Source organism: Mesorhizobium sp. 113-3-3, from assembly GCF_016756495.1.
GTDB lineage: Bacteria > Pseudomonadota > Alphaproteobacteria > Rhizobiales > Rhizobiaceae > Mesorhizobium.
In genome coordinates, this window is sequence record NZ_AP023243.1 from 2,814,852 (window position 1) to 3,265,591 (window position 450,740).

A 450,740-nucleotide genomic window follows, 5' to 3' on the forward strand; every position below is an offset into this window, starting at 1 on the left:
ACTGGGCAGCACGCGCTGGATGCGCTGTTGGCCGCGTTGCAGCCCTTGTCGCTGATTGCCCTGCTGGCAACCCTGGTGCTCCTGTTCGGCTTTCAGGGCGAGCAGATCATCGCTCAGCCGCTGGTGATCGCGCTGCTTGCGGTGCCGATCCTGATCCAGGTCTATTTCAACTCCGGTCTTGCCTATCTGCTCAACCGAATCTCCGGCGAGCGGCATTGCGTGGCCGGACCATCGGCCTTGATCGGTGCATCCAACTTCTTCGAACTGGCGGTCGCAGCCGCGATCGCGCTTTTCGGGCTGAATTCCGGCGCGGCACTGGCAACCGTTGTCGGCGTGCTGATCGAGGTTCCAGTCATGCTTTCAGTCGTGTGGATCGTGAACCGAAGCAGAGGCTGGTACGAACAGGGGGCGGCCGTCCGCAACACCGCTTCTCGCGAAAGGACCGCGCCATGACCATCACCATCTATCACAACCCTGCCTGCGGCACGTCGCGCAACACGCTGGCGATCATCCGCCAGTCCGGCGAGGAGCCGCAGGTGATCGAATATCTGAAGACGCCGCCGTCGCGCGAAAAGCTCGTCGAACTGATCGAGGCGATGGGTATGACGCCGCGCGCGCTGCTGCGCGAGAAGGGCACGCCCTATGCGGAACTCGGCCTCGGCGACCCCAAATGGAGCGACGACGAGATCCTCGACTTCATGCTGGCGCATCCGATCCTGATCAACCGGCCGATCGTGGTGAGCCCGCTCGGCGCAGTCCTGGCCCGGCCGTCCGAAGCGGTGCTCGATATCCTGCCCAATCCGGACATCGGCCCGTTCACCAAGGAGGACGGCGAGGTCGTCATCGATGCCGACGGCAAACGCGTGGTTTGAGAGCTATTTCGAAAAATATCGAAATAGGACTTGACGGTTCCCGCCGCTGGCCGCATGCTATTTCCATGAAACTCGAACAAGCAGCCAAACAGCTGGAAGCGCTCGGCAATCCGACGCGGCTGAACCTCTATCGTATCCTGGTGCGGGCCGGCGAGGCGGGCCGGCCGGTCGGCTTCCTGCAGGAGAGCCTCGGCATCGCCGCCTCGACGCTGTCGCACCATCTGCACCGCCTGATCCTGACCGGGCTGGTCAGCCAGGAGCGGCAGGCGACGACGCTGATCTGCCGCGCCAACTATCCCATGATGAACGATCTCATCGGCTTCCTGGCCGATGAATGCTGCGCCGATGCGGCCTGCAACCCGGCAGCGGGTGACGCGGCCGCCTGATTTTTTTTGCCTGTTATTTCGATAATACCGGAAGGATAGAAGCTATGGACAAGCAAAATGATCTGCCTATCGCCGTCATCGGCGCCGGCCCGGTTGGCCTCGCGGCCGCCGTTCATCTCATGGCGCGGGGCCTGCCGGTGAAGCTCTATGAAGCCGGCGATGGTGTCGCGGCCAATCTGCGGGATTGGGGCCATGTGCGGGTGTTCACGCCCTGGCGCTATTGCGTCGATGGGGCGGCCCGCAAGCTGCTCGAAAGCCATGGCTGGCGGATGCCGGACGGGGAAGCCTTTCCGACCGCCGACGAACTCGTCGCGCGCTATCTCGAGCCGCTCGCCAGCCAACTCGCGCCGGCGATCGAAACCGAGGCGCGTGTCGTTGCCATATCGCGCTGGGGCGCCGACAAGGTGCGCGGCAGCGAGCGCGCGGCACGGCCGTTCATGCTCGTGGTCGAAACCGCCGATGGCATCCGGCGCGACAGGGCGCGGGCGGTCATCGACGCCTCGGGGACTTGGCGCACGCCCAATCCGCTCGGCGCCGGCGGCATCGCGGCGGAGGGCGAGGCGAAGTTCGCCGACCGCATCGCCTATGGCATCCCCGACATTCTCGGCCGCGACCGCGTGCTTTATGCCGGCCGCACGACGCTGGTCGCGGGTTCCGGCCATTCGGCGGCCAACGCCTTGCTCGACCTTGCCCGGCTGGCGGATGAAGCGCCCGGCACGGCCTTCATCTGGGCGGTGCGCGGAACCGATCTCGTTCGCATCTATGGCGGCGGCGACGCCGACCAATTGCCGGCGCGCGGCGAACTCGGCGCCGATGTGCGCGACCTCGCCGAAAGCGGCCGCGTCCAACTGGTGACGGGCTTTGCGACGCTTGCCATCCGCGAGCACAACGGCCGGCTGGTCGTCGAGGGGCAAAGCGGGGAGGGCTTGGCTCGACTCGGTCCGGTCGACCGCATCATCGCCGCGACCGGGCAGCGCCCGGACCTGTCGCTGACCCGCGAGCTCAGGCTCGATCTCGATCCATGGCTGGAAGGCGTCAAGGCGCTGGGGCCGCTCATCGATCCCAACGAGCATTCATGCGGCGACGTGCCGCCGCACGGCCACCGCGAACTCAGCCATCCGGAGCCCGGCTTCTACACGGTCGGCATCAAGAGCTATGGCCGTGCGCCGACCTTCCTGCTGTTGACCGGCTACGAGCAGGTCCGCTCAGTCGCGGCGGCGATCGCCGGCGACATGGCGGCGGCCGACGCGGTGCAATTGGTGCTACCCGAAACCGGCGTCTGCACGGTGCCGGCGGGCCGCGCTTCGCAGGGCTGTTGCGGCGGGCCGGCGCCGGCCGAGGTCGATGCCTGCTGCGTGGCGGATGTCGATGCCAAGGCCGCCGGCAAAGGCGGCTGCGGTTGCGCGGGCAAGATGGAAGCCGCCGAGTGACCGAGGGCAAGATCCCCGCTTCCGCCATCTGGGCGCTGGGCGCCACGCAGATCATCGGCTACGGCACGCTGTATTACAGCTACAGCATCCTGGCGCCGGCGGTGGCGGCGGAACTCGCCTGGTCGCAGAAATGGGTGTTCGCGGTGCTGTCGGTGTCGCTGCTGGCAAGCGCTGTCCTGGCGCCGTTCGCGGGCAGCCTGGCGGACCGGGTCGGGGCAGGGCGCCTGATGGTGCCGGGATCGCTGGCGGCGGCGAGCGCGCTGCTGTTGTGCGCGCTGGCGCCTGGACGCGCCGGCTTTGCGCTCGGCGTGCTGGCCATGGAGCTCGCCTCCTGCTTCGTGCTCTACAGCACGGCCTTCGTCGCCATCGTGCAGCTCGGCGGCGCGCGCCGCGGCATCACCCATCTCACCTTGATCGCCGGCTTCGCCTCGACGCTGTTCTGGCCCTTGACGACGCTGCTGCATCATCACCTCGGCTGGCGCGAGGTGCTCATTCTCTTTGCCGCGCTCAATGCTTTTGTCTGCCTGCCGATCCATTGGTGGCTGGCCCGGCTTTCCAGCCATGCCGGCAAGGCACGGGAGAGGATTGTCCCGGTGACACCAGGCCTGTCGGGGCCGGCGCCCGGCGGGCGAGGGTCGCTCCTGTTCGTCCTGGTGCTGGCCGGCTTTGCCATTGAGGGCTTCATGCTTTCGGCTGTTCTCGTGCAGATGGTGCCGCTGCTCACCCTGGTCGGTCTCGGCGGCGCCTCGGTGCTGGTCGCCAGCCTGTTTGGCCCTTCGCAAGTGGCGAGCCGGCTGGTCAACATGCTGTTCGGCCGGGGCCTGTCGCAGACAGCGCTGGCGCTCGGCGCGACCGCGGCCCTCGCCGGCGGCCTTGCGGTGCTGCTCGTGGTGGCGCCCTCCGTCCCCGGCGCCATGCTGTTCGCCGTGCTTTTCGGCTTCGGCTCGGGCCTGATGAGCATTGTCGGCGGCACGCTGCCGCTCGAATTGTTCGGCCGGGAACGCTACGGCTCCTATGTCGGCTGGATCACGGCGGCGCGCCAGTTCAGTTCCGCCTTCGCCCCGTTCGGCCTCACTTTGACGATCGCAGGCCTCGGCGTCTTCCCGGCCCTGTGGCTCAACGTCGTGGTCGGCCTGTTCGGCATCGCGGCCTTCGCCGCCGTCGCGCTGATCAGCCGGAAATCGCGTAGGGGTGAGGAGAGCGGCACGGTCGCGGTCGCGCCGGACGCGGCTGGATTTACTGCATCGCCAGATTACATTTCAGGTGCTCGCCTGAAAACGCTGAACTGAAAGGACTGCGAGGAGCCCCATGGTGTCAGATGCAGATGGTCGAGTGTGCGAACGAGGGCAAAGCCGGATCCAAGGACTTGGGCGAGGGTGCTTGCATCGTATCGTTGAACCGGCAAACCGCTGCATTTCTCCGGTCCGTCGAGCGCGAAAGTCGCGATAATCGCGTAGCCATTCGGTGCGAGTGCCCGCCTGAGTGTGAAGAGGTAAGCGTCACGGTCCGCTTTTTCGACCATGAAATGAAAGGCAGCCCTGTCATGCCAGACATCGTAAAGTCGTCTCGGCGACCAAGCACGAATGTCAGCCACGATCCACTCGATTTGGCGGCCTGCCCCAGCCCGTCGACCACGAGCCGCCGCGATCGCCGCCGCGGAGAGGTCCAGGACAGTGACGTCCTCGAAGTGTTGTTCCCCAAGATTATCCACCAGTCGAGAGGCGCCGCCTCCTACGTCAACGACGGCCGAACTGGGATGGGCAATTTCCTTGATCAACGAAAGAGAGGGTTCGGGACTATCTTGGAACCAACTGACGCCGTCCTCCCGTTTCGCTTCGTATGTCGCGTTCCAGTGCAACCGCGATGCCTCTTTCTCCATCGGACCCGGCCTCACTTTTGATGACATCCTTCAGCATATCAGTCGCCCTGGCCGGCCGTGATCAATTTGTGGAAGCACGATTATTCTGACCGGCAAGGATCGATCTGGCAGGCGCTGTTCCCGCCAAGGCACAGATTTCTGCCAGCTGAGATTGCGCGGAAGTGCCAACCGACATTGCGCTACACTTTTTCCCGGCATTCGCGGAAAATGCAGGGATGAACGATCCCGCCGCGCCGATCGTCAAGTCCATCGCCATCGCAACCGCGCCGGCCAAAGTCTGGCGCGTGCTGACGACGCCCGCGATGATCCCGCAATGGATGTCCGACGAAGAGCTGACCGTCAGCCTGGAAGGGCATGCCGGCGGCGCGATCGTGATACGCGGGATGCTGCACGGCATGGCATTCGAGAACCATGGTACTATCAGGGCCTTCGAGCCGGAGAAGAGCTTCGCCTACAGTTACTGGAGCACGCTGTCGGCCTCGCGCCTTGCGGATGCGCCGGAGAACCACACGCTGGTCAGCTTTGCTCTCGCGCCGGCGGATGGAGGAACGCTGCTGACGCTGACGCTGAGCGACTTCGCCGAACCGGCGATCCGCCCACATGCCAATCTCTACTGGGGGCCGACCCTGCAGATCCTGAAGGCGGTGTGCGAGCGAACTTGACGAAGGCGCTGCGCAGCGAGCCCAGCCTTTACCCCTTTGGACGCCGGGCCAGGGCGCGGATGCGGTCGGCGACCTCGCTGTCGACAGGGTTGTAGACGGTCAGGTTCAGATCCGGCCGGCCGTCGACCGCGAAGGACGAATATTCCAGCTCGATGTCACCCAGTTCCGGGTGCTTCAGGCGCTTTGTGCCGTCGCCATGGGCGAGCACGTCGTTCTCCTGCCACAGCGTGGCGAACTCGGCGCTGCCTCCGCACAGTTCGTCGACCAACTGGGTGACCTCGGAGACCGCGCCGGCACGCGCCGCATCGGCCCGAAAAGCGCCGACCACGAAACGGGCAAGGTTTTCCCAATCGTGCTGCTTGGCGCGGATGTGGGGCGTGAGGAACATGAAGCGCAGGATGTTGCGCCGGCCGGCGGGGATGGTGCCGTAGTCGGTCAACACGATCTCGGCGGCGCGGTTCCAGGCGACGACGTCCCAGGTGGCGGTCTTGACCAGGGCTGGGCTGGCCTCGAGCGTGTCGATGAGGCGCTGCAGCCGGGGGCTGACGCCCTCGTCGCCCCGGTAGCGCACCTCGGGCGGGCGGCCGAGCCCCAGCATGAAGAGATGTTCGCGCTCGGCCTCGGTCAAAAGCAGCCCCTTGGCGATGCGGTTCAGCACGTCGGCCGAGGGCGCGCCGCCACGGCCCTGTTCCAGCCATGTGTACCAAGTCGGGCTGATGTTGGCGCGCTGGGCGACCTCTTCGCGGCGCAGCCCCGGCGTCCGTCGGCGCCCGGAAAAGCCGAACGAGGCGGGATCGAGCCGGGTACGCCGGTCTTTCAGGAAGGCTGCGAGCGAACCGGGGGTGGGCATCCTGTTAGCCATTATACCATGATAAGATCACTACTTTAATGGAATAATAGACCGTCGATATTACGCAGGCAACCGCAGGAGATTTGCATGCGTATCTTTCTCACCGGCGCCACCGGCTTCATCGGCTCGGCCATCGTTCCCGAACTCATCCAGGCCGGCCATCAGGTGATCGGCGTCACTCGCTCCGACGCCGGCGCCGCCGCACTCGCCGCCGCGGGCGCCGAGGTGCATCGCGGAACCCTCGAGGATCCGACAAGCCTGCGCGACGGCGCGGCGAAGGCGGACGCCGTGATCCACACCGCGTTCGATCATGATTTTTCGCGCTTCGCCGAGAACTGCGAAAAGGACAAGCGTGTCATCGCGGCGCTCGGTGAGGCGCTCGCGGGATCCGACCGACCGCTGGCCATCACGTCGGGCGTCGGCATGGGCAGCCCCGGACACGGCGAGCTGGCAGTCGAGGATGTCTTCAACGCCAGCCATCCAAATCCACGCATCGCCTCGGAACTCGCCGGCAACGCCTTGCTGGCGGCCGGCATCAACGTGTCTGTCGTGCGCCTGCCGCAGGTCCACAATCCGGTCAAGCAGGGGCTCATCACGCCGCTCATCGAGATCGCGCGTGAAAAAGGTGTCTCGGCCTATGTCGGCGAAGGCAGCAATCGCTATTCGGCGGGGCATCTTCTCGACGCCGCGCGGCTCTACCGGCTCGCCGTGGAAAAGCGCCAGCCGGGCGCGCGCTATCACGCGGTCGGCGAGGAAGGCGTCGAGGTGCGCGAAATCGCGGAAGCGCTTGGCCGGGGCCTGAACTTGCCCGTCGTCTCGATTGCGCTGGAAAAGGCGGCGGAGCATTTCGGCTGGATGGGAATGTTCGCCCCCATGGACCTGCCGGCCTCCAGCGCACTGACCCAGGCACGGCTCGGCTGGCACCCGACCGGCCCGACGCTGATCGCCGATCTGGATGCGATGCGGTATTGAGGCGCCGCGCCCTCAGCCAGGGCTGACGGCGTAGCGCAAGTGGATGAGGCCATGCGCCAGCGTTTCGCAGCTTGTCAGCGACAGTTGCATCTTGCCGGCGAGGCCGCTTTCGCCGAACTCGACAAAGCCCTGGTTTGCCGCCCGCGCATCGAGCGCGGGCGCGACGAGCAGGCTGAGCTCGTCGACAAGCCCTGCCGCGAAGAAGGAGCCGTTGATGCCGGCGCCGCCTTCGAGCAGCAGCCGACGGATACCGAGTTCGCGGCCGAGCACGTCGAGCATGGCGGCGAGATCGATCTCGGCCGTCTCAGACACGATGTAGGACACGCCGTCGGCGGCGAGTTCGGCCAGATGGCTGTCGGCAACGTCCCGCCCAAGCAGCACCACGACATGGTCGCCGCCGACATCAGGCTTGGCGAAGTGGAGCTTGCCCGAGGCATCGAGCGCCACGGCATAGGTGCCGGCATCGCGTTGGGCGAAATGGTGCGGCCGCTCGACCTTGCCAGCATTGGCCGGCGGGTGTGCGCCGGCCTTGCTCATCTCGGCCATGGTGACACGGCCGACGATCCAGGCGTCGCCGTCGAGGTCGCCGTGGATCTTTTCATAAAGGCCCGACCATGCCGGCACGCCGCCATCGGGGCTCGCCGTGTAGCGGCTCGGATGAAGGCTGCCATCGAGCGAGGCGAGCATATGGCAGATGATGTGCGGCTTCATGGTTTCTCCGGGGATCATTTTTGGGCGATACGCATCAGGCCGATTCAAGCTCCATCGCTTTCTCAGCCGCCTTCGCGAGAAACCCGGATCGAGTATAGCCATGGGCTTCGGCAAAGGCATCAATCCGTCGCAGAACGTCGTCCGGCAGCGTCACGTTGATGCGCACCGCCTTCCTGGCCTCGGTCCTGGCCGCGACCAGGATCGCAACACCGTCACGATTATCGGCATCCGCCATCACGGCCTCCAGACTGGAAGGCTCCGGAATGGCCTCGCCATCCTCGGCCAGCCCTTCGATGTGGAGGGCGAGCGCTTGTTCAGCCATGGACCGGGCGTCATCGAGATCCTTTCCGGCGGTGATCACGCCAGGGAAATCAGGGAAAGACACACCGAAGTCGCTGTCGGCATCCTTATGGATAAGTCCGATATACTGCTTCATGTCCGTCACCTCAGTTTCAGTCCGGATTGCTTTTCGATGCTGCGAAGGGTGCCTATCGGGATGTCGCGCTTGGGATGGGCAACGGTGACCCGCCCTTGCTTGTCACGGTGTTTGAATTGCGCATGGCTGCCCTTTTGGGCAACCTCAAACCAACCATCAGCTTGCAACAAGCGGATAATCTCTGCGCTATTCATGTGTATTTATACACACTGATAGGCGGGCTTTCAATCAAAAATACGAAAGTCGGCTGAAGCCGATAGACCGGCCAGATCGCGTCTGTCATGCCGGGCAGGACGCCCTCGGCATCAAAATTCCGACAATTCCGATAATTCGCAACCCGGCACTGTTATATCGATGTTGCACAAATGGTTGACCCTGGGTTAGCATCCATTTGCTGATGCCGATGGGAGGCAGTTTTTGCAACTGATATCAGCTGGAGCGGCATGCGCTGTCTTGCGCAAGGAGGATGCTCCAACACTTTGAACCGACGCATGATCCCTTCTCAAGACCGATCCCGGTCCTGGGGATTGTGCGTTCTTGTGGAGGAGATCAACCATGAACAGACGTGAATTCCTGATGACGTCCGTGGCCGCGGGCGCGATGATGCTGGCCGCGCGTTCGGCGTTCGCCGAGGACAAGCTGACCATACTGGGCTCGGTGCCCAATCTCGGCTTTCCGTTCTTCGTGCACATGCTGAATGAGATCAAGGCCGAGGCGCAGGCGCAAGGCGTCAACCTGACCGAAAGCGACGGCCAGAATTCGGCCACCAAACAGACCGCCGACATCGAGGCGGCGCTGGTGCAGAAGGTCAACGCCATCGTGATTTCGCCGCTCGACGTCAACGCGCTGGCGCCAGCCATCGAGGAAGCGGTCAAGGCCGGCGTTCCCGTGGTGACGATCGACCGTCGCGTCGACGGTGTCCAGGGTATCCTCGCCCATGTCGGCGCCGACAATGTCAAGGGCGGCGAGGCGGAGGCCAGCGCCATGGTGGCGGCGTTCCCCAATGGCGCCAAGCTGTTCCACCTGCAAGGCCAGCCCGGCGCGGGACCGGCGATCGACCGCAACAAGGGCGTGCACAATGTGCTCGATCCCCTGAAGGACAAGTACCAGATCATCTTCGAGCAGACCGCCAACTTCGCCCGCGCCGAGGCGCTGTCGGTGACGGAAGCCGGCCTTGCCGCCAACGGCAAGCCGGACGCCATCATCTGCGCCAATGACGACATGGCGCTCGGCGCGCTCGAGGCGTGTGCCGCCCGCAACTTCACCGACGTCAAGATCTACGGCTTCGACGCGCTGCCGGAAGCGCTGGTTGCTGTGCGTGACGGTAAGCTCGCCGGCACGGTCGAACAGTTCCCGGGCCAGCAATCGCGCACCGCCGTGCAGATCGCGGTCGCCTACGCCAAGAACAAGACCGAGCCGAAGGAGAAGCTGGTGCTGCTGACGCCGATCGTCATCGGCAAGGACAATCTCGATAAGGCGGAGAGGTTGAGCGAGACGAAGTAGGAGGCCGGTGGGGATCGGCCAAATGGCAAGGCAGGCGGGGGATCGCCCGCCTCTGCCCTGCCGGACATCTCCCCCTCAAGGGGGGAGATCGGTCGTTGTCTCCGCTTTCGCCAATTACCGGCCCTGCAGAAAAGGCGCTGCCGGCAAAACAGCCAATCTCCCCCCTCGTGGGGGAGATGTCCGGCAGGACGGAGGGGGGCGTTCAAGCGCTGACGGAACCCGGATGAACTTCACCCAGGGAGCAACCCTTGCCAGCTGAAGCCGCACCTGTCCTGCTAGCCGTCGAAGGTGTCACCAAGCACTTCTCCGGCGTCACCGCGCTGAGCGATGTCTCGCTCGACATCCATCCCGGCGAAATCCTCGGACTGCTCGGCGAAAACGGCGCCGGCAAATCGACGTTGCTCAAGATCCTGTCGGGCGTCATGCCGCCGTCCAGCGGACGCATCACTTTCGACGGCGCCGACTACGCGCCGTCCAGCCCGCAGGATGCCAAGCGGCTCGGCATCGTCACCATCTACCAGGAGCTCAGCCTGATCCCGACGCTGACCGTGGCCGAGAACATCTTCATCGGCCGTGCGCCGGTCGGGCCGCTCGGGCTGGTGAGCTGGAAACGCATGGAGCGGGATTCGCGAGAAATCATCGCCCGTGTCGGCCTTTCCATCGATCCGATGACGCCGGTTTCGGCGCTGTCGGTGGCCGAGCAGCAGCTGGTCGAGATTGCGCGTGCGCTGTCGCTGAAGAGCCGGCTGATCATCATGGACGAGCCGACCTCGGCGCTGACCGAGACCGAGGTGCAGCGGCTGTTGTCGATCATGGACCGGCTGCGCCAGGACAAGGTCGCCATCATGTTCGTCACCCATAGGCTGGAGGAGGCATCCGCCATCTGCGACCGCATGACGGTGCTGCGCGACGGCCGGCTGGCCGGACATCTCGACCGCGAGAAGGGACGACCCATCCAGCTGCCGCGCATCATCGAGAAGATGGTCGGCCGCGCGGCCTCCGAACTCTACGCGCGGCCGGCGCAGCGCGCGGTGGCCGGCGATGTCGTCTTGTCGGTGCGCGGCTTGCGCACCGTGCGCGATCCCGAAGCGCCGCATGCCATCGTGCTCGACGGCGTAGACATTGATCTCAAGGCGGGCGAAATCCTCGGCGTCGCCGGGCTCGTCGGCTCCGGCCGCACGGAGCTGGCGCGCGCCATTTTCGGCGCTGACCGCATCGCGGCCGGAACCATCACGCTCGATGGCAAACAGATCGCGCCGGCCTCACCGGCCGACGCCATTGCGCTGGGCATCGGCCTGGTGCCGGAGGACCGCAAGCACCAGGCGATCTTTGCAGCACTCGGCATCCTGCCGAATTTCTCCGTCGCTTCGCTTGGGCATTTCAGCAACGGCTTCGGCTTCATGGCCGAGCGGCGCGAGCGCGACGCCCTGTCGGGCTTCCGCAAGATGCTGTCGATCCGCATGGCCTCGGCCGAGCAGGCGATCGAGGGCCTGTCGGGCGGCAACCAGCAGAAGGTGATCCTGGCGCGCTGGCTGGCGCGTGATCCAAAGGTGCTGATCGTCGACGAGCCGACACGCGGCGTCGATGTCGGCGCCAAGGCGGAGGTGCATCAGATCCTGGTGCAACTCGCGGCGCGCGGCATCGCGGTCATGATGATTTCGTCCGAGCTGCCCGAGGTGCTGGCGGTGTCGGACCGCATCGTCACCATGCGGCGGGGGCGCATCACCGGGCAAATGCCGGGCGTCGAGGCAAACGAGGAAAAATTGATGGAACTGATGGCGCTCGACAGCCAAGATGGCCTTGGGCAAGACGCGCTTGGGCAGGATGCGGAGGGACAGGCACGATGAGCATCGCCGAAGAGCAGAACCAGCGCGGCGGCGCGACGGTCGCGCGGCTGTTGATGAGCTTCGGGCCGCTGCTGTTCCTGGCCGCCCTGGTCGTCGTCTTCACCGTGCTGAAACCGAGCTTCATCGACCCGATCAATCTGTTCAACATCACCCGCCAAATCTCGATCACCGGGCTGATCGCGCTCGGCATGACCTTCGTCATTCTCACGGCCGGCATCGATCTTTCGGTCGGCTCGCTGCTGGCCTTCTGCGGCATGGTGGCGGCCGTCGTCGCCAAGGGCGGTGCGGCCAACACGCTGTCGCTGTCGACATCAGGAACGCAGGGCTATGGCTGGTTCGCCGCACTGCTTGCCGCCGTCATCGTCGGTGCTGCCGCCGGCGGCGTGCAGGGGCTCGCCATCACCCGACTGAAAGTGCCGCCCTTCGTCGTCACGCTGGGCGGGCTGACGGTGTTTCGCGGGCTCACGCTGACCATTTCCAATGGCGGCCCGATCTCCGGCTTCGACGCCTCGATGCGCTGGTTCGGCACGGGGCTGATCGGCCCGGTGCCGGTGCCGGCGATCATCTTCGCCATCGCGGCGATCCTGTGCCACATCGTGCTGCGCTACACGCGCTATGGCCGGGCCGTCTACGCCGTCGGCGGCAATGCCGAGGCCGCGCGGCTGTCGGGCCTGCGCGTCGACCGCATCCTGGTTTCGGTCTATGTCATCGTCGGCTTCTTCGCCGGGCTCGCCGCCTTCGTGCTGTCGGCGCGGCTGAATTCTTCCGAAGCTGTGGCCGGCATCGGCTACGAGCTGACGGTGATCTCCGCCGTCGTCATCGGCGGCACCTCGCTGTTCGGCGGCATCGGTTCGGTCGGCGGCACGGTGGTGGGGGCGGCGCTGATCGGCGTGCTGCAGAACGGGCTGCAGTTCAACAATGTCTCGTCCTACACGCAAAGCATCGTGATCGGGCTGATCCTGATCCTAGCGGTGGCGTTCGACCGCTGGCTGAAGTCGCGCGTGAGGCGGTGAGCGCTTCTTCCTTCTCCCACAGAGGGAGAAGGGAAGACCGCGCATCACCCCTGCACCTTCTCCTCAATCACCCGCGCTGAACCCGGCAAAACGCAGCCCCCCAATTTCCCGGCCCGGTTGCAAAACGATCGGGTCTTGCTAGAAAGACGCGGGGCGGGTGGCATCGTGAGAGACCTCATGTTTGCCGATATCATCAGGCCGATCAGCTTGAGTTTTTCGCTGCTGCGGCGCTTCTGGCCGCAGCTTGTCGCACTGGTGCTGGCCGGAGTGCTGGCCGGCGACCTCCTGCTGCAGCTGGCGGCCAAGGTGGCGCTGGCCAATCATTTCGCCGGGCTCGCCATGCTGACGCTGGTGGCGCTGGCGCAACTGGTGGTGACGGTGGCGATGTTCCATGTGCTGCGCCCCGGCCTGCCGCATCTGCTCGCTGCCTCGCGTGGCGCTGGCAAGGCCGAGGAGCCGCCGGCGGCCGACCGGCGCGGCTCGCGGCTGGTGCGCATGATCACCATCGCGCTGCTGCCGTTCTTCGCCTACTACGCCGCCTGGGGCTTTCTCGGCGATATCGTGCGGCAATATTCGCGCGAAACGCTCGACCAGGCCGATTTCGGCCAGAGCGCCAATGTGCTCGACGTGCTGGATTCGCGCTGGCTCTTGATCTCGGTGGCGGTGTCCTGGCTGATCCGCCGGCTGGCCAAGTTCATGCAGACCAGGACTAAAACCGCCTCGTTCTGGCAGATCGTCGTGGTGATCTGCGAAACCAACTGGATCTTCGTCGGTCTCTATGTGATCAGCCGCTGGAAGGATACGGCGCTGCAATGGCTGATGAGCCGGTCCTTCTGGTCGGTGCTGCAGGCGGCGGCCGACGGGCTGGCGAGCCCGGTGCCGGTGGCGATCGCGGCCCCGATGGTGCCGGTCGAGCTCACCACCGTCGCGCCCTCGACGGTGGCCATCAACTTGTTCTTCTACATGCTCCTGCCGCTGATCTGGCTGGTCATGGCGGCGCTGATCTATGGCTATGACGTGCGCGACGACGCCGCGCTGATGCGGGTGCACAACCGGGTGGAGCGGTTCGGCAAGCGCTATGCCGGCCTGCCGAAATTCCTGCGCGATTTCGTCGAGCATTTCATCGCCGGCTACCGCTCGCGCTATCTGCCGATCGCCAATGGCGTGCGGCTGACGGTGAGTTCCAGCCTGCTGCTCCTGTGCACGCTGATCATCGGCTACCGCCTCATCGACTGGGGCGCCGCTTGGCTGTGGCTCGGCGCGACGCGACTGATCGGCCCGCACGACCTCGATGTCTGGCAGATTTTCTCGCATGGCGTGACGCTGCTGTTCGGCAGCCCGTTCCAGGATTCCTCCACCGGCGTTTTGATCGAGCCGATCAGGATTTGTTTTCTCGCCGCTGTGCTCGAGACAGCGTTTTCGCTGTCGAAGGGGGTGGCGAAGGCTGACGCGGCGTAGAAGAGCGTTCTTCTCCCCGTCACTATACGGGGAGCAGGTGCCGGCAGGCGGATGAGGGGCGGCGCCGACGCGAAAGAATTGAGCTTGGATACGCAAAGCCGCGCTGACGCGACGTTCGGCAATCAGCCACTTACCGGAGCGTTGGTGCTGCCCCTCATTGCCCTGCCGGGCATTTCTCCCCGTATAGTGACGGGGAGAAAGTAGCTACCTGGGCGGCCTTTGAAACCGCAAATACCACGGACGCTCGCTGCCCAATCCCACTGCCGGCCGGATGGTCTTGATGGCATCTTCCGGCACGATGAAAGTGTCGCCGATGGTGAGGACGTCGCCCTTTTTGGCGCCGGAAAAGATCGCCGAGGTGCAGTTCATCACGCCCTGCGGCAGGCCGAGGCCGGCGACGACATCCGGCAGCCAGCGGCGGCCGGCAGCGTCGGTCAGCATGAGCTTGCAGCCTAGCCACTGCTTTTGCAGGTCGGGGTCGTCGATGGTGACGGTGAAGGTGGCGATGACAGCGAAGGCGTGGTCGGGCAGGCGGCCGGCCTTGCCGCCGCGCAGATCGGCCAGTTTCCAGTCGCTGCCGCCGAACGCCACGGACTGGCCGAAGTCGACATCACGGGTGATGAGATCCTCGCCATGCAGCCATTCGCGCGCGCTTTCATAGCTGGTTTCGGCCAGCGTCAGCGGCAGCAGAATGGCGATCGCCACAAGGCTGCGCCGCCGCCATTTTTTCTCGGGCTGCGGGTCGGTCGTCGGTCCCATATCTGTCGAAACGGCGCTCATGACTTGCCCTGGGGTGTCTGGCCTTGCTGCGCGTCCAGATCAAACTCGGGCAGCACATCCGTCGGCTGGCCATCGGCGCCTGTCGGCACCCCGTCCAGCCTGATGCGAGCTTGCGCATCGAGCGGGCCGAACTGGCGCGCTGCTATCAGCAGCCTGGCGCCGCGGATCTGGTCGGGCGGCACTTCGAACACGAACAGGCCGCGCTTCTCAAGGCCCGGATCGACGCCATGCGGCGGCATGTCCTGGCGGTAGCCCAGCCGCTCCGTCTGGTGATAGCGCAGCCCGGTCGGGCCTTGCCAGGTGCCGTCGGCAACCGTCGTGGAGGCAGCGTTGGCGGTGAGGTTGGTCGACACCACCGCCCACAGGCCGCTGGTGGTCAACAGCTTCTCCTGGCCGAACTGGTTGGTCTTCAGCGCGCGGGCAAAGACGACCTTGTCGAGCCGGACATCGAAGCTGCGTGCATGCACCGTGTCATGCATGGCGCCGTCGACCGGGATCGGCCCGGTGAGGTCGGCATAATGCGGCTTCGAAACCTGCATGCCGTAGCTAACCGCCACGGTCGTGCAGAGGACGACGAGATTGCCGAGGACGCGGATTCTCATGAGCCGTTTCCCTGTGCGTCCGGCGCCGGCACGTCGGCGACCGGCAAGGTGACGCTGCCGAGCCGGTAGGGATTGAACCAGCCGGGCATGCCGTAGAGGTTGTCGCGCGGCTTGAAGATCTCGGCAGTGACGCCGAAGCTCAATGTGGCCGGGACGGCGGCATCGCCGGCCAGCGGCCAGACATAGGCCATGCGCTCGGTCATGCCGGGATGGAGTTCCGGGGTCAGGGTCGCATCGCGCGTCAGCGCTATCATCGGCATGGGATCAGGCAAGGCGATGCCGTCCGGCTTGAAGACGTCGAAATAGGCCTTGTCGGATTGCGCGGTGCGGTTGGTCATGTCGGCCTCCAGCACCAGCGCCTTCTGGCCGGGCTTCATCAGCACGCCATAGGTCCTGGCGTGGCTGATGTAGGCGCGCACGGGCTGCACGCGCCAGCGCCCGGCATCGATGGCGGTATCAAGCGGCAGCTGGGGTGGGGCGTGGGCGGGGAGGGCACCGAAGGCGCCCATCAGGCCGGCGACGAACAGCGCGGCGATGGTGCCTGCGCCGGCCGTTATCCAGGTTTGAACTTTTGAGCGGGCAGTCCTGAACATTCCAAATCATGCACGTCGAACGAACAGCCACCCCGACGCAATCTAGAAAGAAAAAACGGACATTGGAACCCAGAAATGGCCGGGGAACCCGTAAATGGCTGGTCCAGCCGTGCCGGGCTTCAGGCCGCCTCGAGCGCCCACAAGCGATGACCGTAGCGGCGGAAGAAGCGCGCCACGAGACGCTGCTGCCTGGCCCTGACGAGATCTGGCAGGCGCCGCTCCTGGCGCCAGCGCGGCATGTTGCGCCAGCAGGCGATGAAGCGGGTGGTATCCTCGATGGCTTCCTCAGCCGACAGCGCCGGGCCGATCGCCGCCAGGAACAGCGGTTCGGATTGTTTCAATTCGTCGATGACGGCTTTGCGCCGGAAATGATCCTGGCGGGCCTGCGCGATGCCGTTGCGGCGGATCGCCTCGAAGGCTTCGAGCAGAGCTGGGCTGTCGCCGGTGTAACCGCAGGCGCGGGCGAAATCGGCGGCATCCATCATTGCTCCCGTGCGGCAGGCGACTCACATCTGTGAGTTTATAAAAGCATAACTCAAAAACTGATAAAAGAGAAACTTTTGGGAAAGTGTTAAAACTGCGACTCGACTCGCGGCTCAAAACGCAGGAATATGCGAACAAATCAGGAACAAACGGGGTGGAGAGGCAATGGCATTGCCGGGCAGGAAACCAGTTATCGCGCATGTCGCCTCGCTGTCGGTCGAGTGCGCCGATTGCGGCCGCAACAGGTGGTGGAAGCCGGATGAACTCCGGCGCTTCGGCGTGACGGGCAACACGCCGCTGGCGGAGCTTTCGGGCCGCATCGTCTGCTCGGCCTGCCGCGCCGACGGGCTGCCGGGCACGGCGATTTCAATCCAAGCCGCCTTCATCGACGAGCGCCAGCGCGTGCGCAGCGAAGCGCAGATGCTGAGCGAGCGCGAGGTGCTGGTGGAGGGGGCGAGAAGGGCTTGAGGGGGGGGTGGCGTCAGAAGGCGTCGTCTTCATCGGAGAGGATCACGTCTCGCCCGCCGTGAAAGATTCGGATGATCGTTACGGTCTTGTCCTTGATGGTGAATGCGATCGTTGCCCGCCTGCTATAGCCCACCGTGCGGAGGCCTAGCCTTACATCATCATGACGCGTCCCGCGCTCGGGAAGCGTGCCAAAGTCGGAACAGTAATTGATGACGCGATCGACATAGGCTCACGCAATCCGTTCGCCGGCCTGTGGAACCAGGTAGGTCAGCAAATCCAGCAAGTCTTGCTCTGCGGCCCTGCTGAAGACGACCCTGTGTGTCATGCTTGGCGTGCACGCTCGCCCGCCAGTGCGTCAATGCGGCTATGAAGTCGCTTGCGTACGTCCTCAAGCGGCGAGACGAGCGAAGGATCCTTCTGCAGCGCATCCATCGTTGGCGCCACCTCTTCCCGCAGCCAGCGATCGACCGCTGCGTCGCGTGCGGCAAGAGTTCTCAAGCCATCGCGGATGACTTCGCTCTCGGTGGCGTACTGGCCAGATGAAACCTTGGCCTTCACCATCTGGGCCATTTCAAGCGGCAGGGTAATGGTTAGTGGCTGGGTGCTGCGCATTGTCATTCCTTACCCAAATGTGGGGGTATGACTTAATCATACACTCTTGCGCAACTCCCGCTAGCCGAAGGATGGCCCTGAGGGTGAATCCTCAATACCCCAGCAATTCCTTCAGCGGGATCACCCGCCAGACATGCCTGATCGCATAGCGGTTGAAGGTGATTGTCTTCGGCGGATTGTATTGCTCGACCACCAGCTCGCCCGCCGTGCGCTTGACCAGCTTCTTGATGAAGGCCTTGCCGTTGCGCTCGTTTTCTTCCGGAAACGTCTCGATCACCACATGGTCGCCGGGCACGGCGTCGCGGCCGCCGCAATAGATGAGGTCGCCGGGTTCGTAGCGCGGCACCATGGAATCGGACAGCACATGCAGCGCGAAGACTTTCGGCAGGTTGCGCACGCCCGGCGGCCGCTGGACGTAGCCGGCAGGCTCGCCATTGAAGGTGAAGTCGCCGTCGTCGCCGCCGACCGCGGCCCCCAGCACCTCGATATCCATTGAGCCGGCCGGCATCGGGCCGGCATCGGTGACGACCTCGGCATCCGCCACCGGCCCGGCATCGTCGAGGAAGACGACATGCCCTTGGCCGAGCGCCACCGGGTCGACGCGCAGGAAGGCCGCGGTCTTCAGCAGGTTCTCGGTCTTGGGCAGGTTGCGGCCGGTTTCCCAATTGCCGACGGCGGCGACATCGGTGTCGTTGTGCTCGGCAATGTGGCGCATGACCAAGCCGCGCTGCTTGCGCGCCTGGCGTATCGCCGCCCCGACCTTGATCGACAGTTCCGTTTTGGCCATGGCGCCCATGTGAGTGATGAAAGCGGCCCTCGTCTATGAAAGAATGGCTTGCATCATTTTTTGAGTTATGCTTATATCTGGCCATGCAGAACCTGTCCAGTCTTCATGGCGCGGTCGCGCCAGCCTCGCGCGAGGCAAGCCCGGCGATCGAAGTCGCCGCCCATTCCCTTCCGTCCCGGCCGTCCTCCCCGGCCGGGGCGAAGCCCGAGCGCCTCGATGCCTCGGGTCCGGTCCGCCCGTCCCCGGCGGCCGGAACGGCCGGAGCCGCCGCTCCCCTCGGCTCCGGCCCCCCATTCGACCGGCCTGCTGCCGGTCCATACGCGCGCTCCTGCATCCGCACGCAGGACGGCACCGTCATCCTGTTCGAGCCGATGACGGGCAGGGCGGTTTCCGCCCCTGACAGAAAGACGGCCGAGGCGCGGTTGGCGCGCCTGGCCGCCGGGCATTCGATCCGCTCCGGCTGATCCGGCCGCGCGCCGGCTTTCGCACCGAACCTCTGACCGTGGCCCGGACCGGGCCCGAACCCTGACGCCTGGCCGACGGCGTGCTTTCGAGCGCGGCCGAGGACTGACCCCTGGATGGAGCCCTGGACATGGCAAGCTACAGCGACGCCGAACTGCAAGAGATCGCCCGCTGGTTGAAGGAGGGGCTTTCGGCCTCGCGGATCGCGGCGGCGTTCAGCGTGCTGCGCGGCAGCCCGGTCTCACGCAACGCCATCATCGGCATCGTGCACCGCAACGCCATGCTGGGCGCGATCGGCTTTGCCAATGGCCGGGGGATGCCGCCGGTCGCGGGGTACGTCGCCGGCGAACAGGCAATACGCAAGCCCGTGCCCGCAAAGCGGGCAAAGGGCAAGAGCAATGGCAAGGCAGTCGCGGAAAAGCCCGCCGGTGTCGATGCCGCCAAGAGCGCGCGCAAGAACAAGGCGCGGACCAGGCGCGATTCCTCGCCGGCCTGGCTGCCGCCGCGCCTGTTCGTGCGCGAAGTGGGCGTGCTGATCGCCGATGGCGAAGCCTATCGTCTCAAGGTGCCGGCACAGCCACGCGGACCGATCGGCCGCCAGCCGCATGGCGTGGCGATGCGCTTCATCGACTGCCTGTTTTCCCGCTGCCGCGCGCCGCTCGATCTGACGCTGGACGAGGATCCTCAGAACGACGCGCCGGGCGGCCAGCCCGGCGCCGACATGCTGTGCTGCGGCATGCGGACCAAAGGGCTGAAAAGTTACTGCGGCTACCACCAGCGGCGCTTTCAGAGGCGGGTTTGCGCGTGAGCCTATTTGGGTATCTGCCGGCCCTGCTTGGGCATGCGGCTCTGCACGGTGCGCGGCTCCAGCCTCATGGCCGGGCCGGCTTCGGCAGCCAGAATGCCGGCGACGCGGGCAAAGCCGGTGAACACTTTCATGGCGTCGGATTCAGAAATCTGTGCCGCGATCGCGGCACTGCAAGCGTTGAGCGCGCTGCGGTAGACATGGCCACGCCGCTCGATCGGCCAGCGCTGCAGGAAATCGGCTGCGTCGCTGACGCTGTCAATCTCCTCGACATGGCCTTCCAGGGACACTTTGAGCGGCACTCCGGTTTTCAGCGTACCCACGGCGTTCACCTTCGATCTCGGCGTAGTTTTAAAGCCTATGCTTATAAACGCGCAAGGCCGCCACGCGGTTGCATCGCCCTGGCGTCACGGCCCGGCGGCGGCGTCGAGCCAGTCATGCGCGCGGCTTCTGGGCTTCTCCACCAATATGCCCTGTTGCCGGGCGGTCTTGCTGAAGGCCTCGAAGGCGGTGCGCGGGCAGCAACTGCCCTCGACAGCCAGCCGGACCAGCCTCGCGGCTTCGACATAGGCGGGTGCCGTCTTGTCGGGCCACTGGTGTCGCAAGGCCGTCTCGGCGTCGGCCACCGAGCCGACCAGCATGGTCTTGTTGTCGCAAAAGCGCAGCGTAATCGGCATGAACGCCGTCATCGGCAAACCTCCCCTTGGAATCGACGCGTCATAACGTGCGGCCCGGCGACTGGTTCCATTAGCTTGCGTGCAGGTGAGGGGCCGGCATGAGCGAGCGGCCCTTCATGCAGCTCTACGTCTCCGATTTCGTCGGCGACACCTTGCAACTCTCCACCGAGCAGATCGGCGCCTACATGCTCATCCTGATGGCGATGTGGAATGCCGGCGGACGGCTGCCCGACGATGACGCCAAGCTCGCGCGGGTGGCGCGCCTCTCGCCCAGGAGGTGGCATGCCATCAGCGGCGACCTGTTGACCTTCTTCGAGCGCGAGGCGGGCGAGATCGGCCACAAGAGGCTGACGAAAGAGCTGCACAAGGCGCAGGTCAAAAGCGAGGCGAGGGCCGCCGCCGGGGCACGCGGTGGAACCGCTACCGCCTTGAAAACAAAGGCACATGGGGCGGCAAATGCCGGCGCTTTGCCGCGGCATTCTCCAGACTCCAGAAACCAGAGTGAAAAAGCTTTTTCTTCTGCGGGTGAGAACGAAACGGCTCCCGTCTTTTCGGGGAAAAAACCCGGCTGGCACCGGCCTAAAACCCATACCGACGCCGCCAACGCCATCATCGAGGAGATCCGCAGCCATGACCGCAGCCGAATTGCAGCAGGCGACGAAGGCGCTGGCCGCGATGTTCTCATGCTTCCCGCAATCGGCCCTGACTGATGTCGAAATGCAGATGCGCGGCTATCTCGGCGCGGTGCGCGACGCCGAGCTTACCGATCTGCAGGCCGCCATCCAGCGCTTCGTGCGCGGCGAGGTGAAAAGCGGCAACGCCCAGTTCTGCCCGTCGAGCGCGCAGCTCTGCATTGAGGTGCGGGAGCGGCGGACGATGCGCGAGCTGATGGCGAGACGGGCGGTGCAAGCGCCCGTGAAGCAGATGACTGGGTGAGGTCGGCGGGACAGCGACCTCTCCACCAAAAACACCACACCCCAAAAACCAAGGAGCCACCCATGCCCAAGAAAGCCAAAGCCGCCAAACCGCAGGCGCCCAAACTGCCGAAGGGCGAGGCCGAGCAGGTGCGCATCCGCCGCGAGATCGGCCATGATTTCGCATTCAGCGACGACGCCTTCGGCCGCAAGCGGCTCAACGCCGGCACGGCTGAAGCACGGCGCGTCTATGAAGTGTCGAATGACGGCTACACCTCGACAGGCGGCATCGTGCGGGTGCGCAATGTCGATCCGCTCATCGGCATCACCTCGCTGTCGCGCCAGCAGCGCGAGGCCGGCCAGCGCTACCGCGAGGATTTCCAGTGCAGCCAGCAGGCCGGCGTCAAACCGATGCGCTGGAGCGAGCGCGTCAACGGCGGCCGCCAGGGCGGCGGCATCGCTGACAGCGTGCTCGACGCCGGCCGCGCGCACGCCGCCGCAACCAGGGCGCTGGGCCACTGGGAGGTCGCGGCGGTGGTGCGGCAAGTCTGCTGCGCGGGGGAGTCGGTCAAAGGTGTGGCGGAGCAGACGGGCGAGGGGCGAGACGTGGTGACGAAACTGCTGAAGGTCGGGCTGGACCTGCTGGCGGTGCACTACGGGATGATGATGGGGCGGTGACGTGCCGGCGAAACTGATCCTGCCGGCATTGCCGGCCGGATCAGTTCACAAGATCAGCCTATCGGCAGACGCGGATTTCCTCGACGATCCTGTGATGATGACGCCAGTGGTTGATCACTTCGATGTGGCAACGATGATGGTGTCGGTGGAAATAACGCGGCCTGTAGCCGTCATCATAGGCGTCGTAGGGGCCATAGACATAGCGGCCGCCATAGTCCCCATCGTAATAGTCATTGCCGCCGTAATAGTCGTTGTAGCCCCCACCGATACCGATAAAGACATGACTGCGGGCGTCGGCCGGCGCGATCATCGCCGCCGCCGAAGCAATGGCGATAACCGAGGTAAGCAGGAGCTTCTTCATGGCTACCTCCTCTTCAAGGTTTGTCTAATATAACTCCCGGGAGGCGGGCGCGTTCCATGCATTTGTGATGAGGGCCGAACCTTGGTGCGAGAAGCCTTCGACGGCCCGGAAATGTGTATTGCCTACCGAGCCCAATCCACGTCGATCTCGGTTGGCTTTGGCAACCGAAACCGGCGCAACGTTACGAGGCCCGCCGTGAAGGTTATGATGTGGATCAGGACCCCTGGGTGAACCCAGGGTTGGCTGTCGCGTTGGGGTGAATCGGCTTGGGATGGGTGTTTCTGCAAAAGGGCTGACTCCGGCGCTGCCCCTCATCCGCCTGCCGGCACCTGCCCTTCGCTGTCGCTCCGGGCGTTCACTGCTCGGAAGCCAAGCAATTCGCTTTCCGTCCGCTACGCGGACCGCGCCTCACCCCCGTGGACGGGGAGAAGGCAGCTAACCCCTAAAACAGCGCCTTCTCCAGCGGCCCCTCCAAGGTCTCGGCAAAGGCCGTCGCCAAATGATGCCGGTCACGAAACGCCAGCTTGCCGCCGATGAAGACATGGCACTGCGTCGGGCCGCAGAAGCGGTCGGTGAGGTCGACATAGAGCGTGGCGGGCACGCTTTTGACCACGGCGCGCTCTTGTGCCGCGGTGGTGTCGTTGGCGGCTTGCGCGCGCGGCGTGTCGCAGCGCGAGGGGGCTTCGCGCCACCATAGCGCACGCGCCACGCAGGAATCGGCAAAGCTGTCGCCGATCGGCGTGTCGCGGATGACGGCGGTCTCGACGCCGGCCTGGCTGAAAGCCTGCAGCGTGGAGCGCAGGCCGGCCTGCCAGCGCGCGGTCTCGGCCTTGCGGCCGGCGGCGGGCATGTCGCGCGTCAGATTGCCGATCGAGAATTCCGAAATCACCACCAGGCGCGGCTTGCGGCGGATGATGTCCGCGATCGCCTGTTCGCGCCAGGCGTCGCATTCGGTGTAGTCGCGCTTCAGCACCGTGTTGAAGGTCGGCAGCCGCGAGGCGCGGCAGGAGGATTTGAGATAGGTTACCACCTTGGTGTCGTTGCGCCTGGCCGCCTCGACCAGCGGCGTCGACCAGTGGTCGGCGTGCGAATCGCCGAACAGCACGATGGTGTGGGCGGCGTCGGCCGGGCCGAATGTGCAGGGTTTGGGCTTCACCGTGTGGAAATCGAGCAGGCAGTTTTTGTCCACGGCGCGCGCGATGGAGGGCTGTTCGGCCGCCTGTTCGATGCCGCGCTGGGCGGGGTCGATATTGCGTGTCGCCAGATGCGCATTGGTATAGGCCGCCGCCACGCCGACGCCGGTCAGCGCCAGGGCGGGGACCAGCGCTCGCGCGCCAACGGTCAGCCAGCCGAAGCGCCGTCCGGGATTCTCGATCAGGTGATAAGTGAGAAATGACAATGCCAGCGCCAGTGCGCCGCAGCCCAGGCGTTGCGCCACGCCGAGATCCGGCACCAGCATTTGCGCATAGACGATGACAGGCCAGTGCCAGAGATAGAGCGAGTAGGAGAGCGCGCCGACCCATTGCAGAGGCGGCAGCGAGAGCAGGGAAGCGGGCATCAGGGCCTGCCAGCCGGTCGGGCTGGCTGGCTCCGGCTCTTTGCCCACTCCGCCCAGCAGCACCAGCACCGTGCCGGCCACGGGGAGAACCGCGTACCAGCCGGGGAAGGGCAGGTCTTCGCTCAGGCTGAGATAGGCCGTCGCGATCAGCGCCAGGCCGAGCCAGCCCTGTGCTGAGCGCAGCCATGGCCGCTGTTGCCGCAAGGCCGCCGGCACCAGCGTCGCCAGGCCGCCGGCGGCGAACTCCCAGGCGCGCAGCGGCGAGAAGTAGAAGGCCCAGGCCGGCGAGAGGCTGGTCAGCCACAGGCAGGCGGCGAACGAAGCGAGGCCGGCGACGCCGATCACCGCCACCGCCATGCGTTTGCCCGGACGCAGCCAGGCGGCGAACACGAGCAGTGCGGGCCAGACGAGATAGAACTGCTCTTCCACCGACAGCGACCAGAAATGGATGAAGGGATTGCTCAAAGCGTCTGCAGCGAAATAGTCGAACGACCAGCGCAGCAGCCAAAGATTGATGGCATAGGCCGAGGCGAACATGGCGCCGCGCGAATAGAGCGCCTGCTCCTGCGGCGCCAGGATGAAATATCCGGCGCCAAGCGTCGCCAGGATGACGAACAGCGCCGCCGGCAAAAGGCGTCGGGCACGGCGGGCATAGAAGCGCCAGAGGTCGAGCCGGCCGGTCTCGGTGATCTCGCCCATGAGGTGCGTCGTGATCAGCCAGCCGGAAATGACGAAGAAGATGTCGACGCCGGCAAAGCCGCCCGGCAGGGCCGTGAGGCCGAAATGATAAGCCACGACGCCGCCGACCGCCAGCGCGCGCAATCCCTGTATATCAGGCCGAAACGATGCCGCCACGAGGCCTCCTTCGTTACCGCCCAGCCCGCCCCGCGTCCCGGCCGGCCGATATCGCAATGCAACAAGCTTTTCGCAGTGCAACATGGCCAGAACATGGAAGCGGCTTGAAAGGGCGGGGTGGCTTGGTGCGCGGTGGCGCGGCCGCGAACGCCGTTCGACGATCGCGGAACCACGTTTGGCCATTGCCTGACGAGGGAGAGCTTTCCCCAACGACCCTGTGCCAGGCGGGCGGCGGGGCCGGCCTGGCGGATTCATCCTTGTCGCGTTGGCGCTAGCCTGGGTGACGGCATTGCTCCGGCGGTTCGCCGTCGATTCTGACAAGGGCAGTATGTGCCAGGAATCCGGCGGGCATCCGCAGCTGCGGCAACGTCTTCATCACGCTGTCCGACATTGCGCCATAGGTTTTGAACAGGAAATTGCCATGGACCTCGTCGGCCTTCACCTGCGACCAATGGCTGAACGCCGGTGACTGCTGCCAGTTCTCGATTTCGATCAGGGAGGGGTCGGCTTCGAGCGCATTGATGACGGCGATGCGTCGGCCTTCGGCCAGGAACAGATTCAAATTCTGTCTTTCCTCGCCCGTCTTTTCCGCCTGCCAGTCTTCGCTCGCATAGCCTTCGACGATCAGCTTCAATTTGCCCGCGCCGGCGGCCATGGCGCGCTTCATGCAACTGGTGTAGCTGGCGGCGTATTCTTTCAGGATCTTGCGCCTGATCTCGGCGCCGGGCAGCTTGAGATCGGTCAGGCTGTGGGCGCCGAAGTAGAAAGCCTTCTCTTGCGTGTCGATGCCTTTCTTGCCCCAAAACGCGGGGTCATAGGTGCCGGTAACGGGGTCGAGGAAGACCGGCAGCAGCATGCCGCCATCGCCAATCTCGTGCCCCTTGCCGTCGCTGGTATAGATCATCGTGAGGACGGTTGGGCCGGATTGCAGGTCCGGCGTGGCGGCAGGCGGCATGCTGATAATGACGGGCATGATCGGCGCCGCGGAGGCGCTGGTGGTGCAGGGACAGCCAGATGATTCCGGAATGTGCTTGGTTACGGCGTCCAGCCACTCCTTGAGGCTGTTGGCCAGGAGCTTGGCGGCTTCCATAAGGTCGGCCAGGGATTTAGGATCGAATTGCGTCGTGCTGGTTCCGATCTTTCCTGCGACGGTCTCCAACCCTTGCTTGATGTCAGCGCCGGCGGCCAGCAGGTCGGGTGCCTTTGGTTCTGGGCGTGGATCGTCGCAGTCGGGAAGCTCCGATGTCGTCGGCGTTGTATCGGCGGCGGCCGGCTTGGCCTGCGGATCGTCTCCGCCAATTCTGACATAACCTTCTTTGGTTCTCGTGGTTTCCTCCGGCATCGGGATCGGCGCGATGCGCAGGACCAATGACTTGGCGACCTCGGTAACCGGTTTGCCGTCACGGGTTTCAACAAAATAGCTATCGCCGCTGGCCAGCAGGACGCGGCCGCGCTCAAGCACGCATGAGCCCAGTTCGTTCGTGCGCGAGATGAAGGCGAATGACCTCCTCCAGCCCGGGTTTCCCGACAAGCAGGAGATGGAGGCGGTAACGAAAACCACGGCGGCCAGAAGTGCCCCGTTTCCCCATCTCATTGCAGAAACACGAACGGGCCATTTGGTCTTGCCGATATCGGTCAGAGTCTTGGCGAGCGAGACCGGCGAATCCTTCGCAGCAGCCGCGCTCGTTTTCGAGGTGTCCGCCGAATCGAAGCTTGCCCACCCCAGCGTCGGAAACTTGAAATAATTGTACGCTTCGCGGCCAGCGTCCTGGGTCGTCGTTCCAGCTTGCGGGCCGTACGACGTCCGGGAAACACTTTCAAAAAGCGCTCCTCGCAGATCGCCCATGATGCCATCGCGCGCAACGCGTCCAAACACCACCGACACGAAATAGCCAATGGCCGCAGCGGCTCCCGTCAGTGGAATGATCCAATTCTTGAAGGCCAGATTGTTGTCGAGGAAGACCAGTATGATGGCGACGATCAGTGCGGAAAGTGCCCCCATGCTCAGCGTCAGATAACTTGAGAAAAGGCCCCTTTTCTCGATCCTTTGGGCGTGTTCCCGGGTCGCATCCTTGAAAGCGTCCACAGAAGCCTCGGTATAGAACTCACGGCCGATGTTGCCCGCATAGCCCTTGGCGTAGTCGAGAAAATTGTTGTAGCGGACGAGGAAGCGATGGGCCGTGACCATAGCAGTCGCTGCCGCGATGAACTCGGGATCTGCCGCCAGAATGGATCGGGCACCTGCTGTCGGGATTGGGTTGGCCGACACCGGTGCACCAGTCTCGAGCGGCAAGGGAGCGTCGGCCGCGAGCTGCGGATCGGTGATCCAGTTGTTGCTCTTCGACGTGAAGTCGTCGATCGCCGCGAGCATCTTGCGGACCCTCACCTGGTCCGCCGTGAACAAGGCTAAGGCCTGGTTGAATTCATCCTGGACCCGGTCGAACAACCGCTTGGCGTTCGACTGATAGGTGACGATGTCCATCTCCTCGGCCATGCGCTTGGTGCTGGTGAGGTCGAGCAGGCGGTTTATCTCCTTGACGGTGTCGCCACTGGAGATGGCAACTCCGTCTATGCCGTCGAGCGCCTGCTGCTCCTCATCGCGTCGGGCCTTGCCTTCTTCCGGAGTATAGCTGTTACCCAGATCCCTTGGGGACGCCAACGAATTGGAGCTTTTGCCGTAGAAAATGGCTGGGTTCTGGCGCCGGCTGGCCAGGACATAGACACCATGAAGGAAGGTTTCGGCAGCTTTGTTGAGGTCCCGCATGGATGATACGAGTGCGGTTTTAGCAGTCTTTACAGCTTCATCTGCTTCGTTCAGCTGCGCTTCGAGACCCTTGGCATGCGGCCGTTTGTTGGCGGAGTTCTGCAGCTGTTCGAGCGCGCTCAGGCCCGCATCATAGCTGCCGATCAGGCCCTTCACTTTCGGATCGAGACCATTCAGCGCCTTGACGAAAACAACTTCCGCATCTTCATCCTTTTTCACGATGGCCGGCTCAATCGTGCTCTCATCCATGATTCGGTCCCCCTTGGAGGTCTTTCAGAAATTTGTGGGCGCGCATCAGGCCTGCCATGAACAGATCCATGATCTCCTTCTCGTCCATGGAGAAGTTGAGCCAGTTGGCGTCCTTGACGTCGATGGCGGCCAGGTGGAATGGAAACCGCGCGGGCATTGTCGAGCCGGCGCCGATCTGTCGCCTTTTGAATACCTTCTCCCTGCGTTCAAGCGCGGCGATGGCGTCGCGGTCGCGCTGGTCGCGGACCATGAAGCCGACAGTTCCAATATCCTCGGCGAGGCTGCTGAGACGGGCGCGACGACGGTAGGGCTTGGTCGGGCCGGCGCTCATCAACGGAATGGCGATGGTCGGCACATCCGGAAGGATCGTGCTGAACGCATCGACAGGGAGATTGGAGAAGATGCCGCCGTCGAGAAATGCCACCTCGCCGATGGTAGACAGTTCGTGGAGCTTGTCCTCGTTTGCCAGATGCTTGAACCTGTCTTTGACGAAGGCCGACCATGTGTCTTTGTTGACGTCGAAGACGGCAGGCTCGAAGAAGAACGGGATCGACATCGACGCCCGCACCAAAGCTGCCGGTGAATTCGTGCCGGTCTCGGCTGAGAGATACTGGATGTCATCGGGAAACTGGAATTTCACCCCGATCGGCGTGCAGGCCGCCATCACCTGAAGCAGGTGTCTGCCGTCCTCTTCCACGAGTTCCAGGGCCGACAGAGGCTTTACCCCCTGCAGCCTGACGGCGCCTATCGCCGCGTTGAGCTGCTTCGAGATGGAGGTCAAACGGGCGAACAGGTCGTCGACGGTTCGCAGGCCGTGCTCGGCCAGCACGCCGCGAACCCAGTCTTCGAAGGCGTTGCCCGGGTTGAGCCCGCGTGTGTGCTGGATCTGGCGAAGGGCACCGAGCCAGGCCGGCCATGACGAAGGCGAGAAGGACGGCCGGTTGAGCAGGAACTGTTTGATGAGCCTGCGTGTCCGGTACGGCCCATCGATGAAGGCGCTCATAGGCATGGCGCTGACGATGTCCACCACCTTCTTATGCGTCGGGTTGAGCAGATCGTCGCCGCGCACGGCGGCCATGCCCATGGCCATGATGGCGCCGGCCGAGGCGCCGGCGACGCCAGCGAAACGAACCCCGATCGTTTCCAGGCCGGTGACGAAGCCGGCATGCGCGATTCCCAGCACGCCGCCGCCCTGAAGGATGATGTTGGCTATCCTGTACGTGTTTTCGCGGGGCGGAGGCGTTTCTGGTGGCGCAGCGGCATTGAAGAATTTCAGATCATGGGAGGTGGAATCCGCGGTCTTGCTCGCGACGGCCTTTAACCAGAAAAACTCGTCAACCTCCGGCCGCTCGCCGAGATCTACGATCTCGCTAAGCAGGCTGATGACGCCCGGATCGTTCCAGACATCCAAGGTCATTGGCTTCGCCCCCGCGAACCCCGACTGTCGCGCTGCGTTGCCGAAGACCCCAATCTTCGGATCTTGCGCCGGGGTGCACCCTCATGGTGCCGTCATCCCCTGTTGGTTCAGCCTTTCTTTCGAGCCATTCGGCACCTTTGTTTAGGCTATGCTTTATTAGGGCGCCACATTGGTCTCGTCGTCAAGTCGTTTCTGGGCTCAACTTGGCCTTGGCGTGAAAACATCGCGAGCGTATCCATTCATTTCCTACTTTCCAGATGTCTGAACAGCAGCCGGGAGGAAATTGCAGCGTGCCGGCAGATATGATTGCGGCCGCTTGCTTTGGTCCCGGTCGGTCAGGCCCGATGCTGAAAGCAAAGCGTGAATTGAACAGTGTTGATCTGCTGCAATTTTCGCCGGTAACAATCTGAGTCAGGCATCGATCAAGGCTGCGGGACGCAGTGAGACGTGGCCGAATTCCACAGGCAATTGGATCAGGCGCCGGGAGATGTTTTCGGGCGCGGGGCCGCGGCTCTTGCACCACGCGCGGCATAGAGGCCGGCCGCTGCCGCGGCGACGACCAAGGCGGCGAAGATCGCCAGCTTCTGTGGCGTCGCGCCTTGCGGGCCGAAGGCGACGGCATACATGGTGCGGCCGGGAATGAAGGTCAAAAGCCCGGTGATAACAAGGCCGAAAATGTAGGTGCCCTGCATGATGCGGCGGTGGGCGGCGATGTTGCCGCCGCGCGCGGCGCGCACGCCGCGCCACAACATCACCAGCACCAGAAGCGACAGAAGATGGATCGGGCTGAAGGGTCCCCACAGCCGGATCGTCCAGATGAACAGGCCGGAGCCGGCGACCGTCGCCATCAGCGCCACCCAGAGGCGGCCGAGCGAGCGGTGCAGTGGGTCGCCCTTGGTGCGCCACAGTTGCAAGGCTCCGAGCAGCAGCGCCGCGATGGCGATCAGCGCATGGAGCTGGATGACGGGCGAGGCATGGAGCAAAGGATCGAGCGACATCGGTGTTCTCCGCGAGATGGCGGATTATGGCCGAGGGCGCGCTGGGGCGGCAAGGGTGTATGGGTGACGACCGACGATGCCGCCACCGACAAAACAGCCCCGCATGCGGGGCTGTTTGGATGGGTCGTGGCGGTTGCGTTTACTTGCTGCCGCCGTTGGCCTTGACGCTGCTGCAGAATTCCGGATGGGCGTTGGTGGGGTTGGCGTTCTTGGCTTCATCCTCGCAGGCCGCCATCACCATCTTCTGGTCGTCCGGCGTCAGCGCCTTCCAGGCTTTGACGAAATCGTCATTGCCGCGCAGCGTCTTCATGCTGGAATCGGTGTAGAAGGGCTGCATCTTGGCCGGATCGTCGAGAGCGGATGTGCCGGTGCTTCCCGCGGCGAGAGCCGAACCGGCGACCATTGAAAGCGCCATTGCGCCAAGGCAGATCATTTTGATATTCATGATAGGTTCCTTCCCTGTTGCTTTGTGACCGTCGAAGCAACGATCAAGGGCGTAACGGGAGGATTTGGGCAAAGTTCCAGTTTTTCGGGCGACGTGAACCCAATTTTCTAAAAATATATCATTCGGAAGCTTAGAATTTTCCCGGTGTTCGTCCGTGTGCGCGGGAGAAAGCTCTTTTGTTTCCACATCACCGCACAGGATACTGCCCACACATCTCAGCCTTGGCTAGCGCTGGGTCGTTCGGACGTCGCGCGTCCGGCGGTCTGAAAACTTCCCGGCTCCCTGATTGTTCCACGCGGGCCGCCTCGAAAAAGGCCCCACCGGCGAGCCGGCGGGGCATTGATCGGAGGTCTGCAATCGCCCGGGAGGCGATCCTAAAAGCAACGGGAATGGTGCGCGACAAGTTTCACTGTTTTGCGCACCGGATCACTGAGCCTGTCGAAACCTTGCTCTAACCGCTTGCTATCCGCCGGCCCTGGCCGCGCCGGGCGAGAAGGTTCGCCACAACCAGCAGCACGATCGACAGCGCCATCATCAGCGTCGCGGCGGCTGTGATGGCGGGCGAGAGTTTTTCGCGCAGGCCGATGAACATTTCGAGCGGCATGGTGCGCTGGCCGGCACTGGCCAGGAACTGCACCACAACCACCTCGTCGAAGGAGGTGACGAAGGCGAAGGCGGCGCCCGACAGCACGCCGGGCAGGATCAGCGGCAACATCACGCGGAAGAACGAAGTCAGCGGCCTGGCGCCCGAAATGGCGGCGGCGCGCATCATATTGCGGTCGAAGCCGGTGAGGCTGGCGCCGACGGTGACGACGACGAACGGGCTGGCAAGTGCCGTATGCGCCAGGATGATGCCGGCATAGGTGCTGGCCAGCCCCACGCGGGCATAGAACAGGTAGGAGCCGACGGCAGTGATCACCACCGGCACGATCAGCGGCGAAAGCAGCAGCGGCATGACGATGCGGCGGCCGGGGAATTTCTCGTTCGACAGCGCGATGGCCGTCAGCGTGCCGAGCGTGGTGGCGATCAGCGTCGTGCCGAAGGCGACGATCAGGCTGTTGCCGATCGCCGACTGCCAGCGCTGCGTGCCCAGCACCACCTCGTACCAGCGCGTAGACAGGCCTTCGAGCGGAAAGATGAAGAAGGCGCCGCTGTTGAAGGAGAGCGGCACCGGGATGAGGATCGGCACCAGCAGGAACAGAATGACCAGCCCGCACCACAGCCAAAGCAGCGCGACGCGGATGCGTTCACCAGGGGTGGGGTAAGGCGACAGCAGCATGGCTACACCATCTTCAGGCGGTCGAGGCCGAGGATCCGGGCGAAGATGCCGAACAGGGCCAGCGTGAAGACGAGCAGGATGAAGCTCAGCGCCGCCGCCATCTCCCAGTTCAGTTCGACATTGACGTAATTGGCGATGAAATTGCTGATCAGCTGGTCGCTGGCGCCGCCGATCAGGGCGGGCGTAATGTAGTAGCCCAGGCACAGGATGAAGGTGAGCAGGCAGCCGGCCACGATTCCGGGGAAAACCTGCGGAAGATAGACGCGCCGGAAGGCGGTGAAGGGCTTTGCGCCGAGCGAATAGGCCGCCTTCATCTGCGAGGGCGCGATGGTGCGCATGACGGAATAGATCGGCAGCAGCGTGAACGGCAGCTGGATATGCGTCATGGCGATGATCAGGCCGATGCGGCTGTACATCAAGTCGAGCCGCTCGGAAGCGAAGCCGAGCCACAGAAGCATGTCGTTGACCAGGCCGAATTTCTGCAAGAGCACCGTCCAGGCGGCCGTGCGCACCAGGATCGAGGTCCAGAAGGGCAACAGCACCGCCACGATCAGGATCGCCGCCAGCCCTTTCGGCACGCTGGAGATGAGATAGGCGAGGGGGAAGCCGAGTAGCAGCGTGGCGAGTGTGACGGAAGCGGCAACGAAGAAGGTGCGCAGGAACACTTGCAGGAAGATCGCCTGTTGCGGCGGCACCCGCTCGATGCCGCCATCGGCGTTCCAGCGGAGGTCGAGGGCGCTCAAGAGATAGAACGAGGTGATGGCGTGGGTGCCGTTGGCGATCACCGGCCAGGTGCCGGGCGCCGACCAGAAGGGCACGGCTTTCATGATCTCGAGTGGCGGCTTGCCGTCGGCGCCTTCGAGCTGGCGCACGGTTTTCAGCACCTGGCTGCGGGCGCCGGGCAGGCGGGCGTTGAGCGCCTTGGCCAGTTCATAGGCGGTGCCCTTGGCCTGGTTCTCGCTGAGGTCGGCGGCGAGCGCGATGAAGGCTGCATCATCCGGCAGGCCCTGGCCGTTCCAGTTGCCGAGCGCCACGCTGGTGCGCGGCAGAGCGTCGGCGATGGTCGGGTCGTAGACGGCGCGCGACAGCAACAGCACGATCGGGATGCCGAAGCTGAGCGCCAGAAGCAGGAGCAGGGGCGCTGCCAGCGCCAGCGAGCGCAGGCGGTCGCCGAATTCGGCGCGCCGCAATGCCGCCGACGCGGTTCCGGGATCCGCGCCGGCGGCCGGCCGGCCGCGGGCCAGCGCGGGCCGGTCGAGTTCGCTGGGCAGCAAGGCCGACATGCTTACTGCGCCAGCCAGGCGTTGAAGCGCTTGACCAGGTCCTCGCCATAGTCGCCCCAAAACTCGGTGTCGGCGACGAGGTAGGCGCCGGCCAGATGGTCCGGCGCGTTCGGCAGTTTGGGCAAGGCATCGGCCGCGACGAAGGACGCCGCATCGGTGCGCACCGGCCCGTAGGTGATGTAGCTGGCGAGCCTGGCGTTGTTTTCCGGCTTGGAGATATAGGCCAGATATTTGTAGGCGAGTTCAGGGTTCTTGGCGCCCTTCGGGATGGCGATCATGTCATATTCGAGGATCTGGTTGTTCCAGACGATCTTGAAGGGCTTCTTGTCGGTGTCGATGGCATTCTGGATGCGGCCGTTCCAGGCCGTGGTCATCACCACTTCCTGCGAGGCCAGCAACTGCGCCGGCTGCGCGCCGGCATCCCACCAGACGATGTCCTTCTTGATGGTGTCGAGCTTCTTGAAGGCACGGTCCACACCTTCCGGCGTCGCCAGCACCTTGTAGACGTCGGCGGGCGCGACACCGTCGGCCATCAGCGCCCATTCGAGGTTCTGCGCCGGGAATTTGCGCATGGCGCGCTTGCCCGGGAATTTCTTGGTATCGAAGAGGTCGAGCACCGAGGTCGGGGCTTCCTTCAGCACGGTCGGGTCATAGGCGAGGATGTCGCCGTAAGCATCGAGACCGACACCGCAATCCAGCGCCGAGCCCTCGATGAATTTGTCGCGCGGCCCGATCTTGGAATAGTCGAGGCGTTCCAGAATGCCGGCGTCGCAGCCCTGCAGCACGGTCGCGGTTTCGACCGTCACCAGGTCGATCGGCACGTTGCCGGTGTCGACCATGGCTTTGACCTTGCCGAGATCGCCGAGATACTCCTGCTCGAGGATTTTTGCGCCGGTTTCCTTGCTGAACGGCTCGAACCAGGCCTTGCGCTGGGCGTCCTGCCAGGCGCCGCCGCTGGCCATGATCGACAATTCGTCGGCGAAAGCATGGCCGATGCTGAGGAGTGCAGTGGCGGCGGCCAAAGCCAGCATCCGGGTCTTCGCGATTCTCATTTTTCTTCCCCTGTTTTTGAGATGGATCGGTTCTTGAGATTGCTGGTTCAGGTCGCCTTCGCGGTCGAGGCATCAGCGGGAAAGGCGCGGCAGTCCTGCGGTGCGCAGGAGACCGTGATGGCCTCGCCATTGGCCATGGTCGCCTCCGGGCCGACCTTGACGGTCAGCACCTGGTCGTTGCCGAGCCGGGCCAGCAGCCGCAGATGGTCGCCAAGATAGATGCGACCGTCGACTGTAGCCGGCAGTGCGTTGCCGCCGGCCGGCATAAGGCTCAACCGCTCGGGGCGGATGGCGACGTGACAGGCGGCGCCCTGCGCCACGCCGATGGCAAGCGCGGTGAGTTCGCCGCCGCCGGTCAGCCGCACGCGGCATTCCTTGCCGGAGACGCGGTCGACGACGCCGTCCAGCGTGTTGTTCTCGCCGATGAAGCTCGCCACGAAGGAACTTTGCGGGGCGTTGTAGAGATTGTCGGGTGAGCCGAGCTGGGCGATGGCGCCATTGTTGAAGACGGCGACGCGGTCCGACATGGTCAGCGCCTCGCTCTGGTCATGGGTGACATAGACGATGGTGACGCCGAGCATGGTGTGGATCTGCTTGATCTCGAGCTGCATGTGCTCGCGCAATTTCTTGTCGAGCGCGCCGAGCGGCTCGTCCATCAGCACCAGGTTTGGCTCGAACACCAGCGCGCGGGCCAGCGCGACGCGCTGCTGCTGGCCGCCGGAAAGCTGCGCCGGCTTGCGGTCGCCGAACTGCTTCAGCCGCACCATGTCCAGCGCGCGGCCGACACGGCCGGCGATATCGGCCTTGCTGACCTGGCGCACGGAGAGCGGGAAGGCGACGTTCTCCGCCACGCTCATATGCGGGAACAGCGCGTAGTTCTGGAATACCATGCCGATGTTGCGCTGGTATGGCGGCAGGCGGTCGACCGGCCTGCCTTCCAGCGTGATGGTGCCGCTGGTCGGCCGTTCGAAGCCGGCGAGCATGTTGAGCGTCGTCGTCTTGCCCGAACCGGAAGGGCCAAGCAGGGTCAGGAATTCGCCGCGCGCCACGCCAAGGTTCAACCGCGTCACCGCGAAGGCGCGGCCGTCATAGGATTTCTCGACATCGACGAAATCGACGAAGGCCGGCCCTGGCGCCGTGGCCGGAGATGACGGCAAAACGGCCTGACGGGCGGCGCTCATCGTGCGCGATCCCGAAACGTGCCGGCTGAAACACTATGCGGCTTGTGATGCATGTTTCCATCCCATCGGAAGCCCGCGTCTCGTGGGCCGTCCAAACTTGTATGCTCACACAATCTATCTGAATTCGAGCATAGATGCAGACAACTTTGGGCGTCAAGCCGATATTTGTCGCGATTGTGTGATATTTCTGCCTGACAAAGCCTAATTGACGTCACACAAGCGCTATTGTCCGGCGATTTGTCTTATGCTAAGCCCACGACAAATCCGAAGCCCCGAATCCTGTCCGCATGCTCAGTGATCTCCGCCTTACCGAGGATGAAAGTCCGGTCTACCGCCGTCTCGCCGACGCGATCGCCGAGCGTATTGCCGCCGGCACGCTGGCGGTCGGCGACCGGCTGCCACCGCAGCGCGACATTGCGCGGGCGCTCGGCATCAACGTCACCACGGTGACGCGGGCGCTGGCGACGTTGCAGCAGCGCGGCCTGCTCGAGGCGCGGCCGGGGCGGGGCACGACGGTGGCGGCCAGGCAGGCGGCCGAGCGGCCCGGCTTCGTCTCGGCGCCGAGCGACGAGAGCGGCATCATCGACCTCTCGGTCAACCGCCCCGCCACCTCGGCCTATCTCGACGCGCTGGCGGCGCTGCTGCCGCGCCTGCCCAGGGACCCACACTACGCCTCGCTGCAGGACTATCATCCGCCGGAAGGGCCGCTCTGGGCGCGCGCGGCGATCGCCGATTGGTTGAAGCCCGTTGCCGGCGACGGCGACCCCGGCCGCGTGGTGCTGGCGGCGGGCGCCCAGCACGGGCTCGACTGTCTGCTTGGCGCGGTGACAAGGCAGGGCGAGGTGGTGCTTGCCGACGAGGTGACCTATCAGGGCATCAACGCGCTCTGCCGGGTGCATGGGCTCGATCTCAGGGGCGTCGCCATGGATCGCGGCGGCATGCGGCCGGATGCTTTCGACGCCGCCTGCGCGCAGCTCCGCCCCCGCGCGGTATTCCTGGTGCCGACGCTGCACAATCCGACGACCATTACGCTAAGCGAAGCGCGCCGCCATGAGCTTGCGGCTGTCGCGCGCCGCCACAATGTCTTGATCATCGAGGACGACGTCTACCGGCCGCTGGCCGACGAGGCCTTGCCTTCCTTTGCCAGCCTGGAGCCGGAACTGACGGTGCATATCGGCGCGCTGTCGAAATGCCTGGCGCCGGGGTTGCGGCTCGGCTTCGTCATCGCGCCGCGCGCCATTGCCGGCCAGGTCGCGGCGGCTTTGCGCATTAATTGCTGGAGCATCAGCCCGCTGACGGCGCTGATCGGCGCGCGCATGATCGAGGACGGGGCGGCGGCGCGCATCATCGAGGTGCAGAAACAAGAGCTGCGCCAGCGCCAGGCAATCCTGAGCGAAATCCTCGGCCGCTACGATGTGCAGAGCCAGCCGAGCGCGACCCATGCCTGGCTGCGCTTGCCAGAGCCCTGGCGCGGCGCCGGCTTTGCCCGCACTTGCCTGGAGCGCGGCGTGGCCCTTCTGCCGGGCGATGCCTTCGCCGTCGGCCGCGAGCCGGTGCAGCATGGCGTGCGCATCAATGTCGGTGCGGCGCGCTCGCAGGACGATCTGCGCACCGCGCTGACCACCATGGCCGAGTTGTTGTCGGCCGGGCATCTGCAATTGCCGGGTTTTGTCTGATGCCGGCCGCCCAAAAGTGCGCCGCGGTTTTGGGACAAGGACAGGCTTGAGGGAACAACAAGTGACAGCTTCGAAGAGTGTCGAGATCGCCGTCATCGGCGCCGGCGTGGTCGGGCTGGCGACGGCGCTGCGGCTGGCCAGCGACGGCCGCGAAGTCGTGCTCGTCGATCCCAACGAGCCCGGTTCCGGCGCCTCGTATGGCAATGCCGGCACGCTGGCCGAATATGCCTGTATGCCGGTCGGCAATCCGGCGGTGCTGCGCGCGCTGCCAAAGCTGCTTCTCGACGCCGACAGCCCTTTCTCGCTGCGCTGGACAGCACTTCTGCATCTGGCGCCGTGGCTCACGCGCTTCGTCAGGCAATCGCTGCCGGCCGCCACCCGTGCCAACGCCGTGGCGATGGCCGGCCTGCTGGCCGATTCCCTGCCGGCCTGGGAGGAGATGGTTGTCGAGGCCGATGCCCGGGATCTGCTGCGCCGCAATGGCTGCCTCTATCTCTATCGTCGCCCGGGCGATCTTGCCGACGGCGCGTCGAGCCGGGCGCTGCGCGCCGAATTCGGCGTGGACCAGGCGGTGCTGAGCCCCGGCGAAGTGGCAGCACTCGAACCGAACCTGCCGGCGGTGCAAGGCGGTGGGCTGTTCTTTCCGCAATCAATGAACCTGACCGATCCGCAGACCATGATGGCGCGGTTGTTGAAAGCGGCCACTGACCGGGGCGCAACCTTGCTGCGGGGCGAGGTGACAGCGTTGCGGGCCGATGCCGGTGGCGTCGAGCTCAGCGGTCCCGGCCTGCGGCTCCGCGCCAGCAAGGTGGTGATCGCCGCCGGCGCCTTCTCGCGGCCGCTGGCGGCACAGGCCGGCGACCGCATCCCGCTCGAAACCGAGCGCGGCTATCACCTGGAATTCGCCACGCCGGCGCCGTTGCTGACGCGGCCGGTGTGCCCGGTCGATCTCGGCTTCTACATGACACCTATGGCCGGCCGGCTGCGCGTCGCCGGCACGGTCGAGCTCGGCCGGCTGGCCTCGCCAATCAATCCGCGCCGCCTGGCGCTGCTCGATCGCGGCGTGCGCCAGTTCTTCCCCGCGCTGGGCCAGCCATCGTCAAAATGGCTGGGCTTCCGGCCATCGCTGCCGGATTCCAGGCCGGTCATCGGCCCGTCGCCCGGCAATCCAAACGTCATCTACGCCTTCGGCCATGGCCATCTCGGGCTGACGCTTTCGGCCATCACCGCGCGGCTGGTGGGCGACCTCATCGCCGGCCGCCGGCCCAACAGCGAAAGACTTGCGCCGTTTTCAGCTGGGCGGTTTTAGCTGTTTTCGCCGATCTTTACCGCTAGCGCCGCCCCTCATTGCCCTGCCGGCAGGCAGGTGAGGGGCAGCGCCAACCTGGCCCTAGCCAGCCGCCGTCCCGATCTCCTGGAGATAAAACACCTTGCTCGGCTGCAGATGGTCGACGCAGAGCTGCGCCAGTACCCAATTGTCCCGGCGCTTCAGCGCCTCGATCATCATCGCGTGGTGCTGGCGCGAGACGTCGAGCTTCTCCCTGTCGGCCAGCGAATTGGCCCGCACCGGCAGGCTGAGGCGCATGTAGTGTTCGATCGAGGAGACGAGATAGGCATTGCCGCACGCCGAGAACATGGTCAGGTGGAAGCGGTCATTGGCCTCGTGGATGCCCCTGAGATAGCCATTGTCGACATGGCCGCCATAGATGCGGTGGATCTCTTCCAGTTGCGCGATCAGCGCCTCGCCGACCGGCAGCGGGATCATCAGCGCCGCCTGGCGTTGCAGCATTTCGCGCACTTCGTAGATCTGCCGCACTTCCTCCGGCGAGAGCCGGCGCACCATGGCGCCCTTGTTGCGCTCGCGGGTGACGATGCCCAGCCTCTCCAATTGGTACAGCGCCTGGCGGATGATGTGGCGCGAGACCGGGAAGCGGGCCAATAGCACATCCTCGACCAGGCGCGTGCCGGGCGCCAGCCGGCCGAAGATGATGTCCTCCTCCAGCGCGTGCACCGTTTCGGCTTCCTTGCCGCCATAGTCGAAGCTGTTGAGCATCGCGTACCCCTGCTGCTCCCGGCTTCTGTCCGCCGGGGATGCCAGTCTAAAGCGGTTCATCGTTTCTCGGAAATGCCTAGCCGCCGCATTTCCATGTTCGGCGCGATTCCCAAGGGGAGGAGTGCCATGCGCTTTACCGGGAAGACCGTTTCACACCTTAAGCTGGAATGGCTTGGCCTTCGCGCACAAGGCTGGCGACGAGTTGGTCGAGGAGCGGGTCGTCGAGGCTGACGGGACGGCACATCCCCAGCATCTGCCGGAGGCTGATCCTGCCGACTGCCTGGCGCATGATGACCGACACGCAGGCCGGTCCGGAGCCGGTCAGGACGAAGGCGTTGCCGACCAGGACCGGATCCGAGAAGGGTGCCCATTGCACGGTCATGAGCGACGGCTCCCTGGTCTGGCGGCGGTTGACGCCGACGAAATAGATCCAGTTCAGCCGCGAGATGGCGACGCCATAGTGCCAGCCCAACGCCCGCGGCCTGCCTTGACGATAGCCGTCGGCCCAGCGGGTCACGCGCCTGAAAGTCACCAGCTCGGCCTCGCGCCGCACGAAGGTGACCGACCGCATGACAAGGTCGGGACGGTCCGGAACGGTGAAGTAGGTGAAGTAGGCGCCGCCGGCGATGGCGGGAGCCGGGCCGCGCACCATGTTCTCGTAGAGCGCCTGGTGGGTCGGCAACAGGGCCTTGCGTTCGGGCGCTGAGGCTTCCGGTGCACGGTACAATTCATCCTCGTCGATGCCGAAATAGTCGCAGATCAGCTTGGCGGTCGCCCGGTTGGGCACGCTCTTGCCTTGCAGGTAGCGTTCGAACTGCGAGCGGTTCATGTTCAGTCCGCGGCATACGGCGGCCACCGACGGATGGCCGGAGACCAGCCGTCGCAGATTCGCGGCAAGATTCCTGCGAATTGGCACGACACCGCCCCCTCGACAGCCGTCCGAACCATTTTTAAGCAATTGCTTATATTGCGCCAATCTCGCACAAGATCGCGCCGTCGCGAATGGGACCTTTGGACAATAGCGTGGCAGGCGAGGGGCCGGGGGATAATCCTTGCTCAGGCCAGGAACCATTGCGTGCGGCCGATCGTTGGGTCGCACGGAAGGGACATCCGAAACATGGTTGACGAGCAAGAGAAGCCAACGGCTGTGACGAGCGACACCGTTCGCCGTCTGGTCAATGAAACCGGCGTCACCACGGCGCAGGCCCGCGAGCTTGTCGCTTTCCTTGGGCCGCATAGCTGGACCTCGCTTTTGCGAGAGGCCCGGATATTGAAGCCCAAGGGCCCTAAAGCCGTTTGAAGTCGGCAAGCCCCAGACGCATCCTCTGGCTTTCCGCGAAGGCCAGAGCAAAGGGTTCGATCTCAAAAGATCGAGTGAGTTCCTGGTCTTCCTCAACCACGCGGACGAACCATTCGCCGCACGCCTCGACCACTTCCACGCAAGGGCAAACCTTGCCGTTCGGCATCACGTTATCCATCGCAAGCTCCCTGGAAAGCAATGGGAAACGTCCATTTTTATAACGCTCGTCCGAAGCCGTTCTCAATATCAAATGTTAGAGGTGGCCGGGCAAATTTTGGTATCATTCCAAGCCGATCTTTGATGCCATTGAAGGTGATTTCAATGTCGGACTTCGCTCTAGAAGATGACTTTCTCGGAAGGCACGATTTGGGCGTGTGCGAAGCGCATGAGCAATATGAGCGCGTGGGGTAGCTGCCAAAACCGACGGACTAAAGTCTTGGGCGTGATAGGCAAAGGTCTGACGCAATATATGAGGGAACATTAGACGTCAGTGCAGGTTGCTAGAGCGGCAGGGGTTCCAACGCTCCAGCAAGTCCCGCAATCCCAGGGGCCCCGTCGCTGCCGTGAATGGGGCGACGGGTTCGTCAATCCGAGAGAGATGCAGATGCCCCTATCAAATGAACTGCGCGATGTGGCGATAGAGTTTCAATGTCCAGCCTGCGCTCACCCAACGGTGAAAATGGGTTCGTGGGTGAGGACCATCGGCAGTTTCAAATGCGATGGCTGCAAGGCAAAGGTGCGCATTGGCTACGAACACAAGCTGGCGATGTTTGAACGCTACATGAGAAAACGGTGATTTCGCCACCGATATCGGATTTTCAGGCGGTCGAAACCTGACTACACCCAGAGCGCTTCTTCGCCTTCGGCGTGATCTCTTCGACACGCACCTTTACGCTATCTTGGCTCATCGCCTGCTCTAGCGCCTCGGCCTCTCCCTTGTCCCCAGTCGTCAGGATGGTGCGCCAATGCTGCTTGTCGAAGACGCTGACGACATAGCTTGTGGCGGCCATCTCTACCCCTTGCAGAATTGAAGCCCGCGCCCCTCTGGCGGAGAAAAAGCGCGGGCCGATCGGAGGCCCGATCTTCGGCAGGAGATGGAGGGCACCACCTGTCGCTCGCATCAATCTTTAGGAAGAGCTAATGTTCCATCAAGTCTGCCTTAAACACTCAATTTCTCGGCAGCTTATGGATCTCCAGACGTACCGGGCCGCCCTTGTTGCAACTCGTGCAAAGAAGCGCCCGCTCAACGCCGCTGAACAGCGCACCCTTGCCGTAACGCCGGATCAGTCCGGCTGGCTCGGCGTGATGCGAGCAGTTGGTGCACCAAGCCGGCAATGTGTGCCATTCGCGCAGATCACCTGGCGCCACGTCCAGGCCGGCGTGCACGCCTGCCATTGATGATCTTCCCCATGACATGTCGGCTGTTTGTAGTGGATCAGCAGCATGCCCCGCCGGCGAAGGATCGCTTCGCGCCAGCCGAGGCGTGCTCCTCACGCATCCGAAGGCTTCGTCTTGCGGGCTTCCTGTTCGCCATTCAGAAGGCCGAAATCGCCCGAACGCGTGCCGATGTTGGCATGCAGAAAGCCCTCGGCGGCCAGGCCACGACGCAGCAGTTCACGCACGGCGGCCGCGCGGCTCGGCATGCGCTTGTCGAAACGCCATGTGTCGAGGGCCGCGAATTCTTCCTCGTTCAGCATGACCTGCAGGCGTTCAGGACGCTCGAGATTGTCAGCCATTGCGAAGGTCCCTTCTTCCGGCGATGCGGCCGGCGAGCCGAATGAGTAAGTGACTTATGTGCCTCACAATCTGCCAATGGCCCGTTTGGTTCCGAGATAGTCAAACACATTTGTTGCATCATCGGCTCAAAGTGCTTGGGTTACGTCACCGACTAAACATACTAACTAATTGATTTTATTAACAATTTCTTGATAATTGTCTTGCTTTAACGAATGGCGGGGCGCATGGTGAAAGTGAGGGAAAACCCAGTCCATTGGACAGGAGTTTGCCATGCACAACTACCCGATCGAATTGCGTGACGATCTCAATCGCACACTGATCGAGACGATCTATCATTTTGGAATCGTGAACGTTCCGGTCCTGGCCGCCAGTCTGGCCGGCCGCCACGGAGACCTGTCGATTGCCGACGCCGAACGGCTGGTGCTGGGTTTCGCCCAGCTCTATTCGGCACCCATCGAGTTCGACCGCTCGGCTAGCGACTGGCGGTCGAGGGAGCCTGTCAGTGCGGACAATAATGGTCTGCTCCTCGAAATCGTCGCGAACGAGTTCGGCCGCGCCGCCTGACGCCCGCTCGCCAGGTTGCTGATCGGCTGCACGCGCGGCTGGATCCGGCTGCGCCTACGCTACGGAGGCGCGGTCGCAGCCAGGTTCAGTCCGTCGCTCAGCCCAGCTTCACCTTCGGCTCGCGTGCCCAGACGCGCAGGTCGCCCAGCCTGGCGACGAAGCCCGCGACATCCCCAGCGGATGCAAGCGGAATCACCGCCTCGTCCTTGGCAACTCCGGCCTTTTCCAGCAGCGGGGCCGCCGCCTCGACGAAGCCGATGAATTTGCAGTGCGCAAAGGCATCGGCGACGAAGTCGCGGGCGGTCGATTCCTTCAAGAGGTCGGCCATTGCAGGCTTTGCCGGCAACAGCGCAATGGCGTCGTAGAGCACCGACGGCGCGCCTGATATCATCTGCTGCGCGTCGATCCAGCTGCCGTCGCTCGCCTTGGCGCCGCTGACCTTCGGCGCGATGATTTCGAACTTGGCGCCGGCCTTGGTCAGCGCCTGCTTCAGCGCATTCAGCAAAGCGGCGTCGGTGCCGTCGGTCACCAGGATGCCGAGCTTGCGGCCCTCGAAGCGGCCGGGGCCGTTCTTGAGGATGCTGAGCGCGTCCGACGCCGGGAGATCGCGGCGCGTGGGCACCGCCGCATCGGCGGGCTTCGGCATCGCCTTCAAGCCAAGCGCGTCGGCCACCTTGCGAGCCAACGCATCATCGATGTTGAGAAGGTGGGAAACGACACGCTCGCGAATAACAGGTGTTTGCACCTTGCTCAATTCGAAGGTCAGCGCCGAGGCGATGTGGCCTTGCTCCACAGGGTGCTGGCTGATGTAGAATTGGCGTGCCTGGCTGTAGTGATCGGCAAAGCTTTCCGGTCGCAGGCGGGCCTTCGGCCCGGATTCGGCTTCGGCAAAGGAGCGAAAACCCTTTTGCGGGGATTCGCGCGGGCCTTCATCCCATGAATTGGGCTGGTAGTTGGCCCGGCCGGCCGGATTGCGCATCGCCATGTGCCCGTCCTGCTGGAAAGTGTGGAAGGGGCATTTCGGCGCGTTGATCGGGATGTGGGTGAAGTTGGTGCTGCCCAGCCGTTTGATCTGCGTGTCGAGATAGGAAAAATTGCGGCCCTGCAGCAGCGGGTCGTTCGAGAAGTCGACGCCGGGCGGCACGTTCTGCGTCATGAACGCCACCTGCTCGGTCTCTGCGAAGAAATTGTCGGGCATGCGATCGAGGACCAGCCGGCCGACCGCGATCGGCGGCAGCACCTCCTCGGGGATGAGTTTGGTCGGATCGAGGATGTCGAAGTCGAAGCTGTCGGCGAACGCCTGGTCGAAGAGCTGCAGCTGCAGTTCCCATTCGGGAAAATTCCCGGCGTGGATCGCGTCCCAGAGGTCGCGGCGATGGAAGTCGGGGTCAGCGCCGTTGATCTTGACCGCCTCGTTCCAGGCGACCGACTGGAGGCCGAGCTTGGGCTTCCAGAGGAATTTGACGAAGGTCGATTCATCCTTGGCGTTGAGCAGCCGGAAGGTGTGGACGCCAAAACCCTCCATGAAACGCAGCGAGCGCGGGATGGCGCGGTCGGACATCGCCCACATGATCATGTGCATGCTTTCCGGCGTGAGCGAGATGAAATCCCAGAAATTGTCGTGCGCGGTCTGCGCCTGCGGGAAGTCGCTGTTCGGCTCGGCCTTCGCGGCATGGATCAGGTCGGGAAACTTGATCGCATCCTGGATGAAGAACACCGGCATGTTGTTGCCGACAATGTCCCAATTGCCTTCCTGCGTGTAAAGCTTGACGGCGAAGCCGCGCACGTCGCGGGCAAGATCGGCGGAGCCCTTGTTGCCGGCAACGGTGGAGAAGCGCACGAAAGCCGGTGTCTTTTCGCCGGCGCGCTGGAAGATGTCGGCGCGGGTGTATTTGGCCAGCGATTCATAGGTTTCGAAATAGCCGTGCGCGCCATAGCCGCGCGCATGGACGACGCGCTCGGGAATGCGCTCGTGATCGAAATGGAAGATCTTTTCGCGGAAGTGGAAGTCCTCGAGCACGGTTGGCCCACGGGCACCGATCTTCAACGAGTTCTGGTCGTCGGACACAGGGCCGCCCTGTGCGGTGGTCAGCAGTTCGGTCGAACCGGACGCGGTCTGGTGCAGTTCGCCCCCTTCGCCGCGTTGCAGTTTCTGATCGTGGATGGTCGCGGCCGTCCCGGCCAATTTGGATGCTTGCTTCGCCATGACTGAAAATCCCTAGGGTCAATGCGCGGGCTGCGCTGGTTCCTCAATCTCTGGGAAGGCGATGTGTTCCCTGCCGATTTCAAATCCGCGAATGAAGAAGGCCGCCGGTTCGACGGCGGCCTTCACCTGTCTTTTGAAGCGAGGAATGTTCAGAGGTTCTTGTTGATCGCGGCCGCTGTCTTGTTGGTCGCGTCCTTGACGGCGGACTTGGCGTCGCCGACGGCCTTCTGGACCTTGCCCTTGGCTTCCTGCGCCGCGCCTTCGGCGCGCAGGCGGTCATTGCCGACGGCCTTGCCGACGCCTTCCTTGGCCTTGCCTACGGCCTGATTGGCGAGACCCGAGGCCTTGTCACTGGTGCTTCCCATGGAATGTTCCTTTTTTGCGAATTGTCTGCCTGACCGGCAAGGACCAACGTCGCTTTGTTGGGAAGGTTCCGCACGCCCTGGAGAGCGCCGCAAACGAAAAGGCCCGCCACCGACGCGAATCGTGACGGGCCTTCTGGAGTAGGCCAGGCGTCCCACCGCCCGACCTATTGCAAAACCTGTCAGCCGGACGATCGTTCCATCACAACAAGAAACCCGCGGGCCTCCCCTCAGTTCCTGTCCACCGGCTTGGAACGCATCCTCGACACCGTCTCGCGTTCCGCCCGCTTGGAGCGCAGCGGCGGCAGGCCGCGGTCGATCAGGTCCATGTCTTCCAGCACCATGTCGCCCATGCGCTTGAAGGCAATGTCGAGCGCGCCGGCGCGGTGGGCCGAGCGCAGGAAGCCGGGCAGGGCACGCACGGGATGATCCTGTGCCAACGGCTCCTCTGGAAAGACATCGCTGGCGGCGACGATGTGGCCGCTCTTCACCGCCGCCATCAAGGCCGGGAAATCGACCACGCCGGCGCGGCTGAGCAGGATGAAGGCGGCGCCCCTGCGCATCGAGGCGAAGGCATCCGCGCCGAGAAAACCCTGGTTCTCGGAGGTCACCGAGGCGACGACGAAAACGAAGTCGCTCGATGTCAGCACGTCGTCGAGCGAGGCCGGCTCGACGCCATTGTCGATCAGGATCGACGGCGGCAGCCAGGGGTCGAACACCTTGGTGCTGACGCGGAAACCCGTGAGCAGCCGGTTCAGCGCGCGGCCGAGATCGCCAAAGCCGATGATGCCGACATCGGCGCCGGACAGGAGCCGCGCCGTCTGGTTGCCGTCGCCGCCCCACAGCTCTTCGCCCTTGCGGAAGGCGAGATCGGCATCGACGATGCCGCGCGCAAGGTTCAGCGCCATGGCAAGGCCAAGCTCGGCCACCGGCTCGGCGAAGACCAGTCCGGTGGTGACGACATGAATCCCGCGCGCGAACAGCGTCTCGTAGGGCATGTTGTTGAGGAGGTTGGTCTCGACATTGAAGACGCAGCGCAGCGCCGTCATCCGACCCAGCGTCTCCGACGAAAGCGGCGGCTGGCCGACGATATAGCGGGCCTGCGCCAGCACATCGGCCGGCAGTTCGGCGACGCCTTCGGCCGTGGTCTCGACGATGCGGTATTTCGCCTTGAAACGCGCCAGTTGCGGCGGCGTGAAGATCAGTTCCAGCGAGCGCGGTTCCGGCGCGCTGATCACCAGCGGCAAATCCTTGTTTGGCACGACGATTCCTCCCGGCGCGATGCTGTCGCGCATTTTTGCTTTGCCCAAGCCGTTGTCCCAAAACGCCGTGCGTTTCGGGCGACATGGGATCGGTGGCTAAAATACCGCCGATGAACCGATTTACAACTGCGAAAAATCGATTTACTCGTTTCTCCGGCGGGCAGAAAATACCTCTGTCCGCGCCTCGGGAGGAGGAGCAATGGCGCATAGGCGGGACCAGCAGCGGCGTGCGTCGATCCACGATGTGGCGAGCCGCGCCGGCGTGTCGGCCGCCACCGTCTCCAAGGTCATGGCCGGCGTCGCCACGGTCAAGCCCGAGAATGCGCAGCGCGTCTTCGACGCCATCGAACAACTGGGCTATCGCGTCGATCCGCTGGCCTCCGACATGCGCCGGGCCAAGCGCCGCATCATCGGCGCCATCATGCCGGAATTCGAAAGCGAGTTCTTCGGCCAGATGGTCACCCAGCTCGAGAGCCTCGCCGAACAGCGCGGCTATACGCTGGTGGCGGCGTCGAGCCGCGAATCCGAAACGCGCGAAACCGAAATCCTAGCCCGCATGCATGACTGGCGCGTGGCCGGCGTGGTGCTGGCGCCGGTGCGCAACGAGCATGGGCCTGCGGCCGCCTTCATGAAGGCCAACGGCATGACCGGCGTGCTGATCGACCGCGTGCTCTCCGACGACGCCTTCGACACGGTGTCGGCCGACAGTGCCGCCGCCAGCGCCGAAGTGGCGCGCGAACTGATCGGCAAGGGCCATCGCCACATCCTTGTCGTCGGCCTTGGCGAGCAGGTGGCGACGGTGCGCGCCCGCCTCGACGGGTTTCGCACCACCGCACTGCAACTGGCGCCGGATGTGCGCATCGATGTCGTGCTGGCCGAAAGCGATGTAGAGCCGCTCAGGGCACAGCTGCGCGACTATTTTGCAAAAGGCGAGCGCCCGACGGCCGTCTATTCGCTGTTCCTCAAGGGCACGCTGGTGGCGCTGTCGGAGTTCCGGCGGCGTGGCTGGCACTGCCCCAACGACATTTCGCTGGTCGGCTTCGACGACGCCGAATGGATGCAGGTGACATGGCCGGCCATCGCCGCCGTGGTGCAGCCGGTGCGCCAGATCGCCGGCCACGCCATGGAAGCACTGTTTGCCAGGATTGAAGGCGAGGAGGGGCCGCCGACCGCGCGGCTCGAGGCTTGCAAGGTTTTGATGCGGGAATCCGTTGGCTCGCCAGGCAGCGGCCCGCATTCCGCAAACCCGCAATAGCCACCATCACGCTTGAAAGCATGAACCATGTCGATGTCGACATCGCCGGCGGCCTCGGAAGGCGGGGCTGCAGCTGGGGGTGTCCTCACTTTCTGCGGCAGGTGCCGCCACGTCAAGGTGTAAAAGGCCTTAAGGCTGGCGGGACAGAGGGGGTGTGAAGGATCGCGACGGAACGGTTTTCAATCGTAGGTGCGCCGGCTAATCCCAGAGGATGCCAGATGCTCTCCCAACCCCAAGGCTGGCGCGCGTCCCTTCTCCCCTGTGGAAGGAGAAGGGAACACGCCTCTGCCTTCGATGGCGGGAGAGAGTGGGAGGACCCTCAGGCCATACCGGGCTGCCGCCGCGGTCCCAGATGGCGCATCTTGCGGCCGATGATCATCAGCTGGCGCGCCGTGTTGTTGCGCAGGCGCCGCACGCGCCATTCCAGTCCGGTTTCGGTGGTGATCTGCTTGGCGTAGACGCTGACGCGCATGCCTTCCGCATCCGAGGCCACCTTGACCGGGTCGTCGTAGAAAGCGCCGATCTTGTCAGCCGCCATGCCTGGCGTTGCCAGCCAGCGCGGGATGTGGACCGAATGGAGCTGATCGACATCGATCATGACCCGTCCGATGCCGACGCCCGGAGTCGGGCATGTCGTCACGAATGCATCGCCGATGAAGACGACCCCGTCGCGACGATGGCCTTGCGTCGTGGTCAGATTGACCTGCCTGACCTCAACGGGACTCGCCACTTCGAAATTGCCGCACTGCGCCGATATTTCGGGCATCAGTTCGCAAAGCATCTTTTGCGGATCGGCGCGGAAATCCCGCGTCCACTGTTCGGCGACGGTGCGATAGACGAACATGTTCGCCCGCATCCTGTCGCCGATGGGAAAGACGGTGAGATAGGCGATGCGGTCCGAGGCCCGTTTGCCGTAGCAGGTGACGGCCCGAAAGGCGCAGTCACGCGGCGCAATGGCGAGGTCGAAGCCCATGGACAGCGAATGCGCCTTCGACAGTTCGATGCGCTCGACGCCGATGGCGCGCCGCACCAATTCGCTGTAGCCGGTGGCCACCACCAGCAGGCGGGCATTGATGACGGTGCCGTCGGCCAGCACGACACGTTGCCGGTCCGGTCCGGTCGAGACCTCGGTTACCTTGCCGACCGTCAGCGGTACCTGCGACGGCAAGGCATCGCGCAGGCCATTGATCAGCGCTCCGTAGGAAAATGCGTATTCCCACTTTTTTTCACGCGCGAAGAATTGACCGAGGCGGAAGACATCGACGTCGGTAAACGGGGTGACGAGAGGCATGACCATCTTGTCGAGACCGAGCTTCTCGAACAGTTGCATCTGGTTCGCGCCGATCTTCTCGGCCCGGAACTCGTCGTGATGGACGCGGTGCGGGTCGATCAGCGCCACCTTGCGGCCGGCGTTTCCCAACACCGTTGCCAGGGTGGTGCCAGCCATTCCGGCGCCAATGATCGCCACGTCGACTTCGCCCGGGGCAACCTCAGCGGGGGTCATGTCGCTGCCCTTTCTGCTGGTCATTGCCTCACTCCACAATCTGTGGTGGAAAATATCTTCCAGCCCTTAATCAACCTCAAGCAACCCACACGCGTGGCCGGTAGTAACACTTGTTTACCTTAACGCCGGGCCTGTTGTTTCCAGCGCGGCGCGATCGCCGAGCCATCGATGAATTCCAGTCCGCCCGCCTCGTTGAGCGTGTGCAGCTTGCGCCCACTCCATAGCGCGCCAGGAGTTAAGATCGTCTCGACGACCTGCTCCATGCCGTTCAAATCAAGGTGAGCGACGCGTGCGATGCCAAGGGCCGCGCCATAGCTCCTGCGGCAATCCTGCACCGGGCGCAGCAGGTCGTTGCCGCGCCTGACCATGCGGCCTGCCGGCCGCGCCGAGGCGATGTCGACCAGCACGGGATTTTTGGGATGCTGCGTCCAGGGTCCGCGGAAGTCGGGTGCCGACCACAGATGCAGCGCATCGGAGAAGGCGCCGCCGCCGTCGCGGACGGTGGCGAACAGCCACCAGCGCCCGCCGTGCTCGACCAGGGTGGCGTCGCTGGCGACGACGTCGGACAGGAGCGTCGCTTCCTTGACCCATCCGCCGGGGAAGGCGGTGGCGCGGTAGAGATCGACGGTGCGGTTGGCGCAGCTTTCCGGCACCATCCAGACCTCGCCGTCGCGTTCGAAGACGAAGGGGTATGAGAGATGGTAGGGCAGGTCGAGCACCGGTTCGGGACGTCCGATCGGCCCCGATGGACCGAAGGGCACGGCGGAGATGATGGCCCGCCCCAGACGGTGGATATAGTCCTCGACGAACAGGGTGACCTGTCCCTGGTGGAGGATCGGGAACGGATCGGCGTAGAAGCGGCTGCCATCGTCGGGCAACACCTGCCAGCCGGATGCCGGATGGGCGCGCAGGTCGTAGAGGTCGCGGCCATTGGTCTGGCGCCAGCCGACCTTCCAGTGCGGGGCGTTGTAGCAGAGGTGGTAGATCTTCTGGACGATGCGCCGCGCCAACGCCTTGCCCGCCCGGATGCCAAGCTTGGTGGTCGAGGGTATCCGCGGCGAGGCACCGACTTGCGCCGGTTCGGGCAGCACGGGCACGGCCCGCGCGGTGCCATTCATGGCCGCGAGGATCAGGCTTGCCGTGCGCGCCAGCATGTCCTGGAAGGAAGAAAGCGCGATGCCGCCATATTCGGTGCCCAGGCGTCCCTCGGCGACGGTGGCGCCATTCTCCTCGATACGGGCAATCGGCGTGCGGCCGTCGAGGATCAGCGCCAGCAGCGCCGCTTCGCCGGCGGCGCCGTCATAGGTGATGCGCCAGACGCGCGTTCCTTCCAGGCTCACGTCGCCGCAGAGGTCGAGCACCAGATCGGGGGAGGCGGGCGGCTGCGTGTGGTAGGGCGCCAGCGCCGACAGCGGCAGGCGCTTGGCCAGCCCGTCCGCCGGCAGGCCGTGGAGGACCGTTTCAAGCTGGAACAATGCCGCGACGCTGCCTGGAATGCCGCTTCCAGCCGGCCTGGCGTCGACGGACACCTCGACCTGCGCCAGTGCCGCCAGGCGCTGCAGCAGCAGCAGGTGAAAAGCACGGACGCATTCGCTGTCCAGGCGCAGGCTCACTTGCATGTCGCACCCTTGGCGTTGTGATGTCTTGTATGTGGCCGGTGTTCGATTTCAGGGCAGGGGAGACGGCGGCACGGTAGGGCTTGACTTAAGTGCTGCCCCATTTCCATTCGTCTCCTGCTCGCTCGCGCCCGTATCAGCGCCTGTGCTAATATTACGCAAACTCCATGCCAAAAATGGGTAAACGCCCTGCCAAAAATCAGAAGAGCTCTCAACATAATTAACAGTGTTTTAACACTTGAAGGAATAGCTAGGCTTAGGCCGCAATCTAATCTTTTGGGGCACATGGAGTGTTGTCGGAGCGACCTTTGCAATCATCCCTGCTCTCGTTGCCGCAACAATATGCTCCCGAGGCCATGCAATATGCTGCCCCGGAGCCCGTGCCGACGGCGTCCTATGCATCCTCGACCGTCGAGCTGGGTGACCTGAAGCGCATATTGGTGCGCCGCCGTTTCCTGATCTTGTTGACCGCCGCGCTGCTGACTCTCGGGGCGCTGGCCTATGGGTTGCTCACGCCGGCGCTTTACAGTTCCGTGTCGGAAATCCTCATCGATCCGCAAGACCTGCAGGTGGTCACCAACGACGTCAATCCGAGCCGCGTTCCGCCCGATGGCGGCATCACCATGGTGGAAAGCCAGGTCAGTGTCGTTCAGTCGACGGGCGTGCTGCTCAAGGCCATCGAGGCGACCAAGCTGACCGAGGATCCGGAATTCAACGGGCAGGGCGGGTTGTTGAGCCGTTTGCTCGGCGGCGTGCTGGGCTCGGGGTCGGCCGATACCGACAGGACGGGCAAGACGCTCGATGCGCTGCGCCGGCGGCTGGCGGTGAAGCGGGCCGACAAGGTGCTGGTGCTCGACGTGATCGTCACCGCCAAGAGCGCAGACAAGGCGGCGAAGCTCGCCAATGCCATCGCGCAGGCCTACCTGGCCGACCAGGCGAGCGCGCGCGCGAAGATGGCCACGGATGCTTCCGATTCCATCACCGCGCGGCTGGACGAACAGCGCAAGCGCGTGCAGCAGGCCGAAAACGCCGTCGAGGCTTACAAATCCGCCCACAACATGGTGATGGCGGCGGGCAATCTGGTCAGCGACCAGGAACTGACCGAGATCAACACGCAGCTTTCGGCTGCGCAGAGCCGCACCGCGGCGCTGAAGGCACAGGTCGACCAGCTGCGCCGCTCCGGCGGCGCGCCGGACGCAACCTCGGAAGCCATGCGCTCGTCGGTCATCTCCAGCCTGCGGGCACAGGAGGCGACGCTTGTCGACCAGGTCTCGCAGCTTGGCACCGAACTTGGGCCGCGCCACCCCTCCATGATCGCCGCCCAGCAGCAGCTGCGCGACACGCGCGCCCTCATCGCACGCGAACTCGGCCGCATCGGCGCCGCCGCCGAAACCGACTATGAACGGGCGCTGGCCAACCAGCAGGCGCTGGAGGCCAAGGTCGCCGGCATGAAGAGCAAGTCGCTCGACACCGATCAGGCTTCGGTCAAGCTGCGCGAATTGCAGCGCGATCTCGAGGCGGTGCGCTCCGTCTACGCCACCTATCTGCAGCGGGCGCAGGAAACGCGCGAGCAGATCAATGTCGACAGCACCAATGCGCGCATCATCTCCAACGCCATGCCCGCCCTGAAGAAGAGTTGGCCGCCTTTGCCGCTGCTGCTTTTCGGCGCCCTCTTCGGCGGGCTGGGGCTAGGCACCGCGCTCGCGCTGATCTTGGAATATTCCTCGCCGACCGTGCTTTCCAGCGCGCAGATGCAATCGGCCATCGACGCGCCGGTGTTCGGCGTGCTGCCGGCAAAATCATCCCGTCGCCGCTGGTGGCCTTTCGGCGGTAGCGCCGCAGCCGGGCAGAAGACAGATGCCGTCGCGGGCCTGGCGCTGAGGCGCCTGTTCGCGTCCAGCCGGCGTCCGCCGAACTGGCCGCTGGTGCCATCCGTCCTGCTGACGTCGCCGCCGGAAGATGCCGCGCATCGGGGCAGGGTGGCGCGGCTGCTCGCCAATGCCGCGGCCGCCAGGGGCAGCCGCGTCCTGTTCATCGACACCAACAACGCCAGCGGCGGCAAGAAGGAGCCGCAACCCGGTCTGCTCGACGTGCTGCGCGGCGAATATGCCTTCGAGGCGGTGAGCCAGCGCACGGCCGGCAGCAATGTCGCGGTGCTGGGCAGGGGCCGGCAAACGGCCGTCTTCTCCGAGGCGCAGGGCGTCTATTTCACGCAGCACATGCTGGCCCAGGCGGGCCGCAATTTCGACCTTGTCGTCATCGACGGCGGCGCGCTGGCCGACAATCTCAACGCCTCGCCGCTGGTCGCCATGGTCGACGAGATCGTCATGGTCGCGACGCTGAACTCGACGCCGATGCGCGACGTCACGGCGGCCTCGCAGGCCATTTCCGTCATGGGGCGGTTGCCGACCGGCGCCTTGCTGGTCGACGAGGCGGCCTGACATGGCTGCCGTCCGGGCCACCAACCCGGCAGCCGGCTGGGCCGGTTCGGGTCAAGTCGCCGCCCGCCCCGGCAGCTCCGTCGACTGGCTGACCAGCTTCGGCCTGGTCGCAACGGTGGCACTGCTGTTCAGCATCTCTGGCGGCATGCTGTGGCTGGTGGGCTACAATTACGACGGCCTGACCGGCAATCCGGCGACCAAGATCCATCCGTCGACCTATCTGCTCGTGCTGGTGTTTGCCTGGCGCGCCTGCACCTTCGGCAATCCGGTCGGCTATATGGTTGCCGTCGCCGATCGGCGCCCGGCCAGCGCGCTGATGGCGGTCATGTCGATCGTGCTCCTGGTCGTCGTCATCTTGCGCCAACGCCCCGGCATGGCCGGCATGATCGACACTTTCGTGGCGCCGGCCCTGCTGGTGATGATGCTGGCCGAGGGCGACGACAAGACATTCGCCCGGATGCAGACCGTCGTTCACGCCATCATGACCGTGAACGCACTGCTCGCTCTGTTCGAGTTCGCCAGCAAGACGCTGATCTTTCCCTATCGCCTCGACGGCGAAGTGTTCATGGCCGACCTGCGCTCGACTGCGCTTCAGGGGCATCCGCTGTCCAATGCCACGGTCACCTCGGTCTATGTTCTGGCGCTGCTCTCCGGTTCGAGATCGCTGTCCATGCCAATGCGGCTCGGACTGATCGGCCTGCAATTCGCGGCTCTGGTTGCGTTTGGCGGCCGCTCGGCGATGGTGCTGACGATCGTGCTCGGCGGTTGCTACCTGCTCATCCAGGGGATGCGCGGTTTGCGCACGGGGCGCGTCAACCTGCTTGGCGCGGCACTCGGCCTCATCCTTGCCGCGCTGGTGCCGGTGGTCATCGCGATCGCGGCGTCCTACGGCTTTTTCGATGCGCTGCTGGAGCGCTTCGTGTCGGACTCCGGCAGCGCCAATGCCCGCGTCGAGATGTTCGAGCTCTTCCAGCATTTCGAACTGCGCGACCTGATCGTGGGGCCCGATATCGATCTCATCGAAAGCCTGCGCCGCATCAGCGGCCTCGAGCAAGGCATCGAGAACCCGATCATCCGCCTGATCCTCTATCAAGGCGCCTTCTTCACCTTGCTGCTGTTTGTCGGCTTCACGCTGTTCATGCACGAAGTGGCGCGCCGCTGCCATCCCGGCATCTGGCTGACGATGCTGGGCTGGCTGATCCTGCTCAACACCTCCGAAAGCCTGGCGTCGAAGACGACGCTGATGACCAAATTCGTGGTGATCGCGCTGGTGCTGTACCGGCCGGCGCGGGCGGTGGTGAGACCGGGCGCACAAGGGGTGCGAAGGTAGCGCTCTAAGGCGCCCCCCGTCTGTCCTGCCGGACATCTCCCCCACGAGGGGGGAGATCGGATACACGCCGGCCAGCGCGCAACACGCCGGTTGGACCGTTACCCCATTCGATCTTCGTAGCGGCATGGATTCCAGGCACTTAGTCGCAAAACTGCTCCCAAAAAAAGTCGCGTGCGGTTGCCTGGAACGAGAAGATTACGCAGGAGATTCATGGCAAGGGTGGGACAATTTGGTTCTAGCCCTCGAGACCCGACCCGTGCAGATCAAGCCGTTTCTCCTCGCCTCCGCATCGAGCCTCGCGATCCTCGCAGCGCCAGCGGTGGCGCGAGCCAGCTGCCCTCAGTTGTCCCTCGACAACCAGGCCTACACCAATGCGACGGCGATCTGCTTCGTCACCACGAGCGGCGTTGTCGACCTGACCAACACCAATACGGGCATGATAGGCGGCGTTGGGGATACGGCGAGCACCGACACCACCACGATCGACAATGCCGGCTCGATCAGCAGCTCCTTCTCGGCAATCAGGTTGCAAGGAACGCTGACCCTGACCAATCGCTTGGGCGCCACCATCTTTGGATCGAGAGGAGCCATAAATGTAGGCCCCAGTGGCCTCACCACGATCGTCAACGATGGCAGGATCGAAGGCATCTACGCCCTCGATGGGGACCACTACCTTGACCTGACGAACACCGGGGTCATGGCGGGGCAGTCATTCGGCATCGACGGCTACACGGTGAAGGCGACCAATTCCGGCACGATCTCGGGTGGCTACTTCGCGCTCAGGGCCATCGGCGACCTGACCCTCGACAATTCGGGCGACATCGTCACGGACACCGACCCATCGACCAACAGCACGGCTGTCAGGGCTTGGGGTGGCACCACCGTGATCACCAATTCGGGGCTCATCTGGAGCGACAGCGGCTATGGCATCCACGCGGAGGTCTACGTAAAAAACGTTTCCGTCGGCTCTTTCAGCTTGACCAACACCGGCACGATCGGCGGCGACATAGGAGTCTATACGGCCTCCAATAGTCTCAGCACCGTCAGTGCGACTATTGTCAATTCCGGTACGATTTCTGGCTCTTCGGCGGCCATTTCAACCGATGGAGATCTGACCCTCGATAATTCAGGCTGGATCAAGTCCGTCGGCAATTCGGGCGATTGGGATGGTGTCGCGGCCCACGGCGTCACCACGAAGATCACCAATTCGGGCAACATCGACAATTTCGGCGTCTACGGCACGGGCATCGTTGCCGACAGCACCGACGCCAACGCGTCCCTGGCGTTGACCAACAGCGGCGCGATCAACGCCACGTTCGGCGTCTCCTCGCAGGTCGTCACGACGACGATCGACAATTCGGGAAGCATCACCGGTACGGGGGGCGCTGGCGTCTACGCGAACGGCCCGGCCGCCAACGCGTCTCTGACGTTGACCAACCGCAGCGGCGGCAGGATCACTGGCGAGTACGGTGTCGATTCGCTGCTCGCCACGACGACGATCGACAATTCGGGAACCATCACCGGGCTGAACGGCGCTGCCGTCTATGCCGAGGATACGGCCGCCGGCACGTCTCTGGCGTTGGTCAACCGTGGCACCATCACCGGCCGCGGAGGCGTCTCTTCGCGAGTAGCCACGACAAAGATCGACAATTCGGGGATCATCGACGTCGTGCCCAAGGGCGGCGCTGGCGTCTTCGCGTTCGGCACCCTCGCCGATGCATCGCTCGCGCTGACCAACAGTGGCACGATCGGCGGCATTTACGGCGTCCATTCGCAGGTCACCACGACAACGATCGACAATTCCGGGACGATCGCCGGCAAGTACCTCGCCGGGTATGGCATCTATGCCGACAGCACGGCCACCAATGCGTCTCTGGCATTGACCAACAGCGGCAAGATCACCGGCCGGTTTGGCGTCAATTCGCAGGTCGCCACGACGACGATCGACAATTCGGGCTTCATCGACGGCGACAACGGCCAAGGCGTCTACGCGCAGAACACCGCCGCCAACGCCTCCCTGGCGTTGACCAACAGCGGCTGGGTTCTCGGCTACTACGGCGTCCTTTCGCTGAATGCCAGGACCACGATCGACAATTCGGGAGAAATTGCCGGCAGGATTGGCGCTGGCGTCTCTGCGCAGGGCACGGCGGCCGACGCTGCTCTGGCGTTGACCAATAGCGGCACGATCAGCGGCTCGGTCAGCGGCGTCTCTTCGCAGGTCGCCACGACGACGATCGACAATTCAGGCACCATCGCCGGCAGGCAATACGGCATCTACGCCGACAGCGTCCTCACTCTGACCAATACGGGCCTGATCTCCGGCGGCACTGCCGCGGTCCTGCTGAACAAGGACGGCAACAGCCTTGGCCTGGACAAGGGCGCGCGCTTCGATGGCGTCATCGACTATGCCGGCACCACCGGCAACACCACCCGCTTCGGCCATGGCAGCTGGATCCTCGACGTCGCCAATTACGATGCCGCGGACAACACGATCGTCACCGCCGGCAGCGCCTATGTCGTTAAGGGAAACCAGATCATCGTCGCTGATGGTTCCGCGGTGCAGGCCGGCGCGCGCGGCGCGCTCGACATCACCCGCTCGCTCTCGGGCCTCGCCAGCGACGCCCTCTCGCTGTCATCGTCGTCCTTGCCCGTCGCCAGTTCTTCCGGTGGCGCACTCGCCTATGCCGGCGACAATACCGTCGACCGGGCATTTACCTCGGCGGCGTTGACCGGCTCAGGCCAGGAAAACGCTTTCTCGGGCTTCTCGAACGGCGCCGTCGGCGACGCCGCTGGCAACATCGTCTGGTCACGCGTCCTGGCCGGGCGCAGCGTCGCTTCGCAGGACGCGGCCAGTGCAGCCTCCAGGATGAATGTCGTCGGCGCTGCCTTCGGCGGCGATCATCGCTTCTCGGACACGTTGCGCCTCGGCGGCTTCTTCGGCCTTGCGGACAGCCGCACCGATACCGACGGCGATTCCTCGCTCAAGTCCAAATGGTACTATGCAGGGCTCTATGGCAGCTGGTCGCCCGGTGCGGCCTTTGTCGAGGGGAATGTTACTGGCGGCTATGCCAAGAACCGTTCCGAGCGCATGGTCACCAACGGCCTCGCCACGGAAACGGCCATCGGCGAGTATGGCTCGACTTTCGTCTCGCCCGAACTCGCCCTTGGCTATCGTGTCGCCCTGCAACCCGGCGTCAGCCTGACGCCGCAACTGCGCGTCCGCTATCTCGGCGTCGACGCCGAGGGATACGGCGAAACCGGTTCCAGCGCCGACATGACGGTGTCCTCGCACTACACCGGGTTCCTGGAGGAGCGGGCGCTGGCCAAGCTTCAATTCGATAATGAGCGCTGGGGCCTCTTCACCACGCTCGGCGTTGTCGCCCTGCAGCGCGTCCAGGGCTCGGGCACCGATGTCAGCCTTCTCGGCATCGCCTCGACCGTGCCGGAAGGCGACACCAATCTCTTCGGCGTCAGCTTTGGTCTCGGCGGCAACTGGAAGATGACCGACAGCGTCTCGCTCTACGGCGCCGTCAACGGCACGGCCTTGAACGACAATGCCAGCATCGACACCAATGTCGGGGTGAAGATGGTGTTTTGAGGGGCGACAGTCGGCGCTATTCTGCCATCCTCAACCCCAGCGCCTCGACCATCGCAGGGTCGAGCGCGCGCGTGGTGTCGTCCATCATGCCCATGCCGTCGAAGAGGTCCCAGAAGGCCCAGGGGAAGCCGGCCGCTTCGGCGCTCTGCCGGACATCGGATATGTAGCGGGCGCGGTCGGCGTTGGGGGCGGCGGTGTAGCGGGCGTCGGTGCGCAGCGCGCCGAATTCGCCCATGATGACGCGCTCCGGGGCGATGCCGTTTCTGTCGGCCCAGGCGCGCGCCTGGCTCAGATATTTGTCGATGAACCAACGGTCCGGCCGGGCGTCGAAATAGACCTTCAGCACGCGCTCGGTCTCCGCATAGGCGGCCTGTTTGTCCGCTTCGGAGGTTTCGGTATCCCCAGCCATGCGCGCCCTGACGGAGGCCAGAGTCGCGTCGAGCGAACCGGCCGAGGCCGGCCAGGGCACATTGTTCAGCGCGCGATAGACCGGTTCGCGCATCCAGGGCGCGCCCTGGTGGCTGAACAGATAGGGCTCGTAGAAGTGGAAGGTGAACAGGATCGGCTCGAAGGCCGCCAGCGGCGCCGGATCGAGTGCCGCGAGCCCGCTGACCATCGAGCCGCAGCCGCCGGTGACGACCAGCGGCAAGGTTTGGGATGACACCCTGGCCGCCGTCAGCAGGGATGCCTGGACCTGCGACCAGACGTTGGAATCGCAGGATTGCGCCGGCTCGTTGACCGGCTCCAGCGCCACCATATCAGGCGTGAACCGCGCCAGCCTGCCGGCTAGCTCGCCCACCAGCCCGCGATAGGCCGCGAATTCGGGCGCGGCGGTGCTGGAGACCATGCGGTCGGGGTTCCAGTAGTGGGTGGCGCCATTGGCCTGGACGTTGACGATGATGCCGAGCCCGGCGGCGAGCGTGGCGCTGACGGCGGCGTCCAGCATGTCCAGCAGCTTGCCGCGCGTGGCGGCGTCTCCCGCCAGGAACGGGCCGGGATCGACGGGCAGGCGGATGAAATCAAGGCCGGTGGCACGGAGCCGACCTAGGTCGTCTGGGGTCGGCACCGGCCGCTGCGACTGGAATGGCGGCCAGGCATAGTCCGTGCGCGGTGCGGGAAATTCGCGTGTCAGCGCAAACCAGGGCCAGGCGTTGACGCCGCGCCGGAATGGCCATGCGCCGGTGGCGGCTTGTGATGGAGCGGAAAGCGGCGCCAGCGCGGCGGGCACCAGCGCCGTCGACAGCGCGGTGGCGAGAAGCCGCCGGCGCGACCAGCCCGTCATACTGCGCCGGGCGAGGGGCGGTCGATCGCGGCCGTTCTTGCCGATGTGACGCCGAGAAGCCGGTAGGCTTCATTCTCGTAGGCCAGCAGCACATCGTCCCAGCGGAAGGCCTCGCGGGCGCGCGCTCTGGCGGCCTCGCCGCAGGCCTTGACCAGCGCATCGTCCTCCATCGCCTGCCGCATCCGCTCGCCGCAGCTCTGCGTATCGGTGAAATGGATGGCGGCGGCACCCGCGACCCACCTGTTGTAGGGATTGTCGTGCGCGATCACCATGTTGCCGGCGGCCAGCGCCTCGACCAGCGACGGGTTGGTGCCGCCCACCGTGTGGCCATGCATGTACGCGCGAGCATGATAGCGCAGCGCCTTCACCGCCGCCTGGTCGTAGATGGCGCCGGGCAACACCACCGAGCCGTTCGCCGCCTTGCGCACCGCGACATGGTAGGGGATCTCATCGGACAGCGTGCCCAGCACCACAAGCTTCATGTCGCCGCGCTTCTGGCTGCAGAAGGCTTCGACGATGGGCAGGATGTTGTTGTCGGGCTCGATGCGCGCGATCGAGATCAGGTATTTTCCAGGCTCGAGGCCGAGCGCGCGCACCGGCGCCTCGGGCGCCGCAGTCACCGGGTCGGCGCCATAGGTGATGGTGGCGATGGCGCTGCGCGGCCGGCGTGTCGCCAGGTGATCGGCAATGACGGGATGGTCGGCGACGAGGCGGTGCGAGGCCCAGGCGCCGATCCACTCGTTGAGCCAGAACCAGGTGCGCGCGGCACGCCCCCATTTGGGGCGGCGCCACTCGATGCCGTCCATGTTGGTGATGACCTTGCGCCGCATCAGCCTGAGCCAGGTCAGGAAGACCGCGCCATTATAGCCGAGCACCAGGCAGACGCCGGGCCGGCGTGCGGCGTCAAGCACGCATTGCCAATCGAATTCCAGCGTGGCGCGCGGGCCTTTCGAGGCGACCTGGACGTGGATGAGGTCGATGCCGCGCCAGCTGTCGAGGCGCACCCTCTGGTCGACCCGCTCAACCTCTTCCTGGCAGTAGACGCCGACTTTCCAGCCGCGCGCGACCAGAAAAAGCGCCAGTTTCTCGGCGAAGGTCTCGAAGCCGCCATGGGCGGCTGGGATGCCGCGCGTTCCCAGGATCAGGATGGCAGGCTGTTCCGATTTCATGGCTGCTGGCGCTTTCAAGTCCGCTCGGTCCGCTGAGGATGGCTTTCTCATCTTAAAACCGCGACCCTGCAATATCGCTGCCAGCCGCGATTCCGGCCATTGTCGCACCGGGGTTGTAAAATATTTGTTCCAACCGCCGTGGTTGTTTCATTATCGGTCAACCTTCCCAACGTATGTGTATTGAAACGAGGCGATGCCGGGGCTAGCTGACCCGCAAATGGATATATTAGCTAGGCATGATCCTTGCAAATGGACTTCTGTGCGCCAGAATCGGCGGAGGCGTGCAGCATTGGTGTGGTGATCCGGGTTCAACATCCGTTTCATGACCACACTGACAACGAGGGAAGTCCAAAAGGGTGTTGGCTTGAAGTTTCCGGCCGCCGATAGCGTCAGGCGGCGGAATCGTCTCACCACCCTGACAGAAAGATGCATGTGAAGATGCGGATTGCTTGCATCCATCAGGGCTACGAACTCTACGGTTCCGACCGCAGTTTCGCGGAGAGCGTGGCGGCGCTGCGCGCCGCGTTTCCATTGGCCGACATCGAAGTGGTCTTGCCGCGCAGCGGACCGATCGTCGAAATCCTCGAGCCTCATGCCAGCCGCATCGTCTTCGAGCCGCTCTGGGTGCTCAGGCGCCAGGCGATGCTGCGGCTGGCGACCATCGAGATGGCGCGGCTGCCGGTGGCGCTGTGGCGGGCATGGCGGCGCCTGCGAGATTGCGACCTCGTCTATGTCAACACATCGATCGTCGCCGATTATGCGCTGGCCTCGCGCCTGCTGCCTGCCAAGGCGCTGCTGCACATCCACGAGATTCCCGAAGGCGTGCTGCGCCGCATCCTCGTCGGCCTGATGCACTGGAGCCAGGCCGATCTGATCTTCAACTCGAAAGCGACGCGCGACACGTTCGGCGAGCCCAGATCCGCGCGCTCCCATGTCGTCTACAATGGCGTTGCCGGTCCGGCGGCGGCGGAAGCGATGACCTATGACGGCAAGCGCCCGCTGCGGGTGCTGCTGCTTGGCCGCATCAACCGGATCAAGGGCCAGGAAGTGCTTCTGGAGGCGATCGCCTCGCTGCCGGCCGAACTCAAGTCGAGGGTCGAGGTGCGGCTGGTCGGTGGCGCCTTCGAAAGCGTAGAGCGCGAGCGCGCTCTGGCCGAACTGGTCGAGACCATGGGGCTGGCCGGACAGGTCAGCGCCTTGCCCTTCATCCCGGATCCTTCGGAGCATTACCGCTGGGCCGACATCGTCACCGTGCCGTCGCGGCGTCCGGAATCGCTCGGCCGCGTCGCCATCGAGGCGATGGCCTATGGCCGGCCGCCGCTGGTGTCGGCGATCGGCGGGCTGGTCGAAGTGGTGGCCGACGGCGAGACCGGCTGGCATGTTCCGCCGGGCGATGCAGCGGCGCTGGCCGCGAAATTGCAGCAGATCATGCTCGCCCCCGAGGCATGGCGCGGTTTCGTCGCCGCCGGGCGCAAGCGCTACGAGACGGTGTTCAGTGAACCGGTCGCCGCCGCCGCGATCGCGGCGATCGCCGCCGACAAGCTGAAGGCGGCCATCGCAAGGCCGGGCCGGACGGCCAGCACCCGCCAGGCGGAGACACGGCCGTGAAGTTCCCCCTCCATCTGGTGCGGCGCCTCGTGCTGATGATCGGCGGCGAGGCGATGCAGAGCGGCTTTCACTTTGCCCTCAACATCGCGCTGCTGCACATGCTGTCGGCGCAAGGTTACGGCCTTTTCGCCATCGCCATGGTGATGGGCGGCGTCGGCCTGTCCTACATCAGGTCGCTCACCGCGGTTCCGGCCTCGATCTGGATGGGCAAGAGCACAAACAGTGCCGGCGTCGACGCCCATGACGTGGCCTTTGGAACGGCGGCGCTGGTGGTGGCGTTGGTGATGGCCGTCGGCACGGCCGTTCTGATGCATCTCCTGGGCGACCCGAGCGGCATTGCGGCCGGCTGCTTCGTCGGCGCATGGTCGCTGCGCAGCCATATGCGCACGGCATTCTTCGCCCGCCGCCAGCAGTTGATCGTGTCCGTCAGCGACGCGGCTTTCACCATCGCCGGCACCGTGTTCGCCGGGCTGGCGATCTGGCTCGCCGGGGCCGCGCTGCAGACCGTCTTCTATGCCCTTGCGGCGGCCAATGTGATCGGCATCCTCGTCCTGGTCCGGCTGGCGCGCCGCACGCTTCGCATCAGCTTCCGCATGCCGACGCGGCGGCGCTACACCAGGCTCTGGCGCCAGCTGTGCTGGTCGGCCTTCAGCGCGACCACCACCAACATCCAGGGCCAGTGCCTGGCGCTGCTGGTCGCCGGCATTGCCGGGCCCGCGGCCTACGCGCCGCTGGCGGCGGTGATCGTGCTGTTCGCGCCGCTGCGCATCATCAGCCTTGCCTTCGTCAACATGACGCAGCCGGAGCTTGCAAAGCTGATGCGACTGGGCGAAACGCGCCGCGTCTGGTCGCAGGCGAAGATCTGGTCGGTCGTGATGGGGCTCGGCGGCCTGGCCTATGGCTGCGCCATCCTGCTCGTCCTGCCGATGATCAAATCCCAGGCCCTGCAGGATGCCTCGGTCGGGTTCATCGGGCTTCTGGTGACAGTGAATTTCATCCCGATCATGCTCTACATCATGCCCCGCATCGTCCTGGAGATCTTCGGTGATTTCCGCATCGTCGCCTTCATCACCATGGGCGGGGCGATCGTCGGGCTGGCGCTGATCGCCGTCCTGCTGGCCGTGGCCTCGCCGCCATGGGCGCTGCTGGGCTCCGCGGTCTCGGAAACCTTCGTGCTCGCGGCATCATGGTATTTCGTGCATCACCGCATGTGGAACATCGAGCATCCGGACCAGCAGCGTAACAGCCGCCTGGGCTCCTGGCGGCGGGCGGTCACGTTCGCCGCGGTAAGGCGATAGGAGATGGATGTGACTGGCCAGGCGGTACGAATTGCCACGGTGGATGACGGCTTGCCGGGTGGGGAAGCCTCCCGTGTGGTGGCGGTCCCAGCGAACGACGCGTACACGGCGCGATTGCACACGAGCCTTGAAGCGGTCAGGCCGCTCTGGCTGCGCTTCCAGATGGACGGTGTCTGCACCGCCCACCAGCATTTTGCATGGGTGGAGGGGATCGTGGCGCGGCTGATGCCGGCAGGCGCCGAGCCGCTCATCGTCGAAGTGAACAACGCGGTGACGGGCGCGCCCCTGATGCTGGTGCCGCTGATGCTGCGGCCAGCCTTCCGCCATCGGGTGATCGAATGGCTGAGCTGCGGCGTCTGCGACTATTCGGCGCCGCTGCTGGCTGATGCCAGCGCGTGGACCGCACAATCCGCGCATGCCGCGTGGGCGGCGGTGCGTTCCGTGTTGCCGCCGGCGGATCGCGTCAACATCCTGGGAATTCCGAGGCGGATCAACGGTGTCGACAATCCGCTGGCCTTGCTCCCGGCCACGCGCGATTCCATCCAGACCACCTTCGGCCTGGCCATCGACGGTGACCCGGAAACTATCCTTAAACGCCTTTGCCGGCCATCCTTCGTCAAGGAATTCGGCAAGGATTGGCGCCGCCTCGAACGGCTCGGCGGCGTGGAACTGGTCGAGGCCGCGACGCCAGCCGAGGTGGAGCAGATCTTCGGCGAACTGATCCGCATGCGGCTCAGCCGTTTTCGCGAGCTTGGCCGCTTCGACCTGCTGACGCAGGAGGCGGTTGTCGATTTCTACCGCAACGCCGCCCTGCAGGGCCTGTCGGACGGATCGGTGCGGCTCTTCGGGCTGCGCGTTGGCGAGGCTTTGATCGCGGTCCAATATCTGGTCGTCCATCAAGGGACTGTTCATGCTCTCCTGATAGCTATGGACCAGAGCGTCGTGCCCAACGTCTCACCAGGCCTCTTGATCATGGGCAGGCTGATAGGCTGGGCGCGCGAGCGGCGGTTCGATTATTTCGACCTGTCGGTCGGAAACCAGAGCTACAAGGAGCATATGGGCGCCAAGGCCTCGGTGCTGGCCGAGCTTCGCCAGGGGTTGACGGTACGGGGCCGTGCCGCAATCACGGCCATCGAGCTGCGCAACCGGGCCGAGGCGTTCGTGCGCTCCAAGCCGGGGCTGCTCAAGGCGGTCCAGGGGCTGATGCGGGGGTTGCGGCGTTTGCGTGGGGGATCCTGATGGCGGGCGGGATTAGCAGGAGAAGTATGTGGCAAGGCATGCGACGCGAACGGCTCCGACACCGGATGTGCCCGACGGGCCGTTGTCCCCACCTGTTGCCAGTGCTGCCGCAACCGCGCGGTTTGCGGCCCGGCTGCACACCAGTTTCGATACCGTAAGGCTGCTATGGCTGCTCATTGAGGCGCACGGCCTGTGTACCGGCCACCAGCGCCTTGCCTGGGTGGAAGGGATCGCTAGACGGCTGATGCCCGAAGGCTCGGATCTGCTTATCGTCGAGGTCAGCGACGCCGATACGGGCGCACCGGCCATGCTGCTGCCGCTGATGCGGCGCCGGGCGCTTGGCCACTATGTGATCGAATGGCTGAGCTGCGGCGTGTGCGACTATTCGGCGCCGCTGCTGGCCGATGCGAGGCCGTGGACCCGGCAGAGCGCCGACGCAGCCTGGGCGGCTGTGCGCGCCGTGCTGCCGCCGACGGACCGCTTCCATTTCGCGGGGATTCCGCAGCAGATTCACGGCGTCTCCAATCCGCTGGCGCTGCTTTCGGGAGCGCGCGATTCCATCCAGATCGCTTCGAGCCTGGCCCTGCATGGCGATCCGGAGACGCTGATCAAGCGCATCTGCAAATCCTCCTTCGCCAAGAATTTCCACAAGCACTGCCGCCGCTTCGAACAGCTGGGCAAGCTCGATCTGGTCGAAGCCGCGACAGCTGAGATGGTGGACGCGCATTTCGCGACGCTGCTGGAACTCAGGCTCAACCGCTTCCGCGAGCTCGGTCGGTTCGACCTCCTGACGCAGGCGCCGGTCGTCGAGTTCTACCGCGACGCTGCCCTGCGGGGCCTGTCCGACGGATCGGTGCGGCTGTTCGGGCTGCGTGCCGGTGAAGCCTATCTCGCGGTCATCTACGTGGTGATCATGAAGGGCACCTTGCACGCGCTGCTGCTCGGCATCGACCAGGAAGCGGTGCCCAACGTGTCGCCGGGCCTGACGACGATCGGCAAGCTGATGATGTGGGCACGCGGGCAAGGGCTCGACTGTTTCGACCTGTCGGTCGGCAGCCAGGGCTACAAGCAGCATATCGGCGCTTCGGGCGCGGTGCTGGCCGAATTGTGCGAGGCGGTGACGCTGAAGGGCAGGGGCTCGACCGCCTACATCAAGCTGCGCGGCAAGACCGAGCTTTTCGTGCGCTCCAAGCCCGGGCTGTACAAGGCCGTGCAGGGCGTGATGCGGCGGCTTAGGCGATTGAAGAACTGAAGAATCGATGAACTGAAGAATTGAAGAACGGCTCCCGAAGCGGCTTCGGGAGCGGGAGTTTGTGGCCGCGCGGCGACATGACGGCTCACAGCGTCTCGGTGTCGAAGAGCAGCATCGTCACCAGATCGTCGTCCCCGGCGAGCTTGCGCCGGTCCACCGCGCAGGCCCGTCCGATCTCGCTGGCAAAGGCCGTGCGAATGTCCTCCAGACTGTTGAAATAGAGCGTCGCGACCCTGAAGGGCGTCTCGCCCGGCAGGACGTTCATGATCGGCTGCCGGCTGATCTCGTAGCGCAGCAGTCCGGGCAATTGCTTGGCCAGCGGAATGTGAATGTCGTGGTAATGGCGCTCGAAGGCCGCCGGATCGGCGGGGGTTTTGTAGATGACAAGCATCTTGGCCATGATGGTGCTCCCAGCTTGATGTGATCGCGCCTCGTCGGCGCCGTACCAATGTCGTTCACCCGGAGCGGATTTCGACAGGGGGGCGGGATTTTCGCAAGACCAACGGCATGGCTAGGCGCCAGAAAACATTCCGCGCATCGCAATACCGGCCGCTGGCCAGTGCCTGCATGACGGCGCACTTGATCCATGTCAAAGCGGATCGGCGTCGATGCTTTTACCTGGGCCACTGTCTTGGGAAGGACACAAGGCGGTGGGTGGTTCCAGGCCGGCAAGCTGAAAACAGCTCCGGTCTGGACTGCCTGCAAGTTTTGCCGGCCATGCGCCGTGCTCGCGCCGAAATTGACAGGACTGCTTGTCTCCGTCATCCTTGAGCCCAGTCGCCTGATGTGTCAGGGCGACCGAGGGCAGCGTCATGTTCAGTCCCGTCACCGGCCAGAATGCCAAGCGCGCCGCGGTGCGCAAGGCGCTCGACGCCCACAAGGTCTATATCACCGCGCAGAGCTTTTCGGACGGCGCCTACCGCGCACGCGTGCTGGTCGACGGCGAGGCCTACTGGGTGGATGAGTTCCGGCTGAGCCAGCTGCAGCAGGGCCTGTCGCCGGCCGAGCTCGAGCTGACGCCGGCTGCCGACGATTGAGAGCGTGACTTCCATCCGTTCCGGAATGCGGCGGTTGCTCCTGCTTGCCAAGCGCTTCGGGCGCTGACCCATGCCTGCTCCCGTCAAGCTCAAAACCTATCGCGCCAAGCGCGAATTCTCCAAGACGCCGGAACCGGCGGGCGGGCCGGTCAGCGGCGACGGCAACCGCTTCGTCGTCCACAAACACCACGCAACCGCCGACCACTATGATCTGCGCCTGCAAGTCGGCGATGTGCTGAAGAGCTGGGCGGTGCCGCGCGGCCCTTCGCTCAATCCGGCCGACAAGCGGCTGGCGGTCGAGACCGAAGACCATCCGCTCGAATATATCGATTTCGAGGGCGTCATTCCCGAGGGCGAGTATGGCGGCGGGCCGATGATCGTCTGGGACACCGGCACCTGGGCGCCTATGGACGATGTCGACAAAAGCCTGCGCACCGGCGCTTTCAAGTTTCGCCTCGCCGGCGAAAAGCTCAATGGCGGCTGGATGCTGACCCGGCTGAAGCCCAAGCCCGGCGAGGAGGAGAACAAGAAGAACTGGCTGCTGTTCAAGGAGCGCGACCTCGCCGCCGACAAGGCGCTGAACATCCTGGAAGCACGGCCGGAAAGCGTGAAATCCGGCCTGCGCATCGAGGAACTGGCGGCCGCCGCGAAGCCGGCGGGGAAGTCCGCGCCGAAGCCGAGCTCGCTGAAACCCGGCACGCTGCCGGGCGCGGTGAAGGCGCCGGCGCTCAGCCGTATCGAGCCGCAGCTGGCGACGCAGGCACTGAAGCCGCCGGGCGGCGAGAGCCCTGCGGAGAATACCAATGAGCTCTGGCTGCACGAGATCAAATTCGACGGCTACCGCACCATGGCGCATCGGTCCGACGGGCAGGTGCGGCTGATCACCCGCGGCGGCATCGACTGGACGAAGCGCTATGGCGACCTGCCGCACGCCTTCGCCAAACTGCCGTGCCGCGAGGCGATCATCGACGGCGAGATCGTCGTGCTCGATGCCAAGGGCATCAGCCGCTTCGCGCTGCTGCAGGATGCGCTGGCGGAGGGCGCCGGCAGCAAGCTGCATTTCTATGCCTTCGACCTCCTGCATCTCGACGGCTGGGACCTGATGAAGACGCCGCTCATCCGACGCAAGGCGCTGCTGGCCGAACTGCTTGGCGGGCTCGGGGCGAATTCCGCCATCCAGTTCTCCGACCATGTCGAGGGCTCAGGGCAGGGGCTTTACGATCAGGCGACGGAGCTCGGCCTCGAAGGCATCGTCTCCAAGCGCGCCAGCGCGATCTACCAGAGCGGCCGCACCAAGAGCTGGACCAAGTGCAAGGCGCTGCAGAAGGACGATTTCGTCATAGCGGGTTACACGGTTTCGGACGCGGCGGAAGGGCTGGCGGCACTCGGCATGGCCGAGTGGCAGGACGGCGAGCTGCACTATCGCGGCAAGGTCGGCACCGGCTTCGACGCCGGGACGGCGGCCGACCTGCTCGCCCGGCTGGAGCCGCTGACGGCGGGCGCCACGGCGCCTGAAGGCGTGCCGCGCGAAATCATGCGCGAGATGCGCTGGGTGAAGCCGCTGTTTTCGGCGCGCATCCACTATGCCAACCGCACGGCGGACAATTCCTTGCGCCATGGCGTGTTTCGCGGTCTGCGGGATGTCGGCCTGTCGACGCCGGTCTCGGCCAAGCGCAAGCGGTTGATCTCGGAAGCCGATCTCGCCACCATCTGGGTGACCAATCCTGAGCGGCGGCTGTTCGGCAAGACCGGGCCGACCAAGCTCGACATCGCCGTCTACTACGCGCTGGTCGGCGACTTCATGCTGCCGCATATCCTCGGCCGCCCGGTGTCGCTGGTGCGCTGCCCGACCGGCCTGCCCAAGGATTGTTTCTTCCAGCGCCACGCCTTCACCGGCATGCCGCCCTCCGTGGTGACGTTCCAGGCGACCAATTCCGAGGGCGAGACCAAATCCTACCTCTCGATCGAAGGGGCAAAAGGCTATCTGGCGCTGGCGCAGTTCGGCGTCGTCGAGTTCCACACCTGGGGAACGCACCGCTTGAGCCTCGACAAGCCCGACCAGATCGTCTTCGACCTCGATCCGGGCGAGGGGATTTCCTGGCGCGAGGTGGTGGAAGCGGCCGTCCACATCAAGGGCGAACTGGAAGGGCTGGGTCTGGTGCCGTTTGCCAAGACGTCCGGCGGCAACGGCATCCACATCACCGTGCCGGTGACGAAGAAGCAGAACTGGAAGAAGCTGCACCAGGCGACCAGCGCCATCTCCACCCATCTGGCGGCGACCGCGCCCGACACCTTCACCACCACCATGGGCAAGGAAAACCGCAAGAAGCGCATCTTCATCGACTTTCACCGCAACGCCCGCGGCCACACCTCGGCGGCGCCTTATTCGCTGCGCGCCCGCACCAATCTGCCCGCCTCGACGCCGGTGAGCTGGAGCGATCTCGAGGCGATCGATGCGCCGCAGGACCTGAATTATTCGTCGCTGCCGGGGCTGCTGGAGACGTCGGGCGATCCGTGGGCGGATATCGAGGAGTTTGCGCGGGATTTGCCTACCCTTCTTTCGTCATCCTAGGGTCTGCGCGCGTCGCTTCGCTCCTTGCTTCGCCCTAGGATGACAAAGCTTCCAGGCATTCGGCCAATCACCGGTGGCTCGCTCGCCATCGACGCTTCCGACAATTTGAATTATTCTCTCTCCAACGACCTCAAAGGCGTACCGGAAGATTTCGTCAGGGATTTGCCTGTATCTTTCGGCGCTGGTGTAGGATTTGCGCAGCCTCGTTCGTCCTTCGGACGAAAAGCGCTGAGCAGTATCGGTGCATGGCCGCGTAGGAGTTTATCATGGCGCCCAGGGCAAGTTGGAAGGGTTATCTCAAGCTCAGCCTCGTCAGCTGTCCGGTGCGGCTATACCCCGCAACGACCACCAGCGAACGCATCTCGTTCAATCAGCTGCACAAGAAGACCCACAACCGCATCAACATGAAGCCGGTCGATCCCGAACTCGGGCTTGTCGAGCGCTCGGATCTGGTCAAGGGTTACGAGTACGAGGACAAGCAGTACATCATCATCGATGATGCCGACCTCGACGCGGTGCGTATCGAATCCAACCACACGATGAACATCGAGGCCTTCGTCGACGAGGGCGAGGTGGATGTCATCTACCAGGACGCGCCCTACTACCTGGCGCCGGACGGGGCGATGGCCGAGGAAACCTTCGCCGTGCTGCGCGAAGCCATGCGCAAATCCGGCAAGCTGGCGATCGCCCGGCTGGTCCTGTCCAGCCGCGAGCGGGTGGTGACGATCGGCGCGCGCGAGAACGGCATGTTCGTGTGCACCTTGAGGAACCCGAACGAAGTGCGTGGCACGGCTGAATATTTCGGCAACATCCCGGCCGGCAAGCCCGACCCGGAAATGCTCGAATTGGCGGAAGCGCTGATCAAGCAGAAGGAAACCACCTTCGACCCGAAGAACTACGAGGACCGCTACGAGATCGCGCTGATGGCGATGATCCGCGAGAAGCTGAAGGGCCACAAGCCGATCATCGCGGCGGCACCCGAGCGCGGCAATGTCATCAACCTGATGGATGCGCTGAAGGCGAGCCTGTCGCAGTCGAAGCCGCCGGCCAAGTCGAAGACCAAGGCCGACGAGGTGGCGGCAAAGCCCGCCGCCAAGAAGGCGGCAGCGGGCGGCGCCCCTGAGAATCCGTTGAAGGCCAGTCTGCTGAAGGCGGTCGGCAAGAGCAAGAAATGACGGCACCGGCGGTCTCGGTCGCAGGGGCCGTTTTCGGTACCATCGGCGCGCTGGCGGCGTTTCCCTTGCGGCTCGCCGCACGCGAGGTCGAGCGTCAGCACGGCCAGCTGAGGCGCGGCATCACAAGGCGCACGACACATGTCGTGTTCGGCCGGACGTTGCTGGCCAAGGCAGGACCGACGAAAAACGGCGATGCCGGGATCGAGCGCCGTGTCGCCGCCGAACGCGCGGCGGGGCGCGTGCTGATCAGCGAGAACGGTTTTTTGCGCCTGCTCGGCCTGATGAAAGCGCCGGAGGCATCGTCCCTGTCGCGGCAATCGCTGATCGAGCAATCGCGGCTGTCGGGCGCCGACCTCGACCTGCTGTCGCTGTTCGATGCGTTCGAGCATGACTGCGAACCCTATTCCTTCCGCGACCTGATCCTGGCGCGCAAATATGCCGGGCTGGTGGCCGGCGGCGCGACCTGGGGCGCGATCGCGCGCTCCGTGCATCGCTCCGGCCCGGTTGCCTCGCTCACCGCCAAGTCGCTCAATGTCGGCTCGCAGCACGGCCGCCCCAACGCGATCTATCTCGAAGGCGGCCAGAGCGAGCTCGACGGGCAGTTGCTGTTCGATCTGGGTGCCGCGGCACAAGGCGACGACACGCTGGAAGAGCTGTTCGCCGAGGCGGAAGCGGCGGAAGAGCAGGGCGATCATGAAGGTGCTGCGGCACTTTACCAGCGCTGCCTCGCCATCGACCCGAGCGATGCGATTGCCGCCTTCAACCGCGCCAACTGCCTGCGCACCGGCGGCCACGCGGCGGATGCCGCGCGTGATTATATCAGGGCGATAAAACTCGACCCGGCCTTTGTCGAAGCCTGGTTCAATCTCGCCGGTCTGATGAGCGAGCAGGGCCGCGACGCCTCGGCGCGACGGCATCTGCAGAAGGCGATCGCGCTCGACAAGAGCTACGCCGATCCGGTGTTCAACCTGGCGCGGCTGGAATTCGACGCCGGCAATCTGCCGGAAGCGCGGCGGCTGTGGGTGCGGTATCTGGAACTCGACGCGGATAGCGAATGGGCTGACGTGGCGGCCAAGGGCGTGCAGTTCGTGGATATGCAGCTGACACGGAAGTCCGTTTCCTGAGCGACCCTCTTTTGCTCCACTCCCTATCCTGATCAAATCGGATAGGAGGCGGAAGGGCTGTATGGGTTCTGCAGGCGGAGGATCTGGTGACTGACTGGAAAGGCGGGGAATTTCCCTTCTTATGTTTGTTACTCGCGGTATCTACCGCATCTTTTCTTTTTTTGATGGTGCAGCAGATTCGCGATCTGTGCTTCTACTGGAGAAATCATTGGGATTCTTCGCAGGACAACAACATCAGTTTGAGCAGATATTATCGTGGAGAGAGCTCTGATGAGGATCTGATGTCCAACAAGGAGAGGATTCTATTAGGTCGACCGATCCTCATTTTCGTAGCAGCAATTTTCTCGATTGCTTTCGCTTCCATCGTCTTTCAACCGGAGCATTGGAGAAGGGGTGGGGCCGAACTCTCCTATCTTTCTCTCGGGAGCCCGCAAACTGATGCCCACTAGCTTCCTCTTCGACGGCTTCGACACCGCTCCCGTCACCATCCTGCTCGCGCATGGCGCCGGCGCTTCGATGGATTCGCCCTCGATGACCGCCACCGCCAAGGCGCTGGCCGCCGCCGGCTTCCAGGTCGCGCGCTTCGAATTCCACTATATGGCGGCCCGCCGCTATGGCCACCGCAAGCCGCCGCCGCGCGCCGAGACGGTGAACCCGGAATATATCAAGGCGATCGCCGATCTCAGGGCCAGGGGCGTGACCGGGAAACTCATCATCGGCGGCAAGTCGATGGGCGGGCGCGTCGCCTCGATGGTTGCGGACGAGATGTTTGCCAAGGGTGAGATTTCGGGCCTGCTGTGCCTCGGCTATCCCTTCCATCCGCCCGGCAAACCTGACCAGCTGCGCACGAAGCATCTGATAGGGCTGAAGACGCCGACGCTGATTTTTCAAGGCACGCGCGACGAGTTCGGCACGAAGGACGAAGTGGCGGGTTATGGGTTGTCCGATGCGATCGAAGTGGTCTGGCTCGAGGATGGCGACCATGATCTCAAGCCGCGCAAGAGTGTGTCGGGCTTCTCGACGGCTGATCATCTGAAGACGCTGGCGGAGACGGTGAGGGTGTGGGCGGACAGGATTTAGGGCGGTCACGTTAGCTCGATCGTTTCCTTTCGGCGTCGGCGCCGCCCCTCATTGTCCTGCCGGACATTTCTCCCCGTATAGTGACGGGGAGAAAGACGCTGTCATCGTTGCTTTCGCTAATCGCCTACGTCGCAGAAAGGGCGGCGGCGTTGCGACCAATTCCCTTCTCCCCGTCACTAGACGGGGAGAAGGTGCCGGCAGGCGGATGAGGGGCAGCGCCGCCATTGGCCATTCGCCCAATACAACGCGCCGCATCCTTCTCTTGCCCCCAGCTTCGCCTTCCTGCTTCATGCCGCCATGAAACTCGCCACCTTCAACATCAACAACATCAACAGCCGGCTGGGCAATCTGCTGGCCTGGCTGGCGGCCGCCAAACCCGATGTCGTCTGCCTGCAGGAATTGAAGGCGCGCGACATGCAGTTTCCGCGCACCGCGCTGGCCGATGCCGGCTATGGCGCGGTGTGGAAGGGCGAGCCGACCTGGAACGGCGTTGCCATACTGGCGCGTGGCGCGGAGCCGGTGCTGACCCGCGATGCCTTGCCCGGCGACAATGCCGACCGGCAGAGCCGCTATATCGAGGCGGCGGTGAACGGCATCGTCGTCGCTTGTCTTTATGCGCCGAACGGCAATCCGCAGCCGGGGCCGAAATTCCAGTACAAGCTGGCCTGGCACAAGCGGCTGGAGGCGCATGCCGAACAGCTTCTCGACACCGGCCTGCCTGTGGTGCTGGCCGGCGACTACAACATCGTGCCCGAGCCGCGCGACATCTATGCCACGCGCTCCTATGACGACAACGCGCTGGTGCAGCCGGAAAGCCGCGCCGCCTTCGCCGCCCTCATCGAGCAGGGGTGGGTCGACGCGCTGCGAAAGATCCATCCGAAAGAGACGCTCTACACGTTCTGGGACTACCGGCGGAACCGCTGGCCGCGCGATGCGGGCCTGCGGCTCGACCACATCTTGCTGTCGAAGACGCTCGCCCGCCGGCTGAAAGGGGCCGGCATCGACCGCGACGTGCGCGGTGAGGACGGCGCCAGCGACCATGCGCCGGTCTGGGTGGAATTGAAGTAGGTCGCGCCCCGCCCGGCTAGCGGCGTCATCCCACCCTTGGCGGTGCCTCGGAGTAGTCGCGCTTGAGCATGCTCATAGTGTGGGCGTCGACGGGTTCGCCATCCCAGATCAAGGCCTCGCGCCGCGTGCCTTCGAGCCGGAAGCCGAGTTTTTCGTAGACCCGTCTGGCGCGCGGGTTGAACGCGTAGACCTCCAGTTCGATACGGTTCAGCCCAAGGCCCTCGAAGCCATGGCGCAGCAGCAGCGCGGCGGCCACGGTGCCATGGCCCTTGTCGCGGCCGGTTGCCTGCCAGATGACGATGCGAAACGATGCCGCCTTGTTCGGCCAGTCGATGCCGTTCAGCACGGCTTCGCCGATCAAGGCGCCGCCGGCGACGATGCCATAGTCGCAGCGGTCGCTTGCCGTTTCGGCCCGTGCGTAATGAGCCTCCACCTCCGCCAGCGTGTGCCTGGCGTGCGTGCCCGTCAGCCGCTTGGATTCCGGTTCTTCCAACGCCGCATGGATCGCCGGTGCGTCAAGCCGGGTGAGCGGCCTCAGCGTTACCGTCCCGCCGATCAGCACCGGCTTTGTCACCTGTGTCATGGACACTCCCTTGATTGGCCAGCCTTCTTTCGAACGAAGCAAGGAATGTCCAGCCATTTCCATGCGTTCGCACCCACGCGGCATTCGCACCGGCGGCCACTCGACTCCGCCGCGGCCTTGCGTAAGATCGGCCCCGGCGAGGGAATTCGATGCGACCACAGCCTGCCAATACCGACGCCGATGCCGTCGGCGGCGCCACCGGCATGAGCTTTGCGCCATGACCAGGCCTGCCGACAAGTTGCTGGCGGTGCTGTTGATGGCGCTGGCCGCGGCTTGCCTTGCACATCTCTATCTCTTGCCGGGCAGCAAGGATCCTGCAGCCATGCATGAGCCGTGGGCGGCGCAGCTGGCGGCCTTCTCGCTGCTGGCGTTCGCCTGCCTCGTCGGCGCCGTGCTGTTCTGGGCCGGGCTGCTGCCGGGACGGCCGGCGCACATGGCCGGAACGCCGCTCTTCGGCCGCGCGGCCGAGGTGCAGGAGACGGGCAGGCCCGGCCTGCGTAAGGTCTTCCTCGCCTTGCCGTTGATCGTGCTGGCGGCTTTTGCCGTCGACCGGTTCGGCCCGTGGCATGATGGCGGCGACGTGGCCAGCCAGCCGAATGAACCGCCGAAGACGGCCGAACCCAAGCCCAGTGAACCCAAGCCCGACGAACCCAAACTGGCCGAACCCAAACCCGCCGAGCCGAAGGGCCAGGACGTCGCCAGCGCGCCGCCGGAGCCGGCACCCGCGCCAGCCCCGCAACCAGCTCCGCCACCGATAGCCGCCAACCCGCCGCCAGTATCCGCACCGCCGGCGCCGCCCGTGGCCGTGCCGGCGCCTGTCGCCCCGGCGCCGCCGGAGGTCGCGGTCATCCCGCCGCCGACCGTGGCGCCATTGCCGCCACCGCCGCCGGCGGCGCCGACGCAGCCCGACGGCCATCGCGACGCGGTCGTCTGGCTTTCGGTGGCGCCGGACGGCCGGTCGATCATGAGCGCCAGCACCGACCATGTGATCAAGCTGTGGGACATTGGCGGCAAGCACCTGATCCGCAACCTCGGCGTCCACAAGGACATGGCGCGCACCGCGCTCTATATGCCCGATGGCGTCAGCGCGCTGACGGGCGGCGACGACGGCGAAATCGTGCTGCGAAAACTTGCCGACGGCGCGGTGCTGCATGTCTTCCAGGCGGGCCAGAATGGCGGCGTCAACAAGCTCGCCATCAGCCCGGACGGCAAGCGCGCCGTCAGCGGGCACGACACCGGCAATGTCATCATCTGGGACCTTGTCAACAATTCCGTGCTGCATGTGCTGACCGGGCACGACTGGTCGATCAGCGCGGTCGCCGTCTCGCCTGACGGCAAACAGGCGCTTAGCGGCAGCATCGACGGCACGCTGAAACTCTGGGACATCGAAAGCGGCAAGCAGTTGCGCAGCTGGCACGCTCACGAGCAGGGCACCTATGGTGCAGTATTCACGGCCGACGGACACCATCTGGTCACCGGCAGCGGCGACCTGACGATCAAGGTCTGGGATCTCGACAGCGGCCGCGAGGTGAAGCGCTTCGAGGGCCATGAAGGCACGGTCTATACGCTGGCACTGTCGGCCGACGGCAAGCGCCTGCTGTCGGGCTCGCTCGACGGCACGGCGCGGCTGTGGGACATGGAAACCGGCAACCAGATCGCCCTATTCGACAGCCAGACCGGCCCGATCTACGCCGTGGCCTTCGCCCCCGACGGGACGGTGCTGACCGGCGGCTACGACCGCACCATCAGGGACTGGCCGGCGGCGGGCGGGGATGGCGTGGTGCTGTTTGCGGGAGCGCCGGGGTGAGGGAGCGTGCGCCGCCATGGACGAGGCGGCGTGATGAATCGAATTCCCGGAGCTTCGGGGAGCTGCGGAACTGACGCAAGAGTTCATCCGTTTTCCGATTCGAGAGCCTGGCCGACCTTGACCGTCTCGCCGCCCAAGCTATGTTCGCGCCATGTCAGCTCCCAGCCTCATGGCCAACGCGCCGCTCATCGTCATTGATCTCCAGACCGGCATGTTCGACGGCGTCCATGAGCCGCCGATCCATGAAGCGCCTGCCATTGCGGAGCGTGCCCGGGCGGTGATCGACTGGGCAAGGCGCGGCGGGCGCAAGGTCGCTTTCGTCAGGCATGATGGACCCGAAGGCGACCCGCTGGCGCCGGGCGAGCCGGGTTGGCCGGTATGGCCCGCCCTTGGCCAAGCGGAGGACGAGCCGACCTTCGCCAAATCCGTGCGCGACGCCTTCAGCAATCCCGCCTTTGGCGACTGGGTGGCAGGGCAGGGAGCCGGTGGGATTGTAATCGTCGGCGCGCAGACCGATTTTTGCGTCGCGGCAACCGTCGAGGCCGCGATCGCCAGAGGGCTCGGCGTCACCGTGGTTTCCGATGCCCACAGCACGCTGGACAGCGCCAGCGAGAGCGCTGAGCAGATCATCGCCCGGCACAATGAAGACTTCGCCGAAGCCGGCGTCAGTCTGGTGACGACAAAGGCGCTGGTTGGCGGCTGAAGCGCCAGGCCATGACAGCCCGGCCTGCCGGACGGATCACAATGCCAAGCTTTTGCCATGGCCGACGCGGGCGGGGGGGCGCATTGTTGGGATGGCTGGGCGCCCGCGTCAACCAGGGCGGCTCGTACCGCCGCGATAACACAATGGCACATTGCGGCGCCGCCGAAACTTCCGCGAAAGCGTAATAGGCAAGGGCCGCAGTGCGGATTCGCGCCCTGCCTTGCCGGAACCAGGGACAATTGCGCGAAACAGTTTTTCGTCGCTGCCGCATTGACCCACGGCGGGCGGGCGGCGAGGACTGGCGCTTTCAGCAGGGATGGCGCCCATGGACGAGCAGACGATCTTGAGCGAACAGGCGATTTTCCGCAACGCGAAACTGGCCGACGGGTCGCTGACGGATCTTTTCGTCACCGGCGGCCGCTTCAGCGCCATCGCGTCAGCCGGCAAGGCGCCGCCGGCCGATTTCGCTGCCGTCGACCCAGCCATCATCGACCCCGCTGTCATCGACCTTGACGGCCAGCTTGTCGTGCCGGCCTTCGTCGAGGGGCATATCCATCTCGACACCTCGTTTTATGGCGATGCCTGGCGCCCGCACATTCCCTGCACCAACGGGTTCGACGTGCGCGAGCGTGTGGCCTTCCAGGCGCGAAACCTTGCCGCCGCCGCGCCGATGGCGGAGCGCGCCAGGAACCAGCTCGAGCTCTGTGTCGGCAATGGCAGCATGGCCATGCGCAGCCATGTCATGGTCGACGCCGCGGTCGGGCTCAGCCATGTCGAGACCATCCTTGCCGTGCGCGAAAAATACCGCGACCTCATCGACATCCAGCTCGTCGCCTTCCCGCAAAGCGGCATCCTGTCCTCGCCCGGCACGGCGGAATTGCTCGACGAGGCGCTGAAGCTCGGCTGCGACCTTGTCGGCGGGCTCGACCCCGCCAGCTTCGACCGCGACGTGAACGGCCATCTCGATGTGGTGTTCGCATTGGCGCAGAAGCATGGCGCCGGTATCGACATCCACCTGCATGATGGCGGCGCGCTCGGCCTGTTCCAGGTCGAGGAGATTGCCGCGCGGACAAAGGCGCTCGGCATGGCGGGCCATGTCGCCGTCAGCCACGCCTATGGCCTTGGCGACATCCCGGCCGACGCCGTTGCGAAGGCCGGCGCCATCCTGGCGGCAGCCGGCGTGGCGATCATGACCAACGCGCCCGGCAACCATGCTTTCCCGCCGGTGGCGGCCCTGCGGCAGGCCGGCGTCACAGTGTTCAGCGGTTCCGACAACATCCGCGATTCCTGGTGGCCCTACGGCGATGGCGACATGTTGAGCCGAGCCAACATGATCGGCTACCGCTCAGGCTTCTACGAGGACCGCGAGCTCGAGGCGGCCTTCGATGTGGTGACCCATGCCGGCGCCAGGGCGCTGGGACTGGCGGATTACGGCATTGCCGTCGGCGCCAGCGCCGACTTCGTCGCCATGCCGGCGCAGCACGTGCCGGAGGCGGTGGTGGCCGTGCCGAAGGACCGCACGGTCTATCGACGGGGCAGGACGGTGGCGAAAAACGGCAAGGTGCTGGTGCGCTGACACGAGCCGCCGGCGGGGCACAGGGTCGCGTATTGCATGTATATCAATCGACTGCCCTTTGGTCGGCCGCCTGGGCCGATCGGGCCGGCATGGAAGACAGCGCGCGCTGATCCGGCGGCTGCTCGCCGAAATAGAGCAAGCCGCCCAGGACAAGGAATACAATCCCCACCACTGCCAGTCCGACCATCAACACGGCGACCGCCGTGCCCGGGCCGTGACCTGTCCTGGTGATGATGGACCGATGGTGCATCGCTCTTCCTCCGAAATCCAGTCGGGTCCGCAGACCATGCGACAAACGACGGCAGAGGCGGTATGTTCCCGATGGAGGACCCCATCGGCCTTTTGCGTTTCCTTTTGGGACCAAGGTCTTAGGTGGCTGAAGCAAAGGTCCGATGAGTCTTGTTCGGTTCCGGCAATGTCCATTGGATGTTCTAATATTTTAGCCAATTGAGATATAATGGTTTTATCCCTCCGGGGAGTAAAAGCGAGCGTCGGGCACCGGCTGCCGGCCACCTGGCGGCAGTGTGTTATCTTCCACATTCATCGGACAGAAGGCCTTCTCACAGGCTGATCATGTGGAACCTCTTTCAATCTGGACGGCGAGGCAAACAGGCTCTTGCCGATGTTCAGGAATTCGAACTTGTAGACCTCGCGCCGGCTGAGCGGCGCTGCCATGTCAGGGTTGCGCACCGGCATGGCGAAGCCGAATTCGCCGCCTTGCCGTCCGCCGCGATCGATCCAGTACTGGTCCATGTCGGCGCGCTTGCCCGCGCGTTTGTCGAGCGTGCGGAAATTGATGGTGTGCCTGGCATCGCAGACGCCGAGGAAATGATCGGCGCCGCCGCTGATCGCGATGCCTTCCACCACCAGCAGTGCCGCATCCTTGGGCCTCAGTCCGCACAGGTCGCGCGTGGCCTCTATGACCGCGCGCTTGGCCGCCGGCTCCCGGCTGCCCTGGAGCCCGCCAATGGCCACGGTGTAGCGGCCGTTCCCCAAGGCGCCGGCGCCCAGGGGGCCGGCGCCTTGGGGATAAAGGATGAAGCTCAGCCTGACCAGGTCCAGCCGGTCGCTCTGCCGCGTCAACCCGATCGAGAAGGCGCCTTCGTGGCTGGCGCCCGAATGAACGGACAGACGCATGGTCAGGGCATAGGCATCGCGTCGCCCGGTCACCTGGCCGATAGCCATCGTGCGCCCGCGCCAGGCCGCCTCGAGCAGGTCCCGCGGCAGGCCCGCCGCGGCAAGATTGAAATGGCCGACCAGAAGGTCGAGGCCGCGATGCCCTGGCAGGTCAAGCGCGAAGAATTTGTAGGGCTTCTTGCGCAGCAGATCGTCATGCGGGCAGCCCAGGCCATGCCGCCGCCGGAAGCCCGCGAGGAAGTGGAACCATTTGAAGAAGCTCACCGGCTTGCAGGCGAAGCGGGTGAGGAAAATCCTGGACTGCCGCAGCCCCAGCCGCCAGCAGAGACCAAGGATCTGGCTGAGGACGCCGGTCGTTTCCCGCAACCAGGCGCGCTCGCTCGTTTCGAAACTCAAGATACATCCCACACGGCTGTTGTGGGGGCGGGGTTAGCCCGGACGGATTACGCGGACATTGCGAAACGTGCGTTATGTCCCCGCAACCATAGCGGCAACAGCGGCAATCGCCAGACCCAGCATGATGTAGGAGCCCTTGATGATGTCGCGGATGATCTTCTTGATCGTCTCGCGGTCGTTGAGGTTGGAGAGGGGCTCGTCGGGCAGCGCCACGCCGAGGAAATCGCAAAGCGGCGCCCAGCCTTCGGTCCCGTTGTGGATCAGCAGCCTGTGCGGCGGCTCCGCGGCCTTCACCTTCTCGGCATAGGTGTTGTAGCGCGCCGCCGCCTTGGCGCGGTCGCTCATCGCGCCGTCCAGCGCCAGGTCAACGCGCAACAAATTTCGAGGGTGGTCATGGGCCAGACGATCACATAGTTGCGCAGTTGCTAAAATAATGGAACGTTGTGGGCGGGCAGTGGGACTCCAAGCGGGAGAGTCGTTCGAAACGGGCAGTTTCGGCGGCTTGGGTATCGATGTATATAGGGCAGTTTCTCGTAGGAATGTCAGCCACGACCATCATTGTCGCGGTCTGGACCTATATGGCCACCGGTTCTTTGTGGAAGGCGCTGGCCTGGACGGTAGCGGTGCTGGTCATCCTCCAGGTCGGCTATTTCGTGCTCGTCATGCGGCTGATCTATCGTCGCGCGCGCAAGGCGGCACGTCAGGGTGAGGTCGACGCTGTTCCGCCGATGCATCGTGACGGTGGGCACCTGGGATAGATCAGCGGTGGGGCTACCAGCCCATCCATTCACGCGTGCGCCAGGCAAGGCCTGCAAAAGGCACCATCAGCACGAAAACGACAAACATCAGCGTGATGGGATGCCTGGTCACGGAGGGACGGGGAGCCATGCGCGATCATTCCTTGCTGGAGATTCATCTGGGCTGGAGATTCATCTGGGCCGGAGATTCATTTGGCAATGCGTCGGACAACGCCATGACGGTCACATAGTTGCATCTGAAAGGGGGGCCACCCGCGCCGGAACCGGATGCCGGCGCCGGCGTTTTCCCGATGCGACCGGTGAGGCTGCCACCTCCGCCGGCGCTGTTTGAGGCTCCCCCCGCTCCCGGCTGGGCGAGCCTTTTTCATGCCTTCGACAACGGCATCTGGAACGACGCAGTTCGCTCTACGTTAGCTATCGCTAAAAGCGGTCGTTGGATCGCGTTCCCTTGGAAGAAGCTCCTTGTATGCCCCCTTTCGGGGAAAGTGTATTTTATACCTATGCCCAAATAGAATAATTGATCGTGAATTTTCGAAGCATAGGGTAGATTACCGTGCTCATATGCCAAACTAGGCATTCGTAAGGCGCGCCACATTTATTCCATAAACCAGAATGGAACCTCGTGACAGTGGACGAGTTTTCCTAAGGGCGGAAAACCAGACAATTGATATGGAGGTTGTTATGAAACATTATCTTTCGAGTGCTGCGGCCGCGATCGTTCTGATGGGTGGCATGGGTATTGCCATGGCGGACACAATCGTCGTCCAGCCCGAGCAGGAAACGGTGGTTCGCGAATACGTCAAGAAGCAGCCGCTCGCTTCGGTCAATCTGCTGGGCCTCGAACTCAAGCTCGGCTCGCCGGTGCCCGACAAGGTCGAACTGCGCGAAGTGCCCAACGTGAAGTACCGCGTCGCCGTGATTAACGACCAGACGGTTCTGGTCGACCCCGAGACCCGTCAGATCGTCGAGGTCCTGCACTAAGTTTGCCGAGCCAGGCTCGGCTGGCGAAAGCCCGTCACCAGCATCAGGTTGGTGGCGGGCTTTAGCATGGCATAATCTCGGCGCTGTCCAGCCATCATTACGGGCTGGCATCGTGAAGAGCGTTGCCGGGCAGCCCTCCTGGAAGGGGATTTTTCGTTCCTCGGTGTCTTTGCCAAGAATGGCTTGATCTGGGGTGGCGACTGGGGAGAGCCAGGCAGCAAGCATAGCTTCATCGACGATGACCATGTCCAGCGCTGTACGCTTTGGCGCCAGTCGCAGCTGTTCAGCGGGACCTGGTATCCGACGCCGGCTACGACCCCTACAGCGACAATCCCTGACAAAAGGGGTCCTTGGCGCCGAGGGCGCCGGCAAAGATGGCGGCGCGGCCGGAATTGTTCCCGGCCACACCGCCTTGAAGGGTGTCACTCGGCGGCCAGCTTGTCCTGCGTGTTCGTGTCGAAATCGCTGGCGTCGTGGCGCTCGTGCAGCTGCATGGCCGGCTCGCCGAAGGCGCGATTGACCATGCGGCCGCGCTTGACCGCGGGGCGGGCGTCGATCGCCTTCGCCCAGCGCTGAACGTGCTTGTATTCCTGTACGGACAGGAACTCGCCGGAATCATTGTACATGCGCCCGAGCGCCAGCCCGCCATACCAGGGCCACACCGCCATGTCGGCGATCGTGTAATCCTTGCCGCCGAGATACTCCGTTTCCGCCAGCCGGCGGTCGAGCACGTCGAGCTGCCGCTTGGTTTCCATGGCGAAACGGTCGATGGCGTATTCGAATTTCTGGGGCGCATAGGCATAGAAATGGCCGAAGCCGCCGCCCAGATAGGGCGCCGAGCCCATCTGCCAGAACAGCCAGGACAGGACTTCCGCGCGGGCAGGCTGGTCGGTGGGCAGGAATTCGCCGAATTTCTCGGCGAGATAGACCAGGATCGAGCCGGATTCGAAGATGCGCACCGGGGTGGCGCCGCTGCGGTCCATCAGGGCCGGGATCTTGGAGTTGGGGTTGACCTCGACGAAACCGCTGCCGAACTGGTCGCCGTCGTTGATCCTGATGAGCCAGGCATCGTATTCGGCGCCTTTGTGGCCGCGCGCCAGAAGCTCCTCCAGCATGACGGTGACCTTGACGCCATTCGGCGTCGCCAGCGAATAGAGCTGCAGCGGGTGCTTGCCGACTGGTAATTCCTTGTCATGCGTCGGTCCGGCGATCGGCCGGTTGATGCTGGCAAAGGTGCCGCCATTTGCCTTGTTCCAGGTCCATACTTTCGGCGGGGTGTAGTCTGTCATGTCGGGCCTCGTGGGGAAGGGAAGGGCGGGAATGGGCGGGTCCCCTACACCTAGGGCTGCGGAGGCGGAAGTTCAACTTGCGTTGAACTATTGTTTTATGTGGGTGCTGCCGCCTCTTCCCCTCTTCCCTTGCGAGAGAAGGGAAGGCGGCGCACGGCCCTTCGCAAAGCTCAGGGCGTTCGAGGCTCGAAAAGCCAAGCAATTGGCTTTTCGTCCGCTGCGCGGACCGCCTCTCACCCCTTGCACCATCCCCGCCGAGGCATACCTATAGGTGAAGCCGCCAAGCATTTGCATCGCAGGACAAAATCATGGCCATCAATCCCAATCCGCGTTCCGTCGTTGCCGTGCGGGCGACCGTTCCGGACGATGCCTTCACGGCCGGTGCGCTTGGCACGCTCCGGGAAGGCAGCGGCGTCGTCATCCGGGATGACGGGCTGGTGCTGACCATCGGTTATCTCATCACCGAGGCCGAGGAGGTCTGGCTGACCGCGCATGACGGCCGGGTCATCCCGGCGCACGCGCTGGCCTATGACCAGGAATCGGGCTTTGGTCTGGTCCAGGCGCTGGCGCCGACCGGGCTGCCGGCCGTGGCGCTGGGCGATGCCGGCAAGGCCCGGATCGGCGACGCGGTGGTGCTCGCCGACGGCATTGGCCGGGCGGTCGAGGCCAAGATCGTAACCAAGCAGGAATTCGCAGGCTACTGGGAGTATCTGCTCGACGAGGCGATCTTCATCGCGCCCGCGCATCCGTCCTGGGGCGGTGCGCCGCTTTTTAGCGCCGACGGCGCGCTGCTCGGCATCGGCTCGCTGCGACTGCAGATGAGCCGCGCCGGCGAGGTCGCCGATATCAACATGGTGGTGCCGATCGATCTGCTGCCGCCGATCCTCGACGATCTCCTGACGCGCGGCCAGGTGGCCAAGCCGCCGCGTCCGTGGCTCGGCGCCCTGTCGGCCGAAAGCGACGGCAAGGTGGTGGTGATGAGCGTGACCGAGGGCGGCCCGGCGGCCAAGGCCGGCCTGCGCCAGGGCGATGTCATTTCCGAGGTCCGCGACGGCGCGGTCGACGGGCTCGCCGATTTCTATCGCAAGCTGTGGGACAGCGGCTCGGCCGGCGCCGAAATCCCGATGCGGGTGGTGCGCGACGGCCGCGAGACCTGGCTGCGGGTGAAATCCGCTGACCGGGGCAGTTTCTTGAAGAAGCCGCAGCTGCAATAGGCCTGATGTCGGCCAGACGATGCATCCAAGACTGCTCAAAACCTTCCTCGCGGTGGCGCGCAGCCGCAACGTCACGCGTGCCGCCGAGGCGGTTCATCTCGCGCAGTCGAGTGTCAGCGACCAGATTCAGGCGCTGGAGGCTGAGCTTGGCGCTGCCTTGTTCACACGCTCGAAGTACGGCCTTGAACTGACGCCGGCGGGACTGGCGCTGAAGCCGATCGCAGAAGAGCTGCTGCGGCTCGACGGCGAGGCGCGCGCGGCGGTGCTGGCAGCTGGCGGCCAGACCAGCGGGGCGCTGACCATCGGTGCGCTGGAAACGATCGCCTCGGCCCGGCTGGCGCCCTGGCTGGCGGGGTTCCAGGCCAGTCATCCCGACATCACCGTGCGCATCAAGGTGACCGACAGCGGCACGCTGCGGCGCCTGCTGGAGGACGGCGACATCGACGTCGCCTTCTGCTTCGAGCGTCGCGACGGTGCGAAGGACAACGATGAACGCCTGGCCAGGCGCACGATAGGGACCGAACCCCTGGTTCTGGTCGCGGCTCCGGGGCAATCCACCGCGCCGCGTGACCTCGCAGACCTTGCCGCGCTGCGTTTCGTGGTGACGGAGCCCGGTTGCATCTACCGGCACATGTTCGACACCGCTTTTGCCGAGGCGGATATGGCTCCGCCCAAGCCTGCGGCCGAAGTCGGCAGCATCGGCGCCATTGCCCGGCTGGTGGCGGCGGGTGCCGGGCTCGGCCTCATTCCCCGTCTCGCCGTCAGCGATGCGCTGGCGCGCGGCGATCTCGTCGAACTGCCGTGGCCCGCCCCGGCACAGGCGGCACCGCTGACGATGATCTGGCGACGCCGGCGCATCCAGCCGCCGGCATTGCGGCACTTGCTCGCCGCCGCGCGCAACACGCTGATGCCGGAACGCCAGGAGGCGGGTTCAGGTCTCGATTCGGCTGACAGCTCCAAAGCCTTGTTTCCAAACAATTCCCTGGCGAAGGCTGCGGCTGGTTAAACCAGCCGGTGTCCGCCTTCGACATGCAGCGTCGTCCCGGTGGTAAAACCATTGCCGATCAGGAAGAAAATAGCGTCGGCGATGTCTTCGGGCTGGCCGACCCGGCCGACCGGCAGCCGTTCGGCCATCGCGGTGAGCATCTCGGCCTTCCTGTCGCCGGCGACCTGCGCCCAGATCTCGGTGTCGACCCAGCCGGGCGAGACGGCGTTGGCGCGGATCGGCGCGAGTTCGACGGCCAGCGCCCGCACCAGCCCTTCGAGCGCGGCGTTGACGGCGGCGACGACCGTGCCGCGCGCGGCCGGCCGGTAGGCTGCGATGCCGGAGACGAATGTCAGCGAGCCGCTCGCGGCAAGGCGTGGCGCGCCGTGCTTGGCAAGCAGCAGCGGGCCGAAGAGCTTGCTGTCGACCATGCGCTGCGCCGCCTTGAGGTCAAGCTCCGGCAGCAGCCTGTAAGCGCCTTCTATGTCGGCCGCCGTGCTGACGATGTGATCGAGGCCACCGATCTCGGCGAACAGCGCCGCGACCTGGTCTTCCCTGGCGATGTCGACGACAGCAACGTCGAGGCCCGCGGGATTGCCAAGCCCCTCACGCGCCTGTCGCAGCCTCTGCTCGCCGCGCCCGGCAATGATCACCGTGGCACCAGCCTCGACGCAACGTGTGGCCAGCGCCAGGCCCATGCCGGAGCCGCCACCGACGATCAGGATCTTCTGGTTCGAAAGGTTCATGTCGCTCTGCCTTTTCTGGATTGGACAAGGGCAGGGGAATGGCAGCTCGGTGCGCCTGGAGGAAACGGAAGAAACCGATGGCGCCATCGGAAATGCCGATGATGCCGCGCACGAAAACCGTTTTCGGTCAGCGCACCAGCGGACTATCCCAGACGGCAAACAGCAGCGCTTTCAGCTGGGCAAAGCGCTCCGGCCCGAGTTCGGTGCGCCACTCCTCCTCGATGTCGCGCAATATGTCGACCATCTTCCAGAAAGCGGCGTGGCCGCGTTCGGTGGCGTGGACCACGCGCGCGCTGCCTTCGCCGTCGGAGCGGACGATGTAGCCGTAGCCTTCGAGGCTGCTGAGCAACTGGTTGATCGCCTGTTTGCTCATGCCGGCACGCTCGGCGATGGTGCCGGGGCGCGCGCCGTCCGGGCCGGGAAACTGCAGCACGGCCATATGCGGCAGACGCAATTCGTCGAAACCGGCGGCGTTGAGCTCCTTGATCAGCCGGCGCTGGATGGCCTGCGCCGGCACGCGCAGGAGGGCGCCGATCAAGAGGTCTTCGGTCTTGGTCTGGAGAACTTCGGTGGAGGTGGCCATTGACGATCCGGTAAATTGAGTTTACTGGTAGGTAGTAAATGTAATTTACCGGAGGGGTTTGCGCAATGTCGGCCATGGATCTTCAGGTCAACCCAGCCCATGAGACCATCGGCACCAAGGGGCTGTCGGTCCGCTTCCTGGTGTCGGGCGAAAATTCGAACGGCAGTGTCGCCACCTTCGAACTGATGGTGCCAAGCGCCCAGCGCTTGCCCGCTCCGGCGCACAGCCACGATCACTACGAGGAAACGATCTACGGCATCGATGGGGTTTTGACCTGGACCGTGGACGACAAGGCGATCGAGGTTGGGCCGGGGGAGGCGCTGTGCATTCCACGCGGCGCCGTCCATCGCTTCGACAATAATGGCACCAGGGATGCCAAGGCGCTGTGCGTCATCACGCCGGCGGCGATCGGTCCGCACTATTTTCGCGAGGCCTTCGGCTTGCTCAACGCCGCCGCCGGCGGGCCGCCGGACAAGGCTGCGATGATGGAGATCATGCGCCGTCACGGCCTGACGCCGGCAGCCCCGCCTCCGGCCTGACGCGGCTGCAGGGGCAGTGCGCGCCTTATAGCAGGGTGAAAGGAAGTGTCGTGGTCCTCTGTCGGGCGGTTGCACTCTTGCGGCAGCACCGCAATGAATGGTGTGTCCCTGCTTCGCCACTGCTGACGGAAACTGGCAGTGGGGCCGTGCCATGATGCGCGGAATCGCAGGATGACGGAGGCCGAGATGACAGGGACTTCAGCGACAACAATTCTGAACCGGCAGGCCCGCTGATGGCGCCGGTCAAGGTCGATCCCGACAAGGTCCGGGAATTTGCCGACGCGGCGAGTTTCTATACCTGGCTCGGCCAGCACCACGCCACGGAAACCGAAGTGTGGATCAAGGTGCACAAGGTCGGGTCAGGGCTGAAGTCGATCACGCCGAAGGAGGCTATCGACGTCGTGCTGTGCTTCGGCTGGATCGACGCGGTGCGCAAAGGGCTGGATGAGAACAGTTTTCTCCAGCGCTACACGCCGCGCGGCAGGAAGAGCATCTGGAGCAAGATCAATGTCGACAATGTTGCGCGGCTGGTAGAGGAGGGCCGCATGACCGGGCATGGGCTCAGAGAGGTGGAGGCCGCCAAGGCCGACGGACGCTGGACGCGCGCCTATGGCAGCGGCAAGGAGATGAAAATCCCCGACGATCTGCAGGCAGCCATCGATGCCGAGCCGGCGGCCAAGGCGATGCTGGAAAAGCTCAGCGCGCAGAACCGCTTCTCGCTCGCTTTCCGCACTCACAACATGAAGACCGAAGCCGGCCGCAAGAAGAAGATCGAGACCTTCGTGGCGATGCTGAAACGTGGCGAGACGATCTATCCGCAGGGCAAGAAGTAGGAGCCTTCGGACGCGGGAAGGAGGGGCGATGGGTCAGTCCGCGAGGGGGCTGACGACGCCATTAAGATATCGCCGCGTACGGCCTGGACAAGAAAGTCGAGAACCGTTGTCACCCGCAGCGGCATATTCCGGCGCGATGGGTAGACGAGGTTGATCGGCAGGCGCGTCGGCGGAAAATCCGGCATCAGCCTGACCAGCCTGCCGGCCTCGATGTCCGGCCCGGCCAGAATGTGGGAGAGCACCGCAAGCCCGGCTCCTGCCAATGCCGCGCGATGGACGGCCATTGAATTGTTGGCGACAAGGCGGGGCTCGATACGCAGAACAACCTCATCAGCTCCGCTGGAGAACGACCATGACCGGCCGTCGCCGCCACGGCTGTAACAGATGCAGGCGTGATCCCTGATGTCCTGCGGCACTCGCGGTTTGTCGCGTCCCTCGAGATAGGCGGGCGAGGCCACGAGAAAGGCGGTTGTCCAGCCGATCCGGCGGCACATCAGGCTGCTGTCGCCGACCGGCCCGAGGCGCACCTCGAGATCGATTGCGTTGGCGACCAGATCCGACGGCCCGTCGCGAAGGACGAGCTCGACTTGCAGGTCGGGATGGCGTTGCAGCAGGCTTGCCAGGCGGTCGCTGATGAAGAAGCCGAGCGGCGTCGGCAGGCTGAGCCTCACCTTTCCGGATACGGCCGCGGCTTCCGCGCCGCCGGCCTCGCCGAGCGCTTCGACCGCTTCGATGACACGCAGCGCCATCGGCAACATCCGTTCACCCTCCGCCGTCAGGGCGAGCGCGCTGGTCGTTCGATGCAGAAGGCGGGTCTTCAGATGCGCCTCCAGCGCCGAGACCTGCCGGGATACCGCCGGCTGCGTCAGATCGAGGTCGATGGCAGCCGCCGAGAAGGATTTCGTCTGCGCCACGCGCAGGAACGTTCGCAACGCCGATACGACATCCATCCTCGCCTCATACTTTTCGACATAAGCCTTATGTCCGCATCCTAGGCGGGTGGCGCTTTACTGTCCAGATATTATGGATATTAAATATCCTTAAGGACACAAGATATCCTCAAATAAGGAAGAGCCATGACACAGCGCCTCAACGCCGCGCAACAATCGCCCGAATTGTTCAAGAAGCTCATCGATCTCAGCATGGCCGAGACACGCGGCGCCATCGAAGAGAAAATCCGCGATCTGGTCCACATCCGGGCCTCCCAGATCAATGGCTGCGCCTTCTGTCTCGACATGCATGTCAAGGAAGCCAAGATCCATGGTGAGGGCGAGCTGCGGCTCGATCATGTCGCCGTCTGGCGGGAATCGACCCTTTTCATTCCCCGTGAACGCGCCGCCCTTGCCTGGACCGAGGCCGTCACCAAACTCCCCGAAGGTGGTATCCCGGACGAGCTCTATGAGCGCGTGCGCGTGCAGCTTTCGGAAAAGGAAGTTTCCGACCTCACCTTCTCGGTCATGGCCATCAACGCCTGGAACCGCGTCAACGTCGCCTTCAAGACCGTGCCCGGCTCCGCGGACAAGGCCTACGGCCTCGACAAGGCCGGCCTGAACTAAACCTTTCCCCGGCAATCAATCGAAGCGGCGGGGCGCCAGCAAACGGAGACATCTTATGAAAATCGTCATCATCGGCGGCACCGGCCTCATCGGTTCCAAGACCACCGAACGCCTGCGCAGGCAAGGCCACGAGGTGATCGCGGCCGCGCCGAACACCGGCGTCAACACCATCACCGGCGAGGGCCTGCGGGAAGCGCTCGAAGGTACCGACGTCGTAATCGACCTCGCCAACTCACCTTCCTTCGAGGACAAGGCGGCGATGGACTTCTTCACGACGTCGGGCCGCAACCTGCTCGCCGCGGACAAGGTCGCCGGCGTCAGGCACCATATCGCGCTCTCGGTCGTCGGCACCGAACGGCTGCAGGACGCCGGCTATTTCCGCGCCAAGCTCGTCCAGGAGAATCTGATCAAGGCTTCCGGCATTCCCTACACCATCGTTCATTCCACGCAGTTCATGGAATTCCTGGCGGGCATCGCCAAATCGGGCACGGTTGGCGATGCGGTGCGCCTGTCGCCGGCCTATGTGCAGCCCATCGCATCCGACGACGTCGCCGAAGTGATGGCCGGGGTCGCGCTCGCCGCGCCGATCAACGGCACGATCGAGATTTCCGGCCCCGAGCGGGTGCGGATGAGCGAACTCGTCGCCCACTATCTCAAGGCTGTAGGCGATCCCCGCGAGGTCCTGGCCGATCCGGAGGCGCTCTATTTCGGCGCGCGGCTCAACGACACTTCGTTGGTCTCAGACAACAATCCCCGCCTTGGCCGGATCACCTTCGAACAATGGTTCGCCACGTCGGCGCGGAAATGACCGCCGGGATGCGCCGTGGCTCAGGCACAGCACTCGACACACAAAGGAGTTTTCAAATGATCAGGTCAATCATCACCGCCCTCGTCATGACGTCGGCCCTTGCAGGTACGGCCAAAGCCCACGATGCCGGCGAGAAGGCGGCCAAGGTCACCGTCGTCTACGAGCATGAACTGCCGAATGTTCCGGGCAAGAGCATCAAGGGTATTCTGGTCGAGTACGGCCCCGGCGGCACCTCGCCGGCACACACCCATCCGACCTCCGCCTTCATCTATGCGACGGTCCTGGAAGGCTCCATCCGCAGCCAGGTCAATGATGATCCGGTCAAGGTCTACAAGGCCGGTGAGAGTTTTTCGGAGATGCCGGGCGATCGCCACAGCGTGAGCGAGAACGGCAGCGAGACGGAGCCAGCGAAGCTGCTGGCGGTGTTCGTGGTCGATATCGCCCAGAAGGAACTGACCTATCCGGTCAAGAAGTAGGCGCAAAGGGCCGGGCGCCTCGCCGGCGCCCGGCCGCATTCAAATCATGCGGCGTTCGATCCGCGATGAGAGTGACCAGCCGCCGCGATCATGCGGTCCTGATCACCCGGCGCGCTCAAGCACCCATTCGAAGCTGCTTTTCCAAAGGTCCGCCGGGATGTCCAGGGCCAGCGCTTCAGTGAGGTCGGAAAGCCGGACGCTGCGCAATTTTGCACGCCAGGCCTCGTCGGCTTCCCACATGATGCGCGCCACCGGGCAAGGGCCCCTTTCGCAATAACCCTGGGGACGACACGGATTGTTCTCGCGGATGTTGTTGCACACAAATGTCCGCGCCTTGCCCTCCACCGCCTCCACTATGTCGAGGAAGGTCAGCTCGGCCGGCGGCCGCGCCAGCCGGTATCCGCCCGACGGACCCAGCGTCGTATCGACCAGACCCGCCTGCGACAGGCTTTGCAGCGCCTTGGAAAGATATTCCTTGGGAAGGCCGTGGAATTCGGCAAGCGCCTTGGTGGAGAGATAACGCCCTTCAGGCAGGCCGGCGAGAATGGCGCAGCAGTGCAGTGCCCATTCGACTTGGCTTTTCAGGATCATCCAGGGATTCCAGCCGACCGCATTCTATTAAGGATATGAAATATCCCTATTCTGCAGTGGTGTAAACAGACAGGTGCTGGCGGGGCGGGAATCAGCGTGGTTCATTGGTCGCGGCCCGATTCCCGCGCAATCGAACTCATGCACTCCATCGCACAATGACTGCGATCTCCACCGCCTAATAAACCAATTCCGCTCGTGCCATCTTTCCCCGAGACGACATACGAGGCATCCCCATGACCACACACCCCAACAAGGTCGCCCTCATCACCGGCGCCAATCGCGGCATCGGGCTGGAGACCGGGCGCCAGCTGGCGAAGCTCGGCTTCACGGTGCTGCTCGGCGTGCGCGATCCGGCCAAGGGCGAAGCGGCGGCCAAAGGGCTCGACGGCCATGCCGAGGCTATCGCGCTCGATGTCGCTACACCTGATGTGGCTGCAAGGGCTGCCGAAGACGTGCAGCGCCGGTTCGGCCGGCTCGACGTGCTGATCAACAATGCCGCCATCCATTACGACACCGGCTCGCGCGCCTTGCGGCCCGACTGGACTGTCATCCGCGAGGCGTTCGAGACCAATGTCTTCGGCGCCTGGCGGGTGGCGGCTGCCTTCGCGCCTCTGCTCAAGGCCGGCGGTCACGGAAGGCTGGTCAATGTGTCTTCCGAAGGTGGCTCTCTGGCTTCGATGGGGGCGGGCGCGCCGGCCTATTCGACATCGAAGGCGACGCTCAATGCGCTGACCTGCGTGCTGGCGGCGGAATTGCGCGGCTCCGGCGTGCTGGTCAATGCCATCTGCCCGGGCTGGGTCGCCACCGACATGGGCGGGGCGGGCGGACGCCCGGTGGCGCAAGGGGCGGCCGGCATCGTCTGGGCCGCGACCTTGCCGGATGACGGCCCGACCGGCGGCTTTTTTCGCGACGGCAAAAGACTGCCGTGGTGAGCGAACAGGAGGCGAAGATGAGAATCGGAATTTTGGGCGCCGGCATGATCGGCGGCACGGTCGGTCGGCTGTGGGCTGAGGCCGGCCATGATGTGACCTTCGGCGTGCGGCATCCCGAGCGGCTGCGCTCGATGCTTTCCGGCCTTGGCGGCAAGGCCAGGGCCGGTTCGGCCCTCGATGCCGTTGCCGGCGCGGATGCCGTGCTGGCCGCCATCCCGTTTCGGGCCTGGCCCGGTGTCGCGGCCGAGATCGCGGCAGCGCTCGGCGACAAGGTGTTGCTCGACGCCACGGTGCCCGATCCGCCGCGCGACGGCGCTTTCGGCGACGCCGCGCTTGCCCGCAAGGACGGCGTGGCTTTTGCCGTCGCGCCGCTCTTGCCGCGTGCAAAGCTGGTTCGCACCTTCAGCACCGTGATGTGGACGACGCTGCAATCGCAGGCGCATCGCGCCGGCGACAGGATCGGCATTCCGCTCGCCGGCGATGACGAAGGAGCCGTCGCCCTGGCCTCGCGGCTGGTGAGCGATGCCGGCTTCGATCCGGTCTTGGTCGGAGCGCTGTCGCAGAGCCGCCGCTTCGATCCCGGCACATCAGTCTTCGACAGCGGCATGAGCGGGCCACAGGTTCGGGCGGCGCTTGGCCTTATGTGAAGCGTTTCACGATCTGAATCGTGGAATTGCTGTAAGCGCCTGTTTTGACGAACTTTCAGCGAATCTCACTTGCCTTGCCGCGCACAAGAAAAAGCCGCCCTCGCTTGGCGAATGGCGGCCTTTTCCCGGGAGGATGTCAGAAAGAAAGGTTGGCGATCAAGCCGCCTTGGCGTGCTTGTGGATACGCTTGTGGTGGTGCTTGCTGGCAACGTGCTTGTGGCCGTGCTTCTTGCCCGCGTGCCGGTGGGCGTGCTTGCGCCCATGCCGGTGGTGCTTCTTGTGGTGCCGGTGACGCTTGTGTGCGGCCGCCTTGACCGGCGTCTTCGCCGCGTCCACGGCAGCGGGAGCCGCCGGCGCCGGAGCAGTCGCGGGGGCGGGCGTCGTCGCCGGAGCGGTCGTCGTCGTGGCCGCCGCATTGGCGGTGCCTACAACCGGCATGGCCAGACCGAGCGCAATGGCGAAACCGAGGGCGGAGAGGAAGGGCTTGTTCATGATGGGCTTTCCTTTGATGGCTGCTGTCACTGGTCGAGGTCGACCGGTGTCACTCCAAGAAGTTTCAGGGCGTTGGCGTAGGTCCGGATGCCTTGCGCTTCCTTGCGCTCGGCACAGAACCGGTTCGCCTTGTCCTGCAGTGCCGTTGCCGTGGCGATCTGGCTGGCGCTGGCACCGGGTTCAGCTTTGGTGCGAATGGCTCCGTCGAGTTGAGAACCGAGCCGGCTGCAATATTCGCTCCGGGTAACCGCCGCCTCCGCACCCGAATGCGCGACCGCAAGCATGGCGAGCGAAATGCCTGCGAGGGCACCCATCCATCCGGTCGAACGTCGTTGCATTGTCGGGACCATCCCTTTGCGTTCATGTGGCGACCGCTGTCCGGTGGCCACGAGGATGGTTATGCCTGACGATCTTTTCGCCAGTTTTTCCCGCATGTTGAATCTTGTTTCTGAAGTGTGTCTGGGGGGAAGCAGCCAATCTCCCCCACGAGGGGGGAGATCGGCTGTCTGCGGCGCTTGCGCCTCTTCCTTTGGCGCCGTCCTTCGCGTATGGCGCCGGGCAAATCCTTTCAGCGCAGGCATAGTCCGGAAATCGCATGATCAGACTTGAAAGCATCAGCAAGCAGAACGGCCGCCAGCTTGTCTTCATCGAGGCGTCGGCTTCCCTGCAGAAGGGCGAGAAGGTCGGCCTTGTCGGGCCGAACGGCGCCGGCAAGACGACCTTGTTCCGCATGATCACCGGCCAGGAGCAGCCCGATGAGGGCCAGGTGCAGTTCGATCGCGGCGTGACCATCGGCTATTTCAGCCAGGACGTCGGCGACATGGCGGGCCACAGCGCTGTCGCCGAAGTGATGAACGGCGCCGGGCCGGTCAGCGACGTGGCGGCCGAGATGGCCGAACTGGAAGCGGCCATGGCCGATCCCGACCAGGCCGACCGGATGGACGAGATAATCGAGAAATATGGCGAGGCGCAGCATCGCTTCGAGGAACTCGACGGCTATGCGCTGGACGGCCGGGCGCGTGAGGTGCTGGATGGTCTGGGCTTTTCCCAGGAGATGATGGACGGCGATGTCGGCAAGCTGTCCGGCGGCTGGAAGATGCGCGTGGCGCTGGCGCGTATCCTTCTGATGCGGCCCGACGTCATGCTGCTCGATGAACCGTCCAACCATCTGGACTTGGAAAGCCTGATCTGGCTGGAGCAATTTTTGAAAGGCTATGACGGCGCGCTCTTGATGACATCGCACGACCGCGAGTTCATGAACCGCATCGTCAACAAGATCGTCGAGATCGATGCCGGTTCGCTCACCGCCTACTCCGGCAATTACGAATTCTACCAGCAGCAGCGGGCGATCGCCGACAAGCAGCAGCAGGCGCAGTTCGAACGCCAGCAAGCGATGCTGGCCAAGGAGATCGCCTTCATCGAGCGCTTCAAGGCGCGCGCTTCCCATGCCGCACAGGTGCAGAGCCGCGTGAAAAAGCTCGACAAGATCGACCGCGTCGAGCCGCCCAAACGCCGCCAGGTGGTGAATTTCGAGTTCCAGCCGGCGCCGCGTTGCGGCGAGGACGTCGTCACCTTGAAGAATGTCCACAAGGCCTATGGCAGCCGCAGCATCTATGAGGGGCTGGACTTCCAGGTCCGCCGCCGCGAGCGCTGGTGCATCATGGGCGTCAACGGCGCCGGCAAGTCGACGCTGCTCAAGCTGGTGGCCGGCGCTTCCGACCCCGACACCGGCACGGTGGCGCGTGGCCCGAGCGTGAAAATGGGCTATTTCGCCCAGCATGCGATGGAACTGCTCGAAGGCGAGCGCACCGTGTTCCAGACGCTGGAAGACAATTTCCCGCAGGCCGGCCAGGCGCCGCTTCGCGCGCTCGCCGGCTGTTTCGGCTTTTCCGGCGACGAGATCGAGAAGAAGTGCCGCGTCCTGTCAGGCGGCGAGAAGGCGCGGCTGGTGATGGCGCTGATGCTGTTCGATCCGCCCAATCTCCTGGTGCTGGACGAGCCGACCAACCACCTCGATATTTCCACCAAGCAGATGCTGATCGAGGCGCTGTCGCAGTATGAGGGCACCATGCTGTTCGTCTCGCACGACCGGCATTTCCTGGCCGCGCTGTCGAACCGCGTGCTGGAACTGACGCCGGAAGGCATCCACACCTATGGCGGCGGCTATACCGAATATGTCGAGCGCACGGGGCAGGAAGCACCGGGACTGCGGAGCTGAGCGGCGGATCCGGTACAACGGATAGCCCCGGTCTCGTCGATCAGTCGAGACCGGCGACGCGCAACCCCTCGATATAGCGCGCCCGGTCCTTCTCGTGGACGATGGGGTGGTATTTCTCGACCCAGTCCACGGACACGGTTGGATGCAGGCGCCGCGTCTGCGCCAGCGCGTGGGCGGCGGTGGCGCGATCGCCCGCCATGCCGGCCGAGGCGGCGTATGTGCGCCAGGCCGTCCCGAAATTCTGCCTGAGATCAACCGCCCGCCGTTCGAACTCGGCAGCCTCGGCATAACGCCCGGCCATGAAATGACAGAGCCCGGTGACGGAAAGGCTGCCCGCCTGCGTGAAGTCGCGCGGGCTGAGTCGGTCGGCCAATGCGACATGGTGCAGGCCGTCGTCGGGCATGCCGGCATAGGCATAGGTCGATCCAAGGATCATATGCGCGTAGGCGAGGCTTGGATTGAGGGTAATCGCCTCGGACAGAGCCCTCACGGCCGGATCGAAACGGCGCGAGGCCATATGCACGAAGCCCGTCGCGAAGTGCGTCCAGGGGTCCTCCGGGTCGCTGCGGATCGCCCGCTGCGCCATGTCGTGGGCGGTCGGCAAGGCGGCCTGGGCATCAGCCAGTCCAAGCATCGCCTTTGCCGCCAGGCCCCAGGCGATCAGGCAATTGGCGCGCGGATAATCGGGGTCAATGTCGATGGCTTTTTGAAGCAGCGGCTCGGCGATCTCGAAATCCGGCAGGGAGGCCCAGGTCCAGACATAGGGCATTGCCTTCATCACGAAGCCCCAGGCGTCGAGGCTGCCGGGCGACCGGCTCTGGAAACGCTCCTGTTCGGCGACGTAGAGCCTGGGCTCGATGGCGCCGATAACGCTTTGGGCGATCTCGTCCTGCAACGAGAAGAAATCGGCGATCTCCGCATCGTAGCGCTCGGCCCAGATCTGGCGCGCGGCGTCGGCGTCGCTCAGCCTGGCGTTGATCCGCAGACGCTGTCCGGAGCGGCGCACGCTCCCGTCGAGCACATAGCGCACGCCGAGCTCGCGGCCGATCTGCTTCACGTCGACCGCCTTGCCACCATAGGTGAAAGACGAGTTGCGGGCCGAGACGAAGAGCCAGCGCAGCCGCGCCAGGCGAGTGATGATGTCTTCGGCAAGGCCATCGCCGAAATATTGCTGCTCGGCGTCGTCGCTGAGGTTGGCAAAGGGCAGCACGGCGATCGAGGGCCCGGCCTCGGCGCTATCGGCCGCGACCGCGGCCGCGTCGAGGCAATCCACCGCGCCACCGAAGCGATAGCCGATCCGGGGGATGGTCGCGATCCATTCGGCATCGTCGGGCCCCGGCCCAAGCAGTTTGCGCAGCAAGGCAATCTGGACGGACAGGTTGCTTTCCTCGACCGCCGCGTGCGGCCATGCCGCGTCCATCAGCGTCGCCTTTGACAGGACTTCGCCCGGTCGGTCCACCAGTGCCGCCAGCAGCCGCACGCCGCGATAGCCGACCGGAACGGGGACGCCCTGCCGAAGCAGCGTTCCCGCCTCCGGGTTAAGCTCGAACGGACCGAATGCGAACCGTTTCCCCACCATGGCGCAAAATAGCATCTTTTCGCAGCTTTTCGGAACTATTCGGTCGTGCACCCGGGACGAAATCCGCCCACCGGGCTCATCCTGTCCCTGTGTTTGGAGACAGGAGAACCCCAATGTCCGCAGTTGCCTTTGACCGTATCAGGTTCGAGACCGAGGCCAGCCAAGCGGTTCCAACGAGCAGCCGGTGTCCGCGCGAGGAAGAATTCCGCGCCGCCCTCGACCGCTATATGGCGGACTACATCGCCTGCCAGAAACGCCGCGACATCGGGCGCCACGGCGATGCCGAATGCCACAGGGACGGCGCGCGAGTGGCGGGCGGCGGGGGCGGCACCGCGAAGGGCGGTGCCGCCCGGGCAGACTAGGCTAGTTCAGCACCCGCTCGTCGACTTGGTCGATGCTTGTCATGCCTGTCAGCGCCATGGTGACGGACAGTTCCTTGCGGAGGATCTCGATGGCGGTCGCCACACCGGCCTCTCCGCCGGCGCCGAGGCCGTAAATATAGGCTCGGCCGACCAGGCAGCCCCTGGCGCCAAGAGCGAGCGCGCGCATGACATCCTGGCCTGACCGCACGCCGCCATCGAGCAGCACCTCGGTTTGGGAACCCACCGCTTCAACAATGTTCGGCAGCCGGGAGATCGTCGATGGTGCGCCATCCAGCTGACGGCCGCCATGATTGGACACGACGATCGCATCGGCGCCGACCTTGCTGGCGATGCGCGCATCGTCCACGTCGAGAATGCCCTTGATGATCAGCTTGCCCGGCCAGATGCTCCTGATCCACTCGACGTCATTCCAGTTCAGCGAGGGATCGAACTGATGCGACACCCAGTCCGCGACTTCCTTGATGCCTTGCTCGCCTTTTACACGGCCGGCGAGGTTGCCGAACGTCCAGCGCCTGGCAGCCAGCATCCGCCGGGTCCAGCCGGGCTTGGTCGCCATGTTGAGCAGATTTCGCAGTTTCAGCGACGGCGGAACCGAAAGCCCGTTCCTGACGTCGGCGTGCCGCTGTCCCAGCACCTGCAGGTCCACGGTGAGCACCAGCGCGCTGCAGCGGGCAGCGAGCGCCCGCTCGACGAGCGAGCGCACGAAGCCTCGGTCCTTCATCACATAGAGCTGGAACCAGAACGGCTTCCCGACCGCCTCGGCAACGTCCTCGATCGAGCAGATCGCCATCGTTGCGAGCGTATAGGGGACGCCGGCCGCCTGCGCGGCGCGACAGGCATGGATCTCGCCGTTGGCCCATTGCATCCCGCCAAGGCCGATCGGCGCCAGCGCGATCGGCAGCGAAACCGTCTCGCCGAGGATCGTTGTCGCGGTTTCCCGTTGCGAAACGTCGACCAGCACGCGCTGGCGCAGGGTGAGGCGCTCCAGGTCGGCCCTGTTGGCGCGCAAGGTTTGTTCCGAGTAGGCGCCTGCCTCGACATAGTCGAAAAAGGCCCGGGGGACGCGGCGGCGGGCAGCCTGCCGCAGATCCTCGATGCAGGTCATGGTCTTCAGCGGCAAGAGGGCCGGTCGCGTCTTGGACCGGTCGCGAACTGCCGCGGCTTCACTGAGTTGTCCAAGGTCAGGTACTGCGGTGATCAGCCTGTCCATCGTCGCCTCCCATTTAATATTAGATATGGCTTATACATTGAATGTCGGGTACGCGCGGATGTAAACTCACTAGCGAGTATACATTCATCGGCGTCAGCCCCGTGCCCAGATCCTCCGACCGGACCCGACCAGACATATTGCAGGCGGCGTACAAGCTCTTTCGCCGCCGGGGATTCTTTCGCGTCGGCATGGACGAGATCGCGCGCGCCGCCGGCGTCACCAAGCGTACGCTCTACTATCATTTCGACAGCAAGGACGCGTTGCTGACCGCGGTGCTGGCATCACAGCACGAGCGGGCGTTCGGCGAGTTCCAGACCTATGGCATCGACCTGTCGGGCGGTCCGGAGCAACTGATCGACAAGCTGTTCGGCGGACTGGCGCGGTGGTCCGCCAAGCCGCGCTGGGCGGGATCGGGATTTACCCGGCTGGCAATCGAACTCGCCGATCTCTCGGGGCATCCCGCACGCTCGATGGCACGCCAGCGCAAAGGCCTGATGGAGCAGCAACTGGCAACCCTTCTCGCCGAGGCGAAAGTGGCGTCGCCGCGCGAGCGCGCACGCGAGCTGTTCCTGCTGGTGGAGGGGGCGATGGTCATGCTGCTGATCCATGGCGACCAAGACTATTGCGACGCCGCGGCCGAGGCTGCCAAACGGCTGGTCGTGGACAGACCGGCCGTTTGAAGCGGATGTTCAGCCTTCGTCGGGCAGTACCACCGCGGGCTCTAACCCTTTGTTTCGACGCAATTCCCAAGGCAAAGCGCTACGCGCTTTTGCTCTAGCCAAGCAGGTCGGGCTGCTGCCTGAGGATGCGGTCGTGGAGCGGCTGGCACTGAAACCAGCCGGCGTGGGGCGTGCCGTTCACCGCCCGGGTGGCTTTGGCGTTTTCCGGGTCGACCTGCAGGGGCGTCCCAACACTTTCGGCGAGGAATTGCGCCTGGCAACACCGTTCCATCGAGATGAACCACCAGACGGCCTCGTCGACGGTCTGGCCAACCGTCAGCAGGCCATGATTGCGCAGGATCGCCGCCTTGTGGCCACCGAGGCTCTCGGCGATCCGCGCTGCCTCGCTCGCGTCGGTGACCAGCACCCGCGTGTCATCGAAGAAGACGTGATCCTCATAGAAGGCGCAGGCGTCCTGCGTGATGGGATCGAGCAACCGGCCGACCGCCGACCAGGCCTTGCCATAGATGGAATGAGCGTGCGCGGCCGCCACCACATCCGGCCGCGCCGCGTGGATCTGGTGATGAATGGCGAATGCGGCGACATTGACGGGCATCGTGCCCTCGACCACGGCGCCCGCGCCGTCGACCCGAATTAGATCCGAGACGGTAACGTGCGCGAAATGCATGCCGAACGGATTGACCCAGAATGTATCGGTGAATTCCGGGTCACGGGCGGTGATATGCCCGGCGACGCCCTCGCTGAAGCCCAGCGCCGCGAATATGCGGAAGCCGGCGGCAAGCCTTTCCTTTCGGTGCTGCCGCTCCTGTTCGAGGTTGTCGAAGCTGGGTGGCCCGCGCAGCTTGAACAGCGGCCCATAAGCTGCCCGCTTGCTTGCGGCCAGATCGCTTTCGGTGTCCGGAATTGCTGTGACGATGTCCATGACGCTCTCCCTGGGGCTGCACCGCCGGCATGACGGCTGGCCCCAGATTGGGGGAGCTTGGGAGCGGCGTATCAAGGTCTCCGCAAATTGTTCCGAATTGTTCCGAATAGGTGCGAACTGTTGCATGGCGTGGCCATGATCAGTCCAACCTCCCGGTGCTGGACGAGCCGACCAACCACCCGACACGCACGCTTTGTCGGACGCGCTCGCCGATATTGGCCGCCCTTCGCCATTGTCGTCGTTTGCGCTCAGCCGAGTTCCTCGGCGAGGCCGATGAGAAGGCCTCCGGGTCCACGAATGTAGCAGAGCCGGTACACGTCCTGATAGTCGACGACGTCGCCGACAAGTTGCGCGCCGCGATTGCGGAGCCTTTCAAGCGTGTCGTCTATGTCGTCCACGGTGAACATGACGCGGAGGTAGCCCAGGGCGTTGACCGGAGCATTGCGGTGATCCTCGACGACCGGCGGTGTGAGGAAGCGGGACAGTTCGAGCCGGCTGTGGCCGTCCGGCGTGCGCATCATGGCAATCTCGACGTGCTGGTTGCCGAGTCCCGTGACGCGTCCGGCCCATTCGCCTTCGATCGTGGCCCGGCCTTCGAGTTCAAGGCCGAGCTCGCGAAAGAAATCTATCGTCTCAGCGAGGTCATCGACGACGATTCCGACATTGTCCATCCGTTTGAGCGCCATGCATCCAACCTCGTGCCTGGATCAAAAGCTTATCAGTCTTCCACCCTGGAAAAGGCGGCTGTCGAGCCGACGCCGCCTTCTCGAGTTTCCGTCCGGCCTATTGCCGTCGAAGGAATGGGAGAGGGCCCCTTACCTGAGCGAGATGGCCAGGCCGCTGAGATCGGCGTTGACCTGAAGGCCGACCTGCTTGCCGGACAATTCGAGCTGGGCGCCCTTGTCATTGGTCATGACGATCACCTGGGCACCCTTGCCCAGCGTGCCGCCGCCGCCCGCCGCACCGTAGACCCCCGTCACATCGCGGGCGCGCTTGACATGGCGCACGGTGCCGCGAAAGTAGGTCTTGGAAACGCCGAAGGCGAGGCCGCCCGAGACGCCGCCGATCGAGATGGGATAGGTTTTGCCGTGGAAGGTGAACGTGCCTTCGCCGCCGGAGCCGCCGACGAAGAAAGCCGCCTTGTAGACGGCAAAGCGGATCGTGCCGCTGTCGGCATGCGCGGCGCTGGCAAAGCCGATGCCCGCCGTGGCGATGGCGGCAACCGCGATTCTACGAAATCCGGACGAAATATTCATGATGAGAGCTCCTTGAGGTCGCCGCTTTGCCGGCTGGGATGTCAGCGTCGTGTCAAAGTTCCAACTGAACAGTCTCGCCCGTCATTTGGTTCCCGGCACGCGGCCTGAATATGGCGCAGAGAAGATCGACACGAGGCGAAGCCTATGGCAAGTGCAAGGGTGGGACATCGCGTATACGTGATTGGCTGGCGGGCTCCGCCAGATACAGGGCGCCATTTTTGCTACGCGCGCGCGGAATCCAGGATGATACAACCCACGGGAAGGGCTTGGGGATGAGAATTGCGATGGGATTTGCAATGTCCGCATTGGCCGCGACTTTGGCTGGATGCGCTACCTCTCCCGTCGATTATGGCGCGTCGCTTTCGCCGCAGGACCCGAAATGGGCGTCGCCGCAATGCCAGCAGGCCCGCGCGGCGGCCGCGGCCTACGCGGTTCGCGAAAAACAGCACCCGGGCTGGGAATTCGCAGCGCTTGGCCCGTACGGGCTAGGCATCATCGCGGCCACCAAGGAGGCCGAGCAGAAGCAGCGAAAGCTGTTCGCCCGCGACGTGCACCTGCAATGCTCTAGCCTGCCTTTGCCGAAGGAGTTGCAGGGCGATCTGAGCCCGGCGGGCGCAAAGGCGAAATATCCGTAGCGGTGGTGAGCCCTCGAAAGCACTGGCCGCCAGCTTTTATGTCACCAGCCTTTGGAACGTAAATCCATTCGCCAAGTTCTTAGCGTCAGGAAAGCGAAGGGACATCATACATGCTGACTGCCGTTCGAGCCATGATTGGCCAAGCCCGCTTCATCACCGCGAAGAGCGAACCCGAAGCGCAGGGCGCCCGGCAGACGCCGATTTCCAAGGAACTCGAGACCCTGGCCGCTATCCGCCTGACTGACATGGCCGGCCTGGGCGCCTGGTCGCAGGACCGCTGATTGGTTTTGCCACGCAGAGGGCGGACCGCATCGCCTCGGCTGGCAGGCCTGGCATGTTTCAAACTTGCTGTCGCTCGGGCCTTATGATGGAGCGTTGACCGCAAACTGCGCGGCGAAGGCCCTGGCGTAAGCGGGCCGTGCTTCCCCGCGCGCCACATAGGCGGCCAGGTTCTGGTATTCGTCCAGAATGCCCGACATGCGCAGTCGCAGCAGCACCGATACCATCAACAGATCGCCCGCGCTGAACGCGCCATCGAGCCAGTCGGCGGCGCCGAGATAGACCGAGAGCTGGTCCAGCCGCGCGCGAACACGATCCTTGACCAGCGGCAGCCGCTCCTCGCTCCAGGGCCTGTCGGCTTCGAATATCCTTGCCGTCGTCAAGTCCAGGATCGGCGGCTCGATGGTGTTGAGTGCGGCAAACATCCAGGTGATGGCCCGTGCGCGGGCATCGCCATCCCTGGGCAGCAGCCCCGAATGCCGTTCGGCAAGATGAAAGACGATGGAGCCGGTCTCGAACAGGCACAGGGATCCATCCTCATAGGTGGGGATCTGGCCGAAGGGATGGATGGCCAGATGGTCAGGCGCCTTCATCCCGGCGAAGGAAACAAGACGAACCTCATAGGGCTGCCCCACCTCTTCGAGCGCCCAGCGCACGCGCGTATCGCGCGCCAGTCCCTTGCCGCCATCGGGCGATCGTTCAAAGGCCGTGATGGTGGGGATCATTGGCAGGCTCCGGGTGGTTGGTCGGGTGTCGGTGCTTGGTGGCACTCCAAGGACGAACGGCAGGCGGGACTTCCGACACCCTACCTCGGTTTTCGGCCGTTTGATTTTGCGACCCGAACCGAAGGCGCGTGTCCGGTTCTAGCGCAGCAAGCCTTCCGCCTCGAATGTGTCCCAGCCTTCCAGCTTTGGCGCTGGAGCGCCATCCCTTCCGGAATTCCTGGCGCTGCGCGCCTTGCGCTCTCGTTTTCCCGCTCGCGTCAGAGCGGCCTTGCCGGCACCGCGTCGTCTGTTTTCGGATACCTCCTGCGCGTCCTCCTCGCGCCAGGCGCTCGCCAGGTCGCGATCGAGAATGTCCTCGATGTGGCGCGGATCGAAGACATGGAAGGTCACCGCCTTGGATCGCCCGCGCATCTTGACTGTGCGGGTGCCGATGCTCTTCAGGCGACCGTCCTTCAGCCATTTGTGGCGCTCGCGGGCGGAGATGGTGAGAATGTCCTCCGCCTCGCGCGGCAGAACAGCCAGCGTTTCGATGCCCTCCAGCGTCCTGGAGATGATCTCAGAGGCGGCCTGGAACGCCTCCGCGTCGGTTCGCAACATGCGCAATACGATCCTACCCGTCTCAGCCTTGGCAAACTTCCTCACTGCCCACGGCAGACGGGCTCGAATTTCGCGTTCGATCCCCTTCAGGCGCAAGGCGGAGCCAAGTGTTGCCGATGGCGGCAGCGGCCATTCCGCAACCACTGACGCTTTAGCGGTGCCCACGCCTTGCTCGGATGTGCGATCGGGCGCGGCGGCAATTGTCGCAACGATGCCGCTCAGGATCTTCCGCAGGGAATTTCGCTTCTTCGCTGCCATGTTTCATGTTCGCTCATCAGGTGCCTTTGTGGAACGACAGTTCGCACAGCAGACAACCGAAACCAGGCTCAAACAGTTCCTTTAGCACGCACAGGCGGCAATTCAGCTTCGCCAAACCACCGCGCCGCCGCCTGGGCAGTCTCCTTCACGTCAGGCTCAGCATCAGCAGCCCAGGCGACGAAGCCATCGGGGCGCACGAGCAGGGCGCTCAGGCCCAGCCGCTCCCTGGCATCCTGCGCGACATAGCTGATCCGTCCGTTCCAGCGGCTGGCAAGCGCTTGCAGGGGAGGGTGGGCATCGAAGTCCAGCAGCAGGCCTTGCCCGCTCCTCAAGCGTTCGCCGAGCTTCGTCCCGTCGGCCAGCTCGAAATCGGGTGCGCTGCGGCCGACCAGCGGGTGGCTGCCGCCGAGATCGTAGCGCAGGGACACGCCCCAGACGCGCTCGGCGAAATAGGTCGCGCCGTCGCCTGTGTCGATGAGGTCGCGGATGATGGCTTCGAGCGCGCGCGAACTGCGGCTTGGCCGCATCAGCGCGACCTGGGCGCGCGACCAGTCAAGGATTTGCGCGCCGACTGGATGCCGCTCATCGAAATAGCTGTCGAGCAGGCCGGCCGGCGCGTTGCCGCGGATGGTGGCTGCAAGCTTCCAGCCAAGGTTCATCGCGTCGCCAAGCCCGAGATTGAGCCCCTGGCCGCCGAGCGGCGAATGGATGTGCGCGGCGTCGCCGGCAAGCAGCACCCGCCCATTGCGATAGGCGGTCGCCTGGTAGGCGCGATCGGTCCAGGTCGTGGCGAGGTTGAGCGCCGTCAGGGTGACGTCCGTGCCGGACACGCGGCGCAGCACCGTCTGCACATGTTCCAGCGTGATCGGCTCTGTCCGGTGGAAAGCGGCGCCGTCGAACTCGACCATCGCGATGGTGCCTGGCCGTGAGTAGGTGTACATGCCCGTCGGCGTATAGTGGCGGCCGAGGCTGAGTGTGTCCGGATCGGCCAGTTCGACTTCAACGGAATAACCGGTGAACTCGGCATCGGTGCCGGTGAAGGCAAAGCCGCCAAGCTTGCGGACCGTGCTGCGGCCGCCATCGCAACCGACGAGCCAGCTTGTGTGGAAAGTCTCGCCGCCGGCGCGGACGGTCACGTCCTCGTCCGACTGGTCGAAGCCGTCGACACCAAGGCCGCGCCTGATCTCGACACCCATGGCGGTCGCACGGGTGGCGAGCATGGTTTCCAGATGCTCCATCGCGACCGCCATGCTGGTGCCGGCCGGGCCGGGCAGGCGATAAGGCCATTGCGAGCTGTCGATGGCGTCGAGGTGGAACTGGATGCCGGCGAAATGGCCGCCCGGGCGGCGCGGCTGCCGCATCCAGTGCGCGGCAGCCAACTTGATGTCACCAGCGCCATCTTTCGCGGGCGGCGGCGCAACGGAGTCCAGCAGGCCGCGACGGTGGAGGGCCTCGATTGTGGGCACGTTGAGGCCGCGAATGCCGAAGGGCAGCCGCTTCAGCGGCGAACTGGGGTTCTCGGCCTTTTCCAGCACCAGCACCGAGAGGCCCGCCAGGCGCAATTCGCAAGCGAGAAACAGGCCGACCGGGCCGGCGCCGGAGATGATGACGTCATTGGAAATTGGGTGGTGGCTGTGCATGAACTACTCCTTGGTCGATGTGTTCGACCGGAGCGTTCCTTGAGTTTGAGAGCCACACGGACGAACGATTGGACGCTCGATCAGCGTCCGATGTTCGTCGCGGGGATCTCGTGCACGAAGCCAAAGACCAGAGCTTCTGTTACCAGAAGGAGTTGGGCTTACCAAACCAACCCTGCCTTTTCCGACAGCGCCGATATAAGGTCGCGGCAATAAATCCGCAACAGGGTGAGCCATGGTTTTCTGGATAATGGGCGTGGCTGGACTGGCGATCGCCTATCTCTTCGGTTCCATCCCTACGGGCTATCTGGCGGGGAAACTGATCAAGGGGATCGATATCCGGGAGCATGGCTCCCGGTCGACAGGCGCAACCAACGTCTTGCGGACGCTTGGCAAAGGACCCGCGTTGGCGGTGCTCTTGGTCGATGTGCTGAAGGGCGCGGCGGCGATCGTCTTTATCCGCAGGCTTTATGCGTTGCCGTTTCTCGCGCCGCCGGCAAGGCTTGATCCGCAAGGCTTCGTGCCCTGGGCCGTGTGTCTCGCCGGACTTGCCGTGTTGCTGGGGCATGGCCGTTCGGTCTGGCTGAATTTCACCGGCGGCAAATCCGCCGCGACGGGGCTCGGCGTACTGCTGGCGCTGTCCTGGCCGATAGGCATGGGGGCCGGGGTGGTTTTCTGTGTCGTGCTGGCAATCTCCAGGATTGTTTCGCTGAGCTCGATGCTGGCGGCGTTGACCGCAATCGTCCTCGTCTGCGCCCTCGAGCAACCGCTGCCCTACCGGCTGCTGGTGATCGCCGGCGGCCTCTACGTGATCGCGCGTCATCGCGCCAACATCCGGCGGCTGCTGGCCGGGACGGAGCCGAGCCTGGGGCAAGGTAGCTAGGAACCGCGGATCTAGATCATCGGTGCACATCCTTACATTCGACACCGTCACGCGGTCAAAGCTGACGGAGGCAGACGCCGAGATCGCGGAGGATGGGGATGCGTGTCTTCTGGTTTGCAGCACTGAACTTGGTGACGATGGTGGCCGCGATGCCCTCCGTTGCCTGCATGATGCCAGCCGAGCGGGATCTGCATGACATCAAATACGCCGACGTTGTCGTCGTTGGCCGGATTGTCGATTATCGGATTGTCCGCGACCCGGTGGCTCGACAACGATATCGCGACATGCTCGCCCGTTCTCCCGAGTTGCGGGAGACTATGCCGAAGGAGCCTCGCAGCTTCATGACGGACTATGCGCGCTTCGACATCGTGGTTGGCGAGATTCTGCGCGGCAAGGCGTCGGACAGGTTGGCTGTGACCTGGGACAATTCCACATTCGGCGAGGCCGACGATTTGGGGTCGGATGCGTTTCTGATCGCGATGCGCGATCCGAAATCTCCGATGCCGCCGCTGCGCGGTCCAAGCGCCACGGTTGCGCCCAATCCGGCGCCGGCGACGCTGACAGTGCTGCAGGCGCCTTGCGCGGCTCCGTTCATATTCGAGAGTTCGAGCAAGGAAGCGGCCGAGCTACGCCGGATGTTGGATCGGGAAGCCGAATGACATGTAAGCGGTGACATGTTCGAGTCTGGTTGTGAGGAAACCGCGCACAGGGTGGGACGGCGGCCAAGGGCAACGCCGTAGCGCCACTACCCCACGGCCAGCCATTTGCGCGACAGGGCGAAGGCCTTGAAGGCCCTGGCCTCCATCGGGCGGCCAAAAAGGTAACCCTGCAGGATATCGCAGCCAAGTTCCTTGAGGATGCGCGCGTGCTCCATCGTCTCGACGCCCTCGGCAACCACTTCGATGCCGAGCGATTTGCCGATCTCGATGATCGACGCCACCAGTTGCCGTTGCGCCATCGAGCCGGTGATGGGTGTAATCAGTTGGCGGTCGATCTTGAGGCGGCGCGGCCGCAGTTTGAGCAGCGAGACGATAGAGGCGTGGCCGGTGCCGAAATCGTCGATCTCGATGTCTATGCCGAGCTCCTTTATATGGTCGATGTTCCAGGTGACCAGATCATCGTTTTCATCGAGGAAAATCGACTCCACCAGCTCGAACGACACCGTTCCCGCCTTGATGGCGAGCTTGCGCAGACCCTCGATCAGGTCCCTGTCCTCCAGCCGCCTGGCCGAGACGTTGACCGACACGCGCGGGATGTTGAGATGGCTGCGCGACCAACGCTCGAAATTCTCCAGCGCGTGTTTGAGGACGATGCGGTCGATCAGCGCCACGACATTGAGTTCTTCGGCCACTTTGAGATAGGCGTCGGGGGCCAGGATGCCGCGCCGTGGATGCTTCCAGCGCGACAACGCCTCGACGCCGACGATCTCGAGCGTGCTCGCGTCGAACTGCGGCTGATAGTAGGCGACGAATTCGTTCCGCTCCAGCCCGCCCAGGATCTCGTCGGCGATCTGCTTGGTCCGCACGATCTCGCTCTGCAGCTCCTCGTTGAAGAACTCGTAGCGGTTGCGGCCACGGCCTTTGGCCCGATAGAGCGCGAGATCGGCGTTGACCAGCAACTGCTTGATGTCGATGCCGTTGTTGGCGGCGATGCCGATGCTGACCCCGAAACGGCAGGGATGACCGCGATAATCGACAGGCTGGCGCATGTCCTCGATGATGCGATCGGCGAGTGCCGACAGTTCGTCGTCGTCAAGCCCGCGGCTGACCACGACGAACTCATCGCCGCCGATGCGCGCAACGAAATCGTCACGGCCCGCATTGGCCTGGATAACCTTGGAGGCATGCACCAGCATCGCATCGCCTGCCGCGTGGCCGAGCGTGTCGTTGATCTGCTTGAAGCGATCGAGGTCGAGGTGCAGCAGTGCCGTGCGCCGGTTCGGTTCGCCGTTTTCGACCAGCAGTTCGTCGAGATAGCGGCGGTTGGGCAGGCCGGTCAGCGAATCGTGCAGCGCCACATACTCGATATGGGCCTTGGCGAGATTGAGCTCGGCATTCTTCGATTCCGTCAGCTGGCGCTCGCCAATGAGATTTTCGTTGAGCAGCACGTCGCTGGTCACGTCCCACTCGGCGCCGATCAGCTTGGGCGTTCCGCCAATGTCCTGGAAGTAGGTCGCGCGCGTGCGCACATGGCGGACGGTGCCGTCAGGGCGCAGGAGCCGGTATTGTGACGAGTAGGGGCCTTTTTTGGCCGCGGCGAGATCGAAGTCCTGTCTCGCCCTTGCAAGATCGTCAGGATGGATCGCGTGCGCCCAGTCATCATAGCCGCGCGGCTTGCCGTCGGCTGATTTGCCGTAGATTTCGTTGACGCGGTCATCCCACACCATTTCGTTGGTGGTGAGGTCGTGCTCCCAAACGCCGATACCGGAGGCTTCGAGCGCCAGCTCCAGGCGCCCGGACAGGCGTCTCAGCTCCGCGTAGTTTTTCTGCCTTTCGCCGAACAGCCGACCGGCCACCATGATCGGCACCACCACGAGCGCTCCGGCGAGCAACATGAGCGACCGCAAGGTCCACTCGTTGTTCGGAGCCGCCGCCCAGCCGGCCTTCGGTATGGCCGAAATCTGCCAGGAACCCGACGGCAGCTGCACATCGGTCGAGACGGGATTTCCTTCTATGACATTGCCGCCGCCGAAGAAGCGTTCCCCGCCGCCGCCGAGCGCATCCTTGCCGGTGAGCGCGACATCGATGTCGAGATCCGGGTCGGTCAGCCCGCTTGCCGCGTAGAGCCGGTCGACATCGACCACCGCGGAGACGATGCCCCAGAAGCGGTCGCCGCCGCCCGCCGTCGGCACGAACACCGGAATGCGGCCGATGAAGCCGCGGCCGCCTTGGGCAAGGTCTACCGGGCCGGCAAACACCAGGACGCGCTGGTCGCGCGCCCTCAGCGCCGCCATGCGCTGCGCTTCGTTCTTGCGGTAATCGAGCCCGATGGCTTTCTCGTTGCCTTCCATCGGGTACATCAGCGAGATGACCAGGTCGGGTGCCCCGGCAATGTTGCGCAATTGCGATTTCTGCTCGAACAGATTCCCGGCAAGCGAGGCAAATCTCTGCTGGCCCATATAGGGTTCTGTATCGATGGCCGAGACCAACCCCTGAACAAGCTGAAGATTGCCGTTTATGTTGCCTTCGAGCTTGGCGCGGATGATGTTGACCTTGGCCAGCACGTCGGCGCGCGCCAGTTGGTCGGAAACCCTTCTGTTCTGCTGGTCGGCAACGATGGAGCAGACCAAAAGCACGACAAAGGCGATCGCCGCCGGCAAGTTGGCGGAAGAAAAGATGGCCCGTCTCACGCGGCCGAGGCTTAATCCAGTGATGGCCAATTCGACCCGGATACCTTTCCTGAACTATAGCTCATCGACCGACTGTAGTAGAAAACGCTTAAATTTGCCCTTCCAGGCTGGTGGCAAGTTTCGGCATCAGCTAAGGCGGGCGGAAGGGTTGCGGAAGTACAATGGCAAGGCGATTTGCGTTTCTCCTGGTTCGCGACTTCACGCTGTCGCCGCTGTCGCTGTTCATCGACACGCTGCGTCTGGCGGGTGACGAGGGCGACCGCAGCCGCAGGATCGAGTTCGACTGGGAGATCGTCGGCGAACGCGGCCTGCCGATCCGGGCCAGCTGCGGCGTTGAATTGCTGCCGACCAAGGGGATCGGCAATCCCGAGGATTTCGACAATGTCGTGGTGGTCGGCGGCCTGCTCGACACCAATCGCAGCCTGAGTTCCGACAAGGAAGCCTTCCTGTTGCGGGCCGCCGAGAAGGGGGTGCCGCTGACGGCGCTGTGCACCGGAAGCTTCGTGCTGGCGCGCTACGGCCTGCTCGACGGCTATAGCGCCGCCGTCAGCTGGTTCCACATCAAGGATTTCCGCAATCAGTTCCCCGATGTCAACGCCCATGCCGACAGCCTGTTTTCGGTCGACCGGGGCCGCTCGACATGCGCCGGCGGCACGGGGGCGGCCGACCTCGCCGGCTTTTTTGTATCGCAATTCATCGGCCAGAAGGCGGCGGAAAAGGCCGCCAAGATCCTGGTGCTCGACCGCATCCGGAGCAGCCGGGACGTGCAGCCTGTCGGCGACCTGTTTCCGGCAGCGTCGAGCCGTGCGGTGAAGCGCGCGCTGCTCTTGATGGAGAGCAACCTGCAGGAGACGCTGTCGGTCGGCGAGATCGCGGCCCGGCTCAATTGCTCGCGGCGCCAGCTCGAACGTCTCTTCGGCACCGAGTTAGGCATCGGCCCGATGGCGGCGTATCTCGCGCTGCGGGTGCATCATGCGAAGTCGCTGCTGGAAGGCAGCGATCTGCAGATCGGCGACATCGCCTATCGCTGCGGCTTTACCAATGCGGGCCATTTCAGCCGCGTCTTCCGCCAGCAGACCGGCATCACGCCAACCCATCTCCGGCATCCCAACCGCATGGCGGCCGGTGTCGCGGGGCAATGAGGCCGGCCGCGCAGCGTTGCCTCAGCAGCACCCGCGTCGAGCCGGCTCTTTGGTGACTTACATCACGAAATGCGCTGGCCGTCCTCGTCGAGCAGAACGCAGCCTTCGGCATCGAAGCCGAGGTCGATCGCCTCGCCTTCGCGCAGGACGCGGCCGGTGATCGGCGCGTTGGCGCGGATGAGGGTCTTGCCACCGATGTCGATCTCGTAGATCGCGCTGCCGCCGAGATAGGAGGCCGAGACGACACGGCCGGTCAGCCTGTTGGCGCCTACCGCGCCGACCGACAGTTTCTGCGGCCGCACCACGACGGTGACCTTGCTGCCCTGCGCCAGCGGCCTTGGACAGGCGACCTCGACCGTCTGGCCGGTGGCAAGCGCCACCGCTGTCGCCTGGCCGGACCGGCTCACGGTGCCGGCCAGCATGTTGGCCTTGCCGAGGAAGTCGGCGACGAAGGCCGTGGCGGGCGTCTCGTAGACCTCCTGCGGGGTTCCGATCTGCTCGACCGCGCCGGCATTCATCACCACGATGCGATCCGACATGGAGAGCGCTTCCTCCTGGTCGTGGGTGACGAAGATGGCGGTGATGCCGGTTTCTCTCTGGATCTTCTTGATCTCGACGCGCATCTCCTCGCGCATGTTGGCGTCCAGCGCCGACAGCGGTTCGTCGAGCAGCAACACCTGCGGCTCGAAGACGATGGCGCGGGCGAGCGCGATGCGCTGCTGCTGCCCGCCCGACAGCTGCGAGGGCAGCTTCTTCTCGCTGCCCGGCAGCCGCACCATTTCGAGCGCCTGGCCGACCTTGCGCGCGATCTCGGGCTTCGGCACGTTGCGGTACTTCAGGCCGAAGGCGACATTGTCGAACACGGTCTTGTGGGGGAACAGCGCATAGCTCTGGAAGACCAGCCCGATATTGCGCTTGTAGATCGGCACGTCGTCGACCCGGCGCCCGTCGATCATGATCTGGCCGCCCGAAATGTCGACCAGACCGGCGATGGAGCGCAGGATCGTGGTCTTGCCGCAGCCCGAAGGCCCGAGCAAGGTGACGAAGCTGCCCTTGGCGATGGAGAGCGAGAAATCGCGCACGGCGACGAACTTGCCATAGGCGATGTCGATGTCGCGGAACTCGACCGCCGGCTGGCCGGCGCCGCCCGGACCGGGTCCGCCCGCGCCGGGCCTTGCCACCCCGGCCGCTGCCGGCCGGGGCGCCTCTGAAAGCTCGTTTCCGTCAGGCACCTTTCGAGATCCTGTTCCACTGCTTGGTCCAGGCGTCCTCGTTGGTCGCCCAGTAGACCGGGTCGGCGAAGGTCAGCGCCTTCATCGTGCCGGTCTTGTCGAAGGCGGGCAGCTTCTCGATCTTCTCGGTGAGCTTGACCTTTGTCGGGTCGAGCGACGGCGGATAGCTCTGGCCCTCGGCCACCGCGATGGAGGTCGCCGGGTCGAGCATGAAGTTGATCAGCTCCTCGCACTCGGCCATCGGCGAGCCTTTCAGGATCAGCATGTCCTCCATCCAGGCGTAGGAGCCGGCGGGATCGAGATAGCCGATCGGATGGCCCTGGTCCTGCAAGGCGGCGACGCGGCCCGACCATGCATCGGTCACCACGATCTCGCCCTTGGAAAGCAGGTCCATCAGCTCGGCGCCGGAACTCCAGAACTTCTTGGCGAGGTCGCGCGTCTCGCGCACCTTGGCCCAGATCGTGTCCATGTCCTTGAGATTGTTGGGGTCTTGTCCGGTGGCGAGCGCGGCGTACCAGACGCGCGTCGTCATGTCGGAATAGCCGCCGACCTTGCCGGCGTATTTCTTGTCGAGCAGGAGTGCCGCGCCCTTTTCCTTGGCTTCCTCCGGCGAGATCACCTTGGTGTTGTAGGCGATGCCTGTCGTGCCGTAGTCGTAAGGCACGGCCGAGAGTTTCGGCGTCAGCTTGCGGAACGGATCGATCATCGGCTGCAGCACATTGGCCATATTGGGAATGTTGGCCTCGTTGATCTCCGAGGTCAGGCCGCCATTGACGTATTTGATGTAGTAGTTGACGCCGGAGGAATGGATGACCTGGTAGTCGCCGGGCTTGGCGGTCTTGATCTTGGTGATGATCTCGTCCTCGTCGCCGAACGTGCCCTGAACCACCTTGATCTTGGTCTTGGCCGTGTAGGGCTGGAAGGCGTATTTGTCGATCGCGTCCTGCACGGTGCCGCCCCAGCCGTCGAAACGAACCTCTTGGACCGCGGCGAGCGCCTGCCGCATCCAGGGCATGTCGAGACCGACCGCGGCCGCGGCGGCGGCAGTCAGCGTCAGGAAAGTGCGGCGGCTGAGATCGCCGTTTTGATACCGATCATGCAGCCGCTCGAGCCGCTTGCCGTTGGACAGTTTCATCGTGCTTCCTCCTTTGGTTCATCGCGTCGTTTCAATCTGGTCAGGCTTTGCAGGATCAGGCCGCCGATGAGCGGGATGCCGACGGTCACCAGGATCATCACGGTGCCGAGCGCGTTGATCTCCGGGCTGATCGAAATCTTGAGCATGGAAAGGATTTGGGTGGGCATGGTCTCGACGCCCGCCGGGCGCCAGAACAGGCTGGCCGACGTGTTGTCGAAGGAGATGGTGAAGGCGAGCAGCGCGCCGCCGACGACGGCAGGGATAAGCAGCGGCAGCGTGATCTCGCGGAAGGCCGAGAAGCGCGAGGCGCCGAGCGAGAGCGCCGCCTCCTCATAGACGCGCCGGATGCCGACCATGCGCGCCTGGGTGATCAGCACGACATAGGGCACGGCGAGCAGGATGTGGCCGAGCACCAGGAGAAGCATGGTGCGCGGCTGGTCGACCGCCTTGATCAGCACCAGAAGGCCGACGCCGAGGATGGTCTCGGGCACCAGCGCCGGCAGGATCACCAGCGTGCTCAGCGCCTGCTTGCCGCGGAATTCGAAGCGCACCAGCGCAAACGAGGTGACGACGCCTATGGCCGTGGTGACGGCGGCGGTGACCAGCGCGATCCACAGCGAGGTGCGGAAGGCGGTCAGCACCTGCTCATTGGCCATCAGCTTGCCGTACCATTGCAGGCTGAAGCCGGTCATCGGGAAGCCGCCGAACATCGAGGCGTTGAACGACAGGATCACCGTCGCCACGATCGGCGCGAACATGAAGATGTAGACGCAGACCGTCACGAAGCCGGTCAGCCGCCAGGCCCATCTGCCTTCCTCTTTTCGCCGCGCCTTCATCCGCCCAATCCCTTGACGATCTGCGACATGCCCATGAAGCGCGTGTAGATGGCGGCGAAGAAGCCGAGCACGACGAACAGCACGATCGAAAGCGTGGCGCCCATCGGCCAGTTCAGCTCGCCCATGATGGTGTCGTAGATCAGATTGCCGAACAGCGCGTCGCGGCCGGAGCCGAGCAGCTGCGGCGTGACATAGCTGCCGGCGGCCAGCACGAAGCAGAGCAGCAGGCCCGCCGCCAGCCCCGGCAGCGAAAGCGGCAGCGTGACCTCGCGGAATGCCTGGGCGCTCGTGCAGCCCATCGAGCGGGCGGCCGAAATCAGCGTGCGGTCGATGCCCTCGAGGCTGACATAGACGTTGAGGATCATGTAGGGCAGCAGGAAGTGCAGCATACCCAGGATGACCGCGCCCTCATTGTAGAGCATCGGCAGCGGCTCGCTGATGATGCCCATCCTCAGCAGCGCGACATTGATGACGCCCTGTTCGCCCAGGATGTTGATCCAGGAAAAGGTGCGGATGGTGAAGCTGATCCAGAACGGCACGATGAGCAGGAGAAGCAGCAGCCATTTGTGCTTGAAAGTCGTCGCCCAGATGAAATAGGCCGGAAAATAGCCGAGCACCCCGCACAGCAGCGCGGTGATGGCGCCGACCCGCAGCGTCTTCAAAAGGAAGCCGGCATAATAGCTGTCGGTCAGGAATTCGTGCCAGTTCGCCGTCGTCAGCACGCTGGTTTCCACGCCGGCGGTGACGAAGGTGAAGAAGGTGTAGGCCGCCATCACGGCGATCGGCAGCACCAGGAAGAAGATCAGCAGCAGGAGCACCGGCGCGACCAGCAGCCATGCCAGCCGTGGATCATACAATGTCCATCGTCGTTTCATGAGCACCCGGTGCGCCTTCTTTGAAGCGCGTGTTTTGTTCCCGAGGCCAAGATTGGGTGATTGATGGCCCGATGTCTACACCAGGCGATTGAGCCAGCGGACATCGGGCGCGTCGCCGGCCGCGATGGACGCCGTGTCGGCGGCCGGCATCGCAGCGGCTCAGGCGATCGTTGGCGAAGCTCAGCCCTTCGCGATGCCGCGTGCGATCAGCCGCGCCAGACGCTCGGAGAACGCCCTGGCATCGGCCGGCTTGTCGCCGTCGAGCACGCGCGCCTCGTCGTAGAGCAGGTGGGCGGCGTCGTCCTTGAAGGCCTGGTCGTCCTCGCCCAGGCCGGCGAGCGCCAGCACGCGCTCATGGCGCGGATTGATTTCCAGGATCGGCTTTGCCGCCTTGTCGAGGCGGCCGGCAGCGTTCATCAGCCGCTCGAACTGCCGATCGGGGCCATGCTCGGGCGCGACCAGGCAGACGGCGCTTTCGGTCAGGCGATCGGATGCCTTGACGTCCGAGACGGCGTCGCCAAGCGCCGACTTGACGAAGGCCAGGAAGTTGTCGACCTCCGGCGTTGCCGCGGCGTCCGGCTTCTTGGCTTCGTCGAGCAGCGGGATGTCGGACAGTTCGGCCACGCCTTGCGTCACCGATTTGAACGGTTTGCCGTCGAAGTCCGGCGCCATCGTCACCCAGAAACTGTCGACCGGATCGGTGAGCAGCAGCACCTCGATGCCACGCGCCTTGAACCCTTCGAGCTGCGGCGAGGCTTCGAGCCGGGCGCGGTCGTCGCCGGCCATGAAGAATATCGCCTTCTGGCCTTCCTTCATCGCCGCGACATAGTCGGCCAGGCCGCGCCAGCCTTCGCCCGAGGCGGTCGAGTGGAAGCGGGCGAGCTTCAGCAATTGCTCGCGGCGTTCGTAGTCCTCGTAGAGCCCTTCCTTCAGCACAACGCCGAAATTCTCCCAGATCTTGGCGTAGGCCTCGGCCTCGTTCTCCGCCAGCCTGGCGAGGTCGCCGAGCACGCGGTTGGTCAGGCCCTTGCGGATCGAGGCCAGCAGCGGGCTTTCCTGGATCATTTCGCGCGAGACGTTGAGCGGCAGGTCGGCGGAATCGACCAGCCCGCGCACGAAGCGCAGATAGCGCGGCAGAAGGTCTGCATCGTCGGTGATGAAGACGCGGCGCACATAGAGCTTCATGCGGCCCTTGCGGTCCTGGTCGAACAGGTCGAACGGGCGCGATCCCGGCACGAAGGCCAGCACGGAGTATTCCTGCCGGCCCTCGGCGCGGAAATGGATGGTGGCGGCCGGCTCGTCATACTGGCCGGCGACGCTGCGGTAGAAGTCGGTGTATTCCTCGGGCTTGATCTCGCTCTTCGGCCGAACCCAGAGGGCGGTGCCGTCGGCGATGTCACGCGCCTCGGCGCCGGGCTTTTCCACCAGCGTGATCGGCACCGGCACGTGGCCGGACTGCGACTTGGCCAGCTGCTCCAGCCGGTATGAACCGGTGTAGGAGACGGCGTCGTCCATCAGATGCAGCACGACGCGGGTGCCGCGCTTCGGCGCGGCTTCAAGCGGGGCGGGCGCGATTTCGTAGGACCCCTTGCCGTCGGAAGACCAGCGCCAGGCCTCCTCGCTTCCTGCAAGGCGGCTGATGACGTCGACACGGTCGGCCACCATGAAGGCGGAGTAGAAGCCGACGCCGAACTGGCCGATAAGCTGCGTGTCCTCCGTGCCTGTACCGACACGCTCGATGAAGGCGCGCGTGCCCGAGCGGGCGATCGTGCCCAGCGCCTCGGCCATGTCGTCGCGGCTCATGCCGATGCCGTTGTCCTCGACGGTGATCTGCTTGTTGTCCGGATCGGCCGAAATCGAGATGCGCGGCTTGGGGTCGTCGCCCAGCAATTCGGGGCGGCTGACGGCCTCGAAGCGCAGTTTTTCGCAAGCATCGGCGGCGTTGGAGATCAGTTCCCTCAGGAAGACGTCCTTATCGGAATAGACCGAATGCACCATCATGTGCAGCAGCCGCGAAACATCCGCCTCGAACGCCCTGGTTTCCGTCGCTTTCGTATCCGTCGTCATTCCGATTTTTCCCACGTAGTCGTTCTGCCCGCCGCGCCATGCACGTTCCGGGCTCATCCTTCAACCATTTTCAATTGCGCCGGCAACTCGGCAGATCCCAGCGCGACCGACAATATCGTAGCGCGATGCGAAGGCGACAAGGGGTGAGGAACAGTCCACGCAGGGATGGAAAGCCAATTGCGAGGCTTTCCGCGTGACGAACGCCCGCAGTGACAGCAAAGGGCCGGGTTCCTTTGGGGTTATGGTTTGGCTACCAGCCGCACCAATATCCCGGTATCCGCAACATCGCGGATTGCCTTGGCAATTTGCCGGAATGACCCACAGGCGATCAAGCTTCCCGGTGCGGGTTGTTTTCCATGGCCGGGGTCGACAAAGGCCGAGATTTCACGATCCGTGTCGGAAACCGCCAAGAACGATGTGGCGACGATGCCGTCTCCGCAAGTGGCGCATCGAATACAGTACGACCCGAACTGGACGATCACCTCGGTTCCGTCCGATCCACACGAGGCACATTGCAGCCTATCGTTCATCGGCTCAGCCCTCGGTCCGCAAGGCGTCCTACTTCCCCGCCATATGATCCGCCAGCGCCTGCGCCTGGGCGAGCAGGGCTGGATAGGCCGGGGTGTCCGGCAGGCTCTTGCCCATGCAGGCGCGGAAGTCGTTGTCGCCTTTCGTCCAGGCGGCGTTGGAGGCATCGGATGTGTTTTCGTCGCTCTCGTCGGTGGCCTGCTTGGCCAGTTTCTGGGCGGCGGCGTCGGCGGCGGTCCACGCGGCGTCGCAGGCCGCGATCTTGGGGACGGGCGGCGCCGCGGGCGCTTCGGCGATCAGCACACTGTTGCCCTTGACGACCGTGACGACGACCTCCTGGTCGGAGTTGGGTCCGACGTCCTGTGCCCAGCCGCCGAGGCGGGCGATCGCCATGTCGGCGCCATCGGGCTTCTTCAGCACGAAGTCGAGTGTGCCGGTGAAGGCGGCGTCGCTGCCGATGGCCTGGGTGTAGAAGGCATCGAGCTTTATGGCTGCGTCGAAGCTGGTGGGCAGTTTGAGATCGGCGTCCGTTTCGGCGGCGCGCGACTGCAACCAGCGCTCGACCAGTCCGCGTGTCGAGGCCACGATGCTGGGGCCATCCCCTGTGCCGTGGCGCAGCCCGTCCAGCATGCCGAAGCCGACGTCGGAGGAGGAGAGGCTTTCGATGTTGATCGTGCCGGCGGCCGGAAAGTCCTTGACCGTGAAGGGTCCGAGCAGAGCGGTCAGACGCTTTTCGAGGTCGGTGCGGGCCTTTTCATTGGCCGCATCGAGCGTCTCCACCGATGCGTTCGTGCTCTCCATCGCCGCGATGTCGGCAACCGCCTTGTCGCGCGCGGCGATATAATCGTCCTCGGGTGTGGCGGCGAAAGCCGCACTGCTCGCAAGTGCAAACATGACCGTCCAGACCAACCGCATGACAGAACCTTTCTTCGTGGCGGATCAACAGGTCCGGCAGCCATCGGGCAGCTTTGCGGCTATTGCGCGGCAGGAATGGGCGAGGCGAACATCCTGATCGGGAGGCATTGCAAGTGCTGCCATTAACCATCGATTAACTATCCGGTCGCCTTTGAATCAAATTTGACGGATACTGTTTTCAGACCAAACGAGGCTGCCCGAGGGGCCGGAGAAGACAGCAATTGCAAGCCTGGCGCGGCGCTTTCGGCCGCGCGCGGAAATCAAAAAAGAAGCGACGGACCACCGTCGCCTTGCGGGGAGGCGTCAGCATCATTTTTTTGATGAGGATCGCCAGAATGAACATCGAAGACGCGATTATTGCAGTAACAGCCGACGCCAACGCGCTCATGTCGTGCCTCGGCCAACCCGTCGTCGCCTACCACGTGACGGAAATCATGCGGGAGGCCGACCTCGAACACGCCAGACAGATGCAGCTTGCCCTGATGCGGCGAAGCATCGAGGCGCTGGTCGATGACGGGCTGGAGGATGTCGCCGCGGAGCGTTTTGCGGCGCAGTTCCATGGCCGTCTCGGCTTGGCATGGAGGCTGCTGCACGTTGTGGATGGCGTGGCGCATTGATCTTGGGCGGACGGGACGCGATCGAGCTTTGACCGCCTGCGGGCCGCAATGCGCCTCATGCCGTCATGTGAAAGCGAAACGGGCGCATGCATGTATCGCGTCGAGCGCTGCCATAAGATGGGGCGTGCCAATCGTTAACTGGCCGCGGACGAAGCGGGGTCGCTCCGTCCGTCACGCCAGATTACGTCAGTTCATAGTAGAAATCACAAATCAGGTCCGCGACCTTGACGGCCTCGAAGTCCGTCATGTGTGCGGCGGTCTCATCTGCGACCGTTTCCATATCGTCTTGATCGACAGCAAGCAGATCCAGTATTTTCGCAAACTTGAACTTGAGTTCCGGGTCACCATCGAACTCATCGATCGTAACGTCCAGAATGTTCGAATTTGCGTCGATCAGGCGTGTTTGAACACTGTCGGAAGAGGCTGCTAGCGTCCTGATCGCCGCGAAAAAGTGCTCGCGCGCGTTGGCATATTTGTCGTCCATTTTTGATACCTTTTATGGGTGAAGCGCTGCGCCTTGGACGTGAGACGCGCACCGCGACTTACGCTTTCGGCATGGCCTGAGTCAACGACACAGACGCGGCCGGTCGCGCCCCGACGTCCGTGAGCGGCCGGACTGTAGGCGACCGTTCAGACAACACTTCACCGCATGTTCGAGCTTCAATGGCCAGCAAGCGCCTCGACCAAAACCGGATCGCAAAGACTGGGACGGTCCTGGTGGAGATGCCGGACGATGATGAAGACACACGGCCGTGCATTGCAGCCCAGCACGCTTCAGGAAATGGGCGGCGTTTGCAGGGTCATCTTCAAAAGCAGGGCGGAACGCCAGGCTTTGCGAACCCGCTGCGAACCGGCGCAGCGGGTTGCTATGTGCCTTTTCGCCAGCGAGCGCTCAGTCAGGCATAAGCCGGCTCGTGATTGGCCATCACATACGCGCCACCTTGCCCCCCAACCGGTACGCGCGGCGCGACGGCGGCCGGGCAAGGCGGCGGATCATCATCATCGTCCCTGCCGGTAAAGCGACGTCTGCGCGGCGATCCATTGATGCGCCGGCCACGGCGGTCGAACGCCACGGTCCACGGCATTGCCCAACGCGAAAGACCCTTGCCGGCGGGGCCGGCCTGATCCAGCGCCTTCAGGCATCGCAAGATATCGTCGACGGGGACGATCTTGCCATTGTCCAGTTTGCGTAGGGTGGGGCGATTTTCGACGGCATGCGCGTCAGACGCCCATGATGCGAGCAAGGCGCGCTTTTCGTCCAAGGCCATGCGTGGATGCTTGAGCACATCGCTCGGACTGTCGAGAAGACAAAAAAGACCCTCGAAACGTCCGGTGCGCCGGGTTGCGGCGCGGAATGTTTCAGTCTGCTGATTCATCTCCAATCTCCGCAATCAAGGCCCCCCGGCCGAAGCCGGGAGGCGACCGCAGTGTTCGCGTTGAAAGATCGGCGTCAGGCAACCTTGCGCGGTTTCTCGACATCCTGGACGATCTGCTTGCTGACCGCTACAGCGTCGCCCGAGCCGATGTTGATGCGGCGAGGCTTCAGTTCCTCGGGGATCTCCCGCACGATCTCGACGCTGAGCAGGCCATTCTCAAGCGACGCAGCCACCACCTTCATGTGGTCGGCCAGCTTGAACACGTGTCTGAAGTTGCGCAGGGCAAGGCCCTGGTGCAGCACTTGACGCCCCTCCGTGTCGGTGGATTTCTGGCCGACAACCACAAGTTCCGGGCCGTTCTGCGTCAACTCCACCTCGTCGGAACTGAAGCCGGCGATAGCCATGGCGATCCGGTAGTCGTTTTCACCCGTCTTCTCGATATTGTAAGGCGGCCAGTCGGTCCTGGCGCTGTTTTCGAGCATGTCGAAAAGACGATCGAATCCGACGGTGGTTCGATAAAGCGAGTCAAAGGTTCTCATAGCCACATTCTCCTTGAAGCAACATGGGTACAAGGTGCGCCGCCCAGCGGCAGCGCCCGTTTTCGAGCCATACGGCCTCGACGGCGAACGATTTGGGCAGCGTCGAAAACAGCTTCAAGACCCCTGCGTAAAAAAATTCGAGCCTCTTGATGACACGAACAAACCCGCTGCCGGAAGGAGAGCAGCGTCACGACATCGCCAGCGTGATCCACGCGAGGGTGCAGCCCTCATGTGGTCACGCGAGCCCTCAGACCAGCGATTCAAATCTTGCAGCGTCGACCGGCCGACCGAACAGAAATCCTTGCCCGAAATCACAATCCATGTCGCGCAACAGCTTGCGTTCGACCTCTGTCTCTATTCCCTCGGCGACGACATGAAGGCCGAGTTCTCTGGAAATCCTGATGATGGACTCGACGATGACCCGCTTGGAACGGCTTTGCGCCAGGCCTTTGACAAAACCGCGATCTATCTTGATCTCCGTGAGGGGGAAATCTTCGAGGTAGCGCAGATTGGCGTAGCCGGTTCCGAAGTCATCGATGGACAGGCCGACGCCCAGTTCGCGCAGATGCCTCATGATCGATAGCATTTCCGCGGAACTCTCGACCATCAAGCTCTCGGTGAGTTCAAGCTTGATCCATGCAGCATCGGCGCCGCTGGCCGTGAGCACGTCGGAGACAAATTTCGGCATGTCTCGAAGCTTGAACTCCAGCGGTGAAACATTGAACGAGAAGGCTATCGGCACTTGTCGGCCCCGGTTCACGCGCGCGGCAAAGTCGGCGACGGTGCGAAGACCCCGGGCGCTGATGTCGAGTATGAGGCCCGTGTCTTCGGCATGGCCGATGAACTTGTCCGGCGACTGTATCCCAAACAGGCCATGGTGCCATCGCAACAGGGCTTCAGCACCGACAATCGTTCCCGTGGCGAGGTCGACCTGCGGCTGGTAGTGAAAATCGAACTCGTCATGTTCCAGGGCCTGCTGCATTTCGCTGGTCATGCGCAGTCGGTTCCGGGCACGCCTGTCGTCCTCGGCGCTGAATGCGCAGATATCGAGGAACGCCGACGACTTCGACCGATGCAAAGCGGCACCGGCACGACGAACCAGCGTGATGGCATCCGTCGTCTGGGTGCCAACGACATAGCCCATAGCAAAACGTATCCCGATCGTTGCGCCCGCAACGAGGTACCGCGGCGCCAGGGACTGCCGGATCATTTCGATTGCCGTTTGGGCCTCGTCGGCATGGCCAAGCGGTTGGGCGAGCGCAAACTCATTGGATCCCGTGCGGCAGACCAGTGCAGCGCCTGTGTTGGTCAGGCGTCGGGCAATTTGCATCAGCACCTGGTCGCCAACGTCATATCCGTACCCTTCGTTGATGTCATGGAAACGAGCCATGTCGATCTTGACAAGCAGCATCGGCCGTTCCCCCTGACGCAACAGGATGTCGACGTCCTCGACGAAGGCGTACCTGTTGAGCACACCGGTGAGCATGTCGGCGCGGGTGCTCTGGGCAATTTGCGCGGCGGCGACCCTGCTCGCCGTCACGTCCCGCATCAGTCCGATATAGTGCGTCGGCTCGCCACCAGCGATGCTCATAGGTGAGAGGCGGAGTTCGTTCCAGAACCAACTGCCGTCCTTGCGATAGTTCTTCAGCGTGACGGCAACATCCTCACGCCGGGCGATGGCTTCGCGAATGGACTGAATTTCGGGTTGACGACGATCGCTGCCTTGCAGGAAGCGGCAGTTTCTGCCGATCAGTTCGTCGCTGGAATAGCCGGTAATGTCCTGGAACGCGCGGTTGACGTAGACGAGCGCCATACCCTTTTCACGCAGATCGCTGATGGCCAACCCATCCCTCGACAGATCGGGCAGCCGGGCCGCGATCCCTTCCGGCACGCCATAGCGGCGCGGGTTGGCGACCGCGGTACCGCGGATCAGATTACCGAACCCGGCCTTGAAAATCTCTGTCATGTTGGGGCCACAGCTGATACCGTCCGCAGATGCATGCCCCCATAGATGGCCAGCTATCGCGCATATTCTACTGGCACGATCAACAGGTTCCGTAACGGAATGGCCGACGTGGCGTGGGCCGCCGTCGGCTGCGACTGATTTAGTGGCTCAGTGACGTACTCGTGCCCCGGAAAGCGGCATCGACATGAACGATGAGCCTGCCCACGCGCTCCGCAAGTCCGGCATCCGCGTCATGGGCGAGATGTCCTGGGGCACACACATCTGCGTCTTTTACGAAGCGGAACAGGACCTGCTTGCCACCAACGCTTCCTATTTCGCGGCTGGGCTGGAGAACAACGAGTCCTGCATCTGGGCGGTCTCCGATCCGATCGGCGCAGGGGCGGCGAAGGATGCGCTACGGCAGTTGATCCCCGACATCGATGCACGCCTGATGGCTGGCCAGATGGAGATCATTGCTGCTAGGGACTGGTACCTTCCGGGCGGCGAGTTTGACATACAGCGCATCACCGGCGGCTGGAATGAGAAGCTGCGCGCAGCGTTGGAACGGGGCTATGCCGGGATCAGAGTCAGCGGTAACGCCTTCTGGATCGGGACCAGCCACTGGAGAGAGTTTTGCCAGTACGAGCATGAACTCGATCACTCGCTGGCGGGTCAGAAGATGCTCGTTTTGTGCACTTATTCGCTGTCGGAAAGCAGGGCCGTGGACCTGCTCGATGTCGCGCGAGCACATCAATTCACCATCACCCGGCGAAACGGAGAATGGGAGTTTCTCGAGACGCCGGAGCTCCAGGCCGCCAAGCAGGAAATCAGGAAGCTGAATGGCGCATTGAATATCCTGGCGGACACCAGCCACGCCACTTTCACGGCTCGCGAGCGTATCGTGCTCGCCCAAATCGTCAGGGGCTATTCGAGTAAGGAGATTGCTCGCACCTTGAAAATTGCCCCACGGACGGTCGAGTTCCATAGGGCCAACCTTCTCAAGAAGACCAACGCGCGGAGCACGGTCCAGCTCTTGCACATGGTTCTTGGCGAGTAGCACAAGTCCGGGGTTGCTTCTGCGATGGAAGCTGGACCGGAGCCTGCGCTCCAGCGCGGCCTGCGAGTGCTGTTTTGCCGATGATGAAAACGGCGCCATGCGATGCGTTTCCGGGCAGCCTTTGCGGGTTTAACGCCCGCTATCACTTCTCGGCAGCCACAAGTCGCCAATCCGCTTCCGGCCCATAGCGGTCACTCTGGGATCGGATGGAGACTGAGTGCCCGTCGATCTTGCCGCTCGGCATCTTCGGCAATTCCGTTATGAAATCGATCCGCCACGAACAAAACTTGAATCACCCCTTCTGCCTGACCAACCGCTCCAGCGCATCCATGATCAGGTCGCAGAACATCGCATGGTCGAGCTTCAACGCCAGGGGTGTGGCGGAAGTCCGCCTGCTCGCTTGCCGTGCCGCCGATATGGCGCATGCTGCCCGTTTTCTCGAAGCGCGTGATCGCTCTGGACGCCCTGATATCGAGGATGAACTGGCCATCGGGCCGCCGATAGCCTGATGGCAGGCGGCCACGCGCGACCAATAGTCAGGAGCCGTTCTGTCGACTATATAGGCGTTTTTTCAGCCTGATCGCCGTTCCGTGACCCCTGCCACCCGTCTACAAGCCATCCTCGAACTAATGCATGAAGTCGATAGTGTTCCGCGTCCCGCGGATGCTGTCGTCTCGGCCTGGTTTCGCGCCCGTCGCTATATCGGCGACAAGGACCGCGGTCGGATCCTGGAGCTGCTCTACGCGCTTCTGCGACATCATGCGCGGCTTGGCTGGTGGCTGGTCAAGCATGGACGCGAGGACATGCCTCGCAACCGGCTGCTCGCATGGCTCACGCTGAAGGAAGGCAAGACGCCCGATCAGATCGAACGCTTGTTCGACGGCGCGAAATACGCGCCTGCCGTCCTGATGGATCACGAGCACGCGCTGCTGGTCAAATTGCAGGGATGCACGATCGACCATCCCGGCATGCCGGAGGAGGTGCGCCTTGAATGCCCGTCATGGGCGGCCGATCCGCTGCGGCGTCGTTTCAAGGAAGCGTTCGGGCAGGAGATGGCCGCGCTTCTGATGCCGGCGCCGCTTGACCTGCGCGTCAATCCGATCAAGTCGACGCGCGAGGCGATGCTTCGCGCGTTGAAGGATTTCGGCTTGCCGGCGCAGCCGTCGGCGCTGGCTCCTCACGGCATTCGCGTGCATGAGCGCCCCTCTTTGGCGCGCCTGCCGATGCTGAAAAGCGGCGAGGTCGAGATCCAGGATGAGGGCTCGCAGCTTGTCGCCATGCTGGTCGATGCCCGGCCGGGCGAGCGCGTGGTCGATTTCTGCGCCGGGGCCGGCGGCAAGACATTGGCCATCGCCGCGCAGATGAACAACAAGGGCCATGTCGTCGCCTGCGACGTCATGGAAGGCCGCTTGAAGCGCGGCGCCGAGCGCTTTCGGCGGGCAGGGCTGCACAATATCGAGACGCGGCTTCTGGCCAGCGAAACGGATCGGTGGATCAAGCGACGCAAGGCTGGTTTCGATCGCGTGCTGGTGGACGCGCCATGCAGCGGCACCGGCACGTGGCGACGCAATCCCGATGCGCGCTGGCGCGAGGCCGAGCAGCAGGGGCTGGACAATCTCGTGTCGTTGCAAGCCCGGATTCTGGCGAGCGCGGCGCGTCTGGTGAAGCCCGGCGGGCGGCTGGTCTACGCAACATGCTCCATGCTTTCCGAGGAGAATGAGGAGCAGGTGGCCGCTTTCCTTGGCGCACACCCGGCTTTTCGTGCCGTGCCGCTGCGCGAGGCCGCGCCACAGCTGACGAATTCGGCCCATGCCGACTATCTGTCGCTGACGCCCGCACGCCATGATACCGACGGTTTTTTCGCCGCCGTGATGCAGCGGGAGGCTTCGCCCCAACCAAGCGCGGGCTTGACAAAGGGCAACGCGGAGTAGGCCGGCCCTACCGGCTCAACTTCTTTGGAAAGGGCACGCCCTTGGTGGTGAAGCTCTGCCCTTTGCCGATGGGGCGCATGGGGCGTTTCGTGCCGGCGGCCTTGCCGGTTCCGGGCGGCTGGTGGGCGGGCACGAGCTGGTCGGGGCGAGGGCCGATAAGGTCGGCGCGGCCCATCTCCTTCAGGGCTTCGCGCAGCAGCGGCCAATTGTCGGGATCGTGGTAGCGCAGGAATGCCTTGTGCAGCCGGCGCTGCCGGCCGCCGCGAACGGTCTCGACCTTGTCGGTCGCGCCGCGCCGCACGCCCTTCAGCGTGTTGACGCCGGTATGGTACATGGCCGTCGCGGTGGCCATGGGCGAGGGCAGGAAGGTCTGCACCTGATCGGCGCGGTAGCGGTTCTTCTTCAGCCAGATGGCCAGCTGCAGCATGTCCTCGTCGGTCGTGCCGGGATGGGCGGCGATGAAATACGGAATGAGGTAGTATTTCTTGCCGGCTTCCTTGGCCGCGGCGTCGAACATCTCCTTGAAGCGGTCATAGGTGCCGATGCCGGGCTTCATCATCTTGTCGAGCGGCCCACGCTCGGTGTGCTCGGGCGCGATCTTGAGGTAGCCGCCGACGTGGTGGGTCACCAGTTCCTTGACATATTCGGGGCTCGTGACGGCCAGGTCATAGCGCACGCCGGAGGCGACCATCACCTTCTTGACGCCCTTGACCTCGCGGACCTTTCGGTAGAGCCGGATCAGGTCGTCATGCGAGGTGTTGAGGTTGGGGCAGATGTCGGGAAACACGCAGGACGGCAGGCGGCAGGCCGCCTCGATCTTGGGGTCCTTGCAGGCCATCCGGTACATGTTGGCGGTCGGCCCGCCAATATCGGAGATCACGCCGGTGAAGCCCGGCGTCTTGTCGCGGATCTTCTCGATCTCGCGCAGGATCGAGCCCTCGGAGCGGTTCTGGATGATGCGGCCTTCGTGCTCGGTGATCGAGCAGAACGTGCAGCCGCCGAAGCAGCCGCGCATCACCGTCACCGAGAACTTGATCATGTCCCAGGCGGGGATCTTCGCATCGCCATAGGACGGGTGCGGCGCACGCGCGTAGGGCAGGTCGTAGACGGCGTCCATCTCGTCTGATGTCAGCGGGATGGGCGGCGGGTTGAGCCACAGGTCGCGGTCGCCATGGCGCTGGACGAGCGGGCGGGCATTGCCGGGGTTGGCCTCGCGATGCAGCACGCGCGAGGCGCGGGCATAGGCATCGCGATCGCCCTCGACCTGCTCGAAGGAGGGCAGCCGGATCACGGTGTCGCCGGGCTTGCGGGTCGCGCCCTCGTCGGCGGAATCGAGATCGTCGGCATGGAGTTCGGTGAAGTGCTCGGGCACGCGGCGGAACAGGGCGACGCCCCTGATGGAGTCGAGCTGACGTGGCGTGTCGCCTGCGGCGAGCCGGTTCGCCACCTCGACGACGGCGCGCTCGGCATTGCCGTAGATCAAGAGGTCGGCCTTGGCATCGGCCAGGATCGAGCGGCGCACCTTGTCGGACCAGTAGTCGTAATGGGCGATGCGGCGCAGCGAGGCTTCGATGCCGCCCAGCACCAGCGGCACGTCCTTGTAGGCCTCGCGGCAGCGCTGCGTATAGACGATCGTGCAGCGGTCCGGCCGCTTGCCGCCGTCACCGCCCGCCGTATAGGCGTCGTCATGGCGCAGCTTGCGGTCCGAGGTGTAGCGGTTGACCATGGAATCGAGGTTGCCCCCGGTGATGCCGAAGAACAGCCTCGGCCTGCCCAGCGCCTTGAACGGCTCCGCCGACTGCCAGTCGGGCTGCGAGATGATGCCGACGCGAAAACCCTGGGATTCGAGCAGGCGGCCGATGATCGCCATGCCGAAGCTCGGATGGTCGACATAGGCGTCGCCCGTGACCAGCACGATGTCGCATTCGTCCCAACCGAGCGCCGTCATCTCGGCGCGGCTCATCGGCAGGAACGGCGCCGCCCGTCCGGCATGGGGCCGGTGGACGGATAGCGGAATGATGTCTCTTTGGGCGCTGGCTATGGTTTCCATTGGCGACGTATAGGCCGCCGCCAGCTCGAATTCAATGAACCTTGACCAGGGCTCTTCACCCCAACCCGCGCGTTAGCCGCTCCAATGCGTCCACGATCAGATCGCAGAACTTCGCATGATCGAGCTTCATCGCCACGGTGTGGCGGAAATCGGTCTGCTCGCTCGCCGTGCCGCCGAAATGGCGCATGCCGCCCATTTTCTCGAAATTGCAGACGGTCATGCCCTTGGTCCAGCGGCCGGCGATTTCGACGCGGATGTCGGCCTTTTCCGTGGTGAAGACGGTTGGATCGATCATCGCGGCGACGCAGCATGCGTCATGGATGGCCGGATATTCGATCTGCAGCAGGCCGCCATGGGTGGTGGCGATGAATTCCCAGATATCGAGGATGAACTTGGCCATCGGGCCGCCGACGGCGCGCACCCGGTCCTGCAGGTCGGGGGTGGCCAGCGCCTGGTGGGTGAGGTCGAGCCCCACCATGGTGACGTCCCAATTGGCGCGGAACACCACGTCGGCGGCTTCCGGGTCGCCATAGATGTTGAACTCCGCCGCCGGCGTGATGTTGCCGCGCGTGTAGGCACCACCCATGGCGACGACCTTCTTCACCCGCCCGACGATGCGCGGGTCCTTGCGCACGGCAAGTGCGATGTTGGTGTAAGGGCCGACCGGCACAAGCGTCACCGTCTTCGGCTCATGCGCCATGACGGTGTCGATGATGAAGTCGACGGCATGCCTCCCGTCGAGCTCGAACGAGGCTGGCGGCAGAACGGGGCCGTCGAGCCCTGTTTCGCCGTGGATCTCGACGGCCAGCACCTGATCGATGATCAGCGGACCGGGAGAGCCCTTGGCCACCGGCACCTTGATGCCATAGGCGGTGCAGACGGACAACGCATTGCGCGTGGTGTTCTCGACATTGTGGTTGCCCGAAACCGTCGTGATGCCGAGGAGATCGATCTTCGGGTTGCCGGCCGCGAGCAGGATGGCGATGGCGTCGTCATGCCCTGGGTCGCAGTCCAGGATGATCTTTTCCATGGTGGGCACCTCCCTTGCCGGCCGAACCTCCTGGCACAAGAGGCTGGCGCGCCCTAGCAGTCAAGGTTTTGGTGCTCGACCACTCCAGGGGCGAACCTGCTCCCTGCGCCGGGGCAGGATGTCTTGCGTGGAGACCGCTTGATCATGCCGACCGTTGCCGATTCAAACCGAGCCGTCCTTGCCGTATCAAGCAGGGGAAGCTTCATTCGTTCGTTCGAATGACAACAAGCAGGGAAATAGGAGGTAGCGTCCGGGTGACGCGGCATCCAGCGCCGTGGCTCGAACTAAGTGGAGAATACGATCGCGGTGAGGGTCGCGCCAGGTGAGGTCAGGTGATGAATCATTTGCAGGGTACCAGGTCCAAATGTCCGCGCCTTGACTTCACCTTTACCAAGCGACGGCCTTCGCTTTTTCTTCAGGGGACACCTGGCGGCGGGCGAAACGCCATGCTGCCGGCCGTTTCGTCAATCCTCATCCTGCTGTCGGCATTTCCGGCAAATAGCCAGCTGGCGCCGGACGCGACCGCGACTGCCGCGGCCAATGGCCATTCGCCGATCGCAGTTTCGGAGCGCGCCGATCTCGCGAAAGAACCGGACAAGATGCAGCCAGGCGCGGCCGGATCCGGCACTTCCAATCCGGCGCCCGGCGAGGATGAGCAGGCCTTGCGCCGCGAATTGGCCGCGGCACGGGCCGAGTTGGCCAGGCAGGCGCAGGCCTTGAAAGAGCAGCAGCAGACGGACGAAGCGCTCACGCTCAATCTGGAGACGGCGCAGCGCGCCATCGAAAATTTCAGGGCGGAAGCCAGCCTCCTGGACAGCAAAGGCACGATGCCTGAAGCGCCTCCCGCCACGGATGCATCCCAGCCTGCGGCGACGCAGGCACTGGATGAGGAGCGCCATAAGGTGGAGCGCCTGGAACGGGAACTCGCCACGGCCCGCCAGACGATCGATACGCTCAAGACAGGCGCAAATCTGGCTATCGCGGAGCAGGCCAAGGCCGTGAGGGACCGGCAAGCGGCCGACGCCGCTTCGACGCAGGCGCTTGATGAGGAGCGCCATAAGGTCGAACTCCTGGAACAGGAACTCGCCACGGCCCGTCAGGCGATCGATGTGCTAAAGACAGGCGCAAATCTGGCCGCAGCGGAGCAGGCCAAGGCGATGAAGGACCGGCAAGCGGCCGACGCCGTTTCGAACCAGGCTCGCAATGCGCTCGAACTGGAACGCCGACGAGCCGATTCAGCCATGCGTGACCTCGACAGTGCTCGTAGGGAAAGCGACGCTTTGAAGCGGAGCTCGATGGATTTGAGCGCGGCGCTGGACCAGGAGCGTGAAAGAGCCAACGGCCTGGCACGCAGCCTCAGTGCCGCTCGCGAACAGATTTACAGCGCCAGGGAAAAACGTCGGACCGCGGCCGTGGTTCGCCCATCCAAAGGCCCCAAGAGCGCACTCGCGCGTTCGCTGCCGCGTTCGGCCGCAGCCCAAAACCCGGGCTTGCCGAAAAAACGGAAGGTGAAGGGTCCAAAGTCGCCGCAACCAGTCATGCTGGCAACCATCACTCTTCCCCCCGCATTGCTGCCGGTCCGACCACTTTCGCAGTGAAAGACAGGTGAGCGAAATGCATGGCGCACGGAGGATGACGGTGAAAAAATATTTCGCTGCCGCGTTGACGATCGGTATCGCGATCGGGCCTGCCTCGGCTCTCGATGTAGGCGGCAAGGTCGGCGGTCTCGGGCTCGGTGCTGGAGTGAGCGCCGGTTCGCAAGGCGCATCCGTGGGCGTGGGCGCGAGCGTCGGCGGTGTCGGCGGCGCCAATGTCGGCGCTTCGGTCGGCGCGGGCAATGGATCAGTCAGCGCGGGCGTCAGTGCCGGCGGCAACGTCGGCACCACGGGCGGAGGCCTTTCGACAGGTGTCGGCCTGGGCGCCGACCCGTCCGCCGAAACCGGATCGGCTGCCGCTCCTGGTGGTTCGGCCGCCACGGCAGCCAGTGGTTCTGCCACGACAGGCACTGGCTCCGCAACGACAGCCGCTGCCCCGGCAGCAACCGCCTCTGCCAGGACCGCCAGGCAATCGATTGTCCTCCCGGCCGTCCTCAGGCCCTCCAAAGCCGGTCAGGGCGACCTCACCAGGGGATATCCTTTTGCACCCCTGGAAGCACTGAAAGCGAAACCCGGTACGCCGCCCGCGGTCGTGCAAGCCTGCCGCGCGGCGATCCTATCCGCTGCCAAGCCGCTTGGCGCCGTCCGTGTCCGCGCGGTCAGCGCGGGCGTCCTGCGTCAACGCGGAGGTGCGCTGACGGCCCCGATCAAGGTGCGAATAGACTATGCAGGACGCAGCGGCGTCGAGGTCCGGCAAGCGCAAGTCGGCTGCCGGCTCAATGCGGCGGGCAGGGTCATTGCGGTCATATAGTAGGAACCTGCAACAGGCCGCACGGCGTTCCATCGCTGCCCGAGCCGGTCCGGTATGAGCGGCCTGCTACCCCTTGCGCTTCTCCACCTCCGCCTTCCTCAGCAGGAACCGCTGGATCTTGCCGCTCGGCGTCTTCGGCAATTCGGCGACGAAATCGATTTCGCGCGGATAGGCGTGGGCGGACAGCCGTTTGCGGACGTGTTGCGCCAGTTCCTCGGCCAGTTCCGGGCTGCCCTGGTAGGCGGAAGCCAGGATGACGAAGGCCTTGACGATTTCGGTGCGCTGCGGGTCGGGCACGCCGACCACGGCCGCCTCGTTGACCGCGGGGTGTTCGATGAGCGCGCTTTCGACATCGAACGGGCCGATGCGGTAGCCGGACGAGGTGATGACATCGTCGGCGCGGCCGATGAAGGAGACCGAGCCGTCGGGCTCGTATTCCACCGTGTCGCCGGTACGGTAATAGCCGCCCGCGATCGCCGGCGTCTCGGCCTGGTGATAGCCGTCGAACCAGCGCAGCGGTGAATTGGCGATGTCGACGGCAAGGATGCCGGGCTGGTTGGGGCCGAGTTCGTTGCCTTCGTCGTCCAGCACCACCATGCGGTAGCCCGGCATGGCAAAGCCGGCGGAGCCCGCGCGCACAGTATGTGAAAGCCCATGATGGTTGTTGACCATCATGCCGTTTTCGGTCTGGCCGTAATGATCGTGGATGGGCGCATTGAGGTGAGCGTCGAACCAGCGGATGACTTCCGGGTTCAGCGGCTCGCCGGCGCTGCTCACAACACGCAGCCGGCCCTTGATGCGGGCGGCGGCCTCGGGCCCTTCGGCGAGCAGCAGGCGGAAGGCGGTGGGCGAGCCGGCGAGGCTGGTGACGCCGAGCCGCTCGATGATTTCGTAGGTGCTTTTGGCCGTGAAGGCACCCTCGTTGAAGGTGGTGGCGATGCCGAGCATCAGGGGCCCCGTGATGGCGTAATAGAGGCCGTAGGCCCAGCCGGGATCGGCGATGTTCCAGAAGACGTCGTCGGGGCGCAGCCCGATGGCGTCACGCATATAGGCGCCGAAGGCGAGCAGCGCGCTGAGCGGCACCGGCACGCCTTTGGGCAGGCCTGTCGTTCCCGATGTCGACATCATCATGAACAGGTCGTCGCCCTTGCGCATGACGGGTTCGCAATCGGGCGAGGCAGAGGCAAGGGCGGCGCGGAAGTCGATGTCGCCTTGAGGCAAGGCATCGCCGGGGCCGAGAATGGTCGCCACGCGCGGGCAGTTCTCGATCTCGTCGAGCTTGCCGCGATTGGCCGGATTGGTCACCACCAGCCTGGCGCCGCTGTAGCCGAGGCGGTGTTCGATCGCCTTCGGGCCGAAGGCGGTGAACAGCGGCTGGTAGACGGCGCCGATGCGCCATGTGCCGAGGATAAGCGCTATGAGCTCGGAAATGCGCGGCAGCATGCCGGCGACGACATCGCCGGGGCCGACGCCAACATCCCTGAGCAGGTTGGCGACGCGGCCCGACATATCAGCGAGGTCGTCGAAGCTGAATTCGCGCAACGCGCCGCCGGCGGAGATCGCGCGCAGCGCCAGCCGGTTCTGACCGGTGTAACGGCCGCAGCACTCGACATAGGCGTTGATGCCGGTCGCCGGGTCGCCGTCGAGCCTGGCGATCTCATCCTCGATGCGAAAGGCCGCAACGGCGTCCTCATAGCGCGGCAAGCCGGTCATGTCAGTCCTCCCTGGCGGCGCCCATCTCCCCATGGAGCGCCATCATCCGTCAGATTGCCTGAAATCGTTGTGATGGTCGATTGCGACGAAGGTGGGGGCAGGCATTGGCCTCGTCCGCACCGGCCTGTATCATGGCCGGGTGAATGCAGTAGAGGAGGCTCGGGCATGCGGCTGGATCGGAACCTCTGCCATTGGCGACTCTGGACCTTCATCGCCGTCCTGGCGCTTTGGCCGCAGGCGGCGCCTGCCGACACCATCACGCCCGAGCGCATCGCCGCTGCCCTGCCGAAGCTCGAAGCGCTCGCCGAAGCCGTGGTCAAGGACGGTGCCGTTCCCGGTCTCGCCATCGCGGTGGTGCATGACGATGACGTGGTCTTCCTCAAAGGTTTCGGCCATCGCGAGGCCGGCAAGCCGGAGGCGGTCGACGCCGACACGGTGTTCCAGATCGCCTCGCTTTCCAAGCCGGTCTCCGCCACCGTCGTGGCGGCGCTGGTCAGCGACGGGATCGTGTCCTGGGATTCGAAGATCGCCGACCTCGATCCGGCCTTCCGGCTGGCCGACCCCTATCCGACCAGCCAACTCACCATACGCGACCTGTTTTCGCACCGCAGCGGACTGCCCGGCACCGCCGGAGACGACCTCGAGGACATAGGCTACGACCGCGCCGAGATCCTGCATCGCCTGCGCTTCGTGCAGCCATCGTCGAGCTTCCGTGCCGGCTACTCCTACAGCAATTTCGGACTGACCGAGGGCGCCGTCGCGGCCGCCATGCCGACTGGCAAGCCCTGGGAGGAGGTCGCCGAGGAGAAGCTCTACCGTCCGCTTGGCATGGCCTCGACCAGTTCGCGTCATTCGGACTTCGTCAAGCGCGCCGATCGTGCCGCGCTGCACATCATGGTCGATGGCGCCTGGGCCGCCAGGATAGAGCGCAATCCGGACGCGCAGGCGCCCGCCGGCGGCGTCAGCTCCACCGCGCGCGATCTCTCGCAATGGGTGCGCCTCATCCTCGGCAACGGGGTCTATGCCGGCAGGACGCTGATATCAGCCGATGCGTTGGATCAGACGCATGTGCCGCTGATGACACGCGGCAAGAACCCTGTCTCCGGCGGCGAATCCTTCTACGGCCTCGGCTGGAATGTCGAATTCGGCCGCCATGGCCTGAGCTGGGGCCATGCCGGCGCCTTCAGCGTCGGCGCACGCACGCTGGTGACGATCTTCCCGCGGGAGAAGCTTGGCATCGTCATCATCGCCAACGCCTTCCCGACAGGCGTGCCGGAAGGGCTGTCCGACAGTTTTGCAGACCTCGTTTTCGAGGGGGCGGTCCAGAAAGACTGGGTCAAGGCATGGAACGGCATCTATGCCGGAATGTTCGGCCCGGCGGTCGACGCGGCCAAGGCCACCTATGCCGCGCCGCCATCTCCGGCAAGGCCGGCCCGTCCGGCAAACGCCTATGCCGGCCGCTACACCAACGACTTCTTCGGCAATGCTACCGTGGCGAATGCGGGAGAGGGGCTTGTGCTCAAGGTCGGCCCGACCGGCGCCCGGTCCTATTCCCTGGCGCATTTCGACGGCGACCTTTTCCTGACCTTCCCCGATGCCGAGACACCGGACAGGCCAACCGGCGTGAGCTTCGTCGTCGGCCCCGACGGCAAGGCATCGGCCATGACCATAGGCTTCCTCGACGACAATCATCTGGGCACACTGCGGCGGGTGGGTGACTAGGGGCTGACGGGGGCAACAAACGGCGGCCGGCCGCACGTCTTGTGCCGCACTTGCAAGATTTCTACGCCACGCGTGGTTGAGCTGATCTGGGTTTGACCACGGTGGCGAGTATGATGCCGACGACAATGAAGGCCGCACCGACCAGATCGTAATCGTGCAAGTCCTCGCCGAGCAGCAGATAGGCGAGCATGGCGACGAACACCGTCTGCAGGTAGAGCAGCATGCTCGCCCGGCTCGCGCCGAGCGTTTCCACGCTCTTGTTGTAGAGATAGTACATCAAGGCACCGCCCGGACCTGCCAGATAGGTGAGCGCGAGAATGCTGTGGACGTTCATGGCGGAGCGTTCGTCGTTGAACAATTCCCACATATGGAAAGGCAAGGCGACCAGCGCACCGGCGCCGAGCAGCAGCACGACCATCGGCAGGAGTTCGATGCCGAATTTGGCACGCCGCAAAAGCACGGTGTAGAGGCCCCAGCAGAACGCGCTGCCGACAATCCAGAGCTCGCCGGCGTTGAACTTGAGTTGCAGCAGGGCCGTCAGGTTCCCGTGGGCAACGATGAAACTCATCCCGGCGAGCGCAACCAGCGCGCCAAGCGACTTCCACAGCCCGAGCGGTTCGCCAAGCACGAGACGGGCGAGCACCATCGTCATGACCGGCGACAGCGCCATGATGATGCCGGCCGTGGTGGCATCGGTGTCGTTGAGGCCATGGTAGATCATACCCTGGCATAGTGTGAGGCCGATCGCCCCCACGGCGACGACCTCCACGGCGCGCGTTCGCAAAAGCCCGATCATCGCGTCGTGATGGCGGTGCACAATCGGCAGCAGGATGGCGCAAGCAAGCGTCAGCCGCCAAAAGCAGAGGCCCCAGGGCGGCATTTCAGGCGCCACCCATTTGGCCGCGATATAGACACCAGCCGAAAGCAGCCAGCACAGGACGGCGGCCGGATAGCCGGTCACGGAGGATACGGGGCCGACCGCGGGTTGCGCGGCTTGATGCGCTATCGGCACTGCCTGCATGTCATGTCCTCCTCAGGACGCGGGGTTGAACTGGAGCAGCTTGAAGCAGTCGCCGCCGCCCGACTTCGCCTGCGACAACACCGGTTTCGACCGTTCAATCCATTCCTGCTGCGACCTGGCATCGGCCTCGATCGCATCGACCGGGGCCGCGCCGACGAAGCCGCGGCCTTGGCTGAACAGCCAGCAGGCGCGGGCCAGATGCCGCCTGGAGCGCTGGCGCAGCAGGTCGGCATCGTAGAAGATGTCGAGCACCTCCTGCTTGACCCGGCGTTCCTTTTCAGGATCGGCGACCGCTGCCTCCGCCGGATCGCCGCCGATCGTGTCGCGCAGGTCCTTGTAGTCGAGGGTGAGCTGGGTCGTGGCGTATTTGATCTCGCTCTCGTCGCGCACGATGTCGAACCACAGCCTGGAATCGAGCTCGTTGACGACGAAAGAGGATTCGAAATCGCGCGACAAGTTCAGCACCTCGAAGTCCGCGAGATCGACGTCGCGCTCGACCAGCAGGATCCTGGCCGCCTGTTTGCCGAGCTCTGTTCCCTGGAGGCTGACGGCGGTGTTCTTGCCGCCGAGATGGGGATCGAGATAGGGCCCGCCTTCATCCAAGAGCTCGTCGAATTCTTCCAGCGACTGCATGACAGGCGCGCCGCGGGCAATGCGCGCGGCGAGCTTGGCCAAAACCTGCTGCAGCTCCGTCTCGCGCCTGCGCTGGTCCTGATAGTTCTGCTGGAAGAAGAAGATGAACAGCGACACGCCGATGCCGATCAGGATCACGCCCAGCTGTGAAAAGATGTTGCGATAATATTCGAGCAGCTTTTCGCGATGGCGCACGTCGGTGCGCACGCTGTGGGCGACGCGAAGATTGACGATCAGCGACAGGATGAGCAGCCCGGCGCCGACCAGGATGAGGCCGCCGATGAGGAGGTAGCCGTGGCCCGTGCTGAAATCCATCCGCGTATCCCAAGACCCCAGACTGCGCAGAATAGAGCCATTTTGCTTCAATACCTACGGTTTCGTTGGTGATGGGGTCGATGGCGGCGAGGTGCCCATTGTGAGCAACGGATCGATGGCCGCATCCCTCTCTTTGTTTGGCGCAATTCCGGACGGAAAACCGTTTCACACTTTTGCTGGAATTGCTCTAAAGGTTCGCCTCGGCGAAGATGCGCGCGGCCCAGTCGAGGAAGACGCGCAGGCGCGGCGAGAGCTGGCGATTCTGCGGGTAGAGCGCCGACAAAGGTGTCGGCGAGGGCGGATAGCCGCCCAGCACCTCGACCAGCGTACCCTGAGCAAGGTCCTTCTCGAAGCGATAGCGCGGCGCCTGGATGAGGCCGAGGCCGAGCCGGGCGAGGTCCGCGGCGGTGTCGGAATTGTTGGCGGCGACGCGGGCCGGCAGCCTGATCTCGCGGGTCTTGCCGCCGACGGTGAATTCGAAGGGCAGCACCTCGCCGGTGCGCGACGAGACGAAGCCGACCGCCTGGTGGCCGTCAAGCGCGTCGGGGGAGGCGGGTATGCCGTGGCGAGAGAGATAGACAGGGCTGGCGCAGGTCATCTCGCGGATCATCCCCAGCCGGCGCATGATCATGCCGCTGTCGGGCGGCTCGCCGACGCGGATGACGCAATCGACGCCCTCGCGCACCAGGTCGACCAGCCGGTCGCTCTGGCCGATCTGCAGGTCGATGCGGGGAAAGCGGGCGAGGAATTCCGGCAGGCGCGGCAGCAGGAAGGTGCGGGTGAGCAGCGTGCTGGCGTCGATGCGCAGCAGGCCGAAGGGCTCGGCGTTGCGGAAGGCGGCCTCGGCATCCTCGATCTCGGCCAGGATCGACAGGCAGCGCCGGTAATAGGCCTCGCCGTCCTGCGTGGCGTTCACCTGCCGCGTCGTGCGCTCCAAAAGCCGCGCGCCGAGATGTTCTTCGAGCCGGCGGATCGCTTCCGTTGCGGTTGACCTGGGAAGGCCGAGATCGGCGGCGGCAGCGGTGAAACTGCGCCGCTCCAGCACGCGAACGAAGAGCCGCATCGTATCCAGGCGATCCATGCTCTTTGTTCGCAGTTTCCGAATAGTGATGTCAAGAGGCGGCCGATTATCCGGCGGATGGCTGCATCTATATCCGTGTCACCAGCAAAACGGAGCGACTTCCATGACAGACCGGCAGACAGACCCAACCAGAACCGCGATCGTGACCGGCGCCTCCAAGGGCATCGGTGCTGCGATCGCGCAGCGGCTTGCCCGCGACGGCATCGCCGTCGTCGTCAACTATGCGCGGGGCCAGGCCGAGGCCGAGGCGGTGGTCGGCGCGATCGAGGCCGAAGGCGGCAAGGCGATCGCCGTGCAGGCCGACATCGCCGACCCCGCAGGCATCGCCACACTGTTCGATGCCGGCGAGAAGGCGCTCGGCGGCGTCGACATATTGGTCAACAATGCCGGCATCATGAAGCTGTCGCCGATCGCCGCGACCGACGATGCCGCCTTCGACACGCAGATCGCGATCAATCTCGGCGGCGTGTTCCGGGGCATGCGCGAAGGCGCAAAACGGCTTCGCGACGGTGGCCGCATCGTCAATTTCTCCTCGAGCGTCGTCGGCCTCTACCAGCCGGGTTACGGCGTCTATGCCGCCACCAAGGGGGCTGTCGAAGCGATGACGCATATCCTGGCCAAGGAGCTTGGCGCGCGCCGGATCACCGTCAACGCGGTGGCGCCCGGCCCGGTCGAGACCGCGCTGTTCATGGACGGCAAGAGCGCGGCGCAGATCGAGGCTACGGCCAAGATGATCCCGCTCGGCCGGCTCGGCCAGCCCGAAGACATTGCCGGCGTGGTCGCGTTCCTGGCCGGGCCGGACAGCGGCTGGGTCAACGGGCAAATCATCCGCGCCAATGGCGGCGTGATCTGAGGGAGGCAATGATGAAGCAGACAATCCTGATCACCGGCGCCTCCAGCGGTTTTGGCGCCATGACGGCGCGGGCGCTGGCGAGAGCTGGCCACACGGTCTACGCCTCGATGCGCGACCCCTCGGCGCGTGGCGGCGCGGCTGCGGCCGAGATGGAGACGCTTGCGCGGGACGAGAACGTTGCGCTCAGGACGATCGCGCTCGACGTCACCTCGGACGCCTCTGCCGAAGGGGCGATCCAGCAGATCCTCGGCGAAGCCGGCCGGCTCGACGTGCTCATCCACAATGCCGGGCATATGGGGTTCGGGCCGGCCGAGGCGTTCTCGCCAGCGCAGCTGGCGCAGCTCTATGACGTCAATGTCGTCGGCCCACAGCGCGTCAACCGCGCGGCCCTGCCGCATATGCGCTCCCTCGGCCGAGGCCAGATGATCTGGGTCGGTTCGAGCAGCACGCGCGGCGGCACTCCTCCCTTCCTGGCGCCCTATTTCGCCGCCAAGGCCGGCATGGATGCGCTGGCGCAGAGCTACGCACTTGAACTCGCCCGCTTCGGCATCGAAACGACCATCGTAGTGCCGGGCGCCTTCACCAAGGGCACGGAGCATTTCCACCATGCGGCGGCGCCCGACGATGCCGGGCGCGCCGGCGCCTATTGGTCCGGCCCCTATGCCGGTGCCGACCAGCAGGCGCTGAAGGGGCTGGCGTCCCTGGAGCCGGCGTATGCCGATCCGGCCGAGGTCGCCGAGGCCATCGTCGAGCTCGTGGCGATGCCGCACGGCAGCCGTCCGCTGCGTGTCCATGTCGACCCCTCCGACGATGGTGCTGCAATCGTCAACGGCGTTGCCGACCGCGTGCGCGCACAACTCCTGGAACGGATCGGCCTCGCCGACCTGCTCCACCCCAGAGCCTGAAACCCAACCTCAACAGAAAAGGAAACGATCATGCCATTTGCCAACATCAAGCTGCCGCAGGCCGCACTCTCCAAGGCACAGAAGGAAGACCTCATCCATCGGACCACCGCCATGTTCGTTGACTTTTTCGGCGAAGGCGTGCGGCCCACCACGATGGTGCTGGTGGAGGAGATCGCCGACGGCGGCTATGGCCGCGCCGACGAGGTGTCCGTCATACCTGAAGCCTATCGCGCGAAGGAGTAGGTAGGAGCGACCCTTGCCGCGGGCGACCGGGAGCGAGGAACCCAGATCCAGATAGGTCTGCGCCAGGACCCCCACCCGGACCTTCGGTCCGACCTCCCCACAAGGGGGAGGTAGGGAGCCTGCCTTTCCACGTCTCTACAGGTGCGGACGGGTGGGCACTTCCTCACCCTCCCCCTTGTGGGGAGGGTCGCTGCGCAGCAGCGGGGTGGGGGGCAGCGCGGCGCTGCTCAGTCCCTCCTGGCCATCCCCACCCAGTCAGCCGCGACCTCGGCAAACAGCCAGTCGCGAAACGCCCTGACCTTCTTCTGGCGCAGCGCGCCGTCGGGATAGACGAGGTGGTAGCTGGCCGCCGATCTCAGCGCCAGCTCGAAGGGACGCACCAACCGCCCCGATGCCAGGTCGGCCGAGACCAGCGCGCTGCGGCCGAGCAGCACGCCTTCGCCATGCACGGCGGCCTCGACGGCGAAGGTGGCGGAATCGAAGCGCACGCCGCGTTTGGGGTCGATGCCCTCGACGCCGGCCTGTTGCAGCCATGTGGCCCAGTCGATGCGAAAGGCGTCGTGGATCAATTTGTGGTGCCTGAGGTCCCCGGGCACGCGCAGCGGATGTTCGCCTTGCAGCAGCTCCGGGCTGCAGACGGGGAAGACCTCCTCGTCGGCGAGAAATTCCGCCGTCACGCCGGTATAGCCGCCCTTGCCGTAGCGGATGGCGATGTCGATGCCGTCGCTAACGAAATCGGCCAGCACGCCCGAGGTCGCCAGCCGCACGTCGATATCGGCATTGGCGCGGTGGAAGCGATGCAGCCTCGGCACCAGCCAGCGGCCGGCGAAACCATCCGATGTGGAGACGTTCAGGATGCGCGTCGAGCGGTCGGGCGTGGCGGCGATGGTGGCGGCGGCGATCTGGTCCAGCGCCTTGCCGACCTCCACCGCGTAGGCCGCACCGACGGCGGTCAGGCGCACGGATCGCGTTCCCCGGTCGAACAGCTGGATGCCGAGCCTGTCCTCGATGTTGCGGATGGCCCGGCTGACCGCGCCATGGGTGAGGTTGAGCTCCTCCGCCGCCCTGGAGAAGCTCAGATGCCTGGCGGCGGCGTCGAAGGCGGGCAAGGCGGTGAGGGGCGGCAGTCTGCGCGGCATGATCTCGACCTGTGAGCGTTGCTCACAAATCCTGCACAAAGAGTCGTTTGTCGTCCAGCCCGGAAATGCCCAATATCAGGGTGTACCGGCGCACAGACATCAAGTTTCCTTCCGTCGAAGCGCCTGATGACCAGACATAGTGTGAGCGATCGTCATGCTCGCCCCGTTGGGGCGGCACCGGCCGGCTTGCGGCCCAGCAAACAGGAGACTGACATGACTTTGACCCTTGGACCTATCGGTGCCGCGATGAGCGGCCTTGCCGTGCGCAGCACCGCAGCATTCGAGCGCCGCCGCGTGCTGCGCCGGATTTCCCGGCTCTCCGACCGTCGGTTGCAGGACATCGGCCTGGATCGCGACTGGGACGGTTCCATCCTGCACAATGGGAGGGCGATATGACCAGCACCCTGATCATCGGCGCGACGGGGCTTCTGGGCAGCGAAATGGCGAAGGCCAGCGCGCGCAAGGGCGACAGCGTCCACGTCCTGGTTCGAGCGGCAACGTCGGCCAATGAAGAGCGGATGCGTCCGCTCAAGGAATTGGGCGCCACGGTTCATGTCGGCGACCTCGACGACTATGACAGCCTCGTGCGCGCCGTCGGCAAGGCCGATCGCGTCATCAGCTCGGTGCATGTCGGTTCGGCCAGCGAGATGGAACTGGTGCGCGCCGTGAAAGATGTCGGCGTCTCCCGCTTCGTGCCGTCCGCCGGCTTCGGGCTCGACTTTGCCGCCGCCGCACCCGGCACGATCGCGCCGCTCGACATCAAGAGGGCCGTGTTCGATGCGGTGAGGGAGGCCGACCTGCCCTATACAGTGATCTACACTAACGGCTTCTTCTCGACCTGGGTGGCGACGCTGGGCGACCTGACGCGCTTCGGCTCGGCCGTGCTGCCGCCGGACGAGGTGACGCTCTATGGCGAGGGCAATGTGCCGGCGACCTTCGTCAGCGAGAAGGACATCGCCGCCGTCACCATGCGCGCGCTGGAGGATCCCAATGCCGTCCGCTGCGAAATCAGGATCGCGCAGAACAGGATCACGCAGGGTGCGATGATCGATCTCTGGCGCCGGGTCAGCGGCCGCTCGCCGCGTGTCGTGAATATGAGTGCGGAGGAACTGGAAGGGTTGATCGCGGCAGTCCCCGGCCTTGGATTGCTGCGGGCGTTCTGGATCCGTGGCGAGACCGCGCAGGAGACGGACACGCCAGAGGCGAGTGTGCTTTATCCGGAGTTGAAGTTTGAGACGATTGAGAGTGCTTTTGTGACGATGGCCGAGAGGGGTGGGCGCTGACCTGGGAAGGCTAGTGTCCTACGACGCCCCCTCTGTACTGCCGGACAGAGGGGGGCGCCGTAGGGTGCGGCTTGCGTGGTTGGCTTCCAGTGACGGTTGACCGCGCTGCTCATCCGGCCGATAGGTCCGCGCGACAACTCCGAGACCTGTTATGACCGACCTCAAAGATGCAACGCGCGCCCCCACCTGGCAGGACGATGTCCGCCAAGGCGTGCGCCATGTGCGCGATCTCGACCGGCTGCCGCTGTCGCCTGCCGAGCGCGCGGCCGCCCAAGCTGCCGCGGCCCTCCACAAGGTGCGCGCGCCAAAAGCCTATCTCGATCTGATCGACTGGACCGACCCGGCCGATCCGATCCGCGCGCAGGTGATCCCGTCACTGGGCGAACTGGACGAGGTGGAGGGCGAGCTTGGCGATCCGATCGCCGACCATGAGTTCAGTCCGGTGCCGCGACTGACGCATCGCCATGCCGACCGGGTGCTGTTGTTCCCGACCTATCAATGCGCGGTCTATTGCCGGTTCTGCTTCCGCAAGGAATCGCTGACCTCGATCGGCCGCGGCTACACGCGCGAGGCGCTGGAGCCGGCGCTGACCTATATCGCGGATCATCCCGAAATCCGCGAAGTGATCCTCACCGGTGGCGATCCCCTGTCGCTGCCGGACACAGCACTGGCCGAAATCCGCGCGCGCATCGAGGCCATTGCGCATGTGCGGCTCTTACGCATCCACACGCGCGTGCCTGTCGTGCTGCCGTCGCGCATCACATCCGGGCTGGTCGAAGCGCTGCAGGGGCGGCTGATGGTCACCGTCGTCACCCACTTCAACCATCCCCGCGAGATCACCGACGCGGCGGAAGCGGCATGCCGGACGATGCGGCAGGCGGGCTTCGTGCTGCTCAATCAGAGCGTTCTGCTGAAAGGTGTCAACGATACCGTCGAGGTGCTGGAAGAGCTCTGCCGCGAGCTGATGTACCGGCTCGGGGTAAAACCCTATTACCTGCACCATGGCGACCTCGCGCGCGGCATGGCGCACCGGCGCACCACGATCGCGCAGGGTCAGGCGCTGGTGGAAGCGCTGAGGGCACGCCTGTCGGGCATCTGCAATCCCGTCTATGTGCTCGACCTGCCGGAAGGCGGCGGCAAGGTGCCGCTCGGGCCGTGTCCTGTCGAGGCCCACGATGGGGATAACTGGCGGATACGCGGGCTGGATGGCGCGGTGAGGGACTATCGGGAGATCGTTGGGGAATAGGGCGGTGCGCTATTTCCCGACAAACGCCAACACCACCACGCGCGGGGCGACGCAGTAGGCGAGGCTGACCTTGCGGCCGGTCTTCGTCGTCGCGCGGCCCGCGTCGAGGTCGACGGCGATATCCTCGTAGCCCAGCACCTCGCGATCGAGCGGATAGGCTGCCTTGTAGACCGCTTCCTTGGCGGCAAAGAGGATGCGGCCGGCAAGCCGCTGGTCCGCGGCGCCTGTGCGATCCGCGCCGGTTGCAACGATCGCGAAGATGTCGTCTGGCAGAGGCTGGGCGGGCTCGACGTCAATGCCAAGAGAGACGATACTGCCTACAGGCGCGACCGCCGCCACGGCCATGTCGTCGTCATGGGCAAGCGAGCCAATTGTCCTGTCCGGCCAGAGCGGGGCCCCGGATGGCGCGCGCGGGATGGCGACGTCCTTGACGCCGATATCGGCCAGCAGCCGGTGCGCGATCCAGCGGGCAGCCCCGCTGGCGCGCCGCATGGCCGGCTGGCGCGCGGAGATGGAACGCGCTTCCTCGGGCAGCAGATGGGCCTCGTCCGCGTCCCTGATTGCCCGGCATCCGGTCCGCACGCTCGCAGGCGCGATTGCCGCCATCGCTTCCATCAACGCGGCTTCAGGGGAGGGTGGAAGCGTCAAGGGTCATGCCTCGGCAGGACGAGGTCGGCGATCATTTCGCCATCCTCGTCGAGCCCTTCTTCCACGAAACCGGCGCTGCGATAGAGCTGGCGCGCCGCTTCATTCTCCGGCTCGTAGCAAATGGAGACGTGCCTGATGTGGCCGAGCCCGCCGATCTCGCGCAGCACCTCGCGCAACGCGGCCTTGCCATAGCCTTTGCCCTGGCTGGCGCGGTCGATCATGAAACGGTAGATGCGCGCCTCGTCGTCATCCAGCGGCGCGTCGTACATTAGGAAGCCGACGATGCGATCGCCGGCCATGATGACACGCGGCCGCGCATCCTCGTCGGATTGCGCCTCCTCCAGCGACGCAGCGTTGCCAGCGACGAAATCCATCTGCTCCGGCGCCAGTTCCAGCGCCGTGACCAGGGCCTGATTGGCCCTGGTCACCGGGGCGAGACGGATTTCTGTGGCCGTCAAGCCGGCGCCTTGGCGCCGTCGTCCGTGACCGGGGTCACGAAGCGATGCAGCTTGGCCGGATTGCCGCGCCAGATGGAGTAGGGCTCCAGCTCCTCACCCTTCATCACGAAGGAATCGGTGTCGGCCACCGATCCTTCGCCCATCACGACGCCGTAATGGACAAAGGCGGACGGTCCGAGCGTGCAGCCCTTGCCGATGCGGATGTAGTCGGACTTGAACGCGCCTTCCTCCAGCGAGTGAGCCTGGATGACGCAGCCTTCGTTGAGCGTCACGTCGTCGCCGATCTCGACCAGCGATCGCTCGGTGAGGTTGGCGCCGCCATCATAGACTCTGCTGCCGACCTTGACGCCCAGCAGGCGCAGGATCATCGGCCGGAACGGCGTGCCGGCGAACAGGCGCACGATCGGCGAATCCGCCAGCTTCCAGTGGCGTTCGTGACGCCAGAAGTCGACGTCGTAGATCGTCGTGATCCGCGGCTTCAGCCTGCGAAAACCAAGGCTTGCCCGCTCGACAAAGATGTAGAACGGAATGGTGATCGCCGAGGTCAGGAGCACGGCGACGAACAGCGCCACCTCAGCCCATTCGGTGTAGTAGTTCAGCGCCCGGTCCCAGATCGCGATCGTGGCGAACAACATGACCCATTGCGTTGCCAAGAACAGAAGGATGGTCACCAGATTGTGGCGGTTCTTGTGCGGGATGCGCTGGCGTCGGTCGGCCTCGTCGACGCCGGCGATGAGTTCCTTGTCGCGGTTGACCATGCGCGGGATTTCAAAGGCCGGCGAGCCCAGGAGCCCGACATTCTCGCGCACCGGCCCGTCGATGGGGATCATCACCTTGGTTCCGAGCAGGACGTTGTCGCCCGTGCGTCCATCCGGCGGATAGTAGATGTTGTTGCCGAGATAGTTGCGCTCGCCAATGCGCGTCCGCTCGAGCCGGAATGCGGAGGCGGATTTGTGCATGTTGATCATGAACAGGCCGTCCGACACCATGGTCTCGGTGCCGATCTCACACAAAAGCGGGTTTTCGTGCTGCTGGTTGGAGCCGAAGTTGGAGCCGGTCTGCACCACCTTGTTGAGGTTCCAGCCGATGGCCCGCATGTAGTGCACGATCGCCGAGCTGTCGCCGAACAGCAGCCCCAGCACGCGGGAGTTGCTGGTGAATTCGGCGACGGTCTGCAGCCAGTAGCGGAAGCCGTAAAGCGTGTAGGTGCGGCCGGGCTTCAGAACCAGATTTGTCAAGCGGGGCACCAGCGTCGCCACGAGAAAGGCCACGGCGATATAGCCGAAAAGCGTGACCGTGGTGCCGACCGCGACCAGGCCGATGGTCTCCTGGTAGTCGTCGCCGACGTTCTCCCAATAGCTCTGGAACAGGAATGGCAGCGGGGTGACGATGAAAAACAGCCCCACCAGCTGAACGGCCTCATAGAGGAAGCGCCGGACCTGGTAAGGATTCACATTACGCACCTTGCAATAGTCCGCCGTGGTCGGCACGGCCGGCGATCCATGCCAGTGTTCGCCATCCGGGATGCTTTGCCCGCGCTGCAGCGAGGACGAATGGCCGAGCTGGCCGCCGTCGCCAATCGAGGTGTCGATGTCGAGCGTGGAGCCCACACCGATGAAGGCATCGCGACCGATGGTCAGCGGCCCGGTGTGGATATAGCCTGACTGCGCCCGATAGCCGAGGATCATCGATTCCTTGCGCAGGATGGTGTTGTCGCCGATCGAGATGAGGTCCGTGCAGACGGGCACGGACTTGGATTCGATGACGGCATTGTGCCCGAGTTTGGTGCCGAGAAGCTGCAGATAGAAGCTGTAGAGCGGGCTTCCGCGGAACAGCACGACGGGGGCGGTGCGGATCAAGGTCTTGACCACCCAGAAGCGGTAGTAGCGCAGGCCCCAGATGGGGAAGGCTTCGGCCTTCCATCGGCCGATGAGAACCCATTTCGCCAGGACGGCAAAGCCCGTCATGCCGAAGAACACGCCGGCCGAGAGCGCCACGCATCTGACATAGAGCTGTAGCGGATCGTCGAGCGCCTCATACATCCAGTTGAGGCCGATGTTGATCGCCCACAGGCCCGCATAGCTGTAGACGCCGTAGAACAGCAACTGCGCCATGCCACAGGTCCAGTAGGCAAGGTTCGATGCCTGGCGGGTGAGGACAGGCTCGTTGGTGGCGGCCGTCATCTCTTGCGAGACGCTGAGGTGCTTGGCCAGGCGCGCCACCGTCGGATGGAGATAGATGTCGCGCATGGACGTCGTCGCCCATTCCTTGCGGGTGCGCACGCGGGCGCAGAAATGCGCCATCAGCAGCGAGTTGGCGCCGAGATCGTCGAAGAAATTGTCCTCGACCGACACTTCGTCGAATTTCAGCACCGTGGCCAGGGCTTCGGCCAGGAAGCGCTCGTCGTCATTGCCGGGCGCAACCATTTCCCGGTTGGCGGAAAGCCGCACGCTTGTCGGCTTCGGCAGCTGGCGAAGGTCCACCTTGTTGGAGACCGTCATCGGGATTGCCGGCAGTTCCTCCAGATAGGAGGGGACCATGTAATCCGGCAGACGCCGCTTCATCGTCTGGGCGAGATCGGCCCGCGAGAGCGCCGGGGATCCGGCCTTGGGCGCGTAGTAGGCGACGAGTTCGACGCGGCCGGGCTCGATCTCCCAGGTGGTGACGGCAGCCTGCGCGATCTCGGGCTGGTCCAGCAGCACCGCCTCGATCTCGCCGAGCTCGATGCGATAGCCACGGATCTTCACCTGGGTGTCGATGCGCCCGGCATATTCGATCTCGCCATCGTCGTTGATCCGGCCAAGATCGCCGGTGCGGTAGATGCGCTTGGACGGGTTGTTCGGCAGGCCGAGGAAATCGGGGATGAACTTCTGTTCCGTCAGGTCCTGCCGGTTGAGGTAACCGACCGCGAGCCCGATGCCGGCAATGCCGATCTCGCCCAGTTCGCCAGGTTCGGCCAGTTCCGGCAGCGACGCATCGAGGATAACGATGGAATAGGTGGGCAGCGGCGCGCCGATGGTGACGGGCCTGTCCGGCGTCAGCGCGCCCATCGTTGCGGTGACGGTCGCCTCGGTCGGGCCATAGGTGTTGAGGATCTGCCGGCCCGGCTTCGACCAGCGCACCACCAGATTGTGCGGGCAGGCCTCGCCGCCGACCAGCAGCGTGCGCAGGCTAGGCACATCCGATGTCATCGACGACAGAAGCGTCGGGCTGCAGGCCATGCAGGTGATTTCATGGAACCGCAGGAAATCCGCCAGTTCCTCGCCGACCAGCGGCATCTGGCCGGGCGCGGGCACCACGGTCGCACCGGCGACGAAGGGCACCCAGATCTCCTCGGAGGAGAAGTCGAAGGCAATCGTCATGCCCTGGTAGACGCGATCGCCCTGATGATAGCCGTAGGATGCGGCGGCGACGCGGATGAAGTTGACGAAGCTCTGGTGCCTGATGGCCACGCCCTTCGGCCTGCCGGTCGTGCCCGACGTGTACAGGATGTAGCAGATGTCCTCGACGGCTGTGGGGGCCGTCGTCTTGTTCGGCTTCAGCGGCGCGGCGGACTGTTTGGAGATTTCGGCGGCGGCGCTGTCGATCAGCACATTGGGTACCGGCAGCTGGTCGGCCCGCGACGCATAGCTGGCGATGGTGACGACCAGGCTGACGCTGGCGTCTTCGATGATCAGCGCCATGCGCTCTTGCGGGAAGGCGGTGGCCAGCGGCACGAAGGCGGCGCCTGCCTTCACGACGGCGAGCAAGGCGACATAGGTTTCCGCCGACCGGTCGAGAATGAGCCCGACCCGATGGCCCGGCCGTACGCCGCGCTTGACCAGCACACGGGCGAACTGGTTGGCGCGGCTGTCCAGCTGCCGATAGGTCCAGACTTGTCCGTCGGAGATCACGGCCGGCAAGGTGGCGTATGTGTCGGCGAGCTGCTCGAAGACCGTATCGAGCCGCTCGTCGGGCTGGCCTGCCCGGGCGAAATTGGCGCCGGTCAGAATCTGGCCATGCGCGGCCAGGGGCCGCTGAGCACCCTTCATCAGGGCATCGACGCTTGCTAGCCTATTTTTGGCCAGTCCATCCGTGGCCAGACCAGTTTCGGACTCTCCGTCCAGTCTTGCCGTGTCCCTGTCGAGTGCGGCGATATCGACACCGTGATCCATTTCCAAACTTTCTCGTCCTGGCCGCGCATCGCCCGGCTGTTCATGCCGCCGTTCGAGCAGGCATTTCGGCTGTGCAGCCGCTGCAATTTGACCCTTGTTGGTGGAGAACCGAGGCTTCCGAAAAGGAAGAATCCGCAGTCCCCCGCGGGATGGTTATGCCATCCGATCTTTTCGCCAGTTTTTCCGAACTGTTGAAACTTGTTTCTGAATTGTGTCTGAGGCCGTGCGAACGGGCTGGAGGAGCCGCGCAAGGCCGGTGTTGTCGCTGCCCGGCAGACATGCCTATGCTGCGTGGTTCGCGGAGGATCGTGGCGGATGGCGGCGACAGGCAACGGTCAGGAGCCGGGCAGGGCTCTCGCGGATCGCGGGGTTCCGCGTTCCGTGCTGGATTCGGCGGGCCTGGCGCCCCGGCAGGCTGTCGCGCTGTGGCAGGAGAGCATGGGCTTCTTCTACGACGTCCGCTTGCGCAATGGCGGCGACGACCGCTTCCATTTCCATGCGGAAGCCTTGCATTTCGGCGGGATCGCTCTCAGTTCCTACCGCTGCGTCGCGCAGAATTTCGACCGCTCGCGCGCCCGCATCGGTCGCGACGGTCTCGACCAGATCACCGTGCAGCTCTGCCTGCGGGGCAGCCACGGCCGGCGCGATGGCGGGCCGGACGAAAAGGCCTGCCCGGGCGACCTGATCGTCTCCGACCTGGCGCAGGCCCAGTCGACAGGGACGTCCGGCATCGACAGCCTCAACCTGACCATGCCGCGCCGCCTGCTGGCGCCGCTGCTGAAGGCGCCCGACGAGCACAATCTGCGCGTCGTCCCCGGCAATGCGCCTTTGACGGCGCTGTTGCGTGGCCATCTCATCAGCCTCTACCAGGCAGCGCCGGCCATGAGCGGCAGGGATGCCGAGGCGGTGACCAGGCCGACGCTGGAACTCGCCGCCGCGGCGATCAATTCAACTGTCGCGGAGGAGAACGCCGCGTCGGTGCAACTGGCACTGACCGGCGAAATCCGCCGCCATGTCGACAGGCATGTAACCGGCCGGGATCTCAGCGCCGAGACAATCGCCGCGCTGTTCGGCATCTCGACGCGCAAGCTCTATTACCTCTTCGAGCCGCATGGCGGCTTCTCCAGATACATCCAGGAGGAGAGGCTGCGCCGCTGCCGCGCCGAACTCGTCGATCCCGGCCACCGGCACGAAGCCATTGGCGACATCGCCGGCCGCTACGGCTTCGGCCACCGCAAGAGTTTTGTCCGCGCCTTCCGGCGTTGCTTCGACATGACGCCGCGCGAAATGCGCGCGCTTGCAGCGCAAGGCCGAAGCCTGACCCGCGAGCATGGCGCGGACCGCACACTGTGGCAGTGGATCCGCGAGCTTCGCTGAACCCGGACCCGCAGACATTCGAGGCTGATCTTGCACCAGGGGCCACATTCCTTGCGCCTGCCGCCACTTTCGCGCGGCGCGTCCATGCAGGGCTTGAACTGTCCCTGCCGCCCGCACGAAAACCGCAGGGAAGAACGGGGATCGAACGCAGGTGCCCAGCCCGGACAATGTCATCGTCCTGTCCACGGACGAGATTGCCGACCGCGAGCGCGAAGAGGCGGTGCGCGAATTCTATGGCCGCATCTGCATGCGGCTGGACCTCGCGCCGCTGCAGGGCGGCGCGCTGCATCTGAGCGCCACCACGCTGTTGCTGCCGGGAGTGAGCGTGGCCGAGGGCAAGGTCGCGCCGATGGCCTGGGAACGCACGTCAGCGCTGCGGCAGGACGCCAATGACGACCTCGTCGTGTCCTGGATCGCCGGCGGCTGGGGGTTCGACACACCAAGCCATGGAACGGTGGAGACACTGGCCGGCGCGCCCTGCATCATGCCGATGGACGGGCGCTGGCGCGCCAGGGCGCCGAACGGCGAGTGGACCATTTGCGCCCGCTTCGACAGGTCGACGCTCGAGCCGCTGGTGCGCCATGTCGGCGATCTCGCGCCCGATGCGATCAACCCCGCCATGCCGGAGGCGCGGCTTCTCCTGGCCTATGTCAGGGCGGTGGCGCAGGGCGGGATGAGTGCTGCACTCGCGCCGCTGGCGGCCCAGCACATTGCCGATCTGTTCGCGGCCGCGGTCGGCGCCAGCCGCGAGGCGGGGGAAGTGATCGCCGGTCGCGGCGTCCGCGCCGCGCGCATGCAAGCGATCAAAGCCTACATCGAGGAGAATCTGCACAAGGCGCGGCTGTCGGCGGAGATGGCCGGCCGGAGCCTTGGTATCAGCCCGCGCTACATCAGGCGGCTTTTCGCCGAGGAGGGGCAGGGCTTTTCCGACTATGTCATGCAAAGGCGGCTGGAACGCATCCACCGGCAGCTCGCCAGCCCGATTTTCGCGGCACGGCCGATCGCCGATCTCGCCTTCGAGGCGGGGCTGGTCGAGCCGTCGACCTTCTACCGGCAGTTCCGCTCGCGCTATCGCATGACGCCTTCCGAGGTGCGCGCCGGCCTGGCGCAGTGAGGCGCCTGTTCCGCCAGTGCCATGCGCCTGTGCCGCCAGCGCGATACGCCCATGCCCTGGCATCCGCATAGTCGCGCCGGCGGACGCGCTGCATGAGGCATGCGCGGGAACGGAGGCTGGGCGGCCGGGTCTCCGTGACATCGGAAACTGGCCAGTGGAGGCAACAATGCGTGCGGCGAAAAGATGGATCCTGGGCATCTCGGTCTTCTGCGCCCTTCTTCCAACCGAGGTCTTCGCGGCCTACAAATGCTGGAACCCGGCGATCTGCAAGGCGGTCTGCGGCGCCGAGATCTGCGGCAAGATCAGCGCGAGCAACCGCGACATGAAGGCGCTGGACGGGTCCGGCAAGCTCGCCGCCTCCGGCGGCGGCAGCTCATCGTCAGGCAGCAGCTCCAAGAAGACTTACACCTGTTCGAACCCGGCGATCTGCATCGCGGTGTGCGGCAAGAAGACCTGTCCGTAGGCGGGCAGGGACCGACATCACCGAGGCGCCGGCGCTGAGCCGGCGCTTTTTTGTGTTTGTGTGCTGGGGTGAGCCAGGAATTTAACAGATGCCGGTGCCGCCCCTTATCCGCCTTCTCCCTTCTCCCCGTATAGTGACGGGGAGAAGGGAGAAGGCGGCGACGCCGGCGTCCTCTTGCAACGCTGGTGATTGGCGAAACCATCGATGACAGCGTCCCTCTCCCCGTCACTATACGGGGAGAGGATCCCGGCAGGCAGGTGAGGGGCAGCGCCGACTTCGACGATTGGTCTGATCATCGACTGCTGGCCACCTTCCAAAAAAATCTCGCACCCCCCGGGAATAAAGCGACGCCCTGCCGGGTCTTCATCTCAGCGGGGCCAATCCGGCCCGCGACCCGAAGAAACGAAACAAGGATTTATCAAATGACCAAGCTCGCTCTCAGCGTGGCTGCGATGTTGCTTGCCTCGAGTGCCGCCTTTGCCGGCAGCGACCATTTCGGCGCCGACGCTGCCAACCAGCCTGCCGCTTCCGTCGACACCAATGCCACCGCGTCGATCCCCTACACGGCCCCCGTCGACACCAGGGTGACGACCGGACCGGGCCGGCCGGCGACCAAAACTGATGCGGGCGAACCCGGCCAGGGCATCTGGGGCCGCTGAGTTCAGGGCGGGGCATCCTCGAGGTCCCGACCCGGTCCGCGATCAGGACGGGGGGCCATGTGGCGTGGCCCTCCGTCGCTCCTTCCGCGATTTTTTTGCCGCCACCGCAACCCACAGGAGACCACACAATGTTCAGCATGACACGCCGCACAGTGCTTCAATCCGCCGCCGCCGCTGCCGCATTCGGCCTTGCCGGCAAGCTCGAATTCACCCGCCCCGCTTTTGCCGAGACCCCGGTGGAGCCGACCGTCGGTTTCTACAAATACACGGTCGGCGACATCGAGGTGACCGCCATCTATGACGGCATCTGGAAGAAGCCGCACGACCCCGCCTTCATCAAGGATGTCTCGGTCGAAGACACCAAGGCCGCCCTCGCCAAGGCAGGCCTGACCACCGACTTCATGCCCATTCCGCTCACCGTCGTCGTGCTGAAGATGGGCGGCAAGCTGATCATGATGGATGCGGGCTCGGGCGTCGGCCAGTGGCAGGCCAACGCCACCCATTTGCCGGCCAACATGGCCGCCGCCGGCATCGACTACAAGGCGATCGACACCATCATGATCTCGCATTTCCACCCGGACCATGTCTGGGGCCTGATGGAGAAAGGCACCAACACGCCGGTGTTCCCCAATGCCGAGCTGATCGTCAACGCCACCGAGTACAATTGGTGGACCGACCCGAGCCGGCTGGCCAAGCTGCCCGAGGGCCGCAAGCCGGCGGGCAAGCGCATCGCCGAGAATTTTCCGAAATGGAAGAACTGGAAGCTGGTCGAGGACGGCGCGGAAGTGGCGCCCGGCATCCAGATCATCGCCGCCCCCGGCCACACGCCCGGACATTCGGTGTACCTCGCCAATTCCGGCAAGGAGCAGCTGATGATCTCGGCCGACACCATGTATGTGCCCGCACTTCTGGCGCCGCATCCGGAGTGGCAGGGCGCCTACGACCAGGACGGGCCGACCGCGATTGCCACGCGCCACAAGATCATCGACCGGGTGATAGCGGACAATATCCGCATTTCCGGGTCGCACTTCCCGTTCCCCGGCACCGGCGTCTTCGTCAAGGACGGCAATGCCTACGGATTCACGCCGGTTCAAGTTTGAACGCGGCAACCCAAACCAAGCGAGTAAGACAATGAAACAGCTTCTCTTGGGCAGAAACGCCCTGTTCGGCCTGCTCGGCGCCATTGCCGTGCTGACCGTCGTTCCCGTCGCCACGATCATGCCGGCCTATGCGGTGGATGATATCGAGGGCGCCGATGCGCCCGATCTCACCGCCGTCCAGGCCAAGATCGCCGCCAAGGACTACAAGGGCGCGCTGGCCGATCTGCGCGACCTCGCGCAGGACAACCAGCAGGCCGACGTCTACAATCTGCTCGGCTTCACGCTGCGCAAGACCGGCGATTTCACCACCGCGCTGACCTATTACAACAAGGCGCTGGAGCTGAAGCCCGACCACAAGGCTGCCCGCGAATATCTGGGCGAGCTCTATGTCGAGACAGGCGACATGAACAAGGCCAAGGAGCAGCTGGCCTCGCTGCAGAAACTCTGCCCCGCCGGCTGCGAGGAGCTTTCCGATCTGCAGAAGGCCATCGACACCAAGGTGACGCAGTAGGGTCCCCCTCACCCGGATTGCCAAGACCGAATTGCGAAGGGCAATTCGGTCTTGGCAATCCGACCTCTCCCCGAGGGGAGACGAGGGGCCGCGCTGGCGCGCCTTTCTCTTCTCCCCACGGGGGTCCGAAGGACGGGCGAGGCCCGCGACTCGCCCCGGCAAAGGTGGACGCGAAGCGGCCGGATGAGGGGGCCTGGCGCTGATCTCACCCCAAGTGAACCACCAGTTTGGGCGCTCGTGGCTGGCGCCCATTGCCGGAGCCGGCGCCTCTCCCTCGAGCCGGCTCCGGCCTTTTCGAACATCCCGTCCGGCAGGCGCCGTTCTCGCCCAAGGCGCGGCGCCTGCCAAAAAATCGGAGGCTGACCCATGACACCGAACGAAGTCGCCGCGAAGCTCACCGGCCTCGCCACGAAATACCACATCAGGGACGTGACCCTGCTTGCCGGTCGCCTGCTTATGTCCTTCATCTTCCTGCATGAGGGCGTGACGCTGGCCACCCATTTCGACGGCGCCGCCAGAGCGATGGCGGCGCAAGGCGTCGGCCTGCCGCTGTTCGTCGCCACCATCGCCCTGCAACTGGGAGCAGGGCTCTCGGTGGCATCAGGCCTGCTGACGCGGCTGGGCGGCATCGGGCTCGGCCTGTTCTGCCTGGCCACGGCCTTGCTGTTTCACACCAACTTCGCCAGCCAGAACGAGCTGCTGCACTTCGAAAAGGATCTGGCGATCGCAGGCGGCATGTTCGTGCTGGCCGCCGTTGGCGCCGGCCGGATCTCGCTGGACTGGTTGCTGGCCCGCACCTTGCAAAAGCGCCACCGCGACCAGGAAATGGTCAAGGCGCTGCTGGCGGTGGAGAACGAGTTTTCGGTGGATGTGCGGCTGCCGGTTCGAGGCACCTTTGCCAAACGCTCGCTCGCTGGAACCAGTCCCGGTGCTCCGCATTCTATTAGCTGGGGCTCAAGGAGTGTGTGATGAAAGCGGTTTTGGCACTGGTCGCGGGCTTTGTCCTGACCCTTGCGGTCTTCGCCAGCGGGCTGGCCTTTGCCGCCTGGGTGATTGTCGCCAAGCCCGTGCATGAGGCCAGGCCCGCCGACAGCGTCTCGCAGCTGTGGACCAAGGACGCACAGCCCGTCGACAAGGCTTCGCTGGGCCTGGAGCGGGTGGCCGCCGCGCAGCCCGCAGCACCCGACGCCGGAGCCAGGGTGCAGGCGGCATCGCTAGAGCCGACCAATGCAGGCGCGGCGCCCGGCGCGCGCGAACAACAGGCCAGGCTGCCGGCTGCCCATGTCAGCTGGTGCGCGGACCGCTATCGCTCCTACAACCCCGACGACAACAGCTACATGTCCTACAGCGGCCAGCAGCGCCCCTGCGTCTCGCCCTATCTCGACACCACTGCCGCCGCCGAGCAGGCCGCGCAACAGCCCACCGAAATCAGCTATGTCGAGGGCGGCGCCGCGCCCCTGGTTGCATCAACCGACCTTTCGGACGACCACGTCCAATCCTGCTTCAGCCGCTACCGCTCCTACCGTCCCGAGGACAACAGCTACCAGCCCTATTCCGGCGGACCCAGGCGCCAGTGCGAATAATAGGCGCCGCGCACCGCGTTTTGCTGCCGCATTCCACGCAAAATTCCACTCTTTCGGCGGGTCTTACCACGCCGGCACCCACGCTGGCTCAAACACCAGCCCCTTATTGAAACCGCCAACAGCGCAACAAGAAACCGAGTGCGCTGAAACCTGCAACCGCAGGGATCCGGTGAGGGTCGCGGTTGGCCGGTTTCGCCCGGAACCATGAACATACAGCCTCATGAACGCGATGCGGGCGGCGCGTTGAGGCCGATGTCAACTTGTAAGAGATGGAGACTTGAAATGAAGAAGATCATTTTGACTGCTGCTGCGTTCCTGTTCGCCTCCGGCATGGCTTTTGCCGGCAGCGACCATTTCGGCTCGGATTTCGTTCCGGCCGCCGGCAGCTACCCGACCACCCATTCGATGATGTCTTCCAAGGCGGTCGACCCGAGCGTCACGCAGAGCATCACCGGCGGCGCGGCGGGACAGTCGAACCTCGACATGCCGGCCGAATACGGCCAGGGCATCTGGGGCCACTGATATCAAGGCCGTCCAGCACGGCCGGCATCCAGGCGGCGGGCGCCGCCTGGATCATTTTGTGTGCTGACTGGTGCATCTCACCGCCAGTCCTGGAGATTGGCGAAAGCCGACGTGACAGCCAATCTTCCACAAGTGGGGGTGAGAAGTGGTCCGCGTAGCGGACGGAAAGCCAATTGCCTGGCTTTCCGAACGACGAACGCCCGGCAGGCCAGAGGGGGGCGCCGTAGGGTGCAAACCTTGCCGTTTCACCTGGACCAGTGATCACGCAAATTTTTTGGATCATTCGCGCAAGCCCGGCGTTCCTCCCCGACACGAAGGAGGAACGACGATGGGCGACGAACGGCATGAGAAGATCCAGAAGCGCGCATACCAGATCTGGGAGCGCGAAGGCGGCGGCGATCCCGAGCATCATTGGCACCGGGCCGAGGCCGAGATCGACAGGGAAGCCGCCCCGACGGCCGACGACGCGCTGCCGCGCGAGATCGCCAGCACCGACGTGCTCGAGGTCGAGGAACTGGCCATGCGCACCGGCATTTCGGGCGACGAAGCGCAAGCGCTGCTCGACCGCCTGGGCACCGACCGCGCGGCGGTGGAGCAGGCAGCACGCAGCCTCAAGGCCAGGAAGGCGGCCAAATCCTGATCAGGGAGAGCTGAGATGATCCGCAAACTCAAGGACGGCAAATACCGGCTTTATTCCCGCAAGAAGGACGGGAAGACCGGGAAGCGGCGGAATTTGGGGACGTTCGAGACGCGCGACGCGGCGCAGAAGCATGAGCGGGAGGTGCAGTATTTCAAGCGGCATTGAGGGGCAGGTGCTTGCCTTTGACGATCGCGATGGCGAAGTGCCGTAGGCTTGCATGACCCATTTAATCTTGATTCTAATTGGTACATGGCGGCTTTGCGCCGGCGACGAGGGCTGCACCGTCGCCAACGCTGACAACTCCTGCCGCCTCGACCGCGTCGCCGACTCGTTGATTGCAAATTTCGATGCGATCCTAGCTTGTGGACCATAGCGTGTCCGATTAGATCGGACACAATACATCGTGATGAAACCGGTGGCCGTGCCAATTACCGAACCGACGGGACGGCTGAGGCGCCGTGGCCATACGTATGGCTCCGCATGTTTGCGATGGGACGGCTAGCGTTCGTGGCGACGGTTGCTTGGCAAGTTATTTCTCTCTGGGTAGGTTGAACCCTTCGGAGGGAACAATCATGACAGGCTATTTCGGCACGCCGATACAGCAGCGCCTGCAGGCCCAGGCGGAGGCGAGTGCTGAGTTCATCAACGTAACAGCCGGTGCCTGCCAGACAGGGCGTACCATGGGCTGCGACGACCCCGAGCGACTGGGCTGGGCACGGATTGCTGAATTTCTCGATCGCGACGGCGTCTGTGGCTTCCGTCTTATCCCATCCAGCAATGCGGACAGGCTACAGTCCCATTTGGAAGCGCAGGGTTTCCGCTTCGATAGATGGGACGTTTTCCTCGCTGATCGCCATTCCGCTCTCGCAGCTTCGGAGGCAATCCTGTCACATGGTCTACCGGACGAATTTAGGGAACTTGAGCGGCCGGCCGACCCGCAGGGTAGGGAAATGGCTAGAATTCAGACCCTTATGAATGATGCGGGCGTGGTGCCGTTTTCAGGCTCAATGCTGACGGGCGGCGTGGGGCCCGCATCCACTGTGACGATTGGTGAAAAGGACGGCACTGTAGTGGCAGCGGCTCACGGCTACCTGCCACACAACTCCTTCAGCCCCTATCACCAATATGCTTGGGGCGGGCTTGTTGCTGTGGCGGAAGCGCAGCGGGGTAAAGGGCTGGGCGGCTATGTCAACGCGCGTATGATTGTCAGCGTATTCCGCGATCTCAACGCGACCCACGTCTACGAGCTTATCTCACCAACGAACTTACCATCCCGTCGAATGGTGGAGGCGTGCGGGCTAAGGCACGAATCTGAGCTTGTCTGCGGCATTGCAACGCCTCACCAGAGCCCACGTCTGACGCGGTAATTCAACAGTGCTCCAACGTTTGTTATAGGGCCACAAGCTAAACGGCAGCTTGTCTCCGGGTGCAGTCGGATACCGGACGGCCTGCTTTCGGCCTCTATTAGGACATTCAAAGTGTCGCTGGCAGCGGCCGCAACTGGCGTTTGACCGACCTTCCAATTTCGCGAAGACTGCCCGGTTGCCCACCCCTCATTAACCATTCGTTAACCATTCCCTCGCTAGCGTTTACCTCTCAGTAAGGATTCGCCAGCCGTGACCTTTGCCGCTCCCCTCGAGGCCAAATCCATTCGCTTTCGTGCCCGTTCTTTCGTCGCTTTCACATTGACCCCGGAAGCGCCCATGGCGGAGTGGCTGCAGGGGCTGGATCACTGGATCGGCAACTCGCCGGGCTATTTTGCCGGGCGGCCGGTGCTGCTCGATTTGAACAGTTTGAAGCCCGCGTCCAGCGAGATCGCGGCACTTGTGGCGGAGCTGGGGACGCGCGGCATCCGCATCTATGCCATCGAGCTGGAAGGGGCTGCGCTCGGGCCTGACCTGCCGCCTCTGCTGGTCGGCGCCAAGGAGGCGACGACGGAGGGGCTGCTGCCCGGCCGCAAGGCGCGCGAAGAGGTTTCCGGCAGGGAAGGCAAGGCCGCCGAGGGCAGGGACCACGGCATGGACGCACGGGCGGACGCCGGCGGCGTTGCCAAGGGCAAGGCTGGCGCAAGCAAGACCGAGGAAAGCGAGCCGCAGGTTTCGCACTACGATTCGGGCACGCTGATGATCAAGGCGCCGATCCGCTCCGGCCAGGCGATCATGCATGCGCATGGCGATGTCATCGTGCTGGGCTCGGTCGCGTCCGGTTCGGAGATCGTCGCCGCCGGCTCGATCCATGTCTACGGCACGCTGCGCGGGCGCGCTTCGGCGGGCGCGCTCGGCAACACCAGCGCGCGCATCTTCTGCCGCCGCAACGAGGCCGAGCTTCTGTCGGTCGACGGCTGGTACATCACCGCCGAGGAGATGGAAGGGGTGTCGCGCGGCAAGCCGGTGCAGGCCTTCCTCGACGGCGAGGGCCTGCGCGTCGAGACTTTGAGTTGAGAACGGCCGTCAGGGCGGCCGACTGAGAAAACTGGCCGGTGCGGCCGACTGAAGGCCGGCAAGCCGGCCCGGCATAACGGATAACAACGGAGGCTTTTTCCATGGGCAAGGTAGTGGTGGTCACTTCGGGCAAGGGGGGCGTCGGCAAGACCACCTCGACGGCGGCGCTCGGTGCCGCCGTGGCCAAGACCGGCAAGAAGGTGGCGCTGGTCGATTTCGACGTCGGCCTCAGGAATCTCGACCTGATCATGGGCGCGGAACGCCGCGTGGTGTTCGACCTCGTCAACGTCATCCAGGGCACGGCCAAGCTGTCGCAGGCACTGATCCGCGACAAGCGGGTCGACACGCTGTTCCTGCTGCCGGCCTCGCAGACGCGCGACAAGGATGCGCTGACGGAAGAGGGCGTCGGCGAAGTCATCGACAAGCTGCGCTCGGTGTTCGACTATGTCTTCTGCGACAGCCCGGCCGGCATCGAGCGCGGCGCGCAGCTCGCCATGCGCTTTGCCGACGAGGCGGTCATCGTCACCAATCCGGAAGTGTCGTCGGTGCGCGATTCCGACCGCATCATCGGCCTGCTCGACGCCCGCACCATGCGCGCCGAACAGGGCGAGCAGATCGCCAAGCACGTGCTGGTCACCCGCTATGACGCGGGGCGCGCCGCGCGCGGCGAAATGCTCAGCATCGACGATGTGCTGGAAATCCTGTCGGTGCCGCTGCTCGGCATCATCCCGGAAAGCCAGGACGTGCTGCGCGCCTCCAATCTCGGCGCGCCGGTGACGCTGTCGGAGCCGCTCAATACCGCGGCCAAGGCCTATGTCGACGCCGCAAGGCGGCTGGAAGGCGAGGATCTGCCGGTCGTCGTCCCCTTCGAGCGCAAAGGTTTCCTCGACCGTCTGTTGGGAAGGAGGGCGGCATGAACGTGTTGTTCGACCTCTTCAAGCGGCGCTCCAGCGCGCCGGTGGCGCGCGAGCGGCTGCAAGTGCTGCTCGCCTATGAGCGCCGCAACCGCAGCCAGCCCGACCTCGTCTCCATCCTGCGCGAGGAGATCATGGCCGTCATCGCCAAGCATGTGCAGATCGACCAGGATTACCTGCAGGTCTCGATGGACCGCGGCGAGACCATGTCGACGCTGGAGATCGATATCCAGATCCCCAACAAGAGCGCCGTGCCGATGGCGATCGCCGGGTAATCTTCACTCTCCCCCTTGTGGGGAGAGTCGCTGCGAAGCAGCGGGGTGGGGGGCCGCGACGCTGCCAGGCCTATACTCCGAAGACTGGCGCGAGGCGCCCCCCTCTGTCCTGCCGGACATCTCCCCCTCAAGGGGGGAGATTGGCAGTTTCCGCGACAGCTCACTCCTTGAGACGTTGTTGGTTGGCGAAAGCCGGCCGGCATCTGATCTCCCCCCTCGAGGGGGAGATGCCCGGCAGGGCAGAGGGGGGCCGTCCCGCCGACGTTGCCAGTCTCCTATAGCCCTTCACGCCACCGTTTGCGCGAGAGAACGAAAGGAGCAAGAGGAGGGCCGGCGCCGCATCTGGAGAGTAAGCGATGGGCACCGGCCCGGGCGGATCGACAGGTCCGCCGCGAAGGAACGGTAGCGAGCTGGCCACCGCGTGGCATTGGTGCGATCGCGCAGGGTGCCAGCGGCAAGTCATGGGCCCTTGATTCGCACAGCCGAAGGCGCACCGGGAAGCGCTGCCCGAATCCATGTCAGTCGAGCGGTTCATGCTGGTAAAGCTCGTCCATGGAGAGCGATGCCAGGGCGCCGAAAGGGGCCTGTTTCTTCACCCGGCCGTCGCTCAGGATCACCACGTCGTCGCAGAACGAGATGGTGCTGTGGTGATGGCTGATGACGATGGTCGTGCGCCGTCCCGCCCTCGACTTCAGGGTCTCGACGATGGCCGCTTCAGACAGCCCGTCGACCGCATTGGTGGCTTCGTCGAGGATGAGCAGATCGGGATCGCGCACCAGGGCCCTGGCCAGCGCGATCCGCTGCCTCTGTCCCGCCGACAGATTGACGCCCCTGTAGCCGACGAGCGTCTCGTAGCCCTGCGGCAGCCGTTCGATGAATTCGTGCGCTTCGGCCAGTCTTGCGGCGCGCTCGGCGTCGCCTGATGTCGCTGCATCCTGCCCATAGACTATGTTCTCGAAAATGGTGCCGTCGACCAGTTCCAGCTCCTGGCTGGCCAGCGCGATGTGGCGCCGCCACTGGCTGGCATCGATCCCGTCGAGCGGTGATCCGTCGACGAGGATCCCGCCGCTGTCCGGTTCCACGAAGCGGCACAGAAGATTGACGATCGTCGTCTTGCCGGCGCCGGAGCGGCCGATCAGCGCCGTCGAGCGGCCGCTGTTGATTGTGAACGTCGCCGCATGCAGCACCACCTCACGCCGGTCGGTGCCGGAATAGGTGAACGTCACTTCCTCGAACTTGATGCCCTGGCGCAAACCGTGGAACGGCCCGTCGCCTTGCGGCGGCCTGGGCTTGCCCGCGGGGTCCAGCATCCATGTCACCTCTTCCAGCGATCCGCTCAGGCCCTGCAACTGGCTCCACGACCCCTGCAGGGCCCGCATATGCGGCTGCAGCCGGTAGAGCAGGATGACGAAGGCGATGATCAGCGGGAAACTCACCTGCGCCAGCCAGGCGCCGATCACCACCGCCAGGAACAGCATGGCGTGGAGAACCTCCGTCAGCGGCGGCAATGCACCCTGGCGGACCTGCAGGACGAAGGAGGCGCGGCGCACCGCATCGGACGCGGTATCGAATATCGCCTTTTCCCGGGCCTCCTGGCCGAAGATGCGGATCAGGCGTCCGGCATGCACCAGATGCAGCATCTGCGAGGCGAGGTGGCTGTTGCGCGAAGCGACGCTGCGGCTGGGGCCTTTCAGGTTGGCCGAGAGGATGGCGTGCGCGATCTGGACGAGCGCCAGTCCGAGCGTGACCAGCAGCGTCATGCGCCATGACAGCAGCAGCAGAAAGGCCAGGAGGATGATGGCGGCCGATGCGCTGACGATCGCCGACAGCATGATCTGGATGGCATCGGACGCCCGCCAGGATTCGTTGGAGATGATGTTGAGCAGCCGCCCGGGGCTCTGCCGCAGGAAGAAGGGATAGCCGACCCGCAGGAGCTGCTCCGACAAAGCGCTGCGGATCGAATGGCTGGCCTTGCCGGAGATGAAGGACGTCAGCAGCGTGTTGGCGAAGGCGAAGACGTTCTTCAGGAGGATCGAGCCGAGAATGGCGGCCGAAATGACGAAAAGCCGGTCGCGCTCGCTGAAGCCCGATCCGACCTGCTGGAGAACAGCGGAGAAGCCGGCCATCCCCGCCGCATCGCCATGTCCCATGATGATGCCCAGCAGGGGGATGATCAGGCCGATGCCGAACCCTTCGAGGGCGGCGCTGACCAGGCCGAGCACCACCACGGCCGGAACCAGCCGCAGTTGCCGCTTTCCGAAAGCGCGGAACAGCATCGGCAGGCCAGGCGGGAGCAATGGCATCAGAGCGGCGCCTCGGCATTGGCTTGTTGATCCTGCCGCACCGGCTCGGCCTGCGGCCGTCCCGCCAGCAGGAGCAACGCGTATCTGGCCGCGCCGAGCAGATTCATGCCGACGATCGGCCAGTGCGACAGGTTAAGTTCGCGATCGAAGGCGGGCCCGCCCGCCAATTCCCGGAAAGCCCCTCTCACGGCCCAGTAGAAATGGCGGAGCAGCCAGGGCGCATGGCGGAGATGTTTCAGGCAGAGCCCGCCATTGCCCAGGCTGTAGTCGCGGTGGAGCTTTTCGATGGCTTTGCGATCCCGCCGGCCATGGTGGTGGAATATCGTCATGTCGGGCACATACTCGACCGCGATGCCGAGCCGCACCGCCCGCACGAGGTAGTCGGTATCCTCCGCCGACCGCAATGGTCCGCCCGCGCCGAAGCGTTCGTCGAAATAGCCGATGCGGGCCGCGACATCGCGGTGCATCGTCATGTTGCAGCCCAGCACGAAGCCGCCGGGATGGATATCGGGCGTCAGCCGCTCGCGCACCCGCGATCGCTTGATCGTGAAAGGCAGGTCCCTGGGATCGCCAAGCTCGACACGGCCTCCGCGGATAAGCCACTGTTCCCCGGAAGAGTAATGTCGTTCCAGGTCGGCGAGATAGTCGCGATGCACCGCGCAATCGTCATCGACGAAGACCAGCACGCGACCCCGCGCGCGCCTCAACCCGGCGTTACGGGCAGCGGCCAGTCCGGGGCGTGGCTCGCAAACGGGCGTGAATGGAATGTCCGACATGGCGGCGATGCTGGCCAGGCGTTCCGCCGTGCGGTCGCTCGAGCCATTGTCGACGACCACGAGCTCGGCCGCGAAGCCGGCATGGGCACGGCACGCGGCCTGCACCGACTTGATGCAGGCCTCGAGCACGGTGACGCGGTTGCGCGTGCAGATGATGAAGCTGACTTCCGGGCCTGGTCGCTCTGCCCGCAGACTGGCCGGCGCGCCGCCAAGCGCCGTCGAACGGTCGCGTTTCAGAGGTTGGTGGGCTTTGACGTTCATGCCTCTAGCCCACCCGATGCGAAGCCAGAACCGCTGCGGCGGGCGCGGATTTGAAGAAGTATTCCACGGCGTCCGCCTGCTTGCCGGCCGACAGCGAGGCGCGGCTGAGCCAGGGAGCCCAGGCGCCGGGCCGCAACGCATATTTCTCGCGGCGGCGGATGGCGTTCCACTTCGCGGTCCGTGTCAGCAGTTCATGCGTCAGCGGCGGCTGCCTTTCGTCGGCGACGAGCTGGTAGAGGAAATAGAACAGGTTGAGCGCGCCGGCCTCGAAGCTCGGCCGCGTCTCGTCCGGCAGCGAGCGGATACGCTCCTCCAGCGCCAGAATGAAATCGGCCGCGCGGGCAACCGTGTCGTGGCTGACGGCTTCGCCGATGTCGTGCAGGTCGCGCGTGGTCCCGGCAAGGCCCTCGCGCTCGAGGTTCTCGGCCACGATGCGCAAATGCGTCCTGCGCATCTCCTTGCTGTGCCGGTGGGTCACGCTCCCCTGATGGATCCGGTAGACGAGCAGGTTTTCGGGCATCATGGCTGCCGGGTAACGAGCGGCCAGCCGCCGGAAGAGATCGAAATCCTCGGCGTGCCGGTAGGTCGGGTCGTAGTGGAGAGCCGCGTCCTCGATGACCTCCCTGTTGTAGACGACCGTCGGGTGCATGAAGATGGTGAAGAACATCGCCAATATGGGCATGCGGCCGAACTGGAACACCGGATCTGGCTTGCCCCTGGCGATACGGCCGCGGATCAGCATGTCGACGCCGGCGCCGCAAAAGCCGAGCTCGGGCCGCTGTTCGAACAGCGCCACCTGGCGCGACAGGCGCCAGGGATAGGCGATGTCGTCGGCGTCCATCCGCGCGACGAGTTCGCCCCGCGCGACCGCCAGCCCTTCGTTGAGCGTCGCGACGAGGCCACGGTTTTCGCGCGAGATGATCGAGACGCGGCTGTCGGCCTGCCGGTATCGCTCGAGGATATCGAGCGAATTGTCGCTCGAGCCGTCATCGATCGCGATGACCTCCAGGCGGCGATAGTCCTGCCGCAGAATGCTTTCCAGTGCCGCGGCAAGGTAGGGTCCGGCATTGTAGATCGGCAGCAGGACGGAGACGAGCGGTGCGGCGGTCATGGTCTTGCATCCGTTCGCGGGAGGTCGAGGGATGGCGCGCGGCCATCGGGCGATCCGCCGGGATAGGCTTGCGCCGGCCTCGCAAACCAGCCGGCATGACCGGCCTGGGCTTGCCGGACATAAGGGAAGTGGCGCTTGAGGCTATTGAGCGGCCTTTCGAAAACCAGCCAGGAAATCGAGGCCACGACAATCGTGGCGGTGCTTGCGACCAGGAACCGTCCTGGTCCTTGCTGCGAGACATTGAGCGGAATCCAGGGTTGCGACTTGACGGCGAGCGACAGCAATATCGGATGATAGAGATAGACGCCGTAGCTGATACGGCCCAGCGCCAGCAGCGGCGGCAGTTCCGCAAACCTGCCAAGGGTGCCGCCAAGGCCGCGCGAACAGGCGGCGACGATGGCCACCAGCGGCACCAGGGGCAGGATCTGCAGCAGCAGCCAGCGGGCCCATTCCAGCGTCGGATCGGGAGGTGCCGGGACAAACCACTCGATGACAAGGAACGCGGCCGCGAAGGCCGGCCAGCCCAGCCGCATCCATTGCGGCAGGCCGGCGCCCCTCGATCGCCAGCAGGCCAGCAGCGCGCCTGACGCCAGCGCATCCATCGACGCTGGCGGCAGCAGGTCGCGCGCCAAAGCCGGAGTGGCGGTCACCGGCCAGTAGAAGCGATAGGCCAGCGACAGCGCGATGACGCCGATGCAGATCTGTTCAAAGCGCCGCCGTGGCGCCAGCAGGACGACCAGCGGCCAGGCAAGATAGAACTGCTCCTCGATGCTCAGGCTCCAGAAATGGCACAGCACCCAGGGGTTCCAGTCATTGCGCAGCGCATACCAGAAATTCGACAGATAGAGCGCATGCCAGAGCAGCGATCCCCTGGACTGTTCCAGGTCGACCAGCCAGACGAAACCCAGCACGGCAAAATAGGGCGGGAATATCCGCAGCGCCCGCCTGATATAGAAGGACCGCAGCGCGGGGCCGGTCTCGAACGCGGCGGCCGAACGCGCCTCCAGAAGTAGGCGCGTGATCAGGAAGCCGCTCAGCACGAAGAACAGCCGCACGCCGATATGGCCCCAGAAGGAAGATCCTCCGGCCGCGAAGAAATGAGAGTACAACACCATCGTCACGGCGATGGCCCTCAGTGCATCCAGCTGGATGTCGCGGGCGTTTGCCATCAGCTTGCGCCCATGTGATGTCCGTGCCGCCTGGCTGCTTCGAGCCGCAGGCCAAGACGAACGATACCTGTCCTCGGCCCGGTACCGTCAAACCCGAGCCCTGCGAGTCCATCCGAGTCAGGAACGAATTCGACGGATGGACAGCTCAAGTTCGTCAAGCTGGCGGAATCCTCCACGGCGTATGTCCAGTCGCAAACGAGTCCCCCAGGGTGATGGTTCGGTCACGGCATTGTGCAGTGCAACACAAAAAATTTAGCAAGCTGAAATACTTGTGTGAGAAAGGCTATAAATTGGCAAAAAGCTGCCATTCTTCCGGCTTCTTGCGATCTTTGACAGGAATTCAACCTTTTGGTTCGAATTGTTCCGATCTACCCGCCTTGGTTGATCGAAAGCATTTCTGCCCTGGGAGGCAGGAGGCATTCGAATCTTCCTAAATAAATCTCGAAATTTGAGAAATCTACATTTTATCTATTGCGGGTCATTCGGAGCTGCCCGGAGAATGAATTGGAATGATTGGCTTTCTGCGGTGCAGCATGGTGGCGAGGCGTCGAGCCTCGAAAGCACGCTCTCCGAGACCAGCCTGCCCGACGTGCTCGACGCGCAGCGTTCGCTCTATCCGGCCGAGGAGTCACTGCTGCGAAGCCGCGTGCTTTTGGCGACCGACTGCATCGCCCTCAACAAGGCGCTCGGCGGCGGCTCGGCGGTGCGGTCGACAGCACGAAACCCGAGATCGCCGACGTCAAGACCGGCCCACGGCTGGCGGTGCAGCGCACGGCGTCGTGAACAAATGTGTAACCAAAATCGGGGGCCGTCCGCTTATGGTGCGATGGAGGCCATGTGATGTCGCGCACCTACGATCTTGCATCCGATGTGGTCCGGCGTGTCTATGAAAGGCGGATAGACGCGCCGGCAATCCTCGATACCGCCACGGAATTTCCGAACGCGGCGAAATTCACCGCTGCCTGGCGCGACATCCGCGACGAAGCGCTTGGCGTGCATCTGGGCAAGGTCCCGCGCTTCCATGACATCATGCCGGAGCAGGCCGAGATATCGGCCAATGACGGTCTCGACTGGCGCATGTTCGTGCTCAAGGCCTATGACATGGCGGTGCCGGAGAACCTGGCGCGGATGCCGGTTCTCAGCCGCCTGCTGGCCGAATGCCCGGAGGTCAAATCGGCGGCTGTCTCGTTCCTCGCGCCGCGCAAGCACATCCCCAGTCATCGCGGGCCATTCCGCGGCATCATGCGGTTTCACCTGGGCCTGGTCATCCCGCGCCAGGCCGATGGCCGCCCGGCAACCATCATGATGATCGACCGTCAGGAGAAACGCATCACCGACGGCGAAGGCATGCTGTGGGACGACACCTACCCGCACGAGGTGATGAACAATGCCGACGAAGCGCGCATCGCCTTGCTGCTCGATGTCTGGCGTCGGGGCATGCCCTGGGACATGGAATTGCTGTCGCGGCTGATCGTGCGTGGTGTGCAGGCGGGCATGCGCCTCAGGGGCGTGTCGTTCAGCGGCTGACCCGGGGGCGGGCGACTTGGCGGCCTAGGGCGAGCGAAACCGATTTGGCGCCCTGACGCGGAGGCATGTGCCAGCATCCTCCTGTATTGTGATGGCAGGCCCGCCCTATCGCTGATACTGATGGCGCTCACACACAGCACAGGCGCCGCAGATGACATCCGACACACAGAAGGCCGAAGCGGTCGAGCAGTTGCTCGATACGCCAGACCTTGCCAGCGCGCTGGAGAGCGAACAGTTCAAGAAATTCCTCGACCAGGTGCCGATCGCCATTGCCGTCTCGGACCTCGGCGCGAAGGAGCGCGTCGTCTATGCCAATCCGGAATTCGAGAAACTGTCGGGCCTGAAGGCGGCCAGGCTGGCCCAGAAGCACTGGGCGGCACTTTCCGGCACTGGCCTGCACCGGCAGAAGGACCGCGCGCTGTTCGAAGCGTTGGTCGAGGACACCGATTTTGTCGGTACGTTCCGGCTGGAGCGGGCCGAGCATACGCCGGCGATCGTCGACGCCTATTCCAATGTCATCGAGGACGACAATGGCAAGGTCTGCTTCCGGCTGGTGGCGCTGGTCGACGTCTCGGCGCATGGCGAGACCGAGGATGCAGCTTCGGTCGAGGGACGCGTGCGCGAGAAGGACACGCTGCTGCGCGAACTGCAGCACCGGGTGAAAAACAATCTGCAGATGATCACCGCGCTGATCCGGCTGGAGACGCGCAACGCGATGGAGCCGGACCAGAAGCGGTTCGAGAGGCTGGCCGGCCGCGTCGACGCGCTGGCGATCCTTTACCAGACGCTGTCGGGCGACGATCACAAGGACGAGGTCGATCTCGGCGTCTATCTCAGCCAGATCGCGTCGGCGGTGATGAACTCGCATGCGGTCGAGGGCATTCGCCTCGACATGAAGGTCGATACCTATCCGGTGTCGATCAACGTCGCCATGCCGACCGGGCTGGTGGTGAACGAGCTTTTGACCAATGCGCTCAAGCATGCCTTCAAAGGGCGCGACGGCGGCACGATCACGCTGCATAGTATCGTGAACGGCGATGGCTGCCGTATTGTCATTGCCGACGACGGCATCGGCCTGCCCGAAGGCGAGACCTGGCCCAAGCCCGGCAAGCTAGGCGCGCTGATCGCGCGTTCGCTGACCGAGAATGCCAAGGCGGAATTCGACGTGAATTCGAGCGCCAGCGAGGGCACGCGGGTGACCATCGTCTTCAAGCGCTCCGTTGCCGCCGCCGCTTAGGCAGGCAGCTCCAACCATGCCGTGAATGGCCGGAAGGGTGTTCCCGACTTCCGGACCCGTTCCAGCGCTTGCCCCAGCCGACTGTCTTCCCGTGCCTCACGACAGGCCTGCCCGGGGAGGCCATAGCTGCCAGCCATGCCGTGGGTCGGGCGGATGCCCGGCATGGCAGGGAAGGGTGAAACAGAAGTGACATCGATGCCAATTGCCAGTCGCGAAGCGGCGCCCTTGCCGGTCGCGGCGCTGATGGGGGCCATGGTGTCGATCCAGATCGGCGCCACCTTCGCCAAGACCCTGTTCCCGGTGATCGGCGCGCAAGGCACGACGACGCTGCGGCTGGTCATCGGAGCGCTGATGCTGATCGCGGTGCTGCGGCCCTGGCAGATGCGGCCGTCGCGCGCCACCATGCCGTGGCTGGTCGCCTATGGGGTGACACTCTGCGCGCTCAACCTCTTATTCTACGCAGCCCTTGCCAGAATCCCGCTCGGCGTTGCGGTGGCGCTCGAATTTTCCGGGCCGCTGCTGGTGGCGACGCTGACCTCGCGGCGCGCCAGCGATTTTGCCTGGATCGCGCTTGCGCTGGCCGGCATCATCCTGTTGTCGCCCTTCATCCATTCGCTGCAGCCGCTCGATCCGACCGGGGTGATGCTGGCGCTGGCGGCCGGCGGCTTCTGGGCGCTCTACATCGTGCTTGCCCAGAAGGCGGGTGCGGAGCTCGGCACCCGCACCACCGCCTATGGCATGGCGATCGCCGCCGTTCTGGTGCTGCCCTTCGGCGTCGCGCAGGCGGGAACCGGGCTGCTGGCGCCGTCGATCCTGGTCAGCGCGCTGCTCGTCGGCCTGTTTTCCAGCGCATTGCCGTTCTTCCTGGAGATGGTGGCGCTGACCCGCATGCCGGCCCGCATCTACGGCACGCTGACCTGCCTGGAGCCGGGGCTCGGCGCGCTGGCCGGCTTTCTGTTCCTGCACGAGAGCCTGACCCCGCCGCAGCTCGCCGGCATCGCCGCCGTCATCGTCGCGGCCGCCGGCACAGCACTGACCTCGAAGCCGCCGGTGCCTTCGCCGGAGTAGGGGGACGCCAGAACACGGACCGCACGACGTCAATTGGCGTGAACCGGCGGCCTGCTGCCGTCAGAACTTGACGCTGAGGTTGGCCTTGGCGCCGTTGTCCGCCGCGCCGCCGCCGAACTGCCCGGTATAGGACAGGCCAAGCGTGGCATTGGCCGACATTCTCATGTCGAAGCCGGCCTCGATGATCGCGCTGTCCCTGGCGATCGGCACGCCGGCGATGGTGAAGGCATCGCCGCCGGCGAAGGCGAAGTTTGAGCTCGGCGTGACATCGCCGAAAGCGTGGCGCCAGCCGAGCATGCCGCGTGCGGTGGCATTGACGCCGCCGAGCGCGAAATCGGTCGAGCCGCGCAGGCCGAGTGTGGTGAAGGTGGCGTCGGTACTGGTGCCGGCGCTGGTCAAGGCCGCCGCACCGCCGGTTTCGCTGAAGCCGTCCGTGTGCACGCTGACATAGGCGAGATTGGCGAAGGGCTCGAACTTGAATTGTCCGGCATCGGCCTTGTAGGCGAATTCGCCGAACATCTGCGCGGTGCCGGCGTCGTAGTCGGCCGACAGCGCATCCGTGAAGCCGTTGAAGGCGACGGAGCGATGTGTCGAAAGGCTGCTCCAGCTGTAGGCCGCACCAGTGCGGAAGGCGATGGCCCCCCAATTGGTGCCGCCATAGAGGCCGAGATGGTAGCTGTCGCTCTTGCCGGAGGAATTGCGATCGTCGGCATCGAAGCTCGAATGGCTGTAGCCGCCCAGAACACCGACGCGCCAGCCTCCGACCAGCGTGTCGGCGCCGGCCAGCAAGCCGCCGGTCGAGCGGTCGAAGGCGGCGGCGTTGCCGTCGCTGTCTGCATTGCCCCAGGAGCCAAAAGCCTGGCCCCAGACGGCAAAGCGATCAGTGTCGGCGGCGACCATTTCGGGACCGCCTTCGTCATAGGCCATGACCGGCAGCGCTGCCGTGCTGCCATCGCCGAAAGCTGAAGCGATGCGGTTGGTGGCGGCGTCGCGAACGAAGCGGGAGTCCTCGAGCAGCATGCCCTTGGCCGAGGCATGGATTTCGCCCGAGAGCTGGTCGAAGGCGTTCTGGGCGGCTGCTTCGCTCGGCAGGCCCATGATGGCATCAAAGAGCGGATTGCCAGCCCCCAGGCTTTCGGCGCCGCCGCCGGTGGCGATCTGGTTGGGCGTCAGGCCGACCTCGGCGAAGGACTTCGCCTGCACCACATCGAGATAGACATGCGTCGCGTCGTAATTGGCGACAAGGCCGACGAACGGACCGGCCCCGGTGAGCGTGTAGGTGCCGATGACGCCCGTATCGGCTTGCAGGACCGTGTAATGCGTGCCCAGCACGTAAGGCGCGGCATCCGTCTTGACCACGTCGAGGACAGCGCCCGCGGCGATGGTCGCCGTGCCCGTCGCCTGGATGAGGTCGGACTGGCCGGCGGTGGTGAGTTCGACCTGGTAGACCGAGCCCGCTGCCTGGTCGATGTCGCCGGCGACCTTGAGGGTGCCGATCGAATTGCCCGGTGCGATGATGCCGCCCGACTGGGCGACGATGCCGCCCACCGTGCCGTTGCCGCCCAGCGTGCCGCCCGAGATCGTCACCAGCGAACCGGCCAGCGAACCGTTCACTGCCAGCCGTCCGCCGCTCACATTGGTGGCGCCGGTGAAGCCGCTCGAATCGGCGGTCAGGTTCGTCGTGCCGGCGATCTGGTTGATCGTCCCCAGCCCGCTGATCGTGGCGCCGAACGCGTAGTTGGCTCCGGTGTGATTGAAATTGAGCGTGCCGACGCCACTGCCGAACTGCAGCGCGGCCGGGCCGAAAACGCCGGCGCCTGTGGCCGCGGAACCTGCCGCGGCGCCGATGTTGAGCGTGCCGGTGGAACCCGCGTGGCCGGCAATGGTGACGATGCCGCCCGCCGAAACCGTGCCGCCGTTCGAAATCGTCAGTGTGCCCGATCCGTCGAGGCCAACAGTAAGGCCCGCGCTGCTGGTCCAGGTCGAGCCTGCGCCGTCGACCGTCGCTGTGCTGGTCGAGCCTGGATTGAAGCCGACATAGCCCCAAGCATTGCTGACCGCGCCGCCCTTCAAGACGTTCAGTTCAGCGGTTCCGAGGTTGCCGATATAGAGGTCGCCGCTGTTGGCCCAGGCAGAGTTGGCATCGCTTACGGTCACGACGCCCTTACCCGTACCGCCATTGCCAACGGTGCCGCCCACGCTCTTGACGGTGCCGCCGTTCGAGATGGTCAGCGTGCCGGTGCCCACCGTGCCGACGAACAGCGCCGAGCTGTTGATCCAACTCGAGCCGGCGCCGTCGACGGTCGCCGTGCCGGTTGAGCCCAGCGATTTCCCCAGGTGGCCGACGGTGTTTTTCACGGTGCCGCCGCCCTGGATGGTCAGCGTGCCGACACCGCCGCCGCTGACGCCGAGATAGAGACCTGAACTGCTGTTCCATGTCGAGCCCGCGCCGGTGACCACCGCGGTGCCGGCGGAGTAGTTGCCGAGATAGCTCAGAACGCTGTTGACGGTGCCGCCGTTTGAAATGGTCATCGTGGCGGTGCCGCTCCGGCCGACAACGAAGAGACTGCCGCTGTTGGTCCAGGTCGAGCCGGCGCCGTCGACGAACACCGTGCCGGTCGAGGCGGCACCATAGCCGATGGTGGTCGAGGCGCTGCTGACGACGCCGCCGTTCGAGATCGACAGCGTGCCCGTGCTGAGGCCGCCGACATACATGTCCGCGCTGGTCCAGGTCGAGCCGGCATTCGCGACGGACACCATGCCGGTCGAGCCAGCCGAATTGCCGATATAGGCCGTGGCGTTGCTGACCTTGCCGCCATTGGTGATCGCCAGAGTGCCCGCGCCGAAATCGCCAACAGCCAGGTTGGAACTGTTGGTCCAGGTCGAGCCGGCACCGTCGACGAACACCATGCCGGTCGAGCCAGCCAAGTTGCCGATCTGGGCCGCGCTGTTGCTGACGGCACCGCCTTTGGAGACCGTCAACATTCCCGTGCCTTGATTGCCGACGAGCAGATTGGAACTGTTGGTCCAAGTCGAGCCGACGCCGTCGACGGACACCATGCCGTTGGAGTCTGCATACGAACCTATGGTGCCCGTGGCGTTGCCGACCGCACCGCCCTTGGTCACGGTCAGCAAGCCGGTGCCGTTGTCGCCGACAGTCAGATTCCCGCTGTTGGTCCAGGCCGAGCCCGCGCCCGAGACCATCGCAGCGCCGCTGGAACTGGAGTACTCGCCCACGGTTCCATCAACATTGCCGACCGTGCCGCCATTCGTGATGTTCAGGATGCCGGTGCCGTTGAAGCCGACATACAGGCTGGAGGCGACGGTCCAATTGGATCCCGCACCGTCAACCGTCACGGCGCCGGTGGAGCCTCCGACATAGCCGAGCGCAGCGGCGCCGCCAGTGCTGACCGCGCCGCCCTTCAGAACGTTCAATGTCCCGTTGCCGGAGTTGCCGACATATAGGTCCGAGCTGCTTGTCCAGGTCGAACCCGCACCGTCGACCGTCACCGTGCCGTTGGAGCCCGCATGCCAGGCGATGGTGCCGACGGCATTGCTGACCGCGCCGCCCTTGGTGATAACAAGCGTGCCCGTGCCATGTTCGGCTACGTACAGGTCGCCGCTGTTGGTCCAGGTCGAGCCGATTCCGTCGACGGTCGCGGTGCCGGTGCCGCCGGAGCCGACATGACCCACGGTGTTGCTGACGGCGCCGCCGTTCGAGATCGTCAAGGTGCCGGTGCTGCTCGGACTGGCGGCAAGGAAAAGGTCCGAACTGTTGTTCCAGGCCGAGCCTGCTCCGGTCACCGTCACGACGCCGTTCGTGTCCGAAAGATAGCCCAGAAAGGCGGCAGTGCTGACGAGCGTGCCGCCGTTTTTGATCGTCAGCGAGCCGGTGTGGCTCGCAATGGTGCCGAGAAACAGATAGTGCGCGGCCGCATTTGCCCCGTCTATCACGGTCGGATTCGGGAATGTCGCATTGAGCGTAACGTCGTCGCTCGAGGTGGGGACAGCGGCGGGGTTCCAGTTTCCGACGGTGAACCAGTCGGTGGAGGCGGCACCGGTCCAGTTATCGGCAGCCGAGGCAGTGAGTGGCTGGCCAAGCCAGACCAGCGCGGTCGACGTCAGCATGAGATGCTTCAACGCCTTCGCCTTGCGGCCTCCAAATTCGTGCTGCGGCATGCAATCCCCTGATGTGGCGGTCGTTTCGCCCTGACCCGACATGTCATCGGCGTCGGGCTGTTGTCTTGGGCAGGGCCGCACCGGAATTGGACTGGAGCGAGGTGCGGCGGCTTTTCCGCGCACTGTGATGGTTTGGCACCATCGGGCCTCTCGGGTGCGGCCGACCTCCGTCTCGAAGGGAAGGGAAATTGCGCCGCCCGTCCGGCAGCGGAACCTTCCGGATCTATCGCACGCTTGTCGGCGTTTGGCCGAAGCGGCGGCGGAAACAGCGGTTGAAGTAGGACACATCGCTGAACCCGTTCATCAGCGCTATTTCGCTGATGCGCATGGCGTCATTGTGCCGTTGCGAGAGCATCTTGCGTGCTCCCTGCAGGCGCTGTTCGAGAACACGTTCGGAGAAGCTGATGCCTGTCTCCTGGAGCAGGTCCTGGACATAGCGCGCCGACAGCCCGAGTTCTTTGGCCACGCCTTGCGCGGAGATGCCGGGATTGGCGAAGCCTCCGCGAATTCTAGTCAGAATCGCCTGCGTGCGTACCGCACGTAGACCTCGCGCATCCGCGTTGTCGTGCGCCGTCACAGGTGCGGCAATGGAAGCGGTGGCGGCGATCAGATCGGCAATATGATCGGCCACGAACTGCATGGTCGGTTGAGACTCGGCTTCTTTCTCATCGGCCAGAACACCGACATAGGCACGAACAAGGGCGTTGATCATCATGGAGCCAGACACGACGGTCATCAGGCGATCCTCAAACCCCGCATATCGCTGACGCACGCGTTCTCGATCGGTCTGCACGGCGATCAGGCAGCATTGCCCGTCGCTCACACGGATGATTGAGGGAGCGCTCTGCTCGACGAGAACGGACGCGCCTGGACTGAGGTCGACGCTCCTTCCCGACTGGTCAACGCTGAGCGGGGAGTGTCCGGCATTGAGAAGCAACACGACATTGTTGGTGCCCTGGGCCGCAATGTCTTCAGGGGTTCTCGATATCGATTTGACAGTGCCGTGGATCGTGCCCACCGAAACGTCGCGAGCTCGAACAATCCTCAGCTCGCCTTCGAACGACCTGCCGATGGCCGGATCTGCACGCAGACGGGCATAACCGGATGTCAGCGATGAGATCCATTGCTCTTTCTGGATTTGTTCGCCGCCGATCAGGTCGCTGGAATTGTAGATAATCCTGTGCAAGCATCCCTCAGAGGAATACGGCCTTTCGGAAGAACTGCCTTTCGAAGCCGCGATCGAAGCGCCAAGATGCTCCGGCAAATCAACCGATGAAAACACCGTCTTTCGTGACAAGGAAGCGCCCCCGCTGAACCCGCAGTCTCAAAAAAATCGAACGCGGCGCTTTCCATTCCGGGAATAACCAGCGACATAGGTCGCCAAGCGTTCAACGGATCGAGTTGAACCCTTAGTCGAGCTCAACCACGCTTGGCGTCACCCGAAAGTATGACGCCAGCAAAATCGTCCAGGTGGGATTGGCGTCCTTGCGCCGACCCCGCCGCTCAAAATTGCTGGTTTCATCTCGTGCCCGCCATCCCTCATGCGAGAGGCGGGCATGCCGGGATGTAGGAGAAACGGTGGAAAGGCTTAGCAGCGAAGTCCTTCTTTCGATTGTCGGCGATATCTATGATTGCGTGCTGAACCCCGACGGGTGGACCGGGGTGATGATCCGCATCACCGAAACCATGGACGCGGCCTATACCACCATCGCGCTTGCCAGCACCGCCGGCAATCATGGCCGCTTCGCGGCCCAATCGCCCTGGAATCCCGAGCAGATGCGCGTGCTCCAGGAGGATTATGACTTCGACGCGATTCCCGGGCTGAAGGCCGCGGTCGTCGGCGATATCGACACGCCTGTCGCGACACTGTCCCATATGAGCGAAGCCGACCTGCAGCGGACGCCGTTTTTTCAGAATTGGGCCAAACCGCAGGGATTGCGTGAAGGCTGCATCACCAAATTCGTTCATACACCGGACCGTATCGGGCTCATGGGTTGCACCACGCGGGCGAGCAGGGAGGTGATTTCGGCCGAGGAGCAGCGGTTCCTGGCATTGCTGTCGCCGCATCTGCGCCGTGCCTCGCTGATCGGCGATCTGCTCGATCAGGCCCGCGTGGCCGCCAATCTTTATCGCGCGGCGCTCGACCATCTGGCCGTCCCTGTCGTTCTGACCGGCGCCAACGGCGCGATCCTCCATGCCAATGGAGCCGCCGAGCTGATGCTCTCGGGGCATGGTCCGATACTTTCCAGGAACGGCGTGCTCCAGACGGAGAACCCCGCGGTCGCCCGCGCCCTGCTGGAAGCGATCGCCGGCGCCGCGGACGCGGACGGCTCGCTTGGGTCACGCGGCATCGGCCTGCCGATTTCGGCCCCGGGTCAGCCGCCCGCCGTCGCCTATGTGCTGCCATTGACCGAGGGCACAGCGCGCGCGGCTTTCCGGCCCGCCTGTGCCGCTGTCTTCGTCTCGACCACGACATCCTCTTCGCCACTGCCGGAGGCCGTTCTGACCACGCTGTTCGATCTCACGCCGGCGGAGGCGCGGGTTCTGCTGCGCATCGGCAGCGGCTTGCCGGCGTCCAGAAGCGCCTTGTCGCTCGGCATCGGCGAGAACACGCTGAAGACCCACCTCAACCGCATCTTCGCCAAGACCGGCACGCGCCGCCAGGCCGATCTGGTCAAACTCATTTCGGATATTGGCACGCCCGTTGCGGCTCCTGGATCATAGTGCGGGCCGGCTGAGGTTGCCAATCTCCGCCTTGCCGGGGAATCGGCAGCTTGCTGACGCGCCGATTGGCTGCGGCTGATCGGCCACAGCGCTCGGGAAAGTGCAGCGGCGCGTTCCAGGACAATTCCAGTGCGGCCCAGCCCAAGACGCGGCCGGCGGACAATGCAACACCGGGTGCTCGATCGCCGCGGAGCATTTTTCGCGGCGGGGAACCACAACCCCTGGGGCGGCAGACAAACAATGAAAACGATCCTACTCGCTACGGCCTTCATCCTCGCGCCGATCGGCATGGCGTGCGCGGCTGATATCAATGAGGTTTCGCCCGTTTCCGGCTACGACTGGTCCGGCCTCTATGCCGGCGTCGACATCGGTTACATGGCCGGAAAATCCAATTTCTTCGTCGCCGGCGGCGGCTTCGGTGGGGCCTCGGACCTTAACCTTCCCCTCGATCCAGACGGTTTTATTGGCGGCATTCATATCGGCGCCAATTACCAGATGGAGAACCGTTTCGTGATCGGCGCCGAGGCTGACATTGCCTACAGCAATGCCGACGCGATAACGCCCCTCGATGCTAGTGGCGGTGGTTTCAGCACATTGCTTAAGAGCGAACTTAAGTGGTCGGGCGCGGCGCGGCTGCGAGCGGGCTACGCTTTCGATCGGACTTTGCCCTACATCGCTGCCGGCGTGGCCGCGGCAAAGTATGAAGTGACTGCGATTGGCAGCAGCGGCGCCATCCAAATACCATTCCATGATGAGACCCATGTCGGCTGGACCGTTGGCGCCGGCATCGAGCACGCCTTCACCGACCGGTGGATCGCGCGGGCCGAATATCGCTACTCCGACTTCGGCAGCAAGGACCTCTCGATAGCAGCCGGTCTGCTCACGGAAACGCATGTCGATCTGCGGACGCACGATGTGCGGGTCGGCCTCAGCTACAAGTTCTGAGCCGCCAGGCCGAACACCCCCGCGCGCCTTTGCCGCGCGGGGAAACGCAATATTTCGGAACAGCAGACAAACGATGAAAACCATTCTTCTCGCAACGGCCCTAATCCTTGCACCGATCGGCATGGCTTGCGCGGCGGATACCAATGAAGTCTTGCCGGTTGCCGCCACCTATAACTGGTCCGGCGCCTATATTGGCGCGCAAGCCGGATACGCTTGGGGCGATGCAAGGGTCGGGCAGACCTTCGCCCCGGGCAGCTTCGACGACTACGGCTGGGCTTACAGTCCGTCTGGCGGGTTTGGCGGCCTGTATGCCGGCTTCAACCATCAGTTCGAGGGCGGGCTGGTTCTTGGCGTCGAGGGTGACTACAGCTTCGCAAGGGTGAAGGACACCACGCTGTATCGAGCCCTCGGCGTCGATGATCCTGCCTTTGGCGGCGTGCTGAAGCTGGATTCCGTCGGATCCGTTCGCCTGCGGGCCGGCTACGCGATGGATCGGTGGCTGCCGTTTGTTGCCGCAGGCCTGGCGGTGGGGTCCTACAAGCACGCCACGGTGGATCTTCCCAGCGGCGTTGCCTATGCCGACGCCAAGGGTACGATAGCGGGCTATACGCTGGGCGCCGGCGCGGAATATGCGGTCACCGACAATTGGCTGGTCCGCGGCGAATACCGGTTTGCCGATTTCGGCCGCCACACCTCCGTGCGCCACTCGACTTTCGATGGGGCTCCCTTCAATTCGGATGCCATCGAGCTGACGACGCACGATATCCGCATCGGCATCGCCTATAAATTCTGACCGCCGAAGCCGCGGATTTCCTCCTCGAGAGGGAAGGTTGCGTGCCTGGCCACGTCTGCAAATCGCTGACGTCGGCTGCCCATTGGACTTCGCCAAAGCACCACATCCTGGCTTCGCCGGTGTCCGTCATCGGCTATGTCGCGCCAGCTGCGCTCGGTGCTCGGCAAGCACGAGCTCGACGAGATGCTGGCCGAGCGCGACAAGCTCAACAGCGATATCCAGGAGATACTCGACCAGCGCACCGATGCCTGGGGCATCAAGGTTTCCAATGTCGAGATCAAGCATGTCGACCTGAACGAAAGCATGATCCGCGCCATCGCCAAGCAGGCCGGAGGCCGAGCGGCTGCGGCGCGCCAAGGTGATCAACGCCGATGGCGAACAGCAGGCGGCGGCGAAACTGGTCGAGGCGGGCCGCATGCTGGCGGCCGAACCGCAGGCCATGCAGCTGCGCCATTTCGAAGCCCTGCACGACATCGCCGGCGAGCGCTCGTCGACGGTGGTGTTCCCGCTGCCGGTGGATCTGCTCAGCCAGTTCATGAAGGGGCAGGGGAAGAGTGCGTAATCTCCCCCCTCGAGGGGGAGATGGCCGGCAGGCCAGAGGGGGTCGTCTCGCGTGGAGCGCCGGCCTCTTCTGTCGGCGATAAGAGGTCGCGTCAGGACGTGCCGACCCCCTCTGTCGCATTCGGCGACATCTCCCCCTCAAGGGGGGAGATCAGCACCTTCACACCCGCCAGGGCGGCTCCGGCGCGAAGCGCTTGCTGATCCAGTCGGCGAAGGCGCGGGTCTTGGCGGCTTGTCCCTTGGCCGAGGGCACGACGACATAGACCGCGCCTTCGTCGGCCAGCGTCCACTCCTCCAGGACAGGCACCAGCCGTCCGTCGGCGAGTTCGCGGCCGATCAGCCAGTCGGTGCTCATCATCAGGCCGAGGCCCTGCACGGCGGCCTCGACCAGCACCTCGGCATCGTCGCTGACCAACGGCCCGGAAACCTCGACGCGCGCGCGCCGGCCCTCGCGGTCGGTCATCTCCCAGACCGGAAAGGTCTGGAAGCCGCTGAAGCCGAGGCAGGAATGTTCGAGCAGCGCCTGCGGTGTCCGCGGCCTGCCTCTTCGGGCGAGATAGGCGGGGGCGGCGCACAGCAGCCGGCGCCGCGTCGCCACCTTGCGCGCCACCAGGCGCGAATCCTCCAGCGCGCCGAGCCGCACGGCGACGTCGAAATTCTCGGAGACCAGATCGGCAAAGCGGTTCGAGAATTCGGCTTCGATGCGGATATCGGGAAATTCGGCAAGGAATTGCGGCAGCAGCGGTCCGATCCACATGCGCCCGAACGTGCCAGGCAGCGCCAGCCGGAGCAGGCCGCGCGGGCCGCCGCCGGCATGCGCCGACGCGGCGGCCTCGGCCTCGTCGACGGAGGCGAGGATGGCGCGCACGCGCAGCAGGAATTCGGCGCCCGCCTCGGTCAGCGACACGCTGCGTGTCGTGCGATGCAGCAGCCTGACCCCCAGCCGCTCCTCCAGCGATTGCAGGCGCCGCGACAGGATGGTCGCGTCGCGCCCGACACGCGCCGCCGCCCTGGTGAAGGAGCGCGCTTCGGCGATGGCCGCGAAGGCCGCCATTTCGGCAAGCGCCGCCGGTTCGTGGGATTGCTGCGTGTTTCGCATTACTCAAATTCAAAATGGAGCGATTATCCAGGAATAGCGCAGCAGATAGGTTCACTCAACCATCAATCATCCAACCGGAGTGAAAACCATGAAAGCCATCGAACTGAGCCAACCCAGGCTCGACGCCTTCCGCGCCGCCACTGTCGCCACCCCCGAACCGCAGCGCGGCGAGGTGCTGATCCGCCAGCGTGCGGCAAGCCTCAATTTCGTCGATGTCGCGGTGGCGAGCGGCAATTATCCCGGCCCCAGCTTTCCGCTCATCCCCGTCGCCGACAGCGCCGGCGAGATCGTCGCGCTGGGCGAGGGCGTTACGAATTTAAGCAACGGCGATCGCGTCGTCGCCCATGCCAAGCCGCGCTGGATCGGCGGCCCGCCGCGGCCCTATGAGATGACGCAGATGCGCGGCATCTCGCTGCCGGGATCGCTGGCCGAATATGTCGCGCTGCCGGCCAATTCGATCGTGCCGGTCCCGGCGCATCTGTCCTTCGAGGCGGCGTCGACATTGCCGATCGCCGGCACCACCGCATGGAACGCCATCCGCGCCGCCAATATCGGGCCGGGTTCGGTGGTCGTGCTGCTCGGCACCGGCGGCGTCTCGATCGTCACCCTGCAACTGGCGAAAGCCGCCGGCGCCACCGTCATCATCACCTCGTCGTCGGACGAGAAGCTGGAGCGGGCCAAGGCGCTGGGCGCCGATCATCTCATCAACTACCGCGCGACACCGGACTGGGACGGCAAGGTGCTGGAACTGACCGGCGGGCTCGGCGCCGACCTCGTCGTCGAGACCGGCGGCACCGCCACCTTCGCGCGCGCCATCAACGCCACCGCGCCCGGCGGCACGCTGTTCACCATCGGCTTCGTCACCGGCGCCGAGGCCACGGTCAACCTGCTGCCGATCATCATCAAGGCGCTGAAGGTGATCGGCAACAACACCGGGTCGGTGTCCGACCTTCGCGATGCCGCCCGCGCCATCGGCGCTGCCGGGATCGAGCCGGTCGTCGACAAGGTGTTTTCACCTGACGAGGCGGCCGAAGCCTACACCCACATGGCCGCCGGCGGCCTGCATTTCGGCAAGCTCGTGTTCGGGTTGGAGTGGTAGGACTGGGGTAGGCTAGGCGGTGAAGCGGCTATCTCCCTCCTTGTGGGGGAGATCGCCGGCAGGACAAGAGGAAGCGGGCTTCCAGGGCCTCCAAGGCAGGATTCTCAAGAAAAAATTACCAGAACGGCTGGAAATAGGACTCGATTCCAGTTGAGTAGAGTAGTATTGTAGAAGTTGGGCGAGAACAAAAATAAAACGATTGGGGAGCATCGTCACTCAGTTCGCTGATGATTTTGCGAACGTCTGCCATCGCGGTGGCCAGGCAGATGACGCTTACCGAATCCAAGCCCGTCAGACATGACTGATCGCGAAAGCGTCGACGCCTGATTGAATCGAGGCGAGCGCTTGTTATTCGTGACTGTATTCGATGCGTATTCGGGGCAATCCGATGCGGACGCATCGATCTTTCGGATGAAATTACTTTGGAGTTCCGTACAATAGACTGAAAATTCAGATTGGCGGTGGGGAAAGAATGGCCAATATGCTGGATGACACGACAGCGGAGGATGGTTCTCTCCCCGCTGCCGATGGCGGGGTCGGCGACGACGAAACTGGCGCGATGGAGGCTGAGCCGCCGGCGCCGCCGCTGCCGCCAAGCCTGACGCCGATTGCGACAGGCGATGTCTATGTGACGATCGCGCGCGACGGCCTCAACCTGCGAGCCGGTCCTGGCACGGAGTTCGCGGTTGTCGGCGTTCTTCAACTGGGGACACGTGTCCACCTTCTGAAGCGGGAAGGGTTCTGGGGGCAGGTGGACCAGAACGGCTACGGCGCCGCGGATGGTCATGTGTTGCTGTCCTATCTTCGACCGGAGCAGGCGGATGGAAGCCTCCCGCAGCCGGCGCAACCATCATCGCCGTCAGGCAGCTTCGTCACTCTGGACAAGGCCCTCCTGCAGACCATCATGGACCGCTGTGGCGGCGTTCATATCCGCTCGCAGCTCAATCTGGATGTCGTCGCCGACGCGCTCAATCGCGCGATGCTGCTGGCCGATGCCGGTACGCGCCTGCGGGAAATCGCGTTCCTGTCGCAGGCCGTCATCGAGACCGATTATTTCCGGACGTTCGAAGAATATGGCAGGGGGCACGGAATGCCATACGGACGCTATTACGGCCGCGGCATGCATCAGCTTACCTGGGAAGCAACCTACGTCTCATGCAGCCGCGCGGTTTTCGGCGACGACCGCCTCGTGACCAATCCGGACCTGATCATCAAGGACATCGGCACGAACATACAGGCGACCGCCTGGTACTGGAGGGACTACAAGCCATTCAATGCCTTGGCCGATGCCAGGAATATCGATGAGATCATCAGGCGCCTCTATGGCGGAACGATCACCAGCAGCAAGCCGAAGGTGAGGAAGTCCGTCATTCTGCGGCGCAGTTTCTATACGACGATCAAGTCGATCCTCGACAGCCAGTAGCCCGACGAAAATGACGCATCTTCTGTCGCGACAATTGATCTTAACGAGCCTGTCATTGGCATTGATGGCCGTCGTTCACGGCCGAGCGTTGGCTGACGATACGGCTGACGCCTCCAGGGTGTTGGCCGACGTCAACTGGGCCTGGTCGGATCACGGGCCCTGTAGCAATGTTCTGCTTTGCGCGACCTATCTTGGTGATTTTTCCATCAAACTTCACCTCGATGGGACGATTACCCCGGTTTTGCACGTACAAAGACTGACCACATCAGCTCACGACTGCATTCAGCGCGCCTTAGAGGCCTTGGCGCACGGAGATAAGCCGCTGGCGGTCTCATGGGTGGTCGCTACGCAGTTGCAAAACCAGGACGAAATGGACTGGCTGGGGACGCGTTCGAATCTGGTTGTGTCGACCTTGAATCATTTTGATCACTAGGAAAGTGGAGGGGGACCGTGGCAGAGCCGATACCGGATAATGGGGCCGCAGTGGTGGACCTGAACGCGCTGGCCGCGGACAAGCAGGTCGCCGCGCGGATTCTTGCCGCATACCAGAGGATGCTGCTTTGGCTGTTCCTGACGACGATCGCCGTGATCGCCGCGATCGTCGTCGCGGCGGTCCTGACCATGAAGGCACAAGGCGGAGCCGGCTACGCACCGGGCATTTTCCCGGTCGTGGTGCTGTCCGGCTGCCTGGGCTCCTTCTTCAGCGCGCTGATCCGCCTCTACCAGTTCGACGATCTGCCAAAGGCGTTGGTCAGCCCCGTGTTGCAGGACCTGCCCAAATTCTATCTGTTCATCTATTCGCTCGTTCCGGCCGTTGTCGGCGCGATCGCCGCGGCGGTCCTCTATCTGGTCTTCGCCAGCAAACTGCTGACCGTCTCTGATCTAATACCCGTGTTCTCGTGCAAGATCGGAGCCAACAAGTGCAACGAATTCACGGACCTGACGAGCAACTTCGGGCCGACGACCATGGAAGACTACGCCAAGGCCTTGATCTGGGGTTTTATTGCCGGGTTTGCCGAACGGCTTGTGCCGGACACGCTCCAGCGCTTCGCCAATGCGATGGAGACAGGCGAAACCGTCAAGACGTCAAACGCCGACAATCCGGACAACGATCCGGCGGTCGTGAACGACAATGTCGCGCCGCCCGCTCCGGCTGTCGGGAACGGCGCCGCACCGGCCGACAAGGCCAAGGGACAACCTGTCGGCTGAGTGCTGTCCGGCACCGCTGAAGGCGCCGGACGGAAACCGCTCCGTAAATTGCCGGCGCTGCCATAGATCAGCTTCTCCAGTGATCGGCAAATCCCGCACCCGTTTGCGTGGAAGACCGCGTTGGCAATCGCGGGTGTCACGGCGAGCGATCGGATTTCAAATCGTCACGCTTCTCAGATGTGCCAACATCGAAACTGAAGTGGCTTTGCTCCGCTCTCGAAGCTCTGCGCTGGCCATTTGTGTTGGACCTTGGTCAGATAACGTCACAACACGATTGGTGACAGCCTGGGTATGCAAGCAATAATAGGTTTATCTTGCGTAAAATTGGTTTGTTGTATAACTTACTTTGTGGGAAAATATGACTTCGATTAAGATAAGCGTCTTGATCGATTTGGGGGGTAGTTATGGGGAAAGCTGCGTCGGTACGAATCGCTTCGGCAACGAAAGCCGCATCCGCGCGTAGGAAAAAAGCAGACAGCGATAACGACTTATTGCTTTTTAAGTTTGCACACTACAAAACACATTCTTTAAGACTTGAAAGAATAATTCAAAAGACAATCACGGCTAGGGAAATCTATCGTAGGCTTCTATCTGTTTTGGGCGTCGACTTCATTGATCTTCAGGCTCCGCCTTCACAGTATCTGAAGGGCGACGATCCGGTGAAAGTGCTGCGAGCCTTCGCGGCGCAACTCAACCATAGTTCGGAGTTCAAAAACGACCTGCTTGATCTCGCGCCGGGCGATCTTTCAGCAGCGACAAAGATGCAAGATATCGGAGGAGCGATCGTCCGCTGGTACCGAACCCATGGCTGGGAGGTTCAAAAGGAGTGATCGCGATGCCGGCAAAGTCCATCCTTCTAGGTAGCACAGCGTTGTTTTTCATCTCGATGTCGGCCTCCGCAGCCACACGCGACGAATTGATCAATCGCTATCACGTTGATCCAAATGCCAAGAGAATTGGTGGCGAGGTGCTCAACGTGATACGAGCGCACGACGCCGACCCTGTTCTCAAGAAATATGATGTAAACAACGACGCGATCCTTGAGCCGTCCGAATTGAAGAAAGCTTCGGCCGATTTGAATTCGAAATATTCTCGCCCGCCTTGGGAGAAAAAGCTCAAGCCCGACGATGACACGGAATTATTTGTAAAAGGCGCAGAGGCCCAGCAAGCAGATACCGGCATCCCAATCGAAGCTATTCTAGAGAAGGACAAGCCGAAGCCAGTTACAGTTTGTGGTGACGACAAGCAGCTTTTCATCCGTCGTGATAAGCTTGACAATTATATGTTCAATCTTGCATCCGTTGCCAAAGCTCAAGGCGCATCAATAGGCTATCTGTCTGATGCACAGAACGGCCATTCAACATTTTCCGTTGATGGAACAATAAGCTACGCGTGGCGCAAACCATGCCTTTCGCGCCCAGCAGGTGAGACAGTAGGTCAGCCCTACATCTCTGCTTACGCTATCGCACCCTGGATTAGTGCACACGGCACTCGCTCGACAAACGGGGCGAAAGAGCAGAGCGATATGAGGTTCGGCACCCAGCTGCAAGTCGAGCTATTCGATGGCCCTTTGTTCAACACTCAATACTTTGACGTATCACCATACTATCAGACTGATTTTCGAGGTGAGGCCAGTGCATACGGTGTTGAGGCCAGTTGGACGCCATACTGGCTTGAGGCCAATCTCGGCGGCAACTCAAGACGGTTCTCTGACATTTTCGATTGGTACTGGCAGTTTACCGCGGAGGCCGACTACCTCAACGTCCAGGACGTTGGTCGCACGGCTCTGGAGGCCGAAGACTATGCGTGGCTTGGATTTACCGCCAAGATTCAGGTTTTTCCGTTTTCGGATACTGATTGGGCGCCGGACTTCATCCGCGATAGGATCCACGCAACGGGGACCGCCAAATATTATTGGGATGCGATCTCCGGCAGAGATATCCACGATCTGATAGCCGAAGTCGCTTACAACCTAGATGATACCGGAGCTACTTCATTGGCTGTGGATTATGAGAAGGGAACACGAAAAGAAACCCTTCAGGACGTCGACCAGGTCGCGCTGAAACTAAACTACAAATATTAGCATAACTAAAGCGCGTCGTGTTGAAACGGGTTCATACGACGCGCCTTAGGTGCTTGTTTTTATGCCTGTCGTTCTTCCAAAACCGAGATCCCTTTTGGGCGACTGCGTTAGGCGACGCTGCAGCGGCTACCCCAATCCCCGCCGCACCGGGTAGTTTCTAGATCAACTTCTCCAGTGTGATCGGCAGATCCCGCACCCTCTTTCCCGTCGCGTGGAACACCGCGTTGGCGATCGCGGGGGCGACACCGACTATGCCAAGTTCACCCACACCCTTGCCGCCGAGCGCCGAGGAATGCGGATCGGGAATGCCGACCGAGATCACCTCGATGTCCGGGATGTCGGCGTTGGTCGGCACGAGATAGTCGGCGAGGTTGTTGTTGACGATGCGGCCATGGCGGCGGTCCATGATGCCTTCCTCCAGCAGCGCCTGGCCGATGCCCATGATGATGCCGCCCTTCCACTGGCTTTCGGCGAGCTTCGGGTTGTAGAGCCGGCCGGAATCCAGCGCCGATACGACGCGCGACACGCGCACAGTGCCGAAATCCTCATCGACCCGCACCTCGACGAAATGCGCGCACCAGGAGTGGCGCGAATAGTCGCCCTCGGTGTGCGGCACCGCCATGGCGATAGTGGTGTAGTTCTTGTAGCGGTCCTCGGCCGTCGAATTGGCCGGCATGGTGTCGCCGGTGGCTTCGATGCGGTCGCGGCCGACGTTCTTGAGCAGTTCGGCGATCGAGACATCGGGGCCGTCGCCGCGCGGCGAGCCGATGCGGCCATTGGCGACGACCAACGTGTTGGCCTGCAGCGCGTGGAAGGGTGAACGCGGGTCGTTGATCGCCAAGCCCACGAGTTGGTCGAGCGCCGACGTCGCGGCCTTGTAGACCGCACCCGTCATCACGCCGGCCAGCCGCGAGCCGCCACTGACGCCGGCGCGGGCAAAGCGGGAATCGCCAAGCTTCACCACCACGTCGTCGGCCGGCACGCCGACCGTCTCGGCGGCGGTCTGCGCCAGGATGGTGTAGGTGCCCTGGCCCATGTCGATCGAGGAGCTTTCGACCTCGACCGAACCGTCGGCGAGGATGCGCACGACAGCCTCGCCATAGGCGCGCCGCACCGGATAGGTGCCGGCCGCCACGCCCCAGCCGATCAGCTGGTTGCCATCGCGCATCGAGCGCGGTTCTGGCGAACGCCTGGACCAGCCGAAGCGCCCGGCGCCCGCGGCAAAAGCCTCGCGCAACTGCCTGGTCGACCAGGCTTTTTTGGCGTGCGGATCCTGTTCGGCATAGTTGCGCAGCCGGATCTCCAGCGGATCGATGCCGACCTCGTAGGCGAGCTCGTCGATGGCGCTTTCGATGCCGAAGGCCGACGGGTTTTCGCCCGGCGCGCGCATGGCGCCCGGCACTACCGAGTTCACCCGCACGACATTCTGCTTCGACGAGAAATTCGGCGTCGCGTACATGATCGAGGTGACCGAACCCAACGGCTCGACCCACATGCCGTCGATCGAGGTTTCATTGACGCCGCGATGCACGATCGACTGGATCACGCCGTCACGGTCGGCGCCGATCGTCACCGTCTGGCGCGTCGCGGCCCGGCCGCCATAGCCTGTGAAAGTCTGCTGGCGCGTCATCACCAGCTTCACCGGCCGGCCCAGCATTTTGGCGGCACTCGCGGCCACCGCGCCGTGGCTGAGCGCTAGCGCCTTGGAGCCGAAGCCGCCGCCGACATAGGGCGAGACCAGCCGCACATTCTCGAACGGCACTTCGAACCATTCGGCATAGGTGCGGGCCATGCCGTCGAGCCACTGGCTCGGTTCCCAGACGGTCAGATGATCGCCTTCCCAGCGCGCGACCAGCCCATGCGGCTCCATCGGCGCCTGGTATTCGCGCGGCGTGTTGTAGGCAGCGCAGATGCGCACCGGCGCGGCGGCGAAAGCGGCCGGCGCATCGCCCCATTCCTTGGTCATGGCGTCGATCGGAATGCCGTCGCCGGCCTTGCCGTCGCTGAGATCGACGATGGCAGGCGTTTCGTCATAGCTGACCTTGACCAGCGCCGCCGCGGCCACCGCCTGCTCGAAGGTCTCGGCCACGACAGCCGCGATATGCTGGCCGGAGAAGGTGATGTCGCGGGCCAGCGGGCAATAGGGCTTGTCGGGCGGCGGCGTGCCAAGCCAGTCCGATGCGGTTTTGAGGCTGATGATGGTGTCAGGGGTGAGCACTTGCAGCACGCCGGGCGCTGCCTGAGCTTTCGTGGCATCGATCGCGCGCACCTTGCCTGACGCGATCGTGCTTTCGACCAGCACGGCATAGGCGAGGCCTTCGAGCTGCTGCTCGACGGCGTATTTCGCCGCACCCGTTATCTTGGCCGGGCCGTCGACGCGCGACAGCCGGCCGCCGAGGGCTTGCGCCAGCGCGCCGTCGGAGGCGTCACCATGTCTGATGTTGTGAACGGTCATGCCGTCTCTCCCAATTTGAGGATGGCCCTGGCGACGACGCGCGGCGCGAGCTCGATCTTGTAGTGGTTGGCGCCATGGTCGACGGCGCCTTCGACGGCGAGCAGCCTGGCGGCGCGGACGGTTTCCGACTCCAGCACCTTGCCCCTCAAAGCCTCTTCGACGGCCCGCGCACGCCACGGTTTGGTGGCGATGCCGCCGAGCGCGACACGCAGGTCGCGGATGGTGCGGCCATCGGCCTCGAATTCGATGCCGACCGCCGCACTTGCCGCCGCGAATTCATAGGACTGCCGGTCGCGGATCTTCAGATAGGTCGAACGGCGGGCGGCGGCGGAGCCGGGGATTTCGATGGCGGTTATCATCTCGCCCGGTTCGATGGCGTGTTCCCTGTCCGGCGTGGTGCCGGGCAGCAGGAAGAAGTCGTCGACCAGAAGCTTGCGTTCGCCGAGATGAACGACAGCGTCGAAGGCGACCAAAGCGGTGGCGAGGTCGCCGGGATACATGGCGATGCAGGCCTCGCTGGTGCCGAGCACGGCGTGTCCCCTGGTGACGCCGCCGATCGCCGAACAGCCGCTGCCCGGCTCACGCTTGTTGCAGGCCGAGAAATTCGCGGGGTCGCGGAAATAGGGGCAGCGCGTGCGCTGCATCAGATTGCCGCCGATGGTCGCCATGTTGCGGATCTGGGCGGATGCCGCCTGCCAGAGCGCTTCCGAGATGGCGGGGAAGCGGCTCTTGATGTCGGCGTGGTCGGCGACATGGCTCATTCTGGCGAGCGCGCCGATGGTGGCGCCTTGCTCGTTCACGTCGATCCGGTCGAGCCCTTCGAGATGGGTGATGTCGACCAGCGTCTCAGGCTCGGCGACGCCGCATTTGGCGAGGTCGATCAGCGTGGTGCCGCCGGCGAGCAGCATGGCGCCGGGCAGCGCGGCCGCCTGGCGTGCGGCGTCGGTCGAAGTGGCGCGCAGATAGGAAAAGTCCCTCATGATGCGAACTCCTGGGCCGCCTGGCGCACGGCGGCGACAATGTGCGGATAGGCGCCGCAGCGGCAGAGATTGCCGGCCATGTATTCGCGGATTTCCTCATCCGAGCCGGCATGGCCTTCGCGGATGCAGGCGACCGCCGACATGATCTGGCCTGATGTGCAATAGCCGCACTGGAAGGCGTCCTGCTCGAGGAACGCAGCCTGCACGGGATGCAGTTCACCCTCCCGTGCAAGCCCCTCTATGGTGGTGATGGTGCGGCCTTCGGCTTGCGCGGCAAGCGTCAGGCACGCCAGCACTCGCTCGCCGTCCATGTGCACGGTGCAGGCGCCGCACTGGCCATGGTCGCAGCCTTTCTTGGTGCCGGTCAGGCCGAGCCGCTCGCGCAAGGCATCGAGTAGCGTGACGCGCGGTTCGAGCTGCAACTCGTGACGCTGGCCGTTGATATCGAGATGGACGGGGATTTTGGTCATGGGCGTCTGGCTCCAGTTGCTTGACGCTGATGGGAAGAGGTGGCGAGGCGATGGCTAATCTCCCCCCTTGAGGGGGAGATGCCCGGCAGGGCAGAGGGGGTTGGTTCGACTGGATGCGACCTCCTGCGGCGGATGGAGGTTGGCGCTCTACGCGCGACGACCCCCTCTGGCCTGCCGGCCATCTCCCCCTCGAGGGGGGAGACAACGCGCTTCGCGGCCTTCGCCAGTCTCCAGTGACCTTGCAGGTTCGAATTGCGTGACATACGGGGTTCCCTGCCTATATGATGAAAGCACTCCACTTAAACGGAGGCGCCTCCGTTTATTACGTGGGGGCTGGCCCGGTCGGGTTCAAGGCCCCATATTTCGTCCGTGGAGAAAAAATTGGCCGCAGCCAACATTGCCGAACAGAAGGCCGCAGAGGAAAAACCGCTGCGCGCCGACGCGCAGCGCAACCGCGACCGGCTGGTCGAGGTGGCGGCGGTCGTGTTCGCCGAGCGCGGCATCGGTGCCTCGCTGGAGGATATCGCGCGCCGCGCCGGCGTCGGCATCGGCACGCTCTACCGGCATTTCCCGACGCGCGAGCATCTGGTCGAGGTGGTCTACCGCCGCGAGGTCGAGGTGCTGTGCGCGGCCGCCGGCGAGCTAGCCCAAAAACATCCCTCCGATATCGCCCTGGAGGAATGGATGCGGCGCTTCGTCGACTACATCGCCACCAAGCGCGGCCTGGCGACCAGCCTGCGCATCCTGCTCACCACCAATTCGACACTGTTTTCCGACACGTCGGGCAGGGTGTCGCAGGCCCTGCGGCAACTGGTCGAGGCGGCGGTGGCAGACGGCACCATCCGCGGCGATGTCGACGCTTCCGACGTGCTGCATGCGCTCGGCGGCATCTATTCCGCGCCCGATACGCCGGAGTGGCGCGACCGCTCGCGGCGACTGGTCAAGCTGTTGATGGACGGTTTGCGGTTCGGGGCGGGGAAATCCGCCTAAGCGAAATTTTGTAACCAGCGCATCCATTAGCCATGGCAGGGCGAATCCGCATCCAGCGCTTGCATCCGAATGCGAGCGGTTGTTAACATCCTCACATTTCAGGGATGCACAGGCCCAACGCATGACAGCTCGAAAGGCGCAAAGGACGGCACGGCTGATCGATCTGTTGTCGCAGCGGCGGGTCATCCATCTCAGCGAGGCGGCAGCGCTGCTTGGCGTCTCGGAGATGACGGTACGGCGCGACATCGCCACCAACCAGGGACAGATCGCCTATCTCGGCGGGCACATATTGGCGGCGGCCGAGATCGAGGTCGACATTCCCTACGAGCTGGCGACCGCAGCCGACAGCCATGCGGCGGCCAAGCGCGAAGCCTGCGCGCACGCGGTGCGCAAGATACGGCCCGACGAGACGATCTTCATCGACTGCGGCACGACGCTGATCCATCTGATCGATCTCATCCCCGACAATTATCAAATAACGGCAATATGTTATGCCATGAATGTCGCGGAGCGCCTGAGCCGCAAACCCAACGTCACGATCATCATGCTGGGCGGCGTCTATCATCCGGCCTCGGCGTCTTTCTCGGGCACGCATGATTTCGACATTTTGAACAGCGTCGGCATCAACGCCGCCTTCCTGTCGGCCGCCGGCGTCGATGCCAAGCGCGGCGCCACCTGCGAGCATTTCCACGAGGCGGTGGTGAAGCAGAAGGTGATGAGCCTGGCGCGCGAAAATTATCTGGTCATCGACTCCAGCAAGATCGGCAAGCTCAAGCGCGCCTTCTTCTCGGCGATGGATGGTTTCGACGCGGTGATCACCGAGCATGGCGAGGTCGGGCCGGATTCATTCCGGCCGTCGGCCTGACTCCGTTTGACATTTCCCCAACGTGATGGAAAAGTCACAAAAAAAGTAAGAGAAGTCTCAAAAGAGAACCGACAAGGGTAGGGGACGCGTCAACGGGAGGAAGTGCGGGCGTCATGATCGAACCGGGTTCGACTGCGCTGGTTTCCGGGACCCCCTTGCTGCGCGTCGAAGGCGTCAGGAAGCGGTTCGGCGGCGTCAATGCGCTACGCGGCGTCAGTCTCGAAATCCTGTCCGGTGAAGTGCATGCGCTGCTTGGCGAAAACGGCGCCGGCAAGTCGACGCTGATCAAGATACTCAGCGGTGTGCACGAGCACGATGGTGGCTCGATCGAGATCGACGGCAAGCCTGTTTCGTTTTCTTCGCCCGCGCAATCGCGCGATGCCGGCGTGGCGGTCGTCTATCAGGATCTGAGCCTGGTCGAGTCGCTCTCGGTCGCCGACAATCTGCTTCTGGGGCGAGAGCCGAAGACGCGGCTAGGCTTCCTGAAAAAGCGCCAGCTGGTGGCGCAAGCCGAAGCCTTCCTCAAATCGCAGAACATCCCGCTCGATGCCCGCGCCATGGTCGGGTCGCTGCCCTTCGCCTATCGCCAGATGACCGAGATCGCCAAGGCGCTGATGGGCGATGTGCGCCTGCTCATTCTGGACGAACCGACCTCGGCGCTGACCGACGATGAGGAAAAAATCCTGTTCGAGGCGATCCGGGCGGTCGCGGCACGTGGCGTCGGGGTGATCTACGTCACCCATCGCCTCAACGAAGTGTTCCGCATCTCGAACCGGGTGACCGTGTTCCGCGACGGGCAGAACGCCGGCACTTTCGTCACGGCGCAAACCAATATGCGGCAATTGGTCGGCGCGATCGTCGGGCCGGATCACGCTGTGCTGAAAGCAGATGGCGCTGCATCTGGGCAAGGCATGGCGCCATCAGCCGTTTCCTCTGAAAAGCCCGTGCTCGAATTGAAAGGCGTCAGCAATGACCGGCTCGACGGGGCCAGTCTCGAATTGCGCGCCGGCGAAATCCACGGCCTTGCCGGCCTTATCGGCAGCGGACGCACCGAGATCCTGCAGACCATCTTCGGCCTGCGGCCCGTCCAGTCGGGCGAGGCCACGCTGGACGGCGTCTCGTTGAAAGACACCGATCCGGCGGCGGCGATACGGCGAGGAATCGCGCTGGTGCCGGAGGACCGGCACGTCCAGGGCCTTGTCCTCGAACATTCGATCGAGCGCAATCTGACCTTGCCGCGCCTGCCTTATTTTTCGCGCCTTGGCTGGCTGCAGCGGCGGCCGGCGAGCGAACACGCCAACGCCGCGATGCGCAGGCTGGCCGTGAAGGCGCCAGGCGCGTCGACCACGGTGAAGAACCTGTCGGGCGGTAACCAGCAGAAGGTGGTGTTCGGCAAGTGGAACGAGCCGCGGCCGCGCGTGCTTTTGCTCGACGAGCCGACGGTCGGTGTCGATGTCGGCGCGCGCGAGGAGATTTACGGTGTCATTCGCGCCGCGGCAACGGCCGGAAGCGGGGTTCTGCTGGTGTCGTCGGATCTCTCCGAACTGTTGCAGCTCTGCGACCGCATTTCCATCGTCGTCGATGGCCGCATCACCCGGACGATCGCGCGGCCGGACTTCGGCAGCGCCGAGGACCTGCATCACCTCATTCAGATTTCGCAGCCATCGGAAGAGCACGCGGCATGACCGATACGCAAAACCCGGCAAAAGCCGCCGCCAGCCAGCCGAGCGGACGCTCGGCCCTGCGGCATCTGCTCCAGGGCGAGCGCCCCTACATGCTCTACGTCGCCTTCGTCGTCATGCTGATCGTCTTCAGCTTGGCGTCGCCCTGGTTCCTGTCGATCGACAATTTTCTCAACATCGGCCGGCAGACGACGCTGGTCTCGATCATCGCTGTCGGCATGACATTCGTCATCATCTCCCGGCAGATCGACCTGTCGGTCGCCTCGACGCTGGCGCTTTCGGGCATGAGCGCATCGCTGGCCATGGCTTTCGTCGCCAACAGCTGGGTCGTCGGTGCCGTGGCGGGGCTGGGCACCGGGGCGCTGATCGGGCTGCTCAACGGTGTCTTGACCACGCGTCTGGAAATCCCTTCTTTCCTGGTGACGTTGGGGACGCTGAGCGGCGCGCGCGGACTGGCGCTGATGGTCACCAACACCAAGCCGGTCATCATCACCAACGAGCATTATTTCGCGATCTTCGGCGAAGGCTCGGTGCTCGGCATCCCGGCGCCGATCCTGTGGACGCTCGGCGTCACCACATCAGGCATATTGCTGCTGCATTACAGCGTCTATGGGCGCCGGGTCTACGCTGCCGGCGGCAATCCGACGGCCGCGCTCTATTCCGGCGTCCATATCAAGCAGGTCACGACGCTCGCCTTCGTGCTGACCGGGACGCTCGCGGGCCTCGCATCGCTGATCCTGTCGGCGCGCTCGCACGCGGCGCGGCCCGACGTGGTGCAAGGCATGGAGCTCGACGTCATCGCCTCCGTCATCCTCGGCGGCTGCAGCCTGTTCGGCGGCCGCGGCTTCGTGCTCGGCACGCTGCTCGGCAGCCTGATCATCGGCACGCTCAACAACGGGCTGGTGCTGCTCGGCGTGAGCTCGTCACTGCAACTCGTCATCAAGGGAGCAATCATCGTCGCCGCGGTCGCGTTCACGAGGAGGTAAGGCGCGCATCCACGGACATCAGCAGAAACCGCCGGCTCCAAACGGCAAACAGACGTCAGAAATCAACGGAGGAAGTCATGAAACAATCGGCAAGAATCCTGTTCAGCACATTGAGCCTCGCCGCCAGCGCCTTCGCGCTGTCGACGTCGCTCGGTCTCGCGCAAACACCGGACACCTGCGTCACCGGCGTCGACATGGCCACGCTCGGCCCCAAGGGCATTGTCGGCCAGGGCCCGCATGGTGAAAAGGCGGCCTCGCCCGACGAGCTGAAACTGACCGACGAGGAAGCCGCCAAGGTCAAGGCCGGCAAGTTCAAGGTCGGCATTTCCATGCAGACGGTGAACCTCGACTGGTCGCAATTGCAGGTGCAAGGCATCAGCGAAACGCTGGCCAAATACGGCGTCACCGTCACCGGCGTGGCGTCGGCCGAGTATCAGGTCGACAAGCAGATCGCCGATATCGAGAACACCATCCAGCAGCACCCGGACGGCATCATTTCCATCCCCGTCGATTTCACCGCGACGGCGCCGACCTACAAGAAGGTGGGTGAAGCCGGCATCAAGCTGGTGTTCATGGACTCTATTCCGGTCGGCCTTGAATCGCCCAAGGATTTTGCCTCGATGATCTCGGCCGACAGCCAGGGCAACGGCCAGATCGCTGCGACGATCCTGGCCTCCTGCATGCCCAAGGGCGGCACGATCGGGCTGGTGAATTTCGGCGTCGACTATTTCAGCACCAATGAGCGCACCAAGGGCGTCAGCGAGTGGATGAAGAAGAACCGTCCCGACATCATCATGAAGCAGGTCGACTTCACCGATCCCTCGAAAGTCTCGCAGATCGCCGGCGACTTCCTCACCGGCAATCCCGATGTGAAAGGCCTGTTCGCCGTTTGGGACCAGCCGGCGCTCGACACGCTGTCGTCGATGCGCGCGCAAGGCATCGACATTCCGATCGCCACCGTCGATCTCGGCCTGCAGTCGGCGATCGAAATCGCCAAGGGCGGTCCGCTCAAGGCGACCGGCTCGCAGCGCCCTTATGACCAGGGCGTCGCCGAGGCGCTGGCGATGATGAAGGCGCTGATCGGCCAACCCACGCCCGCCTGGGTCGGCGTGCAGTCGCTGCCGGTGGTGCAGTCCAACGTGCTGGAATCCTTCAAGACCGTCTTCCACAAGGATCCGCCGGCCGAACTGGTCGACGCCTGCAACAGCGCCAAGCCGAAGTGCAATTGAGGTAGCGGCATGGGCGCGGGAGAGATCCCGCGCCCACCAGCCAAAACGGCCATTCATCCCGAGCGCGCGGCATGCTAGGCGTCACAGCAGAGTAGCCTGATATCCACGTTTCGAGGGCATGCGATGTATGTAGGCCGTTCCTACAAACTGATCGATTTCGCGCTGTGGTCGCGGCGCAGCGTCATCTACATGGTGGTGGTGAGCGGACTGGCCGTCGCGGCCTATCGTCTTCCGGGTATCGCCGGTTTCTCCGTGCCATGGTCGGTCGTTCTGGTGCTCGGCACCACGGTATCGCTGGTGGCCGGCTTCAAGAATTCGCAGGTGTTCACGCGAAGCGGCGAGGCGCTGCTGGCCTTCACGCAAATCATCGCCAGCAGCCGGATGTGGTCGAATTTCTGCAGGGATTTCCTCGACGCGCCGACAGCCAGGCAGCTCATCTATCACCATATCGCCTGGATGACGGCACTGCGCTTTTCGCTGCGGCGGCCGATGCCTTGGGAATCCATGGGCAAGGCGGCCAATATCGAGTACCGGCGGCGCTACCACATCCGGGAGGACAAGGGCTCGCTTGCCGACGAATTGCGGCCGCTGCTGGCCGAACAGACCGGCAAGGTCCTGAAATCGCCGCAGCCGGCATTGGCCCTGCTCGAAATGCAATCGGTCCATGTCAACACGCTGTTCAAGGACGCCAAGCTTCCCCCTCAGATCTATGTCGAACTGACGAAGCTGATCCGCGATTTCCACGACCAGCAGGCGCGCTGCGACCGCATCAAGAACAATCCCTATCCGCGCCAATACGCCATCGTCAGTTCGATGTTCGTGATGGTCTTCTGCACGCTGCTGCCGTTCGGCGTGGTTCCGGTCTTCGCGGATATGGGCAAGCTTGGTGGCGTGCTCGCCACGTTCGGCATCTGGCTGACCGTCCCGTTCAGCACGCTGCTGGGCTGGGCCTACATGTCTCTCGACCAGGTCGGCGAGAGCAGCGCAAACCCGTTCGAAGGCAATGCCAACGACGTTCCGATCTCGCAGATCTGCCGCGACATCGAGATCGAACTGCGCGCGGGCCTCGGCGAGACCGACCTGCCGAAGCCCTTGCTGCCGGTCAACGATATCGCGACCTGAAGTGCCTGATCTGGCGCGGCTACGCTTTCGCCTCGACGAGGATCACCAGCGATTCCGGCACCACGCCATCATGCGCCATGGCGTCGGCGGCCGCCTTGCTCTGCATCAGCGCGGCCATCTTATCCATATCCGGCACGTCCATCATCACCGCCACCCGTTTCGGGTTCTGCGGATCGACGAAGGTGCGGATGTTGGTGATCCCCAGCGAGCCGAAAAGCTCCTTGCGCTTGGGTGAACCGAGCCAGTGCTTGCTGTCTTTCGTGATGTCGTGATGGCCAATGACTGTTGGCATGGCATCCTCCCCAGGGGTGACGCTGGCGGCCGATATCGCCCGCCATCCCGCGGTCCACCTGTGCAGGCCAGTGAGCGCCGTTTCGCATCGGCTGTCAATTAGCTGTTGCTGATGGATGGTCGAGAATCGCGACCAACCTCAGGCGACGATGCAGGACCATCTCCTCACGAAGAATGTGAATGCAAAGGGCTGAGCCGTGACGGCCCTACTGGCGGCACAATTGTCGCCGACCTATGTCGATGTCCAACCGGCTTGCGATCGCGAAGATGGAACAATGCGGCACGACAAGCTTGTCCTCACCCTGATTTGGCGCGAGCTCTCGGCCGGCTTGCGCTCGATGCGCCGCCGCGACCTTGCCTGGATCGTCGCTGGCGGCGGGGCGCTGCTCGCCTACGCCATCGCCGATATCGCCATCGCGCTGCAAGCAGCGGCGGCCACGCTGCGGCAGGCGCAGATGCTGTGGACGGTCGGCCTGCCGGGAGCACTTCTTTGCCTTGGCGGGTTCGCAGGCGGTGCGGTCGCAAGACTTTGCCTGTCGCGCGCCTTCGCGCCGTTCCTGAAAGCATTGCCGCTCTCGCTCGTCGAGCGCCGGCGCATGGCGGCGGTGGCGGCATGGGCGCTGGGCGTTCCCCTTGCCGTCATTGTCGCGGTGACCGTGGGCTTTGGCTGTTTCGTCATCGCCAAACCATTGGCGCCGGCCTGGGGGTTCGGTGCCGCGATGCTGTTCGGTGCCGGCTTCTGCCTGGCAGCCGCCTGGCGATTGCGGACCACTCACGATCTGGTCCACGCCGACAATACTCATGCGGTGAGCGATCGCGGCGGGCGCAAGCCTGGGCTCGGCGCCTTCGATCGTGCGACGCCGGCCTGGCTTTCAAGCTGGGCCTGGGGCCTGCCGGCTGGCCATGTGCGCCCGTTCTGGAGACTGGTGGGTGCGGCCATCTTCTTCGGTGTCGTCGCGGCCCTTTCCGCCGCGATGAGCTTCGTTCGCCATGATGGCGGGCCGGCGGCCATGGCCGGCCTGGCCGGCGGCCTTCTGGTTTTCATGCTGAGCGCGCGGTTCCATCCGCTCGGCTCGCCGGTGCTGCGCACGGCTCCACTCGGTTTCGTCAGGGCATGGCTGCGCCTGGCGCGTTTGCCCCTGCAATTGTCGCTGGCCTTCTTTCTCATGCCGGCGAGCGCTGCCCTGGCGGCGGAGCCTTCGGCCTGGGCGATGCCGCTCGCCAGCGGCTTCTGGCTGCTGGCGCTGAACGGCGCCTATGCGGTGTTTGCCGCCTATTTCATGACCGCGCCGTTCGTCGCCGCGCTGAGCTTCCTCAGCGCCATCGCCTACGCCAGCTACGAAACGCTCGAATATGGGCGCACGGTGCTGATCGGCTTTGGCGCCCTTGTGCTGTTTCTGTGGCATCAGGCGCAACGGAGATACCGCCATGGCTAGCAGCGTCGGACCGGCCGAGATACTCGCGGTTCGCGGGCTCAGCGCAGGCTATGGTGGCCGTGCGGTCATCAGCGGCATCGATCTGTCGCTCGGCCGGGGCGACATCCTTGGCCTGCTTGGCGCCAACGGTTCGGGCAAGTCCACCTTACTCAGGGCGATCACCGGCCAGATCCGGCCGCTCGGGGGGATCGTGGCGATCGACGGCGCCGACCTTGCCAGCGCACCGGAACGCGCCAAGTCCGGCTTCGGCCTTGCCATGGATCCATCCGACCTGCCGGCGGCGTTGAGCGGGCGGCAGTATCTCCAACTCGTCGCCTCTATCCGCGGCTGCGCCGAAGACGACTGGCCTGGCGTCAATGTCGCCGAACGGCTCGGGCTGAAGCGCTGGATCGAGCGGCCGATCGGCGAATACTCGCTGGGCACGCGGGCCAAGATCGCCATTGCGGCGGCCCTGCTCGGCGCGCCGCCGCTACTGATCCTCGACGAGTCCCTGAACGGCCTCGATCCGCTTGCCGCCTTCGAGGTGAAGCGCATCATCCTGGCCTTGGCTTCCAGCGGCCGCCATGCCGTCATCATCTCCACCCATGTCGTGGAGTCCGTGCCGGGCCTGTGCAACCGCGCCGTCCTCCTGGCCGACGGCCGCATGGCGCGCGCCTGGCAGGCCGGGCAACTGGCCGAGGCCGGCCGGATGTCCGGCGCCTTCGAAGCCGAAGTCATGCGGGCGCTGACGGTCCAGGCGGCCGATGGGTGAGGGCACGTTGCAGCCGTTACCCGCAGAGTTCAAACCTCCAGGCAAACCTTGCCGAAATGCTTTTGCGCCCCGTAGTGCGTGAAGGCGGCGGCGATGTCGCGCAGCGGGAAGCGGCGGTCGATGACCGGCTTGATGCCGTTGACCTCGATCGCGCGGATCATGTCCTGTTGGTCCGCCCGGCTGCCGATAGAAATGCCGCTGATGCGGATCTGGGTCGAGAACACGGCCGGGATCGAGACGTCAGCTGCAAAGCCGGTCAGCACGCCGATCAGGGCGATGTGGCCGCCTGTGCGGCAGGCGGTTATCGATTGCGCCAGCGTGGCGGGGCCGCCGACCTCGATCACGTGATCGACGCCGCGTCCGCCGGTCAGTTCCCTGACCTTGCGGCCCCAGTCCGGCACGGAATTGTAGTTGACGACGGCGTCGGCGCCGAGACGGCTCAGCCGCTCCAGCTTTTCCTCGTCGGACGAAGTGGCGATGACCCTGGCGCCGGCGGCCTTGGCGAATTGCAGCGCAAACAGCGATACGCTGCCGGTGCCAAGGACCAGCACCGTGTCGCCGGCCTTGACCTTGCCGGATACGACCAGGCCTCGCCAGGCGGTGACCCCGGTGCAGGTAAGCGCCGAGGCCTCGGCGTGCGTATAGCCCGCCGGGGCTTTGGTGAAGGCGTGAGCGGGCATGCAGACATATTCGCTGGCGAAGCCGTCGAAACTTTCTCCTGGAATGTCGCGCCTTGTGGCGGGCGTCATGTCGCCGTCCAGCCACCAGGGATAGAAGACGCTGACGACGCTGTCGCCGGGCTTGAGCGCATCGACATTGCCGCCGACAGCGATCACTTCACCGGCGCCGTCGGACAGCGGCACGCGGCCATCGGCCAGCGGCGTCTTGCCCTGCACGGCGAAATCATCGCGCATGTTCAACGAGCAGGCGCGGATCCTGACCAGGACGTCACCGGGTCCCGGCCGGGGCGGATCTTCCTCGACCAGGTCGAGCCTGTCCAAGCCACCCGGCGCCCTCAGCCTGACGAGCTTCATTGTCTTCTCCGAAATGTGGGGAGTGATGTGGTTAGGACGGCTTGGATCTATCGGAACGGCCGGCCTGAGATCACCCTCAGCCAGGGTGCGAGATGGAAGGCGCTCATCAGCAGGTACATGGCTGGCATCCCGGTTAAAGATGGGCCGGTGAGCGGCGACACACCCATGCACATCATGGATGCATCACTGCCCTGAAGGCAGGAGAGCAGCGCCATCACCGCAAAAGTCGGTGCTGCGGCGAGGCACAGCCAGTCGGCGATGCCAAGGGCGCGAGTTCCCGTATTGTCGGGGACGTTGCCGCCCACGCTTGTGTGGATGTCGCTCATGGTTCGTGTCCCTTGATGGCTGCGACCCGTCAGGACTTGGTTTCCTCTCCCCACTTCGCGAGGGAGAGGAACCCAAGCTGGATGGCTCTTGCTACTCGCCCTTGTCGCGGAAGGCGGCTTCGCCGGCGGCGGCCACTTCCGCCCATTTCTTGTCGGCTCCGGCTTCGTAGTTGTCGTGCCAGTTCCACCAGCTGTAGAGCGGCGTCTGGGGATAGCCTTCGGGCGAATCCTCCCAGATCTCCTGGCGGCCGAGCGGGGTGGCGTCGAGATAGCTCCAGACCGTACCCATCGCCTCGTCGCCGCGGCTGTTGATCAGATAGGTGCGGAAGACGCGATCGCCGTCATGGATGAAGACATTGTGGCCATGCCATTCGTCGACGCCGAAATCCTTGTCGAAGCTGTCGGTGATCGTATACCAGGGCATCTCCCAGCCCATCCGTGCCTTCAGCCTGACAATGTCGTCCTGGGGTGCGCGCGAGGCGTAGGCGAGCGTGGTGTTGCGGGCGTTGAGATGGGCGAGGTGGCCGACCTGGTCGGCGCCGAGCGAGCAGCCGCGGCAGGCATGGTCGGGCCAGCCATAGACGCCCGGCTCGAAGAAGGCGCGGTAGACGATCAGCTGGCGGCGGCCTTCGAACAGGTCGAGCAGGCTCGCCTTGCCGTTGGGGCCTTCGAAGACATAGGCCTTGTCCACTTCCATCCACGGCATGCGCCGGCGTTCGGCGGCGAGCGCATCCTTGGCGCGCAGCGTCGCCTTTTCCTTCACCAGCATCTTTTCGCGGGCGGCGTCCCATTCCTGCCGGGAAACGACCGGCGGGGTCTTCATCGTCATGTGCTTGGTCATTGGTCTTCTCCTTTGCCAGTGATGGTGTCGTCGCGGCCTGTGATCGCCTTGGGAGCCAGGCTAGAGCGGTGAAGCGGGGAGGCGTGAGTTACATCTGCGACGGGATTTGAATCGTCCGGCCCGGCGCAGCAGGGGTGGCGGGGCCGTGCGGAGTGTTCGAGATTGTCGGTTGCAGGCATTTTCAACTATCCCTAATGAGATGCTTACTGGTAATGCCTGAGATGCTCAGGCTAGCGAGTGCCGGAATTGGCGTCAACGGTGCCGATGGCGGCCTCAGCCACATGGCTAGGTCGCCATCGGGCCATCGCGGCTTGCTGGCCGGCGATGGTGATTTAAGTTAGGGCGCTGATGTGCCGGGGTGGGAGTTACAAGTGTGACGGGATTTGAATGGACTCGCTGATCACCGCGGCGGCGCTGGCGCTGGCGGCGGGCGATCCGCTGGGCGCGCTCGATCGTGTCGCTCTGCGCGAGGACGCGCCGGCGCTGGCGCTGCGCGGCATCGCCATGGCGCAGCTCGGCGACTTTGATCGCGCCAAGCTGCTCTTACGGCGGGCGGCCCGCGCGTTCAGCCCGAAAGAGGCTGTCGCGCGTGCCAGGTGCGTCGTCGCCGAGGCCGAGATCGCGCTGGTCTCGCGTGATCTGGGCTGGCCGGCCAAGGCGCTCGACGCGGCGCGCACGACGCTGGAAAAGCATGGCGACCGGCTGAACGCGGCGCATGCCGGCCATCTCAAGGTGCGGCGCCTGCTGTTGATCGGCCGGCTCGACGAAGCCGAGCACGTGCTGGCCGGGCTCGACCCTACGCCGCTGCCGCCGGCGGCGCGGGCCGCGCATGAACTCGCCGTCGCCGGCATCGCCATGCGGCGGCTCAGGACCCGGCCGGCGCGCGCAGCACTGGAATGGGCGCGCAACGCCGCCCGGCAGGCGGGCATTCCAGGCCTCATGGCGGAGGTCGCCACCGCATCGCTCGCGCTGGAGACGCCGGCGGCGCGTCTGATCACGCAAGGCACGGAGCGGCCGCTGCTGCTCGAAGAGGTCGAGGCGCTGCAGGCATCGCCGGCGCTGGTCGTCGATGCCTTTCGCTACACGGTGCGTGCCGGGGACAGGACTGTCTCGCTGGCGAGCCGGCCGGTGCTGTTCGCGCTGGCGCGGGCGCTCGCTGAAGCCTGGCCCGGGGATGTCTCGCGCGAGGACCTCGTGGCGCGGGCCTTTGGCGGCAAGCATGCCGATGAATCGCACCGGGCGCGGCTGCGCGTCGAGATCGGCCGGCTGCGCGCCGAGCTCGCCGCGCTGGCCGACATCAGCGCCACCAAGCGCGGCTTCACGCTGGCGCCGCGCCAGGCGCGCGCGGTGATGGTGCTGGCACGGCCGATCGAGGAGCGCCATGCCGCCGTGCTGGCCTTGCTGGCCGATGGCGAATCCTGGTCCAGCTCGGCGCTGGCGCTGGCGCTCGGAACCGGCCAGCGCAGCGTGCAGCGGGCGCTCGAGCCGCTCGCCGAGGCCGGCAAGGTGCAGTCTTTCGGCCATGGCCGGGCGCGCCGCTGGATGACGCCGCCGGTGGCCGGATTCACGACCACCTTGTTACTCCCGGCGCCGCTGCCAAGCAGTTAGGAAGGGTGGATGACCACAATCGAGGATCAAGACATGAAACATTCACCGGCCGAAATCCTGCGCGAATATGGCCCTTTTCCCGGCGTGGAGCGGATCCATGGGGTGAGCTTTGACGGCGAGAACGTCTGGTTTGCCTCTGGCGACCGGCTGAACGCCTTCGATCCGCAAAGCGGGCAGGCGCTGCGTTCGATCGATGTCGCGGCACATGCCGGAACCGCCTTTGACGGCCGGCATTTCTTCCAGCTCGCCAATGATCGCATCCAGAAGATCGATCCCGATACCGGCGCGGTGCTCGCCACGATCCCGGCGCCCGGCGGCGGCCGCGATTCCGGGCTGACCTGGGCCGAAGGCACGCTCTGGGTGGGGCAGTACCGCGAGCGCAAGATCCACCAGATCGATCCCGAGACCGGGAAAATCCTGCGCACCGTCGAATCCAGCCGCTTCGTCACCGGCGTGACCTGGGTGGATGGCGAGTTGTGGCACGGCACCTGGGAAGGCGACGAGAGCGATCTGCGCCGCGTCGACCCCAAGACCGGCAAGCTCCTGGAGCGGCTCGACCTGCCGGCCGGCATGACCGTCTCGGGGCTGGAATCCGATGGCGGCGACCGCCTTTATTGCGGCAGCACATCCACCCCGGTGGTGCGGGCGGTGCGCCGGCCGAAATGAGCGGGCTCCTCTAACGAAGACATCAGGTCCAGGAAGTCGCCGGCGAAATTATCCGCAGGCGGCTGGCCGTCGCCCCGGCGCGTGCCTAGATAGGCTGGGTTGGGCGACCGCCCGGACATCTCTTCGCAAAGGACCCGACCATGCCCGAACAGATCACGTTGAACGACGGCACCACCATTCCGCAGCTTGGCCTTGGCGTGTGGCAGGTCGATCATGGCATCACCGCCGATGTGGTGGGCTGGGCGATCAAGGCCGGCTACCGGCTGATCGACACCGCGCAGGGCTACCAGAACGAGGAGGGCGTCGGCGAGGCGATCCACGCCGCCGATGTGCCGCGAAGCGCGCTGTACATCACCTCGAAACTGCGCAACGGCGCTCATGAACGCGACGCGGCGCTGCGCGCTTTCGACGACACGATGAAAAAACTCGGCATCGAGCAGATCGACCTGTTCCTGATCCACTGGCCGGTGCCCAGCCGCGACAAATATGTCGAGGCCTGGAAGACGCTGATCGAGCTGAAGCAGGCCGGCCGCATCAAGTCGATCGGCGTTTCGAATTTCAACAGGGACCATCTGGAGCGCATCATCGGCGAGACCGGCGTGGTCCCGGTGGCCAACCAGATCGAGCTGCATCCGCGCTTCCAGCAGCGCGCGCTCAGGGAATTTCATGCCGCGCACAATATCCACACCGAAAGCTGGAGCCCGCTGGGCAGCGGCCGGCTGCTCGGCGACCCGACGATCGCCGGCATTGCCGGCAAGCACGGCAAGTCTGCCGCGCAGACGATCATCCGCTGGCACCTCCAGCAAGGGCTGATCGTCATCCCGAAGTCGGTGCGCCAGGACCGCATCGCGGCGAATTTCGACGTCTTCGATTTCGAACTGGACGCGCAGGACCTGGAGACGATCGCCGGCATGGATTCAGCCGACGGCCGCGATGGCCCGAACCCGGCCACGGCGTCGTTCCTGTTCTAAGGGTCGCGTGCCCTCTCTCACCGGGGGAGGGCATGTTCTCCCCCGGAATCTGAAGGTGATTCGCTGACCCTGAAGAACGAAAGCGCGCCAGGCATGCCGCTCGCTTCGATCTCGCCCCGCTCCTGGAATATCAGGCTGGAGCCGACGACGAGATCGCGCACGGTTCGCGACGCGATGATGTCGCCCGGTTCGGCGTGATCGAGCAGCCGCGCCGCGAGCTCGATCGCGATCCCGGTCAGATCGTCGCCGCGCTCTTCGCATTCACCGGTGTGGACCGCGCAGCGGACATCGATACCGGATCGTCGCAGGCGATGACGGATCGCGATGGCGCACTGGATCGACCGGGTCGGCCTCTGGAACACGGCGAGAAATCCATTTTCCGAGTGCCTGATCTGCCTGCCTTCGGCAGTGAGCAATTCGGCGCGGATCTCTTCAGCCTGGCGTTCGACAGGATCCGCGCCGGCACAGGAGGGTGAGTTACCCATCTCCAGCAACAGAACCGACACCAGGACCCGTTCGCCTGGTGCCGCCGGCAGGGCGCCGGTAACGAAGGATTGGATCTCGTCGACGAGACGATCGGAATTCTCGCCCCAGATCACATGGTCGCGGCCGGCGAGTTCGATGTATCTGGCGCCTTCGATGTGCGTCGCCAGGTAGCGCCCTTCTTCAGGTTTTACCCAGCGGTCGCCGCTCGTCTGCACGATCAGTGCTGGAACATGAATGGTAGGTAGAATGTCACGGATGTCGATTTCCGTGCCCCAGCGCCAGAGCGCGATGGCTTCGGCGGGCGAGGCCGAATTCCTGAGGTAGGCTGCGAACCATTCTCTCTCGTAGCTGTCATTCATCAGGCTGGGTGCCGCATTGCTCATGTCCGCAGGCTCGCCCCATTGTCTCTCGACGGCGGCCAGGTCTTCTTCCACCTGCTGGCTTGTCCTTGCCCATGGGTAATCCTTCGACCACCTGCCCCTGGCATAGGTTCCGTTGAGCACAAGTGCCGCGGTGCGCTCGGGATAGGTCGCGGCGAACAGCATGCACATGGGGCCGCCTTCGGAGCTGCCGAACAGAACCGTACGCTTCGAGCCGACCGCATCCAGCACCGCCCGCATGTCTTCCATTCGTTCCTCAAGGGTCGGCAAACCAACGCTGCGGTCTGACAACCCTGTGCCGCGCTTGTCCATGCGGATCAGGCGCGAAAAGGTGCCGAGGCGATGCAGCAGATGCGAAAGCCGCGGCGACGACCAGGCAAGATCGAGGTTGGAAACCCATCCAGGAACATAGATCAGGTCGATCGCTCCATCGCCGGTTACCTGATAGGCGATGTTGGTCCCGGCCGATTTGGCATAGTGGGTCGAAGCCTGCTGCCGCTCGCCGGCATGGGCTGGCGCTGGTGGTGATATCGCTCCGACAGGCGGGGCCGGGCCTGCCGTCTTGGACCGCGCTTGCGGCGCCATGCGGCGCGTTCGCAACTCTTCGTAGAGGGAACGGGTTTCGGGCTCGGGCTGCAGGTTGAGCCCGCGCTGCAGCACGCCACGGCAATTTTCATATTGCCTCAGCGCAAGATTGATCCGGCCCTGGGCCGCAAAGGCTTGCATGAGAGCGCGGTGGATGTCTTCCCGCAGGGGCTCCATGGTCAGCAGACGCGTCGCCGCGCGGACGCAGGATGCCGGATCGACCGCCGAGTAATGCGCAACGAGCCTGTCCAGCGCCGCGACCGCTATCGCCCTCAGGCGTTCGCGCTCGACCCGCAGCCAATCTTCGAAGGGCTCTTCCTTCAGCCCGAAGCCTTCGAGCAGGTCGCCTCGATAGACGAGAAGCGCCTGTTCGAGATCGTCAGCCATTGAACTGGCGGCCAATGCCTCGAACCGGGCGACATCGAAATCAAGTTCATCGAGATGGAGGGCGACGTTGTCACCATCGGTGAGGAAGCGACCGCCGGACGCCTGCATGGCCTTCCTCACGGCCGACACCGCCTGCCTGAGGCTCGTTCTGGCCTGTGCCTCGCTGTTGACGCCCCAAAGCAGTGTCGCAAGCTTCTCGCGTGACTGCGAATGTCGCGACTGCAAGGCGAGATAGGCCACCATGGCGCGCGCCTTGCGGCTGAGAACCGGCACTGCCCGCGCATCGCCGGCAAAGTCGAAACCACCGAGCAGGTTGAGGTGAGGGTGCGCCATCGGATCCGCCACAACTTTGCGATGATCCTTTCCCGTAGCTGCCCCCATTTCAACCGGGATTTTGCCGACGCGGCGCTTTTCACGAATCCATCACGCTTGTTCCAACGCGTATCTCACGGCGGTGGAGGACAAGGCTGGGGATCAACAGCCTTGTATCGGGAGGATGTCATGCTGCCCCTAAATGCGACCGACTGGCCCACCTGGCACGATGAACCCAAGGAAAATTCCGGCGAGGTAGCGCCGCTGCGGCATGATCTTGCGCTCGCGCGCTATCTCGAGAGGCAGCAGGGCTGGCGGGCATCGGCGGTCCACCGGTTCGATCCCGGGGAAACGGCGATCCGCTGGTGCGCGCTGGTCGCACGTGTCGGGCGGGCGGGCCGCTTCACTTCCGCCGTCCCATCGCCGCGTCACGACCATTGAGGCCGAACCGCGCCGCAGCGGCCGGAAACTCCGCCAGCCGTAAGATGTTGCACTAAAGTGGCTTGTGGCGCCGCTAAATCCCGGACCCATCCAGTTGCTGGGCGTCGTCGCCTTCCCACGGCGCCGGCATCGAGCCGCCGCGGCTGAGGTTGGCCGAGGGCAGGGGCATCCAGCATTTCAGCTCCGGCTCGGCATATTCGACGACGCGGCCGGGCGAGGAGTCGGACGCGCGCCAGCCTTCACCGGCGAACTGGTCGCCGCGCGACCAGTAGGCGAGGTCGACTTCGGCCGGCCCCTGTTCGGAGGGACGGACCGTGACCAGGATCCGGCTGCCGTCCTTGGGCGCCGTCGACATGTGGCGCCACCGTTCGGGCTCGTCCATCGCAATTCCTCCTGCCTTGGTGCGAGATGAAGTGTCGCCTCGCCATCGATGGTGGTCAACCCACACTTTGTCGGATTGCACCTGCCGGCCGCGTCCTTGATCTGGCATGTTCGCCAGGACAAGGAGAGAGGCATTCATGAATGACAAGGTCGAGGCGGCCGCGGGCGGAATGAAACTGTATTTCAGCCGCAATCCCAATCCGCGCCTGGCTGTCGCGGTGGCGCGTCACCTCGATGCGCCGGTGACTTTCGAATTCGCTTCACCCTTTGCGCCGGGGCAAGCGGAGCGATTCCGGGCGCTCAACCCCAACCTCTCCATTCCCATCCTCGCCTGGCCGGGCGGCAGCCTGTGGGAGGCCGACGCCATTGCCTGCCTCCTGTCGCGCACGGCGCGTTCCGATTTCTGGCGCAGCGGCGAGGACGAACCCGACATGATCCGCTGGCTGAGCTGGGGCAAGGAGAATTTCATGCGCGCCTGCGACACCGTGCATTTCGAGCGCGGCACCAAGCAGCGTTATCGAATCGGGCCGATCGATGAGGACAAGGTCAGGGAGGGGCTGCGTGACTTCCACAAGGGGGCCGCGATCCTGGAGGCGGAGCTGGCCGGCCGGCAATGGCTGGTCGGGACGTCGCTTTCCTATGCCGATTTCCGCATGGCGGCTTTCCTGCCCTTCAACGATGCCGCCCGCCTGCCGCTCGGCGACTATCCCGCGCTCTTCAGCTGGTATCGCCGGCTCGAAGCGATCGACGCGTGGCGCGACCCGTTCAAGGGGCTGGATGCGCCGCCCCTGGCGCCGGTGCCGCCGCAAAGGGCGACGCTGTAACGGAAAAAACTGACGACCGGCGCATACAGAAACGAAACTTGAAGACGCCGGCCGCCATTTGGGGGCGTTGGGTGCATCCCGTTGGGGCGTGATGCAAGGTCAGGCTAAGCGGATGGCCGGCATCCGCAACCGCAACGCCGGCCCATGGTGAACAACAGGTTACTATCCACAGGGGCGGCTGCTCTCGCGGCCCCTTCACCGTCCTTCACAACTGTGCGCAACACCCGCCGGCCGGCCATCGGTGCTCGACGGGCCGAGCCTGGGTTGCTAAGCCCCATGCCGCGCAGGAGACCTTTTTGAGTCGAGACATGACCGTTGCGATCGAGATGGGACACACCACGGCGGGCGCCCCAGCAAACCTCGATCTCGAGGAACTGCTGGCGACCCGCCTCCTGGTGCAGGGCAATTCGGGCTCCGGCAAGTCGCATCTGTTGCGCCGCCTGCTTGAGCAGAGCGCGCCCTGGGTGCAGCAGACCATCATCGACCCCGAAGGCGACTTCGTCTCGCTCGGCGAGCGCTACGGCCATCTGGTGATCGATGCCGAGGAGCATACCGAGCGCGGCCTGCAGGCGGCCGGCGAGCGGGCGCGCATCCACCGCGTCTCCACCGTGCTGAACCTCGAAGGGCTCGACGCCGAGAACCAGATGCGGCGCGCCGCGGCCTTCCTCGGCGGGCTGTTCGAGGTCGCCCGCGACCACTGGTACCCGATGCTGGTGGTGGTGGACGAGGCGCAGCTGTTCGCGCCGGCGGTGGCCGGCGAGGTTTCCGACGAGGCGCGCAAACTCTCGCTCGGCGCCATGACCAACCTGATGTGCCGCGGCCGCAAACGGGGACTCGCCGGCATCATCGCCACGCAGCGTCTGGCCAAGCTCGCCAAGAATGTCGCGGCGGAAGCCTCCAATTTCCTCATGGGCCGCACCTTCCTCGACATCGACATGGCGCGCGCCGCCGATCTCTTGGGCATGGAGCGGCGCCAGGCGGAAGCTTTTCGCGACCTCGAACGCGGGCAGTTCATGGCGCTGGGACCGGCGCTGTCGCGGCGACCGCTCGGCCTGCGCATCGGCCCGACCGACACCAGCCCGCGCAACGGCACGCCGCGGCTGATGGCGATGCCGGAGGCCGCACTTGAGGACGCCCGCGCGATCATCCTGGCCGCACCGCCGCCCGAGACGGTGCGCACGCCGCGCCGGGTGGCATCGCCCGATCTGCTCGACCAGCTGATGGCGGCGAAGTCGGCGGCGCTGGAAATCCGCCCCGAACCGGCCGAGCCGCAAATCAGCGCCGAGGACCTGGCGGAGCGGCGCGAGCGGGTCGACCGCGTGCTGCGCGCCATCCTGGCGCAGCCCGATGCGGGTTTCCGCGTCATCGGCGTGCTCTACCAGGAGTTCGTGGTGCGCTGCCGCATCGAGGGCCTGGCCTCGGTGGTGCCGGACCTCGCCGAATTCCGCCGCATGCTGACGCGCGCCCGCGCCGGCCTCGGCTCCGAAACCACGCAGGACGATGCGTGGCGCGATGTTTCCGTGCGCGCCTCGCTGCTGCCCGACGACATGCAGGGCGTGTTCATGATGATCGCGCGTGCCGCCAAGGAAGGCTGGCCGTGCCCGAGCGATGCCGCGATCGCCCGCGCCTACGGTTCGCACTCGCTGCGCCGCGCGCGCCGTCTCCTGACCTATATCGAGGAACAAGGCCTCATCGTGTGCCAGCTCGACGGCACGGGAAAGCGCACCGTGACGCTGGTCGAACTCGCCTGGGCCACGGCCCCCGGCGATCCCAATGCCGAGGAGGCGGAGCAGGGGAGCCTGGCGCTGTGAGCGGCTAGACGCTGGCAGCTCCGGGCGCGACGTCGACGCACGGGCAAACGCCCCCGTCAGCCAGCCGCCGCGATGCCGGCGTGGTGGCTGCCCAACTGCCATAGGGGCAGGGGGAAGCGGCTGTGCTGCACCTCGAGCAGGCGAAAGCCTGCGCTGCCGATCAGGCGCAGCGGATCGCGGTTGAGGTGGCAGCCGCCGGCAATCGATCCCCACAGCCGGTTCAGCCGCTCCTGCCAGCGGCGGTGGCGCGGCCCCTCGGCCTGGCCATGCTCGATGAAGATGAGCCGGCCCGTCGGCTTCAGGACGCGGCGGATTTCGCTCAGCGCCGCCTCGGGGTCCGGAATGGTGCAGAAGGCATAGGTGACGACCACCGTGTCGGCGATGCCGTCGGCCAAAGGCAGGCTTTCGCCGCCGGCGCGGATGCATTCGACCGGGAATGGCGAGGTGCTGCTCTTCGGCGCGGCGAGGCCGAGCATGGTGCCGTCGGGATCGATGCCGACCAGCCGCTCGACCCTGGCGGCGTCATAATAGGGCAGGTTGAGGCCCGAGCCGAAGCCGACCTCGACGACGACGCCTTCAGCCCTCGGGATGAGGCGCCTGCGCATTTGCGTGAAGGCGCCGGCCGAACAGCCGGCATGGACGAAATAGGGGGCGACGCAGCGTGCATACCAGGACAGGCAGGTCTGGCACATGGCTCAGCCTCCATGCCGGGTGCTGGCGCCCAAGGTGGGCCGTTCTGGTGTGGGGTGGCTTGATGTATTGACCGGTGACATTTCTCGCTCCAAGGGAGTTGATCGGGCCGGATCGGCGCGAAACCGGGGGGATGGATAGAAGGCCGGCGTCCCCTCAACGTCCTCTCCTTGCGCGGCCGCGTGCGGATTGATGGAGCTGATACAACTCAGGCTTCTGGGTTTTCCGGAGTTCCGGCTGGACGGGCGGCGCATAGAGCTTGCCCTGCGCAAGGCGGCGGCGCTGGTCATCTACCTCGCCGAGGCCGGCGGACCCGTGGCGCGCGACGTCGCCGCCACGCTGCTGTGGCCCGAAGCCGACGCGGAAGCCGCCCGCGCCCGCCTGCGGCGCACGCTTTACAAGATCCGCATCGCGTTCGGCGATGAGATCATATCAGCCAGCGCGGCATCGCTGAGTGTGCGCCCGGGGCTCCTGGTCGAGGCCGACGCAAGCGCCTTCGAGCATGCCTGCGATGCCGGGCTTCTCGACGAGGCCGCCGGCCTCTACACCGGCGACTATCTCGCCGGCTTCTCGCTGCCGGATTGTCCCGAATTCGAGGAATGGGTGTTCTTCCGCCGCGAGGCCTTGCGCAGCCGGCTGGTGCAGGCGCTGGAGCGGCTGGTGGAAGCCAGGATCGCCGGGGGCGATGCGCGCGGCGCCGTGCTGCACGCCACGCGCCTTGCCGCCCTCGACCCGTTGAGCGAAAGCGCGCACCGCCACCTGATCCGCGCCCATCTGGCCGCCGGCGACCGGGCGGCGGCCGAGCGCCAGGGCGAAACCTCTATGCGGCTGCTGCGCGAGGAGCTCGGCGTGGCGCCGGACCCCGCCACGCTGGCGTTGCTGCGCGCGGGCAATGCCGAACCGGAGATGCCCAGAACCCGCTATGTCGCCGTGGACGGCATCCATATCGCCTACCAGACGATAGGCAGCGGCCCGGCCGACATCGTGCTGGTGCCCGGCTTCATCTCGCATGTCGAGCGCATCTGGGAAGACAGGAGCTGCCGCGCCTGGCTCGATGCCGCGTCGCGGCTCGGCCGGCTGATCCTGTTCGACCGGCGCGGCATGGGCCTGTCCGACCGCGTCGGCGCCCGCCCGACCGTCGAGGCCACCGCGCGTGACATTCTGGCGGTGATGGATGCGGCCGGCAGCCGCAAAGCCTTGCTGGTCGGCGCCTCGGAAGGCGGGCCGGGCTGCATCCGCTTTGCCGTCGACCACCCCGACCGCCTGACCGGCCTTGTGCTCTGGGGCTCGCTCGCCAAGGGCAGCCGCGCGCCCGACTATCCCTTCGCGCTGACCTCGGCGCAATACGACCTGTGGCAGCAACGTCTGCTCGCCGGCTGGGGCGGCCCGGCCGAAATCGAAACCTTCGCGCCCAGCCTCGCCGATGACCGCCAGGCACGCGCCTGGTGGGCGGGCCTGCTCCGAGCCGCCTCCAGCCCCGGCGCCGTCGCCGGCCTGCTGCAGGCGCTGCGCGACGCCGATGTCCGCCCGCTGCTGTCAAAAGTCAGGGCGCCAACGCTGGTGCTGCACCGCAGGGGTGACCGGGCGGTGCGGGTGGAAGCCGGGCGGTACCTGGCGGCGCGGATTGCGGGGGCGCGGTTTGTCGAGGTGGAGGGGGAGGACCACTGGTTTTGGGTGGGGGAGAAGGGGGCGTTGCTGGAGGGGATTGGGGGGATGGTGAGGGGCAAGACTGGGCATCATCCGACGCTTGCTTGATAGCGGGAGACAAGCTGCAGGCTCGGGTTCGGATAAGTCAGTTGCGACCGACACATTGGGCTCACGCTAATTCAACATCAGCTTTGCGCCTCGGCGTCTGTTTGCGGTAGCCTGCGCGTCCGCACAAAGGTCGCGCTGTCGATTTTGGCAGTCCTTTTGTGAATTCCTTCACATACAAATTTCGCGCCCGGCGTACAAAAGATGCCGGAACAGGCAATTGGGCCTCTCTTTCAGATAGATCTTAAAATCAACAGAAGATCAAAATCAAAAGGAGGAATTGGCTTTGTAATAAAGCCAATTTTGTTCTCATCGCAAAATTTTGCGATGTCATCAACAAGGGAGAGAAGCATGTACAAGATCATTGCAGCTGCGTCGGCATTTATTATGCTTACGGCGCCCGCGTTCGCGATCGACTCGACCTTCGTGCACAGCCTTCGTGCCGACAATGGTGACTTCGAGGATCCGGGTCAGTTCAAGGGACAACACGCATCAGGTTCAGAGCGAGTGGTGGTGTATGGGTTCCAGACAGGATCGATCGGGTCCGGTGACGGCACTTCAAACCCCAGGTGCATGGGGGTTAGCCCGCACCAGTACGACCCTGTTAGCCCCGATTGCCGGAACTGAGGTAAAGGAGCGGTGCTAGCGCGACCGCCCTGCTTCCTCACTCGGAGCGACGTGTTCCTACGGACTGTCAAGAAGGATCAGACATCGCGTGATAGCGACGCAGATCCCGATAAATCCTAGGAACACGTCAGTCCGCTATCGTCGTCCCGCAGATCGCCACCCAGAAAGAATCATGCTGCGCGATTGACTTGGCGGCTTTTGGCTCGTCAGGACGTTTTGAATTATTCATATCAGTCTTCGTCCTGCGAGTCGGCTAGGTGACGAAGAGCGCCAGCGTTCGTTATTCGCAGACCACCACGCTTCATCGCGATAATCGAGCGGTTACGCCAGTTGTTGAGCGTCTTGTTGACGGACTCGCGCGTGGCGCCCAAGAATTCCCCTAGTTCAGATTGGGAGATCGGTATCCAGCCTGAGCCATCCGCTATTACGCGAGCCAAAAAGAAGAGTCGTTTTGCCAGTCTGGCCTCAATGCTGAGGAAAGCATGATCCCCAAGTTCACCGCTGACCCAGCGCAACCGCGCGCACAATAGTTCAATCATGGCCCGCGCAAGCGGCGGGTGTTTTTCAATTCGATCGAAAAGCTGCTTCCGGCTAAGCGAGACCAGTTCGCAAACTGTGAGGCAGATGGCGGTTGCAGTGCGCGGGTGCCCGTCGAGCGCGCCAATCTCTCCGATTAGACTGTAGGACGGCTCGAGATTGGCCACCAGCCTCTGGCCTCCCGGCGAATATATGGATATCTCAACCGTCCCGCGCATCACCCCGTAAATGCGATCGGCTGGATCCTCCTGAACGAAGAGATGCTGGCCCTCCGCGTAGCGTTCGACCTTGCAGCCGCTGAAAAGAAGATCGAACAGGCCTGGATCAATCCGTGCAAGTCGCGGCAGATGAATTATGTCGTTCGCGCCCAAGGAAACCATTTTGATTGTCCCAAGTGCCGCAGTCGCATGATTTACGGCAGCAAAGAGCGGCGTGAAAGCACGGCGTTCACCGCGCATTTTTTGGTTAGCAAGTGCCGAATTCCGTCACAATGAATTCATCAATTTGGCTGCACTGCAGGCGTATCTGCGATGTTCAGTCGACCGCCATCGCATCGCGATCTTGCCGGAGTAACAATCCAGCATATCGACCAAGACGTTTGTCCAGAACCCAGTCGTAGTATGGTGGTATCGTGTTGGTGTCGCTATTGTTGAATGAAACGACTGCCTTATCTTCCGCGAGCACCCTGGAAAAGCGCTCCAGGAGCCTGATGTGGCGCCGTAGTTGGAGTGTTCGAACAAAAAAGCTGAGGCGGATTGGCAGACTGATCGGCTCCAGCATTCTCCTGACGGCCATCTTGGCATTCGCCGCCTCCCGAAAAATTGCGATGAGGTGTTTAAAGAACTCTTCCATGCCGTAGTTTTTGAACCGATAGGTTGGAAATGGGTCGACGTAATAGCAGGGAGGCAGCGGGAGCAAACGCTGTTCTTGCTGAAGGGCCGCCCTCATCGGGATGCCTCCGAAGGCAATAGGCACGGCGATCCCCGGGAATACGGTCGGAAACCGCCGAATGAAATCTTGGGTAAGGTGGGCGGGTTCGTCCCCGCGATCCACGTCGGAGCCAAACAGAAAATTCGCCTGGAGTCCGGGGACGTATCTTTTGATCAATTCAAAGTGGTCAACGATTCGGACAAATTTTGTAGAGGCATCCATCCCCGTGGTTCTTGTCTTGCGACCATATCCAGCCCAAGACTCTACTCCCGGGGCGATGAAGATACAGTTGGTATCACGAAGGCGCGTAAGCCGGGATTCATTTAGGACCGTCAGCGAGCTTTCGATGATGTAGGGACTTCTAGAAGTTGGCTCAATCTCTTCTAATATGCCGACCGTCTTTTCAAAGTTGACACCGAAGTTCGGATCGTAAAATGCCAAGGTTCTACCAGGCATCTTTTGGGATGCGTATTCAAAATCGTGGCGCAGATCGTCAGCGTTTCGCAGCCTATATGGCTGGTTCCAGTCGACACAGAAATTGCAGTCATACGGGCACCCGGATGAAGACACGATTGGAATCACTGACAGCTTGGAGAACGATCCGAAGATAAGAGAAACCCGGTCGAGGTCGTGTCGACGTTCCCTCAGAAGAGGGAGGTCTATCGAGGCTGCATTGGTGCTCAGAATGGTGCCCGGCGGGTGACCTTCTTTCAGGCATTCCCGGACCAGCTGCTCGTCGCATCGCTGGATGACGATGTCAAAGAAACGAGCGGAATCGTTTGGAAAGGCGTTAGCGTGAGGCCCGCCAAGTATCATCTTCACGCCACGGCGTCTGAAGAGATTCGCTAGGGCATAGGCGAGCGCGGAGGATTCTGTGAAGGCTGAAATGAAGGCGACGTCCGTGGACGAAGGGATGAGCTCGTGAACTGGCCGCTGTCCGTAGTACGTATTGTATGTAACCGTGTGCCCCGCTCTTCGGCACCACGCAGCCACCGACTGCGACATGACACCAAAAAATTGCCTTCGGAAGATTGAGTAGGGGCCGGGATCAACGTCAGTGCCACAAAGCAGCTCAAGAACTGCAACCTGCAAACTCTGTCGCGCCACTAGTCCCTCCTGTTCCCAGTACCGTTAGCGAAATCGCGTACTCTACCTCGTTACTTTCCCATGTTACCGATCTCAAGGAGACGATGCTCAATCGCATCGTCCTGAATTGTCTCCCTACCAAAAATCAGCTTCGCCGTTTTGAGGGCGCGGCGCTCAAACGTGGGCGAAAGCCGCTCACGAGCGAGGGCCACGGAGCGCTGAATAAGCCTCTCGGCAGCCAGGGAGTCTTCCGGCTGGCCGTGATGCATTGCCAGCGCTTCGACCCTGAGAACCTCGCACTCGCCCCACGTCTCTCCCTCTGAGACAAGCGTCTTGGCGAGCTCGCACAGTTGCATTGCCTCAGATGTCTTGCCGACTGCCACGCATGCTTCGGCATAAAATGCTATCATGTTGGGAACTGACAGCTTCCACCCGATTGCAGCCAGGTTTTCCAGTGCCTCCGACATAAGCTGGAGTCCGCTTGCTAGTCTCCCGGACTGAAAAGAAGCCCAGCCTAGGAAGAAATCTCCGAAGATTTGGAACACGCGAAGGCTGTTTTCTGCTGAAAAGGTCACGAGGCGGCGAGACTGTGAGACAACGTTCTCAACCTCACCATTGTAGGCCGCGATGAACCCACCGATGTAACCAATCGCAATTGCAGTGGAGAGGGGATGACGCAGTTCATCTGCATGGCGCAGCGTCTCGATCCCTAAAGTGGCGGCCTCATGGTCCCTCCCCGAATAAAACAATACAAGGCTCAGCAGAGCTTGGCCCGTAATCTTGGAATTCGCTCCAAAGAGGTAGGTTACCGAGTTGTCCACATCGGGGTTATAATTCAAAATGGAGGAAGAAAGGGCGCGCTCGGCCTCCTTCGACTGGCCATTGGCAAAGAGCGCCATCCCCAGCAGGCGGTTACCGATTGTCTCGCCGGGTTGATAGTTTCGCGCCGCAGCGAGATCCAAAAAGGCCTGAGCTGTCGCAAGCGCAGCATGAACATGACCCGTAGTGATTTCCCAAGTGAACCGTGCGTATAGGAACGGAAAGACGTACGGTGACGGATGCTTCTCGCACAAAGATAATCCCGCTGAGCAACACTCGAATACTTCGGGAGCGCAGAACCCCTTCACCGCGACATAAGGCCCGACCAAGGAGGCCCTCACCATCAATTCGAGGGGAATGTAGCCGGGGCTATCTCTTATCTGTCCAACTGCATCCAAAGCTCTGCTCAGGCTATTTATAGCCTCGACATTGGCTGAGCGTCTTGCTGCCTCGGTCCCTGCCTTTAACCAGGCTTCGGCAGCCTTCTCGTACATCGCCGCACCGGTGAGGTGGTGTGCCAGGACCTCGGCCACCGGTGGGGTGTTGTTCGACAGCAATGCGCTTACGATGCGTCGGTGGCTCTCATGTCTGATTGCGTGCACCATGCCTCCGTAACAGACGCGGTTCAGAAGAGCGTGCCGAAAATCGTAGACCTCCTCCGACGATCCGCCGCTGACTGCGACTACGCCTTCGTGGATGAGAGCGGCGAGTTTGGCTTGGATTTGATCTGGTGGCTCTCCCAGGGCCAAGCTTAGAATCTGCACTGAAATCGGTTCGCCAAACGCGGACATCACGCGCAGCAGCGGCTGCATCGATGGCACACTGTCGAGACGCTCCGAAAGGAGTTCGGCCAACAACAATGGAATTTCATACCTACGCACATTCTTCGGCGGCTCGCGTGTGGCCAGGTGGCCGCGATGCTCTAGTGCCGCGATAGCCAGTTCTTCAAGGTAAAAGGGGATGCCATCCGAGAGCTCGACGATTTGCCTGGTCGTATGATGACCAAGTTGATCGGTACCGGGAACCCAGCTGAGGACTTCATGGCTGTCGGCAAAATTCAAGGGCTCCAGATCAATCGAGTGAGGATATCTCTCCCGGGCGCTCACCTCCAATTTCTTTCTTGAGGCCAGCATGACGAGGAGGGGCCGACCCTTGAGCCGTTCGATAAGAATTTCAATGAATTCCCTCGACGACGGATCAAGCCAATGCACGTCGTCCAGAAACAGAATGCAAGGCGCAGGTCCGAGGAGTCTCTCGAATATCCCAAGAAGCAGGCCAAATTCGATCTTCTTGCGATGTCTTGGCTGGGCGCTGCCGAGTCTTGCCTGATCGACACTTTCCAACCCCAGCAAGGAGCGCATGACGTGGCGCTCGACGTCTCCTTCTATGCCGAATTGCTTCAAGAATTTATCGGTTTTATCAGAGACATTGGCAGCGGAATCGGTTTGCATCGCTCCTGCCGAGGATCGGAGAAATCCTACAATCGGATGCAGGGGAATCGCTGCAGCTATCTCGGAGCAGTTCAGTTTAACATAAGTAGCATCCGCCGTATCCGAGGACTTTCGAAACTCTTCGACGAGGCGAGATTTTCCGACGCCCGCTTCTCCATAGATAAATAGGGTGCTCTGTGATTGATACACTTGCACATTTCGCCAAGCTTCCTGAATCATATCGAGTTCAGCACCTCGGCCAATGATCCTCGTGGAGCCCCGCTGGAAACGGGCTGAACTCCTATCTGCGGCCATCTTAGGTCCCTTGATCTCAGAGACATGGATTGCCCTACTGAATCCTTTTAGTCGTCGGGCGCCAATCGGCTGCGTTTCGAACCCCCCCTCAAGGACCTCCACGGTCTCGTGCGAGGCCAGCACTGCGTCCGCCCCGGCCAGACCTTGTATCCGGCTAGCGAGGTTTACGGCTTCGCCAGTGAGGCTGTGACTGATCCGCCATGTCTGGGTCCGCTCGGGGCTAACCAATATAAGGCCGCTGCTAAGGCCAACCTTAGCATGAATGCTCGGCATGGATCCGAGCCCGGACGAGAAGTCGGTGCAACGGATGGTCTCGACGATCGCCAGAGACGCACGCACGGCCCGTTCGGCATCGTTGCCGTGAGCGCGAGGGAAGCCAAACTGGAACAGTACCCCATCGCCTGCTGAGGAAACGACGGCTCCCCCATGCCGGTTCACAACATCGATGCAAATCGACTGGAATTTGTCCAGGATTGTTCGAATTGCTTCTCGGTCATGCGTTTGTGATAAAGCGGAAGAACCAACGATGTCACAGAAGGCAACCGTGAGATAGCGATGTTCCGAGGTCGACTGCAAACTGCGGTCCGTCATAGCCTCGTGGTCGTCCGACATGGCGATCGCCCGCAGCGGTTGCGAGAACACTTGATGATAATGTAATTATTACCCCCCGTGAAGCTCTCGAAATGAGTTGCATTTATCTGCAGGCTGTTGCGTCGACGAAGGGCCCTTTGCCTAGCCGTCTGTCGGTGGACGAATGCCTTTAGTGGTTGCTTCCAATTTACCCTGAAATTCGTGTTATTCGAACGTTCGAAGATTTGGCGATTGAACCGCCTGAATTTTGTCGCCGGTCGATTGAGGACTGGTCTGTTATCATTTTGAGACCCCTACAAAGCCATAAAAGGGCTTACCGAGGTTGATTTGCTGGGAGTCGTGAGACTTCTGGCCACTTTCAGTAGGGCGGCCAGATTCCCAACTCTGCCATTTAAGCCTACAGCCAGGCATCTGGCGTATGGACCAGCCAGCTCTTGCTGAGTTCCCCTATGATAAGCCCTTTGGCCGGTAGGGGCGGCTTCGATCGAAGGCTGGTTCGCCACCTACCGCTCCTCCACAATCCGCAAATACGCCGGCGTCACAAACAGCACGATCAGCCGGAACAAAATCCGCCGCGCCCCCTCCTGCATCTGCAGGATGGTCAAGAGCGTCGTCAGCACGGTCAGGATCAGGGCGCCGATGATGGTGCCGGTGTAGCCGCCGCGGCCGCCGAAGATGCCGCCGATGACTGCCGCCGCTACCGAGGGCGGGACCAGGTGTTCGGCGAGAGCGACGGGGCCTTGATCAGGCCGATAATATGGAGCAGGCGCCGGCGAGCCGGCTCGAGGTGACGTAGAGTGCCGTGATGACCTGCCAGTATTGCAGCAAGACCGGGCATCAACCGGCGCTTGGCTGGCTGCGGGAGACAAGCTGCAGACCCGGGCTCAGACGCGTCAGTTGTGAGCACGACTTGGGCCGGACGACAGAAATCGCGGTGGCTGGCAATGCGCTATCGCGAAAACCAATGCACGCTGGTCTCCTTCAAATGAATGAAGCCGTGGATTTCATATGAGCAGATGCTAACGGAAAGCTGAGAGGCCTTCGAGCCATCACAGGCTGGCTAGGCTTCTCAAAGCTCACTCCCTGTAGCGTAGCCGCTGGACAACCGCATACATGTGGCAGGTGGTGAAGACTATGATTTCCTGGCGTAGAATGGGGCATAGCGGACGACCAGCCTTGCGAGCCGATCAAGAGCCAACGTCAAAGCTCGTGAAATACTGATGCGACACCAAGCGACCGGTGTGACATGGCGGTGCTTTTTAGGGCTGGAGTTCCAGGAACTGCAGGGCATGCCAGGCCAGTGGCCGGCGCACGGACCAAGCCGTGCCTGCGAACCCGTCGCTCATCGCCGGTCACCAAACCATGCACCGACGCGCAGCGGTGGTCTGTCACCGGAACTCGGCCTGAACGGCATTCTTCCAGGGGCGGGCGAGTGGCTTGTCCGCGGTTCGTCTTCGAGGCGGATGCACGTCCGACGTAACGGTCGCCGCGTCTTTGTCGTCAACTCATCCCAAGAGCCGGGGCGTCGCCATGCCGGCCGCAGGTGAACGCGCCGATCAGGCTCCGGCCGATCATCACAGTCGCTGGGGCGTCGTAGCCGTATGTGTCAAATTGATCATGATCGCCGGTTTCGTGGCGATCACCAGTTTCGACTTCTGGGATCGAGTCGGGAATCTCGTTGCCAACGGGCGCTTCACCACGCTGGCCTCATTCCTCGCAATCTGGGGACTGGCGATAGTGGCGTTGTTGTTTGCAGCATTTCAGCCCCGGCTCGTCACACGTCTCCTCTGGGCCGTGCCGCTTGCCCTGTCGAGCGCGGCAGCCTGGCTCTATTTCAAGGCAAGCAACGCCGATCTGTCGGTCTTCGATATTCTTTCCCTTTGGGCGAGCCGCAATTCCGTCGGCGAGGCCGCCAGTTTCTACGATCGGCTGATCTGGCCCGCCGCCGCGATCATGGCCTTTGGCGTGGCGTCGCTTTCGGTTCCGCCAGCAGCGAAAGGCGCCCGGCTATCGAGATGGATGGGGCGCATGGCCTGGCTGCCCGTGTTGCCGATCCTGATTATTGCCGCCGTGGTTTACGCCAAGGACGGCGGGGGCTCCTCGGGCATGCCGAAACAATTCGCTCCGCTGGCTCTTTCCGCGATGGCCGCGGAGCGGATCATGACACAAGGTGCTCCAGAGCGCCGCTCCGTCGCATGGAACGCCACAGCGCAGAACAGGCCCCGCGACATCGTCATGATGATCGACGAAAGCGTTCGCGGGGATTTCGTCGATCTGACGCCTGGCAATTCGCACACGCCCCGCATCGCCGCCCTCGCGGGCAAACTCGTCAATTTCGGTCCCGCCGTGTCCGGCGGCGACTGCAGCGTCTATTCGAACGCCATACTGCGTCTCGCGGCGTCGCGTCGCGACCTGGCCCATTCCGTCAATACCAACCCGACAATCTGGCAGTACGCCAAGAAGGCCGGATACCGGACGGTGTATATCGACGCGCAGTCGACCGCCAAGGCAGTCGTCGTCCTGGGGAACACGAACTTCATGACGGCGCGAGAAAAGCATGACATCGACAAGACCTATCTCATAGACGATGTAGCCATGGACCACGCCGATCTCCGTTTGATAGAGATCCTGCGCGGCGAGCTGGCCGGCAGCCAGCCAGTGTTCGTCTACGCCAACAAGAACGGCGCGCATTTTCCCTATGACTGGTCATATCCTCCATCGGAAGCGGTCTACGGCCCCACAGTGGCGTCGGCGGGTCGGGATACGGTTGCGACACGCATGGCATCCTACCGCAACGCAATCCGCTGGTCGGTCGATTATTTCATGCAAGAACTGTTCGAGAGAGCCGATCTTTCGAATACCGCGATGCTCTATACTTCCGACCACGGGCAGCTGCTGAAAGTCGGCGAATCGACCCACTGCACCATCTTCAATCCCGATCCGCGCGTGGGTCTGGTTCCGTTGATGGCCTATGCCGCCGATCCGGCGCTGAGGGCGCGTTTCGCGGCCGGCGCCGCGGCCAATCGCGGCAAGGCGAGCCATTTCCAGATCGTTCCTACCGTGCTGGAGCTGATGGGATACAGTCCCGCCGACATCGCGTCCGAATACGACGAGTCGCTCTTCGCCGCGACGTCCCACCCGGTGCAATTCACCAGCGGCGATATCTTTGGGTTGTTCTCCGATTCCGTGCACTGGAATCCGTTGGATCTGTCACAGGACTACCTCGAACCTGACGCGAAGACATTGCTGCCGGGCAAGCCGCCGGCGCAGGCGAGCACCCTTACCGCAGGGACATCGCAGTGAGCCTGGCTGGCTCGATGCAGACGGCCTAAAGCGGCCGGTCAACCCATCAACTACCGCTCCTCCACAATCCTCAGATAAGCCGCCGTCACAAACAGCACGATCAGCCCAAACAAAATCCGTCTCGCCCCCTCCGGCATCTGCAAAATTGTCAACAGCGTCGTCAGCACGGTCAGGATCAGGGCGCCGATGATGGTGCCGGTGTAGCCGCCGCGGCCGCCGAAGATGGAGGTGCCGCCGATGACGGCTGCCGCCACCGATGGCAGGACGAGGGGCTCGGCGAGCGAGAGCGATGGGGCCTTGATCAAGCCGATATAGAGCAGGCCGGTTATGCCGGCGAGCAGGCTCGAGGTGACGTAGAGCGCGGTGATGACCTGCCAGTACTGCACGCCCGACAGGCGTGTCGCGCGCTCATTGTCGCCGACGGCGTAGAGCAGGCGGCCGAAGCCGGTGCGGGCCAGCGTGAAGACGATCAGTGCGGCCAGCGGTATGAACAGCAACAGGGCGTTGGGAAAGCCCCAGGTGACGCCGGTGCCGAGCCAGGCGAGGAAGTCGGGGATTTTCGCGCCCGAGGCGATCACCGTGCGCTGGTAGACCTGCAGGCAGCCGGTGCCGATCAGGCTTGTGCCCAGCGTCATGATCAGCGGGTGGACGCGGAAGACGCCGACGCCGATGCCGTTGACCAGGCCGATCAGCACCGCCGGCATCATCGCCAGCAGGAAAGCGATAGAAGGGTCCTGGCTGACGATTTGCGTGGCCATGATGAAGGCGCTCATCGTCGCCACCGTGCCGACCGAGAGGTCGATGCCGCCGGTCAGCATGGTCATGGTCTGGCAGCCGGCCAGGATCGCCAGCGGAATGGCGAACTTTATCGTGTTGGCGATCCAGCGCTCGTTGACGATGCCGGGCCGCAGGAATTGCAGGATCACCACCAGGATGACGAGCAGGATGATCAGCGGGACGAGCGGCCGGTCGGCCATGAAGCGCTTTATGCGGCGGCCGAAGGGGACGGGGGTGATCGCTGACGTGCTCATGGGGTGGCTCGCGATTGGGGTGGCGCGGGGCGTCTCTCCCTTCTCCCCTTGTGGGAGAAGGTGGATCGGCGCGCAGCGCCGAGACGGATGAGGGGTGGGTGACGGAATGCAACGTTGGCGTTCCCTGGAGCACCCCTCATCCGACCTCGCTTCGCGAGGCCACCCCCGGGGCGAGCCAACGGTCTCGCCCGCCCTTCGGGCCCCACAAGTGGAGAAGGAAGAAAGGCGCGCCGATGCCTCCCCATCATTGCCGCCCCCGCATCGTGATGAACGCGCCGAACATCACCACCGCCACCATGATGGCGCCTTCGATGATGGCGGTGACGTTGGGGTCGATGGCGAGCAGGGTCAGGTCGGTGCGCACCAGGCGCAGCACGAAGACGGCGACGATGGGGCCGAGCAGGCCGCCCTTGCCGCCGCCGAGCGCGACGCCGCCCAGCACCACGGCGGCGACGCTGGCCAGCAGGTAGGGGCCGGGGATGGGGGCGCCGATGCCGGTGCTCATGGTCAGCGCCAGGCCGCCAAAGGCGGCGAACAGGCCCGACAGCGCATAGGCGATGATGCGGGTGCGCTTGACCGGCACGCCTGAGCGGAACGCCGCCAGTTCGCTCGAGCCGATGGCGTAGATGGAGAGGCCAAGGCGCGAGCGCCTGAGCGGGATCCAGATCACGCAGAGGCAGACGACCAGCACCAGCAGCGCCTTGGGCACCCAGGCGTCGATGGCGTCGGGCAGGCCTGAAATCGGCACCGTGCCCGAAATCAGCGCCTTCAGCCATTCGGCGGCCGCACCGCCCGGCGCGTCCAGCACCAGCAGGGCCGCGCCCTGCAGCACGAACAGCATGGCGAGCGTCACGACGATGTCGGGCACGCGGGTGACGACGATCAACAGGCCGTTGAGCGCGCCGAGGACAAGACCCATGGCGAGCACGAAGGGCACGACGAACAGCGCGTATTCTTCCGAGGCGCCCGCCATCATCGAGGCGGCGGTGACGCTGGTCAGCGCCATCATGGCGGCGACCGACAGGTCGATGCCGCCGGCGATGACCACCACCGTTTGGGCTGCCACCGCGAAGGCATACGGCAAGACTGCCCGCGCCAGCGAGCCGAAATCGCCGCTGCCATAGCCGGGCTGGATGATCTTGGTGGCGATGAACAGGACGATGAGCAGGGCGAACAGGCCGATGACCCAGCCTTGGCGGCGCAGGAAGTGGTTCATGGATTCGCCTCCGTCGAATTCGTTGAATTCGACGAGGGGTCGGCCAGAATGCCGATATCGGCCTTGGTGCCGCGCGGCAGGCCGTAGGCGGCGCGCATCAGCGCCGGCTCGTCGGCCTCCTCGACCGGAAAGATGTCGACGAGGCGGCCGCCGAAGATGACGATGACGCGGTCGCAGACGCGCTGCACCTCTTCCAGTTCCGAAGTGTAGAACAGCACCGACTTGCCGTTTCCGGCAAGCTCGCGCATCAGATGATAGATCTCCTGCTTGGTGCCGACATCGATGCCGCGCGTCGGGTCGAAGCACAGGATGGTGCGGGCGTCCGCCGCGATCCAGCGGGCGATCGTCACCTTCTGCTGGTTGCCGCCGGACAGGCGCTGCACCTCGCCTTGGGCGCGGGTGTCGATCTGCAGGCGCTTGATAGCGCTGAGCACCGTGTCGCGCTCCTTGCGCATATTGATTGGTCCCCAGTTGCGCAGCGCGGCACTGAAGGGCAGGGCGATGTTCTCGCGCACCGAGCGCTGCATGGCGAGCGCTTCCGAACGGTCGCCCGGCACATAGGCAATGCCGGCACGGATGGCGTCGATCGGGTGCGAAAATTTCACCTGAGAGCCGTCAACCTCGATCGTGCCGCCCGAAGGGCGGATCGAGCCGGCAAGGGCTGAAAACAATTCGTCCTGGCCTTGGCCTTCGAGGGCAACGACGCCGGCGACCTCGCCGTCCCGGAGATCGAAGGAAACGTCGTTGAGCTTGCTGCCGACGCGCAGATTGTGCACGGCGAGCCGAGGTTGGGCAGGGGCGGGCGCTGCCTTCTCGGCGGCGCTGCGGGCGGCGACATGGGTTTTGACGATGCGGGTGCCGAGCATCAGCTCGACGATCTTTTCCTCGACGCCCGGCACGATGTCGACGACGCCGACGGTCTCGCCGTCGCGCAGCACGGTGGCGCGGTCGCACAGCGCCGAAATCTCGACGAAACGGTGCGAAATGAAGATCACGGCGCGCCCCGCATCGCCCTGGCGGCGCACCACTTCCAGCACTTTTTCGGCGAGGTTGGCGGGGAGCGCCGCCGTCATCTCGTCGAGCAAGAGCACGTCGGGCTCGACGGCCAGTGCGCGGGCGAGGTCGAGCACACGCAGCACGGCCAGCGGAATGTCGCGCGCGGTGTCGCGCAGGTCGAGATCGGCAATGCCGAGCTCGCGCACCCAGGCGCGGAACGGCTCGACCGGCGTGCCGGTCAGCCTGAGATTGGACAGAACGTCGAGATCGGGGATCAGCGACGGCTCCTGGTAGACGGGCAGCAGGCCTGCGCGGCGCGCGGCGGCGGGCGAGCGTATGTCACGCGCCTCGCCACGGATCAGGATGCGCCCGGAGTTCGCCGAGATCGCCCCGGTCAGGATCTTCACCAGCGTCGACTTGCCCGCGCCATTGGCGCCCATCAGCGCGTGCACCTCGCCGGGCAGGACGGAGAGCGACGCGTTGCGCAAAGCGGCAACCGCGCCGTAGTTCTTGGCGACGCCCGAGGCGTCGAGGAGGGGGCTGGTGCTCAAATGGTTTGGGTCTCGATTTATGTGCTCAAATCATTTCGAACGTCGGCGCCGCCCCTCACTGTCATGCCGGACATCTCTCCCCGTAAACGGGGAGAGAGAAGCTGGTTGCGGCGCCGGTCTGCAACGTTGAAGATTGGCGAAATCGGCGACGACAGCGTCCCTCTCCCCGTCACTATACGGGGAGAGGATGCCGGCAGGCAGGTGAGGGGCGGCGCTGACGGATGGTCCGCTAGCGAAAGCCCCGCCCTTACTCGCCGGGCCCCTTGCAGGCCACGATCTGCTCCTTGGTATACGTCGTCCAGTCCGGGATCGAGATCGAGACCGGCCATTCGGGGCTGAGCGACGGGTCGGCGGCGGCCTTCAGCTTGGCCTTGCCTTCGTCGGTGGCGTTTTCCCAGAGCTGCGGCTGCACCAGCACGGTCTGCTGCGCCGGCTTCTTGCCGTCGAGGATCTGCAGGGCGAGCGTGACGCCCGCGCCGCCGATCGAACCGGGGTTGGTGACGGCAGCACCCACCAGGCCCTTGACCGAGCTCAGCTGGCCGACGAAGCCGGCATTGTCGGCGCCGACGATCGGCACCAGCGGCGCCTGCGATTCCACCAGCGCGTCGACGATGACGTTGTCGATGCCGGACGTCCAGATGCCGTTGATCGGCGTTCCCGTCGACAGGAAGGAGAGGATCTGCTGCTTGGCCTGGTCCTGCTGCCAGCCGGTGAAGACTTCCTGCGCCACCTTCACGTCGGGGAATTCGGCCAGCGCCTTCTTGAAGCCTTTGTCGCGATCAGAGTCGGCCGAAGCGCCGGCCGCGCCGCGCATGTAAAACACCTCGCCCTTGCCGCCCATCTGCTGGAACAGCCATTTGGCGCCGAGATAGGCGTACTCCTCCTGGTTGTTGGAGATGATGTAGGCCGACGGTTCGGTGACCGCCTGGTCGACGGCGACGACGACGATGCCGGCCTTGGTGGCTTCCTCCAGGCCCGCCTTGATGCCGGCCGGATCGGCCGGGTTGACGACGATGGCGTCGACCTTGGCGCTGATCAGGTTGCGGATGTCCTCCAGCTGGCCGGCGGCATCGGTGTTGCGGTGGGCGATGTTGAGTTTTGCCACCTCGCCGGAAGCCAGCGCCTGCGCCTTCATGGCGCAGACCATTTCCTCGCGCCAGCCATTGCCCTGCACGGTGTTGGAAATGCCGATCGTGTATTTGCCGGCGGCCGACAAGACGCCCACCGAGGCCAGCAAGGCTGCGCCCGCAAGCAGCGGCACCATGGTCAGAATTTTCTTCATTTCAGTCTTCCTCCACATTGTTTTTCAGTTTCAGTTCCAAGTCGTTGAACCAAGTCGCTCAGAAAGAGAGTCACGCGGCTCAACTCGTTGTCCTCCGCATGTCGTTGCCCCAAAACCGCGAGACAGTTTTGGGCGATATGCTTTCCTCACTTGACGTAGGGCCGCAGAACGTCGCGGGCGAGCAGAAAACCCCGTTTGACCTGCTCGTCGCTGCCTTCAAACCGCCTGTCCTCATGTTCGATGATGACCGATCCGTCATAGCCGGCGCGGTAGAGGCCGGAGAAGAAGCCGCCCCAGTCGACATCGCCCAGCCCCGGCATGCGCGGCACCTGCCAGCCTATCCCGGCCGAAAGGATTCCGCGCTCGTACAAACCATCATGATCAATCATCAGGTCCTTGGCGTGGACATGCAGCATGTAGGGGCCGAACTCCCTGATGAAGCGGGCCTGGTCGATCATCTGCCAGACCAGATGCGAGGGGTCGAAATTCATGCCGACATCGCCGCCCCAGCTCTCCAGGATGCGGCGCCAGACCTGCGGCGAATAGGCGATGTTGTGCCCGCCCGGCCATTCGTCATAGCTGAAGATCATCGGGCAGTTCTCGAAGGCAAGCTTCACGCCGTGGCCCCGCGCAAAAGCGACGATTTCGGGCCAGACCTTCAGCGCGTCCTGCCAGTTGACGTCGACGGGCTTCGCGGCATCGCCGCCGCAGAAGGTGTTGACGACCGGCAGTCCCATATTGGCGGCCAGCACGATCACCTTCTTCAGATGGCCGATAACCGCCTCGCGGTGGGCCGGATCGGGATGCAGCGGGTTCGGGTAGTATCCGAGGCCGGAAACGGTGAGTTTCTTCTCCGCCAGCGAGGCTACGATTTCCTTGGCCTGCGCGGGCGAGGTGGAAGCAGCGTCGATATGACTGGTGCCGGCATAGCGGCGGGTCGCCCCGGACGTTTTCGGCCAGCAGGCGATTTCCAGGGCCTCGAAGCCGGCCGAGCTTGCCCAGTTGGCAACCTCGCCAAGCGGCGTCTCCGCGAATGGCGCGGTGAGCAGTCCAAGTTTCATAGTGCCTCCCCTGGCCGTGTCTTCACCGCCGATGTTCATAATGACGATTGTTTGGATCGTTTCAACCTTGCGATCTCATCTTGTTCCAGACTGTGCCGGACAGCCGCGATCGGATCGTCCGAAAGCAGCTCGTCCAGCGACGAAGCCACGGCCGCGCGAAACGCAGGGTTCGCGGCGAGACCTGGGTCGAAAATCGTGTCGATTGCGAGTATGGCCGAGGCCAGCGCCGGCGCATCGCGCCCGGTCGCGTCGGCGATCGCGGCGACCTTGCCGGCATAGGGGTCCGACACCGGCCAGCGTTTGCCGAAGCGGTCAGAGGCCTGGATGAGATAGGCCATCCAGCCGGCGACCGGCACCGACAGCAGGCCGATGCTGGCGCCCTGGCTCAAGCGGTCGCGGATCGGGTTGAGCAGGCGCTGGACGATCTTTTGCGAACCGTCGGTGGCGATCTGGTGGTTGCGGTGGCGGATCGCCGTGTTCTTCAGCCGGCCGAGGCTCTGCTCGATATAGGCCGATGGGTCCATGCTGGGCACCGGCATCAGCGTCGGCAGCGTCTCCTCGACCAGCATGCGCCTGACGAAGGCCGACAGCAGCGGGTCGGCGATGGCATCCGATGTATGTTCCAGCCCGGCCAGCACGCCGAGCGTGGCGAGCGTCGTCTGGGCGCCGTTCAGCACCCGCATCTTGAGATGCTCGAACGGCGTGACGTCGTCGACGAAGGTTGCGCCGACCAGGTCCCAGCGCGGCACGCGGCCGGCGAATTTCTGCTCGATCACCCATTGCCGGAACGGCTCGCAGACGGCGACGGCCGCATCGCGGTAGCCGAACCATTGTTCGACGCTGTCGATGTCATCCTGCGTCACCGCCGGTGCGATGCGGTCGACCATGGCGGAAGGGAAGGCGGCATTGGCCACGATCCAGTCGGCTAAGCCATTGCCCCGCCGTTCGGCAAAGCTCCGCACGACAGTTTCCAGGATGACGCCATTTGCCGGGATGTTGTCGCAGGAGAGCAGCGTCAGCGGCCGGCCATGCGTGGCCCGGCGCATTTCCAGCGCCCGCGCAAGGATGCCGGGCACGCTGCGCGGCGCATGAGGGTTGGCGAGATCATGGACGATGTCGGGATGGTCGAGATCGAGCGCGCCGCTCGACGGGATGTGGCAATAGCCTTTCTCGGTCACCGTCATCGTCACCAGTTCGATGTCGGATGAGGAGAGCACGCCGAGCGCCGGTGCGGCACTGTCCTGGCTGTCCACCACGCGGACGATGCTGCCGATGATACGCGCCTCGATGTGGCTGTTTTCGCGGATCAGCCTTGTGTAGAGCCCGCCTTGGCGGCCGAGGGTGTCGGCAAGGGTGGGTGGGCGGATGTTGATGCCGACGACGCCCCAGCGGTCGAACTGGCGCGCCAGCAAATCATCGGTGTATTCGGCCTGATGGCTGCGGTGGAAGGCGCCGACGCCGAGATGCGCCATGCCGGGCGCCAGGGTTGTCCGGTCATATCCAGGCGTCTGCACCGCGGCCGGAAGCCGGTCCAGCAAGGCCGGCCCCAGTGTTTCCGGCGATGTCGAAGCAGCGTTCACCGGTTCGCCCCGATCACCGACTGTTCCTGGTCGATCACGGCGCCGGTCATCGGCCCGGCCGCGTCGGAAAGCAGGAAGACCGCAAGGTTGGCGATGTCGTCCGGCTTGAGCAGCCTGCCGAAAGGCTGCGCGGCGTTGGCGGCGTCGAGCCAGCCGGGGCCATGGCCCAGCGTCTCGGCCTGCATGACGCGTTCGGCCGGCGTGTCGGTCCAGCCGACATTGATGCCGTTGACGCGGATGCGGTCGAAGCGGTGGGCGTTGGCGGCGTTCTTGGTCAACGTTGCCAGCGCGCCCTTGGTGGCGGAGTAGACGGCGAGTTCCGGGGAGCCGCAATGGGCGTTGATCGACAGGATGTTGACGATGGCGCCGGGCTCCCCGCGCTTCCGCATGTCGGCGATCGCCGCCTGCATCAGGAAGAACGGCGCGCGCGCATTGACCGCGAACAGCGACGCCCAGTCGTCGAGGCCGGCATCGAGGAAGGAGGCGCGGTCGGTCAGCCCCGCGGCGTTGACGAGGCCGTCGATGCGGCCGAAGCGGTCGATGCAGGCCTGCGCCAGCAAAGCAGGGGTTTTCGCGTCTCCGAGGTCGGCGGCGACGAAGACGGTCGGCGTGCCGGCGGCCGACAGTTCCGCCGCCACGGCGTCGCCGCGTTTGCCGTCGCGTCCGGTGATCAGCAGGCCGCCGGCGCCGGAACGCGCCAGAGTCTCGGCGATGGCGCGGCCGATGCCTTGCGTCGCGCCGGTGACCAGGACGACCTTGCCTTGGAGATGAAGCTCCATTCCTCCTCCCGGAACAAAGTTTCTATTTTTCAAAATATGGAATGGCAATTCCCGATAGTCAATTGTGCCAGCGGCGCCTATGTGCCGCGCCGCGCGGCAACGCCTTGGACCAGCGCCATGCCGACCGCCAGCGAGGCTGCCAGCGAGCGGAAGCCGGCGAAGTCGGATTCCACCACTTCCAGCCAGCTGTCCGACAAGGGGATGAGCGGGCTGAAGGTGCTGTCGGTGATGGTGACGATGGGGGCCTTGCGCTCATGCGCCACCGCGACCAGGTCGGGCGTGATCGAATTGTAGGGGCTGAAGGAAACGGCCAGCACCGCGTCCCGGCCGCCGATGCAGCCGACCTGGTCGAGCGCCGAGGAGCCGACATTGTCGACCAGCACGTTGCGCACGCCCTGCTGCGACAAGGTCAGCGACAGATAGGCGGTGACCGGGAAGGCGCGCTTGGAGCCGATGACGTAGATCAGGTCGGCTGCCGCCAGCAGCGTCACCATCGTCTCGAAGCTCTGGACGTCGAAGCCGGCCTCGATGCGGCCGAGCGAAGCCTGCGAGGCGCCGATCATGCCATGCAGGAAATGCATGGCGGCATTGGGCTCGGGCTCGGTGCGCGGCTCGCCGCGCGCTTCCGGCCAGGAGCCCTTGACGTGCTCCTTGAACAGGCCCTGGAAATCGGAAAAGCCGGAATAGCCGAAGATCTGGGCGAAACGCACCAGCGTCGAAGGCTGTACGCCCGCCTGCGCGGCCACCTGGGCGATGGTGCCGAGCGCGACGTCGCTCGGATGCTGCCACATGAAGATCGCCACCTGACGCAGCCGCTTGGGGAAATGCACGGTGCCGGAAGAGAGCACGGCGCGCAGTTCCTCATAGGTCTGCGGCTGGATATAGCCCAACGCGGCAAGAGAGCGCCCGCGCTTGCGCGTCGCCGCTTCGTCGCTGAGAGATCGTCCCGAAGATTTGCCCGCCCCACTCATCATCTCAGGCTAGCGTGGCACAATCGTATTACAATACGGAAATTGGAAATTGTGTTCGAAAGTGGTAGCCGGGGCTTGGCGCGTCGCCAATGATCTACCCGGAGGAGAAAACATGGTCTATGCAACATCGGATGGGTCGGCGGGCAAGCGCCTGAGGGTCGGCATGGTCGGCGGCGGACGCAATGCCTTCATCGGCGCGGTGCATCGGCTGGCCATGCGTCTTGACGACCAGATCGCGCTGGTGGCTGGCGCGCTGTCATCCGACCCTGAAAATGCCGCCGCCTCCGCCGCCGAGATCGGCATCGCACCGGAGCGCAGCTATGCCGATTATCATGCGATGGCGTTGGCGGAAGCCGCGCGGCCTGACGGCATCGAGGCGGTGGTCATCGTCACGCCCAATCATCTGCACGCGCCGATCGCCACGGCCTTCCTCGAGGCCGGCATCGACGTGATCTGCGACAAGCCGCTGTCGACGACGCTCAGTGACGCCGAGGCGCTGGTGGCGCTGGCGCGCGCCAAAAACCGCCGCTTCGTCGTCACGCTGAACAACACCGGCTACGCCATGGTCCGCCAGGCGCGCGAAATGGTCATGGCTGGCGAGCTTGGCCGCATCGTCTCCGTGCATGGCGCCTATATCCAGGACTGGCTGACCAAACCGATCGACGCCGAAGGCCAGAAGCAGGCGGAATGGCGCACCGATCCGGCACGCGCTGGGCAGTCGGCGGTGCTGGCCGATATCGGCGTGCATGCCTTCAATCTGGCAAGCTATATTTCCGGCCGCGAGGCCGAGGCGGTATCGGCGGACCTGTTCACCGCAGTGCCCGGACGCCGGCTCGACGACAATGCGCATGTGATGGTGCGCTGGACGGATGGCGCACGCGGCACGATCCTGGCCAGCCAGACCTCGCCCGGCCACTACAATGATCTATCCGTGCGCATCTATGGCGACAAGGCCGGGCTCGAATGGTCGGGCGGGCGGCCGGAGGAACTGCGCTTCTCGCCCTATGGTGAGGAAACCCGCACGCTGGTGCGTGGCGGCCATGGTTCGACCGCCGAGAGCCGGCGCGTGTCGCGCATGCCGGCAGCGCATCCCGAAGGCTATATCGAGGCCTTCGCCAATTTCTACCGCGACGCCGCCGACATTATTCGCGCGCATCGCTCCGGGGGCACGGTCGATCCGGCGCGCGCGGCGCAGGTGCCCGATGTGGTCGATGGCGCGCGCGGCGTGAAGTTTGTCGCCGCGGCGGTGGCGTCGAACGCGGCGGGCGGGGCGTGGACGGCGGCGCGGTTTGGAAGTTAGCCAATCTCCCCCACGAGGGGGGAGGTTGCAGCTTTGCCACCGGCAATCACTCTATCCCAGCCGCTTCGCCAGATCCGACAGCATCGGGCGCTGCCCCTGTAGAATTTTTACCTCGGCTTCGGGCAGGCTGAACCAGCCGGCTCTGTCGACCTCCGGAAACGCCTTCATCGACCCGGAGCGCGGCGGCCATTCCATGGTGAAGCTGTTGCTCTTGATCGTGGCCACATCGATCTCGATGGCGGCCTCGACGGACCAGGCGATGACGACCTTGCCGCCCGGCTGCTTGTAGTCGCCGAGGCGCTCGAAGGGGCCGTCGACCGTGATGCCGAGCTCTTCCTGGGTCTCGCGTTGCGCGGCCGCCAGTTCGTCCTCGTTCTCATCGACGAGGCCTTTCGGGATCGACCAGGCGCCGTCATCCTTCCTTGCCCAGAACGGGCCGCCGGGGTGAATCAGCAGCACGCGGATATCGCCATCGCTTCGACGATAAATCAGCAGGCCCGCACTGCGTTTTGCCATTATTGCATGTCCGTTTGCGGCGTCGGTGCGAGGTCGGCCGATTCTTCAGTCGATCCTATGTGCTGAACTTGCACCGGGAAATTGCGACGCTATGTCAGATACATCCGGATTGCACCTCACCCGCGAGTTCGGCAATCTGATAGCGTCCTTTGTTGGGCGGCGTCGAAAATCAGTTGGGGGCATCGAATGCAACTCGGTCTGATCGGCTACTACAGCGATTTCGTGGTCTATCCCTTGGCGATCGCCCTCCTGGGCGTGGCCGGGCTGATCGAGGCCGGGGAAGAGAGCGCGCCGGACTGGATCGGTACGGTGGTGATCTGTCTCGGCCTGTGGACGTTGATTGAATACGTCCTGCACCGGTTCGTCCTTCATCACGTTCCCTACATCAGGGACCTGCACGACCGCCATCACGACGATGAGCGCAGCCCGGTGGGCACACCGACCTGGCTCAGTCTTGGCGTGCATGCGCTGATCGCGCTGCCCGTCTGGCTGGTTTCGGATTTCGCGACCGCCAGCGCGGTCGCCTGTGGGCTGATGCTGGGCTATCTCTGGTACATCAGCGTCCACCACATGATCCATCACTGGCACCCCGCCCATCCCAGCTACCTCTACACGCTCAAGCGCCGCCACGCGGTGCACCACCATATCGATGACAACGCCAATTTCGGCGTGACGTCGCTGGTCTGGGACCGGATTTTCGGCACGGCGCGGCTTTGAGGGCAGTAGGGCAGTAGGGCAGTAGGGCAGTAGGGCAGTAGGGCAGTAGGGCAGTAGGGCAGTAGGGCGGTCGTTCAGCGCCTCTTGCCGCGACCGACGGGTGACTTGGCTCCGCGCGGGCCGCTCTGCACCGGCGTGTTGTTCTGGTTTTCTTCGGACAGTTTGCGCCAGCGGGCAAGGCGTTCCGGATCGAGCGTGCCGGCCTTCAAGGCGGCCTGCACCGCGCAGCCCGGTTCGTGGACATGCGTGCAGTCGCGGAATTTGCAGAGCGGCGCCAACTCGGTGATTTCGGCGAACAGCGTGTCGATGCCGTAGGCGACGTCGCTGACCTGCAGCGTGCGCATGCCCGGCGTGTCGATCACCCAGCCGCCACCGGCAATGGCATGCAAGGAGCGCGCCGTGGTGGTGTGGCGCCCCTTGGCATCGTGTTCGCGGATGGCCCCGGTCTGCTGCGGCGATTGCTGCGCCGATCCGGCCAGCGTATTGACCAGCGTCGATTTGCCGACGCCGGAGGAACCGATCAGCGTCACCGTCTGCCCCGTGCCGCACCAGGCAGCGAGTGCGCTCGCGGCGCCCGCTATGCGCGGGTTCAGCGTCACCACCGCCAATCCGCGCTGCAGCGCGGCGGCCTGGCTCCGGTATGTCTCGGCGTCTTCAGCCGTATCGGCCTTGGTCAACAGGATCACGGGCGTCGTTCCGGCCTCGTTGGCGAGCGCCAGATAGCGTTCGAGCCGGGCGATGTTGAAGTCGGCATTGCAGGAGGTGACGATGAACAGCGTGTCGACATTGGCGGCGGCCAGCTGTGGCCCCCTGCCGCCCTGGACGCGGCGTTCCAGAACCGTCTTGCGGGTCAGGCGACGCCGCACGAGGTGGCCATGCGGCTCGACCAGCACCCAGTCGCCGACGGCATAGTCGCCGGTGGTAGCCTGCGGCGCCAGCGTCAGGTCGGTTTGTCCCGTCTGGGACAGGCCGCTCAGCCGGTCTCGATGGACCATGGCGATGCGGGTCGGGATGAGGTCTGCATCGCCCGGTTCAAGCTGGTCGCCGAAAAACTCCGACCATCCAAGGGTGGCAAGAGAGGGTGACGGGGCAGGGGAGGAGGCCGTCAAGGCTTCGACCAAGGGCACGGCGTCGCTGGCATCGGACAGTATCCCCGGGCAAGATGGAGAGGTGCGGACTTCTCGGGCGGGCGATCCGCCCACGCCGCTGTATGGGCGGCACGGCGGGGTTTGGCAAGCGTGCCGGTTGTCGCGACGGCCCGGTGAAGATAGATTTGTTTAGGGGTCTGAAGCAGGGGGCACCTCGGGAATGCTTCTGCCATTCTTGCATTGGCCTGCAACTCGTCGCCACGGCAGGCTGAAATACCTGGCTCTTTTCGCGCCGTTCATCCTCCTGTCCGGCTACATCGCCTATGGCTTTGTCGGCATCCAGATCGACTCCCCGCTCGCCGCCTTAAGGCACTTCGCCGCGTTCCCGAACTGTGCAGCCGCCCGCGCCGTCGGGCTTGCGCCCGCATATCGGGGGCAGCCGGGCTATTGGCCGACACATGATGCCGACAAGGACGGTATCGCCTGCGAACCCTGGCATGGGGGAAGCGGCAGCGGCGTGAAGGTGCATCGCTATTGGCGCACCGGCAGATAGCTCACAATTCCTTCTCCGCCAGTTCCCTGAATTCGTCGGGCACGGAGCGTGCCGCTTCCAGCGCCACCGTGCCGTAGCCGACCGCCTGCTTGCCGAAACGTTCGCGGATCTTGTCGATGGCGCGGTCGGCGCCGAAGCGGGCGAGGCCTTTTTTGCTGCCGGGGCGGCGCTTCTCGTCGGCGAGGCCGAGCGGCAGGTCGAGCTGCAGCTCGGCGCTCTCCTCCAGATGCGAGACCGAGATCGCCAGCAGCGAGATCGTCTTTTCCCGTGGATGGTCGGCGAGCACGCCGCGCACCAGGTCGCCGGCGATCTCGGCCAGCATGGTGGTCGCCGAGATCGGCTGATCCAGCGTGATCGAGCGCGTGACGGCGCTGAGATCGGCAAAGCGCACGCGCACCGTCACGGTGCGGCCGGGCCGCGCCTTGGCGCGCAGCCGGCTGGCGACGCGGTCGGCCAGATGCAGCAAGGTGGGCACGATCACCCGCGCCACGGCCGGCTTCCGGCCGAGGGCCGATTGCGCGCCGGCCGAGTGCGCCCTGCGACTGGTCTCCAGTTTCCTAGGGTCGCGGTTCCATGCGAGAGCGGCGAGCTTTTCGCCGGCGGCGGGGCCGAGCAGCCGCGTCAGCGCGCCGCTATGCGTCCTGGCCAGCTCGCCGATGGTCTGGATGCCGATTTCGGCCAGCCGCGCCCTGGTCGCCGGACCGACGCCCCACATCAGCGAGACCGGCAGATCATGCAGGAAGGCGAGTTCCGTGCCGGGATCGACCACCACCAGCCCGTCGGGCTTGGCGACCTGCGAGGCGATCTTGGCCAGATGCTTGGTGCGGGCGACGCCGATCGAGATCGGCAGGCCGAGTTCGGCCCGCACGCGGCGGCGGATCGCCGTGGCGATCTCCCGCGGTTGCCCGAACAGATGCGTGCAGCCGGCGACATCGGCGAAGGCCTCGTCGATGGAAATGCGCTCGACCACCGGCGTGAAATCGTCGAGCACTTTTATCGCCGCGTCGCCCAGCCGCTGGTAGTGGCTGAAATTCCCGCCGACGAAGATCAACTGCGGGCAAAGCTCGCGCGCCTTGCGCCCCGGCATGCCGCCGCGCACGCCGAAGACGCGCGCCTCGTAGGAGGCGGCCAGTACCACGCCGCCACCGACCGCGATCGGCTTGCCGCGCAGCGACGGGTCGAGCAATTGCTCGACCGAGGCATAGAAGGCATCGAGATCGGCATGCAGGATGGTGGCGGTCGTTTCCATCCGGCTGCATATCCATAGTTGCTGATGGATTGGAACGAATAGAGAACAAAACGTGTATGGCTGTCAAGCGCCATGTCCGCGTCCGGCTGTGTCATCGGCGCTCTTCCCGCGAAAATTGCGCCGCCATTGTCGGAACGCGGTCTTCGACGACGTCTTAAAGACAGGCAACGAGGCTGCCATCATACGCCTGAGTGCGGAAGGAGAACGACATGACCGACCACATCATCGCGCCTTACTCGGACTGGTTTGAAGCGCACAAGGCGCATCTCGAAAAAGAGAAGGCGTTGACGCGCCAGCGCCAGCAACTCGCGGCGGAGCGGCGGGCACTGCCGTGGCTTCGGATCGACAAGCCCTACGCGTTCGACACCATCCAGGGAAAGAAATCTCTGGCCGACCTCTTCAAGGGCCGCAGCCAGTTGATCATCTATCACTTCATGTTTCCGCCCAATGCGGACTATCGCTGCACCGGCTGTTCATTCCTTTGCGACCACATCGACGCCGCCAACCAGCATCTGAGGCATCACGACGTCTCGCTGGTCGTCTGCGCACGCGCTCCTCTGGCCGAGCTCATGGATTTCAAGGCGCGGATGAACTGGCAGTTCGATTGGGTTTCGTCATTCGGGAGCGATTTCAATTTCGACTTCCAGGTGTCGTTCACCGAGGACCAGATCCGTTCGGGCAAGGTGCTGTTCAATTTCGAAGAGGTCGCGATGACGGGCAGGGATCGCGGCGGCGCGACGGTTTTCTACAGGGATGACGATGGCACGATCTACTGCACGTTCCAGGTGCGGGGCCGGGGCGGCGAGAACCTGATCGGTACCTACAGCTATCTCGACCTCACTCCCATGGGCCGCAATGAAAATGGGCCATCCCATACGCTGGGCGATTGGGTCCGCCTTCACGATCAGTATGACGATCGCTGACGATCCGCCGCGCAGTTGGGCACGCCCCGGCTCGGGGCACGATCATGTTTTCGCCAGATGCTCGGCCCGCAGCGCTGCCTTGATCCGTTCCAGCGCCGGTTCGCCGCCGGCCGCCAGTTCGTCGGCGATGCGGGCCAGCTTGTCGTCGGCCTTGCGGTGCTTGCTGCCCCAGGCGCCGAGCGTGGCCAGCACCGGCAGAAGGTCGATGCCGGCTTCCGTCAGCCGGTAGATCGCCTTCAGCCCGTGGCTCGGATCGTCGCTGCGGGTGAGGATGCCTTCATCCTGCAGCGTCTGCAGCCGCTCGGCCAGCGTGCGTGAGGAGATGCCTTCGTCCGACTGCAGGAACTCGCGAAAATGCTTTTTCCCGGCGAAGACCAGGTCGCGGATGATGAGCAGCGTCCAGCGGTCGCCGAGCAGTTCGAGCGACAAGTTGATCGGGCAGCCGGACTTTTCGCGCGTCGACATGTCTATGGTTCCATTTTTAAATCACTTTACTATTGACATCATTTTTCCCATACGTCAATGGTTCCAAAAGTAAAGCAATTTCGCTTGAGCCGGACAAACGAGGAGACGACCGTGAAAAAGCTGATCCTTCAGATGCAGATATCGGTCGACGGTTTTGTCGGCGTCAATGACGACCATCGCTGGCAACTCTGGGAATGGGGCGACGACATCGGCTGGGACGAGGAGCTGAAGCGCGATTTCAACGCCTTCTTCACCGGTATCGACACCATCCTGCTCAGCCGCAAGATGGCCGAGGAAGGCTATCTCAGCCATTGGGGCAATGCGGCGAAGAAGTTTCCACGTGATCCGTTCTATGCCTTCGCCCAGCGTATCGTGGACGCCCGGAAGGTGGTGCCGAGCGACAGGCTGAAAACCTCGCGGTGGGAGCGCACGACGGTGGTGAGCGGCGACCTGCCGCGCGAGGTCGAGGCGCTGAAGGCGAGCGAGGGCGGCGACATCGCCGTCTTCGGCGGCGCGGGCTTCGCCTCGTCGCTGATCGCGGCCGGGCTGGTCGACGAGTTCCAGCTGTTCATCAATCCGGCCGTGCTGAGCGCCGGCCTGCGCATCTTCGACCAGGGCGGCTTTGGAAAACTGCGTCTGCTCGGCTCGAAGGCCTATGCCTGCGGCATGGTGGTGAACCGCTACGCCCCGGCGCGGTGATCGCGGCACGGCGAAAGCGTCCTGCTGACAAAAGATGTTTGGGCGGAATCCTTTGCCTTCGTTTCTTCGTCTTCAAGGTGCGGTCGCCGGCAGGGCGGCTCGCATCAATCCCGAGACGGAGAAAGACGATGATCCTGGTGACAGGGGCAGCCGGCCTGAACGGCAAAGCGATCGTGCGCGAGTTCGCGCGGCAGAAGCATAAGGTGAGGGCGCTGGTGCGCGATCCCGGCCGGGCATCAGCGGCTGGGCTCGGCGGCCTTGCCGGCGTCGAACTGGTCGCCGGCGACATGCGCCGGGCGGACACACTTGGCGCGGCACTCGACGGCATCGAGCGCGTGCTGATGATTTCGACCGCAGCCGAAGACATGACGCAAACGCAGTGCCGTTTCATCGATGCCTGCAGGCAGGCCGGTGTCGCGCATGTGATAAAATTCTCCGGCGCCGAATCCAACATCGGCTATGACGCGACGAAGTTCCGCTTCACCCGCATGCATGAAGAGGTCGAGCGCTATCTGGAAGGGGCCGGCATGGCATGGACGCATCTGCGCCCCAGCCAGTTCATGCAGGTCTACCTGCGCGACGCGCCGACCATTGCCGCCGAGGGCGCATTCTATCTCGCGCTCGGCGAGACCGAACTGTCGCCGGTCGATGTCGAGGATATCGCCAAGGTGGCCTTCCGGCTGCTGCGCGACGGTGGCCATGCGGGCGAGAGCCTCGATATGACCGGGCCGCAGGCGTTGACGATGAGCGCTATAGCGTCGCTGATATCGCAGGCGATCGGCAAGCCGGTCCGCTATGTCGATGTCAGCCCCGAAGAGCGGCGGCGCAACCTGCTGGCCAGCGGCATTCCGGCGATCTTCGCCGATGCGCTGGACGAACAGCTGGCCGAACGGTTGCGACGGCCGAAATCGCGGGTGCATCTCAAGACGCATGACATGTTCGGCGTGCGGCCGACGCCGTTCCTCGAATTCGCCCAACGCCACGCCGCGATGTTTCGGGGCGAGGGTTAGCCGGATCCGGGAAGAATCATGCGCGGGCGACGTATCCTTTTTGTCAGCCCATCCGTCTCTGCTTCTCGAAAGGTCGCGCGGTCCGCGATCGGTAACCAGGAGAGCATCATGGCGAGCATCGAGAGCGAAGCAAACAGGAACCACTACGCGACGATCGGCGCCAATGCCGGCAAAATGAGCCCGCAGGCATTCGTCGACTTCAACGATACAAGTTGGACGGCGCTGACCGGTGAACCCGGCGGCGTCGACTATATCGAGGTGGATGCCGGCGGCGTGCCGGCGCTATGGATCGTGCCGAAGGGCGCGGACGAGGAGCGCGTGCTGTTTTATGCGCATGGCGGCGGCTTCCTTGGCGGCTCGATCTACACCCACCGCAAGCTGGTCGGCCACCTGGCCAAGGCCGTCGGCTGCCGGGCCTTGCTCTATGGCTATCCGCTGGCGAGCCAGGGCAAGTTTCCGGCCCAGCTTGAGGCGGCGATGGCAGCCTGGGACTGGCTCGCCGACCAGGGCGTCGACACCAGGCGGATCGCGCTTGCCGCGGATTCCTGCGGCGCGATACTGACCTATGGCGTCCTGCAGCGGCTGCGCGCGCAGGAGCGGCCGCTGCCGGCCGCAACGCTGATCATCTCCGGCTGGTTCGACATGGCGCTGACCGCCGCAAGCTACGAAACCAACCGCGAAAAGGACCCTTTCTTCGCCAAGGGGGGCGTCGACTGGCTGGTGACCAACTTCATCGGCGACCGCGACCGGCTCGATCCGGAGGTCAGCCCGCTCTATGCCGATTTGCGGGGCTTTCCGCCCGTCTTTCTGCAGGCCGGGGCCGACGAGACGCTGGTCGACGAAAGCCGCATGTTCGCCGAGCGCGCGCGGCAGGCTGGCGTCGAGGCGCGTCTCGACGTCTTCGACGACATGCTGCACTCCTTCCAGATGATGGCCGGCCGGGCGCCGGAAGCCGACGACGCGATCGGCCGCCTCGCCGCCTGGGTGCGGCCGAGGCTTGGGCTGCCGGATGCCGGTGACGATGCCGTCAGCGACACGGTTGCCGGCGGCAAGGCGGCGTAGCCATGAGCGGGCTGATCGGGTGGCACTTGGTGCTTGTGGATGCACTGCGCCTGCGCGATGCTGCGGTGAGGTTGAGCGATGTGCCGCGATGAACCAGCAGATCCGCAATTTCCGTGAGACGAGGCACGGCATCGAGCCGCGCCTCGACCCCGAAGGCCTGTTCGACGCGCGCTACCGGGCGTTCCTGGAGACGGTCTCGCATCTGCGCGTCCGTCTCCACCGCTATTGCGCGCGCATGACCGGCTCGGTCCTCGACGGCGAGGACATCATGCAGGAGGCGCTGTTCGAGGCCTATCGCAAGATCGGGCAGCTCGACGACACACAGGCGCTGCGGCCGTGGCTGTTCCGCATCGCCCATAACAGGTGCATCGACTTCATCCGCAACCGCCACACGCGGCTCAAGGCCGAAGCCGGATACGCCGGGGATGAGATCGTGCTGCCCGTCGAGCCCGCCGGCCCGGGCGCCGGCCACGCCATAGAGCGGCTGGTGGTGCACCTGCCGCCGAAGGAGCGCGCCTGCGTGCTGCTCAAGGATGTCTTCGACCATTCGCTCGACGAGATCGCCGAGCTGGTCGGCTCGACATCGGGCGGCGTCAAGTCGGCGCTCAATCGCGGCCGGGCCAAGCTCGCCGCCTTGCCGGCGCAACCGGTCGCGGCGCCCGCGCACGACCCGGAACTGGAAAGGCTGCTCAACCGCTATGTCGAGCTCTTCAATGCCAGGGATTGGGACGGGGTGCGGGCACTGACCAGCGCCGACGCCCGGCTGCGGGTTTCGGACTGCTACAATGGCCTGCTCTCCGAGTCGCCCTATTTCGTCGAATATGAGCGCGGCGAGCCCTGGCGCATGCGGCCAGATGCGATCGAAGGCGAGGCGGTGCTGGTCGTCGACAGGCTGCGTGGCGAGGAATGGCGGCCGGCGTATTTCGTGCGGATCCACGCCGATGGCGGCGTCATCGACCGCATCGCCGACTATTATGCGTGCCCCTGGATCCTGGAGATGGTCGCTGCCGACGCGGAATGAATCGCGGCATTTCCTTCTCCCGCAAGGGGAGAAGGAAGAAACGCTCACTTCGCATCATGAAAAATAATACCGACCGTGTGGCGCATGCCTGAGCGCAGGCGGCTGACGCCGTGGCGCAGGTTGACGCGGTAATTGCCCCTGGTTCCCTGCACCGGCCGGTTGTGGACGGCGAAGGCCACCGCATCGCCCTGGCGCAACGGCACCACCTCGACCCGGCTCTGCATGCGCGGCCGCTGTTCGGTCAGCGCGAATTCGCCACCGGTGAAATCCTTGCCCGGCTCGGACAGCAGGATCGCCACCTGCAGGGGAAAGGCGAGGTCGCCATAGAGGTCCTGGTGCAGGCAGTTGAAGTCGCCGGGGACATATTGCAGCAGAAGGGGCGTCGGCCTGACCTGGCCGGCGGCGTGGCATTGGTCGAGAAATTCGGCATGCGTCGCGGGGTAGCGCAGGGCGATGCCCATGCGTTCGTTCCAGCGGTTGGCGACCTCGGCCAGCCTGGGATAGAGCGCGCTACGCAACCCGCCGAGCAGATCCGGCAAGGGATAGCGGAAGTAGCGGTACTCGCCCTTGCCGAAGCCGTGCCTGGCCATGTGGATGTGGCTGCGGAAATGCTTTTCCTCGGGGTAGAGGCCGGCGATCTGCCGGCACTCTTCGGGCGAGAGCAGCTTTTCCATCACCGCGCAGCCGAAGCCGTCGAGTTCGGCGGCCAGCGCCGGCCAGTCGTAAGCGGCGATGCGTGTCTCGGCGGCTTCCACCGCCGCCGTGGCAACCTTGGCGTAAGCGTTCATATCGCAGCCTCCTTGTCGAGCAGCGCGCGCTTGCGCTCGATGCCCCAGCGGTAGCCCGACGGCGTGCCGTCGGCTCTGACAACGCGGTGGCAGGGAATGCCGAGCGCGATGGCGTTGGCGGCACAGGCGGTCGCCACGGCGCGCGCGCCGGTCGGCCGGCCGAGGCGCCGGGCAAGCGCGGTGTAGGTGATGGTGGCGCCGCAGGGAATGGCGCGCAGCACTTCCCAAACGCGCTGCTGGAACGGCGTGCCGTGGCGCATGTCGAGCGGCAGGTCGAGGCCGGTACCGGGCGTTTCGATGAAGCGGGCTATCGCCGCGAGATCGCCGCGCAGGGTGACCTTGTCTTCGACCAGCATCTTGCCGGGGAAGCGGTCGGCGAGGTCCTGTTCCAGTGCGTCGGCGTCGGAGCCGATCAGGATGGCGCAGACGCCGACGGGGCTGCGCGCGGCCAGGATGGCGCCGATCGCGGACTGGCCGATGGCGTAAGTGAGGGTGTCGAGGGCGGCGGTGTTGCGGGCTGTCGCCGGCATATGGGTTTGCATGAGGTTCATTGGCTTCACTCCTTGTTGTGACTGAACCCTAGCCGGGTGCAGGCTGCCTCTCACTCCGATGCTTGCTTTCAAATTCAAGTTGCATGGCTTGAGGATGAAGGATGCCGGGGGTTAGCGCCCTACGGCGCTGACTTGGACCGTCCGCACTTCGTGCGTGATGTCAGGCGACACGCGTGACAGCGACCTCGCCGAGCAGGAAAACCTCACCCGACAACAGCCGCAACTCAACCTCGCCCGTCGCGGTGCGGCTCCACTCGGCCTTGCCACTATCAACCAGCTCGCCGATGGCAGCCAACACTCGTGACTTCGCGTCGATGGCGGCACCGTTGGCATTCTGGCTCTGCGCTCTGGCGGCGGAAGGCCTGGCCATCGTGCGCATCGCCGGTCCTCGTCAGGCCCGCGAAGACCGGTAGGCCTTCGTCGACCCTTGGGCCTCGCGGTCAAGCAGCGCGCGCTTGCGCTCGGCGCCCCAGGCGTAACCCGAGAGGGCGCCGTCCTTGCGGATCACGCGGTGGCAGGGAATCGCGACCGCGTGCGCATTGGCGGCGCAGGCGGCGGCGATGGCGCGGGTCGCCCTGGGCGCGCCGATGCGCCCGGCGATCTCGGCATAGGAAACCGTGCCACCGACCGGGATGCCCCGCAAGGCCTGCCAGACGCGCTGCTGGAAGGCCGTGCCGCGCACGTCGAGCGGCAGGTCGAGACCAAGCTGTGGCGCCTCGACGAAGCCGACGACGCGGGCGACCAGCGCCTCGTAGTCGCGGTCGCCGCCGATCAGCCGCGCCTTGGGGAAACGGTCCTGCAGGTCGCGCACCAGCGCGTCCGGATCGTCACCGAGCAGGATCGAGGCGACGCCCTTGCGGCTTGACGCGACCAGTATGGCGCCGAGCGAGGATTCGCCGACGGCAAAGCGTATGTCTTCATTGGCGCCGCCGGCACGGTAGCGCGTCGGCGTCATGCCGAGCATGCCGGTGGATTTCTCGTAGAAACGTCCGCTCGAATTGAAGCCGGCATCGTAGATTGCCGTCGTCACGCTGGCGCCGTCCTCGAGACCCTGGCGGACCCGGGCGGCACGGTGCGCGGCGGCATAATCCTTCGGCGTCAGCCCGGTGATCGCCTTGAAGACGCGGTGGAAATAGCCGGCGCTGCGGCCGGCGGCATCAGCGAGTTCGGCGAGCGAGGGTTCCTCTTCGCTCTGTTCGATCCTGCGGCAGGCGTCGGCGACCATCGCGGCATTGCCGGCCTCGAGCGAGGGACCATCCGGGTTGCAGCGCCTGCAGGCGCGAAAACCGGTCGCCTTCGCCTGAGCCAGCGTGTCGTGCAGTTGCACATTCCCGGGATTGGCACGCCGCGACGGGCAGGAGGGCCGGCAGTAAACGCCGGTCGTCGCCACCGAATACCAGAATTGCCCGTCCGCCGATTTGTCGCGCGCCACGATGCGCGCCCAGCGCGGATCGTCGGTGACCGGCAGCGGCGTGGATTTCAGGTCTCTGGCCAGAGTGATGAACATGGTCATATAGAAACCGCTGGAAGCCGCCCTCGCCACCCGTTTCCTGCCAACAAAGAATGTGGCCGGATTGATCCGGAGAAGGTGTGATGGAAAACATTCGACCCCTTAAGACCGAAGCCGATTACGATTGGGCGATCGCCGAAATCACCGGATATTTCGAGAATGAGCCGGAAGTCGGCTCTGTCGACGGTGACCGCTTCGATGTTCTCGCGACCCTGATAGAGGCTTACGAGAACAAGCACTCCCCGATCGAAGCATCCGCTCCCGTCGACGGGTTGCATCCAACCGGATTCAAAGACTCGCTGTAAGCCCTTGTTTTCGCGGCATGCCACCCAAAGTCGATGCGCGTTTTGGGAGCGACATTCCTGGCTCTCCTAGGCCGCGCGTTTGGGCTCCACCGCGAACGGACTGAGCCCGAGCCAGGTCTGCATCTTCCTGCCGATGGCCTGGTCGCCCGTCAGCGAAACCTTCGCGCCGGCCTTCTCGACGGTCAGCAGCCCCATCCAGATCGCCGTCATCGTGTGCAGGTCGGTCGAGACGTAGAGGTCGACGTCAAAGCCCGGATCGTACCAGCACAGGTCGACCTCGCCGTGCTTTTCGACGATCAGCCACCACGAGCGTTTGGACGCCGGCAGATCCTGATACAGGAATTGTATCACCGTGCGCCCGACGGGGAGCGGCGAGGGGTTCAGATTGCGCCGCATGTCCCACATCAGCAGCGACGGATCGAGGTTCTTGAGCGACAGCCGGGACTCGACCCATTTCTGCCCCCAGAACCCCATCGCCTCGACGACGGGGCGCAGATCGCGGCCGGCCTCGGTGAGCCGGTAGTCGAAGATTCCCTTCTCGCCAGGGATCTCCTTGCGCTCCACGATCCCCGCCAGCTCCAGCTCCTTCAGCCGTTGCGACAGAAGGGTCGGCGACATTTTGGGGACGCCGCGGCGCAGATCGTTGAAGCGGGTCGAACCCGCCACCAATTCGCGCATCAGCACCATCGTCCAGCGGGTGCACAGCACCTCGGCGGCCATCGATAGCGGGCAGAACTGCTTGTATCCGTGCTGGGTCATGATTGGTCCTCCTCCCTCGAAGCCGGCCGAACATTAGGCCTTCATGAATGAAGCGGCCAGTACGGAAACTGTACCACCCCAGTACAGATCGCGGACTGGTTGGCGAGGGGCCGGCCATGCGAGCCCTTCGGCCGGTTGCACGGGATACCCCTGTGCGCCGCAACCAGGAGACGACCATGACTGCTTACGTAATCGCCGACATCAAGATGAAGGACCCGAAATGGGTGCCGGAATACGCGGCCTCGGTGCACGACATCGTCCACAAGCATGGCGGCAGATATCTGTCGCGCAGCGGCAATGTGAAGACGCTTGAAGGCAAGCCGCTCGACACCACGCTGATCGCGCTGATGGCGTTCCCGTCGGAAGCGGCGGCGCGCGCCTTCACCAACGATCCGGCCTATGCGCCTTTCGTTTCGGCGCGTCAGGGCGGCAGCGACAGCCGCTTCCAGCTGATCGACGACACCGATCTGGCCGGAACGATCCCGTATCTGCCGAAGGGATGACCGGCATTCGCCGCGTCGTTCCCGGGATCTCCAAGCAACAACAGTCACGGCGCTTGCCCGTCGCGCCGCCGTATTTTCGGCGGCCGGCCAGCTGTGCTTTTTCAAGCAGAATGGAATGGACATGATATCAAATCTTCGCAACAGGCTCGTCATGGCGGGGGCCATGCTGGCCGTCTGCGCCACCCTCGCACAGGCGCATCAGGAAGCGGCTGAAGCCGCGTCCGGCGCCAATCCGCTGGCCGACAGGGTTCGGGCGGCCAACAGCCGGTTTGTCGACGTCAAGGCGGCGACAGACGAGGGCTATGCACCCATTCCCTGCGCCAGCGGCATCACCGGCGGCGCCATGGGCATCCACTACGTCAATGGCCAGTATCTGAAGGACGACAAGATCGACATCGCCCGTCCGGAGGCCGTGATGTACGAGCCGATGGCCGACGGCCGGCTCAAGCTGGTGGCGGTCGAATACATCACCTCGAAAGGGCCAGCATCGCTGGATGGACAGCTGTTCAACTTCAACAGCGCCCCCAATCGCTACGGCCTGGGTGAATTCTACGAATTGCATGTCTGGGCCTGGAAGGGCAACCCGACCGGCACATTCGCCGACATGAACCCGAAAGTGTCGTGCGAACACATAATGGCGCCGAGCCAGTAGGCAAGGAGGCCAGGCGGCGTTGACGGCCGCCTGGCCTCTTGCGAAAGGTAGTGGAGTGGTTCGGCGGACCTCAGGCAGTCCCGGTTATTGCGGCGCCGGTTCGGGCAGCGGCAGTCCCATCCCGACGGTGCCGTGGCTCGCCTGGGGCAGCACGAAACGCCCAGTCAGGTACCAGATCGCGGACACGACGAGGATCGAAAGGTAGCCGTCAACGGCATAGTGCCAGCCGGTATAGACCGAGCCGAAGAGGATGAGCGCCGCGAAAGACCAGCCGGCGACCGCCCAGCGGCGCCCGAAACCACTCAGGAAGAACGCGTTGAGCGTGACGAAGGCGACATGCATGCTCGGCATGGCGGAGATACCGCCGCCCAGTTCGGGGCGGCCGCTCGTGTAGGCTGTGAGCAGATAGCTGGCATACATATGGACCGGCGCGGCGTAGCTGTTGCGCGCCAGGGAGGTCTGCAAGGCGGCAAACCGGTCGCCGCCGTAGAACTGGTCATGGAATATCGGGCCGGCGGAAGACAGCGCCATGGCCAGAACGGTACCGCACAGGATCGTGGTCAGCGCCAACGCCCAGAGTTAACGCAGACGCCCTGCAGGGTTGTTCCAGAAGGCGACGAACAGCAAAGTGCCGAACCATTGCAAGTGCCAGCCATATCCGTAACCGATGAAAATGACGGCCGAGATGGGTTGGGGAACGACGCGGTGTGTCCATGTCCAGGGATCGGCGCCATGCAGTGCGACATCAAGTTCCGCCAGCATGCGGTCGGCATAGAATGGCACGATCTCCGGGATGGCGATCTTGAAGGTGGTGAAGGCGGTGATGCCGAGAAAGAACAGAAGGATAACTGGCGCGGCGCCCAGCCAGCGCTGCCTGAGCATATCGAACATGAACCTCGTCGGGCTATGCCTGGCAAATGTCAGCGCCACGACGCCGAGGCCGGCGGCAAGAAGCGCGGGCAGGAAGAAGACGAACGGCTCGGCATAAGATTGCGCTAGGTGCAGATAGCAGCTTGGCTGCATGCAAAGCGCGGCCAGCGCATAGGCCAGGCATAGGGCGGTCAGCATCCAACCGCTCCTGGTCGCAGCGATGTCCAGGTCGAAAACGGCAAGCGGCCGGCGTTCGCCGTTCCGCTGCGCGGTGTGCGCACTCATTGAGGAAAACCCGCCAGCTACCCAAGCATTAACAGGGGTATTTCGCCGATGAAGTATTACTATTCAATTACACTTTGAGGATGGAGAAATACAAATATTAGATCTTTATAATTACTCTTGTTTCGTCAACGGTTCGTTGACGAAGATGTCATGGCTGAATGCAGAAGTAATGTCTGCGCCGGAGCGGTTTCCAAACCCGAAGGGTTGCCGGGCTTCGATCGTAATCGAAGCGGGCCATCGCCTGGTCGGCGATGGCCCGCGGATCAGGCGGCCTTGATCAGGCCGAGCTGGGTCAGCGCCGCGACGCCGTCGTCGAGGCCGATCTCCTCGACGATCCTGCCGTCGATCACCTTCAGCACCGTAGTGCCGGTGAAGCGCATGACGCGGCCGGTGGCGGCGGGCAGCGAACCGACGAGGAAATCGCCGAAAGCCGCGCCGGTATGCGTGCCGCCACCCTCCCACTGGCCGACGACATAATCGCCCTCGGCGATGAGATCGGCGGTGGCCCAGAAGTTGAGATCCGGGAAGGCGGCGCGGAAATCGGTCATGAAGGCCTTGATGTCGTCGCGGCCCCGGCGCGGCTCGTGCAGCGAATATTTGAGCAGCATGTCGGGCGCGGCGATGTCGTCGACGACGGACAGATCGCAGGTCTCACCCCAGAAGTCGGTGAACCATCTGACGACGACGGCCTTGTTGTCTTCCTGTTTGGTCATTGGGAGGTCCTTTCATGTTTGGCTGGGCCATCGGCGCATCGGTCGCGCCGGTGACCTGAGCCATCCCTAGGACCATCGGCAGAGCGCAAAACTCCGGTTCTTGCCGGCCAATCGAAAGACGGGACGCCGCGAAGTATTGCAGGCCGCGTCCCGGTAACTGTTTCTTCTCTGGTTTTGCCGCAGATTGCCCGCGGGTGGAGCAGGCGAAAACAGACGATGGCGCGTCAAGGCAAGAAAAGTCGCAATGGAGCGTTCTGGGCCAAGGCCCTGGAGCGCGCGCATCTTGGCGTCTGGGACTGGGATCTTCGCACCGGCGATTGCTTCTATTCGCCGACCTGGGCGCGAATGCTGGGCTATGAGGAGGATGAACTCGCCAACACCAGCGATTTGTGGCTGCGGCTTACCCATCCAGACGATCGCGAGCGGGCGCTGGCCAGCGGCGACCGCCACATTGCCGGGCTGACCGATGCCATCGAGACGGAATTGCGGCTGAAGCACAAGCAGGGCCACTGGGTCTGGGTGCTCGACCGCGGCGGCATCGTCGAGCGCGGCGCGGACGGGCATCCGCTCAGGCTGATGGGTGTGCAGACCGACATCTCGAAGCAGAAAGCGGCCGAAGCGGCGCTCGAACAGGTCACGATGCGCTTCCGCCTGGCGCTCGCTGCCAGCGGCACCGGCATCTGGCACTACGACATCGCCACCCACAAAAGCTATTGGGACGCCCGCACCAGGGAGATGTTCGGCGTCGTCGCCGATGCCGACGAGGTGCCGGCCGACCTCTGGCACAGTTTCCTGCACCCCGAGGACAAGGAAGCCACGGAGCGCGCCCACCAGCCGTCACCCGGCTCGGACGCGGTCACCGCTTCGCAATATCGCATCGTCAAGCGCGACGGCGAGATCCGCCACATCGAATCGTTGGTGCGTTACGTCGCCGCGGCGGGCGCCGCCGGTCAGGTTCTCGGCACGGTGCGCGATATCACCGAGGACAAGCTGCGCGAGCAGGAGCTTGCGTTTGCCGCCCGCCACGACGCGCTGACCGGTCTGTGGAACCGCGCCGCCTTCGACAGGCTGCTTGCCGACCACATTGCCACGGGCGTGCCGCTGGCGGTGTTCTATGTCGATCTCGATTACTTCAAGGCGCTCAACGACTTTGCCGGCCACGCCGCCGGCGATCTGGCGCTGAAGAGCGTGGCGGCGGGCATTGGCCGCTGCCTGCCGCCAGCGGCGCATGCGGCGCGACTCGGCGGCGACGAATTTGCCTTGCTGGTGCCGCATTGCGACGCGGCGCAGGCCGAGCGGCTGGCCGGCGCCATACTGGCGGCCGTGCGCGGCGCCGATCTCGGCGTTGCCGCGACGGCGCGGCGGCTCGCGGCAAGCATCGGCATCGCCATCGTCAACGACCGGGCAACCACGGTCGCCGATGCGCTGGCCTGCGCCGACGACGCCTGCTATGCCGCCAAGGCCGCAGGGCGCGACCGCTTCGCGGTGTTTTCGGCCGAGGCCAATTCCGGCGGTCTCAACGCCGCGCGGCTCGCCGCCGACACGGTCGACGCCATGGAGGACGGAAGGCTGAAACTGTTCGGCCAGGAGATCCACCGGCTTGGCCGGCCCTGGCAGGAAAACCGCCATGTCGAGGTGCTGGCGCGGCTTGCCGGGCGCGGCGGCAGGCTGATCCCGCCCAGCGAATTCATCCCGGCGGCGGAGCGCTTCGGCATAGCCGCCAGGCTCGATCGCTGGATCATCCGCACCGCGCTGTCGCGGCATGGCGCGGCGATGAAGTCCGGCGCGATCACGCTCGGCTTCAACCTGTCGGCGCAGACGCTGAGCGACCCCGGACTGTGGGACTTCGTCGACAGCATCATCGAGGAGACCGGGGCGCCGCATTCCGGCATCGGCTTCGAGATCACCGAAACCGCCGCCGTCACCAATTTCGACGCCGCCGAGACATTCGTGCGCAAGGCGCGCGAGCGGCGCTGCAAGGTGAGCCTCGACGATTTCGGCGCCGGCATGAGTTCTTTCGAATATCTCAGGCGCTTTCCGGTCGATGCCATAAAGATCGACGGTTCCTTCATCGAGCACATGGCCGAGAGCCGCTTCGACCGCGAGATCGTCTCGGCCATATCAGGCATTGCCCGCAGCGTCGGCTGCGCCGTCGTGGCCGAGAAGATCGAGCAAGCCGACACGCTCGGTATCCTGCAGGCGATGGGCGTCGATTTCGGCCAGGGTTTCCTGCTCCACCGGCCCGAACCGCTGGAGCAGATCGTGGCGCGCGCGACCGGGCCGGCAAGCGGAGCACAAGCCCGCAAGGCGTCCTGATGCATGTCGCCCAAAAGTGCGTAGCGGTTTTGGGATAAACGACATGCACAAGGCAAAGACTTGAAGCGCGTCGACGCGCTTCAATCAGGCTGAGTGCCGCGCCGCCGCTTGCGGAAAGTCCAGCACCCCGGCCTCGGGCCGCCTGTATTGTGCTTCCGCCACCATCTCGATCAGCAGGTCGAGCGCCTCGCATGCCGCACGGCTCGTCTCGTCACTGCCGCGCAGATAGTGATAGGCGCGTTCGAGATGGATGCGGGCGGCTGAAAAATCGCTGGTCAATGGTTCCCTCCATGATCCCGCCCTAATGTATCTTGGCCGGCCCGGCGGAATGTCGGGTAAATATCCACAGGCGGTTTTTATTCAAATGCCGCGAAATGGCGCCGAAGAGGGAGCGGCGGTGGGACTGCCAATCTCCCCCACAAGGGGGGAGATCGCCTGCTTCACTGGCCACGCTGTCAGGAGTGAAGTCTCCCACTCTTTGCCATGCCTTGCGACACGGCTAGACTGCCGCCTCCCTTGTCAGAGGTGACATGCATGATCGTCCAGGCCTGCATCAGTGGCGCGCGTCCGTACGATTTCCACCCGAAGCTGCCGCTCGATGCAAAGGCCATGGCCAGCGATGCAGCAGCCTGTGTCGCGGCCGGTGCTGGCGAGCTGCACATCCATCCGCGTGGCGCCGACGGGCGCGAAAGCCTGGCCGCCGTCGACGCGACGGTGCTGGCGGTGCGCCTGATCTGCCCGGGCACGTTGACAGGCGTGTCGACCGGCGCCTGGATCGAGAACGATGTCGCGCGCACCCGCGCGGCGATCGCCGGCTGGCGCGAACTGCCCGACTATGCCTCGGTCAACCTGTCGGAGGCCGACGCGCCCGCCGTGATGGAGCTGTTGCGGCAACGCGGCGTCGGCATCGAGGCCGGGCTCGCCACCGTTGCCGATGCCGAGCGGTTCGTCGGCCTTGCCGGCCACAACCAGGTGCTGCGCATCCTGATCGAGATCGATATCCAGGATTTGTCCAAGGCGCTCGACGAGGCACACGGCATCGCCGCCGTGCTCGATCGCGCCGATGTGCGGCGGCCAATCCTGCTGCACGGCGCCGACGCCACCGTCTGGCCGTTCGTCGATCTGGCGCGCAGCAAGCGCTGGTCGACGAGGGTCGGGCTGGAGGACGGCAAGATGCTGGCCGATGGCAGAGTGGCGAAGGACAATGCGGAGATCGTGGCCGCGGCCGTCGCTATTTTCCGCTCGGGCGGCTGAAGGGCTCAGTCCTGCCCGCCGGCGGGTGCTGTCCAAGTGCGCAAAACGTGTTTCTGGATCTTGCCGGATGCGGTGCGCGGCAGCGCGTCGGTGCGCAGGAATTCTCTCGGCACCTTGTAGCGGGCGATGCGGGCGCCGCAATGGCTTGCCAGATCGGCCGGATCGACGATGCATCCGGGCTTCACCACGACGAAGGCGCGCCCGACTTCGCCCCAGCGCGCGTCGGCGACGCCGATCACGGCGGCTTCGGCGATGCCGGGATGGTCGAGCAGAACGGTCTCGATTTCGACGGGATAGACGTTCTCGCCGCCGGAGATGAACATGTCCTTGCGACGGTCGACGAGGGTGACAAAACCGTCCTCGTCGCGCCGCGCGATGTCGCCGGTGCGGAACCAGCCATCGGCGGTGAAGGCGCGCTCCGTCTCCTCCGGCCGGTTCCAGTAGCCTGGCGTGATCGAGGGGCCGGACAGCCATATCTCGCCTGGCTCGCCGGCTGCGACGTCGCGGCCCTCGTCATCGACGAGGCGCAGGCCGATCGTTGGCGCCGGTAGGCCGGCCGAGCCTGCCTTGCCGGCGATGCGGCCGGCCTCGACCGGCATGCCGAGCACCGTGCCTGCCTCGGTCATGCCGAAGCCGTCGGCCATGCACACGCCTTGCGCCAGCCACCAGTTGATTTCGGCGGCCGGGTTTGGCGCGCCGCCGGTGAAGATGGCGGTGAGCGAAGTCCAGTGCGTCGGCGTGAAGTCGGGGTGGTCGCGCAGCATCCTGGCCATCTGCGGCACGCAGAAATAGTGGGTGACGCCAAGGGCCGGATCGGCAAGGCGGCGATTGGTGGCGCCGGCATCGAAACCGGGCGAGATCAGCACCGTGCCGCCGTGAAGCAGCGGCGGGCGCAGATTGGTGATGAGGCCGATGACATGGAACATCGGCGCGTCACAGAGGAATATGCTGGCATTGCCGACACGGCCCAGCATACCGAAATTGACCGCGGTGGCAAAGGCGTTGCGCTCGGTGACGATGACGCCCTTTGGCCGGCCCGACGTGCCCGATGTGTAGAGGATGATCGACGGCGTATCGTCGGCGGGCAGGGGACGGCGCGGCGCCGGCGCCCGTGCCTCCACCGTTCTCGCGAAGGCAGCGATTTCGACAGGCTTGCAACCCTTGGGCAGCGCCGTCTGCAGGACGGCATCATGCAGCAGCAGCGCCGGATCGCAATCGGCAAGGATCGCCTGCTGTTCGGCACCGGCGAGCCGCCAGTTGACCGGCACGAAGATGGCGCCGAGCCGCATTGCGGCCTGCTGCAGGATCAGGAGGTCGGCGCTGTTGCGGGCCAGCGTGGCGATCCGTTGCCCGGGCCTGACGCCGTAGCCGCTTTCGAGAACGCGCACAGCGCGCTGGATGGCCTCGTCAAGCGCGGCATAGGTCCAGCGCCGGCCGGAGGCGAGGTCGACGCAGGCAACGCGGTCCGGCTGCGCGCCGGCATGCAGGGCCACCGGATCTGAAGTCGTCAAGGCCGGCATGCGCATCTCCTCCCAGATTGCGTCGGTGGCTCGCGTCGTTGGCTTATCGCGTCACCTGGCCTTGTCGTAGGCACCGAGGCCGGGCTTGTAGCTCTTTTCGTCGATGAACTGGCGGATGCCTTCCTTGCGGCCCTCATTGTCGTGCGAGTTGGCCGCCTCCTGGGCGCGGACGAGATAGTCCTCGGCATTGTCGTAGGTCATTTCGCCGACGCGGCGGATGGCGTCCTTGGTCGCCTTCAGCGCGATCGGGTTCTTCTTCAAGAGGATGTTGGCGACCTCGGTGACCCGCGCCTTCAGCTCGGCCAACGGCAGGCTTTCATTGACCAGCTTCCAGGCGGCGGCCTTCCTGCCGTCGATCAATTCGCCGGTCAGCGCGTGATACATGGCGTCACGCATCGACAGGAGGTCGACCACCACCTTGGTGGCGCCGCCGCCGGGCAGGATGCCCCAGTTGATCTCGGACAGAGCGAATTGCGCCTCGTCGGCGGCGAAGGCGAGGTCGCAAGCGAAAAGCGGGCCATAGCCGCCACCAAAGCACCAGCCATTGACCATGGCGATGGTCGGCTTGCCGTACCAGCGCAGGCGCCGCCACCAGCCATAGGCTTCCGCTTGCGCCTTGCGCACGGCGCCAAGCCCCTTGGCTTCGGTCTCGCGGAAATACTCCTTGAGGTCCATGCCCGCCGACCAGGCGCTGCCTTCGCCCGACAGCACGAGCACGCCGACATCGTCGCGGTACTCGAGTTCGTCGAGAACCTCCATCATGCGCCGGTTGAGCGCCGGGTTCATGCAATTGCGCTTGTCCGGCCGGTCGAAGCGCACCCAGGCGATGCCGTTCTCGACGTCGAAGGCAACGGTCTCATCGGTCATGGTCGGCATCCTCCCGTTCCATTTGGAAATTGCTATGGAGCATAGCTATCTCGATTGCTATGTCGCATAGTCTTTTTCGCTTGACAAGGGCCGGCATCGCGGCGATCGGTTGGCATGGACGAAACCCAGCTTCACCCCGGGCCAGACATGATGTCCGAAAACGGGCTCGATGCGCAGATCGGCTACAATCTCAAGCGCGCCTCGGCTTTCGCGCTCAATGATTTCGCGGTCGAGCTGACCGATGCGAGGCTGCGCCCGGTCACCTATGGCATGCTGGCGCTGATCGATGAGAGGCCAGGCATCCGCGCCGCGGAGCTGTGCCGCCTGCTCGGCATGAAGAGCGCCAACATGGCGCCGCTGCTGGCCGAGCTGGAAGAGCGCGGGCTGGTGGAGCGCGACGACCATGCCGAGGACAGGCGCGTGCGGGTGCTGACGCTGACGCAGGCGGCCAGGCAGGCCATGCCCGGCTGGCGGCGACAGGTTCGCCGGCACGAGGACAGGTTCCTGCAAAGGCTGACGAAGAAGGAGCGGGCGACGCTGCTGCGCCTGCTGCGCCTGATCTGGACGGATGAAGATTGAGGGCTGTTTAGCTGGTTTCCCGTCCGAGGCTGAGCAGCAGCGGCAGTATGGGTTTCATGGCGTCGTCGCCGGGACCAGGAAACGGTCGGGCGCCAGCGCCGCGGCGGTGACGCCGAGCGCCGTGACATCTTCCGGCAGGGGCTCGCCGCGCATCAGCGTCGCGCTCAGCCTGGCCAAGCTCAGCGACACCTGAAAACCATAGCCGCCCTGGCCGCCAAGCCAGAAGAAGCCGGGCAGGCGGGGGTCGAAGCCGGCGACCGGCGTGCGGTCGGGCGCGAAGGTGCGCAGGCCTGCCCATGGCGTCGACGGCCGGCCGATGCGCATCGACGTCGCCTGCTCGATGCGGTCGACGGCGATGGCGACGTCGAGGTCTTCCGGATACGCGTCGCAAGGCTCGGAGTCGGTCTCGTCGGCGAGCGAGCCGATGAGCCTGCCGGCGTCGGGCTTGAAGTAGAATTGTTCGTGCAAGTCGACCACCAGCGGCCAGCCGGCGATGTCGGTGCCCGCAGGCGGGTCGAACAGGAAGGCGGTGCGCCGCTTGGGCTGGAAGCCGAGGCCGGAGAGCCCGGCCAGGCCAGCGACGACATCGACCCAGGCGCCGGCGGCGTTGACGACGATGTCGGCTGAATAGACACCGGCGCTCGTCTCCACCCGCAGGCCGCCGCCGTCGCGCGAGATGGCGCGCACTTCCTCGCCGGTGCGGATCAGGCCGCCGCCAGCCTTTAGCGCCGAGGCACAGGCCGCCAGCATCTTGTCGGTGTCGACATCCACCGCGTCCGGCTCATAGGCGCCGCCGCAAGTGGCTTCAGTGGCAATGACGGGAACCATAACGTGGAGCTCGGCCGCCGACAGGCGGCGCACGCTGGGCACCAGCGCCTGCAATTCGCCGGCCAGCTTGTCGATCGCGGCGCCGTCGCCTTTCCAGCCGACATGCAGCGCGCCGCGCCGATGGGCAGCAAAGCCGCCCTCGATGATCGCCTGCCGGCTGGCCAGCGTCAGAGCGCGCACCAGCCGGTTTCCATAGGTCTCGGTGAACAAGGCGGCGGAGCGGCCGCTAGCGTGGTAGCCAAGATGCGGCTCGCGCTCGAGGACGGTAACGGAGGCCCAATCCCGCACGGCGGCGGCCACCGACAGACCGGCAATGCCACCACCGATGACGACGATTTTTTGGGGAGGATTCGAAAGCATCCAGCACTCCTAAAAATGATTTCGTATCCAGTCAAACGGCGCGACCGCTTCTACAGGGCCACGGTCCGCCCCAATCCCCGCCGAACTGCCTCGCGATAGGCAAGGTCGGCCGCCACCATGTCTTCCATGGCAACACCCATGGCCTTGTAGACGGTGACCTGGCCGGCGCCGGTCCTTCCCGGCCGCAGTCCAAGCAGCATCTCGCCGAGCTCTGTCCCGGTTTGCGGATCGATGCCATTGAGTTCGCAAGAGCCGACCGGCGTCGGGGCGAAGGCGTCCCTGGTCTCGACGAACAGGCTGGCCCGGCCGACAAGCTCGACCGGCAGTTCGCCGCCGGGCGGCGCGACGCCCACCGACGAGACATGCGTGCCGGGCCGCACCCACTCGGCCGAAATCACCGGCTGGTAGGAATGCGTTGCCAGGCACACGACATCCGACGAGCGCACCGCGGCCTCGATGTCGCAGACGGCGACGACACCCGGATGCCGCGCCGCCAGTGCCTGCGCGTCCGCGAATTCCTTCGAGACGACGCGGATTTCGGAGAAGTCCCGCACCAGCGGCAGGAGGTGCAAATGCTGTCCGGCCTGCACGCCGGCGCCGACCACCGTCGCGACCCTGGCGTCGCGGCGGGCGAGTTCGCGCACCGAGAGCACGGCCGAGCCGGAGGTGCGCACGGCGGTGATGTAGGTGCCGTCCATGACGCAGACCGGCATGCCCGTTTCGGGGTCGAACAGATGGATGGTTGCGAGATGGCTGGGGATCGCCCGGGAGATATTGCCTTCGAAGACGTTGACGATCTTCACCGTCAAATGCATGCCCGCCATCCAGGCCGGCATCGCCAGCGAATAGCCGGCCTGGGGAATGTCGAGCTGCGGCCGCGCCGGATTGACGATCTTGCCGCCGGACAATGCCTTGAAGCCCTCTGCCAGAGCATCGAGAAGCCGGCGCGGGTCGATGCATGTTTTCACCTCGGCCTCGCTCAGGATGAGCACAGGTATGTCGCCCTTGGTCAGGGCATTGCGGGAGGTCGGTGTCGCTGATGTCATGGGAATTGCCTCGGTCGGGTTGCGTTGCCCGCCAACGGTATTGCCACTCGACAGCGTGATGAAATATGCTGTTTTCACGATTTTGGCGTGATAATCGCGCTATCGGTGGCCAGAAAGCGTGAATTCCGAATGGACGATCTTGACCGTATCGATCGCTCGCTGTTGCGCTTGCTGCAGGAGGATGGCCGCCGCACGACGCTCGATCTGGCCCGCCGCGTCGGCCTGTCGCCGACCGGGGCGGCGCAGCGCATCAAGCGGCTGTTTTCCGAAGGCTTCATCCGGGCGGTGCGGGCCGTTCTCGACCCGGCCCGGATCGGCCAGGCACAACTCGTCTTCATCGAAGTGCGGCTCGATCATACGGCCCCGCATGTCTTCGACCGCTTCGCCGAGGCGGTCCTGCGGGCGCCCGAGATCATCGAATGCCACATGGTGGTTGGCGGCTTCGACTACCTGGTCAAGGCGCGCATCGCCGACATGGCGATGTTCCAGGATTTCCTGCAGCGGGTGATCCTGCCGCTGCCCGGCGTCCGGGAGACGCATACCTACGCCTCGATCGCCAATGTGAAGCCGGACGCGTTGCTGCCGATCTAAAGCGCGTCACGCGACGCGCTTTAGATCTTTGTTTTTTATGCATGTCGTTCCCCCAAAACCGAGGTCACTTTTGGGCGACATGCATTAGACCGGCGGCCGTTCCCCGGCATCCAGCAGCCATTGCCGCACGGCCTGTGTCGGTTCGGGATGGCGCTGCTTCCTCGGCATCACGACATGGAAATCCTGCGTGCCGCGCATTTCGCCACTAACCGGCTGGACGAGGCGGCCGGCTGCGAGGTCGGCGGCGACGAGGAAGCGGCTGGCCAGCGCTATGCCCTGGCCGGCGATGGCCGCGTCGATGGCGAGGCTGGTCTGGTTGAAGCGCATGCGTTTGAGCTCGGCCGTCATCTTCAGGCCGACGGCTTTTTCCATGAACTCCGGCCACAGATTGTGCGCGTCGTGTAGCAGGACGTGATGCTGGATTTCGGCCGCGGCGATTTCGGTCGTGCCGGCCGGCAGCAGGGCCGGGCTGCAGATGGCGACGATCTGCTGGGGAAACAGCAGGTCGACGACCAGGCCGGCGCCGAAGGGCGGGCGGCCTTGCCTGACCGCAATGTCGACGCCGTCGGCCTGGAAGCTCGACAGGCTTTCGCTGGCCAGCACGCGCAGGTCGACCAGCGGGTTGTCGGCCATGAAATCCTGCAGCCTTGGGATCAGCCATTTGGTGGCGAAGCTCGGCGTCACACTGATCGTCAGCCGCGCCGGCTCTGGGCGCAGCAGCAGCGTCGCCTCCGAGATCAGGTCGAAGGCGCGGCGGATGTTGGGCACATAGGCGCGCCCCTGATCGGTCAGCGCCAGGCCGCGCGGCAGCCGCTCGAACAGTTTCGTGCCGAGATGGCTCTCCAGGCCGCGAATGTGCTGGGCCACCGCACCCTGGGTGACGTTCAGTTCCTCTGCGGCGATGCGGAAGTTGAGATGGCGCGCCGAGGCCTCGAAGGCGCGCAGCGCATTCAGCGGCGGCAGGCTCAGGAAGGCTTCGGGCATGCAGGAGTTTTTCTACTGGTTGATTTCAGGCATTCTGGTTCGAACCAAGCGGCAAAACCAGCTATATCACCGTTCAAATCCCGAAAACACCGCCTGCGGTGCCCGCCAACCCTGAGAGGAAAATCCAATGAGTGTAGAAAAAGTGGCTGTTGTCGTGGCTGGTGGCAGCGGCATGGGAGCGGCGGCGGCCAAACGGCTGGCCGCGGATGGGTTCAAGGTCGCCATCCTGTCCTCGTCGGGCAAGGGCGAGGCGCTGGCCAAGGCGTTGGGCGGGCTCGGCGTCACCGGCTCCAACCAGTCGAATGACGACCTGCAGCGCCTCGCCGACCTGACGCTGGAGCGTTTCGGCCGCATCGACGTGCTGGTCAACAGCGGCGGCCACGGGCCGCGCGCGCCGATCCTGGAGATCACGGACGAGCAGTGGCACACCGGCATGGACGTCTATCTGATGAACGTCATCCGGCCGGTGCGCATCGTCGCGCCGCAAATGGTCAAGCAGAAGGGCGGCGCCATCATCAACATCTCGACCGCCTGGGTCGCCGAGCCGAACGCGATGTTCCCGACCTCGGCCGTGTTCCGCGCCGGATTGACCGCCTACACCAAGATCTTCTCCAACACCTACGCGGCTGACAATGTGCGCATGAACAATGTGCTGCCCGGCTGGATCGACAGCCTGCCGGCGACCGAAGAGCGCCGCGACAACGTGCCTATGCAGCGCTACGGCACGAGCGAGGAGGTGGCGGCGACGATTGCGTTCCTGGCGTCGGAAGGCGCAGGCTATATCACCGGCCAGAACATCCGCGTGGACGGAGGCGTTATCCGGGCGCTGTGAGGCGCCGACCGGGCTTAGGTTCCTGGCCCCACGATCATGGGGGTTACGCGGTCAGGGCCTCTGGCTGTTCGAAGAGCGTATAAAGCTCGGAGACCGGCATTGGCCGGCCAAACAGCCAGCCCTGGACATCCGTGCAGCCATTCTCCCTGACCAGCCTGTACTGGTCTTCGGTCTCGACGCCTTCGGCTGTCGTCGTCATGCCGAGCGTGGTGCCGAGCTCGGCGACGGCCTTGACGATCGCCCGGCTTTCGCTGCTCTCGCACATCAGGCTGACGAAGCTGCGGTCGATCTTGATGCGGTTGAACGGGAACGATCTGAGATAGCTCAGCGAGGAGTAGCCGGTGCCGAAATCGTCCATGGCTATGGAGATGCCGAGGTCGCGCAGGCTGTGCAGCGTGTTTAGCGTGTTTTCGTTGTTCGCCAGCAGCACCGACTCGGTGATCTCCAGCTCTAGCCGTGACGGCAGCAGGTCCGAAGCCGCGAGCGCCGCGGCGACCTGAAGCGGCAGCCCCTGTTGTTTGAACTGGGCCGGCGAGAGATTGACGGCGACCTTGACGGGCAGGGGCCATTTCACGGCGTCGGCGCAGGCACGCCGCATGATCCACTCGCCAAGCGCGTCGATGACGCCGGTCTCCTCGGCCAATTGGATGAACTCCGACGGCGGCAGCAGGCCGAGGCGCGGATGGTTCCATCGCACCAACGCTTCGAAGCCGGTGAGTTTGGAGGTCTTTGCGTCGTGCAGCGGTTGATAGTGCAGGACGAACTGTTCCTTTTTCACGCCGAGCGCCAGTTCGGATTCGAGTTGGCGCCGCTCCTGCAGTCTCGCGTCCATTCCCGGCTCGAACGACCTGCAGGTGCCACGGCCCTCCATCTTGGCCTTGTACAAGGCCAGGTCGGCATTGCGGATAAGGGTTTCCGAGCGTTGTCCGTCGTCGGGGAAGACGGCGATGCCGATGCTGCCGCCGATGTTGATCTTGTGGCCCTGGACGGAGAATTCGTCGGACAAGGCATGAATGACGCGGCTTGCCAGCACGCCGGCCTCGTCGTTGCCGTCAAGCAGGAGCTGAAGGATGACGAACTCGTCCCCGCCAATTCTGGCCACCATGGCGGTTTCGCCGGCATGCTGTTTCAACCGCTTCGCCACGGCCCCGAGCAACTCGTCGCCGACCGGATGGCCGAGCGTGTCGTTGACCGGCTTGAAACGATCGAGATCGACGCAATGGACAGCCAGCTTCTCGCCGTCCCTGAGGCTTCTCAATGCCTCGTCCATCGTTTCGGCCAGGAGGCCCCGGTTGGGCAGGCCGGTGAGAATGTCATGCGTGGCGAGATGCTGGATCTGTGCGGTGCGTTCCTCGACCCGCCGCTCCAGGGTCTCGGCAGCCTCGACCTGCATCGTCATCGTCCGCCCGATCGCGTACCAGCAGGCCAGCGCCAGCAGCGTGACCACCGCGACCGCCGCATAACCGGCCAGTTCGAATTGACGCACGGACTGGACATCCATGTTGCCGTCGAACCGGCTGTTGGGGAAACCGGCCCAGAGACGCCATGCGCTCCTGGGGTCGTTGAGCGAGAGCGGGATGACTTCGGAATAGATCAAATTGGGGTCGGCCGCCGTGAAGGCACGGGAATCGGCCGCCAGTGCCGTCGACATCTTGTGCTGGTCGGATTCAAACCCGTAGCCTGAATTGACGATGACATAGTCGCTGCTCGGCAACAGTTTGCGCAGCGCCGAGGTAAGCATGATCGCCGACACGGAGCCGCGCAGGCTGCCATCCGCGCCGAACACCGGGACCGAAAGGATGAAGCCTGATCGATCAGCGTCATTGCCGGTGTGGATGAAATCGGTGTTGTCGCAGGTGATGAGCTCCTTCGTGCCGATGACCGGCACATTGAGCCCGTCGATGGCGCTCGAATTTGGATAGTTCGCCTTCAACCAGGCGAGCTGTTTGGCCAACTCGTGGTATTCATAGGTCTCGATCTCCTCGGGAGGGCGGGTCAGCGCATTCTCGTCCAGTTTCGCGCGTTTGGCATCGCCAACGGCATCGGATCTTGCCTTGGCGTTCACGATCAACTGGTCGAACTGGAGGATCGGCTCCTCGAGCTTGCCGGTCACCGCATCGAAGCGGTCCGGGTTGAAATCCAGCGGCAGGAAGTAAACCTCGGAAATGGAGACGTTGCTGGCGAGGTTGTTGTAGATCTGCTGGATTGTCGCACGACCCTCGGCGCCCAGATTTGTGCCGTACCGGTCGAGGTTTCGCACGCTTGGTAGATAGGTCAAGGTCCGCACATTTTCATATACGGCCCGCAAGGCGTCTTCGACGGTCTTGGCCGTCGCTCTGGAAGCTGCCTGGGAATTCTCGAGATAGCGCTCCTTGGCCAGCGCGAAGTTTCGCTGGGCATCGATATGCAACGCCGCCAGCGTCGCCGCGCCGGTCAACAGGATCACAACAAATCCGGCCGCTCGCCTGAATGCGTTCATCTGCGTCCACCCTCGAGTGGCAAGGGATACCGTACGGTGGTTTAGGAAGCGCTAATTGAATTGGTCGTTTCTTACGACTTCCGCGCGCTGCCGCGCATCAGATCCGGCAAGACCCAGACACCCTTTTTTCGCGGGCGGACAGGCCGGGGGCCGAGCAAGGCGCGAGGAGGTCAGTTTGCGGGCAGCGGCTGCTGGTCGGCGTCGGTAAGCGTGCCCAGGAAGGCAACGATATCGTCGATCTCGGCATCGCTGAGCGCCGGTCTGTCGCCCGGCTTTTTGCCGTTGAAGGGTGGATCCTGATTCAAGTTTCCCCAGTAAGCCTTTGGCAGATCGTCATATTGCCTGACCGTGCCATCGGCATTCCTGGGGTACCAGCGGCCGGGATCGGTGTCGCGGCTGGCGTAGAAGGCGACCGCGTCGCGCAGCGTGTGGAAGGCGCCATTGTGGAAGAAGCTCTTGCGCAGCGCGACGTTGCGCAGGGTCGGCGTCTTGAACAGGCCGCAATATTCGGTCCGGCCGCGAAAGTCGGTGCGCAAGGGGCCGCAGAGGCCGAGATCGGCATAGGCTGGATCGGCGTTGGCAGGTATCGCCGCGTTGCGCGGCACGGCGATGGCGATCAGGCCGAAATCGGTGAATTGCGGCGGCTCGCCGTCATTGGCCGGTTCGCTGAGATGGCAGCTGGCGCAATTGCCCTTGGCCGCGTCCTCGAACAGCGCGCGGCCGCGCAATTCCTGCGCCGTGAGCTCAGCCTTGCCGGTGAGGAAGGCGTCGTAGCGGCTGGAATAGGGATAGAAGTCGGCAGCGCTCTGCTCGAACGTGCCGAGCGCCTCGGCGGCGGCGTCGAAGGCGTCGCTCGCGTGGTCGAACACGTCGTCGCCGAAGGCTGCCTTGAACTCACCGGCATAGGCTGATTTGCGCAAGGCTGATGTGACGGCGGCCTCATCCTTGTTGGCCATTTCGAAGGGCGAGAGAAGGGGGATCTTCGCCTGGTCCTTGCCATGGTCGGCGCGGCCGTCCCAGGTCAGGCCGCCGGTCGGGCCATTGTCGACGCTCTCGTCGCCCTCGTCCTCGGAATCGTGGAAATGCTCGGTGAAGGCGGGCGCCGCCTGGAGATAGCGCAGCGACGGCACGGCGCGCACGCCCGGCTGGTCGAGGTTTGGCCCGCCCATCTCGATCGGCGAGGCAGAGGCCGGACCGAAGGCGTGGTGCGGGTCATGGCAGGACGAGCAGGCCTGCTTGCCCGAGGCCGACAGCGCCGGGTCGAAGAACATTTTCCGGCCAAGCGCCGTCAGCGCCTGCGCCCGCGCGAAGGCATCAGCTCGCGACAGGGGGCCGGGGTGGACGCTGCCGGTTCCGGCACGGACGAAGGTTGCCGGCAAAGCGATGGCAAAGCCGAGCAGCGATGCGGCGGCGGCCGCGATCATCAGGCGTTTGCCTCGTCCTGTCGTCATCGGTTCCAAGTCCATTTCGCTCCGCAGTTAGGTTCGTGCTGCAACGGATTGATGACCGCCCCCGTTCTTCGCGAAACCGTGTTCGCAGGCAAGGCAAGTTTCACAAGGGTGACAAGCCATCATCGCCTGCGACAAGGCGCGCCGCAACAACGACCAGCCGCCGATGGGGGATCTCTCCGCCGCACTTGATCCCAGCCGGTAGGTTGCGCCGGTTCGCCGACGGACAAGAAAACTGTCACCCATGCAATCGGTCCATTCTGTTACCTATCCATCCGGTTCGGACAGGGTCGACCCCCACTCCGTCGAGCTTCGCTCGACACCTCTCCCCCGATCGACGGGGGAGAGGAAAGGCGCGACCTCGTCGACCCTGGTGCCCTTCCTCTCCCTCCGTGTCGGGAGGGGGTAAACGTCTAAACCAGCTAACCGCCTGACCTGCGGATCAGCTCGCGGCCGATCGGCTTCGGCGTTTCGCTGCGCAGCACCAGCGCGGTGGTGACCGCGCCGTGGCGCGCCACGGCGTCGACGATGGTTTCAAGGTGGGCGGGCGAGGGCACGACCACTTTCAGGATGAAGCAGTCCTCGCCGGTCAGCCGGTGCACCTCGGTAATCTCGGGCATTTCGGCGAACTGCTTCAGGCAGGGGCGGATGTGTTCATGCGTGGTGCGCACACGGATGATCGCCATCATACCGAGGCCCAGCGCCGCCGGATCGATCACCGCGGTGTAGCCGGCAATGATGCCGCGCTCCTCCAGCCGCTTCACGCGCTCGGAGGTCGCCGGCTGCGACAGGCCGACCCGCCGGCCAAGCTCCGATATGCCGATGCGGCCGTTCTCCTGCATGGCCTCGACAATGGCGATGTCGGTCGGGTCGAGCTGCGCGCGCTCATTGCTGGTGTTCATGGTCACCTTGAATCCATCGGCGTGGAAATGATTTCTCCGATGGTTTCCCATTCCCGGTGCCAGCGCAAGACGTCACCATGCATCCTCGATCGATAGGAGCAAGGCGACATGACGCATTTCATCATCCTGCCGGGCAGCGGCGGGTCCGGGCCGGCGCATTGGCAATCGCGCTGGGAAAGCGCCAATCGCGCGATGCGGCGCTTCCAGCCTTCAAGCTGGGAGCTGCCCGATTTCACCGACTGGCTGGCGGCACTGGAGGCCGCCGTGATCGCGGCGCCCGAGCCGCCGGTGCTGGTCGCGCACAGCCTGTCCTGCCTGCTGATCGCACACTGGCAGAAGATTTCGCAACGGCCGGTCAAGGCGGCCTTGCTGGTAGCCGTTCCCGATCCGGCGTCGGCGGTCTTTCCCGGATATGGCATGGCTTTCGCCAGAATTCCGCAAGGCAAGCTGCGCTTTGCCTCGCTGGTGGTGACCAGTACGAACGACCCTTATGGCTCGGCGGACTATGCGCAGGCGCGCGCGATGCAATGGGGCAGCCGCCTGGCCGTGATCGGCCCGTTCGGCCACATCAATGCCGAAAGCGGCCTGGGCGATTGGCCGGAAGGTTTGGCGCTGCTCGACGGGCTGGTGTCCGAGGCCTGAAGGCGCTCAGCCGCCATTCACCAGGGCAAGGATGAGTTTTTGCAGATTGCCGCCCGGGCCGAGTTCGACGCGGTCGAAATCGCGGCTCGCCTGGCGCTGCGCCTGCGAGAGTGCGGACAGGCGCTTGGTCATCTCGGTCCGGATCTTGCTGCAGCTGGGATCGTCGGCAACCGTCAGGCCGACGGTCGCCGCCTCGATCTTGCGCACCATGTCGACAATGGTCGCGCCATGCACCTTTTCATGGGCGCTGACACCGGCGAGGAAAACCTCCCAGTTCTTCTGGACGGCGGACGGCAAGGGCGAGGAGGGGCTGGGCAAGGTGTAGGTGATGATCAGCTTCGGCTTGGCCGACGCCAGCACGCAGGCGCCGGCCCGCGCCTGATAATCCCTGGTCCAGGTCAGCTTGAAATTGGTGTGGGCGATGGCGCGGGCAACGCCGACATTCGGCCCGTTCTCGCCGATCGAGCGGTAGAGCTCCGGCCCGGACTGGCCTGAAATGGCGTAGGTTTCGACCTTCTCGACCGGCTTCCACTGCGCATGGGCAGCCAGAGGCAAAGTAACCAGGGCCGCCATCAAAACGCACAGACGAACGCAGGCTCTCAACACCGTTCTCTCCAAACCACACGACTTTGCCGCAACGGGCAATGTCACGGGATCGCTTTTCCTATATGCTGCCGACGGGTGCTGCAATTGTCGGAGGGGAAGTCATGAGGGTTCGTTATCTCGTCGTCGCTGGTGCCGTGGCCGCATTGCAGGCCGCGCAGCCGGCCTTAGCCGCGTCGTGCAGCGGCTGGAGCGCCAAGATGGAGGAGGACGAGGGCGGCAGCGTGCTGACCGCCTCGGTGTGCGGCGGGCCGAAGGGCGATGCCTATCTGATGCTGACCTGTTTCGAAACGCCTGTGCTGAGCTACGATCTGGGCTCCAGCGGCCAGCAGACGGAGCCTGGCGTCAGCGGCGCGTTCGATTTCAAGGCGGACGGCAAGACGGTGACCAAGACGCTGCAGCTGGAGGAAATGTATAATTACTTCGTGGTCAATCTGGCGAAGGCCGATCCGCTGCTCGACCTCTTGCGTTCGAAGGGCGATGTGACGGTCAGCGCTGCCAAATTTGGCGCGGTCAGCTTTCCGCTGAAGGGGTCGCGCGGGGCGATCGGCAAGGTTCTGGCGCAGTGCGGCAAGGCGAAGCCTGCTGCGGATGGGGATTAACCTCTGAGGGTTGCGCTGCCCCTCATCCGCCTGCCGGCACCTTCTCCCCGTATAGTGACGGGGAGAAGAATGCTGCCGCAACCTCGGCGCCTTTTCTGCAACGCTGACAATTGGCGAAATCATTCGTCGGGGCGTCTTTCTCCCCGTCACTATACGGGGAGAAATGTCCGGCAGGACAATGAGGGGCAGCGCTGTGCTCGCCTGTTGTCACTCAATGCCTCATCACCCCGCCCAATCTCAAAGTCGCTCCGGTCAGTTCCTCATCCGAAAACCCGGAAAACCCCAGCACCAGCCCGTGCCTCGGCGTGCCGTCGATGAACATCGCGGACAGGGCACGCGCGCCGACGCCCACCGCCTTTGCCGCTTCGACGATCGCCGTGTCCGGTCCGCCACCCCTCAGCATCGCCATCAGATGCAGCCCCTGTTCGGGCACGGTCACATCAAGCGCATCGCCGCAACGCGCCTGGAGGCCCGCCACCAGCACGTCGCGGGCGGCTTGCACGCGGCGGCGCACCCGCCTGAGATGGGCGGCAAAATGGCCTTCGTTTAAAAGGTCGGTCAGCGCACCCTCGGCCAGCGTCGAGGGGTAACGGTCGGAACGCGCCCTGATCGCCATGACGGCATCGAGCAGGGGCTCCGGCACCACGACATAGCCGATGCGCAGGCCGGGGAAGAGCACTTTCGAGAAGGTGCCGAGATAGGCGACGCGGTTGGCGCCATCCATGCCTTGCAGCGAGGTCAGCGGCGGGCCGGCGTAGCGGAACTCGCTGTCGTAATCGTCCTCGAGGATCCAGGCATCGTTGCGCCGCGCCCAGTCGAGCAGGGCGAGGCGGCGGCGCATCGTCATGGTCACGCCGAGCGGATATTGATGCGAGGGCGTGACATAGGCCGCGCGGGCCTGTGGGCAGAGACGCTCGCCGATCTCGGGATCGAGCCCTTCGGCATCGACCGGCACGGCGACAATCCCGGCGCCGCTGCCGGCCAGCACGGCGTGCGCCATGGGATAGCAGGGATTTTCCAGCCAGACGGCATCGCCGGGGCGAAGGGCCGCGCGCGCCAGCAGGTCGAGCCCCTGCTGCGTGCCCGAGGTCAGCACGATCTGGCCGGCGTCGCAGCGCACGCCGCGCGCGGTCCTGAGATACGCTGATATCGCGGTGCGCAGCGGAAGACCGCCGCGCGGATCGCCGTAGCGGAAATGTTCGGGGCCGGGGCGGGCGAGGTGGCGCGACAGCAGGATGCGGAACAAATTGAGCGTGCGCGGGTCGGACACCGCGACGCCAAGGCCGCAAGGCAGTGAAGTGGCGGCGTCGATCTCCGGCGGGCGTGGCTTGACGAGCGTTGTCGGCAGATGCGGCACGTCGGGCGCGACGAAGGTGCCGGCGCCGACCTTGGCCACGGCAAAGCCTTCCGAGACCAGCATTTCGAAACAGGCGACCGCCGCCGAGCGCGACAGGCCGAAACGTTGCGCAAGGTCGCGGGTGGTCGGCAGCTTGGCGCCGGCGGCCAGCGCGCCGGTCTCGATCAGCCGCCTGAGCGCGGCGTAAAGCTCGCGGCTGCGCGGGCCGTCGCCCGGCAGGACCGGGATCAGCGCCGACCAATCCGGCGGATTGGTCCTATTTTTATCCATTGGATTGGTCCTTTTATCGACCAATATCATCGCGCATGGTTGGCAGACCAGAGACAAGGATGCAAGCCGTGAACGACGTCGCCGCCAGCTTTCCGACCACCAGCCGCAACCGGGTCAAGCGCCTGCATGAGCGCGGCAGCTACGACCATGCGGCCGTCTTTGCGGTGCTGGATGCCGGGCTGTTGTGCCATGTCGCCTACACGTTCGACGGCCAGCCCTATTGTACGCCGACCATCCACTGGCGCGAGGGCGATAGGATTTACTGGCACGGCTCGTCCGCCAGCCGCATGCTGCGCCAGCTGCGCGGCGGCACGCCGGCCTGTCTCACCGTGTCGCACCTCGACGGGCTGGTGCTGGCGCGCACCGGCTTCAACCATTCCGCCAACTACCGCTCGGCCATGTGCTTCGGCACGGCACGGATCGTCGATGACCCGGAGGAGAAGATGAAGGCGCTGGCCGGCGTCGTCGACCGTTTCTATCCCGGCCGTAGCGCGACCTTGCGGCCGATCTCGGCGCAGGAAGCCAAGGCGACGATGGTGATCGGCATGCGCATCGAGGAAGCATCGGCGAAAGTGCGCGCCAAGGGCGTCGCCGATGACGAGGAGGATTACGGCCATCCGGTGTGGGCCGGCGTCATCCCGGTGCGGACAGTGATTGGCGCGGCCGAGCCGTGCCCGAGGATCCTGCCCGGGATAGAGCGGCCGGGGAATTTGGCTGGATATGCCGAGGGGGAGAGGCTGGATGCTGCGCTGATGCAGGCGCAGAGGGTGTATGAGGGCGAGGTGTAACCTGCGAGGCTGGCGGCGCCTGCTTTCGCCAATTTTATCGCCGGCGAGCTTAGCTGGCCAAGTTCGCATCTCAATACAATATTGCCGCCACCATCACCTCGCGCTATCCCGGCACCATGATCACCTTCCGCAAGGCGCAAGCCTCCGACCTGCCGGCCATCGTTGCCATGCTGGCCGACGATCCGTTGGGTGCTGCGCGTGAGGATGCCTCCTTGCCGCTGGCGCGGGGCTATCTCGATGCCTTCGACGCCATCGACGCCGATCCCAACCAGTTGCTGGCGGTGGCCGTGGACGGGGCGGAGGTGGTCGGCACGCTGCAGATCACCTTCCTTGCCGGGCTGTCGCGCAAGGGCGCCTGGCGTGGGCAGATCGAGGCGGTGCGGGTCGCCGGCCACCGGCGCTCGGGCGGCATCGGCCGGTTGATGTTCGAATGGGCGATCGATCAGTGCCGGGCGCGCAAATGCAGCCTCGTGCAGTTGACCACCGACAAGGGGCGGGCGGACGCGCACCGTTTCTATGACAGCCTCGGCTTCGTCGGCAGCCATGTCGGTTACAAGAAAACCTTGTAGGCGTTCCGCCCCGGCCGCCACTGGCGTATACCGCAAGGGCTTCAGGCACTATTCAAATTGCCTGACAAAGCGGATATAGGTCAGCTAAGTTGACCTATATTCGAAACGTCCGGGGAGGCGTGACTTGACCCTTATGAACCTGTTGGCTTCGCGCTCGTCGCGCATGAAGGCCTCCGAAATCCGCGAGCTGCTGAAGCTGCTCGACCAGCCCGACATCATCTCGTTCGCCGGCGGCATTCCCGATCCGGCGCTGTTTCCGGCTGAGGCGATCCGCGATGCCTATGCCGAGGTGCTGGGCGGTGCGGAGGCGGGGGCGGCGCTGCAGTATCAGGTCTCGGAAGGCTATCTGCCGCTGCGGCGCTGGATCGCCGGGCAGATGGGCAAGCTCGGCGTCGCCTGCGACGAGGCCAACATCTTCATCACCTCCGGCTCGCAGCAGGCGCTGGATTATCTGGGCAAGCTGTTCCTGTCGCCCGGCGATACCGCGCTGGTGACATGGCCGACCTATCTTGGTGCGCTGCAGGCCTTCAACGCCTATGAACCGCGCTATGACCGGCTGCGGCCCGAAGGCGGCAACATGACGCCGGATGCCTATCGCGCGGCGGCGGCCGCAAATGGCGGCAAGGTCAAGTTCGCCTATCTGGTGCCTGACTTCGCCAACCCGACCGGCAACACACTGGACAAGAAACAGCGCGAGGCGGTGCTCGATCTTGCCGGCGAACTCGACATCGCCGTCATCGAGGACGCCGCCTATCGGGCGCTGCGTTATGACGGCGAGGGCGTGCCGCCGATCCTGGCGCTCGATTGCGCGCGCTCCGGCGGCATTGACAAGGCGCGCACGCTCTATTGCGGCTCGTTCTCGAAAATCCTGTCGCCGGGAATGCGCGTCGGGTGGGTCTGCGCGCCGCGCCATGTGGTGGAAAAGCTGGTGCTGATGAAGCAGGCTTCCGACCTGCACAGCCCGTCGATCAACCAGCTGGTGATGCACCGCGTCGCCGAATCCGTGTTCGACGGCCAGGTCGACAAGCTCATCGGCGCCTATCGCGAGCGCCGCGACGGGCTGCTTGGCGCGCTGGAAGCCCACATGCCCGACGGCGTGACCTGGAGCCGCCCGGAAGGCGGCATGTTCGTCTGGGCGACGCTGCCGGAAGGGGCTGACGCCACCGAACTCCTGGCGCGGTCGGTGAAGGAAGCGCGCGTCGCTTTCGTGCCCGGCAACGCTTTCTACGCCGACGGCACCGGGCGCAACACGCTGCGGCTGTCCTTCACGCTCGCCGATCGGCGCGCGGTCACAGAAGGCATTCCACGGCTGGCCGCGCTGCTGAAGGGGTAAGGCGGGTCACGGAAGGCGGTATTCCTAAGCCTTCACCGCGACCAGATGCTTGAGGATCGCAAGTCTGGTGCGCACCAGCTTGCGGAGCGGTTTTTCAAAGCCTTCCTCGCCGGTCTCGACGACGAAGACCAATGTCATGAAGTCGAGCATGAACTCGTCGATCGCCGCGGTGACCGCCGGCGACTTGTTGCCTTTGAAGCGTCGCAGCAAGGCGGTTGCCTCCTCGACATCGTCGACCCCGGCGCTGTCGAGCAGCGCCTCCAGCCTCTGAAAACAATCCAATCGTGGTTCCTCCCGCCGCGCCACGAAACTCCGCTTTGATCGGAAAGTTCCCGTCAGAAGAATTTCTCCTGAAAAGCGATCCGCGTGGAACCTCTTCGGCGCACAGGTGTTCCTAGGTGTCTGACCCCCCGCAGACATCTGAAAGCCTTTTCAACGAGGCTTTCCAAAAGCCCGCCGGTTTCCCCCTCTCCGGCGGGCTTTTTCGTTTGCGAAGGACCGAAGGGCGAGATTTTCGGCGACAGCGCCGGAAGGCAACGCCTGTCAGTAGCCTGCGCCCACCCGCGTTGACGGCGCTCCAAGCGAATTTAAAGTCGAAACATCGCGAGGAGGAATTTATGAAGACCCAGGAACTGCATCGCGGCCGGCTTATCGACCACATCCAATTGGTGGTGCTGGATCTCGCCGCCAGCCGGCGTTTCTATGAAGCGATCTTCCAGGTACTCGGCGTGCCGATCGGCGGGACCGGCGAAGATTATTTCTGGTCCGACGAACTGTTCATCTCCAGCGCCGACAGCCAGGCAGCCCTGGGAAAACTCACCGGCCGTCATCATCTGGCCTTCCAGGCGAAGGACCATGCGATGGTCGATGCCTTCTACAAGGCCGGGCTGGCGGCCGGCGGCAAGGACAATGGCGCACCGGGCGAGCGGCCTTATCATCCCGGCTACTACGCCGCCTTCCTGCTCGACCCGGACGGCAACAACATCGAGGCCGTCCATCACGGTGCGCACACGCGCAGCGCCGCTTCGGTGAAGATCACCTTCTAGGAACTTTCAGGGAACGCAACTGCGGCCGCCATCCGATGGCGCTCTCAATGCGCTGGCCCAACGGCTTGCGGGATGGATGGCGTCCCTGTCGTTGCCAGATTGCTGGCCCCAATGCTAACCGTGCAAAGACGGCGGGAATCGGCGTCGAAGCAAGGTACGCGGCAAATTTTCGCCGGATAGAGGCATCCTTTCCCCATCGTGGAGAAATATATTTCATGCATAAATCGACCAAGGCAATCTGCGCTGCAACGCTTGTACTTATGAGCGAAGCCATGTTGCCGGCAAGCATATTATCAGTTTCTTATATTTCATCGGTGCAGGCTCAGGAGGAATATCTCCCGACCAAGAATGACTTTGTCGGCAAATGGAAACTCAGCGGCTCGGCCATCCGGCCGCCGCGTGACATGAAGGATGCGCCGACGCCGGAACAGGAAGCGGCCGCCGCCGAATTCCAGCAGACGGTAACCGCGTTCTACGGCGCGTTCGACTATCTCGAGATCACGGCGGACGGCCGCTACAATTTCCATCAGCCGGGTGACCCGACTTCGGGCGCTTGCGTCTGGTGCGGGACATGGTCCTTCAGCAAGAGCTCCCTGTGGCTCAAGCTCGACACGGCACCCCGGCTCGACATCTACGCCAAGGACGGCGATATCCAGATGACCTACACCGCCGAACCCGACGAAAAATCGAAATACGCCTGGCTGGTGTTCGGCTGGACGAAGGCCGAGTAAGCGGGGGCCTGCGGCCGCGTCGTACAGGGACAGGTGACCCGTTTTCGTTGCTCGCCTAGGCATATTGTCTATCAGCGTTAAGTCGCTTTTTATCAGTCTCGTAGTCTCGTGTACGAGACTGATAAATGCTGCCCGGGAAACCCTGTGAACCCATTGCCTGAAACCGTGCCGTTTTTCAGCCAGTGGGAAACGCCAGACATGACGCTGGCCGTGCTTGCCGATGGCGCCGAGGCAGCGCTCAGGCGCGATCCGCTGTGGCGGGGATCGGGCGCCGAAACGCTCGACGAGTACGCGGTCTGGGCCGCCAACATCTGCGGCATGGCGTGCCTGAAAATGATCCTGGCGACGCGCGGCGAGATCGTGCCGACGATCGATCTGGCAAGGCGCTGCACCGTATATGGCGGCTATGTCGTCAATGACGGCTCGATCAAGGGCCTGATCTACGCACCCTTCGTCACCTTCGTGCAGGCGGAATTCGGCCTAGGGGCGCAGGTGATGACCAATGTCGCGACATCGGACATTCCGGCGATCCTCAGGCAGTCGCGCTTCTTCATCGCTTCGGTCAGCAGTTCGATCCGCTGGCCTGAGCGCGAACCGCCGTCGAAGGGCGGCCATCTGGTGCTGGTGACGGCGGCATCGGATGAGGGTTTTCGCTTCCACAATCCATCCGGCCATACCAGCGCCACACAGGCCAACGCAGTGTTGGCGCCAGCCGATTTCGATCGTTTCTTTGCCAATCGCGGCATTGCCGTCACCATTTGATTTCGAGGGACTTCAATGACTGATAAGACCAGGGTCGCCATCCTCTATGGCGGGCGCTCGGCCGAGCACGACGTGTCGCGGCTGTCGGCGGCCAATGTGCTGAAGGCGATCGACCGGACGCGCTACGAGGTGGTGCCGATCGCCATTACCAGGGACGGCAAATGGCTGTTGCAATCGTCGTCCGAAGGCGGCGACGGGGCAGGGGCAGCGGTGTCGGAGGATGGCATCGAAGTCGCCCTGTTGCCCGGCGGCAAGGGCCGGCTGGTGGCTCTCACCAGGAATGGCGAGCAGCCTGACCCTGTCGATGTCGTCTTTCCCGTTTTGCATGGGCCGTTCGGCGAGGATGGTTCGGTGCAGGGCTATGCCGAGGTCGCCGACGTTGCCTATGTCGGCTGCGGCATCCTGGCTTCCGCCGCCGCCATGGACAAGGATGTCGCCAAGCGGCTGCTGCGCGAGGCGGGGCTGGCGGTTGCCCGCTCAGTCACCGTACCGAGAGGCGATGTCGGTTCGTTCCAGGAAATTGCCGGAGCGATTGGGCTGCCTTTCTTCGCCAAGCCGGCGCGCCAGGGCTCCTCCTTCGGAGTGAGCAAGGTGCATGACAGGGACGGCTTCGAGCAGGCCGTCGAAACGGCTTTGCGCTATGACAGCAAGGCGCTGATCGAAGAGTTCGTCGACGGCCGCGAGATCGAGTGCTCGGTGCTGGAGCGGGCCGACGGTTCGCTGACGGTGTCGCTGCCGGGCGAGATCATTCCGGCCGGCAAGCATGGCTTCTACACCTATGAGGCCAAATATCTCGACGCCGATGGCGCGCTGGTCAAGGTGCCCGCCGATGTCCCGGCCGATGTCGCCGACAGGGCCAAGGAGATGGCGGCGCGGGCCTTCCGGGCGCTCGGCTGCGAGGCCCTGGCGCGCGTCGACTTCTTCCTGCGCCCCGACGGCTCGCTGCTGGTCAACGAGGTCAACACGCTGCCCGGCTTCACCGACATCTCGATGTACGCCAAGGCGCTGGCGGCGATCGGCATCGGCTACAGTACGGTGATCGACGTGCTGATTGAGCACGCGCTGGCGAGATATGCGGTACGCTGAGCCGAGGAGCCAATCTCGATGGCACGCATATGCTCCCGCTCGGGAACAAAGTGCTCTGTATTGCGCGCTCTTTCGCGATTTGCTCCCGTACGGCAGCTAAATTTACGACGATTGCTCCCGATCGGGAGCAGCCTTGCTTGAATTTCGATCTTTGGGTTGCTATGTTCCCGTTCGGGATCAAGAACATGCCGAAGACCACCATGCCCATACCGATGGTCGCGCCGCTGAGTGCGATAGAAATCGCGCGCCGAGCCGCGCGGTCCGCAAACGCCGGCATCGGCACGCCCGATGGCTTTGCCGAACAAGGCGGCTTACCCGAGGCATTGGCGCCGGCTTCGGGCGGGGCGGACGTTGTCGTCCCTGTAAAGGGGGTGCCGATCAAGGCCTTTTCGCCGAATGTTCGGGTAACGCTGCCTCGCATGCTCGAAGCGGATGTGAGGGAGCAGGCAACGACGCAAATCAGCGCCAAAGGGGCCGAGGCCGAGCCCTCCATCATCGCATCCCCGGCCGATCTCGGCCGGCTGGTGCGCAAGGTGCGCGAGAGCCGGCGGCTTTCGCAGCAGGAATTCGCCGATCTCGCCGGCGTCGGACGGCGTTTCCTGTCGGAATTGGAGAACGGCAAGCCGACGCTGGAGCTGGGCAAGGTGCTGAAGGTCGCCAATGCCGCCGGCATCGCGCTTCTCGCCAGGGAACGGTGATGGACGCCCTGGCGCTCGATGTCCGGCTCGACGGCTTCGCCGAGCCGATCGGCGTCCTGGCGCGTGACGGCAATGGCGCGGTTGCCTATGCGTATCGGCCCGACTACGTCGCCAATCCCGATGCCGTTGCCTTGTCCCTGTCCCTGCCATTGACCGACGAACCCTATGGCGACGTTGCCACCCGGCCGTTCTTCGACAATCTGCTGCAGGAGCGCGACACAGCACTTGCCGACATCATGGCCCGCGAGGGCCTCGCCCGCGACGACATTGCCGGCCTGTTGTTTTATCTCGGCAAGGACTGCGCCGGCGCCCTGTCGGTGCTGCCTGCGGGGGCGCCTCCCGTCAAGGTCCCCGGAGACTACGACCGTGACTACATACCGCTCGGCACGGAGCGGATGGAGCGGATCGTGGACGCGCTGCATCGGCGCCGTCGTCTGCCGGATGGCACTGCCGACCCGTCGCCCCTGGCCGGCGTTCAAAGCAAGATCGCGCTGACCGTGCTGCCCGACGGCTCTTTCGGCGAGCCGCGGCCAGGTTCGGGCGCGCCGACCACCCACATATTGAAGGTTCCCGATCCGGGCCATCTCCACGATGCGCGCGACGAGGCCGAGGCGCTCTCGCTGTCGCGAGCGCTAGGCTTCGAGACGACCGACGCCGTGGTCGTGCCTTTCGACGCGGCCGCGGCTCTCCTGATCACCCGCTTCGACCGCGCGCTTACCCGTGACGGGCGGATCGTGCGTATCCATCAGGAGGACTTCGCACAGGCGCTCGGCTTGCCGGCGGCGCTGAAATATGAACGGCGTGGAGTGCCCGGCCGGCGTTTTGACGCGCAGGCCATCCGCCATGTGCTCGAGGCGACAGCGGACCCATTGGACTCCAAGGAGATCTTTGTCAGGGCCACCCTGTTCGACCTGATGATCGGCAACGCCGATGGCCATGCCAAGAATTTCGCGCTGCTTCACGAGGCCGGCGGGCGCATTCGCATGGCGCCACGCTACGACCTTCTGCCGACGCGCCTCGACGCCAGCCTGACCGATGAGCTTGCCTTCAGGATCGGGTCGGCGGATCGGCTGGAGGCAATTTCCGCCGACGACTTTTCAGCCTTCCTGCAGGCGCTCGGCATCGATAGCGCCGCCGCGCGCAAGCGTATGCGGGCGGGCTACACGGCCGATATAGCAGGGTCGTTGGCGCAGCAATTGGCCGGCCTCGACAAGCGAAACATGAAGCGCTTCGCCGATCTCATCGCATCGAACATCGCAACACTGACAGCGGCATTCGGGCTTGGCGTGCCGGCGGCGGTCGAGCGGCGCGACGCGTTTCTCGGCCGGGCCGGGGGGTGGCTGATGAGTTGAGTCGCGCCTCAGGCCGAGCCCTGCGAGACGTCCCAGTGGCGGTTCGCGACGGCGATGTAGCGCAGGTGTCTGTCGATCCTTGCCTTACCGACCGCGCCTTCCAGCCCGAACGGTAACCTGCGGTCCATCGGCCAAGGTTGCGCGCCGGCTCAATATATCAGACCATGCTAATCGGCATGGGGAGAGATCAAGAGTGGCCAATCGTCGAAACGGGACGGCGTCCGAGGCGCATGGGCTGGATAGCATTCTTGCGGCCGCCGCGCCCCATCCGCGAACCGTGTTGCCCAATGTGGCGACCACCGTCACCACGGTGGCGGCGCTGTATTTCGGCCGCGAGGTGTTCCTGCCGATCGCCATCGCGCTGCTTTTGACCTTCGCGCTGGCGCCTTTGGTTTCGGCGCTCAAACGGATCGGCATTCCCCGGATCGCCGCCGTGATCGCCAGCGTGCTCGGCGCATTCGCGGCCCTTGCGCTGTTCAGCTTCATCGTCGCCACGCAGGTCAGCGAACTGGCGCAGAACATTCCGGTCTATCAGACCAACATCCTGGCCAAGATCCGCTCGCTCAAGGAAACCGGCGTCGGGGGCGGGATCATCGCCAGATTGAGCAACGTGGTCGAGCGTGTCGGCCAGGAGATCGACAAGCAGGATGCGTCGCCGCCGGCCGCCACGCCCGACAAGCCGCGGCGCGAGCCGGTGCCGGTCGAGATCGTTGCCCGCGAAAGGCCGCTCGAAGTCCTGCAGAACATCGTCGGCCCGCTGATCAGCCCGCTCGGATCGGCGGGTCTGATCATCGTCGTCGTCATCTTCATGCTGCTGGAGCGGGAGGATCTGCGCGACCGCTTCATCCGGCTTGTAGGCTATGGCGACCTTCACCGCACCACCGAGGCGCTGCGCGATGCCGGCAAGCGCGTCGGCCTCTATCTGCTGATGCAATTGGTGGTCAACATCGTCTACGCCATACCGATCGCGATCGGGCTGTGGATCCTCGGCATTCCCAATGCCTTGCTGTGGGGGATGCTGGCATTGGCGCTGCGGTTCGTTCCCTATATCGGCCCGGCCATCGGCATGCTCTTGCCGCTGTTCCTAGCGCTGGCCGTGGCGCCCGGCTGGTCGCTCGTGTTGTGGACGGCGGCCCTGTTCGTGATGATGGAACTGGTCACCGGCAATGTCGTCGAGCCTTGGCTCTACGGGTCGCGAACCGGGCTGTCGCCGCTGGCCATCATCGTCGCGGCGATCTTCTGGACGTGGCTGTGGGGGCCGCTCGGACTGGTGCTGTCGACGCCGCTCACCGTCTGTCTCGTGGTGCTGGGCAGGCACGTGCCGCAGTTTGAATTCCTCGACGTGCTGTTCGGCAACGAGCCGGTGCTGGAACCGCATGCGCGCCTCTACCAGCGGCTTTTGGCCGGCGACCCGGACGAAGCCACCGACCACGCCGAGGAGATGCTGGAAGAAAAATACCTGGTCGAATTCTACGACAAGGTGGCCATTCCGGCGCTTCTGCTGGGCGAGCGCGACCGTGCGCGCGGCGTCATGGGCGACCAGCAGAGACGGCAAGTGGCGGCCAGCGCGCTCGCGCTGGTGGCCAATCTCGAAGACGATGCGAAGGAGGAAGCGGGTGAGGAGGATGCCCCGCACGTCGCCGCGGAGGCCAGCGAGGCAAGCGAGCCCGGCGGCGCCGAGGACGCGGCCGAGCTGCCCGACGGCACGGGCATGTCGGTGCTTTGCGCCGGCGGGCGAGGGGAACTCGACGATGCCGGGGCGGCGATGCTGGCGCAGGTGCTGGAAGTCCAGGGTGCAACCGCTTCGAGGGCGGGCTTTGCCGACATGGAACCCGCCAGCATCCGCCATCTCGAGCTCGAAACCGTCGACACGGTGGTGGTCGGCTTTCTCAACCGCGATTCCGTCAAGCACGCGCGCTTCCTGGTCCGGCGGTTGAAGCGGGCGAAGGCGGCACTTCGGGTGGGCATCGTGTTCTGGTCGGAAACCGGCAACGACGACAAGGAAGCAGCGGCCAAGCTCGCCCAGGACATCAACGCGGATTTCGTCGCCCATGGCATGGCCGACGCCGTGACGGGCGCGCTGTCGAACGAGCCGCCGGTGGCGCTGAAGCTCGTCGCCAAACGGCGCCGGCCGCGCGCCGCGCCAAGGAAGGCGGCGGCCGCGGTGGCGGGTTAGGGGCTCAGCTCGATCGCTGCGAGCGACCGAGTTTGATTAAAGCGGACTCTCCCGGGTGACGGAGGAGCCGCTCTTGTCTCCGAGCGGACGACTTGTGCAATGCGGGCCTGCCCGCTTCGATCCGTTTTGATCTACCCCGCGGCCACCAAAGTCAGTTTTCGGATGGTTTCCTCAACTTCGATCTTAGAAATTCCACCAGCAGCTTGAGACATTCAACCCTTTTGTTTTGCTCGGGATAGTAGATGTAAAATGGCGGCAGGTCTTTGACGTATGGCTCAAGGAGCGGCTCCAGATCACCCCTGCTGAAATGATCTTCCAGCGTCACCCGCTTGGACCAACCAACGCCGTGTCCATGGCATGCCGCTTGAATGACCCCTCCGGCGGAATCGAAAATCAGCCGCGCAGGTGGATCAAGTCGCTTGTCTTGACCGTCTTCCAGAACCCACCACTCTCGCAGGACTGCCGATGCCGGTAGCCTCTGCCGAATGCATTGATGGTTCAGCAGTTCACGAGCATTTTTAGCGACACCATGGGTCTGGAGGTATCAGGGTGATGCAAAGAAGGCCGACTTGATTGGAGGAATGACGCGGATGGCGATCATGTCCGGCGCCAGCACGTCGCCCATGGTTTGGGTCCAACCGCATGGAGCGGTTGCGAATGCCTATCCGTACATCTTTGGCGCTTGGTCAAATGTGGGCCTGACCGATTGGCTTGTCCTCACGCTGCTGGCAGGATTTGCGATTGCAAATGGCATGTTGCTGGCGGGTGCCTATCAGGCTGCGCCGCCTTCCATCGTTTCGACCTTCGAGTACTGCTATCTGGTATTTGTTGCGGTTTGGGACATCATGTTCTTCGGGATAGCGCCCACCGTAGCTTCAGTCTCGGGCATGGTCTTGATTGTGGCAGCAGGATTGCTGGTCTTGCGCCGCAAGACGAAGTGAGCTCCGCAAGTCCCTGCGCGAAAAGCCGGACGACCGCGGGCACGTTCGGCGCTGGCAGCATCTCCGCAAAAAATGGACCTTGTCGGCGTCGACCTGCAAGCTTCTGCCTGCCGGCGGATCATATTCCGGTTATCGGCAGCTCAACCGTGACATTCGGCCGGCGCAAGGACCTTTCGCAGCCGCGTATCGGGATCCCCTTCACCGAAAAAATCCGCCGCAAGGTCCCGTCCGACTTCAGGAGCCGATACTCCGATCTCAGTTGCGCATCGCGGCTGAAGCCAAAAGGACTGCTCGGGTCCGGCTTGACGATGCTGCGAATTTCATCCTGGTAGTCGGCGATACCCTGAAGGAGCGCGTTGATTGTCGCGGCAATCTCCGTGCGATCCTCGGGGCGCTCGACCACGGCATCCAGCAGTTCGCCAAGCTTGCGCAGCGGCACCTGACGGTCCTGGTTCGGATCGCCATTGCGATAGGCGATCTCGACATCGACTAGGCTGAGAACGGAAACGAACTCTTCCTTGAGCAGGAAGATTCCGACATTCACAGGCTGCGCGGTCGGGTTCTGCGCCGTCTTCTCCTTGACACTCTCGGTCTGCTCGTCGGTCTGGGTGTCTTCCCGGCCGGTTTCTATGCTCTGCTTGCGGGAACGGTTCGTCTCCGACACTTGGGAATCGATGGCGGATGTGGTCGATTCCGCAAAATCCTGCCGGACCTCATTGGTCGATCCGCGCGCATGAACCTGGGCGTCCGCGCTGCCGCCGCCGATTTCGACCGACGCTTCCCCGTGGAAACTCCCGTCGAATCCGTAATCATAGTTGTTCGTGCCGGACCTTTTGTCGGCGGTATCCTTGAGCTGCTTGTTGAAATTGTCTACCGCCTCCCGGTCCTGACTGTCCAACACGGTGGAGGTCAGCTCGTTGCTCGTCGAAGTTCGCTTCTTGATGATCACCTTGTAGGTCATCGATCCGCCGGGCGACAGGCTGATGGAGTCGACCAGATCATCCCGCGCCAGATCTCCGCGGAAGCTCGCAAGCTGATATTGCTCGACCAGGAAGAGCTGTGGCCGAAGGTCCTCCGGCGCGGGTATGCCGCCCAGCGTGAACGGAACGCGCGCCTCCCTGAGCTTCGCCTGAAGCGGAGCCAGCGACATTTGAAAGAAATTGGCTTGGAGAGCCATGTAATTTTGAATCATGCCCGGCTTGATGATTGGAGGTTGCTGACCGATGACAGCCGGAGGCATGGGAACATCGAGGCCGGGCAGTGAGACGGTTTCTCTGAACGCGGCCGAAGCGCGGAAGATCGCCGGCGTCGAGAACCCGAATGGGGTTGTGTCCGGGCCTGGTTCGAATCCGAGCAGCAGAAAGGCCTTCAGCAGTCCCGCCTCGGTCTTCAGGTCGACCGGCGGGATTCCCATCGGATCGGGGGGCGGTGCCGCATTGCCGCCTGAGAAACCCACGAAAACATCCCGTTTCAGGCCAAGCGAGATGAACACCGGCTCCGGCCGGAAAGGCACGGAATCCTCGGGGTTGACTTGCACCGATACACTCGGGCCGTGCTGCGTTTCGGTTGCGCTTGGGTCAATTATGGTTTGGTCGTTCGGCATGGTCTGTCGCCCCCTCCAGGTAATGGGATTCACACAGCTGCTAAGTTAAATAAACTCGAACATATCTTGTGGGCCTGGTGTTGCGCCTCCAAGACAATATGCCATAGGCTCTTTGTACAATATCAGCGGTGTTCTTGTCGCCTGTTTCCGCCGAGTGACCTGCTCGCAATGACAGAAGGGTGCGTGGGATCTGGTCGACACCTACATCAACCTTGACGTCAGCTCTTGAAGTTCGGCGGTTTTGCCCTTCATGTCGAGCCCGGCAGGACGAAAATTCATGATGCATGACGATCAGGTGAATATCGACATCGATATCGCCCGCCGGATGATCCGCGATCAGTTTCCCCAGTATCGCCATGAGGACATCGCCTCGGTTGGATCGCCGGGAACCGTCAATGCCATCTTCCGCATTGGCTCAAAGTGCGCTGCGCGCTTCCCGTTGCGCGCGATGAATCCGACCGAATGCGCCGATATGCTTCGGTCGGAGGCCGCCGCCATGGTCGAGATTGGCGAATATTGCTCGTTTCCGACGCCGCAGCCGATCGGGCTCGGCGCGCCCGGTCCCCGATATCCAATGCCATGGGCATTGCAAACGTGGATCGAAGGCGAGGTTGCCACGCCGCGCGGGCTAAGTGGATCGACGATTTTCGCCCTCGACCTCGCACACCTAGTGGCATCGTTGCGCCAGGCGGACACACGGGGCCGACGCTTCGACGGGCGGGGACGTGGTGGGCATCTCCCCGATCATGACCATTGGATGGCTGTTTGCCTTGAAAACAGCCAGCGCCTTCTCGATGTGGCGCGACTGCGCGATCTGTGGGCCCGGTTCCGAGAACTGCCCGCCGCCGGGCCTGTCGTGATGAGCCACAAGGACCTTATCCCGCCAAACCTTCTCATGCGAGGCGAGCGTCTTGTCGGGGTGCTTGATGGCGGCAGTTTCGGACCAGCCGATCCGTCGCTGGATCTGGTGGTCGCCTGGCATCTTCTCGACGCCAAGCGAAGGGCGACCTTTCGGAGCGGCCTTCAAGTCGATGACCTCTCGTGGAAGCGCGGTGCTGCCTGGGCGTTCCAGCAGGCCATGGGTCTCGTCTGGTATTACCGTCTCACCAACCCCGCCATGAGTGTGCTGGGGCGCAGCACGCTCTCCCGCATTCTCGACGATCCGGACATCTGAGCTGTGGTAGCCGGCGCGCCGGGCACGCCGCGGCGTGCAGCGCTCAGGCATCCCTGGTGATGTCCCAGTCAGTCCGGACAATCCTGGCGTGGTCTTCGATATAGTTCGCGATGACGTCGGCGCCGTTGGTCCAGGGGATCGCCTCGCAGCGCGCCGCCATTCCTTCGCGCTCGGTGGGGTCGAGCAGCTCTTCGATGAAGCGGTCGACATGGGGGAGGTCGTGGTCGCGCCGCATCAGTAGGCCAAAACCGCCAAGCTCCGCCCAGCGGGCGCGGTTGAGCTGCAGGTCCATCTCGCCGCTCTCGTTGGGCACGAACAAGGTCGGCACCGCGCCGAGGATGTTCTCATGGAACGTATTGTAGCCGGGCGCGACGATCGCGGCATCGAACGCGCGGCTGTAGCGGAAGCTCGGGAACAGCTCGACGATCCGATGCCTCGGGCCGACCGGCTCGTCTGAACCGAAATCGGCGCGGATCGGCGAGCGGATATCCAGTACCAGCGTATCGGGACGGTCAAGCAGGGCTTTGAGAACACCGTTGCGGACGCCGCGCATGTCGAAATTGCTGCCAGAGCCGAGTTGCAGGGCCACGACGGTCATGCCATCGGGGATTTCGAGGAAGTTGCGCGCGGCGGCTCTTTCCAGGCGCTCATTTGGCCCCAGCAACAGCACCGGCGGAACCAACAGAACCTTGTCGCGCACTTCAGACGTCGGGCCGTGATCGAATTCATCGGCCAGTTCGCCAGGCTCTATGACGGCGTCGAAAGCCTCCGCCATCCCCAGGAACGGGCGGTGCGCTTCCCGCCACATCGGTCGACGGACCCAGATCGAGAACAGGTTGGGGTCCATGGCCAGGGCCGCGGCGACACCCTCGAAGACAGCCGTGGCGTCATAGGCAAAGACCGCGGGACGCAGATGACTGATCAGGTCGAACAGTTCTTCGGCAAGCACGTCGTTCCAGTCCTCGGGCGCGGCATCGATGCCGCGGTGATGGGTCAGGAAGTGGGCGTGATAACCCTCGTCGGTTGCAATTTTCATGGCGTAGGACATTGTCGCAAAGACGGGCTTCAGCCCTTGCGGCAGTCGCTGGGCGACAGCCATCTGCTGCGCGAGATGCCCCATTCCGATGCCATTGGACGATGCAAACAACACCTGACGTATCGGCAAAGGCTGGATCGTCGCTCGCACGGCCGCCGAATCGCGTGGTTTGGAAATGTTGAACAGCCTCTCGAGGCGTTCCGGGAAGAGCTTCGCCGCGTGGTGCCGGGCAACGAACTCCCTGGCCAAGGCCGATTGCCGTGCGTAGGCGTCTGCGTCGGTGACGAACATGCCGATGACGTGCTCGACATCTCGCGGCGCCGCATAGATTGCCGCGTCGCCGAACAATGGCTGGAAGTGCTCGGGGAGAATCGTGACGAGACCGACCGCGAGCGCTTCGAGGATCGTGCGGCCAAACGCCTCCGACCAGGAATCGCTATGGTAGTAGACATAGAAATCGAGGCCGTGGAGAAACTCGGGAATGCCGGTCCATGCAAAGGGCAGTATTTCCCAGTTGCCCGGCAGCGGACCGTAGAGCTCCTGGAGGAAGGAACCGCCGCCCAGGATCCTGATGCTGTAGCGGGCCGCGTCAGCAGGATAGATGCGCAACGCGTCGGCGGCTTTCCTCGGCCATTTCAACTTATCCGGGCGAGCATGGCGGCCGATGACGACCGGATTGTGCGGCGGGCCGTCCGGCCTGCGAGGCCAGTCGTCGAGATCGATCAGATTGGTCCAGTTTTCGGGCAAGAGTTCCGCGCCCGCGGGCAAACGACGGGGCAAGGCATCCCGAACGACGGCGCTGACAGGGGCGAGCCAAACCTTGATGCCAAACGCCCAATGGCAATTGCTTATGATGCGCGCCAGGTCGTACTGTAGCTTGCCCAGCCGGTCGACCATGGGATGATGGAGAACCATGACCAGGCGTTCGGTCCGGATGCCGGTCCGCCTGGTGAAGCGGTTGGACATTATCGTCGGATGGTGCACCAGGACGAGATCGGCGTCGACCTCGGTGTCCGGGTCGATCCGTTCCGTCGCGCCGCCATCAACCAGTGCCCGCAAGTCGGGATGCATCGGGTAGGGGTGACGCAGCAATGGTCCCTTCACGGCCAGCAAGCCGGTCTTGAAACCCGTGCGGGCCGCCGCCCGGATCTCCACGGCGAGCGCGGTGGAGGTGCCGCCTTCGAAGCGGACATCGGCGACAAAGAGAATGTCCAGCTTCATGATTTGGGTACATCCGGCGTCTTGCGGACGGATGCCGTCGGTGCTGCCGCCAGGAAACTGTCGATGGTCGTGCCGTAAGCCAGGACACGGCGGGGGCGCCATTTGGCCAGAAGGAGCCCCCAGCGCTCCCGCAAATAAGCCTGCCAGGGCATGTCCGCCTCGTGCAGCCGCTGCTCCACCAATGGGGGCAAATACTCGAAAATCACGCCGTGACGGCGGAATATCGTGAAGTCCGGATTGTCGGTCAGGTAGATGAGCCGATCGCTCTTTCGTGGAAGCTTGCGCTTGGTCGTGACGATGATCTCTTCGAGAAAATCAGGATTCACGCCTAGAATCGTAACAATAATAGTCGAAATGTCTTCTTTAGATTTGTACACAAAAATATTTCCCGGGTCTTCAACTCCCGGATTTTGTTTATCCTTTCCAAGGAAGATTTCCTTGAGTTTTCTCATCTGAATGGGGCTCACATGAGGGATGCGGGAATTTACCAATGGCGATTTGTACCTGTCAAACGTTCAGGCCGACGCCAGCGCGCCGTGTGATGAAAGCCCCGCAACGGCGGCAAAATCCGGTTACATGCCTTCGCCAAACTCGCTTGGCGGTTCGCAGTCGGCAAGGCTGGTACATTCGCACGCCTTGCCCTTGACTACAGGGCAGTTGGCGTATTTTCTTGTACGGCGTGACGTTGAAAGTCCTGATGCGATGCCGCGGCTGTTTTGGGCTGAGGCTGGAGCGACGCAAATGGCAAGATTGCTGCTGGCAAGGATGGCTTCGGCCGCCGCCTTGGTTTCGACCTCAGTCATATTGAGCGGATGCTGGACGATCGCGGGAAGGCCCATTTTCTGCGATTTCGGCCTTTCGCTGAAGGACGGAAGATGCGCCAAGGTCACCAAGGTGAGTGCGCCGCGACGCGACAAATCGAAGGCGAAGCGCGGCAATTCTCAATATTGATCCACCGCCTCGTCCGACGCCAGTTGCCGGAGCCGCCTGAGCGGCGGTCTTTGGTTGCTGATGGTCACGCGTTAGGGACCATTCTGCTTGATGTATAGATCAACTTCTCCGTCTATTTCTTTTCGCGTCGCGGGGTCTAATTTCGCGGCTATCTCCGCCTTCGTCTGTTCTCCCTGATCGGCCCGAAGCCTCGCGGCGAGCGAGGCGTCGAAGTAAGCGCGTCGCAGGTCAGGCTTGCCTCCCGTGAATGCACCGTCGCGATACCCCCACGCGAGGCGGACATAGGCGTACTCATTTCCCCGGTTTGCGGAAAGCTCAAGCAGGGTCAGGGCGCGGCGAGGATCGGCAGCCAGCTTGCGGTCGCCCTTCAGATAGAGCTGCGCGACAAAATAGGGCGCATACCTGTTGCCCATGTCGGTTGCGCGCTGCAACAGTTCGAGTCCTCGTGGCACGTCCTTTTTCACGCCTTCGCCCGCCAGATACGCCTGTCCCAGATTCGCCATCGCATCGATCTGGCCGGTATCGGCTGCCGCTGAATACAAGGAGGCCGCCTGGACGTAGTCCTGCTTGACGCCAGTGCCGAGGCGGTACGCGTCGCCGAGCGCGGTGATCGCATTCGCCCAGCCACTTGATGCAGCCAGGCGATACCAAAGAACGCCTTCCTCCGGCAGCTTTGGCACGCCCTGACCGGCAATATAGGCGGAGCCGATGTCGGTCCTGGCTCGGAGATTGCCAAGGGCGGCGGCCCGAACGTAAAAATCGAACGCACGGCCGTAGTCGATCTCGCGCCCCATGCCGACACGTGCCATGTAACCCATGTTGATGAGCGCGGCGCTGTACTGCTGCTTGCCGGCCAGTTCGTAGAAATGCTCCGCCCAGCTATAGCGCCTGGCGATTTCCAGAACACGGCCGAACTGGAACTGCAGGCGCGGGTTGTCGGCGTCGGCCGCTAGCGCAAAAGCGCAAGCGCGCAACGCGTCCCGAACGTTGACGAGCCCGTTGGTGACGCCAGGCACGGCGCGCTGTGGATCGTTGGGATCGGCAGCGTAGAGATCGCAATCGGTGACCATCGTGCGCATGCCGCGCTGCGTGTCGGGCAGGTTGCTCGGCCAAATACGAAAGGTCTCGCTGACGGCGCGCTCGCCGGCCTGCTGGAACACGAACTCCTCGCTCCGCGCCTTGTCACCCACCTCGACCGGCGCCGCGGCCGCGATCGAGGTAGAGACCAGATTGCCGTTGACATAGAGCCCGCGCTTGGTCAGCGCAGCCACCTTGAAGCGGCTCTTCTCCGTCGCCTCGGCCGCGTAGCGGCTGTTCGGAAAGACCCTTACAAAGCGCTCGAAGTCCTCCGGATTCTGGCTGTCGCTGATGAAGGACCACAACACCTCATCGATGGTCAGACCGCCATTGGCTTCGGCAGCGTGCTCGTCTTGCGCAACCTGCTTGCCGGCGTCACCCTGCCGGAAGACGAATTTCGTTTCGATCGAGCCGGTGATCCAGGGAATTTGCGAGCCGCCGGTCGCCTGGCGAACGTCGCCTCGCACCGTGCGGAACGTATCGTAGACATCGAGATTGGGCATGACCAGGGCGTTGGCGAGTGCCGACGAATAGGGGCTGTTGATGCCCGTCCCGTCATAGGCGACCTCACCGGCACCGGTGGCAAAGGCGACCAGCACCTGGCCGCTGCCGGCCTCGGTGTAGGCCAGGCCCTGCTGCAGCCCCTTCTCCTTGGCCGCCGGATTGTTGCGGCAGGCATCGAGGATGAAGATTTTCACGCCGACCGGATCGTTCTTCACGATGTCGATCAGATCGTTGAGTTTCATGGCGTCGGCCGCGACCTCCTTGGCTGACGAGATCCGCGTATCGACAGGGAGCAGGAGGTTCTGGCCATTATACTGCAAGGCATGGCCGGCGTAATAGAAGACCGCCATGTCGGCGCCGACGAGATGCGCGCGTATCGCGTCGTTCAGGTCTTTCTCCGCCGATTTCTTGACATCGTAAAAGAGCAGGACGTCGAATTTGAGCTCGGTCAAGGTATTGGCGATGAGCTTGGCGTCGTTGCGGGGATTGGTCAGCGGGGCAAACGGATATTCGCTGTTGCCGACGACAATGGCCGCGCGCCGCTCTGCGTGAGCCTGGGCGAGCCAAAGCACGCTGAACATGGCCACGAACGCGAGCAGGAAGCCTTGCCTCGAATAACTGGAAAGGCTCTTTTGCAACATGCTCTCACCGCCATTTTCCAGAGGGAAGCATCCAGCCATCATAACCCAAACAACGGGAAAATTCCACGCCCGCAGGCTCCGCGCATCCTCGGCGTCGCACGTGTCGGCCGTGGGTGCTCTAGGAAGGCGCCGGCCGCAGCGGCGATGGGGTAACTCAAGTGCGCCGGAACACAATGTTCAGCCAATGCGTTTCATGTTCCGCAAGGGACGATTTTGTTGGAGGCTGAACATGCGCAGCTTCGAAATGGTCGATCTGCTTTACGTGGTCGAGGCCTGCAAGCGCGATCGAGTGGTCGGGAATTTCATCTCGATGGCTGAGGGCGTGGAAGAGTTGCGGGTGCTGACCGGCGATTTCGTGTCACCGGACGATGTGGTGGCAAACGCCCTTTCCACGGTAGCGCTGGCACGAGGCTGCCCGGTCTTGTTCGACGAACAGGCAGGCGCTGAGATCCAGCTTTGACGCCCTGACTGCCAAATCCCAGGCCTTGTCCACCACATGCCGGCCTCCGCAAAGACGGCGAAAGACGCAGGGTTCCCGTCAGCCGGGATTTCGATGGCTGTGCGCTGCTTCCACGACGCGGAAAGCCATCCCGCGTTCGCCCACGATTGATCAAACGGCAGATCTCAGGGAAACGCCCGCCACCTGGATGTGGCGGGCGTTTCAGAGCATCGTCCCAAAGTCAGGTCAGGATAAGGACGATCTTGAACGTATCCGGATCGACGATGATGATCCGACCGTCGGCCAATACGAAATACTCGTAGCTTTCGTAGGCTGGCACGATCTTGACGATACGCGCGGGCAGACGATGCAACCGGATCTTGTGCCTGGGAACCTCGATGCCGACCGAAATGTCGAAATCGACATTCGACACCGGCTCGACCTTGGTCTCCTTGATGACCTGGGTGATCTGGGTTTTCTGCTCCACCGTCACATTGCTGATGGAAGCAGTCGCCCCCTGGTCCGTCTGTGTCGAGGTCTTGCCCTGAGCCTGCTCATCGGTCTGGGTCTTGGGTTTCCCTTGAGCCTGCTGGTCGGTCTGGGCGTTGGCTTTGCCTTGGGCCTGCTGATTAGTCGTCGCATTTGCCTTGCCCTGGGCCTGTTGGTCGGTCTCGACCTTGGCCTTGCCCTGGGCCTGCTGATCCGTCTGGACCTTGGCCTTGCCCTGAGCCTGTTGGTCGGTCTCGACCTTGGCCTTGCCCTGTGCTTGCTGGTCCGTCTGGACCTTGGCTTTGCCTTGAGCCTGCTCGTCGGTCTTGAGCTTGGGCTTGCCTTGGACCTGCTCGCCCATCTTCATCTTCGAGCCTTTTTGGCAGTTGGCCGCGCCGGCGGCGCAATTGGTGTCACCGCCCGACTGAGTTTCGGCCGGCTGTGTCTGAGCGATTGCGGCACCGCATCCGATGCCGAGCGCAAGCATGCTGGTGATCAGAATTTGCTTCATCGGAAATCTCCTCGAAAGCATCAGTCCCTTCGCGGGGTAAACCCCAACGAAAAAACTTCGTTCCAGGCGAATTGGCGAAAGCGACAGGCAGAAAATCTCCGGGATCAGACGGGGCAATCACGTTGGGATGCTCTCGACGAGTTCGCGGAACTGCTGACCGAGCGACCGAACATGGACGGCTGGCAATCGTCAGCGGTCAGGGTAAGCGTCTTGTCGGAGTGCTCGATGGCGGCAGGTTCGGGCCCCGCCGATCCGTCGCTGCATATGGTCGTCGCGTGGCATCTTCTCGACCGCGAGCGAAGGGCGGTCCTTGTTTGCACGCGTTACCGGTCGCGGTCCTACCGATCGACCATCGCCATGCCGCGCTCACCATAGCGCGGGCCGGCGATTTTTCCTGGCGCCAGCGCCTCGTCCAGCGCGGCCATTTCGGCGGCGTCGAGCTGCAGCGAGGCGGCGGCGATGTTCTCCTCGAGATATTTCCTGCGCTTGGTGCCGGGGATCGGCACGATATCGATGCCGAAGCCAATGCCCTTGCCGAGCAGCCAGGCCAGCGCGATCTGGCCTGGCTTGACGCCCCGGACCGCCGCGATGTCGCGCACCCTGCTCGCTGCCTCGACATTGGCGTCGTAGTTTTCGCCCCGGTAGCGCGGGTCGTTGCGGCGGTAGTCGCCTTCCGGATAATCCTCGGCGCGCTTGACGTTGCCGGTGAGGAAGCCGCGGCCGAGCGGCGAGAAGGGCACCAGGCCGATGCCGAGTTCCCTGAGCAGCGGGATGATCTGCGGCTCCAGATTGCGCTCCCACAACGAGTATTCACTCTGCAGCGCCGAGACGGGAAAGACGGCATGCGCCCGGCGGATGTTCGCGATACCGGCCTCAGACAGGCCGAAAAAGCGCACCTTGCCCTCGGCCACAAGTCTGCCGACCGCGCCGGCGACATCCTCCATCGGAACGTTAGGGTCGACACGATGCTGGTAGAGCAGGTCGATATGATCGGTGGCAAGCCGGCCGAGCGAGGCTTCCACGACTTCACGGATATGCTCGGGGCGGCTGTCGACGCCGCTGAGCTGCTTGCCGTTTTCGATGCGGAAGCCGAATTTGGTTGCGATCGTCACCTGGTCGCGTTTGCCCTTCAGCGCCCGGCCAAGCAATGCTTCGTTGGTGTGCGGGCCATAGACCTCGGCGGTATCCAGGAAGGTGCAGCCCAGTTCGATGGCGCGATGCAGCGTGGCGATGGACTCGGCTTCGTCGGCCGGGCCGTAGGACTGGCTCATGCCCATGCAGCCGAGGCCGATTGCCGAGACTTTCAGTCCCTGGCTACCGAGTTTTCGTGTGGCGAGGGTCATGGCCGCGGTTCTCCGGTTTGGATGCTGCCGCACAATATAGAGCGCGCGCTCCATTCCCCAAGGTATTCGACGCCGGCTCAATCGACTTGTGATCAAGACGTGAGGCGCCAAACCGGGCCAGGCCTGGGAAGCCTTACGGCGTTCATTCACATAGTGAAGCGGCGGCTGAGAGGTGGGCGCCCATCAGGTCGACATTATTGGATCGGCACCGACTGGAAAAAACCGGGTGATCCGATTGCGGCTTCGTCGCCATCGAGGTCGTTTCCAAACAAAGCCAACCCATTGCCCAAGGCGTCGAATTCGATTGCCGCGCCCAGCAGTTGGGCAGCCTGCAGCACCAAATACTCAATGTCCTCGAGAGCGACATTCTCGGCCAGATTCCTGACCCTTATCTGTTCGGCCGTCACCGAGATGTTGACAATGCCCGCCGTCTTGAATGCCTTCTCGACCGCTGAATTGACGTCGTCGTGCAGGCGCGTGGAGTATTCGTACCGCATTGAAACCTCCCATAGGGGAACGGTCTTCTGTTCGGGCTGAAGCATGCGCCCGGAGCGACGGACTGGCAAGCGAAATATTAAAAATATCCAAATAAAATCAGCTAGTTAGGATAGTTACAGGAATGTGCGTCAAGCGTTCGATGAGCATCATGAGTTGGATGTGGGGAGGGCTCACTGGCCGGTCTTGACGCGTAATGGGGGTTACCATAATTATAAGCTGAATGAGCTAGATACTAACTCACCGTGTTTTTAGTCCTGAGCGAGGAGTGCGGACATGGCTGAACTGGAACGCCCTGAACGCCTGCAGATCATGCTCACCACGGATGAATTGGCGGCGCTGGAAAACTGGCGCTTCGAAAAGCGCATGCCAAGCCGCTCGGCGGCGGTCCGCGAGCTGCTGCGGCGCGGCCTGGCCTCGGACGGATTCCTGATGGCCGAGCAGGGCGTCAAGTCGCAGGAGTTCGGCGTGCTGCCCGACGGCGACGGCAAGACCAGCGATCGGCCTTCGGAGTGAAGCTGGCTTCGTTCGCGGCGCGCCCATGCGAATTGCGGGCAGGGGAGATTGCCTTGCTCCGCTTGCGCGCTACCTCATGACAATGAGTGAAATCGTGGCGGCGACGGCGGACATCGCAACGGACAACCAAAAACAGGACGCGACCGCCGATGCACGCCTCGCGGCCATCGTCGATTCCTCTTTCGATGCCATCATCAGCAAGGATCTGACCAGCATCATCACCAGCTGGAACCTGGCAGCCGAACGCATGTTCGGCTACAGCGCCGAGGAAGCCGTCGGCCAGTCGATCCTCATGCTCATTCCCGATCACCTCAAGGGCGAGGAGACCGAGATCATCAGCAGGGTCCGCGGCGGCCACCGCGTGGCGAGTTACGAGACGACGCGAAGGCGCAAGGACGGCGCGCTCATCTCCGTCTCGCTGACGGTTTCACCGATCAAGAACGCCAATGGCGAGATCGTCGGCGCCTCCAAGATCGCCCGCGACATTTCCGCCGCAAAGGAGAGCGAGCGCCGCATCAGGCTTTTGATGCGGGAGGTCAACCATCGCGTCAAGAACCAGTTCGCGGTCATCCTGTCGATGGTCAGGGAGACGAGCAAGCGCTCGAGCGACCCGCAGGAGTTCGAGGAACTGATCCGCGCCCGCATCATGGCGCTGTCGCGTTCGCATGATCTGCTCGTCACCTCGGAGTGGGCCGGCGCCAGCCTGTTCGACCTGATCCAGGAACATCTGAAGCCTTTCGGCCGCGAGGAGCAGATCCTGCTTTCCGGCCCGGTCCTGACGCTGCAGTCAAATGCGGTGCAGAATCTCGGCATGGCTTTCCACGAACTCGGCACGAATTCCTCCAAATACGGTGCGCTGGGCAGCGACGACGGCCAGGTCGAGATCACCTGGACAATCGGCTCAAGTGCCCAGGGCTCCGGCACCCAGGACTTGGGCGCCAAGGACTTGAGCGCCAAGGACTCGGCCACCAGGAGTGCCGGTGCATCGGGCGGACGCGAATTCCAGCTGTTCTGGACCGAGACATCCACGCCCCGCCCCGGCGACAATCGCGAGGAGAGCGCGCGCAAGGGGTTCGGCACCGTCGTGCTGCAGCGGGTGGCGCCGCAGTCGCTGGGTGGTTCGGCCCAACTGGAGCGCTCGCCCGGCCGTCTCAGCTGGCGCCTCAGTGCGCCGCTGGCATCGATCATCGTGCCGCAAGCCGGCATTGATGCCGACGACGGCGCAGCGCTGGGCTTCGGCATCTGAACGCCCCGGGAAGATTGGTGTCCTCCGCAGCCGTATCGGGAGGCACGTCTCCTGGCGGCAGGCGACGCAGGGCGGACTGATGTTTCAGGCTCCGGGCGTCGCGCCTGTGTCGTCAACAATTCGATAGCTTGCTGTGTGTTGGACACGTTGTAGGGGGCGCCGGCCACACCGACCGAAACCACCACCGGCCTGGAACCCATGCGGCCATCCCGCTGAAGCAAATCGTCGGAATTCGCGTCAGAGGATATTGGTTGTGACCTCGACGATGATCGCGGCGCCATCCAATGTGCCGTCGGGGACATGCACGACGCGCGATACTCTCAGGTCCTGCTGACTTCCGTCGACCGACAGCGAAACGCTTTCTCCAATGCGCGGAACGGCCTGGAAAATGGCGTCGGTGGCGTCCGGCCGGTTGTCGATGGATATGCGGCAGTTTACGGTCACGGATCTCTCCTGTCTCTGGCAGACCCCGGACGTCAACGCCGTGGCGATAAAATGGTTTCAGTAGAACCGGCCCGGGGCTGTCGACAATTGATTCCACGGGCAATCGGCAACCGATGTACCGGTTTGATGGAACATTAGTTCTTTCTAATAGTTTCTGTAGTCGGCAGGGTGGGGGCATCCCCTGCTGAAGATCGGTTCTCCGATCGGCCCGCGCGCCTCTGGCCGAGAGCGCGGGCTTCTTCGAGCCGACAGAACGGGGCGGCGGCCCGGCACACCTGGTTGGGATGATAATGTGCCGGGCCTAACCGGCGTGGGGCGGCTGCCGGCTGGCTATATATGCGGCAGGGCTAATATATAGAAAGCATTCGAATGAAGGAGGTGTATATCGCGATTGGCTAAAGTAGCGGAACGTCCAATGGACGATACCGGAACCAAAGCGGTTACGTCAGACCTTTGCGCGAGGTGGTTGGGACCTTGGTCCCCATGGGAAAAGCCCGCCACAGGAGCGACCTGCAGCGGGCTTTTGGAGTGGCTACATCCCAAAGGAATCGACCGCTTGTGGTTATACTGTGAACCGCGTGGCGGCTTTAGCCTATGGTGTGATCACGGAAGGCACGCGCGGGGCAGGCGTCACCGAAGCGTTCGGCGGACGTTCGATAAAGCCAACGATCTGATTGTGGCTGGTTCCCGCTCATGGGCTCGAACCACGATTCACGCCTTCAAAGGGCGCTGTCCTACCATTAGACGAAGCGGGAGAAGCCTCGGATGCTTATGCCGTCAGTCCGGCGAAGCGTCAATTCGAGAAGTTGTCGACCGGCTCTTGGCAGCGATAGACCGGGCAGTGCCCGTCGCGCGCCGGGATGTAGGCCGACATCGGCACTTCCGGCCAGTCGCATTCATTGCCGAACTGCCTGACATAGCGGTCATAGGTGTCCGGTCCCGTGGTCAACACCACGGCACGGCGGCTCTGGATCATGGCCCGTATCTCGGTGCAGCTCATGCCGCGGCTGTCGGGTCGGGCTTCAGCGGCAGCAGTTGCCGCGAGCACGGCGCCCAAGGTGATCAACAGGACAGGAAGGCGAGCGGACATGGCGGCTTCTCTTTGGTTCGGGTGCAGCATGCATAGTCCCATAAAACCCATGATGTGTCCGCCGGTTCCGCGACGGGCCGCGCATTGCGGGTGCCAAGACGCTGCGCGGGGCCGCCGGCGCAACCAAATCAGCCGTCGCGCATTGCTGGGCATGGACAGCAGGCAGCCCAACGAAACGCCGCAATGGTGGCCCGGAAACGAGGGCCGCGAAGCCATGTGCTGTTCCTTCTGCGGCGGCCGCGACCACCGCTATGAGGAGTGCCCGCAAAGGGCCGATCCGCCTGCTGCTCCATCCAAGGACGATACGGAGAAACCTCGCTGACCGGGCCCGTTTGGCGGAGCGGGATAGCCCCGCCACCGTTTGACCGCTTCGCAGGTCATAGGCAACGACGTCGACCGCCAGGCCAGGGAACCGCCGTCCGTCGGCCACGTTGTCGCCGGCAGGCCTTCGGAGAAAATCATGGAACAACTCGTCGAGGAATTTGGCCATCCGACCTATACCTCGTTTCCGGTCATCGCGGCGCGGCTGCTGCTGGCGGCGCTTTACGGCGCGGTGATCGGCTTCGAGCGCGAATGGCGCAATCGTCCCGCCGGGCTGCGAACGCATATACTGGTCTGCGTGGCCGCCGCCACCTTCGGTATCCTGACCATCGAGATTGTCCATGCGCCGATGTTCGCGCAGGGTGCCGTCAAGGTCGATCCGATCCGCGTGGTCGAGGCGGTGACCGCCGGCGTCGCCGGCCGGCGGCCCAGTCGGCATGGTCGTGCTCGCGGTCGAGCGTCGCCGCCGCGCGGTATTCCTCGCAGATGGCGTGGATGTGGGCGGGATCGCGCAAAGCATCGACATAGGCCTGGCGTACGTCGGGCGGAAACGCCGAGGGCGACGACCCCCAGCCTTGGAGCGCATTGTCGACGACCGCCTCGGCGGATCCCCGCAGCATCAACTCCGGCAAGGGCTCGGGCTGGGCCAGCAGCGACCAGGGCCAGTAGCCCTGAGCCAGTCTGGCGTCGGCCCGATCCCACGCGTCGGCCGTCGCGACGATGTCCAGCACCGCAAGCTTTTCAACGCGGTCGGGATGATCGAGCGCCATGCGGTACGCAACCCTGCCACCGCGATCATGGCCGGCGACCATGAATCTGCCGAAGCCGAGTTTGGACATCAGGGCCGTCATGTCGGCGGCCATGGCCCGTTTGGCATAAGGGGCGTGAGCGCTGTCCGACGGCGGGCACGAGCTGGCACCGTAGCCGCGCAGGTCGGCGCAAATGACGGTAAACCGCCCGGCCAATTGAGGCGCCACGTCGCGCCACATCAGATGGGTCTGCGGAAAACCATGCAGGAGCAGCAGCGCCGGCCCGTTGCCCGCACGGCGGGTGAACAGGACGGCCTCGCCGGTATCGATCTCGATCGTCTGAAAGTCGCGGAACATGCTGGCGCCTCCTTGCCGGCAACGGCCGGAGGCCGGATTTGGTTGCCGGAGCGCCCATCTTTGTTGGCCAACCTTTCGGGCAGTCGGGCGTTGTCCCTGCGAGGAAGGCCGCCGCGGGCGGCCGTCAAAAGCAAAGGAAGCTCGGATGAAACCTCTGGCCATCGCTTCGCTGATGCTGGCCCTGGCCGTGCCGGCGGCGGCACAGACGGGTCAACAACAGGGCACCAACCCGGCCCCGCAGGTCGACAAATGTCGGGTCCAGCCCGATCAGGGCAAGCAGCAGCCGGATAGCGGTAACCTGACTGAAAAGCTCAATGATTGCGGCGGAGTGCTGAAGCCGCCAGCCACCGGTGACCAGGGCATGGCAGCGCCGGCGCCCGACGAAGGCAAGACGCCGGTGATCAAGCCGGGTGAAGTGCCGCCTCAACCGCCCGCTCAGTAGAAGGACTGGTCGGCGGCATTGTTCCGGAAGACGGAACCTCGTATCCCGGGAAACGTTTCTTTCAAGAATTCAATTTGAAAGGGCGAGGCCTTGAGAGATATTGCCAGCACGGCCACATTTATTGCCTCTATCGCCATCGTGGTCGTCTTGATGCTGATGGCGCCGAAGAGTTTTGGGTTCGAGACCTCTCACCCGATCGTGGATGGCGATCTGCCAACGCAAAAATAGGGGCAAAAGCAGGCGAAGGGGCATCTCCTGCTTTTTTGTTGTGTGAAATCCTAGCGAACCAGCACGCCGGCATGGTCGCACAGCGCCGTAAAGGCTTCCTGCGCCTGTGCCGTGGCGTCCTTGTCTTCCAGCGCCGCCTCGATCTTTTCGCGCGCGGCCTGGTAGAAGGGACCGCGGCTGGCATGCGGCCAGTCGATCAGGATTTCACTGGCGTCCTGGAGGGTCGCCACCTCACGGATCGTGTCCGAGCCATGCGGCTTGATCCGCACCGGTGTCGAAAGCATCACATCGGTCATTTTTCCCGCCTCTGGTTTCCGCTATTGGAGGATGCGGGCTTCGCGTGCGGCGTCGATCATCGCCCGCATCGCCTTTTCCGGCGGCGTCCAGCCGTCCAGCGCGTCGCGGCAGCAGCGCAGCGCCGCCTGGTATCGCCGGCCTCGGCCGGCCGGCCAGTCGCCCAGGCATTCCAGGCCCTCCCAGGCACTGCGCACCACGCGTTCGCGCTCGGGCGCGAATTTCAGACGGATCGGTCGGGGAAACATCTTGTCGTTCAACTAAACTCTCCGTGGCAGGTCGCCCGACAGTGACCGTGGCTTTTGGAACGACGGCACTCATGAGGGGCGCCGGATAACGCCGCCGACAAGGGAGGGTTCCAGGCCCGAAAGATCAATTTTCAATCGTGCATGACGGCGTCCGACAGAGGTCGCGGCGCCGGCGGAGCGGCGCCTTCCGGCGTAGGCACGTCGAGCGGCCGGTCGTGGTCGAACTGTTCGGCGCCGGGCAAGGCATGCAGCCAGGTCTCACGGCGGCTGATCCACAATTCGTATTGCGGCTCCAGGTCGGTCGGCGCGACGTCGAGGCTGCCGAGCATCACCTCGACTTCATCGTCGCCGACCCAGGCGACGCGGCCGCCGCAGGTCGGGCAGAAGCTGCGCGTGCCGTAAGAGGCGACTTCGCCGGATGTCTCGAAGGCGTCGCGTGGCCAGATGGCGAAGGCCGAATAGGCCGAGCCGCTGGCCTTGCGGCAGTCCTTGCAGTGACAAAGGCCGACGCGTATCGGCTGGCCGGTGACGACGAAATGCACGCCGCCGCACAGGCAACTGCCGGTTCTGCGTGTGGTGTCGGACATGATCGCGGCCCTCCCTCGGTCTGGCTTTCGTCAGTCTGGCACGCTACGGGCCGGGCGGGACAGATGCTCGTCCGCCATTTTGTTTGGCCGGGACAGGACATCCGGTTCATCGTACCGCGCGCCGGGGTTGGGCTACCAACCCGGGCGATGCGGCCCGCAGCATCCTTCAACGCAAGGCCGGCAAACTGGTTGCGGCTCGCCGCCGCCTATCCGCGCGCGGCCATATGGTTGTCGAGCTTCTTGCGCGAGGGGCCGTAGCGCTTGATGATGGTCTGGGCTTCGCTCTGCGGGATGCCGTATTTGCGCGCGAAGGCGGCGACCTCGTAGGTCTCCTCGCTTGAAACCAGCTTGCGGTCCTGTTTGATCTTCGATTTGTCGTCGGGCATGTCGGGCCTCGTTTCCTGTCAGGCGCATGATCACGCGGGACATCCGTATATAGGATGCCGTGGTCAGACATAACAGCGATCGGGGCTGCCGGTTCCATGGCGGACAGAAGCCCGACGCGGATCGCAGCCCGTCAGGCCGATGCGGAGGCGGGACCCGCGCCATGGGGTTCGGACTCGGCGCATTCGGCGCAAGGCGCGCTGGCGCCGGGACAGCCGCGCTGGTGCGTGCCGGCGGGACAGCAAAGGCCGTTGGAGCTTGTCCAGCGCGGGCATTGGAAAACCTGCCCGGTGCCGCCACAGCCGTTACACTCAAGGACCGGTGACCGGACCAGATAGGACTTCGTCCTGAACCTGACGCTCGCGCCCACGACTCAACCCACCCCCAATAGATCACCGGACATGCCGGTGTATTAGCCCCACCTTACGATACCACGTTGCGGGTTACGGACAAGTTTCGGGGTCGTTAATTGTTGGTGAATGCCGGCGCCAGGCCGGGCGCCTCGGCCTCAAGCCGGCTTCAGATGCCTGGCGAAGGCCGGGGCCGGCAATCCTGCCGCCATGATCCCGAACGGATTTCGGGAGGGATCATGCCTTTGGTTCAAAAAGCTCGACCAGATTGCCGGACGGGTCTTCGCAAAGGATCTGGCGGCCGCCGGGGCCGTCGACGATGTCGTTGCGGAACGGCACGCCGGCCTCGCGTAGCCGGGCGGCGAGCGCCGGCAGGTCCTGCACCTCGAGGACGATGCGGTTCCAGCCGCCCGGCTGCGGCGTGCGGCCATCCGGCATCGGTCTCGCCGCCGACGCCATCGGGCCGGCGAGCCAGAACGTCAGGTCGTCGCGCCCCAGGATGGCCATCGCCGGGCCGAACTGCTGCCGCAGGGCGAAACCCAGATGCCTGGTGTAAAATTCTGTCGCCAACGCGACATCGCTGACGAGATACCGGACCGTCGCCATAGGCTGGCTCTCCTCTGATCAAGCACCCCTTGTGAGGGTAGCTTCCGGGGCAGGTCGCGGCAAGCCTGGGGCCCCGGGACGACGCCCTGTCGGCGGGCGCCGGAGCGCTGCCGGCGTCCCTCGCGGCGGCGCTTGCGGCGGCGCTTGCGGGACAAAAATTTCAGGCCGGTGTCGGAACCGCGCGGCATCGCCCGTCCTTGGGTCGAAATCCATCGCAACCCTGGAGAGACAGCATGCCGGACATCATTCAATCGCCGTGGCAGACCGCGGCCCTTCTCATTGCCCGCCTGATCTTCGCCGCCGTCTTCCTGATGGCGGTGACGTTCAAGTTCATGGGCATGGGCGCCACCGCCGGCTTCATCGCCGCCGCCGGCTTTCCCTTCCCGCTCTTCCTCGCCTGGTGCGCGGCGATCCTGGAGGTGGCGCTGGTGCTGTGTTTCCTGAGCGGCGCCTTCTTCACCCAGGCGGCTCTCGTCGCGGCCGGCTATGTGCTGTTCCTGGGCTTTGCCTTCCACGGCCCCAGCCACTGGGCCAGCAACCAGGCCGAGTTCGGCTTCTTCGTCGACCATTTTTCCTTCATGGCCGGACTGCTGTTCGCCGCCGTGCACGGGCCGGGCAGGGTGCTGGCGCTGAATTTGGGCTGGCCGGGCAGGGCGTGAGAACCTCACATCTGATCGTTGTAAGGCTCCTTCATCTGGCCGACCATGCGGGCCAGTTTCGAGAAGGACGGCATGTCGGCCTCGGGCTGGCACTGGTTGGCAAGCTCAAGCAGCCGGATCGGGAAGTTGACGGCGTCGCGGCTCGACGCCGACATGCCGTTGGACCGCTCCTCGCCGGTTTCGCCGGCTTCGGCCTTGCGCAGCGCAATGTCGATCTCCTCCGATGTCAGCACCCCCTTGCGAACCAGCACGTGGTTGATCGATGCGACGGCCATCAGCAGGCCTTCGAGTTGCAGATTGGCGACGTTCATGATGGTTGTTCCCTCCATTGACCAAGGGTGAAACGCGCCAGCGGCGTTTCCGATCCGAAGCCGCGTGCGGCGGTTTCGGCCGGGGATGCCGGGCAAGGCGCCGGCTCGTGCCGCCGGCCTATTCCTGGGTCAGCCGCTCGCCATATTCGCGCCACACCGCCTTGACCTCCAGGCTGCCGAGGCGCGGGATCGACGGATCGCCGCAGGTGACGGTGACGGCGTCGATGTCATAGTTGGGGTAGGCGTTGGCGACGAAGCGGATCGCGTCGCCGAGCGAGTTCACGCGGATAATCGGATCAGCCTGGCCCTGACCGGTGCTGCGCACACCGGACACCGTGGCTGGAGCATGCCGCATCCTGAATACGGATGCCATGGCTGGCCTGTCCATCGTCCTCTCCTACAAGGCCGTACGACGCGAATCATTCCATGAGCTTCAACTGATGGTCCCACAGCTGCCGGCTGATGAAAAGCCGGCTACGGGATGCAAGTTGGCGGCGGCCGGTTGCTGCCGCCGCGATTGTCGCGTGGGGGCAGTTGTGCCATGATTCATCCATGGTGCTGATTTGCGCCGATGACCCGCCGCGAGGCGGGTTTCTGTTTTTTCAGCTTGCCGCTTGAGCGATGCCGATTGCGTTTTTGCAGCGGCGCCGAGAAAACAAGTAGGAATTTTTTCCTTGAAAGCATTGACCGGGTGAGGGCAGCCATGCTACATATTTGTCCATGGGCTGATTTGCGCCAACGACCCGCCGCGGAGGCGGGTTTTGTGTTTTGGGCGCCGCCCGATAGCCACGCAGTTCCGCGGCGCCGGTCAGCCGGCTTTCACCGGCTTAGCGCTTCCACATAGGCGTTCATCGAGTGATCGCCAATCATGGCCGAAGGCCGGTGGCGGATGGCCATGGACAATCGGGTCGGCCAACCTGGGTCGGGAATCCATTGACGGTCTCTGTACCAGGAGCCGCGGCCGATATGGCAGAAGCCGATCGGGGGCGTGAACGGGACAGGATCGAGATTGTTTATATAACGTTCGGTGAGGTCGTTTAGCGCTCCATAGTGCCGCTTGAAGCTGACACCGCCAACCGCAGGGGCGCCGAATAGAACGATACCTCGCAAGTTGCCGGCAATGAGGTCCGGACGACTATGCCGCAACTTGGCGGCAAAGATGGTTGCGAGTGCGCCGCCCAGAGAATGTCCGGTGATCCATAGGTTTCGGCTGTTAACGTCTATTTCCTGAAGTATGCGCAAAATCGCTTCCAGGCTCCTTAAGCCTGTGGTCTTGTCGGTATAGTCAAGTGTCCGCTGAAATCCTCTGTGAACGCCGATGTGGTCGCCTGCAGGGCCGCAGTCACGCAAAGGCTCCCGCAAAAATCGAAAATTTGAGATCTGCCAGTCGATGATCTCGCGCGTCCCACGAAATGCCACAACTACGGAAGCTTCATTAAAAAACACGCGGCAATAACCTCGGCCAAATGAGCCGTGGATGTATCGCTGACTTTGGATCGGCTCGCCGGCGATGGTCAATTGCCGTTGATTGAGCGGTCCTGGATAGACGCGCCGACATATCTTGGCCAGTTCGACTTGTATTCCCATCCCGGTCCCCCCGAACCCTGACAGTGCCAATTGTGACTTTGTCTTTCACCGGCGGACTATTCGTCAATAATTATCTGCAGTGATGGGCGCAATGCTTGCCCCTCGCGCGGTGGCGGCGAGACGGCGCAACGTCTTCACGTGCCAGCCGCAGGCTTTCGACTTGGAGACCACCATGCCACGCTACGCCACGATCATCACCGACGATGACGGCCGCGAAATCGTCAGCGCCATTGGCGCGTTCGAGGGTGCGGCACCCCAACCGCGCCTGGGCCGGATCGAACAAGTGGCATTAAGCGTGCTGATCGGCATGGTGCGGGACGCGGCCGGCGGCTTTGGCTTTCCGCAAGCCGGCATCGGCGGGCAGGCCATCGGTCTCGTATTGGCGCGGCTGAAGGCGCAGGCGGCAAAACGCATTGGCGCCGCAAAACCTGCCGCGGCAAAGCCCAAGCGCGCCAAGCGGGCGAAGAAGAGAACCCGCTCGAAGAAACCGGCCGGATTGATGCCGAAGGCAGGCAGGGCGGCCAGCGAAGCCGCTGCACAGACGATGGGCCAGATCGATGGCTGACGGCACTTCTGACCAGCCGGCGCGCCGCAAGGCAGGGCCGGCAAGGCGTAAGCCTGCCCGCGAGGCGGTTGCGCGAAAACCCCGTCCGAAGCGGACGAAGAAGACGCTGGGCGATGAGTTCCTGGCCGCCGTGCGTGCGGACTTCCGCGCGTATGGCGCCGGCGTCATCGCCGAGGTGCGGGCCGACAAGCCGGACCAGTATCTGAAGATCGTGCTGTCGGTTCTGCCCAAAGATTTCGATGTCGCCATCAACCATCTGGATGCCCTGAGCGATGAAGAGATCCGCAGCCGTATCCGCAGCCTCGAAGCCATCGTCAAACCGTTCCTCGAAGAGCCCGCCGATCACAGCCAGGACGGAATATCTGGCGCTGCTGGCGGAGCTTGACCGAAGGCGGCGCAGCAACCAGCTGGCGGCGTACAAGCCGTATCAGCGCCAGGCCGAATTTCACGCGGCAGGGGCGCTCAACCGCGAAAGGCTGTTCATGGCCGGCAACCAGCTCGGCAAGACAAGGGCCGGCGGCGCGGAATGGGCCATGCACCTCACCGGCCGCTATCCCCAGTGGTGGCAAGGCAAGGTTTTCGACACGCCCGTGCGGCTGTGGGCCGCCGGCGTGACCGGCGAGGGCACGCGCGACAACCCGCAGCGCGTCCTGGTCGGCCCGCCGCAGCAGCAGGCGGCCTGGGGCACCGGCATGATCCCGGCCGATGCCATTTGTCAGACCATCATGGGCCGCGGCGCGCCGGGCGCGCTCGACAGCGTCGTGGTGCGCCATGGCGGCGGCGGCGATGTGCAGGCCGGCGAGAGCGTGCTGTCGTTCAAGAGCTTCGAAAAAGGCCGCGAGAAATGGCAGGGCGAGACGCTGCACGGCGTCTGGTTCGACGAGGAACCGCCGCTCGACATCTATTCCGAAGGCCTCACCCGAACCAACGCCACCGGCGGGATTACCATCGTGACCTTTACGCCGCTGCTTGGCATGAGCGATGTGGTGCTGTTGTTTTTGTCGGCGGGCGAGGTGGAGAAGATGGCGAAGGGGTGAGTGAATTGATTTTGAAGCAAGTGACATCGACCTTTACGCTTCCTTGCATCGGCCTGCGCCGCCCCTCACCTGCCTGCCGGCATCCTCTCCCCGTATAGTGACGGGGAGAGGGGGCTGGCCGCACTTGCAGCGCCTTTGTTGCTGCGTTGGCAATTGGCGAAACCATCGGTGACAGCGTCCTTCTCCCCGTCACTATACGGGGAGAAGTGCCCGGCAGGGCGATGAGGGGCGGCGCGGCGACTGCAAGGTGATTCAGAGAACCCCATGATCCGTCACGTCACCTTCATGACCATCGACGATACCGCGCACTACTTGCCGCAGGAGCGCGCGGCGATCGTTGCCGCCTATCCCGAGCATGAGCGCGAGGCGCAGGCGAGGGGGCAAGCTGCGGTCAAAACAGGTAGCTGAGTCAGATCAAGGGTATTTGCTGCCCGCAAGTTGTCTGGCGCGGGCCTTGGGATCGGTTGCTTTCCGGGTGAGCGGTTGGCACCATATCCTTTCGTCAGTTCCTAATTGGTTGGCCCAGACATTGCATACTTTATTGGGTGTGTCCGGGATACAGACCTCGCGTTCGAACCCGTTGGAATTGCGGTACATTTTGCAGGTCTTCTTGCTGGTATCATACGGAACGTTCGATTGGCATGCGGATGCACTGGCTGCAATGGCCACGACGATTGCTATGCGGATCATGTATCTCCCCCGAGTCATCAGCAACTTCGCATCGATGAACAGTATTATCAATGGCAATAGCTCGTCACGGCGGGTAATCAGGGCAAGCCGATATGACCCGTCACGTCACCTTCATGACCATCGACGATGCCGCGCACTACTCGGCGCAGGAGCGCGCGGCGATCGTCGCCGCCTATCCCGAGCATGAGCGCGAGGCGCGGGCCCGGGGCATTCCGGTGCTGGGCTCGGGCCGCATCTTTCCGGTGGCCGAGGCGCTGATCGCCTGCGAGCCGTTCCGGCTGCCGCGCTACTGGCCGCGCATCGGCGCGCTCGATTTCGGCTGGGACCACCCTTCCGCCGCCGTCGAGCTCGCCTGGGATACGGAGGCCGATGTCGTCTATGTCACAAAAGCAGTGCGGGCCTCCCAGCAGACGCCGGCGATGCAGACGCTGACGCTCAAACCCTGGGGCGAATGGCTGCCCTTCGCCTGGCCGCGCGACGGCCGCCGCGAGACGCTGGAAGGGGCGGGCGTGGCGCTGGCCAAACAATATGCCGCGCACGGGCTGAACATGCTGTCGCGTCATGCGCAATTTCCCGACGGTTCGGTCTCGGTCGAGGCCGGGCTGATGGAGATGCTCGACCGCATGCAATCCGGCCGCTTCAAGGTGTTTTCGACGCTCACCGACTGGTTCGAGGAGTTTCGGCTTTTTCATCGCAAGGACGGCCAGGTGGTGAAGTTGCGCGACGACCTGATGGCGGCGACGCGCTATGGCGTGATGATGCTGCGCGAGGCGGTGGTCGATCCGGCGGAGTTCAAGGCGGCGCGGCGACCGGCGGGCCAGAGCGATCCGCTGGGGGCGTTTCGGTAGGAGCGCAACAAAAACGACGCATTGCAAGTGCGCGGCTTGCGTTCCTGCGTGTACGGCAGCAATAGAGGTTATCGTGGTAACACTACTATCCGGGGGTATAATGGAATCGGAGAACGCACTGCTTGGTTACTTCATTTCATGGGTGCCATTCCTGATTTATCTCATCGCCCAGCTTTGGGTTTCGATCTGGCTAACGTTCAAACTGATCCGCGTCCAGCAAGCGATGGTGAGAGCGCAAGAAGGCATCCTGGCCAAGCTCACCGACATGGACAACCGGATGTCCGGAAAACCGAGCCAGGACTGAGGTACGCGCTCGTCATGACACCAAAAATGCTCCGCCAGGTATCAATACCTGAGGACGGAGGAGCCATCGTGCTTCTCGACTGGATGGAGGTGCCGGACGGGTGCAACCTTGTGCGGATAGACGAGGTGGGCGAGATTCTCTGGAAAGCCATTCCGCCTCGCAATCCCGGAGATTGTTTCACCCAACTGAGAAGGGACGGGGACGTTCTGAAGGCCTATACGTACAGCGGTTATCTCGTGTCGATTGGTATCGACGACGGTACACTTACTGTCTTGGAGTTCACGAAATAGGTCTTGCGCACGCAGGCAAGCCGATGCCAGCGGTTACTTAGGGCAAGTCGTTGTCGAAATCGTCTCGAATGGTACCGCCAAGCTTCTGTTGAAAAGCCCGCAGAACGATTAGCACCACCTCATCCTGTTCGAAATGGCGGCCGCTGATGTCGGCCTGAATTGCCAAACCGCCGTCGTCTTTCAAAATTGTGATGTTGAAATAGGCAACAGCGCCGCCTTCGGCCGCCGTGAGCAACCAAGGCTCGGATTGTCCAGGCAGTAGCGTGCTCAACACGCGTCGCGCCTGTTGCTCATCTGCCGGCTCTTCAAGGAAATAGCTTTTCAACGCCGTTCCTTCTCGATGTGCTTCTGGTGTCGGCACTCCCTGACGCCGGCAACCCAGCCTCACCAAAATCTTCGATCCGACAAGGTCAGCGACCGCGACAACCAGCGTGCGCGCGATCCGGCCGTGCCGCGATCGCCGGCGCCACGCGCCTTTTGTTCAAAGCCATTCGAGCAGGAACCCGCCAATGGTCCACGTCATCCCGCTTTCCATCGCCAAGCGCCGGCTCGATACCGGCAACGCGCCGCAATATCCGCAGGGGTCGCCGATCGGCGGCGCCATGCAAGGGCTGGGCGATCACCTTTCCGCTGTCGCCGAGCGCTACCAGCAGATGAAAGACCAGCAGGAGGCGTTCGACGCCGAGTTGGCCCGCCGCCGGTTCAACGGCCAGATCGCGCAGGCGGAAGACGAGGTGACGGCCAACGCGCCTGCCGACGGTGCCGGTCTGCATGAGACGATGTACGGCCTGGTCGACCCGCGCGACGGGCGGGTGGTGAAGACCGGGCTGTTCGACAAGCTGTTTGCCGCAGCCTTGCCCGGCATGCCCGAGAGCCAGCGCGCCGCTTTCGCCGGACAGAAGGAGGCGATGCGTCGAACCGGCGCGCTGCGCATGGCGGCACGGCAGCTTCAGCGGCGCAAGGATTACGAGCAGGCCGAGGTCGACACGGCGCTGAAGACCAGCGCCATCGCCATCGGCAACGCCAACCCCGACGATCACCTCACCTTCGAAGCGGCCCGTCAGCAAGGGCTCGACTTGATCAACAAGATGGGGCTCGACCCGGGGATCAGGCAGCAGAAGGCGAAGGACTGGTTCGGCACCGCGGCGAAGATGCGGTTCGAGGCGCTGATCGCCAAGGACCCGCAGCGTGCGCTGGAGGTGTTTGGGGTGGGGGCGCCGGGAGAGCCCTTGGGGGGTGATGCCTCCGGCGTTTCTCCGATCACCTGGGTTCTTGCCTCGGGCAACTCGGAGCCCGCTGCCGCGACCGGCGATCGCGTTGGCAAGCTGACGCCAGACCAGCGAGTGGCTCAGGCTTTCCGGGACGACATTCCGCCTGAAGACCGGCCGGGCCTAGCCCAGCAAGCCCAGGCCGCCGACGCTGCCCGGCAAGTCGAAATGCGCGCCAGCATTAGCCTGGCCGAACAGAACGCGCCGGCCGCCATCAGGGAGACAGGGAGCTATTCGGGACCGATTTTCACACCCGAGCAGTTCGTGGCGCTCTACGGCTCGACGGAAGGGATCAGGCGTTCTCAGGCCTTCAATCAAGCGATCGATGTCAGTCGCCAATTCTACGGCATGCGCGGTATGTCGAACGAGGCCGTGCGGGCCATGGTCAAAGAGTCCTCACCCAAGGCCGATAGTGGGACGCCGGAAGAGGACAGCGCGCGTCATGACGCCATAGCCACAGCCGCCGACCTCACACTCAAAGAGAGGCAGGGCGATCCGGGCGGTTATGTCCGCAAGACGTTCGCGAATCTCGATGCGGCTTGGAACAATCTTTCGACGCCGGAGGACTATCAGGCCGCCATCATCGGCTCGATCGCCGCTCAGCAGCAACTGGGCTTCGAGAAGATTCAACCGCTGCCCAATTCCGTGGCAGGAGGCGTTGTCGACGGACTCAAAAACGGAACCAACCCGCAAGATCACACCCTAAACAACATCTTTGCTGCGCTCCCTACCGAGGCTGCGCAAGAGGCAATGCTAGACCACCTAACTCGGACAAGTGCAGCTCGGACGGAGAGAAGCCTAGCTGATCGAACACGTCGCGATTGGATAGTCGATCCCAAGATGCTGCTCGATTTGCGCAAAGCGGCCGAGTTGGGTCTGCGGTATTCGAATGTAGAAGCAACGAACTACATTCCCACGCTTCAAGATAGGATCGGCAGATTTGTCGCCGGCGACAGTAAGCCAGGCAGCGCGCGTCAGAATTTGACGGTGAAGATGCTTGGCTCTGTGGGAGGTGGTGAGGAAGGCTTTTCGCTATCCGACCTCACGCCCTTGGGTGCTGTATTCGCGGCCGATAAGGCTGGTACCTCCGCCAGGTATGGCAACTACGGCGACATGTTTCTCAATGCCGCAGGAGCATTGCCCGCTGATCGACTGGCGTCTGTCGGCCTAAGCCAAGCTGGCAAGATTGTCGGACCCTTGGCTAAGGAACTCGGGCAGGTCTTGAGGCGGCCCGACGAGCTAGCTGAAGGAGCCGAGGCACTTGTTCGCGGCGGCAATGGCAAGCTCGCCAACTCGGCAGAGGAAGTTCTTTCTGAAGGAGTGGACCTTTACAAGGGCGCAGACGATTTACCCAACCCTGGACCCGAACTTGTCGCAGAAGGTGCAGGTGGTGCTGGCGCAAGTCCGGCACCCACCGGCCAGTTCTATAGTGTGGTGTTTGAAACAAAGCTCGATTCGGCATTGTACCCGAATGTTTCGCGCCCGCGCCATTTCCAGGCAGCCAACGTAGCCCTGTTGGTTCTAATGGAAAGAGAGCCGGATTTCGCAAAAATTCTGCAGGAAGCGGGAATTAACCTTCAGCGGACAAAGAGGGGGCTCGTTCCCCGCAGAGCGCCCCCCGGCTACACTTGGCATCACGATATGAAGGCCGGTGTCATGCAACTCGTCCCTAGATCACAGCACGATCCTGGGACTATCTTCCAGAAAGCATTGCACCCGAATCGTGGAGGAGGATTTTCTTTGTGGGGAAAATAATCAAGTTATTGGACGTCGTCGGACGGTTGTCAGACTTTGACGAGGATGACACGATTTATGTGGCCGAGCCTTGGACAGAGGATTCCAATGCAATGGTTGCTACCGCACCCGACGATAGCACCGTGCCTCCGAAGGCGGCCGCCAAAGCGGGGCTTACATATTTCATCGAAATATTCATCGCGATCGAGTTCACCGAGGCTTGGGTTGCGTCGCTGGAAGAAAAGCCCAGCCTGTCGGCCATCTGCCAGCGGCTCATCGAATACGCGACCTATGATGCGTGAGGCGAAAAATGGCGACTAACCCACGCTATGATGGACAGCCGCTGCTTAGGCTGCTGGAGCTTTATGTGCTCCGGGCCGTCGGAGAACTTTCTCAAGAGTCGGAGGATGGCTTGAAAAAGATGGCCCCCAAACTGCAATCTCTCTATGGCGGCGATGGGCAATGGCATGACGCAATAGCCCAGTCTATGCACATGCCCGAGGGAATGCCTGCGGCAATCCGGGATATGTGGGCAAGGAACCTCAAAATCGCCCGCGACAACAATGTGACGCTCACGCCCCAGCAATTTGCCGAGATGTTCGTGGACAACAATTTCGCGGCTTGAGCGTTCGGCAGAATTAAGGTGGCGGTATACTAATTCCCTTGTGGTAGTCGGCCTTGTCTCCGAGGTTTCGCGAGCAAAACGCGGCCATGCGGTCAATTCATACAGACTACCTGCCGGGTATGCCAAAGGGTGCACTGTCGCCGTAATTCGAAGTTCGTCGACAACAAGCTACGCCGCGGTGGAATCAGTTGCTCGAGGCCTGGGAGGACAGCGGTGGGATATAGTTTGACAGAGGGCCAGTTCGACGCGCCGGCTGATTCCACAGTCGTGGACGGCCTGTCCGCACGCCTGGGAGTCGCGCTGCCCAAGGATTACACCGACTTCCTCAAGGAGCATAATGGAGGCGAAGGTTTCATCGGCGATAGCTATATTGTTTTCTTTAAAGCCGAAGAATTGGTGCAATTCAACATAGAGTATGGGGTTGAAAAGTATGCGCCGGGCATCCTCCTATTCGGATCGAACGGAGCAGGTGAAGGCTATGGCTTTGACACTGACGATGCGGCCATGTCAATCGTGCAAATCCCATTCATTGGTATGGATCGGCGATACGCTGACATCGTTGCGCGTGACCTCGCCGATCTATTTGCTCGGTTGGAAGAGGACCGAGAATGAGCAACCAAAATGAATATTCGCGCCCCAAGGGCATGGAGCTGTTTGAGATCACACCGATTATTTTTGGGGGCGATCCTGTCAGTTTGGAGAACAAGACCTGGTTGACCAGACAAGAGCATTTTGAAGCCGTGCGCTTCTGGAATCGAACTATCGAAATTCAGCGTAAGGCGGCGCTGGAGAAAGCGGCGCGGGCGGACGAGTACGATGCGTCTGCGAGGTTCGGGACTGAGTTTGGAAAATAGTGCACTGTCACCGTAATTCCGATCAGGTCGGCGCGAAGTTCGTGACCAACGGCATGAAGACAAGGGCGAGGGCGGGTGAGAAGATTGAGGTTGGAGGTCGAGGCTGATTGACATTGTTAGGGCTGGATTTGTTGTCAAGACACCGGCCCAGGCCGATGAGATCGTAGCCAAGCTCGCACAGCACTACAGAATTAAGGACGGAAAGTGGTATGGAAAAGACAACGATTACTTCGACCGAAAGGTAACGGTGCGCTTCGATGACGGCACCTTGGGCGAAGTCCAGCTGTGGGAGCCGAATATTTATAAGGCGAAGATCGAACTAGGAGGTCAGGATCTCTATACGCGCAGCAGAGTTTTGAAAGAAGCAGATCCAGAACTCGCCCACCTTCGGGCGCAGGAAGCAGCTCTCTACGCTACTGCCCGTCGCGATGCCGATCCAATCTGGAGTGAGGTGCTTGCCAAGTTGAAGGGCAGGTCAAGGTCGCAGAATTCGAAATAATCGTTCCATCTCCATCATTGGCAACTCCGACGACCTCGGAGACCAGACGCAACCGCCTCTGCTGCGCAGTTTGACTGGCACACACACGTACATAGGGCAGAGGCTGGATACCCCCTTCGAGTTCTCGTGAAATGTGCGGCAATCCGCGTTATGCTCTAAAAAATCAAAGGATTCAGATATGAGACCAGTGTCGGACAATCGCCCACCAAACTTCGTCGATTGGGACAATCGCCCCGCCATTATTGGCGCGGGAGGCGCCTATGCCATGCTCGAGCCGAACTCGCCCTGGGTTAGGGTCAGTGCCGTAGATGTCGGGAACAACGCCAACGTGCTCGATGAACACGAATGGCGGGACCAGTTCAAGGAGGAGTACGGCGAACTCGACCCGCCATTGGAACTCGCGAACACGCGGTCAAATGTTCAATGGCACTGGCGAGACGGTAAGAAATGAGATCGTTAGGAGACAATCGCCCACGAAATTTCGTCGATTGGGACAATTGCCCCGCCATCATTGGTGCGGGAGGTGCGTACGCCATGGCATTACGGTGACAGTGCACTGAATCGGGTTTCCAGTAAATCACTGGGGCAATCATCCGCCTCGAGGCCTGGGAGGACAGCGGTGGGATATAGTTTGACAGAGGGCCAGTTCGACGCGCCGGCTGATTCCACAGTCGTGGATGGCCTGTCGGCACGCCTGGGAGTCGCGCTGCCCAAGGATTACACCGACTTCCTCAAGGAGCATAATGGCGGCGAGGGTTTCATCGGCGACAACTATATTATCTTTTTCAAAGCCGAAGAGTTGGCAGACTTCAATCGAGAATATGAGGTTGAAAAATATGCGCCAGGCATCCTGTTGTTCGCGTCGAACGGAGGAGGGGAAGCCTATGGCTTCGACACCCACGACGTAGAAATGCCAATCGTGCGCATCCCTTTCATATTTATGGAACGGCAATCCGCCGAGACGATAGCGCGAGACCTCGCCGGTCTATTTGCTACGCTGGAGGACTTGAAATGAGCGTACAAGATACAGCGCCCCGCTCCAAGGGCATGGAACTGTTCGAGATCAAACCGATTGCGGTTGGTGGCGATCCGGTCAGTTTGGAGAACAAGATCTGGTTGACCAGACAAGAGCATTTTGAAGTGGTGCGCTTCTGGAATCGAACCATCGAAATTCAGCGTAAGGCGGCGCTGGAGAAGGCGGGACGGGCGGAGGAATAGGGCACTGCAATTCGGTGATGTGCATTTTATCAACCGTGTCTATGTCGAGAAATAGTGCACTGTCACCGTAATTCTTGCCGAGAAATAGTGCACTGTCACCGTAATTCTTGCGACATTCGCCCGTTTCCTCGTCACCCAGGAAACCCAGCGCGCACTGCAGAAGATGGGCTTTTCCGGTGCAACGTTCGCCGAGGCCGAGGTGACTACCTCGGAAGAGTGTCAAGAGGATCAACCCGGGCTGCAGCTTCGACCTTTCGTCTGGCTGAAAGCAAATGGGAAGGCCGGCCGCGACGATTTCGGAATCGCAACACCCTTCCGCCTCGTCATCTCGAAACGCATTCTCGATTTGTTGGAATCGTTAGGCATTCCGTTTGCTGTGGTCGAGCCTTACGACGGGCAACAGGAATGGGATTGCGGTGACGGGGGCAGAGTGATCCGCTGGGGGCGTTTCGGTAGCTGACGCTAGACGATCGCTGCTTCGTCATCCCAGTGCGAAGCAGCCGCGTAGCGGCGTCGCGGAGACCCTGGGATCCATTCCGTGACCTCTACCGAAGGGTGCAGCGGAGCGAGATTCTGCACCGTTGCGGCGCTCGAGAGTCGCGACATGGATCCCTTAGGCTGCGGAGCAGCTCTAGCGTAGAAAATGGTGCACTGTCACCGTAGTTCCGTGAAGCACTTGCGCGGTGAGGAAGATTTGCGGCACGCTTCGCTGCACGATTTCCGGGAGGAGAACCATGCCAATACGGACAAGGGCGAATGAGGCCGGCATTTTCGATCCAACAGAGTTGGCTTTACTCGGCAGGGTCTTTGAGCATTTGAAGCTTCAAGACCAGTCGCCGGAGGCGCGAGACGCCATCGCCTCCCGCATCATCGCCAACTACATGGCCGGCATCAAAGATGAGGCTGAACTCGTCTCGCTTTCAAAACAGCCCTTGGGGCGCTAGCGGGAGGAAGACTGTGGCAGTTGCTAAGAAAGACCAGGAGCGCGTCACTTATGCCTGGATGTACGGCCAGCAGGCGCGAAAGGATGGCAAGAGCGCATCGTGCCGGACTATTGGACAGAATATGCCGACGCCTGGCTGCAGGGCGTTGACGGCGCGCCAATCGGGAGCGAGCCGAACTCGGTGAGCGAGGAACTGGAAGCGGAACTGGGCGAGAGTGCGGTGGCGCACAGCCCTATCAATTATTGATTCTGATGTAGACCACACCCACCGGATCGCTTTTTGGCCTAGTCCGGCAAACTTGCAACGCTACCCTACCTTGGTCGCCAGGCGCCTCTTGGAATAGGCCGCCCGTACATAATCCGTAGTCATCTGCGTCCGCCGAGATTGCGGAGCGTATATAGAACGAGTTCCGAGGCGGATACGCGTAGATAGTGACAACGACGCGCCCAGGGACAACAACCCAACATGGAGCAAACGTCGCACACCGCGCTGTCGCACGTTCGAGTTGTCCTGCCATCGACAGGACAACGTCCGCCGAATACGCCTCTCGACGAAGTGCGAGGCTCGGACCAGCCGCTGCAAAGGTGAGCAAGCATGCCAGCAGCGTGATGCGCCATGGTACGAACTTAGTCGCCTTGTCCATGATCACTGCCGCCCACCATACCGCCCCGATCAGGATATTGGCTTACACGGGCGGCATAAAGAAGGCGGTCGGCGCGGCGCGCGAGGCGCCAGCAATGTGGTTGGCGGTGTTTTCCAGTTCATGCGCGAACTGATGACGGGACATCGGAATTACGGTGACAGTCCATTCATTCCCTGACGCAACTCCGCTTCTTGAAGTCCGGCATTTTTTTGCTCGACCGAAGCGGAAATAGTGCACTGTCACCGTAATTCCGTAATTCGCACCCATGAGACTGCTCTGGGCTGAGATGCGGAAAATGGCGCACTGTCACCGTAATTCGTATGGTGATCCGTTAGGTTTCGACAGCAAGGGAGGAACAAATGCCAATCGGAGCAGCGGTAGAGTACCTGCATAAGTTGCGCAGAGAGGCGATCCATGCGGAAGCGGGCAACGTGAAAGGGATCAAGCGTCATCTGCAGCTGAACATTGAGAAGTCCCGCGACCTTTTGGAAACGAGCCAGGCAACGGATGCAGCTCTGGCTCACCTGCTGGAGACAGGTAACGCGCTCGTTTGGGAACTCGCGCCTATTTCAAAACAAACTGCCGCGCTGAGGAAGGACAAGATTTCTGGCTTAAGGCACGCCTTTGAAACGGCGTTAAACATGGCCATAGAAGAAGTCAGGAAGGCGAAGCCAAAAGCCTAGACTGGAATTACGGTGACAGTGCACTTTTATCGACCGTATCTATGTGACGGATGTGGACCTCCAGACTGAGCATGGAAAATGGTGCATTGTCACCGTAATTCTCGACTGATGTGAACCTCTGATTGAGACTGGAGAAATAGTTCAGTGTCACCGTAATCCCGGTCTATTTGCTACGCTGGAGGATTTGAAATGAGCGTACAAGATACAGCTTCTCGCTCCAAGGGCATGGAACTGTTCGAGATCAAGCCGATTGCGGTTGGTGGCGATCCAGTCAGTTTGGAGAACAAGATCTGGTTGACCAGACAAGAGCATTTTGAAGTGGTGCGCTTCTGGAATCGAACTATCGAAATTCAGCGTAAGGCGGCGCTGGAGAAGGCGGCGCGCTCGGACGAGTGGGACGCGGCAAATTATGAAATAGGAATTTTTTCTCACGCCAATTGACGGCGTGAGGGCAGCAATGGTACATTTTACCTATGGTGCTGATTTGCGCCAGCGACCCGCCCTCGAGGCGGGTTTTGTTTTGCACGATGGTTGGTGCGGCCGCGACGATTGCGAAGCAACGCGGGCGCCTGCGCATCGTCGCAATGCCTTGATGTCACGCAATGGATTGCTTGGCTGCGGAGCAGTTCCAGGGGGCCGCGTCGCTGCGCTCCTTGCTTCGCCCTGAAATGACGAGGCTGGGATCGCCGGCGCTTTTCTCGCCTGACGATGACTTCGCTTCCCGCGGAGGAAAATCCATCCATGACCGTCCGTATCGTCCCCGCCACGCTGCGCGATCTCTCCTACATCGCCGCGAACCTGCGCCCGCAAGACCGTGCCGAGATCGACTGCCAGCTTGACCATTGGTCGCCGGCGCTCTTGGCGCTCACCGCGCTGCAGGGGTTTGCCTATGTCGCCGAGCTGGACGGCAATCCGGAGGCGGGGTTCGGCGCAGCCGAGCAGCGCGGCGGGTTGTGGATCGCCTGGAGCTGGGGCACGCGCCGCATGAAGCGCTGCGTGCCCGGGATCACCGAATTCTTTCATGCCGTGCTTGGACCTCAGGTCGCGGCGCGGGGCGCATGGCGGGTCGAGGCCCGCGCGCTCGCCGCCAACGGTCTGGCGATGCGCTGGCTTGGCCGGCTCGGCGCCACGCAACGATGCCTGCTGCTGGGCTACGGCAAGAACGGCGAAGATTTCTTCCTCTACGACTGGACAAGAGAAGGCTGGAACCATGTGTCTGTTTCAAAAACCACCGGAACTGAAGCCGCTGCCGCCGGCGCCGACCGTGCAGGACAAGGATGTGCAGGCGCGCGAGGACGCCTTGCGGGCTGAGCTCGAACAGCGCCAGGGCACGCAGAGCACCATCAAGACCGACCTCGCGCCGTCGAGCCTCACCGGCCAGCGCCGCGTGCTGCTGGGGCTTTGACCATGACCGCGATGAAACGCAGCTTTCGCCGGCGCGTGCTGGACTGGTGGTACTGGCGCCGGCACGCACGGCTGGTGAAGAAGCGGGGGTAATCTCCCCCCTCGAGGGGGAGATGTCGCCGAAGGCGACAGAGGGGGTCGTCTCGCGTAGAGCGCCAACCTTCATCTGTCGCAAGAGGCCGCGCCCAGTCGAACCGACCCCCTCTGGCCTGCCGGCCATCTCCCCCTCGAGGGGGGAGATCAGCGGCATCACCCGCCGCCCCATCACTTCTTCCCCACATCCCCAGCGAGGCACCCATGACCGATTCCCGCGCCCGCGATATCCTGTCGCGCCAGTCCGAGCTCGAGACCGAGCGCGGCCAGTATGAGGCCGTGTGGGAGCAGGTGGCGGAGTTCTGCGACCCCGACGCGCCCGATGTCTGGAACGGGCGCCGGAGCGGTGGGCCGGACTCACAGGCCGAACGGCAGGAGCGGCGCGGCAGCCGCGTCTACGCCAACACCATCAACTCGGCCGCCAATCGCCTGGCCGCAGGCCTGGAAAGCCTGATCATCCCGCAGTCGGAAAAATGGCATGGCCTGTCGACGGCGGCGATGAACGATGAAGAGACCGACGAGGAGAAGGAATGGGCGGAAGCCTTGCGCGATTTCCTGTTCTCGCTGCGCTACTCCGCCAATTCGAACTTTGTGCCGGCCACGCAAGCCTGCCTGCGCAATGTCGTGCGCTACGGCCCGGCCTATCTCTATGCCGAGGAAGGGTTCGGCAACACGCTGATCCACTATGCCTCGATCCCCGTGGTCGAGGGCTACCTCAGCCGCAACCGCTGGGGCCAGGTCGACATCTTCCATCGCCGCTACGAGCGCACGGCGCGGCAGGCGGCGCAGTTGCTCGGCTATGACAAACTGCCGGCGCGCATCAAGGTGCTGGTCGACGACCCGGTCAAATGCGAGGAAAAGATCTCGCTGGTCCAATGCATCCAGCCGCGCGACGAGCGCAAGATGTATCGGCTGGGCGATCAGTACCAGTATCTCGACACGGCGTTCGCCTCCTACCACGTCATCGAGGACGAGGAGGAGATTGTCAGGGAAAGCGGGTTCCGCACCTTTCCGGTGTCGACTTTCAACTGGCGCCGCTATGAGGGCGACCCCTATGGCATCTCGCCGGCCATCGAGGCGCTGACCACGGTGCGCGAGGAAAACGCGGTGCGCCGCTCCGGCTTGCGCGCGCTGCAGCAGATCACCGATCCGGCGACCGCCTCGAAGGCCAGGCTCGACTATGTGCCGGTGCTCAATCCCGGCGAGAATTATCCCGGCCTGATCGACGACAATGGCCGGCCGCTGATTGCGCCCATCACCACCGGGCAGAACCCGACCTATGCTTTCAACTATGCGCAAAGCCGCGCCGACGAGATCCGCGACATGATGTTCGTCAATCTGTTCCAGACGCTGGTGCAGAACCCGCAGATGACGGCGACCGAAGCGCTGATCCGGCAGGAAGAGAAGGGCGCGTTGCTCGGGCCCTCCGGCTCGATCATCCAGGCGGGCTTCGCCACCAATCTCGACCGCGAGCTCGGCATTCTCGTGGACAAGGGGCTTTACGACGAGGACAGCCGCTTCGCGCCGCCGGAGAGCCTGGCCGGCAAGACGGTGCGGCCGACCTTCACCGGCCCGCTCGACGTGCTCAGGCGCTCGGCCGAGGCGCGCGACACCATCCAGGTGGTGACGACGGCCATGCAGATGGCGCAGTTCGATCCCGGCGTGATGGACAATATCGACAGCGACGAGGCGATCAAGATCGTGCAGAGCGCCGGCCGCAGCCCGCAGCGCATTTTTCGGCGCAAGGAAGAGGTCGACGGTCTGCGTGACGCGAGAGCCAAGGCCCAGCAGGCGCAGGCCGGCATGGCGGCGATCGCCAGTGCGGGCAAGGTGGCCAAGGATGCGGTGCCGGCGGCGGTGCAGGCGCGCGACAGCGGCCTGCTCGACGGCCTGCAAGACATGCTGCAGGGCGCCGGTGGCGGGCAGGGCGCCGGCCAAGGCACACCGGGCGGCCAGGCGCCGGTGGGGGGCGGCGCATGAGCGGCAAACGCTTCGCCCGCGCCGGTCAGGCCGGCGGGCCGGCCAAAGCGCGAGACGCGCTGACCAAGGCGTATCTGCGCGTGTTCTCCGGCGAGGATGGCGAGATGGTGCTGGCCGACCTCGCGGCGACCGTCGGCTACTACAGGCGGCCGTCCTATGGCGAGTGGATGGCGCGGACCCGCACGCCCGAAGGCTTCGAGCTGCACAGCGCGCTCAGCAATGCGCGCGCCGAAGTGGTGCAGCACATTATGGGGTTTTTGACCCTGGACGAGACGCAACTGGCGGCGCTGGAGAAGGCGGCGCGGGCGGAAGGGTAGGCGAAGCCGGTGAAGCTGCGCCCCTCTCCCCGTCACTATACGGGGAGATGCCGGCAGGCAGGTGAGGGGCAGCGCCGGCGTGTCGGAACTTAGCGCCGCCCCTCATCCCCCTTCCGGAACCTTCTCCCCGTTGAACGGGGAGAAGGGGCTAATTGCGGTCGCCGCGGTTCTGCGGCTTGGTCACACAGGCAGCCCCGCTGCTCCTGCAGTTCCAAAAAAATCGATCCGACAAAACCCGCGAACGCGACAACCCAGCGTGCGCGCGATCCGGCCGTGCCGCGATCGCCGGCGCCGCGCTTTGTTCAAAGCCAGCCAGGCAGGAAGCCGCCAATGGTCCACGTCATCCCGCTTTCCATCGCCAAGCGCCGGCTCGATACCGGCAACGCGCCGCAATACCCGCAGGGATCGCCAGTCGGCGGCGCCGTGCAAGGGCTGGGCGATCACCTTTCCGCTGTCGCCGAGCGCTGTCAGCAGATGAAGGAACAGCAGGAAGCGTTCGACGCCGAGTTGGCGCGCCGCCGGTTCAACGGCCAGATCGCGCAGGCGGAAGACGAGGTGAGGGCCAACGCGCCGGCCGACGGTGCCGGCTTGCATGACGCCATGTACGGCCAGGTCGATCCGTACAACGGCCGGGTCGTCAAGACCGGCCTGTTCGACAAGCTGTTTGCCGCCGCCTTGCCCGGTATGCCCGAAAGCCAGCGCGCCGCTTTCGCCGGGCAGAAGGAGGCGATGCGTCTAACCGGCGCGCTGCGCATGGCGGCCCGGCAGCTTCAGCGACGCAGGGATTATGAGCAGGCCGAGGTCGACACGGCGCTGAAGACCAGCGCCATCGCCATCGGCAACGCCAACCCCGACGACCACGTCACCTTCGAAGCGGCCCGCCAGCAGGGTCTCGACCTGATCGACAAGATGGGGGTCGATCCCGGCACCCGGCAGCAAATGGTCAAGGACTGGTTCGGCACCGCGGCGAAGATGCGGTTCGAAGCGCTGATCGCCAAGGACCCGCAGCGCGCGCTGGAGGTGTTTGGTGTCGGGACGCCGGCTGCCGGCGGCGATGCTACGGGCGATGGCGCGCAAGCCGCAGGCAGTTCCTTGTCGGGCAGCTCAAACGTGGCTGTGGGGAAAGGTGACCGTGTCGGCACGCCGACACCGGATGAGCGCATAGCGCAGGCGTTCAGGGACGACCTTCCACAGCAGGAACGGGACGCGCTGGCCTTAAAGGCAAAGGTAGCCAAGCTCGCTCAAGAGGTTGATATCCGCGCCGCCATCGGTCGCGCCGAGGCGGAGGCGCCGGACGAGATCGCACGCACCGGCGCCTATTCCGGCGCAATGCCGGGCAAGGACGCCTACAGGATCATCTACGGCCTCGATGAGGGCGACAGGCGCCGGCAGGGTCTCGAGTGGCAGGTCGGCGTCAACAAGCAAGTCTTCGACATGCGGACCATGACGAACAAGGAGGTCGATGCCGCCTTTCTCAACGCAACTTCGGAGTCCGGCGGATCTCGGGATGACAATCTGCATCGCCTGGCGACCAGCGTCGCGGCTATGCGAGTTCTCACCGGAAGACGAACCGATGCCTGGGGCTCCGTAGCGAAATCGGTGCCGGCAATCGCCACAGCCTGGAAAGCCGTGATCGGCGGCGGGCTCGAAGACCCCGACGGGTATAACAAGGAAGCTTACGACAAGGCGATAGCCATAACACTTGCCGCGCAAGAAAGACTAGGCATCGAGAATCCCCAGCTCGTGCCGCCGCACATCATTCAAGAGCTTTCGGACAATCGTAATAGTCGCAGTATGTACCAGCAGGAAGAGAACGCGAAAATAGGCGCGCTGCTTGCGAAAACGTCCGGCCCTGTTGCCCGGGCAGCCGTGGCTAAGCAACTGGCTGCCGCTGGTCTGGGTTGGATCATGCCGGTCGAGGCTGGCTATCAACCGCCATCCACGAGTTCAATATTTGCATCGGAGGCCAAAGCACTTGGCAAACTCGCTGCCAATGCCGGGATATCTCTAGGCAAGGTCAGTAACCAGATAGGCCACAACCTTGCTTCACTGGGCGGAGCCAGCATCGAATTTCCGAAAAGGGAAGACGATTACTACGAGCCGGCGAACGACGTTGAAGATCTGATGATGCGTCAGGGATCTGATGCGGCGACCTGGGGCTTGGGCGAAGGTGCTGGCAAAGGAATAGCGCGAGCGATTGAATGGTTCGGCTCCAGAGCGGTAGGGCAAGCAGAACGATCCATCGGTGGTCTGGAGGCCGCAAATACGCCAACCTCCAAGGTTGCTCCCGCTCAGGCTGCTGACGCAGGAGTGAAATCGGAGACCGGCACCAGTCTATACTCCTACTACCCGCCCAATGACGGTTTCCTAGGACCTGTTGTGGAAGAGACGTTACCTGTGGGAACCCGTATTGATCGCTATGGGACCGAAACGGGCGCCTTCGCGGCTCCTGAAGGTACCCCTGTTTGGATGCGAAGCCTCGTTCCTGGTACAGTAGAGTCCAAGCCATACAACGTGTACGAGGTTGCAAGGCCTGTTAAGGTTCTGTCAGGAAAGAGCACGCCCTGGTTTGGTCAAGGCGGTGGCGGTAAGCAGTATAAATTCCAGACATCGATTGGGGATGCGATCGATGTATGGAAAAACCTAAGGAGGTTGACGGAATGACCAGAGATGAGTTTTATTCCGCCACCGATCGCGAGAATATTATGCCTCATTCTTATAGCTTGTATGATACCAAAGATGATTCATTTGTTTTGGATAAGATCGGTGACGCGTGGTGTGTATATTACACGGAGCGCGGCTCGCAGTCGAAATATGAGAATTTTCAAACGGAATCCGATGCTCTAGAATATCTTTTAAAAACACTGATGAAAAGTCATACATCGCGACAGAGGCCGAGAGGATTGTAAGATGAGCGACCATGTCATTGTTATTGGTGGCTGGGAAGACGAGAAAGGTCACGACATTCAGCTCCAAGATTTCATCATAAACGGAGAGTCGTTCATTCCGATATTTTCCGACGAGGCTACCTTCGACAGAGAAGCGGCCGGCAGTGGTTTTGAGAAGAAGGGGATTTCGATCGACCGCAATCTTCTCATCTCGATCCTCGGCGATGACCAGATGCTGCTCTTGAATCCTGGCAGCGACAGTTTGCGCATGAGAAGGGCGGATCTTGCGAGAGGATTGCAGAGCGTTTTGGCGGCCCCGAGGAAATGAGCGGCCGGTACGTTCGAGATCTCGAATACCGAATTATTCGTCGTCGATGACAATCCGCAGTTTCGGCCGCACCAATGAGGCTAGAGTGAAAACAATCGCACTGGATACACGTTTTGGTTGTATCCTGTGTGCTTCTGCGCCAGATTGGTTGTGGCGAGTGCCATCGCAGATGGGAAGGGCGGCGCGTGCTGGAAGGGTTGATCCTGGGATCAGATATGGGCGCCTAGCCGGACACGGCTAGTTTCGTTGATTGGGACCATCGTCCTGCGATTATTGGCGTGGGAGGCGCTTATGCCAAGCTGAAGCCCAACTCTCCCTGGATAGGGGTTAGTATTGCGGATGTCCGAAATTCAGCCGGTTTGCTGGACGAACAGGAATGGCGTGAGCGCTTCGAAGACAAGTATGGCGAACTCGACCCGCCCTTGGAGCTCGCCAACACACGATCCAACGTTCCATGGCATCGGCGAGACGGCCAGACATGAGAGGACGGCATTTCTGGAGGCCTAGACTTTGCTCAGATCCACCGTGATGCGCATCGGGCTGGTTTCGACGCCCGGCGGCCAACATCGCTGGACCGATCTCGAAAGTTGCCGGGCTGCTTCTGCCGCCGCTTCGGAACTTGGCTCATAGGACACGACGGTGACCGACTTGACCTTGCCGGCCTTGTCCAGGTTCACTTCGAAAATGGCTTTGATGTGATTGTCGACGGCGGCAACCGGCAAGACCAGGCAACCGCCGATCTGGTCGAGGTCGATGGCTTCCTTGGCCTGTGCGCAGACCGAACAGACAACCAGCAGTGAGGCTATCAGAAGTCGCATCGTCACCCCCCTTGTAGAAGAGACGATAGCGTCGAAAGGCTTTGGGGGTAAGGGCAGTGCCGGTTTTTCAAGCCTCGGCGCTGCCCCTCATCCCCCTGCCGGGACCTTCTCCCCGTGAACGGGGCGAAGGCGGCTCGCGGTCAATAATTGCCGTTGTAGTAGCGGTCGTCGCAGGGCGCGGTGTAGATGCGGCCGTAGCGGTCCTGGTAGCGGCACATCTCCTCGCCGCGGCGCTGCGGCGTGGTGGCCGAGCCGACGACGGCGCCGAGCAGGGCGCCGCTGGCCGCGCCGATGACCGTGCTCTTGGTGTTGCCGCCGATCGCCTGGCCGACGAGCGCGCCGCCGGCGCCGCCGATGAGCGCGCCGGTGGTGGCCCGCTGTTGGCCTTCGGTCTGCGACTGGCAGCCGGCAAGGGCGGCGGTCATCAGCACGGCGGCTATGGCTTTGTGAAAGGTCATGGAGGTCTCCCTTAAAAGTCTGAAATCCCTATCGATCGTCCCGTGCGGTCGCATTGCGGCGGAACGGGGGCACGGACGCTCACGATATAAGACATGGTTTCTCGGGCCTTGATGGACCGGAGTGGCCAAAACATCTCTTGCGAACAATGCGCTAGCTCTCGTCCTTGTCAAAATGATTCAGCCTGCGACGGCTCGGCCGAAGCCGAGCCCGATCCTTCCAGCGCTGGGCGCACCTCTGCTTGCCTCATCGAAAACAATGGAGAAATGCCATGACCCGAGGTCTTCCTCGCACCCTTGCCCGTGCCGTCGCCCGCGAGGCCGGTCTTGCCCCGCCAAAGCTCGGCCTGAAGGCCGTGACATCAGGGCAGGGCGGTGCTTTCCGTACCGTCTTCACCTTCGCCGGCATGCAGGTGCCGATGACCGATGCGCTCGCCTATGCCGCCCAAAAGCTCTTCGATTTCGCCGACGGCAAGGTGCGCATCAAGGGCGGCACGGCGCGGCTGCAGTTCGCCGTGCCGACCACACGCGCCTCGACCATCAACGACAATGCGGCACTGACCTGGTCGCTCGGCTCGGCCGCGGCGTCGAGCGCGACGCTGGCCGGCACCATGGTCAATGTGCTGGCCTCGACCGCGCGCACGCTGGACGGCGCCGGCGCCGCGCTCTCCACCGCCTCGACCGCCGACATCGCCGCCGCCGCGACGCTGGATGGCACGGTGACGCCGGTCGATCTCTATCTCAACCTGGCCTTCGCCACCGGCACGGATATTGACGCCGACGGGACGATCGCCGTGACCGGCACGATCACGCTGCTCTGGGAGAACTGGGGCGATAATGCCTAGGCGCTGATCTCCCCCCTCGAGGGGGAGATGTCGCCGAAGGCGACAGAGGGGGTCGGTTCGACCGGACGCCAACCTTCATCTGCCCCAAGAGGTCGCGCCCAGTCGAACTGACCCCCTCTGGCCTGCCGGCCGTTCGTCGTTCGGAAAGCCAAGCAGTTGGCTTTCCGTCCGCTATGCGGACCACTCCTCAACCCCCACGAGGGGGGGATAACAAGCCTTACGCCGGCTCTTATTCCTGACACCTCAACAAAGGAACATCACATGACAGATCTGGCAGACGCCGGGTCCGTGGCGGCGCGTGCGCAGCCGGCGGGCAACCCAGTACGGCCACCGGCCAACGGGGACAACGGGTCCGCCCCGGCGGTCGGCAAGAGTTGGTTTGACGGTCTTTCCGAAGGCAACCGCAAGCTCGCTGAAACCAAGGGCTGGACCAAGCCTGAAAGCCTCGACAGGGTTTTCACATCCTATGCGGAGCTGGAGCGTCAGCAGGGTGAGAGCCTGCGCGTTCCCGGCCCGGACGCGTCACGGGAGGACTGGGAACGCTTTCATGCCCGGCTGCCCGAGACCATGCGTCCGGTCACCTCGTCCGAGAAGGTCGAATACCTCAGGCCGGAAGGCCTGCCGGAAAACTTCGCCTATTCGGACGAACTCGCCCAGGCGTCCAAGGCCTGGGCGGTCGAAGCGGGTGCTTCGCCAAGAACCGCGCAGGCCTATCATGACAAGTTCGTCGGCTACATGGCCGAGCAGGCGAAAGCCCAGGAGATCGCGCTCGCCCGCTCGGTGGAGGCCACTCATGACGATCTTGTACGGGACTGGGGGCCGACCGACAGCGACGGCTTTCGCCAGAAGCTCGAGGTCGCCAACCGGGCGATGAAGAAGCTCGGCCTGGTCGACGCCTATAAGGCGAAGGGCATCCTTCTGCCCGACGGGGCGTTGACCGATCCGCAGATCGCCAAGGCATTCCACGCCATTGGCGAGGCGATGTTCAGGGAAGACACGATCGACGCAGGCGCACGTTCGAGCGGAGGCAATCCGTTCAAGCGCAACGCCGGCGGCGAACGCAACCTGACGGCCATTTCAGCCCTCGTCAAAAGCGACCCCGCCCGCGCAAGGCGGCTGGCTCGCGAGGCCGGGGAGAACCCCGACCTCTGGATGCCAAATAATCCTCTCTGAGAGGTCAGCCGTATCCGAAACCCCCTCATCCGGCCGCTTCGCGGCCACCTTCTCCCCGGTGGGGAGAAGAGGCTGGCACCGCCGTCTCAGGTCTCCTCTCCCCGCCGGGGAGAGGTCAGCCGAGCGAAGCGGAGGCTGGGTGAGGGGGCGTCACCACCAACCCAAGCTGAAGGAAGACAAAAATGGCAGATGCCTACACCCGTATCGCGGACGCGATCGTTCCGTCCGTCTATGCGCAATATGCTTTCGAGGAACATGTGCAGTCGCTCGAAATCTACCAGGCCGGAATCCTGTTTTCCGACCCGGCGATCTCGTCCAAACTGTCGATGGGCGGCCGCTCCGTCGACATGCCCGGCTGGAAGGACCTCGGTAACGACCCGTCCGAGCCGGTCAATGACGATCCGGCCGATTCCATCGAGATGAAGAAGGTCGGCTCGCGCCGCGAGGTCGCCGCCCGCAACGTCCGCGCCCAGGCGTGGGGCGTTCCGGACCTGACCTCGATCCTGGCCGGCGACGATCCGCAGAAACTGATCGTCAAGCGGCAGACCGAGTACTGGCAGCGCGCCAACAAGCTGACCCTGCTCGGCATCCTGAAGGGCGTGGTCGCCGACAACATCGCCAATGACGGCGGCGACCTGGTGCGCACGACCGGCGCCTCCATCGTCGACACCGACATCATCGAGGCCGCCTATCTGATGGGCGACCGCGCGGACAAGTTCAAGACGATCTGGATGCACTCCAAGCAGATGAAGGCGCTGAAGCTCGCCGACCTCATCGACTATGTGCCGTCCTCCGAGCAGGGCGGGCCGCTGATCCCCTACTACATGGGTCTGCGCGCTGTCGTCGACGACGACATTCCGGTGGCCGCCGGCGTCTATACCGCCTTCATGTTCAAGGACAAGGCGATCCTGTGGAACGAGCTGCCGGTCAACACCGAAGGCGGCCCGCTGGAGTTCGACCGCAAGCCGCGCCAGGGCCATGGCGGCGGCGTCACCGAAATGGTCGGCCGCCGGCATTTCGTGCCGCATGTGCCCGGCACCCGCTTCCTCGACGCCTCCTCGGCCGGCGAATTTGCCACCGATGCGGAGCTGGCGCTGGCGGCGAACTGGGACCGCACCGCGTCGAGCGTCAAGAACATGACCTTCATCGCGCTGAAGACCACCGAGGCCTGATCAGGCCGAGGTGAGGGGCGGGGGCGAAGAGCTCCCGCCCAATCCCGTCTGGACCGCATTCCTTCGCGCAAAGGGTCGCGACTTGACCGACCCGAAACCAATGGAGGCCTGACACATGGCCATCACCCCGATCGATATCGCCAATATGGCGCTGGCCGTGCTCGACGAGGCGCCGATCGACAGTCTCGATCAGGACGTCAAGGCGGCACGCCTCCTGAACCTACATTTCGACCTGACATGCGAGGCCGAACTGACCAAATATGCCTGGGTGTTCGCGATCCTGCGCGCGTCGGTGATCGGTAGCGATACCGGTTCCGGCGATTGTACGTTGAACTGGGCCTATGAGCTTCCCGCCGACTGCCTGCGGCTGCTGCCTTTGACCCACAATGGCGAACCGGACGGCGCGCCGATTTCCTGGCGCCAGGAGGCAGGTCTGATCTATTGCGACCAGGCCGGCCCGCTGGCCATCCGCTATGTCGCCAACCTGACCGATCCCAACGACTGGGACGCGCTGTTCACCGAAGTGCTGGTGGCGGCGCTCGCCATCAAGGTGGCGCATCCGCTGACCCACAAGTCGGGCATGATCGACATCGCCCGCTCGGCCTATGACCGGGCGCTGGATGCCGCGCTCAACGCCAACGCCATCCAGCGCGGCGGCCGCTTCTACACCGCCTCCTGGTCCAGCCAGCGCGGCGACAGCAGGATTTCGCGCTGATGACCACGCTTTATCCCGTCCAGGATGTCTTCACGCGTGGCGAAATCAGTCCGCGCCTGCACGCCCGCGCCTCGCTCGATTTCTATCGGGCCGCACTGGCCCGATGCGAGAACTTCGTCACCCTGCCGCATGGCGGCATCCGCAAGCGCGGTGGCACCTATTTCGCCGGCGAGGCCAAGATCTCGGCCAAGAAGACGCGGCTGATCCCGTTCATCTTCTCGGCGGACCAGGCCTACGCGCTCGAATTCGGCGACCTCTACATCCGCGTCTACGCCTATGGCGCGCGCGTCGGCACGGTCGAGGTCGCTTCGCCCTATCTGGAAGCGGACCTGTTCGAACTCGCCTATGTCCAGTCGGCCGACCAGATGTGGATCGTGCACAAGGACTACCCGCCCAAGGTCCTGACGCGCGCCGCGCACACGGCATGGACCCTGACGGATTTCGCGTTTCTCGACGGTCCCTACGACGAAATCAACACCACGGCGACCACGTTGACGCCGGCGGGCACCGGCCACGCCACGCCCAGGATGACCTCCGCCACGACCCCGAGCGGCACCGTCATCGACAGTGGCACGGGCATAGGCTGGGGGTTATTTGACCGATCGATCACCGGCACTATCGCCATATCGGCAGGCAGCAGTGCACTTCTGCAGTACCAGTTCCCTGCCGGCCAGGGAAAGGCGGCCAACGCTTACTGGATCAGTGCGGCGGAAGATGCCGCAAGATGGGGCGACACACCGACACAATGGAAACTGTCAGGTTCCAACAACGGCGTGAATTACGTCACTCTGGACAGCAGGTCTTCGGAGACCGGCTGGTCTGGCTCGGAGGTGCGTTTCTACGATTTCCAGAACCAGACGACCTACGAATATTACAGATTCGACTTTTCCGGCGGTGGCGGCGGCGACGCCTCCAACACCTCGATCTCGGAAATCGCGCTGGCCGAGAACGGCGACCTGATGACGCCGTTCGATCTTACCGCATCCAGCACTGTCGGCATCAATGGCGGCGCCGGCTTTCAGACCACCGATGTTGGCCGCTCGATCCGCCTGCTTGGCGGCGACAATGTCTGGCGCTGGGCCAGGATCACCAGCCGAACAAGCACCACGGTGGTCAAGATCAGGCTTTACGGTCATGCGCTGCCAGATACATCGCCGATCACCCGCTGGCGGCTCGGCACCTTCGTGCCCGGCAAATATGTCGAGAGCGGTTCGCTCTATGAGGAACGCCTGGCCTTCAGCCGGAAGTTCTCGGTCTATGCCTCGGCCACCGGCGACTTCGACAATTTCGCTCTCGGCGAGAAGGACGATGATGCGCTGGAGTTCATCCAGGCCGGTGGCGGCCAGGCCAACGACATCGCCTGGATCGCCGATTCCGACGGCGCGCTGCTGATCGGCACGTCTGGCGGCGTACGCGCGCTTTCGGGCTCCGGCATCGACGAGGCGCTGACGCCGTCCTCGTTCAAGAACCGGCGCTCGCGCACCTTCGGTTGCGCCCGCATCCGCCCGGTCGATGCCGGCCAGTCGTTCCTCTATGTCACGCGCTCGCGCAAATCGATCGCCGAGCTGACCCAGACCGCGCAGAGCCGTTTCACCTCGGACGATGTCGGCCAGATTTCCGAGCATATTCCCAAGCAGGGCGTGGTCGAGCTGGCCTTCCAGACCGACCCCGACCCGCTGCTGTGGTTTCCGCTCGATAATGGCGAGTTGGGCGGCTACACGCATCAGCCAAGCCAGGAGGTGCGCGGCATGCACCGGCATCGCCTGGGGGGCACTTTCAGCGGGTCCGGTTGGGCGGTCGTCGAGAGTGCCGCGGTGACGCCGGGCCAGGACGGCAATGACGACCTCTGGCTGGTCGTCAAGCGCACCATCGGCGGCGTGACCAGGCGCTATATCGAGATCAAGACAACACCTTTCGAATATGGCGCCATCGCTGACGCCTTCGAGGTCGACTGCGGGCTGACCTATGCGGGCGCCGCGGTGGCCACGGTGGGCGGGGCGGCGCATCTTGCCGGCCAGTCCGTCGATGTGCTGGCCGACGGCAAGGTCTATCGCGGCCTCGCCGTCAGCGGCGGGGGCACGGTGACGCTGCCAGGTGGCGCGACCGCCGCCAAATGGCAGCTCGGCCTGCCCTATGCGGCTGATGCCGACACGCTGGAGCTCGATGTCGGCGGCAAGGACGGCTCCATCATCGGCCGCCGCAAGAAGGTGGCGAAAGCAATCCTGTCGCTGCTCGAGACCGACACTACGGGGCTCGAGGTGCAGTCCTTCATGCGCGGCCGCTGGGAACCGGTGCGCATGCCTTCGATCGTCGCGCCCGACGGGCGGGCGACGCTGTTCACCGGCAATGTCGAGGTGCCGATCGACGACAGCTGGGAGGGGCAAGGCAAGGTGCGCATCCGCCACGTCAACCCGACGCCCTGCACGATCCGCGCGTTCACGCCGGTGTTCGACGCCGAGCCTTAGGGCGCGGCGCTGACGCTGATGATCTCCCCCCTCGAGGGGGAGATGTCGCCGAAGGCGACAGAGGGGGTCGGTACGACGGGGCGCTAACCTTTATCTGCCGAAGACGGCCGCATGCGGTCGAACCGACCCCCTCTGGCCTGCCGGCCATCTCCCCCTCAAGGGGGGAGATATCCCCTTCGCCGGGCCACTCTCCAAAAAGGACATCCAATGACATTCCCCCATGCCGAAACCCTCGGCAGGGCGCGAACGGCTGCCGAATTCGCGGCCGTCATCGCCTTGCTCGACACCGACCTCAACGACGCGATCACCCGCAAGAGCGAACTGGCTGAGGCCGAGGACCGCGCGGTCTTCGGCGACGGCGACCTCGCCGCCGCGCGTGCCGCGCTCGACGACTGCAACGACCAGATCGCGCTCTTGGAAAAAACCATTGACGGCGCCGGCAAGCGCCGCGCGGAAGCCGCGCTCGGCGAGGCCCGCGCCGACATCGCGACCCTCGGCGAGGAGATCAAGGCCAGGGCAGCCTTGCTCGGCGAGCGCTGGCGCGGCGTGCACCGGCTGGTCGAGCAGCTGCGCCAGGAACTGTTCGAGGCCGATGCGCTCGCCCGCGGCATCGCCACCGCCAACGGCCTGTTCGACGCCGCCGGCGTCAGCGAGCTGAAGGTGAACCTGACCACCATCCGCCGCACCGCCATGAGCGGGCCGCGCGCGGCCGCACCCGCCCGGCTCAGCCGGCCGGCGCTGCAGGCCGACAGGCTGCTTTTGTCCTTCCTGACCCCCGGCGGCGCGCTCGACCCGCGCCCGCCGCTCGGCGCGCCGGTGGACGGCGTCAAAAGCAAATTCATTCCCGCAACTCCCTCTCTGAACGAACGAGGCTGAGTCATGTGCACACTTGCCCTTCTTGGACTGGCGGGAACCGCCTTGTCGGTTGGCGGCGCGCTGGTCGAAGGCCAACAGTCGAAGCAGATGGCCGACTATCAGGCCAAGGCCTACGAGCAGCAGGCGCAGGCCGAGGCGCAAAGTGCCGCCTTCGAGCAGAGCCAGGAGCGCCACAAGCAGGATCTGCTGCAGGCCCAGGCGCGCGCCCAGGCCGGCGCCTCCGGCGTCGGCATATCGGGCTCGCCGACCGAGGTGCTAGTCGCCAATGCCAGGCAAGGCCAGGTCGACCTTGACGGCATGCTGTACGGCTCGCAGCTGCGCCAGAACAACCTCACCGACCAGGCGGCCATCACGCGCTTCTCCGGCAAGCAGGCGGTGACGGCATCGATCTTCAACGCCGGCAGCGCGCTCGTTGGCGGCCTCTCCAAAATCTACGACCCGACGAAGAGCGCGACCTCAAACATGGCCGCCAGCACGCTGTCGACGCGCTCGGTGATCTTCGGCAGTTCGCCTCTCAGGGCAGCATGGGCGGGGAACACTTAAATGGTCCACGTCATCCCCCTTTCCATCGCCAAGCGCCGGCTCGATACCGGCAACGCGCCGCAATATCCGCAGGGATCGCCGATCGGCGGCGCCATGCAGGGGCTGGGCGAGCACCTTTCCGCCGTCGCCGAGCGCTACCAGCAGATGAAGGACCAGCAGGAGGCGTTCGACGCCGAGCTGAAGCGCCGCCAGTTCAATGGCCAGATCGCGCAGGCGGAAGATCAGGTAGCGGCGAACGCGCCTGCCGACGGTGCCGGTCTGCATGAGACGATGTACGGCCTGGTCGACCCGCGCGACGGGCGGGTGGTGAAGACCGGGCTGTTCGACACGCTGTTTGCCGCCGCCTTGCCTGGCATGCCCGAGAGCCAGCGCGCCGCTTTCGCCGGGCAGAAGGAGACGATGCGTCTGACCGGCGCGCGGCGCATGGCGCTGCGGCAGCTTCAGCGGCGCAAGGATTATGAGCAGGCCGAGGTCGACACGGCACTGAAGACCAGCGCCATCGCCATCGGCAGCGCCAACCCCGACGATCACGTCACCTTCGAAGCGGCCCGTCAGCAAGGGCTCGACCTTATCGACAAGATGGGGCTCGACCCGGGGATCCGGCAGCAGAAGGCGAAGGACTGGTTCGGCACCGCCGCGAAGATGCGGTTCGAAGCGCTGATCGCCAAGGATCCGAAGCGCGCGCTGGAGGTGTTTGGTGTGGGGACGCCGGGAGAGCCCTTGGGGGGCGATGCCTCCGGCGTTTCTCCGATCACCTGGGTTCTTGCCTCGGGCAATTCGGAGGCCGCTGCCGCGACCGGCGATCGCGTTGGCAAGCTCACGCCAGACCAGCGAGTGGCTCAGGCTTTCCGGGACGACATTCCGCCTGAAGACCGGCCGGGCCTAGCCCAGCAAGCCCGGGCCGCCGACGCTGCCCAGCAAGTCGAAATGCGCACTAGCATTATCCTGGTCGAACAGAACGCGCCGGCCGCCATCAGGGAGACGGGTAGCTATTCGGGGCCGATTTTCACACCTGAGCAGTTCGTGGCGCTCTATGGCGCGACGGAAGGGATTAAGCGCTTTCAGGCCTTCAATCAGACGCTTGATGTCAGCCGCCAGTTCTACGGCATGCGCACAATGTCTAACGACGCCGTGCAGGCGATGGTCAGAGAGTCCACGCCTAGGGCCGATAGTGCCACGCCGGAAGAGGACCAGGCGCGTCATGACGCCATAGCCACGGCCGCAGACCTGACGTTCAAAGAGAGGCAGGGCGATCCGGGCGGCTATGTACGCAAGACGTTCGCGAACCTCGACGCGGCTTGGAACAATCTCTCGAAGCCGGAAGACTATCAGGCGGCCATCGTCGGCTCGATCGCCGCCCAGCAGCAGTTAGGTTTCAAAACCGTCCAGCCTCTGCCGAATTCCGTTGCTGAAGACATTAACGACAAGCCCAGTGATAAGAGTCTGCCGCCGCAAGACAGGAAAGCAGATCTGAGCAACGTGCTTCAGGCGACACCACCTGCATTTCAGCAAGCGATGTTTGATCATTTGCTTCGGACCAGCGTCGCCAGATCAAACGAAGGCAGGGTGAACGACGGTTCCGTTGGGTCGCTGGTAGGCTCGGAGAAACTGGCCGAGACAACAGATTTTGTCCGGCGCGCGATATCCGGTGAGGGCCCAGAGCCGGAATGGTTGACCAATCATGTCCAGACCAATCAGGAGTGGTTGGGACAACTAATCGCCGGCGATAGTGAACGCGGAAGTCTACGGCGTTTTTTTGCGCAAAAGCTCGTGGGCTCTGATGGGCTCGGCGAAGACGGCATCTCCGTGGCTGATGCCACGCCATTGGGAGTGTCATTTGCACTGGAGAGAGCCGCGAATGCGGTGCTGGACCGTAACTACGGCGAAGCGCTGCTCAACGTTGCGGGAGCAATTCCCGCCGGAAGGCTGGCCGGAAAGACCTTGGAACAAGCCGGGAAGGTCGCGAAGCCCTGGGTAGAAAGCTTCTCAAAATCTTCGAAGAGGCCAATTGAGCTTGTCGAAGGGAGCAAGGCTCTCATACGAGGAGTCGATGCTGACACCCTTCGATCTCAACAAGAGATTGCGCGCTCGGTATCCCCACGGATTGCCTCGCGCAGGGCGCTGCCGGGCGAAATCCCCGAAAATACCTTTGACAACGCATTGTTGGCTTCGTTGCTTGCCAGAGACCCCTCTGCCGTCAAATATGCTGGCGCTAAGGTTGGATGGACAAAATCAAAGAACTACCGAAAGACCTTCTTTGATGCCAATCCTACACTCAATAGCAGCGACTATGTGGTTCATCATAGTGTAGAGCAAGGGATAAATAACAAATATCCTGGACTTTTTTCTGATGAAGAGCTGAATTCAATAGAAAATCTTCGCGGAATACGGAAGGAATTCGATATAAAATTGCACCAAAAAGTAATTAAGTCAGAATGGAATAAATTCTATCGAGCGCACACTGTCGCCACCCGGCAGCAGGTGCTTGACTATGCGTCTCACTTGGACAAGAAATATGGGCATCTATTTGACCCGCCGATAGGTGATTGATGAATTACTATGAAATTGAGCCTCTGGTGGCCGGCGAGCTTGGCAAGGATACTGTCATGGATCCAAGCGTTCATCCGCCTGTTGTGAGCAAGCTTCACTTTCAATTCGCTGGCTGGCATGGCGATGCCCTTGTGACCGCATTTCCCTGTTTTCTTGTGACCGAGGAAGCCAAGCGTGGGTTGCTGGCCATTGGCATCACTGGCGCCACATTCGCCGATGCGGAGGTGACCATATCCGAGGATTTTCACCTGGTACAGCCCGACGTAGAGCTGCCCCCGTTCGTCTGGCTTAAGGTGGACGGCAAGGCAGGTCAAGATGACTTCGGGATCAGCCGGACATTGAACCTCGTGATATCGGAGCGTGCCTTCTATGTATTTGATGAATTGCTGGGCCTCTCTTCCGCTGATTTCTGGCGGTTCGATGGCGACAATAGGTAGTGCATCACCCTCGTCCTAACTGACGTCAAAGCGAAACGACCGCCTTCTAGCGAGCGATTCCAATTGCGCTCTGATCCGGGGCGTCTCTCTCTCTCTCTCTCTCTCTCTCTCTCTCTCTCTCTCTCTCTCTCTCCCGGAATTAGTCATGGAGAACAATGCTAAACCCGACCTGAGCAGCGTCACACGCCTGCCTTCGGCTAATATCAGCACCGGAGACGACGAGCTTGATTCTGCCCGGATCGAGGCCCGCCAATATCTCGAATTCTACACTTGGGTATCGGCTATTAAGGACGAATATCTTGGTTACGCCGCAGAAGGGGTAATCTATATTTTCCTTTTCGAGATAGAGACCCGTCGACCGGACGTGAATCCATGGACTTGGGTGATCGTCGGGGATGTGCCGCCGACGTACCTGCCAGCTGATGACGGAAAGACGCCTTTTGAGGCGCTGGATGGTTATATCGGTGCGCTGGAAGACTGGGTTGAGGCTGCACGCACGGGAAAGTCCGTGGCGAAATTGATACCGGTCAATATCGAAGCAAATCCCGCCAACGCTGAGATGCTGGCGAGCCGGCTCAAATTCCTCGACGAGAAAATCTTGCCGGAACTCAAAAGATAATAAGCACGATTCGCGCGAAGACGTCGGCCAGTACCACTTATAAACGGGCCGGCAACGAAGTGCCGGTCGGCAATGACGTGGATCATGTGCACGATTTGCAGCTGGGAGGTTCCGAAGGGATATCCAACATGGCTATACTGGATAGAAGCGTCAATCGCAGTTTGGGACCTCAGATACATCACCGAATAAAGCACCTGCCGCATGGAACAAGAATCACCAAGGTTACGATCGGAGATCGCTAGTGTTCGAGACATTTCGTAGAAATTTTTCTTTGGACCCGGGGCGTAGACCCGGCACTGTCAATCTTGCTAGCGATATCCCTGGATTGAACGAGTTGCTGGGCGATTTTGGCGGAGCCTCGTTCAATCACGGCTTATATAGAATTGTCTCTGCGCAAGATGTCCCGACCTGGAACGCGAGGGTCGGCCTAGCCTTCTCTGAATTTACCGGGCGAATTACATGCTTCGGTTATGATTGGTTGGGAAGAACCTTCGCCGTCGACAAAGGACGGATCGAAGATGGTGAACCGGGGATTTTGATGTTTGAACCTGGTACCGGCGAGGCGCTCGAGATACCTGCCAATATCAAGACTTTCCACGATGTGGAACTTAATGAAAATCCAGATGCGGCATTGGCTTCTACTGCTTATGCGGAATGGTGCCAGACAGGCGGCGGCGAGCCTGCCTATGACCAATGTGTCGGCTACAAAATACCGCTTTTCCTGAACGGGAAAGATGCATTCGAGAACATGGAGTTGTCGGACCTGGAGGTCTATTGGCACATCATGGGCCAGCTTGTAGCTAAGGCAAAAGGCTTGCCCCCCGGTACTCCTCTTAACCTTCGAAGCTGACTGGCGTATTTCCTTCAAGAATTGTGGTGACAGGGGACTTCGTACCGGTCCCATCCACCTTGGAACCGCACCCTGTCTGTGAGACCACGACTCGCCAAATGTAGGAAGCCCCGAAGCAAGAGCCTGGGCGCGCAATTATCGAGAAGACGAATAATTGCTGCCAGCCGCACGGCGGCTAAGACGCCAATATCACCTATTGGTTCTGGTATCGCGCCATTCAAGGCGCGAACGCTCGCGCGACGAGAAAACCGAAAATAAACGATAGCCGCTGGCCAAGTTTGGCTGGCGCGCCCGTTCCGTCCACCCATTGCCAGCCCATCAACCAACCCGAAATCCTCAAGCCTCGCTTTCGCGGGGCTTTTTTTCATGGAGCAAGCCCTATGGCCCGACCCGCAACTGCCGCCGTTCGCCTGCTGACCGGAGAGCGCGAACCCTGCCGCGTGGCGGCCACCTTCAGCAAAACCCTCTATGGGCTTCAGGTGATCGACAGCGTACAGCTCGAGGTCGGGGACCGCGTCCTTTTGCTCGCCCAGACCGATGCGCGAGAAAACGGCATCTACACGGCAAGCGAAGGCCAGTGGTATCGCGCCGCCGACGCGCGGACCTCTCGAACGATGCAGAAGGGGACGACGGTCCATGTGCAGGCCGGCGCGATCAACACCGCCAAGGTGTTCTCATTCCAGACCGACAAGCCGGTAATCGGCGAAGACGATATCGTGCTGTCACTCTACCTGTCGGACGACACCTTGGGCGACGCCCAGGCTGCGGCAACGGCTGCGGCCGGTAGCGCCAGCGCTGCGGCTGCATCACAAAGCGCAGCCGCAACCAGCGCGACGAATGCGGCATCCAGCGCCTCCGCCGCCAGCACGTCGGCGACCAACGCGTCGAACGCAGCTTCAGCGGCCTCGACGAGCGCTACCAATGCGGGCACCAGCGCCACGGCATCGGCCGGTTCGGCATCAAGCGCGGCGACATCCGCGACCAATGCGGGGAATTCGGCGACCGCTGCTGCGGGGTCAGCTTCGGCAGCGGCTGCTTCGGCGGCTACGATCACGTACGCCAGCCAGGCGGAGGCGCAAGCAGGCGCGATTTCTAACAAGATTATGTCGCCGCTGCAGACGAAGCAGGCGATTCAGAATGGTGCGTTTTTCCAGCGCTCGGAAACGGGTGCGATTCCGCTTACGTTCTCGGCCATCTTAAGAGAGCGCATCAGAGCTTCGGCCTTTGGCTGTGACGCCGGAGCAAGTGCGGCCGTTAATCGCGCTGCTATCCAGAACGCATTGAATGCCGCCGGCGCTAATGGCGCTCTCGTCCAACTCCCTGCCGGCATCATCAATGTGGACGGCACGTCCATGGCGCTTACTTCCAATGTGACGTTGGAGGGACAAGGCCAGGGCACGATCATCAATATCAACTCCGCCACCGCGAACATGTTTACCGTCGCGGCACAGTTCGTTACCATTCGCGATCTCTACATGGCAGCGTCCGTAACACGCACGGCCGGCGACTTCGTACAGGTGAACAGTGGAGGCAATCGCTTCGAACTTGAAAATTTTCACATGGAGGGCGCGGCACAGGGCGTCAACATTGTTGGGAACATTGCTTCTGCCCGAATTAAGAACGGCAAGATCTTCTCGACCGTAGGAGCGACCGGCATTCCGGTCAGGATCAATGCCGGGCTAGATATCAAGCTCAACAACGTTGTCACCGATAATGTTGCATCGCCTCAGCCGTACGCCGGGATTTATATCTCTAACTGCGGCGACGTCACCATTGATGAATGCCAGATCATTCATGGTGGGCAGGGCCTTCTTCTCAACCCCGGCGCTGGCCAGAGTGTGGTGTCGGTCTGGGCAAACAACACATTCTTCGACAATTGCACCCGAGCGCTCTATGTGCAGGCTGTTGGTACCGGTGCTGTCGTCGGGCGCTGCATGTTCGACCAATGCTGGTTTTCTTCTGCTACATTTGAAGGCATTCGACTGGAGACCGGTTCGGGAGGTGTGGTCGATGGCATCGACTTCATCAGCCCGCATATCTTCCTGAATGCGGTTGGCGTCTCCTTGCGTGACGCCGGAGTCACCAATGCTAGGTTTATCAACCCAAACATCGTTAAGAACACCGGAGACGGATTCTTCGCCAATACCGGAGTCACTAAGTTCTCGATTATCGGCGGCAAGATCGGCACCGGTGGTGGCTTCTCTGGCGGCAATGGCGGAAATGGTATCAACCTAGCCGGCTCCAATGACCAGTACATCATCAAGGGTGCAGACCTCACGGGTAACGCGGGGGCCGCATTGGCTGGCCATATCGCGGGCCTCAATAAGGTCGTTGAGGGCAACCTCCCGCGCACCGTGAACGATAACAGCAAAATCATCGGCACCACCACGAATGACGACGCCACTGCCGGCAATCTGGCCGAGTATGTGGTGGCCAACGTGCCGAACGGGTCCGCGGCTGTTACCATGACGATTGCCTCGCCTGCCGTCGTCACTTGGCCGGGGATCCCGTACTCCGGCAAGGGCAACTGGACAGCGCCGATTTCTTTCTCGACCACTGGCGCGGTGCCCACAGGGGTCGCAGCAGGCACGACGTATTGGATTATCGGGTCTTCGGTCAGCGGCAACACGTTCCAGATTGCCAGTTCCACAGCCAATGCTCTGGCCGGCACACCGATTAACACCTCGGGGTCGCAATCCGGTACGCACACAGGATCGACCACCTTGTCGCTCACGTCGCTGGCAACGGCGAACATCGCTGCGATTTCCCTGACGGCCGGCGATTGGGATGTGGAGGGGGTCGTGAGCTACGTGCCAGCCATTACAGCTTCTGTGAGCCAGTTCATGGCAGGCACGTCCTTGACCAGTGGAACACTAGACACCGCACCGGGAAACCTCACGGCGACCCCTGCGGTTGCGGCGACCTACAACGGTGCGAAGGGCGTTCACATCCCGACGCCGCGCAGGCGCATCAGTGTATCGACGCCTACCACGGTCTATCTGCTGGCGTTCGCCGAGTTCACTACCGCGGCCAACATTGCCTTTGGCATGATCCGGGCGCGAAGGGCGAGATAGGCGTTAGGTCCGTGCGAAATAGCAGTAAGCGAGACCATTGGTGGGCGAGTTGTATTTGTCGGGAGCCCAGCCGGCACGCGTCAGTGCCTCACGGAAATAAGGCTCCTGAAAACCCAGCTCCATCCAGCCGTGAACCATAATCGCTCGGAGAGACAAACCATCGAGTCGCGGCCCCCAAGGGTATGGCACCGCTGGCGCCCAATAGCCGGACGGGTCGATGATCGGCTCCGCCGCAAAGACCAGGAAGCCGCCAGGCTTCAACATGCCACGCATCTGATGCAGGGCTTCTTGATGCACCAACGAGTGGTGGAAAGCCTGGAAGAAGAAAATCCGATCGAATGGTTCGAATTCGGCCCCGGTCAAGAAATCACCATGCACGGTGTTGATGGCCACGCCAAGCCGCTCGGCCTGTCCCTGAATGACGGAAAGGTAAGAAGGGTCAACGTCGACCACGGTGACATCGCAACCTAGCCTTGCCAGATGCAATGAAATCTGACCGTCGCCGGGTCCGTATTCGAGAACCCGTATTCCTGGCGTCACGTTCATCTGCTTGATGATCTGCCCGTAAGCTTCGAGGTAGTTTCCGAGAAACGCGCCATCGTTCGTATAGACGGACGGCTTAAGGATCGTCTTATTGATATTGATTGGGCTTCGCTCGCACTCGGCGGCGCTATATTCTTGGCGGTTGGACAGCTTGTAGTAGATGTCTAGGACACGCTGCCGGTACTCAGCAGAGAAAGGATCATCCGGCATCGTGATGATGGTTGGATCGGCCAGATGGCAGTTCGCCAGAACCTTGACCCGCTCCTGCTCCGTCGGCAAGGCCTTGACTTCCGCAAGAACGCTATCGAACTCCTGAAGCGAGAAAATCGGCCTCGACGAAGGCGCCACAATTGCCGGCGGCGCTTCAGGCTTTAGAGTCTCTAGGCTGATCGCCGGTGGTTTTGGGACGTCTACGACGATCGGTTGCTTGGGACCCGCAGGGATTGTCCTCGTATGGTCTGCCTCCTGGATACGCTTGGCTACATCAGCAAAAGCCACTCGTTTTGGATCTGGCGGAAAGTACTTCCGTATAGCAATTCGTAGACCCAGCGGGAGAGTGTTGCGAGCGATGTCTCGAAGCATGGTCAGCTCCCTTTCAGCACCGACCAGCGTTTAGAGCAGAACCGCCAGAGCGGCAACACGGCCGAGTAAATGCATCGCGCTTCTGTTTGAAACCAACGAAAGGAACCTCCATGGACCGCAACTTCGCGCGGGCGCTTGCGCTTGTCTTGAAATCCGAGGGCGGCTGGTCGGACAATCCGGCCGATCCGGGTGGCGCCACGATGAAGGGTGTCACGCTGGCCAACTTTCGCCGCTATGTGAAGGCCGATGCCAGCAAGGCCGATCTCAAGAAGATCGGCGACGCCCAGGTCGCGACGGTCTACCGGCGCTTCTATTGGGATGCCGTGCTTGGCTCAGAACTGCCCGACGGCGTCGACTACGCCGCTTTCGATTTCGCGGTGAACAGCGGACCGGTCAGGGCGGCCAGGCACCTGCAGGCAAGCGTGGGCGTCTCGCAGGATGGGCGCATCGGCCCGGCCACGCTGGCGGCTGTCAGGGCAAAGCCGGCTGGCGTCATCATCGACCAGCTTTGCGATGCGCGGCTGGCGTTTCTCAGGCGGTTGCCGACATGGGCAACATTCGGGCACGGCTGGAGCGACCGCGTAAAGTCGGTGCGTGCGCAGGCCTTGCTGATGTCGGCCCCTGCGACAGCACCCGGCTCAGTACAGCCTGCAATGCGGGCGCCGGTTTCCCAGCCGGTCCAACCGCCGGCCGAAGCTGAAACGCCCGCCGGCAACGCGCCCGTGTCGGTGTCGCCTGCGCCGGATGGGTCCGGGATTCCGGCCGCCGCCAAGGCAGGCGGGGTCATCGCCGCCATCCTGCTCATCGCCTACGTCGCCTGGCACCACATCGCCGTCGCCCTGCAAGGGATCTTCTGATCATGGCCACCATCACCCAACCGACCATCCGCCCGACCAACAAGCTGACGGCCGCGACCATCGCGGCCGCGGTCGTGTCGGTCTCAGGCGTCTTCGTGCGCAATCTCTGGCCGTCCTGGTACGACGCCGAGACATGGGCCACGCTTCTGCCGATCGCGGTCTTTGCCATCGGCTATCTGGTCAAGGATGAGCCAAACCGATGAGCACGCTTCTCACATTCGTGGCTAGCAATCCGACCATTCTCGGCATCGGTGCCGCCATCTTGGCGGCGCTCGGCTGGGGTGTTCGCCAGCGGCTTGCCGGCGAGCGCAGCGAGCGTGCCCGGCAGGCCGCCGCCGAGGCCGTGGCACGCGACATTGCCGATCAGGTCCAGAACGACATCGGCCCGCTGCCGGCCGCCACGGCGCGAAAGGAGCTCAAATCATGGGCAAGGGATTGATGCTTGTGTCCGTCCTGGCCGCGATGGTCGGCTGCACGACCGTCAGGGGCGGGTTCTGCGCGGTATCCAGCCCGCTGCGCCTGTCGGCGGCCGCCGTCGATGCGCTGTCGGACGCCGAGGTCAAGGCGCTGCTGGCGCACAACCGCAAGGGTGAAAAGCTGTGCGGGTGGAAGCCATGACCGTTGTCGCACTTCCCCTGGATTCCGCCACGCCGCTTGCCGGGCCGGACATTTTCGGCGCCGGATCGGCCTTCGGCTTCCTCATTGCGAGGGCGATGAAATGATGCACGACTTCTTCGACCTGCTCGGCATCAAGGGACCGGTCGTCGTCGCCGGTCTGGCCGGCGGTGTCCTGCGCGCTCTGTCGCGCCACCGCTACAAGCTGCGCGAAATGGTGGCGTCACCGATCTGCGGCGCGCTTGCCGCGGCCTATCTGACGCTGCCCGTGGTCCAGTATGCCCGCGCCACGGGCCTGCCGCTGGCCAATGACGACACGACGACGCTGGCGGCGGCCTTTCTCATCGGCGTCTGCGCCATGTGGATTTCGGATATTCTGTTCGAGCTGATCGTGCGGAAATTCAGGCCGGCGACGGAAGACTGAAAGGCCGGACAGGCCGGCCTCTGTATTGCTGATGGCCGTGGCGGCCTTAGGCCCCGATCTAGATGCCTCTCAATGGAATCTGGTTTTGAAGACGCGAAAGACTTCGCACCAGAGGTGGAAATCGGCCGGTCGCCCGGCGAAGTGTGCTTCCATGGCACAGTAGGCCGCCGCGGTTTGCGCTTCCGGCCCATAAAGCTCGATTGCGGCAATTACTGCATCGTTAGGATCGGCAAAATCTGAAAGCCTCAGCGCCGCGCCATTGTCTGTCCGGAGCATCGAACAACACCTTTTGTTCAGCGCCCTCATGCCTCATATGTGGCGCAAATCACGTCACCTGCGGCCCAGCGGCTTGGTTGCTAGAGGGGACTGGCAGCGGAAGGCCACTGGGCCTGACCGGCAGGGCCATGAGGATGGCGGCGCCGACTGGCGACATATATGCACCCCTGCTCATACCAGCGAAACATGCGAACGAAGGAAGGGCAACGCGCGCTGGTTCCTGTCGGCGGGCTTTTCGTATTGGGCACTTGCGTCCTCAGTCTCCTTTGTCGCGTCTCCAGGAACACCAGAATTTGGCCCGCCGCGCCTTTGCTGGGGCGGAATGGAGCGCCAATCGAATGATGCGCCGGCCTCCCGTATCATTGCAAAATGGATGGCCGGCATCGTTGGGGAACCGAACTGATTTCGCTCTCCAGGCAGCCGCTCGTGGATCGCACTTCGCCGGCATTCGGAACTGAAACGGGCTTCGCAGCTTCTATCTGAGCGAAGCTTAGTGAGGCAGGCCTAATGTTCAGTGACAAGGAAACCCGATTCTTGGAAGCTGGGCTGTTCATGGCGGTGCCGCTCTCAATCCTGATCGCGGTATTGCTGGTCAGCGTCACGTTTGGCTGGTTTGGATGACGGATTGCACGCGGCTTGCGGAAGCCCGGACCAGCTTCCGAGGAATAGCCCCAGGCCTTGCCCTGCGCCCGAGAATTCGCGCCTGACGGCTCGATCGAGTTAATGCCCGCCTCGGCTGACGCCGGGGCGGGCTTTTTTGCGTTTGTGGCTCCTGACCGGCCGCTGCTATATCCAGGAGCAAGGCTGCCGAACTCGCGGCGGCATTGATCCAGCCTGGGCTTACGGATGCAGATTGAACGATATGACGGGGACCGCGAAATATTGCTGCCGCTGTTTACCCTTGCCGACGATTCTCCCGCGCAGGTTTCCAGCTATATCGACAAGGGCGAGGTGCTGGTTGCGCGGGATGGCAACAGGATCATCGGCCACGTGCAGCTCATCGAGACAGGCGAGGGCGGTGTCTTCGAGCTCAAGAGCCTGGCGGTCCGTCCGGCAAGGCAGAGCGAAGGGTTGGGGCGCGCCCTTGTGGCGGCGGCAATCACCCGCTGCCGCGAGCGCCACGGCCGGCGCCTGATCGTGTCGACAGCGGCGGCCGATATCGGCAATCTGCGTTTCTACCAAAGACAGGGCTTTCGGATGTGGCGCATCGTGCAGGATGCGTTCGGGCCATCGACCGGCTACCCCGAGGGTTTGATTGTGAACGGCATTCCGTTGCGCGATCAGGTGGTCTTCGAACGCGACCTCGGCACGGATTGAGGGGATCGTCCGCCCGCTCCAGCTTCGGGACCCTAGCAGACCATCCAATAGCCCGCTCCGGTTCGCCGGGGCGGGCTATTTTGCGTTTCTGACCTAGGCCAGGATGTTGACGGCGCGGGCGGCGACCAGTGCGATCGTCAGCAGCGAGATCATCGCCTCGGCCATCATCAAAAGCTTGGCGCGCTGGGAGAGCGGCAAGGTGTCAGTCGGCGAAAACGCCGTCGCATTGGTGAAGGCGAGGAAGAAATAGTCGACGAAGCCCGGCAGCCAGTCGCGGATCTCGCGGTCGTTCAAGGTCATTTGCGGGAACAGGAAGTCGGAATGGGCGCGTTTGACGAGGCCGCAGGTCGGCGGCCCGCCGCGGTCGGTGCTCCAGAACCACAAGGCAAAGACGATGACATTGGTGACCCAGATGTTGAGCGCGTCGATCAGCAGCGTCTGGCCGCTGGAGCCGGCATGGCCCGCCAGCAAGGCGCGCACCAGGAACACCAGCGAACCGCAATTCATGACGCTGACGACGCCGGTCATCACCAGCGCCGTCCTGCGGATCATGACGCGAAACCGGCCGACCAGATACCAGTGCTCTTCCTCGATGGCTTTCTGGGTGGCGACCTGCGTCCAGGCGGTGGCGATGGACAGGGGCACAAGCAGGGCCGCCTCCAGCGCCGGCGCCAGCCAGCGGGGGCCGAACGAAAGATCGTTGATCACCAGGAGCTGCAAGCAGATGATGACGAGGACCGCCGCACGTGCCAGCCAGAAGTCGAGCGCGCGATGGTGGATGACGGCATGCTGGTGACGCATCGAATATCCGGGATGTTCAGACAGGATCAAATGGGCGGCTGTTCTGCCGAGGGGAAGGCAACGGAGCACCGAAATTCCTGCCCAATCTTGGTCTTGCAATGGCCTGCAAGTATACTTTTTCGTAAGCTTTGAGGTTGGGGCTGTTCGGCAAACCGGACGATGTGGTTTAAGCGCCGCATGGTGGGAATAGACGACTCCATGGATGGTTGGGCGCCGGCGGGGCTGACTGCCACCGGCCACGACTCGTCATCGGTATGGCCCGGCCTGCTCCGCCGTCCCTCGTATTTGCTGGCGCTTCTGTGCCTGGTGCAGATCGTGTGCTGGACGGTGGTGCCGGCATTGATCGACCCCGCGCCGCCCGGCGATGTGGTGGAAGGGTTCATGTGGGGCCGCGAATGGGTGCTTTTGACCTACAAGCACCCGCAGCTTCCCGGCTGGCTGCTCGAAACCAGCCATCTTCTGACCGGATCATTCCACTGGCCGCAATATTTGCTCGCCCAGCTGACGATTTCGTCGACCTTCGTCCTGGTCTATCTGCTGGCCCGCGACATGCTCGGACAAAGCCGGGCGCTGGCTGCCGTGCTTTTGATGCCCTCGGTCTATTTCTTCGGCTGGCCGACCCCGCAATTCAATCATGACTATGCGCAGATGCCGTTCTGGGCGGCCATCTGCTGGCTGCTCTGGCGCGCCGGCCGTGGTGGCGGGCCTGGCTGGTGGCTGGCGCTCGGGCTGGTGTCGGGCGTCGGGCTCTATGCCAAGTTCTCCACCGGCCTGCTGCTCGCCTTCGGCGCGCTCTGGCTGCTGTACGACGCGCGCGCGCGCAGCCGGCTGGCGACGCCCTGGCCGTGGCTCGGCTTTGCCGTTTTTCTGGCGGTGGCTGCGCCGCTGGCCATCGCACTCTACCGCATCGATTTCCTGCCGCTGACCTATTTCGCCGACCGCGACGCGTGGGTAACCGAACACCGGGCGCGCCTTTACTATATCGGTGTCCAGATGGCCGGGCTCTCCGGCTTTCTCCTGGTGCTGGCGATATCGGGGCTGCTGCGGCGTTCGCCCGCTCCCGAAGCTCCCGTCGAACGCGGCATTCTGGTCTATCTCGTGTGGATGGGGCTTGGGCCGGCGACCCTGATCATGGTGGCCTCGTTGTTCACCGGCACCGGCGAGTCCTGGGGGGCGCCGATGTACAATCTTGTCGGCGTCACGGTGCTCGCCTTCCTCGGCCACCGGCTCGGCGCCATCGAGATGCGAAGGCTGGTGATCTGCGCGTTCCTCTGCATCGTCACCATGTCGGGCGCCTATGCGACCCTCCGCTGGACGGGCTGCAATTTGCGGGGACGCCTGGACGCTGTCTGCTGGCCGGCGCAGCCGATCTCGGACGAGGCCGAAGCGGTCTGGCACGCGGCGGCGCCCGGCCGGCTCGACATTGTCGGCGGCGATACTCAGGTTGCCATGCTGGCGGGCCTCAATGCCTATGACAAGCCGTCGATCTTCACCGACCTCGATATGCGGTTCGCGCCCTGGATCACAAGGCAGCGTTTGCGTGACCACGGCATGCTGATGGTTTGGCCGGGGCAGGGCGTGCCGCCGCAACTGCGGACATGGCTGGGCAAGCTCCCGGTCAAGACCGTTCTCTTCAATTGGTCGCGTACGGCGCCGCCTGTGCAGATCAGCTTTGCCGCCATTCCACCCGGCACGCTGTATATGCCGCCTGCCGTCGACAGCCGGACCCGGCATCGGCGCAACTGAGAAACCGCTCGATCCCCGACCGCGTCGTGATATCGTTCTCTCACGGCGCGTTGTTTCCCCGCGACTGGACGAAGCGGACGAGAATGCCCATCTATCGGGAAATCCAATTTTGTCTGCGCAATTCCTGGCGGGAAACCGCCGCATAAGTTGGAATTGCCTTTTGAGGAGACGTGACATGGCGACTTCGACCGAACGCGCAGTGCTTGCCGGTGGCTGTTTCTGGGGCATGCAGGATCTGATACGGCGCTATCCCGGCGTCAGCTCCACGCGTGTGGGCTATAGTGGCGGCGACGTTGCCAACGCCACCTATCGCAACCACGGCACCCATGCCGAAGCCATCGAGATCAATTTCGATCCGGCGGTGATCAGCTATCGCACGCTGCTGGAGCGCTTTTTCCAGATCCATGATCCGACGACGCGCAACCGCCAGGGCAACGACGTCGGGATGAGCTACCGCTCGGCGATCTACTATACAACCGACGAGCAAAAGCGCGTCGCCGAAGACACCATCGCCGATGTCGATGCTTCCGGCCTGTGGCCGGGGAAGGTCGTCACGGAAGTCGCGCCGGCCGGCGCCTTCTGGGAAGCCGAGCCCGAGCACCAGGATTATCTGGAGAAATATCCAAACGGCTACACCTGCCATTTCGTCAGGCCGGGCTGGAAGCTGCCGGTGCGCGAGAAGGCTGTCTCATAAGGTTGGCAAAAGCAGCGCGCCGATTGTCTAGAGCAATTCCAGGAAAAGTGTGAGCGGTTTTCCGTCCGGAATTGCGTCAAAACAAAGGGTTGGAGCGGTTCGCCGTTTCCATGAAACGGTGGAACGCTCTAAGTGGCTGCGCAACGCTTTGCGATCGTTGGGAGTGATCGAAAGCCGCCGGATGTCTGGCGGCTCTTTCGTTTTTGGGGCAATAACTTACTTGCCGCAGTTGTTGTCGTTCACGGTGGCCGCCGTCAAATTGCCGTTTGCATCGGTCTGCGCACCTTGCGGGTTGGTCGGGCAATTCCGATCCGCATTGGAGTTCATATCGCCCGGCGCGATGGTCGTGCTGTTGGTTGTTGCCGGATCGACCCTATTGGGCGAAGCTGGCGTGCTCGGGTCTACAGTCACAGACTGGCCGCTGCCGCCCGACCCATCCATGCCGTTTGCGGCGTTGCCTTGCGCCATCGCTGAAGTGGCAAGCGCAATGGTGAACGCCGAAGCCGCGAGGATTTTCATGAACATGGTTGTGTCTCCATTTCCGTGAACTCGTCGTGTTGCGACTGGTGGGACAACCTCTCGGCTTGGCGAAGATTCCCCATAGAATTGCGACTGCGCGGCATCGTCAGAGTCCGCGCAATGGTCAGAGCTGGTGCAACACTTTTGGCCCAGTGCGCTGAAAAAACGGCTTCCCCTTCCGTTCGAATGGTGCTTTAACGCGCTCATCCACAGGGGTGCTCCGTACGGTCGGGGCTGAGACGGGGGCGGCAAGCCCACAGACCCTAGAAGCTGATCTGGGTAATACCAGCGGAGCGAGGCGGGCGATGTTTTCAGGCGCACAGATTTCCCTATATCCCATGGCCGACGATTTCGTCGGCGTCATCTTGGGCGCGATCGGTGCGCTCGATCCCTACCGGGACAGGCTGAGGATCGAGACCGACGACATCTCGACCTTGCTTGTCGGGCCACCTGAAGTGTTGTTCCCGGCGCTGCGCGACCTGTTCGTGTCGGCGTCGCAGAGCGGCAAGCATTGTGTGCTGTCGGCCGCCATTTCGCGCGGTTGCCCGGGCGAGCCGGACGATCCGATCTGCCGGTCCGACGCGTTTGGCGGGCCAGTCGGGCCGCTCGGTCCGCGCAAGGAGGCCGCCATCGCCGCCGTGCGAGATGCTGCCACCACCGGCCAGCCGGCGGCGGCGCAATTCTCGCTCTATGTGATGGGCACCGGCGACCACATGGACGAGATCTATGGCTGCATCGATTTCCTGAAACAGTCCGGCGTCTACGATCGCTCCAAGAATTTCTGCACCAAACTGCGCGGCGATAGCGGGGCGATCTTTTCGGCGCTGAACGAAGCCTTCTGCCGCTTCGGGCCGGGCGCCGGTCACGTAACCCTCGACGTCACGGTTTCCGCCAACAGCCCCACCGCTGTCTGAACAGAACGCGTTTTCTTCGCGCGGACGTCAAGGTTGTTCTCTCGTGCTCTCATCGTCATCCAGCCGCCCGCGGCAGCTCGCGGGCTACTTCACCAAGGCGGCACCAGCCGTGATGTCGGTCGGGCTGCTGCTCGTGGCCTGGGAACTCTACGCCACCTATTCCGGCATCAAGCCGACGATCCTGCCGGCGCCCTCACGCGTCTTCGAGCAGGCGATGCTCAATCGCGAGGCGCTGATCGACAACGCCATTCCCACCATCCGCGCGACGCTGATCGGCTTTGCCTGCTCGCTGGGGGCCGCCTTCGCGCTGTCAATGCTGGTCGACTTCTTCCAGCCGCTGCGGCGCGCGCTGTTTCCCGTCTTCATCATCAGCCAGACCTTGCCGCTGGTGGCGATCGCGCCGCTGGTGGTGCTGTGGTTCGGCTTCGGGCTGACGCCGAAGATCATGCTGGTGGCACTGATCACCTTCTTCCCGATGCTGGTGGCTCTGGTGCAGGGCTACGAAGCGACGGAGGTGGAGATCGGCCAGATGCTGCGCGCCATGGGGGCAGGGCGCTGGCGCGTTTTTGTGCTGGCGCGGCTGCCTTCGGCGTTGCCCTATTTTTTCGCGGGCTTGAGGATCTCCATCACCTATGCCGTGGTCGGCGCCATCTTCGCCGAATATGCCGGTGCGGCCAAGGGGCTGGGCATCTACATGCTCAACGCCAAGAACAATTTTCGCCCCGATCTGGTGCTTGCCGCGGTCGGTGTCAGTGCCGCGCTCACGCTGATCCTGTTTGGGCTGACGGTGCTCCTGCAGCGCCTCGCCATGCCTTGGGAGCGGGCTGGCCGGCAGCCAGCAGGGAAGGGGCCGTGGCAATGAGCCGGCTCGAATTGCGGCATGTGCGCAAGGCGTTTGGCGGGCTCGACGTGCTTGCCGACATTTCGCTTAGCGTCGGTGCCGGCGAATTCGTCTCGATCCTTGGGCCTTCGGGCGCCGGCAAGTCGACGCTGTTCCAGCTTCTGACCGGTGCCGAGCATGGCGAGGGCGAGATGTTCTTCGACGGCACGCCGCTCGACGACCATGGCCGGCATTTCGCGTTCATGCCGCAGCGCGACGCGCTGATGCCGTGGCGGCGCATCCTCGACAACGCGACGCTCGGGCTCGAAGTGCAAGGCATCGAGCGCAAGGCGGCGAGGGCGCGTGTCGCGCCGTTGTTTGCCGAGTTCGGGCTTGCCGGCTTCGAGCAGCATTTTCCGGCACAGCTTTCGGGCGGCATGCGTCAGCGCGCGGCGCTGCTGCGCACGGTGGTGCAGGAGCGCGACATGCTTTTGCTCGATGAGCCGTTCGGCGCGCTCGACGCGCTGACCCGTGCGGCCATGCAGCGCTGGCTCGAGCGGATGTGGCGGCATCACAACTGGACGGCGCTGCTGATCACGCATGATGTGCGCGAGGCCGTGTTCCTGTCCGACCGCATCTACGTGCTGTCGGCGCGCCCGGCCCGTGTGCTGCGTGAAATCAGCGTGCCATTGCCGCGCCCGCGCGATCCGACCGGCGCCGCCGCGTGGCAGGCGGGCGCACTCGAGGCCGAGATCCTCGACATTTTGCTCAACCCGCAACCATCCAAAGGACATGACCATGACTGACCTGACGCGCCGGCAGGCTTTGCTGCTCACGCTTGCCAGCGGTGTTCCGCTGATCGCCGGAGCGAGCCGCTCCTTCGCGGCAACGCAAAAAGTCACCGTCGCGCTGGACTGGACGGTCAACACGAACCACGTCGGGCTGTTCGTGGCGCGCGATAAGGGGTTTTACCGTGAGGCCGGCCTCGAGGTCGACATTCTGCCCTACAGCGACACCGGCGCAGGCACGCTGGTCGCCAACCGCGTTGCCGATTTCGGCATAAACGGCACCATCAGCCTGTTCACCCAGAAGACCGCCGGCGCCGATTTGAAGGCCGTCTACGCCGTGGTGCAGTCGGAAACCGGCCGCGTGGTCTTCAACGCGGCGCGCAGCGAGATCAAAAGTCCCAGGGATCTTGACGGCCTGACCTATGGCGGTTTCGGCAGCGCCTGGGAAAACGCGCTGATCTCGACCATCATCCGCCACGACGGCGGCAAGGGCAATTTTGAGACGGTGACGCTCGGCACCTCCGCCTATGAAGCGCTGGCCAACGGCTCTGTCGACTTCACACTCGAGGTGTCGACCTGGGAGGGCGTCGAGGCCGAACTCAAAGGCATCAAGCAGCGCGGCTTCGTTTATGCCGATTACGGCGTGCCCGACGAGCACACGACGCTGATCTCGTCGAGCGAAGCCTATCTCCAGGCAAACCCGGCACTGGCCTCGGCCTTTGTCCAGGCAACGCGGCGCGGCTATCAGTTCACCGTCGATCATCCCGGGGAAGCCGCCGCGCTGCTGATCGCCGCCAACAAGGATGCCCTGACCAATCCGGCATTGATCGAGGCGTCGCTGAAGGCGCTGATCGACGGCCACTATCTGCGCGCGGAAAACGGCGCCATCGGCACGATGGATGCCGCCAAGATGGATGCGATCGGCGACTATCTCTTCAAAGCAGGCATCTTGCGTGACGCCGATGGTAAGGTTCTCGCGCAGCGCCCTGATTTCACGGGGTATTTCAGCAATTCAACGCTGGGCTAGGCTGCTGCGGTCCGAGCCCTAAGGTTCCGCGAGCCATCCGAGCTAGTTTGCGTCTAGGGCTGCAGCCTTCTTGCGGTCGGCTGCTGCCCGCTTGTGGTTGCCCTTGGCTTCCCAGGCCCGGCTTCGTGCTTCATAGAGACTGGCAAAGTTGGGATCGAGCTTGATGGCCTTGCTGAGGTCGGCAATGGCCCCGTCGTAGTTTGCCCTGGTTGTCCGGATCACCCCCCGGCCATAGTAACCATAGACGTTGTTGTGATTGAGGCTTAGCGCCTTTTCGAAATCGCCGTAGGCGCGGGCGTCGTCATGATTTCCCATCCGCACGAGTCCGCGATCGGCATAGACCTTGGCTTCGGTAGGGGCGAGCTCGATGGCCTTGTCGTAGTCGCTAAGTGCCCTGTCGTAATCCTCTTTCAAGGCATAGTTCTGGGCGCGGCCGTAATAGGTCGCGGCATAGGTCGGATCCAGCGCGATCGCCTGGTTGTAGTCGGCGATGGAGCGATCGTAGTCCTGCTTGGCATTCCAGGCCAAGGCGCGGGCGAAATAGGCGTCATGGAATGCGGGATCAATGGCAACCGCCTTGTCGAACTGCACGATGGCGCCGTCATAATCGTCCTTCCCAAGCAGCGTCTGACCCTTGGTGAAAAACGCCTTGGCGGTCTTCGGAACGGTATTGCGCGATGCGCCCGAACCGGTGGCTGAATTGCTTGCGACCGCCGCATCGCGCTCCTTGCGGGCATCGGCATAGTTTGGGTCGAGGCGCAGGGCTTCATCGAGATCGGCGATGGCGCGGTCGTATTTCCGCTTCTTGTTCCAGCAGAAACCGCGATTGTACCAGGCTTCCGCGTCGGTCGGCCGCAGGCCGATCGCCTTTGTGGAATCGGCAATGATGCGATCGCAATCATGTTTGGCGGCCCAGCCGCGGCTGCGCAGTATATAGGCGTCCGCATTATTGGGCTGTATCGAAATGATCGTGCTCAGATCCGCGATGGCGCGGTCGATGTCGCCCCTCTGCTGCCAGAGCGAGGCACGATAGAAATAGCTGTCGATGAAGTTCGGGTCGAGTTCTATTGCCTTGTTGTGGTCCGCCATCGCCCGGTCGGGATCGCCCTTCAGCGCGAAGGTGAAGCCGCGTAAACTATAGGCGCGGGCGTTGGATGGGTCGGCAGCAACTGCGATATCGTATTGTTCGATGGCCCGGTCGAACTGTTTTTGAGAGCGCCAGATCGTGCCCGACTCGATGGCATCTTCGGCCACCTTCTTTTGAAGCTGACCGGCCTGTGCGGAGGCGGGCGCTTTCGCCTTCGCCGCCACTGCGACCTTGCGGCCTTTGCGGGCGATGGCCAGCTTTGGATCGAGCTTGAGCGCCTGGTCGAAGTCGGCGATGGCTTGGTCGTAGTCGCCCTTGGCGAACCAGGCGCTGCCACGCCCGAAATAGGCAGGCGCGTAGCCGGGTTCGATTTCGACCGCGCGATTGTAGTCGGCGATGGCGCGATCCAATTCGTTCTTCTTGTCCCATGCAATGGCGCGGCCGAGGTAAGCGTCGAAATAGGTTGGATAGAGCTCGATGACTTTGCCGTAATCGTCGATAGCGCCATCGTAATCACCCTTCTCGGCACGTGAAAGTCCTCGTCCGACATAGGCGGCGGCCCGCTTTGGATCGAGCGCGATCGCGCGGCCGTATTCGGCGATGGCGCGATCGTATTTGCGTTTCTTGTAGAACGCATCGCCACGATCCATGAAAGCCCTGAGGTTCTTGGGATCCGATCCGACGGCAGCCGGCGCGGCGCCGCCCTTCTTCAGGGCGGCCACGGCCGCTTTGCGGGCGACCGCGTAGTCCGGATTGCCCGGATCGAGCCTTATCGCCTGGTCGAAGTCGGCAATGGCGCCGTTGTAATCCTTGCTGTCGGCTCGTTCTATGCCGCGCCCGTAGTAGCTGGGGGCATCCCTGGCGTCGATCTCGATCGCCGCCGAATAGGCTGTGATCGCTCGCTGCGCATCGCCTTTCACATGCCAGGCCATGCCCATGCAGAAATATGCATCCAGCACCTTCGGATCGAGCTTGGCGGCCCGGCCGCAATCGGCGAGGGCACCTTCGGCATCTTCGGTCGTGGCCTTGGCCATGCCGCGGCGAACATAGGCAGAGACCAGATTCGGGAGGCGTTTGATCACCTGGTCATAGTCGTCAATCGCCCGATCATAGGCGCGCTTGGCGTCCCAGGCTTTGCCGCGGCCGAAATAGGCAAGGGGGCTGTCGGGGTCGAGCGCGATCGCCTTGCCATAGGCAGCGATCGCCTGGTCATACTTACCGGCATCCGACAGGCCGTCGCCGTGCTGCACAGCGGCCAGGACGCGCGGGTCGGTCGCCTGAATGAGCTCGGCCATCTCAGCGGCCGAAAGCTTGGCGTCGGGCTGTGTATCGTTGCCGGCGTTCTTCGGGACCGTAGGTTCGGTGCCGGGCTGCAACTCGGCTTTCGCTGCCACCGCCGCCTTGCGGCTGATGAGATAGTCGGCATTGGCCGGATCGAGCTTGATCGCCTGGTCGAAATCGGCAATGGCGCCGTCATAGTCCTTCCTGCCGGCTAGGGTCATGCCACGCCCATAATAGCTCGCGCCATCCTTCGGATCGATCTCGATCGCCACGGAATAAGCGGCGAGCGCACGGGCAGCGTTGCCCTTCGCCTGCCACGCCATGCCCTTGCAGAAATGTGCGTCGCGCGCCTTTGGATCGAGCGTGGCGGCTCTGTCGCAATCGGCGAGAGCGCCATAGACGTCGCCAAGGGCGATCTTGGCGAGACCCCGGCGAAAATGCGCCGCGGCAAAATTGGGGGCGCGTTCGATGACCTTGTCGTAGTCGGCGATCGCCTGCTGGTAGGCGCGTTTGGCGGCCCAGGCCTTGCCGCGGCCGAAATAGGCGAACCGGTTGTTCCGGTCGAGCGCCATCGCGTGGTTGTAGGCGCCGATCGCCTGATCGTACTTGCCCATGTCCAGGAAGGCATCGCCCCCAAGGATCGCTTCGAGGGCCTGAGGGTCGGTCGCCTCCAGGGTCCTCGCGGCCAGCGTGTCCTGCGTGGCCGTTAGATCGGGAACGACGGCTGACGGCGTCGGCTGTTGCGTGTCCGGCAACGGTGGTGGTTTGCCGTGGTTACCCGCAACCTGTCCACTGCAGCCTCCCGCCCATTTTGGATCGAGTTCGGCGGCGCGGCGGCAATCCGCCGCTGCACCGACCATATCGCCCTTCAGTGTCCTGGCGCCGGCCCGGCTGAAATAGGCTTCAGCGCTCTCGGGATCGAGGCGGATCGCCTTGTCGAGATCGAGCAGTGCCCCGTCGACGCCATATTTTGCGAGGCGCGCCTCGGCGCGTTCGAGCAGGATTCTTGCGGCTGCCGGGTCCCTCCCTGTGGCAACCGACGGAGCTGTTTCGCCCGGGGCGTGTTCGCTGCAAGAGCCTGCGCGCTTTGGGTCGAGTTCGATGGCGCGCCGGCAGTCGGTGGCGGCAGTGGCGTAATTTCCCTGGGATGCCTCGGCAAGCGCCCGGTCGTAGAAGGCCTCGGCGTTGTAAGGATCCAGCTGGATCGCAAAGCTGAATGAATCTATCGCGCCTGCGACGTCGCCTTGCACCTGCTGTTCCAGTCCCCGTTTGAGATTCCAGGCAACGAGTTCGGAGTGATCCTCGTTGGGGTATAGTTGCAGCGGTTCGTACACAGGGGACGCGGCAGGCTTGGGTGTCTGCGGCACGGCCTTCGCGCCCACCGGCCCCGTGTCGCAGCCACCTGCCTTCTTCGGATCGAGCTCGACGGCCTTTCGGCAATCGGCGGCCGCGCCGCTGGCGTCGCCGCTGCGGGTGCGCACCAGGGAGCGACCGAAATAGGGCCTGGCATAGTTCGCATCAAGAGCGATCGCTCTGTCGAAATCGGCCATGGCGCGATCGTTGTTGCCTTTGCTTGCCCACGCTACGGCCCGGTAATAGTAACCGTCGCTACCAGCGGCATCGAGTTCGATTGCCTTGCTGGTGTCGGAAATCGCGCGTATCCAATCGTTCTTGCCAAGCCAGGCGGCACCGCGGCCGGCATAGGCGTCGGCGTTATTTGGATCGAGGCCCAGCGCAACGTCATAATCGGCGATGGCGGGATCGAATTCGCCCGTGGCGGCGCGGGCAATGCCGCGGTTGATATGGACGATCGCGTCCTGCGGATCGATGCGGATCGCCTCGTCATATTCGGCGACGGCGCGCACCAGGTCGTTCTTCCTGTCCCAGGCGATCCCGAGGCTGGCATGCGCCTTGCCGTTGCCGGGATCGGCCTCGATCGCCTGCTGAAAATCGAGAATGGCCGCATCGGTCTTGCCTTTGCGCAGGAAGGCGGCGCCGCGGCTGGAATAAGCATCGCTGGACGATGGTTCCAGGCTGATGGCGATGTTGAAATCCGCGATAGCCCGCTCGTCATCCCCCTTGTCGTACCAATCGGCTCCCCGGTTGAAGTATGGCGAGGCCTGTTTTGGATCGAGCGCGATCGCCTCGCTGTAGTCCGCGATCGCTCGATCTTGATCCTGCCTGTCGTCCCAGGCGACGCCTCGATAGAAGTAGGCCATGACGCGGATGCGCGTCATCTCAGCGGTGTCCTCGGCAATCGGCGTGCAGGCGGCGAGGCGCTTGTCCGGCTCGATGTCCTTGCCGATGCAGGTAGCATAATCCTTCTCAGCCGCGAGCGCCGATATGTTGAGGGCAAGAATGACCGCGAGCCCAGCCAACAGCCGGCTGGGCGAAAGCTTGATCGGCACAGGCAATCCGATCGCGACGGCAGGCAGCCGTGCACCTCTCCAGCTCGCCATATCGCTGGTCCTCCCCCCCCAAAAATCCTGGTCCGCCTCAGCGGTTAATCCGAGTATTGTTCCTTATTTGTTCCAAAAATGCAAGCATAAATTGTAGCGACGTCGAAACATGCATGCTCCACGCAAATTCCGGTTGGCATCTTTCCGATCTTGCCGGTTAACCCCCCGGCAATGGTTGCGTGCAATGGTCCCTTCGAGGGATCACCGGGGTGCTTGCGTTGCTCACGTCAAAAAGTGAAGCGTTATCGCATAACAATGAGGGCGGATTTTTCTCCGCCGCGCGAAGGCATGACATACTGGTCGACCTGCGTGAAGGCTTCTTTCGCCTCTGTGCGCTGGCCTGCGCGGGGCTGTTCGTCTATCGCGGCGTGTCTCAGCTCGTGGAGGATCCGACCAGGCTCAACGCCGCGCTGGTGGCGATTTCCGAGATACTCACTTTCACCTGGCTGCTTCTGTCGCGGCGCCCGGTGACGCGTGACTGGAACCCGCTTACCGTCATCGTCTCCGTGACCGCCAGTTTCGGTGTTGCGTTGATCAGCCTCCAGCCTGGCATCGCGCTTGTTCCCGTCTATTTCGCCGCGCCGCTGCAATTCGTTGCGCTGTTGTTTGTCATCTGGGGCAAGATATCGCTTGGCCGTTCCTTCGCCATCCTGCCTGGCAATCGCGGCGTGATGACGGGCGGCGCCTACCGGATCGTTCGGCACCCGATCTATGCCGGCTACCTCGCCGGCCATGTGCTTTATCTGCTGTCGGCCTTTTCCTTCCATAATCTCGCGGTCTATGCGGTCATCACCTATATGCAGCTGTACCGTATCCTGCGCGAGGAAGCGTTGCTGGCCGCCGAGCCGGAGTATCGCGCTTACATGGAACGTGTGCGCTACAGGCTGTTCTACCGGGTATTCTGAGGGCAACACGGTAAGAAGCCGGGGGTGGTCGATCCTGTTTGGGATTGGCTACAGAGCTTGCCCGAGCGGGTCACCGCTTCACAGAAACCCTGACCGTTTTATCTCCTTGTGTTGACACATCCCCCCGTGAAGCTGGTCCCGTTTTCCTGAAATTGCTGACGCGCGCTGGGTGTTTCAGCTTGCTGACAGGCGCGGCCCATCCTGAGCAGTGAATGCTCCCCGATTTTCAGGGCCAGACGCTGGCGGGGATGTATGCCGGCAACAATGCGAGTAGGCCCCAGGAATCGGTTTTGGTTTGGCAATGACGATTTATATCGATAATATCATCTTGAAATAGAAAATATCTTTTACATGTGTATTATAGTTTTATTACTATAATAGTCTTTGAGTTTTATCAACAAAAACCATCGCTTTAGCAAGCTTCTGCGATTTGAAACCGAATCTCACCTGCCACGTAGCTGAATCTGCAATCGGCTTTGCGCCGACTGCCTTAGCGCAACGACAACAGGAGAGTGTTATGGCTTTCACCATCAGAACAGTCGCCAATGTGTTAGCGGGTAGTGCAATGGTCCTCGTTCTTTCCATGCCGGCAAGCGCAGCTGGGCTCAGCGTCGGCGCCTCGGTGGGCGGCAGCGGCGGCGTCAATGCCGGCGTCGGCGCTTCGGTCGGCGGCAGCGGTGGCGTCAACGCTGGTGCCGGCGCTTCTGTCGGCGGTTCCAGCGGCGTCAGTGCCGGGCTTGGCGCCAATGTCGGAGGTAGTGGTGGCATCAATGCCGGCGCAGGCGCCAACGTCGGCGGTTCCAGCGGCGTCAGTGCCGGGCTCGGCGCCAATGTCGGAGGTAGTGGTGGCATCAATGCCGGCGCCGGCGCCAATATCGGCGGCTCGAACGGCATCAGCGCCGGACTCGGCGCCAATGTCGGTGGCACCGGCGGCATCGGCGCCGGTGTCGGCCTGGGCATCGGTGGCGGAACCAATCCCAGCAATTCGTCAAATCCGTCCAACCCGAGCAATCTCTCGAACCCCAGCCATCCGAACCTGTCGAGAGTCGCGGCCCAGATGTCGGACAGCAAGGTGGCGCGCATGAAGAAGCGCTGCGTCGACGTGCTCAGCAGCGAAGGCACCTATGATCGCGATCTGCGCCAGCTCTGCCTGCTGATTGCCCGCCGCTGAGCCGCTGAGGATGAGCACCGCCAGGAACGCGAGTGCAGAACCAGCCGTGAGGCTCTGACCGCACTCTCCTGGCCTCCGGCCGGTCGGAAGCCCGCCATGTCGGCGGGCTTCTGCGGATTCAGTGATTTCGAGACCCTGCCGGGACGATCAGGCCTTTTCGTTTCCGGCAAACTTCCTTTCCACGCGCATGCCCTGCCGCGATCGGGCGGAACAGTAGGGCTGCTCGAACGTTCTCGTCTTCGAAACACCGCGTCCGGCGGTGCTCAAACCGGCGATCAAGCGCCCACAGGAGCGGGAACCATGAGCTTAGGCACGATACTCATCATCATTCTTGTCATTGCGCTGCTTGGCGGCTTCAGCGGCCTCGGCGGCGGACCGTTCTATGGAACGGGTTACTATGGCGGCGGCGGGCTGGGGCTCTTGCTGCTGATCATCATCATCCTTGTCGTGCTTGGGCGCATCTAGCTGACCCGCAAGTCGTCGGGGGTGATCGCGATCTCGTGACCCCGGCGAGGCCGGGGCGCAACGGATTGTGATGAAAGCTCGCCGGCTTGTGATCCTGTGTCCAGCAGGACTCGCATATGGTGATTTCGGTCCACACCCCCCGTGGAAACAAGAGGAGAGGGTCCCACCCCTTCATCCTCCTCCAAGGCCCGCTCCGGCATCCCGGAGCGGGCTTTCGCGTTGAAGCCGGGGGAACCGGCTTGCGTCGAGACAGTTGAGTTTGCGGAAGGCTGCCCAATGTCCAGAAGGACAGTCCGCGAAATTCGCGATGATCTTCACGTCATGGGGGGATCGCGGCCACATCGAAACCACCCAGGGCGTAGAGGCCTTGATCGGCATCGCGGACGCAGAGGCTATCAAAGTGATACGCCGCATCGATCGCGGGGCCTGAACAGGAAGAAGGATTTGATGAACATCAAGGAGATGACGCGGCAGGACTGCGTCGCCCTTTTGAAGACGCAACGCCTTGGTCGTCTGGCCTGCGTGCGTGATCAAAAACCCTATGTGGTGCCGGTCCATTTCGCCTACGGCGAGAATTCTATTTTCAGTTTCTCGCTTCCCGGCAGGAAAGTCGACTGGATGCGGACCAATCCCCATGTCTGCCTTCAGGTCGACGACGTCGGCGGTGTCAATGGCTGGAAGAGCGTCGTGGTGGAAGGCGTGTTCGAGGAGTTGCCCAAAGCGCCTGATGCGGATGCCGGCATGACCGGTGTCGAAAGGATGACTGTTCCGGTCGATAGCGACCGCCAGCTTGCCTGGTCGCTTCTTGCCACGCATGCGAATTGGTGGGAGCCGGGAGCACTGAAGCCCGGCGATACTCTGGCGCCCTCGGGCAGCCATCTGTTCTATCAGATCAGGATCGAGACGATGTCGGGAAGGCAGGCCTCGTGGTAGCGGTTCTTACGCCGCGCGCGGCACCCGTGACGTGAATGTTGCCCGGGTGACCGAGACGCTTGTGCCGTCGGTGTCGCTGATGGTTTCCACCCGGGCATCCAGCTGCCTCACCAACGCCTCGACGATGGCTGTTCCAAGCCCCTTGCTCGGCACGTCATTGGCGATCTTGCCGACGCCGTTGTCCGAAACAGTCAATTTCCAGTCGCTGCCTGCTGTCTCGAAGGTAACCTGGATACGGGCGCCGGTCTTCTCCTGCGGGAAGGCATATTTGATGGCGTTGAGGACAAGTTCGGTGACGATCAGGCCGAGGCTGACGGCACGATGCGAGTCAATCCTGCCGTCCTCCGCCGCAACGGTGACCTCGATCGGCTGGGTCTCGCCGATCATTGACGAAACGAGGCTGCCGCACAGCTTCGAAAGGTAGGAGCCGACATCGATCTCGTCGACGCCGATCGAGGTGTGGAGATGGCGCTGCACCTCGGCCACGGACAGCACGCGCTGATGAGCATCCTTGAGATGCTGGCGCGTCTCTTCCGAGGTAACCGAGCGTGCCTTCAGCAACAGGATGCTGGCGATGATCTGCAGGCTGTTGGCAACCCGGTGCTCCATCTCGCGTAGCAGCACGTCCTTCTGCTGGAGCAGATCCTCGGTGCGGCGCAGCAGCTCCTCCTTTTCCCGCTCGATGACCCGGCGGGCGGTGATGTCATTGAAGGCAAGCAGGATGGTGACGGCGGGGCTGTGGTCGTAAAGCACCTTGCGGGCGTTGAGCAGCATGGTGCGGGGGCCGATCCTCGGGAAATCATGCTCGACCTCGAAGCCGTCCATGGCGGTTTTCTCAGGGATGATCGTCTCCAGCAGCAGGCGAAGTGCGGGAATATCCCACTGGCCGTCGCCGAGCGCGTAGAGCAGCGTACCCTGCGTCTGCGCAGGGTCGACCTCGAATGTCTTGTAGAAGGACCGGCTGGCTGCCAGTACACAAAACCGCTCGTCGAGCACCAGGAATGGTTCGGTGATCGTGTTGACGATCGCCTGCGCCAGCGTTTGCGCATCGTGGATATTCGCAATGGGTTGAAACATGGGCAAAGCCAGACGAGCGGCGTTCTGCCGCTCCAAGGATTGACGCTACACCTTTGCTGAACCGTTGTCGCGAATTGAATCCGCCAGCGGCTGCGTCGTTGGCCTATCGCCGAAAGGATAAGGCGGGCACGGGGCCCGCCTTGTCCAAATGGTCGATCGGGCCTGAGCCCAAATCGCGGTGCGTCAGTTCGCGCCGCCGAGCTGCTTGGTCATCTTGCAGAAATTGTCATGCGACTTGGCAATGGCCTCATCGCCGCATTCCTTCATCATGCCTGCGCGATCTTCTTCCTTCATGGCCATCCAGGCAGTCTTGAATTCCGCCTCGGACTTCATGGTCTTCATGCCGGCATCTGTGAAGAACGGCGCCATCTTTGCCGGGTCATCGAGCGCCGACGTTCCGGTGCTGCCTCCTGCGAGCGCCGAACCGGTTATCATTGCAAGCGCCATCGCGCCCATCGTGAGCATCTTGAAGTTCATCTGGGAATTCCTCTCTGTCGAGGTCATTGGAATAAACGACCTGCAGATAAACGGGTCTGCGAGAAAACTGTTCCTTCATACGAACATAAATTAAGATCGCTTTTTGTTTTCTCGCCCCTACACGGGATGGCCGCCTACTCCATGTCCGGCACGTCGCCACTGACAAACAGCGTTGTCGGCGTGCCGTAGTCGCCAAGTGTCGGGTCGGCATCGCGGCTCCATGCGATGACGCCGACATGTTTTGCCGCGAGAGCCCTGGCGGTGCGTATGGCGCGGTCTTCACTCTGCTGGTCGGCTGGGCCGAAGGCCGGAAACAATTCACCGTCCTCGCCGCGATCGAACGCGACCACCACGATCAGCTTGGGATTTTTACGCTCTGTTGAATGGGACACAGGTTACTCCTTCGACGCAGAACCTATCACACCGCCGGCAATCCGCAGTGAGGTGTTTGATCTGTCTCGGTATCGCATTGACAGGACAGGCGCGGCCATGTATTGAACAGGACTATACAGGTTCACTGAACAGGTATGGATATGAAGCGACGCGCGGTTCAATTGTCTCCCGGCACGGGCAAGCCCGAGCAGATCGCGACCGTTCTGGAACATGAAATCCGCTCCGGTGTGCTCGGCTTCGGCGACCGCCTGCAAAGCGAGAACGAGCTCGTCCAGCGCTTCTCCGTCAGCCGCAACACCGTCCGCAAGGGCCTCGAGGAACTGTCCAGCCGCGGGCTTATCACCACCAAGGTCGGCATCGGCTCCTTCGTCACCTTCGACGGCAAGCCGGTTGACGATTCGATTGGCTGGTCGCGGGCTCTGGCCAATGCCGGCGCCAACGCCGAGACGAGGACGCTGCGGCTGGAGGTCATCGAAGACGCCGACCTTGCCGCGCTGCTTGGCATCGAAAGCCCGTTCTTCATCGCTGTCGACCGGGTGCGCACCAATGCCAGCGACGGCCATGCGATTTCCATCGAGCGCAGCCGCCTGCCGCTGTCGCCGGAGCTCGAGGATGTGCCCCTGCGCGGCCTGCGCGAAGGCTCGCTGCACCAGACGCTGCGCGGCGCCGGCCTCATCCCCGACCATGGCGAGGAATGGGTCGGCATCGAAATGCTCAACGCCGAGGACGCGGCCATCCTGGGCTGCCCGCAAGGCACGCCTTTCCTGCGTGGCCGCCGGCTGACGCGCGCGGCCGACGACCGGCCGATCGAATATGTCACCAGCCTGCTCAATCCCGCGCATTTCGCGCTGCATATGAGGTTCTGAGCGATGGCGGACACGCTTGATCGCGCCATGGGCGCGCTTGTCGGCGGGGCACTGGGAGACGCGCTCGGCATGCCGACGCAGCTTTTGTCGCCGGCCCGCATTGCCGAACTCTACGGCCATGTCGAGGATTTCGTCGCGCCCTTCGCCGATCATCCGGTGTCGAAAGGGCTCGCGGCCGGCACCATCACCGACGATACCGAACAGGCGCTGCTGCTCGGCCGTATTCTTGTCGAATCCGGCCAGCGGTTCGACCATACGCGGTGGGTCAACGCGCTTCTCGACTGGGAGCGCGAGGTCAAGGCGCGCGGCAGCTACGATCTGCTGGGGCCATCGACCAAGCGCGCCATCGACGCCATCAACAATGGGGTGCCGGCCGATGAAGCCGGGCGCAGCGGCGACACCAATGGGGCTGCCATGCGTATCGCGCCGGTCGGCATCATGATGCCGCTGGAGCCGCTCGACGCGTTCGTCGCCAAGGTGGCCGAGACCTGCCGCGCCACGCACAACACCTCGATCGCCATAGCCTCGGCCGCGGCGGTCGCGGCCGCCGTCAGCCGCGGCGTTGCCGGGGATGACTGGCGCGCCGCATCCGACAGTGCCGTCTCCGCGGCGAGGCGAGGGGCGACGCTTGGCCATTGGGTGACCGGCGGCGACATCGCCGCGCGTATCGTCTGGGCGCAGGATCTGGTGCGCGGCAAGGCGACGGGGGATGCGATCCGGCTGATCACCGATCTGGTCGGCACCGGCGTCGCCAGCCAGGAATCGGTTCCGGCGGCCTTCGCCGTGCTGGAAGTCGCCGCCGGGGATCCCTGGCAGGCGGCGGTGATCAGCGCCAATCTCGGCGGCGACACCGACACGATCGGCGCCATCGCCGCCGGCATGGCCGGCGCCTGCACCGGCTTTTCACTGTTACCGCGGCAGCATATTGACCGGCTTGTCGGCATCGACATGTCGGAGGTGCGCGCGCTTGCCGCCGATCTCGTGGCGGCAAGGGTGGCCAAGGCCGGCCCGGGCAAGGACGCGGCGGCATGAGCGGGCGTCTCGTCCATATCGGCAGCGCGGTGGTCGACTATGTCTACCGCATCGACGCCTTGCCGGCGCCGGGTACCGAAAAGACAGCATCGAGCTTTGCCCAGGTCGCCGGCGGCGGCTTCAACATGATGGTTGCGGCCAGACGCACCGGCATGACGGTGGTGTTCGGCGGCCAGCTCGGCAGCGGGCCGAATGGCGATTTTTTGCGCGCAGCCTTCGCCGCCGAGGGCATCGAGACGCTGACGCCGCCATCGCCCGTGATGGACAGCGGCAACTGCGTCGCCATGATCTCGAGCGATGCCGAACGCACCTTCGTCTCATGGCCGGGCGCGGAGAGCGTTCTCACCCTCGACATGATGGCGCCGGTATCGGTGACACCGGGCGATTGGGTGTTCACCTCAGGCTATACGCTGAGCTATGTGGGCAGCCGCGACGCGCTTACTGATTGGATCGAGGCGCTGCCGGCAAACATTCCTTTCGTCTTCGACCCGACGCCGGTCATTTCTGAGATTCCGCGTCCCATCCTGTCGCGCGTGCTTGCCCGCACCACATGGCTGAGCTGCAATGCAGCAGAAGCCGCCGAGATTGCCGGCCCAGGTGATGTCGAGGCGCTTGCGGCGCGGCTGCTTGGCGACCATTGCCCGCAGGCTGCCGGTATCGTCATCCGCTCCGCCGCCAAGGGCTGCCATGTCAGGCTGGCCGACGGCACGGCGCAGACCGTCGCCGGGTTCAAGGTCGATGCCATCGATACCAACGGCGCCGGCGACACCCATATCGGCGCTTTCGTCAGTGCGTTGGCGCGCGGCGTGTATCCGTTCGACGCGGCGCGCTACGCCAATGCGGCGGCGGCCATTTCGGTCACCCGCCATGGCGGTTCATCGGCGCCGACCGATGCGGAAATCCAGACTTTCCTGAGCCAGGCCGCCGCGAGCGGCGCGCCAGGCCGGACAAAGAAGGCCCATCAGACAGCCTGACAAGCCCCGCCAAGCGGGCAAACAAAGAGAGGAACCAACATGCGCATGCCAAGACTGACTGCTCTCTTGACGGCGACCGCCGTCTTCACCACCGCACTCACGCTGGCCGCCAGTGCCGCCGAGGTGCATGTGCTCAACTGGAAAGGCTACGGCGCCGACGAGCCCTGGGCTGTCGCTGCCTTCGAGAAAGCGACCGGCAACAAGGTCGTCAACGACTTCTTCAATTCCGAACAGGAAATGCTGACCAAGATCCGGACCAATCCGGGGCTTTACGACGTGGTCATGATCAACGCCGCTTTCAACGACCAGGCGATGGCGGAAAAACTGATCCAGCCGATCGATACTTCGAAACTGCCGAACTATGCCGACATCAGCAAGGACAAGGCCGGCTCGCCGATGCTCGACCATGACGGCAAGGTCTATGGCGTGCCATGGGTTTGGGGCCTGACGGCGCTCGCCATCAACGAAAAGTCGTTCGACAAGCCGCCGACGTCGATCGCCGAAATGTGGGACCCCGCGCATAAGGGCCGCGTCGTCATCCGCGACGACGCCGTCGAGGCGGTGCAGTTCGGCGCCATCGCCACCGGCCAGAACATCAACGACATCAAGGATATGGAGGCGGTCAAGACGAAGCTCACCTCGCTGATGCCGCAGATCAAGACCTTCTGGAGCTCGGAGAACGACTGGAACCAGATGGTCGCTTCCAACCAGATCGACATCGGCACCTACTGGAGCGGCTCGGCCGACCGCGCCAAGACGCATTTCAAGCTGCCGGTTTCGCTGGTCATTCCGCAGGAAGGCGCCGTCGCGTGGCTCGATGCCTTCTCCATCCCGGTCGGTTCCAAGAATGTCGAAGGCGCGCAGGCCTTCATCAACTGGATGATCGACCCGAAATTCTACGTCGAATGGGTCACCAAGGTCGGCGCTCCGGTTTCCGCCAACACCAAGGCGGTGGAGGCGCTGCCCGAAGATGCCTTCAACCGCAAGGTGATGGGCGATCCCGAGGTTGGCAAGCGCATCCAGTTCCAGGCACCGATCACCGATGCCCAGCGCGAGGCCTATCTGGCGCTCTGGCAGCAGCTCAAGGTCGACGTGAAGTAGAGTTCACGTCTGGACCAGCCGGCGGTTCGCGCCGGCTGGTCCTTCAACCCTGGGGAGGAGTGTATCGATGGCAGTACAGGGCGCGGTCGCGTCGCGCAGCGGGTTGAGATCGGCTCTGCCGTTGCTGGCGCCGGCCTATCTCTGGCTGACGGTGGCGATCTTCCTGCCGCTGTCGGCCATGGTCTTCTTCTCCTTCATGACCGACCTGCCGCTGTCGGGAAAGCCTTGGGCTTTCACGCTCGGCAACTACGCCGCCTTCTTCTCGCAGAGCCTCTACCTGACATTGCTGCTCGCTTCCCTGCGCCTCGGCCTTGAAGTGACGCTGTGGTGCGTCGTCATCGGCTATCCCGCCGCCTACGTGCTCGCCAAGGTGCTGAAGGGGCGCGGCCGCGAGGCGATCTTTCTCCTCGTCATCCTGCCGTTCTGGTCGAACGGGCTGGTGCGCATCTTCTCCTGGGCGATGGTTTTGCGCGAGGGCGGCATCCTCGATACGGCGCTCAACGCCGTGCTACCGTTCAAGATCAACATCGATCTCATGTATTCGTACCCGGCCGTCATCATCGGCCTGGTGCACTCCTATGTGCCTTACATGGTGCTGACCTGCTACCTCACTCTGCAGGCGATCGACGACTCGCTGATCGAGGCCGGGCGCTCGCTCGGCGCCTCACGGCTGCAGGTGCTGAAGCGGGTCATCATCCCGCTTTCGATGCCGGGACTGGTGGCAGGGGCGGCGCTGATCTTCGTTCCTGTCGTCGGCTCGTTCATGGAGCCGCGCATCCTTGGCGGCCGAACCGGCACTTTCTACGGCACGGTCATCGAGGACCAGTTCGTCGCCGTGTTCAACTGGCCGCTGGGGGCGGCGCTCTCCTTCATCCTGCTCGCCGTCGTGCTGGTCATTCTGGCCGTCGCCTCGCCGGTGTTGCGGAGGGCCGCGTGATGAAGACCAACCGCATCCTCGAAGGACTGGGCCGGTTCTACATCTTCCTGCTGCTCGCCTTCCTCTATCTGCCGATCATCATCATGGCGCTGATGTCGTTCAACGTCTCGCCCTTCTACCAATTGCCGTTCGAATGGACGACCGAGTGGTACGCTTCGCTGTGGCAGAACGACCAGCTGATCGCGGCCACCTGGAACAGCCTGGAAATCGCAATCATCACCACGCTCATCAGCGTGGTTCTCGGCTCGGCGGCGTCGCTGGCGCTTTACCGCTATGAATTCCGCGGCAAGAAGGTGCTGCAGGCGCTGCTCTTCCCGCCGATCGCCATTCCGTGGCTGATCACCGGCACGGCGATGCTGATCTTCTTCTTCGGCGTCGGCATCGGGCGCGGCCTGTTCGCCATCCTGCTCGGCCATGTCGCGCTGGCGCTGCCCTATGTCATCGTCGTCGTTTCGGCGCGGCTGCAGACTTTCGCGCCGGAGCTGGAAGAGGCGGCGCGCTCGCTCGGCGCCAACCAGTGGCAGGTGACAATGCGCGTGACGCTGCCCTGGATCATGCCGGGCGTCATCGCCGGCGGGCTGTTCGCCTTCGCCGTGTCGTTCGACCAGTTCGTCGTCTCCTACTTCCTGTCGACGCCCGGCCAGACGACGCTGCCGGTCGAAATCTATGCCGCGATCCGCAAGGGTTTCACGCCCGAGATCAACGCGGTCTCGACCATCATCATTGTCGTGTCGATGGCGCTGATGCTGCTCACGGCGCGCTTCTTCAAATTCGGCGGAGAGAAATAATGGCCGGCGTGCAGGTATCCAACGTCTCCCGCAGTTTTGGCGCCCACAAGGCACTGGACGATGTCTCCATCGATTTCGCCGATGGCGGCTTTTATGCACTGCTCGGACCATCGGGTAGCGGCAAGACCACGCTGCTCAGACAGATCGCCGGTTTCGATTTTCCCGATACCGGCCGCATTTCCATCGGCGGCGAAAGCGTGGAACGCGTGCCGGTCGAGAAACGCCGCATCGGCATGGTGTTCCAGAACTACGCGCTGTTTCCCAATATGAGCGTCGCCGACAATGTCGCCTTCGGCCTGTCGGTGCGCGGCGAGGCCAAGGCGGTGATCGCAGCGGAAGTGCAGCGTGCGCTCGACCTAGTGCAATTGGGCAAGCTCGGCGGCCGGCGTCCACACCAGCTCTCCGGCGGCCAGCGCCAGCGCGTCGCGCTGGCGCGCGCCATCGTCACCAAACCGCGCGTGCTGTTGCTCGACGAGCCGCTTGGCGCGCTCGACAAGGCGCTGCGCGTCGACATGCAGATCGAGCTCAAGCGCATCCAGCGCGAGATCGGCATCACCACCATCTTCGTCACCCACGACCAGGAAGAGGCGCTGACGATGAGCGACCGCATCGGCATATTGCGCGATGGCAGGCTGGTGCAGGAAGGGCCGCCGGAAGAGATCTACGACCGGCCGAAGAGCGAATTTGCCGCCACCTTCCTCGGCGACGCCAACATCTTTCGCGGCGATACCACCGGTAACGGCATCCGCCTGCCGGACGGCACGGCGATCGCAGCGGGAGTCGGGCCAACTCTTGCCGCCGGCGCCAAGGCGAGCTGCGCCGTGCGGCCGGAACGCATCCGGATCGCCACCGATGCCGGGGCTTCGGATGGCGATGTGAACACGCTGAAGGGCCAGGTTTCCAAGCGCATCTTCGCCGGCAACAACAGCACCTATTTCGTCGAGCGTGCCGGCCAGACGCTGAAGGTTATCGTGCAGAACACCGGCGCCGACAGGCTGGCGGAAGGGCAGGATGTGGTGCTGCGCTGGTCGCCGGAAAGCACGGTGTTGATTGCTGCGAGCTGATCCTCGTTCTGGCTCTTGCCAGATGGCAGGCAATAAGGAACAGCATAGCCGCGCATAAGCTCGGAGTTTTCCGATGACGCTGGAATTGACGGCGCGCGACCAATCCATGCTCGACGGCGAGCAAGGCCCATCCGCGGCCGCCGCCATGAAAATCCTCGTCGCCTTTTCCAAAGCGATCGGCGCGCGCGGCCTGCTCGACATCTCAGGCGCCCACATCGATGGCTGCCTCTATCACGGCAAAGCCGGGCTCGACTTCGTCGAACGGCTGGTCGAAGGCGGCGGGCGCGTGCAGGTGCCGACGACGCTCAATGTCGGCTCGTTCGATCTTATCCATCCCGGCATGGTGAAGATGCCGGTGGCGGAGGAGGTGCCGGCGCGGCGGCTGATGAAGGCGCATCTGGAGCTGGGCTGCCAGGCGACCTTCACTTGCGCGCCCTACCAGACACGCTTCCGGCCTGAATTCGGCCAGCAGATCGCCTGGGGCGAATCCAACGCCATTGTCTTTGCCAATTCGGTGATTGGCGCACGCACCAACCGCTATGGCGATTTCATCGATCTGTGCTGCGCCATGACCGGACGCGCACCGGCCTGGGGCCTGCATCTCAGCGAAAACCGGCGTGGCCGCATCCTGTACGAACTGGACATCGCCGGGGCCGAAGCAAGCGACAGCCTGTTCGTCGGCGTCGGGCTGATCGTCGGGCAAGCCAGCGGTGACCGCATTCCGGTCATATCAGGCCTGCCGCAACCACGCGACGAGGATCAGTTGAAAGCGCTGGGTGCGGCGGCCGCGACAACCGGTGCCGTGGCGCTGTTCCATGCGGTCGGCATCACGCCGGAGGCCAGCACGCCAGACGAGGCGTTCCACGGCCACGCACCGGAAGAGACGATCCGCATCACCCAGGCAGACATCGATCATGCGCTGTCCAGATTGTCCGGAGTGGCTGACGGGGCGCCGCTGGCAGCCGTGTCGCTGGGCACGCCGCATTTCTCGCACGAGGAGTGGACGCGCCTGTTGCCGCTGCTGCGTGAGGCAGCGCCGGGCAGGGGCATACCGATCTACGTCAACACCGGGCGCGCGACGCTGACGCGGCTGCAGGAGGAAGGGGCGCTGGCCGGCATGGAGGCGTTCGGCCTGATCCCGGTCGCTGACACCTGCACCTATGTCACCTCCATCCTCGAACGGCTCGACGGCGTGGTGATGACCAATTCCGGCAAATGGGCGCACTACGCGCCGGGCAATATCGGCGTGACCGTCGCCTTCGCCGAGATGGCGGATTGCATCCGCTCCGCAGCCGTCGGGCATGTCGTGCGGAGTGCCTCATGACGCTAGAGACCGCAACCGCAGCCGTCGAACGGCTGGGCACTTTCCAACTTGCCGGTGAGGCCGACGGCCTTGCCCTGGTGTTTTCGCAGCCGCTCAGTTTCTGGGGCGGCATCGACGCCGAGACGGGTGACATAACAGACCATTCGCATCCTGGGCTCGGCCAGAATGTCGTGGGCAAGATCCTGGTCATGCCGAGCGGGCGAGGGTCGTCCTCATCGTCCTCTGTCCTGGCCGAAGCGATCCGCCGGGGCACCGCGCCTGCCGGTATCCTTCTGCAGCGTCCAGACCCGATCCTGGCGGTGGGCGCCATCGTCGCCGAGTTTCTCTACGACATCCATATGCCGCTGGTGGTCTGCGACATTGCGGGGATTGCTTCCGGCGACAGGATCGCGGTCCGTGTTGGTGAGGAGGGCGAGGCGGTCATCCGTAAAGTCAGGTAACGGCTCGTTCCTGATGACGCGGTGATGGGAAATGATGGTGCCGGCCTTGGCTGACCGGCAAGCCGTGGCGCTATATGCTGTCCTCCAGGGAGGAATGGATGGCAGGCACGGATTTCGAACCGGATGTGAAGGTTCGCAGCAGGGAATACCGCATCGGTTGCGTCGGTGCGGGCATGATCATGGCCGAATGCCATCTGGCCGCCTATGCGCAAGCTGGTTTCCCGGTAGTGGCGATCGCCTCGCGGACCAAGGCCAGCGCCGAGAAGGTGGCCAGGCGCTGGGATATTCCGATCGTTCACGATACGCCCGAGCAATTGATCGACGATGCCAAGGTCGAGATCGTCGACCTTGCCTTTCCGCCCGACCTGCAGCCGGCTCTCATCCGTCACGCGCTGAAGCAGCCGCACATCAAGGCGATCCTGGCGCAGAAGCCGCTGGCGCTGTCGGTGGAGGAGGCGGTCAAACTGCGCGACGAAGCCGCCAACTCCGGCAAGATCCTCTCGGTCAACCAGAACATGCGCTACGACCAGTCGATGCGCGTCCTGAAGCAGATCATCGACAGCGGTGCTTTGGGCGACATCGTCTTCGCGCAGATCGACATGCACGCCATCCCGCACTGGCAGGCTTTCCTCGCCGATTATGACCGGCTGACGCTTGCCAATATGAGCGTGCATCATCTCGACGTATTGCGCTTCCTGTTCGGCGATCCCCAGGAAATCACGACGCTGACGCGCAAGGATCCGCGCACGGCCTTCGACCATTCCGACGGCATCACCGTGTCGACGCTGCGCTTCCCCTCCGGCGTGCTAGCCGTCTCGCTGGAAGATGTCTGGTCCGGCCCGCGTGAAAAGGGCTATCGCGACGACCAGCACATCAACTGGCGTGTCGACGGCACCAAGGGTGTCGCCAAGGGCACGATCGGCTGGCCGACGGGCGTCAGTTCGACGCTGACCTATGCCTCGACGCAGACGACAGGCGGCGAATGGGTGACGCCCAGCTGGGACACGATGTGGTTTCCGCACGCCTTCATCGGCGTGATGGAGCAACTGCAACATGCGGTGAAGACGGGCACGCCACCGGCCTTGTCCGTCGCCGACAACGTCAAGACCATGGCGCTGGTCGAGGCCGGCTATCGCTCGATGGCGGAGGGCCGAACCGTCAGGCTTTCCGAAATCTCGACCAACTGAATGCGGGACCGCGCAATAAGCGTGGCGGCTGAATCGCTTACCGGGAGGAGTTCACATCATGATGCAGGCGGGGATCTTCACCGGCTACTTTCCCTACGAACTGGACGAGGCCGCCAGGCGCATCCGCGCGCTCGGCTTCAACACCGTGCAGCTCGACCTGCACTTCCGGGATATCGATCTCACCGCCGGACAGATCACCCGGGACAAGGCCAGAAAAGTGCGCGACACGTTCCGCGACCACAATCTGCCGGTCTGCTGCATCTCGGGCTACACCAACATCATCCATCCCGACAAAGCCGAGCGCGAGAAACGCGTCGGCTATCTCAAGGAGATCATCCGCAACGCGCGCGAATTCGGTTCGCCCTACGTGATCTCGGAGACCGGAACTTACAACACCGAATCCGACTGGGTGCATCACCCCAGAAACAAGACCGAGGAAGGTTTCGAGGAATGCCGCAAGGTGATCTCGGACCTTGCCCAGACCGCCTATGACCATGGCGCGGTCTTCCTGCTCGAAACCTATGTCAACAATGTCGTCGGCTCGGTCGAGGAGACGGTGAGGATGTTCGCGCAGGTCGACCATCCCGGCCTCGGCCTGCTGATGGACCCGACCAACTACTTCGAAGCGCACAACATCGACCGCATGGACCAGGTGCTGAACCAGGTGTTCGACACGCTGACCGACAAGATCCGGATCGCCCATGCCAAGGATGTGAAGCGCTCCGGCAGCGACAAGACGGAAAAGCACGCCGACATCGGCGACCAGGACGCACATGAGGGACTGACATTCCGCGGCGTCGGCGAGATCGAGTTGCCGGCGCCTGGCCTTGGTTCGCTCAACTATGACCTTTACCTCACACGGCTCAGCGAAAAGCACCCGAACATTCCCGTCATCATCGAGCATCTGACCGAGGATGACGTGCCGCGCGCGAAAACATTCCTCGACGGAAAATTCCGCGCCAACGGCCTATAGGGCGCGCTGGAGGCGACGATGACGACGGTGGCCACGACAAAGCGCGACTACAGCCTGGTCGGCGAAAGCACCCGGGCCGCGATCGAGACGGGCCTGGCCTCGGCCGAGTGGTACCACACCGACGTGCCGCGCAAGGCGATGAAGGAGCTTATGCAGCGTTCCGACGGTCCTGCGATCCGCGACACCATCATCTGGCTTGCCGCGATCCTCGGCTCGGCCGCCGGCATCGTCTGGTTCTGGGGCTCGTGGTGGGTGGTGCCGTTCCTGTTCGTCTATGGCGTCCTCTACGGCTCCTCCAGCGACTCGCGCTGGCACGAATGCGGCCACGGCACGGCTTTCCGCACGCGCTGGATGAACGATGTCGTCTACCACATCGCCTCCTTCATGCTGATGCGCAATCCGGTGCAATGGCGCTGGAGCCATGCCCGCCACCACACCGACACCATCATTGTCGGCCGCGACGCCGAGATCGCGGTCATGCGTCCGCCCGATCTGCTGAAGGCGGCGCTGGCCTTCACCGGCATTCTCGATTTCCGCTATTCGCTGCCGACGCTGATGCGCCAGGCCTTCGGCACGCTGTCGGACGACGAGAAGAGCTACATCCCCGAGATGGAACAGCACAAAGCCGTGGTCGCCGCGCGCTGGCACATGGCCGTGTATGCTGCGACGATCGCTTTGGCGATCGCGCTGCGGTCGTGGCTGCCGCTGGTGCTGATCGGCCTGCCGCGCCTCTACGGCACCTGGCACATGGTGACGACCGGCCTGCTGCAGCATATCGGGCTGGCCGACAATGTCGTCGACCACCGGCTCAACACCCGCACCGTCTACATGAACCCGATCAGCCGGTTCATCTACTGGAACATGAACTACCATGTCGAACATCACATGTTCCCGATGGTGCCATATCACGCGCTGCCAAGGCTGCATGCGCTGATCAAGCACGACCTGCCGGAGCCGAACCCGTCAATGTGGCATGCCTATCGCGAGGTCTGGCCGGTGCTGCTGCGGCAGCTGAAATACGAGGATTTCTACCTCAAGCGCGAATTGCCGCCGACGGCCAGGCCCTATCGCGGCGAGTTCCACGATATGTCGGCGGCGGCCGAATAACTGAGGAGACCGATATGGCCGATTGGGTTGAAGCGTGCGCGGTGGACGACATCGAGGAAGAGGATGTCATCCGCTTCGATCATGGCGGCCGGACCTTCGCGGTCTACCGCTCGCCGGATGACGAGTTCTTCGCCACCGACGGCTATTGCACGCATGAGAAGGCGCATCTGGCCGACGGGCTGGTGATGGACGACATCATCGAATGCCCCAAGCACAATGGCCGCTTCAACTACAAGACAGGTGCCGCCAAGGGCGCGCCGGTCTGCATCAATCTCGCGACCTATCCGGTCAAGATCGAGGCCGGTAAGGTGATGATCCAGATCTGACGCGGCAGCCGATCCAGCATCACAAAGGGGACGTTTTTGATGAACCGAAAGAGACCGACCGTCGCCGATCTGCGCGCGATGAAGGGCAAGCGCCAGCTGACCATGCTGCGCGTGCTCAACCTGGACGAGGCGCAGGCCGCCGAGCGGGCAGGGGTCGACATCGTCTCGGTGCCGCCCGAACTGGTGCTCAATCCGCAATATCGCGATGCCGCGCCAAGCCTGTTCACCATGCCGGGCGAGAACTTCTTCGAAATCGGTACCGCGGATGATTTCCTGCGCTGGGCGTTCCGGCTCTACAAGGCAAGCGCCGACGCGGTCTATTGCAGCGCCGGCTACGCCACGATCAAACGGATGGCCGACGACGCCATTCCCGTCATCGGCCATGTCGGCCTCATTCCCTCGCGCGCCACATGGACCGGTGGCTTCAAGGCGGTCGGCAAGACCGCCGACACTGCCCTCCAGGTTTTCGAGGCGGTGAAGCAGCTGGAGGCCGCCGGCGCTGTCGGCGCCGAGATCGAAGTGGTGCCGGTCGAGGTCGCCAAGGCGATCTCGGAACGCACCTCGCTGATCATGCTGTCGATGGGGGCGGGCACCGGCTGCGACGCGCAATATCTGTTCGCCGACGACATTCTCGGCCAGAACCGGGGCCACATGCCCCGCCACTCCAAGGTCTATCGCAACTTCGCCGCCGAATATGACCGGCTGCAGGCGGAGCGGGTGGCGGCCTTCTCCGAATATGTCGCCGACGTCAACAGCGGCGCCTATCCCGAGGACAGGCACATCGTGCACATGGATCCGGCCGAGCTCAGCCTGTTCATGAAAAAGGTGGACGCAAAGAGCTGATTATTCGGTTTCTTTGCCGACCGTCGCTGCGCCTTGCCATGTTCCATCGGCGAGCATGGCGTGGAGCACCTCGGCGTCGGTCCCCAGCGGCCGGTCGTCTTTCAGCATCGATACATGCGCGCGCACCGCCGCGTAGATCGCGCCCGTGCGCGGCGCCAGCGTCAACCCCTCGCGCAGGTCGACGGCCTGGGCGGCCGCCATCAATTCGAAGGCGATCAGCCGGCGCCACAGCGCGATCATTCCAGCGCATTTCGAAACAGCGAGAGGCGACTGGGTCGCGTGATCCTCGACGCCTTCCGAAACCGGGAGAAAATCGAGCATCACCGGATTGGCCTTATGGCGGATCGCAGCCAGGATCGATGTCGCCGTCTTCTGCAGCGGCACGAAACCGGCCGATGCGCCACCGATGGGCGACAGATATTTGCTCAGCCCGTTGCGGCCCGAACCGGTGAGCTGGATGAAGCGGGCGGCGCTCGCGGCGGCGCATTGCGCGATCGCCAGGCTGAGCGTCTCGAAAGCCAGCGAAAGTGCCGCCGTGTGGAAATTGCCGGTCGACATCACCAGTTCGTCGTCGCCGATCACCAGGGGGTTGTCGGCGGCCGCGTTGAGTTCGATCTCGACGGCGCGTTTTGCCTGACCGATCGCCTCGATGAGCGCGCCGTGGATCGACGGCATGCAGCGGATCGACAGCGGGTCCTGCAAGGTGGTGGGCGCCGGCATCTCGTCGCGGGCGAGAAGGTCGTGCAGGGCCTTCGCCGCCTCCTGCTGTCCAGCGGCTGGCCGCGCCATCTGCAGGCGCGGATCGAGGATGGTGCGGTTGGCGCCAAAACCTTCCATGGTCAGCGCGCCGGCCTGCTGCTGCTGGGCCAGCGCCGACAGCGTATCCGTCACGACCAGCGCACCGCTGCCGGCGGAGACCGCCGAGGCGTTGATCAGCGACAGCCCGTCCTTCGGCGCCAGGGTGATGGGGGCGAGGCGGGCCATCATCAGCGCCTTGGCCGCGGGCATGCGGCGGCCCTGGTAATCGGCTTCGCCTTCGCCGATCAGCAGACGGGCAAGCGCGGTCATCAGCACGAGGTCGCCGGCGCCGATCGAGCCGAGCGAAGGCATCACCGGATGGACGCCGGCATTGAGCGCATCGACCAGGGCGACAAACACGGCGGGCGAAAGGCCGGAGCCGCCGGCCGATAGCATCGAGGCGCGGGCGACGATTGTTGCCCGCACGGTCTCGATCGGGAGCGCCTCGCCCACCGCTCCGCTGCGGCCCTCAAGCAACTGACGTTGGAAGGCGCTGGCGTCGCCTTCGACTGAGCTGCCGAGATTGGCGCCAAGCCCGGTGTTCAGGCCATAGATCTGCTGGCCGGAGGCGGCGGCCTGGTCGAGCACTTTTCGCGCCTTTTCCAGCTTGCCGATGATTTCGGGTCCGATCTCCACCTTGCGCGCCTGGCGGGCGACGGTGGCGACATCGCCGACACTGACGCCGGCTCCGGTGAGGACGAGCGCGCTCATGCGAAACGCAGCCTCTGGCCGATGCCGTTTTCGCCTGCCTTGGCGAGCATCGCCTTGCCCAGCGCAATGTCGGACAGCGACAGGCCGCGATGCCAGAACAGGATGGTCTCGTCGTCGCTCTGCCTGCCCGGCTTGAGGCCGGCGGCGATCTGGCCGAGTTCGGCATGCAGCGTCGTCTCGCTCAGCCGTCCGGTCTCGACATGGGCGCGCAGCGAGCCGAACTTGCCGCCCTTGCACTGGCCCCAATCGTCGACAACCATCTTCTGCATGATGTCGGTCAGCGACAGTTCCACCGCGCTCATCGTGCCATAGGGCACGACCAGCGCGCCGGGCTTGATCCATTCGGTCTTGAGCAGCGGCTGCGGCTCCGGCAGCCGCGAGGCCTCGACGACGATGTCGGCGCCCTTGACGCAGCTTTCCCAGTCGGCGACCGCGGTGACCGTCTTGCCGAGATCGGCGGAGAGTTTTGCGGCAAAACCGTCGCGGCTTTCCGGCCGGCGCGAATGGACGCGGATCTCGTCGAAATCGAAGAGATGGTCGAGCAGGCGCACGTTCCAATAGGCGGTGCCGCGCGCGCCGATATGGGCCAGCACCTTGGAATTCTTGCGCGCCAGATGCCTGGCGCCGATGGCGGTGACGGCGCCGGTGCGCATGTCGGTGATGAGGGTGGCGTCGAGGATGGCGCGCGGCGTGCCGGTGCGCGGATCGAACAGATTGAGAATGCCGAATTCGGAGGGCAGGCCGTGCAGGTAGTTGTCGACATAATCGCCGACGATTTTCACGCCCGCCGCGTCGAGCGGCGCCACATAGCCGCGCAGCACGTTGAAATGGCCGTGGAAGGATGGGTCCGGTTCGAGGTGGACGCGCGGCTCGATCACCGTCTGGCCCTTGCCCTGGGCGACAAGGCCAGCCTCGACGGCGGCGATGATTTCGCCATCGGTCATATCGAGCGCTTCGATATCGAGGGCATTGAGATAATCGATATAGATGGGCTTCATTTACGCGCGCACTTTCCTCGGCCGCCCCGTCCATCCCATAGCAGGCCGCGGCGCGACACGAAAGTTTGTTGCGCTGGCTATGGACGCAACCGGCCAAATGCTGTTCAAACCCGTACCGACATGACTGCCATTCCCGACACTGAAGCCTTACCGGAAACGGCCACCAATGCGCGGCGCGTGGCGCTGATCGTCGCCATCGCCTTCTTCATGCAACTGCTGGACTCGACGATCATCTCGACCTCGCTGCCGCAGATGGGCGCCTCCTTCGGCGTGCCGGCGGTGGCGATGAGCATCGGCATCACCGTCTACATGCTGACCATGGCGGTGTTCGTGCCGCTGTCGGGCTGGCTCGCCGACCGCTTCGGCGCGCGCAACATCTTTCTGGTGGCGATCGCGCTGTTCACGCTGGCTTCGCTTGCTTGCGGCTTTTCCGGAAACCTGGCCGAATTCGTTGCCGCGCGTGCCGTGCAGGGGCTGGGCAGCGCGCTGATGACGCCGGTCGGGCGCATTCTCGTCCTGCGCAACGCCTCGAAATCCGAGCTGCTCAACGCCACCGCGCTGATCACCTGGCCGGCATTGTTCGCGCCCGTCGTCGGGCCGGTGCTCGGCGGCTTCATCACCACCTATCTGTCCTGGCACTGGAATTTCTTCATCAACATCCCGCTTGGGCTGGTCGGGCTGGCGCTGGTCGCCCGCTTCATTCCGGGGGATCGCGAGGCGGACCCCAAGCCGCTCGACTGGCCGGGATTTTTCCTGACTTCGCTGGGGCTTGCCTGCCTGCTCTACGGTCTCGAGCGCATCGCGCATCCCGAGGACGGCGTGTTTTCGACTTTTGCGCTGATCGCGGCGGGCATCGTCATCGGCTGGCTGGCGGTGCGGCACCTCAGGCGCGCGGTTCATCCGCTGCTCGACCTTTCCGCGTTCAAGGTGCTGACCTTCGCCATCTCGACGCTTGCCGCCGGCACCATCTTCCGGGTGGCGATCAACGCCACGCCATTCCTGCTGCCGCTTTTGTTTCAGCTCGGCTTCGGCCTGTCGCCCGTCGATGCCGGTTTGATGATCCTGGCTTATTTCCTCGGCAACCTCGGCATGAAGACGGTGACGACGCCAACGCTGCGGCGTTTCGGTTTCCGCTCGGTGATGGTGGTCAACGGCATCATCGCCTCGGCCGCGATCATGGCTTGCGGCGCGATCTCGCCGCAGACGCCGCAGGCGCTGGTTGTGGCGCTGATGCTGATCGCCGGCCTGTCGCGCTCGATGCAGTTCACCGCGCTCAACACGCTGGCTTTCGCCGACATCGACGCCGCGCAGCGCAGTTCGGCGGCGACGCTGTCCTCCATGCTGCAGCAGGTGGCTATGCTGTTCGGCGTCGCCGTGGCGGCGGCGATCCTCAATCTGTCGCAGATCGTCAGGGCCCAACCCGCGCTCGACCTCGTCGATTTTCGAATCGCCTTCTTCGTCATCGGCGCCATCGGTCTGGTGGCGGCGCTGCGTTTTCTGGTGCTGCCGCCCGGCGCCGGTGCCGAGGTTTCCGGCCACACGCCGGGGAATTGAAAATCGGATTTTCTCGCTGACGCGAAGATAAATTCCGCCTCGTCCTTTCGCCTTGATGCTGCACTTTCGCGAATGGCCGCGATGGCGCAATCGATTGCCAAAAGCGCAGGAGTTTCCGGGCATTGCGCCAGTTTTGGCAATCGATGCGTCCACTCACCGAATCCCGCTCCAGGCCCGTGTTCTGAACGCGGATTCATTTGACGAACCGGCGCCGAGCCGGTTAGCTCTGGCTTTCGGGATGGCAGCGCTGCCATCGGGGCAAATGCAGACATGAGCGCGATTGGCCGGCTAAACCTCAAGAGCCTGAATCAGGAAGGCATTGTCTTTGCCATCGCGGTGGTGCTGTTCGTTGCCGCGGCCATAGGCCTGCCGGGCTTCATCGACCCCAACAACCTCGTCGCCATCGTCAGATCGGTCTCGGTGCTGGGCATATTGGCGCTCGGCATGGCGGTCGTCATCATCGGCCGCGGCATCGACCTGTCAGCGGTGGCGATCATGGCGATGTCAGTCGCCTGGTACCTGCAACTGCTCAACACCGGCACTTCGGACGGGCTGGCCTTCGCCTATGTGCTGGCCGGCGTGCTCGCCATCGGCCTGCTCAACGGCTTTCTCGTCGCCTATGCCGACGTGCCGGCGATCTTCGTGACGCTGGCGACCGGCTCCTTCGTCTTCGGCTATGTGCGCTCGCAACTGATCACGCAGGATGCGGTGCCGGTGCCGCAGGGCCATTGGGTCGAACTGCTCGGCGGCCTGCGCTTCCTCGACATCCCGATCGAGGTGTTCGTCTTCGCCGGCCTTGCCTTCCTGTTCTTCCTGTTCCTGCGCTACACCAAATGGGGCCGCTACATCTATTTCGCCGGCGACAATCCGGTCGCCGCCCGCAACATCGGCATTCCGGTGCGGCCGATGCTGGTGCTGCGCTATGTGCTCTCGGCTTTCGTGGCATTGATCGCCGGCCTGCTGACGGCGGCCAGCCTGCACTCGATCAACACCCGCATCGTCAATTCGACGCTGCTCTACGACATCGTGCTGGTGGCGGTGATCGGCGGCATCGGCCTGTCGGGCGGGCGGGGCGGGGTGCGCAACGTGCTGGTGGGGGCGGCGCTGATCGGCATCCTGCTCAACGCCATGACCATCATCGACATTCCACTGCTTTACCAGAACCTGATCAAGGCGGCGATCCTGCTGGGCGCCATCATCGTCGACGGCATCATCAACCCGCGCGACGAGCAGACCGCGCAGCAGGGCGACATTTAGGGCAGATGGGCTAGCCCATCTGCTCGGGGTACCCGGCCCGATCGCGACGATCGGCCGGCAATGAAAACCGAACCAGAGGACGTGACATGAAACTGATCAGAACTCTCATGGCCGCCGCAACGGCGCTCGCCGTTACCGCCTTCGTGGCGCCGACCTTCGCCGCCGACGATCCGGGCCCGGCGGCTTATGCGCAGGCGCTGAAGGGCAAGCGCGTCATGCTGGTGCCGCTGGCCATGGGCTTCGACCTGGCGCAGGGTTGGGCGCACTATTTGAAGAAGGAGGTCGAAGCCTGGGGCGGCACGTTCGAAACGCGCGATCCGAACTGGGTGGTCGATGCCGGCGCGCAGGCGATCACCGACGCCATTTCCTCCGACACCAGGCCCGACGTGCTGATCATCCACGCACCGGACCTCAACTCCTATTCCAAGCTGATGAAGAAGGCACAGGCGGCCGGCACTTACGTGCTCCTGGTCGACAATCCCGCCAACTTCCCGGCCGATGCCTTTGTCGGCAGCGACTGGGACCGGCTCGGCCAGCTCGAAGCCGAAGCGGCGATCAAGGGCTGCGGCGAAAACTCGTCGAAGAAGATCGGTTTGGTGCAGGGCGACCAGGCGAACTCCTCCAGCCTCTATCAATATGCCGGCATCATGAAGGTGCTGGACAAGCATCCCGACTTCAAGGTCGTGGCCAAGCCCGACTCCAACTGGGACGCGACGACCTCGCGCAATGTGACAACGACCATGCTGCAGCAGAACCCGGACATCTGCTCGATCATCGATTTCTGGGATGGTGACGCCACCGGCGCATCGGCCGCGATCCGCGACGCCAAGCTCGACGGCAAGGTGTTCCTGGTCACCACCGGCGGCGGCGAAAAGGCGGCCGATTGCGACAAGCTGAACGACGGCACCTATGGCGCCGTGGTGATGACCGATCTCGCCCGCCAGTCGGGCGACATGAACGCCATCATCAAGTTCCTGCTGCAGAGCGGCCAGCCGGCCGGCACCTCGCACACCTACATCTACACGCTGGAGAAGGCGACGACCAAGGCCGACCTCAAGCCCGACAGCTGCTGGGATTTGAAGGCGCTGCAGGCCGAAGCGGCGGCGAAGTAAGCCACGCCGTCGAATGGACCCCGCGAGGTGGCCGGATCAGTCCGGCCACCTCTTTCTCTTGAGCAACGGCAGCCAATGTCCCTTCGTGAACGCCTCCAGTCCTGGCGCTACAATCTCGTGCCCGACCACCTGGTCGGCGAGATCCTGACCAAACGCTGGACCGACAACGCCATTCCGTTCCTGGCGCTGGTGGTGACGTTGGCGACTTTCGGCTCGATCATTCCGGGCTTCTTCAAGCTGAGCTCGCTGCAGGAATCGACCCGCCAGCTCGGCGAGTTCTCGATGGTGGTCACCGGCATGACGGTGGTGATGCTGGGCGGCGGCATCGATCTCTCCGTCGGTTCGATCTTCGCGCTGTCCTGTTTCTCGGCCGTCTATGTCTTCTTCATCCTCGAACAGTCGATCTGGCTGGCGATGGCCGCCTCGCTCGCCACCGGCCTGGTCTTCGGCGCCATCAACGGCTATCTCGTCGGCTACCTCAGGCTGCGCGCCTTTCTCACCACGTTGGTCACTTTCATTTTCGGCCGGGCGCTGTTCGATATCCTCGTCACCACCTACGCCGCCGACGTGCAGCTTTCGACCGCCACTTCGGATGTGCTGGATTTCATCGGCGACAGCACTTTCTGGGGCCTGTCGGTCTCGGTGTGGCTGGCGATCATCCTTGCCATCGTCACCCATATCGCGCTGACGCGCTCGCGGCCCGGATGGCATGTGCTGGCGGTCGGCGGCTCCCGGCGCTCGGCGCACAATGCCGGCGCCCGCGTGCGCCGCACCGTGTTCATGACCTATGTCTTTTCCGGTTTCTGCGCCTCGATCGGCGGCTTCCTCATCGCCTGCCGGCTGAGCGGGGCAGGGCCGGGCACGGGCCTCAACCTCGAAATCATGGCGCTGACGGCGGCGGTGGTCGGCGGCGTCAGCCTCGGCGGCGGGCGCGGCTCGGCGATCAAGGGGCTGATGGGCGCCATCATCGTCTTGACCATGACCAACGGCCTGATCCGGCTGGGTTACGGCACCGGCACCAACCAGATGGTGCTCGGCATCATGCTGGCGGTGGCGGTTACCATCGACATCCGCTGGCTGAAGAACCGCCACAAGGTGCTCAACGAAGTCTATGTCGCGCCGGTCTACCTCAGGATGGGCGAGACGCAGTCGGCGGTGCCGGGCTCCGGCACATCATACGAACTCGACAACCGTCTGTCGGCGGCCGACCATATCGGGCTCGGCGAGCTGGAAGGGCCGGAGGATGTCATCCTCGACCGCGACGACCACCTCTATTGCGGCACCCGCCATGGCGAGATCGTGCGCTTCTTCGCGCCGGACTATGTGAAGTCGGAAGTGTTCGCCCATATTGGTGGCTTTCCGCTGGGGCTGGCCTTCGATAAGTCAGGCAATCTCATCAGCTGCGTCGGCGCCATGGGGCTATATTCCGTCTCGCCGGATCGGGAGGTAAAACGCCTCTCGGCCGAGACGGCGCGATCCTGGACCTCGATCGTCGACGATGCGCGGCTGCGCGATCCCAATGATTGCGACATCGCTCCGGATGGCCGCATCTATTTCACCGACTCGACCAAGCGCTATGACGCGCATGACTGGGCGCTGGACTCGATCGAGAACCGCGCCACCGGCCGGCTGCTGGTCTATGATCCCAGGGATGGCTCGACGAAGACGCTGCTCGACGGCTACCGCTACACGAATGGCGTGTGCATGGCGCATGACGGCAAGTCGTTGTTCTTCGCCGAAAGCTGGGCCTGCCGCGTGCATCGCTACTGGCTGGAAGGGCCGAAGGCCGGCACCGCCGAATGCGTTATCCGCGACATGCCGGGCTATCCCGACAACATCAACCGCGCTTCCGACGGCAATTACTGGATGGCCTGGCTCGGCATGCGCACGCCGAGCTTCGATCTCTCGCTGCGCCATCCCGACATGCGCAAGCGCATGACCCGCCGGCTGCCGCAGGACGAATGGCTGTTTCCCAACATCAACACCGGCGGCGTGGTGAAATTCGACGAGACAGGCGGCATCGTCGAGGCGATGGGTGACCTCTCTGGCGATGCGCACCCGATGGTCACCTCCATGCGCGAGCACAAGGGCTATCTCTTCGTCGGCGGCATCCTCAACAACCGCATCGGCCGCTACAAGATTTCTGGCGCCGACCCGAACTGGACCAGCCCTGCTTCCTATTGGGGAGCAAAGCCATGATCCTCGATCCGATCCTGGACATGTTTCGCGGCAAGGCGGTGACCATCCCGCCACTCGACGGCGCTTTCCGGCCCAACACCCGGCTGGACGACGCGCCGGCCTTTGCAGAACTGATCGAGCCGGACAATCTGCTGGTTTTCGGTGACCGGCTGCTCACCACCAGCGGCAACGCCGTCTATTCGCTCGCTGCGGGAAGCGAACCCAAGGTGATCGAGACCTTTCCGTCGCCGATCGCGGCGCTGGCCCTGTCGCCATCGGGCGAGCTGACGGTGGCGCTGGAAAGCGGCAAGATGCTGATATCAGGCAAGGAGGTTTCGCTGCCGGCTGATGTCGGCTGCATCACCGCGCTCTCCTACGCCGAGGACGGCACGCTGTGGCTGGCCAACGGGTCGGCCGAGCATGCGCCGTCGCAATGGGCTGCCGATCTGATGAAGAAGGGCGCGTCCGGTTCGCTTTGGAAGCGGGACCCAGCAGGCGGCGAATTCCGCAAGATGGCCGGCGATCTCGCTTTTCCCTATGGGCTTCACCCCGTCGGTAGGGATGTGCTGGTCAGCGAAAGCTGGCGCCATCAGCTCATCCGTTTCGACGGTGCGACCGGCAGCCGCTCGACGGTGCTGACGCATCTGCCCGGCTATCCCGCGCGGCTTGCGCCTTCTGGCGATGGTGGCGCCTGGCTGGCCTTGTTCGCGCCGCGCAACCGGCTGATCGAATTCGTGCTGCAGGAAACGCACTACCGCCAGGACATGATCGACCAGGTGCCGCCGGCCTACTGGATCGCGCCGGCGCTGGCCTCCAACCGCAGTTACCTCGAGCCGCTGCAATGCGGCGGCATCCGCACCATGGGCATCCACAAGCCATGGTCGCCGAGCCGCTCCTATGGGCTGGTGGTCAGGCTCGACGCAAAGATGCAGCCGCAATTCAGCCTGCACAGCCGCGCCAACGGCACACGCCATGGCATTTGCAGCGTCGTCGAAAAGGACGGCCGGCTGTTCATCGCTTCCAAAGGCGGCGACTGCGTGCTCGACGCGGGAGGTTTTTGATGGAACCGATCGTCCGGCTCGAAAACGTCACCAAAAACTATCGCGGCGTGCCCGCGGTCAAGAATGTCAGCTTCGACCTGCGCAAGGGCGAGATCCACGCGCTGCTCGGCGAGAACGGCGCCGGCAAATCGACCTTGACCAAGATCATCGCCGGGGTGGTCGACGCGACGTCGGGCAAGATGTTCCATAGGGGACGCGAGATCGCCTATGCCTCGCCGCATGCGGCGCTCGAAGCCGGCATCGCCATGGTGTTCCAGGAGACCAGCCTGGTGCCGTCGATGACGGTGGCGCAGAACCTCTATCTCGGTACTGAAAAATTCCTCAACCGGCTGCGCGGCACGTATATTTCAGCACAGCAATTCCTGCAGTCGCTGAATTTTCCGGTCGATCCCAACGCCATGGTGGCGACGCTGGGCGCAGCCAAGCGGCAGATGGTGGAGATCGCGCGCGCGGTGCACCACAATGCCGAGATCATCATTTTCGACGAGCCGACGGCGACGCTGACGCCTGAGGAAAAGCGCCACTTCTTCGCGCTGATCCGCAGGCTGAAGGCGAGTGGCGTCTCCATCGTCTTCATCAGCCACGCGCTGGAAGAGGCGCTTGCCATCGCCGACCGCATTACCATCCTGCGCGACGGCGAGCTGGTGATCACCGACGACACGTCGGCCTTCGACCGCGACAAGATCGTTGCCGCCATGGTCGGGCGTACGCTGTCCGGCCAGATCTACCGCCAGCGTGACGAGGCGAAATTGCGCAAGGCCGGCAAGAAGGTGCTGTCGGTGCAGGACATTTCGATGAGCAATGTCGTGCGCAACAATTCCTTCTCGATCTTCGAGGGCCAGATCACCGGTGTGTTCGGTCTCATCGGCTCCGGCCGCACCGAGACCTTCAAGATCGTGTCCGGCATCTACAAGCGCGATTTTTTGCGTGGCGGGGCGATCGAGCTCGACGACAGGCCCGTACGCTATCTCGTGCCGAGCGAGGCGGTGGCCGACGGCATCGTCTACGTCACCGAGGATCGCAAGAGCGAAGGCATTTTCGAGACGATGGGCATTGCCGAGAACCTGTTCGGCGGGTTGCTCGCCGCGGGCCGCGAAAAGGCCTGGGTGATCAACCAGCAGGAGATGCGGCAACTGTCGGCCGAATGGACGAAGACGCTGAACATCAAGGCGATCAACGACAATGCCCGCGTGGTCGAGCTTTCCGGCGGCAACCAGCAGAAGGTGGTGATCGGCAAGGGGCTGGTGCAGCAGCCGCGCATCGTCATCTTCGACGAGCCGACACGCGGCGTCGATGTCGGCGCCATCGCGGAAATCCACCAGATCATCAACCGCCTGGCCGACGAGGGATTGGCTGTCGTGGTTATCTCGTCCTACCTGCCGGAGATCATGAACCTGTCGGACCGGATTCTGGTGTGCCGGCAAGGGCGTATCGTGGAAGAGTTTTCGCCGGCGGAGGCTACGGAGGAGAAGATCATGTACGCGGCGGTGCATTGAGGTGGCGGCCGATGCTTGGCGGTGCGTATACGTTGGTAATTGGCGAAGACCTCAACCTCTTCGTCATCCACGGGCGGAGCAAGGAGCGAAGCGACGCGGCGCAGACCCGAGGATCCATGCCGGGACTCGGATGTGCCGCCACGGTGCAGAATTTCACTCCGCTGCACGCTTTGATAGGCGTCACGGAATGGATCCTAGGGTCTCCGCGACGGCGCTTCGCGCCTGCTTCGCCCTAGGATGACGAAGCTGAGAGGGCTCGGCTAACCATCAACGTTCTGCGCCGCCCCGCGCTAGAAACTGAATCAGTCAAACTGGTTAGCCGTGATTGCTCAAGGCCTGATTCAATTCGCACTACGACTCAATGAAGGAAAAACGCCATGGCCACCACAAAGCTCCTCAGCGATGCCGAGGTCGAACAAATCCCGGCGGTCAAGGCGGTGTTCGACGACATCAGGGCGACGCGCAAATCGGATTTCGTCAACAATTTCTGGCGCGGGCTGGCCAATGATCCGGTGTCGCTGAAGCGGGTGTGGGAACAGCTGAAAGCGGTGATGGTCGCGGACAGCGCCATCGATCCGCTGACCAAGGAAATGATCTACATCGCGGTGTCGACGGCCAATGGCTGCTCCTACTGCGTCCACTCGCATACGGCAGCGGCGCGGGCCAAGGGCATGACCGACGCGCAGCATGGCGAGCTGGTGTCGATCATCGGGCTGGCGGGACAGACCAACCATCTGGTGACGGCGATGCAGATTCCGGTCGATCCCCAGTTCGAGCTGAAATAGAGGCTGCTGCCCCAGATCCGGAATTTTCATGGACAAGACGACCAGATTTCCAATTTCGCTTCCCGGCTACGAGATTGAAGGGCTGGTCGGAAACGATGCCCCCCGGTTGGCGCCGCTATACCAGGCCTGCTCGGATTATGCCGTGCTGGAGCGAGGCGAGCCGCCCAATGCCGACAGTGCGAGGGAGGAATTCGAAAGCTTTCCGCCCAACCGGACGGATGCCGACAAATTCGTATTCGGATTAAAAGCCGCCAATGGCGAATTTGTCGGCTTGCTGGCTTGCGACCGCGACTATCCGCAAGCCGGGTGTTGGTGGATTGCGTTGCTCATGATCGATCAAACCCTTCGCGGTCAAGGGTTGGGACGGGCCATCTGCGACGCCTTTTTCAGGTGGCTGAAATCCCGGCAGGTCACCCGCGTGGAGCTTGGCGTGCTCATGGAAAATGAGCCGGCGCTTCGATTTTGGCGGGGGCAAGGTTTTGGCCCGGTACGAACGGCGGGGCCGGTCAGCATCGGCTCCAAGCGGCATATGGTCGAGGTTTTAGGCCGACCGTTGTGAACAAGTCGGTCGCGCGCCTTGGAGGTCGCGACCCGTCCTGCACGTTTGCGTGTTTTGCGTATTGGCGCCCGCCGCTGACACGCTTGCCGGCGCCAGTCCACAGTTTGCCCAGCCGCTGTTAAGGAAGTGACATGGAACGGCACTAAGGAAGCCCCCATGCGATGCCGCTCGCCTGGGGGCGCGGCTCGCATGGTGGAGCCGGCATGAGAATCGTTCAGATTACAGACACCCATTTCAGCCCGACCAAGGCGCATTTCAACGGCAATTGGCAGCCACTGGCCGCCTGGATCGCGCAGAGCGGCGCCGACCTTGTCATTCACACCGGCGATCTCAGCGTCGACGGTGCCGACAAGGATGACGACATCACCTTCTGCATGGATCTGATGCGGGAAATCTGCACGCCGATGCTGCTGGTGCCGGGCAATCACGATGTCGGCCATCTCCCAGGCTCCCTGCAGCCGGTCAATGCCGCGCGCCTCGAGCGTTGGCGCCGGCTGGTTGGGCCGGACTACTGGATGGAAGACGCCGGGAGCTGGCGCTTCATCGGGCTCGACAGCCTGCTGATGGGTTTTGACGATGCCGAGGACGAGACGCAGTTCGAATGGCTGCGCACCGGGCTGGAAAGCCGCGGCGGCCGGCGCGTCGCGCTCTTTGCCCACAAGCCGCTATTCGTCGATCAGCCCGGCGAGGGCGATACCGGCTACTGGAGCGTCAGGCCGGCGCAGCGCCAGCGCCTCTACGACCTGGTCGCCGCCCACGATGTCGCGCTGTTCGCCAGCGGCCATTTGCACCGGGCATGGCAAGGCCAGTACCAAAACACATCGCTGGTCTGGGGGCCGTCGGCGGCTTTCGTGGTCGGCGAGATGGAGCGCGACATGCCGGGCGAGCGGCTGCTTGGCGCCGTCATCCATGAATTCGGCGACGCTGTCGCCAGCGAGATCGTCGCCATTCCCGGCATGACCACCTACGTCCTCGATGATGTGGTGGCCGAGGTCTATCCGCACGAGGCGCACAAGGTTCGAAAGCGGGTCGCGTCATGAGCGCGCTGTCGCTTCGCGGCCTGAAGAAATCCTTAGGTGGCAATGCCATTCTGAATGGCGTCAGCCTCGATGTCGAAGCCGGCGAATTTATCGCGCTCGTCGGTCCTTCCGGGTGCGGCAAGAGCACGTTGCTGCGCATCCTGGCCGGGCTCGACCATGCCGATAGCGGCGACATCTTCGTCGGCGGCAAGGACATGTCGCCGGTTGCCGCGGCCGACCGCAACATTGCCATGGTGTTCCAGTCCTACGCGCTCTACCCGCATCTGACGGCGGGACAGAACATCGCCGTGCCGCTCGCCATGAAGCGGCTGAGCCGGTCGCAGCGCCTGCCGCTGGTCGGCTCGCTGCTGCCTGGCCAGAAGGAGATCCGCAGCGGCGTTGCGCGCGATGTCCGCGAGATGGCGGGTCTGCTCAAGATCGACCACCTGCTCGACCGCAAGCCGGGGCAGATGTCGGGCGGCCAGCGCCAGCGTGTGGCGCTGGCGCGCGCCATGGTGCGCCATCCCTCGATCTTCCTGATGGACGAGCCGCTTTCCAACCTCGACGCCAATCTGCGCGTCCATGCGCGCGGCGAGATCGTCGAACTGCATCGTCGCGCCGGCGTGCCGACGCTTTATGTGACGCACGACCAGGCCGAGGCGCTTTCGATGGCCGACCGCGTGGCGGTGATGATCGGCGGCAATCTGCTGCAACTCGCAGCACCCGAAATGATCTACAACGACCCGGCGCATATCGAAGTCGCGCGCTTCATCGGCCAGCCGAGGATCAACATCATCCCGGCGAAGGCCGAGAACGGCCGTGTCGAGTTCGAAGGCATGCGGCTGGCTTTGCTGGAGAAGGTGGCGAACGGACCGGTCAGCGTCGGCATCCGGCCTGAATTCGTCAAACTGTCCCCCAGCGGGCGCAGCGGCCTTGCCGGTCGGATCGAACGCCTCGAATTCCTCGGCTCGGAAGTGATTGCCCATTGCCGGCTCGACGCCTCCGGCGACAGCGTCGTCGCCAAGCTGGCGCCGCAGGAGGCGAGGGACCTGATCGCCGGAATGAAGGTGGGGATCCTTCTGGCCCCCGAACAGGCGATGGTCTTCGGGCCGGAAGGAAAGCGGCTGCGCATCGCGGCGGGCGCGCGGCAGGAGCCGGCCTATGTCTAGCGTCGTGCTGGCGGGAAATATCCCGAGCGCCGCGGCACTGCGTGCGCGCAGCGAGGACCGGACCGCCTGGCTGCTGGCGGCGCCGGCCATCGTGCTGTTGCTGCTGTTCGTGCTGTTGCCGGTTGCGGCCGTCATCTTTCTCGGCTTCACCGATTTCGAGCTCGGCTACGGCAAGTTCCGCTTCGTCGGGTTCGAGAACTACGCGCATCTCTTGAACGACCGCACCTTCCGCCGGTCGCTGTGGAACACCTCGGTCTATACGGCCATCGTCGCTCCGGTCTCGATCGTGCTTGGCCTCGGCGTTGCCCTGCTGATCGAAGGCGAGGGGCGGGCGCGCGGTTTTTTCCGCACCGTCTATTTCCTGCCCGTCGCCTCGCTGATCGTCGCCATGGCGACCGTCTGGCAATACATCTTCCACCCGACGATCGGGCCGCTCAATGCGCTGCTTTCGCTGGCCGGCATTCCCGGTCCGAACTGGCTCGGCGCGTCGAACACCGTGCTCTACAGCCTGTCGATCATCGGCATCTGGCAGTCGGTCGGCTTCAACATGGTGCTGTTCCTGGCGGGGCTGACGGCGATCCCACGCGAGCTCTATGCCGCCGCCCATGTCGACGGCGCGAAATCGGCGCTCGACCGGTTTTTCCTGGTCACCTGGCCTATGCTCGGGCCGACGACGCTGTTCGTCGTCACCATCAGCGTCACCAATGCGGTGAAGGTTTTCGAGACGGTAAAGATGCTGACCGACGGCGGGCCCAACAAGGCGTCGGAAGTGCTGCTTTTCACCATCTACCAGGAGGGTTTCGTCTATCTGCGCGTCGGCTACGCCTCGGCGATGACGGTCGTCTTCCTGGCGATCCTGGTGGTGCTGATGCTTCTGCAGTACCGCGTGCTCGACCGGCGGGTGCACTACACATGACAGGCATTCCGGCCGGCAGCATCATCCGCTTCGCGCTGCTTTCGCTCGGCGCGCTGATGATCCTTGCGCCCTACATCTTCATGATCTCGACGGCGGGCAAGACGCAGAGCGACATCTTCACCTCGTCGCTGGCGCTGATCCCGCAGCATTTCTACTTCGCCGAGAATTTCGCCAAGGCGTTTGCCAAGGTGCCGATGGCGACGCTGCTGTGGAACGGCGTCGTCGTCTGCGGCCTGATCTTCTTCTTCCAGGTCGTGGTCGCCATCCCTTGCGCCTACGCCATGGCCAAGCTGAAGTTCCGCGCCGCGCGGCTGATGATGGTGCTGGTCATGCTCGGCCTGCTGGTGCCGATCCATGCCACCGCGCTGCCGCTCTACGTCGCCTTCGACAGGATGTCGCTGTTGAACAGCTACACCTCGCTGGTCGCGCCCTTCACCATATCGGTGTTCGCGATCTTCATGTTCCTGCAGTTCTTCCGCGCCATGCCCGACGACCTGCTGCACGCCGCGCGGCTCGACGGCATGTCCGAACTCGGCATCGTGGCGCGCGTCATCGTGCCCAATGCGTGGCCGGCGGTCACCGCCTTCGCGATCTTTTCCGTTGTCGCGCACTGGAACGACCTCTACTGGCCGCTGATCGTCGTCAGCAAGCAGGCCTACGCCACGCCGCCGCTCGGCCTGATGTATTTCCGCGCCGCCGAGGCCGGCGACGACTATGGCGCGCTGATGGCCGCCACGCTGATCATAACCCTTCCTCTCGTCGCCGCCTTCCTGCTCGCGCAGAAGCGCTTCGTCGAGGGCATCACCATGACCGGTCTCAAAGGCTGATTTGCCAACAACTGACTGGGCCAACAAGGAGAAACCAGCAATGAAGCATATTTCCAGGATTTTCGCCGCGGCGGCGGTGTCGCTGGCGGCGGCCCTTCCGGCCTACGCCGAGACGACGCTGACGGTTCACTACCCGATGCCTGGCTTTTTCAAGAACGTGATGGACACGATCTCGAAGAAGTTCATGGAGGAAAACCCCGATATCAAGATCCAGTTCGCCAGCCCGTCGGCGACCTATGAGGAAGGCATCCAGACCATTCTTCGCCAGGCCGGCACCGACGAGATGCCCGACATCACCTTCATCGGCCTCAACCGCCTGCGCATGCTCAATGAGCGCGACGTCGCCGTCGATCTCGGCCCGCTGGTCAAGAAGGAAGGCAATATGGCGGAGCTCGGCTTCTCCGACACGATCCTGAAGCTGGCGCAGGTCAACGGCAAGCAGGTTGGGCTTGCCTTCGCCACCTCCAACCCGATCATGTATTACAACGCCGACCTGATGAAAGCGGCCGGTGGCGATCCGGACAATCCGCCCAAGACATGGGACGAGGTGATCGCGCTCGGCGGCAAGATCAAGGCGCTCGGCAACGGCGTCGACGGCATCGACTTCCGCTGGCAGGGCGATGACTGGATGTTCTCGGCGCTGCTGTTCGGCGCCGGCGGCAAGATGCTGAACGAGGACGAAAGCAAGGTCGCCTTCAACGGTCCGGAAGGCGAAAAGGCGGTGGAGATCCTGCAGCAGATGGTGAAGGAGGGCGGCATGCCGGTCTTCACCAAGCCGGCGGGCGAGCAGGCTTTCGCGGCCGGCAAGGTCGGCTTCGAATTCCAGACCACCGGCGCGCTGGTCAACACGATCAAGAATGTCGGCGACAAGTTCACGCTGCGCACGGCCAAGATCCCGCTGATCGATCCGGTCAACGGCCATCTGCCGACGGGCGGCAATGCCGTGGTCATCCTGACCAAGGACGCGGCCAAGCAGGAGGCTGCCTGGAAGTTCGCTAAATTCGCCGCCGGCCCCTATGGCGCTTCCGTCGTCGTGCCGGGCACCGGCTATGTCCCCAACAATGAACTCGCGGCGAAATCATCAGATTATCTCGGCGATTTCTACAAGAAGAACCCGCTCTTCCAGGCCGGGCTCAGCCAGATGCCGCTGATGGTTCCGTGGTATGCCTTCCCGGGCACCAATGGTGTGAAGGTGACGCAGACGATCGTCGACAATCTGTCGCGCATCGTCGACCAGTCGGCGACACCGAAGGAAGCGCTCAATGACGCGGCCAGCGACGTTGAAGGCATGCTGCCGACGCAGTAAGGGCTTTTTATCGCGGGTCTTCCCTTCTCCCACAAGGGGAGAAGGGAAGAGAGCGCTACACCGGCCGATAAACCTTCTCCGCCGTGTTCCAGAAAATATCGGCCTCGGCTTCCGCACCATGCCTGCCCACCGCGTCGCGGTGCGCCTTGATCAGTTCGGCGTGGTTGGTCCAGAGTTTCTCGATCGGGAAGTTCGAGCCGAACATCAGATGGTCCGACCCTAGAATATCGATTGCGTTGTCGACGATATACGCAATCAGCGCCGGGTCGTTGCGGTGGGCGAAAGTGCCGAGACCCGACAGCTTGGCATAGAGATTGGGCGCGGCGGACAGCGTGCGCAGGCCAGCCTTCCAGGCCTCGGTGGTTTCCTGATCCAAGCCGGTCAGCATGCCGGCATGAGTGAGAATGAAGTTGATCCCGGGATTTTCGCCGACCAGCGTCAGCCCGTCCTTCATCTGGGCGGGAAAGAGCTGCAGGTCGAAGGACAGGCCATAGTCCTTCAGCCGCGCCACGTTGGCGCGCACTCTGGGGTCGATGACCTGATCGGCCGAGGCGGCGAAGCGGAAGGCGGGAGTCTCGTGCCAGTGCAGTTGCATCCGCACACCGCGCAGCAGCGGATATTTTGTCAGCCGGTCGATCTGCGGCCTTATGTCGTCGACCGTCATATCGGTATAGCCGACGATGGCATGCGGCCAGCCGGTCTCGTCAGCGGTCTTCTGCAGGAAGGCGACTTCCTTCTCGAAATCCTCCTTCGCCCAGTTGGTCTGGACATAGACGGCCTTCTCGACGCCTGATCCTTTCTGGTCCTCGAGGAATTCGCCGATCGGATAGTCGCGGCGGATCGGCTCGTAGGGGCCGAAGATGCGCGGCACCATCGGCCCGACCAGCCAGGGCTGGTCCTTCTGGCGCCAGATGTGGAAATGCGCGTCGATGGCTTTCTGCATCACGATACCCTTTTCCAGATTGTCGATGCCGCAGGGGCAGGGCGGGCGAGCGACAGGATGAAATCGGTGAGGCTGGTCAGCGACGAGCCGTCGATGAGGTCGTCGAGGTCAGGCAGGATGGCGCGCAGCGCCGCCGTGGCCGGTCGAAAGCGCGGATCGCCGGCCAAGGGCGTGGCCAGCGACAGCCGGAAAGCGCGGGCACTCAGCCTTCGTATCGCGGTCTCCAGCTCGGCATGATCGCCGCGCTCGAGCGCATCCGAGAGGATCACCACCGCCGCACCACGCGCGAAGGACGAAAAGCGCGGCACCGAGAGGAAAGCGAGCAGCGTCGGTCCCATGCGGGTGCCGCCGTCCCAGTCGTCGACCTGGGCCGCCGCGCGGGCCAGCGCCTGATCGCGGTCGCGGATGCGCAAGGCAGCGGTAATGCGCGTCAGCCGAGTGCCGAAGGTGAAGATCTCGGCACGGTCCGCGCCTTGCACGGCGGCATGCGCCAGCTTGAGATAATCCGCCGTGTGCAGCTTCATCGAGCCGGAGACGTCGATCAAGAGCAGCAGCTTGCGCGGCACGGTCTGGCGGCGGCGCAGCAGCGGCGAGGGGACATCGCCATCGGCGCTGACGATTTCGCGCAGCGAGCGGCGCAGATCGAGCTTGCCGCGCGAAGGAGTGCGCACGGTGCGGAAGGAGCGGCGGGCGGGAAGAGCCGAAGCGAGCTTGCGGCGGAAAGCGGCCAGCCTGTCGTCGTCGCGCTGGAAATCGCGTGTGCTCAGCTGTTCCAGGGCGGACGACAGTTCGCCGCCTTCCTGGGTGTGCACGGCTTCGATCCGTTCGTCGTCGGCGCCGCCATCGTCCTTGATGCGGGTTTCCTCGTCCGCTTCGCCTTCGATCACGGCTGAGGTGTTGCCGTAGAAATGGCTCTGGAAATGCGCCTCGAATTCGTCGCGGCGGTCGGGCGGCGGTGCAAGCGTGGCAAGGGCGGCCTCGCGGATGTCAGACATCGAGCGGGGGCCGAGCAGTGTGACCGCCTGCATGAAGCCGGAGACCTGTTCGGGGGCGACGGCGAAGCCGTAGCGACGCAGCCGGCGGGCAAAGCCAAGGAAGGGCGCGGCGGCGCGGGGGAGCTTCTCCTCGCCCCGTTTACGGGGGTCCGAAGGACGGGTCGAGACAGGCGGCTCGACCCCTGATGCCGACAGGCAGGTGAGGGGCGGCGCCACCTTCTGCCCACCATGGCGCTGCCCCTCATCCGCCCCTTCGGGGCACCTTCTCCCCGTAAACGGGGAGAAGGGGTTGTCGAGGTCCCGGCTCACGCCAGCGCCTCCTCGACAATCCGACCAAGCTCCGGCGCGATATAGGAGAGGTCTTCCTCGTCCTTGATCAGCACGCCGATGGCGCGGCGGAAGGCTTCGGGCCACGGGCTGCCGCCTTTTTCCAGAATGGTGGCGGCATTGGCCCATTCGACCGCTTCGGCGATGCCCGGCGGCTTGGCGAGCGGCCGGGCGCGGATGGTCTGGACGGCCGCCGCCACGGCGCGTGCGGTGGCCTCGGCGACATCGCCGGCGCGCAGCATGATGATGGCGGCCTCGCGCTCGGCGTCGGGATAGCCGATCCAGTGGTAGACGCAGCGGCGGCGCAGCGCTTCGGCAAGTTCGCGGGTGCGATTCGAGGTCAGGATGACGATCGGCTGAGTGGCGGCACGGATGGTGCCGCGCTCGGGAATGCTGATCTGGAAATCGGAGAGGAATTCGAGCAGCAGCGCCTCGAATTCATGGTCGGAACGGTCGATCTCATCGACCAGCAGCACGCGTTGCTCCGGCGCCTTCAGCACCTGCAGCAGCGGGCGGGCGATCAAAAAACGGTCGTCATAGATGTCGATCTCATGCTCGCCGGCATGGCGGATGGCGAGCAGCTGGCGTTGATAATTCCATTCGTAGAGTGCGTGCGCGGCGTCGATACCTTCATAGCATTGCAGCCGCACCAGATCGCGGCCGAGCAGTTCGGCGATCGCCTTCGCCGCTTCCGTCTTGCCGACGCCTGGCGCGCCTTCGAGCAGCAGCGGCTTGCCCAGCCGGATCGCCAGGAAGATGGCGGTCGCCAGGCTGTCGTCGGCCAGATAGCGCGAGGCGGCGAGGTGCTGCGCCACCGCCTCCGGCGAGGTCGCGACAGTCTCGGCTTTCACCTCGGGCATGTCAGTTCGCCGCTTGCGCCTTGAGCGCGCGCAGGATGCGCTCCGGCGTGATCGGCAGCGTGTCGATGCGTACGCCGACGGCGTCGAAGACGGCGTTGGCGACCGCCGGGATCTGCGGGTTGGCGCACATTTCGCCCGGCCCCTTGGCGCCGTAGGGACCATCCGCCGAAGGACGCTCCAGCACGATGATCTCGGTTTGCGCGAGATCGCCGGGGCCCGGCATCAGATATTGGTTGAAGTCGGTGCCGCCATGGTCGCGGTTGGGGTAGTAGGGCTCGGTGGTTTCGTAGAGCGCGTGGCTGATGCCCATCCAGGAGCCGCCGACCAGCTGCTGCTCGACCATTTTCGGGTTCAGCGCGCGGCCGATCTCGAAGACGTTCTTGACCGTCAGCACGGTGACTTCGCCGGTTTCGTCATCGACCTCGACTTCGGCCACGGTGCAGGCGTGCGCGTAGCAGGTCGAGGGCTTCATCGCGCCGGTCTCCTTCTCCGGATAGGAGCGCGGGATCAGGAACATGCCGCGTCCCGATATCGACCGGCCGCGTTTGAAATGCGCCGACAAAGCGACATCGAAGATCGAGATCGACTTTTGCGGCGCACCCTTGACCAGAATGTTGCCCTGGCCGTCGGTCTCGAGATCGGAGGCGTTGACCTCCAATTCCTCGGCCGCCACTTCCAGCATCACCTGGCGGGCTTCCCGGGCGGCCTGGATGACGGCGTTGCCGGCGCGGTGGGTGCCGCGCGAGGCGAAGGTGCCCATGCAGTGCGGGCCGGTATCGGTGTCGGCGGTGTCGACGACGACGCGGTCGGTGGGCACGCCGATGGTCTCGGCGCAGATCTGCGCCATGATCTGCTTCATGCCCTGGCCGAGATCGACGGATGACAGCGTCACCATGAAATTGCCGGTCGGCGTCGAATGCACCAGCGCCTGGGTCGGGTCGCCGCCGAGGTTCATGCCGGTGGGATAGTTGATCGCGGCCACGCCGCGTCCACGCCGGATCGCCATATCAGGCTCCCTTCCTGTAGGAGGACATCGCCATGAATTTCTCCGCCACCGGCCAGTTGGCGGCGCGCGAGGCTTCCTGCATGCATTCGATGAGTGCTGCCCCTTCCGTCGGCTGGCGATGCGCCTTCATGTCGCCGTCGCGATAGGCGTTGATGAAGCGGAATTCGAGCGGGTCCATGCCGATCAGCCGCGCCAGCTTGTCCATCTGCACCTCCAGCGCGAAGTCGCCGATGGTGACGCCAAAGCCGCGCATGGCCGAGGACGGCGTGCGGTTGGTGTAGACGCAATAGGTGTCGATCCAGACATTCGGGATGGTGTAGGGGCCGGGATAATGCCCGGCGCCCTTCTGCGCGCCATAGGGCGAGTGGCGCGAATAGGCGCCGGCATCGGTGTAGCCGGTGACCTTGCGCGCGACGATGCGGCCGTCCTTCATGACGCCGTCCTTGATGATGACCTTTTCGGCGGCGCGGGGCGAGGAGATCTGCATCTCCTCCTCGCGGCTGTAGATAAAACAGACCGGTCGTCCTGTTAGCTTGGCGCCAAGGATGGCGATCGGCTCGACGATGACGTCGACCTTGCCGCCAAAGCCGCCACCGACCGTGCCGCCGACGAAATGCAGCTTCGAGCCCGGCATCTGCAGGATGATCGAGGTGTTGTCGAGGGTGAAGAACATCGCCTGCGTGTTGGTGTAGCAGGTGAAGCGGTCATTGCCTTCGGGCGCCACCACGCAGCCGGTGGTCTCGGTCGGCGCATGCTCGATCGGCGAGGACTGGTAGCTTTGTTCGAGGATGTGATCGGCGCCGGCAAAGCCCGCCTCGACATCGCCGAAGCGTACCTTGCGGCACTCGCCGCTGTCATAGAGATAGTAATTCTGGCCGTGATATTCGTTGACCAACGGCGCGCCGGGCTTCAGCGCTTCCTCCATGTCGAAGACGGCCGGCAGAACCTCATAGTCGACCTTGACCTTGGCGGCGGCCTCCTGCGCGGCGCGCTCGGTCTCGGCCAGCACCGCCACCACCGCCTCCCCCTTCCAGCGCACCTTGCCGTCGGCCAGCACCGTCTCGTCCTCGGGGCCGATCTGGATGAGGATCAGGATGGTGTAGACATTGTGCGGTACGTCCTTGGCGGTCAGCACCTTGACGACACCAGGATGTTTTTCAGCCTGGGATGTGTCGATCGAGCGGATGCGGGCGTGGTGGTGCGGGCTGCGCACCATCTTCAGGTGCAGCATGCCGGGAAAGTTGCGGTCGGCGAAAAAGGCGGTCTTGCCGGTGACGTGGCCGGGCGAATCCGAGCGCGGCCTGGGCTGGCCGATTTCGTGCAGATCGTCCTTGCGAACATCGGCGAAGTAATTCTTGCGCAGTTCCATCGTAGCTCCCTCAGGCCGCGTTCTGCGAATTGGCGCGGGCCGCGGTGAGCACCGCCTGGATGATCGGCTCGTAGCCCGTGCAGCGGCAGATATTGCCCGACAGCGCCTCGACGACCTCGTCGCGGCTGGGATCGGGCGTGTGGTCGAGCAGCACCTTGGCGGCCATGATCATGCCCGGCGTGCAGAAGCCGCATTGCGTGGCGAAGGTGTCGAGGAAGGCGCGCTGCAGCGGATGGAGAACGCCGCCTTCGGCGAGGCCGGATGTCGTGGTGATGGCCGCGCGATTGCAGGTCTCGGCCAAGGTCAGGCAAGACAGCCTGAGTTCGCCGTCGATGATGACCGAGCAGGCGCCGCACGTGCCCTGGTGGCAACCGCCTTTCGGCGAGGTGTCGCCGATCTTGTCGCGCAGGGCGTTGAGCAGGGTTGTGCCGCTGTCGATGAATTCGGCTTTCTCGGAGCCGTTGAGCGTGAATTGAACCGGGACCTTCGCCATATTTCCTCCTTGCGCGCCTGCCCGACGGATCGGACAGACGCGCGCCCCCCAACGGGTGATTTCAGCTCAGCAGCAGCCGGCCGAGATGAACCGGCAGGACTTCAGCGCGGTACCAGGCGCTGGCGATCGGATCGGTGATGGGCGCGATGCCTTCGGTGACGGCGGCCAATGCCGCCGCGATGCCGTCCCGGTCGAGCGACTTGCCCAGCAGCGCCTTTTCCGCCGCCTTGGCCCGCACGGGGCGGTCGGCCATGCAGCCAAGCGCGATCCGCGCCGAAGACACGGTGCCATCGGCAACCCGCTCCAGAACGGCAGCGATGCTCAGCACCGAGACGCCCTTGGGCTTGACCCGCGACACTTTCAGGAAACGGAAGCTATCGTCCTTCGGCAGCGTGAAGCTGACTGCTGTGACGATGGCACGGCTGCCGTCCCGCTTGGCCAGGAAGATCTCGATCGGCAATTCGCCATCCTCGGTGCCGACCGTGGCGTCGAGCGCCAGCAAGGCCACGGCGAAATCGCCATAGGGCGCCGGCGCGAACAGATTGCCGCCGACGGTCGCCATGTTGCGGATCGCCGGACCGCCGACGGCGCGCGCGGCCTTGGCAAGCGCACCGAGGTCGGGATGACGGGCGATCGCCGCCATGCTCACCGAAGCGCCGATGCGGACCTTGCCCCCGGCAATCGCGATGGCCGACAGCGCCGGGTCGGTCGACCTGACAAGGCCGGAGACCGAAACATCGCCTTCATTGGCCGCGCGGATGACCAGTGTACCGCCGCCGAGATAGCGGGTGCCGGCCGTCTGCAGCGCCGCATTGGCGTCCTTCACGGTCGGGAATGTCTGGAGGGCAAGCGCCATGGAACGCTCCTGTTTAAAAGCCTGATTCAGCTCTGGCCGGCAAAATGGCTCTTCAGGGCGTTGAAGCCGCCCTGGAAGACATTGGCCCCCATGCCGGCGGCGATCTTGTCGGCTTCTTCGGGCGCTGCATCGAAGCTGGCGGTCCATTCGGCATAAGTGCGGTCGCCATCGGTGACACGGCGCAATTGCAGCGTTGCCTTGTGGTTGGTGAGCGGCTGCGGCGTTTCCAGGATGGAGTAGCTGACGAGAAAATTCTCATCGGAGAAGTCGAGCAGCTTTTCACGGATGCGGGCGCCGCTGGCGAGCTCGAAATTGCGCACGCAGCCGAGCGTGCCGGCATCCTTGCCGTCCTCGATATGGCTCTCGACCATGCGCGGATGCCAGCCGGGCAGGCCGTTGAAGTCGCGTATGCGCGCCCAGACCTTTTCGACCGGCGCGTCGATGACGCTGGAGATGGTGACTTTTGCCATAGGACGTTCCCTTGCGAATGCGACAGTCGGGCAAGGGTAGGGCGGTGGCTCGAGCGACGCTTATCAATGCGTCTTGCGCGCGTATCAAGGAGTCTGAAAAAGCGGGCTCAGGCGGTTGCGCGCGCGGCCTCGCGATAGAGTGTCGGCGGCACGCCGACATGGTCGCGGAAGAAGCGCGAGAAATTGCCTTGCGTGGTGAAGCCGAGATTGCAGGCGACCGAGATCAGAGGCTCCTGCGACCACTGCAGCTGCCGCACCGCTTCCTCCATGCGCAGCGTGTTCCAGTAGACATTGGGCGTCAGATTGGTCTGTTCCTTGAACAAGGCGAAGAAATGCGGCCGCGACAAGCCCACACTGCGCGCCACGTCATCGAAGGAGATGCGTTCGCAGACATTGGCCTTCATCAGCTGGATGGCCTTGCGGACGCGGAAATCCTGCATGGTGTTGATGCGCGCACGCGCCTCCTGCGGCGCCGAGGCGTCGGCGGCATCGAGGACGGAATCGATAAAGCGCTCTATCTCGTAATTGGGGACATCGTCGACGCTTTCATTGTCGGTCAGATGGTCGAGCAGGCTGGCGGCGGCCTGGTGCAGCCAGGGCTCCAGCGTAATCGCAGCCTGGGCAAACAGCGGTGCGGAAGAGGGCAGGTCGCGGCGCCGGCGCGCCCAGTCGGGGTCGATGTAGAAAGCGAGAAACAGACCGGGCGTCCCGTTTTGCGACAGCACATGGCTGTGCGGCTGGAAGGAATTGATGCCGGCGGCGGTGCATGGTCCGAGCCGCACCGTTTCACGGCCGATGGTCATCTCGCCGGCGGTGCCTTCGAGCCAGATGATGAGATGCGCCTCGACATGGGCATGGGTGACGAAGTCGCTTGCGACATTCAAGACAGAAACATGTCCGAACCGGCCCCAGTAGAGCCTGATCGCGTCCGTCATGGGTATATCCTCCCGCAGACGACTGGCCTCCCTTCGCCTGCCCGGAGATTGTGCTGCCGGTTGCCGGTTTCCGTCAAGACATAGGCTGTTGGCGGGGATCGGTGGCGGCTCGCTCCGGCTGATTTTCAGACTGAGCGATAGGAGTGAAACGAATAACGCCTGGCACTTTCCTTCTCCCGCCAGGGGAGAAGGAAAGACGCCTCAACGTCAGTCGCTGCGCCGGAAATTGCGGATGCGGTCGAACAGCACCGCAAGCAGGATGGCGCCGCCGATGAAGGTGCCTTGCCAGAAGGCATTGATGCCGAGCAGGCCAAGGCTGTTGCGGATCACCTCGATCAGGGCCGCGCCGACAATGGCGCCGAAGGCGGTGCCGACGCCGCCGGCCAGGTTGGCGCCGCCGATGACGGTGGCGGCGATCACCTGCAGTTCCATGCCGGTGCCGAGATTGGTGGTGACGGCGCCGAGCCATCCGGTCTGGATGATGCCGGCAATGCCCGCCGACAGCGCCGATATCATGTAGACGGCGACCTTGATCTGCTTCACCGGGACGCCGGTCAGCGTTGCTGCGTGCTCGTTGCCGCCAATGGCGAAGATGTGCCGGCCGAACTTGGTCCAGCGCAGGACGAAGCCGGTGATCAACGCCAGCAGGATCATGTAGAGCACCGGATTGGCGATGCCGAACACCCAGGCGCCGCCGCCGAGCGCCAGCAGCTTGTCGTGGTCGGGCCCGAACTGGAAGACGACGGTGTTGTTGGAGGCGACCATGGCCAGGCTGCGGGCAATCGACAGCATGCCGAGCGTCACCACGAAAGGTGGAAAGCCGAGATAGGCGGTCAGGATGCCGTTGAAGGCGCCGATGGCAAGCGCTGTGGCGATCGAGGCCAGGATGCCGATTTCGATCGAATAGCCGGCATGCATCGTGACGGCCAGCACCATCGACGAAAGGCACAGAACCGAGCCGACCGAAAGGTCGATGCCGCCGGTGATGATGACGAAGGTCATGCCGAGCGCGACGATGGCGACGAAGGTGATGTTGCGGGTGATGTTGTAGAGGTTCTTCGACGTCGCGAAGGCGTCGGTGGCGAACGACAGGAAGATGCAGGCAAGGATGACGGCGATGACCACCCAGAAGGTCTGGGCGGACAATAGCCGCGACAGGAAACTGTGCTGCTTCTGTGCGATCGTCTGGTCAAGGGTGACTGCCATTATCGACCTTTCCTGCCGGCTGCGATACGCGCCAGCCTGGTGAAATTAGCCGCGCTTACGAGACCTGCTCGATGGCGCCGGTGATGAGCCCGGTGACTTCCTCGGGCGAGCTCGATGCGATTGCCTTGTCGGCGACCTTGCGTCCGCGCCGCATGACGATGACGCGGTCGGCGACGTCGAACACGTCGGGCATACGGTGGCTGATCAGCACCACGGCAATGCCTTGGTCGCGCAGATGGCGGATCAGGTTGAGCACTTCGGCGACCTGCCTGACCGAGATCGCCGCCGTCGGCTCGTCCATCAAGACGATCTTGGCCTGCGACAGCATGGTGCGGGCGATCGCCACCGCCTGGCGCTGGCCGCCCGACATCTGCTTGACGAGATCGCGCGGGCGGGTCTCGGATTTCAATTCGGCAAAGAGCTGGCCGGCGCGCTTGTACATGGCGGCATAGTCGAGGATGCGGAATGGGCCGACGCCGCGCCGCAGCTCGCGGCCGAGATAGACATTGGCGGCGGCCGTCAGATTGTTGCAGAGCGCCAGATCCTGGTGGACGATCTCGATGCCGTGCTGGCGGGCTTCCGCCGGCTTGTTCAGGACCAATTCCTTGCCGTCCATGCGCATGGTGCCATGGCTGGCGTGGAAATTGCCGGCGATCATCTTGACCAGCGTCGACTTCCCAGCGCCATTGTCGCCCATCAGGCCGACGACCTGGCCGGGTTCGATCGACAGCGACACGTCGTTGACCGCCTGGATGGCGCCGAAATGCTTCGAGATATTGGTGAGTTCGAGAACTGCCACCAGCCTATAGCCTCCCCATGCCTTGCTGCTGCCTGTTCCAGGTCGCAGCGCCTACATCGTGCTCCCCATTCCTCCCGGAAGCAACGTTGACCGGCATTTACGCGAATGCCCGCGCGGGCGTCAATTGTCGGATCGACAAGAAATAGGGTATTTGTCAGACGAATAGTGACATACGGTTCCGAAAAATCCGTTTTGTAGGACAAATAGCAATTGACGTTGGCGCCGCGCCGTTATTAGTTGATGGTCGGAGAAAGATTTCCGGTTCCATGCCATTTTTGCGGCGAGACCGGTGGGAGGTTATCGGCCGTTCCGGCACGCTGCCGGTCCGGCCGCATCTGAAAATGCTTATCGGCCTTGCCTGGCGGTATGAGCGTTGGCTCTGCCATCTCGCAGTCAGGCCGATTTGTGTGGCGGGCACGCCGTGTCCGTCTGTTTCCAAGGGAGGACTGACATGAGGAAAACAGTATTGCTCGCCGCCGTCGCCGCCATGGCGCTGGGCGCCGGGCCGGCTTTGGCCAAGAAGCAGCTCGTCATCGTGGTGAAAGGTCTCGACAATCCATTCTTCGAAGCCATCCATCAGGGCTGCGAGAAATGGAACAAGGAGAACGCCAGCTCGGAATATGAATGCTTCTACACCGGTCCGGCGTCGACTTCCGACGAGGCCGGCGAGGCACAGATCGTCCAGGATATGCTGAGCAAGCCCGACACGGTGGCGATGGCGATTTCGCCGTCCAACGCGCCGCTGATCGCGCAGACGATCAAGAGCGCCAATCCGTCGATCCCGATCATGACCGTCGACGCCGACCTTGCCAAGGAAGACGCAGCCCTTCGCAAGACCTATCTCGGCACCGACAACTATCTGATGGGCAAGAAGATCGGCGAGTACATCAAGAAGGGCAAGCCGAATGGCGGCACGATCTGCACGATCGAAGGCAACCCGGCGGCCGACAACATCCTGCGCCGCGCGCAAGGCATGCGTGACGCCCTGTCGGGCAAGGAAGGCCTAGCGGCACTTGCGGGCGAGGGCGGATGGACGGAAGTCGCCGGCTGCCCGGTGTTCACCAATGACGACGGCGCCAAGGGCGTTCAGGCGATGACCGACATCCTCGCCGCCAACCCCAAGCTCGACGCCTTCGGCATCATGGGCGGCTGGCCGCTGTTCGGCGCGCCGCAGCCCTATCGCGATCTGTTCGGGCCGCTCAAGGACCGGATAGCTAGCAACGACTTCGTCATCGGTGCCGCCGACACGATCGGCGACGAGGTGGCGATCGCCCGCGACGGCCTCGTCACTGCGCTGGTCGGCCAGCGGCCCTTTGAAATGGGCTACAAGGCGCCGTCGGTGATGATCGACTTGATCGAGGGCAAGAAGGTCGACGATCCGGTTTTCACCGGCCTCGACGAATGCACCAAGGATACGGTCGACACCTGCATCCAGAAATAGTCTTTCGAACCGGGGCGCTCGGCAACGGGCGCCCCGTCAAATCCTGAGCGAGACGCCGTGGCAAGGGGCAACAGGCTCCGGCTTTGACGCGTCCGTGGTTTGGATCTTTCGGTGACGGGATCGGCGCGCCACAGGGTTCGGAGCATCTCCGGGCGACAGGCAGCTGCCTATTGGAACGTGGATGCCCCAGGACAAGGCAAAGAAGCAATCCAGCCGGGCCAAGGCGCAAGCCAGCCGCGATCCAGCGGTCGTGCGCAGGGCGGATGCGGCGCACTTTCCCGGATCCAGCGTTCATGCCTCGCTAGCCAGCGAGATTGGTCTGCGGATCGTGCGCGGCGACTATCCGCCCGGCAGCATCCTGCCCAACGAGGCCAAATGGGCCGAGACATTCAATGTCAGCCGCTCGGCGGTGCGCGAGGCGATCAAGATGCTGATGGCCAAGAGCCTTTTGGCATCACGCCCCAAGATCGGCAGCTGGGTCGAGCCGAAGGAGCGCTGGAACCTGCTCGACCGCGACGTGCTCGCCTGGTACGCGACCGCACCCGACCGCGAAGCCTTCCTGCGCACCGTGCAGGAGTTCCGCCACATCATCGAACCGGAAGCATCCGCCTTTGCCGCCATGCGGCGCAGCGATGAGCAGATGGCCGAGATCAGCCTGGCCTGCCGCGAGATGGGGGAGGCCGCGAACCTGCCGGAACGCATCCGCGCCGACACACGCTTTCACCTCGCCATCCTGCGGGCCTCGGGCAACGACCTTCTGGTGCCGCTCGGCGTGCTGATCGAGTCCGCACTCGACCATCTCTTCGTCTTCACGACACGCCAGGTCGGCGATCAGAACCGGGCACAGAAGCTGCACGAGGCGATCGAGAAGAACATCCGCCTGCAACGGCCGGCGGCGGCGCGCAGCGCCGTGCACAAGCTGCTCGCCGACACCGATGAGGGGATCGGAAGCCGGCGGCGCTAAGCTGTCCGGCCGTCAGAGCAATTCGTTAAATCGTCTGCTTCTTGCCATCCTTGGTCGGCATCAGGTCGACGCCGTTGACCTTGCCGATATGCGTTGCCAGCATCGGCACGAACTGCTCGGCCGGGCCGGTGGCATGGGCTCCGGCGAAGGAATTCTTGGTGGCGTTGCCGAGCGGGTTGGCGATGCCGGCCGCACCGGCCATCGATTCCAGATAGGTCAGGTCCTTGAAGGCGTTGGCGATGGTGAATTTGTGGGCGTCGCGGTCGCCCTCCAGCGTCCAGCGCATGAAGGTCTGGTAGAAGCCGCAATCCATGCGGCCGTTGCGGATGACGCTGTCGAAGCGCGGCGGCGAGATGCCGACCTTCTGCGCCAGGGCCAGCGCCTCGGAATAGATGGCGGCGTAGCCCAGCGAGATGAAATTGTTGAGCAGCTTCATGCGGTGGCCGTCGCCGGTGTCGCCGATATGGACGATGCGGCCGGCCCAGGTTTCGATCACCGGCTTTACCCTGGCAAAGACGGCGTCGGGGGCGCCGACCATGGCGTCGAGCGTGCCTTCCCAGGCTTCCTTCGGCGTGCGGCTCAGCGGCGCGTCGACATAGTCGATGCCCAGCGACTTGAGTTCGGCCGCAAGCGCCACGGTCGAGACCGGATCGGAGGTCGAACAATCGACGACGACCGAGCCTTTTTTCAAGCCTTCCTTGAGGCCGCCGGCGCTGCGAATGATGGCTTCCACTTCGCGCGACCCGGTGACGCAGATGAAGACGATGTCGGACGCTGCCGCGACATCGCGCGAGGTTGACGCCTCCTTGGCGCCGCGGCTAGTCAAGTCCTCCGCGGGTTTGCGGTTCTTGCGGCCAAGGAATGTCAGGGGATAGCCCTTGTCGACGATGTTCTTGGCGATGCCGTGCCCCATCAGGCCAAGGCCGATGAAGCCGATCTTTTCGCGCGCGGTGGTGGTGTTCATGTCGTGGTCCTATCCCGGATTATCGATAATTGCACTGGCGTTTTAGCCATATGCGGTTGCAGAAAGCAATATTGTCTGACAATAGACGGTTATTCCAGAGCCTGTAGTGGAGACCAGAATGACGAAGCGGATCATGTTCACCGGCGGCAGCGGCAAGGCTGGGCGTCATGTCGTGCAATATCTTGTCGAGCAGGGCTGCCAGGTGCTCAACATCGACACCAAGCCGCTCGACAATCCCAAGGTGCGCACGCTGATCACCGACATTACCGACAGCGGGCAGGTGTTCAACGCGCTGTCGAGCTATATGGGCCTGCACGAATTCGACCCCTCGCTGCGCCCGCAGCCGGTGGATGCGGTGGTGCATTTCGCCGCCATTCCGCGCATCATGATCACGCCCGACAATGAAGTGTTCCGCATCAACGCGATGGGCACCTACAATGTCATCGAGGCCGCGGTGAAGCTCGGCATCCGCAAGGTGATCGTCGCCTCCTCGGAGACGACCTACGGCCTGGTGTTCGCCAACGAGCCGCGCGACCCCAAATATTTCCCGCTCGACGAGGCGTATGACGTCGACCCGATGGACAGCTATGCGCTCTCCAAGATCGTCAACGAGAACACCGCGCGGGCCTTTGCGCAGCGCAACGGCACCGACATCTACGCGCTTCGCATCGGCAATGTCATCGAGCCGCATGAGTATTCGCTGTTCCCGAAATGGTTCGCCGATCCGGGTTTCCGCAAGCGCATCGCCTGGAGTTATGTCGACGCGCGCGATCTCGGCCAGATCACGCTGCGCGCCATCGAGAAGGACGGTCTCGGCTACCAGGTGTTCAACGCCGCCAATGACGACACCTCGTCCGACCTGCCAACGGCCGAACTCCTGAAGCGATTCTATCCCAATGTGCCGGTCAAGGCCGAGCTCGGCGAGTACGAGACGCTGCTGTCGAACCGCAAGGCGCGCGACATGCTGGGCTTCCGCCCGGAGCATAGCTGGCGCAAATATGTCAAAACCGCCTGAGCAAGCAGGCAAAACGGGGTTGGGCTGTGCATAGCGGCGCGCTTTGCGGCCCAACCGCCCGGCGGTGCTTGACAGCTTCCGCAAACCGGCCTTTCTGAAGTCTATGCGGGACGCAAAGCCGAACAAGGAAAAGCCGCCGAAAAAGCCGGCATCCGCCGAACGCCCCTCCGGTGTTCGCCGGCCCGACGCGGCGCGCATTCCCGGCGCCAGCGTACACACGTCGCTGGCCAGCGAAATTGGGCTCAGGATCGTGCGGGGCGACTATCCACCCGGCACCATATTGCCCAATGAGGCCAAATGGTCGGAGACCTTCAGCGTCAGCCGCTCGGCGGTGCGCGAGGCGATCAAGATGCTGATGGCCAAGAGCCTGTTGGCGTCACGCCCCAAGATCGGCAGCTGGGTCGAGCCGAAGGAGCGCTGGAACCTGCTCGACCGCGACGTGCTCGCCTGGTACGCGACGTCGCCCGACCGCGAGGTGTTCCTCAAGACGGTGCAGGAGTTCCGCCACATCATCGAGCCGGAAGCGACCGCCTTCGCCGCCATGCGGCGGACCGACGAGCAGATGGCCGAGATCAGCCAGGCCTGTCGCGATATGGGGGAAGCGGCCAGCCTGCAGGAACGCACGCGCGCGGACACACGCTTTCACCTCGCCATCCTGCGGGCTTCCGGCAACGACCTTCTGGTGCCGCTCGGCGTGCTGATCGAATCTGCGTTCGACCATCTCTTCACTTTCACCACGCGGGCGGTCGACGATCTCAATCACGTGCAGAAGCTGCATGAGGCGATCGAGAAAAACATCCGCCTGCAGCGGCCGGACGCGGCGCGCGCCGCGGTGCGAAAACTGCTCGCCAACACCGACCACGTGATCAAGTCGCGCTAGGCCGGAGTTAATCTTCCTTCTCGCGGCCGAAGGCCACGCGCAGTTCGTCCTTGGCGCGCTCGAGCACTTGTCTGCGCGCGGTGGGCAGGTTCTTGCCGGCGCGGTTGATGTAGAAATTCAGCATCGACATGGCGGACTGAAAGGGTTCGGCCTTGCGGCGATGGCTGTGTTCGGCCGACCGCTTGAGCGAGGCGGCGATCTTCCTGGCATCGTCGGATTCGAAGATGTGATCCTCGAGATCCATGGCGTCGCTATGCTCGGTCACCTCGGCCGACCATTTTTGCCTGGCAGCGGTCATGGCTGGCACTCCTTTTCTGGGTCTGATGGTCGGGAAACTCCACAGAGTGGCGTCGGTTCCGCCTTCCTGTCCGCTCTGGAGCCACGGATTTGCCCGCTCTGGCGCTGCTGTGCGCTCAGAATGCGCCGATAGTGGCGCAAACTGCAGTTGGTTTTCGCGACCGTCGACAGGAAACGCCTTTGACCCGAACCGATTTGAGCCGGCCGAGCCCCGGCATCGACAGCTCCTACGCCTGGATGCGCCTGGCCATTTCGATGGTGCTGGCGACCATCGGCGCGGTCGGCATGTGGGCGGTCGTCGTGGTGCTGCCCGCCGTGCAGGCGGAGTTCGGCGTCGACCGCGCCGCGGCATCCATGCCCTACACCGCGACCATGGTGGGCTTTGCTGCCGGCAACGTGCTGGTCGGCCGCGCCATCGACCGCATGGGCTATTGGATTCCGGCGCTGATTTCTTCCGTGGCGCTCTCGGCCGGCCTGCTGCTTGCCGCGCTTTCGACCTCGATCCTGCAGTTCACCCTTGCTCAGGGGGTGCTGATCGGTGTCGGCACGTCGGTGATCTTCGGGCCGCTGATCGCCGACATCTCCCACTGGTTCAACCGCCGGCGCGGCGTTGCCGTCACCGCGGCGGCTGCCGGCAACTATCTCGCCGGCGCGCTCTGGCCGACCATCATGCCGACGCTGATCAAGGCGGAAGGCTGGCGGTTCACCTATGCGGCCATCGGTATCTTCTGCCTGGTCACCATGGTGCCGCTGGTGCTGATGCTGCGGCGCGGGGCTCCGGAAGCCGCGGCCGCCGGTTCGCCGGGAAGCCGGCCGGTGCAGCCGATTCCCATGTCGCCGGCGGCGTTGCAGGGGCTGCTGGTGGTCGCCGGCCTCGGCTGCTGCGTGGCGATGTCGATGCCGCAGGTGCATATCGTCGCCTATTGCATGGATCTCGGCTACGGCATGGCGCATGGCGCCGACATGCTGTCGATCATGATGGCGGCGGGTGTCGTCAGCCGGCTTGCCTCCGGCTTTCTCGCCGATCGCATAGGCGGCGTGAAGACGCTGCTGATCGGCTCGGTGCTGCAATGCCTGTCGCTGCTGTTCTACATCCCGTTCGACGGGCTCGCCTCGCTCTATGTCGTGTCGCTGGTGTTCGGCCTGTCGCAAGGCGGCATCGTGCCTTGCTATGCGATCATCGTGCGCGAATACCTGCCGGCCAAGGAGGCCGGCCAGCGGATCGGCATCGTCATCATGGCGACGATTTTCGGCATGGCGATCGGCGGCTGGATGTCCGGCTGGATCTACGATCTGACCGGGTCCTACGCCGTGGCCTTCCTCAATGGCATCGCCTGGAATTTGCTGAACATAATGGCGATCGGGCTGTTCATGTGGAAGGCAGCAAGGGGCAGGGCCGTCATGGCGGCCTGAGGCACTCCGGCTTGACAATGAGCAATGGCTGCGCGACCCCAGTCGGCCAAGGGTTGCGGCAACAGGCCGGTGAAATGGCGATGATCGTATTGCGGGCGCGCTTTGGCGGCCATCTGCGCGGGCGATGGCCTTGATCAAGCCGCGCTCGCGCCGGGGCGGCGGCCGCCCGACCATAGCGGATGTCGCGCGCAAGGCCGGCGTCGGCGCCATCACCGTGTCGCGCGCCTTGCGCGAGCCGGAGCGCGTCTCGGAAGAATTGCGCCGCCAGATCCAGGCCGCCGTCGACGAGCTCGGCTACGTACCGGACCCCAATGCGCGGGCGCTGGCCTCGGCGCGTGCCGAGGTGTTCGGCGTGCTGGTGCCGTCGCTTACCAACAACGTCTTTGCCGAAGTGGTGCGCGGCATCTATGACAGCCTGTCGGACAGTCCGTTCCGCATCCAGCTCGGCAACACGCACTATTCCGGCCTCGAGGAGGAGCGGCTCTTGCAGCTGTTCGGCTCGCAACGGCCGGCAGCGCTGATCGTGGCCGGCATCGACCAGACGCCAACCTCGCGAAAACTGCTGGAGAATGCCGGCTGCCCGGTGGTGCAGGTGATGGAGACCGGGCCCGATCCCGTCGACATGATGGTCGGATTCTCGCATCTCGACGGCGGCAGGACGGCGACCGAGCACCTGATCGAGATGGGGTATCGCCGCATCGGCTTCATCGGCGCGCGCATGGACCCGCGCTCGCAGCGGCGTCTGGCGGGTTATCGCGCTGCCATGGAAAAAGCCGGCCTATTCGATCCGCGCCTGGTCACCACGACGCCGCTGCTGTCCAGCGTGCCGCTTGGCCGCGAATTGTTCCGCGACGCCCTGGCCAAGATGCCGACGCTCGACGGCGTGTTCTGCAACAATGACGACATCGCGCTCGGCGTGCTGTTCGAGTGCCATCGGGCCGCAATAGACGTGCCGAAGACGATCGGCATTGTCGGTTTCAACGACCTCGACATGATGCAGGTGGCGTTTCCCTCGATCACCAGCATCCGCACCTACCGCTACGAAATCGGCAGGCGCGCCGTCGCCATGGCGCTGGCGGCGATCGCCGGCGACCGGCCGCAGCAGCGGATCGTCGATCTTGGCTTCGAGCTCAAGCGCCGCGAGAGCACAGCCCGCTGAACGCGCTTTTAAGAACGCGCTCAAATGGCGCTTTACACAACGCTATGGTAGCGCTACCATTTTCGAGAATGAGCCTCGCCTCCGAAGCAGTGAACTTGTTTATTATACATAAGCAACAGCTCATGCTTGTTTATTATGTATAATATGATAGTTTTTCTTCGGTCGATGGGGACGGCAAGGGGAGGGGGCGCGAAGGTCGTTGGCACCTGGCAAGCGTGACTGGACAAGGCGGGAGGGCCTGCCGGAAACGCGGGAATTGCATGAAACTGAACCAACAAATCAGAACTGCAATCGGGAGGATTATCGATGATCAAGTCACTCGTCGGTGGCATCGTTGCCGCCAGTGCATTCGTTATGCTGAGCTCGTCGGCGATTGCCGCGGGTCCCGAAATCGTCAAAGGCCCGGCCGCCGAGCCCGACTGTTTCGCGCCCTGGGCCGCTGACACGCAATTCTTCAAGTTCCCCAAGAAGGCCGGGCCGTATCGCATCGCGCTCGCCAACGGCTATATCGCCAATACGTGGCGCATCCAGATGGTGCAGACCGCGAAGGCCTATGCGGCGCAGAAGGACGTCGCCGCCAAGCTGAAGGAATTCAAGGTCGTCTCGACCGGCGAAGATGTGCCGGCGCAGATTTCGGCGATCAACAACTTCATCGACTCCGGTTATGACGCGATCGTCGTCAACGCGCAGAACCCGACCGCATTCGGGCCGGTGATCAAGCGCGCCAAGGAAGCCGGCGTCGTGCTGGTTGCCTTCGACAACATTCTCGACACCAAGGACGCCATCAACGTCAATGTCGACCAGAAAGGTCTTGGCGAACTGTGGGGCAAATGGCTGGTCTCGCATGTGCCGAACGGCGGCAAGGTGCTCGAGGTGCGCGGCGTTGCCGGGACGTCGGTCGACACCGACCGCCACAACGGCATCCACGAGGTTCTCGATGCCTCGGGCAAGAAATGGGCCGTCACCGAAGTCGTCGGCAAGTGGGATGACGGCGTTGCGCAGAAGGCTTCGGCCGACGCCATCGCCACCAACGGCCCCTTCGACGGTGTCACCGGACAGGGCGGCGACACCGGTATCGTGCAGGCGATGATCGATGCCAAGCATCCCTTCGTGCCGTTCGGCGGCGAGACCGAGAACGGTTTCCGCAAGTTCTGCGCGGCCCATGCGGCCGACGGGTTGAAATGCTCGTCAGCCGGTACCGGCCCGGCGCAGGTGGCGGTTGCCATCAAGACGGCGATCGCGGCGCTTGAAGGCAATGTCGTGCCGCAATCGGTCAAGCTGCCGCTCGCCATCGTCGAGGATCCAAACTTCAAGGCCGGTCAGGATTTCTTCCCCGACCAGTCCGACAATTTCTTCGTCGGCAATTCCTTCCCGACCTGCGGCATCAATTTCACCGCGCAGGAAATCATGGGGCAGACCAAGGCGGACCAGTAGGCTGCACTCCCGGCGCCGTGGGATCTCTCACGGCGCCGGTCACTTGATACGCTGGTGATCAAAGCGCCCCGGGGAGGGCCGATGGACAGTGCGGTTCCGCTCTTCCAGATGGAAGGCATATCCAAGCGCTATGGTGGCGTGCGAGCCCTGGAAAAGGCGGAGCTTGTCGTCACATCCGGCAGCATCCACGCCATCCTTGGCGAAAACGGTGCCGGCAAGTCGACGCTGATCAAGGTCATGGCCGGTGTCGTGGCGCCCGACGAGGGCCGCATGACGCTGGACGGCCGGGAGGCGACCTTCCTGTCGCCGGCCGCGGCCAACAAGGCCGGGATCGTCTGCATCTTCCAGGAGCTGTCGCTGGTTCCAGATCTCAGCGTCGCCGACAACATCGTCATATCAGATCCGCCCAAGCGCTTCGGTATGATCGACCGCAAGGCGCAACGGCGCATCGCGGAGGAGGCATTGGCGCGCGCAGGAGCCGCTGACATCCATCCGCTGGCGCTGGTCAAGGATCTTCCCCTTTCAAGAAGGCAGATGGTCGAGATCGCCAAGGCGCTGGCCAGAAAGCCGCGGATCCTGATCCTCGACGAGGCGACCTCGGCGCTGACGGCGGCTGATGTCTCCAAGATCTTTGGTGTCCTGAAACGGTTGCGCTCGGAAGGGTTGGCGCTGCTCTACATCTCGCACCGCATGAATGAGATCGCCGAGCTTGCCGATCAGTGCACGGTGTTCCGCAACGGCCGCAATGTCGCCAGCTACAAGGCCGGTTCGAAGAGCGACAATGAGGTGGTCGAACTGATGATCGGCCGTGAATACAGTCACATCTTCCCGCCCAAGCCGACGTCCGTGCCGGCTGCAGCCGCACCCAGGCTCGAGGCCCGCAAGCTCTCGTGGACCGACCGGCTGCACAACATCTCGCTGACCGTCAGGGCAGGCGAGGTGGTCGGCCTCGGCGGTCTCGACGGCCAGGGCCAGCGCGAATTGCTGCTCGCCTTCTTCGGCGTGCTGCGCGGCCTTTCCGGCGAGGTGCTGATCGATGGCAAGCCGGTGGCGATCAAAAGTCCGGCGGCGGCCCGCGAGGATGCCATCGGCATGGCGCTCATCCCCGAAGACCGCAAGACCGAAGGCCTCATGCTGCCGATGACGGTGCGCGAGAACCTGTCCTTCGCCGCGCTCGACCGGCTGTCCCGGGGCGGCATCATCGACCGCGCCGCCGAGCAGCGGCTGATCGACGACATGGTCGGCCTGCTGGCGATCAAGACGGCAGGCCTCGACATTCCGGTCGGCGCGCTGTCGGGCGGCAACCAGCAGAAGGTGGTCATCGCCAAATGGCTGATGCGCCAGCCACGCATCATCCTGCTCAACGATCCGACGCGCGGCATCGATGTCGGCACCAAGCAGGAGCTTTACCAGCTGATGCGCAAGCTGGCGGACGCCGGTGCGGCGATCCTGTTCTATTCGACCGATTATGACGAGCTGATCGGCTGCTGCGACCGCGTGCTGGTGCTTTACGACGGCGCGGTCAAACGCGAGCTGGTCGGGGCCGAGATCACCGAGCGGGCGCTGATTGCGAGCGCGCTCAACATCCATGGCGAGGAGAGCCCGGTGGGCCTGGGAGCAAGCGCGTGAAGGATTGGCGCTACTGGCTGGCAGAGCAACGCGGAACGCTGCTGGCGCTCGGCATCTTCATCGTCATGTTCATCATCTACACCTCGAACCACCCTGCCGGCTTCACCGCCAATGTGGTGCAGACGGCGGCGAACAAGGGCGTGCTGCTCGCCTTCGTGGCCATGGCGCAGACGCTGGTGGTGATCACCGCCGGCATCGACCTGTCAGTCGGCATGATCTTTCTCCTCACCAACTGCCTGGCCTCCTGGCTGGTGGTGGGCACGCCCATGCAGACGACGCTCGGCGTCATCGCCGTGCTGGCGGTCGGTCTCCTGTGCGGCGCCATCAACGGCGCCATCGTCATCTACGGCCGGCTGCAGCCGATCGTCGCCACCATCGCCACCGGGGCCGTCTATTACGGCATCGGCCTTTTGCTGCGGCCCTTCCCGGGCGGCTCGGTCAATGAAGATCTGGCCGATGCGATGACCGGGCGTGTCTTCGACGTCGTGCCGGCAAGCCTCGTCGTGCTGTTCGCCATCGTGCTGGTGATCTGGGTGCCTTTCAGCCGCTCGGTGCTTGGCCGCGCTGCCTACGCGGCGGGATCGTCGGAGACGGCGGCCTATATGTCGGGCGTGCCGATCAGGCGCGGCAAGTTCGCCGCCTACACGCTGGCCGGGCTGCTGGCCGCGATCGGCGGGCTGTTCCTGACCTTCTTCACCTATACGGGCGACGCGGCCTATGCCAGCGGCAACGCCTACACGCTGTTCTCGATCGCCGCCGTCGTGCTGGGCGGTGTCTCGCTGTTCGGCGGAAAGGGCAGCGCCATCGGCGCCATCTTCGGCGCACTCGCCTTCCGCACCATCGGCGATTTGTTGTTCGTGTTCGATTTCGATCCGCTCTGGCAGCCTTTGTTCCAGGGCGTTATCCTGCTGATCGCGGTCAGCCTCGGCGCCTTCGCCCTGTTTCGGGTCCGCAACCGGCTGGAGTGGTTCCTGTGAGCGAAACGACGCCGATGGTTGGGAAGAGCGACGGCGGCATTGCCGGCCGCATGCCGAAATTCATCCGCCGCGCCGACCCGGCGGTGCTGACCGCCTTCGCCTGCATCGTGCTGTTGCTGTTCCTCGGCAGCCTCTATTCCAGAAGCTTCCTGTCGCCTGAATATCTGCTGCAGCAGCTGAAGGTCGCCTCGTTCCTCGGCGTCATCGCCACCGGCATGATGCTGGTCATCCTGCTTGGCCAGATTGACCTGTCGGTGCCGTGGTCGGTCGCGGCGGGCGCCATGATGGCTTGCGCCGCGGCGGCGTACGGTCCGGCCGGGGTGGCGCTCGCCATTCCGTTCGGCATCTTCTGCGGTGTGCTGATCGGCGTCGTCAACGGCATCGGCGTCGCCTATCTGCGCATTCCCTCGATGATCATCACGCTTGCCACCAACGCCGTCGCGCAAGGGCTGATGGTGGTCTACACTGGCGGCTTCTCGCCCCAGGATTCGGCCACGGGCGCCATGCGTTACCTGGCCACAGGGTTCGCCATTCCGGGCGTGCCCAACGCCGTCATCATCTGGGCGCTGATCGGGGCCGCGATGGTGTTCGTGCTGACCCGCACCGGCTTCGGCCGCACCGTCTACGGCATCGGCAACCGCGAGCGCGCGGCCTATCTCTCGGGCATCGACACAAGGCGCGTGGTGATGATCGCCTTCGCCGTCTCGGGCGGGCTTTCGGCCTTCGGCGGCGTGCTTCTGGCCGGCTATGCCTCGAAGGCCGCGCAGTCGATGGGCGATGCCTATCTCCTGCCATCGATCGCCGCGGTGGTGCTTGGCGGCACCTCGATCCTCGGCGGGCGTGGGTCCTATCTCGGCACCGTCGCCGGCGTCATCCTGATCACGCTCTTGCAATCCATCCTGTCGGTCATGCAGATGCCGGAGGCGGGGCGGCAGATCATCTATGGCGTCGTCATTGTTGCGATGCTCCTGCTCTACGGCCGCGCGCCGGCAAGCCGCTGACGATGGACGGAGAAACAGTACAGGCGCCGGCGGGCGCTCCCGGCTCCGCGCCTCCGGCGATCGTGGTGATGGGCGTCGCCGGTTGCGGCAAGTCGGCTGTCGGCATCGCGCTGGCGGCCGCGCTGGATGCCGTCTTTATCGAAGGCGACAGGCTGCATCCGCCGGAGAATGTGGCGCGCATGGCGAGCGGCGAGCCGCTTACCGACCAGTTGCGCGAAGGCTGGCTCGATGCGATCGGGGAGCGTATCGCGGCGTCGGTCCGCGAAGGGCAGGGCGTGGTCGCGGCCTGCTCGGCGCTGAAGCGCAGCTATCGCGAACGCCTGCGCGGCTTTTGCCCGGACATCGTCTTCCTCTATCTGGAAATCGACCCGGCGACGGCGCGTCAGCGGGTCGCCAGCCGGAAGGGCCATTTCATGCCGGCAAGCCTGGTCGACAGCCAGTTCGCCATTCTCGAGCCGCCGGGGAAGGATGAGCGGGCGCTGACGATCGACGCGACGCGCCCTGTCGCGGATGTCCTCGCGGAAGCAATGCATCTGCTGACCGGGACATGAGCCGGCATCGTTGGCTGCCACGGCATCGTCCTGCGCGATCATGGAATCTTACGATGACCAACGCCGCCCGCCGGCCGTCGATCTAAATCTGCGACGACAACTCGACCGGGAAATCGTCGTTGTCGGCATCGCGCATGGCGGCGAGGCTTCTGTTATCGAGCACCTCGGCGATAGCCTGGCGGACTTCCAGCATCATATGCCGGACCTGGCAGGTCGCCTCGTCGCAATCCTCGCAGCGCTGGTATTGCGTGCGGCTGGCGCACGGGATCGGCGCCAGCGGCCCGTCCAGCACGCGCACGACATGGCCGATCTTGATCTCGGAGGCCGGGCGGGCGAGGCGATAGCCGCCCTCCTTGCCCTTGCGGCTCTGGACGAAGCCTGCATTGCGCAATTCGCCCAGGATGGCGTCGAGGAATTTCTTCGGGATGTTGTTGGCGACCGCGATGTCGTTGACGAAGGCCAGTTGGCCAACCGGAAGACTGGAAAGATGCACGAGGGCCTTGAGGCCGTATTTGCCTTTTTTTGTCAGCATGCCCGAGTCAACCCGTTAAAGCCCCAACCACCCCGCATCTGGCGGCTGTTTGTGTGCAAATGATGACGGTTTCGCCACGCGGTGGCGTTTCGCGACACAAGACGCCAAGTGGCACGTTAGGCACAAACGCGTTGATTCTTTGTAACGTTTTGCCGGTAGGGCGTCGCATTCGCCCTGGCGGATGGCAAAAACGAAGAAAGTCGGCTTGTTGCCGGCTTTCCCGCATCTGTTCTTGCGTACTGTAGCCGTCAGCGGCTGCCATAGGCCTGGTCGAGCAGGCCGCCGGCGGCGAAATGCTCTTTCTGGATCTTGTCCCAGCCGCCGAAGACATCTTCCACTGTCAGCAGGCGCACCTCCGGGAAGTCGGCCTTGTGTTTGGCGGCGACGGCTGCGTCACGCACCCGGTTGCCGTTCTGGGCAAGGATTTCCTGGCCTTCCGGCGTGTAGAGGAAGTCGAGATAGGTCTTGGCCAGATCGCGCGTGCCGTGCTGGTCAGCGACCTTGTCGACGATCGCCACCGGGAATTCGGCGAGCAGGCTGACCGAGGGCGTGACCTGCTCGAACTTGTCGTCGCCATACTCCTTGCGGATGCCGCGCGTCTCGGATTCGAAGGTGATCAGCACGTCGCCGATCTCGCGCTGCACGAAGGTGGTGGTCGCCGCACGTCCGCCCGTGTCGAAGATCGGCACGTTGTTGAACAGCTTGGTGATGAACTCCTTCACCTTGGCGTCGTCGCCCTTGAAGGCCTCCTTGGCGTAGGCGGTGGCCGCCAGATAGGTGTAGCGCGCATTGCCCGAGGTTTTCGGATTGGGGAAGATCACCTGCACGTCGTCGCGCACCAGATCGTTCCAGTCCTTGATGTGCTTGGGGTTGCCGGCGCGGACGAGGAACGAAGGCAGCGAATAGAAGGGCGAGGCGTTGTCGGGAAAGTCCTTCTGCCAGTCGGCGGAGACGAGCCCTTTCTTGACCAGGAAATCGATGTCGGTGACCTGGTTGAAGGTGACGACATCGGCACCAAGGCCCTCGGCGATGGCGCGCGCCTGCGCCGAGGTGCCGGCATGCGACTGGTCGACGGTGACGCCTGGATGGCCGGCGACGAAGGCCTTGTTGACCTGGACGAACAGTTCGCGGCCGACGTCGTAGGAGGCGTTGAGCAGCTTGTCGGCCGACCAGGCTTGGGAGGATGCGAGGACCAGGCCGGCAACAGTGGCAACGCCGAGGAAAAATCGCTTCATGAAAAAGGCTCCGGATGCAATGCGTTATGGCTCGACCATAGCCGTGGCGCAGGGGGCGGGGCGAGGTATGGGGGATGGCTCCGCGACCTTGCCACGAGAAAAGATATGGCCAACACTACGGTTCCTTAGAATTCTGTTCCAGACTTCGGCCTGCGTTTTGCTGTCGCTTGCCGGGAGCTGCTGTTTGGCATATACATATGGCATATACAAACGGAGGCAGTCATGCCCCAGCATCGCCACACAGCAACGCCGCCACCGAAGGAGGCGAAACTGTTCCGCAACAACCGCAGCCAGGCGGTGCGCATTCCTGTCGAATTCGAGCTCCCTGGCGACAAGGTTCTGATCAGCCGTGAAGGCGGCCGCCTGATCATTGAGCCGGTCCGCAAACCCGGCCTTGCCGCGCTGCTCGCCCAATGGGCGAAAGAGGCGCCGCTTGGTCCTGAGGACGACTTTCCCGAGATCGACGATGCGCCTGTCGAAGCCGAGGACATTTTTTGATGCGGTTCATGCTGGATACGAACATCATCAGCGACATGATCCGGAACCCGGCTGGCAAGGCTGCCAGTGCAATGGTGCGCGAGGGAGACGCCGCTGTGTGTACCAGCATCGTCGTCGCCTCTGAATTGCGGTATGGCTGCGCCAGGAAAGGCTCGGCCAAGCTGCTCAAGAAGGTCGAGGACCTGCTGGCTGAAATCCCTGTCTTGCCGCTCGATGTGCCGGTGGACGCCGAGTACGGCGCGCTTCGCACCGAGCTGGAGGCCGTTGGCCAACCCATTGGCCACAATGACCTTTTTATTGCCGCTCACGCCTGCGTGTTAGGCGCCATTTTGGTGACGGCCAGCATCGGGGAGTTCACCCGGATACGGAAGCTGAAGGTCGAGAACTGGCTGGAATAGCGCCGACCTCGAGATCAGGCCGCCGGAAACAGCTTCCAACGCCCCGGGCGGAACGCCACCCGGCTTTTCTGCGCGGCGGGATGGCCGACCGGCAGCTCAATCTCGACCCGCTGGCGCTCGCCGCCGATCTCGAGTTCGACGCGCCGTGTTCCCGCGACGCGGCGGCTGGCGGCGACCGTGCCGGCGATGCAGCCGCTGCAGCCGTCGAGCAGTTCGACATCGTGCGGGCGGAAATAGAGCGTCGCCTCGCCCTCGGGCGCATGCGGCGCCGACAGCCCGATCGGGCGATCGGCGAGCCAGATCTCGCCATTCTCGACCTTGACGGGAAGCGAGCTCGATTCACCGATGAAGCCGTAGACGAAAGGCGAGTTCGGCGTGTCGTATATATCGTCGGCGGTGCCGACCTGCTCGATGCGGCCCTGGCTCATCACCACGACGCGGTCGGCAAGCTCCAGCGCCTCTTCCTGGTCATGGGTGACGAAGACGGTGGTGTGGCCGGTGCGGTCATGGATCTCGCGCAGCCAGCGGCGCAGTTCCCGGCGCACCTGAGCGTCGAGCGCACCGAACGGTTCGTCGAGCAGCAGCACCTTGGGTTCGATGGCCATGGCGCGCGCCAGCGCGACACGCTGCCGCTGGCCGCCCGAGAGCTGCGCCGGATAGCGTTTCTCCAACCCCGAAAGCTGGACGAGATCGAGAAGCTCGGAGGCGCGGCGGCGTATTTCCTGCGCCGGCGGCCGCGAGGACCCATGCCGGACTTTCAGGCCGAAGCCGATATTGTCGGCCACGGTCATGTGCCGGAACAGCGCATAATGCTGGAAGACGAAGCCGACATTGCGCTCCTGGATCGACTTCTGCGAAGCATCCTCGTCGCCGAAGAAGATCTTGCCGCGCGTCGGCCGCTCCAGCCCGGCGATCAGCCTGAGCAGCGTCGTCTTGCCGGAACCGGACGGCCCCAGCAAGGCGATCAGTTCGCCCGACTTGATGTCGAGCGACACGTCGTGGAGCGCCGGAAACCGCTCGAACTCCTTGCGCACATTGGCAACGCGAACTTCCATACAAATCCCTCTGTCAGTGTCCGCGCGTCGCGGCAAGCTCGGCGCCGTAGCGCATCTCGAGCAGTGTTTTCAAGACCAGCGTGACGAGCGCCAGCCCGGCAAGCAATGAGGCGACGGCGAAAGCGCCGACCGCGTTGTACTCGTTGTAGAGGATTTCGACATGCAGCGGCATGGTGTTGGTAAGGCCCCTGATATGGCCCGACACCACCGACACCGCGCCGAATTCGCCCATGGCGCGCGCGTTGCACAGCAGCACGCCGTAGAGCAGGCCCCATTTGACGTTGGGCAGCGTCACATACCAGAAGGTCTGCCAGCCATTGGCGCCGAGCGAAAGCGCTGCTTCCTCGTCGCCATTACCCTGTTCCTGCATCAGCGGGATCAGTTCGCGGGCGACGAAGGGGAAGGTGACGAAGACGGTGGCCAGCACAATGCCGGGGACCGCGAACAGGATCTGGATGCCGTGCCCCTTCAGCCAGTCGCCGAGCAAGCCTTGCGCGCCGAACAGCAGCACATAGACCAGGCCGGAGATGACCGGCGAGACCGAGAAGGGCAGGTCGATCAGCGTGGTCAGGAACGCCTTGCCCTTGAATTCGAACTTGGCGATGGCCCAGGCGGCGGAAATGCCGAAGACGACATTGAGCGGCACCGAGATCGCGGCGACAAGCAGCGTCAGGTGGATGGCCGAGCGTGCGTCCGGTTCGCCCAGCGCCTGCGTATAGGCGCCGACGCCTTTCGCCAACGCCTCATGGAAGACGATGATCAGCGGCAAAAGCAGGAAGACGCCGAGGAAGACAAAAGCGATGGCCATCAGCACGGCTTGTGCGGGACGGCTTTCGGTCACCGCCGCCGACCGGCTCTCATGGTACGGTTCGTAGGATTTGATTTCAGGATCAGCCATAGCGCTTGCGGCTCCATGTCTGCACGAGATTGACGACCAGAAGCATGACGAACGACAAGGCAAGCATGATCGCCGCGATCGCGGTCGCCGCCGGGTAATTGTATTCCTCCAACCGGATGACGATCAGAAGCGGTGCGATCTCCGATTTATAAGGCAGGTTGCCGGCAATGAAGATGACCGAGCCGTATTCGCCGACGCCGCGCGCAAAGGCCAGCGAGAAGCCGGTGATGATGGCCGGCGCCAGGCCCGGAAACAGCACGCGGGTGATGATCTGGAAGCGACTGGCGCCAAGCGTGGCCGCGGCTTCCTCCACCTCCTTGTCGATCTCCTCCATGATCGGCTGCACGGTGCGCACGACGAAGGGCAGGCCGATGAAAACGAGTGCCACGACGATGCCGAGCGGCGTATAGGCGACCTTGATGCCGAGCGGCATCAGCAATTTGCCGATCCAGCCGTTCGGCGCATAGAGCGTGGTCAGCGCAATGCCGGCCACCGCGGTCGGCAGGGCGAAGGGCAGGTCGACCATGGCATCGACGATGCGACGGCCGGGAAAGCGGTAGCGCACCAGCACCCAGGCGACGAGTGTGCCGAAGACGACATTGACGGCCGCCGCGAGGAAGGCGGTGCCGAAGCTGATTTCCAGCGCGTTGATGGTGCGCCGGTCGCTGGCGATCGCCCAGAAGTCAGCCCAGCCGAGCGAGGCCGAGCGCCAGATCAGCCCGGACAACGGAATGAGGATGATGAGGGTGAGGTAGGCAAGCGAGAAGCCGAGCGTCAATCCGAAACCCGGAATGACACTCGGCTGCCTGAATCGCCACCCCGCCTGCGCGGGTGCTGTGCTCATGGAATTCTGGATCGTCCCTTCTTACTCAACCAGATTGTCGCTGAAGAAGCCCATTCGCTGGCTTCTTCAGGCACTGCCCAACCTCACTGGGCCGGCTTGTAGATCTGGTCGAATATACCACCGTCGCCGAAATGATAAGGCTGGGCCTTCTTCCAGCCGCCGAAAAGCGGATCGTCGATGGAGATCAGCTTGATGTCGGGGGTCTTGGGCAGATCCGCCGGCGCCACCAGTTCAGGCTTGGCCGGGCGATAGTGGTTCTTGGCGATGATCGTCTGGCCTTCCTTGGAATAGAGCCAACCGAGATAGGCCTCGGCCACCTTGCGCGTGCCTTTGGCGTCGACATTGGCGTCGACGATGGCCACCGGCGGTTCGGCCAGGATCGATGTCGGCGGATAGACGATCTCGAAATTGTCGGCGCCGAATTCGTCGAGGGCCAGATAGGCGTCGTTTTCCCAGCCGATCAGCACGTCGCCGATGCCCTTTTGCGCGAAGGTGACGGTCGAGCCGCGCGCACCGGTGTCGAGAACCGGGGCATTGGCGTAGAGCTTGCCGACGAATTCCTTGGTCTTGGCCTCGTCGCCGCCGTCATTGGCGTTGGCGTAGGCCCAGGCCGCCAGATAGTTCCAGCGCGCGCCGCCGGAGGTCTTCGGGTTGGGCGTGATCACCTGGGTGCCGTCCTTGACGAGGTCGCTCCAGTCGTGGATGCCCTTGGGATTGCCCTTGCGGACCAGGAAGATGATGGTCGAGGTGTAAGGCGCTGAATTGTTTTCGAATTTCTTGCGCCAGTCGGGATTGATCTTCTTCGATTTCGAGACGATGGCGTTGATGTCGCCCTCGAGCGCCAGCGTCACCACGTCGGCGTCAAGGCCGTCGATCACGGCGCGCGCCTGGGCGCCCGATCCGCCATGCGACTGCTGGATCGTCACCGTCTCGCCGGTCTCGGCCTTCCAGTGCGCGGCGAAGGCCTCGTCATAGGCCTTGTAGAGCTCACGTGTCGGATCGTAGGACACGTTGAGGATGGTGGTGTCGGCGAACGCGAAACCGAGCGTGCCGAACTGGACAGATGTGGCGACCAGTGCGCCGAGCAGTTTCCGGAAATGAGGTTTGGTCATTTCTGCCTCCGTTGAACCCGCGCCAAATCTAGCGAATTGATAGAAATTAGATGCATCGAATGTTGCCTTTTTTGCCCTCCTGAAGAAAATCTTCGATGATCTTCCGCTGCATGAGGAAATATTTTCCTCGCAGGTGCCAAGCGCGGATTCGAGGTCTATCTAGGAACGTGCGATGCCGAGGCAAGGTCGCTTGGGGCAGGTTCGGCAATTACTCGGCGCTCACCGGGAAATCGAAGCGCTGGGTGGGAAAGGGCTCATGCCCAAGGGTAAAATGCCACCATTCGCGTGCATAATTCTTGAATCCGCCGGCACGCATGGCCTCGACAAGCAGCTTGCGGTTCGCCGTCGCTTCATTGCCGAGCGGGCGGTGCGCCGTCTCGCTCATCGGGTCGAAACAGTCGAAACCGGTGCCGAAGTCGAGCGTGTCGGCGTTGACGGCGCCGCAGGCCGGTTTGGCGGCGGATGGGCGGTCGGCCCGCGCAATCGCGACATCGACGGTCGAGCCGCGCGAATGGGTCGACAGTTCACCGACATAACCCTTGGCGATGAGGTCGCCACGCCGAACTCTGGGATACCATTGCGGATCGGACGGTCCGCCCTCTCGCGTCCAGTCTCCCATGTCGGCCACGGCGCGGGCGGGGCGGTAGCAGTCGAAGACGACCAGTATCAGGCCCTTCGCGGCGATTGCCTGCTGGACGCCGGCAAGAGCTTGCGCGGCCTGCAAAGTGAGAATGCAGACCGGTGCGTCGTAGCCGTTCACCTTGCGGTGCAGGAAATTGCCGGCGCCGGCGTAGCGGATGTCCTGGCGGATCGACGGGGCGATATCGGCGAGGCGGACGAAGCCGGCGGGGAGAGGGTCGGCACGTGCAGGGAGAGGGCTCGCGATTGCTGACGCAAGCGCTGTGAAGAATGCTCCCAACACAAGTCGGTGCGAGGCCCCACTCCCTGCCCTGCAGGCCAGAGAGGGAGGCCTCGCACCGAACCTCAGACGAAAAAGCGCAACACCCTGAATCGCTTGCCGCATCCTATTCGACGAACACTTTCACGCTGGCCGCGCGTCCCGCCGCGTCGATCACGGTCAGCGTCGAATAACCGGCGCCGTCCGGTTGCCAGGTCGCGGTGCGGCGGCGGTCGAGGCCGACCAGCGGCTTGCCGTTGGCCAGCCAGCGGAACGGCGCCCGGCCGCCTTGCAGTTTCAGCACCAGCGGCGTCGCGTCGGCGGAGTTGGTGGCAAGGTCGACGCGGGCGCCGTCCGGCGGGAAGATGATCGTCGGGGCCGGTTCGGTCGGTGTTGCCTGCACCAGGCCATCGGCGCCGGCGCCGAAGCGGGCAAGGGTCACCGGCAGGTCCTCGCGCTTGGGGGTGAAGGCGCCGGGCGGCTTGCCCGGCAGCGGCACGGTGGCGAGGCCCGAGCGGACAAAGCCCTCGAACAGGATCGGGGCGGCCGAGACATAGCCGGAGAGGCCCGGCACGGCGCTGGCGTCGGGGCGGCCGACCCAGACGCCCAGCACATAGCGCCCGTCGAAGCCGACCGACCAGGCGTCACGGTAGCCGTAGGAGGTGCCGGTCTTGTAGGCGATGCCGCGCTGCAAGGCGCCTTCCGGCGGTTTTACCCCGGAGAGGATGTCGATGATCTGCCAGTTCGCCTGGTCATTGAGGATGGTGGCGGTGGTGCGCTCCGCATTGGCCGGCTCGGTGCCGTCATGCAGCGTGTGCGTCTTGCCGCCATTGGCGAGCCCCGTATAGAGCTGGACGAGGTCGCGCAGCGTGACGCCGACGCCGCCAAGGCCGATGGCAAGGCCCGGCGCCTCGTTGACTGGCAGGATCGGGTTGACGCCGGCCTGGCGGAAGCGCGCGGTCAGCCGCGCCGGGCCGACCGCATCGAGCACGCGGATCGCCGGCACGTTGAGCGACAATTGCAGCGCCTGGCGGACGCTGACATCGCCCTGATAGCCCATGTCGAAATTCTTGGGCCGGTAGCCGCCGAAATCGACCGGGCTGTCCTCGATCAGCGTTTCCTGCGCCACCAACCCTTGTTCGAAGGCGAGGCCATAGATGAACGGTTTTAGCGTGGAGCCGGGCGAGCGCACGATCTTGGTCATGTCGATCCAGCCGGAACGGCTGGCGTCGAAGAAATTGGCCGAGCCGACTTCGCCCAGAATCTCGCCGGTGCGGGAATCTGCCAGTACCATGGCGACGGACAGGCGCGGCCCAAGCTTGGTGGCGGCATCGCGCGCCACCTGTTCCAGCCCTTCCTGGACGCTCTTGCGGATGGTCAGTTTGAGCGGCTGGCCGGGAACGGCCCTGGGCAGCATCGCATAGGCGGCATGCGGGGCAAGCGCCGGCAGAGTGCGGCGCAGGCCTGATACGTCGTCGAGGGCGGCGCGCGCGGCCTCGCGTTCGCCGATCAGGCCCGACGAGACCATGCGGCTCAGCACGCGGTCGCGGGCGGCGTGGGCGATTGCGAGGTTGCGGTCGGGCCGGCGTTTTTCCGGCAATTGGGGCAGCGCCACGAGCAGGGCGGCTTCCGAGACGGTGAGCCGCTTCGGCTCCTTGCCGAAATAGGCGAGCGAGGCGGCGCGTACGCCTTCGAGATTGCCGCCATAGGGCGCCAACGTCAGATAGCGCTCGAGGATCTCGCGTTTGGACAGCCGCCGCTCGATCTGGATGGCGCGCAGCATCTGCTTGATCTTGGAGCCGAGGCTGCGGCTTTCGCGCGGCTCGATCAGGCGGGCAAGCTGCATCGACAGGGTCGAGCCGCCGGAGACGATATGGCCGCTGGTGATAAGCTGGCCGGCGGCGCGGCCAAGCGCCAGCACGTCGACACCCTGATGATCCCAGAAGCGCTTGTCCTCATAGGTCACCAGCATGTCGACGAACTGCTTGTCGACTTGGTCGAGCCGGGTTTCGAGCCGCCAGTAGCCATCCGGCGTGGCGAAGGCGCGCAACAGCTGGCCATCGCGGTCCTGGACTTCGGTCGAGACCGTGAGTTCCGCCGGCAGCGGCGGCGGGAAGGCGCGGTCGAGTTCCCACAAGGTGGCGGCGGAAAGAGCCAAGAGACCCAGGCAGGAAGCTGCGGTTATGGCGGCGCGACGGAGGAATTTCTTGGAGAGCATGACGCCGCCCCTCATCCGCCTGCCGGCACCTTCTCCCCGTATAGTGACGGGGGGAAGGGGGCTGTCGTCTGCGCAATCGCCATCTGCATGATCGTCACCAACGGCGCCTTACGGCGCCTTGATCTCCATCATGCCGGTGGCGGTGCGGGCCGAGTATTGCGGCCGGTACATGTCTTCCACCGTTGCCGCCGGATGGGCGTAAGTGCCCGGCGTCACGGCGCGAACGACATAGGCGAGCGTCAGGTTGTGGTCGTGGTCGCCATCGGCCGGGTTGAACGCCGCGACGAAACGGTCGTCGCGGAATTCGAGGTGCGCCGCGTCGGTCTGTGCCAGCCAGGAGAAATTCGTCAACTGGGCGCTGGAGACGAGGCCTGGATTGTCGATCTCGAAGCCGGCGGGCAGAAGGTCGGTGACCAGCAGGCGCGACGGCCAGCTGTTCTGCTCGGTGACCTTGAGCACGACGACATAGCGCTCGTTCTGGGTTGCCTCCGTCACATTGGCTTCGGTGCCGTCGAGCTTGTAGTAGGTGCGGTCGATGGTGAAGCCGTCACCGCCGGCCGGCAGGGGCTGGATCGGCGACGCCACGGTGGTGACGACAGCCTGCAGCGGAGTCTTGCCGGTGTTGGCGATTTCGAGCGGGCTGTCGACCAGTTCGGAGCCGTTGACCTGGTTGGAATAGCCGCCCGAATGCGGCGCGCCGTTGACGGTCAGCGTGATCGAGTCGTTGCCTTCCTTCAGTGCGCGGGCCGCCAGCAGCATCCAGGAATCGTCCTGGGTGCTGGTCCAGCGCACTTCGGCGCGTTCCCTGGTCACCAGCTTGATCAGCTCCGGCACGATCGTCGACACCGGCTTCGATTCCGCCGCGAGCGACAGCATCGCCGCGCCGTCACGCAGCGCCGAGCCGTAGTCGGAGCGGTACCAGTCGTAGTCGGTCTGCGACTTGGCGAGTTGAAGCGCGGTCTTGAAGGTCGCTTCCGAGCGCTGGGTGTCGCCGTAGAGCGCCAGGCTCGCCGCCAGCTGGGCAACGGCCATCGGGCTCGAGAAGGCTTCGAGCTGGGTGTCCGCGTAATAGCGCAGGTCGCCGATCGAGGCCTTCTTGTTGCGGGCCAGAACGTAGAGGGCGTAGGCGATCTCGCTGCCGCGGTCCTGGACGCTCTGGTCGTAGCCGAGCGAGTTCTGCAGATTGCTCAGCGCCTGGTTCATGGCCAGCGCCGGCACGTCATATTTCTGCTCGCGCGCCCTGGTCAGGAACTCGCTGACATAGGCGTCGAGCCACAGATCGCCGGAGCCCGGACCCCACAGGCCGAAGCTGCCGCTCGAGGACTGGTAGCTCAGCACCTTGTAGATGGCATCCTGGATGCGGCCATGCAGGTCGGGATCGCTTTCCATGCCGACGCCCGAGGCCATCTCGTTGACATAGAGAAGCGGCATGGCGCGGCTGGTGGTCTGCTCGGCGCAACCATAGGGGTAGCGGTCGAGCGTCATCAGCAGCGAGGGCACGTCGAAGGCCGCCGCCTGCGAAACACCGACACTGACGGAAGCGCCTTCCAGCAGGCTTGCCGCCAGCAGCTCCTTGTCGACGCGCAGCGCGCCGCCATTGCCCTTGAGGTCGACCACAAGGCGCGTGGTGACCGGCAATTGCGCCGGGCGCACCGGCACGTAGAGCGTCTGCTCGACCTTGGTGCCGTCGGCATGCGCCAGCTTGATGGTGAGCGAGGCATTGCCAGGCGTCTTCGCAATCAGCGGCACCGTCAGCGTCTGACGCTTGCCCTGGGCGAGCGTCAGCTTCTGGGGCAGGGGCTTGTCGCCCGTCGACAGGTCGCCTGTCGTGTCGATCGAGAAGGCATAGTCGCCGGCCGGGCCGTCGGTGTCGGCCACGTCGAGCCGCATCACGGCGTTGTCGCCGGGCGCCAGGAAGCGCGGCAGGCCGGCGGTGATGACCACCGGGTCGCGCACGATGACATCGGACTGGGCATGGCCGACCGCTTCCTTGGTCCAGGCGACGGCCATGACGCGCACGGTGCCGTTGAACTGCGGAATGTCGAAGTCGATCCGCGCCTTGCCGTCGGCGTCGAGCTGGACCGGACCGGAGAAGAAGGCGACCAGCTTTTCGGTCGGCGGGCTGCCTTGCGCCTGCATGTTGGCGCCGTCACCGCCGGTCCTGAGCTTGCCGGTGGTGCCCAGCGAGCCGTCGATCAGGCGGCCATAGATGTCGCGGATCTCCATGCCCAGCATGCGCTGGCCGAAGAACCAGTTCTCGGGGTCCGGCGCCTTGTAGTTGGTGAGATTGAGGATGCCGACATCGACGGCGGCGACCATGACATAGGCGTTGGTGCCGGGCTGCACGCCGGCCACGGAAACCGGGATCGACAGCTGCTGGCGCGGCACGGTCTTGTCCGGCGGGGTCAGGGTGACGGCGAGCTTCTTGGCGCCCGGGTCGACCGTCAGCCATTTCACGCCGATGGCGCGGGCCGGCATGCGCGTTTCCTGCGCATCGCCCGGCCGGAACAGGGTGGCCGTGACATAGGCGCCGGCGCCCCAATCGTCACCGACCGGGATGTCGACGGTGCTGCCGCCGGCCGGCACGGTGGCCGTGATGGTCTTCAACAGCTTGTCGGAGCCGATATTGATGAGAAGTTCGCCGGCAAAATGCGGCGAGACTTTCAGCTTGGCCACTTCGCCCGCGGCATAATTGTCCTTGTCTAGAGCGATCTCCAGGCCGTCGGGCGTTTCGGTGGTGGTCGAAGCGACATACCAGCCGGCGTCGAATTCATAGCTGGTGGCAGGTCCCTCCGGATCGGAGGTCTCGACCTCGAGCCGGTACTGGCCCCAATCGACCGGCACGGAGACGGTGGCGTCGCCGTCGGCATTGAGGTCGATCTGGCCGTTGGCGATCGACTTGGTCAAGGTGACCGGCTCGTAGCTCCACGAATTGTTGGAGCGGTACCACTGGTAATTGCGTTCGACCTTGACCAGCGTCCACTGCGCGCCTTTCAGCGCCTCGCGCTTGCCGGACGGATCGACGGCGATCAGGCTGAACTTGGCCGTGCCGCCCTGCGGCACCTCATCGTCGGCGAAGTCCGGACGGATGCCGATCATATGGCCTTGCGGGCGGATACCGATGTTGAGTGAGCGCTCGATGGCGCGGCCGCCGGTTTCACGCATGCGCACCGTCACCTTGCCGTTGACCAGCTTGGTGGTCGAGGGCAACTGGTCGACGGTAACAGGGAAGGTCGCCTTACCGTCATCGCCAACCACCGGCAGATTGGTCAGCGGCGTGACCGTGGGCTCGCCCGACTGCTCATCGGCGAGGCCGAAGGAGAAGTTGGGGAAGCGGTCCCAGTCGCGCGCCGTCGACAGCGTCAGTTCGCCTTCCAGCGCCAGGCCCGCCGCCGGCGCGCCATAGAGGAAGCGGCCGTCAATGTTGATGTTGGCGGTTTCGCCGCGCTCGATTTCCTGCTTGTCGGCCTTCATGTCGAATTCGATACGATCCGGCACGAAGTCCTCGACCAGGAACATCTGGGTGGCGACAGCCGGCTGCTTCGGATCGGTGTAGATCGACACCGACCAGGTGCCGCGCATGGCATTGGGTTCGAGCGGCAGGTCGACGGCGTGGCCGCCGGCCGAAGCGCCGTCGCTGACGATGCGGCGGTCCTCGACGCCGTCGGGGCGCGAGAAGATGAAGGTCAGCGGCAGGTTCTCGACCGCCTTGGCGGCGCCATCGCGGGCAAGGGCGGCGACATGGACATCCTCGCCGGCGCGGTAGATGCCGCGTTCGGTCCAGGCGTAAACGTCGAGCGCACCGGGCGCCGCGCGCCCAGTGACGCCGCGGTCGGACAGGTCGAAGCCGGACTTGGACATGGCGAGAAAGACGAAATCATTGTCGCCCTGCTTGGCCATCAGCACGGCCGGCACCATGCCGCCGTCGCCGCGCGTCAGGCCGGGATTGAAGACGGCGTGGCCGTCGGCATCCGACGTGGCGGTGCCGAGAATCTCGTTGTTGCGGGCAACCAGCGTCAGTTCGGCGCCGGCGATCGGCTTGGCGGAGCCGAGCGAGCGGGCAAAGACATTGAGTCCGTCCTGGCCGGTATAGGTCGACAGGCCGATGTCGGAGACGACGAACCACTGCGTGGCCAGCGAATTGTAGTCATCGCCCTTGCCGTTGACGGCCTGTGCGGTCAGCACATAGACGCCGGGCTTGCGCTGCGGCAGCGCCTCGTCGACCGGGAAGGAGGTGGTGACCTCCTTGTTGAGGTCGTTGACGATGTCGAGCTGGCCCTGCCAGACCGGCGCGCCCATCTGCTCGGAAATGTTGGAGATGTCGTAGCTGTCGAGCTGGTGCAGGAACTGGTAGCCCGACAGAAGCTGCGCCAGCGAACGGTCGCCGATGCGGTAGAGCTTCATCTCGGCGGCGTTCATGTTGACGGTGACGACCGGAATGCCGCGGCGCGCGCCGGCCGGCAGCACGAAGCTGTCGCCGGTGAAGCGGGCCGACGGGGCGCGATCCTGCACATAGATCGACAGCACCACGGGAGCGGCGGTCACTTCGCCGATTGCCGCCGGCAGGCCGGCGCGGAAAGTGACATCGTAATGCTGGCCGTGTTCGAGCCCTTCGACGCAGATCTGCTTGTCCTTGGCCTCGACGCCCTTCGGCGGCGCGTTGTCGACGGTCACGAACTGCGCGTAGTCGACGCCGGTCTTGACCAGGTCCTCGGAGAATTGCGCGCAGATGCGCGGCGCGCTGGTGTCGGCGTCGACGCTGTGGTCGACGACGCGGAAGCCCTTGCGGGACTTGAGATCGGCATAGTCGGCCTGCACGGCGGGCGACGTCACGAGCGCAAGGCTCGCCTCATAGGCCTGCAGCGCCGGGCGGTAGAGATCACGCTTGTCGAGGCCGGCGCCAAGCAGGGCCAGCACGTCCGCGCGCGTCTTGGTGGTGCGCAAGAGTTTATAGGCGTTGAAGGCGGCCGAGGTGGCGTTCATCGGCAAAGTAGACGCTTCGGAGGTGTTGGCTGCGGGCTGCACGGCCAGCGTTTCGCGCGCCAGATTGAGCCAGAGCTGGCCATCGTCGGGCATCACCGAGACCGCGGCCTCGTATTTCTGCATGGCGGAGCGATGGTCGCCGGTCAGCATGGCCTGCTCGGCCGAGCTGATCAGGGCCGCCATGCCTTCGGTCGGCTTGTCAAAGGCCGGGCCAAGCAGCCTGTTGCGGTATTGCTGGGCCTGGTCGGCCATCCAGTTGGGGAAGAAGGTCAGTTCCGGCGGCGCGCCGATATCGGGATCGCCGTCAATGTTGACGACCTTGCCGGCAACCGCGCCGTTGAACGCTTTGAGCTGATTGTAGTCGGATTTGAGAAAGCACCATTTGGCCTTGGTGTTGTAGGTGAAGGCGCGGCAGGCCGGGTCGCCAAGGCATGTCGTCTTGCACTGGTCGAGGGTGACATTCTGGTCGGATCTGAGGTCAAAGCCGAAATAGTCGGAATTGTCGGTCGTTGCGATTCGCCGGGCCTCGGCCGCTTGCGCGACACTATTCCAGGCTAAGACATTGGCCCAGGCGAAGAAGAGAAGGATCAGGATCGACAGACCACGAGCCGCGCGCATTGCCATAACACCCTCCAGACAATTGCAGACGTCCAGGCATGTTCAAGCTTCAGTCAGGCTTGTCAACACAGGACGCGGCAGGGTTCCGCCTGCCAACGGTTTCCTTTCCGGCCGATGACCGGTAGTACCTCCATAGGACAGGGGATCACGCATTCTTGCGGCGACGCAAAAGGTGTGAATTCCAAGCCCGTCCTATTTCAGACAATTGGATTGTGGCCCCTTTACGAGCGCTTCAGAACTTCATTCCAATTTTAGTTTTGTAACCTAGGTTGTCTTAATGCCGGCGCATGAAGAGCAGATGTCAGGGGGGGCCGCGCCAGGGCGCGTGCTTCCGCGCGCCCTGCTTTTGGCGTTGATGTGCGCGACCGCGCTGGTCGCCGAATCACCGCCTGCGGCCGCTTTCGAGCTTTTCGGCATCAAGCTGTGGGGATCGTCCAACGACGAGGACGCCGATATTGTCGATCCGCTGCGCTATGCCGTGACCATCACGGCGCCCGACGCCGACAAGGATCTGGTCAAGAAGCTGGAAAACGCCTCGGCGCTGAAGGGCGACGAGGACCGGCCGGTCTCGGGTTCGCTCGGGTTGATGGCCAAGGCGCGCAGCGACCGTGAACAGCTGGTCGCCGCCCTCTACGCCGATGCCCGCTACGAAGGCGTGGTCACCATCACCATCGACGGCAAGTCGCTCGACGAACTTCCGCCGGACGCCGAATTCAAGGGACCGCAGCCCATTCCGGTGGTGGTCACCGTCGCCGTCGGCCCCAAATTCACGCTTGGCACTATCCGGCTGGAGGGCGACGCGGCGGGGTTGATGAGCGCCGACTACGGCCTGATATCGGGCGGCGACGCCGGGTCGGGCGCGGTGCTCAAGGCCGAGGCGCTGATCGTGCGGACGCTGAAGGAGCAGGGCAGGCCGCTCGCCAAGGTGACCGACCGGCAGATCGTCGCCGACCATGCCACCTCGACGCTCGACGTGACGCTGACGGTCGCGGCCGGGCCGGTCGCCGGCTATGGCGCGACCACCGTGGAAGGCACCGAGAAGGTCGACCGCGACTTCACGGAGTACATGACGGGCTTGAAGCGCGGCAAACAGTACTCGCCGCAGGAGATCAGCGACGCACGCGACAGGCTGCTGGCGCTGGAAGTCTTCAACAGTGTGACGTTCAAGGAAGCCGACAAGCTCGACGCCGAAGGCAACATCCCGATCGGCGTCCAGGTCAGCGAGCGCAAGCCGCGCTATTTCGGCCTGGGCGGCACCTTCTCGAACACGGAGGGCTTGGGCCTCGAAGGCTATTGGGGGCACCGTAACCTGTTCGGTCACGCGGAAAAGCTGCGCATCGACGGCGCCATCAGCGGCATCGGCAGCAACAATCTGTCCGATCTGAACTACAATGCCGGCATCATGTTCGAGAAACCCGGCGTGATCGGGCCGTCGTCGAAATTCTTTGCCAGCTTCAAGACCGTGCTCGAGCATCCGGACGCGTACGACCATTTCTCGGTCAAGGGCAGCACCGGCCTGTCCTATGAACTCGACAAGAAGCAGACCGTCTCGGCGGAAGTGGCGCTCGACTATTCCAGGATCACGGATGCGTTCGGCAAACACACCTATCTGATCGCCAGCATTCCGCTGCAATATGTCTATGACAACAGGGACAGCAGGCTGAACCCGACCAGGGGCTTCCGGGTGCTGGCCTATGCCGAACCGAGCTACGACATCATGAGCGGTGCCGCCTTCCTCAAGCTGAAGGGCGAGGGATCGGCCTACCAGTCGCTGGATACGGCCTCGAAATTCGTGCTGGCCGAGCGCGTCGCCATCGGCTCGATCGTCGGCACCGGGCTGGCGAACGTTCCGGCCGACCGGCGTTTTTATTCCGGCGGCGGCGGTTCGGTGCGCGGCTATGCCTATCAGGGCATCGGCCCGAAAGACTTCACCGGCCAGCCGATCGGCGGCCTGTCCTTCTTCGAGACCTCGGTCGAAATGCGCATCGCCGTCACCGATACGATCGGCATCGTGCCGTTCGTCGATGCCGGCACGGTGTCGACCAAATCGATGCCCAATTTCTCCGACGTCAAGGTAGGCGCCGGCGTCGGCCTGCGTTACGTCACGCCGTTCGGGCCGCTGCGCATCGATGCGGCCGTGCCGCTCAACCGCGATCCCGGCGATCCGCGTTTCGGCATCTATGCCGGTATCGGGCAGGCGTTCTGACATGAAGACGGTGTGGCGCATCCTTCGCATTGTCTTTTACACGCTGCTGATCGTGGTCGCGGGCGCGATCGGCGCGCTCATTGTCCTGACCAAGACCGAGCGTGGACGCGACAATCTCGCCGGCATCATTTCGCGGCTGGCCTCCAGTGACGACCGCAAGGTCACGGTCAGCGGCATTGACGGCATCTGGTCGGGGGCGCTCAGCGTCGACCATGTGATGCTGGAAGACCGCCAGGGTGCGTGGCTGGTGGCGCGCAAGGTCGCCGTCGACTGGTCGCCGCTTGCATTGCTGTCGAAGAGCTTCAACGCAGACCGCATCGCGGCCGAGCGCATTGAACTGGCACGCTTGCCGGTTGCCGGCGAGCCGCAGCCGGCACCGAGTGGCGGCGCGACGCTGCCGGTTTCCATCGACATCCGGCAGATCGACCTGCCGGAAATCGCGCTTGGCCAGCAACTGGCCGGCAGCGGCATCGCCGAACTCGCCGCCAAGGGAATGCTCAAGGCCGACGCGGCGCCGCTGGCGGTCGAAACGGTGCTCAACGTCACCCGCCATGACGGCAAGCAAGGCAGTGTCGACGCCAAGATCCATTTTGCGCCTGCCGACAACAGGCTCGACCTCGACCTCAAGGCGTCGGAGCCGGCCGGAGGCATCATTGCCAATCTGCTCAAGCTGCCCGATGCGCCACCGGTCGAAATAGCCGTCTCGGGCACGGGACCGCTTGCCAACTGGAACGGCATCGCCACGTTCATGGTCGATGGCAAGATCGTCACACAGCTGACCGGCCGCCATCAACTCACCGACAAGGGCAATCACGTCGAGGCCAAGGGCGACGGCGCGTTCGCGCCTTTCCTTCCGGAAAATCTGCGGCCGCTGTTTACCGGCAAGACCAGTTTCGATGTCGCGGGCACCGCGACGTCGGCCGGCGGCATCAGTGTTGACCGCGCCAACATCGAGAGCGATGCCATCCACGGCACCGCGACCGGCATAGCCGACCCGGCCGGCGCAAGCGACCTGTCGGTTGAAATCGCGGCCAAAGGCGCACCTGTGCCGATCACAGTGGGCAATGCGGCACAGCCAATCACGGTGGTCATCAGGAAGATCACCGCCCGCGCCTTTGGCGACGGCAAGGCGCCGATCATCGACATCGGCGCCGCGCTGGTTTCGGTGGTGGCGGGCGGCACCCAGCTCAACGATATTTCGGCGCAGGTCCATTCCGACGGCTTCGACATCCAGAACCGGGCCGGGCCGTTTGCCGTCAAGCTGACGGCCGGCGGGCTGAAGACCGATGTGGCGACGCTGGCGCCGCTGATCACCGGCAAGGTCGACGTCGACCTCGGTGGATCGCTGAGCAAGGACGCCATCACCATCGACCAAGGCACGCTGCGCTCCGATGCGCTGAACGCCTCGCTGACCATGACGGTGGCGCTTGCCGATCTGTCGATGCAGCTCAAGATGAATGCCGATGCGGTGTCGACCGCCTTGCCGCCGCAGATCAGTTCGGTGCTCGGCGAGCGGGTGAAATTCTCGGCCGCCGCGACGCGCGACCCGCAAGGGGCCTTTGCCGCCAATTCGATCTCGTTGACCTCGGGCTCGCTCAGCGCCAGCGGCACCGCCAGTGCGCAAGGCAGCGACATCCAGGCCGACATCAAGGGCACGCTGGGCGACGTTTCGGTGCTGTCGCCGATGGTCGGCGTGCCGGTCGCCGGAGGCGTCGATTTCGCGCTGTCGGCAAGCGGCGCCAGGACGGCGCCGGATTTCACCGTTTCCGCCAACAGCGACAGCCTGACCGCCTCGGGCCGCACGGTGAAGGCGATCAAGCTGACGGCAAGCGGCAAGGCCGACATAGCCAGCCCCTCGGCCAACATCTCGCTGACCGGCGCGGTCAACGACCAGCCGCTAGACGTCAAGGCGGCGCTGGTGACCAGTGAGGGCAAGCGCTCGATCAACGGTTTTTTGGTCTCGCTCGGCGACAACAAGGTTTCCGGCGACCTGGCGCTCGATGACAAGTTCATGCCGCTCGGCACGCTGACGCTCGCCGCACCCGCGATCGACCAGCTTGCGGCACTTGCCGGCCAGGCCGTGACCGGCGACATCAACGGCACCATCCTGTTCGCCAAGGAGGGTGATGCGCCATCCGTCACCATCAATGCCAAGAGTACGTCGATCGCGCGCGGCGAGGTGACGGCCAGGACGATCGCGGTCAACGCGCTGATCGCCAACTATCTCAAGGCGCCGGCGATCTCGGGCACCATCAAGGCCGGCAGCGTCACCTCGGGCGCCACCGAAATCAGCGGCATCGGCGTCGACCTGAAGCGCGACGGCGACTGGACCAATTTCACCGGCGGCGCCACCATCGCTGGCATTCCGGCGACCGCCGCCGGCCGGGTCAAGATCGCAGAGGGCACCACCAGCGTCGAGATCGCCTCGGGCGAGGCGACGGTTCGCGGCATCAAGGCGGCAATCGCTGCGCCCTCGACGCTGAGCATCGCCAATGGCACGACCAGCATCGAAAAACTGGCGCTCGATGTCGGCGGCGGTTCGGTGACGCTGTCGGGCAGCGCCGGCCAGACGCTCGATCTCGCGGCACAGTTTTCCGCGCTGCCGGCGGCGCTCGCCAATGATTTTGCGCCAGGCCTCGATGCCGTAGGCACGCTCGGTGGCACGGCGCAAGTGACAGGAACGCCGGCCGCCCCCGAAGTTCGATTCAGCGCGCAGTTGGCTGGCGTCGAAACCAGCCAGACCCGCCAGGCAGGGCTCGGGCCGCTCGCTGTCGATGCGGCTGGCGCCTATACCTTGGCCGGCGGCGTCGCCCTCGACCATGCGACGCTCTCCGGCGACAAGATTTCAGGCACGGCCTCCGGCACCATCAATCCGAACGGCGCCAGCGATTTTGCCCTCGACCTCACATCGTCGGGACCAAGCCTGCCGCTGACGGTCGGCAGCGCCGCGAGCCCGGTGAAGATCGAGATCCGGTCCTTGTCTGCAAAGGTGGCGGGCGAGAGCACGCAGGCCCGCCTGGACGTCTCGGCGATCCTGCCTTCGGTGACCACCAGCCCGGCGAAGGTGGACGGACTGGTGCTCGCACTGCATTCGGATGCGTTCGACCTCAAGAACCGCGCCGGACCGGTTTCCGGCACGGTGTCGGTGGACAAGGTCGGTCTCGACAATGCCGCCATCGCACCGCTGATCGCCGGCAAGGTGACGGCCGCGCTCAACGCCCGGCTGACGTCGGACGGCGTCGCCATCGACAGCGGCTCGCTCAAGAGCGATGCGCTGAACAGCCAGGTCGCCGGCCATGTGTCCCTGCGTGACGGTGCCATCGACCTCAAGCTGAACGCGGATGCCCCGTCCTCGGCCTTGCCGGCGGCGGCGCGCGGCATGCTTGGCGAACGCGCTGAGATCAGCGCCACGCTGAAGCGCGATCCCAATGGCAGCATCAATGTCGACGGGCTGAAGCTGGTCTCGGGCGGACTGACCGCGCAGGGGCAAGCGAGCCTTGCCGACAACAAACTGGCAGCCGACGTCACCGGCGCCCTTGCCGATATCTCGCCGCTGTCGAAGGACGCCAAGGGCGCCATCGCCTTTGCACTGAATGCCCAGGGGCCGGCCATCGCGCCGGACCTGTCGCTGACGGTCAACAGCGATCGGCTGCTGGTTGCGTCGCGCGAGATCGCCGGGTTGAAGCTTACGGCCACCGGCAAGGCGGATGCCGCGAACCCGGCGGCGAATGTGCAACTGACCGGCAATGTTGCGGGACAGGCCTTGCAAGGCAGCGCGGTGCTGGCGACGGCGGACGGCAAGAGCGCCATCAACGGCCTGCTTCTGTCACTGGGCAAGAACCGGATTTCCGGCGATCTGGCGCTCGACGACAAATTCGTGCCGGAAGGCACCATCTCGCTCGACCTGCCCGATATCGGCCCGCTCGCCGCACTGGCGCTGGAAAAGGCGGAGGGCGACGTGCGCGGCACGATCGCCTTCACGAAGAACGGTGCGGCACCGCAGGTCGCCATCAAGGCGGCCACCGCTTCGATCACGCGGGGCGACCTGCAGGCGAAGGCGGTTTCCATCGACGCGCTGATCGCCAACTATCTCGCCGCACCGGTGATCTCGGGCAAGATCCGCGCCGGCACCGTCACATCGGGCGGCACCGTGATCAGCGGCATCGATGTCGATCTCAAGCGAGACGGCGATTGGACCGGCTTTTCAGGCGGCGCCACGGTCAAGGGCATTCCCGCCAAGGCCGCGGGCCGCGTGAAGGTGGCCAATGGCACCACCACCATAGAACTCGCTTCCGGCGAGGCGACTGTCCAGGGCATCAAGGCGGCCATCGCCCAGGCTTCGACGGTCAGCATTGCCAACGGCACGACGACGCTGGACCGGCTGGTGCTCAACCTTGGCGGCGGCACGGCGACGGTGACCGGCAAGGTCGGGCAGGCGCTCGACATCAATGCGACGCTGGCCAAGGTGCCAATGTCGCTCGCCAACAGTTTTTCGCGCGGGCTCGACGCCGCCGGTTCGATTTCCGGCACGGTGAAGGTGACCGGTGCGCCGGCGAGCCCTTCCGTTGCCTTCAATATTGACGCGGCGGGCGTGCAGACGTCGCAGACCCGCGGTGCCGGTGTCGGCGCGGTGGGGGTGTCGTCGTCCGGCACTTTTGCCGGCAACAGGCTGACGTTCAACGCCAATGTCAGCGACGGCGCCGGCCTTGGCCTCAAGGGCGGCGGCACGGTGACGACGGCGGGCACGCCGGCGCTGGTGCTCGACTTCAATGGCGCCGTTCCGTTCGGCATGCTCAGCCAGAAACTTGCCGCGCAGGGCCTGGCGCTGACGGGGACGGCCAACGTCAACGTCCAGGTGCGCGGTCCGGCGACGTCGCCCGTCATCGGCGGCAGCGTCAGCACTTCCGGTGCGCGGCTGGTCGATGCGCGCTCGGGGCTGGCCGTCAACGATCTCACGGCCGACGTCTCGATTGGCGGCGGCGTGGCCAGGATCAACCGGCTGACCGGAACATTGTCGACGCGCGGCAGCCTGTCGGCCAGCGGCACGGTCGGCATCAACCCGGCGCAAGGTTTTCCCGCCGACCTGTCGATCAAGCTCACCGACGGGCGCTATACGGACGGACGCGTGGTGACCGCCAATCTCGGCGGCGACCTGACGATCAAGGGGCCGCTGGTATCGGCACCGGTGATTGCCGGCACCGTCAACCTGGCCAAGACCGTCATCACGGTTCCGGATAAATTGCCGGGCTCGCTCTCGGCGCTCGACGTCAAGCACAAGAATGCGCCCGGCGCGGTGAGGGCGCAGGACAAGGCGCTGCGCCCGGCGACGACGTCAGGCAAGAGCGGCGGCAGCGGGCTTGCGCTCGACGTCACCGTCAACGCGCCGAACCAGATATTCATCCAGGGCAGGGGCGTCGATGCCGAACTGGGCGGCTCGCTGAGATTGACCGGCCCGGCCTCGTCGCCGCAGGCGGTCGGTACCTTCACCTTGCAGCGCGGCAGGCTGTCGATCCTGGGCAAGCGGCTGACCTTCACCGAAGGCACTGTTGGCTTCTCCGGCTCGCTGGTGCCCTATCTCAATTTGACGGCGACCACGACGACGACCAGCGCCACGGTCACCATCGTGGTGTCGGGCGAGGCGACCAATCCGAAATTCACCTTCTCCTCGGTGCCGGCACTGCCGGAGGACGAGGTGCTGGCGCAATTGATCTTCGGCCGGTCCATGTCGAACCTGTCGCCGCTGCAGATCGCGCAGCTGGCCGAGGCGGCCGGGCAATTGGCCGGTGTCGGCGGCTCGACGTCGCTGCTGGAGAATCTGCGCAGCGCCATCGGCGTCGACGATCTCGACGTCACCACCGACGACCAGGGCGGCACCGCGGTCTCGGCCGGCAAGTACCTCAACGACCGCACCTATGTGACCATCCAGAAGGGCGACAAGCCCGGTTCGGGCAAGGCGACCATCGACCTCAATGTCGGGCGTGGCGTCAAGTTGCGTGGCGAGGCGACGGATGCCGGCGAGGCCAAGGGCGGCATCTTCTACGAAAAGGAATATTGAGGGCCTGGCCCTTACCATGGCCAGGGCTGGCGCTGTCGCAACCCGCGCCAATGTCTCAGTTTAATCGCCTTGAGTAGATTTTGGCGAAATCTGGGCGCACTAGCAATTTTGCGTCAAGACTGTCGCTATCGCGCGTACCGCTCCCTTTTCAAAGTTGCACATTCTCCAACATGTTCCCAATCCAAGCTGTCTTTGACATGATGGCCTGGATGCGGAATGTTAATCGGCGGAAAGCCAACAATGGGAGTTAGTCATGACGATCTACAAGAGTAATGGCGATCGCGTTCCGGATCACATCCTGGCCATGGCCGAAGAAGCCAAGGCAGGTAAGGTCGATCGCCGCGAATTTCTGGCCATGGCCAGCGTCTTCGGCGCCTCGACGGCGATGGCTTATGGCCTTCTCGGTCTCGCCGATCCGACGCCGGCAAGGGCGGAAGAGGTAAAAGGCAAGAAAGGCGGCACGCTGAAGGTCGCGCAGTGGATCAAGGATCCCAAGGATCCTCGCAAGGCCGACTGGTCGGAAATTGCCAATGCCGAACGCCAGGCACTCGAGCCGCTGGTCAAGTACACGAGCGAATATACGTTCCGCCCCTATCTGCTGGAAAGCTGGGACGTGAACGACGACGCCACCCAGTACACGCTGCATGTGCGCAAGGGCGTGACCTGGTCGAACGGCGACCCCTTCACGGCCTCTGATGTCGTCTTCAACCTGAAGCGCTGGGCCGACAAGAAGGCCGAAGGCAATTCGATGCCCGGCCGCCTCGGCTCGCTGGTGAAGGATGACAAGCTCGACGAAAGCGCCGTGACCATGCCGGACGACCACACCGTCGTGCTCAAGCTCGGCAAGCCTGACATCGCGTTGATCCCCAACATGTGCGACTATCCCGGCCTGATCGTCCACAAGACTTTCGATGAGAAGGGCGGCGACTTCAAGGCCTGCCCGATCGGCACCGGTCCATTCGAGCTCGTCTCTTACGACGTCGGCCAGAAAGTCGTCTACAAGCGCCGCGAAGACAACAAGTGGTGGGACGGCGAAGTGTTCCTCGACGGCATCGAATTCATCGACTACGGCACCGATCCGGCGGCCATGGTCAGCGCTTTCGAGGCTGGCGAAGTGCACACCAACTTCGAAACGTCGGCCGACTATGTGTCGATCCTCGACAAGATGGACCTGGTCAAGTCGGAGATCGTCACGGCTTCGACCATCGTCTGCCGCACAAACGTCAACAACAAGCCTTATGGCGAGCAGAAGGTGCGCAACGCGCTGCAGCTCGCGGTCGACAACAATGTCGTCCTGCAGCTCGGCTATGGCAATGCCGGCTCGGTCGCCGAAAACCACCATGTCTGCTCGATCCATCCGGAATATTACGAGCTGCCGAAGGTTGCCCGTGATCCGGCCAAGGCAAAGGCGCTGATGGCGGAAGCCGGCCAAGCCGACTTCGAACACGAGCTGATCACGGTCGACGAGGACTGGCACAAGAACACCGGCGACGCGATCGCCGCCCAGCTGCGCGATGCCGGGATCAAGGTGAAGCGCACGGTGCTGCCGGGCTCGACGTTCTGGAACGACTGGACGAAGTATCCGCTGTCGATGACCAACTGGAACATGCGCCCGCTCGGCGTCCAGGTTCTGGCCATCGCCTATCGCACCGGCGAGGCCTGGAACGAGGCTGGCTGGTCAAACCCCGACTGGGATGCCAAGCTCAATGCCGCGCTTGCGGTCGCCGACGCGGCCAAGCGCAAGGAAATGATGAAGGACATCGAGCAGATCCTGCAGGATTCCGGCATCATCATCCAGCCCTACTGGCGCAAGCTCTACAGCCACTCGGTCAAGGCGGTGCAAAACTACAAGATGCATCCGACCTTCGAGCGTGACTACGGCAAGGTCTGGCTCGACCAGGCGTGATCAGGCCAAGTGGAGGAAGGGGCGGCTCGCCCCTTCCTCCCGCTCTCCGCATGGTTCCAAAACCAGAAGTCGGCGCAGCAAAAGTTGCGGACTCCTCTGGCGAGGTCGTGCAATAAACTGGGTTGATTGCATCCGAGGGCTTGTTTGACAGCCAGTTCCGCCATCGCGGCCGAAGTGGTTTTTCAATAGGCTCCAACCCCAACCAGACCGGCAGGGGGCCGCCATGCTTTCCTTCATTATCAGGCGCCTTGGCACCATGGCATTGACGATGCTGTGCCTGACCATGATCGTCTTTTTCCTGATCAACCTCGAACCCAATCTGAAGAAGCTGGCGATCAGCCAGACCGAAATGCACACGTCGGCCGAGCAGTTGGAGGACTGGCTGGTCAACCATGGCTACCGGCAGAATTTCTTCGCCCGCTACGGACAGTGGCTGGGCCTGCTGCCCAAGCAGCCGGTGACCGACCCGGCAACGGGTAAGCCGACGCAGCGTTTCACTTTCTGCAACGATCCGGTCGTGCCGACCTTCGCCGGCGTCCTCGAAGGGGATTTCGGCTGCTCGACCAAGTTCAAGACGACCGTCGCCTCCAAGCTGTTCCCGGCACTTGGCGCCACCGGCGTCCTGATGTTCTGTGTGCTGGCGGTGATGGTGCCGGTATCGCTCCTGATCGGCATCCTGGCCGGCATGCGCGAGGGGTCGCGAACCGACCGGGTGCTTTCGGTGGCCTCGATCGCCTCGACGGCGACACCGGAATATGTGTCGGGCGTCATCTTCACCGTCATCTTCGCCTCATGGCTCGGCTGGCTGAACGGCTCCGCCGCCTCGGCGAGCCAGGGCATCACCTTCTACAATTTCACCCTGCCGGTGATGACGCTGGCAATCTACGGCATCGGCTACATCGCCCGCATGACGCGCGCCTCGATGGTCGAGGTGATGACGCAGCAATATATCCGCACCGCGCGCTTGAAGGGCCTTTCCTTCCGCGGCGTGGTGGTCAAGCACGCGCTGCGCAACGCGCTGATCGCGCCGTTCACCGTCATCATGCTGCAGTTTCCCTGGCTGCTCACCGGCGTCGTCATCGTCGAGGTGATGTTCCGCTACCAGGGCTTCGGCTACACGCTGGTCGAGGCCGCCGGCAACAACGACATCGACCTTTTGCTCGGCTGCTCGCTGGTCTCGGTGTTCATCGTCTTGATCACGCAGCTCATTTCCGATGTCGGCTACGCGTTTCTCAATCCGCGTATCAGAGTTCAGTAGGGGGCGAAGCGGATGCAGGTCCAATATATCAGTGCCTTCACCGTCGTTCTCGAAGTGCTGTCGCGCTTCTGGCCGGTGTGGATCGCGCTCATCATCGTCATGGGCGCGAGCTTCGCCTACAAGAAGAAGCTCGCGCTCTACGGACAGCTGTTCGACAGCGGCGTCGGCATCGTCGGCGTCGGTATCTGCCTGTTCTGGCTGTTCACGGCGATCTTCGCGGCGACCATCTCGCCCTTCGATCCGCTGGCCCAGGTCCCTGTGATGAAGGACGTGTTGCCGGGCGCGGTCGAGCCGCAGTCGGGTCTGGTCTATCTGTTCGGCGGCGACAAGCTGGCGCGCGACGTGTTTTCGCGCATGGTCTATGGCAGCCAGATCGTGCTGATCATCGCGCCGGCGGCGACCGGCTTCGCGCTCATGGTCGGCATCACGCTTGGCCTGCCTGCCGGCTATTACGGCGGCAAGATCGACACCGTACTGTCGTTCCTGGCCAACCTCGTGCTGGCGTTCCCGGTGATCCTGCTGTTTTACCTGCTGGTGACGCCGGGCATCATGGACACGCCAATCCCCTATGCCATGGCCGGCGTGTTCTTCCTGTTTCCAATCATCTTCTTCAGCGTGCTGTTCTGGACGCGCTACAAGAACCGGCCCGACCGGCTGTACATCCTGCTCGGCATCACCTTGATCGTCGGCGGCTGGATTTATCTGGGCCTGGTGTTCGACAAGGACCCGCTGCACATCGTCCACATCGATCCCAACCAGCTCAACATCTTCGTGGCGGTGGTGTTTGCCTCCAGCCCCGGTGTGTTCCGGATCGTGCGCGGCCTGGTGATGGACATCAAGACGCGTGACTATGTGGCGGCGGCGCAGACGCGCGGTGAATCGCCCTGGTACATCATGCTGTGGGAGATCCTGCCCAATGCGCGCGGACCGCTGATCGTCGACGCCTGCCTGCGCATTGGCTACACCACCATCCTGCTCGGCACGCTGGGCTATTTCGGCCTCGGCCTGGCGCCTGAGAGCCCCGACTGGGGTACGGCGATCAAGGATGCCAGCCGGCTGCTGCGCTCCTTCATCCATCCGGCGCTGCCGCCGACGATCGCGCTGATGTCTTTCGTGCTGGGGCTCAACCTGTTGGCCGACTCGCTGCGTGAACAATCGATGAAAGATTGATTGACGGGCTCTGGCCCGCATCTGGTAAAATTGGATTGGAGCGACCCATGAACGAGGCAGTTCGAAATCCCGCAGAGCCGATCATCGAGATCGAAAACCTGTCGATCTCCTTCTTCACCCGCAAGGGCGAAATACCCGCGGTCATGGATTTTTCCTGCACGGTCATGCCTGGCGAGGCGATGGGCATCGTCGGTGAATCCGGCTGCGGCAAGTCGACCGTGTCGCTGGGCATCATGCGCGACCTCTCCAATATCGGGAAGATCGTCGGCGGCAAGATCAAGTTCCAGGGCAAGGACATGGGCGAGCTCTCCGAGGAGGAGCTGCGCGCCATCCGCGGCAACAAGATCGCGATGATCTACCAGGAGCCGATGGCCAGCCTCAATCCGGCGATGAAGGTCGGCCAGCAATTGATGGAAGTGCCGCTGATCCACGACAAGGTGTCGAAGGAAGAGGCCTACAAACGCTCGCTTGAAATGGTGCGCGCGGTCAAGCTGCCCGATCCCGAGCGTATGATGCGCTCCTATCCGCACCAGCTCTCCGGCGGCCAGCAGCAGCGCATCGTCATTGCCATGGCGCTGCTGTCGAAGCCGGCGCTGCTTCTGCTCGACGAACCGACGACGGCGCTCGACGTGACGGTGGAGGCGGGCATCGTCGAGCTGGTCAAGGGGCTAGGCGAAAAGTTCGGCACCTCGATGATCTTCGTGTCGCACAATCTCGGCCTCATCCTCGAAACCTGCGACCGCATCACCGTGATGTATTCGGGCGAGGCGGTGGAGACCGGCAAGATCAAGGACGTGTTCGACCGGATGCGGCACCCCTATACGCAAGGGCTGTTCCGTTCGATCCCGCTGCCGGGCGCCGACAAGAATTCGCGGCCGCTGATTGCCATCCCCGGCCAGCTGCCGCTGCCGCATGAGCGGCCCAAGGGCTGCAATTTCGGTCCGCGCTGCCACCATTTCGTCGAGGGCGTCTGCAACGCCGCCGAAATCCCGATGATCGAGGTCGCCGGCCACGAGGGCCATTTCTCGCGCTGCGTGCGCTTCAACGAGATCGACTGGGAGGCACTGCCGCCCGGCGCCAAGAAGGTCAATGAGCGCGTCGTGCCCGGCGCGCCGGTGCTCAAGATCGAGGATCTGAGGAAGTACTACAAGGTCGGCGGCAGCGAGGTGTTCGGCTCGAGCGAGGGCCGTGTCGTCAAGGCCAACGAGACCATCTCCTTCATGGCGCGCGAATCCGAGACCGTCGCCATCGTGGGTGAATCCGGCTGCGGAAAGTCGACGCTGGCCAAGGTGCTGCTCGGCCTGGAGACGGCGAGTTCAGGCACGGTCACGCTGGGCAACAAGCAGATCCAGTCGACCGGCATCGAGAGCCGCAGCGTCGACACCGTGTCGTCGATCCAGATGGTGTTCCAGAACCCGTTCGATACGCTTAATCCCAGCCATTCGGTCGGCTCGCAGATCATCCGCACGCTGGAGAAGTTCAATGTCGGCAAGACGGTCGCGGACCGGCGCAAGCGCATGCTGGAACTGCTCGACCTGGTGAAGCTGCCGCGCGCCTTCGAGACCCGCAAGCCGCGCCAGCTGTCCGGCGGTCAGAAGCAGCGCATCGGCGTGGCGCGCGCCTTCGCCGGCGACGCCAAGGTGGTGGTAGCGGACGAGCCGGTCTCGGCACTCGACGTGTCGGTGCAGGCGGCGGTGACCGAATTGTTGATGGACATTCAGCGCAAGAACAAGACGACGATGCTGTTCATCAGCCACGACCTGTCGGTCGTGCGCTACATAGCCGACCGCGTCGTCGTCATGTATCTCGGCTACATCGTCGAGCAAGGCACGACCGACCAGATCTTCGCGCCGCCCTATCATCCCTATACCGAGGCGCTTTTGTCGGCGATCCCGATCGCCGACACCAGCGTGGTCAAGAAGCACATTGTGCTCGAAGGCGACATCCCCTCGGCGATGAACCCGCCGTCCGGCTGCCCGTTCCAGACACGCTGCGGCTACAAGAAGCTGGTGCCGGACAATCTGTGCGAGACCAAGGTTCCGCCGGTCAAGCATCTTGGCGATGGCCATATGAGCCTGTGCTGGCTATCCGACGACGTGCTGGCCAAGATGGAGCCGGTGATCAAGTTCGACAAGGAACACGCAGCCCATGAGGGGGTGCCGGACGATGCGCCGCATGGCGGCGGACCGGGTCCGACGGGAACGGCGCCCAAGCGGCCGCGTGGCAAAACGGGCAGCGCGGAAGCCGACCAGATCGGGGAAGCCGTGGAGCAAAGCGAGGCCGGCATGCGAGCCCGTCGCCACGAAGTGCGCGATGAGGTTTCCGAAACCGGTGTTTCGAAGCCGAAAGACACGACGAGGCGGCACTAACCCTAGGCAGGTATCAGGAGCCGCACTGCCGCAGTTGTTCAGCATAGTCCCGCGCCATCTTGTCGGTGGCCCGGGCATAGCCCTGCACGCCGGCGTCGCCACGATTGCCTCGACCATAGGCGGTCCAGCCGAGATAGTAGGCGAGGTAGAGATTGTAGGTGTCGTTGCGCGCGACGCCGTAGGTGTCCGCGGTCTTGGAATGATACCAGCCGACGAAATCGACGGCGTCGGCGAATTTGGTGCGCCGCGCGGCCCAGTTGCCGGTTTCGCGCTGATATTGCGACCAGGTGCCGTCGAGCGCCTGCGAGAAGCCGGTGGCGGAAGAGACGTGCTTCCAGGGGATGAAACCGAGCAGCTTGGTGCGCGGCGGCCGGGCATTGCTCTTGAAGCCGGATTCCTTGCGCACCGTCGCCATCAGCACCGGGACCGGCACGCCATATTTCTGCTCGGTGCGTTCGGCCGCCGACTGCCAATTGTCGAACCAGCCGTCATTCTGGTCGAAGACGGCACAGACATTGTTGATGTGACTGGGCGCGGTCGCGCAGGCCGAAAGTGCCAGCAACACGCCAATCGCTACAATTCTACTAAAACTCGACCTACGCATTGGGTGAGCAATAGGCCGAAATCATAAAAGGAGTCTTGCTGCCGCCGTTAACGCTTCGCCGGCGCGAGCGCACGGGAAAAAGCCATGTTGATATTCCGACGCTTTCTGCCGCTTTTTATACAGTGACGCTGCGCAAATGCCGCCTTGGCTAAAATCACGCCCGCAAACGGCGTATTTCTGACAGCTTGCCTGGCTGGCCGAGGCTTTGATGCCGGGCATGAACGAACCAAGACGCAAGCGCGGCGCCGATCGCACCAGCAACCGGGGGCCGGCGCCCATCCCGCAGCTGCCGCAAAGGCGGGTGACCAATCCCTATCCGCCGATGGCTCTGCTGTCTCCAGAGCAGATCGAGGCGATCCACCAGGCTTCGATGCATATCTTGGAGAATTTCGGCATCGAGGTGATGAGCCCGCGGGCGCTGTCGCTGTTCGAGAAGGCGGGTGCCAGGGTCGATCACGCCTCGGCCAATGTCCGCATCGATCGCGGCATGGTCGACGAGGCGCTGAAAACGACGCGCTCCAACTACACGCTGACGCCACGCAACCCGGCCAACACAGTCCATCTCGGCGGCAACACCATCAATTTCACGCTGGTAGCCGGCCCGCCCAACGTGCACGACATGGAGCGCGGCCGCCGCGCGGGCAATTTGCGCGACTATGCCGATCTCACCCGGCTGGCGCAGCATTTCAACTGCATTCATATGCTCGGCAACCAGGTTTGCGCGCCGGTCGAGCTGCCGGCCAATTCGCGCCATCTCGACACCTATTTCACCAATCTGACGCTGACCGACAAGAGCTTCCATGTCTCGGCGATCGGCCGGGGCAGGGCGCTGGACGGCATCGAGATGATGGCGATCGCGCGCGGTCTGACGCTGGACCAGATGCGCGACGATCCCGGCATCGCCACCATCATCTCCGTCAACTCGCCGCGCCGCTTCGACGAGATGATGGCCGAAGGGCTGATGACCATGGCCGAGTTCGGCCAGTCGGTGGCGGTCACGCCATTCACGCTGATGGGGGCGATGAGCCCGGTGACGCTGGCGGGCGCCTTGGCGCAGCAGAACGCCGAGGCGCTGTTCGGCGTCGTGCTGACGCAGTTGGTGCGGCCGGGCGCGCCGGTCATGTATGGCGCCTTCACCTCCAATGTCGACATGAAGTCGGGCGCTCCGGCCTTCGGCACGCCGGAAAACACCAAGGCCAACATCGCTTCGGGGCAATTGGCGCGGCGCTACGGACTGCCCTACCGGACGACGCCGGGCTCGGCCTCCAACGCGGCGGATGCGCAAGGCGCCTATGAGACGCTGATGGCGCTGTGGGGCGCCGTGCTCGGCCATGGCAACCTCGTCTACCATGCCGCAGGCTGGCAGGAGGGCGGGCTGACGGCGTCGTTCGAAAAATTCATCATCGATGTCGAGATGATCCAGCACATGATGGAGTTCCTGCGGCCGATCGTGGTCGACGAGGCGGAACTGGCAGTCGAGGCGCTGGGCGCGGTGCCGACCGGCGGCCATTTCTTCGGCGAGCCGCACACGCTGGAGCGCTACGCCACCGCCTTCTACCAGCCGATGCTGTCCAACTGGCAGAATTTCGAAACCTGGCAGGAGGCCGGCAGCCTCGATGCAACGGCGCGCGCGACGCGGCTGTGGAAGAAGGCGCTGGAGGACTATGTCGAGCCGGCGATGGACATCGCCGTGCGCGAGGCGCTGGAGGCCTATGTCGCCAGGCGCAAGGAAGCGATCGGGCAAGGCGAGCCGTGACGCCTCCCGTCTTGAATCCACTTACCCATCCAACTCACTGATATCAGAGAAAAATCCATGAAATCGCATGCAAAGGTCGTGGTCATTGGCGGCGGTGTCGTCGGGTGTTCCGTGCTGTTCCATCTGGCCCGCCATGGCTGGACCGACGTGGTGCTTCTGGAGCGCGACGAACTGACCTCGGGTTCCACCTGGCATGCGGCGGGCGGCATGCACACGATCAATGGCGACCCCAACGTCGCCAAGCTGCAGAAATACACGATCAGCCTCTACAAGGAGATCGAGGAACTGTCTGGACAGGCGACCGGCGTGCACCTGACCGGCGGCGTGCTGCTCGCCGCGACCGAGGCGCGGCTGGACTGGCTGCGCGGTGTCGTCGCCAAGGGCCGCTATCTCGGCATCGACCTGGAAGTGATCTCGGCGAAAGAGGCGGCCGAACTGATGCCGTTGCTCGACCCCAAGCAGTTCGTCGGCGCCGTCCGCAACAAGGAGGACGGGCATCTCGATCCCTCCGGCGTCACACACGCCTATGCCAAGGCCGCGCGCAAACTTGGCGCCGAGGTGGAACGCTTCACCAAGGTCGAGGACATTGTGCGGCGGCCCGACGGGCTATGGCGCGTCATCACCAACAAGGGCGAGGTGGTGGCCGAACATGTCGTCAATGCCGGCGGCCTGTGGGCGCGCGAGGTCGGCCGCATGGTCGGGCTCGAATTGCCGGTGCTGGCCATGGAGCACATGTACCTGATCACCGAGGACATGCCGGAGGTTGCCGCCTGGAACGCCAAGACGGGCACGGAGATCATCCATGCGGTCGATTTCGACGGTGAGCTCTATCTGCGCCAGGAGCGCGGCGGCATGCTGATGGGCACCTATGAGAAGGCCAACAAGCCGTGGTCGGAATACCAGACGCCGTGGAATTTCGGCCATGAATTGCTGGCGCCCGACATCGACCGCATCGCGCCGTCGCTGGAGGTCGGCTTCCGGCATTTTCCGGCCTTCCAGAACACCGGCATCAAACAGATCATCAACGGCCCCTTCACCTTCGCGCCCGACGGCAATCCGCTTGTCGGGCCGGTGCGCGGCCTGCCGGGCTTTTGGGTCGCCTGCGGCGTCATGGCTGGCTTCAGCCAAGGCGGTGGCGTCGGGCTGGCACTGTCCAACTGGATGATCGAGGGCGATCCCGGCGCCGATATCTGGGCCATGGATGTGGCGCGCTACGGCGACTGGGCGACGATGGCCTACACCAACGCCAAGGTTCGCGAAAACTATTCCAGGCGGTTTTCGATCCGCTTCCCCAATGAGGAACTGCCGGCCGGGCGGCCGCTCAAGACAACGCCCGTCTACGATCTGTTGTCGGCCAAGGGCGCGCAATGGGGTGTCGCCTATGGGCTGGAAGTGCCGCTTTGGTACGCGCCGCAAGGCGTGAAGGACGAATTCTCCTGGCGGCGGTCGAGCGATTTCACCCATGTCGCCAGGGAGGTCGCGACGGTGCGCGACGGCGTTGGCCTGGCGGAGATTTCGAGCTTCGCCAAATACAAGGTGACAGGCGAGGGGGCAGCGGCCTGGCTCGACCGCATGCTCGCCTGCAAATTGCCTAAACCCGGCCGCATGACGCTGGCGCCGATGCTGAAAGACGACGGCAGGCTGATCGGCGATTTCACGCTGGGCAATCTGGGCGGCGATGGCTGGTTCCTCGCCGGCTCGGGCATTGCCGAGCAGTACCATATGCGCTGGTTCGAGGCGCATCTGCCTGGCGACGGCTCGGTCCGGATCGAGGCGCTGGGCGCGAAACTCACCGGCCTTGCGATTGCCGGGCCGAAAGCGCGGGAGGTCCTGGCCAAGGTCAGCCGCGCTGATGTTTCCAACGCGGCGTTCCCGTTCATGGCGATGGCCAGGATGGATATCGGCATGGCGCCGTGCCTGGTCGGCCGCGTCAGCTACACCGGCGACCTCGGCTACGAGATCTGGGTGGCGCCGGAATACCAGCGCGCGGCATTCAATGCGTTGATGGCGGCGGGCGCGGAACTCGGCATCGGCCTGTTCGGCTCACGGGCGCTCAATGCGCTGCGGCTCGAGAAGAACTACGGCTCATGGGGGCGCGAATACCGGCCGATCTACGGGCCGCTCGAGGCCGGGCTCGACCGCTTTGTCGCCTATGGCAAGGAGGCCGATTTCATCGGCAAGGCGGCGGCGCTGGCCGAGCGCAAGGAAGGCGGCAAACTGCGGCTGCGCGCCTTCATCGTCGACGCGGACGATGCCGACGTCATCGGCGACGAGCCGATCTGGTTCGGCGGCACGGTGCGCGGCTGGGTGACATCGGGCGGCTATGCCCATCATTCGAAAAAATCGGTCGCTGTCGGCTATGTGCCGAAGGAGATTGCCGACGAAAGCGACGGCTTCGAGATCGAATTGCTGGGCAAACGCCATGCGGCGCGCATCCAGGCGGCACCGCTGTTCGATGCGAATTTCGAACGGATGCGGGGATGATGGCTCATCCCCGCGGGGACGTCAGGCCTTGCCGCGATTGTCCAGCGCGAAGGCGCCGGCGCCTGCGAAGACCAGATAGAG

General features: G+C 64.0%; 441 protein-coding genes, 1 tRNA gene, 5 pseudogenes and 1 riboswitch (2 of these 448 cut by a window edge). Of the genes and pseudogenes, 256 read left to right on the plus strand and 191 right to left on the minus strand.

Annotation, left to right across the window (positions count from 1 at the left end; translation table 11 throughout):
• The 5 genes from arsB to arsK form a co-directional block, all read left to right on the plus strand.
• On the plus strand, positions 1-453 hold the final stretch of the coding sequence (arsB, locus tag JG746_RS13680) for an ACR3 family arsenite efflux transporter (protein WP_446721197.1). 654 nt of this gene lie to the left of the window's left edge; only the last 453 of its 1,107 coding nucleotides appear in the window; its start codon lies off the left edge, out of view; its stop codon occupies positions 451-453.
• Positions 450-872 carry an arsenate reductase (glutaredoxin) gene (gene arsC / locus JG746_RS13685; RefSeq protein WP_202358601.1) on the plus strand — a complete coding sequence of 141 codons (423 nt, stop codon included), beginning with the start codon at positions 450-452 and terminating at the stop codon, positions 870-872. The genes arsB and arsC overlap by 4 nt, the downstream gene beginning before the upstream one ends.
• Before the next feature lie 65 nt (positions 873-937).
• Positions 938-1,258: an ArsR/SmtB family transcription factor gene (locus JG746_RS13690; RefSeq protein ID WP_010910714.1), complete on the plus strand. Its 321-nt coding sequence runs from the start codon at positions 938-940 to the stop codon at positions 1,256-1,258.
• A gap of 44 nt (positions 1,259-1,302) precedes the next feature.
• The gene (locus JG746_RS13695) at positions 1,303-2,688 is read left to right on the plus strand and encodes an NAD(P)-binding protein (RefSeq protein WP_202358602.1); all 1,386 of its coding nucleotides are present in this window, start codon (positions 1,303-1,305) and stop codon (positions 2,686-2,688) included.
• On the plus strand, positions 2,685-3,977 hold the full coding sequence (gene arsK / locus JG746_RS13700) for an arsenite efflux MFS transporter ArsK (protein ID WP_202358603.1): 1,293 nt from the start codon (positions 2,685-2,687) through the stop codon (positions 3,975-3,977). The genes JG746_RS13695 and arsK overlap by 4 nt, the downstream gene beginning before the upstream one ends.
• Here the strand turns inward: arsK and JG746_RS13705 are convergent.
• Entirely contained in the window at positions 3,941-4,567 is a 627-nt protein-coding gene (locus JG746_RS13705) for a class I SAM-dependent methyltransferase (RefSeq protein WP_202358604.1), read from the minus strand. The two genes, arsK and JG746_RS13705, sit on opposite strands and share 37 nt — an antisense overlap.
• 215 nt (positions 4,568-4,782) lie before the next feature.
• On the opposite strand from JG746_RS13705, the gene JG746_RS13710 reads away from it, so the two are divergent.
• Positions 4,783-5,229, plus strand: a complete 447-nt coding sequence (locus JG746_RS13710; RefSeq protein WP_202358605.1) for an SRPBCC family protein — start codon at positions 4,783-4,785, stop codon at positions 5,227-5,229.
• A 28-nt stretch (positions 5,230-5,257) separates the two neighbouring features.
• On the opposite strand, the gene JG746_RS13715 is transcribed toward JG746_RS13710, so the two are convergent.
• Positions 5,258-6,091 carry a helix-turn-helix transcriptional regulator gene (locus JG746_RS13715; RefSeq protein WP_202358606.1) on the minus strand — a complete coding sequence of 278 codons (834 nt, stop codon included), beginning with the start codon at positions 6,089-6,091 and terminating at the stop codon, positions 5,258-5,260.
• 75 nt (positions 6,092-6,166) lie between these two features.
• Here JG746_RS13715 and JG746_RS13720 point away from each other — a divergent pair, with 75 nt between their 5' ends.
• The gene (locus tag JG746_RS13720; protein WP_202358607.1) at positions 6,167-7,051 is read left to right on the plus strand and encodes an SDR family oxidoreductase; all 885 of its coding nucleotides are present in this window, start codon (positions 6,167-6,169) and stop codon (positions 7,049-7,051) included.
• 12 nt (positions 7,052-7,063) lie between these two features.
• On the opposite strand, the gene JG746_RS13725 is transcribed toward JG746_RS13720, so the two are convergent.
• Genes JG746_RS13725 through JG746_RS13735 form a run of 3 tightly spaced genes read right to left on the minus strand, consistent with a single transcriptional unit; the run spans position 7,064 to position 8,392 of the window.
• Positions 7,064-7,762, minus strand: a complete 699-nt coding sequence (locus JG746_RS13725) for a RibD family protein (protein WP_202358608.1) — start codon at positions 7,760-7,762, stop codon at positions 7,064-7,066.
• Between the two features lie 34 nt (positions 7,763-7,796).
• On the minus strand, positions 7,797-8,198 hold the full coding sequence (locus JG746_RS13730; RefSeq protein ID WP_202358609.1) for a type II toxin-antitoxin system HicB family antitoxin: 402 nt from the start codon (positions 8,196-8,198) through the stop codon (positions 7,797-7,799).
• A gap of 5 nt (positions 8,199-8,203) precedes the next feature.
• A complete protein-coding gene (locus JG746_RS13735) occupies positions 8,204-8,392 on the minus strand; it encodes a type II toxin-antitoxin system HicA family toxin (RefSeq protein ID WP_202358610.1) in 189 nt (62 codons plus the stop codon).
• 361 nt (positions 8,393-8,753) lie between these two features.
• Here JG746_RS13735 and JG746_RS13740 point away from each other — a divergent pair, with 361 nt between their 5' ends.
• From JG746_RS13740 to JG746_RS13755, 4 genes are all read left to right on the plus strand, one after another.
• Positions 8,754-9,701 carry a substrate-binding domain-containing protein gene (locus JG746_RS13740; RefSeq protein WP_202358611.1) on the plus strand — a complete coding sequence of 316 codons (948 nt, stop codon included), beginning with the start codon at positions 8,754-8,756 and terminating at the stop codon, positions 9,699-9,701.
• 248 nt (positions 9,702-9,949) lie between these two features.
• A complete protein-coding gene (locus JG746_RS13745) occupies positions 9,950-11,548 on the plus strand; it encodes a sugar ABC transporter ATP-binding protein (protein WP_202358612.1) in 1,599 nt (532 codons plus the stop codon).
• On the plus strand, positions 11,545-12,561 hold the full coding sequence (locus tag JG746_RS13750) for an ABC transporter permease (protein WP_202358613.1): 1,017 nt from the start codon (positions 11,545-11,547) through the stop codon (positions 12,559-12,561). The genes JG746_RS13745 and JG746_RS13750 overlap by 4 nt, the downstream gene beginning before the upstream one ends.
• A gap of 177 nt (positions 12,562-12,738) precedes the next feature.
• Positions 12,739-14,019, plus strand: a complete 1,281-nt coding sequence (locus JG746_RS13755) for a hypothetical protein (RefSeq protein WP_202358614.1) — start codon at positions 12,739-12,741, stop codon at positions 14,017-14,019.
• Positions 14,020-14,223: 204 nt separating this feature from the next.
• Here the strand turns inward: JG746_RS13755 and JG746_RS13760 are convergent, their stop codons facing one another.
• From JG746_RS13760 to JG746_RS13775, 4 genes are all read right to left on the minus strand, one after another.
• Positions 14,224-14,799 carry a hypothetical protein gene (locus JG746_RS13760; protein WP_202358615.1) on the minus strand — a complete coding sequence of 192 codons (576 nt, stop codon included), beginning with the start codon at positions 14,797-14,799 and terminating at the stop codon, positions 14,224-14,226.
• A complete protein-coding gene (locus tag JG746_RS13765; protein ID WP_202358616.1) occupies positions 14,796-15,401 on the minus strand; it encodes a hypothetical protein in 606 nt (201 codons plus the stop codon). Before JG746_RS13765 ends, JG746_RS13760 begins: the two co-directional genes overlap by 4 nt.
• Entirely contained in the window at positions 15,398-15,994 is a 597-nt protein-coding gene (locus JG746_RS13770) for a hypothetical protein (protein WP_202358617.1), read from the minus strand. The genes JG746_RS13765 and JG746_RS13770 overlap by 4 nt, the downstream gene beginning before the upstream one ends.
• A gap of 119 nt (positions 15,995-16,113) precedes the next feature.
• The gene (locus JG746_RS13775; RefSeq protein WP_202358618.1) at positions 16,114-16,476 is read right to left on the minus strand and encodes a hypothetical protein; all 363 of its coding nucleotides are present in this window, start codon (positions 16,474-16,476) and stop codon (positions 16,114-16,116) included.
• A gap of 166 nt (positions 16,477-16,642) precedes the next feature.
• On the opposite strand from JG746_RS13775, the gene JG746_RS13780 reads away from it, so the two are divergent.
• A complete protein-coding gene (locus tag JG746_RS13780; protein WP_202358619.1) occupies positions 16,643-16,945 on the plus strand; it encodes a hypothetical protein in 303 nt (100 codons plus the stop codon).
• Positions 16,946-17,266: 321 nt separating this feature from the next.
• Here the strand turns inward: JG746_RS13780 and JG746_RS13785 are convergent, their stop codons facing one another.
• Together JG746_RS13785 and JG746_RS13790 are read right to left on the minus strand one after the other, a co-directional pair.
• Positions 17,267-17,557 (minus strand): ribbon-helix-helix domain-containing protein, encoded by a 291-nt coding sequence (locus JG746_RS13785; RefSeq protein ID WP_202358620.1) that lies wholly within the window; start codon positions 17,555-17,557, stop codon positions 17,267-17,269.
• Positions 17,558-17,648: 91 nt separating this feature from the next.
• On the minus strand, positions 17,649-18,353 hold the full coding sequence (locus tag JG746_RS13790) for an XRE family transcriptional regulator (RefSeq protein WP_202358621.1): 705 nt from the start codon (positions 18,351-18,353) through the stop codon (positions 17,649-17,651).
• Positions 18,354-18,427: 74 nt separating this feature from the next.
• Here JG746_RS13790 and JG746_RS13795 point away from each other — a divergent pair, with 74 nt between their 5' ends.
• Both JG746_RS13795 and JG746_RS13800 read left to right on the plus strand, forming a co-directional pair.
• Positions 18,428-18,808, plus strand: coding sequence for a hypothetical protein (locus JG746_RS13795; protein ID WP_244730790.1), 381 nt, complete (start codon positions 18,428-18,430; stop codon positions 18,806-18,808).
• Positions 18,809-18,936: 128 nt separating this feature from the next.
• A complete protein-coding gene (locus JG746_RS13800) occupies positions 18,937-19,614 on the plus strand; it encodes a GcrA cell cycle regulator (protein WP_202358623.1) in 678 nt (225 codons plus the stop codon).
• A 2-nt stretch (positions 19,615-19,616) separates the two neighbouring features.
• Here JG746_RS13800 and JG746_RS13805 read toward each other — a convergent pair whose 3' ends face one another.
• Complete coding sequence (locus JG746_RS13805) at positions 19,617-19,934, minus strand: DUF982 domain-containing protein (RefSeq protein WP_446721198.1); 318 nt, start codon at positions 19,932-19,934, stop codon at positions 19,617-19,619.
• Between the two features lie 84 nt (positions 19,935-20,018).
• Entirely contained in the window at positions 20,019-20,300 is a 282-nt protein-coding gene (locus tag JG746_RS13810; RefSeq protein WP_202358624.1) for a DUF982 domain-containing protein, read from the minus strand.
• Between the two features lie 86 nt (positions 20,301-20,386).
• On the opposite strand from JG746_RS13810, the gene JG746_RS13815 reads away from it, so the two are divergent.
• The 3 genes from JG746_RS13815 to JG746_RS13825 all read left to right on the plus strand — a co-directional run bounded on the left by JG746_RS13815 (position 20,387) and on the right by JG746_RS13825 (position 21,880).
• Positions 20,387-20,998: a YdaU family protein gene (locus JG746_RS13815; RefSeq protein WP_202358625.1), complete on the plus strand. Its 612-nt coding sequence runs from the start codon at positions 20,387-20,389 to the stop codon at positions 20,996-20,998.
• Complete coding sequence (locus JG746_RS13820; RefSeq protein WP_202358626.1) at positions 20,919-21,224, plus strand: hypothetical protein; 306 nt, start codon at positions 20,919-20,921, stop codon at positions 21,222-21,224. Before JG746_RS13815 ends, JG746_RS13820 begins: the two co-directional genes overlap by 80 nt.
• 62 nt (positions 21,225-21,286) lie before the next feature.
• The gene (locus JG746_RS13825; RefSeq protein ID WP_202358627.1) at positions 21,287-21,880 is read left to right on the plus strand and encodes a DUF6456 domain-containing protein; all 594 of its coding nucleotides are present in this window, start codon (positions 21,287-21,289) and stop codon (positions 21,878-21,880) included.
• Positions 21,881-21,938: 58 nt separating this feature from the next.
• Here JG746_RS13825 and JG746_RS13830 read toward each other — a convergent pair whose 3' ends face one another.
• From JG746_RS13830 to JG746_RS13875, 10 genes are all read right to left on the minus strand, one after another.
• The gene (locus JG746_RS13830; RefSeq protein WP_202358628.1) at positions 21,939-22,241 is read right to left on the minus strand and encodes a hypothetical protein; all 303 of its coding nucleotides are present in this window, start codon (positions 22,239-22,241) and stop codon (positions 21,939-21,941) included.
• Between the two features lie 442 nt (positions 22,242-22,683).
• Positions 22,684-24,654, minus strand: coding sequence for an acyltransferase family protein (locus tag JG746_RS13835; protein ID WP_202358629.1), 1,971 nt, complete (start codon positions 24,652-24,654; stop codon positions 22,684-22,686).
• 271 nt (positions 24,655-24,925) lie between these two features.
• The gene (locus JG746_RS13840) at positions 24,926-27,667 is read right to left on the minus strand and encodes a hypothetical protein (protein ID WP_202358630.1); all 2,742 of its coding nucleotides are present in this window, start codon (positions 27,665-27,667) and stop codon (positions 24,926-24,928) included.
• Positions 27,660-29,084, minus strand: a complete 1,425-nt coding sequence (locus JG746_RS13845; RefSeq protein ID WP_202358631.1) for a patatin-like phospholipase family protein — start codon at positions 29,082-29,084, stop codon at positions 27,660-27,662. Before JG746_RS13845 ends, JG746_RS13840 begins: the two co-directional genes overlap by 8 nt.
• 473 nt (positions 29,085-29,557) lie before the next feature.
• Positions 29,558-30,082 (minus strand): DUF2306 domain-containing protein, encoded by a 525-nt coding sequence (locus JG746_RS13850; RefSeq protein WP_202358632.1) that lies wholly within the window; start codon positions 30,080-30,082, stop codon positions 29,558-29,560.
• 139 nt (positions 30,083-30,221) lie between these two features.
• Positions 30,222-30,527 (minus strand): hypothetical protein, encoded by a 306-nt coding sequence (locus JG746_RS13855; RefSeq protein WP_202358633.1) that lies wholly within the window; start codon positions 30,525-30,527, stop codon positions 30,222-30,224.
• 451 nt (positions 30,528-30,978) lie between these two features.
• Positions 30,979-31,806, minus strand: a complete 828-nt coding sequence (locus JG746_RS13860; RefSeq protein WP_202358634.1) for an ABC transporter permease — start codon at positions 31,804-31,806, stop codon at positions 30,979-30,981.
• Positions 31,807-31,808: 2 nt separating this feature from the next.
• Entirely contained in the window at positions 31,809-33,089 is a 1,281-nt protein-coding gene (locus tag JG746_RS13865; protein WP_202358635.1) for an ABC transporter permease, read from the minus strand.
• Between the two features lie 2 nt (positions 33,090-33,091).
• The gene (locus tag JG746_RS13870) at positions 33,092-34,141 is read right to left on the minus strand and encodes an ABC transporter substrate-binding protein (RefSeq protein ID WP_202358636.1); all 1,050 of its coding nucleotides are present in this window, start codon (positions 34,139-34,141) and stop codon (positions 33,092-33,094) included.
• Between the two features lie 47 nt (positions 34,142-34,188).
• A complete protein-coding gene (locus tag JG746_RS13875; protein WP_202358637.1) occupies positions 34,189-35,322 on the minus strand; it encodes an ABC transporter ATP-binding protein in 1,134 nt (377 codons plus the stop codon).
• 287 nt (positions 35,323-35,609) lie between these two features.
• Between JG746_RS13875 and JG746_RS13880 the strand changes: the two genes are divergently transcribed.
• Both JG746_RS13880 and JG746_RS13885 read left to right on the plus strand, forming a co-directional pair.
• Positions 35,610-36,998, plus strand: coding sequence for an aminotransferase-like domain-containing protein (locus tag JG746_RS13880; RefSeq protein ID WP_202358638.1), 1,389 nt, complete (start codon positions 35,610-35,612; stop codon positions 36,996-36,998).
• A 61-nt stretch (positions 36,999-37,059) separates the two neighbouring features.
• The gene (locus tag JG746_RS13885) at positions 37,060-38,307 is read left to right on the plus strand and encodes an NAD(P)/FAD-dependent oxidoreductase (RefSeq protein WP_202358639.1); all 1,248 of its coding nucleotides are present in this window, start codon (positions 37,060-37,062) and stop codon (positions 38,305-38,307) included.
• A gap of 81 nt (positions 38,308-38,388) precedes the next feature.
• On the opposite strand, the gene JG746_RS13890 is transcribed toward JG746_RS13885, so the two are convergent.
• The 6 genes from JG746_RS13890 to JG746_RS13915 all read right to left on the minus strand — a co-directional run bounded on the left by JG746_RS13890 (position 38,389) and on the right by JG746_RS13915 (position 42,087).
• Positions 38,389-39,051: a GntR family transcriptional regulator gene (locus tag JG746_RS13890; protein WP_202358640.1), complete on the minus strand. Its 663-nt coding sequence runs from the start codon at positions 39,049-39,051 to the stop codon at positions 38,389-38,391.
• A gap of 157 nt (positions 39,052-39,208) precedes the next feature.
• Positions 39,209-39,967: a helix-turn-helix domain-containing protein gene (locus JG746_RS13895; protein WP_202358641.1), complete on the minus strand. Its 759-nt coding sequence runs from the start codon at positions 39,965-39,967 to the stop codon at positions 39,209-39,211.
• A gap of 370 nt (positions 39,968-40,337) precedes the next feature.
• Positions 40,338-40,529 (minus strand): hypothetical protein, encoded by a 192-nt coding sequence (locus tag JG746_RS13900; protein ID WP_244730794.1) that lies wholly within the window; start codon positions 40,527-40,529, stop codon positions 40,338-40,340.
• A gap of 640 nt (positions 40,530-41,169) precedes the next feature.
• Positions 41,170-41,361, minus strand: coding sequence for a hypothetical protein (locus JG746_RS13905; RefSeq protein ID WP_202358642.1), 192 nt, complete (start codon positions 41,359-41,361; stop codon positions 41,170-41,172).
• A 157-nt stretch (positions 41,362-41,518) separates the two neighbouring features.
• Entirely contained in the window at positions 41,519-41,746 is a 228-nt protein-coding gene (locus JG746_RS13910; protein ID WP_244730795.1) for a hypothetical protein, read from the minus strand.
• A gap of 95 nt (positions 41,747-41,841) precedes the next feature.
• Positions 41,842-42,087 (minus strand): hypothetical protein, encoded by a 246-nt coding sequence (locus JG746_RS13915; protein ID WP_202358643.1) that lies wholly within the window; start codon positions 42,085-42,087, stop codon positions 41,842-41,844.
• A 271-nt stretch (positions 42,088-42,358) separates the two neighbouring features.
• On the opposite strand from JG746_RS13915, the gene JG746_RS13920 reads away from it, so the two are divergent.
• Positions 42,359-42,652: a hypothetical protein gene (locus JG746_RS13920; RefSeq protein WP_202358644.1), complete on the plus strand. Its 294-nt coding sequence runs from the start codon at positions 42,359-42,361 to the stop codon at positions 42,650-42,652.
• Between the two features lie 97 nt (positions 42,653-42,749).
• On the opposite strand, the gene katE is transcribed toward JG746_RS13920, so the two are convergent.
• The 3 genes from katE to JG746_RS13935 form a co-directional block, all read right to left on the minus strand.
• A complete protein-coding gene (gene katE, locus JG746_RS13925) occupies positions 42,750-44,858 on the minus strand; it encodes a catalase (protein ID WP_202358645.1) in 2,109 nt (702 codons plus the stop codon).
• A 149-nt stretch (positions 44,859-45,007) separates the two neighbouring features.
• Entirely contained in the window at positions 45,008-45,223 is a 216-nt protein-coding gene (locus JG746_RS13930) for a CsbD family protein (protein WP_019859538.1), read from the minus strand.
• A 227-nt stretch (positions 45,224-45,450) separates the two neighbouring features.
• Positions 45,451-46,482: a hydroxyacid dehydrogenase gene (locus JG746_RS13935; RefSeq protein ID WP_202359355.1), complete on the minus strand. Its 1,032-nt coding sequence runs from the start codon at positions 46,480-46,482 to the stop codon at positions 45,451-45,453.
• 199 nt (positions 46,483-46,681) lie between these two features.
• Here JG746_RS13935 and JG746_RS13940 point away from each other — a divergent pair, with 199 nt between their 5' ends.
• The gene (locus tag JG746_RS13940; RefSeq protein WP_202358646.1) at positions 46,682-47,737 is read left to right on the plus strand and encodes a LacI family DNA-binding transcriptional regulator; all 1,056 of its coding nucleotides are present in this window, start codon (positions 46,682-46,684) and stop codon (positions 47,735-47,737) included.
• 319 nt (positions 47,738-48,056) lie between these two features.
• On the opposite strand, the gene JG746_RS13945 is transcribed toward JG746_RS13940, so the two are convergent.
• Complete coding sequence (locus JG746_RS13945) at positions 48,057-49,265, minus strand: FAD-dependent oxidoreductase (RefSeq protein ID WP_202358647.1); 1,209 nt, start codon at positions 49,263-49,265, stop codon at positions 48,057-48,059.
• A gap of 95 nt (positions 49,266-49,360) precedes the next feature.
• Positions 49,361-50,860 carry a glucosamine inositolphosphorylceramide transferase family protein gene (locus JG746_RS13950; protein WP_202358648.1) on the minus strand — a complete coding sequence of 500 codons (1,500 nt, stop codon included), beginning with the start codon at positions 50,858-50,860 and terminating at the stop codon, positions 49,361-49,363.
• A gap of 305 nt (positions 50,861-51,165) precedes the next feature.
• Between JG746_RS13950 and JG746_RS13955 the strand changes: the two genes are divergently transcribed.
• The 3 genes from JG746_RS13955 (at position 51,166) to JG746_RS13965 (ending at position 58,226) form a co-directional block, all read left to right on the plus strand.
• Entirely contained in the window at positions 51,166-53,298 is a 2,133-nt protein-coding gene (locus tag JG746_RS13955; protein WP_244730796.1) for a GumC family protein, read from the plus strand.
• A 1-nt stretch (position 53,299) separates the two neighbouring features.
• Positions 53,300-54,628: a VpsF family polysaccharide biosynthesis protein gene (locus JG746_RS13960; protein ID WP_202358649.1), complete on the plus strand. Its 1,329-nt coding sequence runs from the start codon at positions 53,300-53,302 to the stop codon at positions 54,626-54,628.
• 256 nt (positions 54,629-54,884) lie between these two features.
• On the plus strand, positions 54,885-58,226 hold the full coding sequence (locus JG746_RS13965) for an autotransporter outer membrane beta-barrel domain-containing protein (protein ID WP_202358650.1): 3,342 nt from the start codon (positions 54,885-54,887) through the stop codon (positions 58,224-58,226).
• Between the two features lie 16 nt (positions 58,227-58,242).
• Here JG746_RS13965 and JG746_RS13970 read toward each other — a convergent pair whose 3' ends face one another.
• Together JG746_RS13970 and JG746_RS13975 are read right to left on the minus strand one after the other, a co-directional pair.
• Positions 58,243-59,508, minus strand: a complete 1,266-nt coding sequence (locus JG746_RS13970) for a glycoside hydrolase family 5 protein (RefSeq protein WP_202358651.1) — start codon at positions 59,506-59,508, stop codon at positions 58,243-58,245.
• Positions 59,505-60,677, minus strand: coding sequence for a DUF1972 domain-containing protein (locus tag JG746_RS13975; protein ID WP_202358652.1), 1,173 nt, complete (start codon positions 60,675-60,677; stop codon positions 59,505-59,507). The genes JG746_RS13970 and JG746_RS13975 overlap by 4 nt, the downstream gene beginning before the upstream one ends.
• A 438-nt stretch (positions 60,678-61,115) precedes the next feature.
• On the opposite strand from JG746_RS13975, the gene JG746_RS13980 reads away from it, so the two are divergent.
• From JG746_RS13980 to JG746_RS13995, 4 genes are read left to right on the plus strand one after another with little or no spacing between them, the layout of a single operon-like run.
• A complete protein-coding gene (locus tag JG746_RS13980; RefSeq protein ID WP_202359357.1) occupies positions 61,116-62,285 on the plus strand; it encodes a glycosyltransferase family 4 protein in 1,170 nt (389 codons plus the stop codon).
• On the plus strand, positions 62,282-63,583 hold the full coding sequence (locus JG746_RS13985) for a hypothetical protein (RefSeq protein ID WP_202358653.1): 1,302 nt from the start codon (positions 62,282-62,284) through the stop codon (positions 63,581-63,583). Before JG746_RS13980 ends, JG746_RS13985 begins: the two co-directional genes overlap by 4 nt.
• 3 nt (positions 63,584-63,586) lie before the next feature.
• Positions 63,587-64,822, plus strand: coding sequence for a GNAT family N-acetyltransferase (locus JG746_RS13990; protein ID WP_202358654.1), 1,236 nt, complete (start codon positions 63,587-63,589; stop codon positions 64,820-64,822).
• Positions 64,823-64,850: 28 nt separating this feature from the next.
• Positions 64,851-66,074 (plus strand): GNAT family N-acetyltransferase, encoded by a 1,224-nt coding sequence (locus JG746_RS13995; RefSeq protein WP_202358655.1) that lies wholly within the window; start codon positions 64,851-64,853, stop codon positions 66,072-66,074.
• Between the two features lie 85 nt (positions 66,075-66,159).
• Here JG746_RS13995 and JG746_RS14000 read toward each other — a convergent pair whose 3' ends face one another.
• A complete protein-coding gene (locus JG746_RS14000; RefSeq protein ID WP_202358656.1) occupies positions 66,160-66,474 on the minus strand; it encodes an EthD family reductase in 315 nt (104 codons plus the stop codon).
• 412 nt (positions 66,475-66,886) lie between these two features.
• Here JG746_RS14000 and JG746_RS14005 point away from each other — a divergent pair, with 412 nt between their 5' ends.
• The 7 genes from JG746_RS14005 to xth all read left to right on the plus strand — a co-directional run bounded on the left by JG746_RS14005 (position 66,887) and on the right by xth (position 74,130).
• Complete coding sequence (locus JG746_RS14005) at positions 66,887-67,111, plus strand: hypothetical protein (RefSeq protein WP_202358657.1); 225 nt, start codon at positions 66,887-66,889, stop codon at positions 67,109-67,111.
• A gap of 70 nt (positions 67,112-67,181) precedes the next feature.
• The gene (gene ligD, locus JG746_RS14010; protein WP_202358658.1) at positions 67,182-69,683 is read left to right on the plus strand and encodes a DNA ligase D; all 2,502 of its coding nucleotides are present in this window, start codon (positions 67,182-67,184) and stop codon (positions 69,681-69,683) included.
• A gap of 266 nt (positions 69,684-69,949) precedes the next feature.
• Positions 69,950-70,858, plus strand: coding sequence for a non-homologous end joining protein Ku (gene ku, locus JG746_RS14015; protein ID WP_096448322.1), 909 nt, complete (start codon positions 69,950-69,952; stop codon positions 70,856-70,858).
• Positions 70,855-71,982, plus strand: a complete 1,128-nt coding sequence (locus JG746_RS14020; RefSeq protein WP_202358659.1) for a tetratricopeptide repeat protein — start codon at positions 70,855-70,857, stop codon at positions 71,980-71,982. The genes ku and JG746_RS14020 overlap by 4 nt, the downstream gene beginning before the upstream one ends.
• Before the next feature lie 86 nt (positions 71,983-72,068).
• Entirely contained in the window at positions 72,069-72,431 is a 363-nt protein-coding gene (locus JG746_RS14025; protein WP_202358660.1) for a hypothetical protein, read from the plus strand.
• On the plus strand, positions 72,421-73,062 hold the full coding sequence (locus JG746_RS14030) for an alpha/beta hydrolase family protein (RefSeq protein WP_202358661.1): 642 nt from the start codon (positions 72,421-72,423) through the stop codon (positions 73,060-73,062). The genes JG746_RS14025 and JG746_RS14030 overlap by 11 nt, the downstream gene beginning before the upstream one ends.
• A gap of 297 nt (positions 73,063-73,359) precedes the next feature.
• The gene (gene xth, locus JG746_RS14035; protein WP_202358662.1) at positions 73,360-74,130 is read left to right on the plus strand and encodes an exodeoxyribonuclease III; all 771 of its coding nucleotides are present in this window, start codon (positions 73,360-73,362) and stop codon (positions 74,128-74,130) included.
• 25 nt (positions 74,131-74,155) lie between these two features.
• Here the strand turns inward: xth and JG746_RS14040 are convergent, their stop codons facing one another.
• Entirely contained in the window at positions 74,156-74,713 is a 558-nt protein-coding gene (locus JG746_RS14040; RefSeq protein WP_202358663.1) for a GNAT family N-acetyltransferase, read from the minus strand.
• Between the two features lie 217 nt (positions 74,714-74,930).
• On the opposite strand from JG746_RS14040, the gene JG746_RS14045 reads away from it, so the two are divergent.
• The 3 genes from JG746_RS14045 (at position 74,931) to JG746_RS14055 (ending at position 78,799) form a co-directional block, all read left to right on the plus strand.
• Entirely contained in the window at positions 74,931-76,520 is a 1,590-nt protein-coding gene (locus JG746_RS14045) for a WD40 repeat domain-containing protein (RefSeq protein WP_202358664.1), read from the plus strand.
• A gap of 151 nt (positions 76,521-76,671) precedes the next feature.
• Positions 76,672-77,223 carry an isochorismatase family protein gene (locus tag JG746_RS14050; protein ID WP_202358665.1) on the plus strand — a complete coding sequence of 184 codons (552 nt, stop codon included), beginning with the start codon at positions 76,672-76,674 and terminating at the stop codon, positions 77,221-77,223.
• Positions 77,224-77,548: 325 nt separating this feature from the next.
• Positions 77,549-78,799, plus strand: coding sequence for an amidohydrolase family protein (locus JG746_RS14055; RefSeq protein ID WP_202358666.1), 1,251 nt, complete (start codon positions 77,549-77,551; stop codon positions 78,797-78,799).
• 43 nt (positions 78,800-78,842) lie between these two features.
• On the opposite strand, the gene JG746_RS14060 is transcribed toward JG746_RS14055, so the two are convergent.
• From JG746_RS14060 to JG746_RS14070, 3 genes are all read right to left on the minus strand, one after another.
• On the minus strand, positions 78,843-79,049 hold the full coding sequence (locus JG746_RS14060) for a hypothetical protein (protein ID WP_202358667.1): 207 nt from the start codon (positions 79,047-79,049) through the stop codon (positions 78,843-78,845).
• Positions 79,050-79,339: 290 nt separating this feature from the next.
• The gene (locus tag JG746_RS14065; protein WP_202358668.1) at positions 79,340-80,332 is read right to left on the minus strand and encodes a DUF535 family protein; all 993 of its coding nucleotides are present in this window, start codon (positions 80,330-80,332) and stop codon (positions 79,340-79,342) included.
• Between the two features lie 72 nt (positions 80,333-80,404).
• A complete protein-coding gene (locus JG746_RS14070; protein ID WP_244730797.1) occupies positions 80,405-80,707 on the minus strand; it encodes a sulfotransferase in 303 nt (100 codons plus the stop codon).
• A 164-nt stretch (positions 80,708-80,871) separates the two neighbouring features.
• Here JG746_RS14070 and JG746_RS14075 point away from each other — a divergent pair, with 164 nt between their 5' ends.
• Both JG746_RS14075 and JG746_RS14080 read left to right on the plus strand, forming a co-directional pair.
• Entirely contained in the window at positions 80,872-81,090 is a 219-nt protein-coding gene (locus JG746_RS14075) for an exopolysaccharide production repressor protein (RefSeq protein WP_244730798.1), read from the plus strand.
• 681 nt (positions 81,091-81,771) lie between these two features.
• Complete coding sequence (locus tag JG746_RS14080) at positions 81,772-82,071, plus strand: DUF1236 domain-containing protein (RefSeq protein ID WP_202358670.1); 300 nt, start codon at positions 81,772-81,774, stop codon at positions 82,069-82,071.
• A gap of 422 nt (positions 82,072-82,493) precedes the next feature.
• On the opposite strand, the gene yghU is transcribed toward JG746_RS14080, so the two are convergent.
• Positions 82,494-83,360, minus strand: a complete 867-nt coding sequence (gene yghU / locus JG746_RS14085; RefSeq protein ID WP_202358671.1) for a glutathione-dependent disulfide-bond oxidoreductase — start codon at positions 83,358-83,360, stop codon at positions 82,494-82,496.
• Positions 83,361-83,668: 308 nt separating this feature from the next.
• Between yghU and JG746_RS14090 the strand changes: the two genes are divergently transcribed.
• Together JG746_RS14090 and JG746_RS14095 are read left to right on the plus strand one after the other, a co-directional pair.
• Positions 83,669-84,574, plus strand: coding sequence for a S1C family serine protease (locus tag JG746_RS14090; RefSeq protein ID WP_202358672.1), 906 nt, complete (start codon positions 83,669-83,671; stop codon positions 84,572-84,574).
• 19 nt (positions 84,575-84,593) lie between these two features.
• On the plus strand, positions 84,594-85,580 hold the full coding sequence (locus JG746_RS14095) for a LysR family transcriptional regulator (protein ID WP_202358673.1): 987 nt from the start codon (positions 84,594-84,596) through the stop codon (positions 85,578-85,580).
• Here JG746_RS14095 and JG746_RS14100 read toward each other — a convergent pair.
• Positions 85,577-86,305: an SDR family oxidoreductase gene (locus tag JG746_RS14100; RefSeq protein WP_202358674.1), complete on the minus strand. Its 729-nt coding sequence runs from the start codon at positions 86,303-86,305 to the stop codon at positions 85,577-85,579. The two genes, JG746_RS14095 and JG746_RS14100, sit on opposite strands and share 4 nt — an antisense overlap.
• A 127-nt stretch (positions 86,306-86,432) precedes the next feature.
• A complete protein-coding gene (locus tag JG746_RS14105) occupies positions 86,433-86,888 on the minus strand; it encodes a MarR family winged helix-turn-helix transcriptional regulator (RefSeq protein WP_202358675.1) in 456 nt (151 codons plus the stop codon).
• Between the two features lie 65 nt (positions 86,889-86,953).
• On the opposite strand from JG746_RS14105, the gene JG746_RS14110 reads away from it, so the two are divergent.
• Entirely contained in the window at positions 86,954-87,427 is a 474-nt protein-coding gene (locus JG746_RS14110; protein ID WP_202358676.1) for a cupin domain-containing protein, read from the plus strand.
• 233 nt (positions 87,428-87,660) lie between these two features.
• Positions 87,661-88,260 (plus strand): YdeI/OmpD-associated family protein, encoded by a 600-nt coding sequence (locus JG746_RS14115; RefSeq protein ID WP_202358677.1) that lies wholly within the window; start codon positions 87,661-87,663, stop codon positions 88,258-88,260.
• Here JG746_RS14115 and JG746_RS14120 read toward each other — a convergent pair.
• A complete protein-coding gene (locus tag JG746_RS14120) occupies positions 88,239-89,210 on the minus strand; it encodes a LysR family transcriptional regulator (RefSeq protein WP_202358678.1) in 972 nt (323 codons plus the stop codon). The genes JG746_RS14115 and JG746_RS14120 overlap by 22 nt on opposite strands.
• A 126-nt stretch (positions 89,211-89,336) precedes the next feature.
• Here JG746_RS14120 and JG746_RS14125 point away from each other — a divergent pair, with 126 nt between their 5' ends.
• The 3 genes from JG746_RS14125 to JG746_RS14135 are packed head-to-tail and all read left to right on the plus strand — an operon-like array spanning position 89,337 to position 91,100.
• A complete protein-coding gene (locus tag JG746_RS14125) occupies positions 89,337-89,816 on the plus strand; it encodes a carboxymuconolactone decarboxylase family protein (protein ID WP_202358679.1) in 480 nt (159 codons plus the stop codon).
• A gap of 55 nt (positions 89,817-89,871) precedes the next feature.
• Entirely contained in the window at positions 89,872-90,624 is a 753-nt protein-coding gene (locus JG746_RS14130; RefSeq protein ID WP_202358680.1) for an SDR family oxidoreductase, read from the plus strand.
• Positions 90,625-90,680: 56 nt separating this feature from the next.
• Positions 90,681-91,100, plus strand: coding sequence for a cupin domain-containing protein (locus JG746_RS14135; RefSeq protein ID WP_202358681.1), 420 nt, complete (start codon positions 90,681-90,683; stop codon positions 91,098-91,100).
• A 102-nt stretch (positions 91,101-91,202) separates the two neighbouring features.
• Here JG746_RS14135 and JG746_RS14140 read toward each other — a convergent pair whose 3' ends face one another.
• Positions 91,203-91,691: an RrF2 family transcriptional regulator gene (locus JG746_RS14140; RefSeq protein WP_202358682.1), complete on the minus strand. Its 489-nt coding sequence runs from the start codon at positions 91,689-91,691 to the stop codon at positions 91,203-91,205.
• A gap of 233 nt (positions 91,692-91,924) precedes the next feature.
• On the opposite strand from JG746_RS14140, the gene JG746_RS14145 reads away from it, so the two are divergent.
• Positions 91,925-92,623 carry an SDR family oxidoreductase gene (locus JG746_RS14145; protein ID WP_202358683.1) on the plus strand — a complete coding sequence of 233 codons (699 nt, stop codon included), beginning with the start codon at positions 91,925-91,927 and terminating at the stop codon, positions 92,621-92,623.
• Between the two features lie 17 nt (positions 92,624-92,640).
• The gene (locus JG746_RS14150; RefSeq protein ID WP_202358684.1) at positions 92,641-93,270 is read left to right on the plus strand and encodes an NADPH-dependent F420 reductase; all 630 of its coding nucleotides are present in this window, start codon (positions 92,641-92,643) and stop codon (positions 93,268-93,270) included.
• 156 nt (positions 93,271-93,426) lie between these two features.
• Here JG746_RS14150 and JG746_RS14155 read toward each other — a convergent pair whose 3' ends face one another.
• Both JG746_RS14155 and JG746_RS14160 read right to left on the minus strand, forming a co-directional pair.
• Complete coding sequence (locus JG746_RS14155) at positions 93,427-93,762, minus strand: hypothetical protein (protein ID WP_202358685.1); 336 nt, start codon at positions 93,760-93,762, stop codon at positions 93,427-93,429.
• A 26-nt stretch (positions 93,763-93,788) separates the two neighbouring features.
• Positions 93,789-94,100, minus strand: coding sequence for a hypothetical protein (locus JG746_RS14160; RefSeq protein WP_202358686.1), 312 nt, complete (start codon positions 94,098-94,100; stop codon positions 93,789-93,791).
• 257 nt (positions 94,101-94,357) lie between these two features.
• On the opposite strand from JG746_RS14160, the gene JG746_RS14165 reads away from it, so the two are divergent.
• Positions 94,358-95,980, plus strand: a complete 1,623-nt coding sequence (locus JG746_RS14165) for an ABC-F family ATP-binding cassette domain-containing protein (RefSeq protein WP_202358687.1) — start codon at positions 94,358-94,360, stop codon at positions 95,978-95,980.
• 40 nt (positions 95,981-96,020) lie between these two features.
• Here the strand turns inward: JG746_RS14165 and JG746_RS14170 are convergent, their stop codons facing one another.
• Complete coding sequence (locus JG746_RS14170; protein WP_202358688.1) at positions 96,021-97,559, minus strand: winged helix-turn-helix domain-containing tetratricopeptide repeat protein; 1,539 nt, start codon at positions 97,557-97,559, stop codon at positions 96,021-96,023.
• 113 nt (positions 97,560-97,672) lie between these two features.
• Here JG746_RS14170 and JG746_RS14175 point away from each other — a divergent pair, with 113 nt between their 5' ends.
• Entirely contained in the window at positions 97,673-97,921 is a 249-nt protein-coding gene (locus tag JG746_RS14175) for a hypothetical protein (RefSeq protein WP_202358689.1), read from the plus strand.
• 1 nt (position 97,922) lies between these two features.
• Here JG746_RS14175 and JG746_RS14180 read toward each other — a convergent pair whose 3' ends face one another.
• The gene (locus JG746_RS14180; protein ID WP_202359358.1) at positions 97,923-99,056 is read right to left on the minus strand and encodes an alpha-hydroxy acid oxidase; all 1,134 of its coding nucleotides are present in this window, start codon (positions 99,054-99,056) and stop codon (positions 97,923-97,925) included.
• 137 nt (positions 99,057-99,193) lie between these two features.
• Here JG746_RS14180 and JG746_RS14185 point away from each other — a divergent pair, with 137 nt between their 5' ends.
• Positions 99,194-99,832 (plus strand): TetR/AcrR family transcriptional regulator, encoded by a 639-nt coding sequence (locus JG746_RS14185; protein WP_274609329.1) that lies wholly within the window; start codon positions 99,194-99,196, stop codon positions 99,830-99,832.
• Positions 99,833-99,926: 94 nt separating this feature from the next.
• On the opposite strand, the gene JG746_RS14190 is transcribed toward JG746_RS14185, so the two are convergent.
• From JG746_RS14190 to JG746_RS14200, 3 genes are all read right to left on the minus strand, one after another.
• Positions 99,927-100,754 (minus strand): class II aldolase/adducin family protein, encoded by an 828-nt coding sequence (locus JG746_RS14190; RefSeq protein ID WP_202358691.1) that lies wholly within the window; start codon positions 100,752-100,754, stop codon positions 99,927-99,929.
• Positions 100,755-101,002: 248 nt separating this feature from the next.
• Complete coding sequence (locus JG746_RS14195) at positions 101,003-101,440, minus strand: VOC family protein (RefSeq protein WP_202358692.1); 438 nt, start codon at positions 101,438-101,440, stop codon at positions 101,003-101,005.
• A 129-nt stretch (positions 101,441-101,569) separates the two neighbouring features.
• On the minus strand, positions 101,570-102,010 hold the full coding sequence (locus JG746_RS14200; RefSeq protein WP_202358693.1) for a hypothetical protein: 441 nt from the start codon (positions 102,008-102,010) through the stop codon (positions 101,570-101,572).
• Positions 102,011-102,282: 272 nt separating this feature from the next.
• Here JG746_RS14200 and JG746_RS14205 point away from each other — a divergent pair, with 272 nt between their 5' ends.
• Positions 102,283-102,645 (plus strand): hypothetical protein, encoded by a 363-nt coding sequence (locus JG746_RS14205; protein ID WP_202358694.1) that lies wholly within the window; start codon positions 102,283-102,285, stop codon positions 102,643-102,645.
• Between the two features lie 110 nt (positions 102,646-102,755).
• Positions 102,756-102,926 (plus strand): hypothetical protein, encoded by a 171-nt coding sequence (locus JG746_RS14210; protein WP_202358695.1) that lies wholly within the window; start codon positions 102,756-102,758, stop codon positions 102,924-102,926.
• An 81-nt stretch (positions 102,927-103,007) separates the two neighbouring features.
• Here JG746_RS14210 and JG746_RS14215 read toward each other — a convergent pair whose 3' ends face one another.
• The 3 genes from JG746_RS14215 to JG746_RS14225 all read right to left on the minus strand — a co-directional run bounded on the left by JG746_RS14215 (position 103,008) and on the right by JG746_RS14225 (position 106,144).
• Positions 103,008-103,649, minus strand: a complete 642-nt coding sequence (locus JG746_RS14215; RefSeq protein WP_202358696.1) for a glutathione S-transferase family protein — start codon at positions 103,647-103,649, stop codon at positions 103,008-103,010.
• Between the two features lie 138 nt (positions 103,650-103,787).
• Entirely contained in the window at positions 103,788-104,504 is a 717-nt protein-coding gene (locus JG746_RS14220) for a hypothetical protein (protein ID WP_202358697.1), read from the minus strand.
• A gap of 68 nt (positions 104,505-104,572) precedes the next feature.
• Positions 104,573-106,144, minus strand: a complete 1,572-nt coding sequence (locus tag JG746_RS14225; RefSeq protein WP_202358698.1) for an FAD-dependent monooxygenase — start codon at positions 106,142-106,144, stop codon at positions 104,573-104,575.
• A gap of 232 nt (positions 106,145-106,376) precedes the next feature.
• Here JG746_RS14225 and plsY point away from each other — a divergent pair, with 232 nt between their 5' ends.
• Together plsY and JG746_RS14235 are read left to right on the plus strand one after the other, a co-directional pair.
• On the plus strand, positions 106,377-107,024 hold the full coding sequence (plsY, locus tag JG746_RS14230; protein ID WP_202358699.1) for a glycerol-3-phosphate 1-O-acyltransferase PlsY: 648 nt from the start codon (positions 106,377-106,379) through the stop codon (positions 107,022-107,024).
• A gap of 92 nt (positions 107,025-107,116) precedes the next feature.
• Positions 107,117-107,683 (plus strand): hypothetical protein, encoded by a 567-nt coding sequence (locus JG746_RS14235; RefSeq protein WP_244730800.1) that lies wholly within the window; start codon positions 107,117-107,119, stop codon positions 107,681-107,683.
• An 86-nt stretch (positions 107,684-107,769) separates the two neighbouring features.
• Here JG746_RS14235 and JG746_RS14240 read toward each other — a convergent pair whose 3' ends face one another.
• Entirely contained in the window at positions 107,770-110,373 is a 2,604-nt protein-coding gene (locus tag JG746_RS14240; protein WP_202358700.1) for a bifunctional diguanylate cyclase/phosphodiesterase, read from the minus strand.
• Between the two features lie 161 nt (positions 110,374-110,534).
• On the opposite strand from JG746_RS14240, the gene JG746_RS14245 reads away from it, so the two are divergent.
• Positions 110,535-111,515, plus strand: a complete 981-nt coding sequence (locus tag JG746_RS14245) for a GlxA family transcriptional regulator (protein WP_202358701.1) — start codon at positions 110,535-110,537, stop codon at positions 111,513-111,515.
• A gap of 62 nt (positions 111,516-111,577) precedes the next feature.
• On the opposite strand, the gene JG746_RS14250 is transcribed toward JG746_RS14245, so the two are convergent.
• From JG746_RS14250 to JG746_RS14280, 7 genes are all read right to left on the minus strand, one after another.
• Positions 111,578-112,747: an ABC transporter ATP-binding protein gene (locus JG746_RS14250; protein WP_202358702.1), complete on the minus strand. Its 1,170-nt coding sequence runs from the start codon at positions 112,745-112,747 to the stop codon at positions 111,578-111,580.
• Positions 112,740-113,882: an ABC transporter substrate-binding protein gene (locus JG746_RS14255; RefSeq protein WP_202358703.1), complete on the minus strand. Its 1,143-nt coding sequence runs from the start codon at positions 113,880-113,882 to the stop codon at positions 112,740-112,742. Before JG746_RS14255 ends, JG746_RS14250 begins: the two co-directional genes overlap by 8 nt.
• On the minus strand, positions 113,879-114,718 hold the full coding sequence (locus tag JG746_RS14260) for an ABC transporter permease (protein WP_202358704.1): 840 nt from the start codon (positions 114,716-114,718) through the stop codon (positions 113,879-113,881). Before JG746_RS14260 ends, JG746_RS14255 begins: the two co-directional genes overlap by 4 nt.
• Positions 114,715-115,593: an ABC transporter permease gene (locus JG746_RS14265; RefSeq protein WP_202358705.1), complete on the minus strand. Its 879-nt coding sequence runs from the start codon at positions 115,591-115,593 to the stop codon at positions 114,715-114,717. Before JG746_RS14265 ends, JG746_RS14260 begins: the two co-directional genes overlap by 4 nt.
• Before the next feature lie 180 nt (positions 115,594-115,773).
• Positions 115,774-117,660 carry a molecular chaperone HtpG gene (gene htpG, locus JG746_RS14270; protein WP_202358706.1) on the minus strand — a complete coding sequence of 629 codons (1,887 nt, stop codon included), beginning with the start codon at positions 117,658-117,660 and terminating at the stop codon, positions 115,774-115,776.
• 239 nt (positions 117,661-117,899) lie between these two features.
• Positions 117,900-118,190, minus strand: a complete 291-nt coding sequence (locus tag JG746_RS14275; RefSeq protein ID WP_202358707.1) for a hypothetical protein — start codon at positions 118,188-118,190, stop codon at positions 117,900-117,902.
• A 28-nt stretch (positions 118,191-118,218) separates the two neighbouring features.
• Complete coding sequence (locus tag JG746_RS14280; protein WP_202358708.1) at positions 118,219-119,103, minus strand: hypothetical protein; 885 nt, start codon at positions 119,101-119,103, stop codon at positions 118,219-118,221.
• Positions 119,104-119,438: 335 nt separating this feature from the next.
• Between JG746_RS14280 and JG746_RS14285 the strand changes: the two genes are divergently transcribed.
• The gene (locus JG746_RS14285; protein WP_244730801.1) at positions 119,439-119,720 is read left to right on the plus strand and encodes a hypothetical protein; all 282 of its coding nucleotides are present in this window, start codon (positions 119,439-119,441) and stop codon (positions 119,718-119,720) included.
• Positions 119,721-119,901: 181 nt separating this feature from the next.
• Here JG746_RS14285 and JG746_RS14290 read toward each other — a convergent pair whose 3' ends face one another.
• From JG746_RS14290 to JG746_RS14305, 4 genes are all read right to left on the minus strand, one after another.
• Positions 119,902-120,204: a hypothetical protein gene (locus tag JG746_RS14290; protein WP_202358709.1), complete on the minus strand. Its 303-nt coding sequence runs from the start codon at positions 120,202-120,204 to the stop codon at positions 119,902-119,904.
• Positions 120,205-120,616: 412 nt separating this feature from the next.
• Positions 120,617-121,102, minus strand: coding sequence for a hypothetical protein (locus tag JG746_RS14295; protein ID WP_202358710.1), 486 nt, complete (start codon positions 121,100-121,102; stop codon positions 120,617-120,619).
• A gap of 68 nt (positions 121,103-121,170) precedes the next feature.
• Complete coding sequence (locus JG746_RS14300; RefSeq protein ID WP_202358711.1) at positions 121,171-121,635, minus strand: Hsp20 family protein; 465 nt, start codon at positions 121,633-121,635, stop codon at positions 121,171-121,173.
• Between the two features lie 247 nt (positions 121,636-121,882).
• The gene (locus JG746_RS14305; RefSeq protein WP_202358712.1) at positions 121,883-123,601 is read right to left on the minus strand and encodes a putative bifunctional diguanylate cyclase/phosphodiesterase; all 1,719 of its coding nucleotides are present in this window, start codon (positions 123,599-123,601) and stop codon (positions 121,883-121,885) included.
• A 184-nt stretch (positions 123,602-123,785) separates the two neighbouring features.
• Here JG746_RS14305 and JG746_RS14310 point away from each other — a divergent pair, with 184 nt between their 5' ends.
• The 3 genes from JG746_RS14310 (at position 123,786) to JG746_RS14320 (ending at position 126,568) form a co-directional block, all read left to right on the plus strand.
• Positions 123,786-124,637, plus strand: a complete 852-nt coding sequence (locus JG746_RS14310) for an MEDS domain-containing protein (RefSeq protein ID WP_202358713.1) — start codon at positions 123,786-123,788, stop codon at positions 124,635-124,637.
• Positions 124,638-124,867: 230 nt separating this feature from the next.
• On the plus strand, positions 124,868-125,146 hold the full coding sequence (locus JG746_RS14315) for a hypothetical protein (protein ID WP_202358714.1): 279 nt from the start codon (positions 124,868-124,870) through the stop codon (positions 125,144-125,146).
• 120 nt (positions 125,147-125,266) lie between these two features.
• Positions 125,267-126,568 carry an RsmB/NOP family class I SAM-dependent RNA methyltransferase gene (locus JG746_RS14320; protein WP_202358715.1) on the plus strand — a complete coding sequence of 434 codons (1,302 nt, stop codon included), beginning with the start codon at positions 125,267-125,269 and terminating at the stop codon, positions 126,566-126,568.
• A 7-nt stretch (positions 126,569-126,575) separates the two neighbouring features.
• On the opposite strand, the gene JG746_RS14325 is transcribed toward JG746_RS14320, so the two are convergent.
• Together JG746_RS14325 and JG746_RS14330 are read right to left on the minus strand one after the other, a co-directional pair.
• Entirely contained in the window at positions 126,576-128,618 is a 2,043-nt protein-coding gene (locus JG746_RS14325; protein ID WP_202358716.1) for a YgiQ family radical SAM protein, read from the minus strand.
• Positions 128,619-128,673: 55 nt separating this feature from the next.
• Entirely contained in the window at positions 128,674-129,648 is a 975-nt protein-coding gene (locus JG746_RS14330; protein WP_202358717.1) for a nucleoside hydrolase, read from the minus strand.
• 446 nt (positions 129,649-130,094) lie between these two features.
• Here JG746_RS14330 and JG746_RS14335 point away from each other — a divergent pair, with 446 nt between their 5' ends.
• A complete protein-coding gene (locus tag JG746_RS14335) occupies positions 130,095-131,246 on the plus strand; it encodes a hypothetical protein (RefSeq protein ID WP_202358718.1) in 1,152 nt (383 codons plus the stop codon).
• Positions 131,247-131,280: 34 nt separating this feature from the next.
• Positions 131,281-132,054 (plus strand): hypothetical protein, encoded by a 774-nt coding sequence (locus tag JG746_RS14340; RefSeq protein WP_244730802.1) that lies wholly within the window; start codon positions 131,281-131,283, stop codon positions 132,052-132,054.
• A gap of 66 nt (positions 132,055-132,120) precedes the next feature.
• On the opposite strand, the gene JG746_RS14345 is transcribed toward JG746_RS14340, so the two are convergent.
• Positions 132,121-133,767, minus strand: coding sequence for an acyl-CoA synthetase (locus JG746_RS14345; RefSeq protein WP_202358720.1), 1,647 nt, complete (start codon positions 133,765-133,767; stop codon positions 132,121-132,123).
• 165 nt (positions 133,768-133,932) lie between these two features.
• On the opposite strand from JG746_RS14345, the gene JG746_RS14350 reads away from it, so the two are divergent.
• Positions 133,933-135,489, plus strand: coding sequence for a serine hydrolase (locus JG746_RS14350; RefSeq protein ID WP_202358721.1), 1,557 nt, complete (start codon positions 133,933-133,935; stop codon positions 135,487-135,489).
• 61 nt (positions 135,490-135,550) lie between these two features.
• Here JG746_RS14350 and JG746_RS14355 read toward each other — a convergent pair whose 3' ends face one another.
• The 3 genes from JG746_RS14355 to JG746_RS14365 all read right to left on the minus strand — a co-directional run bounded on the left by JG746_RS14355 (position 135,551) and on the right by JG746_RS14365 (position 138,539).
• Positions 135,551-136,510: a DMT family transporter gene (locus JG746_RS14355; protein ID WP_202358722.1), complete on the minus strand. Its 960-nt coding sequence runs from the start codon at positions 136,508-136,510 to the stop codon at positions 135,551-135,553.
• A gap of 12 nt (positions 136,511-136,522) precedes the next feature.
• Positions 136,523-137,458: a hypothetical protein gene (locus tag JG746_RS14360; protein ID WP_202358723.1), complete on the minus strand. Its 936-nt coding sequence runs from the start codon at positions 137,456-137,458 to the stop codon at positions 136,523-136,525.
• Positions 137,459-137,645: 187 nt separating this feature from the next.
• On the minus strand, positions 137,646-138,539 hold the full coding sequence (locus tag JG746_RS14365) for a LysR family transcriptional regulator (protein WP_202358724.1): 894 nt from the start codon (positions 138,537-138,539) through the stop codon (positions 137,646-137,648).
• A gap of 103 nt (positions 138,540-138,642) precedes the next feature.
• Between JG746_RS14365 and JG746_RS14370 the strand changes: the two genes are divergently transcribed.
• Genes JG746_RS14370 through JG746_RS14380 form a run of 3 tightly spaced genes read left to right on the plus strand, consistent with a single transcriptional unit; the run spans position 138,643 to position 140,540 of the window.
• The gene (locus JG746_RS14370) at positions 138,643-139,392 is read left to right on the plus strand and encodes an SDR family oxidoreductase (protein ID WP_202358725.1); all 750 of its coding nucleotides are present in this window, start codon (positions 138,643-138,645) and stop codon (positions 139,390-139,392) included.
• A gap of 8 nt (positions 139,393-139,400) precedes the next feature.
• Positions 139,401-140,297 (plus strand): SDR family oxidoreductase, encoded by an 897-nt coding sequence (locus JG746_RS14375; RefSeq protein ID WP_202358726.1) that lies wholly within the window; start codon positions 139,401-139,403, stop codon positions 140,295-140,297.
• 30 nt (positions 140,298-140,327) lie between these two features.
• The gene (locus tag JG746_RS14380) at positions 140,328-140,540 is read left to right on the plus strand and encodes a tautomerase family protein (protein ID WP_202358727.1); all 213 of its coding nucleotides are present in this window, start codon (positions 140,328-140,330) and stop codon (positions 140,538-140,540) included.
• 227 nt (positions 140,541-140,767) lie between these two features.
• Here JG746_RS14380 and gcvA (JG746_RS14385) read toward each other — a convergent pair whose 3' ends face one another.
• The gene (gcvA, locus tag JG746_RS14385) at positions 140,768-141,679 is read right to left on the minus strand and encodes a transcriptional regulator GcvA (protein ID WP_202358728.1); all 912 of its coding nucleotides are present in this window, start codon (positions 141,677-141,679) and stop codon (positions 140,768-140,770) included.
• A gap of 213 nt (positions 141,680-141,892) precedes the next feature.
• Here gcvA (JG746_RS14385) and JG746_RS14390 point away from each other — a divergent pair, with 213 nt between their 5' ends.
• From JG746_RS14390 to JG746_RS14400, 3 genes are all read left to right on the plus strand, one after another.
• Positions 141,893-142,075, plus strand: coding sequence for a DUF1127 domain-containing protein (locus tag JG746_RS14390; protein ID WP_202358729.1), 183 nt, complete (start codon positions 141,893-141,895; stop codon positions 142,073-142,075).
• Positions 142,072-142,962 (plus strand): NmrA family NAD(P)-binding protein, encoded by an 891-nt coding sequence (locus JG746_RS14395; RefSeq protein ID WP_202358730.1) that lies wholly within the window; start codon positions 142,072-142,074, stop codon positions 142,960-142,962. The genes JG746_RS14390 and JG746_RS14395 overlap by 4 nt, the downstream gene beginning before the upstream one ends.
• Positions 142,963-143,113: 151 nt before the next feature.
• Complete coding sequence (locus JG746_RS14400) at positions 143,114-144,208, plus strand: KamA family radical SAM protein (RefSeq protein ID WP_202358731.1); 1,095 nt, start codon at positions 143,114-143,116, stop codon at positions 144,206-144,208.
• 9 nt (positions 144,209-144,217) lie between these two features.
• Here the strand turns inward: JG746_RS14400 and JG746_RS14405 are convergent, their stop codons facing one another.
• From JG746_RS14405 to JG746_RS14415, 3 genes are read right to left on the minus strand one after another with little or no spacing between them, the layout of a single operon-like run.
• Positions 144,218-144,823: a 4'-phosphopantetheinyl transferase family protein gene (locus JG746_RS14405; RefSeq protein ID WP_202358732.1), complete on the minus strand. Its 606-nt coding sequence runs from the start codon at positions 144,821-144,823 to the stop codon at positions 144,218-144,220.
• A 29-nt stretch (positions 144,824-144,852) separates the two neighbouring features.
• Positions 144,853-145,314, minus strand: coding sequence for a GNAT family N-acetyltransferase (locus JG746_RS14410; RefSeq protein WP_244730803.1), 462 nt, complete (start codon positions 145,312-145,314; stop codon positions 144,853-144,855).
• Positions 145,311-149,468, minus strand: a complete 4,158-nt coding sequence (locus JG746_RS14415) for a Pls/PosA family non-ribosomal peptide synthetase (RefSeq protein WP_202358733.1) — start codon at positions 149,466-149,468, stop codon at positions 145,311-145,313. Before JG746_RS14415 ends, JG746_RS14410 begins: the two co-directional genes overlap by 4 nt.
• Before the next feature lie 315 nt (positions 149,469-149,783).
• On the opposite strand from JG746_RS14415, the gene JG746_RS14420 reads away from it, so the two are divergent.
• The 15 genes from JG746_RS14420 (at position 149,784) to minE (ending at position 161,067) form a co-directional block, all read left to right on the plus strand.
• Positions 149,784-150,845: a helix-turn-helix domain-containing protein gene (locus JG746_RS14420; RefSeq protein WP_202358734.1), complete on the plus strand. Its 1,062-nt coding sequence runs from the start codon at positions 149,784-149,786 to the stop codon at positions 150,843-150,845.
• Positions 150,846-150,996: 151 nt separating this feature from the next.
• Positions 150,997-151,959 carry an AraC family transcriptional regulator gene (locus JG746_RS14425; protein ID WP_202358735.1) on the plus strand — a complete coding sequence of 321 codons (963 nt, stop codon included), beginning with the start codon at positions 150,997-150,999 and terminating at the stop codon, positions 151,957-151,959.
• Positions 151,960-152,125: 166 nt separating this feature from the next.
• Positions 152,126-152,422: a hypothetical protein gene (locus tag JG746_RS14430; protein ID WP_202358736.1), complete on the plus strand. Its 297-nt coding sequence runs from the start codon at positions 152,126-152,128 to the stop codon at positions 152,420-152,422.
• Positions 152,423-152,844: 422 nt separating this feature from the next.
• A complete protein-coding gene (locus JG746_RS14435) occupies positions 152,845-153,081 on the plus strand; it encodes a DUF680 domain-containing protein (protein ID WP_202358737.1) in 237 nt (78 codons plus the stop codon).
• 128 nt (positions 153,082-153,209) lie between these two features.
• On the plus strand, positions 153,210-154,181 hold the full coding sequence (locus JG746_RS14440; RefSeq protein WP_202358738.1) for an MBL fold metallo-hydrolase: 972 nt from the start codon (positions 153,210-153,212) through the stop codon (positions 154,179-154,181).
• Positions 154,182-154,212: 31 nt separating this feature from the next.
• The gene (locus JG746_RS14445) at positions 154,213-154,692 is read left to right on the plus strand and encodes a tetratricopeptide repeat protein (RefSeq protein WP_199641706.1); all 480 of its coding nucleotides are present in this window, start codon (positions 154,213-154,215) and stop codon (positions 154,690-154,692) included.
• 366 nt (positions 154,693-155,058) lie between these two features.
• Positions 155,059-155,661 (plus strand): DoxX family protein, encoded by a 603-nt coding sequence (locus JG746_RS14450; protein ID WP_244730804.1) that lies wholly within the window; start codon positions 155,059-155,061, stop codon positions 155,659-155,661.
• On the plus strand, positions 155,658-156,275 hold the full coding sequence (locus JG746_RS14455; RefSeq protein WP_202358739.1) for a BA14K family protein: 618 nt from the start codon (positions 155,658-155,660) through the stop codon (positions 156,273-156,275). The genes JG746_RS14450 and JG746_RS14455 overlap by 4 nt, the downstream gene beginning before the upstream one ends.
• Positions 156,276-156,557: 282 nt before the next feature.
• Positions 156,558-156,797, plus strand: coding sequence for a DUF680 domain-containing protein (locus tag JG746_RS14460; RefSeq protein ID WP_202358740.1), 240 nt, complete (start codon positions 156,558-156,560; stop codon positions 156,795-156,797).
• A 328-nt stretch (positions 156,798-157,125) separates the two neighbouring features.
• Complete coding sequence (locus JG746_RS14465) at positions 157,126-157,437, plus strand: DUF2934 domain-containing protein (RefSeq protein WP_202358741.1); 312 nt, start codon at positions 157,126-157,128, stop codon at positions 157,435-157,437.
• Between the two features lie 15 nt (positions 157,438-157,452).
• Positions 157,453-157,602, plus strand: a complete 150-nt coding sequence (locus tag JG746_RS14470; RefSeq protein WP_202358742.1) for a hypothetical protein — start codon at positions 157,453-157,455, stop codon at positions 157,600-157,602.
• A gap of 407 nt (positions 157,603-158,009) precedes the next feature.
• The gene (locus JG746_RS14475; protein WP_202358743.1) at positions 158,010-158,804 is read left to right on the plus strand and encodes a GNAT family N-acetyltransferase; all 795 of its coding nucleotides are present in this window, start codon (positions 158,010-158,012) and stop codon (positions 158,802-158,804) included.
• Positions 158,805-159,053: 249 nt separating this feature from the next.
• On the plus strand, positions 159,054-159,878 hold the full coding sequence (gene minC, locus JG746_RS14480; RefSeq protein ID WP_202358744.1) for a septum site-determining protein MinC: 825 nt from the start codon (positions 159,054-159,056) through the stop codon (positions 159,876-159,878).
• Between the two features lie 101 nt (positions 159,879-159,979).
• Positions 159,980-160,795, plus strand: a complete 816-nt coding sequence (minD, locus tag JG746_RS14485) for a septum site-determining protein MinD (RefSeq protein ID WP_202358745.1) — start codon at positions 159,980-159,982, stop codon at positions 160,793-160,795.
• Positions 160,792-161,067 (plus strand): cell division topological specificity factor MinE, encoded by a 276-nt coding sequence (minE, locus tag JG746_RS14490; RefSeq protein WP_202358746.1) that lies wholly within the window; start codon positions 160,792-160,794, stop codon positions 161,065-161,067. The genes minD and minE overlap by 4 nt, the downstream gene beginning before the upstream one ends.
• A 518-nt stretch (positions 161,068-161,585) precedes the next feature.
• Here the strand turns inward: minE and JG746_RS14495 are convergent.
• Genes JG746_RS14495 through JG746_RS14510 form a run of 4 tightly spaced genes read right to left on the minus strand, consistent with a single transcriptional unit; the run spans position 161,586 to position 166,687 of the window.
• Complete coding sequence (locus JG746_RS14495; RefSeq protein ID WP_446721199.1) at positions 161,586-163,370, minus strand: ABC transporter ATP-binding protein; 1,785 nt, start codon at positions 163,368-163,370, stop codon at positions 161,586-161,588.
• Positions 163,370-164,407 carry a glycosyltransferase family 2 protein gene (locus tag JG746_RS14500; RefSeq protein WP_202358747.1) on the minus strand — a complete coding sequence of 346 codons (1,038 nt, stop codon included), beginning with the start codon at positions 164,405-164,407 and terminating at the stop codon, positions 163,370-163,372. The genes JG746_RS14495 and JG746_RS14500 overlap by 1 nt, the downstream gene beginning before the upstream one ends.
• A 4-nt stretch (positions 164,408-164,411) precedes the next feature.
• Positions 164,412-165,518, minus strand: coding sequence for a glycosyltransferase family 2 protein (locus JG746_RS14505; RefSeq protein ID WP_202358748.1), 1,107 nt, complete (start codon positions 165,516-165,518; stop codon positions 164,412-164,414).
• On the minus strand, positions 165,515-166,687 hold the full coding sequence (locus JG746_RS14510; protein ID WP_202358749.1) for an acyltransferase family protein: 1,173 nt from the start codon (positions 166,685-166,687) through the stop codon (positions 165,515-165,517). Before JG746_RS14510 ends, JG746_RS14505 begins: the two co-directional genes overlap by 4 nt.
• A 499-nt stretch (positions 166,688-167,186) precedes the next feature.
• Between JG746_RS14510 and JG746_RS14515 the strand changes: the two genes are divergently transcribed.
• The 4 genes from JG746_RS14515 (at position 167,187) to JG746_RS14530 (ending at position 170,519) form a co-directional block, all read left to right on the plus strand.
• A complete protein-coding gene (locus JG746_RS14515) occupies positions 167,187-167,528 on the plus strand; it encodes a hypothetical protein (protein ID WP_244730807.1) in 342 nt (113 codons plus the stop codon).
• Positions 167,528-168,214, plus strand: coding sequence for an aspartyl/asparaginyl beta-hydroxylase domain-containing protein (locus JG746_RS14520; protein ID WP_202358750.1), 687 nt, complete (start codon positions 167,528-167,530; stop codon positions 168,212-168,214). Before JG746_RS14515 ends, JG746_RS14520 begins: the two co-directional genes overlap by 1 nt.
• Positions 168,215-168,365: 151 nt before the next feature.
• A complete protein-coding gene (locus JG746_RS14525) occupies positions 168,366-169,451 on the plus strand; it encodes a histidine kinase dimerization/phosphoacceptor domain -containing protein (protein ID WP_202358751.1) in 1,086 nt (361 codons plus the stop codon).
• A 186-nt stretch (positions 169,452-169,637) separates the two neighbouring features.
• Positions 169,638-170,519, plus strand: coding sequence for an EamA family transporter (locus tag JG746_RS14530; protein WP_202359363.1), 882 nt, complete (start codon positions 169,638-169,640; stop codon positions 170,517-170,519).
• 60 nt (positions 170,520-170,579) lie between these two features.
• Here the strand turns inward: JG746_RS14530 and JG746_RS14535 are convergent, their stop codons facing one another.
• Both JG746_RS14535 and JG746_RS37140 read right to left on the minus strand, forming a co-directional pair.
• Complete coding sequence (locus JG746_RS14535) at positions 170,580-174,698, minus strand: autotransporter outer membrane beta-barrel domain-containing protein (RefSeq protein WP_202358752.1); 4,119 nt, start codon at positions 174,696-174,698, stop codon at positions 170,580-170,582.
• 223 nt (positions 174,699-174,921) lie between these two features.
• The gene (locus tag JG746_RS37140; RefSeq protein ID WP_244730808.1) at positions 174,922-175,995 is read right to left on the minus strand and encodes an AraC family transcriptional regulator; all 1,074 of its coding nucleotides are present in this window, start codon (positions 175,993-175,995) and stop codon (positions 174,922-174,924) included.
• 281 nt (positions 175,996-176,276) lie between these two features.
• Here JG746_RS37140 and JG746_RS14545 point away from each other — a divergent pair, with 281 nt between their 5' ends.
• The 4 genes and pseudogenes from JG746_RS14545 to JG746_RS14560 all read left to right on the plus strand — a co-directional run.
• Positions 176,277-177,422 (plus strand): helix-turn-helix transcriptional regulator, encoded by a 1,146-nt coding sequence (locus JG746_RS14545; RefSeq protein ID WP_202358753.1) that lies wholly within the window; start codon positions 176,277-176,279, stop codon positions 177,420-177,422.
• Between the two features lie 240 nt (positions 177,423-177,662).
• On the plus strand, positions 177,663-178,367 hold the full coding sequence (locus tag JG746_RS14550; RefSeq protein WP_202358754.1) for an outer membrane protein: 705 nt from the start codon (positions 177,663-177,665) through the stop codon (positions 178,365-178,367).
• Between the two features lie 73 nt (positions 178,368-178,440).
• Positions 178,441-179,160: an outer membrane protein gene (locus JG746_RS14555; RefSeq protein ID WP_202358755.1), complete on the plus strand. Its 720-nt coding sequence runs from the start codon at positions 178,441-178,443 to the stop codon at positions 179,158-179,160.
• 147 nt (positions 179,161-179,307) lie between these two features.
• Positions 179,308-179,722: pseudogene (locus JG746_RS14560) on the plus strand (SPFH domain-containing protein); the annotation flags it as partial.
• Between the two features lie 159 nt (positions 179,723-179,881).
• Here the strand turns inward: JG746_RS14560 and JG746_RS14565 are convergent.
• Positions 179,882-180,820 carry a LysR family transcriptional regulator gene (locus JG746_RS14565; protein ID WP_244730809.1) on the minus strand — a complete coding sequence of 313 codons (939 nt, stop codon included), beginning with the start codon at positions 180,818-180,820 and terminating at the stop codon, positions 179,882-179,884.
• Between the two features lie 88 nt (positions 180,821-180,908).
• Between JG746_RS14565 and JG746_RS14570 the strand changes: the two genes are divergently transcribed.
• From JG746_RS14570 to JG746_RS14595, 6 genes are all read left to right on the plus strand, one after another.
• Positions 180,909-181,919 carry a zinc-dependent alcohol dehydrogenase family protein gene (locus JG746_RS14570; protein WP_202358756.1) on the plus strand — a complete coding sequence of 337 codons (1,011 nt, stop codon included), beginning with the start codon at positions 180,909-180,911 and terminating at the stop codon, positions 181,917-181,919.
• A 472-nt stretch (positions 181,920-182,391) separates the two neighbouring features.
• The gene (locus JG746_RS14575) at positions 182,392-183,342 is read left to right on the plus strand and encodes an SH3 domain-containing protein (RefSeq protein WP_202358757.1); all 951 of its coding nucleotides are present in this window, start codon (positions 182,392-182,394) and stop codon (positions 183,340-183,342) included.
• 10 nt (positions 183,343-183,352) lie between these two features.
• A complete protein-coding gene (locus tag JG746_RS14580) occupies positions 183,353-183,775 on the plus strand; it encodes a hypothetical protein (RefSeq protein WP_202358758.1) in 423 nt (140 codons plus the stop codon).
• A 17-nt stretch (positions 183,776-183,792) separates the two neighbouring features.
• Positions 183,793-184,551 (plus strand): hypothetical protein, encoded by a 759-nt coding sequence (locus tag JG746_RS14585; protein ID WP_202358759.1) that lies wholly within the window; start codon positions 183,793-183,795, stop codon positions 184,549-184,551.
• 404 nt (positions 184,552-184,955) lie between these two features.
• Entirely contained in the window at positions 184,956-185,381 is a 426-nt protein-coding gene (locus tag JG746_RS14590; RefSeq protein WP_202358760.1) for a hypothetical protein, read from the plus strand.
• Between the two features lie 5 nt (positions 185,382-185,386).
• Complete coding sequence (locus JG746_RS14595) at positions 185,387-186,634, plus strand: hypothetical protein (protein ID WP_202358761.1); 1,248 nt, start codon at positions 185,387-185,389, stop codon at positions 186,632-186,634.
• Positions 186,635-186,791: 157 nt separating this feature from the next.
• Here JG746_RS14595 and JG746_RS14600 read toward each other — a convergent pair whose 3' ends face one another.
• The 3 genes from JG746_RS14600 to JG746_RS14610 are packed head-to-tail and all read right to left on the minus strand — an operon-like array spanning position 186,792 to position 190,539.
• Positions 186,792-189,089, minus strand: coding sequence for a xanthine dehydrogenase family protein molybdopterin-binding subunit (locus JG746_RS14600; RefSeq protein WP_202358762.1), 2,298 nt, complete (start codon positions 189,087-189,089; stop codon positions 186,792-186,794).
• Complete coding sequence (locus tag JG746_RS14605) at positions 189,086-190,069, minus strand: FAD binding domain-containing protein (RefSeq protein WP_202358763.1); 984 nt, start codon at positions 190,067-190,069, stop codon at positions 189,086-189,088. Before JG746_RS14605 ends, JG746_RS14600 begins: the two co-directional genes overlap by 4 nt.
• Positions 190,066-190,539: a (2Fe-2S)-binding protein gene (locus tag JG746_RS14610; RefSeq protein ID WP_202358764.1), complete on the minus strand. Its 474-nt coding sequence runs from the start codon at positions 190,537-190,539 to the stop codon at positions 190,066-190,068. Before JG746_RS14610 ends, JG746_RS14605 begins: the two co-directional genes overlap by 4 nt.
• A gap of 369 nt (positions 190,540-190,908) precedes the next feature.
• On the opposite strand from JG746_RS14610, the gene JG746_RS14615 reads away from it, so the two are divergent.
• From JG746_RS14615 to JG746_RS14640, 6 genes are all read left to right on the plus strand, one after another.
• Entirely contained in the window at positions 190,909-191,529 is a 621-nt protein-coding gene (locus tag JG746_RS14615; RefSeq protein WP_202358765.1) for an SbtR family transcriptional regulator, read from the plus strand.
• A 121-nt stretch (positions 191,530-191,650) separates the two neighbouring features.
• On the plus strand, positions 191,651-192,394 hold the full coding sequence (locus tag JG746_RS14620; RefSeq protein WP_202358766.1) for a DeoR/GlpR family DNA-binding transcription regulator: 744 nt from the start codon (positions 191,651-191,653) through the stop codon (positions 192,392-192,394).
• Between the two features lie 113 nt (positions 192,395-192,507).
• The gene (locus JG746_RS14625; protein WP_202358767.1) at positions 192,508-194,079 is read left to right on the plus strand and encodes a sugar ABC transporter ATP-binding protein; all 1,572 of its coding nucleotides are present in this window, start codon (positions 192,508-192,510) and stop codon (positions 194,077-194,079) included.
• A complete protein-coding gene (locus JG746_RS14630; RefSeq protein ID WP_202358768.1) occupies positions 194,076-195,062 on the plus strand; it encodes an ABC transporter permease in 987 nt (328 codons plus the stop codon). The genes JG746_RS14625 and JG746_RS14630 overlap by 4 nt, the downstream gene beginning before the upstream one ends.
• A 77-nt stretch (positions 195,063-195,139) precedes the next feature.
• Positions 195,140-196,291 carry a substrate-binding domain-containing protein gene (locus JG746_RS14635; RefSeq protein WP_202358769.1) on the plus strand — a complete coding sequence of 384 codons (1,152 nt, stop codon included), beginning with the start codon at positions 195,140-195,142 and terminating at the stop codon, positions 196,289-196,291.
• A gap of 123 nt (positions 196,292-196,414) precedes the next feature.
• Positions 196,415-197,413 (plus strand): bestrophin family protein, encoded by a 999-nt coding sequence (locus JG746_RS14640; protein ID WP_202358770.1) that lies wholly within the window; start codon positions 196,415-196,417, stop codon positions 197,411-197,413.
• Between the two features lie 19 nt (positions 197,414-197,432).
• On the opposite strand, the gene JG746_RS14645 is transcribed toward JG746_RS14640, so the two are convergent.
• A complete protein-coding gene (locus JG746_RS14645) occupies positions 197,433-197,705 on the minus strand; it encodes a hypothetical protein (RefSeq protein WP_202358771.1) in 273 nt (90 codons plus the stop codon).
• A gap of 196 nt (positions 197,706-197,901) precedes the next feature.
• On the opposite strand from JG746_RS14645, the gene JG746_RS14650 reads away from it, so the two are divergent.
• The gene (locus JG746_RS14650; RefSeq protein WP_244730811.1) at positions 197,902-199,140 is read left to right on the plus strand and encodes a hypothetical protein; all 1,239 of its coding nucleotides are present in this window, start codon (positions 197,902-197,904) and stop codon (positions 199,138-199,140) included.
• Positions 199,133-199,891 carry an ATP-binding cassette domain-containing protein gene (locus tag JG746_RS14655; protein WP_202358772.1) on the plus strand — a complete coding sequence of 253 codons (759 nt, stop codon included), beginning with the start codon at positions 199,133-199,135 and terminating at the stop codon, positions 199,889-199,891. Before JG746_RS14650 ends, JG746_RS14655 begins: the two co-directional genes overlap by 8 nt.
• 29 nt (positions 199,892-199,920) lie before the next feature.
• Here the strand turns inward: JG746_RS14655 and JG746_RS14660 are convergent, their stop codons facing one another.
• From JG746_RS14660 to JG746_RS14670, 3 genes are all read right to left on the minus strand, one after another.
• Positions 199,921-200,925 (minus strand): zinc-dependent alcohol dehydrogenase family protein, encoded by a 1,005-nt coding sequence (locus JG746_RS14660; protein WP_202358773.1) that lies wholly within the window; start codon positions 200,923-200,925, stop codon positions 199,921-199,923.
• Between the two features lie 47 nt (positions 200,926-200,972).
• Positions 200,973-201,251 carry a hypothetical protein gene (locus tag JG746_RS14665; protein ID WP_202358774.1) on the minus strand — a complete coding sequence of 93 codons (279 nt, stop codon included), beginning with the start codon at positions 201,249-201,251 and terminating at the stop codon, positions 200,973-200,975.
• Between the two features lie 91 nt (positions 201,252-201,342).
• Positions 201,343-202,092: a DUF899 domain-containing protein gene (locus tag JG746_RS14670; RefSeq protein ID WP_202358775.1), complete on the minus strand. Its 750-nt coding sequence runs from the start codon at positions 202,090-202,092 to the stop codon at positions 201,343-201,345.
• A gap of 387 nt (positions 202,093-202,479) precedes the next feature.
• Between JG746_RS14670 and JG746_RS14675 the strand changes: the two genes are divergently transcribed.
• The 3 genes from JG746_RS14675 to JG746_RS14685 all read left to right on the plus strand — a co-directional run bounded on the left by JG746_RS14675 (position 202,480) and on the right by JG746_RS14685 (position 205,337).
• A complete protein-coding gene (locus JG746_RS14675; RefSeq protein ID WP_202358776.1) occupies positions 202,480-203,700 on the plus strand; it encodes a helix-turn-helix domain-containing protein in 1,221 nt (406 codons plus the stop codon).
• A gap of 33 nt (positions 203,701-203,733) precedes the next feature.
• Positions 203,734-204,366, plus strand: a complete 633-nt coding sequence (locus tag JG746_RS14680) for a Vgb family protein (RefSeq protein ID WP_202358777.1) — start codon at positions 203,734-203,736, stop codon at positions 204,364-204,366.
• 140 nt (positions 204,367-204,506) lie between these two features.
• Positions 204,507-205,337, plus strand: a complete 831-nt coding sequence (locus tag JG746_RS14685; protein ID WP_202358778.1) for an aldo/keto reductase — start codon at positions 204,507-204,509, stop codon at positions 205,335-205,337.
• 17 nt (positions 205,338-205,354) lie between these two features.
• Here the strand turns inward: JG746_RS14685 and JG746_RS14690 are convergent, their stop codons facing one another.
• Complete coding sequence (locus tag JG746_RS14690; protein WP_202358779.1) at positions 205,355-207,508, minus strand: alpha/beta fold hydrolase; 2,154 nt, start codon at positions 207,506-207,508, stop codon at positions 205,355-205,357.
• A 168-nt stretch (positions 207,509-207,676) separates the two neighbouring features.
• Here JG746_RS14690 and JG746_RS14695 point away from each other — a divergent pair, with 168 nt between their 5' ends.
• Positions 207,677-207,928 carry a hypothetical protein gene (locus JG746_RS14695; protein ID WP_202358780.1) on the plus strand — a complete coding sequence of 84 codons (252 nt, stop codon included), beginning with the start codon at positions 207,677-207,679 and terminating at the stop codon, positions 207,926-207,928.
• A 73-nt stretch (positions 207,929-208,001) separates the two neighbouring features.
• On the opposite strand, the gene JG746_RS14700 is transcribed toward JG746_RS14695, so the two are convergent.
• Positions 208,002-208,310 carry a hypothetical protein gene (locus tag JG746_RS14700; RefSeq protein WP_199641822.1) on the minus strand — a complete coding sequence of 103 codons (309 nt, stop codon included), beginning with the start codon at positions 208,308-208,310 and terminating at the stop codon, positions 208,002-208,004.
• Between the two features lie 169 nt (positions 208,311-208,479).
• Between JG746_RS14700 and JG746_RS14705 the strand changes: the two genes are divergently transcribed.
• Entirely contained in the window at positions 208,480-209,133 is a 654-nt protein-coding gene (locus JG746_RS14705) for a glutathione S-transferase family protein (protein WP_202359367.1), read from the plus strand.
• A gap of 308 nt (positions 209,134-209,441) precedes the next feature.
• Positions 209,442-210,944, plus strand: a complete 1,503-nt coding sequence (locus tag JG746_RS14710; protein WP_202358781.1) for an ATP-binding protein — start codon at positions 209,442-209,444, stop codon at positions 210,942-210,944.
• Positions 210,945-211,000: 56 nt separating this feature from the next.
• Here JG746_RS14710 and JG746_RS14715 read toward each other — a convergent pair whose 3' ends face one another.
• Positions 211,001-211,636, minus strand: coding sequence for a class I SAM-dependent methyltransferase (locus JG746_RS14715; RefSeq protein WP_202358782.1), 636 nt, complete (start codon positions 211,634-211,636; stop codon positions 211,001-211,003).
• 190 nt (positions 211,637-211,826) lie between these two features.
• Here JG746_RS14715 and JG746_RS14720 point away from each other — a divergent pair, with 190 nt between their 5' ends.
• Positions 211,827-213,389, plus strand: a complete 1,563-nt coding sequence (locus tag JG746_RS14720; protein WP_202358783.1) for an alpha/beta hydrolase — start codon at positions 211,827-211,829, stop codon at positions 213,387-213,389.
• Positions 213,390-213,737: 348 nt separating this feature from the next.
• Positions 213,738-214,013, plus strand: coding sequence for a hypothetical protein (locus JG746_RS14725; RefSeq protein ID WP_202358784.1), 276 nt, complete (start codon positions 213,738-213,740; stop codon positions 214,011-214,013).
• Positions 214,014-214,243: 230 nt separating this feature from the next.
• Here the strand turns inward: JG746_RS14725 and JG746_RS14730 are convergent, their stop codons facing one another.
• The 4 genes and pseudogenes from JG746_RS14730 to JG746_RS14745 all read right to left on the minus strand — a co-directional run.
• On the minus strand, positions 214,244-214,930 hold the full coding sequence (locus tag JG746_RS14730; protein ID WP_202359368.1) for a Crp/Fnr family transcriptional regulator: 687 nt from the start codon (positions 214,928-214,930) through the stop codon (positions 214,244-214,246).
• A gap of 154 nt (positions 214,931-215,084) precedes the next feature.
• Positions 215,085-216,302: a hypothetical protein gene (locus JG746_RS14735; RefSeq protein WP_202358785.1), complete on the minus strand. Its 1,218-nt coding sequence runs from the start codon at positions 216,300-216,302 to the stop codon at positions 215,085-215,087.
• Between the two features lie 335 nt (positions 216,303-216,637).
• A complete protein-coding gene (locus JG746_RS14740; RefSeq protein WP_202358786.1) occupies positions 216,638-219,742 on the minus strand; it encodes an ATP-binding protein in 3,105 nt (1,034 codons plus the stop codon).
• A gap of 482 nt (positions 219,743-220,224) precedes the next feature.
• Positions 220,225-220,546: pseudogene (locus JG746_RS14745) on the minus strand (ABC transporter permease); the annotation flags it as partial.
• A 705-nt stretch (positions 220,547-221,251) separates the two neighbouring features.
• On the opposite strand from JG746_RS14745, the gene JG746_RS14750 reads away from it, so the two are divergent.
• On the plus strand, positions 221,252-223,024 hold the full coding sequence (locus tag JG746_RS14750) for a sulfatase-like hydrolase/transferase (protein ID WP_202358787.1): 1,773 nt from the start codon (positions 221,252-221,254) through the stop codon (positions 223,022-223,024).
• A gap of 50 nt (positions 223,025-223,074) precedes the next feature.
• Here the strand turns inward: JG746_RS14750 and JG746_RS14755 are convergent, their stop codons facing one another.
• The 8 genes from JG746_RS14755 to JG746_RS14790 form a co-directional block, all read right to left on the minus strand.
• On the minus strand, positions 223,075-224,055 hold the full coding sequence (locus tag JG746_RS14755; protein WP_202358788.1) for an ABC transporter permease: 981 nt from the start codon (positions 224,053-224,055) through the stop codon (positions 223,075-223,077).
• A 244-nt stretch (positions 224,056-224,299) separates the two neighbouring features.
• Positions 224,300-225,271, minus strand: a complete 972-nt coding sequence (locus JG746_RS14760; protein WP_202358789.1) for an ABC transporter permease — start codon at positions 225,269-225,271, stop codon at positions 224,300-224,302.
• Entirely contained in the window at positions 225,268-226,818 is a 1,551-nt protein-coding gene (locus JG746_RS14765; protein WP_202358790.1) for a sugar ABC transporter ATP-binding protein, read from the minus strand. Before JG746_RS14765 ends, JG746_RS14760 begins: the two co-directional genes overlap by 4 nt.
• A 247-nt stretch (positions 226,819-227,065) precedes the next feature.
• On the minus strand, positions 227,066-228,100 hold the full coding sequence (locus JG746_RS14770; protein ID WP_202358791.1) for an ABC transporter substrate-binding protein: 1,035 nt from the start codon (positions 228,098-228,100) through the stop codon (positions 227,066-227,068).
• 146 nt (positions 228,101-228,246) lie between these two features.
• Positions 228,247-229,161: a sugar phosphate isomerase/epimerase family protein gene (locus tag JG746_RS14775; protein ID WP_202358792.1), complete on the minus strand. Its 915-nt coding sequence runs from the start codon at positions 229,159-229,161 to the stop codon at positions 228,247-228,249.
• 35 nt (positions 229,162-229,196) lie between these two features.
• A complete protein-coding gene (locus tag JG746_RS14780; protein WP_202358793.1) occupies positions 229,197-230,741 on the minus strand; it encodes a mannitol dehydrogenase family protein in 1,545 nt (514 codons plus the stop codon).
• Positions 230,738-231,520 carry an SDR family oxidoreductase gene (locus JG746_RS14785; RefSeq protein WP_202358794.1) on the minus strand — a complete coding sequence of 261 codons (783 nt, stop codon included), beginning with the start codon at positions 231,518-231,520 and terminating at the stop codon, positions 230,738-230,740. The genes JG746_RS14780 and JG746_RS14785 overlap by 4 nt, the downstream gene beginning before the upstream one ends.
• Positions 231,521-231,597: 77 nt before the next feature.
• A complete protein-coding gene (locus JG746_RS14790) occupies positions 231,598-232,491 on the minus strand; it encodes a MurR/RpiR family transcriptional regulator (protein ID WP_202359369.1) in 894 nt (297 codons plus the stop codon).
• A 112-nt stretch (positions 232,492-232,603) separates the two neighbouring features.
• On the opposite strand from JG746_RS14790, the gene JG746_RS14795 reads away from it, so the two are divergent.
• A complete protein-coding gene (locus JG746_RS14795) occupies positions 232,604-233,791 on the plus strand; it encodes a Gfo/Idh/MocA family protein (RefSeq protein WP_202358795.1) in 1,188 nt (395 codons plus the stop codon).
• A 51-nt stretch (positions 233,792-233,842) separates the two neighbouring features.
• Here the strand turns inward: JG746_RS14795 and JG746_RS14800 are convergent, their stop codons facing one another.
• Positions 233,843-234,307, minus strand: coding sequence for an NUDIX domain-containing protein (locus JG746_RS14800; protein WP_202358796.1), 465 nt, complete (start codon positions 234,305-234,307; stop codon positions 233,843-233,845).
• A 186-nt stretch (positions 234,308-234,493) separates the two neighbouring features.
• Between JG746_RS14800 and JG746_RS14805 the strand changes: the two genes are divergently transcribed.
• Complete coding sequence (locus JG746_RS14805) at positions 234,494-235,024, plus strand: sterol desaturase family protein (RefSeq protein WP_202358797.1); 531 nt, start codon at positions 234,494-234,496, stop codon at positions 235,022-235,024.
• A 74-nt stretch (positions 235,025-235,098) separates the two neighbouring features.
• Here JG746_RS14805 and rsgA read toward each other — a convergent pair whose 3' ends face one another.
• Positions 235,099-236,151 carry a ribosome small subunit-dependent GTPase A gene (gene rsgA, locus JG746_RS14810; protein ID WP_202358798.1) on the minus strand — a complete coding sequence of 351 codons (1,053 nt, stop codon included), beginning with the start codon at positions 236,149-236,151 and terminating at the stop codon, positions 235,099-235,101.
• Positions 236,152-236,332: 181 nt separating this feature from the next.
• Here rsgA and JG746_RS14815 point away from each other — a divergent pair, with 181 nt between their 5' ends.
• Entirely contained in the window at positions 236,333-236,665 is a 333-nt protein-coding gene (locus JG746_RS14815) for an excalibur calcium-binding domain-containing protein (RefSeq protein WP_202358799.1), read from the plus strand.
• A 1-nt stretch (position 236,666) separates the two neighbouring features.
• Here the strand turns inward: JG746_RS14815 and dinB are convergent, their stop codons facing one another.
• On the minus strand, positions 236,667-237,914 hold the full coding sequence (gene dinB / locus JG746_RS14820) for a DNA polymerase IV (protein WP_202358800.1): 1,248 nt from the start codon (positions 237,912-237,914) through the stop codon (positions 236,667-236,669).
• Between the two features lie 209 nt (positions 237,915-238,123).
• Here dinB and JG746_RS14825 point away from each other — a divergent pair, with 209 nt between their 5' ends.
• Complete coding sequence (locus JG746_RS14825; RefSeq protein ID WP_202358801.1) at positions 238,124-238,837, plus strand: DUF899 domain-containing protein; 714 nt, start codon at positions 238,124-238,126, stop codon at positions 238,835-238,837.
• A gap of 42 nt (positions 238,838-238,879) precedes the next feature.
• Here the strand turns inward: JG746_RS14825 and JG746_RS14830 are convergent, their stop codons facing one another.
• On the minus strand, positions 238,880-239,302 hold the full coding sequence (locus tag JG746_RS14830; RefSeq protein WP_202358802.1) for a winged helix-turn-helix transcriptional regulator: 423 nt from the start codon (positions 239,300-239,302) through the stop codon (positions 238,880-238,882).
• Positions 239,303-239,413: 111 nt separating this feature from the next.
• Here JG746_RS14830 and JG746_RS14835 point away from each other — a divergent pair, with 111 nt between their 5' ends.
• From JG746_RS14835 to JG746_RS14850, 4 genes are all read left to right on the plus strand, one after another.
• The gene (locus tag JG746_RS14835; protein ID WP_202358803.1) at positions 239,414-240,001 is read left to right on the plus strand and encodes a dihydrofolate reductase family protein; all 588 of its coding nucleotides are present in this window, start codon (positions 239,414-239,416) and stop codon (positions 239,999-240,001) included.
• Positions 240,002-240,129: 128 nt separating this feature from the next.
• Positions 240,130-241,011: an SDR family oxidoreductase gene (locus JG746_RS14840; protein ID WP_202358804.1), complete on the plus strand. Its 882-nt coding sequence runs from the start codon at positions 240,130-240,132 to the stop codon at positions 241,009-241,011.
• 108 nt (positions 241,012-241,119) lie between these two features.
• Positions 241,120-242,073, plus strand: a complete 954-nt coding sequence (locus JG746_RS14845) for an alpha/beta hydrolase (protein WP_202358805.1) — start codon at positions 241,120-241,122, stop codon at positions 242,071-242,073.
• 88 nt (positions 242,074-242,161) lie between these two features.
• Positions 242,162-243,094, plus strand: a complete 933-nt coding sequence (locus JG746_RS14850; RefSeq protein ID WP_202358806.1) for a sigma-70 family RNA polymerase sigma factor — start codon at positions 242,162-242,164, stop codon at positions 243,092-243,094.
• A 44-nt stretch (positions 243,095-243,138) separates the two neighbouring features.
• On the opposite strand, the gene JG746_RS14855 is transcribed toward JG746_RS14850, so the two are convergent.
• The 4 genes from JG746_RS14855 to ada form a co-directional block, all read right to left on the minus strand.
• A complete protein-coding gene (locus tag JG746_RS14855) occupies positions 243,139-243,882 on the minus strand; it encodes a 2OG-Fe(II) oxygenase (RefSeq protein ID WP_202358807.1) in 744 nt (247 codons plus the stop codon).
• Positions 243,879-244,433 carry a methylated-DNA--[protein]-cysteine S-methyltransferase gene (locus tag JG746_RS14860; protein ID WP_202358808.1) on the minus strand — a complete coding sequence of 185 codons (555 nt, stop codon included), beginning with the start codon at positions 244,431-244,433 and terminating at the stop codon, positions 243,879-243,881. The genes JG746_RS14855 and JG746_RS14860 overlap by 4 nt, the downstream gene beginning before the upstream one ends.
• Before the next feature lie 160 nt (positions 244,434-244,593).
• Positions 244,594-244,803 carry a hypothetical protein gene (locus JG746_RS14865; RefSeq protein ID WP_244730812.1) on the minus strand — a complete coding sequence of 70 codons (210 nt, stop codon included), beginning with the start codon at positions 244,801-244,803 and terminating at the stop codon, positions 244,594-244,596.
• 21 nt (positions 244,804-244,824) lie between these two features.
• Entirely contained in the window at positions 244,825-245,940 is a 1,116-nt protein-coding gene (ada, locus tag JG746_RS14870; RefSeq protein ID WP_202359370.1) for a bifunctional DNA-binding transcriptional regulator/O6-methylguanine-DNA methyltransferase Ada, read from the minus strand.
• Between the two features lie 86 nt (positions 245,941-246,026).
• Here ada and JG746_RS14875 point away from each other — a divergent pair, with 86 nt between their 5' ends.
• Complete coding sequence (locus JG746_RS14875) at positions 246,027-246,248, plus strand: helix-turn-helix domain-containing protein (protein ID WP_202358810.1); 222 nt, start codon at positions 246,027-246,029, stop codon at positions 246,246-246,248.
• Positions 246,249-246,314: 66 nt separating this feature from the next.
• Here JG746_RS14875 and JG746_RS14880 read toward each other — a convergent pair whose 3' ends face one another.
• On the minus strand, positions 246,315-247,007 hold the full coding sequence (locus tag JG746_RS14880) for a winged helix-turn-helix transcriptional regulator (protein WP_202358811.1): 693 nt from the start codon (positions 247,005-247,007) through the stop codon (positions 246,315-246,317).
• 176 nt (positions 247,008-247,183) lie between these two features.
• Between JG746_RS14880 and JG746_RS14885 the strand changes: the two genes are divergently transcribed.
• Positions 247,184-247,510, plus strand: a complete 327-nt coding sequence (locus JG746_RS14885) for a DUF1330 domain-containing protein (protein WP_202358812.1) — start codon at positions 247,184-247,186, stop codon at positions 247,508-247,510.
• A 115-nt stretch (positions 247,511-247,625) separates the two neighbouring features.
• Positions 247,626-248,162 (plus strand): hypothetical protein, encoded by a 537-nt coding sequence (locus tag JG746_RS14890; RefSeq protein WP_202358813.1) that lies wholly within the window; start codon positions 247,626-247,628, stop codon positions 248,160-248,162.
• Between the two features lie 84 nt (positions 248,163-248,246).
• Here the strand turns inward: JG746_RS14890 and JG746_RS37145 are convergent, their stop codons facing one another.
• The 3 genes from JG746_RS37145 to JG746_RS14900 all read right to left on the minus strand — a co-directional run bounded on the left by JG746_RS37145 (position 248,247) and on the right by JG746_RS14900 (position 250,030).
• Positions 248,247-248,732, minus strand: a complete 486-nt coding sequence (locus JG746_RS37145) for a phosphatase PAP2 family protein (RefSeq protein ID WP_244730814.1) — start codon at positions 248,730-248,732, stop codon at positions 248,247-248,249.
• 9 nt (positions 248,733-248,741) lie between these two features.
• Positions 248,742-249,230 (minus strand): hypothetical protein, encoded by a 489-nt coding sequence (locus tag JG746_RS37150; RefSeq protein ID WP_244730815.1) that lies wholly within the window; start codon positions 249,228-249,230, stop codon positions 248,742-248,744.
• 350 nt (positions 249,231-249,580) lie between these two features.
• Entirely contained in the window at positions 249,581-250,030 is a 450-nt protein-coding gene (locus tag JG746_RS14900) for an ester cyclase (RefSeq protein ID WP_202358814.1), read from the minus strand.
• 216 nt (positions 250,031-250,246) lie between these two features.
• Here JG746_RS14900 and JG746_RS14905 point away from each other — a divergent pair, with 216 nt between their 5' ends.
• Positions 250,247-252,346, plus strand: a complete 2,100-nt coding sequence (locus JG746_RS14905) for an EAL domain-containing protein (protein WP_202358815.1) — start codon at positions 250,247-250,249, stop codon at positions 252,344-252,346.
• 84 nt (positions 252,347-252,430) lie between these two features.
• Here the strand turns inward: JG746_RS14905 and JG746_RS14910 are convergent, their stop codons facing one another.
• Positions 252,431-252,625: a hypothetical protein gene (locus JG746_RS14910; RefSeq protein WP_202358816.1), complete on the minus strand. Its 195-nt coding sequence runs from the start codon at positions 252,623-252,625 to the stop codon at positions 252,431-252,433.
• Between the two features lie 255 nt (positions 252,626-252,880).
• Between JG746_RS14910 and JG746_RS14915 the strand changes: the two genes are divergently transcribed.
• Entirely contained in the window at positions 252,881-253,600 is a 720-nt protein-coding gene (locus tag JG746_RS14915) for a 3-keto-5-aminohexanoate cleavage protein (protein WP_202358817.1), read from the plus strand.
• A 5-nt stretch (positions 253,601-253,605) separates the two neighbouring features.
• Here the strand turns inward: JG746_RS14915 and JG746_RS14920 are convergent, their stop codons facing one another.
• Together JG746_RS14920 and JG746_RS14925 are read right to left on the minus strand one after the other, a co-directional pair.
• Entirely contained in the window at positions 253,606-255,126 is a 1,521-nt protein-coding gene (locus JG746_RS14920) for an AMP-binding protein (RefSeq protein ID WP_202358818.1), read from the minus strand.
• A 45-nt stretch (positions 255,127-255,171) separates the two neighbouring features.
• Positions 255,172-255,987 (minus strand): p-hydroxycinnamoyl CoA hydratase/lyase, encoded by an 816-nt coding sequence (locus JG746_RS14925; RefSeq protein ID WP_202358819.1) that lies wholly within the window; start codon positions 255,985-255,987, stop codon positions 255,172-255,174.
• A gap of 114 nt (positions 255,988-256,101) precedes the next feature.
• Here JG746_RS14925 and JG746_RS14930 point away from each other — a divergent pair, with 114 nt between their 5' ends.
• Positions 256,102-256,566 carry a MarR family winged helix-turn-helix transcriptional regulator gene (locus JG746_RS14930; protein ID WP_202358820.1) on the plus strand — a complete coding sequence of 155 codons (465 nt, stop codon included), beginning with the start codon at positions 256,102-256,104 and terminating at the stop codon, positions 256,564-256,566.
• Positions 256,567-256,620: 54 nt separating this feature from the next.
• Here JG746_RS14930 and JG746_RS14935 read toward each other — a convergent pair whose 3' ends face one another.
• Positions 256,621-257,754: an NAD(P)/FAD-dependent oxidoreductase gene (locus JG746_RS14935; RefSeq protein WP_202358821.1), complete on the minus strand. Its 1,134-nt coding sequence runs from the start codon at positions 257,752-257,754 to the stop codon at positions 256,621-256,623.
• Between the two features lie 50 nt (positions 257,755-257,804).
• Positions 257,805-258,800: an ornithine cyclodeaminase family protein gene (locus JG746_RS14940; RefSeq protein WP_202358822.1), complete on the minus strand. Its 996-nt coding sequence runs from the start codon at positions 258,798-258,800 to the stop codon at positions 257,805-257,807.
• Between the two features lie 129 nt (positions 258,801-258,929).
• Here JG746_RS14940 and JG746_RS14945 point away from each other — a divergent pair, with 129 nt between their 5' ends.
• The gene (locus tag JG746_RS14945; protein ID WP_183461279.1) at positions 258,930-259,391 is read left to right on the plus strand and encodes an Lrp/AsnC ligand binding domain-containing protein; all 462 of its coding nucleotides are present in this window, start codon (positions 258,930-258,932) and stop codon (positions 259,389-259,391) included.
• 84 nt (positions 259,392-259,475) lie between these two features.
• Here the strand turns inward: JG746_RS14945 and gcvA (JG746_RS14950) are convergent, their stop codons facing one another.
• Entirely contained in the window at positions 259,476-260,375 is a 900-nt protein-coding gene (gene gcvA / locus JG746_RS14950) for a transcriptional regulator GcvA (protein WP_202358823.1), read from the minus strand.
• A 127-nt stretch (positions 260,376-260,502) separates the two neighbouring features.
• Between gcvA (JG746_RS14950) and JG746_RS14955 the strand changes: the two genes are divergently transcribed.
• A complete protein-coding gene (locus JG746_RS14955; RefSeq protein ID WP_202358824.1) occupies positions 260,503-261,207 on the plus strand; it encodes an SDR family oxidoreductase in 705 nt (234 codons plus the stop codon).
• A gap of 43 nt (positions 261,208-261,250) precedes the next feature.
• On the opposite strand, the gene JG746_RS14960 is transcribed toward JG746_RS14955, so the two are convergent.
• From JG746_RS14960 to JG746_RS14970, 3 genes are all read right to left on the minus strand, one after another.
• Positions 261,251-263,686, minus strand: coding sequence for a putative bifunctional diguanylate cyclase/phosphodiesterase (locus tag JG746_RS14960; RefSeq protein WP_244730817.1), 2,436 nt, complete (start codon positions 263,684-263,686; stop codon positions 261,251-261,253).
• Between the two features lie 170 nt (positions 263,687-263,856).
• The gene (locus JG746_RS14965) at positions 263,857-265,137 is read right to left on the minus strand and encodes a cytochrome-c peroxidase (protein WP_202358825.1); all 1,281 of its coding nucleotides are present in this window, start codon (positions 265,135-265,137) and stop codon (positions 263,857-263,859) included.
• Positions 265,138-265,556: 419 nt separating this feature from the next.
• On the minus strand, positions 265,557-266,036 hold the full coding sequence (locus tag JG746_RS14970) for an Lrp/AsnC family transcriptional regulator (protein ID WP_202358826.1): 480 nt from the start codon (positions 266,034-266,036) through the stop codon (positions 265,557-265,559).
• 108 nt (positions 266,037-266,144) lie between these two features.
• On the opposite strand from JG746_RS14970, the gene JG746_RS14975 reads away from it, so the two are divergent.
• Entirely contained in the window at positions 266,145-266,678 is a 534-nt protein-coding gene (locus tag JG746_RS14975) for an RBBP9/YdeN family alpha/beta hydrolase (RefSeq protein ID WP_202358827.1), read from the plus strand.
• Positions 266,679-266,684: 6 nt separating this feature from the next.
• On the opposite strand, the gene JG746_RS14980 is transcribed toward JG746_RS14975, so the two are convergent.
• The gene (locus JG746_RS14980) at positions 266,685-267,251 is read right to left on the minus strand and encodes a DUF922 domain-containing Zn-dependent protease (RefSeq protein WP_202358828.1); all 567 of its coding nucleotides are present in this window, start codon (positions 267,249-267,251) and stop codon (positions 266,685-266,687) included.
• Between the two features lie 134 nt (positions 267,252-267,385).
• On the opposite strand from JG746_RS14980, the gene JG746_RS14985 reads away from it, so the two are divergent.
• The gene (locus JG746_RS14985; RefSeq protein ID WP_244730818.1) at positions 267,386-267,883 is read left to right on the plus strand and encodes a hypothetical protein; all 498 of its coding nucleotides are present in this window, start codon (positions 267,386-267,388) and stop codon (positions 267,881-267,883) included.
• Positions 267,884-268,094: 211 nt separating this feature from the next.
• Here JG746_RS14985 and pdxR read toward each other — a convergent pair whose 3' ends face one another.
• Complete coding sequence (gene pdxR, locus JG746_RS14990) at positions 268,095-269,510, minus strand: MocR-like pyridoxine biosynthesis transcription factor PdxR (protein ID WP_244730819.1); 1,416 nt, start codon at positions 269,508-269,510, stop codon at positions 268,095-268,097.
• Positions 269,511-269,545: 35 nt separating this feature from the next.
• Here pdxR and JG746_RS14995 point away from each other — a divergent pair, with 35 nt between their 5' ends.
• From JG746_RS14995 to JG746_RS15005, 3 genes are all read left to right on the plus strand, one after another.
• The gene (locus JG746_RS14995; RefSeq protein WP_202358830.1) at positions 269,546-270,298 is read left to right on the plus strand and encodes a pyridoxamine 5'-phosphate oxidase family protein; all 753 of its coding nucleotides are present in this window, start codon (positions 269,546-269,548) and stop codon (positions 270,296-270,298) included.
• A gap of 116 nt (positions 270,299-270,414) precedes the next feature.
• Positions 270,415-270,867 carry a GNAT family N-acetyltransferase gene (locus JG746_RS15000; protein WP_202358831.1) on the plus strand — a complete coding sequence of 151 codons (453 nt, stop codon included), beginning with the start codon at positions 270,415-270,417 and terminating at the stop codon, positions 270,865-270,867.
• Positions 270,868-271,000: 133 nt separating this feature from the next.
• Positions 271,001-272,200, plus strand: a complete 1,200-nt coding sequence (locus tag JG746_RS15005; protein ID WP_202359373.1) for an aminotransferase-like domain-containing protein — start codon at positions 271,001-271,003, stop codon at positions 272,198-272,200.
• Between the two features lie 24 nt (positions 272,201-272,224).
• Here JG746_RS15005 and JG746_RS15010 read toward each other — a convergent pair whose 3' ends face one another.
• Positions 272,225-272,482, minus strand: a complete 258-nt coding sequence (locus tag JG746_RS15010; RefSeq protein ID WP_244730820.1) for a hypothetical protein — start codon at positions 272,480-272,482, stop codon at positions 272,225-272,227.
• 335 nt (positions 272,483-272,817) lie between these two features.
• On the opposite strand from JG746_RS15010, the gene JG746_RS15015 reads away from it, so the two are divergent.
• The 7 genes from JG746_RS15015 (at position 272,818) to JG746_RS15045 (ending at position 280,051) form a co-directional block, all read left to right on the plus strand.
• Positions 272,818-273,246, plus strand: a complete 429-nt coding sequence (locus JG746_RS15015; protein WP_202358833.1) for a VOC family protein — start codon at positions 272,818-272,820, stop codon at positions 273,244-273,246.
• Positions 273,247-273,506: 260 nt separating this feature from the next.
• Positions 273,507-273,977: a hypothetical protein gene (locus JG746_RS15020; protein ID WP_244730886.1), complete on the plus strand. Its 471-nt coding sequence runs from the start codon at positions 273,507-273,509 to the stop codon at positions 273,975-273,977.
• A 144-nt stretch (positions 273,978-274,121) separates the two neighbouring features.
• Positions 274,122-274,739 carry a C39 family peptidase gene (locus JG746_RS15025; RefSeq protein WP_202358835.1) on the plus strand — a complete coding sequence of 206 codons (618 nt, stop codon included), beginning with the start codon at positions 274,122-274,124 and terminating at the stop codon, positions 274,737-274,739.
• 15 nt (positions 274,740-274,754) lie between these two features.
• Positions 274,755-275,825, plus strand: coding sequence for a D-alanine--D-alanine ligase family protein (locus tag JG746_RS15030; RefSeq protein ID WP_202358836.1), 1,071 nt, complete (start codon positions 274,755-274,757; stop codon positions 275,823-275,825).
• A 185-nt stretch (positions 275,826-276,010) separates the two neighbouring features.
• The gene (locus tag JG746_RS37155; RefSeq protein ID WP_244730821.1) at positions 276,011-276,523 is read left to right on the plus strand and encodes a helix-turn-helix transcriptional regulator; all 513 of its coding nucleotides are present in this window, start codon (positions 276,011-276,013) and stop codon (positions 276,521-276,523) included.
• Positions 276,523-277,875 carry a HipA domain-containing protein gene (locus tag JG746_RS15040; protein ID WP_202358837.1) on the plus strand — a complete coding sequence of 451 codons (1,353 nt, stop codon included), beginning with the start codon at positions 276,523-276,525 and terminating at the stop codon, positions 277,873-277,875. Before JG746_RS37155 ends, JG746_RS15040 begins: the two co-directional genes overlap by 1 nt.
• 193 nt (positions 277,876-278,068) lie before the next feature.
• The gene (locus JG746_RS15045; RefSeq protein WP_202358838.1) at positions 278,069-280,051 is read left to right on the plus strand and encodes an AI-2E family transporter; all 1,983 of its coding nucleotides are present in this window, start codon (positions 278,069-278,071) and stop codon (positions 280,049-280,051) included.
• A gap of 151 nt (positions 280,052-280,202) precedes the next feature.
• Here JG746_RS15045 and JG746_RS37835 read toward each other — a convergent pair whose 3' ends face one another.
• On the minus strand, positions 280,203-280,556 hold the full coding sequence (locus tag JG746_RS37835) for a LysR substrate-binding domain-containing protein (protein ID WP_202359375.1): 354 nt from the start codon (positions 280,554-280,556) through the stop codon (positions 280,203-280,205).
• A gap of 85 nt (positions 280,557-280,641) precedes the next feature.
• Between JG746_RS37835 and JG746_RS15055 the strand changes: the two genes are divergently transcribed.
• The gene (locus tag JG746_RS15055) at positions 280,642-280,992 is read left to right on the plus strand and encodes a hypothetical protein (protein WP_202358839.1); all 351 of its coding nucleotides are present in this window, start codon (positions 280,642-280,644) and stop codon (positions 280,990-280,992) included.
• Between the two features lie 118 nt (positions 280,993-281,110).
• Here the strand turns inward: JG746_RS15055 and JG746_RS15060 are convergent, their stop codons facing one another.
• Positions 281,111-282,595, minus strand: a complete 1,485-nt coding sequence (locus JG746_RS15060) for a hypothetical protein (RefSeq protein WP_202358840.1) — start codon at positions 282,593-282,595, stop codon at positions 281,111-281,113.
• A gap of 277 nt (positions 282,596-282,872) precedes the next feature.
• Between JG746_RS15060 and JG746_RS15065 the strand changes: the two genes are divergently transcribed.
• Positions 282,873-283,769, plus strand: coding sequence for an aminoglycoside phosphotransferase family protein (locus JG746_RS15065; RefSeq protein ID WP_202358841.1), 897 nt, complete (start codon positions 282,873-282,875; stop codon positions 283,767-283,769).
• Between the two features lie 43 nt (positions 283,770-283,812).
• Here the strand turns inward: JG746_RS15065 and JG746_RS15070 are convergent, their stop codons facing one another.
• From JG746_RS15070 to JG746_RS15085, 4 genes are all read right to left on the minus strand, one after another.
• On the minus strand, positions 283,813-286,026 hold the full coding sequence (locus JG746_RS15070) for a glycosyltransferase (protein WP_202358842.1): 2,214 nt from the start codon (positions 286,024-286,026) through the stop codon (positions 283,813-283,815).
• A complete protein-coding gene (locus tag JG746_RS15075; RefSeq protein ID WP_202358843.1) occupies positions 286,023-286,478 on the minus strand; it encodes a hypothetical protein in 456 nt (151 codons plus the stop codon). Before JG746_RS15075 ends, JG746_RS15070 begins: the two co-directional genes overlap by 4 nt.
• A gap of 120 nt (positions 286,479-286,598) precedes the next feature.
• Positions 286,599-286,964 carry a hypothetical protein gene (locus JG746_RS15080; protein WP_202358844.1) on the minus strand — a complete coding sequence of 122 codons (366 nt, stop codon included), beginning with the start codon at positions 286,962-286,964 and terminating at the stop codon, positions 286,599-286,601.
• An 84-nt stretch (positions 286,965-287,048) separates the two neighbouring features.
• Positions 287,049-289,199, minus strand: coding sequence for a caspase family protein (locus JG746_RS15085; RefSeq protein WP_202358845.1), 2,151 nt, complete (start codon positions 289,197-289,199; stop codon positions 287,049-287,051).
• Positions 289,200-289,428: 229 nt separating this feature from the next.
• On the opposite strand from JG746_RS15085, the gene JG746_RS15090 reads away from it, so the two are divergent.
• Positions 289,429-289,659 (plus strand): hypothetical protein, encoded by a 231-nt coding sequence (locus tag JG746_RS15090; RefSeq protein WP_202358846.1) that lies wholly within the window; start codon positions 289,429-289,431, stop codon positions 289,657-289,659.
• A gap of 220 nt (positions 289,660-289,879) precedes the next feature.
• Here the strand turns inward: JG746_RS15090 and JG746_RS15095 are convergent, their stop codons facing one another.
• From JG746_RS15095 to JG746_RS15105, 3 genes are all read right to left on the minus strand, one after another.
• A complete protein-coding gene (locus JG746_RS15095; protein WP_202358847.1) occupies positions 289,880-290,638 on the minus strand; it encodes a DUF1236 domain-containing protein in 759 nt (252 codons plus the stop codon).
• A 338-nt stretch (positions 290,639-290,976) separates the two neighbouring features.
• Positions 290,977-291,981 (minus strand): aldo/keto reductase, encoded by a 1,005-nt coding sequence (locus JG746_RS15100; protein WP_202358848.1) that lies wholly within the window; start codon positions 291,979-291,981, stop codon positions 290,977-290,979.
• Between the two features lie 194 nt (positions 291,982-292,175).
• Entirely contained in the window at positions 292,176-292,478 is a 303-nt protein-coding gene (locus JG746_RS15105; protein WP_202358849.1) for a hypothetical protein, read from the minus strand.
• A gap of 274 nt (positions 292,479-292,752) precedes the next feature.
• Here JG746_RS15105 and JG746_RS15110 point away from each other — a divergent pair, with 274 nt between their 5' ends.
• Positions 292,753-292,992: a hypothetical protein gene (locus tag JG746_RS15110; protein ID WP_202358850.1), complete on the plus strand. Its 240-nt coding sequence runs from the start codon at positions 292,753-292,755 to the stop codon at positions 292,990-292,992.
• Positions 292,993-293,068: 76 nt separating this feature from the next.
• Positions 293,069-294,238 (plus strand): sensor histidine kinase, encoded by a 1,170-nt coding sequence (locus tag JG746_RS15115; protein ID WP_202358851.1) that lies wholly within the window; start codon positions 293,069-293,071, stop codon positions 294,236-294,238.
• Positions 294,239-294,475: 237 nt separating this feature from the next.
• On the opposite strand, the gene JG746_RS15120 is transcribed toward JG746_RS15115, so the two are convergent.
• From JG746_RS15120 to JG746_RS15130, 3 genes are all read right to left on the minus strand, one after another.
• Positions 294,476-294,682 carry a hypothetical protein gene (locus JG746_RS15120; protein ID WP_202358852.1) on the minus strand — a complete coding sequence of 69 codons (207 nt, stop codon included), beginning with the start codon at positions 294,680-294,682 and terminating at the stop codon, positions 294,476-294,478.
• A 681-nt stretch (positions 294,683-295,363) separates the two neighbouring features.
• A tRNA-Gln gene (locus JG746_RS15125) sits at positions 295,364-295,437 on the minus strand.
• A 38-nt stretch (positions 295,438-295,475) separates the two neighbouring features.
• Positions 295,476-295,772 (minus strand): hypothetical protein, encoded by a 297-nt coding sequence (locus JG746_RS15130; protein ID WP_202358853.1) that lies wholly within the window; start codon positions 295,770-295,772, stop codon positions 295,476-295,478.
• Positions 295,773-296,232: 460 nt separating this feature from the next.
• Between JG746_RS15130 and JG746_RS15135 the strand changes: the two are divergent.
• Positions 296,233-296,448 (plus strand): annotated as a pseudogene (locus JG746_RS15135) (MgtC/SapB family protein); the annotation flags it as partial.
• A 58-nt stretch (positions 296,449-296,506) separates the two neighbouring features.
• Here JG746_RS15135 and JG746_RS15140 read toward each other — a convergent pair.
• Positions 296,507-297,199 (minus strand): annotated as a pseudogene (locus JG746_RS15140) (alpha/beta fold hydrolase); the annotation flags it as partial.
• Positions 297,200-297,344: 145 nt separating this feature from the next.
• Between JG746_RS15140 and JG746_RS15145 the strand changes: the two are divergent.
• Entirely contained in the window at positions 297,345-297,641 is a 297-nt protein-coding gene (locus JG746_RS15145; RefSeq protein WP_202358854.1) for a hypothetical protein, read from the plus strand.
• A gap of 90 nt (positions 297,642-297,731) precedes the next feature.
• Entirely contained in the window at positions 297,732-297,869 is a 138-nt protein-coding gene (locus tag JG746_RS15150; RefSeq protein WP_202358855.1) for a hypothetical protein, read from the plus strand.
• Positions 297,870-297,919: 50 nt separating this feature from the next.
• Here the strand turns inward: JG746_RS15150 and JG746_RS15155 are convergent, their stop codons facing one another.
• The 5 genes from JG746_RS15155 to JG746_RS15175 form a co-directional block, all read right to left on the minus strand.
• Complete coding sequence (locus tag JG746_RS15155; protein ID WP_202358856.1) at positions 297,920-298,165, minus strand: DUF982 domain-containing protein; 246 nt, start codon at positions 298,163-298,165, stop codon at positions 297,920-297,922.
• A gap of 21 nt (positions 298,166-298,186) precedes the next feature.
• Positions 298,187-298,423: a DUF982 domain-containing protein gene (locus JG746_RS15160; protein ID WP_199641995.1), complete on the minus strand. Its 237-nt coding sequence runs from the start codon at positions 298,421-298,423 to the stop codon at positions 298,187-298,189.
• Positions 298,424-298,542: 119 nt separating this feature from the next.
• Positions 298,543-298,998, minus strand: a complete 456-nt coding sequence (locus JG746_RS15165) for a GFA family protein (RefSeq protein WP_202358857.1) — start codon at positions 298,996-298,998, stop codon at positions 298,543-298,545.
• 206 nt (positions 298,999-299,204) lie between these two features.
• The gene (locus tag JG746_RS15170; RefSeq protein WP_027052489.1) at positions 299,205-299,384 is read right to left on the minus strand and encodes a DUF3606 domain-containing protein; all 180 of its coding nucleotides are present in this window, start codon (positions 299,382-299,384) and stop codon (positions 299,205-299,207) included.
• Between the two features lie 585 nt (positions 299,385-299,969).
• A complete protein-coding gene (locus JG746_RS15175) occupies positions 299,970-300,338 on the minus strand; it encodes a VOC family protein (protein WP_202358858.1) in 369 nt (122 codons plus the stop codon).
• A 233-nt stretch (positions 300,339-300,571) separates the two neighbouring features.
• Between JG746_RS15175 and JG746_RS15180 the strand changes: the two genes are divergently transcribed.
• Positions 300,572-300,997, plus strand: coding sequence for a DoxX family protein (locus tag JG746_RS15180; protein WP_202358859.1), 426 nt, complete (start codon positions 300,572-300,574; stop codon positions 300,995-300,997).
• Positions 300,998-301,002: 5 nt separating this feature from the next.
• Here JG746_RS15180 and JG746_RS15185 read toward each other — a convergent pair whose 3' ends face one another.
• From JG746_RS15185 to JG746_RS15200, 4 genes are all read right to left on the minus strand, one after another.
• Positions 301,003-301,308, minus strand: a complete 306-nt coding sequence (locus JG746_RS15185) for a hypothetical protein (protein ID WP_202358860.1) — start codon at positions 301,306-301,308, stop codon at positions 301,003-301,005.
• A 118-nt stretch (positions 301,309-301,426) separates the two neighbouring features.
• Complete coding sequence (locus JG746_RS15190) at positions 301,427-301,696, minus strand: hypothetical protein (RefSeq protein ID WP_202358861.1); 270 nt, start codon at positions 301,694-301,696, stop codon at positions 301,427-301,429.
• Between the two features lie 158 nt (positions 301,697-301,854).
• Positions 301,855-302,013, minus strand: a complete 159-nt coding sequence (locus tag JG746_RS15195) for a hypothetical protein (protein WP_202358862.1) — start codon at positions 302,011-302,013, stop codon at positions 301,855-301,857.
• Between the two features lie 114 nt (positions 302,014-302,127).
• A complete protein-coding gene (locus JG746_RS15200; RefSeq protein ID WP_202358863.1) occupies positions 302,128-302,895 on the minus strand; it encodes a lipase family protein in 768 nt (255 codons plus the stop codon).
• A 172-nt stretch (positions 302,896-303,067) separates the two neighbouring features.
• Here JG746_RS15200 and JG746_RS15205 point away from each other — a divergent pair, with 172 nt between their 5' ends.
• The 4 genes and pseudogenes from JG746_RS15205 (at position 303,068) to JG746_RS15220 (ending at position 304,905) form a co-directional block, all read left to right on the plus strand.
• Positions 303,068-303,460 carry a hypothetical protein gene (locus JG746_RS15205; protein ID WP_202358864.1) on the plus strand — a complete coding sequence of 131 codons (393 nt, stop codon included), beginning with the start codon at positions 303,068-303,070 and terminating at the stop codon, positions 303,458-303,460.
• Positions 303,453-303,845 (plus strand): hypothetical protein, encoded by a 393-nt coding sequence (locus JG746_RS15210; RefSeq protein ID WP_202358865.1) that lies wholly within the window; start codon positions 303,453-303,455, stop codon positions 303,843-303,845. The genes JG746_RS15205 and JG746_RS15210 overlap by 8 nt, the downstream gene beginning before the upstream one ends.
• A pseudogene (locus JG746_RS15215) lies at positions 303,802-304,461 on the plus strand (terminase large subunit domain-containing protein); the annotation flags it as partial. The gene JG746_RS15210 and the pseudogene JG746_RS15215, both read left to right, overlap by 44 nt.
• A 300-nt stretch (positions 304,462-304,761) precedes the next feature.
• Positions 304,762-304,905 carry a hypothetical protein gene (locus JG746_RS15220; protein ID WP_244730823.1) on the plus strand — a complete coding sequence of 48 codons (144 nt, stop codon included), beginning with the start codon at positions 304,762-304,764 and terminating at the stop codon, positions 304,903-304,905.
• A gap of 6 nt (positions 304,906-304,911) precedes the next feature.
• On the opposite strand, the gene JG746_RS15225 is transcribed toward JG746_RS15220, so the two are convergent.
• On the minus strand, positions 304,912-305,187 hold the full coding sequence (locus JG746_RS15225; protein WP_202358867.1) for a hypothetical protein: 276 nt from the start codon (positions 305,185-305,187) through the stop codon (positions 304,912-304,914).
• Between the two features lie 92 nt (positions 305,188-305,279).
• Between JG746_RS15225 and JG746_RS15230 the strand changes: the two genes are divergently transcribed.
• The 3 genes from JG746_RS15230 to JG746_RS15240 all read left to right on the plus strand — a co-directional run bounded on the left by JG746_RS15230 (position 305,280) and on the right by JG746_RS15240 (position 306,629).
• Complete coding sequence (locus JG746_RS15230) at positions 305,280-306,035, plus strand: phage terminase large subunit family protein (protein ID WP_202358868.1); 756 nt, start codon at positions 305,280-305,282, stop codon at positions 306,033-306,035.
• 100 nt (positions 306,036-306,135) lie between these two features.
• Positions 306,136-306,339, plus strand: coding sequence for a hypothetical protein (locus JG746_RS15235; protein WP_202358869.1), 204 nt, complete (start codon positions 306,136-306,138; stop codon positions 306,337-306,339).
• A 26-nt stretch (positions 306,340-306,365) separates the two neighbouring features.
• Complete coding sequence (locus JG746_RS15240) at positions 306,366-306,629, plus strand: hypothetical protein (RefSeq protein ID WP_202358870.1); 264 nt, start codon at positions 306,366-306,368, stop codon at positions 306,627-306,629.
• 37 nt (positions 306,630-306,666) lie between these two features.
• Here the strand turns inward: JG746_RS15240 and JG746_RS15245 are convergent, their stop codons facing one another.
• Positions 306,667-306,954: a hypothetical protein gene (locus JG746_RS15245; RefSeq protein ID WP_202358871.1), complete on the minus strand. Its 288-nt coding sequence runs from the start codon at positions 306,952-306,954 to the stop codon at positions 306,667-306,669.
• A 184-nt stretch (positions 306,955-307,138) separates the two neighbouring features.
• Between JG746_RS15245 and JG746_RS15250 the strand changes: the two genes are divergently transcribed.
• The 20 genes from JG746_RS15250 (at position 307,139) to JG746_RS15345 (ending at position 322,107) form a co-directional block, all read left to right on the plus strand.
• On the plus strand, positions 307,139-309,652 hold the full coding sequence (locus tag JG746_RS15250) for an HNH endonuclease (RefSeq protein WP_202358872.1): 2,514 nt from the start codon (positions 307,139-307,141) through the stop codon (positions 309,650-309,652).
• The gene (locus JG746_RS15255; protein WP_202358873.1) at positions 309,640-309,933 is read left to right on the plus strand and encodes a hypothetical protein; all 294 of its coding nucleotides are present in this window, start codon (positions 309,640-309,642) and stop codon (positions 309,931-309,933) included. The genes JG746_RS15250 and JG746_RS15255 overlap by 13 nt, the downstream gene beginning before the upstream one ends.
• A gap of 8 nt (positions 309,934-309,941) precedes the next feature.
• Positions 309,942-310,256: a hypothetical protein gene (locus JG746_RS15260; protein WP_202358874.1), complete on the plus strand. Its 315-nt coding sequence runs from the start codon at positions 309,942-309,944 to the stop codon at positions 310,254-310,256.
• Between the two features lie 225 nt (positions 310,257-310,481).
• A complete protein-coding gene (locus JG746_RS15265; RefSeq protein WP_244730825.1) occupies positions 310,482-310,868 on the plus strand; it encodes an SMI1/KNR4 family protein in 387 nt (128 codons plus the stop codon).
• Positions 310,865-311,110 (plus strand): hypothetical protein, encoded by a 246-nt coding sequence (locus JG746_RS15270; protein WP_202358876.1) that lies wholly within the window; start codon positions 310,865-310,867, stop codon positions 311,108-311,110. Before JG746_RS15265 ends, JG746_RS15270 begins: the two co-directional genes overlap by 4 nt.
• Positions 311,111-311,357: 247 nt before the next feature.
• Positions 311,358-311,609 (plus strand): hypothetical protein, encoded by a 252-nt coding sequence (locus JG746_RS15275; protein ID WP_202358877.1) that lies wholly within the window; start codon positions 311,358-311,360, stop codon positions 311,607-311,609.
• A 178-nt stretch (positions 311,610-311,787) separates the two neighbouring features.
• The gene (locus JG746_RS15280; protein WP_202358878.1) at positions 311,788-312,060 is read left to right on the plus strand and encodes a hypothetical protein; all 273 of its coding nucleotides are present in this window, start codon (positions 311,788-311,790) and stop codon (positions 312,058-312,060) included.
• A gap of 180 nt (positions 312,061-312,240) precedes the next feature.
• A complete protein-coding gene (locus JG746_RS15285; RefSeq protein WP_244730827.1) occupies positions 312,241-312,624 on the plus strand; it encodes an SMI1/KNR4 family protein in 384 nt (127 codons plus the stop codon).
• Positions 312,621-312,827, plus strand: coding sequence for a hypothetical protein (locus tag JG746_RS15290; protein ID WP_202358880.1), 207 nt, complete (start codon positions 312,621-312,623; stop codon positions 312,825-312,827). The genes JG746_RS15285 and JG746_RS15290 overlap by 4 nt, the downstream gene beginning before the upstream one ends.
• Positions 312,828-312,990: 163 nt before the next feature.
• Positions 312,991-313,287 carry a hypothetical protein gene (locus JG746_RS15295; RefSeq protein ID WP_202358881.1) on the plus strand — a complete coding sequence of 99 codons (297 nt, stop codon included), beginning with the start codon at positions 312,991-312,993 and terminating at the stop codon, positions 313,285-313,287.
• Between the two features lie 274 nt (positions 313,288-313,561).
• Positions 313,562-313,771 (plus strand): hypothetical protein, encoded by a 210-nt coding sequence (locus JG746_RS15300; RefSeq protein WP_202358882.1) that lies wholly within the window; start codon positions 313,562-313,564, stop codon positions 313,769-313,771.
• Between the two features lie 99 nt (positions 313,772-313,870).
• On the plus strand, positions 313,871-314,017 hold the full coding sequence (locus JG746_RS37160) for a hypothetical protein (protein WP_244730829.1): 147 nt from the start codon (positions 313,871-313,873) through the stop codon (positions 314,015-314,017).
• A 756-nt stretch (positions 314,018-314,773) separates the two neighbouring features.
• On the plus strand, positions 314,774-315,097 hold the full coding sequence (locus JG746_RS15310) for a hypothetical protein (protein WP_202358883.1): 324 nt from the start codon (positions 314,774-314,776) through the stop codon (positions 315,095-315,097).
• 189 nt (positions 315,098-315,286) lie between these two features.
• On the plus strand, positions 315,287-315,538 hold the full coding sequence (locus JG746_RS15315) for a hypothetical protein (protein ID WP_202358884.1): 252 nt from the start codon (positions 315,287-315,289) through the stop codon (positions 315,536-315,538).
• A gap of 300 nt (positions 315,539-315,838) precedes the next feature.
• Positions 315,839-316,408 (plus strand): hypothetical protein, encoded by a 570-nt coding sequence (locus JG746_RS15320; RefSeq protein WP_202358885.1) that lies wholly within the window; start codon positions 315,839-315,841, stop codon positions 316,406-316,408.
• The gene (locus JG746_RS15325) at positions 316,362-316,502 is read left to right on the plus strand and encodes a hypothetical protein (protein ID WP_202358886.1); all 141 of its coding nucleotides are present in this window, start codon (positions 316,362-316,364) and stop codon (positions 316,500-316,502) included. Before JG746_RS15320 ends, JG746_RS15325 begins: the two co-directional genes overlap by 47 nt.
• Positions 316,503-316,798: 296 nt before the next feature.
• A complete protein-coding gene (locus tag JG746_RS15330; protein ID WP_202358887.1) occupies positions 316,799-318,574 on the plus strand; it encodes a portal protein in 1,776 nt (591 codons plus the stop codon).
• Positions 318,571-318,891, plus strand: coding sequence for a Bbp19 family protein (locus tag JG746_RS15335; RefSeq protein WP_065005325.1), 321 nt, complete (start codon positions 318,571-318,573; stop codon positions 318,889-318,891). Before JG746_RS15330 ends, JG746_RS15335 begins: the two co-directional genes overlap by 4 nt.
• A 330-nt stretch (positions 318,892-319,221) precedes the next feature.
• A complete protein-coding gene (locus tag JG746_RS15340) occupies positions 319,222-321,555 on the plus strand; it encodes a TNT domain-containing protein (RefSeq protein WP_202358888.1) in 2,334 nt (777 codons plus the stop codon).
• 246 nt (positions 321,556-321,801) lie between these two features.
• Complete coding sequence (locus JG746_RS15345) at positions 321,802-322,107, plus strand: SseB family protein (RefSeq protein ID WP_202358889.1); 306 nt, start codon at positions 321,802-321,804, stop codon at positions 322,105-322,107.
• A 503-nt stretch (positions 322,108-322,610) separates the two neighbouring features.
• Here JG746_RS15345 and JG746_RS15350 read toward each other — a convergent pair.
• On the minus strand, positions 322,611-322,925 hold the full coding sequence (locus JG746_RS15350) for a hypothetical protein (protein ID WP_202358890.1): 315 nt from the start codon (positions 322,923-322,925) through the stop codon (positions 322,611-322,613).
• A gap of 140 nt (positions 322,926-323,065) precedes the next feature.
• Positions 323,066-323,383: a YMGG-like glycine zipper-containing protein gene (locus JG746_RS15355; protein WP_056570230.1), complete on the minus strand. Its 318-nt coding sequence runs from the start codon at positions 323,381-323,383 to the stop codon at positions 323,066-323,068.
• A gap of 269 nt (positions 323,384-323,652) precedes the next feature.
• Between JG746_RS15355 and JG746_RS15360 the strand changes: the two genes are divergently transcribed.
• The 12 genes from JG746_RS15360 (at position 323,653) to JG746_RS15415 (ending at position 338,699) form a co-directional block, all read left to right on the plus strand.
• Positions 323,653-324,225: a hypothetical protein gene (locus tag JG746_RS15360; protein ID WP_202358891.1), complete on the plus strand. Its 573-nt coding sequence runs from the start codon at positions 323,653-323,655 to the stop codon at positions 324,223-324,225.
• Positions 324,226-324,486: 261 nt separating this feature from the next.
• Positions 324,487-325,398: a hypothetical protein gene (locus JG746_RS15365; RefSeq protein ID WP_202358892.1), complete on the plus strand. Its 912-nt coding sequence runs from the start codon at positions 324,487-324,489 to the stop codon at positions 325,396-325,398.
• A 182-nt stretch (positions 325,399-325,580) separates the two neighbouring features.
• Positions 325,581-326,570, plus strand: a complete 990-nt coding sequence (locus JG746_RS15370; RefSeq protein WP_202358893.1) for a Coat protein — start codon at positions 325,581-325,583, stop codon at positions 326,568-326,570.
• Between the two features lie 115 nt (positions 326,571-326,685).
• Positions 326,686-327,285, plus strand: coding sequence for a hypothetical protein (locus tag JG746_RS15375; RefSeq protein ID WP_202358894.1), 600 nt, complete (start codon positions 326,686-326,688; stop codon positions 327,283-327,285).
• Positions 327,285-329,750 (plus strand): hypothetical protein, encoded by a 2,466-nt coding sequence (locus JG746_RS15380; protein ID WP_202358895.1) that lies wholly within the window; start codon positions 327,285-327,287, stop codon positions 329,748-329,750. Before JG746_RS15375 ends, JG746_RS15380 begins: the two co-directional genes overlap by 1 nt.
• A 207-nt stretch (positions 329,751-329,957) precedes the next feature.
• Positions 329,958-330,626 carry a hypothetical protein gene (locus JG746_RS15385; RefSeq protein WP_202358896.1) on the plus strand — a complete coding sequence of 223 codons (669 nt, stop codon included), beginning with the start codon at positions 329,958-329,960 and terminating at the stop codon, positions 330,624-330,626.
• 3 nt (positions 330,627-330,629) lie between these two features.
• The gene (locus JG746_RS15390; RefSeq protein ID WP_202358897.1) at positions 330,630-331,169 is read left to right on the plus strand and encodes a hypothetical protein; all 540 of its coding nucleotides are present in this window, start codon (positions 330,630-330,632) and stop codon (positions 331,167-331,169) included.
• A complete protein-coding gene (locus tag JG746_RS15395) occupies positions 331,170-333,719 on the plus strand; it encodes a hypothetical protein (protein WP_202358898.1) in 2,550 nt (849 codons plus the stop codon).
• Positions 333,719-334,156, plus strand: coding sequence for a hypothetical protein (locus JG746_RS15400; RefSeq protein ID WP_202358899.1), 438 nt, complete (start codon positions 333,719-333,721; stop codon positions 334,154-334,156). The genes JG746_RS15395 and JG746_RS15400 overlap by 1 nt, the downstream gene beginning before the upstream one ends.
• 145 nt (positions 334,157-334,301) lie before the next feature.
• On the plus strand, positions 334,302-334,775 hold the full coding sequence (locus JG746_RS15405; RefSeq protein ID WP_202358900.1) for a hypothetical protein: 474 nt from the start codon (positions 334,302-334,304) through the stop codon (positions 334,773-334,775).
• A gap of 325 nt (positions 334,776-335,100) precedes the next feature.
• Positions 335,101-335,625: a T6SS immunity protein Tdi1 domain-containing protein gene (locus tag JG746_RS15410; protein WP_244730831.1), complete on the plus strand. Its 525-nt coding sequence runs from the start codon at positions 335,101-335,103 to the stop codon at positions 335,623-335,625.
• Positions 335,626-336,005: 380 nt separating this feature from the next.
• Positions 336,006-338,699: a hypothetical protein gene (locus JG746_RS15415; protein WP_202358901.1), complete on the plus strand. Its 2,694-nt coding sequence runs from the start codon at positions 336,006-336,008 to the stop codon at positions 338,697-338,699.
• A 3-nt stretch (positions 338,700-338,702) separates the two neighbouring features.
• On the opposite strand, the gene JG746_RS15420 is transcribed toward JG746_RS15415, so the two are convergent.
• Complete coding sequence (locus JG746_RS15420) at positions 338,703-339,824, minus strand: class I SAM-dependent methyltransferase (RefSeq protein WP_202358902.1); 1,122 nt, start codon at positions 339,822-339,824, stop codon at positions 338,703-338,705.
• Positions 339,825-339,934: 110 nt separating this feature from the next.
• On the opposite strand from JG746_RS15420, the gene JG746_RS15425 reads away from it, so the two are divergent.
• From JG746_RS15425 to JG746_RS15445, 5 genes are all read left to right on the plus strand, one after another.
• A complete protein-coding gene (locus JG746_RS15425; RefSeq protein ID WP_202358903.1) occupies positions 339,935-340,681 on the plus strand; it encodes a glycoside hydrolase family 108 protein in 747 nt (248 codons plus the stop codon).
• A gap of 2 nt (positions 340,682-340,683) precedes the next feature.
• Positions 340,684-340,884 carry a hypothetical protein gene (locus tag JG746_RS15430; RefSeq protein ID WP_202358904.1) on the plus strand — a complete coding sequence of 67 codons (201 nt, stop codon included), beginning with the start codon at positions 340,684-340,686 and terminating at the stop codon, positions 340,882-340,884.
• Complete coding sequence (locus JG746_RS15435) at positions 340,881-341,120, plus strand: ABC transporter permease (protein ID WP_202358905.1); 240 nt, start codon at positions 340,881-340,883, stop codon at positions 341,118-341,120. The genes JG746_RS15430 and JG746_RS15435 overlap by 4 nt, the downstream gene beginning before the upstream one ends.
• Positions 341,105-341,299: a hypothetical protein gene (locus tag JG746_RS15440; protein WP_202358906.1), complete on the plus strand. Its 195-nt coding sequence runs from the start codon at positions 341,105-341,107 to the stop codon at positions 341,297-341,299. The genes JG746_RS15435 and JG746_RS15440 overlap by 16 nt, the downstream gene beginning before the upstream one ends.
• A 103-nt stretch (positions 341,300-341,402) precedes the next feature.
• A complete protein-coding gene (locus JG746_RS15445) occupies positions 341,403-341,720 on the plus strand; it encodes a hypothetical protein (protein ID WP_202359377.1) in 318 nt (105 codons plus the stop codon).
• Positions 341,721-341,789: 69 nt separating this feature from the next.
• Here the strand turns inward: JG746_RS15445 and JG746_RS15450 are convergent, their stop codons facing one another.
• Positions 341,790-341,996, minus strand: a complete 207-nt coding sequence (locus tag JG746_RS15450; RefSeq protein WP_202358907.1) for a hypothetical protein — start codon at positions 341,994-341,996, stop codon at positions 341,790-341,792.
• Positions 341,997-342,842: 846 nt separating this feature from the next.
• Here JG746_RS15450 and JG746_RS15455 point away from each other — a divergent pair.
• Positions 342,843-343,313: a GNAT family N-acetyltransferase gene (locus JG746_RS15455; protein WP_202358908.1), complete on the plus strand. Its 471-nt coding sequence runs from the start codon at positions 342,843-342,845 to the stop codon at positions 343,311-343,313.
• 93 nt (positions 343,314-343,406) lie between these two features.
• Here the strand turns inward: JG746_RS15455 and JG746_RS15460 are convergent, their stop codons facing one another.
• Positions 343,407-344,114, minus strand: a complete 708-nt coding sequence (locus JG746_RS15460) for a hypothetical protein (protein WP_202358909.1) — start codon at positions 344,112-344,114, stop codon at positions 343,407-343,409.
• A 198-nt stretch (positions 344,115-344,312) separates the two neighbouring features.
• Here JG746_RS15460 and JG746_RS15465 point away from each other — a divergent pair, with 198 nt between their 5' ends.
• Together JG746_RS15465 and msrA are read left to right on the plus strand one after the other, a co-directional pair.
• Positions 344,313-345,860, plus strand: a complete 1,548-nt coding sequence (locus JG746_RS15465; RefSeq protein WP_244730832.1) for a glycosyltransferase family 39 protein — start codon at positions 344,313-344,315, stop codon at positions 345,858-345,860.
• Positions 345,861-346,035: 175 nt separating this feature from the next.
• Positions 346,036-346,554 (plus strand): peptide-methionine (S)-S-oxide reductase MsrA, encoded by a 519-nt coding sequence (gene msrA / locus JG746_RS15470; protein ID WP_202358911.1) that lies wholly within the window; start codon positions 346,036-346,038, stop codon positions 346,552-346,554.
• Between the two features lie 216 nt (positions 346,555-346,770).
• On the opposite strand, the gene JG746_RS15475 is transcribed toward msrA, so the two are convergent.
• A complete protein-coding gene (locus JG746_RS15475) occupies positions 346,771-347,079 on the minus strand; it encodes a hypothetical protein (protein ID WP_202358912.1) in 309 nt (102 codons plus the stop codon).
• Positions 347,080-347,274: 195 nt separating this feature from the next.
• Positions 347,275-347,388, plus strand: a riboswitch (TPP riboswitch).
• Here JG746_RS15475 and JG746_RS15480 point away from each other — a divergent pair.
• The 4 genes from JG746_RS15480 to JG746_RS15495 all read left to right on the plus strand — a co-directional run bounded on the left by JG746_RS15480 (position 347,379) and on the right by JG746_RS15495 (position 350,622).
• On the plus strand, positions 347,379-347,987 hold the full coding sequence (locus JG746_RS15480; protein WP_202358913.1) for a Ykof family thiamine-binding protein: 609 nt from the start codon (positions 347,379-347,381) through the stop codon (positions 347,985-347,987). It overlaps the preceding riboswitch by 10 nt.
• Before the next feature lie 43 nt (positions 347,988-348,030).
• Entirely contained in the window at positions 348,031-348,849 is an 819-nt protein-coding gene (locus JG746_RS15485) for an ABC transporter permease (protein ID WP_202358914.1), read from the plus strand.
• Positions 348,846-349,613 carry an ABC transporter ATP-binding protein gene (locus tag JG746_RS15490; protein WP_202358915.1) on the plus strand — a complete coding sequence of 256 codons (768 nt, stop codon included), beginning with the start codon at positions 348,846-348,848 and terminating at the stop codon, positions 349,611-349,613. Before JG746_RS15485 ends, JG746_RS15490 begins: the two co-directional genes overlap by 4 nt.
• Positions 349,606-350,622, plus strand: a complete 1,017-nt coding sequence (locus JG746_RS15495; protein ID WP_202358916.1) for an ABC transporter substrate-binding protein — start codon at positions 349,606-349,608, stop codon at positions 350,620-350,622. The genes JG746_RS15490 and JG746_RS15495 overlap by 8 nt, the downstream gene beginning before the upstream one ends.
• 42 nt (positions 350,623-350,664) lie before the next feature.
• On the opposite strand, the gene JG746_RS15500 is transcribed toward JG746_RS15495, so the two are convergent.
• Positions 350,665-355,449, minus strand: coding sequence for a tetratricopeptide repeat protein (locus JG746_RS15500; RefSeq protein ID WP_202358917.1), 4,785 nt, complete (start codon positions 355,447-355,449; stop codon positions 350,665-350,667).
• A gap of 209 nt (positions 355,450-355,658) precedes the next feature.
• On the opposite strand from JG746_RS15500, the gene JG746_RS15505 reads away from it, so the two are divergent.
• The 4 genes from JG746_RS15505 to JG746_RS15520 all read left to right on the plus strand — a co-directional run bounded on the left by JG746_RS15505 (position 355,659) and on the right by JG746_RS15520 (position 358,923).
• Positions 355,659-356,354 (plus strand): methyltransferase family protein, encoded by a 696-nt coding sequence (locus JG746_RS15505; RefSeq protein ID WP_202358918.1) that lies wholly within the window; start codon positions 355,659-355,661, stop codon positions 356,352-356,354.
• A gap of 517 nt (positions 356,355-356,871) precedes the next feature.
• Entirely contained in the window at positions 356,872-357,525 is a 654-nt protein-coding gene (locus JG746_RS15510; protein ID WP_202358919.1) for a hypothetical protein, read from the plus strand.
• A gap of 300 nt (positions 357,526-357,825) precedes the next feature.
• Entirely contained in the window at positions 357,826-357,990 is a 165-nt protein-coding gene (locus JG746_RS15515; RefSeq protein ID WP_202359378.1) for a DUF3309 family protein, read from the plus strand.
• Positions 357,991-358,437: 447 nt separating this feature from the next.
• Positions 358,438-358,923, plus strand: a complete 486-nt coding sequence (locus tag JG746_RS15520) for a pyridoxamine 5'-phosphate oxidase family protein (protein WP_202358920.1) — start codon at positions 358,438-358,440, stop codon at positions 358,921-358,923.
• Positions 358,924-358,929: 6 nt separating this feature from the next.
• Here the strand turns inward: JG746_RS15520 and JG746_RS15525 are convergent, their stop codons facing one another.
• From JG746_RS15525 to JG746_RS15535, 3 genes are all read right to left on the minus strand, one after another.
• Complete coding sequence (locus tag JG746_RS15525) at positions 358,930-360,000, minus strand: sensor histidine kinase (protein ID WP_202358921.1); 1,071 nt, start codon at positions 359,998-360,000, stop codon at positions 358,930-358,932.
• Positions 360,001-360,183: 183 nt separating this feature from the next.
• Positions 360,184-360,477, minus strand: a complete 294-nt coding sequence (locus JG746_RS15530; protein WP_202358922.1) for a hypothetical protein — start codon at positions 360,475-360,477, stop codon at positions 360,184-360,186.
• Between the two features lie 134 nt (positions 360,478-360,611).
• A complete protein-coding gene (locus JG746_RS15535) occupies positions 360,612-360,869 on the minus strand; it encodes a hypothetical protein (RefSeq protein WP_202358923.1) in 258 nt (85 codons plus the stop codon).
• Between the two features lie 141 nt (positions 360,870-361,010).
• On the opposite strand from JG746_RS15535, the gene JG746_RS15540 reads away from it, so the two are divergent.
• The 14 genes from JG746_RS15540 (at position 361,011) to JG746_RS15605 (ending at position 373,832) form a co-directional block, all read left to right on the plus strand.
• Complete coding sequence (locus JG746_RS15540) at positions 361,011-361,736, plus strand: GntR family transcriptional regulator (protein ID WP_023687928.1); 726 nt, start codon at positions 361,011-361,013, stop codon at positions 361,734-361,736.
• A gap of 3 nt (positions 361,737-361,739) precedes the next feature.
• Positions 361,740-362,768 (plus strand): ADP-ribosylglycohydrolase family protein, encoded by a 1,029-nt coding sequence (locus tag JG746_RS15545; protein ID WP_202358924.1) that lies wholly within the window; start codon positions 361,740-361,742, stop codon positions 362,766-362,768.
• Positions 362,765-363,742 carry a PfkB family carbohydrate kinase gene (locus JG746_RS15550; protein ID WP_202358925.1) on the plus strand — a complete coding sequence of 326 codons (978 nt, stop codon included), beginning with the start codon at positions 362,765-362,767 and terminating at the stop codon, positions 363,740-363,742. The genes JG746_RS15545 and JG746_RS15550 overlap by 4 nt, the downstream gene beginning before the upstream one ends.
• A 39-nt stretch (positions 363,743-363,781) precedes the next feature.
• A complete protein-coding gene (locus JG746_RS15555; protein ID WP_202358926.1) occupies positions 363,782-364,843 on the plus strand; it encodes an ABC transporter substrate-binding protein in 1,062 nt (353 codons plus the stop codon).
• 67 nt (positions 364,844-364,910) lie between these two features.
• On the plus strand, positions 364,911-365,780 hold the full coding sequence (locus JG746_RS15560; RefSeq protein WP_202358927.1) for an ABC transporter permease: 870 nt from the start codon (positions 364,911-364,913) through the stop codon (positions 365,778-365,780).
• Positions 365,780-366,568, plus strand: a complete 789-nt coding sequence (locus JG746_RS15565; protein ID WP_202359379.1) for an ABC transporter permease — start codon at positions 365,780-365,782, stop codon at positions 366,566-366,568. Before JG746_RS15560 ends, JG746_RS15565 begins: the two co-directional genes overlap by 1 nt.
• A complete protein-coding gene (locus JG746_RS15570; RefSeq protein ID WP_202358928.1) occupies positions 366,568-367,632 on the plus strand; it encodes an ABC transporter ATP-binding protein in 1,065 nt (354 codons plus the stop codon). Before JG746_RS15565 ends, JG746_RS15570 begins: the two co-directional genes overlap by 1 nt.
• A gap of 73 nt (positions 367,633-367,705) precedes the next feature.
• Positions 367,706-368,956, plus strand: a complete 1,251-nt coding sequence (locus JG746_RS15575) for an aconitase X (RefSeq protein WP_202358929.1) — start codon at positions 367,706-367,708, stop codon at positions 368,954-368,956.
• Entirely contained in the window at positions 368,953-369,396 is a 444-nt protein-coding gene (locus tag JG746_RS15580) for an aconitase X swivel domain-containing protein (protein ID WP_202358930.1), read from the plus strand. The genes JG746_RS15575 and JG746_RS15580 overlap by 4 nt, the downstream gene beginning before the upstream one ends.
• 98 nt (positions 369,397-369,494) lie before the next feature.
• Positions 369,495-370,583 carry a Gfo/Idh/MocA family protein gene (locus JG746_RS15585; protein ID WP_202358931.1) on the plus strand — a complete coding sequence of 363 codons (1,089 nt, stop codon included), beginning with the start codon at positions 369,495-369,497 and terminating at the stop codon, positions 370,581-370,583.
• 58 nt (positions 370,584-370,641) lie between these two features.
• Entirely contained in the window at positions 370,642-371,556 is a 915-nt protein-coding gene (locus JG746_RS15590) for a sugar phosphate isomerase/epimerase family protein (RefSeq protein ID WP_202358932.1), read from the plus strand.
• A gap of 18 nt (positions 371,557-371,574) precedes the next feature.
• On the plus strand, positions 371,575-372,663 hold the full coding sequence (locus JG746_RS15595; RefSeq protein ID WP_202358933.1) for a fatty acid desaturase family protein: 1,089 nt from the start codon (positions 371,575-371,577) through the stop codon (positions 372,661-372,663).
• Between the two features lie 14 nt (positions 372,664-372,677).
• On the plus strand, positions 372,678-372,989 hold the full coding sequence (locus JG746_RS15600) for a MocE family 2Fe-2S type ferredoxin (protein WP_202358934.1): 312 nt from the start codon (positions 372,678-372,680) through the stop codon (positions 372,987-372,989).
• A 39-nt stretch (positions 372,990-373,028) separates the two neighbouring features.
• Positions 373,029-373,832: a 3-methyl-2-oxobutanoate hydroxymethyltransferase gene (locus JG746_RS15605; RefSeq protein ID WP_202358935.1), complete on the plus strand. Its 804-nt coding sequence runs from the start codon at positions 373,029-373,031 to the stop codon at positions 373,830-373,832.
• Here JG746_RS15605 and JG746_RS15610 read toward each other — a convergent pair whose 3' ends face one another.
• Both JG746_RS15610 and JG746_RS15615 read right to left on the minus strand, forming a co-directional pair.
• Positions 373,833-375,341, minus strand: coding sequence for an HAL/PAL/TAL family ammonia-lyase (locus JG746_RS15610; protein ID WP_202358936.1), 1,509 nt, complete (start codon positions 375,339-375,341; stop codon positions 373,833-373,835). It abuts the gene before it with no gap.
• A complete protein-coding gene (locus JG746_RS15615; RefSeq protein ID WP_202358937.1) occupies positions 375,338-376,339 on the minus strand; it encodes an ornithine cyclodeaminase family protein in 1,002 nt (333 codons plus the stop codon). The genes JG746_RS15610 and JG746_RS15615 overlap by 4 nt, the downstream gene beginning before the upstream one ends.
• Positions 376,340-376,459: 120 nt before the next feature.
• Here JG746_RS15615 and JG746_RS15620 point away from each other — a divergent pair, with 120 nt between their 5' ends.
• The 13 genes from JG746_RS15620 to JG746_RS15680 all read left to right on the plus strand — a co-directional run bounded on the left by JG746_RS15620 (position 376,460) and on the right by JG746_RS15680 (position 391,578).
• Positions 376,460-377,893 (plus strand): DHA2 family efflux MFS transporter permease subunit, encoded by a 1,434-nt coding sequence (locus tag JG746_RS15620; protein WP_202358938.1) that lies wholly within the window; start codon positions 376,460-376,462, stop codon positions 377,891-377,893.
• A gap of 270 nt (positions 377,894-378,163) precedes the next feature.
• Positions 378,164-379,150, plus strand: a complete 987-nt coding sequence (locus JG746_RS15625) for an ABC transporter permease (RefSeq protein WP_202358939.1) — start codon at positions 378,164-378,166, stop codon at positions 379,148-379,150.
• 86 nt (positions 379,151-379,236) lie between these two features.
• A complete protein-coding gene (locus JG746_RS15630) occupies positions 379,237-380,262 on the plus strand; it encodes a sugar ABC transporter substrate-binding protein (protein WP_202358940.1) in 1,026 nt (341 codons plus the stop codon).
• 75 nt (positions 380,263-380,337) lie between these two features.
• The gene (locus JG746_RS15635; RefSeq protein ID WP_202358941.1) at positions 380,338-382,461 is read left to right on the plus strand and encodes an ABC transporter permease; all 2,124 of its coding nucleotides are present in this window, start codon (positions 380,338-380,340) and stop codon (positions 382,459-382,461) included.
• Positions 382,458-383,501, plus strand: coding sequence for a hypothetical protein (locus JG746_RS15640; protein ID WP_202358942.1), 1,044 nt, complete (start codon positions 382,458-382,460; stop codon positions 383,499-383,501). Before JG746_RS15635 ends, JG746_RS15640 begins: the two co-directional genes overlap by 4 nt.
• Positions 383,501-384,997: a sugar ABC transporter ATP-binding protein gene (locus JG746_RS15645; RefSeq protein WP_202358943.1), complete on the plus strand. Its 1,497-nt coding sequence runs from the start codon at positions 383,501-383,503 to the stop codon at positions 384,995-384,997. The genes JG746_RS15640 and JG746_RS15645 overlap by 1 nt, the downstream gene beginning before the upstream one ends.
• Positions 384,998-385,374: 377 nt before the next feature.
• Positions 385,375-385,782 (plus strand): carboxymuconolactone decarboxylase family protein, encoded by a 408-nt coding sequence (locus JG746_RS15650; RefSeq protein WP_202358944.1) that lies wholly within the window; start codon positions 385,375-385,377, stop codon positions 385,780-385,782.
• Positions 385,783-385,810: 28 nt separating this feature from the next.
• On the plus strand, positions 385,811-386,341 hold the full coding sequence (locus tag JG746_RS15655) for a GNAT family N-acetyltransferase (protein WP_202358945.1): 531 nt from the start codon (positions 385,811-385,813) through the stop codon (positions 386,339-386,341).
• 203 nt (positions 386,342-386,544) lie between these two features.
• A complete protein-coding gene (locus JG746_RS15660) occupies positions 386,545-387,381 on the plus strand; it encodes a metallophosphoesterase family protein (protein WP_202358946.1) in 837 nt (278 codons plus the stop codon).
• Positions 387,378-388,529 (plus strand): ABC transporter ATP-binding protein, encoded by a 1,152-nt coding sequence (locus JG746_RS15665; RefSeq protein ID WP_202358947.1) that lies wholly within the window; start codon positions 387,378-387,380, stop codon positions 388,527-388,529. The genes JG746_RS15660 and JG746_RS15665 overlap by 4 nt, the downstream gene beginning before the upstream one ends.
• Positions 388,522-389,445, plus strand: a complete 924-nt coding sequence (locus tag JG746_RS15670; protein ID WP_202358948.1) for a carbohydrate ABC transporter permease — start codon at positions 388,522-388,524, stop codon at positions 389,443-389,445. Before JG746_RS15665 ends, JG746_RS15670 begins: the two co-directional genes overlap by 8 nt.
• Positions 389,442-390,272: a carbohydrate ABC transporter permease gene (locus tag JG746_RS15675; RefSeq protein ID WP_202358949.1), complete on the plus strand. Its 831-nt coding sequence runs from the start codon at positions 389,442-389,444 to the stop codon at positions 390,270-390,272. Before JG746_RS15670 ends, JG746_RS15675 begins: the two co-directional genes overlap by 4 nt.
• Before the next feature lie 40 nt (positions 390,273-390,312).
• The gene (locus JG746_RS15680) at positions 390,313-391,578 is read left to right on the plus strand and encodes an ABC transporter substrate-binding protein (protein ID WP_202358950.1); all 1,266 of its coding nucleotides are present in this window, start codon (positions 390,313-390,315) and stop codon (positions 391,576-391,578) included.
• A gap of 55 nt (positions 391,579-391,633) precedes the next feature.
• Here JG746_RS15680 and JG746_RS15685 read toward each other — a convergent pair whose 3' ends face one another.
• The 11 genes from JG746_RS15685 to JG746_RS15735 all read right to left on the minus strand — a co-directional run bounded on the left by JG746_RS15685 (position 391,634) and on the right by JG746_RS15735 (position 401,837).
• Entirely contained in the window at positions 391,634-392,521 is an 888-nt protein-coding gene (locus tag JG746_RS15685; protein WP_202358951.1) for an amidohydrolase family protein, read from the minus strand.
• The gene (locus JG746_RS15690) at positions 392,521-393,825 is read right to left on the minus strand and encodes a vWA domain-containing protein (protein ID WP_342216556.1); all 1,305 of its coding nucleotides are present in this window, start codon (positions 393,823-393,825) and stop codon (positions 392,521-392,523) included. The genes JG746_RS15685 and JG746_RS15690 overlap by 1 nt, the downstream gene beginning before the upstream one ends.
• Complete coding sequence (locus JG746_RS15695) at positions 393,822-394,703, minus strand: AAA family ATPase (RefSeq protein ID WP_202358952.1); 882 nt, start codon at positions 394,701-394,703, stop codon at positions 393,822-393,824. Before JG746_RS15695 ends, JG746_RS15690 begins: the two co-directional genes overlap by 4 nt.
• A gap of 1 nt (position 394,704) precedes the next feature.
• Positions 394,705-395,709 carry a xanthine dehydrogenase family protein molybdopterin-binding subunit gene (locus tag JG746_RS37660; protein WP_010910368.1) on the minus strand — a complete coding sequence of 335 codons (1,005 nt, stop codon included), beginning with the start codon at positions 395,707-395,709 and terminating at the stop codon, positions 394,705-394,707.
• Position 395,710: 1 nt separating this feature from the next.
• Positions 395,711-397,078 (minus strand): xanthine dehydrogenase family protein molybdopterin-binding subunit, encoded by a 1,368-nt coding sequence (locus JG746_RS37665; RefSeq protein WP_202358953.1) that lies wholly within the window; start codon positions 397,076-397,078, stop codon positions 395,711-395,713.
• A 10-nt stretch (positions 397,079-397,088) separates the two neighbouring features.
• Positions 397,089-397,571, minus strand: a complete 483-nt coding sequence (locus tag JG746_RS15710; protein WP_202358954.1) for a (2Fe-2S)-binding protein — start codon at positions 397,569-397,571, stop codon at positions 397,089-397,091.
• Between the two features lie 61 nt (positions 397,572-397,632).
• Positions 397,633-398,427, minus strand: a complete 795-nt coding sequence (locus JG746_RS15715) for an FAD binding domain-containing protein (RefSeq protein WP_202358955.1) — start codon at positions 398,425-398,427, stop codon at positions 397,633-397,635.
• Between the two features lie 26 nt (positions 398,428-398,453).
• Entirely contained in the window at positions 398,454-398,897 is a 444-nt protein-coding gene (locus tag JG746_RS15720) for an SRPBCC family protein (RefSeq protein ID WP_202358956.1), read from the minus strand.
• A gap of 107 nt (positions 398,898-399,004) precedes the next feature.
• Positions 399,005-399,832, minus strand: coding sequence for an AraC family transcriptional regulator (locus JG746_RS15725; RefSeq protein ID WP_202358957.1), 828 nt, complete (start codon positions 399,830-399,832; stop codon positions 399,005-399,007).
• A 207-nt stretch (positions 399,833-400,039) separates the two neighbouring features.
• The gene (locus JG746_RS15730; RefSeq protein WP_202358958.1) at positions 400,040-401,038 is read right to left on the minus strand and encodes an ABC transporter permease; all 999 of its coding nucleotides are present in this window, start codon (positions 401,036-401,038) and stop codon (positions 400,040-400,042) included.
• 55 nt (positions 401,039-401,093) lie between these two features.
• Complete coding sequence (locus tag JG746_RS15735; protein WP_202358959.1) at positions 401,094-401,837, minus strand: ATP-binding cassette domain-containing protein; 744 nt, start codon at positions 401,835-401,837, stop codon at positions 401,094-401,096.
• A 451-nt stretch (positions 401,838-402,288) separates the two neighbouring features.
• On the opposite strand from JG746_RS15735, the gene JG746_RS15740 reads away from it, so the two are divergent.
• Complete coding sequence (locus tag JG746_RS15740; protein WP_202358960.1) at positions 402,289-403,278, plus strand: sugar-binding protein; 990 nt, start codon at positions 402,289-402,291, stop codon at positions 403,276-403,278.
• 181 nt (positions 403,279-403,459) lie between these two features.
• Complete coding sequence (locus tag JG746_RS15745) at positions 403,460-404,242, plus strand: FadR/GntR family transcriptional regulator (protein WP_202358961.1); 783 nt, start codon at positions 403,460-403,462, stop codon at positions 404,240-404,242.
• Between the two features lie 25 nt (positions 404,243-404,267).
• Here the strand turns inward: JG746_RS15745 and JG746_RS15750 are convergent, their stop codons facing one another.
• On the minus strand, positions 404,268-405,206 hold the full coding sequence (locus JG746_RS15750; protein WP_202358962.1) for an NAD(P)-dependent oxidoreductase: 939 nt from the start codon (positions 405,204-405,206) through the stop codon (positions 404,268-404,270).
• A gap of 118 nt (positions 405,207-405,324) precedes the next feature.
• On the opposite strand from JG746_RS15750, the gene JG746_RS15755 reads away from it, so the two are divergent.
• Together JG746_RS15755 and JG746_RS15760 are read left to right on the plus strand one after the other, a co-directional pair.
• Entirely contained in the window at positions 405,325-406,221 is an 897-nt protein-coding gene (locus JG746_RS15755; protein WP_202358963.1) for an NAD-dependent epimerase/dehydratase family protein, read from the plus strand.
• A 103-nt stretch (positions 406,222-406,324) separates the two neighbouring features.
• Positions 406,325-407,101 (plus strand): FadR/GntR family transcriptional regulator, encoded by a 777-nt coding sequence (locus JG746_RS15760; protein WP_202358964.1) that lies wholly within the window; start codon positions 406,325-406,327, stop codon positions 407,099-407,101.
• Positions 407,102-407,108: 7 nt separating this feature from the next.
• On the opposite strand, the gene JG746_RS15765 is transcribed toward JG746_RS15760, so the two are convergent.
• Positions 407,109-407,399, minus strand: a complete 291-nt coding sequence (locus JG746_RS15765) for a DUF3175 domain-containing protein (RefSeq protein ID WP_202358965.1) — start codon at positions 407,397-407,399, stop codon at positions 407,109-407,111.
• Between the two features lie 179 nt (positions 407,400-407,578).
• Between JG746_RS15765 and JG746_RS15770 the strand changes: the two genes are divergently transcribed.
• The 7 genes from JG746_RS15770 (at position 407,579) to JG746_RS15800 (ending at position 415,562) form a co-directional block, all read left to right on the plus strand.
• Complete coding sequence (locus JG746_RS15770) at positions 407,579-408,811, plus strand: MFS transporter (RefSeq protein WP_202358966.1); 1,233 nt, start codon at positions 407,579-407,581, stop codon at positions 408,809-408,811.
• Between the two features lie 124 nt (positions 408,812-408,935).
• Positions 408,936-409,970, plus strand: coding sequence for a LacI family DNA-binding transcriptional regulator (locus tag JG746_RS15775; RefSeq protein WP_202358967.1), 1,035 nt, complete (start codon positions 408,936-408,938; stop codon positions 409,968-409,970).
• A gap of 306 nt (positions 409,971-410,276) precedes the next feature.
• Positions 410,277-411,404 carry a sugar ABC transporter substrate-binding protein gene (locus JG746_RS15780; RefSeq protein WP_019859208.1) on the plus strand — a complete coding sequence of 376 codons (1,128 nt, stop codon included), beginning with the start codon at positions 410,277-410,279 and terminating at the stop codon, positions 411,402-411,404.
• An 81-nt stretch (positions 411,405-411,485) separates the two neighbouring features.
• A complete protein-coding gene (locus JG746_RS15785; RefSeq protein ID WP_202358968.1) occupies positions 411,486-413,033 on the plus strand; it encodes a sugar ABC transporter ATP-binding protein in 1,548 nt (515 codons plus the stop codon).
• Positions 413,030-414,010 carry an ABC transporter permease gene (locus JG746_RS15790; protein WP_202358969.1) on the plus strand — a complete coding sequence of 327 codons (981 nt, stop codon included), beginning with the start codon at positions 413,030-413,032 and terminating at the stop codon, positions 414,008-414,010. The genes JG746_RS15785 and JG746_RS15790 overlap by 4 nt, the downstream gene beginning before the upstream one ends.
• A 14-nt stretch (positions 414,011-414,024) precedes the next feature.
• Complete coding sequence (locus tag JG746_RS15795) at positions 414,025-415,011, plus strand: ABC transporter permease (protein ID WP_202359381.1); 987 nt, start codon at positions 414,025-414,027, stop codon at positions 415,009-415,011.
• 2 nt (positions 415,012-415,013) lie between these two features.
• Entirely contained in the window at positions 415,014-415,562 is a 549-nt protein-coding gene (locus JG746_RS15800; protein ID WP_202358970.1) for a gluconokinase, read from the plus strand.
• An 82-nt stretch (positions 415,563-415,644) separates the two neighbouring features.
• Here JG746_RS15800 and JG746_RS15805 read toward each other — a convergent pair whose 3' ends face one another.
• Positions 415,645-416,094, minus strand: a complete 450-nt coding sequence (locus JG746_RS15805; protein ID WP_010910348.1) for an RrF2 family transcriptional regulator — start codon at positions 416,092-416,094, stop codon at positions 415,645-415,647.
• A gap of 248 nt (positions 416,095-416,342) precedes the next feature.
• The gene (locus JG746_RS15810) at positions 416,343-417,329 is read right to left on the minus strand and encodes a sulfate ABC transporter substrate-binding protein (protein WP_202358971.1); all 987 of its coding nucleotides are present in this window, start codon (positions 417,327-417,329) and stop codon (positions 416,343-416,345) included.
• Between the two features lie 222 nt (positions 417,330-417,551).
• On the opposite strand from JG746_RS15810, the gene JG746_RS15815 reads away from it, so the two are divergent.
• A complete protein-coding gene (locus tag JG746_RS15815; RefSeq protein WP_202358972.1) occupies positions 417,552-417,827 on the plus strand; it encodes an antitoxin in 276 nt (91 codons plus the stop codon).
• Positions 417,827-418,225: a type II toxin-antitoxin system VapC family toxin gene (locus tag JG746_RS15820; RefSeq protein ID WP_202358973.1), complete on the plus strand. Its 399-nt coding sequence runs from the start codon at positions 417,827-417,829 to the stop codon at positions 418,223-418,225. The genes JG746_RS15815 and JG746_RS15820 overlap by 1 nt, the downstream gene beginning before the upstream one ends.
• A gap of 14 nt (positions 418,226-418,239) precedes the next feature.
• Here the strand turns inward: JG746_RS15820 and JG746_RS15825 are convergent, their stop codons facing one another.
• From JG746_RS15825 to JG746_RS15855, 7 genes are all read right to left on the minus strand, one after another.
• The gene (locus JG746_RS15825) at positions 418,240-419,280 is read right to left on the minus strand and encodes a sulfate/molybdate ABC transporter ATP-binding protein (protein WP_010910344.1); all 1,041 of its coding nucleotides are present in this window, start codon (positions 419,278-419,280) and stop codon (positions 418,240-418,242) included.
• A 13-nt stretch (positions 419,281-419,293) separates the two neighbouring features.
• Entirely contained in the window at positions 419,294-420,178 is an 885-nt protein-coding gene (gene cysW, locus JG746_RS15830; RefSeq protein WP_202358974.1) for a sulfate ABC transporter permease subunit CysW, read from the minus strand.
• Positions 420,171-421,022 carry a sulfate ABC transporter permease subunit CysT gene (cysT, locus tag JG746_RS15835; RefSeq protein ID WP_202358975.1) on the minus strand — a complete coding sequence of 284 codons (852 nt, stop codon included), beginning with the start codon at positions 421,020-421,022 and terminating at the stop codon, positions 420,171-420,173. Before cysT ends, cysW begins: the two co-directional genes overlap by 8 nt.
• An 83-nt stretch (positions 421,023-421,105) precedes the next feature.
• The gene (locus tag JG746_RS15840) at positions 421,106-422,134 is read right to left on the minus strand and encodes a sulfate ABC transporter substrate-binding protein (protein ID WP_202358976.1); all 1,029 of its coding nucleotides are present in this window, start codon (positions 422,132-422,134) and stop codon (positions 421,106-421,108) included.
• Positions 422,135-422,342: 208 nt separating this feature from the next.
• Positions 422,343-423,056, minus strand: a complete 714-nt coding sequence (locus JG746_RS15845) for a M15 family metallopeptidase (RefSeq protein ID WP_446721200.1) — start codon at positions 423,054-423,056, stop codon at positions 422,343-422,345.
• A 103-nt stretch (positions 423,057-423,159) separates the two neighbouring features.
• On the minus strand, positions 423,160-425,250 hold the full coding sequence (pbpC, locus tag JG746_RS15850) for a penicillin-binding protein 1C (RefSeq protein ID WP_244730833.1): 2,091 nt from the start codon (positions 425,248-425,250) through the stop codon (positions 423,160-423,162).
• A gap of 108 nt (positions 425,251-425,358) precedes the next feature.
• Positions 425,359-430,857 (minus strand): alpha-2-macroglobulin family protein, encoded by a 5,499-nt coding sequence (locus JG746_RS15855; protein ID WP_202358979.1) that lies wholly within the window; start codon positions 430,855-430,857, stop codon positions 425,359-425,361.
• A 271-nt stretch (positions 430,858-431,128) separates the two neighbouring features.
• Between JG746_RS15855 and JG746_RS15860 the strand changes: the two genes are divergently transcribed.
• The 6 genes from JG746_RS15860 to JG746_RS15885 all read left to right on the plus strand — a co-directional run bounded on the left by JG746_RS15860 (position 431,129) and on the right by JG746_RS15885 (position 445,815).
• The gene (locus JG746_RS15860; protein WP_202358980.1) at positions 431,129-433,057 is read left to right on the plus strand and encodes an autotransporter assembly complex protein TamA; all 1,929 of its coding nucleotides are present in this window, start codon (positions 431,129-431,131) and stop codon (positions 433,055-433,057) included.
• 1 nt (position 433,058) lies between these two features.
• Positions 433,059-439,112: a translocation/assembly module TamB domain-containing protein gene (locus tag JG746_RS15865; protein WP_202358981.1), complete on the plus strand. Its 6,054-nt coding sequence runs from the start codon at positions 433,059-433,061 to the stop codon at positions 439,110-439,112.
• A 253-nt stretch (positions 439,113-439,365) separates the two neighbouring features.
• Positions 439,366-441,018, plus strand: coding sequence for an ABC transporter substrate-binding protein (locus JG746_RS15870; protein WP_202358982.1), 1,653 nt, complete (start codon positions 439,366-439,368; stop codon positions 441,016-441,018).
• 223 nt (positions 441,019-441,241) lie between these two features.
• Complete coding sequence (locus tag JG746_RS15875) at positions 441,242-442,276, plus strand: ABC transporter permease (protein WP_202358983.1); 1,035 nt, start codon at positions 441,242-441,244, stop codon at positions 442,274-442,276.
• Between the two features lie 12 nt (positions 442,277-442,288).
• Positions 442,289-443,446 (plus strand): ABC transporter permease, encoded by a 1,158-nt coding sequence (locus tag JG746_RS15880; RefSeq protein WP_202358984.1) that lies wholly within the window; start codon positions 442,289-442,291, stop codon positions 443,444-443,446.
• Between the two features lie 47 nt (positions 443,447-443,493).
• Positions 443,494-445,815 (plus strand): dipeptide ABC transporter ATP-binding protein, encoded by a 2,322-nt coding sequence (locus JG746_RS15885; RefSeq protein ID WP_202358985.1) that lies wholly within the window; start codon positions 443,494-443,496, stop codon positions 445,813-445,815.
• 13 nt (positions 445,816-445,828) lie between these two features.
• On the opposite strand, the gene JG746_RS15890 is transcribed toward JG746_RS15885, so the two are convergent.
• The gene (locus tag JG746_RS15890) at positions 445,829-446,419 is read right to left on the minus strand and encodes a transglycosylase SLT domain-containing protein (protein ID WP_202358986.1); all 591 of its coding nucleotides are present in this window, start codon (positions 446,417-446,419) and stop codon (positions 445,829-445,831) included.
• A 217-nt stretch (positions 446,420-446,636) separates the two neighbouring features.
• On the opposite strand from JG746_RS15890, the gene JG746_RS15895 reads away from it, so the two are divergent.
• Complete coding sequence (locus JG746_RS15895; protein ID WP_202358987.1) at positions 446,637-448,175, plus strand: trimethylamine methyltransferase family protein; 1,539 nt, start codon at positions 446,637-446,639, stop codon at positions 448,173-448,175.
• A gap of 57 nt (positions 448,176-448,232) precedes the next feature.
• Positions 448,233-450,659, plus strand: a complete 2,427-nt coding sequence (locus tag JG746_RS15900; RefSeq protein ID WP_202358988.1) for a GcvT family protein — start codon at positions 448,233-448,235, stop codon at positions 450,657-450,659.
• 21 nt (positions 450,660-450,680) lie between these two features.
• On the opposite strand, the gene JG746_RS15905 is transcribed toward JG746_RS15900, so the two are convergent.
• A protein-coding gene (locus JG746_RS15905; RefSeq protein WP_202358989.1) for a DoxX family protein crosses the window boundary here: on the minus strand, positions 450,681-450,740 show its 3' end. It continues 333 nt past the right edge of the window; 60 of the gene's 393 nt are visible here — the last part of the coding sequence; its start codon lies beyond the right edge, outside the window; the stop codon is at positions 450,681-450,683.

Coding starts and splice junctions, on each gene's coding strand:
- arsC (WP_202358601.1), top strand. CDS start 450: ATGACCATCACCATCTATCACAACCCTGCCTGCGGCACGTCGCGCAAC.
- JG746_RS13690 (WP_010910714.1), top strand. CDS start 938: ATGAAACTCGAACAAGCAGCCAAACAGCTGGAAGCGCTCGGCAATCCG.
- JG746_RS13695 (WP_202358602.1), top strand. CDS start 1,303: ATGGACAAGCAAAATGATCTGCCTATCGCCGTCATCGGCGCCGGCCCG.
- JG746_RS13705 (WP_202358604.1), bottom strand. CDS start 4,567: ATGGAGAAAGAGGCATCGCGGTTGCACTGGAACGCGACATACGAAGCG.
- JG746_RS13710 (WP_202358605.1), top strand. CDS start 4,783: ATGAACGATCCCGCCGCGCCGATCGTCAAGTCCATCGCCATCGCAACC.
- JG746_RS13715 (WP_202358606.1), bottom strand. CDS start 6,091: ATGGCTAACAGGATGCCCACCCCCGGTTCGCTCGCAGCCTTCCTGAAA.
- JG746_RS13720 (WP_202358607.1), top strand. CDS start 6,167: ATGCGTATCTTTCTCACCGGCGCCACCGGCTTCATCGGCTCGGCCATC.
- JG746_RS13725 (WP_202358608.1), bottom strand. CDS start 7,762: ATGAAGCCGCACATCATCTGCCATATGCTCGCCTCGCTCGATGGCAGC.
- JG746_RS13730 (WP_202358609.1), bottom strand. CDS start 8,198: ATGAAGCAGTATATCGGACTTATCCATAAGGATGCCGACAGCGACTTC.
- JG746_RS13735 (WP_202358610.1), bottom strand. CDS start 8,392: ATGAATAGCGCAGAGATTATCCGCTTGTTGCAAGCTGATGGTTGGTTT.
- JG746_RS13740 (WP_202358611.1), top strand. CDS start 8,754: ATGAACAGACGTGAATTCCTGATGACGTCCGTGGCCGCGGGCGCGATG.
- JG746_RS13750 (WP_202358613.1), top strand. CDS start 11,545: ATGAGCATCGCCGAAGAGCAGAACCAGCGCGGCGGCGCGACGGTCGCG.
- JG746_RS13755 (WP_202358614.1), top strand. CDS start 12,739: ATGTTTGCCGATATCATCAGGCCGATCAGCTTGAGTTTTTCGCTGCTG.
- JG746_RS13760 (WP_202358615.1), bottom strand. CDS start 14,799: ATGAGCGCCGTTTCGACAGATATGGGACCGACGACCGACCCGCAGCCC.
- JG746_RS13765 (WP_202358616.1), bottom strand. CDS start 15,401: ATGAGAATCCGCGTCCTCGGCAATCTCGTCGTCCTCTGCACGACCGTG.
- JG746_RS13770 (WP_202358617.1), bottom strand. CDS start 15,994: ATGTTCAGGACTGCCCGCTCAAAAGTTCAAACCTGGATAACGGCCGGC.
- JG746_RS13775 (WP_202358618.1), bottom strand. CDS start 16,476: ATGGATGCCGCCGATTTCGCCCGCGCCTGCGGTTACACCGGCGACAGC.
- JG746_RS13780 (WP_202358619.1), top strand. CDS start 16,643: ATGGCATTGCCGGGCAGGAAACCAGTTATCGCGCATGTCGCCTCGCTG.
- JG746_RS13785 (WP_202358620.1), bottom strand. CDS start 17,557: ATGCGCAGCACCCAGCCACTAACCATTACCCTGCCGCTTGAAATGGCC.
- JG746_RS13790 (WP_202358621.1), bottom strand. CDS start 18,353: ATGGGCGCCATGGCCAAAACGGAACTGTCGATCAAGGTCGGGGCGGCG.
- JG746_RS13795 (WP_244730790.1), top strand. CDS start 18,428: ATGCAGAACCTGTCCAGTCTTCATGGCGCGGTCGCGCCAGCCTCGCGC.
- JG746_RS13800 (WP_202358623.1), top strand. CDS start 18,937: ATGGCAAGCTACAGCGACGCCGAACTGCAAGAGATCGCCCGCTGGTTG.
- JG746_RS13810 (WP_202358624.1), bottom strand. CDS start 20,300: ATGACGGCGTTCATGCCGATTACGCTGCGCTTTTGCGACAACAAGACC.
- JG746_RS13815 (WP_202358625.1), top strand. CDS start 20,387: ATGAGCGAGCGGCCCTTCATGCAGCTCTACGTCTCCGATTTCGTCGGC.
- JG746_RS13820 (WP_202358626.1), top strand. CDS start 20,919: ATGACCGCAGCCGAATTGCAGCAGGCGACGAAGGCGCTGGCCGCGATG.
- JG746_RS13825 (WP_202358627.1), top strand. CDS start 21,287: ATGCCCAAGAAAGCCAAAGCCGCCAAACCGCAGGCGCCCAAACTGCCG.
- JG746_RS13830 (WP_202358628.1), bottom strand. CDS start 22,241: ATGAAGAAGCTCCTGCTTACCTCGGTTATCGCCATTGCTTCGGCGGCG.
- JG746_RS13840 (WP_202358630.1), bottom strand. CDS start 27,667: ATGGATGAGAGCACGATTGAGCCGGCCATCGTGAAAAAGGATGAAGAT.
- JG746_RS13845 (WP_202358631.1), bottom strand. CDS start 29,084: ATGACCTTGGATGTCTGGAACGATCCGGGCGTCATCAGCCTGCTTAGC.
- JG746_RS13850 (WP_202358632.1), bottom strand. CDS start 30,082: ATGTCGCTCGATCCTTTGCTCCATGCCTCGCCCGTCATCCAGCTCCAT.
- JG746_RS13855 (WP_202358633.1), bottom strand. CDS start 30,527: ATGAATATCAAAATGATCTGCCTTGGCGCAATGGCGCTTTCAATGGTC.
- JG746_RS13860 (WP_202358634.1), bottom strand. CDS start 31,806: ATGCTGCTGTCGCCTTACCCCACCCCTGGTGAACGCATCCGCGTCGCG.
- JG746_RS13865 (WP_202358635.1), bottom strand. CDS start 33,089: ATGTCGGCCTTGCTGCCCAGCGAACTCGACCGGCCCGCGCTGGCCCGC.
- JG746_RS13870 (WP_202358636.1), bottom strand. CDS start 34,141: ATGAGAATCGCGAAGACCCGGATGCTGGCTTTGGCCGCCGCCACTGCA.
- JG746_RS13875 (WP_202358637.1), bottom strand. CDS start 35,322: ATGAGCGCCGCCCGTCAGGCCGTTTTGCCGTCATCTCCGGCCACGGCG.
- JG746_RS13880 (WP_202358638.1), top strand. CDS start 35,610: ATGCTCAGTGATCTCCGCCTTACCGAGGATGAAAGTCCGGTCTACCGC.
- JG746_RS13890 (WP_202358640.1), bottom strand. CDS start 39,051: ATGCTCAACAGCTTCGACTATGGCGGCAAGGAAGCCGAAACGGTGCAC.
- JG746_RS13900 (WP_244730794.1), bottom strand. CDS start 40,529: ATGGATAACGTGATGCCGAACGGCAAGGTTTGCCCTTGCGTGGAAGTG.
- JG746_RS13905 (WP_202358642.1), bottom strand. CDS start 41,361: ATGGCCGCCACAAGCTATGTCGTCAGCGTCTTCGACAAGCAGCATTGG.
- JG746_RS13910 (WP_244730795.1), bottom strand. CDS start 41,746: ATGGCAGGCGTGCACGCCGGCCTGGACGTGGCGCCAGGTGATCTGCGC.
- JG746_RS13915 (WP_202358643.1), bottom strand. CDS start 42,087: ATGGCTGACAATCTCGAGCGTCCTGAACGCCTGCAGGTCATGCTGAAC.
- JG746_RS13920 (WP_202358644.1), top strand. CDS start 42,359: ATGCACAACTACCCGATCGAATTGCGTGACGATCTCAATCGCACACTG.
- katE (WP_202358645.1), bottom strand. CDS start 44,858: ATGGCGAAGCAAGCATCCAAATTGGCCGGGACGGCCGCGACCATCCAC.
- JG746_RS13930 (WP_019859538.1), bottom strand. CDS start 45,223: ATGGGAAGCACCAGTGACAAGGCCTCGGGTCTCGCCAATCAGGCCGTA.
- JG746_RS13940 (WP_202358646.1), top strand. CDS start 46,682: ATGGCGCATAGGCGGGACCAGCAGCGGCGTGCGTCGATCCACGATGTG.
- JG746_RS13945 (WP_202358647.1), bottom strand. CDS start 49,265: ATGACCAGCAGAAAGGGCAGCGACATGACCCCCGCTGAGGTTGCCCCG.
- JG746_RS13950 (WP_202358648.1), bottom strand. CDS start 50,860: ATGCAAGTGAGCCTGCGCCTGGACAGCGAATGCGTCCGTGCTTTTCAC.
- JG746_RS13960 (WP_202358649.1), top strand. CDS start 53,300: ATGGCTGCCGTCCGGGCCACCAACCCGGCAGCCGGCTGGGCCGGTTCG.
- JG746_RS13970 (WP_202358651.1), bottom strand. CDS start 59,508: ATGACGGGCTGGTCGCGCCGGCGGCTTCTCGCCACCGCGCTGTCGACG.
- JG746_RS13975 (WP_202358652.1), bottom strand. CDS start 60,677: ATGAAATCGGAACAGCCTGCCATCCTGATCCTGGGAACGCGCGGCATC.
- JG746_RS13980 (WP_202359357.1), top strand. CDS start 61,116: ATGCGGATTGCTTGCATCCATCAGGGCTACGAACTCTACGGTTCCGAC.
- JG746_RS13990 (WP_202358654.1), top strand. CDS start 63,587: ATGGATGTGACTGGCCAGGCGGTACGAATTGCCACGGTGGATGACGGC.
- JG746_RS14000 (WP_202358656.1), bottom strand. CDS start 66,474: ATGGCCAAGATGCTTGTCATCTACAAAACCCCCGCCGATCCGGCGGCC.
- JG746_RS14005 (WP_202358657.1), top strand. CDS start 66,887: ATGTTCAGTCCCGTCACCGGCCAGAATGCCAAGCGCGCCGCGGTGCGC.
- ligD (WP_202358658.1), top strand. CDS start 67,182: ATGCCTGCTCCCGTCAAGCTCAAAACCTATCGCGCCAAGCGCGAATTC.
- ku (WP_096448322.1), top strand. CDS start 69,950: ATGGCGCCCAGGGCAAGTTGGAAGGGTTATCTCAAGCTCAGCCTCGTC.
- JG746_RS14020 (WP_202358659.1), top strand. CDS start 70,855: ATGACGGCACCGGCGGTCTCGGTCGCAGGGGCCGTTTTCGGTACCATC.
- JG746_RS14030 (WP_202358661.1), top strand. CDS start 72,421: ATGCCCACTAGCTTCCTCTTCGACGGCTTCGACACCGCTCCCGTCACC.
- xth (WP_202358662.1), top strand. CDS start 73,360: ATGAAACTCGCCACCTTCAACATCAACAACATCAACAGCCGGCTGGGC.
- JG746_RS14040 (WP_202358663.1), bottom strand. CDS start 74,713: ATGACACAGGTGACAAAGCCGGTGCTGATCGGCGGGACGGTAACGCTG.
- JG746_RS14045 (WP_202358664.1), top strand. CDS start 74,931: ATGACCAGGCCTGCCGACAAGTTGCTGGCGGTGCTGTTGATGGCGCTG.
- JG746_RS14050 (WP_202358665.1), top strand. CDS start 76,672: ATGTCAGCTCCCAGCCTCATGGCCAACGCGCCGCTCATCGTCATTGAT.
- JG746_RS14055 (WP_202358666.1), top strand. CDS start 77,549: ATGGACGAGCAGACGATCTTGAGCGAACAGGCGATTTTCCGCAACGCG.
- JG746_RS14060 (WP_202358667.1), bottom strand. CDS start 79,049: ATGCACCATCGGTCCATCATCACCAGGACAGGTCACGGCCCGGGCACG.
- JG746_RS14075 (WP_244730798.1), top strand. CDS start 80,872: ATGTCAGCCACGACCATCATTGTCGCGGTCTGGACCTATATGGCCACC.
- JG746_RS14080 (WP_202358670.1), top strand. CDS start 81,772: ATGAAACATTATCTTTCGAGTGCTGCGGCCGCGATCGTTCTGATGGGT.
- yghU (WP_202358671.1), bottom strand. CDS start 83,360: ATGACAGACTACACCCCGCCGAAAGTATGGACCTGGAACAAGGCAAAT.
- JG746_RS14090 (WP_202358672.1), top strand. CDS start 83,669: ATGGCCATCAATCCCAATCCGCGTTCCGTCGTTGCCGTGCGGGCGACC.
- JG746_RS14095 (WP_202358673.1), top strand. CDS start 84,594: ATGCATCCAAGACTGCTCAAAACCTTCCTCGCGGTGGCGCGCAGCCGC.
- JG746_RS14100 (WP_202358674.1), bottom strand. CDS start 86,305: ATGAACCTTTCGAACCAGAAGATCCTGATCGTCGGTGGCGGCTCCGGC.
- JG746_RS14105 (WP_202358675.1), bottom strand. CDS start 86,888: ATGGCCACCTCCACCGAAGTTCTCCAGACCAAGACCGAAGACCTCTTG.
- JG746_RS14110 (WP_202358676.1), top strand. CDS start 86,954: ATGTCGGCCATGGATCTTCAGGTCAACCCAGCCCATGAGACCATCGGC.
- JG746_RS14115 (WP_202358677.1), top strand. CDS start 87,661: ATGGCGCCGGTCAAGGTCGATCCCGACAAGGTCCGGGAATTTGCCGAC.
- JG746_RS14120 (WP_202358678.1), bottom strand. CDS start 89,210: ATGGATGTCGTATCGGCGTTGCGAACGTTCCTGCGCGTGGCGCAGACG.
- JG746_RS14125 (WP_202358679.1), top strand. CDS start 89,337: ATGACACAGCGCCTCAACGCCGCGCAACAATCGCCCGAATTGTTCAAG.
- JG746_RS14130 (WP_202358680.1), top strand. CDS start 89,872: ATGAAAATCGTCATCATCGGCGGCACCGGCCTCATCGGTTCCAAGACC.
- JG746_RS14135 (WP_202358681.1), top strand. CDS start 90,681: ATGATCAGGTCAATCATCACCGCCCTCGTCATGACGTCGGCCCTTGCA.
- JG746_RS14140 (WP_202358682.1), bottom strand. CDS start 91,691: ATGATCCTGAAAAGCCAAGTCGAATGGGCACTGCACTGCTGCGCCATT.
- JG746_RS14145 (WP_202358683.1), top strand. CDS start 91,925: ATGACCACACACCCCAACAAGGTCGCCCTCATCACCGGCGCCAATCGC.
- JG746_RS14150 (WP_202358684.1), top strand. CDS start 92,641: ATGAGAATCGGAATTTTGGGCGCCGGCATGATCGGCGGCACGGTCGGT.
- JG746_RS14155 (WP_202358685.1), bottom strand. CDS start 93,762: ATGAACAAGCCCTTCCTCTCCGCCCTCGGTTTCGCCATTGCGCTCGGT.
- JG746_RS14160 (WP_202358686.1), bottom strand. CDS start 94,100: ATGCAACGACGTTCGACCGGATGGATGGGTGCCCTCGCAGGCATTTCG.
- JG746_RS14165 (WP_202358687.1), top strand. CDS start 94,358: ATGATCAGACTTGAAAGCATCAGCAAGCAGAACGGCCGCCAGCTTGTC.
- JG746_RS14170 (WP_202358688.1), bottom strand. CDS start 97,559: ATGGTGGGGAAACGGTTCGCATTCGGTCCGTTCGAGCTTAACCCGGAG.
- JG746_RS14175 (WP_202358689.1), top strand. CDS start 97,673: ATGTCCGCAGTTGCCTTTGACCGTATCAGGTTCGAGACCGAGGCCAGC.
- JG746_RS14185 (WP_274609329.1), top strand. CDS start 99,194: ATGTCGGGTACGCGCGGATGTAAACTCACTAGCGAGTATACATTCATC.
- JG746_RS14190 (WP_202358691.1), bottom strand. CDS start 100,754: ATGGACATCGTCACAGCAATTCCGGACACCGAAAGCGATCTGGCCGCA.
- JG746_RS14195 (WP_202358692.1), bottom strand. CDS start 101,440: ATGGCGCTCAAACGGATGGACAATGTCGGAATCGTCGTCGATGACCTC.
- JG746_RS14200 (WP_202358693.1), bottom strand. CDS start 102,010: ATGAATATTTCGTCCGGATTTCGTAGAATCGCGGTTGCCGCCATCGCC.
- JG746_RS14205 (WP_202358694.1), top strand. CDS start 102,283: ATGAGAATTGCGATGGGATTTGCAATGTCCGCATTGGCCGCGACTTTG.
- JG746_RS14210 (WP_202358695.1), top strand. CDS start 102,756: ATGCTGACTGCCGTTCGAGCCATGATTGGCCAAGCCCGCTTCATCACC.
- JG746_RS14215 (WP_202358696.1), bottom strand. CDS start 103,649: ATGATCCCCACCATCACGGCCTTTGAACGATCGCCCGATGGCGGCAAG.
- JG746_RS14220 (WP_202358697.1), bottom strand. CDS start 104,504: ATGGCAGCGAAGAAGCGAAATTCCCTGCGGAAGATCCTGAGCGGCATC.
- JG746_RS14225 (WP_202358698.1), bottom strand. CDS start 106,144: ATGCACAGCCACCACCCAATTTCCAATGACGTCATCATCTCCGGCGCC.
- plsY (WP_202358699.1), top strand. CDS start 106,377: ATGGTTTTCTGGATAATGGGCGTGGCTGGACTGGCGATCGCCTATCTC.
- JG746_RS14235 (WP_244730800.1), top strand. CDS start 107,117: ATGGGGATGCGTGTCTTCTGGTTTGCAGCACTGAACTTGGTGACGATG.
- JG746_RS14245 (WP_202358701.1), top strand. CDS start 110,535: ATGGCAAGGCGATTTGCGTTTCTCCTGGTTCGCGACTTCACGCTGTCG.
- JG746_RS14255 (WP_202358703.1), bottom strand. CDS start 113,882: ATGAAACTGTCCAACGGCAAGCGGCTCGAGCGGCTGCATGATCGGTAT.
- JG746_RS14260 (WP_202358704.1), bottom strand. CDS start 114,718: ATGAAGGCGCGGCGAAAAGAGGAAGGCAGATGGGCCTGGCGGCTGACC.
- JG746_RS14265 (WP_202358705.1), bottom strand. CDS start 115,593: ATGAAACGACGATGGACATTGTATGATCCACGGCTGGCATGGCTGCTG.
- htpG (WP_202358706.1), bottom strand. CDS start 117,660: ATGACGACGGATACGAAAGCGACGGAAACCAGGGCGTTCGAGGCGGAT.
- JG746_RS14275 (WP_202358707.1), bottom strand. CDS start 118,190: ATGAACGATAGGCTGCAATGTGCCTCGTGTGGATCGGACGGAACCGAG.
- JG746_RS14280 (WP_202358708.1), bottom strand. CDS start 119,103: ATGCGGTTGGTCTGGACGGTCATGTTTGCACTTGCGAGCAGTGCGGCT.
- JG746_RS14285 (WP_244730801.1), top strand. CDS start 119,439: ATGAACATCGAAGACGCGATTATTGCAGTAACAGCCGACGCCAACGCG.
- JG746_RS14290 (WP_202358709.1), bottom strand. CDS start 120,204: ATGGACGACAAATATGCCAACGCGCGCGAGCACTTTTTCGCGGCGATC.
- JG746_RS14300 (WP_202358711.1), bottom strand. CDS start 121,635: ATGAGAACCTTTGACTCGCTTTATCGAACCACCGTCGGATTCGATCGT.
- JG746_RS14305 (WP_202358712.1), bottom strand. CDS start 123,601: ATGACAGAGATTTTCAAGGCCGGGTTCGGTAATCTGATCCGCGGTACC.
- JG746_RS14310 (WP_202358713.1), top strand. CDS start 123,786: ATGAACGATGAGCCTGCCCACGCGCTCCGCAAGTCCGGCATCCGCGTC.
- JG746_RS14320 (WP_202358715.1), top strand. CDS start 125,267: ATGCATGAAGTCGATAGTGTTCCGCGTCCCGCGGATGCTGTCGTCTCG.
- JG746_RS14325 (WP_202358716.1), bottom strand. CDS start 128,618: ATGGAAACCATAGCCAGCGCCCAAAGAGACATCATTCCGCTATCCGTC.
- JG746_RS14330 (WP_202358717.1), bottom strand. CDS start 129,648: ATGGAAAAGATCATCCTGGACTGCGACCCAGGGCATGACGACGCCATC.
- JG746_RS14335 (WP_202358718.1), top strand. CDS start 130,095: ATGCTGCCGGCCGTTTCGTCAATCCTCATCCTGCTGTCGGCATTTCCG.
- JG746_RS14340 (WP_244730802.1), top strand. CDS start 131,281: ATGACGGTGAAAAAATATTTCGCTGCCGCGTTGACGATCGGTATCGCG.
- JG746_RS14345 (WP_202358720.1), bottom strand. CDS start 133,767: ATGACCGGCTTGCCGCGCTATGAGGACGCCGTTGCGGCCTTTCGCATC.
- JG746_RS14350 (WP_202358721.1), top strand. CDS start 133,933: ATGCGGCTGGATCGGAACCTCTGCCATTGGCGACTCTGGACCTTCATC.
- JG746_RS14355 (WP_202358722.1), bottom strand. CDS start 136,510: ATGCAGGCAGTGCCGATAGCGCATCAAGCCGCGCAACCCGCGGTCGGC.
- JG746_RS14360 (WP_202358723.1), bottom strand. CDS start 137,458: ATGGATTTCAGCACGGGCCACGGCTACCTCCTCATCGGCGGCCTCATC.
- JG746_RS14365 (WP_202358724.1), bottom strand. CDS start 138,539: ATGGATCGCCTGGATACGATGCGGCTCTTCGTTCGCGTGCTGGAGCGG.
- JG746_RS14370 (WP_202358725.1), top strand. CDS start 138,643: ATGACAGACCGGCAGACAGACCCAACCAGAACCGCGATCGTGACCGGC.
- JG746_RS14375 (WP_202358726.1), top strand. CDS start 139,401: ATGATGAAGCAGACAATCCTGATCACCGGCGCCTCCAGCGGTTTTGGC.
- JG746_RS14380 (WP_202358727.1), top strand. CDS start 140,328: ATGCCATTTGCCAACATCAAGCTGCCGCAGGCCGCACTCTCCAAGGCA.
- gcvA (WP_202358728.1), bottom strand. CDS start 141,679: ATGCCGCGCAGACTGCCGCCCCTCACCGCCTTGCCCGCCTTCGACGCC.
- JG746_RS14390 (WP_202358729.1), top strand. CDS start 141,893: ATGACTTTGACCCTTGGACCTATCGGTGCCGCGATGAGCGGCCTTGCC.
- JG746_RS14395 (WP_202358730.1), top strand. CDS start 142,072: ATGACCAGCACCCTGATCATCGGCGCGACGGGGCTTCTGGGCAGCGAA.
- JG746_RS14400 (WP_202358731.1), top strand. CDS start 143,114: ATGACCGACCTCAAAGATGCAACGCGCGCCCCCACCTGGCAGGACGAT.
- JG746_RS14405 (WP_202358732.1), bottom strand. CDS start 144,823: ATGGAAGCGATGGCGGCAATCGCGCCTGCGAGCGTGCGGACCGGATGC.
- JG746_RS14415 (WP_202358733.1), bottom strand. CDS start 149,468: ATGGATCACGGTGTCGATATCGCCGCACTCGACAGGGACACGGCAAGA.
- JG746_RS14420 (WP_202358734.1), top strand. CDS start 149,784: ATGGCGGCGACAGGCAACGGTCAGGAGCCGGGCAGGGCTCTCGCGGAT.
- JG746_RS14430 (WP_202358736.1), top strand. CDS start 152,126: ATGCGTGCGGCGAAAAGATGGATCCTGGGCATCTCGGTCTTCTGCGCC.
- JG746_RS14435 (WP_202358737.1), top strand. CDS start 152,845: ATGACCAAGCTCGCTCTCAGCGTGGCTGCGATGTTGCTTGCCTCGAGT.
- JG746_RS14440 (WP_202358738.1), top strand. CDS start 153,210: ATGTTCAGCATGACACGCCGCACAGTGCTTCAATCCGCCGCCGCCGCT.
- JG746_RS14445 (WP_199641706.1), top strand. CDS start 154,213: ATGAAACAGCTTCTCTTGGGCAGAAACGCCCTGTTCGGCCTGCTCGGC.
- JG746_RS14450 (WP_244730804.1), top strand. CDS start 155,059: ATGACACCGAACGAAGTCGCCGCGAAGCTCACCGGCCTCGCCACGAAA.
- JG746_RS14460 (WP_202358740.1), top strand. CDS start 156,558: ATGAAGAAGATCATTTTGACTGCTGCTGCGTTCCTGTTCGCCTCCGGC.
- JG746_RS14465 (WP_202358741.1), top strand. CDS start 157,126: ATGGGCGACGAACGGCATGAGAAGATCCAGAAGCGCGCATACCAGATC.
- JG746_RS14470 (WP_202358742.1), top strand. CDS start 157,453: ATGATCCGCAAACTCAAGGACGGCAAATACCGGCTTTATTCCCGCAAG.
- JG746_RS14475 (WP_202358743.1), top strand. CDS start 158,010: ATGACAGGCTATTTCGGCACGCCGATACAGCAGCGCCTGCAGGCCCAG.
- minD (WP_202358745.1), top strand. CDS start 159,980: ATGGGCAAGGTAGTGGTGGTCACTTCGGGCAAGGGGGGCGTCGGCAAG.
- minE (WP_202358746.1), top strand. CDS start 160,792: ATGAACGTGTTGTTCGACCTCTTCAAGCGGCGCTCCAGCGCGCCGGTG.
- JG746_RS14495 (WP_446721199.1), bottom strand. CDS start 163,370: ATGCCATTGCTCCCGCCTGGCCTGCCGATGCTGTTCCGCGCTTTCGGA.
- JG746_RS14500 (WP_202358747.1), bottom strand. CDS start 164,407: ATGAACGTCAAAGCCCACCAACCTCTGAAACGCGACCGTTCGACGGCG.
- JG746_RS14505 (WP_202358748.1), bottom strand. CDS start 165,518: ATGACCGCCGCACCGCTCGTCTCCGTCCTGCTGCCGATCTACAATGCC.
- JG746_RS14510 (WP_202358749.1), bottom strand. CDS start 166,687: ATGGCAAACGCCCGCGACATCCAGCTGGATGCACTGAGGGCCATCGCC.
- JG746_RS14515 (WP_244730807.1), top strand. CDS start 167,187: ATGAATTGGAATGATTGGCTTTCTGCGGTGCAGCATGGTGGCGAGGCG.
- JG746_RS14520 (WP_202358750.1), top strand. CDS start 167,528: ATGTCGCGCACCTACGATCTTGCATCCGATGTGGTCCGGCGTGTCTAT.
- JG746_RS14525 (WP_202358751.1), top strand. CDS start 168,366: ATGACATCCGACACACAGAAGGCCGAAGCGGTCGAGCAGTTGCTCGAT.
- JG746_RS14535 (WP_202358752.1), bottom strand. CDS start 174,698: ATGCCGCAGCACGAATTTGGAGGCCGCAAGGCGAAGGCGTTGAAGCAT.
- JG746_RS14550 (WP_202358754.1), top strand. CDS start 177,663: ATGAAAACGATCCTACTCGCTACGGCCTTCATCCTCGCGCCGATCGGC.
- JG746_RS14555 (WP_202358755.1), top strand. CDS start 178,441: ATGAAAACCATTCTTCTCGCAACGGCCCTAATCCTTGCACCGATCGGC.
- JG746_RS14565 (WP_244730809.1), bottom strand. CDS start 180,820: ATGCGAAACACGCAGCAATCCCACGAACCGGCGGCGCTTGCCGAAATG.
- JG746_RS14570 (WP_202358756.1), top strand. CDS start 180,909: ATGAAAGCCATCGAACTGAGCCAACCCAGGCTCGACGCCTTCCGCGCC.
- JG746_RS14575 (WP_202358757.1), top strand. CDS start 182,392: ATGGCCAATATGCTGGATGACACGACAGCGGAGGATGGTTCTCTCCCC.
- JG746_RS14580 (WP_202358758.1), top strand. CDS start 183,353: ATGACGCATCTTCTGTCGCGACAATTGATCTTAACGAGCCTGTCATTG.
- JG746_RS14590 (WP_202358760.1), top strand. CDS start 184,956: ATGGGGAAAGCTGCGTCGGTACGAATCGCTTCGGCAACGAAAGCCGCA.
- JG746_RS14595 (WP_202358761.1), top strand. CDS start 185,387: ATGCCGGCAAAGTCCATCCTTCTAGGTAGCACAGCGTTGTTTTTCATC.
- JG746_RS14600 (WP_202358762.1), bottom strand. CDS start 189,089: ATGACCGTTCACAACATCAGACATGGTGACGCCTCCGACGGCGCGCTG.
- JG746_RS14605 (WP_202358763.1), bottom strand. CDS start 190,069: ATGAGGGACTTTTCCTATCTGCGCGCCACTTCGACCGACGCCGCACGC.
- JG746_RS14610 (WP_202358764.1), bottom strand. CDS start 190,539: ATGACCAAAATCCCCGTCCATCTCGATATCAACGGCCAGCGTCACGAG.
- JG746_RS14620 (WP_202358766.1), top strand. CDS start 191,651: ATGACAGCTCGAAAGGCGCAAAGGACGGCACGGCTGATCGATCTGTTG.
- JG746_RS14625 (WP_202358767.1), top strand. CDS start 192,508: ATGATCGAACCGGGTTCGACTGCGCTGGTTTCCGGGACCCCCTTGCTG.
- JG746_RS14630 (WP_202358768.1), top strand. CDS start 194,076: ATGACCGATACGCAAAACCCGGCAAAAGCCGCCGCCAGCCAGCCGAGC.
- JG746_RS14635 (WP_202358769.1), top strand. CDS start 195,140: ATGAAACAATCGGCAAGAATCCTGTTCAGCACATTGAGCCTCGCCGCC.
- JG746_RS14640 (WP_202358770.1), top strand. CDS start 196,415: ATGTATGTAGGCCGTTCCTACAAACTGATCGATTTCGCGCTGTGGTCG.
- JG746_RS14645 (WP_202358771.1), bottom strand. CDS start 197,705: ATGCCAACAGTCATTGGCCATCACGACATCACGAAAGACAGCAAGCAC.
- JG746_RS14655 (WP_202358772.1), top strand. CDS start 199,133: ATGGCTAGCAGCGTCGGACCGGCCGAGATACTCGCGGTTCGCGGGCTC.
- JG746_RS14660 (WP_202358773.1), bottom strand. CDS start 200,925: ATGAAGCTCGTCAGGCTGAGGGCGCCGGGTGGCTTGGACAGGCTCGAC.
- JG746_RS14665 (WP_202358774.1), bottom strand. CDS start 201,251: ATGAGCGACATCCACACAAGCGTGGGCGGCAACGTCCCCGACAATACG.
- JG746_RS14670 (WP_202358775.1), bottom strand. CDS start 202,092: ATGACCAAGCACATGACGATGAAGACCCCGCCGGTCGTTTCCCGGCAG.
- JG746_RS14675 (WP_202358776.1), top strand. CDS start 202,480: ATGGACTCGCTGATCACCGCGGCGGCGCTGGCGCTGGCGGCGGGCGAT.
- JG746_RS14680 (WP_202358777.1), top strand. CDS start 203,734: ATGAAACATTCACCGGCCGAAATCCTGCGCGAATATGGCCCTTTTCCC.
- JG746_RS14685 (WP_202358778.1), top strand. CDS start 204,507: ATGCCCGAACAGATCACGTTGAACGACGGCACCACCATTCCGCAGCTT.
- JG746_RS14690 (WP_202358779.1), bottom strand. CDS start 207,508: ATGGCGCACCCTCACCTCAACCTGCTCGGTGGTTTCGACTTTGCCGGC.
- JG746_RS14695 (WP_202358780.1), top strand. CDS start 207,677: ATGCTGCCCCTAAATGCGACCGACTGGCCCACCTGGCACGATGAACCC.
- JG746_RS14700 (WP_199641822.1), bottom strand. CDS start 208,310: ATGGACGAGCCCGAACGGTGGCGCCACATGTCGACGGCGCCCAAGGAC.
- JG746_RS14705 (WP_202359367.1), top strand. CDS start 208,480: ATGAAACTGTATTTCAGCCGCAATCCCAATCCGCGCCTGGCTGTCGCG.
- JG746_RS14710 (WP_202358781.1), top strand. CDS start 209,442: ATGACCGTTGCGATCGAGATGGGACACACCACGGCGGGCGCCCCAGCA.
- JG746_RS14715 (WP_202358782.1), bottom strand. CDS start 211,636: ATGTGCCAGACCTGCCTGTCCTGGTATGCACGCTGCGTCGCCCCCTAT.
- JG746_RS14720 (WP_202358783.1), top strand. CDS start 211,827: ATGGAGCTGATACAACTCAGGCTTCTGGGTTTTCCGGAGTTCCGGCTG.
- JG746_RS14725 (WP_202358784.1), top strand. CDS start 213,738: ATGTACAAGATCATTGCAGCTGCGTCGGCATTTATTATGCTTACGGCG.
- JG746_RS14730 (WP_202359368.1), bottom strand. CDS start 214,930: ATGGTTTCCTTGGGCGCGAACGACATAATTCATCTGCCGCGACTTGCA.
- JG746_RS14740 (WP_202358786.1), bottom strand. CDS start 219,742: ATGTCGGACGACCACGAGGCTATGACGGACCGCAGTTTGCAGTCGACC.
- JG746_RS14750 (WP_202358787.1), top strand. CDS start 221,252: ATGCCGGCCGCAGGTGAACGCGCCGATCAGGCTCCGGCCGATCATCAC.
- JG746_RS14755 (WP_202358788.1), bottom strand. CDS start 224,055: ATGAGCACGTCAGCGATCACCCCCGTCCCCTTCGGCCGCCGCATAAAG.
- JG746_RS14760 (WP_202358789.1), bottom strand. CDS start 225,271: ATGAACCACTTCCTGCGCCGCCAAGGCTGGGTCATCGGCCTGTTCGCC.
- JG746_RS14770 (WP_202358791.1), bottom strand. CDS start 228,100: ATGAAGAAAATTCTGACCATGGTGCCGCTGCTTGCGGGCGCAGCCTTG.
- JG746_RS14775 (WP_202358792.1), bottom strand. CDS start 229,161: ATGAAACTTGGACTGCTCACCGCGCCATTCGCGGAGACGCCGCTTGGC.
- JG746_RS14785 (WP_202358794.1), bottom strand. CDS start 231,520: ATGGAGCTTCATCTCCAAGGCAAGGTCGTCCTGGTCACCGGCGCGACG.
- JG746_RS14790 (WP_202359369.1), bottom strand. CDS start 232,491: ATGAGTGGGGCGGGCAAATCTTCGGGACGATCTCTCAGCGACGAAGCG.
- JG746_RS14795 (WP_202358795.1), top strand. CDS start 232,604: ATGGTCTATGCAACATCGGATGGGTCGGCGGGCAAGCGCCTGAGGGTC.
- JG746_RS14800 (WP_202358796.1), bottom strand. CDS start 234,307: ATGGCAAAACGCAGTGCGGGCCTGCTGATTTATCGTCGAAGCGATGGC.
- JG746_RS14805 (WP_202358797.1), top strand. CDS start 234,494: ATGCAACTCGGTCTGATCGGCTACTACAGCGATTTCGTGGTCTATCCC.
- JG746_RS14815 (WP_202358799.1), top strand. CDS start 236,333: ATGCTTCTGCCATTCTTGCATTGGCCTGCAACTCGTCGCCACGGCAGG.
- dinB (WP_202358800.1), bottom strand. CDS start 237,914: ATGGAAACGACCGCCACCATCCTGCATGCCGATCTCGATGCCTTCTAT.
- JG746_RS14825 (WP_202358801.1), top strand. CDS start 238,124: ATGACCGACCACATCATCGCGCCTTACTCGGACTGGTTTGAAGCGCAC.
- JG746_RS14830 (WP_202358802.1), bottom strand. CDS start 239,302: ATGTCGACGCGCGAAAAGTCCGGCTGCCCGATCAACTTGTCGCTCGAA.
- JG746_RS14840 (WP_202358804.1), top strand. CDS start 240,130: ATGATCCTGGTGACAGGGGCAGCCGGCCTGAACGGCAAAGCGATCGTG.
- JG746_RS14845 (WP_202358805.1), top strand. CDS start 241,120: ATGGCGAGCATCGAGAGCGAAGCAAACAGGAACCACTACGCGACGATC.
- JG746_RS14850 (WP_202358806.1), top strand. CDS start 242,162: ATGAACCAGCAGATCCGCAATTTCCGTGAGACGAGGCACGGCATCGAG.
- JG746_RS14855 (WP_202358807.1), bottom strand. CDS start 243,882: ATGAACGCTTACGCCAAGGTTGCCACGGCGGCGGTGGAAGCCGCCGAG.
- JG746_RS14860 (WP_202358808.1), bottom strand. CDS start 244,433: ATGAACCTCATGCAAACCCATATGCCGGCGACAGCCCGCAACACCGCC.
- JG746_RS14865 (WP_244730812.1), bottom strand. CDS start 244,803: ATGGCCAGGCCTTCCGCCGCCAGAGCGCAGAGCCAGAATGCCAACGGT.
- ada (WP_202359370.1), bottom strand. CDS start 245,940: ATGTTCATCACTCTGGCCAGAGACCTGAAATCCACGCCGCTGCCGGTC.
- JG746_RS14875 (WP_202358810.1), top strand. CDS start 246,027: ATGGAAAACATTCGACCCCTTAAGACCGAAGCCGATTACGATTGGGCG.
- JG746_RS14880 (WP_202358811.1), bottom strand. CDS start 247,007: ATGACCCAGCACGGATACAAGCAGTTCTGCCCGCTATCGATGGCCGCC.
- JG746_RS14885 (WP_202358812.1), top strand. CDS start 247,184: ATGACTGCTTACGTAATCGCCGACATCAAGATGAAGGACCCGAAATGG.
- JG746_RS14890 (WP_202358813.1), top strand. CDS start 247,626: ATGGACATGATATCAAATCTTCGCAACAGGCTCGTCATGGCGGGGGCC.
- JG746_RS37150 (WP_244730815.1), bottom strand. CDS start 249,230: ATGCTGACCGCCCTATGCCTGGCCTATGCGCTGGCCGCGCTTTGCATG.
- JG746_RS14900 (WP_202358814.1), bottom strand. CDS start 250,030: ATGACCAAACAGGAAGACAACAAGGCCGTCGTCGTCAGATGGTTCACC.
- JG746_RS14905 (WP_202358815.1), top strand. CDS start 250,247: ATGGCGCGTCAAGGCAAGAAAAGTCGCAATGGAGCGTTCTGGGCCAAG.
- JG746_RS14915 (WP_202358817.1), top strand. CDS start 252,881: ATGATCGTCCAGGCCTGCATCAGTGGCGCGCGTCCGTACGATTTCCAC.
- JG746_RS14920 (WP_202358818.1), bottom strand. CDS start 255,126: ATGCGCATGCCGGCCTTGACGACTTCAGATCCGGTGGCCCTGCATGCC.
- JG746_RS14925 (WP_202358819.1), bottom strand. CDS start 255,987: ATGACCGATGAGACCGTTGCCTTCGACGTCGAGAACGGCATCGCCTGG.
- JG746_RS14930 (WP_202358820.1), top strand. CDS start 256,102: ATGGACGAAACCCAGCTTCACCCCGGGCCAGACATGATGTCCGAAAAC.
- JG746_RS14935 (WP_202358821.1), bottom strand. CDS start 257,754: ATGCTTTCGAATCCTCCCCAAAAAATCGTCGTCATCGGTGGTGGCATT.
- JG746_RS14940 (WP_202358822.1), bottom strand. CDS start 258,800: ATGACATCAGCGACACCGACCTCCCGCAATGCCCTGACCAAGGGCGAC.
- JG746_RS14945 (WP_183461279.1), top strand. CDS start 258,930: ATGGACGATCTTGACCGTATCGATCGCTCGCTGTTGCGCTTGCTGCAG.
- gcvA (WP_202358823.1), bottom strand. CDS start 260,375: ATGCCCGAAGCCTTCCTGAGCCTGCCGCCGCTGAATGCGCTGCGCGCC.
- JG746_RS14955 (WP_202358824.1), top strand. CDS start 260,503: ATGAGTGTAGAAAAAGTGGCTGTTGTCGTGGCTGGTGGCAGCGGCATG.
- JG746_RS14960 (WP_244730817.1), bottom strand. CDS start 263,686: ATGAACGCATTCAGGCGAGCGGCCGGATTTGTTGTGATCCTGTTGACC.
- JG746_RS14965 (WP_202358825.1), bottom strand. CDS start 265,137: ATGACGACAGGACGAGGCAAACGCCTGATGATCGCGGCCGCCGCCGCA.
- JG746_RS14970 (WP_202358826.1), bottom strand. CDS start 266,036: ATGAACACCAGCAATGAGCGCGCGCAGCTCGACCCGACCGACATCGCC.
- JG746_RS14975 (WP_202358827.1), top strand. CDS start 266,145: ATGACGCATTTCATCATCCTGCCGGGCAGCGGCGGGTCCGGGCCGGCG.
- JG746_RS14980 (WP_202358828.1), bottom strand. CDS start 267,251: ATGGCGGCCCTGGTTACTTTGCCTCTGGCTGCCCATGCGCAGTGGAAG.
- JG746_RS14985 (WP_244730818.1), top strand. CDS start 267,386: ATGAGGGTTCGTTATCTCGTCGTCGCTGGTGCCGTGGCCGCATTGCAG.
- pdxR (WP_244730819.1), bottom strand. CDS start 269,510: ATGGATAAAAATAGGACCAATCCGCCGGATTGGTCGGCGCTGATCCCG.
- JG746_RS14995 (WP_202358830.1), top strand. CDS start 269,546: ATGGTTGGCAGACCAGAGACAAGGATGCAAGCCGTGAACGACGTCGCC.
- JG746_RS15000 (WP_202358831.1), top strand. CDS start 270,415: ATGATCACCTTCCGCAAGGCGCAAGCCTCCGACCTGCCGGCCATCGTT.
- JG746_RS15005 (WP_202359373.1), top strand. CDS start 271,001: ATGAACCTGTTGGCTTCGCGCTCGTCGCGCATGAAGGCCTCCGAAATC.
- JG746_RS15015 (WP_202358833.1), top strand. CDS start 272,818: ATGAAGACCCAGGAACTGCATCGCGGCCGGCTTATCGACCACATCCAA.
- JG746_RS15020 (WP_244730886.1), top strand. CDS start 273,507: ATGAGCGAAGCCATGTTGCCGGCAAGCATATTATCAGTTTCTTATATT.
- JG746_RS15030 (WP_202358836.1), top strand. CDS start 274,755: ATGACTGATAAGACCAGGGTCGCCATCCTCTATGGCGGGCGCTCGGCC.
- JG746_RS37155 (WP_244730821.1), top strand. CDS start 276,011: ATGCCGAAGACCACCATGCCCATACCGATGGTCGCGCCGCTGAGTGCG.
- JG746_RS15040 (WP_202358837.1), top strand. CDS start 276,523: ATGGACGCCCTGGCGCTCGATGTCCGGCTCGACGGCTTCGCCGAGCCG.
- JG746_RS15055 (WP_202358839.1), top strand. CDS start 280,642: ATGGCGATCATGTCCGGCGCCAGCACGTCGCCCATGGTTTGGGTCCAA.
- JG746_RS15060 (WP_202358840.1), bottom strand. CDS start 282,595: ATGCCGAACGACCAAACCATAATTGACCCAAGCGCAACCGAAACGCAG.
- JG746_RS15065 (WP_202358841.1), top strand. CDS start 282,873: ATGATGCATGACGATCAGGTGAATATCGACATCGATATCGCCCGCCGG.
- JG746_RS15070 (WP_202358842.1), bottom strand. CDS start 286,026: ATGAAGCTGGACATTCTCTTTGTCGCCGATGTCCGCTTCGAAGGCGGC.
- JG746_RS15075 (WP_202358843.1), bottom strand. CDS start 286,478: ATGAGAAAACTCAAGGAAATCTTCCTTGGAAAGGATAAACAAAATCCG.
- JG746_RS15085 (WP_202358845.1), bottom strand. CDS start 289,199: ATGTTGCAAAAGAGCCTTTCCAGTTATTCGAGGCAAGGCTTCCTGCTC.
- JG746_RS15090 (WP_202358846.1), top strand. CDS start 289,429: ATGCGCAGCTTCGAAATGGTCGATCTGCTTTACGTGGTCGAGGCCTGC.
- JG746_RS15095 (WP_202358847.1), bottom strand. CDS start 290,638: ATGAAGCAAATTCTGATCACCAGCATGCTTGCGCTCGGCATCGGATGC.
- JG746_RS15100 (WP_202358848.1), bottom strand. CDS start 291,981: ATGACCCTCGCCACACGAAAACTCGGTAGCCAGGGACTGAAAGTCTCG.
- JG746_RS15105 (WP_202358849.1), bottom strand. CDS start 292,478: ATGCGGTACGAATACTCCACGCGCCTGCACGACGACGTCAATTCAGCG.
- JG746_RS15110 (WP_202358850.1), top strand. CDS start 292,753: ATGGCTGAACTGGAACGCCCTGAACGCCTGCAGATCATGCTCACCACG.
- JG746_RS15115 (WP_202358851.1), top strand. CDS start 293,069: ATGACAATGAGTGAAATCGTGGCGGCGACGGCGGACATCGCAACGGAC.
- JG746_RS15130 (WP_202358853.1), bottom strand. CDS start 295,772: ATGTCCGCTCGCCTTCCTGTCCTGTTGATCACCTTGGGCGCCGTGCTC.
- JG746_RS15145 (WP_202358854.1), top strand. CDS start 297,345: ATGAAACCTCTGGCCATCGCTTCGCTGATGCTGGCCCTGGCCGTGCCG.
- JG746_RS15155 (WP_202358856.1), bottom strand. CDS start 298,165: ATGACCGATGTGATGCTTTCGACACCGGTGCGGATCAAGCCGCATGGC.
- JG746_RS15165 (WP_202358857.1), bottom strand. CDS start 298,998: ATGTCCGACACCACACGCAGAACCGGCAGTTGCCTGTGCGGCGGCGTG.
- JG746_RS15170 (WP_027052489.1), bottom strand. CDS start 299,384: ATGCCCGACGACAAATCGAAGATCAAACAGGACCGCAAGCTGGTTTCA.
- JG746_RS15175 (WP_202358858.1), bottom strand. CDS start 300,338: ATGGCGACGGTCCGGTATCTCGTCAGCGATGTCGCGTTGGCGACAGAA.
- JG746_RS15180 (WP_202358859.1), top strand. CDS start 300,572: ATGCCGGACATCATTCAATCGCCGTGGCAGACCGCGGCCCTTCTCATT.
- JG746_RS15185 (WP_202358860.1), bottom strand. CDS start 301,308: ATGAACGTCGCCAATCTGCAACTCGAAGGCCTGCTGATGGCCGTCGCA.
- JG746_RS15190 (WP_202358861.1), bottom strand. CDS start 301,696: ATGGACAGGCCAGCCATGGCATCCGTATTCAGGATGCGGCATGCTCCA.
- JG746_RS15195 (WP_202358862.1), bottom strand. CDS start 302,013: ATGGCTGCCCTCACCCGGTCAATGCTTTCAAGGAAAAAATTCCTACTT.
- JG746_RS15200 (WP_202358863.1), bottom strand. CDS start 302,895: ATGGGAATACAAGTCGAACTGGCCAAGATATGTCGGCGCGTCTATCCA.
- JG746_RS15205 (WP_202358864.1), top strand. CDS start 303,068: ATGCCACGCTACGCCACGATCATCACCGACGATGACGGCCGCGAAATC.
- JG746_RS15210 (WP_202358865.1), top strand. CDS start 303,453: ATGGCTGACGGCACTTCTGACCAGCCGGCGCGCCGCAAGGCAGGGCCG.
- JG746_RS15220 (WP_244730823.1), top strand. CDS start 304,762: ATGATCCGTCACGTCACCTTCATGACCATCGACGATACCGCGCACTAC.
- JG746_RS15225 (WP_202358867.1), bottom strand. CDS start 305,187: ATGATCCGCATAGCAATCGTCGTGGCCATTGCAGCCAGTGCATCCGCA.
- JG746_RS15230 (WP_202358868.1), top strand. CDS start 305,280: ATGACCCGTCACGTCACCTTCATGACCATCGACGATGCCGCGCACTAC.
- JG746_RS15235 (WP_202358869.1), top strand. CDS start 306,136: ATGGAATCGGAGAACGCACTGCTTGGTTACTTCATTTCATGGGTGCCA.
- JG746_RS15240 (WP_202358870.1), top strand. CDS start 306,366: ATGCTCCGCCAGGTATCAATACCTGAGGACGGAGGAGCCATCGTGCTT.
- JG746_RS15250 (WP_202358872.1), top strand. CDS start 307,139: ATGGTCCACGTCATCCCGCTTTCCATCGCCAAGCGCCGGCTCGATACC.
- JG746_RS15260 (WP_202358874.1), top strand. CDS start 309,942: ATGGCGACTAACCCACGCTATGATGGACAGCCGCTGCTTAGGCTGCTG.
- JG746_RS15270 (WP_202358876.1), top strand. CDS start 310,865: ATGAGCAACCAAAATGAATATTCGCGCCCCAAGGGCATGGAGCTGTTT.
- JG746_RS15280 (WP_202358878.1), top strand. CDS start 311,788: ATGAGACCAGTGTCGGACAATCGCCCACCAAACTTCGTCGATTGGGAC.
- JG746_RS15290 (WP_202358880.1), top strand. CDS start 312,621: ATGAGCGTACAAGATACAGCGCCCCGCTCCAAGGGCATGGAACTGTTC.
- JG746_RS15295 (WP_202358881.1), top strand. CDS start 312,991: ATGGGCTTTTCCGGTGCAACGTTCGCCGAGGCCGAGGTGACTACCTCG.
- JG746_RS15300 (WP_202358882.1), top strand. CDS start 313,562: ATGCCAATACGGACAAGGGCGAATGAGGCCGGCATTTTCGATCCAACA.
- JG746_RS15310 (WP_202358883.1), top strand. CDS start 314,774: ATGCCAATCGGAGCAGCGGTAGAGTACCTGCATAAGTTGCGCAGAGAG.
- JG746_RS15315 (WP_202358884.1), top strand. CDS start 315,287: ATGAGCGTACAAGATACAGCTTCTCGCTCCAAGGGCATGGAACTGTTC.
- JG746_RS15320 (WP_202358885.1), top strand. CDS start 315,839: ATGACCGTCCGTATCGTCCCCGCCACGCTGCGCGATCTCTCCTACATC.
- JG746_RS15330 (WP_202358887.1), top strand. CDS start 316,799: ATGACCGATTCCCGCGCCCGCGATATCCTGTCGCGCCAGTCCGAGCTC.
- JG746_RS15335 (WP_065005325.1), top strand. CDS start 318,571: ATGAGCGGCAAACGCTTCGCCCGCGCCGGTCAGGCCGGCGGGCCGGCC.
- JG746_RS15340 (WP_202358888.1), top strand. CDS start 319,222: ATGGTCCACGTCATCCCGCTTTCCATCGCCAAGCGCCGGCTCGATACC.
- JG746_RS15345 (WP_202358889.1), top strand. CDS start 321,802: ATGAGCGACCATGTCATTGTTATTGGTGGCTGGGAAGACGAGAAAGGT.
- JG746_RS15350 (WP_202358890.1), bottom strand. CDS start 322,925: ATGCGACTTCTGATAGCCTCACTGCTGGTTGTCTGTTCGGTCTGCGCA.
- JG746_RS15355 (WP_056570230.1), bottom strand. CDS start 323,383: ATGACCTTTCACAAAGCCATAGCCGCCGTGCTGATGACCGCCGCCCTT.
- JG746_RS15360 (WP_202358891.1), top strand. CDS start 323,653: ATGACCCGAGGTCTTCCTCGCACCCTTGCCCGTGCCGTCGCCCGCGAG.
- JG746_RS15365 (WP_202358892.1), top strand. CDS start 324,487: ATGACAGATCTGGCAGACGCCGGGTCCGTGGCGGCGCGTGCGCAGCCG.
- JG746_RS15370 (WP_202358893.1), top strand. CDS start 325,581: ATGGCAGATGCCTACACCCGTATCGCGGACGCGATCGTTCCGTCCGTC.
- JG746_RS15375 (WP_202358894.1), top strand. CDS start 326,686: ATGGCCATCACCCCGATCGATATCGCCAATATGGCGCTGGCCGTGCTC.
- JG746_RS15380 (WP_202358895.1), top strand. CDS start 327,285: ATGACCACGCTTTATCCCGTCCAGGATGTCTTCACGCGTGGCGAAATC.
- JG746_RS15385 (WP_202358896.1), top strand. CDS start 329,958: ATGACATTCCCCCATGCCGAAACCCTCGGCAGGGCGCGAACGGCTGCC.
- JG746_RS15390 (WP_202358897.1), top strand. CDS start 330,630: ATGTGCACACTTGCCCTTCTTGGACTGGCGGGAACCGCCTTGTCGGTT.
- JG746_RS15395 (WP_202358898.1), top strand. CDS start 331,170: ATGGTCCACGTCATCCCCCTTTCCATCGCCAAGCGCCGGCTCGATACC.
- JG746_RS15400 (WP_202358899.1), top strand. CDS start 333,719: ATGAATTACTATGAAATTGAGCCTCTGGTGGCCGGCGAGCTTGGCAAG.
- JG746_RS15405 (WP_202358900.1), top strand. CDS start 334,302: ATGGAGAACAATGCTAAACCCGACCTGAGCAGCGTCACACGCCTGCCT.
- JG746_RS15415 (WP_202358901.1), top strand. CDS start 336,006: ATGGCCCGACCCGCAACTGCCGCCGTTCGCCTGCTGACCGGAGAGCGC.
- JG746_RS15420 (WP_202358902.1), bottom strand. CDS start 339,824: ATGCTTCGAGACATCGCTCGCAACACTCTCCCGCTGGGTCTACGAATT.
- JG746_RS15425 (WP_202358903.1), top strand. CDS start 339,935: ATGGACCGCAACTTCGCGCGGGCGCTTGCGCTTGTCTTGAAATCCGAG.
- JG746_RS15430 (WP_202358904.1), top strand. CDS start 340,684: ATGGCCACCATCACCCAACCGACCATCCGCCCGACCAACAAGCTGACG.
- JG746_RS15435 (WP_202358905.1), top strand. CDS start 340,881: ATGAGCACGCTTCTCACATTCGTGGCTAGCAATCCGACCATTCTCGGC.
- JG746_RS15440 (WP_202358906.1), top strand. CDS start 341,105: ATGGGCAAGGGATTGATGCTTGTGTCCGTCCTGGCCGCGATGGTCGGC.
- JG746_RS15445 (WP_202359377.1), top strand. CDS start 341,403: ATGCACGACTTCTTCGACCTGCTCGGCATCAAGGGACCGGTCGTCGTC.
- JG746_RS15450 (WP_202358907.1), bottom strand. CDS start 341,996: ATGCTCCGGACAGACAATGGCGCGGCGCTGAGGCTTTCAGATTTTGCC.
- JG746_RS15455 (WP_202358908.1), top strand. CDS start 342,843: ATGCAGATTGAACGATATGACGGGGACCGCGAAATATTGCTGCCGCTG.
- JG746_RS15460 (WP_202358909.1), bottom strand. CDS start 344,114: ATGCGTCACCAGCATGCCGTCATCCACCATCGCGCGCTCGACTTCTGG.
- JG746_RS15465 (WP_244730832.1), top strand. CDS start 344,313: ATGGATGGTTGGGCGCCGGCGGGGCTGACTGCCACCGGCCACGACTCG.
- msrA (WP_202358911.1), top strand. CDS start 346,036: ATGGCGACTTCGACCGAACGCGCAGTGCTTGCCGGTGGCTGTTTCTGG.
- JG746_RS15475 (WP_202358912.1), bottom strand. CDS start 347,079: ATGTTCATGAAAATCCTCGCGGCTTCGGCGTTCACCATTGCGCTTGCC.
- JG746_RS15480 (WP_202358913.1), top strand. CDS start 347,379: ATGTTTTCAGGCGCACAGATTTCCCTATATCCCATGGCCGACGATTTC.
- JG746_RS15490 (WP_202358915.1), top strand. CDS start 348,846: ATGAGCCGGCTCGAATTGCGGCATGTGCGCAAGGCGTTTGGCGGGCTC.
- JG746_RS15495 (WP_202358916.1), top strand. CDS start 349,606: ATGACTGACCTGACGCGCCGGCAGGCTTTGCTGCTCACGCTTGCCAGC.
- JG746_RS15500 (WP_202358917.1), bottom strand. CDS start 355,449: ATGGCGAGCTGGAGAGGTGCACGGCTGCCTGCCGTCGCGATCGGATTG.
- JG746_RS15510 (WP_202358919.1), top strand. CDS start 356,872: ATGGCTTTCACCATCAGAACAGTCGCCAATGTGTTAGCGGGTAGTGCA.
- JG746_RS15515 (WP_202359378.1), top strand. CDS start 357,826: ATGAGCTTAGGCACGATACTCATCATCATTCTTGTCATTGCGCTGCTT.
- JG746_RS15520 (WP_202358920.1), top strand. CDS start 358,438: ATGAACATCAAGGAGATGACGCGGCAGGACTGCGTCGCCCTTTTGAAG.
- JG746_RS15525 (WP_202358921.1), bottom strand. CDS start 360,000: ATGTTTCAACCCATTGCGAATATCCACGATGCGCAAACGCTGGCGCAG.
- JG746_RS15530 (WP_202358922.1), bottom strand. CDS start 360,477: ATGAACTTCAAGATGCTCACGATGGGCGCGATGGCGCTTGCAATGATA.
- JG746_RS15540 (WP_023687928.1), top strand. CDS start 361,011: ATGAAGCGACGCGCGGTTCAATTGTCTCCCGGCACGGGCAAGCCCGAG.
- JG746_RS15545 (WP_202358924.1), top strand. CDS start 361,740: ATGGCGGACACGCTTGATCGCGCCATGGGCGCGCTTGTCGGCGGGGCA.
- JG746_RS15550 (WP_202358925.1), top strand. CDS start 362,765: ATGAGCGGGCGTCTCGTCCATATCGGCAGCGCGGTGGTCGACTATGTC.
- JG746_RS15555 (WP_202358926.1), top strand. CDS start 363,782: ATGCGCATGCCAAGACTGACTGCTCTCTTGACGGCGACCGCCGTCTTC.
- JG746_RS15560 (WP_202358927.1), top strand. CDS start 364,911: ATGGCAGTACAGGGCGCGGTCGCGTCGCGCAGCGGGTTGAGATCGGCT.
- JG746_RS15565 (WP_202359379.1), top strand. CDS start 365,780: ATGAAGACCAACCGCATCCTCGAAGGACTGGGCCGGTTCTACATCTTC.
- JG746_RS15570 (WP_202358928.1), top strand. CDS start 366,568: ATGGCCGGCGTGCAGGTATCCAACGTCTCCCGCAGTTTTGGCGCCCAC.
- JG746_RS15575 (WP_202358929.1), top strand. CDS start 367,706: ATGACGCTGGAATTGACGGCGCGCGACCAATCCATGCTCGACGGCGAG.
- JG746_RS15580 (WP_202358930.1), top strand. CDS start 368,953: ATGACGCTAGAGACCGCAACCGCAGCCGTCGAACGGCTGGGCACTTTC.
- JG746_RS15585 (WP_202358931.1), top strand. CDS start 369,495: ATGGCAGGCACGGATTTCGAACCGGATGTGAAGGTTCGCAGCAGGGAA.
- JG746_RS15590 (WP_202358932.1), top strand. CDS start 370,642: ATGATGCAGGCGGGGATCTTCACCGGCTACTTTCCCTACGAACTGGAC.
- JG746_RS15595 (WP_202358933.1), top strand. CDS start 371,575: ATGACGACGGTGGCCACGACAAAGCGCGACTACAGCCTGGTCGGCGAA.
- JG746_RS15600 (WP_202358934.1), top strand. CDS start 372,678: ATGGCCGATTGGGTTGAAGCGTGCGCGGTGGACGACATCGAGGAAGAG.
- JG746_RS15605 (WP_202358935.1), top strand. CDS start 373,029: ATGAACCGAAAGAGACCGACCGTCGCCGATCTGCGCGCGATGAAGGGC.
- JG746_RS15610 (WP_202358936.1), bottom strand. CDS start 375,341: ATGAGCGCGCTCGTCCTCACCGGAGCCGGCGTCAGTGTCGGCGATGTC.
- JG746_RS15615 (WP_202358937.1), bottom strand. CDS start 376,339: ATGAAGCCCATCTATATCGATTATCTCAATGCCCTCGATATCGAAGCG.
- JG746_RS15620 (WP_202358938.1), top strand. CDS start 376,460: ATGACTGCCATTCCCGACACTGAAGCCTTACCGGAAACGGCCACCAAT.
- JG746_RS15625 (WP_202358939.1), top strand. CDS start 378,164: ATGAGCGCGATTGGCCGGCTAAACCTCAAGAGCCTGAATCAGGAAGGC.
- JG746_RS15630 (WP_202358940.1), top strand. CDS start 379,237: ATGAAACTGATCAGAACTCTCATGGCCGCCGCAACGGCGCTCGCCGTT.
- JG746_RS15635 (WP_202358941.1), top strand. CDS start 380,338: ATGTCCCTTCGTGAACGCCTCCAGTCCTGGCGCTACAATCTCGTGCCC.
- JG746_RS15640 (WP_202358942.1), top strand. CDS start 382,458: ATGATCCTCGATCCGATCCTGGACATGTTTCGCGGCAAGGCGGTGACC.
- JG746_RS15645 (WP_202358943.1), top strand. CDS start 383,501: ATGGAACCGATCGTCCGGCTCGAAAACGTCACCAAAAACTATCGCGGC.
- JG746_RS15650 (WP_202358944.1), top strand. CDS start 385,375: ATGGCCACCACAAAGCTCCTCAGCGATGCCGAGGTCGAACAAATCCCG.
- JG746_RS15655 (WP_202358945.1), top strand. CDS start 385,811: ATGGACAAGACGACCAGATTTCCAATTTCGCTTCCCGGCTACGAGATT.
- JG746_RS15660 (WP_202358946.1), top strand. CDS start 386,545: ATGAGAATCGTTCAGATTACAGACACCCATTTCAGCCCGACCAAGGCG.
- JG746_RS15665 (WP_202358947.1), top strand. CDS start 387,378: ATGAGCGCGCTGTCGCTTCGCGGCCTGAAGAAATCCTTAGGTGGCAAT.
- JG746_RS15670 (WP_202358948.1), top strand. CDS start 388,522: ATGTCTAGCGTCGTGCTGGCGGGAAATATCCCGAGCGCCGCGGCACTG.
- JG746_RS15675 (WP_202358949.1), top strand. CDS start 389,442: ATGACAGGCATTCCGGCCGGCAGCATCATCCGCTTCGCGCTGCTTTCG.
- JG746_RS15680 (WP_202358950.1), top strand. CDS start 390,313: ATGAAGCATATTTCCAGGATTTTCGCCGCGGCGGCGGTGTCGCTGGCG.
- JG746_RS15685 (WP_202358951.1), bottom strand. CDS start 392,521: ATGCAGAAAGCCATCGACGCGCATTTCCACATCTGGCGCCAGAAGGAC.
- JG746_RS15695 (WP_202358952.1), bottom strand. CDS start 394,703: ATGCCCGAGGTGAAAGCCGAGACTGTCGCGACCTCGCCGGAGGCGGTG.
- JG746_RS37660 (WP_010910368.1), bottom strand. CDS start 395,709: ATGGCGATCCGGCGTGGACGCGGCGTGGCCGCGATCAACTATCCCACC.
- JG746_RS37665 (WP_202358953.1), bottom strand. CDS start 397,078: ATGGAACTGCGCAAGAATTACTTCGCCGATGTTCGCAAGGACGATCTG.
- JG746_RS15710 (WP_202358954.1), bottom strand. CDS start 397,571: ATGGCGAAGGTCCCGGTTCAATTCACGCTCAACGGCTCCGAGAAAGCC.
- JG746_RS15715 (WP_202358955.1), bottom strand. CDS start 398,427: ATGGCGCTTGCCCTCCAGACATTCCCGACCGTGAAGGACGCCAATGCG.
- JG746_RS15720 (WP_202358956.1), bottom strand. CDS start 398,897: ATGGCAAAAGTCACCATCTCCAGCGTCATCGACGCGCCGGTCGAAAAG.
- JG746_RS15725 (WP_202358957.1), bottom strand. CDS start 399,832: ATGACGGACGCGATCAGGCTCTACTGGGGCCGGTTCGGACATGTTTCT.
- JG746_RS15730 (WP_202358958.1), bottom strand. CDS start 401,038: ATGGCAGTCACCCTTGACCAGACGATCGCACAGAAGCAGCACAGTTTC.
- JG746_RS15740 (WP_202358960.1), top strand. CDS start 402,289: ATGAGGAAAACAGTATTGCTCGCCGCCGTCGCCGCCATGGCGCTGGGC.
- JG746_RS15745 (WP_202358961.1), top strand. CDS start 403,460: ATGCCCCAGGACAAGGCAAAGAAGCAATCCAGCCGGGCCAAGGCGCAA.
- JG746_RS15750 (WP_202358962.1), bottom strand. CDS start 405,206: ATGAACACCACCACCGCGCGCGAAAAGATCGGCTTCATCGGCCTTGGC.
- JG746_RS15755 (WP_202358963.1), top strand. CDS start 405,325: ATGACGAAGCGGATCATGTTCACCGGCGGCAGCGGCAAGGCTGGGCGT.
- JG746_RS15760 (WP_202358964.1), top strand. CDS start 406,325: ATGCGGGACGCAAAGCCGAACAAGGAAAAGCCGCCGAAAAAGCCGGCA.
- JG746_RS15765 (WP_202358965.1), bottom strand. CDS start 407,399: ATGACCGCTGCCAGGCAAAAATGGTCGGCCGAGGTGACCGAGCATAGC.
- JG746_RS15775 (WP_202358967.1), top strand. CDS start 408,936: ATGGCCTTGATCAAGCCGCGCTCGCGCCGGGGCGGCGGCCGCCCGACC.
- JG746_RS15780 (WP_019859208.1), top strand. CDS start 410,277: ATGATCAAGTCACTCGTCGGTGGCATCGTTGCCGCCAGTGCATTCGTT.
- JG746_RS15785 (WP_202358968.1), top strand. CDS start 411,486: ATGGACAGTGCGGTTCCGCTCTTCCAGATGGAAGGCATATCCAAGCGC.
- JG746_RS15795 (WP_202359381.1), top strand. CDS start 414,025: ATGGTTGGGAAGAGCGACGGCGGCATTGCCGGCCGCATGCCGAAATTC.
- JG746_RS15800 (WP_202358970.1), top strand. CDS start 415,014: ATGGACGGAGAAACAGTACAGGCGCCGGCGGGCGCTCCCGGCTCCGCG.
- JG746_RS15805 (WP_010910348.1), bottom strand. CDS start 416,094: ATGCTGACAAAAAAAGGCAAATACGGCCTCAAGGCCCTCGTGCATCTT.
- JG746_RS15810 (WP_202358971.1), bottom strand. CDS start 417,329: ATGAAGCGATTTTTCCTCGGCGTTGCCACTGTTGCCGGCCTGGTCCTC.
- JG746_RS15815 (WP_202358972.1), top strand. CDS start 417,552: ATGCCCCAGCATCGCCACACAGCAACGCCGCCACCGAAGGAGGCGAAA.
- JG746_RS15820 (WP_202358973.1), top strand. CDS start 417,827: ATGCGGTTCATGCTGGATACGAACATCATCAGCGACATGATCCGGAAC.
- JG746_RS15825 (WP_010910344.1), bottom strand. CDS start 419,280: ATGGAAGTTCGCGTTGCCAATGTGCGCAAGGAGTTCGAGCGGTTTCCG.
- cysW (WP_202358974.1), bottom strand. CDS start 420,178: ATGGCTGATCCTGAAATCAAATCCTACGAACCGTACCATGAGAGCCGG.
- cysT (WP_202358975.1), bottom strand. CDS start 421,022: ATGAGCACAGCACCCGCGCAGGCGGGGTGGCGATTCAGGCAGCCGAGT.
- JG746_RS15840 (WP_202358976.1), bottom strand. CDS start 422,134: ATGACCAAACCTCATTTCCGGAAACTGCTCGGCGCACTGGTCGCCACA.
- pbpC (WP_244730833.1), bottom strand. CDS start 425,250: ATGCTCTCCAAGAAATTCCTCCGTCGCGCCGCCATAACCGCAGCTTCC.
- JG746_RS15855 (WP_202358979.1), bottom strand. CDS start 430,857: ATGGCAATGCGCGCGGCTCGTGGTCTGTCGATCCTGATCCTTCTCTTC.
- JG746_RS15860 (WP_202358980.1), top strand. CDS start 431,129: ATGCCGGCGCATGAAGAGCAGATGTCAGGGGGGGCCGCGCCAGGGCGC.
- JG746_RS15865 (WP_202358981.1), top strand. CDS start 433,059: ATGAAGACGGTGTGGCGCATCCTTCGCATTGTCTTTTACACGCTGCTG.
- JG746_RS15870 (WP_202358982.1), top strand. CDS start 439,366: ATGACGATCTACAAGAGTAATGGCGATCGCGTTCCGGATCACATCCTG.
- JG746_RS15875 (WP_202358983.1), top strand. CDS start 441,242: ATGCTTTCCTTCATTATCAGGCGCCTTGGCACCATGGCATTGACGATG.
- JG746_RS15880 (WP_202358984.1), top strand. CDS start 442,289: ATGCAGGTCCAATATATCAGTGCCTTCACCGTCGTTCTCGAAGTGCTG.
- JG746_RS15885 (WP_202358985.1), top strand. CDS start 443,494: ATGAACGAGGCAGTTCGAAATCCCGCAGAGCCGATCATCGAGATCGAA.
- JG746_RS15890 (WP_202358986.1), bottom strand. CDS start 446,419: ATGCGTAGGTCGAGTTTTAGTAGAATTGTAGCGATTGGCGTGTTGCTG.
- JG746_RS15895 (WP_202358987.1), top strand. CDS start 446,637: ATGAACGAACCAAGACGCAAGCGCGGCGCCGATCGCACCAGCAACCGG.
- JG746_RS15900 (WP_202358988.1), top strand. CDS start 448,233: ATGAAATCGCATGCAAAGGTCGTGGTCATTGGCGGCGGTGTCGTCGGG.